The sequence below is a fragment of the Mucilaginibacter sp. OAE612 genome, from assembly GCF_041806395.1.
Taxonomy (GTDB): domain Bacteria; phylum Bacteroidota; class Bacteroidia; order Sphingobacteriales; family Sphingobacteriaceae; genus Mucilaginibacter; species Mucilaginibacter rubeus.
The window spans coordinates 1,153,250-1,614,622 of sequence record NZ_JBGMUW010000001.1 but is presented as its reverse complement, the minus strand read 5'-3'; the positions used below and the strand labels follow the sequence as shown (position 1 = coordinate 1,614,622).

Genomic DNA, 461,373 nt, shown 5'->3' with positions numbered 1-461,373 from the left:
TGGCACTACCAGGTTAAAATCATGGATCACTTCATCGCCATAAAACAAAATATCAATATCAATAATGCGCGATCCCCATTTAACCTCCCGCTTACGACCCATTTGCAGTTCGATATTCAATATTTTTTCCAACACGTCCTGCGCCGACAGATCAGTTTGGAGCATCAGCACCTGGTTTAAATAGTCGGGCTCATCGGTTTTACCCCACGACTGGGTTTCATAAACCGACGATATCAGTTTAACCGGAGCAATCTGAGCCGAAATAGATTCAATTGCCTGCTGCAGAAACAATTCGCGGGTACCGAGGTTGCTCCCAAGCAGTAAAAAAACATCAATCATGTTGTAACAAATATAATGGAAACCGCTCTTAGCATTATACGGCTCCTTATTACTAAGTTTGCATAGTTAAAAAGATTTATAACATTAATGAAACAATTCTTCAAATTCGTTCTGGCCACTATTGTAGGGGTAATTATTTCGGGTATAATAATAGGTGTTGTAGGAGCGGTTCTTGTTATCGGCCTTATTGCATCCGCCGGCAGTGATAAAACTGTAGATGTTAGCGCAAACTCTATTTTATACATGTCGCTAAAAAATCAGATCACTGAGCGTACACCAAACAATCCCCTTGCCGGTTTGGATTTTTTAGGTTTGAATGAAGATAAATCAATCGGCTTAAATGATATCCTGGCTGATATTAAAAAAGCCAAAACCGACGATAATATTAAAGGCATATACCTTGATGAAAGTTATATGACTGCCGGCCAGGCCACTACCGAAGAGATCCGCAACGCACTTATCGACTTTAAAAAATCAGGCAAATTTATTGTAGCCTACGCCGAAGTATATACACAGGGCTTTTACTATCTGGCATCAGTAGCCGATAAAGTTTATATTAACCCAAAAGGTATTTTTGAGTTTCACGGCTTTAGCTCTCAAACCACTTTCCTGAAGGGTGCACTGGACAAATTAGGCATTGAAGCACAGATCATTAAAGTTGGTACCTTTAAAAGCGCTGTTGAACCGTTGTTCCTTACCAAGATGAGCGATGCCAATAAACTACAGGTAACTTCATATCTTGGTTCACTGTACAATCATTTTTTAACCGGTATCAGCAAAAGTCGGGGCCTTAACAGGGATTCATTATTCAGCTATGCCGATAATATGCGCATTCAATTTCCTGAAGATGCCTATAAATTGAAGCTGGTTGACGGCTTAAAATATAAAGATGAGATCCTGAACGATTTGAAAAGGCGCACTGGTACCGATTTAAAAGACGATTTAAAAAGCGTTGATCTTAGGGATTACGCCAAAAGCAAAAGTGATGATTCGGACGATAAGGAGGATGATTCATCATCTAAAAACCGCATTGCTATTGTCTATGCATCAGGTGATATTACCGGTGGCGATGGCGACGACAACAGTATCGGTTCAGAAACTATTTCGAAAGCATTACGCAAAGCTCGTTTAGATGATAAAGTTAAAGCTGTGGTATTGCGTGTAAATTCGCCGGGCGGCAGCTCACTGGCATCTGATGTGATTTGGCGCGAAGTAAAGTTGATCCACGAAAAGAAGCCGATCATTGTTTCTATGGGTGATTATGCTGCATCGGGTGGCTATTACATTTCATGTGCAGCCGATTCGATCATTGCCCAGCCTAATACTATTACCGGTTCTATCGGCATTTTCGCCGTATTGCCAAACATGCAAAAACTGTTTAACGATAAACTGGGTGTAACCTTTGATGGTGTAAAAACCGGGAAGTATGCAGATTTGGGCGATATCAGTCGCCCGCTGAGCCCGGAAGAGCACCTGATATTACAAAACAGCGTAAATCGTGGTTATGATGAATTTACTAAGGCCGTAGCTGATGGTCGCGGTAAAACACAGGCCTACATTAACAGCATTGGCCAGGGCCGTGTTTGGACCGGTGAGCAGGCCCTAAAAATTGGCCTGGTTGACCGTTTGGGGAATATCAACGATGCTATCACTTCAGCTGCCAAAAAAGCTAAGATCAAAACCTATAATATTGTAAGTTACCCCGAGCAAAAAAGCTTTTTCAACAAGGTGGGCAGCGGTTTAAGCGCCGAAGTACAAACCCACATGGTGAAAAACGAGCTTGGCGAAAATTACCGTGTTTATCAGCAAATAAAAGGGATCACCCAAATGATGCGCACCCCGCAAGCCCGCCTTCCTTACGATTTGGTGATCAAATAATATTTCATTAATACATTAATTTTGATTGTGAAAAGCTGCCCAGTTGGGTGGCTTTTTTGTTGTCCGGTAAGACTTACAAAATTTTGAAAACTGCATAAGTCTGTTAAATATAATACATCTTATCCCCTCTTCAAATAAGCATTCGGCACATTCATCGGTACATAGTCAATTCCGTAAGCATGCTTTATCAGCAGGCTAACCACATCCATAACAGTTTGCTCCCTGCGGTGAAATTGTGGTAGTGACCCCATCATCGCATAAGTTATTGGGTTTACAGATGTAATAAACGTTTCCCATTCATATCCCCGGCCCCAGATCAACCCTTTAACTGTATAGAACAGATCGGTACCGTTTGCAACAGAAAGTGAAGCATATCAACAGAACTATTCCCGTTTTGATTAACCGTATGAAAAATAGGTGTATGTCCGCCGAAACCATGATCATCATAAGCTGCTTTGGCATTTACATCAGCCCCATGCTGTAAAAGTATTTTGGCGCAGGCAAGGCTATTATATTCGGCGCAAAAATGCATGAGTGTTCCACCCGTTAAAGGAGTATAGGTATTATTATATAAAGAATAGGTTTTGTTAACAGCAGATGGATCTATCGTCAAAGCCTGTTTTAACATCTCCTCATCGTGGGCAAAAACCGCCAGTAACGCCTTGTATTCATAATCAAGTTCGGCATCAATAAAAGCTTGCACACAGTCTTTAAACCGGGGGCAGCGGGCATACATTTCAACCATCATGGTAAAAACAGGCATGCCATCATGAACTTCGTTCGGGCTGCCGCCTTTATTAAAATACGCTTTGATCTCATCAACAGCATGAGTTTCGGCGGCGTAAAGGATGTCGTTATAATCGGGCATGATCTTTTTATTAAAGTTAAAGAATCCAATGATTACTCTTTCAATAATTTAAAAGACGCCAGCCAGGTATTCTCAAACTGTATTATGGCTTGCCTTTCGCGAGAAAATAGCCCTGCTCAAAAACAAACCCACCGCATAAGCTGTCATTACAATGGCTTTTTGTATTTTTACGGCCTCATTGTAATTATGGAAAATAAACCCATAGCCCGTACACTTCGTTTACTCTCACAACTCATGGAACTCCATGAGGTTAATCCGTTCAAGATCAAATCGGTAGCCAACGCAGCTTTTAAAGTTGATAAGCTCCCCTTCCCTATCGCCGGTAAAAAACTGGACGAACTGGAGAAGATTGATGGCATAGGTAAAAGCATAGCCGGCAAAGTTGCTGAGTTGCTTGAAACCGGCACCATGACCGAGCTGCAGGATATGTTGGATAAAACCCCTGCCGGTGTGGTTGAAATGATGGGTATTAAAGGCATCGGCCCCAAAAAGGTAGCTGTCATCTGGAAAGAGCTGGGCATTGAAAATACCGGTGAGCTTTTTTATGCCTGCAATGAAAACCGCCTGATAGAGGCAAAGGGCTTCGGTCTTAAAACGCAGGAAGAGATCCGTAAGGCTATTGAGTTCAGGATGGCGAGCAATGGCAAATTTCTTTTTGCCCAGGTTGAAAAGGAAGCCAACGAACTGATGGATGAGGTAAAAGCCATTTTCCCTGATGCGCTAAAGCATTTCGCCGGCGAATTCAGGCGTTTGAATGAGATCATCACCGAAATTGTGATCGTAGTAGGTAGCCTTAACCATGATGTTGCCTACGAAGCGCTGGTAAATTCAACCATACTTTGCAATGTAAGTAAAAATCAAAACCATATTCAGGGCGAGCTGCAAAATGGCTTGCTCGTTGATATTGTTTGTGTAGATAAGGCTGATTATTACAAAGAACTATTTATCAATACAGGTACTGATGATCATGTACAGGCCGTTTTCGACAGGATTAATGTTCCTGTTGAACAGCCAGAAACGGAAGAAATGATCTACACCAAGGCCGGCTTAAGCTGGATGCAGCCCGAACTGCGTGAAGGTACCCTGTTTATTGAAAAGGCCGAAAAGAACATACTGCCAACGCTCATTAACTGGCACGACCTGCAAGGTACACTTCATAACCACAGCACATGGAGCGATGGCGTTAACAGCATTGAAGAAATGGCCTTGTATTGCCGGGATACCCTGAAATTAGAATACCTGGGCATGTGTGATCACAGTAAGAGCGCGTTTTATGCAAAAGGCCTGAGTATTGAACGGGTATTGCAGCAACATGAAGAAATAGATGCCCTGAATAAAAAACTCGATGGTTTCCATATTTTTAAAGGTATTGAATCGGATATTTTGTATGATGGTTCGCTTGATTATCCTGACGAGATCCTGCAAAAGTTTGATTTCATTGTAGCCTCAGTTCATTCAATCCTCAAAATGGACGAGGAAAAGGCTACGTCGAGACTGATCACCGCAATCGAAAATCCTTATACAACTATATTGGGACACCCAACAGGCAGACTTTTACTAAGTCGTAGCGGATATCCTATCAACTATAAAAAAGTGATAGATGCCTGCGCAGCGAATAACGTAGTTATTGAAATCAATGCCAACCCGTTAAGGCTCGACCTCGACTGGCGCTGGCACCAATATGCTTTAGATAAAGGTGTTATGTTATCTATAAACCCCGATGCCCACCGTATTGAAGGCTTCACAGATATGCATTACGGTATTCTTGCCGCACGTAAAGGCGGTTTGTATAAAGAAATGTGTATGAATGCTATGTCCGTGGCTGAAATTACGAAGGCGTTTGCTGCAAAGAGAGGTTAGTGATTAGAGATCAGAGGTTAGTGTTTTTTACGCGATAAACAATGACCTAATGAAGCAATGAAACAATGACTAAATTAAATGAACCTAAAAGATAAAGTACACGCTATACAGGCTACGGTTCGCAAACCGGCAATACTTGTTATTGGCGACCTGATGGTTGACCATTATATATGGGGCAATGCTACCCGCCTTTCGCCCGAGGCGCCTGTGCCTATTGTAAACGTTAAAAACGAAACCACTACATTAGGTGGTGCCGGTAATGTGGTTCAAAACCTGGTATCATTAGGTGCAAAAGTTATTGTTGCCGGCATAATTGGAAATGACCAGGCTGCCGGAGAATTGATCAAAATCCTGACCGACGAAGGGGTTGAAACTGACACTATTATTAAAGATAGCAACCGCCCTACCACAGTAAAAACCCGCGTTGTTGTTGGCAGCCACCAACTGGTACGTGTTGACCGTGAAGTTACCGACGAAGTATCGGAGCCTATCGCCAACGAGCTTATTAGTAAGCTAAGCGGTTATATTGACAACGCAGATATGGTACTTTTATCTGATTATAACAAAGGCCTGTTTTCGCCGTTCCTAACCCAGGGCATTATAAAAGCAGCAAATGCTAAAGGCAAAAAAGTAATCATCGACCCCAAAGGGCTTAATTACGAAAAATACAAAGGCGCTTTTATCATTAAGCCTAATCGCAAGGAATTGTCTGAAGCTGCTAAAACCGATAAGATCAACTCGATAGAAAGCCTGCAACAGGCCGGTAAGGTAATTTTTGAACAAACCGGGACTCAATATATAGTAGTTACCTTATCCGAAGAAGGCATGGTAATATTAAGCGAAGAGGGCTATCAAAGTTTACCGGTAAAGGCAACCGAAGTGTTTGATGTAACAGGTGCCGGCGATACTGTACTGGCCACCATGGCATACTTTATGGCGGGAGGCTTAAGCATTGAGGATTCATGCGAACTGGCCAACCACGCGGCTGCTATAGTAATTCGCCACGTGGGCAGCGCAACAACTACGGTAGATGAGATTGTTGAGGATATTTTAAAAAGCGAAAGGTAAGGCAGAGGTTAAAGGCCAATGGTTTGAATGTGCTTGCCCTAACCAACCAATGAACTAATGAACCAGTGAACGAATGAACGAAAAAATATTAAACGAACTTAAAGATCACCAGGATACGCTGCAAAGGGTAATTGATACGCTTGGCGGCGATATCGAGATAGCCTGTGATATGATTACCTCAACCATAAAAAAAGGCAATAAAGTATTACTGGCTGGTAACGGCGGCAGTGCTGCTGATGCTCAGCATATTGCAGCAGAGCTTACCGGGCGTTATGTAAAAGATCGTAAACCCTTGCCGGGCATTGCATTAACAGTTGATACTTCGGCGCTTACATCTATTGCCAATGATTACGGCTACGAACATGTATTTTCACGCCAGTTGGAGGCATTTGCCAAACCGGGCGACTTGTTCATCGGCATTTCGACGAGCGGAAACAGTCCGGGGATCCTGGCGGCATTTGAGTCTGCTAAAAAACTGGAAGTTAAAACCTTAGGCCTTTCGGGCAGGGATGGCGGTAAAATGAATGGTCTTTGCGATCTTAACATCATCGTGCCGTCAAACATTACCGCGCGTATCCAGGAAATGCATATCCTTATCGGGCATATCCTGTGTACTGCCGTTGATGACCTTTTTGATTAAACAGTACCGTAGAGACGCATCACATGCGTCGTTCTAATAATATACAAAGACACATGTGATGTGTGTTTACAGGAAAAACAAATGAGGACCGGCTTCGAAAAAACCCTTCTTGATAAAATAACAGATCAGCCGTCGCTACAGGCACAGATCAAAAACTGGCAAGCTGAAGGCAAAAAGGTGGTGTTCACCAATGGTGTTTTTGACCTGCTGCACATAGGCCATCTCACCTACCTGGCCAAAGCGGCCGAACTTGGCGACAAGCTGGTGATTGGCCTTAATGCCGATAGCTCGGTAAGGCGCATCAAAGGGCCAACCCGCCCGGTAAATGATCAAAACAGCCGTGCAGCACTGTTGGCGGCATTATTTTTTGTAGATGCCATTGTCGTTTTTGAGGAAGATACGCCCTTGAATTTAATCAGCTCCCTCCTGCCGGATATCCTGGTAAAAGGTGCTGATTACGCGGTTGAAAACATTGTAGGGGCTAAAGAAGTGATAGCAAACGGAGGCGAGGTTAAAACCATTAATTTTGTTGAAGGGTATTCATCCACTTCCATAATTGAAAAAATCAGGAACCAGATTTCCTGAACTTGATAACGACATGAAGATACTGGTGATCCGCTTTAGCTCGATGGGTGATATAATTTATACTACGCCTGTTGTGCGCTGCCTCAAAAAGCAGATCCCTGATGCCGAAGTTCATTTTTTAACCAAACCAGCTTTCAAATACATTTACGATAATAACCCGTATATTGATAAGTTGCTGTTACTAAAACCCTCGTTAACAGATACCATTAACGACATTAAGGCAGAAAAGTATGATCAGATCATTGATCTGCATAATAATCTTCGCACAAGCATCATCAAGCTTCGAACAGGCATCAAGGCATCCACCTACAAAAAACAGCCGATCCTGAAATGGCTGAGTTTAAAACTGAAACGCAACCTGGTAAGTGAGGAACATTTGGTTGACAGGTATTTAAAAGCCGTTAAATTTTTAGGCGTAGTTAATGACGATAAACCTATAGATTATTATATCAAAGCCCAACACGATATAACTAAATTACTGCCGGTTAGCCATCAACATGGCTATGTTGCTTTTGTAATAGGTGCTACACATTTTACCAAAAGGATGCCTAATTACAAGATCATCAGCATTTGCAGGCAGCTTAATTTGCCTGTTTTATTGTTGGGCGGTAATGATGTAAAGGCTAATGGCGATGAAATTGCCGCGGCTGTAGGCACATCTGTTTACAATGCTTGTGGTATTACCTCTCTGGATGAATCAGTTTTTCTGGTGTCAAAAGCTCAAAATATAATTGGTTTTGATACAGGTCTCACCCATATTGCCGAAGCGTTTAATGTGCCGATAGCCTCGGTTTGGGGCGGCACCACGCCCGATCTGCTGGGGGTTTGGCCTTATAAAGTAAAAGAAACACTGATTGCCGGTATTGAGCTATCCTGCCGCCCCTGCTCGAAATTCGGACTTGAAAAATGCCCGCTCGGACACTTTAAATGTATGAACGATATGCCAGAAGCCGATATCGTAGATTTCTCCAATCGCTAATTACGGGTATAAAACCTTATTTAAGTTATACTTACAAATCCACAATTGTCAATATTTCGCCAAAAAACATCAGATACCTTTTAATTTTAGTGTATTTGTATAATTTTGTGTATTAACTTAAAATCTTTTCACGATGAAAAAAACATTACTAAGCCTGTGCCTTTTAATGGCATCCTTTGCAGCATTTGCACAATTACCTACTGTTGGTTTTAAAGGAGGTGTAAACTTCGCAACGTTACACGCTACAGTTGACGGGGTCAGCGGCTCCGGTAATTCGGGCAGCTTAACTACATTCAATGTAGGCGCTTTTGTCGATTTTAAATTTGGCAATGTATCGTTACAACCAGCCTTAAACTTTACCGGTAAAGGCGGATCATCAAGTGTTTCTTTTGATGGCGAAGCAAACTCTGGCGGCAAAGTAAAACTCTATTACCTGCAAGTTCCGGTAAATGCTGTGTACCACGTGCCTGCGGTGGTCGGTGACTTTTACTTTGGTGCCGGCCCTTACCTTGGCATGGGTATTTCCGGTAAAGCAAAAGACAACAACGGCAATTCTGAAGACATTAAATTTGGCAGCGGCCAGGACGAGATCAAAAGAACAGACGCTGGTTTAAATGCCATTGTTGGCTTTAAATTCAAAACCGGTTTCCTGATCAATGCTAATTATGATTGGGGTCTTACCAACATCACAAACGTTGATGGCATCAAACTTACAAACCGTGTTTTCGGTATTTCAGTTGGTTACGCGTTTTAATTAACCTGGTAAAAAATTGAAGCAGGCTTTGCCTGTCTTTTATTATAAGGAGAAGCAACAGCTTCTCCTTATTTATTTAGTATTATTGGAAACTTATTACAAATGTCTCACGTTATAATCACAAAACCGTAACATTATAAACCGATCGGTCAGCCGTTTAAAATCATGAAAAAGTTATTATTAATACGCCACGCAAAAGCTACCCATGAAAGCGGTTATGTTGATTTTGACCGGCCTTTAAAACAATCAGGTATGCAGGATGCGGTTTTAATGGCCACCCTTTTAAAAGGACAGTTACAAATACCTCAAATTATAATAACCAGCCCTGCACTGCGTACCAAAACTACTGCCGAAATTTTTGCTAACCAGTTTAAATTACCGGCTCCGGGGGAAGACAAAAGAATTTACGAAGCCAGCGAAAACACCTGGGTTAAAGTAGTTAATAGCCTGCCCGATGAATATGATTATATAGGCATAGTTGGCCATAACCCGGGTATAAGCCAAATACTATATTACCTCACCAGCCAGCTAAAAGAGATGCCGACCTGTGCCGTGGCCATCATTACCTTTGAAAACGATACATGGCAATCCATCAGCGAAGAAGACGGGACACTGACGCATTTTGATTCACCGAAGGGGTAGCGTTGTGTCCGAAAGTCAGAGAAGTCCGTAAGTCCGAAAGAAAAAATACTATTTGACCTTCATCAGTCGCCAGCGAGGCGAAACTATTTCAAATTTTACGGAAAAAAATTACCGTTAAATAAGAATCTTACCGACTTTCGAACTTCTCCGACTTTCGGACTCCCCACTCAATTCACTCTATAAGTTTTCCCCGGCAGCGAACTGATATACCCTTGCATTTCCATATTAAGCAGGTTCATGGCCAGTTGGCTCATAGGCATATTAGCCCTTAAAGTAAGATCATCTATGGCAAGCGGCGTTTTATTCTGCTGCAATATCTCCATGATCAGCCGTTCATCTGCCGACAAATCAAAAGGCAGCATAAATTGCTCTGTAGGTTTATTGGCATCGTTCTTTTCCCAGCCAAGACTAAAAGCCAGATCAGCAGGGCAGGTTAGCAGGCTCGCTTTATTATTGCGGATCAGGAAGTTACATCCTTCAGAAAATTCATCACCCAATCTGCCCGGAAAAGCAAAAACATCCCGGTTGTAGGAATTGGCAATTTCGGCCGTGATGAGCGCACCTCCTTTTATACTGGCTTCAATTACCACAGTTGCATCGGCAATGCCGGCAACTATCCGGTTTCGCTGAGGAAAGTTTTCCCTGTCGGGATTAGTGCCCGAAGGATATTCGGATAGTAAACCGCCGTTTTCGAGCATTTTATCGGCAGTACCCCTATTTTGAGCCGGATAAAGCCTGTCGAGCCCATGGCCCAGTACACCGATGGTTGGCACGTTTAGCTTTACACATTCTTTATGTGCCGCTACATCAATGCCATGCGCCAAACCACTTACTATTAATACATTATATTGCTGTAATTCTTCAACTAACTGGCGGCATAATTGCCTGCCATAATCGGTAGCGTTACGGGTGCCCACTATACTGATAATGTGGGGCGGGTTAAGATCCATTTTGCCCTTTGCATAAAGCAGCACCGGCGAATCGTGGCAATTTTTTAAGCGCTTTGGGTAACGGGCATCTGTATAAAAAATAACATCGATATCGTGACCTTCTAAAAACTTCAGCTCCTTTTCGGCTTGCCTCAAAGCATCGTCAAAATCCCATTTTACAGCGCGCTTCTCACCTATTCCCGGAATCCTGGTCATTTTTTCGGGCGATGCATTAAACACTTCTTCTACGCTGCCAAGATATGCGATCAACGACTTAGCCGCTACCGGCCCGAGGTTTTTAACAAAAGATAAAGCTACTTTATGGAGTAATGACATTGGGTTTAGACGTACCGATTATAGCCTTGCAAATTATAAATATTCGGGCGATTTTCAAGCAGGACCTGTTATTTGTAATGCAATAAATAAAGTCTGGATATCATACTCACCCCTAAAACATATGCCTTTCGTTACTTAATTTGCACATCTGCACAGCCGTAATCTGCACACCTATTAAAAAACTACAAAAATAGTTTGCAAACTATAAAAATAGTTTTACCTTTATTCAACTATAAAAATAGTTTACTATGCGTATCAAAGAACTAACCAAAGCCGAAGAGCAGGTAATGCAGATCCTTTGGCAACTGAAAGAAGCTATTGTTAAAGACATTATTGAAGAAATGCCGGAGCCTAAACCCGCTTATAACACGGTGTCGACTGTGGTAAGGGTATTGGAAGGCAAAGGCTTTATCGACCATAAGGCCTATGGTAACTCGCATGTTTACTTTCCGCTCATCAGCGATGCGGAGTACAAAAAATTCACATTTGATAAGATGATGAAAAACTATTTCAGCAACTCATATCAAAGTTTGGTATCCTTTATTGTGGATGAAAAGAACATCAGCGTAAAAGAACTGGACGAGCTAACATCATTAATTGATAAACTTAAAAGCAAACAACAATGAACTGGCTATATTATTTGCTTGAAGCAAACTTGTACCTATGCGTATTTTATGCAGGGTACTGCCTGTTTTTAAATAAAGAAACACACTATACCTTAAACCGTATATACCTGTTATTGAGCTGTGTGATTTCATTTGTATTACCCGTTGTACAAATTGGCTGGCTAAAACCGGTTGAAACTGCAACAAAAACAATCGTTATCATTCCGCAAACGGCTTACCAAACCACCGTGCAAAAGCTTACTGTGCAGCCAACGTTAACCTTTAACGATATTTTGGTTTACGCCTATATACTTGGTACAATAGTACTTACCACAGTACTCTTTATCAGGCTTTATCAATTGGTCAAACTAACAAAGGCCACCAAAACTCTGGTTAATGATAAGTATAAACTCATCAATATAGAGGGATCAAACACCGCCTTTTCCTTCTTTAACTACCTTTTTATTGGCACAAAAACCCAAGCTAATAATATCATTATCAGGCACGAGCTGGTTCACATTCGTCAAAAACACTCGGTTGATATTGTTTTTCTGGAGTTGATCAAGATTATCAATTGGTTTAATCCGCTGGTTTATTTATTGCAAATCAGCCTGAAAACCATCCATGAATATATAGCCGACGAGCAAACTGCCGCGCAGGAAAGTGATGCCCTCAGCTATTCGTCGTTTTTGGTAAGCAATGCTTATGGGTTAAACGGCTCGCCCCTGGCGCATTCATTTTTCAATTATAACTTATTAAAAAAGAGGATAATTATGTTAAACCAAAAACGTTCGGGGAAATTAGCCAGGCTAAAATACCTCGTGGCCGTACCCATATGCGCCGGCCTGCTTTGTGCATCAACCCTGGTATTCAGTAAAACTTATGTTTTTTTCGATCTGATGCCCCAACAGGAAATTGTCAATAAAAAGGTGGCCAATACGCATACAGCCCCCGCCGACACTGTAAAAGTAGACCCAGTCCGAATAAAAAAAGCAGATGTTACTGCCAAAGGTTTTAAATACGAAGAAACCGGTTACCTTGTTAATAAAAAAACCGATTTCAGGGTAATTATTACCGAAAAGAACGGAGAGCAAAAAGAATACTATAAAAGCAAAGCTACCCCGGAAGAACTGGCTACACTGAAAACTAAATACGGCTATACATTTCCTAAAATGTTAATTTATCCAAAGCTTCCACCACCTCCGCCTGCTCCACCCGCAAACAGCAAAAAACCTAAGGTTATTGATGTAAAGCTGCCACCTCCGCCACCGCCTGCAAATCCGGAAAAGATAAAGAAAGCACCTAAAGTGATAGAAGGGTCACCTGTTACCCCGAAGGCTCCCACACCAGCTGTTGCAGAACGTGTCCCGCCGCCCCCGCCACCTGCAGATCCATTTCAAACCCTATATATGTACGTCGCTAAACACACACGCTACCCGTCAAAAGCACGTGAAAACCACATTTCGGGAAAAGTGACGTTAAATTTTAATATTATTAATGGTAAAATAAGTGAAGTGGCCCTTGCCGAAGGCGTTGATCAGGATATAGATAATGAAATATTAAGGGTTGTAAATAATTTCGACGGTAATCTCGGCATAAAATCAGGCCATTATAATTTACCCATATCTATGGCTTTAGTTGCTGACAATGATAACTATTACCCCCCTGTACCTTCAAAGCAATATGATCAGGCAATGGCTTCTACAAAAGCTTCAACTACCCTTCGCGAAGTTATTGTGGTAGGCTACCCCGCAAAAGAAAACAAATAAAAATAAAGCTTTAAACAAGCTTTTATAATTGCCGACCGGCCTAAAACCGTCCCGGCAATTTTCTGCGTAAATCCCTGCTCTCTCCTTAACCCTGTTTTACAAATCGTTAAATAATTTCTTTAAGTATTCAAAAGTTTGTAACTTAGATATATCCCATCGGGACAACTTCTTTTAAAATATATCTAAAACAAAGCAAACACATTAAAATACGCTTTGTTTAATAAGTACCAATTATACTTCCTGGACCTTACCGTTAACCTGATTTTGTTCATTTTTAAACCTCATAATATGAAAAAGTTTGGGATCATTTTAGCAATAGTAGGCATTGTGATGCTTATTGCAGGTAATTTTTTTTATAAGCATACCATCAATGCGGTAGATAGCTCTGGCAGTTCAATTATCACTACCGGCTTAAATGGCGGATGGACATTTAAACTGCCTGTTTTTGCCGGCGGTGCTTTATTTTTCCTGGGGTTTGTTTTTTGGGCAGCATCACGCACCGACAACCAGCATCATGATCATTTGATATAGAAGTTAAACCGCATTTTATAAATGATTTCTCGCAAAGACGCGAAGGCGTAAAGTGATTTACTTTAACGCAGTAGCGTCTTTATGTGCATATTTATAATCAGAAAGGTGGATTACAAATAGATTATTCCCTTCACGTATATCACCTGTTTTGTTTCGAAAAACTCCTCTTTAAAGTAATCTTTCAGATGATATTGGATAACTTTTAAGCCCGATTCTTTGATCTCCTGCTCCAAATCCCCGCCCTTTAAATACAGGATACCGTTGGGTAATTTGTTATTCGATTGCTTGTTGAATTTACTTTTTACCCATGGATAAAAATCCTTTAATTGGGTAACAGCGCGTGATACTACAAAGTCAAATTTATCCGCAATTTGTTCGGCCCGCAGGTGTGATGCTTTCACGTTTCTGAGGCCTAAGGCTGCAGCTACTTCCGTAACAACCTTGATTTTTTTGCCTATCGAATCAACCAAATGAAATTGGGTTTCGGGGAATAAAATAGCCAGCGGAATACCAGGAAAGCCCCCACCGGTACCCACATCAAGCACATTTTCACCCGGTAAAAAAGACATAACTTTAGCAATCCCAAGCGAGTGGAGCACGTGACGTTCAAACAAAAGATCAATATCTTTGCGCGAAATTACATTGATCTGGCTGTTCCAGTGTTCATATAAAGCTGGCAATTTTTCAAATTGCTCACGCTGTTCGGCACCTAAATCAGGAAAATATTGTAGAATTATTTCAGATGTCATCCCTGTTAAAACGGTTAATAATATTGCCAAGCAGGTACCTTGCCCTAAATAATTGCGCCTTTACCGTCCCTAACGGGAGATCGAGTTGCTGGGCTATTTCTTCGTACGAAAGCTCATCAAAATAGCGTAAGGTAATCAGGTTCCTATAACGCGTGGGGAGGCTTTCAATTAATGATCTTAGCTCCTGAGTTTGTTGCTTTTTGATAGATGTTTCTTCGGGATTAAGGCTATCCGCCTTAATTTGCAGCGGTTTTTCATCCCCTTCATCGTCCATCATGCCATGAATTGACATGGTACTTAGTTTCTTTTTGCGGATAAAATCAATGCAATTGTTAGTTGCTACCCTGAAAAGCCAGGTGCTAAAAGCAAAATCAGGCTGGTATTTTTCAAGTTTTTCAAATGCTTTGGCAAAGGTTTCAACCGTTAAATCCATTGCATCTTCTTTGTTGTTTACCATCTTAAGCACCATGAAATAAATCGAGTCTTTATAACGGTGCATCAAATCGGCATAGGCTTTTTGATCTCCCTGCCTGGCCTTCACTACCAGGTGAAAATCATTCTTTGCGTTCTCGGTAAAGTTGGCGTTTATTTCCATTGAGTAGTTTTTAAAAAGGTACCGATCAATCCAAAAACATTTAAATATGTATAATATAATAGGTCAAAAAAGGGGAGATACCACCAAAGGTCTTTGCCATTAAGTTTTTTAAATATACGATTATAAATGGCCATTTGTAATATCAACCTAAAAACGTACAAACCTAATGCCAGTAACGGTTCATACCTTAAAATAAGGAATAATATCAATAAAATATAGAATATAAAGCCGCTAACTGCATCAAAACTAAGCATACGCCTGTGCTGGTTTTTATACAGTTTCCCTACTCCCATGTGTCGCTTTTTTTGTTTAAACCATGATTTAAAAGTGGTTTTAGCCTCTGTAAACATAAATGATTCGGGGCTCAGTTCAACTACTGTGTTGTCAGGAGTAGCATGCTGGTTAACAAACAGGTCATCATCGCCTGATATTACGTGCATGTGCGAAGCAAACCCTTTTGCACTAAAAAATAACGTTTTTGTATAGGCAAGGTTGCGTCCAATACCCATATAGGGGTCGCCGGTTAACGCGCCCGATAGGTAATTGGTTGCTGTTTTTATGGTTTCAAAGCGGGTAAAAGCATTAATAAAACCACCTTTTTTATAATAAGGAGAGTATCCCAAAACTATTTGCACACCGCTTGCAAAATTGGCTGCCATACGGCTTATCCAGTTTTCGGAAGCTGGCTTACAATCAGCGTCGGTAAATAAAAGGTGTTCATTTTTTGATGCCTTGATGCCTAAGGTAAGGGCAAACTTTTTACCGGTTTTAAAGCGGTCATGCTCGGTAATGGTAACAACTTTCAGGTGGGCGTATTTTTTTTGCATGGTTTCAAGCACCTCGTCGGAAGTATCAAAAGAGCAATCATTGATAACAACCACCTCAAAATCAGGATAGTTTTGTTCCAGTATCGATGGCAGATTTTCCTCTAAGTTACGGGCTTCGTTGCGGGCGCTGATAATAACAGAAATGGGGATTAAGACTCTGGGCGGCGGCCCTTCGGCGGGTTTATGGCCTGCAAGGCGGGTATGCCTGCTTACCAGGTAATATAGCTGAACTATAAAACAAAGCTGAAAAAGAATAAAAAGCGCGTCGTGTAAGTACGTTTCCAAACAAAAAAAATAATGAGGCAAATTTGTTAAAAATCAATGAAATTAAGGCTCAATATCAGCGTTAATTTGAAGTTTAATGTACTCTTATTTAATCCCCCTTAAAATAAAAGTACTTTAATTAACATGGTTTTAATATTCAGCACGTTTATAAATAGCTTTTATCCTGCCGCCGTTTTGGAAAGGACGGGCATGAGGGTTTTTTTTGCTAATTTTGCAACCCTAAAATGAAATTTAACTTAACAGCACAAGACCCGCTTTCAAAGGCCCGAGCCGGCGAGATCACTACCGACCACGGTACCATACAAACCCCTATTTTTATGCCGGTAGGCACTGCCGGCACTGTAAAGGCGGTGCACCAGCACGAGCTTAAACAGGATATTTCGGCGCAAATTATATTGGGCAACACTTATCACCTATATCTGCGTCCCGGTTTAAATACACTTGAAAGCGCCGGAGGACTACATAAATTTAATGGATGGGACGGCCCCATCTTAACCGATAGCGGCGGCTACCAGGTATATTCATTAACCGAAGTACGCAAAATAAAAGAGGAAGGGGTTACGTTCCGCTCGCATATTGACGGATCAAAACATTTGTTTACTCCCGAAAATGTAATGGACATTCAGCGCATAATCGGCGCCGATATTATCATGGCGTTTGATGAGTGTACCCCCTATCCCTGCGATTACAACTACGCAAAACGATCGATAGAAATGACCCACCGCTGGCTGAAACGCTGCTGCGACAGATTTGACAGCACCGGGCCAAAATATGGCTACAGTCAAACACTTTTCCCAATTGTACAAGGTTCGGTATATAAAGATCTGCGCGTACGATCTGCCGAAGTAATAGCCTCATATGAGCGTGAAGGTAATGCCATAGGCGGCCTTTCGGTCGGTGAACCGGCCGAGGAAATGTATGCCATGACCGAAATTGTATGCAATATATTACCGCAGCAAAAACCGCGTTACTTAATGGGTGTAGGTACGCCTGTAAACATTTTGGAAAACATAGCTCTGGGTATTGACATGTTTGATTGCGTTATGCCAACCAGGAACGCGCGCAATGGCATGCTTTTCACCAAAAACGGCATCATCAACATCAAAAATGAGAAATGGAAAAACGACTTTTCGGCCATTGAAGATGACAGCGATCTGTTTGCCGACAGGGATTACAGCAAAGCCTATTTACGTCATTTGATCCACTCTGGCGAAATGTTAGGCGCTCAGATCGCCACCTTGCACAACCTCCATTTTTATCTATGGCTGGTTAAAGAGGCGCGAAAAAAAATTATTGCGGGTGAGTTTTACGATTGGAAAAACATGATGGTAAAGCGCCTTGGACAGCGTTTATAACAACTCATAAAATCACAAGAAATCTCCGGGAAAAACATGGAAATTAACAATCAAACAACCGACAGATGAAAGCTTTTTTTCATAGATATTTAAAGATCATCGACAGGTTTATTATTGGCAAATACCTTGGCACTTTTATATTTACTATGGGCATTTTCATGGTGATATCTGTAGTGTTTGACGTGTCAGAAAAGCTTGATAACTTCCTGAATAAACACGCCAGTTTGCACGATATCGTCTTCAGATATTACGCGGGTTTTATTCCATTTTATTTGAATATGTTATCGCCGCTGATCAACTTCTTGGCGGTGATTTTCTTTACAGCCAAGATGGCAAACCAAACAGAAATTGTTCCGATATTGAGCGGCCGGGCAAGTTTTAATCGATTTTTAAGACCTTATGTAATCGCTTCATCAATCATATTTGTGGTGTCTTTTTTTGCAAATGTATACCTTATTCCTTTCACAAACCGGCTGAAAATCGACTTTGAAAATGCCAATGGCATGATGGACAATGACCCGACTAAGGTGGAGGTACACATGCAAATTGACAAACATACTTTTGTTTATCTTGCCAATTACGATCCCACAACTCACTTCGGTTACAATTTTATAATGGAGAAATTTAATGGTGATACGTTGCGTGAAAAACTGATTGCCGAACAAATTCAATACGATTCTTTAAAACGGATCTGGTCGCTTAAACAATACAGTGTTAAATATGTAAACGGAATGAAAGAACAATTCATTACAAGTAACACGCCAAAAGACACTGTTTTGGATATGCACCCGAGCGATTTTATTGTATATGATAACGTATACCAGGCCATGTCTTTAAGCGACCTGAACAAGAATATTGACAAGGAAAAACTGCGCCGCCCGGAATATTTAAAGGCCATTTATTTTGAAAAATATCACCGTTTTGTGTACCCTTTATCAGCCTTTGTACTTACTTTAATCGGTGTTTCTATATCGTCAAGAAAGGTACGCGGAGGCGTTGGATTACCCCTGGGGATAGGTATTCTATTATGCTTCGCTTATATTATATTAGAACGGTTTGCCCTTGTATTTTCGGTAAAAGGGGGCATGTCGCCTCTGGCAGCTGTATTCATTCCTAACATCGTTTTTGGCATTTTGGGCTATTACCTACTTTTAAAAGCACCTAAATAATGGCGCAAAACACCCCCTCTACCCTAAATAAGAACCTTATAATACTCCATTTTACTGTTTTTGTGTGGGGATTTACCGGAATTTTAGGCGCCCTGATCACCATTTCGGCCGTACAATTGGTGTGGTACAGAGTACTTATTGCCTCTGTTTCGCTGTTTTTGTATTTTAAATTCAATAAAACCGATTTTAAAGTCGACAGAAAAACGCTGATCAAACTGGTGCTTACGGGGGCAATTGTGGGTGGGCATTGGATCCTTTTCTTTGCAGCCATTAAACTTTCGACGGTTGCAGTTACCCTGGTTTGCCTCTCATCCATCACACTTTTCACGGCAATATTTGAGCCGATCATCAATAAAAAAAGCATTTCAAAATTGGAAATTTTAGCCGGGATTTTAATTATTTCAGGCATCATTTTAATTTTCAAATTTGAAACAAGATACACTAAGGGTATTATAGCCGGACTTGTAAGCGCGGTTTGCGCCAGCCTTTTTTCCATCATTAACTCTCGCCACGTACAAAAATTACAGGCGCCGGTTATTGCATTTTATGAGCTATCCGGCGCTTTTGTATGGATCTCGATTTACCTTTTGATAACCTCCGGCTATACCCGGGCCATGTTGTTAAAGCCAGCGGATATTGGTTACCTGGTACTACTTGGCACCGTGTGTACATCGCTCGCTTACGTTGCCGGTGTATCCGTAATGCGCGAGCTTTCGGCGTTCAGGGTGGCGCTTATCACCAACCTTGAACCGGTGTACGGCATCATAATGTCGTTTATTTTTTTGGGCGACATGAATAAAATGACGCCGGGGTTTTGGAGTGGTGCGCTTCTTATTTTGTCGACAATCTTCTTGTACCCCGTCGCCCGAAAGCAAATTACCCAGCGCAAAACCAAAGCCTGATCTTTATATTTTTCGCCTCCTGTTACTTCGTAAAACAACTTCAGAAACCATACTTCTGCCGGTTACCTGATAGCTGTTTAAAACCCAAAATCTATCCCGGCTTTTTAATTTCTAACCCAAAATAGGGGTGAAACCCTTGTGCTTCATTTGGCCGTTTTTAGCCCCTCAGAGCGATTCTATTTTTTTACCGCATTCTGGGTTCAATCAATACTTCAGCACAAAACAGCGGCAAAATCCAATTTTTACTTAGTGTATTAAATTCAAATTTAAAAATCCTATCAGCAATCTCAGCAATTCACAATCCAACTCGTTTAATCTACTGTTATAATTAAAAAAATTCATTTAAATAGAAAAAATATAATACAAAAAATCAAATACTTATATAATTTATATAAACAAATAATTAAATACAATCCATGTAAGCAAAAGTCTAAAAAACTAAAAAAATTAGCAATATAAATTATATCTAAAAAAAACAACAACATAATCCTTTAAATCAAATATTTAAATTGATTTATATTAGGTAAAACTTTGAAAACAGATAATGCCAAGACACACTTGACAAAGTGTAGTGAAGTATTTATTCAGGAACTAAAAAAAATCAAAGCATCCCTCCTGCTTGTATACAGAACTTATTTACGGATCGATTTTTTTATGCTCTCGTGCGATTGTCGCGAAGAAATTTTCGGCATAAAAATTTGCTATTCTATCCAGTTAGAGAAAGGTCAATACCATTTTTTTACCATCGAAAAACCTGAGCAAAATTCAACCGCAATTGTAATCGTTCCATTTTTTTGGAAAAGCGATTATTAAAGGTCGGGCAAAGCCAGGGCGGCTTAATTAATTGCAGAGATACCAGACATTGATCCGGCTATAAAATTCAGGCATAACAAACATATGGCTTCCGTCCTTCCCGGCTTACCAATATCAGGGCATCAATTTACCGGAGATCAATTTTTATTAAACATTTAAAAAGCGGATATTGTATTAACTCTAAAACCACATCCATCATGAGCATTAAAACAATAGTCATTGTAATTATCGCTGTTTTGCTTACCATCGTACTGATGCAAAACACCGACGAGGTTTACTTCAAATTTTTGTTCGCCACTTTCAGGGTATCCAAACTAATGATGATGCTGGTGGTTGCGGTAACAGGTTTCATATTGGGCTTGATCGTGGCATGGCCTAAAAAACAAAAGTTCGATATTGAAGGCTATCATGACGCCATGCACAAAAAAGACGATGCCGATACACTAAGTGACGAAGACAGGGAATACATCAGCTAAAATATGAAAACAAAGATTGGATTTATAGGCCTTGGCAACATGGGTACCAGCATGGCCAAAAACCTCATTGACTCGGGGTACCATTTGCAGGTTTACAACCGCACACTCTTAAAGGTAGACGAGCTTGGCACCGACAGTGTAACCAAATGCCAGAGTCCTGCCGAAGCCGCGGCAAATGTGCCATTTTTGATCACCATGGTATCAGATGACGAGGTGCTGCGAGAATCGGCTGTAGGCGACGGCGGAATTTTAAAAACGCTACAGCCAAATGCTGTACATATATCCATGAGCACTATTTCGCCTGGAACTTCCGAAGAACTTACCAGGTTACATGAACAGGCCGGCAGTCGCTACCTTGCTTCTCCTGTATTCGGAAGGCCCGAAGCAGCCGCTGCACGTAAGCTTTGGATTTGCGTTTCGGGTGATGAACAAACTAAAACTGATGCTCGTCCTATACTTGATTTACTTGGCCAGGAAGTGATTGATTTTGGCCCCTCGGCGGGAGGTGCAAATGTGGTTAAAATAGCAGGCAATTTTATGATCATGGCATCCATGGAAATGATGGCCGAGGCATTCACCCTTGCCGAAAAAAACGGACTAAGCAGAATGCAGGTAGCCGACTTTTTCAGCTCGACGCTTTTCAACGCTCCAATTTTCCAGAGCTACGGCAAGGCCCTTGCCGGCAAGCAATATCAACCAGTAGGCTTCAAATCAAAATTGGGTTATAAAGATGCGCGCCTCGCATTTAAATTATCGCAGACAAGCGAGATGCCCATGCCTATTGCAAACGCCGTACACAGCCGTTTATTAACCGCTATTGCCAAAGGCTGGGGCGAGCACGATTGGGTGGAAGGCATAGGGCGAGGCGTGAGTGAAGACGCGGGGCTTTGATTTCAGATGTTTGATTTCGGATTTTGGAAATAGGATTTTGGAATCGGATATTTCTTTTAAATAAAATGCCGGATGGTCTATCGACTGATAAAATGATCGATAAATCATCCGGCATTTACATGCAGCAGGATAAGTAAGTTTGGTAGCAGAATTGCTTTATATCACAACGTCATTGCGAGGTACGAAGCAATCCCAAACAATACACGGATGGCCTGCCAATCGGGGATTGCTTCGTACCTCGCAATGATGCTTTTATTTTGCTTCGGGACAGCTTCCCGAATCCTACCAAATCCGAAATCAAACATCCGAAATCCGACATCACAAATAGAACACTTGGTTCTCCCCTTCCAAAAATTTCAAATCGGGAGTTTCAGCAAAAATACCGAACACGGATGCTCCGGTTCCACTCATGCTTGAGTATATGGCCCCTGCCTCATAAAGGGCCGCTTTGATGCCTCTGATTTCTGCATGATTTTCAAACACGGTTTGTTCAAAATCATTTTTGATAAGCTTCTTCCAATCAGCTATCGGTTCGTTGATCAAATCGAACAATGAATCTTTTACCGGGGTCGGCTTTATACCGCGAAAAGCTTCCCCTGTTGATACATGAACAGGCGGCATTACCAACACGATTTTATAAGCCGACAGGTCGAGCCTGATGTTCTCAAATTCATCGCCGCGTTCAAAAGCAAACACAGGTTTGTTCTCGATGAAAAAAGCGCAGTCGGCACCGAGGCTGCGCGCGTAATTGGTCATTTCATCTACCAAAAGACCGAGTTTAAATTCATCATTCATCAACCTTATAAAAAATGCGGCATCGGCCGATCCCCCGCCCAACCCCGAGCCTATCGGGATATGCTTATGCAGATGAATGCTCACCGGTGGCAGGTCATGGTCCTGCTTGAGCATTTGATAACCTTTAACGCAGAGATTATCCTCCGGTAGGCCAGGAATATCCAGCCCGCTTGAGGTGAAGCTAAATTTGTCGCTTTTCACTACTTCAAGGGCGTCTTTAATGTCGATAGGGTAAAAAATGGTTTCGAGATTATGATAACCATCCGGCCGGCGTTCGGTAATATTGAGGCCGATGTTTATTTTTGCATTCGGAAATAAAATCATACAAATTAATTAACACGTGATGTATTTGCCAACATCCGTAGGAAACCAAAGGTAGATTATTTTTCTTTGCCTTTTGAAACTTTGGTCATTGAGTCATTAGGTCATTAAGTCATTGCCTTCTCAAAGCATTAACCTAATCACCCAATTTAACTCAATCAACCGAATCTAACTTAAAATAAAATGAAACAGTATCTTGACCTGATGAGACATGTGATGGAAACCGGAGCGCAAAAGCATGACAGAACCGGCACCGGTACAGTAAGTGTGTTTGGCTACCAGATGCGTTTCAACCTCAAGGATGGTTTCCCGATGGTAACCACCAAAAAACTGCACCTCAAATCTATCATCCATGAGCTCATCTGGTTTTTGAGCGGCGACAGCAATATCCGCTACCTGAAAGAAAATGGCGTAAAAATATGGGACGAGTGGGCCGACGAAAATGGCGACCTTGGCCCCGTGTACGGCAAACAGTGGCGCTCGTGGCCTACACCAGATGGCGGTCATATCGACCAGATCAAACAGGTGGTGAACCAGCTTAAAAACAATCCCGACTCGCGCCGTATCATCGTGTCAGCCTGGAACGTTGCCGAGGTTAACCAGATGGCCCTGCCGCCATGCCATAGTTTGTTCCAGTTTTACGTAGAGCCCCCTAACCCCCTGAAGGGGGAACAAAAGGGAAAACTTTCGTGCCAGTTGTACCAACGCAGTGCCGATATTTTCCTTGGCGTTCCGTTCAACATAGCTTCCTATGCGTTGCTCACCATGATGATGGCACAGGTATGCGACCTTGATCTTGGCGACTTTATACACACTTTTGGTGATGCCCATTTGTACAACAACCATATGGACCAGGCGCGCCTGCAGCTAAGCCGCGATCCTCGCCCCCTGCCAACCATGAAAATCAATCCGGAGGTAAGAGATATCTTCTCATTCAAGTTTGAAGATTTCACTTTGGAGAATTATGATCCCTGGCCGCATATTAAGGCCGAAGTGGCGGTATAACTTAGTCATTGGCTTCGCGTCATTTGGTCATTGAGTCATTTTTTTGATTGTCCTATTTTACGCCTGATCTTATCATGAGTAATAGAATTGAAGAACTTGAAGTGTATAATCTTTCAGAAGCATTTTCCGACAGGGTTTGGTTTATAGTGGCTAAATGGGAATACTTTGCTAAAGACACTTTGGGTAAACAAATTGTTCGCTCATCTGATTCGATTGGCGCAAACATTGCTGAAGGATTTGGACGCTATCATTACAAGGAGAATAAGAACTTCTGCTATTTTAGCCGCGGATCAGTAATTGAAACCAAAGGCTGGCTCAAAAAGGCAAATACGTGAGGCCTGATCAATGACGACGAATATCAATCGCTGCTCCGGGAATTAGAAACAATTCACGTAAAATTAAACATCTATATCAAATTCATTGGGAAAGGCAATGCATAACTACAAGTCAAAAAATGACTCAATGACGCGAAGTAAAATGATGCAAAGCAAAATGACCCAATGACTTAATGACCTGCAAGAAATGATTTTATCCATCATCGTAGCCATAGCCAAAAACCATGCTATCGGTAAAGACAATAAATTACTCTGGTATCTGCCTAACGATCTAAAACATTTTAAAGATGTTACTACCGGGCATACCGTGATCATGGGCCGTAAAACTTTTGATTCGGTTGGTAAGCCTTTGCCCAAACGCCGCAACATTGTTGTTACCCGGCAAGCCATCAGTATCGATGGTTGTGAGGTGGTACCATCCGTTGAAGCGGCTATTGAGCTTTGCAAGGCCGAGGATGAAGTTTTTATTGTTGGCGGAGCTGAGATCTACCGGCAGGCTCTTCCTCTTACAAACCGCATATATCTCACCATTATTGATCAGGATTTTGAAGGCGATACCTTCTTCCCGGAATTAAATCCTGATGAATGGCAGGAAAAAGATCGTGAAGATTTTGAACCCGACGAAAAAAACAAGTATAAATATTCTTTTATCACACTTGTGCGGCGCTAACATTTTTTGTCATGATTTTGTTTTAATTTAAAATTTTGTGCTTACGAAATTTTATTAGATTTGCTGCCTTATTGAAAAAAAGCTTATAAACTAATTTATTACATATTACAAATTCGATGCAAGGCAAAGGGGTTATTAAATTTTTCGCCATACTACTGGCAGTGGTGTGCTTATACCAGCTATCATTTACGTGGGTGGCCCATAAGGTTAGGGAGGATGCCAAAGTATACTCAAAGGGAGATCCTGAGAAAGAAAAAGCTTATTTGGATTCTATTTCCAATCAACCGGTTTATCCGCTATTAAAACATGATTACGCTTATGTATTGCAAAGGGAAATTGCATTAGGCCTTGACCTTAAGGGTGGCATGAACGTTACTATGCAGATCCAGCTTGATGAGTTGGTTAGGAAAATTGCCAACAACAATCCTGATGCTACTTTTAACCAGGCTTTGGCTAACGCCGATAAATTGCAGGCCAATGCTCAAACCAACCAAAAAGATTACATCGCTTTATTTGTAAGCGAGTACGAAAAGCTAAACCCTAATGGCAAACTCGCCGCTATCTTTTCAACGAAAGATAACCAGGACCACCTGAAGTTCAACGCTTCAAACAGCGAGGTTAAAACTTATCTTGAGGATTTGGCTTCAACTGCGGTTAAACAATCATTTACTGTTTTAAACACCCGTATCAACCAGTTTGGTGTAACCCAGCCAAACATCCAGTTGCAACAAGGCTCAAACAGGATTTTAGTTGAGCTGCCAGGCGTTAAAGAACCAGAGCGTGTTCGCAAATTGCTTTCAGGTTCTGCGAAACTGGAGTTTTACGAAACTTTTGATAATGCTGAGGCATATCAATACCTGATCAATATTGACAACCTGCTTGCTGCAAAAAGCAAAACTGCCAAAGCGGACACAGGTAAATCAGCGAAAGCTGATACCACTGCTAAACTTGCAGCCGGAAAAGCTGATACAGCTAAAGGTGGTTCGTTGTTAAGCAAGGTTCAGAAAAACGCCGCTAAAAACGATACTTCAGCTGCTTCATTAAGCAAAACAAAATTAGCTGCACAACACCCGTTGTTTGCAGTAATGTCATTGAACGTTGGCCAGGGTGCAAACGGCCAGCAGCAATTAGGCCAGGGTCCTGTTGTTGGTTATGCTCCGCTTCAGGATACTGCTAAAGTAAATTCATACCTGCACAGTGCAGATGTTTTAGCAGTTATTCCACGTAACATCAAATTTTTGTGGGAAGTAAAACCTATTAAAAACACCAAAACTTTCGCGTTATACGCTATTAAACTTACTGGTGCCGAAAATGGCCCGGTATTATCAGGCGACGTAATTAACGACGCCCGTGCCGATAACGACCAGAAAGGCAGTCCTGAGGTTGTGATGATCATGAACTCAGAAGGTGCTCAAAAATGGCGTGCCGTTACGGCCGAAGCATCATCAGGCACCAACAAAAAAGCTATCGCCATCGTTTTAGATGATAACGTATACTCTGCTCCTACCGTACAAAACGAAATTTCGGGCGGTGTATCATCAATCTCCGGTAACTTTACCATTGATGATACGCGCGACTTAGCCAACGTATTAAAAGCAGGCCGTTTACCGGCTCCTGCCCACATCGTATCTGAGTCAATTGTAGGTCCGTCATTAGGCGAGCAGGCTATCTCTGCAGGCATTACTTCAAGTATCTTAGGCTTAGTTGTTGTATTGATCTTCATGATCGCTTACTACAATCGTGCCGGTACTGTAGCAGTTGTTGCAGTAATCATCAATATCTTCTTCCTGATGGGTGTACTGACCAGTTTAGGCGCGGTATTAACTGTGCCAGGTGTTGCAGGTATCGTATTAACCCTCGGTATCGCGGTAGATGCCAACGTACTGGTTTATGAACGTGTGCGTGAAGAGCTTGGCCTTGGCAAATCATTAAGGGTTGCTGTTGCCGATGGCTTCAAACATGCTTTGCCTTCAATCCTCGATTCACAGATCAGTACCTTCCTTACCGGTTTAATCCTGTTTGTATTTGGTTCAGGTCCTATCCAGGGCTTTGCAACTACATTGATGATCGGTATCGCAACTTCATTGTTCTGTTCATTGCTGATCTCAAGGGTTATATTTGAGTGGATGCTTGACAAAGGCATGGATATCAAATTCTCTAACCCTTGGAGCTCACATACCTTTAAAAATGCAAACTTCGCGTTCGTAAAAAACCGCGGCAAGTTCTACATTTTCTCAGGCTTATTCATTGCAGCAGGTTTGGTATCTATCTTCACCCGAGGCTTTACCTACGGTGTGGATTTTGAAGGCGGCCGTAACTACATTGTTAGCTTCCCTAACAAAACCGTTACTACCGAGCAGATCCACGATGCTATCGACGCCACTTTAGGTCGCAGTACCGAGGTTAAAACCATGGGTACCGATAAATTCAGTATCACTACTAACTATCTGTTCAATGATAACTCAACAGCTGCCGATGCCAAGGTAAGGGCAACCCTTGTTAGCACATTAGCTGCTAAAGCTGAAACTAAAATTACCGACAGCAACATTTTAGGTGGTTCAAAAGTAAGTGCTACTATTGCCGATGAGTTAAAAACATCAGCTATTTACACGGTATTGTTCGCAATCTTTGTGATTTCCGCTTACATCCTGATCCGTTTCCGTAAATGGCAGTTCAGCTTGGGTGCGATGATCGCGACTGCTCACGATGCCTTATTGGTACTGTCGTTCTTCTCGTTGTTCAATGGCTACCTTCCATTCTCATTGGATATTGATCAGGCTTTCATTGCGGCTATCCTTACTGTAATTGGTTATTCAATTAACGATACCGTGGTAGTATTTGACAGGATCCGTGAATTCCTTGAACACTCTAACAAAAACGAAAAACCAGAAGAGGTTATCAACAGGGCCATCAACAGTACCTTAAGCCGTACAATTATCACAGCTTTAACCGTGGTATTCGTATTGTTGGTATTATTCATCTTTGGTGGCGACGTGATCAAAGGCTTCTCATTCGCGTTATTGATAGGTGTTCTTTTCGGTACATATTCGTCGATCTGTGTGGCAACACCGGTGATCGTTGACTTTGGAAAGAAAGACCTCAAATAAGGAAAAGAATAAATTATTGAAAGGCTCCAAAGAACATTTGGAGCCTTTTTTGTTATCTAAATAAGCATAAAGCTAAAAGCTGAAGGCCGAAAGCTGTATGTTAAGGCAAAAAAGAAACAGATTTAAAAAAAACAAAAAAGCTTCAGGCTTTTAGGTCTTTTGCTTCAAGCTAAAATAACCCTTGCTTTAGGCTTTGAGCCTTCAGCTTTAAGCTAAATAAAATGGAATCTACTCAAAATTCAAAATTCCCTTTAGTAGTGATCGTAGGCGGCGGCTTCGGCGGCCTGCAGGTAGCAAAACAACTAAAGGACAAACCTGTAGACGTTTTGATGCTGGATAAGCACAACTACCATACCTTTCAGCCCCTCTTATACCAGGTTGCTATGGGCAGCCTCGAGTCGGAGTCGATTGCCTTCTCTTTAAGGAAAAATTTTGCGAGCCAAAAGAATTTCCGCTTCAGGATAGCGGAAGTAACAAAAGTAGATACTCAAAGTAATATGCTCGAAACCACCATAGGCAATATAGCTTATGATTACCTGGTGATAGCAACAGGCTCAACCACCAACTTTTTTGGCAATAAAGATATCGAGCATTATTCCATGCCGATGAAGTCGATCCCTGAGGCGTTGAACCTCCGGTATTCTATTTTGCAGAACATTGAAGAGGCCCTGCTTAAAGTTGGCAAAGCCGAGCGCGATCCCTACCTTACTTTTGTACTGGTAGGCGCAGGCCCAACGGGTGTTGAGCTTGCAGGCTCACTGGCCGAGCTTCGTAATCACGTTTTGACTAAAGACTATCCTGAACTTAAAAAGGAGGACATGAAGGTGTACCTGGTCGATTTTTTACCGAAAGTACTTGGCCCCTTCTCCGACCAGGCATCCAACGCGGCCCGCACCTTCCTGACCAATATGGGCGTTGAAGTGCTAACCGGCGTAAAGGTGGAAAGCTATGACGGCGAGGAAATCAAATTTGAAGGCGGTAAAAGCATTCGCACCAAAAATGTGATCTGGAGTGCCGGGGTTATGGGTGTTGTGCCCGATGGCTTTGATCAAGAGGTTATTGAACGTGGAAATAGAATAAAAGTGGATAGCGTTGGCCGCGTTGCCGGCTTTAACAACGTATTTGCAATTGGCGACGTTGCAGCCATGATCACCGATGAAACCCCTAAGGGACACCCCGGCGTAGCGCAGGTAGCGATACAAATGGGCCAGCACGTGGCTAAAAATATCATTCATATCATTAACGGCGAACAAACCTCATCGTTTAAGTATAACGATAAAGGCTCATTGGCAACCATTGGCCGCAATAAGGCGGTCGCCGATTTGGGCAAAGTAAAATTCCAGGGATTTTTTGCATGGCTTGTATGGATGTTTGTGCACCTGATATCGCTTTTAGGCGGCCGTAATAAGGTGATTGTATTCATTAACTGGGTATCGAGCTATGTAACCTATAATGGCGGTACAAGGCTTATTATCCGCAAATTTGAGCGCGAAGGCTTAACTGAGGATCAGCATTTGCCTAATACAGTTGATTAGCTTAAGTCCTGAATCTAAAGTCTCCGGTTTTAAGGCTTAAGTCAGAAGTTTTAAGTTGGAAGTTTAGCGTTTTGTAAACTAAATTGATGACTTTTGACTTAAGACTTAAAACCTAAGATTTCCAAAAATGAGCATCAAAATAACCGAATGTCCCCGCGATGCCATGCAGGGCATTCATGATTTTATTCCTACCGATATAAAGGCCGAATACATTAACCTGCTTTTACAGGTGGGTTTTGATACGATAGATTTTGGCAGCTTTGTATCACACAAGGCTATCCCCCAGTTACAGGACACGGTGGAGGTATTAAAGAAACTCGATCTGAGTAATACTCGCTCAAAACTATTGGCTATTATAGCCAACTATCGCGGGGCAGAAGACGCGGCTAAACATGAAGAGATCACTTACCTTGGTTATCCATTTTCCATATCCGAAACATTTCAGCTTAGAAATACAAACTCAACCATTGAGCAGGCTTTTGAAACCGTACAGCGGATAAATGAATTGAGCCATAAAAACGGCAAGCAATTGTTAGTTTATCTTTCCATGGGTTTTGGAAACCCTTACGGTGATGAATGGAATACCGGCATCATTGAACACTGGGCAGAAAAAATGACAGTAGAAGGAATAAAAAACATCGCTCTTGCCGATACCGTAGGTATTGCGGATGCAGAACAGATCAGTGGCATTTACCCCAACCTTTGCCGTTTATTCACCAATACCGAGTTTGGCATTCACCTGCATTCCACTCCTGATACATGGCAACCTAAAATAGCCGCAGCCTACCAAAGCGGATGTAAGCGTTTCGACACAGCAATAAAAGGCTATGGGGGCTGTCCAATGGCCAAAGACGATCTCACAGGCAATATTGCCACCGAAAACCTGATAGGCTACCTTAAAATACAAAATGAGCCCACAGGGCTTAATATGGATAAATTTAAAGAGGCGATGGATTACTCGGGAAGGGTGTTTGCCTGAAGTCTGAACTCGAATTAAACGAATTTATTTGAATCGGGCAGATTCTGGCTTACTATTCGATAAATTCCACAAATTCTAAAAATTCGAGTTCAGACAGATATTTATGCCGCGGCGTGCTTAGCCGCTTTAGCTGCTTTATTTTTCACTACCCTGTCAAAGTTTTCCATTACCAATACAGCGGCACCAATTAACTCAGCATCAAATCCAAGTTCAGATACTAATAGTTCGGTACCGCCTGCCAGGCGCGGGATGCAGTATTTGTGAAGGGCTTGTTGTATCGGGGCCATCAGTATCTTGGCAACTTTAGCTCCGCGACCACTTAATACAATGATGGCGGGGTTCATGATGTGGATAAGGATGGCCAGGGCCTTCCCTATTTTATAACCGGCGTCGGATAACAGTTCGATGGCAAACTGGTCACCGTTATTGGCAGCCTCTATCAGGGCATCTCCCATTAGTTTGGAGTGATCTTCCTCATTATATTTTAAGCTGGTTACACGGCCTTTTTTGATACCTGCTATGGCTTTTTGAGCAACTACCAATAATGATGCTTCGGCTTCCAGGCAGCCACGTTTACCACATTCGCAAAGGGAACCATCTTCCGATAGCGGGATATGGCTTAGCTCGCCTGCAAAACCGTTGTGACCGCGGAACAGTTTTCCATTTACGATCATCCCCAGGCCAATACCCCAGCCCAGGTTTATTACCATAACCTCCTGCTGTGATTTGGCAATACCAAATTTTTGTTCGGCAAGGGCTATCAGGCTCGAATCATTATCGATATAAGTGGCGATGCCTGTTTTGGAAGTAAGGTAGGCAGTTAAGCTTTGTCCGCCGGCGTCAAGGTAAGTGTAATTGATACCTTCGGTAATATTGATGAAGCCGGGCATACCGATGCCTATTCCGGCAATCTTATCTTTAGCGATCCCACTGTTTGCTATGTAGTTGTTAATCTGCTCAACCAACGTGGGCAATGCCTCGGGGTTATTGAGTAGTTTAAGCTCAAAGGTAAGCATATCGGCAACCGGATTATTCAGCAGATCAAACATCTGGATACGGGCGGTGAGCTGATCGAGCGCGATAGCTAAAATGTGCATAGCGCTTGACTTTACCGAATACATTAACGGGCGACGGCCGCCGCTTGAAGGGGCATACCCCTGTTCAACCACAAAACCCTCGTGCATTAACTCGTTTATAGCTTTGGCTATAGACGGGATACTTTTATCAAATAACTCACTTAATCCGGCACACGACATGGCCTTATTAAAATAAAGCCTTTTAATGATCATATTTTTTAACTGGCTGCCTTTTACCCCTTTATTCGTAAGTTCCATCAACAATTATTATAGTTTGGTTTATAACAGGCAACACCTTAGTGTTCTGAATTTTATAAAATTAAAAATAAAGTTAATAAGTACAACTGTAAATATTACAGTAAACCTGTTGTATGTACATGGACACCATTAATGTGCCTTTTGCCTACAACGCACAAAAATATCTATTATATTGGTGTACGATATAAAATATGCGAAAGTTTTGATTAAAACTTGCTATCACGGCTATTTGAACCCAATAATTTACTATGGCAGCAGCCAAAACCGCCATCCGCTCCAGTATTCATCATATTGCGATCTGAAATCTTTTAAATGCCGCGATAATGGTAAACCGTATGAAACAGCAAAAGCGTTATACATTGGCTCATCACTGAAATTAACAACACCTTTAGTTCTTAGGTTATAAACTTTATATCCCGAATCAACCGACATGCAAAGGTTATCGCCTTTTAAAAGATAAGTATCCACATGGATTTGTTCACTTTTCCCATTAGGCACAAAATAAGCAAACTGGTCGCTCTCCTCCATAGCTTCTCCATGCCCCAAAGGAATCCGGGATTCATCGCCGAGGCCATGATTGCCATAATAGGTAAAGGAAAACACGATCAGCGATATACTGACAATTTTATAAACTGCAAATACGCTGAACCATTTAAAGCCGGTATACTTTTTTTGTGCTTTTAAAAACAGCACCCATAAAAACCAGACTACCGGGGTATAAAGCAACCCAAGAATGGATGATTTAATTACAACAAACAATAAATGGAACAGCGTAGTCATAAGGTGGTTTAATCTCTTTTAATTTGCATAAACATCCAGCGCTGCCCCTCCAGGTCGGCAGCACGATAGCGGGTGCCGGGAAAGCCATATTCCAATTCACTTAATATCGTTGCGCCTTTACTTTTAGCAGTTCTGTAATGCTGTTCAACATCGTCTACATACACCAAAACTCCATTGATAATATAAGGTACAGCGCTCCATTTAGCAGCGATATCACAATTCTGGGCATGATGTGCCGGGCTTTGATAATGGGACGTAGGCTCAGCCAGCATAACCAGGCTTTCGCCCATTTTGAGCTCCCCATGAGCAAGGTGATCAGCCGCATCCGTCATCCGCATATTTTCAGTAAAACCAAAAACATCGCACAACCAGTTCATGGCCGCAATACCATCTTCGTAGGCAAGCATGGGGATTATTTGTTGAATTATGTTCATTAATTTACGCTTGCTGTTATCAGCATTAATTAAAGGTAAACTATTGCGGTCTATTTATCAAAGCCGCTTATTTTTCTTCCAGTTGCTTTTTTAGCTTAGCTATTTCATACTCCAGTTTAAGCACATATTCATTTTGCGGTGCGAAGGCTTCCTTAATTTCCTCAACGGTGTAGCGCGGTGTAATATGCTGCGGACAATTCCAGTCAAATGCTTTTACATCGAAAACGAGCATTCTTTCAGGTGTATGTTTGTACTCAGCGGGATCAATCAGGTCAAATAATTCGGGATTGTCGGCAAGTTCAACAATACGGGCATCTGCATAGATCTTAAGCCTTGTTTTATGCGGATAATCCATCAAAAATAAAGATACCTGCGGATGGGTCATCACGTTGCCAACCGAAATATATTGCTTGTTCCCTCTGAAATCAACCACTCCAATAGTATGGTTATCTATAACTTTGATAAAACCGGCAGGGCCTCCCCTGTGCTGAATATATGGATAGCCGTTTTCGCCTATACTGGCCATATAAAAACTGTCGCGGCTTTCAATAAACATTTGTTCAGGTTCGGAAATGCCATCTCTATCAGCCATGAGGCTTTCCATACGGGCATAACTACTACGGCTGCCATATTTTTGCTGCAGCTTTTTAACACCATCGGTAAAAGCAAAACGTGCAAAGTTCATGATGTAAACAATTTAAAGATAAATACTTATGCCCACCCTGCAGTGCAGGGCGGGCATAAGGGTGTAAACTATAATTATAAATCAGGGATATTATTTAACCAATTCAGGAATAGCAGGCCAGTCAACCGGCACCTGGGTCAAGGCGTATACATAGTTGGTAATTGTTTTATCGCCCACTGCTACGGCTACGTCAATCAGGTTAGCTTGTGTATAACCGGCAGCGTAAAAGTTTTCAACCAGTTGATGATCGGCATGGCCTTTATTTTCGGTAATTGATTTAGCTACCTTAACTAAAGCATCAATTTTCGCGTCGAATGAAGCTGAACCGCCACGGATCTCAACGATCTGGTCATCATTAAACCCATTCATTTTAGCAATGGCAGTGTGTGCGGCAGAACAATAAGCACAATCATTTACCTGGCTCACGATAAGGTTTACGGCTTCTTTTTCTTTAGCACGTAAAGATGTTTTACCGTTTGAAAGAGTTATATAGTTAGCCAGCGCATGATCTGAAGTTGCAAAAACTGCAAACAGGTTTGGCACACGGCCTACCACTTTTGTTAATGTATCAAATATGGCTTGGTTTTCTGGAGTTACTTGTTCTCTTGTTGGAATTGCGAAAGTTTTCATTTTTGTAACGTTAATTTTTGTTGTTTTGAATTAACAATACAAAGGTGGCAACTTAAGCAGCCCTGCGGAATGGGCAAATTTCCCGGGTACTTGTAATTATTTCCCTTCGGCAACTAAAACCTTATTATTTCTGAAATCGGTTGGTGAAAATGAGGTGTGTTTTTTAAAGAAATTGCTAAAATAAGCTGCGTCATCAAAACCCAATTCATAAGTAATTTCCTTGGCCGATTTATCAGTATAATACAACAGGCGCTTCGCCTCAATAATCAAACGCTCTTGTATCACCTGTAAAGGCGTCTTATGGTTATACAGGGCAAAAAGGTTGGAAAGCGTTTTAGGCGATTTATTTAACTGCTGCGCATAATAAGCCACGGTATGGTGTTCACGGTAATTATTCTCTACCAACAAATTAAACTTACGAATGGTACCAAATTTTTCATCGGCCAAAACTTCACGAGGCCCGCTGTGCGCCTTGGCAAGGCGGGTTACGATAATGATAAGCCGCTTCAGCAGCATCCTGAGCATATCTATCTGGATATTATCTGCTGTTTCAAACTCTTCTATAAAAATATCCAACAAGCGTTGCAGTTTAAACTGCATGGCTTCGTCAAGGGTAACAAAAACCTGGTCAGAGCTACCATAAAACAGGAAGCCCACGCAGCTTACTTCTTCGTCATGATCAACAATGCAATAAAAATCGCGGTTAAACTGCCAGGCTACTATATCTTCAGGCCGCTCAAAACGGAAAGATTGGTTAACCATTAGGGGCAGAATGGTGTTGGGCAGAAAATCATAATCCACCTCATCGATGGTTACAGTTTGCTTTTCGCCACGGTTCCAGGCTATGGTAAGGTATTTATGCTGACGATCGCGGGTAAAAAACATCCTGTCGAAATGTTTTTCATTGATAAGCAGCAGCAGATCGCCGCCCGTGGATTGTTCTGTAGCTGATAATTTCATTTGCGTAAGCGCAAAGATATTTAAAAGTAATAATTAAGCGCTCACCACCATCGGTTTATCGCAGCCGGATGACCAATCGTGCTGAACATTGGTCATAAGTAACGCATTGTCAAACGTTACTGAACCCTTCGGAAAAATGCTTTCATCTTCAAAAAAGCTTGATTTAACAGCACTCACTTCGAGCGCCTGTACTTTCCAGTTATCGGTATATAACACTAACCCTTCATACTTATTGCCATTGGGTGAATATCCCGTTGCCCCGGCCTTAAAGAAATCAGAAGCTACATCAAGCGTCCCGAATATCGAATCCGGATTGAGTTCATCAGCAACTTTTGCATCCACACTAATCACCGTTCCGTCCGAACTGGTGAAAGCCACGTGATATTGGTCGTCGTGCTCATTAACGTCAAATTTGGCCTGGTGATGTCTACCGGGGAATACCCTGCCACCTGCAATCGTATTAAATAAGGACGAGGTATCCCGTCGAGGTATATAAACTCCTTCTTTCAATTCCCCGTTTTCCTCCCATTGTACGGCTATTCGATGTGCGCCATTTTCCGAACCTACGCCTAAAAAAGCAGGCATACCTTTAGGGCGAACGTGCTTAAGCCTGATCAAACAGATCCCTGCTATAGCTTTGCTGTTAACAAGCTTGGGAGTAAAGGGCGGTGGCACTATTTTTTTTTGCTATGTCCGCATCCGCGGTAAAGTTCACCAATATGCGCCTGTCAATTATGCCGGTAATTTTCGGAATCTTCATATGATAAATTTATAATGATTTTTCAGCGTTCGGATAACCCAGGACAAATTATACTGTCAAATGTGCTCCTCTTCCATTCACAGTACATTAACAACCGCTTAACATACTTCATCAAACATTCATTCAAAAAAAAGATATTGCATTCTAATTGCCTTCTAATATCAAAGGCGATTACCCTACTAATTTAAGAATGACTATTACCCAATTCCTCGACCGGCATCAGGATGCTGTGCAAGTTGCTTTATATGCTTTTATTATCTGCTCACTGTGGCTGATGGAAGTCTGCGTTGCTTCTGGTATGATTTCGGTAAAAAAACGCTGGCAGCACAATAAAACCAACCTGCTGTTCATTTTCACAGCCCTCCCTATCCAACTATTACTTACCACGATTGTTTTACTCATAGTTGGCTGGACCAACGCACATCATTGGGGGCTAATCAATTACATACCCGGTCATCATAATAAATGGGTTTACTATATAAGCCTTTTTATGCTGCTTGACCTTTGCGAATACGTTTATCACGTGGTAATGCACAAGATAGATCCGCTGTGGAAATTTCACCTCGTGCATCACAGCGATCTTCATGTTGACGTTTCGACCACAGTACGTGAACATCCCGGCGAAACCTGTGTACGCACCTGTTGCTTAATGCTTTGGGTATTTATTTGCGGCCCGGCAATTGGCGTTTTGGTATTGAGGCAAACTTTTCAATCATTATTTAATATCCTGGCCCATACCGAGTTCAGGTTACCACAACGTGTTAACAAAATTGTTGGCCTGATTTTTATAACTCCTAACCTGCACCATGTACACCATCATTATCAACTACCACATACCGACCGTAATTACGGCGATGTACTAAGTATTTGGGACAGGCTTTTTGGCACCTTTGGCGAACTTGAACAGGAAAACACCCGTTTCGGCATTGATACCCATATGGATAAAGAAACTACCGGCAAGTTTTTGAATATCCTCAAAATACCATTTCAGAAGTTGGAACGGCCAAACGGGCATCGGAATTAACGGTTAACCGGGGGCAATCTTTATTTCCCATCCTCTCCAAAATCTTCCATTACACCAAAATATTCTTCCCATTCCGGGTCGTCAATAACCGTGATATTAATCGGGAGTTCATCAAATTCGGATAAGGCATCGTTTAACCTGTCGCCTGCTTCCTCAATATCTGTGGTATACCAGGCCCACCAGCGTTCGTTTTCGCCGGTAAATACAAAGGCCAGTATGCTTTGATGACCATCTTCAAGCAGATCGACTAAAGCATCCTCTACCTGTTCCATCAGCAACATTTCATCAGTTGGGGGCAACAATGACGGATCAAATGATTCATAGTTCCAGGTTACATCCATTCGCTGCAGGTAAACACCGGTTTCAAAAAAGTTTGATAAATTGGGTCTGTAGCGGACCAGCAACGGAATATCATCGTCGGATACGGCTTCTACCGATACCCAGGTATCATCTAAGATCATAAGGGATGTTTTTACAAGGTTTAGCAGAGATGTTTATATAAAATTAAAGCAAAACGATACTTAGTATAAAGATAGTCACGCTTGACCAAATCTGGTATACTTATTCAAAAAAATCATTTGTAAAAGCATCCCTTCTGCTTAATAGATACCAGACTTACGAAGCTTTGTAAACTTCGTAAGTCATAAACATCTCTTTTATTCTATCTCAAACTCTTTTTTCAATTTGATATCAACAGATGAACTGCCTATCATCACCATAAATTTACCCGGCTCAACAGTCCAGTTCATATTTTTATCCAGCAGGGCCAAATCATCAGGGTGCAAGGTAAACTGCACTGTTTTCTTCTCGCCGGGATTTAGTGTAACGCGATCAAAGCCACGCAGATCGTACTCGTAAGTAGTAACGCTGCTTACCTCATCCTTAAGGTAAAGCTGCACCACATCATCGCCTTTGCGCTGCCCGGTGTTGGTTACATCAACGCTAACCTGTATAAGTCCCTGAGAATTACCTTTTTCGGGCGATACCTGCAGGTTGCTGTACTCAAATGTGGTGTAGCTTAACCCGTAACCATACGGGTACAAAGCTCCTTTCACACTGGTTTTGCCCCAGCTGTTCTGTCCGCCCTGTTCAGCCTGTGACGACGGTTTAAAAGGAAAATTATATTCCAGTTGACCTGTTGTTTTTGGGAAAGTGATCGGCAATCTTCCACCGGGATTATTATCGCCAAATAAGGTTTCGGCAATCACCTGCCCGCTTTGTACGCTCGGAAACCAGGCCTCTAAAATGGCCGGCACATATTTATTTTCCCAGTTGATGGTAAGCGGCTGCCCGTTGATCATCACCATTACCACAGGTTTTCCGGTAGCCTGCAAAGCCTGGATCAACTTCAATTGCCTGCCCGGCAGGTTTAAACCCGTACGCGATAAACTTTCGCCAACACGGTCAACATCCTCGCCTACCACAGCAATCACAATATCCGATTGTTTAGCCTGTGCAACTGCCGAATCAATACCGGCCTGCTCCTGGGCGGTTAGCGGTGTTTCAATAATTTCGCTCTCCGGCCAGGTAGCATCAATCATGTCACAGCCTTTAGCATAGCTTACTTTGGCATCGCTGCCTACGTAATTTTTAACACCGTCAAACGCGGTAATAACCGGGTTGTGCGATGGACCATACCTGCTCACAGCATAGTTAGTTTCCTTAGCCAGCGGACCAGTTACCAGGATATTAGGATATTTCTTTTTATCCAACGGCAGCAGATTGCCTGCATTTTTTAGCAATACCATCGACTCGCGGTTCATTTTCAGGCTCATGGCTTTATCCGCATCGGTATGCACTATTTTATCGGCAGTTTTAGGGTCTTTAACATAAGGGCTATCAAACAAACCTAATCTGAACTTCACTTTCAATACCTCGCCAACACGGGTATCGATGATCTTCATGGAGATACGGTTTTCTTTGATCAGCTCGCGCAAAGGCATAATAAAGGTTTGCGGCATAGTGAAATTAGTACGCACGTTAAGGCCAGCCTCAACAGCCTGCCTTACAGCTTCTTTGTAATCGGCAGCAACATGATGTTTTGAATAAAGAAACTCAACAGCCTCACTATCGCTTACCACATAGCCATTAAAGCCAAATTGCTGACGTAAAAGCTGCGTAAGGAAGTAATAGCTGCCAGTTATTGGTACGCCGTCCCAATCATTATAACTGCTCATTACCCCCATTGGATGCGCCTCCTGGATCACCCTGCGGAAGGGATACAAATATAGCTGGTGCATTTCGCGCGGAGCGACATGCGGATCGGTACGGGCACTGCCATCACGGCCTCCTTTAGGTACGCTGTACACAGCAAAGTGCTTAAGGGTTGACGCTACGCCGCCTTCCTGGATGCCCAACACCATCTGCTTGCCCATTTCGGCAATATGAAAGGGATCTTCACCATAACATTCAACCACACGGCCCCAGCGTTGGTCGCGGGCGGGGTCAAGTATGGGGGCGTAAACATTGGTATAGCCCAAAGCTTTAGCCTCGCGGCCAACGGTTCTACCTGCCTCATAAACCAGTTCTTTATCAAAGGTGCTGCCTATAGATATCGGCGCGGGCAACGGCGTGGCCCTGTCATGGTTAAGGCCGTGAATCCCCTCATTGGTGAAATCAACCGGGATCCCTAAACGGGTTTCCTCAACAAACCATTTTTGAATGTTATTAATGGCCGATGCATGTTTACTAAACGGGTATGAATATTGTGTAGGCGCATCATCAGTATGCGAAGTAAGATTATTCAGTTCTTCATCAATATTGGCTATGCCATCTTTCCATACTTCATTTTTCCAGTTAGGGACGGGCATTTCGTCCTTTAACACACGCTTATAACCATAAAGGGTAGCCATTTGGCAGGTTTTCTCTTCAACGGTCATCTGGCTTACCAGGTCGGCCACGCGCTTATCAATGGGTTGTGACGGGTCTTCGAACACATCCATTTTACCGTTCTTGTTAAAATCTATCCAGCCTTTATGATAGATGTTCTTTTGCTGTGCCGAGGCTGCAAGGCTAAAGCTGATAGATAAAGCGGATGCCACAAATACCCGCGGCAGATAGTACTTAATTCTCATGAGGTTGTATTGGAGTTGGAACTTCAAATATATAAACCTGTGTGGGGTGCAGCCATGCCCGGGGCCGTATATTTTAACTATATCGTTTGAGTGATGAGGTTTAAACCCGCCACTTGCATAGTAACAACCCTAATCTAATCCAATTCGGCATTTGCGTACCTTCTAATTTTAACGCTGATCATTTATGGCATCTGCCGGGAAGGCCGCGAGATAACGGCAGCTATTATGTAAGGTTTGTTTGCAATTGCGGATTATATAATTGGCGTTTGCAGCTATTTGATAATATATATTATCAAAACTCCATGGCATGATCTTAACGGGCATCTGCCCAATCAGCTTCGGTAAAGGCTGGATTTATTTTATAATCGTTATATGTAATGCTGCTTTTTTGCGCACCCTCTGTTTGTAATTCGGCGGCAGGGAAAACAATACCATCAACCGTTTTAAAACCGGTAAAAGCCGATATCTGCACTACCGAACCTACTTTAGTACCTTCGCCAACCAGCTGATTTTTACCGTCTAACACTGCAAAACTGGTTACGCCGTCAAAACTATAGCTCACTATCATCACGTTATTTTTACCCTCCTGTGCCTTAACATTTTGAATATGGTCGAGGTTCTCTTTCCTGAATAATAACGCTCCTGAACGGAAACCTTGTTTCAATTGCGATATGCGGGAAGATGAAAGCGGTTTTTTATCGCCGTTACGCCATTGCCAGCCATTATCACCTTCCATTTGCTCAACCTGCAACAACTTCCCACCTTTGCGAATCTCAGAGCGGACACGATGAGCAGACAGGTCAATCTTAATGGTAAAATCGAGGCCCGTCATCGTAGCAGAGATCTGCATGGTTTTAATTGCATTGAGCTTTGCACCGCCGTGTACTTCGGCAGCCTTGTTTAATAAACCCGCAGCATCATTATCACCGGTTTCAGCTGCCTGGTTTCCGGCAGTTGTTTTGGCATTGCCGGAAGACCCGGATGTTGTTTTAGATGAAGATGACGCGCTTTTAGGCGCTTTATCTTCCATAAAATAAATATTGCCGTCTATGGCAGCCATTACCGGCTTTTCACCGGGACGGCAAAAGAAACTATGCGTTTCGGTTTTACCTGTATTGTAATTTAGGGTAAGTACTCCATCTTTAATTGTATAGGTACCAGCCCCGCTGTCTTTGCGACCGCTGCCACCGCCTATGCCTTCACCCGATACCATAGTGGCTGAAGAGCTATTTTGGCTAAAATTACCCTTCCCATCAAAATAAAGACCTTTTGAGCCCGATGTGCCAACAAATACCTGCCCGGTATTCCCTCCTCCCATGCTACTTGCGTGGGTAAATTGGTAGTAACCGGCAGGCACCCTGTCGGCAGTATTGAGCTTTAGGATACTAAAAGAGCCCGCATCGATATCGCCGTCAGATTCAATTTTATACTCCTGTTTGGAGCCTTTGAGGTATTGCAATTTGAGCGTATTGCCCTGTACCTGGTAACGACCTGCAACATGTGTTTTCCAATCGGGCTTTTCAAGCAAATCGTTAAAAGTACCATCGGGCCTTAACTGGAAAACAACATCACTGCGGCCCATGCCTCCCCCCATAGTAACAGGTAAGGTTATTTCAATACCGGCGTAAACGCCGCTTACATTTTTTGGTTGCGCACCGGCATTAACACCGGCAAAAAGTGTGATAAGCAAACCTAACACAAAAGCTTTCATAGTATCGGCAGGAAAAAATTCTACGATTCAGATTTAACTATCAACTCCTGCACGATAAAAATGTTTTTAACCTAATGATAAGGTTTTGTTAAATTTTACCGGCCGACTAATACTTTAACGCCGTCTTAAAAAAACCGACAGCCAAGCTGTCCACCTGTAAGTGAATGGCATGCCTGTTAACCGAAGGATCATCCGTAAAATATATCGGAGCTTCTTTTTTTACAGCGTCAATGGCTTCACCAAGCATTACGTAATGGCCAACCTTACCGGGCAACTCTGTATATTTTGATCTACCAATGAGCTGATGATAATGCCTTGCATTGGTTTTAACCGGGGCTATGCTATCACTTTGCGAGCCTACAATATACAAGGCGCCTTTAATATCAGCTACCTGCTCTTTACGAGTGAAACCAAAGCCTAATGCGGGCGATATGGAAAAGAATGCTTTGATCCGGTTATCTTTTAGCGGGGGCACATGTTTGGAATCGGCGATCATGGAGCTATCGTCCAGTAATTTTACCAAGCCCGGAAATTCGGGGATTTCCAGCTCTTTGCGGCCTGTGGTTTTGTAATAGTTGCGGGCCTGTTCAAAATCGAGCTTTGCACCGGCCAGGGCGATCATAGTATAGCCGCCAAATGAAAACCCGGTTGCGCCTATTTTTTGCTGATTAATAAGGGGGCCGATCTCGGGGTTATTCAATAAGGATGTAAGAGCAAAACTGATATCCAGCGGGCGTTCCCATGGCTTAACAAATTCAAGGGGAATTTTATGATCGTAGGTATTGCCGTAATGATCGACGGCGGCAACTATGCAACCGCTGTTTGCGATGGCCTGGGCCAGCCACTCCAAAGTTAACCGGCCGCCACCTGTGCCATGCGAGAGCAGGATAAGCGGCAGTATATTTGCGGGAAGCTTGCCATTACGGACCGTCGGTTGCCGTAAAAAGGGCGAAAAATGCTTATCTGCAGGCTTCAATGTATCGGCAGTTGGATACCAGATTTCGGTTACCACCGGACGGTTATTACGGCTTTCGTCCTTAAAATTGAGGGTACGCTCGCCTAAGTTTTGGGCAATCGCAAGATGGCCTGATAGCAAGATTATAATAATGGTGAAGGTTTGTTTCCACATAATGTTAGCGTTTATATCACAAAGCAACACATTCAGTGAGTCAAAAAGATTGACAATAGTCAATAAATCACTTTTTTGATTTAAGGCGGCTCAGGGTTTCCTGCGAGATCCCAAGGTAATCGGCAACTATTTTATTGGGCAGCCTTTTAATAATTTCGGGCTGGGTTTGCATTAGGATATTGTAACGGGCTTTTGAATCCATAGTAATGAGGCTTTCAATCCGCTGTATGGACGCGATATAATCCAACTCAAGCCCTTTACGGTACATGGTTTCAAAACCGGGGATCTCCTTCAGTAGCAAATCACGGTCTGCATAGCTCAGTACCAGCAACTCGGATGGCTCAGGACTTTGAATAGATGCGACAGAGGGCTCTTTCAATATAAAGCTTGGAAATGCGGTACCCATACGCCCTTCAAATATCAGGAACCGGGTTGATTCGTTGCCGTCATCATCGGTTAAGAATACCCGCAGGCATCCTTTTAACCACAAAATATAAATGCTTCGCGATGCTTCCCTTTTCAACCAGGATCTCGTTTCGTTTGGTAAAGCGGGTTTTAAAACAATTTGCAATCAGCCGCTCATGTTCAGGCGAGAGGATTAATTTACCTTCAAGATGTTGTTTTAAAGCAGGATGCATAGCTGCAATTTATGCACTTAGCCTCGGGTTGACAAATTCCAGATTATTTTAACCTGTGAAGACTTACGAAGTTTTAGAAACTTCGTATGCCCGGATCTACAACATATAAGGGACAAGCACAGTCTGCTGCTAAGTGAGCAGCTCATTATACAAGCTGTAATTTTCGTTATCGAAGCAGACAAATATCACTTTCTCAACTACCTCGTTATCTGCCAAAAAATCTTTAACCGTTTTAACAGCGATTGCCGCAGCCTTATCTTTTGGAAAATGATAGATGCCGGTACTGATATTAGGAAAAGCTATGGTATGCACATCGTTTTCTGCGGCAAGCTTCAAACTATTTAAATAAGCGGATTGCAACAGTTTGTCCTCACCTTTTTTACCGCTATTATAAACAGGGCCAACGGTGTGGATCACATATTTAGCCGGCAACTTACCGCCGGTTGTAATTACAGCCTGCCCGGTTTTGCAGCCGCCCTGCCGGGCTACTATCTTACGGCAATCTTCCAGGATCTCCGGTCCGCCGGCGCGATGGATAGCGCCATCGACACCGCCGCCGCCCATCAATGATGTATTTGCTGCGTTTACAATGGCATCGGCCTTAACTTTTGTGATATCACCCTGTATCAGTTCAATAGTGCCCATAATATTTTAAACTACAGCTGATATAACAAACAGGAAAGTGTTTTGCTTTTAAAAATAGAGTTGTACCATTTTACGCCAATAACGGGCGCGGTGTGCTTCCTCATGCCAGATATACAGGCTATTCTGGATGCCTTTGCTGGCCAGCACGGTGCTTAGGTATTTATTATCTTCCAAAAATGCGTCCTCCTCGCCCACGGCCAGGATAATTTGGAGGCGCTTGATCTGGTCAATTATTTCGGGACTGTGCAGGTTATTCAAAAACTGGTTGGGCATATTGAAATACACATTCTCATCACGATAGCCATCCAACAGGTCGCGGAAGTTACCCATAGCCTGTGTAATATCATAGCGGCCACTCATACCTACCACCTTAACAAATACCGAAGGATGCTTAAAGGCGATATTTACTGCATGATAAGCCCCCATGCTGCAACCCGCCGAAATAATTGAGCCGTTGAGGTTAAGCATTTTCATTAAAGGCACCACCTCTTGTAAAATGTATTGCTCATACTGCAGGTGCCTTTCCATACGATGGTAGGGATGACTGAACTCATTATAAAAGCTTTCACGGTCGATACTATCCACACAGTAGACCTGCAGGTGACCTGCCTCAATTTTACTGCGTAAGGCTTCAATTACTTTCCAGTCTTCATAATCATAAAACCGGGCTGTGCGGGTGGGAAAAAATAGAACAGAGGCGCCCGCATGGCCAAAAACCAGCAATTCCATATTGCGCTGAAGCGACGGACTGAACCACTTGTGGTACTCTCTTTTCATCTTTTAAACCGCTGAAAGATGACAAATGCGTGTAAACCCTATATTAAGCTAATTTGATACTTTGTGGCATTCGCTGTAAAACAGCTTTTTTCCACAAAGCGTAACCGGCGCTGCTCAAATGCAAACCATCTTTATCATAATATTCTCGTATTGGTTTACCGGAAGCATCTATCATCTGATTAAATATATTGATGAACTGCCAGTTTTTATGGCGGTGTATTATCTCGTTTTCAATTAAGCTATTGGTATACCTGTACTTTTCAACAATAGGCCAGCGGGCAAGGCTTGGCTTAAGCGATATATAATAGCAGGGAATATTACCAAACAGCCGTTCAACCTCAACCGTGAGCTGCTTAAAAAATATAAAAACTTCTTCGGGATTGCGACCATCGCCGAGATCATTATCGCCCGCGTACACTACAATGGATTCGGGGTTATAAGAATGCATTATACGTTCAAAAAACCATACACAGGCAGCCAGTGTAGAACCGCCAAAACCCAGGTTAACTGGTTGCATGTCATCAAAATCAGCATCAAGCGTATTCCACAAACGAATGGATGAGCTTCCATAAAAAATTACCCGCGGCACATAATCAAGCTTGGTTCGCTTAATTTCCAGCTGCTTCACATCCTCTTCGTACCAGATCATATTCTTTTATAGTAGGGCCGTATTAATTTAAGCGCTAAAGATAATACAATAGCCCTAACTTAATGTAACGATGATAAAACTAAAAATGTAAAAATGACTATTATTCTGCCGCTTCTTCACCTTTGGTGCCCAGCTCAACAATATCACCTTCTTTAAAAAGGATAGCTTGCAGCGTAGTACGCCATACCGGCTTTTTGCGCAGTAAAAACTCAAGGTCCATACCAAAGTGCTTAAACTCCTCCTGCTGTGCGTTTTGCATAATGGCTTTGGCCTGGTTATCTTTCTCGACAGAAATCCGCTGTTCGTACCAGTTTATAGCCTCAGCCTCTTCGGTTAATGAAACTATCATTCGGGCAAAGGTGCGGGTTTCGTCGGATAGTTCATTTGCCGGCTCGTGATATTGATCAAATGACATAATACTTTTTTTAAGGAGATAAGTATTATGTAAACGCTTTTGTTTTAAGGTGTAAGTATTTAGAATGGTTATTAACCCACGTGTTTCCTGATTTTGATATTAACCAGTTTGGATGTGGGCGTATTACTTTGTTCGGCAACGCTGTTGATAGGAACCAGTACATTGGCCTCGGGGTAATAGGTAGCTGTATTCCCTTCGGGGATGTTGTAAGGCACAACTACAAACAACCTCGCTACCCGCTCAACACCATCATCATAATTAAACAGGTCAACTTTTTCCTGCGCCCTGAAACCGGCTTTTTTCATATCTTTTTCATTCATCAAAATTACCCGGCGCTCATTGTGAATGCCCCGGTAGCGGTCGTCAAGGCCATATATGGTGGTGTTAAACTGATCATGACTGCGGATGGTTGCCATATGGTATTCGTCGGCAGCCAGTTCATGCTTCGGCAACGGGGCGATATTGAAAGGCACAACAGCTCCATTCTTTTCGGTGATAAACTTACCCTCGCGGGCGGCGTTTGGCAGGTAAAAACCGCCGGGCAAACGTACCTTTTGGTTATAATCCTCACAGCCCGGAATGACTTTGGCAATCGCGTCGCGCACAGCGTCATAGCTTTGAGCGTACTTATCCCAGTCGACAACGGCACGATTACCTAATGTGGCTTTAGCAAGATTACAAATGATCTGGTTCTCGTTCATCAGATGTTCAGATACAGGCTTCAGCATCCCTTTTGACATTTGAACAACCCCCATGGAGTTTTCGCAGCTTATAAACTGATCCTCGCCATTTACAACATCTTTATCACTTCGTGATAGTGTTGGCAGGATCAAAGCTTCTTCACCATGTACCAGATGGCTTCGATTTAATTTGGTTGATACATGTACCGAAAGTTTAAGTTTACGCAAGGCCTGTGCCGTAAACAGGGTATCCGGCGTAGCCGAAAGGAAATTGCCGCCCATGGCAAAAAACACTTTAAGTTTGTCTTCGTCCATAGCTTTAATAGATTCAACAACATCATAACCATGGCCCCGCGGCGGCTCAAAACCAAAAATTTCCTTGAGTTTATCCAACTGCTTCGGTTTTGGCTTATCCCAGATCATCATGGTACGGTTACCCTGTACGTTGCTATGACCACGTACCGGACACAAACCGGCACCGGGTTTACCAATGGCGCCTTTAAGCATGGTCAGGTTCACAATTTCTTTTACGGTATCCACTCCGTTTTTATGCTGGGTGATGCCCATAGCCCAGCAAATGATGATGCGGCTTTTATTTTTAATCAGATCAACCGCCTGCTCAATTTCATTCACTGTTAAACCGGCAGCTTTAGCCAGGTCGTCAACCTCATATTGGTTCAGGCTGTCTAAAAATGCAACGTAACCGGTAGTGTTCTTTTTAATAAATTCATGATCGAAGACGCTGCCGGGATTTTCCTGTTCGGCTTTGTATAGCAGTTTTTCCATGGCTTTTAGCAAGGCCATGTCGCCGTTTATCTTCACCTGTAAGTACAGATCGGCCAACTGGGTTTTGATACCTAAAATGCCCTTTACTGTTTGCGGATTTTTAAAACCCATCAACCCCGCCTCATGCAATGGGTTTACCGCAATGATCTTTGAGCCTTTCTGCTTGGCCTTTTCAAGCGCGCTAAGCATCCGGGGATGATTGGTGCCGGGGTTTTGCCCCATAATAATAATCACATCGGTATCGTAAAAATCATTAAGCGTAACTGTACCCTTGCCAATGCCAATGGTATCTGCAAGGCCAACACCGGTACTTTCATGGCACATATTGGAGCAATCGGGCATATTATTGGTACCAAACTCGCGTACAAATAACTGGTAAGTAAATGAAGCCTCATTGCTGGTACGGCCCGATGTATAAAATGCAGCTTCATCGGGCGACGCCAAAGTGTTAAGCTCAGTCGCTATTTTTTTAAACGCAAAATCCCAGCTTACCGGTGTGTAATGTGTAGCTCCTTTGCCCAGATACACTGGTTGGGCGATACGCCCCTTCTTCCCTATCTCATAATCGTTAAGTTTGGCAAGATCCGCTACCGAATTTTCTACAAAAAAATCACCGGTAAGTTTTTTGGTAGTAGCTTCTTCGGCAAGGGCTTTGGCACCATTTTCACAGTATTCGGCAATGGCTGAACGGTCGTCATCCGGGTCGGGCCAGGCACAGCCAGAACAATCAAAGCCACTCTTTTTGTTCATATGAAACAAGCCTTCCATACCTCTTGCCAGGCCCGTTTCCTTTACTATATCAACCATCGCCACTGTTACAGCAGGGATACCCGCCGCCCAGTCTTTTGGATGTGTTATTTTCAGGTCGAGCAGCTTCTCGGGGTTCTCTGCTGCCGGTACCTGTTTTGCTTGCTTGCTCATGGCTTTTTAGCTGCTAAGGGATTGGGATAATTATCGCTCTGATCTTCGGCGACTTCATCCAAACACGTAAAATCTTTTTCTACCAGTAAATGCAAACTGCCGTGTTTACCTTCATAACCTACCTTATCGTCGTCGGCAAAGCCGGTGGCCACAGCTTTTGGCACATATAGTGTTATGGCATTCTCCTTATAGGTTGCCGAAAGATGCTCATCATCAACCAGCCTCAAAGCATAAATAAGCTGCTGGCTGCCAAAATCGACCGTTTCCTGAACATAACCTTCTTCGGCCAGTTTGGCTACATCAGTTTTTGTGAGCCTGTATCTTAGTGAATTACCTTTTATCCTTATTTTCATTGGTATCAATCAGTTTACGCCGATGGTGCAGTTAGTACGGCTTCATCGGGGACCATTACCCGGTGCGCGCCCGCGTAAATATTAAAGCGCTCATCGCGTAAAAAGCCAATCAGTGTAATATTAAATTCGTTTGCCAGTTCTATAGCCAGGCTTGACGGCGCACCTACTGCCGCAATAATACTGATGCCGGCCATCGCGGCCTTTTGAATAAGCTCAAAACTTGCCCTGCCGCTAAGTAACAATACTGTTTGCTGCAACGGCAGCCAGTTATACATCATAGCAGCACCTATCAGCTTATCTAAAGCATTATGCCTGCCTACGTCTTCCCTCAATAATAACAGCTCACCTAAAGGAGTAAACAAAGCCGATGCATGCAAACCGCCCGTATCATCAAATACCCGCTGGTGCCCGCGCAAAATCTTCGGTAACTGATTAAGTACCAAACTATTGATCACATTTCCGTCATCTACCCCGGCGGCAAAATTGCTTACCGTGCGAATAGCGCTAATAGAACCCTTGCCGCACACACCGCAACTGCTGGTGGTATAAAAATTACGTTCGGTATTTTGGAGATGTGGTATCACACCTTGTTCAAGTGTTACCAGTATGGTATTCTCCTTGTTTTCGGCACAGGCGATAAAGCTGTGTTTTGCCGATTTTATTTCATCTGCATTTTTAATAATGCCTTCGGTAAAAAGGAAACCGGTTGCCAATTCGGCATCATGACCGGGGGTACGCATAGTTACAGAGATATTACGTAACTCTCTGCCATCTGCAGGGCCATATTCCAGTTTAATTTCAAGTGGTTCTTCAATGGCTATGCTATCCTCCTCCCTTGCGCTTCGGTTAGCGTTAACTTTTACAACCGGGATATGAATAACTGATGGCGAAGACATATTCAAAGATACAATTTATGGCATAGTTTGTTTATGCAAGTTTATATGCAGAAGGCAAGTTTAAGTCCCTTCGTTTGAATTGTTTTTGAGGCAAGCGTCTGCAAAACAGCCGTTAACTTAGGCTGGCAAGGAGTTAACAGGGTTAACAGAAATTCGAGCAATTTTATACTATCCAATTAACAATCAATTAATTACATTAAAAATAGTATTAACACATGTAAACCCCGGCAAGGTTAAGGCTTCACGCTTATTTTTTGTTTAGGCTCAAACCCGGAGGCTTTAACCCGCATAATGAACTTACATATGTTGATTTGTTAAATTTAAAACCCAGTACTCGTTTTGTAAGCTAATTTGAATATTTTTGAGATATGAAGATCAACATACTGGCTTTTGGAGTGGCTAAGGAGATATTTGGAAGCAGCGAAGTTAGCCTGGAAATGACCAACGATGCAACTATCTCCAATTTAAAATACCTGCTTGAGCAACAATACCCGCGTTTAAAGCAGCTTTCATCATACATGCTGGCTGTTAACAACGAATATGCCCTGCCCGGCGATACTATTCACGAACGCGACGAAATAGCGATCATTCCGCCGGTAAGCGGGGGGTAGATCAGTTTGCAGTTTTTAAGTAGCAGTGGCAGTAAACTTTTTAGCGGCAGTTTACAGTTTTTAGTGGGCAGCTTGCAGTAGTATTTTAGGACTTACCCTCAATTTCATCAATATTAAACAATCAACTTAATATAGAATGGCCATCAGAAGCGCAACGCTTGCCGATCATACTGCAATATCAAATTTGCTAACACAATTGGGTTATCCAGGCACTGAAGATTTTTTGCCGGGTAACCTTGAACGAATGTTAGAGCAACCTTCATCGAAGGTTTTGGTTTATGAAGATGAAGGTGAGGTTGCAGGTTTTATCGCCATTGATTTTTTAACACAGCTGGTAGTTAAGGGTGATTTTATTCGCATCAGTTGTTTTTCTGTTGATGAAAACACCCGGAGCAAAGGTATTGGCAAGGCGCTTGAGGATTATATTACCGAACTTGGCAAAGAACGTAATGCCGACAGGATAGAGGTACACTGCCATACACGCAGGACCGACGCCCACCGGTTTTATTACAGGCAGGGTTATTCCGAGTCGCCCAAATACCTCATGAAATCATTGGCAGATAAAATATAGATTTGCATTGCTATGAACACACAGATCCTCCTATCGGCCCAAACACTGGATATCCAATCATGTATCGACTGGATCATGTCGCCCGAATCCGGGGGGATAGATGTGTTTATTGGTACCGTACGCAATGCAACCAAAGGAAAAAAAGTTTTAAGGCTCGATTTTGAAGCTTACGAGCCAATGGCCATCAGCGAGATGAACAAAATTGCTGCGCAGGCCTTTGAACGCTGGCCGGTACAAAAAATACTGATTCACCACCGTACCGGATTGCTGCAGGTTGGCGAGGTGCCGGTTGTTATTGCCGTTTCAGCAGCGCACCGTGACGCTGCCTTTGATGCCTGCAGGTACATCATCGACACACTTAAACAAACCGTACCTATCTGGAAAAAAGAAAGCTTTGAGGATGGTGACGTCTGGGTGGCAGCACATCCTTAGGATTTCGGATTTGGGAATTTCGATTTCGGAATTGGAAGTTTAGATTTTTGCTATTGTTGGTGTTGTCACTAACAACTCCCGCTCCGTAGCTGCCGCTTGTAGGAGGTTTCGTCATTATAAAAGCTTAGGATACAAAAAAGTTGTTGGTGACAACACCAACAACGGCGCAGAATTTCGGATTGGGAATGTTCGATTTCGGATTTAAACGTTTCGATTTTAAATTAAAAAAATCCAAAATCGAAATTCCAAAATCCGAAATCATCCAACCTTATACTCTTCCAATCCGCCTTCCAATGAAAACACATCGGCCTCAGGGAGCATTTTGAGGATAAGTTTTACGGCTTCGTCGCTTCGTTTGCCTGATGAACAGTAAAGGACTTTGGTATTCGGGCTAGTAAAGTAGGCCAGGTACTCTTCTATTTCATCCAGCGGGATATGCGTGCCGCCAATATCATAGGCTTCACGCTCCTGGATGGTACGCACGTCAATAAGTTCTATGGTATCATCCAAAAGGATCCGTTTTTTTAACTCATCAGCATTGATGGTAGGAATGGTAATGGTTGTTTTTAACCTGCGGATATGTGTTTTTGTTACCGGGCCAATCTTAATGATGCGGCTTTGCATGCTTTGTGCGTCAAAGATCAGCACTTTTCCAGCCAATAATTCACCAGTTTTAGTGATGTACTTGATTACTTCGTTGGCCTGCATGCAGCCAATAATTCCGGCCAGGGTTGGTACCACCCCGCCTTCGGTACAATTAGGGATCTGGGTAGCATCTACCTCGGGAAACAGATCACGGTAATTGGGCGAATTAAGTCCTTTAGCGTTGCTTACGTTCCAAACGGCAACCTGCCCTTCAAACTGGTAAATAGCACCGTAAACAAGGGGTTTACCTGCCAAAACACAGGCATCGTTGAGCAAATAACGGGTTTCAAAATTATCGGTACCATCCAGCACAATGTCGTAATTGCTGATGACATCCATCACATTGTCGGACGTTATTTTGATGACATGAGGTACGAGCTTAATACCCGGATTTTGGGCCTGCAGGCGTGAACAAGCCACTTCAGCTTTATTTTCGCCTTCATCGGCCGGCGTGTATAATACCTGGCGATGCAGGTTACTTACCGATACCTGGTCAAAGTCGGCAATACCCAATGTACCAATTCCGGTTGATGCCAGGTATTGTGCAGCCGGACAGCCCAACCCTCCTACCCCAACAACCAGTACGCGGGCTTCCTGCAATAATTGCTGGGCTTCCTCGCCAAAACCAGGCAGCGCTATCTGGCAGTTATATCGTTGTAAATCCTGATTCATTAGTAACAACTATTGTATGGTGGATCATTGATTTTACTTTCTCCAATTCTTCAGGCGTATTCACATTGGTCAGCGCCTCCTGTTGTGGGGCATTTAACAATGTAATATCACTATTGATCAAAACCTTGCGCGGGCATGAATACCCTTGCGCCAAAAACGATAGCAGTACAGGGTAGCTTTTAGGCTCCCATATGGCTATCAAAGGTTCCGGGAAATCAGTTACCGGACTGTGATAAGCCGTAGCTACCGACGAACTGTTTCGCCAGGCCACTAAATTGCGAAGGGTAGCTTCATCCATCAAAGGCAAATCGCAGGCTATAATCAGCCAGGCGGCATCCGGCTGTTCGCGAAAAGCGGAAAGAATAGCCCCATAAGGTCCTAAACCAGTAAATGTATCCTCAATAACGGGATAAGCCGGGTCAATTTCCTGCTGCTGGCCGGGGCGACCGGAAATGTAAACCTCCCGACAAAAGGTTTTAAGCAGATCGGCCATATAATACCGTTGCTGCTTGCCATGCCATTTGGCCGCACCTTTATCAAAACCCATTCGGGTACTTTTGCCGCCGGCCAATACCAGTCCATTTAAAACGGGTTTGGCTAACTTTAATGCGGCTTCAAAAAAGGCAACGATCTTTTCACGTTCATCTACTTTTAAAATTGGGATCTGATGCCAGTTGGGTATAACTTCCTGTATAAAGTCCGGGATTTCGCTTGCATTATCGGCCAGCAGAAAAAGCTGAATATTATTGAGCTGACCTGTCCTTTTTTGCAGTGACGCCTCTTTATTAACGTCGATAATAACTACCTGGGCCTTAGCCTGCTGGTGATTTCCATTAACTAATACCAGGTCGGCAGACGAAAATTGCTGTTTAAGCTGATAAGGATATACCGGGTTTTGATAGTTAAACTGCTGATAGTTTACCTGGTCGGTATAATCAAGCGAAGCGCCGCTCACCAATCTGCCGGGCAGCAAAGTAATATCATCATTATGTGACATATCCACATAAGCACATTTATAAACCGGAGAAAGTGAACGGATCACATCATCGGCCAATAATTTGATCACGGTACAGGGGCCACCTAAAATTGCCCATTCGTTACGGCCGAAGTTACCGGTTGAAGGGCGGGCCAGTTTAGCGTGTTTTTTATGCGTGCCTGATGGCTGGTTATGATCTTTTAAAGTCACGTTTACCTCCTGTTTTTGAGATCAGTTTGGTTTCTTTTATCACTATATCATGGCTCATGGCCTTGCACATATCATAAATAGTAAGTGCCGCTATTGAAGCGCCTACCAGCGCTTCCATTTCCACACCTGTCTTTGCCGTAATGCTTGCAGTACAGTCAACCACCACTTCCTGCTGCTCATTTATTCGGATAGTAACATTACAGTTATCCAAACCCAGCGGATGACAAAGCGGGATCAGGTCGCCGGTTTTTTTTGCCGCCATGATACCAGCGATGATAGCCGTTTGAAAAACGGGGCCTTTTTTGCTTTGCAATTCATTTCCTGCTAAAAGTTCAAATACCTCTGCCGGCAAACTAACAATGCTGCGCGCAGTAGCAGTGCGGTATGTAACCTGCTTTTCAGTTACATCAACCATATTCGGATCGCCTTGTTTGTTTATGTGGGTTAACATTATTTTTTATTATGATTGCAATGATTTTTATTGTGATTTCACCGATTGGTTAGGCCATGACCCTTTTGTTTGTTTATAGCGACTTATTATGTTATGGATTCGATCAAATCAAAAAATCGGTGTAATCAACAAAGAAAATCGGTGAAATCCCAAAAACTAAAACCTCCAAACCTTAAACACCTCTCCTGCTTTAAAATTATTCTTTTCGGCCGGAAGTTCTAAAAAAGCTTCGGTATCTGCTAAGTTAGCAAAATCGCCAGAACCATTTCCCTCAACAGGCGTAGCTATCAATTGGCCTTGCCCGTTACTTTGCAGCTTTACCTGCAAATAGTATTGTAATGCCGGCTGAAATGTAAAATCTTTCCCTAATACCGCATATGTGGCGGCTTTTGCGGGCAAGCCCAGCGCTGTATTAAGCCATGTTAAAAAGTAACGGTGCAGGCACATAAATGTGGCTACCGGGTTACCCGGAAAAGCAAACACCAATGCACCGTTATTATGCCTGCCAAACCAAAAGGGTTTACCGGGCCGCTGGGCTACTTTATGAAACAACTTTTCAACCTTTAATTCCTCAAGCGCCCGGGGGATATAATCAAACTTCCCCATCGAAACACCACCGCTTAGCAGCAGTACATCATAGTTTTGTAAACAGTACTGGATCTTTTCTTCAGTAACCGCGGGCTCATCGGGGATATGCAAAATATCAGCATCGGTACCATGTTGTTTTAAAACGGCTTTTACCATATAGCTGTTTGATTTGCGGATCTGGTACGGCAGCGGCGTTTCATGCACATCAACTAATTCATCTCCTGACGAAACTATTACCACCCGCGGCATTTTTTTAACAAGCAGGTGGGTTTTACCTACTGATGCCGCCACACTAATGATAGCGGGGCTTACCAGCTGTCCTGCCGTTGATATAACATCATTTTGTTTTTTATCAAGGCCCTGCAAATGCAGGTTCTGTCCCTTTTTTATGTCGCGGGTATGTATACTCGCCGACCCGGCGATGATCTCCACATCCTCATAGCGGATCACTGTATCAACCGAAGCGGGCAACACAGCACCGGTCATGATCTCGATGCATTCATCGGCGCTGTCGATTTGAACCGGCTCGTCACCGGCTGCCTGGGTAGCTTTGATCCGGAAAATATTGATCCCACTCTCAATAGCTTCATATCTTATAGCGATACCATCCATGGTTACCCGGTTAAAGGGCGGCAGATCGCGGTCGGCCTTCAGGTCTTCGGCCAGGGCACAACCCAGAGCCTGTTCAAACGGGAGGCTTTGAGTACCATAATCCCTAATTTGCGCAAGCACCAGTTTTTCAGCTTCTTCAACCGTTGTCATATATATGTAGTTTAAAACTATCCGCCAATAGTGGCCATTGACTCGTGGATACCTGTTTTGGCTACCCGTGCCCGCTCGGCTTCCCAGCCATCTGCCGGGCGGTGGCTAAAAGCAGTTAACAGGGCATCCTCCAATACTTCATCAGAAGCTCCCGCACGCATCAGATCTTTTAAATTGAGCACGCCATCATCATACAAACAGGTTTTTAACCCACCCTGAGGCGTTATGCGGATCCGGTTACAGCTGCCGCAAAATGTACGCGAATAAGCGGCTATAATACCAACTGTACCCTTATGCCCCGGGACCTGATAATTGTATGAAGTAGAATAAGCCGGGTCATCCAGTTTCTTTATTTGCGGATACTTGCTTTTTATTTCATCTAAAATGCGAAGATAATCCCAATGTAATCCATCGTACACATGACCATCGCCGTTAAAAGGCATTTCTTCTATAAACCTGACACTTACCGGCAACTCTTTGGCCAATTCAACCAGCGGGATAATATCCTGTATATTTTTGCCATCCATCACCACGGCATTGATCTTTACTTCCATATCATGGCTCAGCATGGCATCTAAGGCTGTCATCACACTGGCAAATTCGTCGCGGCGGGTAATGGTAAAAAAGCGGTTGGCATCCAGCGTATCCAGGCTCAGGTTTATTGACCGTACACCTATCTTTCTTAATTCGGGCACATAAGGAGCTGTAAGTACACCGTTAGTTGTAAGGCCCAGCTCTTTTAAGCCGTCCAGCCTGGATATAGCTGTGAGCAAATGCATAATATCTTTGCGTACAAAGGGCTCGCCCCCGGTAATACGGATTTTTTCGATACCCATTTTTACAAGCAAACTGCAGCTGCGCAGCATTTCCTCATAGGTCATGAGCTCGGCACGTGAAAGCCAGTTCAAGCCATCCTCAGGCATACAGTAAAAACAGCGCAGGTTGCACCTGTCTGTCACCGCGAGGCGCATATAGCTGATCTTCCGTCCATGATTATCTGTTAACAAAATATAGCTTTTTTATCCTGTAAATTTAATTAATTAACAGCCATTACACCTTTAAGTTTATGCACGGCAATTGTAAAAATAAGCATTACCCCGCTTGGAGATGTTTACGAAATGTATTTTTATTCCCTTCCTCAGTGATATATCCGGTCTGAAATAAAATTACAAAAGCGTAACAGGGTTACACCCCTTTCCCAATACACGCATAAAGCACAAAAAATCAAATTGTTATAAATGAATAGATCCGACTAAAACTTTAATTAAATTATTACCGTATTAAGGCAAGCATCCGCCCCAAAGAATTTATAAAAAGGAAGCCCCCTGAGCCTAACAAACATAAACCGCAGGACCGGAAGCTACAAAATGGTAATGCATGATCATTAACCAGGCATTACAACAACAGTTATACCAACATCTAATGTAACAGTAATAAAAATGACAGGGATTATTATTCTGGCGGCGGGCGCATCAAATCGTTTTGGCTCGCCCAAGCAAAACCAAATTTACCAGGGTAAAACCCTTTTACAGCGGGCAATTCAAACCGCGCTTACCTGCCTGCATTGCGAAAAAGTTATTGTGGTGTTAGGAGCCAATGAACAATTAATCCGTCCCAATATAGATGAACAACTTGTAGGCGTCATTCACAATCCGCGTTGGGAAGAGGGAATGGGCTCGTCAATAAAAGTTGGTGTAGCCGAAATTTTGAGGCTTGAACCCCGCATAACTTCAATTATCCTGATGCTTTGCGATCAGCCATTTGTTGATTCATTCCTGATATCACAATTAATGGAAAAAAAAGAAGTTAATGACTGCGGTATTATTGCCTGCGGCTATCGTGATGTTTTGGGCGCGCCCGCTTTGTTCGATATAAAATATTTCCCCGAACTACTTGACCTGCAAGGCTCCGAAGGTGCAAAAAAAATCATTGAAGCACATACCGATGACGTTTTTATACTCCCTTTTCCGCTGGGCGCTATTGACATTGACACCGCCGATGATTTAGAAAGGCTTAACCAGGTAGGATAAGATAATTAAGCCGAAGCAACCAGTTTATTTACACTGCGATATACAAACTCGTTAAAAATATGCCTGCGGGCAAACCGGCCGGGCGAATCAGCATTGATCAGTTTGATATAAACGGCTTTGGGCACGCCAAAATATTCATACACATTACCATCAAGAAAAGTAACTTTCAGTACCTGTTGCTTATACTCAAAATCGGCTATGTTTGATAACGTTGTGGTAGCTGTATAATCAGGCAAAGTTTGAGCACGGGTTTCAGGTGCAATGCTTACCAAAAAATGATAAGCTTCAATAATTGTTTTACTCTTCTCTTCTGCCTCTGCCCTGTTGTCGTCCTGAAACCTGTCGGGGTGCCAGGTTTTCATCATGCTTTTATAAACCGAACGTAACTCGCTTAACTCTGCATTTTCGGTCACGTTCAGGAGTTTCCTGTAGCCGCCAATTTTTTTCATTGTTTATTTAATTCTTTTTTATTGTCGATGAAGGGATTACAGGCAAAAAAGCGCTCAGCACCACCATGAAAATAACGGCGCGAAGGTACACTTTTTTAACGAGGAAAAACAGGAAGTTTTATTTATTAAACAATGATGATATGGAGTAAATATTAGCTAAAACTTTTATTAACATTCAACTTAATTCCTTACCCTGTTTGCAACTTTAATTTAGCAGCATAAATGAATAAAATACGGTGGCAGCTGTTTAAATTATAAACCGTATTTTTGCGGGCTATGAAGTTTCCCAAATTTGCCGATCTGATACTGTTTGAGAACGACGACGTTATTGTTGTGAACAAACCGCCTTTTATAAGCTCACTTGATGAACGGGGCGAAGGCAGCAGCGAGATCAGCATGTTAAGGCTGGCTAAGGCTTATTGGGACGATGCGCAGATCTGTCATCGCCTTGATAAAGAAACATCCGGCGCGCTTATTTTTGCAAAAAATCCCGAGGCTTACCGGTCGGTTTCCATTCAGTTTGAAAAGCGTAAGGTTAAAAAAGTATATCACGCGGTTATTGACGGCACACATACTTTCGATAACCTGCTTGTTGATTTGCCTATATTAAATGTTGGCAAGGGCAGTGTAACCATCAGCAGGCAGGAAGGCAAGCGTGCCGAAACCTGGTTTCAGTCGTTAAAATATTATAAACATTATACTTTGGTTGAATGCCGCCCGGTTACAGGCCGTATGCACCAGATCAGGATCCACCTGGCTACACAAAGAGCCTCCATAGCCGGCGATGAGATGTATAAGGGCGAGCCTGTTTTTCTCTCTAAAATAAAGCGCAAATATCATTTGGGTAAAGATCAGGAAGAGCTGCCTATCATGAAGCGCTTTGCCCTGCATGCTTATGAAGTAACATTTCGTATCAATCCCGAAACCGAAGTTACCATCCATGCTCCATATCCTAAAGACTTTGAAACGCTTTTGAAGCTGCTTGATAAATTTGACAGTTAAAATTAAATGGTACAAAGTATTTGAAATTATCATGCGCCAACGTATTTTTATGCTCCATGCCGCGTAGCTTAAAAAAATTCCTCTACTGTTTTTTGCTGGTAATATTTGGTGTGAGCTATTCAAAAGCTGATCCTTATATATATCTTCCTGAAGACAGTCTTGTTCATTTTTTAAAGATCCAGAACAGGGATCTTCAGGATAAAAAACTGGTTAATTATATTAAGCTCCGCTTTCAGCAGGGGCCCGTAAATACAATCCCGCAGGGTAAAAATGAAGTTTATAAGGAGCTTGATAAATACGATGTGGGCGATAAGGAAGCTTTAAAATACTTTATTGAAAGCATTATTCAGAAACGCTTTTTAAAACTCCCCGAAGCTGAAAGTGCTATGGTTAAAGCCATTAATCAGGCTTCAAAGAACAAAGCCGATTTTTTGCTTTATTCGTTTATTAGCCATCTTGCTTTTATTCAAACAGATAAAGGCAACCCAATAGGCGCTATATACAGTTACGGCCTGGCTCAAAAACAAGCTTTAAAACTTAACGATCCGCTATTGCAGGTATTCTTGAACATCAATATATCCGATCTGTATTACAAACTCAACCTGTATAGCCAGTCATTATATTACCTTAACCAGGCATTCCATATCAAGGAGGAAAATAAGATAAAGGACGACAGATTTTACACGATAATAAGCTATAACAAGGCCGAGAATTTTTTTAGGATGAAAAACCTTGATTCGCTGCAGCGATGTCATGATGATTTAATGGGGCCAAACAACAAAAGTTATAAACTATTCAGCTACCAATATCGTACTGCCTATTATATATCGCTGTTAAAACATGATTATAACAAAGCTATAACACAAATCAAAAACCTTCAAAGGGACAAAAAATATGTACCTAACGATGTTGAGAAACAAAATCTGGCCGATGCTTTTTACCTGAACGGACAACCGGATTCGGCAAGCGCTATAGCTAACCAACTGCTCGCGCTTCCATATTCTGATAATCACCCTGAAATAAAGCATCATCTTTATCAATTGCTTGGAAAAATAGCCCGGGACAGGGGCGATTACAAACTGGCTGTCGAGAATTTTGACCTTGCATTGAAACAATCAGAAGAGAGCCTGAATAATACTACACAGGTGGGCAATGTATCGGCGCAAATAAAAATTGATAAAATTGAAACCTCGTTTACCGATACTGCCGAAAAATACAGGCGCGAACGCCTTATTTTGATCCTCATCAGCATTACCACAGTTTTCATGTTTGCTGTTATTGCCCTGTTATATCGCAGCGCCAGGCAAAAACGGCACTATGAAAAATTACTATATGATACCAAAAAAAACGAGCTGGCTTTTATCAACTCGCATGAGGTACGCAAACATCTTACCAATATATTAGGCCTTGTTGAGCTGATGAGCGAAAGCAAAGACAAAAAAGAGGAGTTTTTACAGGTAGAAAAGCATCTTTACGATTCGGCCACCAGGCTCGACGACGCTATTAAGAACATATCAGAAAAATTAAGCGACTAAGTTCCTGTATCAATAATTTTTATCTCAGCCTTACCGGAAGAGGCAAGTATATCTGCTTGTATTATACCTGCAAGGCTACCCCGTACACGCACATTTGCATTATTGATAAAAAACAGCCCTTATTCATTTCCGAAAATATGAAATTGTTAAAAACACAGTTTTACAGACCCTTTTTTACAGGTTTGCAGCTATAATTAACGTGTTATTGAAAAAAAATACAAAATTTCTTAACATTTGCAATGAATTTTGTAAAAATAATTTAAATTCGCCTTAATAATTATTGAGATTAATACAAAAACTATAATTAGAACCCCAACTTTACAAATTAATTAAAAAATGGCAACGAAACTCGAGTACATTTGGCTTGACGGCTATAAACCAACACAAAGCCTGCGTAGCAAAACAAAAATCGTTAAAGAATTTAGCGGAAAAGTAGAAGATTTAGATAACTGGAGCTTTGACGGTTCTTCAACTGAGCAGGCACCAGGTGGTTCATCTGATTGTATCTTAAAGCCAGTTTTTGTTGTTCCAGATCCGCAAAGAAAAAGCGCTTACTTAGTAATGTGCGAAGTATTAAGTGCTGATGGCAAACCACATGAATCAAACGGCCGTGCTACCATCGCTGATGATGATAATGATTTCTGGTTCGGTTTTGAGCAGGAATACTTCCTGTGGGATCCCGCAACAAACAAACCACTTGGTTTCCCTGCAGGTGGCTACCCTGGCCCGCAAGGCCCTTACTACTGTTCAGTAGGTGCAAACAATGCTTTCGGTCGCGAAATTGTTGAAGAACACTTAGACGTATGTTTAGAAGCAGGCTTAAACGTTGAAGGTATCAACGCTGAGGTTGCTGCCGGCCAGTGGGAATTCCAAATCTTTGCTAAAGGTGCTAAAGAAGCTGGTGACCAGATCTGGGTTGCACGTTATTTATTGGAAAGAATTGGCGAAAAATACGGAGTTGCTGTTAACTGGCATTGCAAACCGCTTGGTCAATTAGACTGGAACGGTTCTGGTATGCACGCTAACTTCTCAAATACTACTTTACGTACTGCAAACAGCAAAGAAATTTTCACAGCTATCTGCGAGTCTTTCCGCCCTGCAGTTGCTGAGTGTATCGCTGTTTACGGCGCTGATAACGATCAGCGTTTAACCGGTAAACACGAAACAGCTTCTATCCATGACTTTAGCTATGGTGTATCTGACCGTGGTGCTTCTATCCGTATCCCTCTGTACGCTGTTGACCACAACTGGAGCGGTTACCTGGAAGATCGTCGTCCTAACTCAGCTGCCGATCCATACAAAGTTGCTGCTGTGATCATCAAAACTGTAAAATCAGCTAAGCTTTAATCCCCCTAATAAATAGTTATTATTTTATCCCCCGGTTTATAACCGGGGGATTTTTTGTACCGGGATATTATGCTTTGAAATGCCTCAATTGTCGATTATCACCACAAGGCGTTGCCCGTTAGGCACTTCCAGGTTCCAGAGTTCGGCAATATCTGCTAAATTCACCTTAACAGTATCTCCTTTTAATTTACCTGCAGCCGCAAGCGCAAACATCTCCGGTAAAATCTCCCTAAAAAGTTCACCTACCTGTGCTTTTGACCATGCGCCAAGTCCCGACCCTGTTAACTGAAGATCAGCACTTCGGAGGGTTGCCGCCGAAAGCTGTACAAGATCTCCGGCCATACTACCTACAGATACATATCTTATTTTATTGGTAAATGAACCGTTACCCTTTAAGCAAGTAAGGATCATTTCGGCAGTATGCCCCCATAAATAGTCTATGACAATATCTATCGGTGTTTGCGAATGTACTGCTGATAACCGTGCTTTAAAGCCGTCATCATCCTGCGTTAAGGAAATAGTCTCATCGGCCCCAAGTGCCAACAGTTCGTTAAGGGATGCTTTGTTTCTACCGGTTGCAATTATTTTTTTTGCACCGTAGTGTTTGGCAATCTGTACGGCTACACGCCCGGTAAAGCCGGTGGCGCCATTGATAAGCACAACATCTCCGGGTTTGATATTGGCCTTAAATTTAAGTCCCATAGCGGCGCCAATAACTGCATTTGGCAAAGCGGCCGCAACGGCATCATCCACACCATCAGGTATTTTCACCATCCTGTTTTTATTTATAACAGCCTTTTCTGCCAGCATACCGCTTACACCTATACTATATACGCGTTTCCCATCTTCAAGAACACAAACACCGTCGCCACCAATTACACGACCGTTTTCATTAAGTGCATCGCTCGAATAATGCTTGCCCGATGCCCTGCTTTTGTCAAGATGTTTAATAGCTACTGCTTTTACACTAACCAATACTTCGTCGGGGTTTTGAACCGCCGGTTCAGGAAAATCTGTATATTGAGGTAGCCCTCCCTGTTGATACATTACTGCTGCTTTCATGTTATTTTTCTTTTTTTGATAACACAAAATTAGCCAGGCATACAAACCGGGACGATAACATATGTTATCAAGTTCAGAAATGCGATTTGCCTTTTGCCAGTTTGCTTTTTATGCGGCTTAAATGTACTTTGCTTACACCCAGATACGAGGCAATATAATGCTGAAGTACTCGCTGTATGATATGCGGCCTCTCGTTTAAAAGAAGCTGATAGCGTTGTTCAGGTGTATCGCGAATAATGGAAACAAACTCATTAATGTAATGCATTTGCCGCCGGGCCGTCATCTGTAATATCATTTGTGCAAAATCGGGCTCGTGGCTTAACTCGTCCATTAATTGGGAAACATACTGCCTGGGCAACAGATAAATAACCGATGGTTCAATAGTTTCGATTGTGAACGAGCTTGGCACGTTGTTTACAAAACTATCGAAAGAACTTAACCCTTCATTTTCAAAGAAAAATTGTACCGTTTTATCATCACCATTGTTATTGAAAAATGTTCGTACACAACCTTTTTCAATAAAGATATAATGCTGAGATATTTTGCCTTCCTGAAGTAACACTGTTTTAGCCGGTACCTCCATGCGTTTCTGAAATGGCAGGTATCTGTCCCAATAGGCATTCAACTTCGGAAATCTATCTTTGAAATGAAAAAACATCGTTATTTAAATGGCTGCTTAGCAACATTATTTTTGACAGAAGTATCTTTTAAATATTGGATATAGTCACCCGTGGTAATCTCATTATAAGCGGCTACAGGTAAATTATAAAGATAGATCCAACACTCCATGATATCATTAGTGGTATAGATGCTCACCGTTTCCCTTATATATTCATGCGGATGTTGGTATAACCCACCGACACCTTCATAATCGTCAATTACCTTTAATATAATGTCGGGGTCATCCATCATAAAAATACTACCGTAAATGTAGCGTTCTTCAGTATTACCGATCACTGCGCCAGGATATTCGCCAATATCATAAAGTCGCCCTCTTATTCTTCCGTCACCTATAAATTTACAGTGTTTATTTAGATACGCTGCAAACTCATTGCCGGGCTGCAGCAATGTGCCATACACAAATAAAAATTGACTTGTTGTTTCCATAAATAGCTCAAACAAAGGTAAGCGCAAACGCGTATTATACACGCACAGGCTATTTTTTTATAGTTTAAGCCATAATAGCTATCTTGCTGCACCTTAACCGGCCATACTTTATACCATGAACACAGAAGAGATCAAAGCGTATATAGAACAGAATAACATCCAGAAAATAAAATTCGCCTTTGCCGATATTGATGGCATTTTGCGCGGTAAGGTGATCCACCCTAAAAAATTTATTGATGGATTGCAAAGTGGCTATGGCTTTTGCGATGTGGTATTTGGCTGGGATAGCAGCGATGTTTGTTATGATAACGTACAGTTAACCGGCTGGCAAAGCGGTTACCCGGACAAACTTTGCCGTATTGACCTGTCGACCCTGCGTAATGTGCCCTGGCAGGATGATATCCCCTTTTTTTTAGCCGATTTCAGCAAACCCGACGGCAACGACTTGCCGGCCTGTCCGCGTAGCCTGCTCAAACATGTTAAAGCGCAATGTGATGAGATGGGCTATCACGCCGAATTTGCACAGGAGTTTGAATGGTTCAATTTTAAAGAAACACCGCAAACCCTTGCCGATAAAAAGTTCACTAATATTGAACCGCTCACACCGGGCATGTTCGGCTATTCTATACTGCGTACATCAGAAAACAGCGATTTTTATTATGATCTGTTTAATCTGCTTACCAAATTCAATATCCCGATTGAGGGCCTGCATACCGAAACTGGTCCGGGAGTATATGAAGCTGCCATATTGCATGATGAAGTTTTAGCTGCCGCTGATAAAGCAACCCTGTTTAAAACCGCAGTTAAAGAGATAGCCTATAAACACGGCATTATAGCGTCATTCATGGCCAAATGGACTGAAACGCTGCCAGGCTGCAGCGGCCATATCCACCAAAGCCTGTGGACTAAAGATCAATCAAAAAACCTGTTTTACAACGCCAATGATGTAAACAAAATGAGCGACCTGCATAAGCATTACCTTGCAGGCCAGCTATATTGCATGCCTTACCTGTTGCCTATGTACGCGCCAACCATCAACAGCTACAAACGCCTTGTTGAAGGGGCCTGGGCACCCACTACCATAACCTGGGGCGTAGAAAATCGCACTACCGCGTTACGTGTTATCAATACCACCGAAAACTATACCCGCCTGGAAACCCGCATCCCGGGTTCAGATACCAACCCATACCTGGGCATGGCTGCAGCACTGGCTTCGGGCTTGTACGGTATTAAAAACAAGCTTGAGCTAAATATTAAGCCAACAACAGGCAATGGTTACCAGGACAAACGTAATGGTGTACTATGGCCAAACCTGCATACAGCCGCCACGGCAATGCAAAACTCCGACTTGGCCAAAGAGCTCTTTGGCGAAGGTTTTGTTGATCACTTCACCCAAACCCGGCTGTGGGAATACCGCCAGTTTGCCAAAAGCGTTACCGACTGGGAGTTGAAGAGGTATTTTGAGATTATATAATCTGAACCGGAAGGATGTCTGAACTCGAATTAAACGAATTTTGGGAATGAGTAGAATTTAATATTCTGTTTAATTTTTTAATTCGAAAAATTCGGGTTCAGACAATATATTTACACCCTTAATTATAAACCGAATGCTGCCAATGGCGTAACTTTGCCGGTAGATACATACAAATGGACTATTCTTTTATTATCCGCAAGGCCTGGGAAGGGTATGACGCGTCAAAAACCATCCGTGATATTGAAGATATCAGCGCTATGGTTTCAACCAATCACGTGTACCGCATTACGTTTGATGACGATGATATTATCATAGCCAAACTCTCATACTTTGGCAAGTTCGAACATTTTAAGGAGGACCACCGCATTATTCAAACGCTGGCAATTAACCTGCTTTACCCGTTTGAGAATTTCCTGGCCCGTTCTTTACAAAAAAATAACCGCGTTTACATCTATCATCATAAACACGGCAAAACCGATGCCTGGGTGGTTTTCTATAACCCCACACGTATTTTACAGCGCCTGCCACGCCGGTTAGAAGAAAACCATATTAAAAAACTTGGTCAGCAGGTTGGCAAATTCCATAAAGCCTGCTCAAGGGTTAAAAATGTGCTGCCAAAATCGTCAAAGACCTTACGCACCGATATCTGGGCCTTGCAGCAACAAATCGAGAGCAACCCAAAACAATTTGGTACCGGCATGCAGGCCGACTTTTTAAAATACCACTGTGAAACCTTTTTGAAAAACCGCTCCAAATACAACATGAGCTCGTTCGAGATCATTCCTGTATTTATCGACTGGAATATCGGCAACTTTTCGGTAACACCTGATCTTGAGCTTTACTCGCGCTGGGATTATGATTGGTTCAGGATGAGTTACCGTTTGCTCGATTTTTATTTCTTCAGTCGCGTAGTTTCTGATATTGGCGACCGTACCGTTTTCAGCTACGTGATCAACACTATGATGGAAGACCGATTCATTATTTTTTTAAAAGAATACCATAAAGTTAACCCGCTTACTGCCGATGAGATCCGCTTTTTAAAAGAAGCTTATCGTTTTTTTATCCTGAATTACGTAATTAAAGATGGTAAGCACTTTTTTAGCGAACAATATGCCAAAAAACTACAGGCTGAAGCTTTTGACATCTATTTACCATCGGTAGACAGGGATTTTGATGCCGAAAAGATCATTGAGGCCTTAAAATTAAAATAGGTTAACTATCTTTCAGGCTTATTTTATAAAAAGCCCTAAAACAGATAAGCATGACCAGGATAGACAACTTTAAATCCATAATTGATAAATACGAAGTTGTTTTTTTTGATGCTTTTGGGGTTTTGAAAAACTATGGCGGCCTGCTTCCGGGTATTGAACGCACTTTTTCTTACCTGGCAGAACAAGGTAAGGAGTATTATATTGTAACCAACGATGCATCACGAAGCCCGGTGCAATTAGCCGAATCCTATACCACCAAAGGATTGGCCGCCATAACGCCCGACAGGATCATATCATCGGGCATGCTTACCAAAGAATATCTTGACCTGAAGGTGAACGACGGTATCGTAGCCTATTTAGGCACGCCCGATTCTGCCCATTACATTGATAGCTCTGGGCTGCATACATTGCCTATCAGCGAAGTAAACGAAAGCAATATTGACAGGGTTAACGCGCTGGTGTTTTTAGATGACGAAGGTTTTGACTGGGGACGTGACCTGAACAAATCAGTTAACCTCATGCGTAAGCGCACCATTCCGGCCATTGTAGCCAATACCGATCATGCCTATCCGCTAACCAAGCATGATGTATCTATAGCCATAGGCGGCTTAGCCAGTATGATAGAAAAAATTGTGGGTAAAGAGTTTATTCGTTTCGGTAAGCCTGATTCGCAAATGTTCATGTTTGCCTACGATCTGCTCCGCGAGCGCAGGCCGATCAGTAAAAGAGATATTGTAATGGTAGGTGATACCCTGCAAACAGACATTTTGGGCGGCAATAAATTTGGTTTGGATACTGTACTGGTGCTATCCGGTAATACCCAGGCCAAAGACGCCGAAAACCGCATCACTGCCACCGGCATTGTGCCAACTTATATCTGCGATTCGGCAGTAGTGGAGGCCGGTGGATTGGGATTCTAAACTTCCAAAGCATGTCATTGAGCGAAGCGCGGCAGCCGCAAGGAAGCATAGCCGCCTGTACAGAATGTTGTTGCTTCGTCGTTCCTACTCGTATGGCATTCCCCCCTCCTTTCTACAAATACTCTCAATCTTTCTACCGTAACTATTTATTTTGAAAAATTTGTTTTAAATGTATGGTTTACATTTATTTTTACCAACTTTGAAATCGCTAAGGTATAACTGTCTACCTTACATGTATAAGCCAATTATTACCTGATTTTAAACTAATGGACACAAATTTTGATCTTAAAGAGCATCCTCACAGTAGGTTAAACATTTTAACAGGCGACTGGATCCTGGTATCGCCGCATCGTACAAAACGCCCATGGCAAGGCAAAGTTGAGGCTACACAAGCCGATGACCGCCCGCAGTATGATCCGGCCTGTTACCTGTGCCCCACAAACAAAAGGGCCGATGGCAGCGAAAATCCCGATTATAAAGGAAGCTTTGTGTTTACCAATGACTATTCATCGCTGTTGCTGAATACGCCGGATGGCGGTTTAAATGAAGAAGAACTGCTGGTAGCTAACAGCCAGAAAGGTATTTGCCGGGTAATCAGTTTTTCGCCGAGGCATGACCTCACCCTGCCCCAGATGACCACCAAAGAGATCAGCAAAGTGGTTGACGTATGGCAGTCGGAATTTGAGGACCTGGCTTCTTATCCGTGGATCAAACACATCCAGATCTTTGAAAACAAGGGCGATATCATGGGCTGCAGTAACCCGCATCCGCATGGGCAAATCTGGGCGCAAAACAGCCTGCCGGTTGAAGTAGCTAAAGAAACCCAGCAGCAAAAGCTGCATTTTGAGCAAAAAGGAACAAGCCTTTTAGCCGATTACCTTGCATTGGAACTTAAAAAGCAGGACCGCATAGTTTTTGAAAATGAACATTTTGTTGTGCTTGTACCATTTTGGGCAGTTTGGCCGTACGAAACTATGATTGTAAGCAAAAGGCATGTAACAAGCATTTTATACTTTACCGGGCAGGAAAAACATGCCCTTGCCGACGCTATCAGGAGGCTCACCATCAGGTATGATAACATGTTTGAAACATCGTTCCCTTATTCGGCTGGTATGCACCAGTCTCCGGTTAACTCGGGCGATCATCCCTACTGGCACTGGCATATGCATTTTTACCCGCCGCTGTTACGTTCGGCCACGGTTAAAAAGTTTATGGTAGGTTATGAGATGCTTGCCAATCCGCAACGCGATATCACAGCAGAGTTTGCTGCTGAAAAATTGCGTGGTTTAAGTGAGATCCATTATAAAACGAAGGAATAATGAAAAAAAGCTATTTTTAAACCAAACTATAACCAACCTATTTATGAGAAAATTAATTAAAGGTATTTATTTAACAATTTTACCTGCTTGTAGCCTATATTTGGCTGCCTGTAATCAAAATTCAACCTCACAGAAAAACACTACTATGGCGGATAGCACCCAAACCACTGCATCAGCATTCGAAAAAACAATCGATGGTAAACAAACCCATTTATTTACCCTTAAAAACAAAAACGGCATTATTGCCACCATCACCAATTATGGCGGCCGTGTGGTAAGCTTATTAGTACCCGATAAAAATGGCAAGTTAACCGATGTTGTTTTAGGTTTTGATGATGTGGAAGGTTTTGAAAAATCAACCGAACGTTATTATGGCGCTACCATTGGCCGTTACGGCAACCGTATTGCCAAAGGCCATTTTAAAATAGATGGTAAAGATTATCAATCATCAATTAACAATACGCCCAATATGCTGCACGGTGGCAAACACGGTTTCCAGGAAGTGGTGTGGGATGGTAAAATGATCGATTCATCTACCGTAGAGCTTACCTATCTTTCAAAAGATATGGAAGAAGGCTTCCCCGGTAACCTCAATGTTAAAGTAATTTACAGCCTTACCGAGGATAACTCATTTAAATGCCAGTACGAAGCTACTACCGATAAAAAAACGGTTGTTAACCTTACCAATCACGCGTTCTTTAACCTCAATGGCGAAGGCAGCGGTACAATCCTCAATCATTTGGTACAGATAGATGCTGATAATTATTTACCGGTTGATGCAGGCTTGATCCCTACCGGGAAACTTGAAAAAGTTGCCGGCACTCCGTTCGATTTCACTAAGCCCGAAACCATAGGCAAACGTATCAACGACGACAATGTGCAGTTAAAAGATGGCAAAGGTTACGATCACAACTTCGTACTGAACAAACATGACCTGAGCACTCCAATTGCGACTGTTGTAGGTGATAAGAGCGGTATCAAAATGGAAGTATTTACCGAAGAACCTGGCTTACAGTTTTACAGCGGTAACTTTATGCAGGCTAAAAATGCAATGAAACGCGGTATTAAAGATGAGTACCGTACTTCATTCGCGATGGAAACCCAGCATTTTCCTGATTCACCAAATCAGCCGCAATTCCCTTCTACGGAATTGAAACCCGGCGATACCTATAAAACGCAATCGCTTTATAAGTTTTCGGTAGTAAAATAACTGAACACTTTTTTTATACAAAAGTCCTGCCCAACGGCGGGACTTTTTGCTTTATATTAGTTCCTGATATATATATATATATATACAAAATGAGCGCCTGGCGAAAAAGGGCAATTGAATGCCTCCCTGCTTTAAAGAGAGAATTTGAAGACCCCGAAACGTCTATTTACGGCGTTTTTATGGAATTATTACATGCAACTGTTGCTGCACATCGCGATAATGACACCATGCAGCTCAAAAAGAACTATGATTTTGCCGAATGGTGTTTCAGGCAAAAATCCGATAACCTATGGAATGCCGCCGGAGTATCTTTTTATGAACATCTGGGTGATAAGACCGAAACACTTGAGGCTATACATCTATGGGTTAGACGGGATATCTACACCGAAATCAGGCTCCTCCTGGAACAAAGACTTGACGAAGCTACTTTGAAAGCTATAGATGGTTTATACGACCTGCAAAAAGGCAAGGTAAAACACAGCTATTCCTGATTCGGATGTTTTATTCACTATAATGTTTTATTAAGCGAATTTAAAACAAACCTAAAATTTTTGAGGTTAGATAGTTAATTAATTAACAATTTGTTTACCTATCCATAAAAACATTATGAGTAATAATTCAACGCAACCCGAAGAAAAGGGATTTTTCGAGAAGGTTAAGGAAACAATTGAAAGCCTTTGGGAAGGCACAAAAGATACAGCCGAAGACGTAAAAGAAGCAGCCGAAGAAAAAATAGAAGATATCAAGGAAAAAGTAACCGCTAAAAAAGCCACGGTTACCAAAAAAGCAGCGCCAACTAAAACCGCAGCGGCTAAAAAAGCTGACGTGGTAACCAACAAAGCAAAAAAAGCAGTTTCTGAAGTAAAAGCCAAAGCCGAAACCAAGGCTAAAGCCATTACCACCAAAGCAAAAGATGAAGCAGCAACCGCTAAAAAAGCTGCAGCTGACGTAAAAGCAAAGGCAGCAACTAAAGCAAAAGCTATTACCACAAAAGCCAAAACTGAAGCCACGGAAGCTAAAAAGGCCGTAGCATCGAAAACTGCTAAAGCAGCTACCAGCGTTAAAAAGAAAGCGGCAGCTACAGCTAAGTAAGATTGCTAATTTTCAGACCTGCGAAGTTTTAGAAACTTCACAGGTCTTTCTCTTTCCGAATTTACTTCATCAATCAACATCCAGCCGAAAATTAAATTGTAAAAACTATTGACAGTAATTTAATTAATCGTAATATTGCAATATAATTATGGGGATCACTAAAACAGAAATATTTACCGACGAGCAGAACAAGCTGGCTGTGCAGCTTAAAGCTATCGCCCATCCGGCCCGTATTGCCATCCTACAGCTTATTATCGAAGCTAAGGCTTGTATCTGCGGCGATCTGTCATCTGAATTAGGGCTTGCCCAACCCACGGTGTCCCAGCATCTTAAAGAATTAAAGAATGCAGGCCTTATACAGGGTACTATTGAAGGTGTAAGTGTTTGCTACTGCATTGAACCCGAAGCCTGGAAAAACCTGAATGATGAGTTAAATAAACTATTCTCATCGTACAAAGACTTCAATAATTGCTGTTAAAATTTTTTGGTCACATTAATCGTAATATTGCAATACACAAATGAAAACAAACGAGGAATTAAAAGAATTGGTAAAGCTGAAATACAGCGAAATCGCCTTACAGGATAAGGATACCAATCAATCATCATGCTGCGGGGCTGGCGGATGTTCAACCGAGGTTTACAATATCATGAGCGAAGATTATACCAAACTGCAAGGTTACAATGCCGATGCCGATCTTGGTTTAGGCTGCGGTTTGCCCACGCAATTCGCCCAAATTAAAAAGGGTGATACGGTAATTGACCTCGGCAGCGGTGCAGGCAATGATTGCTTTATAGCCCGCTCCGAAACCGGCGAGACCGGCAAAGTAATAGGGATTGATTTTACAGACGCTATGATTAGCAAGGCCCGCGAAAACGCCGACAAACTTGGCTTTAATAATGTGGAGTTTCGTTTGGGGGATATCGAGCATATGCCGGTAACTGCCAACGCGGCCGATGTAATTGTAAGCAACTGTGTATTAAACCTGGTGCCTGATAAAAACGCTGTCATTAAAGACATTTACCGCGTATTGAAACCCGGGGGCCACTTTAGCATTTCGGATATTGTATTGACCGGCAGCTTGCCCGAAAAGATCAGGACAGCCGCCGAAATGTATGCAGGCTGCGTATCAGGGGCCGTTCAAAAAGAGGAATACCTTGAGCTCATCAGCAAAAATGGTTTTGTCAATATCATTGTGCAAAAAGAAAAAGCCATTATTATTCCTGATGATATTTTAAGCAATTACCTATCGGCAGATGAAATTAACGAATTTAAAAACGGCAACGGCGCTATTGTAAGCGTCACCGTGTATGCCGAAAAACCCGAAACAAAAGTATGCTGCGAACCAGGCTGCTGCCAATAAAACAATTATGAAAAATATATTAGTACTATGCACAGGCAATAGTTGCCGGAGTCAGATAGCCGAGGGATATTTAAAGCATTTTGCGGGCAGTAAAGCAAACATATACAGTGCAGGCATTGAAACACATGGCGTGAACCCCAAAGCTATTAAAACCATGGCCGAGGATGATATTGATATTTCCAACCATACCTCAAACCATGTGGATGAATACGCCAACGTTGCTTTTGATTATTTAATAACCGTTTGCGATAATGCTAACGAAGCCTGCCCTTACTTTCCGGGGGATGTGAAACGTTTTCATTACAACTTCCCGGATCCGGCCAAAGCCCGCGGCACCGAAGATGAAGTAATGGGCGAATTCAGAAAAGTACGTGAACAGATCAAAGCGTACACCCAACAATTTGTAGAACAGCATTTAACCGAAGCGCAATAATATGTCTGCCAATAATTGCACTCCGGCTGTTGAACGAAAACGGCTCGGTTTTATTGATCGCTATCTCACCATCTGGATTTTCCTGGCCATGGCTATAGGCGTTGTAACAGGGTATTTTATACCCTCATCGTCCGATTTTATCAATTCGTTTTCGAGCGGGACTACTAATATTCCGTTGGCGATCGGCCTCATATTAATGATGTACCCGCCGCTTGCTAAAGTAAAATATGAACAGATGGGCAGGGTATTTAAAGATGTAAAGGTATTAAGTGCCTCGCTTATTTTAAACTGGATAATAGGCCCTATCCTAATGTTCATTTTAGCTGTCGTTTTCCTGCGCGGTTACCCAGGATATATGACAGGACTAATACTGATTGGGCTTGCTCGTTGTATTGCCATGGTTGTAGTATGGAATGAACTTGCCGATGGCAGCCGCGAATATGCCGCCGGTTTGATAGCCCTGAACAGCATTTTCCAAGTACTTTTATATAGCGTATATGCTTACATTTTTATAACCGTACTGCCGCCGTTGCTCGGCTTTAAAAGTCTCCAGGTACATATTACCATGCTCCAGATTGCCAAAAGTGTGGGCATCTATCTCGGTATTCCTTTTGCCGCCGGTATTATTAGTCGCTACACATTGATCAAACTAAAGGGCGAGGGCTGGTTTCAGCAAAAATTTGTTCCTTTTATTTCACCCATAACCCTTATTGCGCTGTTGTTTACCATTATACTGATGTTTAGCCTCAAGGGTAGGCTTATAGTGCAAATCCCTATGGATGTGGTTCACATTGCTATACCGCTGGTATTTTACTTTGCAATTATGTTCATGCTTAGTTTTTTCATCGGCAAATATTTTGGTGCTGATTATTCAAAAAGTACCTCCATTGCCTTCACAGCTACCGGCAATAATTTTGAGCTCGCTATCGCGGTATCTATTGGTGTATTTGGTATTAACTCAGGGCAAGCCTTTGCAGGGGTAATCGGCCCGCTGGTTGAGGTGCCGGCACTGATAGCGCTGGTTAACGTGGCATTTTGGCTTCGCCGAAAATACTATCGTAATGAAGTTATAGCCAAAGCAGATTAATTACAATGCCAATAAAAAAGCGATTGGACAATCCAATCGCTTTTTAATATCACTCCCTTCGGGCCGGGGGCTTAAGCCTCAAACTTATAACCCACACCCTTCACAGTAGCAACGCAATCGTCGCCCAGTTTTTCGCGTAGTTTACGGATGTGTACGTCGATGGTGCGGTTGGTAACCACTACCGAATCTTCCCAGATGTTTTTAAGGATCACCTCACGGGTATAAACTTTACCGGGTTTTGAAGCCAGCAGGTACAACAGCTCAAATTCTTTTTTGGCCAATACAACTTTAACACCGTTTTTATAAACCAGGTAAGCTTCGCGGTCGATAACCAGGTCGCCTATTTCCAGTTTATTATCAATTACGTCTTCGGCAGGGGCATTACGACGAAGTATGGCGTTTATACGGCTAACCAGCGCGCGTGGCTTGATAGGTTTTGCAATGTAATCATCGGCACCTACGTTAAAACCGGCAATTTCCGAATACTCTTCGCTGCGGGCTGTTAAAAACACCATAAAGGTATTTTTAAACTCGGGCATGGTGCGCATAATGCGGCATGCTTCTATCCCATCCATTTTAGGCATCATGATGTCAAGTACAATCAGATCAGGCAGGGCCTTTTTTGCCTCGGCAACAGCTTCCTGGCCGTTACGTGCTAAAAACACCTGGTAACCTTCCTTTTTGAGGTTATACTCAATCAGTTCTAAAATATCCGGTTCATCATCAACAATAAGTATTTTCTGTTTTGCGGTGCTGCTCATGTTGCGTTAAATTTTTTGTATAAAAGTATACGCTTTACAACAGCTAATAGTTAAGTTAATATTAACAAATTGTTAAACGTTACCTTATATTAACCCTAAGTTGAGGCTATTTAAATGTTTTATTTAAAAAAGCTTCAAGATCGGCGCCTGTAATATTTTTGGCAACAATATTTCCCTGCGGATCGATGATGAAATTTGAAGGAATAGCTTCAATATGGTAAAGCCTTTCTGTAGGGCCTTCAAAGCCGTTTAAATCCGAGCCATGCGCCCAGGCAAGTTTATCATCGCTGATGGCTTTTTGCCATGGTGCTTTGTCCTTATCAAGCGATACCCCTAAAATATTAAAGCCTTTATCTTTAAATGCATTGTACTGTTTAACCACATTTGGATTTTCCTGGCGGCAAGGCTGGCACCATGAAGCCCAAAAATCAATCATTACATATTTGCCTTTGTAATCAGACAAATTAATTGGCTTGCCATCAATACCGTTAACGGTAAACTCGGGCGCTTTATGACCAAGGGATATCGGCTTAGCCTTATCCATTTGCGCGATAAACTTTTGCACGGTAGGGTTATCTTTAAAATCGCCCCTGATTTCATCGGCAAATTTAATAAGCTGGGCTTCGTATTTGGTAGGATCGAGCGTGGTAGCTGCATAAAAGCCCGCAAGCGATTTTTTATTATCGTTCACAAATTTTAAAACCGCTTCGCCGCCTTCATTCACATTCTTTAAAAATATAGGCATATATATTTTTAGCAGCGAATCATTCCGCTCACCGCGAGATTTTTCCTGGTATTCGGCGAAAAGCTTAGCATTTTTATCACCGTAAAGATTACTGATGCGGTTAAACTCCTTTATCTTATCCGAATCATCAGAACCTTTGATAGTATACTCGTGGTTTTTATTGTTATTGTCTGTCTCGAATTCAATATCGTCGCCATTTTTAGCAATGAAATCGTACAGGTTTTCGCCCTGCATTTCGCCACCCTGCGGACCAGTATTGCCTACCCTAAGTTTAAACAAGTTTGGATAAAGCGCTACATGCTTAAACTCAAACTTACCACCCTCGCCTAACGAAGTAGAATCAACAACCTTTAAGCCCGAGCTATCGGCCTCAATCAAATAAACAGCTTTAAGGTTACCCGGATTTTTGATAGTTCCCGAAACACTAAATTGTGATTCGTTTTTACAAGAGTACATGCCCGCGCTAAGCAATAACAACGCGCCGGCAGCCAGATTTTTAACTTTCATTTACTTAGCTTCTAATTCCTTTATCAATAGCTGGTTAGTTTTCTGTGGGTCGATCTTCCCTTTTGAGCTTTTCATGATCTCGCCCATAAACAGGCCCAAAACGCCCTTTTTCCCCTTTTGGTATTCCTTAACCTTATCAGGATATTTGGCGATGGCATCCTTTATAAAACGGGTTACATCATCACCATCGGCACTGATCAGCAGGTTAAGTTCCTTAGCCAGATCATCCGGTTTTTTGCCGGGTTCTTTGATCATGGCAGGAAATAATTTGTGCGAAGCTACAGAATTATTTATCACCCCGGTGTCAATTAGTTTGATGAGGGCGGCAAGGTTTTGCGGCGTAACAGCAAAGTTACCAATGGTTTGGTTATGATCATTCAGGTATGAGCGTACAGCACCCATCAGCCAGTTAGCAGCAGCTTTATAATGATCGGTATATTTTATCAGCGATTCAAAATAAAAGGCGGTGTCCCTATCGGCAGTGATAACCGAGGCGTCATAAGCGGTTAAGCCCAATTGCTCGGTGTATTTATGATACAACTGACCGGGTAGCGCCGGCAAGCTTTTACGGACGTTTTCCACATACTCATTGGTAAGCTTCAAGGGTGGCAGGTCCGGCTCAGGGAAATAGCGGTAATCGTTGGCCATTTCTTTTGAACGGAGTACTGAGGTCTCGCCTGTATCGGCGTTAAAGTTCAGCGTATTCTGATCGATGTGGCCGCCGGCTTCAATAATGTTTACCTGGCGAGCAAACTCATGCTCAATAGCACGCTGCACGTTACGGATGGAGTTAAGGTTTTTTACCTCGCAACGGTTACCATAGGCAGTTGCACCTTTAAGCCGCACCGAAATATTAGCGTCGCAGCGCATGCTGCCCTCTTCCATGTTACCATCGCAAATATCAAGATAGCGGAGAATTTTACGCATTTCGGTCAGGAACTGACCAGCCTCTTCGGCGCTGCGCATATCCGGTTCAGATACGATCTCCACCAGCGGTACACCGGCGCGGTTCAGGTCGATAAGTGAATCGGCGTGGTGCTGATCATGCATACTTTTCCCGGCATCCTCTTCCATATGAATGTGGTGCAGGGCTATGTTCTTTTCAGTGCCATCGGCCAGTTTCACGGGCACATAACCGTTAAGGCAAACAGGCGCCTGGTCCTGACTAATCTGGTAGCCTTTGGGCAGATCGGCATAAAAATAATTTTTACGGGCGAAGCTGTTATTCAGGTTGATAGTGCAATTACAGGCCAGGCCCATTTTAACGGCATATTCAACCGCTTTTTTATTAATAAAGGGCAAAGTGCCTGGATGGCCCAGCGATACCGCGCTAACATGGCGGTTAGGTTCGGCACCAAAGGCAGCCGAATCTGCCGAGAATATCTTACTTGATGTAGATAACTGCGCGTGTACTTCGAGGCCTATCACCAACTCGTACTTTTCAGCTACCCCGTCTGCGAGAACTGTCATAAAAATAAAAATTCAGCTATGATTTTACTGATGTATAAAAGTCAAATATATAAAGATTAATACAGTAACAACACCATTTGCTTTTAAAACAACGGTAAAAGTGCAATTATATAGTTGTAAGGTAGGGGTTATAGAGATTATAGCAGATGATTGGAGATCAGTTGATGGGAATATTCAATTCAAAACATGCCTGTCATCAGCATGATTAAACTTTCTGTATCCTCCGCTGTCTATTTATTTGTCAGGCACAGAAATTGAATAAGTGTTCATATTTAGACAGACACCATGAAAAAATTAATTTTAGGAATGCTTGCAGGATGTTTTTTACTTGCAGCTTCGGTTACCAGGACAAATGCACAGGTAAGTGTAAATTTAAATGTTGGCTTATGGAACCCGCCCGCCGAATATGCGGGTATTAATTATTACTACTTACCCGATGTAGAAAGCTACTATTATGTCCCTACTCATCAATATGTTTATTTGGATGGCGGAAACTGGGTTTGGAGGCGATCATTGCCGCCACGCTATGCCAGCTACAACATTGCGACAGGTTACAAAGTGGCCGTAAACCGCCCAAGAGCGTATACCTATTTTACACACGACCGTGACACCTATGCCCGCTACCGCGGTACAAAGAATGTTATAGTGCGAGATAACTATCGCACCAGGGTAATGAACCGCACACATGTGGTTAACCGTACCAAGGTAGTAAACCATTACCAAAAGCCGCATAAAACCGTAGTAAAACGTACCCGCGTAGTTGAACACCGTGGACAAAAAAATGGTCACCGCCATTAATTGTCCAACAGGCTTTCCCCTAAAAAGTATATAAATAAAAAGACCGCTCAATAAAAGCGGTCTTTTTATTTATTAGATTATTTATACACCAGGTCATGGGAATTTGGATATCTGGTTTGAACTGTGAAATGCTATTTGTTATAGAGGGCTTGTCACCCTGAGCCCGTCGAAGGGTCGCGCAGAGGCCCTACCCACCATGCTTCGACAGGCTCCGCATGAAAGCCTTTTTACCCCGCAAAGCTCCTCGCCTTCACCAATACATTATCCAATCCGCTTACATCACTGCCACCTGCGGTAGCGAAAAACGGCTGACCGCCGCCACCGCCTTTAACTTCTTTAGCCAGCTCTTTTACGATGTTACCGGCATGCAGACCTTTTTCCTTCACCAGGTTTTCGGCAATCATTACGGTAATGCTCGGTTTGCCGTCGAAATCAGCAACCAGTACCAGGAACAGGTTCGATACGATATCCTTAAGCTGGTAAGCCAGGTTCTTAACCGCATCGGCATTGGGCAGGGCTACTTTTTGGGCGATGAAATTGATATCGCCAATAGCTTCGGCCTTTTGAGCCAGCTCAGTTTTTAAGCCTGATGATTTTTCAAGGATCGATTTCTCGATCTCTTTTTTTAGCTTAGCATTTTCGTCCAATAATCCTTCAATACTTTTTGATAGATCTTTTGGATTTTTAAGCAGCTCCTTTAACTGGTTAACCAAAGCGTTTTGGGTAACGATATATTTTTCGGCAGCAACACCGGTAATAGCTTCAATACGGCGAACACCGGCAGCTACAGCACTTTCGGCAATAATTTTGAAGAAACCAATTTGCCCGGTAGCTTTCACATGTGTACCGCCGCAAAGCTCCTTACTAAAGTTGTCATCAAAAGTAATTACACGCACATACTCGCCATATTTTTCACCAAACAGGGCGGTTACACCACTGGTAATAGCTTCGGCATACAATACGCTGCGCTCTTCTTTAAGCGGAATATTTTCGCGCACCTTTTGGTTTACGATGGCCTCGATCTGCGCCAGCTCCTCATCGGTAACTTTAGCGAAGTGTGAAAAATCGAACCTCAGGTAATCGGCATTCACCAATGAACCTTTTTGATTTACGTGGCTACCCAAAACCTGTTTCATGGCTGCATGCAGCAAGTGCGTTGCCGAGTGGTTACTGTTGGTTTGGCTGCGTAAGGCGGGATCAACAATAGCCGTTAAAGCGTCGTCAATATCCTGCGGCAGTTTATCAGTGAAGTGAACTATCAGGCCGTTCTCTTTCTTGGTGTCCGTTACGAGGATGATCTCTCCATCAGGGAAAACCAGTTCGCCCTTATCCCCTACCTGGCCACCGCTTTCGGCATAAAAAGGCGTTTTATCCAGCACCAGCTGGTATTGCTCCTTGCCCTTAGCGGTTACCTTACGGTATTTTACAATATGGGCAACGGTTTCGGTTTCATCGTACCCGGTAAACTCAACCGATTCATCGTCTTTTAATACGATCCAGTCACCGGTATCAATAGCAGTGGCAGCGCGGGAGCGGGTCTTTTGCTCCTGAAGAGCGGCTTCAAAACCCTCCATATCTACTGTCCAGCCAATTTCGCGCGCCATCAATTCGGTAAGATCGATAGGAAAGCCGTAGGTATCAGATAATTCAAATGCGAGGGCGCCACTTAAAACTTTATCATTATTGCCGCTCACGCTTTTATTAAAATAGCTTATACCCTGCTGCAGTGTTCTTAAGAAAGAAACCTCCTCTTCCAAAATCACCTTCTGCACAAAATCCTTTTGCGAAAATAGCTCATCAAACACCCCCTTAAACTGTCCGGCCAATAACGGCACCAACTGATTAAAGAAAGGCTCCTTAAAACCTAAAGTTTGATAGCTATAACGCACTGCCCTACGTAAGATCCTGCGGATCACATACCCCGCTTTGTTACTTGCAGGCAATTGACCATCAGCAATAGCAAAGCTTATGGCACGAATATGATCGGCCAGAACACGCATAGCCACAGCATCATTCCAATCGGCATCGCCGGGTTTGGCGGCACTGTTATATTTTTTGCCCGATTTTTCGGCAATAAACTGGATCATCGGCTGGAAAACGTCGGTATCATAGTTGGATGTTTTACCCTGTAATACACGTACCAACCGTTCAAAACCCATCCCGGTATCCACATGTTTGTTGGGCAATGGTTGCAATACACCACCTTTAAGGCGGTTGAATTGCATAAATACATCATTCCAGATTTCGATAACCTGGTCATGGTCGGCATTAACTAAATTTGCACCGCTTACTTCGGTACGCTCATTATCCGGGCGGCTATCAAAGTGGATCTCTGAACAAGGACCACACGGACCAGTCTCGCCCATTTCCCAAAAGTTGTCTTTTTTGTTACCACGGAGAATATGATCTTCCGCTACATACTGTTTCCACAGTTCGTAGGTTTCGGTATCAGCTTCGAGGCCTTCCTTTTTGTCACCTTCAAAATAGGTAACGTACAGGCGGTCTTTAGGCAGCTTGTACACCTCGGTAAGCAGCTCCCAGCTCCAGGCAATGGCTTCTTTTTTAAAGTAATCGCCAAAGCTCCAGTTGCCCAGCATTTCAAACATGGTGTGGTGATAGGTATCGATACCCACCTCTTCCAAATCGTTGTGCTTGCCGGACACGCGTAAACAACGCTGCGTATCCGCCACGCGCGGGGCTTTCGGTGCCGCCTCGCCTAAAAATATATCTTTAAACTGGTTCATCCCCGCGTTGGTGAACATCAGGGTTGGATCGTTTTTAATTACAATTGGTGCCGAAGGAACGATGGTATGTCCCTTTGAAACAAAAAAATCAAGAAAAGCCTGTCGTATTTCGGTAGCAGTCATAGGAAGCAAAGATAGGATTTTCAATTATTTCGGATATCGGATTTTCGATTTCGGATTTATTTATTGATTATAGCTGATTTACCCTCCCATTCATCGATACAATTAAACAATTTACCTTATTTGCTTTAAATTTGTTTATGGAAACTTTAAGAGTTGATATTCAAAACGAACAGGAGAAGCGAGTACTCCTGGCTTTTCTTGACAGTTTGGATTATAATTATCGCATAGATAATGAAAACGACGCTGTGCTTGAACAACAGGCTAAAGACCTGGCCAGCCGCAAAGCTGATTTCCTGGCAGGCAAAGCGTCTTCCCTGCCCTGGAGCGAAACCAAATAGCCATACGATACAGATTTAGCGGACATTAAAAATAATTACTGATGCAATTATAGAGCGGGTTGAAAAAAAGTCCGAATGTAGTATCCGGACTTTTTTAAACAGTCATTAACTTTTTTTCTCAAACAGTATTTTCTGCGCATTGAATCCCGCTGAAGCGTCAATCACCTCGCTAAGGAGCGGCCAGTTTTCTGCTTTTTCAAAATTATTATTGTAAACACGTGTTATCACAATAGTTACAACATTACCGTTAAGGGTTGCTTCTGACGAAAACGAACCGGTTTTATTAGTCTTTTTTGCTGCTATTTCCTCAAGGCCTTTGGCTGTATATCCCTGTGGTACAGCAATGTTTATGGTGTATTTAAAACTACGGGAGCATGGCATATACACGTCATAAGTGCGTTTTCGTTCTTTTTCCACCAGTTTGTAAAACGATCCTGCAAGTTTACCTGCGTCAATAATATAATTATTGCCCGCCTTTTTTACCAGATTATCCAATACAAATGATTCCGAGTACTGAAAAACTGGATTGCTGTTATCAAGAGCGGCGTTAATAATTTTACAATCTGTAACCTGGGTTGGCTCCTGCTCGTACTGGGCTTTTATTTCAGATGTAAATTTCTTTACTGATTTTGACTCATCATCCGAAAATGCGTAGCTGAAATCATCACGCAGTTTTTTTGTTTCGGGGTTTTCTGCCAGTCGTTTTTCCAGCTTTTCACTCTTAGATAATTCCATAAGGATGTTATCAATATCAACTACGGGCAGTAAACGTAACTGATCATCATGCCTCATCAAACCTGTTTGTTTAACCAGCCTCTGTATCTTTATCTTTTGCATGTTGGCCGGCAAAAGCGATACCTTAATGTCTTCATTTATATTATTAACAGCGGCCTGCATTACGGGCAAAACTGCTGTACCTTCAGTAAACGAATATTTGGTTGAACTTTCCCGCTTAGGAGTAAGCACAATCACTTTTTCACCCTGAAAGCGTTGAGGTATCTCATTAAAATGGGTTGCGGCGTCATCAAAAAACATATATAGCGGCTTCGTATCATTTATGCGGATGCAGGCGTCAAAATCACTATAGTTAAAGATATTATCGAGTGTATTAGCATTACGCGAACAAACCAACAATACGTCATGATCAATTTTCAGATCATTTAAAGCCATGCTCATAACAACCGTATTAAACTTTGAGGACATACGACGATAATTGATTTCATCAACTTTGCCAACATCATCCTTACTATAACTACCAAAAACCATTCCCTTCCTGATATTGTAAAGCACCTTCATAGCGCTATCAAGCGGTACAGCTTTAATGTTCTTTTTGCCGTCGAAATATTTTTTCAAACGGTCAACAACATTGCTGAAGTAAGGAATGTCCCGTTCGGTAAAAGTGCCTTCAAAAATTGCCTTATTGGCCTGCAACCTATCAGCAGCGCTTTCACCTGCTTTACCACCCGAAACAAACTTTACAAAACCCATGGTGTGTGAACTGCTGATTTCGATATAAGGGAACTGACGAAACTTGGAAGTCCAAAATTCACTGGAATACTTGGCCTGATCTCTGACCTTCAAACTGTATATCTGGTCGCCTGCTGCGTTCGTACTTATATTAAACTGCGGGGCGCCATTTGCACAAATATGCTTTACATTATCTTTTTTTGAATATTGAAAATCGTAGCTGCTGTATAAAACAGGATACTCGCCGGCCAATACAAAAACCATATCGTTATCAGCAAAATTATCGGTACTTGCATTTTCGTTTACGTCGACAGTGCTCACGTAATAATCAAGTATATCACCAACCTGCAAATCGGATATGGCAAGTTTACTCACCTGATCTTTCTTTTCATTTTTGATCAGAACTTCTTCGCTTGTGTTTACCACAACTTCTTTGCCGCTTGGCTTAATGATCTTAGCCCCAATGTAGGTGTCATGTGTCATGGAAAATTTAGCGCTCAAAATATGTACGCTTTCATCAAGACGTTTTTGGTAAGATATAGTTGAAAAATCTTCAAGTGCTGATTTGTCGTTTATCTTAACCCGTTCGTGAAAAGTGGTAAGCTTGAGTGCCCGAGTTGTTGATGACGCCGTGATGATCATAAATTTAAATTTATTGGTCAGCGATCTTTGCATGCTGTATGATTTGGCAAAAACCACGGCGCTTTCATTACTTAAATTAACAGGCACCTTTGTGGTTGCAAATTCAGGCACGGTTGTCCCCCAAACCTCCTTCTGAATTTCGGCTGCTTTTTCCGCGTAGGTTTGGTTATTGTTTTGCGCACCCGCGGTCATAGCAAACAGAGGAAAGAAAAATAATAAACGTAATGTTTTTTTCATTGTGATACAGGTTTTATAACTAAATTTTCGTTGTAAGCTTTATTCAAGAGTTCAATATCCTGGTTCCATTGCGCAAAATTTGCCTTTGTAAGCAGCGTGTTCTTTATGAGCAACGTTTTTTTATAAGTGATTTTTCCGGGCGAACTGATGTAAGTGATATAAAACTCATACCCCGGCCTGGATATGTTAACGCCGGGCGGTATGCTTGCAGTTTTATAACCTGGCGGCAGCGTGAGTTCGGTCTCGGCTGCAATCTGGTCTTTTCTTGAAAACCAATAATCATTTTTTTGCTCATCAATAGCTATGACAGCACCCGAAAGCTCCTTACGGTTATCCAGATCAATATAATACTCTTTACCAAAAGCAGATATTCCACTTTTACGATCAACATCATACCCGGCATTTAAATCTTTGTCGGGATTGCTTGTGCTACTTAAAACAAGGTTATTGATGGCATAATCGGTATTACCTGCAGCAAGATAATGTTTCATAACATCTTCGACATTTTCATGCTTAATGCTATTTATTCCAGCTAATACTGCTTCTTTATCCTCTCCTTTCCAAACGTTGCTCACTTTACCGGCAAGGCTTGCTCCATTTATATAGAGTTTGCTTATTTCGCTGCTTACATTTTGCTGAGGTTGCGCGTATGGTATTTTACCGAGAATATACTTATCACCATCTTCCATTAAAACCTGTCTGCCTTGTATCCTTTCAGCATATTCATTAATACCTATATAGGTTTCAGTAGCATCAAGATAGTAGATTTTGCCTTTATAAGGCAACCCGCAAATCATATGATTATCAACTGCCATTGAGGGTGTTTGATAATCATAAGCAATATGTTTTGTACCCAGCCAGCAAAGCCGGGCATCAAAGCCTGCAGATACAAGCAGGGCTTTGGTGAGGTTGGCCATTCCCTTACAGTCACCATATTTTTTTCTTAGCACCTCGTCGGCTTTTTCAGGTTTAAAACCTGCTATGCCATCTTCAAATGCTATATATCTGATGTTGTCCTGAACATAATAAAATATGGCTTTTATTTTATCCAAATCATTAGTTAACCCTGCAGTGAGCTCATTACTTTTAGTACGTAACAGCGCGGGGTCGCCGGCCACATCCTTTACTAACTCATGGTACCATGCATAAAGATCGGCAAGAGTATTGAAATAAGTAAACTGTTTACTTCCTACAATCGCCGATTTACACATGATGAGCAAATGCGGATATACGTAGGTTGGGCCCGGACCATGCAATTCCTTTTTCATTGCCGGGATATTAGTAAACTTATATGTTATAATATCGGCATCATTGCTGCTGTTATAAACGGTACTTTTTTTAATATTAAAAGCATTAAAATTAAACTCCTTAATCTCCACCTTCATCCAGCGCGGAATTTCGATACTGACTTCGCCTTGTTGGACCGGCAGGTTATCAGCAAAATAAATATTGGTAAAATAGCGGGGATCATTAACGGTTTCTTCAAAAGTAACATTGCCAATACTTCCTTTTTTTGCCAGATCGAGCGTAAAGTAACACAACCGTTCGTCCGAATAAAAAATATCATTATTGCTGTAATAAGTATACTCAGGTTTAAAACCGCGGGGAGTGCGGCCGTCAACTTTGCAGGTTATATTATCAATAGAGATATTGTTGTTGTAAAATTCAGATACCGTGTAATTAACCTGGTAAGCACTACTGGTGTAGATATTATTAAGTTTCTGGATGATCTCTACACGGTTATCTTTGCTGTTCCAATTAAACCGAAACTCATTTTTCAAGGAGGTTATGGTTACAGCCGAATCAACTTCGAGGGCACTTAACCGCATAGTACATAACACACACAGCGTGTATGTTATCAATAGTTTAATAGTCATAAGGTTATTAGAGCCATAAATATATAATTATATGGATCAGATTCAAAGAAAATTCCGAAATCGAAATTCCCAATTCCGAAATCAAATAGATACATTTGTATTATGCCGTATAAAGAACGTGAGATAAGCAAGATGTACTACACCATGGGCGAGGTATCGGCCATGTTTGATGTTAATCAGTCGCTTATACGTTTTTATGAAAAAGAGTTTGATGTTCTGCAACCCAAGAAAAACAAAAAAGGCAACCGGTATTTCACCCCCGAAGACATTGAAAACTTCAAGATCATCTTTCACCTTATCCGTGATAAGGGCTACACTTTAAACGGAGCAAAAGAACATCTCAAAAACAACATGGGCGATACCAGGGATAACCAGCGCGTTATCGATTCGCTCGAAAATCTCAAAAAATTCCTGCTTGAGGTACGCGACCAATTGTAATCTTCCGCATAAAAACTATCTTTATTTCTAAAATACCGTCGGGTTAACCTATAACCATGCTGTCACCTGTTATAACAATCCGTAAGATATATGATCGCTAACCACAAGGGCGAGATCCCGGTTGTTATTTTACTGATTCCTTTTTTATTGGGTATAAGCGCTGGGATCAATTTAAGGTCTGTCGCTTATTTAATGCCCTTGGCTGTTGGGTTTGCCAGTCTGCTGATGTTATTTCTGCTGCTCAACTTTTATTACAGCCGCTTTAAAGTTTACAAAAAACGATGGCTTGGCGGAATCATCATTCATTTGTTATTGTTTCTTGCTGGCTGGATAGCCGTCATCAACAATAACGAACTCAATAATCCCGGTCATTTTTCAAAGCTGCCCGCGCAACGGCTGCTTGTACGCATTAGTAATGAGCCACAAATAAAAAAAGGGCTGATCCGTTTTACGGCCAACGTTGTAGCGAACATCAACCAAAAAAATTCCCTCCCGGCAACCGGGACGTTAATGATCACCATAAAAGATAGTGCTGCGGTGCACCTGGCTTATGGCGATGAACTGTTGGTCCCCGGTAAATACACTGCTATCGACCCGCCTTTTAACCCTGCCGAGTTTAATTATAAAAAATACCTCGCCCATCAAAACATTTATTACCAGGAGTTTTTATACCCGGGGCAATACCGTTTGGTGCAATCACACGCCGGCAATATGTTCATAGCAAACGCGCTGGCGTTAAGGCGGCAAATGGTTGAAAAGCTAAAAAACCAAATGCACTATCCAAATGCTATAGCCGTAGCCTCCACCCTGATTTTAGGTTACAAAGCCGATTTAAGCGAAGATGTATTACAGGCTTATTCCAAAACCGGTACCATTCATGTGCTCTCTGTTTCGGGCGCCCATGTGGCTATCATTTGGGCTTTGCTGGCCTTTATGCTGAATTTCCTGAACAGGTTCAGGCATGGCAGGGTGATTAAAGCGATCATCATTATTCCTATCATTTGGTATTACGCTATGTTAACTGGTTTTTCACCCGCGGTTTGCCGGGCAGCAGTAATGATCAGCACGGTTATCATTGGTAAAACTTATAGCCGGTATATCAATAATTTAAATATCCTGGCCATATCGGCGTTTATATTGCTGCTATATAATCCTTTGCTGATAACAGATGTAGGCTTTCAGTTGTCATACCTCGCAGTTGCCGGCCTTGTAGTTTTACAACCCGTGGTCTATAAATGGTTTACTTTTTCTAATAAATGGATGGACAAGCTGTGGGCCTTATGTTCGGTATCCATAGCTGCGCAGGTAATTACCTTCCCGCTGAGTGCTTTTTATTTTCACCGGTTCCCGGTTTATTTTTTGTTTAGCAACCTGTTCATCATCGTTCCCACGGCTGTTATTATGTATAGTGGGATCTTTTACCTGCTATTACCACATGTCCCCTTTATATCTGCCGGCCTTGCCTGGTTCCTCGAAAAAACCATCCTGCTCATGAACGCTGTACTGGCCAGGTTTGAGCACCTGCCGTTGGCAAGCATTAACAAAATATGGCTTACCACAACCGAGTACCTGTTGCTTTACGCTATTATCATATGCGTTTTTTACTTTTTGTACGATAGAAAAATATGGCTGCTGAGAGCAGGTATTGCATTGATATTTTTGTTAGCTGTAAGTATCAGCATAAAAACATACCGCTCATATACAACCAACAGCATCGCCTTTTTAAACCTGCGCAAAAACATTGGGATAGTATTTAAAAGCGGTAATCATGCTATCATAGTAAGTGATCTTTCCGATACTGACAAAACCTACAATTATTCCGTCAGGCCATACCTGGATAGTTGTAAAATAAACGACATCGCTTTGTATCAACCTGATCAGGATATCCGATCTGGCTTTTTACGAAAACAGAATAATTTTATTCAATTTCGAAATCGGTCGATAGCTGTTGTGAACAGAGATTATGTGGACACCATATCCGCGGTAAAACAAAAAACCGACTACCTATACATAACCGGGAGCCCTAAAATTCCGCTTGCTATTATTAATAAAAATCACGAATATCATACTATAATTATTGATGCTACCAATGCCCCTAAAACCGTACAATTTATTGCAGATCAGGCACGTGCCCTGCATGTCAATTATGTAATATTAAAACGTAACAAATCGTTCGTGACAGCATCTAATTGAAAAATATATTAAACTACTTATCTAAAAATTTGTCTTTTAATTATTAAAAATTAATTTGGCATTAAATCAAACTCAAAACATGAACATTAAAATTTTCAATGTTGCCTTAGGCCTTGCCCTTACCGCAACAGCTATCAGCGCAAACGCCCAAAAAGCTTACAAAGAGGGTGTGGTAACTATTTCAACGGCTATGCAGGGGCAACAGGTTGAAGCTAAAAGTTATTTCCGCGCCGATTCGGCCGCAATGCAATTTACTACAGGGCCTGCTACCATAAAAATATTAACCGATGCCGATGGTAAATCATTAGTTGTAATGGTTGATGTACCTGTTGCGTCTATCAAAAAAGCTGCGGTTGCTACTCCTGATGAGGTTGACCAGGCTATGGCTTCATTACCAACTCTTACTTTTGCTCCCGGTACCGAAACTAAAGTTATTTCGGGTTTTAATTGCAAAAAAGTGGTAGCTACAGATGCAAAAGCCAACAAAACTTATGATATCTGGGTAACTAATGATGTTACTGTACCTGTAACTGCTATTGCTAAATACTACCGATCTGTTGGTGGTTTCCCGGTACAATACACTTCATTTTCACAGGGCCAAAGCACCGAGGTTACTGTTAAAAGCATAACTGAGCAAAAAAACCCTGCCGGTATTTTCGGCATCCCTGCCGATTTTGAAAAGATCACCCTGGATGACCTGAAAGCTATGAGTGGCGGCAGGTAATCGAAAATATTTCATTAACAATTCATTAAAGGTTCCTTAACATTGTAGCAAAATATTATTTTTGTTACCCCAATGTTAAGGAACCTTTTTAGCTTTTTCAGATTCTTCATCTTTTGGATCGCCTTTTTCGCAATAACAAGAGCGACATTTGAGATCTATTTTCTGCACAAGCTTGATAATGCCAGCATCAGTGAAATCCTTCAAACGTTTTTCTGGGGCCTAAGGCTCGATGCTTCGGCAACAGCTTATATCTGCATCATGCCAATCCTTGTATTTACCATCAACTGGTTCATTCCTAAGGTTAGGATAAAACCCATCTGGCTAAAAGTATATGTTTGGTTTTGCCTGTTCTGCATTTCGTTGAATACGGTACTTAACTTTAATATTTTCCGTGAATGGGGCACTAAGGTTAGCTTCAGAGTGTTTACCTCATTTTATCATGCTCCTTCAGAAGCAATCGCGTCAAGCGGTTCTTCGCCGGTTGGTAAATGTATTTTCATTGGCATAGCTTTACTGACAACAGGCATAATGTTATCTCACTTTATAATCAACTACGATTTTAAAAAGCCCGAAGCCCGGCCAAGCCTAAAAGTTTCGCTTACTGCACTACTTTTATTTTTGAACTTTGTGCTGATGCGTGGTGGTTTACAAGCTAAGCCAGTAAGCCAGAATTCCGCCTATTTCTCCGAAAAGCAGATTCTTAACCAGAGTGCGCTCAACACCGAGTGGAACCTTTTTAACAATGTATTTGAAAACCTGCGCGCACCTTATAACCCTTATCTCTACAACCATCCAATTGATGCTGCTAAAATTGTTAATGAGCTGTACGATGTTAAAAACGATTCTACCGAACAAATCCTTACCACCAGCAGGCCCAATGTGGTAATTATCCAGTTAGAAAGTTATACAGCCGATGTGATCGAATCATTAGGCGGTGATAAAGGCGTGGCACCAAACTTTGAAAAGTTCATCAGGAACGGACTGCTTTTTAACAACATCTACGCCTCCGGCGATCGTACTGACAAAGGCATTATCGCCCTTATGAGCGGCTTCCCTTCGCAGGCGATCCGCACCATCATCAGCGATACGCTTAAACATAAAAAACTTCCGGCTATATCTGCATCGTTTAAAGATGCAGGTTATGAAACCGCTTATTTTTATGGTGGCAAAAGTAATTACATGAATTTTGATAAGTTCATGACTTCTCATAATATCGATCATATTATCGACGAGGCCAGCTTTGATAATAGCCATATAAAAACACAATGGGGCGTTTATGACGATGACCTGCTTATGCGAAACCTACAATATTTGGCCCGCCAAAAACAGCCATTTTTTAATTATGTACAAACCTCATCCAATCATGAGCCTTTTGTACTGCCTGTTAAGCACCATTTTAGTGATGACGCTGATTTAAGTAATAAATTCAGAAGCACAGCCTATTTTACCGATTCATGCCTGAACGCTTATTTTGATCAGGCCAGAAAACAGCCCTGGTATAAAAACACACTGTTTATCCTTGTGGCCGATCACGGTCACCGCCTGCCGCGTAATACAGCCGAGGCTTACGACCCGGCTAAATACCATATACCTCTTTTGTTTTTCGGCGATGTGATCAAGCCCGAATATCGTGGTAAAAAGAACAGTAAACTGGGCGGACAAACAGACCTCGCAGCTACCCTGCTGGCTCAGTTAGGTATGCCACATAATCAGTTTAAGTGGTCGAAAGATCTCTTGAATCCCAATAGCAAAGAGTTTGCTTTTTTTGACTGGGATAACGGGTTCGGTTTTATGCAGCCCGGGCAGGCTGTATCCTATGATAACGCCGGCCGAACCATGATCTATAACAGCAAACCAAATGCTGATAAAAAGGCTACTGAAGCTGCGCTTGCTCATGGTAAAGCCTATTTGCAGCAGGTGTTTACGGAGTATATGGGGTATTGACTACCAATGCTAATTCTCAAAAACGTCATTGCGAGGTACGAAGCAATCCCCGATTAGCAGAGTCTCTCCGTATAGTTCGCGATTGCTTCGTACCTCGCAATGACGGGAGTTTATAAAGCTATTTCCTTCCCCAACTGCTCAACCCACTGATTAAACAATTTGGTTTCAAATTCAACCGCTTTTTGAGCATGTAATTCCCATTGAGGAGAAAAATGCTGTAGTTGGTTGATCATCTCTTCCAAATGACCTTCCTCTTCTAAAATGATTGATTTTACGTTCACTTTGCTGCCTGCTTCGTCAAGGGCATCCTGGTAAATTGGATAAAGTTCATCGGCACGTACCTCAATAGCGTAGGTAACCAACAGGTAAGCTGCAAAACGGAGGTCGGCACCTTTCAGGTTAAGCTCGCTTTTTAAATAACGGCAAACATCAACATCCAACTGGTTCAAATAGTACTTACTTGAGCCCGGAGCCAGCAGGTATTCGGCCGCGTACGTAGGCAGTGTTACAGCCGTTTTTTCCAGTTGTTTTTTTAGGTAGAAAGCATGACGGTGCTCTTCGGCAGCGTGCTTTAATATGATGTAAGTCACAGTAAGTGGATCTTCACTGGCCGAAATCTTGCGTGCGCCGGTATTTTCCATTAAGGATAAAGTATTTAACCAGCGTGAATGCAGTTCGTTATCGGCAATTATGGTAGGTAGTATTTTGTTCAGCATAATTTATAGTTCTTCAAGAGCCTGCTCAATTTTGCTGTAAACATAGTTGAGTTGCTCATTAGTAATGCAATATGGCGGTAAAATATAAATAACGTTCCCCAGGGGACGCAATATGATCCCCGCGGATAAAAAATAATGGTACAGCTTATCCCTAAGCGAACTGAAGTATGAGGTATTATCGCCGGTTTCCCACTCCATGGCCAGTATAGTGCCTGTTTGCCTCGCGGTTTTTATTTTAGGGTGATTGCGGATCTTATCTGCAAAGGCGGTATGAGCGGCTTTGATCCTGGCAATGTTCTCTGCCGTTTCGGGTTGTTGAAACAGATCAAGACTTGCCAATGCCGAAGCGCATGCTATCGGGTTGGCCGTAAACGAATGCCCGTGAAAAAGGGTTTTCAACTTATCATCCGATAAAAAAGCATCATAAATTTGCTGCGTACAGGTAGTTAAGCCCAGGGCCATGGTACCGCCTGTAAGCCCCTTTGAGAAACACATGATATCCGGTTCAACATCCACATGATTTGTGGCGAAGGGTTTACCCGTACGACCAAAACCTGTAAACACCTCATCGGCAATCAGCATCACTTCCTCCTCACGGCAGTGGGCCATCAATTCATTCAAATACTCAGCCTCATACATGATCATCCCTGCCGAGCCCTGCACCAATGGTTCAAAAATAAAGCAGGCTGTTTCGTTCTTTAGATTTGAGATCTGAGATTTGAGATTTGAGATGTTTTCTTTTGTAGGGATGTCGATGAATTCTACTTCAAACAACAGGCTATCAAACGCTTTGGTAAATGCACTGCGGCCGCTTACGGCCATAGCCCCGAAGGTATCGCCGTGGTAAGCATTATTAAAAGCTATGATTTTGGTGCGCTGATCACCTTTATTAAGCCAGTATTGCAGGCACATTTTTATGGCCACCTCAACAGCGGTTGAACCGTTATCTGAATAGAATGCCTTTTTTTGGTTGCCCGGCAAAATTGCTAACAGCCGTTCCGCCAATTCAACGGCGCCTTCATGGGTAAAGCCTGCAAATATCACATGTTCCAGTTTGTGAAGCTGCTCTGATACCTTTTGGGCAATATAAGGATGTGCATGCCCGTGAATGTTTACCCACCATGACGATACTGCATCAATGTACTGTTTTCCTTCTTCGTCAAATAACAGTGCCCCTTCGCCGCGTACAATGCCTACAGGCGGCTGCGCGGTTTTCATTTGGGTATAGGGGTGCCATATTACTTTTAAATCCCTTTCGGTAAGGTTCATAGTTCGTTCTGCAAAAGTTCAACCACACGTTTATCTGTCGGAAATTCAAAATCGGCTACGCTCAGCGCGGTAAGCGGCACCCATCTAAAAGCCTGCAACACCTCTCCTTCCCCGTCAAAATCAAATGCAACAGCCTTTATATTCAAATTAACCGGGGTGATGCTTCGCACCAAATAATATACACTGATCACCTGGGAGTTGTTAAATGCCGATTTTACGGCAAAATCAGTGGTGTAAAAATGGCCTACAACTTCAATCTCAATATTACACTCTTCCATAAACTCACGTTTAAGCCCGTCAATCAGGCCCTCACCAAGTTCCAGGCCTCCGCCCGGGAACTTTGAAAAACGCATGCCATATTCCTGTTCATCGCTTATGAGCAATTCATCATCATCGTTCAGAAGCAGACCGTAAACCCTTACATTAAAGTATTCCATTATTCAAAGTGTTTTTTATTACGTACAACCTTTTCCATTGTCCAGGCTATTGTTTCGGTTTTTGCTTCCGACCGGATAGGGCAATTGGGCATACTGCAGTAGTGACAGCAATTGGGCACACAAGGGTCAGCATGAATAAAAAGCTCCGTTTTGATGCCCATATCTTTATTAATCATCTTATCAACCAATGATATTTCGGTATGTACTGTGTTCAGATCAAAATAGTTTGGCAGCGTCATGTGACAGTCGATATGCAGCTCATGTCCATATTTCTGCGCGCGCAAATTGTGTACATCTATCCAGGCCTCACGGCGTTTTTCACTTAAAACGTTCACGATCCCGGTCACTACCTGAAAATCTGCCTCATCCATTAATCCCCCTACCGATTTACGCACCAATTTGTAACTACTGTACACTATATATAAGCCAACCAATATAGATAATGCACTATCGAGCCATAAAATCCTGGTAAATTCAATTAACAATAAACCTACCACCAGGCCTACGCTGGTAACGGTATCGGCCAGCAAATGACGACCGTCGGCATCAAGGGTGATGGAACGAAGCTCTTTGCCCTTACGGATCATATAATAACCCAGCACGCCATTAATGGCTCCAGTAGCCGCTATAATAATGGCACCGGTAAACAGGTCATGGATAATGTTGGGAAAGAAAAAGCTGTAAACCGATTTTACAATGATTATGCACCCGGCAATGCCGATAAGTGATCCTTCTATAAAAACAGAAAAAAACTCCACCTTGCCGTGGCCGTAAGGGTGGTTTTCATCTCGTGGCAGGGCGGAAAGATAGATACTGTAAAAGGCAAATGAGCTTGCTATTACATTTACAATACTTTCGGCGGCATCGGTAAGTACAAAATTGGAGGCTGTTAAAAAGTAGGCGCCAAATTTCGCCAGCATCAGCACAATCCCCGTTATCAGCGAAATTAAAATGATCCTTTTTTGTTGATTCAAAGCAAGGGTGGTATTAGGCCGCAAATTTAAAAAATAACAAGCGTAAGTAGCAGTAAAGTTATTTTCTATATTTGCCGCGATAACATAATTTATATGAGCGCATTAAGTACCCGGATACAAAACCTGTCCGAATCTGCAACAATTAAAATGGCCAAACTGGGCCGTGAACTTGCCGCTAAAGGTGTCGACGTGATCAGCCTTAGCTTTGGTGAACCTGATTTTCATACCCCTGAACACATCAAGGAAGCCGCCAAGCAGGCCATGGACAAGAACTTCACCTACTACACACCAGTAGCAGGCTACCCTGACCTTCGTAAAGCCGTAGTTACAAAGCTAAAAAACGAGAACAATCTTGATTATGATGCTGCCGACATAGTTGTTTCAACAGGTGCCAAGCAGGCTATCGCTAACGCGGTATTGTGTTTGGTTAACCCCGGCGAAGAAGTAATTATCCCTACTCCTTACTGGGTTTCATACAGTGAAGTAGTTAAATTGGCCGAAGGTAAAAGCGTTTTCATTAACACTACCGTTGATACTAACTTCAAAATTAGCCCTGAGCAGTTAGAGGCTGCTATTACGCCTAAAACCAAACTGTTCATGTTTTCATCACCTTGCAACCCTACAGGAAGCGTTTACAGCAAAGATGAACTTGAAGGTTTAGCTAAGGTATTTGAAAAATATCCACAAGTTTATATCCTGAGCGATGAGATCTACGAACACATCAACTTTGTTGACAAACACGAGTCTATCGCGCAGTTTGACTATATCAAAGATCGTGTGGTTATCATCAACGGCTGGTCGAAAGCTTTTGCCATGACCGGCTGGCGTATTGGTTACACAGCCAGCACTAAAGAACTTGCTGCTGCTTTTGATAAAATGCAGGGCCAGGTAACTTCCGGTACCTGTTCAATCACTCAGCGTGCCGGCATAGCCGCTTACGAAGGTGGTTTGGAAAGCGTGCTTGAAATGCGCGCCGCATTCAAAAAACGCCGTGATATTGTTTATAAATTGCTGAGCGAAATAGAAGGCATTAAAGTAAACCTGCCAGATGGAGCGTTCTACTTTTTCCCTAACGTTACTTCGTTCTTTGGTAAAAGCTACAATGGCCGCGTGATCAATGACTCTGACGACTTGAGCCTTTACCTTCTTGAAGAAGGCCACGTAGCCACCGTGGGCGGCGATTCTTTCGGTGATCCGTCGTCTATCCGTTTATCATACGCTGCTGCTGAAGATAAACTGATTGAGGCTATGAGAAGGTTAAAAGAAGCATTAGGTAAATTGGCATAATAAACTGAACCTGGATTTTTAGGATTTGAGGATTATCAGGATATTAATTGTCTGCACGGTGAAATCAATCCTTTAAATCCGGTAAATCCCCGCAAATCCCGGTTCAGAAATAAAAAATCCGCTTGCTGTTGGCAAGCGGATTTTTTTGGTTAAGTATATTAGAAATTACAATCCAAATCCATAAGCTAAACGTAAGCCAACCAGGCCATAGTTATTGCTTTGTCCCGAGAAGTTTTCATAACGCACACCAATATCCCATGATTTGGTGGCATAACCTAAGCCGGGAGAAAGTATAAGTTTAGTATTCTTTTCACCCCCTGCAATTGGTGGGTGAACTTCAAAACCGGCACCCACCTCTCCTGCGAAATAAAAGCCATCGCCAACAAAAGCTTTAATACCGGCTTTTACAGGAATTATGCCTAAAGACCTGCCCTTAACTGTAACTGTAGTTGTTGACGTAGAGTTGGAAAATGATGAAGTATAGGTTTTACCAAAAAAATTGTAATAACCCGAGGTAAGTGTAAGGGCTAAATCATTACTTACACCATATTGCAAACGAGCGGTACCGCCTAACTCAAATTTTGAAATGTCGTGGGCGTTACCTGTTGGGATACCTGCTTCCAGGCCCACCCCAAAGCGCAACGCGTTTGCTGGTGTGGTTTGAGCTTTAACATTTGTTCCGATGAAGATAGCCACCGCAGTAAACGCCGAAGCTATCATTTTAGTCATTGTTTTCATAGTTGTGTTTTTTAGTCAAATTCTACAATGTTCATTTTTTAATTTTTCATTGTATTAACTCCTCCTTAACAAATACTTTGCCATTATTGGCATCATTTACTATCCAGGATATTATTTAAACTAATAAAACAACCGCATTTAATCCAATCACACACGACTTAATAATTGAAAATCAATAATATTTAAAGCGATAAGGTCAATACAAAATAATTACCGTTTAATATATTTTATGATGAATGGTTTTATTAAAAACTGCCCTGCATAAGCATCAAAAGTGTCTACTAACACCAAATTTCGAGCCTATAAATGGTTAAATAGCGAGGTATAGCAGTATACCAAACCTGCCGGAAAGTAAAAAAGAGAGACTTGCGCCTCTCTTTTTACAAAACTTTAACAATTATTATGCCTCCGGCCCGTGCTTTTTAGGATCATAATTTTTTTCAAGCTCGGCAAGTTTTTCTTTACCGTAAGCCATTTTGGTGATCAGGTAAAATAAAACCGGTACTATAAATATAGCTAATGAAGTAGCGGTAAGCATTCCCCCAAACACAGTCCAGCCTATGGTTTTACGGGCTTCAGCACCGGCACCCGATGCAACCATCAACGGACCTACACCCAATATAAATGCCATCGACGTCATGATGATTGGCCTTAAACGCAGCCGGACGGCCTCGAGCGTAGCTTTTTCCAGTTCCATGCCTGCGTCTACACGTTCCTTGGCAAACTCTACGATCAGGATGGCGTTTTTGGCGGCCAAACCTATCAACGTTATCAAACCGATCTGGGCGTAAACATTATTGGTAAGATCAGGCCAGAAAGTAAGGAACAATATGGCACCAAATGCACCCAGGGGCACTGACAATAACACAGAGAAAGGTACCGACCAGCTTTCATACAAAGCAGCCAGGAACAGGAACACGAATCCTATTGACAGTGCAAATATATATACCGTTTTTGACCCGGATAATAACTCCTCACGGCTCAGGCCCGAAAACTCGTAACCGTAACCTTGCGGCAATACCTGCGCGGCTGTCTCTTTCAAAGCGGTAATAGCATCACCACTACTATACCCCGGCTTGGTACTACCGTTAATCTCGGCCGAACGGAACAGGTTATAGTGCGATATCAATGGTGAGTTTTCAATTACCTTATATGATGTAAGTGTGCTCAATGGCACCATGGCTCCTGAAGAATTTCGCACAAAATACTGTCCTATGTTTTGCACATTGGTACGATAACTGGTATCGGCCTGGGCCACTACCCTGAAGTTACGACCGTAAATGGTAAAGTCGTTGATATAGGTACTACCCAAATAGGTTTGCAACGCATTGTTCACGTCAGATATCGCTACACCAAGCTTTTTAGATTTCTCTCTGTCTATCGTTAACTGGTAAGCAGGCGTACTGGCGGTAAAGAACGAGAATGCCCTTGCTATCTCCTTACGCTGGTTGATTGCGCCAAGGAACGTTCGGAGCGTTTTCTCAAATACCTTGATATCGCCGCCTGCCTGTTTCTCCTCTAATATAAACGAGAAACCTCCTGTACTACCCAACCCCGGAATTGCCGGTGGCTGGATCACCACAACATTGGCTTCCTTATACTTACCGAGCTTTTGGTTTAACCGTGCAACAAGCGCTGTTATCTGCTGCGACTTTTCTTTACGTTCATCCCAGGGTTTCAACTGCACGAATATGGTTGCACTATTTGATTTACTTGCAAAGCTGATGGCATTCAAACCACCCAGCGCCGCGTAATGAGCTATTTCCGGTACGCTATCAAGCGTTCTCATCATGTTGTGCAACACATCAACAGTACGGCCGGTTGCTGATGCCTCGGGCAAATCAAAAGTAATATACACACGACCATCATCTTCCAGCGGAATAAAACCCGACGGCTTGCTTCTAAATAAAAGTATCGCGCCTGTAATGATACATACCAGCAGAATGATAATGTATCTTGAGTTTTTAATGCTTTTATCAACTGTGTTTCGATATTTACCGGTTACGCGGGTAAACCAGGTATTGAATTTAAAGAAAAACTTATTTAAGCCACGGGAGCTTTCATCTATCTTATGCGGCCTTAATATCAACGTACACAATGCAGGTGTTAATGATAGCGCAACAAAAGCCGATATCAATACAGATATGGCAATGGTGATGGCAAACTGTTGATACAATCGCCCTACTATACCCGGCACAAAGCCTACCGGCACAAACACTGCAGCCAGGATCAGCGCAATTGCTATTACGGGGGCCGAGATATCGGCCATAGCGTGCTGGGTGGCTTCTTTAGGTGTCATACCCTCCTCATCCATATAATGCTGTACAGCCTCAACCACCACAATAGCGTCATCAACCACAATACCAATGGCCAGTACGAAACCAAACAGCGTTAACGTATTAATGGTAAAGTTGAGCGGGATAAAAAAGATAAACGTACCGATAATAGACACCGGGATAGCCAGTACCGGTATCAGCGTTGTGCGCCAGCTTTGCAGAAACAGGAACACCACCAATATAACCAGCACCAGTGCTATAACCAGCGTTTCGATAACCTCGCTTACCGAAACCTTTACCACGGTTATGGCCTCAAAAGGAACTACGTAATCTATATCTTTAGGAAAGCTCTTTTTAAGCTCATTCATAGTAGCGTATACATTATCGGCAGTTTCAAGCGAGTTACTGTTCGGGGCCTGGTACACCAGCAGATAAGATGCCCTTTTACCATCAACAAATGAGTTACCTGAGTAGTTGAATTTACCCAGCTCAATCCTGGCAACATCTTTTAAATGTACTATGCCCCCATTGTTAGGCTGGGTTTTAACAACCACATTACCAAATTCTTCTGGCTTCTCTAAACGGCCTTTTACAATAACCGAATACTCAAATGTTTGCCCCTTTAATTGCGGTGTAGCGCCTACCGTACCGGCGGCAACCTGCGCGTTTTGCTCCTGAAGGGCACTGGTTACATCCGCAGCACTCATACCTAACGCAGCAAGTTTATCCGGGTTAAGCCAGATCCGCATACTAAAATCATCAGCACGTGTAACAACATCGCCCACTCCTTTGGTACGCAAAATAGCATCCTTTATAAATACGTTGGTGTAGTTATCAGTGAAAGTGACATCATGGGTGCCTTTAGGACTAAACATGGCTACCAGCATCAGGATACTTGGGTTACGTTTACGTACCACCATACCCAAACGCTGTACCTCCTGCGGCAAGGTTGGTAAAGCAATACCTACACGGTTTTGCACGTCCAGCGCTGCGATATTAATATCTGTACCAACGTCAAAGTTAACGGTCATACTCATTTGCCCGTTACTACTGCTGTTACTTTGCAGGTAGGTCATGCCTGGTACGCCGTTCACCTGCACCTCAACCGGGGTAGCAACCGTTTGTTCAACCGTTAATGCGTCGGCACCGACATAGTTACCGCTAACTGACACGGTTGGAGGTGTAATATCAGGGTACTGGCCTATAGGCAGGCTGGATATTGACAGGATGCCCACTATTAATATCACCAGGGATATTACAATGGCGGTAACCGGTCGTTTTATAAAAGTATCTGCGATCATTCTTTCTCTATATTAAGTTTTCCAGGGTAGATGTGCCCCTTTTTCGGCTTAAAATTTTTCCTGTTGATATAAATTTATTTTTTAGGCGCTGCTCCGGCCGGCGCGGCTGTTCCGGTAGTGACCCTGCCACCATCGCGCAAACGCTGAAAACCGTCGGTAATCACTTTATCGCCTTGTTTTATGCCATCCATTATCACTACGTCGCTGTTAATACGCGGCCCTAATTTCACCTTCACCTGTTTTGCAATTGTATCGCGCCTGTCCTTAACAGTTTTATCGGCAGCTGTGTCTTTAACAACGGTATCTCTTGTTGCGAAAACAAAAAACTCACCCATTTGCTCAGTTACTGCTTTGTAAGGGATTTGTACCCGCTGGCCCGACTGGCTGTTCAGCACCTGTAAAACACAACTCATGCCATCCTTAAGCACATCATCCTCGTTCGGAAACTGGATCCTTACCCTAATGCTGCCGGTTTGGTTGCTAACGCCCCTGTCAATCGCCAGTACTTTACCTGTTTTGTTGTATTTGCTTCCGTCGGGCAGCACCAATTTAAAGGTACTGTCGGTACTTGATTTTTGCAGACCGTAAAAGCGGTTGATATCCTGCTCATTGATCACCACATCAACACCTATGGGGTGCTCGGCCGATATGGTGTTCATCAATGTGGTTCCTGCTGCTACCTGTGTTCCAAGCCTCACCTGCGAGATCCCTATTCGCCCCGTAAAAGGCGCGGTAATGGTGGCATATGATAAATCGGTACGGGCCGACTCAAGCGCGGCTTTGGCTACAGCAACCTGGCTTTTATTAGTTTCGTAAGTAGCCTGTGCCTGATCCACTGTCTGACGGGCAATCGCATCGCTCTTAAGCAGCATGTTATACCTGTCAATGTCTTTTTGCGCTTTAACCAAATTGGCCTCGGCGCTTAGCACATTAGCTTTGGCCTGGTCAAAAGCAGCCTGGTATTTGCGTTTATCTATTTCATACAATACTTTGCCTTTTTGCACAACATCACCCTCTTTAAAAAATATACCCGTTACAAAACCCGGTACCTGGCTGCGCAGTTCGACAGTGTTCACCGAAACCACAATACCCTGGTATTTATCATAGTATACTGCTTCGGCTGTTTTCGCGTCGGCAAGGTATACTGGTGTTGGGGGCATGGCCGCCGGCCCGCCCTTTTTAGGTTTACCGCATGATGCCCATGTTAAAAGTGCTGCAGGGGCTAACCAATATATATATGTATGTTTCATGTAGAATAGGTTGTTCGTGTGTTGCTGTAGTTTTTATTTTTTTATAACGATATCTTATGGTTGCTGAACAGGCAGGATTCCAAGGGCCCTCTGCAGGTCAATTTTACTGCTGAGCAAATTGAACAGGGCATTATAATAGCTCAGTTCGGCAGTACGCAGATCTGCCTGCGATACAATTACGTCGAGGTAAGTTTTTACTCCCTCGCGGTATTGCAGGCTTACCACCTTATATACATCTTTTGCAAGTGTAACATTTTCGCGAATGAGCTGGTAGCTGGTATAATTGCTTTTATATGCCGCCAGTGCCTGGGTATATTCCGTATAAATACTATTTTTTGTATTGATCAGGTCCAGGTCGGTACGTTCAACCTGCAACCTGGCTTTAGCGAGGTTTTGCAGGCGCTTCGTCCCCTGGAAAATAGGTACAGCCAGTGTTAAGCCAACATAACCTGTAGGGAAAGATTTATTATACAAATCACCTAAATCATGACTGAAGTATGCATGCTGGTAACTCCCTACCGCTGATAATGAAGGCAAAAACCCAAAGCGGTAGTAATTTACGTTGAGATTATTGAGTGCCTTTGTTGTTTCAAGCAAACGGTATTCGATCCGGTTATTTACATTAAGCGATTGCAAAGTATCAATACTGGCCTCCTGCTCATACCGGCTCGAATCATACGAAAGGCTTAACGGTGTAGCCGCGCCTACACCCATGATCTGCTTTAATAAAGCCGTTTTGCTTTTGATGGCTTCTTCGGTTTGTTTACGGGTAGCCAATGAATTATTTAAAGCGATGGTTGCCTGCTTATAATCCGTAGGATCGGATACACCGGCAGTATACCTGCTTTTGGCATCCTTCAGGCTTCTTTGCAACCTGATGATATCCTCATTAGTAATGTCAAGTTGTTTGCCGGATAGTAAAACATCAAAGAAAGCTTTGCTTACATCGCTTACTACATCAATCTGGCTGCTCAAGGTGTTCTGCTTATAATACTCGCGCGAATATCTTTTCGCCCTTGAAGCAAGAAATACATCGTTGTTATATAGTACCTGCGATGCCGTAACGCCCAGGGTTGAAAGGTTACGGATACTGCCCGCGTTGCTGGGAATGTTAGCACCGGAGGCACCAGCCTGCGGGCTGCCCTTATAGTAATAATTATAAAGGCCCGAGCCGTTCACCTGCGGCAGCCAGGCCGACAGGCCAATTCTAATATCACGCTCATTGATCTGTTCATCAATGGAAGCCTGCCTTACTGTTGGTTGGTTACGCAAGGCAAAGTCAATAGCCTGTTTTAGGGAAACCGGTCCGCTTATACTATCAGCGGCAGTTTGGGCATAACTATTGCTATGTAAATTCAATGTTAAATTAAGTACGAGAAGCGCCAAAAAGTACTTGTGTTTTTTCATAGGGTAGCTATAAATAACAATGTATATCAGGCAAAAATTATAAGAAAAAATTTTATAATTAGTGCACGATTGTTACGGGGAATGCGAATATGTAATTAATATTACTAATTTAAAATCACGAACAAGAATTTTACGTAAAAAATTACAAAAACACGGGATAGTATCAGCTTTTTGGGCTTTTGACAAAAAAATGAAAATAATAGGCTCGATATAAACAAAAAAATTAATTAATTTGCCGTGTAAGAATTTGTGTGCTTCTTAAGTAGTATTGATACGTTAATAGGCATTATTTTAAAAAAATTTACACACACCGTATAAGTTATATGCTTATTCATGGTATTTTTACACAAAATTTAAGCAGAGTTAATATACATGGTTAAAAAACTACATGGGAAAATCGCTCAGTTTCAAGTAGCAAATATGCTGCGTGAACGGGGGTTATATCCTTATTTCAGGCCTATTGAGTCTGCACAAGACACTGAGGTAATTATTGACAACAAGCGGGTATTAATGTTTGGTTCTAACTCATACTTAGGCCTTACCAATCATCCAAAAATCAAAGAAGCTTCAAAAAAAGCAATTGACAAATATGGCACAGGCTGTGCCGGTTCACGTTTTTTGAACGGCACACTTGATATCCACATTGAGCTTGAAAACAGGCTTGCTAACTATGTAGGCAAAGAAGCTACTGTTTTATTCAGCACAGGTTACCAGGTTAACCTTGGTGTACTTTCGTGCGTTACCGGCCGGAATGACTATATCATACTTGATGAGTATGACCATGCCTGTATCATTGACGGCAGCCGCCTGTCGTTTTCAAAAGTGATCAAGTACGCCCATAACGATATGGCCGATTTGGAGCGCAAATTAAGCATACTTCCTGAAGATGCCGTGAAGATTATCGCTGTTGACGGTATTTTTAGCATGGAAGGCGACATTGTTAAATTGCCTAAGATTGTTGAGCTTGCCGATACTTACGGTGCCAATATCATGGTTGATGATGCCCACAGCCTTGGTGTAATTGGTGATAAGGGTGCAGGTACCGCCTCACACTTTAACCTTACCAATGAAGTTGACCTGATCATGGGTACCTTCAGTAAATCATTAGCCTCGTTAGGTGGCTTCATCGCCAGCGATCAGGACACTATTGATTATATCAAACACCGCGCACGTTCATTGATGTTTAGCGCAAGTATGCCTCCGGGCTCTGTAGCCAGCGTAATTGCCGCTTTAGATATCATTGAATCAGAACCGGAGCGTATCGAGAAATTATGGGATAACACCAATTATGCCATGAAACTTTTGCTGGAAGAAGGCTTTGACCTTGGCCCTACCGAAAGCCCTATTTTGCCGATCTACGTTCGTGATAACGAAAAAACTTTCGCGGTTACCAAACACCTGCAAGCTTCAGGTGTATTTGTTAACCCGGTTGTATCCCCTGCCGTTCCTTCCGATTCGTCACTGCTTCGTTTCTCATTGATGGCTACCCATACCTTTGAGCAAATTGACGAAGCCGTTGAAAAACTGTCAAAAGCCTTTAAAGAAGTTGGTGTAACCGCTTCTGTTAAAGAAAAAATATAATGAAGAAACCTGAGGTGCATTTAGCTGCTTTTTAATTAAGGTAAGCTAAATGCACTTTTTATTTTAAAGCATACCAATTTGCTTTATTCAATCATTTACCACACATGATTACAATAGTAACGGTTAAATCAAAAAAAGAACTGGCTTCGTTTATTGATTTCCCGCATGACCTGTACAAGGACGATCCTTACTATGTTCCGGAGTTGTTTATTGCCCAAAGGGACCTCTTAACCAAACATCCCTTCCATAAACACAATACCGTACAACCCTTTTTAGCTTATGATGGCGATAAAATTGTTGGCCGGATAGCCGCGATCCTTAATAACGGCCATAACGAATACAGCCACGTTAACGATGGCTTTTTTGGCTTTTTTGATTGTATTAACGATACGGCGGTATCTAACCTGCTTTTTGAAACCGTTACCAAATGGCTTAAAGAAAAAGGCGTTACCGGCAAATTATTAGGCCCTACCAACTTTTCAACCAATGAGCCTTGCGGTTTATTAATAAAGGGATTTGATAGTTCACCGTTCCTGATGAACACCTATAACTTTGCTTATTACGCTAATCTGGTCGAAAATTTTGGTTTTGCTAAAGATGTCGATCTGATTGCCTGGCACTGGGACGGACAAGCTTATGATGATAAATCAGTACGTTTATTAAACGCGCTTGAAGAGCGGTTAAAGCGAAACGATATAGTTATTCGTAAGATCAACCTTAAAAATTTCAAGGAGGAAGCCGCCAAACTGCGCGAAGTGTATAACTCAGCATGGGACAAAAACACCGGTTTTGTGCCCCTGACCAACGAAGAGTACGATTACCTGGCCAAAGATCTTAAACTGATCCTTGATCCCGATTTTGCCATCGTGGCCGAGCAGCGCGGTAAGATAGTTGCATTTGGCCTGGCCCTGCCCGACTATAATGACATCTTCAAAAAAATAAAACGCGGTCGGTTGTTGCCAACCGGTATTTTCAAATTACTGTTCGGCAAAAAAAGCATTACCGGTATCCGTATTTATGCCCTCGGTGTTATTGAAGATTACCGCAAAATGGGTATCGAGGCCTGTTTATATGGCACTATCATAAAGGAATATAAGGCCAAGGGTTATAAACATGCCGAAGCCGGCTGGACACTGGAAAACAACGACATGATGAACCGTGCCATTGAAGCCATAAAAGGCGATCCTTATAAAAAATACAGGTTATATCAAAAAGCGATATGAGGGAGCGGGTTTTAATAACCGGTGGAAGCGGATTTGTTGGATACCATTTGATTGAAGAGGCCTTACAAAACAATCTGGAGGTTTTTATAGCCATCAGAAAAAGCAGTGTAATAAGTCACTTAAACGATTTAGATATCCAATATATCTATCCCGAATTTAACAATAAGGAAACATTAAAGAAGCAACTGGCCGAGATAAAGCCCGATTATATCATCCACGCGGCAGGTGTAACCAGTGCCCGCTCCGAAGCCGAATATAACCGGATCAATGCTACATATACCCATAACCTTGCTTCGGCGGCTTATGAAGCTTGCCCCGATTTAAAAAAGTTTGTACTTATTGGCAGCCTGGCTTCGGTTGGGCCGCTTAATACGCTAACCGGCACCATAACCGAGGCAACCCCTCCGCATCCTGTTACAGCATACGGCAGGAGCAAATTGCTTGCCGAACAGAAATTAAAAACGGTGAGCGGCCTGAATTATACCATACTAAGACCTACCGCGGTTTACGGACCAAGGGACACCGGCATATTTATATTTTTTAAACAGATAGTGAAGGGCATTGAGCCCTATATAGGCAAGGCGCAGCAAAAACTCAGCTTTATATATGTTAAAGACCTGGCCAAAGCAAGTATCAAGGCTTTATACGGTGGCAATAACAAGACATATAACCTGAGCGATGGTAATTTTTATAACCGTTATGAGTTAGGCACCATCACCAAAGATGTATTAATGCTAAAAACGCTAAAGTTTCATCTGCCTGTAAATTTTGTTAAAATGATTGCAGCAGTATCTGAAAAAATAAGTTCTTTGAGCAACAAAGCTGCAGTGCTGAATATCGAAAAGCTTAATGAACTGACCGCCATTAACTGGAATTGCGATATTGAAGCAGCTAAATCCGACCTGGGTTTTTATCCTTTATACAATCTGCAAAGCGGCATGGCCGAAACGCTAAAATGGTATAAAGCCAACAAATGGCTTTAACCAATTAATTTGAAATAAATAATAGTAACATAAATGAAAATCAACATTACACCTGCTAAAGGTAAGCTTGGCATCCTGATCCCCGGGTTAGGCGCTGTAGCAACTACCTTAATTGCCGGCGTAGAGGCCGTTAAAAAAGGCATCTCGCAGCCAATTGGCTCCCTTACTCAAATGGGCCACATACGTTTAGGAAAAAGAACCGAAAACCGTAACCCGAAAATTAAAGAATTTGTTCCTTTAGCCGATTTAAACGACATCGTATTTGGCGGTTGGGATGTTTATGAAGATAACGTATTTGAAGCAGCCTCAAACGCACAGGTATTGGAAGCAGGACTTTTACATTCGGTTAAAGCCGAATTGGAAGCTATAAAGCCAATGAAAGCCGCGTTTGATAAAAACTACGCTAAAAACCTTGATGGCACCCACGTTAAAACCGGAACCAGGCTTGAACTTGCCGAGCAGGTAATGGAAGATATCAAAAACTTTAAAGAGGCTAATGGTCTTGACAGGGTTGTGTTGGTATGGTGTGGTTCAACCGAGATCTATTATGAAGCATCTGCTGTACACCAGTCATTAGCCGCTTTTGAAGAAGGATTGAAAAATGACGACAAGCTGATCGCTCCAAGCATGATCTATGCTTACGCGGCTTTAAAATTAGGTGTTCCTTTTGCTAACGGCGCCCCTAACTTAACAGTTGATATCCCTGCTTTAATCGAACTGGCCAAATTAACCAAAACCCCGATTGCTGGTAAAGATTTCAAAACAGGTCAAACTTTAATGAAAACAGTATTGGCCCCAGGTTTGGCAGCGCGTTCATTAGGTGTGCATGGCTGGTTCTCGACCAACATTTTGGGTAACCGCGATGGCTGGGTTCTTGACGATCCGGATAACTTCAAAACTAAAGAAGTATCAAAACTGGGTGTATTGGAAGATATTTTCAAACCGGAAGATAACCAGGAACTTTATGGTAACATCTACCACAAAATCCGTATCAACTACTACCCTCCGCATGGTGATAACAAAGAGAGCTGGGATAACATCGATATTTTTGGCTGGTTAGGCTACAAAATGCAGATCAAGATCAACTTCCTTTGCCGCGACTCAATCCTTGCTGCCCCTATCGCGCTTGATTTGGCTATCTTCTGCGATCTGGCTAAACGTGCCGGCATGAGCGGTATCCAGGAATGGCTGTCATTCTACCTGAAATCGCCTCAAACTGCACCGGGTTTACATGCAGAAAATGACATCTTTAAACAACTGATCAAATTGGAGAATACCCTTCGTTACCTGATGGGCGAGGACCTGATCACCCACCTTGGTTTGGATTATTATGACGATATGTTCGCGACCGAATAATCGTTAAATTACCAAATACCGTCAAAACAGCCGTAAGCAACTAAACCCTGCTTTACGGCTGTTTTGTTTTTATCAGGTAAAAATGATCATACGCAAGTAACATTATTTTAAGGCAATAGTCTTATTGGCGCTAATGTTAATTTGTTAAATAATGTTATTTATTAACCTAAACGACTTCTTCCAAACAATCAAAAAATGGCAAATAACATCTAATTATCAGAGCGTTACGCAATTGGTTATATAACTAACAGCAAACAATAGGAATACTAACTAACCGGCCAAGCCGTTGTTTGAGTTTAGTTATAATTACAGTAATATGATAGCGTAAATAGCTGTAAACAATATTTGACTTTTTGACCACATTAGTCTGTAGTGATTTTTTTTACCTTTGGCCTGTTAATTGTAAACTCCGTAATAACCATCTGCCGGGAGTGTACAAAACAAGGTAAGTGTAGAGAGATTAAGCGGCAGAACAATGAAAAACATACGGAGGCGGGCATAATTAATCTGCCAAAAATATTTGAATAACTGATACATACCTCTTTATCCGATAATAAAAGTGTTAAGCCGAAAAAAGAAGTTTGTATTTGCACAATGCACAAAGTACATGGATTGTAAAAAATTTTATAAAAGCTTATTTTTCTTAATACTGTTCTTCTCTGCTTCGGCATTATATGCGCAGCAAACGGTAATAACGGGTACTGTTACCGATGCAGGTAATAAACAAACCTTGCCTTCTGTTAGTATTTCTTTTACGGGCAGCACTACCGGTACCACTACAGATGTTAATGGCAAATATCGCCTGGCTACAAACAATCAGCAATATAAACAAATCAAAATTTCATTTTTAGGCTATAAAGATGCTTTTTTAGCTGTTGTTCCCGGTAAAGAGCAGGTTATCAATGTAAAGATGTTCCCCGCTTCTCAGCAACTTAACGAGGTTGTGGTAAAATCGGGCAAAAAACCTAAGTACCGTAATAAAGACAACCCCGCTGTTGAGCTGATCCGTAAGGTTATCGAAAATAAAGAAAAGAACCGCCCCGAAGCATACAACTATGTTGAATACAAGGAGTATGATAAAATGATGTTTGCACTAAGCAATGTATCCGCCCAGTTTTCGGACAGGAAATTCTTTCGCAAGTATAAGTTCATTTTAGATAACCGCGATAGCTCATTGGTACCAGGCAAATCATTGTTGCCTATTTATCTTGATGAAAAGCTGCAGCAGGTTTATTACCGCAAAAACCCCGAAAAAACAAGGGAAGATATAACCGGCCAAAAAAGTGTTAACTACGGTGCGGGTATCGATAATGAAGGGCTTACCCAATATTTCAAGCACTTATACAACAAGGTTGATATTTATACCAACAACGTATTTTTGATAACCAGCCAGTTTCTTAGCCCAATATCTGACAACTCGCCGAACTATTACAAATACTTTATTGCCGATACCATTGTTGACGCACATAACCACAAACTGGTTAAGCTTGACTTTACCCCCCGCAATACAACCGACGTACTTTTTGAGGGTAGCATATACATCACGCTTGATGGTAACTACGCTGTACAAAAGTGCGACCTGACCATTAATAAACATATCAACATCAACTTTATCAGGTCGATGACTGTTAACCTGGAGTTTCAGCAAAACCCCGATGGCCGATATCATCTGAGCAAAAGTACTACCATTGCAGATTTTGGCGCTTCCAAAAAAGATGCAAAGAGTGGTTTATTTGGTATCCGGGCCATAACCTACAGCAATTACGTGGTTAACAAACCCCGGCCGGATACAACTTACCAGGGATCGCCATATGCTGAATTAAGCGATGAAGTGAAACATCGCCCCGAATCCTTCTGGCAGGAAAACAGGCCGGATACTTTAACGCTTGCCGAATCAAAGGTTTATAAAAACATCGACAGCTTGCGTAATATGCCTTCGTTTAAACGTACGGTTGATATAGCAACGCTCCTGCTTGCAGGCTATAAAGGCTTTGGTAAATTTGAGTTAGGTCCTGCCAACACATTTTACAGCTTTAACCCGGTTGAAGGTTTCCGTTTACGTGTAGGCGGCCGTACAACACCCGAATTAAGCAAACGTTATTATTTTGAAACTTATGCAGCTTATGGTTTTAAAGACGAGCGCTGGAAGTACTTTTTAAGTGCAACCTACTCCATTAATAATAAATCTATCTATCGTTTCCCTCAAAACTATATTAGGGCAAGTTTTCAGCGTGACACCAAAATCCCTGGCGCAAGCCTGCAGTTTGTGCAGGAGGATAATTTCCTGTTATCGTTTAAGCGTGGTGTGAACGATAAGTTCCTTTATAACGATTTTTACAGGTTTGATTATTTACACGAACTGGAAAGCCATCTTTCGTTTGCCGCGGGCTTCAAAAAATGGACCCAAGAGCCGGCGGGATCATTATATTTTGATAATATTGTTAATGATCTGCCAAATTCTATCCATCATTTAACCACCACCGAGCTTACCGGAAGTATCCGCTGGGCACCTCATGAGCAGTTTTACCAGGGCAAGATCTATCGCATCCCTATCCCTAACAAATACCCGGCCTTTGAACTTGATTATGCTCAAGGTATTAAAGGCTTATTTGCCGGCGAATACAATTATCAAAAGCTTGACTTCCGTGCCGATAAACGTTTCTATTTTTCGCAGTTAGGTTATGCGGATATTAATGTTTCGGCAGGTAAAATCTTTGGTTCGGTGCCCTACCCTTTATTAACCATACACAGGGCTAACCAAACTTACGCGTATGACCTCGACTCATACAACTTAATGAATTTTTTGGAGTTTGTGAGTGATAAATATGCCAGCTTCAGGATAGATCAGCACTTCAGCGGTTTCTTCTTTAATAAAATACCTTTGCTAAAGAAATTGAAATGGCGCGAAACCGCATCGTTAAAAGTACTATACGGCGGCCTGTCTGATCAAAACAATCCTTCGATACATCCGTCATTATATCAATTACCCGTTGGCACTGATGGCGTGCCGATTACTTATACATTGGGCAAAACGCCTTATGTTGAGGGTAGTGTTGGTATTGAAAATATATTTAAATTTATACGCATAGATTTTGTGAGGCGCTTTAACTACCTTGACCAGCCAAACGTTGCCCAATGGGGCCTGCGCACAAGGGTTAAATTCGACTTTTAATCATTGCACCTAAATAAGCAGAGAGAAAAATGGAACAGCAAACAACAACACTTAGGAGATCATTCAGAACCAACCTACAGTTAGGGATATATAAGGTTATTGATCCGTTTGTGAAGATCCTTATAAAAATAGGCTTAACCCCCAATGCAGTTACTACCATAGGTTTTGTACTTAATGTAGGCGTTGCAGGGATATTTATTTTAGGTGCCGAAGAAGGTAACCGCGGCGACCTGAGCTATGTTGGCTGGGCCGGCGGCCTCATCCTTTTTGCAGGCTTATTTGATATGCTTGACGGTCAGGTAGCCCGCTTAGGCAATATGAAATCAACCTTTGGTGCTTTGTATGATTCCGTACTTGACCGCTACAGCGAATTGATCATGTTCCTGGGCATTTGCTATTACCTGGTAGCACATCACTATTTCCTGAGCTCGATAGCCGCCTTTATAGCACTGATTGGCTCAATGATGGTTAGTTATGTACGTGCACGTGCCGAAGGTTTAGGTGTTGAAATTAAAGGCGGCTTAATGCAAAGGCCAGAACGTGTGGTAACCATCGGCTTATGCGCAGCACTTTCAGGTATAGTAGCCCAGTATATTGGCGGTAACTATAAATTGTTTGTCCCGGGCATCAAATTTCATGTATTTGAAACCATATCGATATTTACTATCCCATTGGTAATACTTGCCGTTTTAACCAATATTACGGCTTTTAACAGGCTAAGAGAAGCTAAAAAAGCTTTAATTAAACTGGAAGAGGAAGAAGGTAAGTAAGGCTGTAGTTCTAAGTCAAAAGTCTTAAGTGAGGACGTTGAATTACTTCTCTTAAGGCTGTGAACTTTAGACTTAGAACTTTAGGCTTAAGACTTACCAACAAATATCATATCTTCGCAACAATAAAATAAAGGCATTTACACTTAGCAATATCTTTGCTAAAATTGCTTTTTGTTGGTTAAAGGCCAGCCATTCTGAACAATTTTAACACCCATAAACAGGCAGAGAGATCGTAAAACATTTTAAACCCTGATTATAACAATGAAAAAGAAATATATATCCAACTCGCAGGAATCGGTGCGAATGTTTAAGAGCGACTTTTTAGAAGGCTTATCAAAGGTACATTATACCGTGCCCCTGTACATTTTTGTGCCCGTTATTGGATATTGCAGCTATAAATTCTTTGACCTGGGATTGGATGTATTAACCTATCTTTGCCTGTTTATTTTCGGCCTCTTCATCTGGACTATCACCGAATACATCATGCACCGCTTTGTTTTTCACTATCAGCCAAGCGAAAAACTGGAATGGGCACAACGTCTGCATTTTATCATGCATGGCGTGCATCATGATTATCCGAGCGATGCCAAACGTTTGGTATTGCCCCCGTCATTAAGCATTCCGCTGGCTACAGGCTTTTTCTTTTTGTTTAAATGGTTATTGCCTGTAAACTACATCTGGGGCTTTTTTCCGGGCTTTATTTTGGGCTACCTGTTTTATGACATATCGCACTATGCCATGCACCATTTTAATTTTAAAAGCGGGCTGTTCAAAAAAATAAAACAACACCATATGCTGCACCACTACCAGGATCCTGAAAAAGGCTATGGTGTGAGTTCACCTTTCTGGGATAAAATTTTCCGTTCAGATTTCTTAAAAAAATAGCAATGACCAATGCCAATACAGGCGTAACAGTAAATATCCGGTCGATAATTATTGTTTCACTGCTTTCCATTGCTTACCTGGCGTTTTCAACTTTCCTTATTGGTTATAAACCAGATGAGCTTACACTGGTAGTTATTTTCAATGTGTTATTCTATGCATCGGCAATAACCCGCAAGTTTATATTAGGCTTCACTATTTTCATAGTGTACTGGATTGTTTTTGATTACATGAAGGCCTTCCCCAATTATAATTACAACCCCGTACATATTGCCGAGCTCTATAATGCAGAGAAACACCTGTTCGGCATTCATTTTAACGGCAAACTGCTTACACCCAATGAATACTGGCTGGCCAACAGCAACACTTTTATTGATGTGTTATCGGGCTTATTCTATTTATGCTGGATCCCCGTGCCGCTGGGTTTTGCCGCTTACCTGTTCTTCAAAAACAAAAAACAGTTCCTCAATTTTTCGTTAACGTTTGTTTTGGTGAATATCCTGGGCTTTATAGTTTACTACGCCTACCCTGCCGCACCACCCTGGTTTGTTCAATATCACGGATTTCATTTTATTCCGTTAACCATGGGCAACACAGCCGGGCTGGCTAGGTTTGACGCCTATTTTCATGCCGGGGTTTTTAAAGGGATTTATACAAAAGGATCAAACGTGTTTGCTGCCATGCCGTCGCTGCATTCGTCATACCCTGTTATAGTGCTTTACTACGGCTTAAAAAACAAGCTGGGACTTGCTAATATCTTTTTTGCGGTGGTAACCGTTGGCATCTGGTTTACGGCGGTATATGCAAGCCACCACTACGTGCTCGACGTGTTAGCCGGTATCACTTGTGCGGCATTAGGTATTGCCTTATACAATGTACTGTTAAAAAAAATCCCGGGTTTGCAGTCTGCTTTAAATAAATACCAAAGGGTAATCTCGTAGTGTAACATCTTGCTTACACAATTAGCGGATTGTTAGCGTTTACTACAAATTATCATTATATTAAATATAAGCAAAAAATACTGAAACTTTATCAATATTCCCCGAAATACATTATCAATTTTTAACGTTTCACCAACCTCCCCTTAACACCGCAGATGCATTTTTGCCTTAACTAAAAATGTTAAAATGTTAAGGATAAACAAAGTTTTTTTTAAAAAGTTGTGCCTTTTGGGCATATTCAATTTATTTTTAATAACGGCGGGTATGGCACAAACCAATTTGGCCGGTATTTCAGGGAAGGTTTCCGGCCCGAATGGTGAAGCCCTGCCAAATGCAACCATTACCGTTAAAAATGAGTCGACCGGGTTTGTAATCAAAGCTACAACCAATTCAAAAGGAACATTTCTGTTAAAGGAGCTTCCGCTGGGCGCGCCTTATAGCATAACGGCAGAAATTATGGGCATGACTGCACAAAAACAAACCGGTTATGCTTTAAATCAGGGCGACTTGCTACAGGTTACGTTTGTAATGACAGAAAAGATCCAGGAACTCAATGTTGTTGAAGTAAGAACTACCACAACCCGTAACAGGATCGAAAACATTGGCTCATCCACTGCTGTTACAGCTAAAGATATAGCCAAGTTACCGGTAAACGGTCGTAATTTCACATCCCTGGCCGATTTATCTCCATTGAGCGCGGGAAGCAGCTTAAGCGGGCAGCTGGGCTCAGCTACAAATTATACCATTGATGGCATGGCGGCACGCAGTACTATAGCCGGTGGCCAACCAACCGGTGCTTACTCTATTTCGCTTGAGGCTGTAAGGGAATTTCAGGTAGTTACCAATCAATATGATGTTACTTATGGCAATGCCGGCGGCGGTACAATAAGTACGGTAACCAAATCAGGAACTAACGTATTATCAGGGAGCGCTTTCAATTATGCACGTGCAAATTGGCTATCCAGTCCATTTGGATTAAATGGATTAAAACGTAACCAGTCGTTTTCTACTTATCAATATGGTTTTTCATTAGGAGGCCCTATTGTTAAAGATAAAGCGCAATTCTTTATTGCGTGGGATCATCAGGCAGATTCAAGGCCACTTTATATTGCCAATATCCAATCTGCAGATGACGAAAAACGAAACAATGTAACCCAGGCCACATTAGATAACTTTTTGAGCATAGCAAGGGCTAAATATGGAGTTGCCAATACCCCACAGTTTGGTCAGTTTGATAAATTTAAAAATACTCACGCTGCTTTTGCACGTGTCGACTGGCAAATTAATTCCAAAAATTTGTTTACCATCCGCGATAACTTTATCTATGACCTTGACAACCAATCCGACGGTGATAATACTGCCATAAACATCTACGAAGTTTACAGCACGCGCAAAAGTTTAAATAACAGTGTAATGGCCTCATTGCGTAGTATATTCAGCCCTAATTTAACCAACGAACTGAAAGTGCAGCACTACTGGGAGTACAACAAGATGTTTGCAAACAGCCAGTTACCTGCCGATAATATTCCCCGCGCTATTGTGCAGAATATTTCCTCGCTTGCAGCAGATGGATCCACTTATTCAACCGCCATACAGTTGGGAGGGCAACGTTACGGCGGCGACTATTTTAATAATAATGTAGCACAGCTAACCGACAACTTGTACTGGACCAAAGGCAAGTATAACTTTACATTTGGTGGAGGGTTAACTTTCACCAACCAAAATTCTATTTACGGCAGCGAAACCAATGGACGTTTTTACTTTACAGGCTTAACTAATTTCAATAACCTTACACCCTATCGCTTTGCAAGGGATATTTATACCTCATCAAACCGGAACATTAAATTTAACATACTTGCACCTAATGCTTACGCCCAGGTACAAACCAACTTGTTTCCGGGTTTTGAAGTAACCGCCGGGGTACGTATCGATTACACCGATTACCTTGACCAGGCAAATTTCAATCCTACGGTTTATAAAACTTTAGGCTTAAATACATCTAACAAACTGGCTACGCTACAAATTCAACCGCGTTTGCAAACCACCTGGGATGTAGGGCAAAATGGTAAAGACATTGTCAGGTTAGGTGGTGGCATTTTAGGTTCGGCATTGAACCCTTATTCTATGATAAACAATATGCTGTTTGATGGCTCACACATTTTAAGTGTTGATCTTAACGGCAGCCAGGTGCCTACCCCTAACTTTCCGGCTTACCGCAAGGACCCTGCAACAGCACCAGGACAGGATTTACTTAATAACCCCGCCATACCCAAGCTTGCTACTATTAATATGAATGGCAAGGATGCTAAAGTACCAACGGTTTACAAAGCCAACTTGTCTTATTCGCACTTCTTTGCTCAAAACTTCAGGGTTACAGCATCCGGCTACTTAAGTTTAGGCCGCAACAACTATACTTATCTGGATAAAAACATGGTTGATCAGCCGTACTTCCGTATTGCTTCCGAAGATAACAGAGGTGTATATGTTCCGGCAAATACAATAAACGCGTCAAATGGTTCGGCAGACTGGACACAAGGCAGAAAAACAACTGAAGTAGGCAGGGTACTGGAATTAGAAAGCAAGGGAAGAGTTAACCCAGATGGCTTTTGTTATTGATGCCGACTACAAATATTATAAACAGGGCGAAATCTCCGTTTCTTATACATGGAATCAAGCTAAAGACAATACATCATACAACGGAAACGTTGCTAATACGGCTACGCTTGTACAGTACGTAAAAGATGACCCACGTAACCTGGGCGGCATGAATTATTCTGATAACCAATTCAGGAATAAGATTGTTGCTTACGGAAGTTCGCCAACATTTCATGGCTTTAGCGCAGGCTTGCGATTTTCGGGGATAAGCGGCACCAGGTATTCTTTATTGGTGAACGGTAACGTGAACGGCGATTTTGTGGCCAGTAACGATCTGGCTTACATTTACGATCCGAATGCAGCGTCAACACCTCAATACATAAAAGACGGGATCAATGCGATACTGAACAACCCTAAGGTAGAGCAAAGCGCCAAAAATTACATAGTTAAAAGTTTCGGAAAAATTGCTGAACGTAATGGAGGAGTAAACCCGTTTTATGGCGGTATTTGATCTACGGTTGATTAAAAGGGTAACGCTATTAAAAAAACAGTATTTTGAAATATCTGTCGACTTATTTAACGTGGCCAATTTATTGAATAAAGAATGGGGCGTTAACCATAACCTGGGTGCAACTCCTATTTATACGATTAAAAGCTTCGACCCTGTTAAAAAACAATACGCATACGCGGTTAACACAAATGCAGGGGTATCCAATTTAAGCGGCAACCCTTACCAGTTTCAGATAGGCTTAAGATATGGTTTTTAATTATCAACCCTAATTAACAACAATAGCGAAAACCTTGTAAACCTTTACGGCTCTGCTTTGAATAGCATAGGATTTTAATGGAATAAAGCTTTGCGATTGGCAACTTTTGACCTTTAAAATCCTTGCTATTGTAAATACCCATTAGTGCAAAATCTCTTTTTCTATACAACTTTATGTATTAAAGCAGGCAGTGTGGAAAACGTACAAACATTTGTTAATTAATATTTCCAGGGCTATCCTCCTGAAAAACAGCCCATACATTTCAAAAACGAACAAAAAGCCAAGCACCTTTCACAAACACCCATGGCGGTGATCTTAAACAGGCACGCTATTTGCCTAATTACAAGTGGATTATTGTATTTTCGAGTAATCTGTTATATGAAGAGACTTTTTACCTTACTTTTTATTCTGACAGCTATGCTTAAATTATCCGCACACGCCAGTGAGCTTGATAGCCTTAAGCAAAAATTACAGGTTACCAGCGACTCGTTAAAAGGCCCTATTTATACCCAAATAGCTGCCCATTATTTAGGATATGATACCGTATCAACCCGGCGGATGAAATACTATTTCCAAACCGAAGCGCTTAACTACACTATGCTCGCCCTGCATAGCTATTCCACTTATAACGATACTTTAGGCTTGCGTACAAGCTTTAACGCGCTTGCAAAGATTTACCGCTCACAGCGTAAATTCAGCCAGGCCAAATGGTTCATTTTGCAATCGAACACCATATCAAGGCAAAGGAAGGATACCCTTAATATTATCAACTCGCTCATAGAGCTTGCAGCCATTAAAAGCGACATCAAAGACTACAAACTCAGTATGAAGGACCTGAACGATGCTTTAACATTGTCGCTCAAAACCCACGATCCTAAAAAAGAGTCGATAGTGCAGGTAGGCTTTGCCGAACTGTACCGGAAAATGAACGATTATGATAAAGCTGCAGTAGCCATTAAGCGCCATGAGTTTTTAGACGATAGCCTTAACCAGGTCACAGTCGACAGCATTGCCAAGGTAGCTGCTGCCGATTCGATCAAGATCAAAAAACAGGATTCGGTGATAGCCAAAAAAAAAGTATTTACCAAAAACTCCAGGCGCAGGCCAATGCTAAGATACGCCAGGCACATAACATCGTTATCGTCCTCACCGTCACCACTATTATTCTCGTCGTTATAGCTATCATTATTATTTACAGGCGGAAGAAAACCGGTCGCTGGCGTTCTGCTATCAGGCGGCCTAAACAATAATTTAAACCACAGGCGTTTAAATTGTCAAATCATCAAGATGAAAAAGTTGATCGTATTATTTGCTGTGCTGTTATCCCTTGGTAATGCCTACAGCCAAAGCAGCAAACACTTCAGGACCGAGTTTTTAAACAGCATTAATGCTACACGCCAGAAAGGCTGCAATTGCGGCAGCAAATATTTCCCGCCGGCGCCTCCTCTTACCTGGAATGATGATTTGGAAGATGCAGCCATAGGCCACGCTAAAGACATGGCCCGCAAAAGCTATTTTAGTCACGACAGTAAAGATGGCCGCAGCATGGAAGACCGCATAGTATACGCCGGTTATAAATTTAAAGGCTTCAAAAGTTTTGCCATAGGCGAAAACATAGCCCAGGGCCAGCAAAGCATTGCTGAAGTGATGGCAGGCTGGTTTAAAAGCGAAGGCCATTGCCGTAACCTCATGAACCCGGACTTTAAGGAAGTAGGTGTAGCTGAATATAAAACCTATTGGGTACAGGATTTCGGGGGCAGAACCTCATTTTCGGCTCAGCAACAAAAGTTGATTAAATCAGGGAGATACAGATTAATACAGGAAAAGCCTGTGGAAGGGCATTGATTTTTGTCTGAACCGGGATTTCATAGGATTTTTCGGAAGTCAGGATTTTGTCTGTGAAATCTAACCAATCTACTCATTCTTGCCGTTGTTGGAGTTACCTCCAACAACCTTACTTCCCTGCCTCCGGTTTCGGTTTTGGCTCCCTTGGGCCGCGTTTGTAGATGATGAGACCATTCAGGAAATTACGCAGGATCTGATCGCCGCAGGGTTTAAAGTTGGGGTGGTCATCAGCGCGGAATATGGCGCCTATTTCGGCTTTGGTGATCCTGAAATTAACTAATGCCAAAACCTTGATAATATCATCATCAGTAAATTTCATTGCCACCCTCAGCTTTTTCATGATATCGTTATTACTCATAGTATTCTTCTTTTAAACAAAATTACCTCGAAATTTCCATCTTCACCTTTTTGCCCTTAATTTTTTCGGCCTTTACCTGCTTTACTACACTTTCTATTTTATCGCGCTTGATAGCAGCGTACGATGAGTAGTCAAGCACTTCTATCAAACCAAGGTCCTCCTTTGCCAACCCGCCTTTTTTAAGCAGCAGGCCTACAATATCCACCTTGTTAACTTTATCCTTTTTGCCGGCGGCTATGTACAAGGTAAGCCAAGGCGATGCAGGCGGCAATATCAGTTTTTCGGGCAGTTCTTCAATCTCGGGCAGTTGTTTTAAGTATGGCAACTTTTCATCGGGTGTTAGCATCAGGTATGATGTACCTTTAGCGTTCATACGTGCTGTGCGGCCGTTACGGTGTAAAAAAGCCTCCTCATTATGCGGCAGCTGGTAATGTACCACATATTCTATTTCAGGGATATCCAGCCCACGTGAGGCCAGATCCGTGGTGATCAATAAACGGTGACTTCCGTTCCTGAATTTTAACAGGGCGCGTTCCCGGTCGTCCTGTTCCATACCGCCGTGAAAAACATCATGCTCCAACCCCTTGTACCAAAGCAACTCGCTGATCCTGTCAACCGCTTCACGGTGATTACAAAACACAAGGGTTGCTTTATTACCAATTTTACAGATCAGGGCAAAAAGTGCATCCAGTTTATCGGCAGCTTCGGATATCACCGCTTTTTGTTTAATATCTGGCGCCGAAGTAACATTACTTAAAAAGTTCACTTCAACAGGTTTAACAATTCCAGTAAAAGCAGGAATCTCATCCATCTTAGTCGCCGAAGTCAATATCCGCTTTTTAACAACGGGCAACTGCCTGATGATATAAGCCATATCCTCCTGGAAACCGAACTCGAGCGCTTTATCAAACTCATCGAGAATAAGCGTACGTACAGTATCGGTACTAAAATTTTCTTCCCGCAAATGAAAGGCAATCCTTCCCGGCGTACCAACCAAAACTGCAGGCGGGTGCGAAAGGTTATTGCGTTCAATTTTCACGGCATGGCCGCCATAACAGCAATTGATCTTGAACCCTGTACCCATAGATTTCCAAACCTGCTCAATTTGTAAAGCAAGCTCACGCGATGGCACCAGGATCATCACCTGTACTGTAGAAACACCGGCATCAAGCAGGTTAAGCAAAGGCAATAAAAAACCAAGCGTTTTCCCCGAGCCTGTAGGTGATAAAAGGATTACATCACCTTTTTTAGCGGCACTAAGCGCGGCAAGCTGCATGGGGTTAAGGGCAGTTATGCCGAGGTTACTCAATGCCTGATCAATCATGATTTATTTTTGTTGAGGCGCAAAGATACGGTAAAATTTTCCCGGGGGACCGATTATATGCATCTGCTTAGCTATTAACTTAACAGACTAAAAAAACGGGGGAATGTGCGATTCCCCCGCTTGAGGGGATTTTTTGCTTTAGTTCCCTACTCCGCCACTTCCGTTTTAAAATTATGCTTAATAAACCTCGCAACCTTTTTAGCTTCCCGATGGGTTAAATTTCCCATACAGGTATATTCCCATTCGTGCATGTGATCGTCAAAAACAATATCTCCAAGATCTGTTTCCCCTTCACTTAACCTAAATACGCCCGTTGCATACACATGTGTACCGGGTATCAGCTGTTGCACCGCTTCAATGCCGATCTGGCGTATACCATCTTCGGTATCCAGATCATAGATTACCGACTTTTCCATCTATCAACTACAATACTAAGGCCGTTTTGTTTAAATAACTACCTGAAGACTGGCTTACCAGCCCATGATCTCCATAACCCGGGCAAATTCGGGTTGAAGCGCGGCCTTGATCGTTATTTCTTCGCCGGTTATAGGGTGCTTAAAAGTTAACTGCGATGCATGCAGCAGCATGGTTGTCATTTCCCATTGCTCTAAAAAAAGCTTATTCTGTTTATTACAACCGTGGGTGCGGTCGCCTATAATGGGGTGAAAAATATGGCTCAAGTGCTTGCGTAATTGATGCATACGCCCGGTTGTGGGCACAGCCTCCACCAATGAATACCTTGAAGTTGGGTGTTTACCGAATGCGATATCAAGTTCGGCCCTTTTCAGGGTAGTGTAACTGGTAAACGCGTCCTGCAAAGTGCCGTTCTCTTTGCGTAGTGGGTAATTTATATCTTCCGCATCAGGTGTATGACCCCTTACTATGGCCAGGTATTTCTTGCTCACCTGGTTTTCCATAAATGCTTTTTGCATGGCAATCTCTACCTCTTTATTAAAAGCAAAAAGCAGGATCCCACCGGTTTTACGATCGATACGGTGAGCAGGGTTAACTTTCATGCCAATTTGATCCCGAAGCAATTGCAGGGCAAACTCTGAAGCATCGGCTGCTATGGGCGACCGGTGAACCAGCAACCCATGGGGCTTGTTGATGGCAATCAGGTGCTCGTCGCGGTATATGATCTCTAACATGGGCATAATTACAAGGCTGCGAATTTACGGCAGCATTTTGGATTTATTTCTGAAATCTTTCTACCGTAGGGCGCTTCGCATTAAAATACCTCAACAAATCTTTTTAAACAGCTTTTAAAAGTTATTGATGTAAAAAAATAATTTTAAATAGTGTTGCTTTTCCTATCTTTAGTTCACACCTAAAAATACAATTAAACTAATGGCTACCTCAGCAGACCAGGCAAGTGCAAAACAAGCCGACGACATTAACGCGGCCCGTACCCGTTTATTTTCGTTGGATGCCCTTCGGGGATTTGATATGTTTTGGATCATGGGCGGCGAAGAGATCTTCCACGGCATGGCCAAAGCCACCGGTTCACCTTTCTGGGGCGCTATTGCCAACCAGTTCACCCACCCCGACTGGAATGGTTTTCACCTGTATGATCTTATCTTCCCGTTGTTCCTGTTTATGGCAGGCGTATCAACCCCATTTTCTGTGGGGCGCGAACTGGAAAAAGGCAAAACACGCCAGCAATTGTTGTTCAGGGTTATAAAACGGGTATTTATCTTAGTGCTGCTTGGCCTTGTTGTAAACAACGGAATAAAAATTATGCCTATTGCCGAAATCCGTTTCCCAAGTGTGCTTGGGCGTATTGGTATCGCTTATATGTTTGCCAATATCATTTATCTGTACAGCAAAGAACGCTGGCAAATGTTTTGGTTTTGCTTTTTCATTATCGGCTACTGGCTGCTGCTTAAATTTACCTCAGCCCCGGGTTTCCCTATGGGCGACCTGACCATGAAAGGCAACTTTGCCTCATACGTTGACCGCAGCATACTACCGGGCCGGTTGTATTTAGGCATCCACGATCCTGAGGGGCTTTTTTCAACCATCCCGGCCATCAGCACCGGCATATTGGGCATCCTTACCGGCCTGTTGCTTAAAAAGGGCGGCGTTACGCAAATGCGCAAGGTAACTACCATGGCTGTAGTAGGTATCATCTTCCTGATTCTCGCACAAATCTGGAACCTCGATTTCCCGATCAACAAAAACCTGTGGACAAGCTCATTTGTACTGCACGTAGGCGGTTTAAGCCTATTGCTGATGGCATTATTTTACTATATTATTGATGTAAAAGGCTATCAGAAATGGGCATTTTATTTCAGGGTGATAGGCATGAACTCCATTTTGATTTATATTTCGGGCCACTTTATTAAATGGAGTTATACTACCGAAGGCTTTTTCGGGTGGATAGGCCAGTTAGTTGGCGATCCGTATAACATTGTAGTAATGGCTATTTGCTTCGTAATGGTAAAATGGGCGTTTTTGTATTATCTATATACCAAGAAGACATTTTTGAGAGTGTAAGCTGAACCTTGATTGAAAGGATTTTAGGATAACCATGAATTAAAAAGCATCAAGGCTATCCTAAAGTCCGGCAAATCAAGGAAATATCACGGCATCCTTTAATCCTATAAATCAGGGTTCAACCACATTTTCTGCTCCTCCGGCGTTAAGTAAGTCCAGGCCATAATACGGCTTACCTTTTGGCCTTGCGACATATTGATGGTTTGCACATCTTTTACGCCTTCTTTTTGAAGGGTATTATATAAGATCCTGAGATTTTCTTTTTTTGAAACCAGCGTGGTAAACCATAAAACCTGTTTCTCAAATGGCTTACTCTGTGCTGCCATCAGTTTCAGGAATGCAGCTTCGCCCCCGGGATACCACAACTCGGTATTTTGACCGCCGAAATTAAGTATAGGCTGTTTATCCTTTCTTAAACCAAGGTTATCCCATTTACGGGCCGAACCGGCAGCAGCCTCCTTAGCAGAGGCGTGGAAGGGCGGGTTACAGATTGTAAGATCAAATAACTCGCCGGATTTAATGATCCCTTTAAAAATATCGGCCTTCTTGCTTTGCTGTCTCAATTCAACAGCAACCTTTAACTGGCTGTTTTGCTCAACAATACTTTGTGCCGATGCCATAGCCTCCAGGTCGAGCTCTGAGCCAACAAAGTTCCAGCCATATTCTTTGAAACCTACTATGGGATAAACCAGGTTAGCACCTGTTCCGATGTCAAGCACACGTACTTTCCGGCCTTTGCGCACAACACCGTTATTAACAGAAGCAAGCAGATCGGCCGCATAATGAATATAATCGGCACGGCCAGGTATAGGCGGACATAAAAAACCTTCGGGAATGTCCCAGTAGTTTATACCGTAATGATGCTGCAGCAATGCCTTATTAAGTGTTTTTACTGCTTCCGGATCGGCAAAATTAATGGTAAAATTATCATATTCATTAGTACGCACAAACGGCCTCAGGGCAGGCGTGGCTTTGATCAATGCTTTAAAATCATACCCCCCGCGGTGTTTATTACGCGGGTGCATATTGGTTTTAGCCTGAGGCTGGTTGGATTCTTGTGCTGACAATGGAATAGTGTTTTTTTAGTTTATGATTAACCCACAATGCCATTCAGATCGGCAGGCGAATAATTGATAGATTTTAATGTTTTATGGTCAGAGGTGCGGTATACCAGGTACAAGCCGTCTATCTCTTTATAGTATGCATCTGTATTGGCCGTATTTTTATAATGCTCGATGGTTTTTTCGGCCTCCTCAACTGTTTTGCAGGCTTTGCTCATGTTGGAGCGGTGAACCTCATCAAACAGCTCTTTAAATTTTGAGCCCAAACCAAATTCAAGTACCGCTCCTGATAATACATATTGCAGATCGCAGAGGGCATCAGCTACTTCAACCATGTTATTATCATTAACAGCCTGCTGCAGTTCTTTTAGTTCTTCGGCAATAAGTTCGATACGCAGATCACAGCGTGCTCTTGAGGGTATTGCAGGTTTTTCAATTATAGGGTGCTTAAAAGTGGCATGAAATTCGGCTACCTGGGTTAATGCACTTAAATCTTTGATCATGTTGTTTTAGGGCGATAAATAAACGGCTAAGTTAAGAATTAACCCTAAGGCTTTCAAAAAATTAGTATAAGCCGTATTAGGCCAAAGGTTATAAAACAAAAAAATAAATAAAGCAACAACAATTAATAGCACTGATTATCAATTAATAAAAATTTAACATAAATAGCGATTGTTAACATAAACATAATATTAAAACCACATTATATTAACCTAACTTTGCACCGCGCAGGAAAAAACTGTGCTTCACCCGATCTCCAATCCATTCACATGAAAAATATAAAAGATAAAGCCGCTACTAAACAAGCCCGCAAAATTCTTAAGAAGCAATTAAAAGAAAAATTAGTAATCCAGATTGAAACCCTGGTAAGTGAATTTGGCCCCGATGCCGGCAAAGCTAAAAAGGCTATCGACAAAGCTGCAAAAAACCTGGCAAAAATATTGGCGGCTAAATTAAGTCCTGAAGTACACGCCGCTCCCGCTGAACTCAAAGCAAAAAAGGAGAAAAAAGCAACCGAAGCAGCATCGGCTACTCCTGCAAAAGCGCCTGCGAGCAAAACAACAAAAGATACCGAGCCTGAAAAAGCCATTTAATTAAAAAAAACAAACGACAAAAAAGACATTAAATTCATTTTTTTAATACCAAAAAAGCCAATTGTTAAGGATTAAGACCTTTCAGCAGTTGGCTTTTTTTATTAATTCAACAATGTGGCATAAAAAAATACAGCAATGCCAATATTTTTCATCACAAATCACCCAAAACAGTAAATTACGAGTGCAAATCTTCCAATAAAATTGTTTTATATTGACAATTATTCAATAATTATTAACTTACGTTAAATTAACATTATTTCAATAGCCATAACCTCCGTTTTATGAAGAAAATTTTACTATTCACCCTCGTTTTGCTAACCATAACTCCCCTATTGGCATTAGCACAAAAGAAAGCTATAACCGGAATCGTTACCGATGCGGCAAGCAATGCACCAATGCCCGGGGTGTCGGTACATATAAAAGGGAATAATTTAGGTACAAGCACCAACGCAAAGGGGATATACACCATTTCGGCAGCGGCAACTGATGAACTGATTATAAGCTATACGGGCTACAAAACCATAACAGTTGCTATTAATGGACGTACTAAAATTGATATTACACTGGTTGGTGATATAGCCCAATTAAATGAAGTAGTATTAATAGGTACACGATCTGCCGGGCGGGTAAAACTTGAAACGGCGGTTCCTGTTGATATTGTTAATGTGGGTAAAGCGGCCTCAGTAACCGGTCGTATGGATATTACCGACATCCTTAACTACTCGGCTCCATCATTCAACTACAATAAACAATCCGGTTCGGATGGTGCCGACCACGTTGAATTGGGTACATTACGCGGCTTAGGACCTGATCAAACCCTGGTATTGGTGAATGGCAAACGGCGGCATTCCACTGCTTTCGTTTCGGTATTCGGTACGCGCGGCCGCGGTAACTCCGGTGTCGATCTGAGTTCGATCCCAACGGCATCTATCGACAGAATCGAGATCCTTCGCGACGGCGCTTCGGCCCAGTATGGCTCTGACGCTATTGCGGGTGTTATCAACCTTGTTTTAAAGAAAACCACCGGCGTGTTTAATGCCAACGTTGGTTATTCTGGTTACTATGATCCCGCCTTTAACAGTGGTAAAAGTGTTGTTGCCTCTCAATACCCTCACGGTGGTGCTATTGATGGCAATGGTATCACCATTGATGCCAATTATGGTTTGGCTCTTGGTAAAAACGGTGGTTTCATCAATTTTACGGGCGACTATGCCAAAAACGGCAAAACCTTTCGCCAAACCCATGATACCACAACCTCAAATCCCAAAGCATTGCCTATAAACCCTTACAGGCGTGCCAATGGCGATGGATCGGCCGAGAGCGGCACATTCTTTTTCAACCATGAATCACCTCTTGCCGGTACCCGTACAACTTTATACAGCTTTGGCGGCTATAGCTATAAAGCATCTGATGATTATGCCTTTACCCGTAATTTCTCTGGTCGCCCCGAACGTTTCCCTACTGACAACAGTGGTAACATAATCCCTGTAAGCGGCATTATTTTTACTACTCCCGACGGCGAATCATATTACAATCCCATTATCCGCACCCATAATACAGATCTTGCCATTGCCGTAGGCGCAAAAGGTACCCTGGGCAATGCCTGGGACTGGGATTTGAGCAATAATATCGGTAACAATAAGTTCCACTTTTTTGGCTATAAAACATTTAATGCTTCTTTAGGGGCTGGTAAAACCAATTTTGACGACGGCGGATCGGAGTTTTTACAAAACACCAGTAACCTGAACATCAACAAACATTTTGGCAATGTAATGCAGGGCCTTAACCTTGGTTTTGGCGGCGAATACCGTTACGAGCGCTATAAGATCTTTTCGGGCGAAGAGGCATCCTACAAAAATTATGATCCAACTGGCGTAAAAGCGGCAGGCTCACAGGGCTTCCCCGGCTATCAGCCCGGTGATGTGGTAAATGCCCACCGTTCGGTAGAAGGTGTATATGTTGATCTTGAAGGCGATATCACTAAAAAATGGCTGGTCGATTTCGCTAACCGCTATGAACATTACAGCGACTTTGGCTCAAACTTTAATACCAAACTGGCTACACGCTATAAAATTACCGATAACTTTAACATCCGCGGTTCATTGGGTACAGGTTTCCGTGCACCATCGTTACAGCAGATCAATTACAGTTCAACCTTTACCAACGTACAGGGCACGGTGATATCTGAAGTTAAAATAGCGCCAAACTATAGCCCTATCACCAAAGCAGCAGGCATCCCTAACCTTAAACAGGAAAAATCAAAAAATGCCGGTTTAGGCTTTACCTTTAAACCAATGCCTGAGTTAAGCTTTACTGTTGATGGATACTATATTAAAGTTACCGACCGCGTTGTGCTTTCTGGCCAGTTCAGTGCCGATGACGAAACCCTCGACCCTACATTTACCAATGCCCTGAAAAACCTGCATGTAAGCTCTGCCCAGTTTTTTGCCAATGCTGTAAACACTACCAACAAAGGTTTGGACGTAGTTATTGACTACAACAAAACTATTGGCGCCAACAGGTTCAGGGTACTTTTTACAGGCAATTTCCAAACCATGAAGATTGACAAGGTAAACTACCCGCCTATACTTGGTACTACCCCTGCCTTGCGCGAAACATTTTTGAGCGAGCGCGAAAAGAAATTCATCCTGGCATCGGCCCCGCCTCAAAAACTTAGCTTAAACCCCGAGTTTAGCCACAAAAGCTTTACCGTAGGTACACGCTTTACTTACTTTGGTAAAGTTGTGATTGATGGCTATGGCGACGGTACAACCCTCACCCCTACCGTACCAACCGATAATGGTTCGGCACAACTACCCGACCAATATATTTACAGCGGTAAAGTTGTAAGCGACCTGTATTTTGCTTATAAAGTGGCGAAATCGGTTCGTGTATCTATAGGAGCGGATAACATTTTTAACGTACATCCTGATCTGGCTTATGTAAAGGGAGCTAAGGGATGGGCTTATAACAACGAACCATCAGGTCCGTTTGATGCCGTACAGATGGGCGAAAACGGCCGCCGCTTTTTTGCCCGGGTAGGCTTTACATTTTAAATAATCAACTGAAAAACTATTAACTGACTGATTCGATACAGGTCGCCCCGATTGTGGGGCGACCTTTTTAATTTAGAGGAAATTCATAAATATTGATAGCTCTGTAACTTTATATGTTGATTAAACTCTAAACTTGTAAACTGTTAAAACATGTTAAATAGGTTCAAAAAATAAGATTTTGCAATCTATTTAACATAGCATTGCAGATAAAATAATGCCTGTACCAAACCAGCACATAGCCCACACGGACGAACAGTTATTACAACTAATGGCCCGCGACAACCGCGATGCCTTTACCGAGTTGTATCACCGGTATTGGGATAAAACCTTTGCTGTGGCCTATCACCGTTTAGATGATGAGCATGAGGCCGAAGAAGTAGTGCAGGAAGTATTTTTAAGCATCTGGCAGCGCCGGGCAAGCCTTAAGTTAACACATACCATGGCTACGTATCTTTCGGTAGCCATTAAATACAAGGTGATCAACCATCTTGATCGCCAGTACAGGAAACAACAGCACCTGGATGAATTCGCTTTTACCTTGCCCGAAGCAGACGACAGCACCATTCAATGGCTGGAGGAAAAAGAACTGCGCCAACGGCTTAACCACAGCATCAGCCTCCTGCCCGAAAAATGCCGTATCGTATTCCTGCTTAGCCGGGATGAAAATAAAACCTATGCCGAGATAGCTGCTGAACTGGGCATATCACAAAAAACTGTTGAGGCACATATGTCAAAGGCGCTAAGTTCGTTAAGGCAATCGCTGGGTATTTCTCTGCCGGTGCTGATTTTACTCCTCAGTTAACATACGCTTCAATTTTTAACATAATGAAGCGCGATACAGCCCGATTCAAGGATCTTTGATTCAATTAGTTTTAAGCCTACATTTTCCTTTAAACCTACGGCTTCCAGCAGACTTCTTCCCTCACCTACAATTACGGGATGTATAACATAATGAAACTCATCAACCAAACCAAGTTCAATGAGTTGTAAGGGCAGGTTCACACCTCCTATTGAAATATTACCACCAGCCTGTTGCTTCAGTTTGCGGATCTCATCGCCAGGGTTTGCTTGACTAATAACAGAGTTTTTATCGTCGGTACTGGTCAGTGTCCGTGAGAAAACAAGTTTTTCAATACTGTCAAATGCCTGTGCAAATTCTTTTTCCTCTTTGGTTGAGTTAGGATCTTTTGCGGCATCCGGCCAATACGGAACCATAAGCTCGAAGGTTTTACGCCCGTATACAATCAGGTCAACATCATCCATAAGTCGGGTAAAATGTTCTAATATATCCTTGCCACCGCTAAATTTGGTGTGGTCGCAGCAACCATCTAAGCTCAGGTTAATGCCGTAGATTACTTTTCTCATTTGATTGGTTTTTAATCGACTTTTTTAAAATTAGTAAATTTCAACCAGCATAACTTATACAGATCTTTATCTCACCAAAAAAGAAAAAAAAGATAGCGGTAAATATTTTTCATTTTCCACTAAGGGTATCTGTTTCCATCACTGACTATATGTGCAAAAGGTTGAAAGATCAGGCACAATGGAAAACAACACCTACAACGTAAAGGAGCTCGCTCATAAATTAAAACAAGGCACCATCAGTGCTGACGAAAAAGCCTGGCTTGATACCTGGTATGCCGGTTTTAATGATGAGGAAGTATTGTTATCGGCCTCGAAATACCAAAATCCTGAACAGCTGCGGGAAAGTATTTTGACTAAGATAACCGCGCAAATGGAAACACCGGGGCAACCTGCGCGTAAGGTATTTACCTTATGGCGAAATATAGCTGCTGCAGCGGCTGTGGTATTACTGGTTACCTTTGCCGCGCTTTACAAAAACCAGGTATTGGAAGTTATTGATCCTGCCAAACAGGTCGATCTGGTTACAGCTCCGGGCAAACACCGGCAAATCAGTTTGCCCGATGGTACCCGGATCTGGCTTAGTCCCGGCAGCCGCATCAGTTATCCAGATAAATTCAGGACTAAAGAACGTTTGGTAACATTGGAGGGTGAGGCGTTTTTCGATGTAGTGCATGATGAAGACCATCCATTCGTTATCCAATCGGGACAGCTTAAAACCGTTGTATTAGGTACCAGCTTTAATGTTAAGGCCTATCCCGACCAGATTATCTCTGAAGTTACGGTTATCAGCGGAAAAGTGGCGGTGCAGGAGCATAACCTACCCAAAAGCCAGCAAGCCATTATGGTACTTAACCAACGGGCCTTGTATAACAAGGCTGACAGATCCTTAATTAAGGAAAATTATCCCAATGCCTCCAAATTCCTTTCACAACGTACCGGTTTGTTCAGTTATGACGGGGCATCACTGCAAACCGTGGTTGACGACCTGTCGCATCAGTATGGTGCCCGCGTAAACCTTACGCCGGATATCACCCAAAACGGTTTTTACGGCCACATCAACACGAATGAGCCTATCGACAAAACGTTTAATAAACTTTGCGCCGTAATGGACCTTCGGTGGAAACGCGTCGAAAACCAATACTTCCTGCAACCTTTATCATCCAACAATTAACCTTTTCATTCTAAAACATCATCCCTAAAAAGGAAACAAACCACACCAACAATTTAAAGCAACTATGAAAACCAACAGACCGGCATGGCCCTCCATGCTGATTTGCGAAATAACGCGAATACCCTTCCGAACGGCACTCTGCATGTTGTTATTTTTAATGATGGCACTAAGCAAAGCACAAGCCCAGGGGCCTTTAGATAAACCCGTTACTATAACCATAAACAACGAACCGCTTAAGCAGGCTTTGGATAAAATCACAGCCGCCTGTGGCGTAAGGTTTACCTATAATGAAACAGTTGCCAAAAGCACGGTTAAGATCAGTGTCAACGCCAAAAACCAGCCTTTGGGCGAGGTATTACGCAAGGCCCTTGCTCCGCACCCGTTTATTTTTACGGTGCTTGATAATGAAGTATTGATCAAATACGATGCCGGCAAGGTAAAAAAGCAGGCAGCCGCCGGCACTGATGGCAAATACACGGTAAGCGGCACCGTTAAATCAAAACAAACCGGCGAAACTATTATTGGCGCAAGCATTAGGGTTACCGATGCAAACTTTGGCACATCAAGTAACGAATACGGCTTTTATTCGCTTACACTGCCTGCCGGTGACCATCGACTTTCGGTAAGCGCTATGGGGCAAAAAGCCGCGGTTGTTCAGGTATCATTAGCCGGTAGCCTTCGTTTAAATATCGAACTGGAAGACAATGCCCAGCAATTGCAGGAAGTAACCGTTAAAGCAGCGCCTGCCGGTGCACGCGACCTGGCCAGCCCGCAAATGGGTGTTGAGCACCTCAGCATCCAGGAAACCAAAAATATTCCCGTGCTGCTTGGCGAGCGGGATGTGATCAAAACCATCCAATTGCTGCCGGGCATCAAATCGGCCGGGGAAGGCAGCGGCGGTTTCTTTGTACGCGGTGGCGCAACCGATCAAAATTTGATCCTGCTGGATGAGGCTCCCGTATACAATGCATCGCATTTGCTGGGTTTCTTCTCCACCTTTAACTCGGATGCCATCAAAAATATTAATATTTATAAAGGCGACATGCCCGCGCAATATGGCGGCAGGCTTTCATCTGTACTGGATATTAAAATGAACGATGGTAACAACCAGAAGTTTGGCGTAAGCGGCGGCATTGGCCTGATTGCCGCGCGCATCAATGCCGAAGGGCCTATTCAAAAAGGCAAATCATCTTTCCTGATTTCTGCACGGCGTACTTATGCAGATGCTTTCCTGGCCTTATCAAAAGACAGTATTGCAAAAAAAAGCCAGCTTTATTTTTATGACCTTAATGCCAAAGCCAACTATGTTTTAGGCGATAAAGACAGGTTGTTTGTTTCGGGATATTTTGGAAAGGACGTGCTTAAGGCTGCCGATATAGCCGGCATTAACTGGGGTAACACCACGGCTACCCTACGCTGGAACCATATTTTTAACAGTCAGCTATTTTCAAACACCTCGCTCATCTACAGCAATTATGATTACAAACTTAACATTAAGCAGGATGTAAACGAATACAATATTTATTCGCAGATCCGCGACTTTAATTTTAAGGAAGACCTGCAATGGTATGCCGGCGGCAAAAACACCATCAGCTTTGGTGTAAACAGCATTTACCATACCATTAAGCCGGGCGAAATTTCGGCAACCGGTAACTCTGGCGTTATATCTCAAAGCCTGCAAAACAGGTATGCTCTCGAAAACGCCGCTTACGTTACCAACACCTGGAAAGCAACAGACCGCTTTACCCTAACCTATGGGGTACGCCTGTCGGCCTTTACCATTCTTGGCTCAGGCGATTATTATGACATTGATGCTGACGGGAACATCGTAGGCTCTAAACATTACACTTCCGGCCAGGGGGTAAAAACCTATATAAACCCCGAGCCCCGCATTGCAGCGGCTTTCCAGCTAAATGATGTGAGTTCTATCAAGGCATCGTACGCCCGTAATGCGCAAAACCTGCATTTGATCTCCAACTCTAATTCGGGTTCGCCAACAGATAAATGGGTGGCAAGCACCAACTTGATCAAGCCCGAAATTGCCGATCAGTTCTCTGTTGGATACTATAAAGATTTTAACGATCATAATTATGAGTTTACCGTTGAAAGCTATTACAAAAAGCTGCAAAACCAGATAGATTACCGCAATGGCGCCAATGTGTTCACCAATCAACCCATAGAAACACAGTTGCTTTTCGGAAAAGGCCGCTCCTACGGTGCCGAGTTCTTGCTAAAAAAGAAAACCGGCAGGCTTAGCGGCTGGATTAGCTATACCCTGTCAAAATCTGAACGGATGATCGACGGCATCAATAACAATCAGTGGTACAATGCCCGGCAGGACCGCACCCACGACATTGCCATTGTAGCCATGTATAAAGCCAGCGAAAAATGGACATTCTCGGCCAACTTTGTCTACTATACCGGCGATGCCGTGACCTTCCCGAGTGGTAAATACCAGGTTGACGGCGTAACTTATTACTACTATACCAACCGAAATGCCGACAGGATGCCGGCCTACCACCGCTTAGACCTGGGAGCCACTCGGCAACTCAAAAAAACAGCGAAATTTCAATCTGATCTAACCTTCAGTCTTTACAATGCTTACGGCAACCCTAACGCTTACCGCATATTCTTCCGCGATAATAAAACCGATGCAAGCCGCACCGAAGCTGTACGCACTACCCTGTTCACCTTTGTGCCTTCGGTTACCTATAACTTTAAATTTTAAGCCGATGAAAAACACTATAAAATACATCACCACTATGCTTTTTGCAGCAACCTTAAGCAGTTGCGAAAAAGCCATCGACCTTAAACTGAAAGATACCACCCCGCAATATGTAGTTGAAGGTGTATTAACCAACCAGGCCGGCGGCTGCAAAGTATTATTAAGTAAGACCAAAAACTTCACCGATAACAATGACTTCAATGGCATAGGCGGCGCTACCGTTGCTATTGCCGATGATAATAACAATGTTTACCCGCTTACAGCTACCAGCACAGGCATTTATCAAAACAGTACCTTAACAGGCACCCCTGGCCATACCTATCAGCTTAGTGTGAGTGTTGATGGCAAAACATTCACCTCAAGCTGCTTAATGCATCCCGCCGTTCCGTTAGATAGTATTTACCTGGTTAAAGACGAACTTCAGAATAACAAGGACGGCACCCCGCGTAAATATGTCACCGTGCGATATGACGACCCTATAGCTACCAAAAACTATTATCGTTTTGTTCAGTATGTAAACGGCCGCAAAGAAGAAACGATCATGCTGGAAGACGATGAATTTACCAACGGGCAGGAGGTGAACAACAACCTCAGGTTTGACAACAGCAACGATAACCCGGCACGTGATATCCGCCCCGGCAACCAGGTAACCATCGAAATGATGAGCATTGACCAGGCGGTTTACAAATACTTTTACAGTCTTAGTAACAGCGCCAACGGCGATGGCAATAACGCCGCCCCGGCAAATCCACTAACCAATATCAAAGGCGGTGCGTTGGGTTACTTTAGCGCGCATACAGTGGAGAGGAAGGTGTTGACAGCGCCGTAAGCCCGCTTCCTAAAGAAAAACCTGTAATCTGGTTCAAGTTTAGCGAGAGCGTAACTTTTACCCAAACCGGGGAAGCAGAATGATTCCCCGGTTTGGGTAAAATGCCCCCCTTATTCAATCCGCTTCCAAACAAGGATTGTTTAATTCAAGCTGAAAGCTTAAACCATTTTAGGACGAAGTTACGCTATCGCTAAACTTCGACCAGTAACAGTGGCAACTTATACATTTCCGACTGCCGACGCAATATTTTTACGCCTACTGCAGTTAACGCTCTGTATATAAAGACTTTTTTACTGTTTTACAATTAAAAAAAAGGAACACACTTATCATCAACATGATCAAATTTACCTGAAAAGACAATTGAGGATATTTAGTATTGTCATAGAAAAACAGTTTAATAACTACATTAAAAACATCATAATGGAAACCGTAATCAAGCCCTCCCCAATTCTTTTTAAAATAAACCGATATATCAGGGCCTAAATTATTGCTAATGATAACACCTCTCCCGCGAAACTCAAGGCCAGAAATTAAACTATATATTGCGTTCGCAAGTAAAATCAATTTATAGCCATTTTCGGATTCTTTTTTGAACAAAAAGAATAAGTTAACCACAACAACAAATAGATTAATCAACAAAACAGATATAAAGAAGATATTGAAATTTCCTATTATTTGGCCGATTTTTGTAATTAAACCAAAAAGGGTCACCAAACCAATAAAAGTTAAATATATTATCAAAGCCTTAATAAATTTGATCTTCTTATTCGTCATCATGTTTTCCTGTAATTGTATATTACGAATATGCGAATTTAAGCCAAGCATTAAATCTGCTTTTAAATCAGCGGTTTTTTTTCCATAAGATTTTAAATTAATGATCTGATTTTAATTCCTAAATAACTTTCGACCAATCAATGGTTTTAAAGGCAATTCACACTTGCTCCCATCATTCAAATAAATTCATAAATTTAGCATGTGCAAGATTACCTTTTATTCATAGATACCGAAACCTCCGGCCTGCCCAAAAAGTGGGACCTGCCCTATTGTGATAACGACAACTGGCCTTATGCCCTGCAGGTGTCGTGGATCGTGTACACCAAAGATATGCAGGAGATAAAGCGCGAAGATCATTATATTAAGGATAATGACTTCACCATAAGCCCAAAAGCGTATGCTGTTCATGGCCTTACCCAGGAGTATTTGGTTGAGCACGGTGAATGGCGGAGCGATGTAATGAACATGCTGGCCAACGATCTGCTTGAATATCAACCACTCGTAGTAGGTCATTTTATTGAGCTTGACCTGAATGTTGCCGGCGTTGAGTTTTATCGCACAGGAATCACCAATCCGCTTCAAAATTTAAAAACCTTTTGTACCATGCTGGCTACCACCAAATGGGTACAAAACCCGCAGACCAAGTATTTAAGGTTAAACCAACTGTACGAAGTACTGTTTAACAAAACATTCGACAGGCAGCACAACGCCCTTGAAGATGCCGAAGCTACCGCCGAATGCTTTTTTGAGATGCTGAAACGCGGCGATATTAGCGAAGAGAGCGTAGAGCACCAGGAGGTTTACCTGCAAAAAATCCGCTCCGAAAAAAAATACCTTTTACCCGCAGCCATCATTTTAATTTTGATCATCATCATAGCTTTTTGGTTATATGGTTCAACGTCTTGAATTTTTAAGTAAAGTATCCCCTTTTAATCTGCTTCCAACAGAAGTATTGGAACAGGTTGCCGACCAGTTGCAGGAGATCCGTTATAGTAAAGACACGGTTATTTACCAGCAGGAAGTAACCAAAATGCGCGGCGTGGATATCATTGCCGAAGGCGAATACGAATCCTTTTTTTATGACACCCAGCAAAATAAGCGGTTGTTGGAGTATCATCATTCGGGTTACTGCTATGGAGGTATTTCGGTATTGCTTAACCGTAAACAGTCTATCCGTACGGTAATAGCCAAAAAGGGCACAACCGTTTTCTTTTTACACCGCAAGGATTTCCGGTCGCTGTGCAAAGCTTACGAGGATTTTGTACAATATTTTACTGCCGATTTTGGTAAACGGATGCTTAATGATGAGTTTGCCCATTTTTATAAACGCCCGGCAACGTTTGAAGAAAGCTACATAGCTTCCGAACAAATGTACTCGCGTAAAATTGAAGGTATCGAATACCGCGAGATAGTATCCTGCCCTCAAGGGACCCCTGTTTATGAAACGGCCCGCCTAATGGCTAAACATAAGGTAAGCTGCATTTTTATTCGCGATGAACAAGCCAAAATTGTAGGCTATGTGACCGATATAACCCTGCGCGATAATGTAGTTGCAAAACAGGCGGATACCGCCCAACCGGTCGGCAACATTATGGATAACCCTATCATTTGCATTAGTACCAACGCTTATGTATACGAAGCTATTTTGATGATGTTCCGTACCAAAACCCGGTATTTACTCATCAAAAACGGGGATGAATTTGTAGGCAGCATCAGCAGGAATAAATTATTGTCCGAACAGGCGCAATCGCCACTGGTGTTTATTCAATCGGTAAAACAAGCCATTTCAGTACAGGAGCTTAAGCGTAAATGGGAATCGGTACCGCAAATGGTTACGCAATTGCTTGGCCGTGGTGTAAACGCCGAAATTGTAAACCAGGTGATTACCACTATTGCCGATACCATTGCCATAAAAGTAATTGAAAGCGTTATTGCAACTATGGGACAGCCGCCTGCCAAATTTGTTTTCATGGTGCTTGGCAGCGAAGGCCGTAAAGAGCAAACCTTTAAAACCGACCAGGATAACGCCATTATTTACGAAGATAAAGCCAACGAGCAGCGTGAGTTAGTGCGCGAATATTTCCTGAGCTTTGCGCAGCAGGTATCCGAAAAGCTTGATCATATCGGCTTCAGCTTTTGTACCGGCGGCTACATGGCCCAAAACCCCAAATGGACGCACTCCCTCTCCCATTGGAAACGCAATTACGAAAGTTGGATGACCGAAGCTGTTCCCGAAACTGTAATTCAGTTCTCTACCTTTTTTGATTGCCGCTATTTGTATGGCGAGGCCAGTATTATGGATGAGCTCAAAGAATTTCTGGATGAGGAACTGCAAAAACCGTTGGGCAAGATCTTCTTCCACATGGCTAAAAATGCTTTGCAATATGAGCCGCCCCTCACCTTTTTCAAAAACATCAAAACGTTCACCAAAGGCAGCCAGGAAGTTTTCGATATTAAAAAATCAATGACCCCTATCGTCGACCTGGTGCGAATGTACGCCCTGCGCCACCGTATTTTTGAGGTTAATACAGGCGAGCGGTTGAAGGCGCTAAAAGAGAAAGGTGTGTTCAACGAAAAAGAGGTTCATGAGCTGATCCAGTCGTACTATTTTTTAATGGGCCTGCGCCTCCGCAACCAGGCCTCCCAAATTATCCGGGACCGCACCGAACCCGACAATTACATCGACCCGGATAAACTCACCAAAATTGAAAAAGTAGCCTTAAAGGAGATTTTTAAAACGATAGATAACTTTCAAACAAGAATAAAGATGGAGTTTACGAATAATTTGTTTGGGTAAGGGATGATAAACGTTGGCCTGAATCAATATCACGTTTATATATTGAAATGTGCTGATGGTTCGTACTACACTGGAATAACTAATAATATTGAGCGAAGGTTGATTGAGCATCAATCCGGCGAGAACCCCGCTTGTTATACTTTTAAACGACGACCATTGAAATTGGTTTTTAATGAAGTATTTAATGACGTTAATCAAGCAATTGCATTTGAAAAACAAGTTAAGGGCTGGAGGAGGGAAAAGAAAGAAGCTATCATAAACGGCACTTGGGATCTTTTACCGGAATTAGCTAAAGCAAAAAATAAAGGCCTGTTACCCTGAGCTTGTCGAAGCATGACAATCCCTTTTTGTTGTGTGTCAGCATGTCACCCTGAGCTTGTCGAAGGGTCGCGCGCAGAGGCCTGCCCTCCATACTTCGACGGGCTCAGTATGACACCCATTTTTTAAGTTGTCATGGGTAGGCTCTCGAAGCATGACAACCGTTTTATTTTCGTAGGCGAGCCTGTCACCCTGAGCCTGTCGAAGGGTCGCGCGCAGAGGCCCTATCCGCCATGCTTCGACTGGCTTGGCGTGACGGGGGAGTAGTACCTTATACCCCCATCTCCTCCAGCCTCGCATAAATCTCTATCATCGCTGCCTGGTCTATCAGGCTTTTGATGCGATGCTGGCCGAGCAGGTTTTTATCGTTCCGTTCCTGTTGCCATATACGGTTAGCGTCGTCGACAAAAAAACGAAATTGTGTTTTGTCTTTATCAACACGATATAATTCCTGGTAGCCACGAAGTAAAACCGCATTGAACCAATAATTGCCGGGCAGCCGGTTGTTACGGTAAAAATATTGTTCGGAAGCTTTGGCTATGCGACGGGCCTCGGTCAGGTATTTTTTATCATGGGTGATGTTATAGAGCAGCACATTGGCTTGCAGCATGGTACCCGCGTTGTATGTATAAATGGCCGAATCGATCTTTAACGACGGCACCTTTATGTTATCATAAAACAAGCCGGATGGCGCCTGCAGGTTTTTGTTTGTCCAGTTATAAGCCAGTAAAGCTGTGTCTAAATATTGTTTACGACCTGTTGCTTTGTACAGCTGCAAGGCCACCAATATCCCCGGACCATTTGAGCAGGTATTTTTACTTTTCCGGTTGCCTTCTTCCCAATAAAAACCACCACCGGCTTCATTGGTATAACCGGTTAGTAAAAAGCGGTAGATCATTTTAGAGGTTTCCAAATACTGTTTATTATGGGTACGGTTATAGGCATCCATCAGGGCAATGGCCACCCACTCGTTATCATCATAAAAACGCGAATCCTGCTTTTCTTTTGCCACCATGGCCTGGTAAGCCGGTGCGGGCGAGCGGGGCGAATAATATTGCTGGATAGCAACCATAACAGGCTTGAGATATTGTTTTGAAGGTTCCAGCACTTCCATTTCATTAGCAGCTTGAACCAAAGCACAAAGTGGCCACAAAAACGAATGGTTGCCCTTATTCTCAACCGAGTCGGTAGTTTCAAGATACAACCCTGTTTTGGTATCAGCAAAACAACTGTTGATATTTTGGTTAATGATTTTTATCCGCCCTTTGTAATTAGGTGTTTGGGCATTTGCGCTTACTGCAGCGGTAAAAAATAGCAGGGTAATCAATTTAATTTTCATAGATAATTGTATTTAGGACAGGTATAAATCAGATACTAAAATAAGCCATAAAAGTGGTTGAATCCTTTTATGGCTTTTATTGTTACAAAGCTGTTGTTTAAAATTTACCGGCCGCTTTCAGCGTTGCGGCAGCTTCAACCATCATTACACCGCTTAACTGGGTAGTGAGGTCTGTTGTTCCCGATGGTTTCTTTTTCCAGTCGGGGCTGATCATGAGCGATGGTCTTTCGATACCTGCCGTATATAGTGTTTCGGCATTAAATTTCAGGAAGCTGATAAACTTAGTTTTGTCTGCTTCTGAAACATCCGGATCAAGCGCCAGCAGTGTAAGATACCTGATCAGGATTCCCTTAAATAAACCACCGTCGCCCTGCCCTTCCGATTTCAGGATGCCGCCGGGTGAAATATCTGTATCATTAATGGTGGCATTAGCTGTGTTTACCGCATCGGTAAGGTAAGCAGCATCTTTGGTAACATGATAAAGTTCCAATGCAGCCCCGATAAACACACCCTGGTTATAGGTAAACTTCCACTTGCTGATCTGCCCGTCGCCATTGGCGTTGATACCATCCCAGATAATACCTGAAGGGTCAAGCAGGGTTTTCTTAAGCCAGGTATATAATCTTTTTGCTGTCGCGAGGTCGGCTTCATTTTTTTCCAAAGCATATAAACGGGCCGCAAAGATGATGGCCGGAGCATTTGCAGGTGTATTTTTATAATCCAACTGATTTTTACGCCAGGCTATACCGCCGCCCTGGTTGCTGTTTTCGCCGGTTTGAATATCTGTCCAAAGCGTGTGGGCTGCCGTTAGATAAGCGGCATCCTTTGTAGCATTGTAAGCCCTTAATGTAGCCAGATCCAGCCATTCCATATCATCGTAAAAATTATTGGAAAGACCGCCGTTAGTAGTTTTTATTCCGGCTAAAAGCGAGCTCATTCTTTGCTTGTAGATATCATTATTGGTGCGCAGGTAGGCATCGGTAAAAATATCAAGGGTATGGGCATTAGGCCAGTAATTAAAAGTGGTACTGCCGGCATTGTTCGCCACAAAATAATTTCCGTTTGCCGATATGAAGGTTGTGTATGTTTTTTCCTGTAATGAATCGGCTGTTTCGGCGTACTTATATTGCACCTTTGCCGAAGCTTTATTGCCGTACAAGGGGAAAGGCTTATCCTTTAAACACGATGAAAAAGTCATGGCTATGCCGCCTACAAGGACAGCAGTAGCTATGTTGAGCAATTTATTTTTCATAAAATATCTTTTATCGTCAACCTGCCGCCATATTTTGGCAACACGGCGGCAGGTAGGCGGTTAATATTATTTAACAGTAACAGAGTGGGTATAAGCAGCAGCATCAGCGCTAAAGTCAACTACGATATCGGCGTTGTGATTATCGGCTGCACCGGTAAACTTAAAGCAGAAATCATATTGCGAGTTGTTAACCGGCACCATGTACCAGAATGATTTGGCTGTATTGGCATCCGGGCGACTGTTATCCGAATTTTTGCTGCCATAAAACTGGGTTGAAGTGTTACCCGCAGCATCTTTAAAGGTAAAGCGGAACTTGTAACGCTCATCCCTACCCCATGATTCCTGGTGAAATACAATAGAAGCGTTATCTATTTCCCATTTACCACCGGCTTTGTAAGGGAGCGGGAACCATACTTTATTATCTGCCGCAAACCATAAACCAACCTCAGTTACTTCGGTTATAGTAGCCGATGCAGATGTAAAGTCAACTACGATACGCTCAACTTTAGTTGCGCCGGTTACGGTAGTGCTACCATCTTTCAGCAGCTTAATACCATCGATAGAGTAAGTAGCAGGAGTGCCTGTGTTACGTTCGGCAAAATGGTAGGTACCTGCTTTTAATGATGTCCAGGCCTCAAAAACACCCGCTGCAGTTTGTTTAAAATGTACCGCTTTGCTTAAGTCTTCGCCGCCTTCGGTTGCCGAACCTGTCAGGTACAGATCAGCAGGAATATCTGTAAAACCCGCAGCACGCTGCACTTCAATAATGCTTGATGCAGTCGCTTTAACCACATTGATACCTTTCGACGACATTACGGTCCATTTCAATTTACCGGTAGCCTGCGGTTGGATCCCGGCTAAATCGGCCACCTTATTCAGGTCTTTGTACGAGATGGTAAGCTTGTTGTAGAGTCCGTTAGCATCTGAAGGAATAGTATAAATTGGCTTTGAAAAATCGCCGCCTTCTTTATCAAAAGCAACCTCGTACAAAACCAGGCCATTGTCTTCGGCATGGGCTTCGGCCCATTCAAATGTGGCCGAACCGGTTACCGGCTCTAACTGGATGAATTTGTTATTTGCAGGAGCAAAAAGGTTGGTTACTGCCGATACCTGTGTATGTTGTAAGGTTTTATCCTTTTTGCAGCCTGTTACCATTAAAATGGCTATGATGCCTGCCATGAGGCAGTATGTAATATTTTTCATGATCGTAATTGATTATAATGTCTTTTTATAAATAATTAATGATTTACCAGCCCGGGTTTTGAGTTAGGTTAGGGTCAACAGCGCGCTCATCGCGAGGGATTGGCCAGAGGTAGTTTTTACCTTTGTCAAATGTGCGCAGGTTGGCCCTGATGTAGCCATTATCAACCGATGCCGGACCAAATTTGGCTCCGTGCGCCCAACCGTTCAGTACGGTTTCGGCAGTATGCCAACGACGGATATCAAACACCCGCAGGCCTTCCATAGCCAGTTCTACACGGCGCTCGTTACGTACAATGTTCCGTAAATCTGCCTGTCCGGTTGCACTGAAGTTAAGTGCAGGCGCATCGGTAAAACCGGCGCGGGCGCGTAAGGCTTTGATTGTTTTATCCCAAACACCGGCATCCAGCTGGCCAAGCTCATTTTTAGCTTCGGCATACATCAGCAACACATCGGCATAGCGGATTAATATTAAGTTTAAACCCGACTGAAAATTGGTGGCAGATGTAGGATCGTAATACTTACGGATATAGTAGCCAGTCGGCGAACTTACCTTTCCGGGAGCATATTCATCAAGCTTGGTAGGAGCAGGATCATCGCCCGGTTTGGTATATATAACTTGTGTTGTGTTATCAGGTTTTTTCCATTGATAGCCATTGTAAACAATAGTATTGGTTAGACGTGGATCGCGGTGAACGTACGGATTGTTTTCGTCGTAGCCCGAACCTGCATCAGATATTTTTTTTCCGTTATCCATCAGGTAACTGTCCACCAGTTCCTGGGTTGGCGCAAGTGCATTCAAACGCGCGCCCACAGCCAGCGGGGCCATATCAAAAAAGTTGCTGTAGGTACGCACAATAGGCACATATTCCAGGTCAAGCATTACCTCGCTGTTATATTCGTTTTGCGGCAAAAACACACCTTCATATGAGGGGAACAAGCTGTATGTACCATTACTATTATCGTTCATCAGCTTTTCGCAGGTAGCAGCAACTTCCTGCCAGCGGTTTTCATATAACAACACCCTTGCTTTAAGGGCAATGGCAGCGCCTTTAGTGATGCGCCCTCTGTCGGATTCTTTATAGGCGGTGTTCACCGGCAAATCGGCAGCCGCTGCATCAAGTTCTTTTAAAACAAAATCCACTACCTGCGCCTTCGGCGTACGTGCAACTGTTTTTGATTCTTCAATTGTAATGTCGTGATCAAATAAAGGCACATCCCCCCACCAGGTCTCCAGCATAAAATAATGAAAAGCACGGATAAACCTTGCTTCAGCTTTCATACGGGCTTTCAGCGTTGCGTCCATAGCGGTAACCTTATCAACATTCTCTAAAAAGATATTGCAAGTTTTTATGCCACTATAGTGAAAGCCCCACTCCTGTTTGATACGCCCCAATGACGGATCATAGGTGCCTGCGGCAAGCGAAGCCACCCCTTGGTTGTCACCACGGCCATTGTATGCATTATCCGACGCTCCTTCGTTATAAAAGAAATAGTCATTATTATACATTTGAGTATATGCCGTATTAAGCACACTGCCGGCCTTTTCAGCTGTCGTCCAGAAATTGCTATCGGTAAATTTGTTTACCGGTGCCAGGTCAAGCTTTTTACAGGCCGATACCAACCCGGCAAGCAATATAAAGAAGGCAATTTTATGTGTTGATTTTTTTTTCATGATGGATAGTGTTATAAGGTTACATCTAAGCCAAAACCATAATAAATTGGTGTTGGATAAGCGCGTGCGCTGTTTGCTCCATTTGCACTAAGGTTATTGTTGAACTCGGTCGATTCAGGATCTATAAACTTCACACCTGAAAAAGTGAGTACGTTTTGACCGGATACATAGGCCCTCAGTTTTTGTAAGCCCAATTTCTTTGACCAAGTTGCAGGTAAGGTATAACCAAACTGCACATTTTTCACCCGCAGGTATTTGCCATCAAACAGGTACATGTCTGACCCTCGCCTGAAGTTATTTTCATTCGATTGACTGCCGCTGGCCGCGAGTCTTGGGTAACGTGCGTCTGGGTTTTCAGGAGTCCAATAATCTAACTGGTGCTGATAAATAACCTGCGAATAATTTACGTGGAAGGGCTCAACCTGTTCGCCTCTTACAAACATGCTCCGCTTGCCCACGCCCTGTAAAAACAGGTTGAAGTCAAAACCTTTAAACGTAACATTATAGGTAAAACCGAAAGTCAATCGTGGGAATGGGTTGCCCAAAACAAACTTGTCGTTATCATCAATAACGCCGTCGCCGTTAACGTCAACATAACGATTGTCGCCAGGCGAAACAGTTAGGCCGGCTGGTTTAGGGCCTGTTTGGATATCATGGAGATTTTGAAAATAGCCATCGCGTTTTAAACCCACATACGAACCAATAGGCAGACCAACGCGGTTAATAACCTGCATCTCATCGTACGTTTTTAACTGGTCGCCGCCCTCAAGGTATAAAACTTTGTTTTTACTATCGCCCACATTAAAGCTAAAGGAATGCTTAAAGTTTTGAGTGGTCAAATAATAATTAACCGTAAGTTCCCAGCCGTGGTTTTGCACCTTCCCCGCGTTATAACTTGGTAGCCCGGCGCCGAAAGTTCCGGGTACAACCGGCGGCAACAGGATATCACGGGTTGTTTTGTTGAAATAATCAACCGATACACTTAAACTGTTTTTAAAGAAATTGGCATCAACGCCGGCATTAAATGTTGCCGCGCGTTCCCAACGCAGGTTTGGATTGGCAAAATCAATAGTTATGCCGCCAACGCCGGAGTTATTGAACCCGTAAGGATTGGGATTGATTGTTCCATCTCCATTGCGGTAAGGCCCATAAGTACGCAGATACTGATAATCGCGCACACTCTGGTTTCCCAAAATACCATATGAAGCCCTTAACTTAATATCGCCTAATTTATCGCGATAGTTTTGCATAAAGGCCTCTTCTGTTAACCTGTAACCGCCCGAAACCGATGGAAAAAATGCGTTACGATTTTGTGTATTGAATTTAGACGAAGCATCCAAACGGAAATCGAACTCGCCGTAGAGCTTGTTTTTGTACGAATAGTTAGCCCTGCCAAATAACGAGTTAAGACTGGTTTCTACCGTATTATTATTGGTGTTTGATGACGCCGGGTCGATAACGGTACCTGTAACTGGGGTTCCTAACTCGGGGTCGGTATACTTTAAATAAAGCCTGTTTGATTTATTAGTGGTCGATTCATTAGCAACACCAATAAGTACATCAACATTATGCGATTTATTAAATGTTTTAGTATACTGCGCCAGGAACTGTGCATTGGTAAACAGGTTTTTGTCGTTTTCGTCGTTGGTGTTTCTATCAGCACCGTAGGTACCCGACGGATAAAAATTAACCTGCATTACCCTGCCAAACATGTGGTTTGATAGCAAGGTACCACCAAATACACCTTTTAACTTCAGGTCTTTAGTGATGGAAAGTTCGGCATTAAGATTTCCAAATATGTTATCATTATCGCGTAACCGATAGCCACCTTTTTCGAGTATTCCCAACGGGTTAAACTCGGTAAGCACATCATTGGTAAGGTAGCGGCCCTGGTCGTCTTTGATCTTATAATAAGTAGGTGTACGACCAGCATCAACAATAAGGGTACCGGTGCTGTACGAATGTTCTTTAATTTCGGTACGTGAGTAGGCAAGTATGCCTGTTAACTTAAGCTTACCATAATTACTGGTAAGGTTCATTCTATAATTGTAACGCCTTAAGCCATAATTGGGACCAACCAGGTTACTTCGCTGGTCAGTAACCCCGGCCGATACCAGGAACGTAGTAGTGGCGTTTCCGCCGGTTAAAGCTAGGTTGTGATTTTGCTGCCATGCATCTTTTAAAATTGCATCCAAAAACCATTGCTGATCGCCTTGCTGCTGAAAGTCACGAATTTGCTGCGGACTGTAAATAGGCTGCAAACCGGCATTCACCACAGCCTCGTTACGCAAAATGGCATTTTCATAACTATGCACCGGCTTGTACCCAACATGCGGTGATTGGATGCCAGCCTGCCCATTATATGAAAGCGTTGTACGCGAATTATTTTTTCCTTTTTTAGTGGTAACCAAAATAACCCCATTGGCCGAGCGTGAACCATAAATAGCAGCCGAACCGGCATCCTTCAATACCGAAACACTTTCAATATCTAAAGGGTTGAGCAAGTTGATATCGCCGCCCGTAATACCATCAATAACTACCAACGGGTTATTATCATTCAAGGTACTCATACCCCGTATATTAATATTAGCGTAAGCGCCTGGCTCTGAACTGGTTTGCTGGATGATAAGGTTTGGGGATGTTCCCTGCAAAGCTTGTGTCAGGTTAACCGATGGTTTCGTCTCGATAGCCTTCGAGCTGACCTGGTCAACCGCGCCAATAACATTGGCGCGCCTTTGAGTTCCATAACCAATAACTACCACCTCGTTAAGAGAGGTTCTTTCAGGGATCAGCTGCACGTTCAGCGTAGTTTGGCTACCTACGGGCTGTTCCTTTGTGGTATAACCAATAAAGTTAAACACCAGTACAGCGTCAGCATCGGGCGCATCAATGGTGTAATTACCGTTAATATCGGTTACGGTGCCAATGGTTGTACCTTTAACCCGTACGCTTGCGCCGGGTATAACTAAGTTGTTTTCGTCGGTAACTTTACCTTTAACTTTGATGGGTTGCCTGGGGCCCTGCTCAATACCGCCGGTGCTGCTTTCAATCTCGGGCTTTTCATCAATAACGATAACATCATCGATGATCTTATAGCTGAGGTTGAAGGGAGTCAACACCTGATCAAGTACTTCCTTAATACTTTTGTCTTTAACCCTAAGGCTTATGACATAAGTTGGTTTAAGTACATTATCGGCATAGGCAAATTTGATATGCTTTTGGTTCGAGATCTTATCCAGCGCGTCGGTTAGTTTGGCATTTTTTAATTTGAGCGTAACCGATACCTCCAGAAATTTTTGGCCAAACGAGTTGTTTGCCACGGCCGTAAAGCACATGAGGCAAACCACAAAGCAGGCAAGCGAGGTAATTTTCATTAATATTAATACATGACGAATTACTCCATTTGAAAATAGAGATATATTCATAGATTTGAGAAAATTAAAGTGTTTGAAATTCAAGTGCTTCGTTCTGAATTGGACCTCTAAACGCTGCACTTATTAATAACCCGGCATTTTAGTTTAACCCTGTCAAAATCCCTTTTGAGCAGGGTTTTTTAATGTATTTATGTTATCATAGCTTGTTATTTAGGTTAACTGATAATTGGTATGTCTCTTTTATTAATTGGTTTTATGTTAACAGCCCTTGCCTTTTAGCTGATAAGCAGGGCCCTTTTGCACAGCTTTTCCCTTCACCAGTTTCGATATGATCTTCATGATATTTTCCAGTGAAACATTGGTAAAGTTGGCGGTAATAGAGCAACGCGCCAGGTTAATATCGGCCTTTACGGTTACGTTGAAATGGCGGTTAATGGTGTTGAGCACTTCGGGCAGTGCCATGTTTTTAAATACCAGTTCGCCGTCTTTCCAACTACTTAGTGCATTCACATCAACCTGTTTATTTTTGGTGACAGAAAGGCCATCTTTGTTAAAAACAACCTCCTCGGCGGGGGTTAAAAATGTGGTTGTATTTTTTGCTGCACCGGCCGGAGTAACTACCCCAACTTTGCCGCTTAAAACGTCAACCTTAATAAAGCTTTCGTTAGCATAGGCTTTGATATTAAAACTGGTGCCCAGCACCTGGGTGCGCACTTTTCCGGTATGTATAATAAAAGCTTTGGCAGGGTCATGTGCCACATCCAAAAAAGCTTCGCCTTCCAGCCTGATCTCTCGTTTTTCGCCCCGGAAGGTTTCGGGATAAGTAAGTTTACTGCCAGCATTTAACCATATTTTGGTACCATCGGCAAGGGTGAAATTTACAGTTTGCCCGTTAGCGGCAACCAATTGTTTGCTGGCGATAGGATCTAAACGATCAAGCAGGGCATAACGGTAATGATAGGCGGCAGTTACCGAAATGCATAAACCGGCAAGCAGCGAGGCTGCAACCATCCATCTTTTTGATTTGCCGGGAGTTTTCTTTTCTGCATTATCTAAAGTAGCATTGATCCTGCTGAATAAACCGTCGGCGTTAAATTCCACATCATCACCTGCTTCGTTTTGTACGCTGCGGAGATCAAGCTCATCGAAATACTTATTCACAAGCTCTTCCTGCAAATGCCTGTCATTTGCACCGGATTGTTTTTTTCTGAAAGGGAATTTTGCCATGGTTTATAACTGCAGGATGCAATAAACCGGGGTAGCCCCCAAAGCAATTGAAAATATTTTTTTGGGTCTATTTGCCAAACATATGCAGCAATACCAGCGCCACTACCGACGGCAGGTAGTCAGTTAAGCCGGTGCGCAGGTACCTCAAAGCGATAGTGATCTGGTTTTCGACAGTTTTAATGGAGATGTTTAGCCGGGTGGCTATTTCTTTATTACTGAGATATTCTTTACGGCTCAGGGTAAAAATCTGCCTGCATTTTTCGGGGAGTTGAGCTACGCCATCTTCCAGTAAATGAGCAATATCATCCTGGAACAATTTACTATCTGCCGAATACTTTTCAACAAGCGTTTCAATCACCGCAAGATCTACCGATGCCTTTTTTGTGCGCAGATAAAATAATACCCTGTGCCTGATGGCTACTTTGAGGTAAGCTTCGAGCGAAGTAATATTTAGCTGGTTTCGCTTTGTCCACAGATCAATAAATAGTTCCTGCACCAGGTCTTCACAAACATCCTTATCCCTGAAAAGGTTATAAGCCGCGTAAAACAACTTCGAGGAATATTTATGGTACAGAATTTCAAATGCCTTACGGTCATCAAGCCTTAACTGCTCCAATAACCGGGCATCGGGCCACATTTGATATTCCTTATCGTGAAGCATAGCGGCGGTAAAACGGTTTACTGATCGGTAGGGCATATTTACAAGAAAATTTTTAAATAAAAAAACTTTTAATATTCCTTCCGCTTAACACCGTTACCTCACCAGCTAATAAAACGTAAAGAAATAGTGTTCGGCACACCGATTTTAATTGATTGAATAGTTGCCTTTCTCTTGCCCTACCGCTTCTCAATATCTAACTTTGTATTATGTCAGTCGCCCAAAACATAAAGGTTGCCGTTGATGCCGTAGTATTTGGATATACCTCCAAGGAGGGATTATCCGTGCTGCTCATCAAACGCAATATTGAGCCTTTTAAAAACAGCTGGGCATTACCAGGCGGTTTGGTGGCTGACCATGAATCGTTAGAGGAAGCCATTCAGCGCGAGCTACGGGAAGAGACCGGCGTAAACATCACTTACCTGGAGCAACTGTACAGCTTTGGCCAGCCAGGGCGCGACCCGCGTAACAGGGTGATCTCCATAACTTATTACGGGCTTGTAAGGCCCGACGCCTTTGTTGTTAAAGCCGCTACCGACGCCAGCGATGTAAACTGGTTCAATATCAAAAAGCTTCCCGCCCTGGCCTTCGATCATACTACCATTATCAGCGTGGCACGCGAACGCCTTAAAAGCAAAATGCTTTATCAGCCCGTGGGCTTTGAGCTGCTTGAAGAAAAGTTCCCCTTTTCTGAACTCGAAAAGCTCTACCTCGCGGTACTCGACCGCCCTATCGACCGCCGTAACTTTAAAAAGAAGATCACCAAATACGGCTTCCTCGAAGAAACTACCGAAAAACAGGCCCTCGAAGGCGCCGGCAGACCGGGTAACCTTTTTCGCTTTAACGAGGAAAAGTATTTTCAGTTGAAGAAAGAGGGCATTAGTTTCGAGATATAAGTACGCTAACTTTTATCTGCCAATTAGTTATTTGAGTACGCAAACGCGTTAAGACGCAAAGTTTTCCTTGTAAATTAGTAACGGAGTCAAAAGCGGGTGTCATGGGTAGCCCGTCGAAGCATAGTGGGCAGGGCATCTGCGCGCGACCCTTCGACAAGCTCAGGGTGACAGGCTATCCCACCACTATATTCGCACAAAAAACCAGAGAAAGCTTTGCGTCTTAGCGCCTTTGCGTGAAATAAATCTCCAACCTTAAAAGCAAAAACTTTTTTGTCTCATCTTCTTTATAAATAAACCCTCTATTCCAAAAAAATAAAAAAATAATTTGCGTATTAAAAACACATATTTATATTTGTGTATAATTAACGCAAATCAAAAATGAAAACAGGAGTAATTATAGCACGCTTTCAAACGCCATACCTGCATGAGGGTCACCGGGAATTGATAGCTCAGGTTAAGCAGAATCATGCCAAACTGATCATACTGCTGGGTGTTAGCCCCATAAAAGGCAGCCGCAAAAACCCTTACGACTATTACACGCGTGAAAAAATGATCAAAAAAGATTATCCTGAAATTGTGGTGCTGCCCATCAGCGATAATCCGAGTGATAAAGTTTGGTCGGATAATCTGGACGATTTGCTTAAAAGTGTTTTCAATGCTGAGCAGTTTTGTTTGTACGGCAGTCGCGACAGCTTCATTCCCTACTATAGCGGTAAATTTGAAACCATCGAACTGCCCGAGCATGGCGACTATAACGCCACGGAACTGCGTAAACAATACGCCGATAAGGTTTTTGATTCAAACGATTTCCGCGCAGGCATCCTGTACGCTTACTATAACCAATATCCAAAGGTGTACCCTACCGTGGATGTAGCCCTGTTCAGGAATAACCGCAGCGAGATCCTCTTAGGCAAAAAAGCCATCAACAATAAATGTCGCTTTGTGGGCGGTTTTTCCGACCCGGAAGATGCCTGTTACGAAGATGCTGCCAAACGCGAGCTTACCGAAGAGTGCGGCGAAATGCAAACCACCGCTATGCAGTACGAAACATCGGCCAAAATAAACGACTGGCGCTACCGCATTGAAGCCGATAAGATCATTACCCTGCTGTTTAGCTGCGACTTTATTGAAGGAGAACCAAAGGCCCAGGATGATATTGCCGACCTGGCCTGGTTTAAACTAACAGACCTCCCATTAATGATAAAAGATGGCTCTATTAGCGAAGAACACATTGAATTGTTTAATTTCATCACCGGCAAATACCTTAAAAATTAAAGCCATGAAAAAGGAAAATCTGATCCTCTTAGCCGACGCCTATAAATACGCCCACCATAAATTTTACTACCCCGGCACCACCAATATTTACAGTTACCTGGAAAGCCGCGGGGGCATGTTCAACGAAACCGTTTTCTTCGGTCTGCAATATTTTTTGAAGGAATACCTGCAGGGCCCAGCCTTTAACCAGGTTGATCTGGATGAAGCCGACGAATTTATGAAACAGGTTTTCGGCCGCAATGATGTGTTTGACTGCAGTAAGTTTCAATACATATTAGATAAATATAACGGCTACTTGCCTGTACGCATCAAAGCTGTGGCCGAAGGCACCAGCGTGCCCACCGGTAACGTGCTCATGACCATTGAAAATACCGACCCCGAATGTTACTGGCTCACCAACTTCCTCGAAACCCTGCTGATGCAGGTTTGGTACCCTTGCACCGTAGCTACGCTTAGCCATGAGGTTAAAAAAGTAGTTACCCAATACTACGAGGAAACCGCCACACCCGAAGCTTTCGGCGGGATTGGTTTTGTGCTGAATGACTTCGGTTTCCGTGGGGTGAGCAGTGTAGAAAGTGCCAAAATTGGCGGAGCTGCCCACTTGCTCAGCTTTGCAGGCAGCGATAACCTTGCCGGCTCGGGCATGGCTATTAAATATTACCATGCAGAAAAAGTATATGGCCTCAGCATCCCTGCTACCGAGCACAGTATTTGCACCCTGCTTGGGCAGCAAGGCGAACTGGAAGTATTTAAACATGTGCTGCGCAGCTTCCCCACCGGCGTTATAGCCTGTGTAAGCGACAGCTATAACATTTTCCGCGCCTGCAGTGAGTATTGGGGCGAAGATTTGAAACAGGAGATCCTGAAACGCGACGGCACCCTGGTGATCCGCCCGGATAGCGGCGACCCGGTCATGACCTTATTGGAGATCTTTAACATCCTGTTCGATAAGTTCGGCTTTACCACCAATGCCAAAGGCTATAAAGTACTGCCTCCGCAGGTTAGGGTGATCCAGGGCGATGGAGTTAATTATACCGAGATCGGCGTGATTTACAAAGCCCTTAAAGAAAACGGCATCAGTGCCGAAAACCTGGTGCTGGGCATGGGCGGCGCGTTACTGCAAAAGGTTGATCGTGATACTCAAAAGTTCGCCCTGAAATGCAGCAGCGCCGTTATTGACGGAAATGAAGTAGCTGTTGAGAAAAGTCCCACCGAAATGGACGCCCGTGGCAACATCACCACCAGTTTTAAAAAGAGCAAAGGCGGCAGGCTCAAACTGGTAAAAACTGCCGAAGGTTACAAAACCATTCAGCAGGATGAACAACCCGAACTTGCCGACCAGCTCCAAACTGTTTTTGAGAACGGGCATATCATGAAAGATTTTACCTTTGAGCAGGTGATCAACACCTTACAGAACCAATAAATCACATTAACAAAAAAGCTTTATGCTTTAGGCCTTCTGCTTTAAGCTCTTATATAATGAAAAAACTACTTTTTGCCATAACCGGATATGAATACCTTGCCGAAAAAGTGCTTGCTCTGGGCACCTGCGAACGCGGCGAAATTGAAGTGAGCCACTTTACCGATGGCGAGCGTTATCAGCGCATCCTGTCCAACGTGGAAGGCCGCGAAGTGCTGCTGATAGGCGGTACCGTGAACGACAGCGCTACGCTTGAATTATATGATTTGGCTTCATCGCTGGTGAGTTATGGGGCCGATTCGCTTACATTGGTGATCCCCTACTTTGGCTACAGCACCATGGAGCGTGCCGTTAAAGCCGGCGAAATTGTAACGGCCAAAACCCGCGCCCGCCTGCTTTCGGCTATACCCAAATCAAACCGGGGCAATAAAGTGATGCTGTTCGATCTGCATAGCGAGGGCATCCAGTACTACTTTGAGCAGGACCTGTACCCCGTACATGTGTACTGCAAGGATATTGTGATTGAAGCGGCTACCCGTTATGGCGGCGATAATTTTGTGATGGCCAGCACGGATGCCGGCCGCGCCAAATGGGTTGAATCACTGGCTAATGATATGGGTGTAAACGCCGCCTTCATCCTCAAACGCCGCCTCAAAGGCGACCATACCGAAGTAAGTGCCATCAACGCCGACGTAGCCGGCAAAACGGTTATTATCTATGACGACATGATCCGCTCGGGCGGCAGCATCGTAAACGCCGCGATGACTTACAAAAATGCCGGTGCCGGGGATATTTATGTGATCACCACGCATGGTTTATTTGTGAACGATGGCATTGGTAAGTTAAAAGCCTGCGGGGCTATTAAGAAGTTGATCTGCACCGATACACATGTGAATTGTAAGGATTTGGAGGGGGATGATTTTGTTGAGGTGAGGACTGTGGCGGGGTTGATTTGTGGGTGAGGGATTAAAATTTATGATTTACTTTTTCTAGTGCGGTATGCGGCGCAGGCAAAATCGTGGCGTACTCGTGACTTTATATATTGTCTTTGTCGCCCTGTAGTCCAACGCTGCATACTCGCGTCAGATTGGAGAAGAAAAACTTGCTAAAAATCCGAGTAATTATTATAGTGTTAAAAAAATATAATCCCAATAATTTTCGCCCTTACAAGCAATAGATGCAATAAAAGAAATCTTTTGGTTATTATAATTAAAATAATATCTACCTTTATATCTAAACCTTACATTATGAGACCTTTAATTTTTGAATACGCTGAAATTCCAAAAGACGATCACACTACCTTTGATGAGATTGAATATGATTCAAAACTTCATCTGAATGTGTTGAAATCCACAGGTCAGCCAGCTATCAATGAGGTCACTTTTATTACAGAAACTTTTACAAAGGCAGAAGTAGATACCAGTGAATCTGATGATAATTTCAGATTTGCAATAAGGCAATCCATCGATACAAGAATCTATACAAGACAACTTAATGGTGATGAAACTGACGGTGATGTCGACCAGTTGCAACTTCAGCCGCGGTCTGTAAACTAACCAATTAATGATTCTTATCGTTACGCACAAAGAAGATTTTACGGCTGATTTTCTGATTAACAAACTTAATCAACAATCCATTCCGTATTACCGGTTCAACTGTGAGGATATTTCCACCATAGACTATGTTTTTAATACGGCTTCTGATGCGCATTCTGCCATAGCTGGTATCACATCATTTAATGCTGTATGGTTTAGGCGTACCAAGTTACCGGAATTACATGCGGACAATCTTACAGAGCCAGAGCTGGCCAGCTTATTTGCTGACTATGATGCGCTTTTATATAACCTATTGCAAAACCTTCCCGCAAAAAAATGGCTGAGTGATCCTAATGCGATCCATACGGCGGAGAATAAGCTCTATCAATTGACTTTGGCCAGAGAAATCGGATTCATGATCCCGGAAACACTAGTTACCAACAGCAAGGATCGGCTAATCGAATTTTCTGATTCATGTGAAAGCGATATTATTATCAAGCCTCTAAAAAGCGGGCGCATCAAAGATGAAACCAGCCATCGGTTGATATACACCAATAAATTGCAAGCAGCACATTTGGCCAATATTAGTGAATTTGAGTTGACCCCGTGTATTTTCCAAAAGCGGATCGAAAAAGAATATGAGTTACGGATTACCGTTGTTGGAGACCAGGTTTTTGCAGCTAAAGTATATTCACAAACCGACCCGGAAACACTTACAGATTGGAGGAAAAAGAAACTAAAGTTTTTAACCTGTGAAATTCCTAAAGAGCTTGCCAGCCATTGTAAATTACTGGTCAATAAACTGAACCTATCTTTTGGGGCAATTGATATGATAAAATCGACTGATGGAAGCTATTATTTCTTGGAAATTAACCCTAATGGCCAATGGGCCTGGATCGAAATAGATACTGGTTTGGACATATCCGGCAGTATTATTAATTTTTTGGCCGATGTTTAAAAGATACCTGGAATATATAGGGTTCACCGAAAATGAATATCCTTATCATAAGGAGCAATACAAACCTGCTACGACAACAGACGCTGCTCGATTATACTTGGATTATCTGGATAAACTGGCCAAAGCCCATGCCGAGCGGACGCAAACCATTGAAACAAAAGTTTCGCAAATTATTGGGCAATCTAGTACCGTCATTTCGATCACCTCACTTTTTATCTCTCTTTTTGCTGAACGGTTTTCAGGCCTGAACTTATATGTCAGTACATTCCTCCTAATATTGTTTATCATACTTTTTCTTCACTTTATACTGGCTATCCACTATGCTATCAAACTACATTTGATCAACAAAAGTCGTTATATGTATGGTTCTACGAGTACAGTAACAAGTGAAAAAAGAGCAAGTACGCTACTTAAATTCATGAATGGAGAGATTGATGATTCCGTTAAAATGATCAATTTCAACGCCAATGCTACTAATAAAATGGCCAGTAACCTAGTTTACGCTAGCCGTTGTTTTAGATTAGGCATCTGGTTTCTTGCAGTTTTAACGATATCTGTACTGTTGTCAATCGCTGTAGTCAAAAAAAGCTCACCAAGTATCACGATCTCCAATATCAAAGATCTAAATGAAAAATCAGTTCGAGACCTGCAAATAAAAACAGATACGGAAGTTAAGCAGTTAAAGATGCAAGTAGATTCTTTACGAGGGCAATTGAAGAAAGCCATGGAGAAAAAGGAACAACTATTACAAAAGCATTAATTTTATGCCCCCAACTGGTCTAAGTTACGCTACCGTTAAACTTCGACCATAATAAGAGAATGATAGACTTATTAACGGTAATTTGAACTGTTTATCGGCTAACTGATAAACGCCAGCCATTCCTGCAAAAGTTGCTTAAAATCTGTCATGGGAATTTTGGAAGCCGCATAGCCAACCTGTACGTTGCCCTCTGATGTGTAAATATACAAGGAAGAGCCCCGGATTTCACCCCAATCCTCCTGAATTATCCTCTTCGCTGGTGCACGCGTGCCGCGTGTTCCTCTCGCCTGATTACGAATGTCTAATTAGGTGAAGTTACAAATTCGTCAAGTACCATTTCAAAACAAAACGGACAAAGTACACGTGACACGCGGCATGGGTGCACCCGCAAAGGGATATATAAGTTTTACTAAATCGCTTTTAAACAGCTTATCAGAAGTTACAAATTACTTTAATTCTTTATGCTGGTGCGCGCGTGTCGCGCGTTCTCAACACTAACTGTCTTATAGTTCATGGGTTTAATTTTGTTGGGAAATAATACTATCAACTACAAGCCTTATTAGTTATATTTGGTAAACACTTATAAATCATGCCTAATCCTGACCTTACCAACATCGAAGCTCTGTTAAAAGAAGAATACTTCCATCTTCAAAATACAATAGAATCTTTTGACAGTAAAAGTATAACCATAAAAGCCTGGAGTGTATCAGGCAGTCTTGTAATTATGGGGGCCGGGTTTACCGGTAAAGGCAGCATAGCATTATTTCTAATTGCGTCGGTAGCCTCGTTACTATTTTGGTATATTGAGGGGATTTGGAAAACATTTCAGCAATCTTTTTATGATCGTGTATATACAATTGAAGACCATTTTAACGCCGAAGTAAAAAAAGCAGTACAACCGCTGCAATTGACTCATTTTTGGAGCAAACAATGGCATGGGAGATATAAAAATAGCATTTTCAAGATCCTTTTTTGGCCTCACGTTATGTTGCCGCATGTATTTGTGTTTATAGGAGGTATAGTGCTTTTTATCCTTTCTTTTTTCAACATTATAAATGTCCATCCTCCACAGGCGTTCTCGATTACAGCCCATATTTAAGTAAAAAAATGATCGGCAAGTAGCACACTATCGAATGCTATTGAGGGGATGTAATCATGTCCCCAACAAGTCGAAGTTTAGCAGTTGCATAACTCCAACCAAGGCAAAGAAAACATTGTTAGTTTACCACTTCTTAAACGACAGGAACTTGCCCTCCATAATCCCCACTGGTCGAAGTTTAGCGGTAGCGTAACTTCGTCCTAAAATGAGTTAAGCTTTCCCCCCACTGGTCGAAGTTTAGCGATAGCGTAACTTCGTCCTAAAATGATTTAAGCTTTCAGCTTAACTTTATGACAGTTGTATCGTTTATTGCTAGTTAAGCCACGCAAGCAAAATACTTGCATAGTTTTAGGTCTAAGTTACGCTACCGCTAAACCAGAATAAGATAAATATTTATTGGTAGATCTTTATCAATTTTTGATAGTCAAGCGTGTCAATTTTTCCATCGCTTCTGACCACATGAACTACATAATCACCTGAATCCTTTGCAAGAGAATCACCCTTTTGCACACGAAACTGCCAATGTTCATATAGAGGATACCTGAATCCATCAGTCAAGATCAAATAAATTGCATTATGATTTTGTCTATCAAAACAGATCGAATCTATTCTTCCATGAAAAGACATCTTTTGTGCTTCATTTAATATGCGTTCTGCAGGAGAAGGCGTTTTACGCATTTGCCAAATAACAAAAGGAGTAAAGATTAAAAAACAAACAAAAAATATACGTATAACAATCCTTGTGGGATCAGATTTTTTATACTCTTTCATCATCACATAATTTTAATTATAAAGATCCCCTCTGCCGCAAGCGTCTTCCCTTTCGCTGGTGCACGCGTGCCGCGTGTTCCTCTCAACTCATTACGAATGTCTAATTAGGTGAAGTTACAAATTCGTCAAATACCATTTCAAAACAAAACGGACAAGGTACACGCGACCGTGTGCACCAGCAAAGGGATATATAAGTTTTACTGAATCGCTTTTAAACAGCTTATCAGAAACTACAAGTTACTTTAACACCCGGAATATACCTAAAACCCGTATCCTGTGCATATACCTGGCGATTTATAACTTGGGGAGTTGCCCTGAATGATAAATTATTATCAACTGAATAAGAATGCAGGAACTTCGCATCAATGTACGCATCAATTGCCTGGACGCCCCAAACTGCCAGAAAACCCATTATACTTAAATCCCTGTTTCTTCTCGAATTTTCCCGTACATCGCTTAACCGGGCATCCGAAACCTGATAATCCCTGAAAAGAATATATCGGTCGTAATAGGGTGCGTCCGGGCCTGGCGGATCACCCTGACGGTATCGCGATATGGTGAGATACTCATTGTATTGGTGCTGGTTATAGATTATTGCCGAGGCCAGGAGGCCCAGGCCGCCATAAATCAACGGTACTTTCCACCATCTGTGGTTATAGATTTGTCCATAACCTGGAATCATTAAGGAACGCATAACTGCCGTGTGCGGAATATGTGAACTATCCGGATGATATATTTTCTCTCGTGACTGATCAATTTTGGGTGCAAAAGAAGCAGATAGGGATCGAACAGGCGAATGTTTTTTTGATGTATCGGTTATGCTGGTTTCTATCCTATCTAAAGTTTGAGCGTTGATGATAGATGATAAAAAGCTCATCAAGAAAAGAATTAGCAAAAATTTTAGCATGGATGATTTGTGACTTGAAATAAGGTTCAGATTTGTAACTAAGCTTATTAACGATTTAATTATAACTTATGATATTACTTTTTATTATTTCTTTTAAAATGGTAAAAAGCATCTGAAACATGCCTGTCGCAGTGGTTGGTCAAACTCCCCTTGGCTGGTGCTCATGTGTCGCACATTCTCAACACTAACTGTCTTATAGTTCATGGTGTTTACACGCACAATTTCTACCTTTATAAATACCATGCTAATCCACAAAGAAGTCAAAGATCGCGAACTCTACGTGTACATGAACGGCAAACTCATCTACAAAAGATGGCTTGATACAGGGGCATCAAAAGTATTTGATGTTATGGCTTATGATAAAAATACGCTTGTAAGTATCAAGGATCTGCAGCAGCAGCGGGAAAAACGCGAACTGATAGCAGTTAGTGTCCTATTAAAATTAAAAGCAACAGCAGATGGAGGAAGGCGAACAGGAATATTAAGCGGGTACAGGCCCGATCATGTTTTTGAATATCCCGAAAACGATGGCAGACTTGAAGCATTCATGGGTGATATTACCTGGTATGATGGGCTTGCCATTGAGCCGGGGGAAGAAAAAGTAGTAACTGTTAGATTTTTTTTCCGTCCACAAATAGAACAATATCTAAGCATTGGCCGGAAATGGCAAATACACGAGGGCCCGGTTTGCATTGGAGAAGCTGAAATAATCGATTTTATTTGAAGCCTCCAAAATGTGTTAAGCTTTCAGGCACTTGCCTTATAAAAATGCCTGATACTCGTGCGATCAACCTTTTGTTCAGCGTGCCACAATTCATAATTATTTTGAAGATTTACCCAAAATTGCGATGTATTGCCGAATGCCTCAGATAGTTTGATAGCAAGTTCCGGGCTGATCCCCGTATGGCCATTAACTATAGCCGACAGGTTGGCACGGGCCATACCCAGGCCTTTCGCTACTTCAGTAATGGTCAGTTCCTGTTCATCAATAAACATTTCTTTTAAAATGAAGCCGGGATGATTGGGCGGTAATTTGCGTTTCAACATAATATTTTCCTTTTTAATGATAGTCGATATAATCAACATCATGAATATTTCCATCCTCAAACCGGAAGATGATACGGTAATTTGCTGTCACTTTGATCGACCAAAACTCTTTCAGGTTTCCACTTAGTTTATGGATTCCTGATCCTAATTGTTTAATATCATCTTCAGATGATATAGCATCCAATGCGTCAAGGATACGTGATATTTTAGCCAGCTGATTGGCCGGCAATTTCGCTCCGTTTCCTTCTGTATAATATAATAACAGCCCCTTATGACGGATGCTTTCAATCATATACAAATATAATGCGTTATATGACACATGACAATTTTATTTACTCTTGCTACCGCACCATTGCAAGGTTAAAATAAACTACATCAGCAACACTTTCCAGGCATCCATTACCCGGCCGTTATCTAACAATTGTTTGGCTTTTAAATGCAGGTGCAGGGTGCGGATGTCACTGGTGTCAGCATCAACCAGTTCTTTCATTTCATCGGTTTTGGTAAAAGCGCTTATCTCCTCATACGATGGCAGCGTTTCAACAAGCCCCAATAGCCCCAGATCATTCCCGGTTAATACTTTGGAGTATTTAACCTCTATTGGAAAAGCATCTACACCGATACCTATGCCGGCGCCGCCTGTTGGTTTGGAAATTTTAAATAAATTATTGCCGGTTACCCTGCAATACCAATCGCCGCCTAAACGGGCCACCAGGTCTATTTTATGCGGGTCTATTTTATCATTAGCATCCAAAATAGCTTCGCTGATATGGATCCGTTTCACCTCGGCAATAACCAAATTACCCGCGCCCCCGTTTTTTCCTAACGATATCACATCATTCACTGCACATTCCAATTGAACGGTCGACTCCGCTACCCTCGGTGGCTTTACCGTATCCGAAGCCAGTTCAGTAAAGCCCGCTTTCGCAAATTCGTTTACCCCTTTTTTGTAATCCATACTGGTTAAATAGGTCTGTTGCACCATATCGTAGTTCACAATATTAATCACACATTCAGGCACTTCCAAAACGTTTTCGAGTGTGTGCTTAGTGGTATTATCCCGCGCCCTGCTTGTGGGCGAAAAAACACATATTGGCGGGTTGATACTAAAAACATTAAAAAAACTAAACGGACTTAAGTTAACCTCGCCGCTTTTGTTGATAGTGGATACAAAACATATTGGCCGGGGTGCAATGGCATAGTGCAGATAAACCTGCATTTCGGCCGGTGTTAACGATGCTGCATCAATAGTTCTTAACTTCATTCAAGTTTTATTTAAAGCTTAATCGGCCAACCAGCTATTTCCTTTAATCCGGTACCACCCCTTTACGAGGAGCCAGGCGCCCCCGTTTTATTTAACACCGGCCTGGCCATCCGGCGAACGCCTCCATCTGAAATAAGCATCCAACACTTTCAGCGACGCAAGGTCCGGAACAGGGCCGGTATGCGCCGTTTGGGAAAAGTACATTACTACCGGACGGGCAGGGCTGTAGGCCGGCCATTCGGGCTTTCCGGCACCATTGGGGTCGCCATACTTTGCAAAGTTTGTCCAGTAAGTACTCATCGCATCCGAAATATCCAGGTCTGCTTTAGCCTGCGCACCTGAGGCATTAAGCAGGCCGAATACGTAAGCCACTTCCTGTGCATGCGGCGATCCATAACCTGCCTGCGGGGAACCTGCCGGATACTCGGGGTGTTGATCAAAATAATAATAAAAAACCTTGGATTTGCCCCTTTTTGCCTGTAATGTAGCCCAGCTCCAGGTATGCCAGCCAAACGCCGCATCACGTGTTAAGTCGCGCGCGGTTTTTGCTACCGTACCGGTGCCGGGCGGATAAGCCTTAATAAGTTCATCGGCGAACTTTCCATAACGGTTTTTTACCGCGGCGATATAGTCATCCGTAGTTTTAGGCGGCGAAAAACTGGCACCTTCATCAGAGTTATAACCAACCAGTATCGGTATGTCGTTATACTTCCCGGCTTCGTAGAGTTTATATTGATCATCGGGAATTACCCAGCCATCAACAATGGGCCATGCAAGCCCGCGTACGGCAGGGAGCTTATCAGCATCGACTTTTCGCAAACTGTCAATTGAGGGATACCCGGCACCTTTAGCATATGCTTCGCCGGCAGCCTCGGCATCATGCAGCTTTTTCATATTTTCGCCCGGAAAGGTTGTGGTACGCGTTGGACCAAATGAGCCCCCGCTTTCGGAAATGGCCCCGCGAAACAGTCCTTTAGCCAGTGGACTTGCACATAACATACTAACTGCGATGCCTCCTGCCGACTCGCCAAAAATAGTAACCTTGCCAGGATCGCCCCCAAAGGCCGCAATATTTTGTTTAATCCATTTAAGTGCTGCTATCATATCAAGAAGGCCGTAGTTACCGGATACGCGTTTGGGGCTTTCGGCACTTAATTCAGGGTGCGCCAAAAACCCAAGCTGGCCCACGCGATAGGCGATGCTTACCAGCACTACATTTTTTTTTGCCAGATTGGCACCATTATAAGCCCATTCGGCAGTGCCGCCGGCATTGAAAGCACCGCCGTAAATCCATACAAGGACCGGAATTTTGCTATCGGGTGATTTAGCAGGTGTCCAAACGTTCAGGTACAAGCAATCTTCACTTTTTCCCGACACAGGGTTGCCCCCCTGCATGGGTTCCGGGGCAAATTTGTCGGCCAGGCGCACACCATCCCATTTCGCGGCGGGTTGCGGAGGGCACCAGCGCAATTTGCCTACCGGAGGAGCGGCAAATGGAATGCCTTTATAAACTGTGAGGCTGTTTTCAAAGGTACCCTGCAGCAGCCCTTCATTTACCTTAACAGGAGCCGGTTGTGCATTGGCAACTACCACAGTAAGCACTGAAGCAAGCATAAAAATTAAACGTCTCATAAAATTGCGATTGGTTGTTCAAAACTACCATTAAACCGCTAAATCGCAACTGTGAAAACAAGTATTTTACCGTACTGGTGCGCGTTTCGCGGGTATCTTTAAACTAATATCAGATTTAAACTAATATCAGAAAAAGCACATGGGCATATGTGCACGGCAATAAAGTGACCCAAGCCTCGGGGCTGACGAAGCTTCGCTTCGTCATATACACAGAAAAGCGCAAAGCTAATCTTCCCGGCATCAAGCAATGGTGGCAGTACTTTGTCACCATCAAGATTCCAACAACCAGCCTTATCAAAAAACATTAAAAAAAAGTGTAAAAATACACTCAAAAATCAGCCCTTGTTTGGATTAAAGGTGAAACACTAAACAAATACGCCAAAAAATTTTAAATACTGATTATCATTAATTTAACTATGTTTCATACAAAAGCATAAACCACTGATTATCAATGAATAACATTTTTAACCTGTTCCGTTATTTTACACTTAAAAAATGGAACACATGGATTTTAAAAAAAAGAAGCACCGGCCTTTTTTCATTTTTCTTTTCGGGAATCAAAAAATTGGGACACCTCATTTGTTACAATGCTCCTGGTCATAAATGCGCCTGCACATTATTTGAGAAACGAAAAAGGGGCAGCAACCTACACCAGGCACTGCCCCTTTTTTAATAACTGTAGTATAAGCAAACCATTTAATACAGAGGATTAATCTGCCCGGCTCTGCCCGCTCCCGAATATCATCCTTAGTGCCTGGTCGCGTGTTAAAAAGGCCACCGCCCAGTTATACAAAGTTTTAATTTTATTATTATAATTCACTAAGGACATCAGGTGGATAAATAGCCATACAAATAAAGCCGCAATACCACTGAGGTGTACCTTGTGCTTAAACAGATCGACCACGGCATTATGCCGGCCAACAATGGCCATATCTCCCCTGTCGAAATATTTAAATGGTTTTATGGCTTTGCCTTTTGCCATGGCTATAAAGTTCTTGGCGGTATTGCGTCCCATTTGTATGGCAACCTGTGCCAGTTGCGGGTGTCCTTTTGGATAAACCGGGTCGGTTATTTGCACACTGATATCGCCTATGGCATATACATCTTCAAGGTCTTTAACCCGGTTATATTCGTCAGTGATCATCCGGCGGCCTATGCCTAAACTACTTGCAGGGATCCCCTCAAAAGTATTGGCTACGATACCGGCAGCCCAGATCAGGGTTTTAGCTTCAAGTGTTTCACCATCGGCAAAGGTTATCACACCATTATTAAAATCGTTTACATGGGCATTTAATTTAACTTCAACACCCAACTCAATCAGTGCCTGGCGGGTTTCCTTGTGGGTTTTATCACTCATGGGGGCAAGCAAATCAGGGCCGCCATCAACTATGTAAATTTTACCTTTTGCATTCATTAGCTCGGGGTAATCCTTTTTCAGGATATAGTTTTTCATTTCGGCAAGCATACCAGCTACTTCAACACCAGTTGGACCGCCCCCGGCAACTACTATGGTTAAAAGCTTTTGACGCTCTATCGGATCGGTAGTAATGGCTGCCTTTTCCATTGTTTTAATAAGGCTGTTACGCATTCGGAGCGCGTCATCAATTTCTTTAAGGGAGATGGCATTTTGTTTGATACTCTCAATCCCGTAAAAATTTGTACTTGCACCGGCCGCGAAAACGAGGTAATCATAAGATAGCTCGCCATTACTCAAATAAAGAATCTTTGCCGCAGGATCAACCTTAACCATGGCTGCCATACGGAAACTCAATCTTTTATCCCTGAAAAGCTTACGGAAGGGATAGCTGATACTTGATGGTTCAAGGAAACTGGTTGCTACCTGGTAAAGCAGCGGTGTAAAATAATTGTAGTTATTTTTATCAACCAGGGTAACATCATAATACTTGTTTTTATATAGCTGCTGTGCAATGTTAAGCCCGGCAAAACCGCCGCCAACAATTACTATCTTTTTTTTGCCGCTTTGGGGTGTTATACTTGTCATGATACTTAATATTTTATAGGCAGGTAAAGCAGGATCAGGTCCCGATCTGAAAAATATTCCGGCTTCATTTGCCTCGTTTTTCTAACATAAATTTACTAAAGTTTATGGCAACCAGCCTCATCTTAGTGTAAATATTACACACTTAAAAACTCAACCCATTCCGCTGCATTACCTCACCTATGCGATACAAAATTGCGCAGTAATACCTGATTAAAAATGGCTAAAGTTCTGATGTTTTGGTCTATTTTACGGTTCGGGACAATTAATGATTGCAGTATGACAAATCGCAACCAAAACTGTTAATTCGAAGAAGATTTGAAAAACTAACTAAAGTAATTATTTAGAGTCTACTAATTTCATATAAAATATTTGAATAAAGTTAATAGACAATCTTTGGATTTAAGCTTTGTGCTTTACCTTCTGCTTTTAGCTTTCAAATCCAGATACCTGACGGCTACTTAACCAGGTATTGAAGATTAGAAATGTGAATCGGCGCGGGTTTATATTTCAATGAATATCCCTGGCGTGCTGATAATACCGCTTTAATTTCAGACATAATCGATAAGGCTATCTCTTCCGCCCCCTCTGCGCCTATATCCAAGCCGACCGGGCCATAGATGTTGTTCATTTGTGCTTCGCTAATAGATATGCCTGCATGTTCAACTTCTGCCAGCATACGTTCCAATTTCTTTTTGGGGCCGAGGATACCGATATAAGGTAACGATGTATGTAATAGTTCTTTAAGCAGTGCTACCTCATAGTTATAATTGTGGGTCATCATAACAATAGCCGTACGATCATTGGTCTTTATATGCGATAATACATCGGCTGGTTTGGCAGTTACAATATTTTGAGCAAACGGGAACCGTTGCTTAACGGCGTAATTAGGCCGGCCATCTATCACGGTAATATTCCAGCCTAAAACCGCAGCTATTCGTGTTAAAGGAATTGCGTCGTTACCTGCCCCTACAATCACGAGTGAAATCACAGGTTTAATATGTTCTACAAAAGCGGTATACTCGGTATCAGCCTGGTAAAACCGTATTTCTGATCGCTGTTCCTCCAGTACCCTTTCAGCATCACTTACCAAAGCAACCTGGTATTGCAGATGCCCGGAATGGTTCACCGTAAGTTTATCTTCGGTAAGGCAAAGGCAGGTACCTGGCTGTGAGGCTTTTCTGTCTTTAATAGAAAACACGGTGGCAAGTACGGCGTACCGACCATTGCTGACGATATTTTTCAACAGACTAATTGGGTTATTGATATCGCTGGTTATGGGTTCAATAAGAATATAGATAATGCCGTTGCAGCCCAATCCTACGCCCAGCTTGGCATCATCATCGTCGGTAGTATCATAGGTTACCAGTAAAGGTTGCTGCTGCAGGATCACCAGGCGGGCTTTGCGCAGGGCATCGCCTTCCAAACACCCGCCGCTGATGGCGCCGGTAAGTTGCCCGTCCTCAGTAATCAGCATACGTGCACCGGCCCGACGATAGGCAGAGCCTTCCACCAATACAACAGTAGCCAGGGCAGTTTTTTTTCCCAGCGCATATGCCTCATCATAGGCAGCAACAATATCAATGATCTCTTTCATCAGCAGCTTTACAGCTATATCAGTTTGTCGGGTGTTATGGGCAGTTCCCTTACCCTTTTGCCCGTAGCGTTATAAATGGCGTTTGCCAAAGCAGGAGCTACCCCTATCAACGAAATTTCGCCAATACCTTTGGTGCCTACCGGATTCAAAACCGGATCGGGCTTATCAATAAATATAGCTTCTATCTGCTGGATATCGGCATTTACCGGCACGTGGTAATCGGCAAAGTTACCGTTAATGTAGCGCCCGTAACGCTCATCAAAAACAGCTTCTTCAGTCATGGCCATGCCAACGCCACCAACCGCGCCGCCAATCATCTGGCTGCTGGCGGTTTTGTGGTTAACTATTTTTCCGGCATCAACACAGGCTACAATCTTCTTGATCTTTACCTGCCCTGTAAGCGGGTGTACATGCACTTTGGCAAAATGCGCCGAAAACGAGTACATGGAATATTTTTGCGCTTCTGGATTGCCTTTTGATTCTTGTGTAAGCTCAACCGAGGGCATATTGTTTTGCTTTAACACAGCAACGTAATCAATAGGCTCCATACTATCGGCAGGTTTGCCGGCCATGGTGTACAGCTTCTGTTTTAAAGCCACACACACATCATGCACCGCCGAACCAACAGATGATACCGTTGCCGATCCACCCTGCGTTGGCGCATTAGGAAAAGCCGAATTGCCCAGCTCAAACGTGATCTTATCCGCGGGAATCCCCAAAGTATCAGCAGCTATCAATACCATCGATGTGCCGGTGCCTGGGCCAATATCGCTCGTCGCACTCTGAATATTTACGCTACCATCAGCCATTAACTTTATTTTAGCCATGGCATTGCCCCGGTATGCACCAAACGCACCGCAGCCTATCCCGTAGCCTACCAGCCATTCGCCCTCTTTATTGGTACCAGGTTGTGCTTTACGATCGGCCCAGCCTATGGCCTCGGCCCCTTTCTGGTAACATTCCTTTAGGTATTTGCTCGACCATGGCTTGTTCCGTTCAGGATCGGTATCGGTATAGTTTCTTAGTCTTAGCTCTATGGGATCGAGGTTAAGCTTGTAAGATAACTCATCCAGCGCCGATTCAAGTGCGAAAGAACCTGTAGCCTCCCCCGGACCGCGCATAGGCGCAGGTACGCCTACATTTAAAGGCACTACCTTGTAAAGCGTATTTACATTAGGGCTGTTATATAAAAACTGCGATACATTTACTGCCCCCTCAGTAAATTCCTCATACACTGCCGTTTGCGAATGCGATTCATGGGTAATGCCAATCAGCTTACCATCGGCAGTTGCGCCCAGTCCTATTTTTTGGATGGTTAAAGGGCGATAACCTACCTGCGTAAACATCTGTTCGCGGGTAAGTGTAAGTTTAACCGGGCGTTTTACCAGCTTGGCTGCCTGTGCGGCTGCAATTTCATGTGGCCAGGTACGTAATGAAGAGCCGAAAGCTCCACCAACAAACCTCGAATTGATCTGCACATTATCGGGGTTAAGCCCGAACGCCGCAGCAATGGATCGCTGGGAACCTTTTACCCCCTGCGATTTGGTATACAGTGTAACCTTATCATCCCCATCCCAAAAAGCGGTGGTGACGTGCAACTCCATAGGGTTATGCACTTCGGTAGGAAGCAGATATTCCTCCTCAACCATTACCGGGGCATTTTTATAGGCATTTGCCTCACCGCGCACATAATCTTTATAATTACCTTTTTGCGGGGTTACTCCTTTATCTATGTTTTTATGAAAATCAGTTTCAAAAGGCTCCGTATTGTAAGTTGCTTTAACCAGGCTTGCCGCATAGGTAGCACGTTCAAAGGTATCAGCAACTACCAGCGCGATGGGTTGCGCGTTAAAGTAGATCTTATTATCATTAAATAACTTAAGCCCGCGTACCGGCCTTTCGGCTCCGGCCTGATAACCCGGTACTTTTGGCGCATTAAATGGCGTAATGACAGCAAGCACCCCCGGCGCACGCTCGGCAGACCTGGTATCAAGTGCAGTTACTGTACCAGAAGCAATGGTTGCCGATACCAGCACCCCATAGGTGAGGTTGGGGACTTTATACTCACCGCTGTATTTAGCTCCGCCGGTTACTTTTAACCGGCCATCAACACGGCTTAAGGAATCGCCAATTGCGTCTTTTTTCATGAAGATCAGTATTAAATCTATTAGCTAAATAGTTGTTAATTTATGATGCAAGGCCGGTGGCCAATTTTAAGGATTGTACAATAGCATTAGGTGCAAGCTTTAACTTAAACTTGTTGTACTCATAAGCTTTAGCTCCCTGCATGGCAATTTGCGCTGCATGCTTAAAATTATCTTCATTAACAGCTTTACCTTTTAAAAATGTTTCGGCAGTGGATAAACGCCATGGCTTATGTGCTACCCCACCCATCGCCAACCTTGCGCCTGTAATGGTATTATTTTCGATATGCAAGGCAGCAGCCACCGAAACCAGGGCAAAGGCATATGATGTACGGTCGCGGATTTTTAAATAGTAAACGTGTTTGTTATAAGCAGATGATGCTGTGGGCAGATCAACTGAAGTGATCAGCTCACCTTTTTGCAGGGTATTATCAAGTTCGGGATGGTCGCCTGGCAAGCGGTGAAAATCACCAATCTTAATGGCTCTCGGGCCTTTTACACCCGTTACGTGGATGGTGGCATCCAATGCGGCCAGCGCCACATTCATATCACTGGGGTTAACGGCAATACATTTATCGCTGGCGCCAAAAAGGGCATGCATGCGATTAATCCCCTCCAACGCTCCACAACCGCTTCCGGGTGTACGTTTATTGCAAGGCATGGCAGTATCAAAAAAATAAGGACAGCGGGTGCGCTGCATAAGATTGCCCCCAACGGTAGCCATATTGCGCAGCTGCGGCGAAGCACCGGCATTGATAGCCAGCGCCAGCAACGGGTATTGCGCCTTTATATAAGCGTGCTCAGCAACCTCACTATTGGAGGCTAAAGCGCCGATGTGCATACCTGTGGCCGTTTTTTCTATCTTTTTAAGCGGGAGGCGGTTAATATCAATCAACTTATCCGGTACTACCAATCCCATCTTCATCATATCAACCAAATTGGTTCCGCCTGCCAAAAAGTAACCGTTTGGTTCTTTTGCCAATGATTTAACGGCGACAGCCGTTTCGGCTGGTCGTGTGTATTGAAACTGGTTCATACCATACCTCCTTTAACTTCCTGAATAGCCTTAACAATATTGGGATAAGCGCCGCAACGGCAAATATTGCCGCTCATAAACTCCCTGATCTCTGTTTCAGAACCGGAATGGCCTTCTTTAAGCAAAGCCACAGCCGACATGATCTGTCCCGATGTGCAATATCCGCATTGAAAACCATCATGCTTAATAAAAGCCTCCTGCATAGGGTGCAGCTCTTCCTCTTTGGCAAGGCCTTCAATAGTGGTTATCTTTTTACCATCATTTGTTAATGCAAGACTTAGGCATGAGTTAACGCGTACGCCATTTACATGTACCGTACAAGCGCCGCACTGGCCGCGGTCGCAACCCTTTTTGGTACCCGTAAGGTCGAGGTATTCGCGCAGCACTTCCAGCAAGGTCACGCGCGGTTCAACCATCAATTCATGTTTTACACCGTTCACCTCCAGGTGCAGGGCTTTGCTTTTCAAAAACGCCGGCAAGTTTCTCATCCCATTGGTTTTCGGCCGCTTTAACTACAGTACCCGGTGTTAAGGCAATGGCCGTTAACAGCGATGTTTGCTTAAGAAAATCACGGCGCGTTCCGTTTGAATTGTCTTCGCCGTCGGTTGGAGTGCAGGGCTTTGTTGTAGACATATACAGCGATTTATAATTACACCAAGATAGCACTTTTAATATCAATAACTCCGTAACAAATTTGTTTTGAACAATGAAAAATCCAATTATTCAATCGCTGCGCTTTTAATATTTCTTCTAACAAAAGTTTAGGGCTAACTTTAAGCAAATACTTCACAATGAAAATGATCCCACTTTTTAAATGCCGGGACTTACACCAGGCCGTTGGTTTTTACACTAACGTGCTTGATTTCAGGCTCAAATACCCAGAAGCCACCGCTGACGACGGCGTTATTGACCTAATAAGCGAATTTGGAGAGCTGCAGTTATCAGTATATGAAAGCGACCACTTATTTGGTTCGGTGGTAAATGTTTGGGTTAATGATATGGATAGCCGGTTTACATATTACCTATCCCGCGGGTTGGATACCTCAGTTAAAAAAGAATCGCCCGTTCACCAGGGACCAACCGACCAAACCTGGGGAACGCGCGAGTTTTATGTTACGGATACTGACGGCAATACTTTACGGTTTTGCCAGCGGCAACGGTAGATATTTATTGAATTACCCTAATCCCGGCTGGGGCATTAATCACCGATTTCACTTTACCATCAGCCTGCTTAACATGTTTAATTTTCACAATACCATATGGCGTTGGATAAGTACCTTCGACAAAGCTCAGATCGCCCAAATGGGGTTCAATCTTAATTACCTTACAACCCGGCGCTATTACCTTTACACCCAATACATACTCGGTTAACCACGGTGTTGGCCCTGATGCCCAGCCATGCGAAAGGCTATGCCTGAAACCTTTATAACAATAAGCGCCATAATCACCATGGATATCTTTTTTACCATCGGGCACCAACTCATCTATCCGCGAAGCGTTGGGCAGCCAGTCGATATTAAAATCTTCCCAAAAAGTAGTAGCGCCAAGGTTCAGCATCGGTCCCCAAAAGTTACGGATAGCATCAATGCCACCCTGGTAGTCGCCGGCTTTGGCTTTGGTCAACAGCATATAATAACCAAAAAACGTTGAGTAATTGTGTACTCCATCTTTAGAAAGAATATCGTTTGCTTTTTCGGCAGGGAGTAAACCCGATAAGCCCAATAAGGCTGCTGCCTGTTTTGAACCGCTGGCATCCGGCACATTATTTTTTAGTTTAGCAACCGCGGCTTCGCATTTTTTGGCGGTGGCCGGATCTTTCAATATTTTGCAGAGCTCGGCACCGGCATTCAGGGTCATCACCAGCATGGCCTGTAAGCCGGCATGAATAGCAGGTTTATTTTCGCTCGATGGCCAGTCTAAAAACCGACCGGCACCGTCCAGCTTTTCGCTGCCGTTTGCATCAACCTGTACAGCGTACTGATCCAGCAACTTTACCAGGTAAGCTTTCTGCTGCTGCAGATATTTCAAATTACCGGTATGCATATACCAATCGCGTTGGATCAGGATCCACCACATGGAATAGGATACCATCCCGTTCATGTAGCCCGGCAAAGGGGTAGTGTTCCGTGCCAGATCAAGGCTCTTTGACACCACCGGATTATCGCCAAATACAGCGGCAATGGTTGATGTTTCGGGATGCATATCACCTACCCAAACCAGCTTATCGCGCTTGATTCCGTCCCAAAGATAATCCTGCATGTTAAGATGGACGGTGTACGCACCGGTAAGCCAGATTTTGTTAAGCAACGTATCACTGCATTTAAATGAGCCGAGGTAAGGGATATCGCGGTAAACAAAAATGGCCCTTGCTTCTTTCAGCTTAAGTTGACTGTTATCATCCACCAAATCTATCCGTACAAAACGAAAACCGGTGTTGCCGATTTCCAGCTTACCCAACCATGGCAGGGACACGATCATGTCGCGCATAGCGTGGTCGTTAGTAGCGCCTTTTATGGTATCGATATCTGACATAGCTTCGCTCGCCGATTCGCCAAAACGGATACGCACCCTCACCGGCTTGCCACCCCTCGACTGATCGGTTACCAATTGCAAACCGCCGTGCAATTCCTTACCAAAATCAAGCAATAAACCGGGCTTTCCCTTTTCATTACTTTGAAGAATGCACAAGTCATTACCTGAAAGATTGGCTTGTCCATCACCTTGCTTCAGCAGTTTTTCGGCATTGATAATATTGGTAGCGGCATCAGCCGATTTCCAAAGGATGCGGATCGGAGAAAGATATTTCCTCACCGTTTCTGTCGATTGCGCTTCGGCAGATCGCTTAGCATCAAAAACCGGAGGAAGCTTTTGGGCCTTGCAAATAAAACAGATGATAGTCAATATGAGTATACCGATGATTTTCTTCATGTGAAAATACCTTTTTGCCTACTTTTATAATTTCCCTCTGAAGAAGGTACACAATGGAAAATGCCACAGCAAAGGTGTATTTCGCACTGCTTTATTAGTTGCCCGGTTAAACATAGTCTTTTTCATCGATTCAAGTTCGTTAACCGCGCTTTCTTTGAAGATATTACCGAAGACTAAATACCAAATGATACAGATTTATCGTAAAAGCTGGTAAGTTTATAATTAAACAATACTAACGCTTTCATCATGATCTGGCATCCTGTACTATCTTTTTTAATACATTATATTATCGATTGTATTTAACGCTCTCCTCTGGAGATCTTACTTCAGGAACAAGTAAAAAATGTGCCGAAGGTGCAAAAGGTTTGCATGGCAATAGGATTATCATCTGCAACTAAACTCACCATGAGCAGGCCGAATAATATTGCAGACATAATCATTTTACGTTCCGCTCACGGTCTTCCGTTTGCATCCGGAAGACCATATGAGCCGAAAAGTGTTATTTAAACGGGGATCTTATCTGAAATGTGACCTCAGCATCCAGGCCATGCCTTCATGTGTTTCCATAAGGCCGGTAATAAAATCACTGGTACCGGCATCATTGTACTTGCTAACAAAAGGATCGATATTACCGCGGATAAACTCGATGATGCTTTCATGGTCTTCAAGCAATTCTTTCAAAAAACCAAGGCTATCATTTTTATGATCAAGTTTTTCGGTTAAATGGGTAAGTTGTAATAATTGGGTTAAAGTAGCAGGCGCGTAATGGCCTATCTTACGGATGCGTTCGGCCACGCTGTCCATAATTTCATCAAGCTCGTTGTATTGCTGTTCAAAAAACACATGCATTGAATGAAAGTCGGGACCTTCAATATTCCAGTGGGCATTACGGGTTTTGGTGTACAGTACAAATTCGTCGGCTAATAATTTGGCTAACTGATCTGAAACGGCCTGGCGGTCGGCTTCGTTAATTCCGATGTTTGTTTTCATGATATATGTAATTTGTGATTGCTATTTCTTGTTATAACTTATTCATATTGGGGCGAATGCTTACACATGCTGAACTGTGTTTTTACTGGGCCAATATAACGTAAATGCGGTTACCTCAAAGTAAAAAATAAACAGTGCATGATGATCATGGTATGTGTATGACAAATCCCAACCAATAGATGACAGTACAGGCGTGATAAACACCATCGCCCCGCAGATTATGACTTTCATGCTATGTAGTTTTTTTGGAAGTGTCATCATACAATTTAGTCAGTACCACATTTACAACTGCATCAAATTAGTGAAGCGGGCAACGGCAATCATCAACGCTCTTTTCAGGTAGAGATCTATCAGGACAGGATCATTTCAATATGGTCGATACCATCTTCATCATAAATTTCACCATCAATTTTAAAGCCCGACTGTTCATAAAACTTGACAGCATAGTACTGTGCCCCTATCCGGATAGGCACATCCCCATAGATCTTTTTAGTTTGATCGATAGCGGCCAGGGTTAGTATTTTACCTACACCTGTACCGCGTACTTTTTTGCTGCTAACTATACGCCCAATTGATGCTTCGGCATATGATTTACCCGCGGGTACAATACGGGCATAAGCCACCAGTTCCTGATCATCATCAAACAATAACAGATGGTGGCAAGCGTAGTCTTTATCATCGGTGTCTAAAAACACACAATTTTGTTCAACTACAAATACCTCGCTCCTGAGCTTTAGTAATTGGTACAACTCGGTAACGGTTAAATCGTTAAAAGCTTTGCAAATTTGAGTGTAGTTCATGGTGTTTGATTTTTCTCTCGCAAAGGCGCAAAGTTTTTTTGCCGATTTGCTTGTGTCGCTAAAGTAAATATTTCTGAGAAAAGCAGAAAGTATGGCCAGTTACTTAAAAAAAGTCATACCGAACTTGTTTTGGGAATGCACAGAACAAGCCATCTGTTAAACATCCATCAACTTAGCATGTGGGCGCCTAAATAAAAGTGATGCCCAGTTGCTATATAAACTGCCACTTGTAATAAAGAGGCATTACCTTATCCCGTTGAAATCACATTTTTTTCAACAATCCCTTATTGCAACCTGGTAAAAAATTATTTTCGCAGCCTGATAAATTAATCATTCTATTACCCAACATGTCTGCATCTCATTCCCTGTCGCCGGTACAGGTCGATCTTGTACGAATTGTTTCAAAATATGTGTTGCTTGAAGAAAGCCGGAGAAATTTAAAAGGCCGCTGCCCTTTCCATAAAGACCAGGCAACCTCCCTGATGGTATCGCCCGAAAAAAATATTTTTCAATGCTTTGGCTGCGGTAAAGGCGGCGGCCCTGTTGAATTTGTAATGGCCATTGAACACAAAACCCGCGAAGAGGCAATTCAAATGATTGCGGGAACTAATTAGGGAAAACTTAATACAGCTTTTTAACCGCCTTCATCCACTCCCGGGCAATAAGTTCATGCCCTGCCGGCATGGGATGAACACCATCCCAGATCCAATGCTCAGCTTTGGCTTTTTGCAAGGCCTTATTAAACACATCCTGCAAAGGCACAAAAATGGCGTTAAATTTTGAAGCAAGTGAGTTAACCATAACCTGTCGTTTTTGAACTTCAGTTGTCCATAGCTCCGGGTTCTTGCTTACCATACCAACTGGTAAAATAAAAGGCTCTAACATGATCAGCTTAACGTCGGGTAACGCAGCTTTGGTTTGTGTTAACATCCTATCATAAGCATTGGCGAAATCTTCGGCGGTTGCTTTATCGCCCTGCATAATTACCCTGTGCACATCGTTAATGCCTATCAGTATGCTTAATACATCGGGCTTAATATCCAACGTATCCTTTTGCCAGCGTGCTGCAAGGTCATTTACGGTATTCCCGCTAATGCCCCTGTTAAAAAATTGGTAATCACGGCCGGGATAGTCAAAATTAATGCGGGCGGTTATCAGGTAAGCATAGCCCTGCCCGTAAACATGGTTCCAGTCTTTATCATAACTACGACCGCCATCGGTTATCGAATCACCTTGAAACAGGAAGGTTTTGCCTACGCCATCATCGGGAAGATATTTATCATCTGTGCCAGATGCTGATGCCAATCCTGGTGCTGCCACCACCGCGGCTCCGGCCAGCGATGCTTTCTTTAAAAAATCTCTCCTGCTGTTACTCATAAGCTGCTTACTAACTGGTATGATTTGCCTTTTTCTGTATTGATCACCAACTCATACCCCTCTTTTATTTTAACAGGAGTAACACTTAAACCTTTAACTGTCAGTTTAGATTTAGATAAAACACGACAGGTGCCTCCTGCTTTTGATAAAATATCGGCGGTCACAACCTTGCCCGCTGCCCATTTCATGTCAACTACAAATGCGCCCCTTGCTACCAAACCTTTAATTTCACCATTTGCCCAGGCATCGGGCAATGCAGGTAGCAGGTGTACATTACCGTTCTGGCTTTGCAGCAGCATTTCGGCCAAACCAGAGGTGCCACCAAAATTTCCATCAATCTGGAACGGCGGATGGGCATCAAACATATTTGGATAGAGGCCCCCACCCTCGCTGTAGTTGTATCCACTTTCGCCGGTTAAGCGCAGCAGATCGCGGTAAAGTTTGTAGGCATGGTTGCCATCTCTCAACCGGGCCCAAAGGTTTACTTTCCAGGCCAGGCTCCAGCCGGTGCTTTCATCACCGCGTAACTCTAACGATCTTTTAGCCGCGGCTGCCAACTCAGGATTTGTAGCTATCGAAATTTCATTAGCCGGGTAAACCGAATATAAATGCGATACATGGCGGTGATGCGGGTCAGGCGATTCCTGGTCTTTGTACCATTCCTGCAATTGGCCTTTACTGCCTATCTGATACGGGATCAGTTTAGCTTTTTTGGCGATAAGCGAATCCCTGAAAGCTGCATCAACGCCCAGTACCTTAGTTGCTGCTATCAGGTTATCAAACAGATCGCGGATGATGCCCATATCCATTGTAGTAGAAACAGAAACATCCCCGGTTTTACCCTCAGCATAAATAAAATCATTTTCGGGCGACATAGACGGTGCAGTTACCAAATGGCCCTGACCATCGGGCACTAACCAATCAAAAGTAAATTCGGCGGCGCCTTTCATTAAAGGGTAAGCTGTATTTTTTAAAAACGCTTTATCGCCGGTATATAAATAGTGCTCCCAAAGATGACGGGTTAGCCAGTCGCCACCCATTGCCCAGTTTGCCCATTTAGGGTCGCCATGACCAAGGTCGCCTACGGGGTTAGCCAAAGCCCAGATATCTGTATTATGGTGGGTTACCCAGCCCTTAGCATGGTAGAAATCTTTAGCAACACCAGCGCCCGTTTCCGACAATCCTTTGATCAGCTCAAATAAAGGCTGGTGCATTTCAGACAGGTTACAATCCTCTGCCATCCAGTAGTTCATTTGCACGTTGATGTTGCTGGTATAGTTTGAGCTCCATGGTGCACGTAATTCTTTATTCCAGATGCCCTGAAGGTTAGCAGGAACGCCCGGTGTTCTGGAGCTGCTTATCAACAGGTAACGGCCATATTGAAAATATAAAGCTTCAATGCCAGGATCAGTACCATGATTCTTATTGTAAAGCGCAAGTCGTTCATCAGTAGGCAATTCGGCATGACTGCCCTTGTTATCGTTAATTTTAAGGCTTACCCTGTTAAAAAAACGATGATAATCGGTCAGGTGGGCGGCGAGCAACTGTGCATAAGGTTTGGCAGCAGCTTTATCAAGGTATTTGGCCGCAACCTTTTCGTCGCCATCAGGGCATTGGTTGTATGCTTTAAAACTGGTGGCTGCGGTAACATACAGCGTTAAACTTGATGCCCCTTTTACGGTGATCCCGCTTGTATCGGCAGTTATTTTACCATCACTGCTTACGGCCTTTGCCAACACCTCATAACGCATACCCCGGCACTTATCATCATCGGCATAAACTATGGGATTTTTTGAATCAACATAGCTTGGCTCAACATGTGCTGGGGCCTTGCCGCTTAATTGTAGTATATTTTTATTCAGCACCTCTTTTTGAAACCTGAGCTGGCTGTTAGTATTTATTTTAAGATTTAACTGTTTAGGCTTATCGGCAGTAAACCGGATCACGATCACCTTATCGGGTGCCGAAGCAAAAATCTCGCGTTTATAGTTTACACCGCCAATCGTATATTTTGTTGTGGCAACAGCATTACCGATATTCAGGTCGCGGTAATAGTTTGCACTGTTAACTCCATTATATGATTGTTTGATATGCAAATCGGCCATAGGCAGATAGCTTTCAGAGTACAAACCCTGCATCTTTTTTGTCAGTTCATGCGCCTTTTGATAATCGCCTTTAAATAATGCCTCCCTCACTTGGGCCAAATACTGAAATGCACCGGGATTTACATTTTGCTTCACCGGCCCACCCGACCATAAAGTTGATTCATTAAGCTGCAGCAATTCATCATCAACACCACCAAAAACCATGGCACCCAACCGGCCGTTACCGATGGGCAAGGCTTCCGTCCATACCTTTGCGGGTTGTTTATACCATAAAGTATTGTTTTGGGCGTTTGCGTTAAACGCAACCAGTTGCATGCATAGTGGTAAAACTGCAGACAGGAGTGCTGCTTTCAGAGCTTGGTTCATAAAATAGGTTACAATTGTTTTTACAAGTATAACAACGGGATATCTATAAAAAATAATGCTTATTGGCATTTTTATATCCAAAACGGTTAGTGCTCAATAAAAAAACCCGCTTTGCGGGCGGGCTCTCATCAGTTAGTAGTTAGTTATTGTGTAATTATCTTCTTTCGTTATAAACCTGGAACTCGGCTATTGATACCTGGTGATCGGCCTTATCTATCGAGATCCGTACTTTACCAGCCCATACCCTGTCAAAACGATGAACTTTAATCTTGTTAGCATTCTCACCGTCAAACAATGGCTTCCAGCTTCCGTTAAGGTAATATTCTAAATGGTAATGTGAAATATTCGGCTTTTCTTCGGCAATAACAATGGTATTCAGGGCCTGGTCTTTCTTAAAGTCGATCTCGTACCATGGATTCTTAACTGTTGGGTTTGATACCCATGAACTATGAAAATCATCATCGTTCGCAAAATCCATAATGGCCGAATCATCGCTCCAGCTTGAACTTGCCGGTTGATTTTTAGCAATATTTGATGAGATGATAGGCGCATCCAGTTGAGAGAGTTTAGCAAGCGGACCTTCGTTTTTCCAAAGCTTGCCGATCTCCTTAAGCGCGGCAAGGGCGTTATCGTCAAACAAGCCATCGCGATTAGGCGCTACATTCAGGATAAAATTGCAGTCAACGTTGTTCAACGGTTTCAGGATATCATTAACCAACTTGGCAGGTTCTTTAACCTGGGCTGCCGGGTGCTTTGTTTCCCAAAACCAGGTTGACTGCAGCGGTAAACAGGCAATGGCCGGCATGCGGTTATCTTTAGTTGATACACGTTGCCCTGCACCCATTTCATAAGTTTTGATATCGGTATAATACATGCCCTCGGCGGGGTATTTGGCTCCGTTAAGGTCCATTACGAGGCAGTTTGGCTGTAATGATTTTACCAGTGTGTAGATCTCTTCAAACGGAACATCATCATACGAGATCCTGGACCATGGGGCATCCCATCCGTCAATGATCAATGCAGAAACCTCGCCGTATTTGGTCATCAGTTCTGTGATCTGTGCTTTTACCATTTCAATATGCTTTGGCGTGATCATGTTTGGCCTTAACCTGTGATGGGTATCCAGAATAGAATAATACAGGAACACTTTTAAACCGTTAGCCCTGAACGCATCGGCATATTCTTTAACCACATCCTTTTTCAGCGGACTGTTCATTACGTTATAATCGGTTGTTTTGGTATCCCAGATACAAAAACCGCTGTGATGTTTGGTAGTGATACAACCGTAAGTCATGTTGGCCGATTTTGCCGCCTTTGCCCATTGATCGCAATTGAGTTTTTTTGGATTGAAGATGGTTGGCAATGCTTCCGGATCGGCCCAGTCCTGATCCATATAGGTTGGGATGTTAAAGTGGATAAACATGCCAAAACGCAGGTCGACAAATTCCTGCTGAAGCTGGGCAAGCGGTTTTACAGGCTGCTGCGCTGTTTGTGCTTTTAGTGAGAGTGAAGCCGCACAAAAGGCTGCTAAGCATATAGCTCTTAATTTAAACATGATTGGGTTGTTGGTTAAATTGATAAAACGTTTTAACAATCGCAATATCACATTTAAATTTAATGTTTAGATTATCGAAAATTGACATTACATTCAGCTTATTTGGCGTGGCGAGGATAAAAACATATGCCGCCGCTCGGCTCCAGCCGAGTGGCAACTATTTTGCGGCCTCTGGCCGCCGTGTTTAAACTTGCGCTCATTATAATGATTGCAAGAAAGGCACTTGTTATAAATAAGCTCAAGACATACATACATCATACCGGCGGCCGGAGGCCGCGTGATAGTTGCCACTCGACTGGAGCCGAGCGGCGGCAAGTTGTTTCACTAAAACAAATCCGGATAATCCGTAATCACACCATCAACACCTAAACTTTTGAGTTGTTCTATTTCCTTTTTGGTATTTACTGTCCATGGTAGTACTTTAATCTTTGCATCATGGCATTTCTTTACCAGGTTGGCATCAACCAGTTTATAGTCCGGACTGTAGATGAATGGGGTAAAGCCCAAATCGGCCATATTATCTTCAAACGTTTTTTTGTTTTCGATAAGATAAGAAGTACGCACATCATGATATTTTTTGTGGATGATCTGCAGCGTACGTCTATCAAATGACTGGATCACCACGTAAGGCAGGATTTTCTTTTCGATCAAAACAGCCATCAAACGCTCCGCGAATTCATCCGGGCTTGGATTATAAATACCATCCCCTTCTGGTGAGCATTTGGTTTCGATGTTGTAGAATACCGGCTTTTTATGATTTACCTTAATATAATTCTGAACCGAATCAATCAGTTCAGACAACAGCGGCATGTAGGTTTTGATCTTTTGCTGGCGCGGAAATTTACTGTAGGGCTTTGAGCCTACATCATATTTTTTCAGATCCTCATATTTCATTTTATAGAGGATCAGGTTTTTTGCTTCCTCCTTGCTGATCTCCTTACCATCGGGCGTAAGCGAAAACAGCGGATTGATGTATTCATCATGCGATAAAACCACCTGCCCATCCGCGGTAATATGCGTATCCATCTCCAGCGTGGTAACAACACTAAGATCGATGGCGTTTTTCATTGCAGGAATGGTATTTTCGGGCCTCAGTCCCCTGCCGCCGCGATGTGCTTCGGCACTGAATGAGGGGAAATCTGCATTTTTTAGTTCCATGTTTTTAACAACAGTAAAGCCTGATAACAAGATAAGACTTATTCCGGTAACAAAGTTCAATTTATTTTGCATCTAATTCGCTTGAATATTTATTCCCAAATCGATCTGTAGCTTCAACCCTAACCTTTTTAACCGACGGCTCAAAATGCGCCACAAACAAATGCCCTGTCTCATGGGGCTCAACAAAATGGCGGCCTGCCGGCAACTGATCACCTTTATACAAACTTACCGATAAGGGATCATATCCCTGCTCTTTTGATAATGCTCCCATTGGTTTGTCATCTAAATAATACACAACTTTCCACTGCGGATCATAGTTCCAAACATTAGCAATCAGGCGCATCTGGTTGGTCAGTTTTTCGGCATAAACACTGATCTGATTTTCGGCCGGTAACCCTGTAGATTTATAGTACCATTTTAATTCGGTGCCGTTTACTGAGTACACGCCATAACCGCGCGGGGTACCATCAACGCAGATTGGCCCTGTCCACCAGCCGCCGCATACGGTGCCGTGGTTATGTTCAAAAATGCCATTGGTGATATTGTTATCATGGTAATGCGTATGGCCCGACATGATGTGCACATTGCTGAAGCCTTCCAATACTTTATAAAAATCCTGGTTATTTTTCACCTGGTTATAAACCGGGATATGTAGGTTGATGATCAGCAATTGGCCTTTCTTAACATATTGCAGATCTTTTGCCAGCCAGCTTAACTGATCTTCCGTGATATAGCCATCGTACTCGCGTTCAACGCCCAGGTACCGAACGTTATCCAATACTACATAATGTGCTTTACCACGGTTAAAGGAATAATAAGTTGGCCCATAGATCTGCTTAAAAGTAACATCCGAGGTTTCATCCCCTCCCATGCGGTAATCCATGTCGTGATTACCTATCGCCTGGAAAAACGGGATGCCCATTTGAGCAACAGCTTCATTATAGGCCGGAAAAAGCTCATGGTTATCCCAAACAATATCACCTACGCAAATGCCATGCACCAACGCGTTTTTCCCCAATGATTTTATGGTAGCAATAGTGTCGGGAACCGAGGTATCCATCATTTGTTTCACATCCTTTTTGTTTTTCACCTGTGGATCGGCCCAGATGATGAAGTGATGGTTATTATCATCAACTTTTAAAAGCTCCAGCTTAAAATCAAAATGCGAACTGCCGCCTATGTTTTCGTAATGTTTAGCTACGTTATAATCTGTTTTAAACTCATAGCCTGATGGGGTACTCATGAATATGCTTTTGGCTTTTTCATTGGGAGTAAGCTCGTAATAGCCTTTATCATCGGTAATCACTACCGAAAAACCGTCGGATATTACTACTCCTTTAATTCCTTTTTTGCCTGCGGTGACACGGCCTTTAACTGTATCCCCTTTTAATATTTGAGTAAGAGCGTTGGCACGCAGCGAGATGAACGCGCCGCCCGTTATAAGGCCTACGCACTGTAAAAATGACCTTCTGTTCATTTGATGATATTTTCGAAGCTCAAACAGATGTTTAGCTTTGGTAAATGTGTAAGAAAAAAGGCCGGTGATAAATTTCAAGTAGTCAAAAGCTTTCAATTCCCTCCCCAGGGAGGGGCGCGACGGGAAAGTGTAATGGCAGGGAGGGGTTATTCGCCTTGCCGATCAAATGACCCGGCGGATAAAACCCCTCCCTACACCCTCCCCAAGGGAGGGAATCGCACATTCCCTGCTTTTACACCTATAAATTCATCACGGCCTTTTTATTGTATTTAGTTTTGAATCGTTGTTACGCCAGTAGCTGTTTCAATAGCAGTAATTGGCGATGTTAGTGTAAGTGTAACGCTGGTCACTGTTCTGCCGGTTACCCACCTGCCGGTAAGCGCATCGTAAACACCACCCAACTGGCTAAATAAACCATCAGTTGGCAATGGGAGCTTAGATGTATTTGAGCCACCGCCATAAAAGCCTTGCTCTGTACGGGTTACCGGGTTAATGGTACTGTAATAATCGGTATTGGTGATGCGGTAACCAATCTCCGGCGGGCCAGCCGAGTACACGGTACCACCGCCACCATACATGATCACATCAAGCGGAACACTTGTGGCATTAACTGTTATGCCCGCGAAAACTGCAACGCCGGCTACGTTACCACTGTTAGCTAACAGATTGGTAGTTACATTCCCGAAATCAGCACCGGGCACTTCGGCATACATAGTACTGTTGATCCAGTTGGATGAGCTGATATCGGTTGAGCCCTTGCCCCAGATATTTTTATTACCCCCTACGTAAAAAAACTGCCCTTTTTTAACTGTGCCCGATGTAAGGTTAAACTTGTAAGTTTTTGCCAAACCTTGCGCCCAGCCATTGGCAGGTGCCGGGTTGGTACCCGCGTTATTACAGGTTACAACGGCATAATTGGTTACCGAAAAATCGATATCCTTAGTTGCCTTGAACTGAATATATTCATAATTACCATCGCTGCCCGAAGGATTGGTAAGGTATCCGGTTATAATAATCGGCGATGGCTTGGTTGCCGCAAGTGTAAACACATCATCAATAGTACGCGGCCAAAGCTGCAACCTGGTATCCGTACCAGATGTTACCGCAAACGGGATGCCTGTAAAATTAGCGCTGAACGGCAATTCGGTACTTGCGAAAGCAGCGTTTGCCTCTGTATGCATGGTTATTTTGCCAAAACCATCATTAAGTGTTTTATCACCCGCGTAGGTTTCGCCCTGCTGCGGCTCCGGATCAGTAACCGCTTTGGCTATAGTAACCAGCGTGCCTTCATAAACGTCCGGCGAAGCCAGTAAAGTAGCTGACGGAACAGATTGTACTTTGATAGGTCTGTTATCGGCAACTTTACTTACTGATGTTTCAGTAAGACCTTTAACACGCATACTGCCATTTACTTTGGTAAGTGTAGCGCCATCAACTTGCACTATTACCGAATCGCCCGGAACATAATTTGCAGCTGCGCTGCCTATTTCAAGAGAAATTCCTCGTACAGCATTGCGGCGGTTATTTTGTACCACCAATACGCCGGCCGGACTGTTACCTGCCGCCGCATTTGATATTACTACACCCACTATTTCCTTAGCCCCACCCATGTTGTTGCTGTTCAGCACAACATCCGAGCCTTTGTAAATAGCGCGAAGGTCAACAACTGCTATGATGGGGCTTAATGTACCTTCGGCATAATTATTCTTTTTACATGAACTTATACCGGCGGCCATTGCAAGCACCAGTAATAAATATACTTTTTTCATTTTATGGATCTCTTAGTTTAAAACCGGGTTATTATTGTTTTTGCCACCACACCTGTGTGCTTATCTCATCGGCACCCTGTGCAGCTACCGCAGCCTTGTAACTATCAGGATTGGCCGATTGTACATAAACCGGGTATTGCAGCCTGGCCGGCATAATACCGTTGTTCTTTAAACCATTACCTTTCGGCAATACCGGGTGGCCGGTACGGCGATATTCAAACCATTGCTCAAAATCAGTGTAAAACATGGAGTAGTATTTCTGAACATGGATCATCTCCATTTTTTCATCAAGCGGAGCAGCATTATCCCACGTAATATCAGCGCCTGCTAAATAGGTATCAATAGGTACTGTATATGTCGGGATCCAGAAAGTGATACCAGCCTGAACACCGTTTTTATAATAAGTAGCAGCATCGCCGGCTATCCAGCCCTTGGCAGCGGCTTCGGCAAGGATAAATTGCAACTCCGAATAGTTCATGATGTTACCCATCAACGGATCGTTCATTAACGTAGTTGTTGATGTGGCAGATTGGAAATATGATTTGATACCAACATTTTCACCTGGGGCATAACCACTTGGAATCCCCTGTATGCCACCCTGGTAACTTGATATCGACCAGCGGTTGTTAACCAGCCTCGGATCGGCCCATTTAGCCAGGTTGTTTACAAAAAACTCGCAAATACCGGGTTGCCGCCAGTCCTGTTCGCGTACTCCCCCAATAAATGGAGATGTCAAGGCACCGGAGCCTGTCCACCGCAAAACTGCCGAATCATCATTGCTGCCCATAATGGGGTAAGCATCCGGATTGGTATCAACAATTTGTTTGATCTTGGCGATCACATCAGCCGAAACATCGGCTTTGCCCGATACCCTTAACAACAACCTTAAATAAAGCGTGTTACCAAACTTGCGCCATTTTAAAGCATTCCCGTTAAATACCGGATCACTGCCGGCAACTACGTTTGCTGAAGCATTAAGCAGGGTGTCTGCTGCTTCCAGGTTTTTAAAAATATCCAGGTAGATCTCTTTCTGTTTATCAAACTTTGGTGTAAAGTTTCCGTCCTTGCCTTTGTTCGAATCAAAGTAAGGTACATCGCCATAAGTATCGGTGAGCATGGAGTACAACCATGCCTGACAAATGAGCGAAATGCCCATATAAGTTTTGTTATAGGTAACCTCCTTGCTGGCAATGGTATAAATATCTTTAAAGTTAGTTAACTGGGTATACCAGGCATTCCAGGTAACATCGGCCCAGGTACGTTTGATGTCATACCTGAACACCCTACCCTCCGAGTCGCCTGCATCAACTGTAACCTGCATCAGCTCGTTATTAAAATTACGGGCACGAAGCATATTAGTACCCAATGTATTCACCAATGCCGGGGCCAGCAATTGCTGCGGCAAGGCATTAGGCGTACCGTTGGGATCGGTATTAAGTGCAATAAAATCCTTTTTACATGACGACATTATGCTAACGAACAACATCGTCATTGATATAAGTATATATCCGTTCCTTTTCATATTGTTAATTATTAAATGCCAATAACTATGTTAAAACCAAATGTGCGGGTTGATGGAAACTGCGCCACTTCAAATCCCTGCACAATGTCGGTACCCGAAAGCGTACCAAATTCAGGATCGAAGATTGGCCACTTAGTCCAGATGTATAGGTCACGACCATATACACCTACCGTAGCACGCGTTAATCCGAGGCGTTTAACTAAACGAGGGCTCAATGAATAATCAAACCTTGCCTCGCGGAATTTCAGGAAGTTGGTTGAAAACGTATTACCTTCGGCATTATCAATACCATAGTGTGAGCGGTAGTAACCGTCAACATCTGTTGCAATAACATCGTTCGGTCTGTAACTGCCGTCCGGGTTTTGGATAACGCCTTTGCCTATGATACCGTTATACCTGCCGGGTAGGGTGAGCGTTGTTTTACCCTGCTCGGCCAGTTTATAGTTTGAAAGCGAATATGATACACCGCCAACCTGGGCATCAAACAACAGGTGCAGGTTAAATTGCTTATACCTGAAATCGTGCCCCATGCTTGCTTTCCATTTAGGGATAGTGTTGCCTAAATAAACCAGGTTATCAGCTAATTTGGCAAAACCTGTAGAAGCATCATAAACGATCTGCCCATCAGGCGAGCGCAAATAACCGCGACCGTACATATCGCCCATACTGCCGCCTACACGGGCAACAATCTGGCCACCGCCGGTAGGGCCATTCCGCAACACAACCGCGCTATCGGCAAGTTGCTCAATGGTGTTTTTATTGGCGCTGAAGGTTGCAGTAACATTCCAGCTAAACACGTTGGCTTTGCGTATAGGCGTTCCGTTCAATGTAATTTCGATGCCTTTGTTGTTTACCTTACCTACGTTGATAACTGCCTGGTTATAACCTGACGATTGATCCACAGTACGGCTCAGGATCTGGTTTTTAGTGTTACCCGTATATAAAGCTATATCAAAACCTAAGCGATTGCTGAACATCCTGGTTTCGGCACCAACTTCAAGCGTTGTGGTGCGTAAAGGTTTCAGATCGGGGTTTGACAGCGTACGCGGGTTTTGCAAACCACCTGCATAAGTGCTACCCGCCGATACATAATTAAATGAGGTTTGATAAGGGTTTGTTGTACCGCTACCAACACCTGCAAGCGATGCCCTTAGTTTTGCATAGTCAATAAATTTAGGCAGCTTAAATGCTTCAGACGGTAAAAAGCTCATGCTTGCCGATGGATAGAAGAAACCAACCTGATCGGTACGGTTCGCGGTAGCCAGTGTACTGATCCAATCCTGACGGGCTGTTAAATCTACATACAAGTAATCTTTAAAAGATGTCGATAACAAGCCGTAAAAGCTGTTGATAGCATATTTTGATTTATAAGGCAACGTAACCAGCGGACCAGCATTGTTAGCCATCGAATACACGCCCGGATATACTAACGAGTCGGCACGTACCTCATCGCGGTTATAATTGTTGCGGAGCATACTGCCGCCTGCTGTAGCGGTAATGTTAACATCGTGCGTTATTTTCTTGTTGTATTTCAACAGGAAATCGGCACCCTGCTCTTCCGAATAGATGTTTTGTGTACGGTACGAGCCTTTCGGGTATTTACTTCCGGCATCATATGGACGCTGCTGTGCGCGCTGCTCATAGCCCATGTCTAAAGTAGCACGAACCTGTATGCTAAACTCTTTTGTGACATTATAAAGTGCCTCTACGTTTCCTGTAACCGAGTTACGGTTTGACTTGTTGATAAACTCATTTGATACTGCGTAGGGGTTTTCAGGGAACGAACTGAAAGGATAAAATATGGCTTTGCCATCCTGCCCGTTTTTCCAGTAGTTTTTTAACCAGTTCAGATCGGCATTGGGCTGCCAGAAAATAAACCAGTACATCAATGACTGGTTACCATAGCCCGCCCGCCGGTAAGTTATCACTGTTTCTGTTGTTGTAGTTTACTTTTGCGTTGATGGTCAACTTATCATTGATCTTTGAATTTACCGATAAAGCGATGCTGTTACGGGTATATCCTGTGTTAGGTGTTATCCAGTGATTGGTAACGTTGGTTGCCGAGAAACGGGCGGTTGTTTTATCGCTGCCGCCGTCAACACTTACCGAGTTGGTGAAAGTTTGGCCAACATCAAAAAAATCACGGATCTGGTTTTTGTATGGCACCCATGGTGTGCGTGTTGTACTTTGTTTTTGAGTAACCGGGTCAAGCTGATAAAAAAGCTGTCCATCAAACTTTGGGCCATAAGCCGAACTTGTCGAGCTGGTGCTTGCACCATCCGGCCCTGCCCCGTACGAATAATAACGAGAACCCGCCGTACCTTGTCCGTATTCATATTGCAGATCGGGCCAGCGGTTTACACTTTCAAGGCTTGCATTTGAGTTAAAGGTGATGCCCAGGCCACTATGCTTTTTACCCGATTTTGTTGTGATGATAATAGCACCATTGGCACCGCGCTGGCCATAAAGCGCCGCCGCGCCCGGGCCTTTCAATACCGTTACCGTTTCAATGTCCTCTGGGTTGATGTCGTTCAGGTTGCTGCCATAATCGGCAGGCATGTTATCGCTGCTGGTGCCATAAGCCGATTCGCCGGAGTTGCTTGTACGTCTGCCGCTACCCTGGTTAATTACAACACCGTCAACCACTATCAAAGCTTCGTTATCACCGGTCAGGTTATTTTCACCACGCAGGATAATTTTGTTTGATCCGGCCGGACCGCTGTTTGAACGGATCAGGTTTAAACCGGCTACCTTGCCCGATAATGCATCAGTCCAGTTACCTGAAAGAGCGCCGGTTAGTTGCTCACCTTTAATGACCGGGGCAGAATAACCCAAACTTTTATCTTCCCTTTTTATACCAAGTGCCGTTACCACAACTTCGTTAAGTTTATTATCGGCCGGGCTAAGCGTGATATTTAAAACAGTATTGGTACTCGAGCTAACACTTACATTCTGGATCCTCTTAGTTTCGTAAGAGATAAAGCTTGCCTCAACCGTGTAAGTACCCGGCACAATATTTAATGTATATGAACCATCAACGCCACTGATAGCAGTGGCCCCGGTTCCCGGAATTTTCACAGTAGCACCGGGAAGTGGTTCTGATTTTTCATCAACCACTTTCCCTTTAATGCTACCCCTATCTTGTGTTTTTGCAATGATGAGGATATTACGTTCACCTGCTGCTCTGTATGTGCAGGTAGTGCCTTTTAAAAGCACGTCGAGTGTTTCGCCTAAAGAGCGCTCTGCTTTTGTTACATGTACTTTGCGTTTATCATCAAGCAGGCTATTGTTATAGCTGATAGAGATATCGCTTGATTTTTCAATTTGCTGAAAGGCATCCTTTAGCATGGTGCCCTCGGCACCAAACGTGATCCTTTTGTTTATTACTGTTTGAGCCTTAGCGTTTATGCCGCCAAAAGGCAATTGTAAAAAGAACAGCATGGTTAATAACCATAACTTTTTCATATATTTACTTTAATTTATACTTGTCTAACCGTGAGTTTAAATTGTCAAAATTCTGAAGCCTGGGGTTGTTACCAGCAACGTCCAGGCTTTTACCAATAGCCGGGTAAATACTATTTCATTATACTTCCTCCTTTTTGATTATTGTTTGAAATAAATAGCTGCTTGCCTTTTTGCGTGTAGCCCAATCCGGATAGCGCGCTGAGGGTTTCCATGGCATCTGTCAATGTCATTCCCCTTAATTTGGCTGTAAGCCTTACATTGCCTAAGTCCTGTTCTGTAAACCGAATCTTAGCACCGTAATGATGCTCAAGCGAAGCGGCTATCTCCCTGTAAGTTGTATTGTAGAAAACAAATTCGTTATTGATCCACGAGCTTACTGATGATGCATCAGTGTTGTTAAAAGTATAGATACCATTTTGGGTATTGATGCTGATCTGTTCATTCTTTACCAGGTATTTAACCATTTGAGGTTTTCCCTGCACATTGGCCATTACCCCTACTTTACCGCTTTGCACGGTTACAGCTACTTTATGATCGGCCAGATAGGCTTTAATATTAAATGAAGTACCCAATACCACTGTTGTGATATCGCCGCTTTTAACTACAAATGGTTTAGCCTGATGGACCACATCAAAAAAAGCTTCGCCATTAAGCGTTACATCACGTTTTTCGCCGCTAAAGTTTTTGGCGTATCTGAGTTTGCTACCACCACCCAGATAAACTGTCGAGCTATCTGGCAGTATTATTTTTGAATGCTTGCCATCGGCATTGCTGATTTCTTCATAAACCAAAACCGGCGACTGTTTAAAATAACGGTATCCAAACCAACCGGCAGTACAAATAAGCAAACAAGCGGCGGCATAAGCCATCCAGTTAAATTTAGAACTGCGTTTAATTACCGGTATCTGGGGTTGGGTTATATGCGCATTGATTTTTGCCCAGGTGCTTTCGGCATTTTCCGGCTGTTTAAAATAAACTTTGGATGCTTCCAGGATCTGGATGGCTTCACTGAACTGGGCAAGGTTTTCGGGGTTCTCCTCAATCCACTCCTGTAACTGTGTTAAGCCATCATCACTGATGGTTTTTTCAAAATATTCAACTATTAAGCGGTAACTGTTATCTTCCATTAAATCTGTCTCTGCAATAAAGACTGATTTTACGTACCCGATACGTAGCGAAATGAGTTAAGTTTATATTAAAAAATCATTAACCCTCAGAAGTGAAGTTATGCTGCCCTTTTAACAGCTGACGAAGTTTTTTGATAGATTGATAAAGCGTAGTTTCAACTGTGCGCACTGAAATACCCAACACTTTGGCTATCTCATTTTTATCAAGGTTATCAATACGGCTCATGAGCAATATCTGCCTTTGGCTGGCAGGCAAGGTATCAATAAGGTTTAGTATTTTATTGTACGATTCGCGGCCAGAAAGAATTTTAAATGGATTATCCCTATCTTTTAACATGTGGCCCTGAAGGTCGATATCTTCGATAGAATGTACCGGATCTTTCTTTTTTTGGATATGATTTAAAGAGAGATTTTTGGCAGCAACAAACAGGTAACTTTTTACATTAAGGATGGCCGTATCGCGGTTGTCCCAGAGTTTAATGAAAAGATTGGCGGTGATCTCTTCGGCAACGGTATAATCTTTAGTGTACACCGTGCACAGCTGACATAAGGTTTTGTAGTAACGATTAAAAAGAGTTTCAAGGGCAACGGGGTTGCTTTGCTGGATAAGCCCCATCAACGCTTCATCAGTAAGTGCAGGATACATGCCAAAGAGTTGTTTTGGCTCAAATGTAAGGCTGCTATGTTAGCATAATGTTAACAGACGACAAAACCTTTATTACCGAAAAATCTGACAATGGCTATTAAGCTATTCAATGATCAGGTTTTTTGATTGAGATGTAAGTTTCTGATGTGGGTTATCTAAAAATAGCTTCACATAATCAGTTCCATCTACACTAAAACCCGGAGCATGCCCCCTGTTATGGATGATCAATAATTGGCTATTAGGCATATACCGTTTTATCAACCTGTTATAAAACGGCTTGCAATCGGGGTCGACGTCACCTGCCGAAATTAATGCCGGTACTGTAGAATAAACAGGCTGCTTTGCTACAGCAGGTTCAGCCTTCACCTTCCAACAATTGCATATGACATGATTTACATCATTAAACGGATACCCGGCCAACCACGGTAGTACCAAGTGTTGTTGTGCTTCCAACGCAGGGTCATCGTACGAAATTTGTTCTGAGCAATAAACAGAATACCGCATACCCAGTGATACGCTTGAATTACCCGCGAAATAGCCATCAAACACCTCCCGTACATATTTATCATGACGGCCTTCAATTAAATCAATCATTACCGCAGGCACCGTGCTAACCTGCCGGGAGTTCATCCGGCCTATTATTGCATCGAGTAATTCGTTTTTTGTATAAGTGAGAACTATTAGCTTGATTGCTTCCTTTTTCCTGATAAGATATGGTATACTTCTTCCCGGTGATAGCGTTGAAGTACTGATGGAACTTCGTTCTTAAATTTTTATATTTCGTGGCAGAGGAATCCGTTTCGCAATTATGAAATACCTGCTCAAGCGCTTCATTAATATTAAACAAAGCGTGTTCTTCAAAATTTACGTAACCGGGGAGCGGTGAATTCAAAAGCAACGCCCGAACGCCCTCAGGATGGTTTCGCGCCATGGTAAGCATCAGGCCGCCACTGTAGGATATACCAACCAAGTTAAGCGAATCAATATTTAAGGCTAACCTTAAATCATTTATATCCTCTGCGCTTTCAATAGTATTATAAGCTGATAAGTCGACACCCTGTTTTGTAAACCGGTTTCGGCATTGGGTAACGGCCTGAGATACGAGGCTATCTTTATTTTTCCCTTCCCTGTAACTGCGTTTAATGGCTGCTGCTACTTCCGTACAATCAAGGCATGGCTGCGCCCGCTTTGTTCCGCGTTGATCAAAAGCAATAAAGCCACCGTAGGCCAACCAGCCGGAGTCATAACCTATGCTATCGATATTACGTGTAGTGCTATAACCCGGTCCCCCTGTAGTGTAAAGTGAGATGTTTTTGCGTGCATCCTGATCCGGCCTGCGTACAAATAAAAACGGGATCTTCACTTTGCGCCCTGCCGGTTTACTTCTATTTTCCGGTACAACAAGGTAACCTGTTTTTAAAACAAGCCTTGGGTCTGCCTTAACCAACCCGGGGTAAGGCTCTAATACCGGTTTGTATTTCTGGCTATAAGCTTTTTGAATAAGAAAAGCAGCGCCAAATAATATGATAAGGAATGTTTTCATGACCGTTGTTTAGCTTACAAAGAAAGCGATCTGCCTTACCCATTAAAAGTAAAAAACGGACAAATTAAAATTGATGCTTCGTTATCCTTTGGCCGGTAAGGTTTATGACGTCCTTATGAAAATGGCTCAAATCATAATATCCATAATCTATCGGAACAAAGTTTTCCCTGTCATTTACAAATGCTGTTAATGCATTTCTGCCCCGCACAATTGAGAAATAATTTTTAGGCGGAGTGCCAATCACCCTGTTGAAATACCGATTGATAGTTTTAGAAGTAATGAACAGCCTCTCTGCAACTTTTGACGTATTCAACTTCATACCGGTAGCCTGATATTCGCCAATGCTGTCGTTAACAATTTTAACATAATGATCCTGGCTTGCCTGTTTAATGAGCTTTTCTAACAAATATGATTCAACAATGATCACACGCTCTTCAAAGCTTATTGGCCGTTTTACTTTTTGAAGTAATTCCCAGGGCAAAATTTGATTAAGGTTAATGATCTTGTCAATAACCGGGACTTGATTTAGACCTAAAACGGCTTCTAAACCGCCCGGATTAAATTTAACCGTGAATATATTATCAGCAGGTAGTTTATGCCTGGTAACGTCCTCGTTTCTCAATATTAAAACATCTTGCTGCTCCCTTACATGATACCGGGTATTCTTCAAATGAATATAATAGGGCGAACCAAGGTTGATATAAAAAGTAGGTGTCCAACTTGGGAACATCTTCACCGATGAAAACTCATTTTTTACGTACTGTGCAGATAAATCTAAAACTGATTGTGAATAAAATTCGATATAGTTAGCCAGCTCTTCGCAAGGTGCGCTGAACCTGTATATTTTACGGATATTCTGAAATATCTCAACCATACTTATCAGGGTTAACTATATCTGTAAAAATAATTCTTTTTATTAAAATCAGCACACATAGTAAAGTAACGGCCCAGCAGGTGCTTGACCTGTATAAAACAAAAATGGCTATCGTAAAGGCACCTAACGCAGTATGCCATTTATGACAGCCATTTCGGCGGGGACGTTTTCGTATCTATGGCAAAAAGAACACCTCTTTCAAAGGCACACTCACCGGCGAATGATCGGCATTGGTATCCATGATATCGGCCATGTATAACCACCATTTTTTCATAATAGGGCTATCAGGCAAATGATCAAGGGCTTCCTGATCTTCAACTTCCATCACACCAAAAAGGCAATACGTATCCTCATCTAAAAAAATAGAATAATTACTGATCCCCACATCTTTAAGCAAACTGCTCAACTCGGGCCAAATGGCATCATGCCGCGCCTTGTATTCGGCGGTTTGCCCTTCATGAAGCTTCATTTTAAACGCTACTCTTGCCATTGTAAATAGTATTTATATATGTCTGTTATCAAAAGAGCCTCAAGGCTTAAAGCAAAAAGCTCAAAGCTTTTAATAGTTTATTTGCAAAATAGGCTTTGAGCCTTTAGCTTTCGGCTTTAAGCTTATTTAAGGTTTTACCACATCCAATATCGGTTTATCGACGCCAGCTAACTGGTCTCGCTCAGGCTTTAACAGTTCCAAAACCTCAACATCATTATATCCCTTCTTTAACCATTCAACCGGCAGGTATAAAGTTTGCTGTGGACCGATGCCCCAGTACCGGCCAAGGTTATGCCCGTTTACCCATACCACACCCTTGCCCCAGTTACTCATGTCAAGGTAGGTATCCCCTAATTGATCCAATTTAAAGCCACCTTTCCTGATTACCGGCGATTGAGCATTTTGCCTTGCGGCAGAGAATTTCACAGTGCTTAGATCATGAAACGGCAGCGAATACATTTTCCAATGCTGCAATTCTGTTCCGTTTAAAAGCACCTGTTGAGTGATCCCTTTTTTATTTTGCAAAAGATACTTACCAAAGTTGATGCGGCCAAGGTTTTCTATCAAAATATCAAGCGTTACTTTACCTGCAGGCAACTTTAAGTAAAGGCTGTCCTGGTTAAGCCTGCGGTCGAGCGTGCCTACCTTTTTACCGTTAATCATGATCACTGCGTAATCCCTAAGCTCTTTTAGCTTGAGTTGCCCGCTTTGGCTTCCATTTAAAACCGTGCGGTACAACACAAAGCCATAATCCTGGTGTAAGTCTTCAAACGTAAGCGGACTTATATTTTCTTTAGCAGCCGGCAGAGTATTTAATAAACTTACCGATTGTGTTAGTTTAACAGCCGGTATTGTTATTACTGGTTTGGCTGCCGGTACATCGGGCAATTGCACACCGGCAGGCAAATGCGTTTGGATCACCTGCCTGAATTGCATAAATTTCGGCGTGGCATTACCTGCCTCATCTAAGGGAGCATCATAATCATAGCTACTCGTTTGCGGTTCATAAGGCGAGGTATCTTTAAAATTTGCGCCATTCATAAACGCACGGGTGGTGCCACCATGAAACATGTACATGTTGATAGAAATCCCTGCTGCCAGTACGGAATCAAGCCTACCGGCATAACGTTCGGCAGGGATAGTGTGATGGGCAGTTCCCCACCAATCAAACCAGGCCGGATACCACTCGGCAATATAATACGGGCCCTTACCATCGTGATTTTCATTAATGATCTTTTTAACCTTTGCAGGATTATCAAGACCGTTAACAGCAGGAAGTAATCCCGGCAAATGACCAGCTACCAAATCGGGGGCAGGGTCGCAGGTGTACAGCAATCCATCAAAACCGGCTTCTTTAAATAGTTTTTGATTAATCCCCAGATACTCTTTATCGCTGCCATATGAGCCGTATTCATTTTCAATTTGTACCATCAAGATATTACCGCCATGATTTATCTGCAGCGGAGCTAATTGCTTGCCAACCTCTTTAATATAGCTTTGATACTCCTTAAGATATTGAGCCTCTTTACTGCGTACTTCAAGACCTTTTTCATTCTGTAGCCAGTAAGGATATCCTCCAAACTCCCACTCGGCACAAACGTATGGGCTTGGGCGAGGATTACCCACAGGCCTTCCTGCTGGGCTATGCGAACAAACTCGGCCACATCATTATTGCCGGTAAAATCAAACTTGCCTTTTTGTGGCTCGTGCAGGTTCCAGAAAACGTAGGTGCCAATGGTATTTAATCCCATAGCTTTCGCCATTTTCATACGGGCACGCCAGGCTTCGCGCGGCACGCGGGGATAATGCATTTCGCCCGAGATCATCTGGAAAGGTTTCCCATCAAGCAAGAAAGCTTCATCGCCTAACGCAAATGTATGTTTGGGTGCCTGGCAGAAGCCGGTTATGCCCAGGCTTAAAAATGTTAAAAAGGATATAATAGTTTTTTTCATTGTGGTGACTATCGGTTCAGCGCTTCCGCGCTTTTTTGTTTGTAATAGTTTTGAAGAATATAAAACGCTTTCTTTTTATTGCCTTTGTCATCATAAAAGCCCTTGCGGTTCCAGCCTTCCTGGTACACCGGGTTATTCCGTTTGGGCGACCGGAAATCGGCCATCACCCATGGCGACAGGCCGACGAAATTTGCAGGCATCCGCTTAAACATGGCTACCTGCTCTTTAAAATACCATTCCTGGTATTCTTCGCCGAAGCGGGTCAATGAGTCGGCATGAAAACCGGTTTTAGCTTCGGCCCCGGTTTCGCTGATAAATAAAGGTTTATTGTATGGCGTGCTCCAGTTTGTAGTGCGGCATTTATCGGGCAGGCCGCCATACCAGCCAAGGTATTCGTTAAAGGCAACAAGATCAACAAACTCGCCCAACGGATCGTCCACTACATTCAAATCCTTACCCGAACCATAGTTCACCTCAAGCGCAGCCGAAACCAGTCGCGTATCATCTAACTGTTTAGCCTTAATAATCAAATTATCCATAAAATTAGTGCGGGTTGGGCTCACCGGTGTTTCGTTCCCAACCGACCAGATAATGATACTGGCACGGTTATGATCGCGTGTAATCATTTCATTAAGCTGCGCTTTTGCCTTTTCAAGTACTGCTGCGTTGCCAAAGTCAATCGTCCAGTAAACCGGGATCTCCGACCAAACCATAATACCCAGCGAATCGGCCAGTCGGGTTATTTTTTCATCGTGGGGATAATGTGCCAGCCTTACCATATTGCAGCCAAGTTCATGCGCCTGATTTAACAATTGCTCAGCATCCTGCTGGGTGTAAGCCCTCCGTACATCCTGTGGTATTTCGCCATGGATACAGATCCCCCGTAAAAATACGGGCTTGCCGTTTAACAACAGCTTCGGGCCATACGCCTCAATGGTACGGAACCCGATCTTATCTTCAGTTTTATCAGCACCAGTACTTACGATAACCTTATACAGCTTAGGGGTTTCGGGCGACCAAAGCTGCACTTTTGGTAATTTAAAGCTAACCTGTATAAGCGCACCCGTGGCAGCAAACTGCTTACTAAACTTAAGCTCGGGTATTTGTACGGTGATATTTTGACCAGTTGGCGGAGTATCGCTCAGTTTAACCCATCCGCTTACCTCCGGTTGTTTAGCGGGAACTGCACCGTTAACAGACTTTTTAAGCTGGATCACAAAATCGCGGATATAGGTAGACGGTACTTCCACCAGTTTTACATCGCGGGTTATACCACCGTAGTTCCACCAGTCGGTATTGAGGGTAGGTACCTCATCGGCGTAGCGTTTATTATCAACCTTAACCACCAACAGGTTATCCTTTTCTTTAAGCAGCCCGGCAGGTACTTCAAAATTAAAAGGCGTAAAACCACCTTTGTGCATCCCCAATTTTTTTCCATTCAGGTATACATCGGCCTTATAATTTACCGCGCCAAAATAAAGGTACTGCCTGCCGCCATTGGCCGGTTTAACGTAGTCGAACGATTTTTTATACCAGATAGTTCCTTCGTAATAAGTAAACTCCGGCTTTTGATGGTTCCAGTCGCCGGGTACATCAATGCTATATTTATCGATGTAGCCGTGCTCCTTTTTCTCAGTTTTATTAGCCGGGATGCCGCTGTTCCAATAGGCATCCCCATTTTTTTCGTTGAGCTCCTTATAGCGATAATCATAAAACCCGGTTTCGTACGGATCAACAATGTATTGCCATTTGCCGTTCAGATCAAGTGCTTTACGGCTTTGAATATTGGTAATGAGACTGTCCTGAGCAGTCGCCGTAACGGCAATGAACAGCAGACAGCACAAGCTTATAAAATTTCGCATATTATTTCTTAAATACGTCAAGGTTCCAGTTATCTACCCAGTTTATTTCGATGTCATCACCTTTAAAGCTGATGGGCAGCCAGAGGTAACGGCCGTCAATGGCGTCTTTTGGAGCCCATTTATCGGCTATAAATATGAAGGCATCTTTTTTACCGGCAATAGGCAATACATGCGTACTTTGACCGCCGTAAGTTATTTTGCTATCCTGTCCCTGGCAAGGGTTACCGTGGTAAGTCCAAGGCCCCCAAATTGATTTTGCACTGAACCAACGGGCGGCGTTGGGTGCCCAACCTGTACAGCCCGAGCCTATCATGTAATAAATTCCGTTACGTTTAAATAATGCAGGAGCTTCAGTTTGGTGGCCTATATAGATACGGATAAACTTACCTGTATGCCCTGTATAATCGGGAGTTAGTTCGGCCAGGTCAAGGGTGTAGTTTTCTTCGGATGAAAAAACGTGGTAAGCCTTGCCGTCGTCATCAACAAAAACGGTCATGTCGCGGGCCATCTGGCCACCGGGCAAATCGCGGCAAAAAAACTTATCGGTTTCGTGAGCCGGATTAATACAGTTTATTTTATCACCTTCGGGTGTAAGTGCCGGATAAAACGGCATCTGCCCCGGGTTGGGGCGATAGCTTTTAATAAACTTGTACGGGCCGATCACCTTATCGCTTACAGCAACCCCGGCGCGGGCAGCGCTGTAGCCTTTGCCTAATAGTTCCAGGTGAAACCACATTACATATTTCTTTGTCTTTTTGTTATAAACAACTTTGGGCCTTTCCAGGATGCAGCCTTTTGCTATATCATTTGTGGTATCGGGCGAAACACTCAGCGAGATCCCCTCATCCTTCCAGTTGTATAAATCTTTTGACGAATAGCAATGAACCCCAACCATTGCCCGGTTGCCTGCATCGCCGGCAATTTTGTGTTCGCCAAACCAATAATAAACCCCATTATTATACAGAATGCCTCCCCCGTGGGCATTAATGTGCACCCCTTTATCATCTGGCCAGATTGCGCCCGGACTAAAACTGGTTAATTTGGTTTGCGCACGACCGAGGATACTTAGCAGCAAAAAGGCCGGCAATAAAAAACGATAGTATTTCATATAAAGATGTTGTATTATTTTCTAATATCAAGTGCATGATCGGCAGGTGCATCCTGGCCGCTCCAGATTTTAACTGCGGTCCAGGGTTCGTCCGCATCAGTCCAAAACGGATCGGTTTCGGGCAAGCCTAATGGTACAAAAACAGTAGCGCAGAAATAAAGGCTGCCGGTTGTAATATAAAAATCGGCCAGGCCGGGCTGCTTGCCATATAAACCCATATTAAGCCAGCCATCGGCAGTAAAAGTTTGCGGTGCGCCAAGCGTTTTTTTGATCATAGCTGTTAGCGCGCATCTTACCTGTGCCGGTTTCAGGTTTGCAGGCAGTTGTTTTTTGTAGGCGATATTTGCTAAATGATGAAATGCGCCGCCGCGATAAACTATCGACCGTCCGATAGCCGGGAAGCTTCCATCAGCATTAATAAGGCGCTCAAGCACTTCGGCATAACGTTGGCCAACAGCCAACTCACGTTGTTCCTCACGCACATAAGTTTTCTTTTTAGCATTAACCTCTTCCAATATGGTACTCAGGTTTGGATGGATCACGATGCTATTATAATAATCGAGATGAAAGCTCATCCCGTCCGAATACATACCGTCGCCAACATACCAATGTTCTGTAAATTCGCGGATACCAAATTCAACCCTTACCGGATCGTAGCCAAGGTCATATTTGCAAAAGAATGCCTCTATCATCCCCGAAAACAAAATCCAGTTGGAATAAACCGGAACAGTTGCCCGGGTAGTTTTCATTACTTCAACCACTTGTTTTTTGGTAGCATCATCAAGATGCTCCCATAACCATGGACTCCGCACCAAGGCAAAAGCAACAAACGAGGCATCAACCAATGGCTGGCCACCGCTCCATTGCATATAGTCTTTAGCCTGCGGATTAACCGCGTTTGCAATAGCCTTTAAAGACCAGGCCCTGTATTGTTCGCGAAGTTTTACCTCGGCTGGATCACCACCTTCTAATTGTAACCACGGTGCTATACCACACAATGTACGACCAAAAGCTTCCAGGTATCCCACCTTAGCACGACTTTCCTTATTATCAACCCTATCAGACAATTCCATGGGCATTTTCTCTTTAAGCTGATCGGCAGCAAGGTTGCTAATCACCGGCCGGGCTACCTTATCCATGTAGCTTAACCACAATTTCCTGTCGGACACCTGGGCGATATTCTTTTTGCTTTGGGCGGATGCACAAAACGGAGCGCTTATCAATAGAAAGTAAAATATGAGTTTCTTCATCCGGGATGTTTATTTGTTTATTATACTTTGATTCAAGTTCCATGTTGTAAGTCTCAAGTCGAAAGCTCTAAGTCTTAAGTCGTTTTTTCTTAAAATATGTCTAAAGACTTTCGACAGACTTTCAACTTTAAAGCGTCCATTCCAATACCTGTACGTTAGTGGGCGGTATACTGGCTTTCCCTTCACCATCAACCTGGGCTACCTGTTGTACAAACAGGTTAAGAATCTTTTTATCTTTCCATAGCTCGGTATCATAAGTCGGTTCCCATTCCTCTACAGGCGTGGTAGTTAAATCACTAACCTGCCAGTTTGAAGTTTTCAGGTCGGCATTCATCGCCACCGAAACTTTATTACCGCGTTCAGCGTCCCTGAAAATTAGTGCTGCTGATTGCATCCCGCCATTGTTCCAGGTAATGATCTGCGGGCGAGATATCGGGATCCGTTTGGTACCTGTGCCTCCAAGGCTGAATGCCGTTTTCCTAAAACCAAGATTGGCCGAGTGCCAACCACTGCTGGTTTTAAAAACAATATGATACTGCGGTGCAGTTGAACTGCTATCGCGCCAATAGGTTGCGATAAAAGGGTTGCCCCCGTCATCGGCAAACATGGATGTTTGATTGATGAGCTCGCTGTGCTGCGGAATCCGGCATGCGTATTCAGCATTAGCAGCATTAATCGGGAGCATATATTTTTCGCCAGTCGATTTTTCCCAGGTTAAACCTGCGTCGTTTGATCGGGCGTAGCACATGTCATGATTACTTGCTACGTCTGGCGTTTCGCGCCATACCCATGAAATATGGATTGTCCCTTTTTTATCGATGCACATTTGCCAGTAGGCATTGCGTTTACCCTCACCGTCAATAAGATTTTGCTGTATGTTAACCCATTTTTGAGTAGTTATATTATACCTGTTCATGACCAGGTTTCCGTTACCCGAACCTCCGTCGCGGTAAACAAATAACAGATCGCCATCTTGTAAACGATAAAATTCGGGATAGCTGACCTTGTTTTCGCCACCCCCTGTCATGCTTTGTTGGGCCGACAAAGTTAGGCTTCCGGGCTTAATGCTTTTAGCATAGTTTAAAGTCTGATTATGGTGCCCCCAGGCAACATGCAAATAACCGGCACCATCAACCATGATACTGATATCCTTATGGGCATCAGCAGCATCGGCTTTATATTGCGTTGCAGCAACCTGCCAGTTACCAGATCCGCTTTTTCTCTTAGCCAACACTAAAGCCTGGTCGTTGTTATAATAAGCGGCGTATTGTTCACCCTTAAAAGTAACTAATGAGTTTTTGCGAAAAACAACTGTATTGACAGAGTTATTAGCCCAGCCCAAACCAATAGTGGTAGTAGTTACTTTGCCGGTTTGAGCAGATACAACAATAGTGCCCCCAAACAGGACACATGTAAAAAAAAGTGATCTTAAATGGTATAGCTTCATAAAAAGTAAAAGTAAGGGCAATGGATATTGCCCTTACTTTTTATTTGTGTTTTAATTTAATAACCCGGATTTTGCTCCAGCACCGCATCTTTATTCAATTGAATTTCAGACAGAGGGATAGGTAGCAGCAGATTCTTAGCTGCGAGCCCGGTTGTTGGGTGAACGGCATCGTTACTATTAAGCCGCGTGGCACGGTCAACCAGTGTACCTGTACGCATCAAGGTTTGGCGGCGGTTTTCCTCGCCGATCAATTCCCTGGCACGTTCATCAAGTATAAAATCAAGTGTCATTTGCGCGGCCGTTACCTGTGGTGCATTAGCCCGCGTCCTTAACACGTTAATAGAAGTCGCTGCATCAGCAGTTTTACCTTGTTTAAACTGTGCTTCGGCGAGTAGCAGGTAAGTTTCACCTAAACGCATCATGATAAAATCCTTGATCATGGCGTAGCCAAAAGTATCGTTAGGATCAAACGCGCCCCATTTAGTTGTACTCGGGCAAATCCTGAATAAGGTATCCGCACCAGCAAATGGTACAGGTTTTCCTAATAAAGCAGGGAACTTAGGATCATTGTAATAGTATTGTCTTTTAATGCTATATTGTGAATTACGAAGATCGCCTTGAGGGTACAAGCCGTAAAGCACCCAGTTGCTTAACCTTAACCTGGCAATACTACGCCCCCCTAATGAGTCACAAGGTAACATTCCGGGAACCGCATAATAAGCAGCGCCCCATACCCGGCGTTGCTGGGCATTATCTACATTACCACCAACTACAACAGATGGATTTTCCTGCTCAAGTACCCAGATGGCTTCAGTGTTTCCCTGTGCTCTACGCTCATTGCCATATACAAACATATCTGAATAGTAATCGCCGGCGCCACCTGCCCTTACGCCATAACGGGCTTTGATCAGGCTAAATTTACCACTATTGATAATGGCTTGAGCTTGCTGCTCAGCAAGGTCGTTTTTACCCATACGCAGATAAGCTTCGGCTAACAACTGCATTGCCATGTATTTGTTAGCCCTGCCAACCGGCTTACCCTGAGCGTTTGTTTTCGCGGTACCGGCATTCAGGTCGGCCAGGTTAGTAACTGCATAGTTAAGGTCACTGGTAATAAGCGCGTTTAAATCATCAAGAGACGCACGGGTAAAATTTGTTTTAGGAACAGTTAAAGCGTGATCAGTAAGCGGCACTTTACCAAATAAGGTAACCAGGTTATTGTAGGCATAGGCCCTGAAAAACTTGGCCTCTGCTTCCACTTGTTTTTTTCCTATAGATCCTAATTTTGTATTTGATGGATTTTCAGCATTGTCAATTATAATATTAGCGTTATTGATCATCGCATAATATTTGCCCCAGATATATTTGGCGGCGTCATCCTGTGGTGCCAGCGCACTATAATTATAATAAGGCACCTCTATCCCCTGCTGCTGGGCTGTAGCGTTCGCCACATCGGTACCTACCTGCCAAACACTTGGCCAGCCTTGCGCACCTGAATAGGTTAGGATACCGGTTTCAAGGTTGTATAAACCTATTGCCGATGCCTCCATACCCAATGAATCGGTAACAGTAAGGGGAGTATATGACGAGTATGGTTTTTCGTCGAGATATGATTTTTTGCAAGATGCGAATGCTGTTAACACACCTGCAAAGAGTAATATTGCTGAATAGTTTTTCATGTCTTTTTACGGGTTAGTTATTTTAAAGAAATATTAGCACCTAAAATGATTGTACGGGTTTGTGGATAATTATTTACCCAATCGCCCGATCCGCGGGTTGAGTAATTGGCCTCAGGGTCCCATCCTATCCAGTTTGTAAACGTTTTCAGGTTTCTACCGCTTAAATAAAAGGTTAAACCGCTTATGCCTGCTTTATCAAGCAACCTTTGAGGAACTACGTAACTAAAAGTCACATCTTTAATACGTGTATAGCTAGCATTCCGCGGATAACCATAACCACGTGTATTCGTATAGGTTAATGACTGAAACTCGTTACTGTTATTGGTTGGTGTCCAGTAGCCAACCGCGGCAGGTGTATTTCTTCTGCCCGATTCATCGGCATAATTTAAATCGGCGTTATTTTTTAACATACCCTGTGCCGTTTGTACAAAGATGCTCAGGTTAAAATTCTTATAATGAAATGTGTTGGTTAAACCGCCGGTCCACTTAGGGTCCTGCTGTCCCAATATTACCCTGTCCCCATCGGCAGTAATTTTACCATCACCGTTAATATCGGCAAATTTCAAATCCCCCGGCTTAGCAACGGGATCCTGCTTGGAAGGATCTTCGCCTGTTTGCCAAACACCCGTCATTTTGTAATCATATATCACATTGATAGGCTTGCCTATAAACCATTTGTTACCTATGTCATCTTTCCCATCGCCATAAAGGGCAACAATTTTATTTTTATTTGCTGCAAACACAATAGTACTTTCCCATCTAAAATCTTTGCCATCAATATTGCGGGTATTTAATGTTACCTCAATACCTTTATTTGCTACCTTACCTATGTTATCAACAACCTGGTTGTAACCGGTAATGGTTGGTAGGGCGCGGTTTAACAATAGTCCGGTTGTTCTTGAATCATAATATTCCACGGTACCACTGATTCTCCTATTCAACACAGAAAAGTCGGCCGCGATATTAGCCTGGTTAGTGCTTTCCCAGTGCAGGTTTCCGTTACCAAGATTGTTTGCCTGTATACCTACGGTACTTACCCCATTAAAAGGAAACCTTACCGTACCATCCGATGTAATGGTTCTGTAAACACTTACCGCCTCGTTACCGGTTTTACCGTATGATGCCCTAAGTTTTAAGTTATTGATCAGTTTGGAGTTTTTGAGAAAATCTTCGTTACTTACATTCCAACCAAGAGCTGCAACCGGGAACCAGCCATATTTGGAAGTATTGGCACCAAATACTGATGAACCGTCACGCCTTACGGTCAGGGTTACCAGGTACCTGCTGTCATATGAATAATTCAACCTGGCCATTTGCGAATTAAGCGCATACCTATCTGAATAACTCCCTGAAAAGCCATTTACACTTGCGCCTGATACTGTTGCGCCAATACCAATCTGGTTAAATGACAGTTCGTCGTTTATATAACCAGTGCCGGCTATTCCCGAAATGAAATATTTACGCTGCTGCGCGCTGTATAAGCCTGTAAAATCGATCCGGTGCTTACCAAAATCGCGGGTATAAAGCAACAGGTTATCAAGTGTGTAGCTATTTGTTTCGGAACTTACCGCGGTTGCCGAACCTAAAGGTGTATTAGCCAAACGGCCGCTATAGCCGTCTACACGGGTAGGCAGGTAAGTATACCCGGCATTTAAGCGGTATTTTAAGCCTTTGAGCACACCTCCAAATTTCACTTCAGCATAGCCATTACCGCTAATGTTTACACTGCGGTTTATCTGATTTGTAGTTAAGCCAAGCAATGGATTAACATATAATTGCTCAGGCGCCATCGGGTAAATAGTATAAGTGCCATCGGCGTTATATACGTTGCCATAGGGACTCATGGCTGTAGCGTTCAGTAAGTTTGCCCTGCCGCCATCATAGTTATTATTAGCGAAATACAAATTTGCGCCCACGCTCAGGTAGCTGGTTACGTTTACATCCAAGTTTGAACGTACGCTTGCACGGTTATACTGATAGCCTTTTATCACACCTTTTTGTTTCAGATAATCGCCTGATAAAAAGTATTTAACATCGGGGGTACCGCCTGTTACACTCAGGTTATGATCTTGCATAAAGCCTTGCTGGGTAGTTTCTTTTACCCAATCAATAGTACGGCCCGCTGCATAGTTAGCCCTTTCTGAGTTATTATACACCGGCTCCGGGAATTGTTGAGTTAAGTGGTTTTGAGATTCATAATCAAGGAACTTCTGGGTAAATGAGGCCGGATCGCGTGGTTCAAGGATATGCCCAAGATTTTCATAACCGGCATATCCGTTGTAACGAATTACAGGTTTACCAGTAGTACCACGTTTTGTAGTGATCAGGATAACGCCTTGCGAGCCGTTAGCACCATAAATAGCAACTGCGGAAGCATCTTTAAGGATTTCCATTGACGCAATATCGTTGGGGTTAATATCATTAAGTGATCCCCCACTTTTTGTAAGCGGGATACCATCAACTACCACAAAAGGCCCCGAAGCTGCCGATATGGAATTTTGACCTCTCACCGTGACTGAAGGCTGGCGACCAGGAATTGATGATGTGGTGGTTACAGTTACCCCGGCAACGGCACCTTCTACGGCCTGCAATACGTTAGTTACCGGCAATTGTGATAAGCGGGACTTGGGTACCGTTGTAACCGAGCCGGTAACGTCCGATCGTTTTTGCGTACCGTAACCAACCACTACAACCTCATTAAGCTGCTTGTTACTATCTTCAAGTACGATATTTAATGTGGTGGTATTTTTTGTAACCGCAATGAATTTGGCTACCATGCTCACAAAAGAGATCTTTAACGTTGAGCCTTCCGCAACTTCTATTTTAAAAGTGCCATTAACATCGGTTGTGGTTGATTGGGTTGTGCCCTGGATGTTTACAGTTGCACCGGGCAACACATTGCCGGTAGCATCTTTTACAACACCTTTTACATTAATTTTTGTTTGCGCGCTTGCCAGTTGAGCAATGCCTGTGAGCATCATCATTAAAAGCAATACGGAAAAACTTTTTAAGAGAGTAAATCTATATTTCATAATTTAATTTGGTTTATAAGGGTTCATTTAATTTGGAATTTTGGGCGGTAACTGAGCCTATCCGGGCCGGTTTAACACCGCGGCATTAGCTGCCCGGTTGCGCATTTTTGAAATTTTCATTGCATTAATTTTTAGTTTATGAATTGCCGGCAATAAAATATTGGTACTGATTATTGCCTGTCGGTTAAAACGAAATAAGCGGAATTTGGCTTTGCGAGAGAGGGGTAAAACTATAAATTACCGGGGTCAAAATATATAAAAAACCCTCTTTTTGATAGTTTTTGTAGAATAAGCAATAAAATAAGTGTCAAATTCACTTTTATTTTTCCGGAAAGCTTTTCCGGCGACAACGTACTATCCCGGTAAGGCAGGGTCTTATTTGGAAGAGTTTTTTTCAAACTCGTTCATACGATACGAAATTTGAAAATTTGCGCGGTGTTTTTTGATAAAATCAGACGGATTGATCCCGTATTGTTTGAAGAATTGTTCGCGAAAGTATTTCACATCGCTAAAGCCAACCTGGAATGCAGCTTCATTAACATTACAATTGGTTTGAATGAGTAATTCGGCAGCTTTGCGCAGGCGCACAAACCGGATAAAGTTATTGACCGATTGCCCCGTGATGTTTTTAAGACGTTTAAATAAGGTTGCATAGCTGATACCAATCTCTTTGGCCAGCACATATACATCAAACTTATCGTCGGTAAAATAATGCTCAATTACCGAAATACAATTATTCAGAAAGTCCTTATTTTCCTGTGAGATACTGCGACCGGTGCTTTTCTTGGTAACCTCCTTATAAAAGTAATTCTGAAGCTCGGTTTTATTGCGTAGCACACTTTTTACGCGCGCTATGAGTAATTCTTTATCAAAAGGCTTGCGCAAAAAATCAATGGCCCCTTCCTCTATACTCTTAAGCATTATATCCGGCGTTGTATCGCCGGTTAAAAGGATAACAGGGATATGGCTTATGGCCTGGTCTTCTTTAACAATCCGGCACAGTTCAAGCCCGCTGATACCATCCATCACGATATCGCTTATAATTACATCGGGGATATGCTTCTTGATAAGTTCAAGGCCTGTGGTACCGTCCTGCGCCTCGATTACGTTATAGCCCGGCGTAAAAATCTTTTTGATGTATGAACGGATCTGGTCGTTATCATCAATCACCGTAAGCGTATGCCTGGCCGAACTGAAGAGCTCCAATCTCGCCAAATCCTCGTCTTCCGGCACAATATCTTTGTTATCTTCGCTAATAAGCTCATTTACATACGTGTAATCCGGCACAACATCATCGACAATAACCTCTCCCGAAAAATGCGCTTTACCCTTTGGCAGCGCCAGGACAAAGGTTGTCCCCCCATCAGGATTGTTGGAGTAGCTAATATTACCTTTATGGCTTTCAATAAAAACCTTAACCAGGTATAAACCTATGCCAAAACCCTTACGGAAATAGTTTTTATCCTTTGCCTGGTAAAATTTATCAAACAGCCTGTCGCCGGCCTCGGTATTTATGCCTATGCCATTATCGATTACTTTAAAATATACATAAGTATCGTCCTGTTCAATTACAACATGGATAGTACCACGGTCGGGAGTAAATTTTATAGCGTTTGAGATGAGGTTAAACAAAGCTATTTCTATCTTTTCCAGGTCGCAGTACACCTCAATGGCATCTGAGCCGCCCTCGAGGGTATAACGAAGATGTTTAATTTTGGCTTGCTGAATAAAGCACGAATAAACCTCGTTACATAAAGTCACAAAATTTAACCTGCTTACTTTCAGCGAAGCATTTTCGCTTTCGGTTTTCCTGAAAAGCAGCAAATGATCAACCAAACCAAGCAGTCGGCGCGCATTGCGGTAAATTGTGCTCAGCTCTTCTGCATTTCCTTTACTTTGATTAAGAAGGTCCTTTATAGGGTTAATAATAAGCGTTAACGGCGTTCTGAACTCATGCGATACATTGGTAAAGAAAGTCAGTTTCTTTTCGTTGAGCTCCTTTTCTTTCTCCACCTGCAGGTTGGCCAGCTTTACCTTAAACCTGAGCCTGGCCTGGTTTAATCTGTACCTGTAAAACGCGTAGCCTATAGCAACTATTAATGACAGGTAAACTATATAGGCCCACCAGGTACGATACCAAGGTGGCAAAACAATAATTTTAATGGTAATGGGTGGCGCTGTCCACTGTCCTTCCGTATTGGTAGCCCTGATTTTCAGTGTATAGGAGCCTTCATTGAGACGCGAAAAGTAGGCCGACTTTAGCTTGCCTACATAGTTCCAGCCATGGTCCCAGCCTTCAAGGTAATAGGCATAGGAGATCTTTTCGGGAAATGAATATTCAAGCGCTGTATAACTGATGTTCAGCGTTGCCTGGCTAAACGGGATGGTTATATTTTTTAATTCATTTAACGGCAGTTTTGGGCCATATACACTATCGAGCTCAATTGAAACGTTGTTTATTTTAAAATCAGAAAGCATGAGCCGGGGCTGGTGTGCATAAGGAGCGATACTATCGGGCGAAAACAAATTAAACCCTTTGATGCCGCCGAACAACATTTTGCCCGATGCCAGCTTTAAGGCCGCGTTGTAATTAAACTGGTTGCTTTGCAAACCATCAGATGCATTGTAATTGGTGATCTTTTTTGTGATTACATTAAAACAGGAAAGGCCATTATAAGTACTGCACCATAAATTGCCGCTGTTATCAACCAATATATTCAGTACAGTATTGCTCGGTAACCCTGCCGATTCGGTGTATCTTTTATACTGATGGGTGTTGGTATTATATTGAAGCAGCCCTCCGCCTTCGGTACCAATCCATAAATTGCGTTTATTATCTTCGGTAATAGCCCTGATGGCCTGGCCGATAAAATAAACCTGGTGTTTTTTATGCTGAACATCAATTTTGATGAGGCGACTATAATTTCCCGCCCACAAATTACCTCTATGATCTTCAAAAAGCGCGTGGAGGTTTACCAGGCTGTTATCAAAAAGTTCAAACTGATCTTTGGCCCGGTTGTACAAAAACAATGCCCCTCCCCAGGTACTGCCTGCCCACAAACGGTGCTGCGAATCTTCATAAAGCTTCCAAAAATTCCGTTCTTCTTTTTTATCCACCGGGTTATAACAGCTATAATGTTTAAACCGGCCGGTTGCATTATCAAACGCATCAATGCCACCATTAAAGGTTGCCACCCAAATCTTATTGGTATAGTCGTTTAAAATACTTACAACAAAATTACTGCTGATAGATCCCGGAATATTTTGGTGTACATAGGCAGTAAACGTATTTGTTTTAGTGTTCCAGTAATTTAACCCGCCGCCGTCAGTGCCAATCCATACATTATGCTGCTTATCTTCGCAAAACGACAGGATAAAATTATTGATAACACTATTTTTATTAAAAGCATCATGCGCGAACACATGAAAAGAGGCCGGTTTGCGGTCAATAATGTTCACGCCACCCCGTAAGGTTGCTATCCAGATCCGGGATTCATCATCCTCATAAACAGCATCAACAGCATCGCTCCGTAAGCTATTAGGTGTTTCGCCTGCATTGATATAGATGAGCGTATTGGTCTCCGGGTTCCAAACTTTAATCCCTCCCCCATTGGTTGCAATCCAGATATCGCCGTTTCTTGTTGTGGTGAGGCTAAAAATATTGTTGTTGGTCACTTTGTTAAGCCCGTTCTCCAGTCTCGTAGTTTTCAAGGTGACAGGATCATATATCCATAATTCATTACCTGCGCCTGCAATAATTTTACCTTTTCCATCAATGGTCATACAACCTGCATATGCCAGTTCTGGTGATACAATTTTTATCTTTTCAGCCGGTGCATCGTATCTGCCAAGCCCAACCCCGTTTACCAGAATCCAGATAGTGCCCTGCGTATCCATCTGGGCAGCAATGGTATTAAACTGTTGTTTTTTGACATCATACAGGATCTCTTTGCCAATGGTATCTGTTTTCCCAAATTTTAGGAAGCCGTATGTACCATTGGTAGCGAAAATATTACCCGACCGATCGGAGACTATCTCATTGATATTAAACCCAATTTTAATTGGCTCATGCTTTTCATTATAACAATAAAGCGCATGAAAGCGCGAGTCGGCATAATCAAAATACATGAGTCCTTTTTCGGTTCCTACATATATTCGTCCGCCGCTGGCGTTAATGGATTTAATGTGATTATTGACGAGCGAGTTTTTATCTCCCCAGATGTTCCGGAAGACTTTAAATGTGTAACCGTCATACCTGTTGAGCCCGTCATAAGTTCCCATCCACATAAAGCCATATTTATCCTGTGTAATACAGGTTACCGCATTGTTTGAAAGGCCATCTTCAATGCCTAAATATCTAACCGGAAAACCCGGGCCTTTTGCTGACGCTGTTAATGAGTAACATAAAAAAGAAATAAGCAAAAAAACCTTTAATCGCTGAAACATTAGCCGGGTAAACAATAACTGGTTACCTCCAAAGATATTAAAATGTAACAGCCTTTCATTCGCAGATTTTATCCTGTTTAGATACGACAGGAATACCAACACAACAAAAGCTTATCAAAACATACAGGGAAAATAGCTCACATACCACAGACAAAATAATTAACAATTAATTATATTTGGGAGATTATAAACCTGTTCTTAATAAACATTATTATGTATGACCGTTATCCCAAAAAATGGGGGAATGCAGTAATTATGCATTTAAAATGATTGCAGGCCATACTACTTATTAAAAACATTTGATTAAACATTTACCTGCATTGACTAAGTACTTATTTATTTTTTATGTATGCCTGTGGGCACTTACTTCCCGTGCTCAAAATATACTTCGGGTTGATGAAAGTGTTCAGCAACATAAATTTACCCTTAACGAGGTAAAATACCTGCAGGATAGCACCGGCAAGCTAACTTTCCGGGAGATCCAGGAAATGAGCTCCTCTTTTACCGAAAACAGCTCATACTACCCCAGCAATCACCATAAAAACTCCACCTATTGGTTCCGCGTGCGTATGTACTTCAGCGAACCTGTAAACAACAGTATCATTGAGCTATTTGATCAAACAACTGATGAGGTAACGGCGTATATGCCTGATGCGGCAGGCAACTATATCAAAAGTGAATCGGGCGCTAACCTTAATTTCAACAGCAGGCTTTTTCATCATAAAAACTTTGAATTTCTGATCGGGGATACCAAACCTGGTTATCATACTTATTATTTCAGGATCAAATCGCACAATGCGGTAAATGTTATTATAGTTTACCGTACCATTAATTACTTTATCCATTATGCGCTTAATGAATACTTAACCTACGGCCTGTTTTATGGTATGATCCTTATTTTTTGTTTCCATAACCTGCTTATGTTTCTGGCAGTTAAAAAGAAACAATACCTGTACTACGTATTTTACATTTTAAGCGTAGGCCTTTACGAAATGAGTGCCGATGGCATCGCGTTCCAATATTTATGGCCGGGAGTTCCGGCTTTAAATAATTACGGGAACGGCACTGCCCTATATTTTACCAGTATTTGCGCCCTGATATTCAGCAAGGAGCTATTGCAGGTTAAAATAAAAGCTCCGCAGTTTAACAGGCTAATCAATTGTGTGATATTGCTGCGCACCACCTATTTTCTGTATTGCCTTATCTTCAACAATTCGCTGTTTGTATATAAGTTTGTTGAAGTGATCCCGCTATCGCTGGCTTTTGCTACCGGTGTGTATATCTATAAAAACGGCTACAAGCCGGCCCGCTTTTTTGTGCTGGCCTACTCAATTTTGTTTGTGGGCTTTATAGTTAAAGCGTTTACCGCCCTTGGTTACGCTTACTTTTTACCCGCACCTATAAGCTACTATAGCCTTAGTTTTTGTTTTATTATTGAGATGATACTGTTATCATTTGCCATTGGCGACCAGGTAAGGATCCTGCGGAAAGAGAAGGATGCAGCCCATGAAGAAACCATACGGCAAATGCAATTGAACAGCCAGTTGAAGGATTCAATAAATGAGGAATTGGAGCGCCAGGTTGAAATCCGCACACACGAACTGGTTGAAAAATCAAACGAGGTGAGGCAACAAAGCCAGATCATCGAAAACCAAAACAAAGAATTGTTACGGGCCAACGAGCAGTTGGAAAAGCAGGCCGGTGAAATATTAAGAATGAATATTTTACTTGAAAAAGATAATGTTCAGCTCAAAACAAACATTGAAAAGGTTACCGAATCACGCGCGTTATCTACAGAGTTGGGCTATGAAGAATTCAGCGCTAAGTATCCCGACCAGGAAACCTGTTTTAAATTCCTGTCGGCTTTAAAATGGAAAGATGGCTTTATTTGCACCCGCTGCTCGAATACAACGTATTGTGCCGGCAGGTTGCCGCACAGCCGCCGGTGTACCAAATGCAGTTATGAAGAATCGGCCCTGCATAATACCATATTTCAAAACAGCCGCATTCCTATCAATAAGGCTTTTTATCTCACCTATCTTATTTACAGTACTAACGGCACGATATCATCGCACCAGCTTTCCGAAAAGCTCGATATCCGCCAAAGCACCTGCTGGACTTACGCCATCCGTATAAAGAAAGTATTGCAGGAAAAGAAAAAATCAAGGAAAAAGAATGATCAGCAGGGATGGACGGTGCTGGTGATGTGAGAAGTAACATTTGTTCTTTGTAGCATTTGGGGAGTGTTATTCGTTGACATTTTTCGCTGTTTGTATATAGTCTAAGTAAGTCGATGCCTCCGAAACCCTCGCGGATCCAAGCTATTCCATAAAATTGATTTGTCGTTTAATCAGCAAGGTGTATTGTTTTGCCCCTCTGGGGCAAGGGGTATTTCAATAATCTCACATGCTACAAACCTTTTGCACCTCTGGTGCACTTGTCCTTGGCAATTAATACCTGTTTGTTAAATTATAAAAGTCCCCCAGAGGGGGAAAAGGTTTGTAGAAAAAAACGTCCTATCCCCTACCCGAGCCCCAGAGGGGCTCAACTCACGCACTTTACCCAATTTGACTATTGATTTTGTGGGTTAACTTAAATCTGCGAGAGCCCCTGAGGGAACAGCCCCTTTGTATTATCAATAATTCCTTTGATTAATTCATTGGTAAGGAACGTATTGGCTTTTCAATAGCGATTTTCTCCTCTAACAGGACGCGCCCCTCCTGTTTCCATCCCCCAACCTTATTTCTGTTGCAATAGGGCAGGTTTTAACCACTCTCCAATCCCCTCAATTGTCATTTTTTAAAATATTTTCACTTTTTTTTCTTGTTCACCAAGCGTATCACCCGAAAAAAACAACGAGGTGTAACCTGCTGTAAATACGCAACTTCAACGTTTGAGTTTTTCGTTATCAAAACGTATCAAAATATATTTAAACATCTTAAAATCAATAACTTACATACAATAAACCTATTGCATTATTGATTTATTCCACGTTAAATTTACCCCACCAATTACCAGTTAGTAATACGCTTAACCAACAAATCGATTATATGAAGTAAGATCGCGCGGCAGTATTTACCTGCACCGCTATTGTGTAAACCAGGTTTGCCTATAGCCCATTCCGGCAGCCACGGGCTGCTTAACCAATTAAACAGCAATTAATTATGAAGAAAAAAATTACGCTAATTTTTGTTTTACTTATTACAATACTAACACGCACGTTCGCACAGGACATTACCGTGAAAGGTATTGTTAAAGACAACCAGGGTCTGCCAATACCTGGCGCCACTGTAAAAAACAAGTCAACAGGTGCGGTAACCGTTACGGATTTAAAAGGCAGCTATTCTATCACAGCCAACGGCAACGCTACACTTGTTTTCAGCTTTGTGGGTTCGGCCACACAAGAGCAGCCGGTTAATGGACGCACAACAATTGATGTAACACTGGCCGATGCCAACAAACAGCTGGAAGAAGTTGTAGTAATAGGTTACGGCACACGTGCCGTTAAAGATGTTACCGGTGCCATCAGCAGTGTTAAGGCCGAGAAATTAGAAAATGAACACCCGGCCAGTGCTACGGATATTATCAGGGGCAATATCCCGGGTATATCGGTTGCCTTGAATACCTCGGCCAAAGGCGGCGGTACCGGCGATTTGCAGATCAGGGGTAAAGCCTCCCTTTCGGGCAACGTACAACCTGTTATCGTATTGGATGGGGTTATTTATCCGGGTCAGCTGGCTGATATCAACCCTAACGATATCGACCGTGTCGATGTGTTACGAGATCCAAGCGCACTTGCCGTATACGGTGCACAATCTGCCGGTGGTGTTGTAGCCATTACTACCAAAAAAGGTAAAAAGGGTGGTACTCAAATCACTCTGAATGCCAATTTCGGTATTGCTCAACTATTGCAAAATCAAAAATACTATACAGGCGATGGCTTCCTTAACTGGCGTGCCGACGGAGCCCGTAGTTCTAATACTTCAAATCCTTATTATTATTACAGCAACCCCAACAAACTGCCTGAGGGTGTAACGCTTGACCAGTTCCTAAACGGTGCTACAGGCGATCCTACCACCATCTGGCTGCAGCGTTTGGGCTTATTCCCTAACGAGATTGCCAACTACCAGGCCGGTAAAATGACCGACTGGTCAAAACTGATTTTCCGCAATGGCTTCCGTCAGGATTATACAGGCAGCTTTTCGGGAAGTTCAGAAACCGTTAAATATTATGTATCGGGCAACTACACTAAAAACCAGAACCTGATCCAGGGCGGACAGTATACCGACGGCCGTTTCCGCGTAAACCTGGAAGGTAAGGCAGCTAAGTTTTTAACCCTTGGTGTAAATGCGCAATTTGCAAGCCGCGATGAAGGTGCAGCCAGCACCCCGCTGAGTGGCCAGGGTATTGACGCTACCGAAGCCGACTGGACGCAGATCATTAACTCATCTCCTTATGGAGATGTGTACAATGCCGATGGCTCATTACGCCGTATCGATACCGATGACAGCGGTTTGAACCAGCGTAACCCATTCCTCGGGAACCGCTATAATCAAAACGTAGCGGTTCAAAACACGCTGTTCTCGGTACTTTTTGCCCGTTTGGATCTCCCTTTCGGCATTAAGTATACGGTGAATTATGCGCCAACCATCGAATCGTATCGGAACTTTTTCTTCCGCCCCGTAGCTAACCCTAACGAACTTTCGGGTGGTACCGCTATCCGTACACAAGAAAACCGTTACAGGTACAACCTTGATAACATTTTAAGCTGGAACAAAACTTTTGGCATCCATAGCTTTGATGCAACCTTCCTGCTTAACAAAGAAAAGTATCAAACGTGGTATACCAATGCTTCAAACACACAGTTAACCCCAACCGATATTTTGGGTTACCACAACATAGGCGCCGGTAATTTGCCTGTTGAAAGCAGCGATGACCGAATTTATAACGCCGATGCCATCATGGGCAGGATCAACTATACCTTATTAGGCAGGTACATTGTTACCGCCACTGTACGCCGCGACGGTTTCTCTGCATTTGGCTTGCAGCACCCACGCGAGGTATACCCTTCTGGAGCAATTGCCTGGGTATTCAGCGATGAAAGCTTCATGAAAGGCGACGCTTTTAAATGGCTTGACTATGGTAAATTACGTTTCAGCTACGGCGCCAACGGTAACCGTACCAATACAACCACTGCCGATCCATCCATCTCATTAGCTGTATTGGGCGGTATCAAATACCCTACAGCAAACAACTCTGGTACAGTTACCAATAACAGCGGTATTTATGTAAGTACTTTACAAAATGCGGCTTTAAAATGGGAACGTACCGTAGGGCCTAACATCGGTCTGGATTTCACCATATTACACAACAGGTTAAGCGGCTCGATAGATGTTTACGACCGTAAAACTACCGACCTGCTGGTTAAACGTAGTATTCTTGATGTTCAGGGCTACAACTCATCGGGCGATTTAGTTGGTGGGGCTAACAACTCCAACCCATACACCAACATCGGCCAGGTTAACAACAAGGGGTTTGAAATTTCATTGGATGGCAAGATCATTAAAAGCGAAAACTTTAACTGGAATGCCAGTGGAACGTTTTTCTTAAACCGCAACAAAATTGTTCACCTGTATGGTGCATTCCCGGTTACTGATGCCAACGGCGTTACCACCAATGTTGAAAAAGACGATATCGGCAACGGCTGGTTCATTGGTCACGATATCAACGTTGTTTGGGATTACAGGATCCTGGGTGTTTGGAAAACCGCAGATGCTACTGAAGCAGCTAAATACGGCGCTAAACCCGGTGATTTTAAACTGCAGGATGTAAACGGCGATTTTAAATTCACCAATGATGATAAGCAATTTCTGGGTTCAACCAATCCACGCTTTAGCTGGTCTTTACGCAATGATTTCAATTTCCTTAAACATTTCGATGTATCGTTCCTGCTGGTATCAAGCATTGGTCAGTTAAGGCAATACAACCAGGCTTTAAACAACCCGGGCAGCGTAGGCTTTGCGCGTATGAACTCATACGTATTGCCTTACTGGACACCTGATAACGAGATTGACGATTACGCCCGCTTAAACTCAGGTTCATCAGGCACAACCATTAATGTTTGGCGTAAAGCTTCGTTTGTAAGGCTGCAAACCGCTTCTATCGGCTACACTTTCAGTCCGCAGCTCATCAAACGCCTGGGCATATCAAGCGCCAAATTATTTGTGAATGCAAGCAATGCAGCTGTGTTTTCAAGCTGGCCGCTTTGGGATCCGCAAAACGGCGGTCCTACTCCAAGATATTTATCAGCCGGGTTTAACGTAGTTTTTTAAAGGAGGGATTTAATACATGAACAAGATAAACAAAAACATCATGGCTGCGGCTTTAGCAGCGGCAACCATATTTATAACCGGGGGTTGTACCAAGCGGGCCGATCTGTATCCGCAGGCACCTTCAAAATTTACACCCGACGTAACTTATACCTCACCTGCTGCATTTAAAGCAGCTTTGGCTACATTAAATGTAAGCGTCAGATTTGAATACTTTGGCGACTCGGCCCCGTTGCTTACCGAATCGATATTTACCGATGCCGCGGTTGAGGGTACTACCGATAAAACCACACCCGCACAGGATCTGAACGCGCGTATCACCCCTACCGCCAACCTAAACAGTGACGACTATAACAAGATAGGTCGCTACTGGAGCGCATGGTACCAGGGCATCCATGACTGTAACGTTATTTTATCGAGGCTGGATAACATTAAATGGCCTTCAGACGCCGATAAAAACCTGGTAAAAGCGACAGCTTTATTTCACCGGGCTTACCGCTACTATCGTTTAGTGCATGAGTTTGGCGATGTGCCATTGCTGCTAAAAGAAGAAACTGCGGTAAACACCGGCTACTTCAGTACGCAGCGTATCGTTATTCTCAAGCAAATGAAAACAGACCTGGAGTTCGCCGTAGCTAATCTTACCGATGCGAACGCTAAAGGCGATATCTCCAAAGGCGGCGCTGCCCACCTTTTAGCTAAAGTTGATCTGGCACTTGGTTTATTTGATGATGCCATTGCAGCCGCCAACGTTGCCATCAACGGCCCGTATCACCTCATGACCAATCGTTTCGGCATAGTTGCGGGCGATGCTTCAAAAAACATCATCTGGGACCTTCACCGACCCGAAAACAAGGCTTTAGGAACAAATGCCGAGGCTTTATATGTAGTACTTGACCGCGAAACACTTGACGGCGCTACGCCAAACGGATCACAGGTGATGAGGAACTGTGTGCCGATGTGGCATAACGGTACTATACTTACCCCCGGAGCGCTGAAACCGGGCATTTCAGATAAAGTAACCGAAGAATTCCCGCTTACTTTATGGTATGGCCGTGGTATTGGTCGTTTACGCGGTACGCCTTATGCTACCAAATACATCTGGACAGATAATACCGACTTAAGGCACGCTCCCGGAAACTGGATGAACATGACTGATCTGGTTTACAATAGCCCGGCCATTAAAACCTCCGATCCGGCATGGTATGGCAAGCATCTTGAGCAATATACCGATGCTAACGTTAAGCAACGCTTCCTGAATGGTGCAAAAGATACCATCCGTGCCTGGTTTGGCTGGCCGCATTACAAAGTGTTTATTGGCTCGGGCCCTATCGCGCTTGATAAATGGTGGAGCCCGCCGCGTGGTACCAACACCGACTGGTATGTTTTCCGCTTAGCCGAAACCTATCTGTTACGTGCCGAAGCCTACGTATGGAAAGGCCAAACCGCACTTGCTATGGATGATATCAACAAAGTAAGGGCACGTGCAAATGCACAGTTGTTAACAGATCCAGGCAAAGTTAATATCGGCACTATACTTGACGAACGCCAGAGAGAACTGTATTGGGAGGAGCCACGTAAAACTGAGCTTACCCGTATCGCTTTCATCTTTGCGCAAACAGGAATTGCCGCTTATAATGGAAAAAGCTACAACGTAGCTAATTTTTCAACAAGCAACTTCTTTTACGACAGGATCATGGAGAAGAACGACTTCTATAAAAACCCTAATGTTGTAACCAATTCGGGTAATCACTATACTATTTCGCCATACCATGTTTTATGGCCTGTCCCGCAAAGCGAGATCGACCTGAATGTAAATGGTCATATTAACCAGAGCAAAGGATACGCAGGTTCAGAAACCAATATCCCGCCTCTTGATAAAGTAGTACCATAATTTAGTTGATTTGTAACATTTGAGCCGGGCATTAGTCAATTGATTAGTGTCCGGTTTTTTGTTTTATGCAGATTTAAAAGCATAAAATAATTAACAGTGGGCGCATTCACCTATTTGTTTTTTTCACATATTTAATCATTATTTAAACCTGACATCCAAAAATATGGGCCTGTTCAATATCCTTCGTAACGAATTTATAGATGTAATAGAGTGGGTTGATACCACCCAGAATACGCTTGTATGGAAATTTCCGCGCCATGATAATGCCATAAAGATGGGTGCAAAACTTATTGTTCGCGAATCGCAGGCAGCTGTTTTCATGAACGAGGGACGCATCGCCGATGTATTTACTCCCGGTACTTATGAGTTGCAAACGCAGAACATGCCTTTGTTAACCACCCTAATGAGCTGGAAATATGGCTTTGAAAGCCCGTTTAAAGTTGATATATTCTTCGTAAGCCTGCGTCAGTTCACCAACCAAAAATGGGGTACCAAAAACCCGGTAATGATCCGCGATGCTGAATTTGGGCCGGTACGGCTGAGGGCATTTGGTTCGTTTAACTTTAAGGTTCAGGATCCTAAAGTATTTATTAAGGAAATCGCCGCCACTAATCCCGATTTTATCATTGAAGATATCAATGAGCAGTTGCGGAACACCGTTGTTTCGCGGGGGATGGATGCCGTAGCCGAATCAAAGATAAACGTGCTTGATCTGGCAGCCAACTACAACGAAATGGGCAAATTCATAACAGAATCTATCCAGCCCGATTTCGCTGAGCTTGGTTTAAACCTAACCAAACTATTAGTCGAAAATATCTCCCTGCCACCCGAAGTTGAGCAGGTGCTGGATAAACGCAGCGAAATGGGCATATTGGGTAATCTCGGCGCTTATGCACAATTCCAGGCTGCCAATGCTATTGAAAAATCTGCCGAAAATACTATTGGTGGTAACTTAGGAGCTGCCGGTATGGGTTTGGGGGTTGGCGCTGCGATGATGGGCCAGGTTGGCAATATCTTTCAGCAAAATCAGGTTACTCCTAATAATACCGGTGGTGACGTACCGCCTCCGCCGCCCCAGCCAGGCATCCAATATCATATTGTGAAGGACGGAAAATCAGACGGGCCGCACACTATCGATGAGATTAATGCTATGATCGCCAGCAGAACCTTAAGCAGGGAAAGCATGATTTGGAAAAAAGGAATGGCTGCATGGGCGGTTGCATCATCTGTTGAAGAGATAGCAGAATTATTCAACAATGTACCTCCACCGATAGTCTGATCTGCAACTATTCCTAAATCTATATTTTCGAGATGAACAACCAGGTTAATCCGTCAGCAATAAACAATTCTTTAAATTGTTCGGGCTGCGGAGCGTTACTGCACTTTAATCCCGGCACTCATAATTTGCTGTGTGATTACTGTGGCGTGAGCAACGCCATTGAAAGTGCCCCCGACAGCCGCGATATTCTACCTTATGATTATGAGGAATTTGTCGCCGGTATTGACAACAATAAACAAAGTGCCGATCTTAAGGTAGTGAATTGTAAAAACTGCGGCTCACAAACCATCCTCGATCAGTTTGTAACCTCGGATAAATGTCCGTTTTGTACAGCTCCCCTGGTATTGGACCTTGAAAGCGGACAGCAATATGTGCCGCCTCATTATATTTTGCCATTTGCCGTTACCCAACAACAGGGTGTTGATTTTTTCAAAAAATGGCTTAAAAGTCTTTGGTGGGCACCAAATGACCTGGCTAAAAAGGTAAGCGATGCATCATCAGCACTAAAAGGTGTTTACCTGCCACACTGGACATACGACACCTATACCATAACCGATTATAGCGGTGAGCGCGGCGATTATTACTATACCACCGAAACTTATACCGAAACCGTCGACGGAAAAACGCAAACCAAAACAAGGCAGGTACGCCATACTGACTGGTCGTACGCTTCGGGAAGAGTAGAGTGCGATTTTGGTGACTTGTTGGTACCCGCCAGCAACTCACTGCCTGAAAAAACGCTTACCAAACTCGGGCCCTGGAATTTTAATATGCTGGTTAAGTTTGATGAACGTTATATGAGCGGCTTCCGTTCCGAAACTTACCAGTTAGGCCCGGAACAAGGTTTTACTAAAGCGGCCGAACAAACTGCTGGAGCGATAAATTCGGCCATACGAGACGACATAGGCGGAGACGAGCAAAGAATCGACAGCACCGATACCCAATATCTTGATAAAGCTATAAAATACCTGATGTTACCGGTTTGGGTAAGCGCCTATAACTACAATAACAAGATTTATCAATTTACAGTTAATGCCAGTACCGGTGAAGTTATCGGCCAGCGCCCGGTAAGCGCCATTAAAATTATCCTGGCCGTGATTTTTGTAATTGCTTTAATAATAACTGGGGTGATATTGTATCAAAATGCCCAGGCTGCATAAAAAACTGCTCTAAAGCACAAAGCATCCAATCATTTTTTAGTAGAGATGCATCACATGCGTCTCTACATTTTTAATAAGACATCCAAAATAAAAATGAAAATAAATTTGCGTAACTCACAAGTTACATATAAATTTGAGTAACTTAAAAGTTACCTATCATGGCAAAAATCATTCAGCACCAATTATTTTACCCGCATCCACCCGCAGTGGTTTGGGAATTTTTAACCGATCAGGAACTGATATCGCAATGGCTCATGCCCGGCAATCTGAAACCTGTACTGGGTCACGAATTTCAGCTTAAGGCCAAACCTATGCCCGAGATGGATTTCGACGGGATTTTTTATTGCAAGATCCTGGAGGTTATCCCCTTCAAAAAACTCTCTTATTCATGGAAATTCGGCTCAGGCAATGGTGAACTAAGCAATTCGACAGTGAACTGGATGCTAATAGAAAAAGATAACGGCACCGAACTTTTGCTGGTACACCGTGATTTTGCAGACTCTGTAAACCCGTTGATGTTTAGCTCGATGGAAAAAGGCTGGTTGGTGCTTATCAACAAAATGCTGCAGATCATAAACGCAGAAAAAGATGGAACAGCACAGGCTTGATGCATTCCAGGTAATTGCCGACCCAAGCAGGAGGCAGATCCTGCACCTGCTTTCAAAAGACAGCCGTACAATCAACTCACTGGCCGAGAACTTTGATATGAGCAGGCCGGCCGTTTCAAAGCATATCAAAGTGCTTTACAATGCCGGTTTTATCTCTATACAAGACATCGGCAGAGAAAGGCATTGTGTGTTGAAGCAAGACGGCTTTAAAGAGCTACAGGCCTGGTTAGCCTACTATGATAAATTCTGGGGCGATAAACTGGACAAACTGGGAGTTTTAATGAACGATAAAATGAACAAAAAATGAAAGATCAGGATTTAACTATAACCATTTCGGTAGATAAAACCTCTAAAGAGGCTTATGATGCCATCAATAATGTTCGCGGATGGTGGTCGGAAGAAGTTAAAGGCGGCACAGAAAAACTCAATGACGAGTTTACCTACAAAGCCAGGGACCTTCACCGCTGTACCTTGAAATTAACAGAAGTTGTTCCCAACCAAAAAGTGGTTTGGCTTGTACTGGACAACTATTTTAGTTTCACCAAAGATCAAACCGAATGGAAAGGCACCAAAGTGATTTTTGAAATTTCCGAACAGGACGACAAAACACAAGTCCGCTTCACCCACCAAGGCTTGGTTCCACCTCATGAATGTTATGAGGTTTGCTCAAACGCCTGGGCCAGTTATATTACGGGAAGTTTGTACAACCTCATTACCACAGGTAAAGGAGAGCCTAATCCTAAAGAAAGTTAGTTAACGAAATTAAAGCTAACCAAATAAAACATCATATTCTATTAGTCAATATATTGAAACTAAAACCTGAAAGTTTCGAACAACTTTTAGGCAAGAAAGCGCCTTTCATTTTTCATGAAAGGCGCTTGAGGGTTTAATCAATTATCAATTAGGGTTTTATCTCAAACTTTATACTGCTAAAAATCAGGGTTGCTTAACCAATTAGCTTAATTAAATATTAACCTGTTACATTTCAAACCAGGACATTAAAGGAAATCTGATTTACAAAAAACAGTATTATTGTTACATTAACAGTTAAAAACGCTATTGCTTTTCAATTCTATTCTTCGATATTTGATTTAGTCGCGCATAAGCACCGGCTTTAACCAGTTTACCTTTTAATCAGCAAAAAATGAAGGTGTCCGCCCCCTGACGGCACCCGTATTTTGAAGAAAAACAACCTGCAAATAAAACTATTTACTACATGGAAAAATCACGCCGTACCTTTATCAGGCAGGCCTCGTTAGCCGGGGCCGGAATTATGCTTGCCCCCAAAAGTTGGAGCGCACAAAGTTATAAACGTATCATTGGCGCCAATGACCGGGTCAGGATTGGGGTGGTAGGCTTTTCAGACAGGCACAAAAGTTCGCACGTGCCCAGTTTCATGAACCATTATAAAGAACTCAACTTTGATGTGGTAGCCGTATCCGATATCTGGAACAAACGGCGCGAGGAAGGCTCTGCCCTCTGGAAAGAAAAAATGCAGCATGACGTAAAAGCTTACCGCAATAATGAAGAATTATATGATAGTAAAAGTGTGGACGCCGTATTCATCAGCACTGCCGATTTTCAGCATGCACGCCATGCTATTGAAGCTGTGAAGGCCGGCTGCGATGCTTATGTAGAAAAACCATTTGCCGAAACCATGGAAGATAACCGGGCTGCCTTAAAGGCAGTAAAGGAATCGGGCAAAATTGTGCAAATTGGATCGCAGCGCAGAAGCGGCGCTAATTATCATGCAGCCAATGAATTTATCAGTTCGGGCAAGTTTGGTCCTATCACCATGGTTGAGCTCACCTGGAATGTGAATCAACCAGGCCGCTGGCGCCGGCCGGAGTTATTAGGACAGCTGAAGGAACAGGATACCGACTGGAAACGTTTTATAATGAACCGGCCTTATGAAGATTTCGACCCGCGTAAATACTTGGAGTACCGCCTGTTCTGGCCATATTCGTCAGGACTGCCGGGGCAGTGGATGAGCCATCAGATTGATACGGTACACTGGTTTACGGGCTTAAAACACCCGCGTAGTGTAGTTGCCAACGGCGGCATCTATATGTGGAAAGATGGGCGCCGCAACTGGGATACCATACTGGCCGCTTTTGATTACGGTCCGCTTAATGATCCTTCAACCGGCTTCCAGGTTACGTTTGGCTCACGCATGCACAATGGTGATGAGCATCCGGCCGAAATTTACTATTCAAACGGCGGCGAGCTTAACCTCATCACCAATACAGTATCGCCAAAAGGAGGTCTTACTCAAAAAATGGCCGATGCCATGCATATGAAGGCAAACCTGCTGCCTGAGATTAGCCTGGCTAATACCGAAAAGGTGGTAGCATCAGCCAATACCGGAGGTGATATACTTACTTCAAACCACGTACGCAACTGGATGGAATGCGTGCGCAGCCGTAAGCAGCCAAACGCCCCCGTTGAAGCCGGTTACAGCCATTCGATAGCCAATATCATGACCAATGCAGCTGTTCATACCGGCTACAAGGCTACTTTTGATGAAGCTACCCAGGAGGTAATGGCTAATGGAAAAGTTTTTAAATATTAATAGCTGGATAGGTCACAAACATTATTGACATCGGCTGTGCCTTGCCATTAGCGCACAGCCTTTTTAACCTTACATCAAGCAATGAAGATCATAAAAAAACTGGGACTTGCCGTTGCCGCAAATATGCTATTGTTTCCTGTAGTACACGCTCAAAAAGCCGAACCGGTAAGGCTGGTAAAAGCAACAAATAATAAAATAGATATCCTGATAGGTGGAAAACCCTTTACCAGTTTCCTGTATCCGGATACTTTAGAAAAACCCGTTCTTTACCCTTTGCGGTCGGCAAACGGCACATTGGTAACCCGCGGCTTTCCGTTGGCCCCACGGCCTGGCGATCCTACAGATCATCCGCATCACATAGGATTATGGTTTAACTTTGAAAACCTGAACGGTCTGGATTTCTGGAATAACTCCTATGCCATACCTGCGGCTAAAAAGAGTGGTTATGGCTGGATCCGCACCGACAAAATTTTGGAAACAAAAGATGGGACAAAAGGCATATTAGCCTATCATGCAAACTGGACAGATCAGCAAAAACAAGTAATACTGGAAGAGCAAACCCGCTTTGAATTTAGCGGAAATGCCCGGGAACGGATCATTGACCGTGTAACTACGCTTACTGCGGATAAGGACGCTCTTTTTAAAGATGCCAAAGATGGCATGCTTGGCCTGCGTCTGGCCCATGAGCTGCAAATCCCTGACCCTGCCGACCAGAAATTTACTGACGATAAGGGTAATGTTACCATAGTAAAAGGTGGTACCGATAAAGTTGCCAACGGTACTTACCTCACCAGTGAAGGCAAAACAGGTAACGACGCATGGAGCACCCGCGGCGTATGGTGCAAGGTATATGGTAAAATTGGAACCGATTCGGTAAGCGTTACCATTATCGATCATCCTCAAAACCCTAATTATCCTACTTTTTGGCATGCCCGTGGCTACGGTCTGTTTGCAGCCAATCCGCTGGGCGAAAAGGTGTTTACCAACGGCAAATCTGAAAAGAACCTGACTTTAAAGAAAGGCGAATCGGTAACATTCAGGTATCGGATTATCATACACAATGGGCCGCAAACTAACAGCGCAGCGCAATTAAACCAGGCTGCGGAGGCTTTTAAGTCATTTAAATAGCATCACCATATCAAACAAACCGGTCCGGGATATTTATCAGAATTACTTTTTATCATTTTTAAATATCCCGGCAGGTATGTCACGGCCCGCTGATCCCGGCGCAAGGTTCAGGTAATTACGGGGTTGTTACTTTTCGTTTCAGTCGGGCTGTGTGTCGTTACCGGCATCAGTTCGTTGGATATAGCCCATATAGCCATCATTTTACCGTGATAAGGGTATTACTCAAAAAACTCTCCCTCAATATTGTCTATCAATTTTGCGCCCCTTGCCCATTGCTGTCACCCTGTTTTAAATCATCATTGTTAACGCCGCGTTTCTTCTTAGGCATCTGCGGACCAAAATTCATTTTACCGAAATTGTAGGCAAAGCTAACGCCAAAAGATCTGAACGGCACTGAGAACCTGCTGCTTTGACTAAGCGGGCCGCTATTGATATTGGAAGTAAAGTCTTTATAATCCTTAAATGGCTGGGTAATGTTCAAACCAATAGTTCCGCGTTTTTTCCAAACATCCTGCTTCAAACCTATCACCCATAAATTGAACGAGGGGTTTGTTCCCTGGAAAGTTCTCCTTGCCGAGTTCTGGATCAAAAAAGTTTCGGCAGACAAAGCCTTGTTTATTTTTACTGTTCCGCTAATGAAGGCATTGTACTGAACATAGGTAGACTGGCTTGCTTGCTGTAGGCTACTGATCACCTGCGGTTTATAGGTAAATGCATTAACGTTGCCCCGTATGGTTAGGACCTTGAACAATTCTGTTGAGCCAAAGAAGGTTACACCAACGGAATTATTGTTACCCACGTTAAGGTAATTGGTGAGGGAAACATCCCTGGTAACCGGGTTCCCGTTATTATCCACCGTGGTGTAAGGCACTGTACGCACGTAGCTTTCAATAATATCATCGGTCTTCCTATAATAGACGGAGGCATTGATCACACTGCTTTTGATGAAGGTAGAATAAGTCATTTCCACGGTCTGCGTAATTTCTGGCGACAATTCCGGGTTACCCTGCGTTTGGTTGAGAGGGTTGCTGGTATTCAGAAACGGGTTTAAATATTGCAGGCTCGGCCGCTGGATACGCTTACTATAGCTTAGTTTCAGCGTTTGGGTAGGCGTTAAAGCCTTTGAAATCACAAAGCTTGGAATAAAATTGGTATAGGTATTATCAAAAGGTGCCAGGCCCGCACTGACATTACCCGAATTTCCATTAATTTTTGTATTCTCTAACCGGGCACCTGCCTGTACAGTAAAACCATCTTTCAAATTTGCAGTAAGCAAGCCGTAGCCCGAGTACACGTCCTGGTCGTAACTATAGGTGTTGGATGTGGCCGTATTAAATACGTACGCGCCTGAAGCATCTGGATTGAAAAAATCGTATTCGCTGGATATCCTCCTTAAAATACTTTTCGCACCTGTTTCCAGCTTAAATACCCTGCTGATTGGTAGTACGTAATCCAGCTGGTAAGTATACTCGTTATTGGTACCGTTATTAACCGCACGCTGGTTTTGGGTAAAAGCAGAATATTCTGACAGATAGTTTACATCTGATGTGCCATGTGTCCATTGAAAAGCAAAGCTTAATTCTTCACCTTCCTTTTTAAACTTATGGGTAAAATCGTTATTCCAGTCAAAGTTGGAGACTTTGAATTCGTTGCTTGTTAAGGCTGTATAATCGATATTTCCCTCTGATGCAGAATTATTGCTATTGACCGAATTACCTTTATTTTTAAATGCCCCTCCCCTTAGGCTAAAAGTAGAGTTAAACGTGTTTTGATCATTAAAATCATATCCCAAAGATGCCGAGCCATTGGTAAAATGACGATTTGATGTACTTTGCCCGTTTGACGAGGATGATGTACCCAGTTCGGTATTTTGACTGTTAAAGGATTGATAGGTGGTTTGCGGCCATCCAACGTTATAACCAAGGTTAGCTGTAATGCTTAATTTATTTTTGTTAAAATTGATATTTCCGCTCTCATTGTTTTGACGGGTACCTATACCCATATTGATAGAGCCGCTTACACCGGCAACCTCCTTCTTCTTGGTAATAATATTGATAATGCCGGCCGAACCTTCCGCATCGTATTTAGCCGAGGGCGCCGTTATCACTTCAATATTCTTGATCTGATCGGAAGGCATGGATTTCAAAACGTCGCCCGCGTTGGTTACCAACGCTCCTGAAGGCTTGCCATTGATCAGTATCCGTACGTTCTGATTTCCGCGGAGGGAAACATTCCCGTCCATGTCAACCGAAACCATGGGCACTTTGCGCAGGATATCAGAAGCATTGCCGCCGGCACTGGTTACATCTTTTTCTGCATTAAAAACTAATTTGTCAATGTGGTTTTCCGCCAGGGCTCTTTGCCCGGTAACCTGAACATCAGCCAGCATCTTAGCGCTTGGCGAAACGATGACCTGCCCAAGGTTTCTGTCGGTTTTGGCTCCCGTTAAAACAACGCCGTCAATTGTTTTGGTGGAGTAACCTATAAAAGCGATTTGGACGCGATAAGTTCCCGGCGCCACACCAGTGATTTTGAAACTCCCTTTCTGATCTGCCAGGCTACCGTTCACTGGAGCAGTTGTACCTGCTTTAAATAAGCTTACTGTCGAATAGTCCAGTGGCTTTTTAGTCAGGGAGTCTATTACGGTTCCGAAGATAGTTCCATTACCCAAAGAGGCACCTGATGGCGGGCCTGCGGGCTGTTGGGCTCGCACGGTCCCTGCTGCCAATAAAAACCAGGTTATCAGTTTCAATGCCCGCAGGCTCGTTGTATTTTTTAAGTTGAACTTGTAATTTTCAGTTCCCATATTCGAGATTTTGAAACAAAACAAAGTAAATACATTGATCAAAATCTGCAGAATAGACGGATCGGCCTTAATAATAGACCAAACGAACGTTAGAGTCTATGGCTTTGTGATTGGAGGAATTTTCAATATAAGCTATAGATCAAAGTTGTCATTCTGTCTATTAATTCCTGTAAACCATCTATTCCTTAAAAAAAATAAAAAAACATTTTGTCATTTGCAGCATCCCGGTGAGATGGGATTTAGTTGATTACTGTATTTGATACAGTATGGTGCGTTTTGCCTGAGAAACAAAACGCACTTTTTTCCGCTATTTTTATGGTAAAATTCGCGATATGGCTTTTTCAGGCTTAAAGAAGATCTTTTTTTCAGTTCACTTTTATATAGTGGCCTGTTTATTAGCGTTAATGTTATTCCCATTATCCTGGCCCTTAAAACTCCCCGGTGAATTTTGGATCAAACAGGTATTGATACATTTGGTATGGGCAACATTATTCTATGCCAACCTGTTTTATTTTACTCCCCAATTGATTTACAAAAACAAGGCTGTATTATTTGTTCTTTTGATGATAGCTATTCTCGTCTCCGTTGTGTACTTAAACAATTGGTTAGATGAAATAACCGGTTGGAAGGCTGTATTTACCAAAGTTTACAAAAACCCGGCTAAAAAATCATCTGACGATAACCATGTTTATAATTATTGGACTATCATAACTGCACTTGTTTTACTCGGAGTAAGCACAATCATCGCGGTCTCCCGGAAGATCAAGGCCGACCAGGAAGCCTTCCGTGCCACCGAACAGGAAAAAATCAGCTCAGAGCTTTCTTTTTTAAAAGCGCAGATCAATCCGCACTTCTTTTTTAATATCCTGCATACCATTTATGCACTCGCCGATAGCAACCCTGTGGCGTCTAAAGATGCGGTTTACACGCTTTCGCATATGATGCGTTATGTTATTTATGAAACCAAGAACGATCTGACCGACCTGGAAAAGGAGATCAAATTTATTGAGGACTATATCAAGCTGATGAAGCTGAGGCTGAGCGATGATGTACAGATCATTTTTGAAAAACAGGTCAACCTAAAAAATCATGAAATAGCTCCCATGCTTTTCCTGCCATTTGTTGAAAATGCCTTTAAGCATGGCATCAGCGGTGTACACCCAAGTTACATTTATGTAGAGATCAGCCAATCTGCCGACGAGCTGAAGTTGGAGATCAGGAATTCCCTTTTTGAAGAACAAACGGCTCAGTTGGAAGATAGTAATGGCATCGGTATTGTCAATACGAAAATAAGGCTCGACCTGCTATATCCCGGGCGCTACACATTATCGGTTGACCGCGACTCCAATATCAGGGAATTCATTGTAAATTTAACGTTCCGATTCAAATGAAAATTGACTGCATAGCTGTAGACGACGAACCGATAGCTTTAAAGCTAATTACTTCGTACATTGAACAAACCCCGTTTTTAAATTTACAGGGTACGTTCGGCAACGCTATCGAAGCGCTGAAAGCTATTCATCAACAACCCGGCCTTCAATTGATATTTTTAGACATCAGGATGGCTGACCTAAGCGGTGTTGAACTGGCCCGGATCATTGAGCAAACCGGAAAGAAAAAGGGTCCGCGCGTTATATTTACAACAGCTTATGATCAGTATGCTTTAGAGGGTTTTAAGGTAAACGCGTTAGATTACTTACTGAAACCGTTTAGTTTTGTTGATTTTTCAAAAGCGGCTGCCAAAGCATATGATTATTTTGAGATTTTGGAAAGCGCTCAAAATAATATAACTCCCGGAACGCCTGTTGAAAAGAACTATATTTATCTTAAGGTTGATTATCAGCTGGTAAAAGTTAATATAGCCGACATCCTTTATATCGAAGGACTTAAAGATTATGTAAAGATTTTCCTGGCGAACCAGGATAAACCCTTATTGACCCTCACAAGCCTGAAAAACCTTGAAGAGAAACTCCCGGCCAGTATTTTCCTGCGAATCCACCGCTCATTTATCGTATCCAAAGAAGCAGTCAAATCCGTTACCAAAAATTCTGTCCAGATTGAAAATACTACGATACCTGTAACCGAACAATATAAAGAAGTTTTTACCACATTCCTGAAAGATTGGTCTTGATCATCATTGGTTGTCTATCTGGGGTTAAATATTTATGAGCCGGCATAACCCTCGTTTTTCCAAAACGGCTCTGCATGTTCCAATACAAACTTTACAGATCCTGCCATAAAGGAATGGAGTTTTGCATGGGTCGTAGACGCCCATCCTACTTTGTGAAATACTTTAAGAAGCACACGCAGCAATCACCTGCTGATTTCCTCAGGAACGGTTTCCCGAATATGTCTTTTCTTTTGGGACCGTCGGCTTTGGGAATAAATAAAAAAGTTAAGGACGCTAATTTTTATAAAATGAAATTTTATCAATTACTACGCCAGGGTCAATAGCCCTGATAGATAATTTATGTGTCCCGGTGGTTAATGCTGGTAAGTCTATTAATGCACTAACGTAATTATTTCTAATACCCTGGTTACGGTTGGGTCCATTCTCATCTTCCTTGCCATTTGACCCCGGCACTTCTGTTGTTGAAATAAATTTATTATCAACTAAAATGGCTACCCTTAATTGCATACCCGGATAAATTCTAAAAGTTGGCATAAAATCAATCCTCACCTTTGCTGAATTACCATCAGTTTTAAAATTGTAATTCAATGTTGGAGCTTTTACATCACCAGGTTTCCATAATAAATTAAGGTTAACCGGTGTCAATGCCATAGCCTGGCCGCTATTGCCCAATCCTGGTATAACCGACCATTTTGCGGTTCCAGCTGTGGTTTGTTCATCGGCAGATGAAGCGTTTCTTGTTATATCCGCCTGAATTGCTTTTTTGGTGGTATCCGGTTTCCTGGTTTCAGCCCATGGCCATGCTACCTGGCTATTCCATGATAGAAGATTTTGACCGGTTACTGTTCCCGGCATCATATATTGCCATTTCCCCCCTGCTATTTTATTGTTGTAATTATCAACTTCGGATTCCAAAGCTGCTTTAAGGCGATCTATCTCGACCTGATGGGCAGATTGATTTGCACCATAAACAATTGCCCTGTCATGCATAAATATAAGTCCGGTTTCTGCCATGATACGGGCCGGAAAACCAATCATTTCTGTGTAAGAATCCTGCTTATTTAAAGGTACAGACTTTGCTACAGAAGTTTCAAGATTTAATAATCTCTGATAATCAGCTTGTAATTGCACAGCTTCGTTATCCGACAAAGAAATAGCCCAATCACGATTCATTAATTCAGGTTTTCGTACTGTGCCTAAACGATAAAATTCTGTAAGCAAATTGTTAAGCGTAGCTACATTTTCATTAAAATGTTCTGTAAGAAATGCTTTTAAAAATTGGGGTTGTGCATCCGTCTTTTGACTTTCCGGGTTCCATGATAAGCGTGAAAAATAGTCGATCCCCAATTCCATCGGTTTAACATCACCTACGTTAATCACCCACATCGTCCGGGCCTGATTTTCCCAGGCCTTATGAAACTCTTCCCACATCAATGCCGGGGCGGTAGAATTGATCCAGGTATACGAATGAGGACCACCGTAGTAAGATAAGTGCCAGTATAATCCGCTTCCGCCAGACCGCTTCCTTTCGGTTGGATTCGATAAGCGGCGAATGTACCCAAAATTATCATCTACCCAAATCAGAGTTACATCATCAGGTACCTTTAAGCCGGCATCATACACAGGCAATACCTCTTTATAAGGAACAAAACATTGGGCAACAGGCCCCCATTGTTTATTGACGTATTGATTAATAAGATCTCGCTGGTCTTTAAATACCTTTTCCAAAAGGGTTATCCTTTCAGGTATACCTGACGGTGGCGATTCCATACCACGATCATGTATACCGCGTATACCCATTGTCCAAACTGCTTCTTTGTCTTTTCTGTGCTTAGCAGTTTCTTTCCAGTATTTATAAATACTATCAGGATTAGTGCTATAATTCCATACACCTTTAAGTTTCTCGTTCCAATGCACGTTATTATACAGCATCGGTTCGCAATGTGATGAACCTGCAACAATACCATAATGATCGGCCAAAGCTACATTCTCGGGAGTGTCGCCAAATTCTTTAGACACTTCATGCATAGCAGGCCAAATGTAGTTGAGCCGCAAACGCAACATCAATTCAAATAATTTTTCATATATTTTGGGGCCAATGCCATGTGCAAAATCCTTTTCAAAGTTTTTCCTCGCCCATTGATTTATTCCCCAGTCTTCATCGTTAATAAAAATACCGCGATATTTAACTGCCGGTTCATCCCAAGTTGGTTTAGGTACGGAGATCGTAACTGTTTTTCTTTTAGCAGTAGGAACATCTGCCCACCAATGCCACGGCGATACACCTATTTTCCTTGAAATTTGTAAGAGTCCATAAACTGTCCCTCGTCTATCGCTTCCAACTATAATGAGCGCTTTTTTTACACCAGGTGCGGGGTTGTTAACTATTTGCCATAATGAAGCCTCCCAACGGCCTTTAATTTTATTAATATCTTTGATCTTGTGTGCAGCTATCAACCTATCAATAGCTGGGCTTTTACCAATAGTGCCGGCAATAATCATTTCACCGGCGGGGTGTTGCAAAGTAGTAATAGCAGGCGAAGTTCCGGTAACCTGTTTTATATCGTCAGCAAAAAAGCCAGCCGCAAGTTTCACCGCCTGGTAATCAGAATTATCAATAGCTAAACTTATACTTTTTTGAGCAGTGGCCACTGTAATATCTGTTGATTTTGAGGCTAAAGCAGGTTTTACAATCAAATTTTGAGCACTAACGCTTATTGTTGTTAAGGTTACCAGTAACAGTAGCGGTGTTGCTTTTAATATACTGCGGTTATAATATCTATAATAACTTATGCGGGTATTCAAGAGTGATTTTAACATTTATAATATTGTATCATGTGACCGTATTAAAAATCAACCGAACTCGTGAGTTAAACCACCAGTTTAGTTAGGTTATTAATATCCGTAATTCTGCTCTAATTTAGCGCCTTTATTCTATTTTTCAGCGGCCTTTATAGGCCGTAGTTATCGGCAGCCATAGGTAACTGTAATATCGGTTACATTTTTTCACCCTATCATAAAATAGCCCAGGCTGTTAATGTCGATCGGGGTTGTCCAGGCAGGATTAGCATTTCGCCCGCTCTATATTTGATAAAAAACAGTGAAAATTTACGCAAACGTTTGTCTTTGCAGTAACAAACGTTTGCGTAAGTTTCAAGGCTCCAGGGCATAGAATTATGCATAATCTTTCCATAAAATTTTAGTTAGTTTCGGACATATTAACAGAAAAAAACCAACAAATTTCTATGCGAAAACCAACCTGTCTGCTACTTTTATTATTGCCTATACAGCTTTTAGCGCAACAATTTGATCCTGTAAAAGCACTGGTTAAAAGGCGCGCGCCGTGGTTAAGCAACCATATCGTTTTTGAACCCTTAAAAAACACCAGTTCAGAAATAGTTGAACTGCAAACCATCAAGAATAAACTGGTTATCCATGCTTCAGGAGCCAATGCGGCGGCTGTTGGTGTAAACTGGTATTTAAAATATTATTGCCATCGTTCTATGTCGCACATGGGTGATAACATGTCGCCCGTGTTTCCTATTCCTAATGTTAACAAAAAAGTAACCGTACAAGCTGCGGCCAAGTATCGTTATGCGTTAAATTATTGCACCTATAACTATACCATGAGCTTTTATAGTTGGCCCGACTGGGAACGGGAGCTTGACTGGATGGCGTTAAATGGTGTTAATACAATGCTTACTGTTGAAGGGATGGAAGCGGTATGGCAAAACACGCTGAGGAAAATAGGATACACTGAAAGTGAAATTAACAGTTTCATTGTTGGGCCTGCTTATACCGCATGGTGGCTGATGGGAAATATTGAAGGCTGGGGAGGTCCCATGCCGCAAAGCCAGATAGACAACAGGAAGCTGATTCAACAGAAAATGATGAAGCGGATGCAGGAGTTGGGTATACAACCTGTGTTGCAAGGTTTTTATGGCATGGTGCCAAGCACATTAAAAAACAAAAGTAAAGCACATATTATTGATCAGGGCACCTGGGGTGCTTTTAAAAGACCTGATATACTTGACCCCACTGATCCTGAGTTTAGCCGCATTGCCGGCATCTACTATAGCGAAATTCAAAAATTATACGGTAAGAACATCCATTTTTTTGCCGGCGACCCTTTTCATGAGGGTGGTAAAACGGAAGGTGTTGATTTGAAAAAAGCAGGCACTGCCATACAGGCATCGATGCAAAATTACTACCCCGGTTCAACATGGGTATTGCAGGGCTGGCAGGATAATCCCAAGCAGGCCATGCTTGATGGCCTCGATAAATCAAAAGTATTGGTACAGGAGCTTTTTGGTGAATTTACAAATAACTGGGAAAAGCGTAAGGCTTACGATAATACACCATTTATATGGTGCAGCGTTAATAATTTTGGCGAACGGCCTGGCGTATATGGAAAACTGCAGCGCTTTGCCGATGAGGTATACCGTGTCCGTAAAAGCACTTACAGCAATTATCTTAAAGGTGTGGGGATTATGCCTGAAGGCATCAATAACAACCCTCCTGATTATGACCTGATGCTTGAACTGGGCTGGCACCAGGAACATGTGGATACCCGGAACTGGATCGATAAATACGCTCTATATCGTTATGGTAAAAGCAATGGGCATGCAAGTAATGCCTGGCAAGGATTTTTACAAACCATTTATCAAAGCCTTCCCGGTTACCAGGAAGGGGCTGGCGAATCCATTTTTTGCGCAAGACCCGCACTTAAAGTTAAATCAATTTCCAGTTGGGGTACGCTCACTCGTAATTATGACACGGTTGCTTTTGCAAATGCGGTAAAAGAATTTGCAAAAGCAGCACCAGATCTTAAAAATTCGGCCACTTATAAAATAGACCTCATCAATATGGTGCGGCAACTGCTGGCTAATAAAGGCACGCTCACATTTAATGAAATGGTAACTGCTTATAACAGCAAGAATCTGCAAACATTTAACGCAGCCAGCGCAAAATTCCTGCATATGATAAGGCTGACAGATGACCTCTTAAATACCGATCAATATTTCAGGCTCAACACCTATCTCAAACAAGCTATAGATAACGGCAATACCGCGGAAGAAAAAGCAAACAATTTAAAAAACGAATTAATGCAAATTACCTATTGGGGCGAAAATGTGCGTACCGAAGACAATCTGCATGAGTATGCTTATAAAGAGTGGGCCGGCCTGATGGATAGCTATTACTTGCTCCGCTGGGAGATTTATTTTGATTATCTGCGCAGCAATTTGCAAGGTAAAAACGTTCAGGAACCTGATTACTTTTCCTGGGAACGAAAATGGGTGGACGACAACCAAAAGCTAAACCCTGAAAAGCCTCAAAGGCCTTTACTGGAAGTGGTTGATGAAATTTTATCAATGTAAAAACATCGCCCTTTTTTAACACTCTTTCTTAAAACTGACGTCAGCTATCCTCCAAATGAAAAAAACGTTAACAGGTATTTTATTGGTTTTTATTGCATTTTCCCCTTTATATGCCCAAAAGAAAATAGGAACAGAAACACCCGAACAAAAAGCCAAACGTATGTCCTGGTGGACTATTGACCGCTTTGGTATGTTTATCCATTGGGGGCTTTATTCGCAGGCAGCAAGGCATGAATGGGTAAAAAGATGGGAGCGCATGACGGATGCGCAATACCAGCCTTATTTTGATGAGTTTAATCCAGATTTGTTTAATCCCAAAGAGTGGGCAAAGAAAGCTAAGGCAGCCGGGATGAAATATGCTGTGCTTACTACTAAACATCATGAAGGGTTTTGCCTGTTTGATTCAAAATATACTGACTACAAGGCTACTAAAACCGCTGCTAAAAGAGACCTTGTAAAGGAGTTTGTTGATGCATTTAGAGCCGAGGGTATAAAAATAGGTTTTTATTATTCACTGTTGGATTGGCATCACCCAGACTTTACCGTTGATGTTTTACACCCCCTGCAACCGGCAAGCGAAAAAGATGAGGATTATGATAAGCTGAACAAAGGCCGCGATGTGGCCAGGTACCGCACCTACATGCATAACCAAATTAAAGAACTGCTTACCAATTACGGCAAAATTGATATGCTATGGCTCGATTTTTCGTACCCTGATAATGGCAAACATGGGAAAGGGGCCAAAGACTGGGGATCTGTTGAACTCGTTAAAGAAATAAGAAAATTACAGCCCAATATTATAATTGATAACCGCCTCGATTTAAATGAATACCAGGATGGTTGGGATTACCTGACACCCGAACAGGTAAATTTATCGGAGTGGGTCAAAAAAAACGATTACAAAACTTATTGGGAAACCTGCCAAACGTTTTCTGGTTCCTGGGGTTATTTCCGCGACGAAAACAGCTGGAAAAGTACCACGCAATTAATTACCATGCTGATAGAGGCTGTAAGCAAAAGAGGTAACCTGTTGCTTAACGTGGGCCCTACTGCACGCGGTTTATTTGATAAACGTGCTAACGAAAGGCTGGACGGAATAGCAGCCTGGATGAAATATAACAGCCGCTCCATTTATGGATGTACCGAAGCTCCGGAAACCTTTGTAGCCCCGGAGCACACCCTGCTTACCTATAATGCAAATACCCGGCGCTTATACGTGCATTTGTTAGCATATCCCGGCAAAACACTTACTTTACCAGGCTACAAGGATAAAGTAAAATACGTTCAGTTTTTACATGACGCGTCGGAGATACAACAGGATAGCAAATCAAAAGGCACAGGTAACGACCTGATATTAAATCTACCGGAAACCAAGCCCGATAGTGAGATACCGGTAATTGAATTGGTTTTAAATTAATGTTTACTCATCTACCTATGAAAACAAAACTATCAATGTATTATATCATCATGATCCGAAAACTTTTACCCTGCCTGTTTATTTTAGGATGCAGCCAGGCGGTATTGGCACAAAACGAACATAAAATGTCAGATACGTACCAGCTTCCTAAAGATTCGCTGGTACGGCAAAAACTTGCCCGCTGGCAAGACAAAAAGTTTGGTTTATTTATGCACTGGGGAACATACAGCCAATGGGGTGTGGCCGAAAGCTGGACTATTTGCCCTGATGACTGGGTTACACGTACCGGCCCCTACAGCAATGATTATTTCGCCTATAAAAAAGCATACGAAAACCTCCAAACCACCTTTAACCCTGCCAATTTTAACCCCGAAAAATGGGTTAAAGCGGCCAAGGCTGCGGGGATGAATTACGTGGTGTTTACCACTAAACATCACGATGGTTTTAGCATGTTTGATACTAAACAAACAGATTATAAAATTACCGACCCTAAAACTCCGTTTTCGAAAAATCCGCGAAGCAATGTCACCAAAGAAATATTTAACGCCTTCCGTAACGACAATTTTATGATCGGGGCATATTTTTCCAAACCCGACTGGCATAATGAAAATTATTGGTGGCCTTACTTTCCTCCTAAAGATCATAATGTAAATTACGATCCGCAACGATATCCTGAACGCTGGCAAAAATTTAAAGATTTTACTTACAACCAAATTGAAGAATTAATGACCGGTTATGGTAAAATAGATATTTTATGGCTCGATGGCGGCTGGGTACGGCCATCAGTTACAAAGGATAACGACCCGCAACATTATAACCAGGACATTGATATGGCCCGGATAGCAAAAATGAGCCGCAGCTATCAGCCGGGTTTGATTATGGTAGACAGGACAGTGACCGGCGAATTTGAAAACTATACCACGCCCGAACAGGAAGTACCGGACAAGCCCTTATCCTACCCATGGGAAACCTGTATGACCATTGGCAAATACTGGAGTTATGTTCCTGATGACGAATTTAAGCCCAGCCGCCTATTGGTGCAAACGCTGATAAAAATAGTTTCAAGAGGAGGTAACCTCTTGCTTAATATAGCCCCCGGACCGGATGGCGACTGGAATCCGACTGCCTATCAGAGGTTACAGGACATTGCGAATTGGATGAAGATTAACGAAAAAGGAATTTACGCTTCCGAACCTGTTATACCTTATTCTGTTGGGAACATATATTTTACAAGGTCAAAAACAAAAAAAACATTATATGCCTTCTGGCTATCAGAAAAAGATAATGTAACCCTTCCGGCCGAGGTAAGTTTCCCTGTAAACAATATTAAACGGATTAAAAAAGTAAGCCTGTTGGGCAACTCTGAAAAGTTAAAATGGGCCTATCAAAATGGGCAGTTGCGTATTCAAATTCCCAAATCTTTACAAAAGAGCAGCATATTAAAGTATAGTGACACTTTTGAATTGGAATATTAAAGAGTATACAAACAACAAGCCTATCAACTTCTACCTTATAATTCAAAAAAAACGAGGCGGTATGATGAGCCTCGCTTTTTTGGGATTTTTCAGATACTAAGCGATATATAGTGTTGGGTTGGATTTACACTGTTAACAAAGAGGGGTTAACAGGGTTAACACAATTCGGGGTTAACACCCACATATATATTTAATAATCAACTTATTAAGTGTAATTTCTAAAAAATATGTAAACCCCTTTTTGTATAAATATTACCCGCCAATGCTTTATGCAAATCAAAACCCGAACTTCTTTATAACCTTATCCTATACATTGGTACGCCCTCTGTGAGACACCATACTGGAATCAAATACCGCATGATGGAAAACCGGGGTTAACGACGCTTCACTGATGCGATCATCAATTATTTTAAAAAGTATTTCGGCCGCTTTTATGCCCTGCTTTTGGGGAAATTGTTCAATGGACGCCATTGGCGCACTATCCATAAAACTCCAAATAGGAGAATTTGCAAAACTGACAAAGCTAATATCGTGATTGGGAGCCAGATTATAGTTCTTCAACAACTTAATTGCATCGCGTGCCACATAATCGTTAAAAGTGATAATAGCTGTAGGTTTATCTGCTAAAGATAATAGCCGCCGCATAGCATAAGTATTTTGGGCAGACGACAGATCCGAAGAGACTATCAGGTCCGTATTTACTGCTATCTGATATTTATCAAGCCCCTGTTTGTAAGCATCCAGGCGCTCTTTACTCGCAGCCAGTTGCGATGGACCATTAATTAACCCAATACTACGATGCCCTTTTTCTATTAAGCAATCAATGGCTTGTAGCATTCCCGATTGGAGATTACAAACCGAGTAATGAATATCTTCCATGCCAGGAATACGGTCAAAAAACACAACAGGAATGTTATATTTTTTCAATTGTTCAAACACTTCATAATTCGTGGTATTTTTGCTTATCGAAATGATAATACCGTCTAACCGATGGGTTTTCATTGTTTCCAGGATACGTTTTTCCTTATCAGGGTTTTCTAACGATTGCCCAATAAAAACGTTATAATTCCTTTTGCTGGCGTAATCTTCTATCCCACTGAGGGCCGAAGAAAAAAACGCGTCAGAAAAATCCGGAACAATTACACCAATAGTTAATGTTTTTCGTTGTTTAAAAAATACAGCTGTTTGATTTCGCTCATAATTTAGTTCGCTTGCTACCTTATTAACCCGCATGGTAGTTACAAGGCCAATGCTGGGATGACCATGAAGAGCACGGGACACTGTTGAAGGGCTTACTTTTAAGCGTTTAGCTATCTCTTTAATTGTGGGAATCTTTTCCATCTTGTAATAAAGATTAAAAACAATGGGTATTGATTATTGATATGCCCCTTTACTTATCTGCTTATTTACGATACGCGTATTACCATCAAAATCAACCGTACCGTTAACGCCATCAGATATCACCTGCCCGCTATTTTTTGCTACTGAGGACGATTGCAGGTGAAAATCAAGTCCGGATGTATTGACAAATAAAGGATCGGTGCCATATGTTGAACTGGCGTCTCCACCGCAGGCTGCCTTCCATAAGTTATAGTGGGTATAGGCCACGCCGTTCCAGGTCCACTGCGCGGGGCCTGTGGTGTAATACAGGTTATAATCTATGATATTACCCGATCCCCGGTTGGTATATTTATGAATAAACATATCTGATGCCCCGCCGTAAATGATATTATTTTTTATAACATTATTAGTGCAATCTTCCCTGATGCTTATCTCTCCTTCTATCTCGCCAAAAGCACCTAATGCCTGGTTATTATTGTATAAAGTATTATTTATAATGGCAGAGTTACTTGTACCGGCACCTGTATAATTTAAGTACCCACCCATGTAAATACCGGCACACCAACATTTATATACCAGGTTATTCCTTATAGTAACATGGTCTGTTGGAAATCCGTTGGTTTCGCTCACTGCGCCAATCCCCCTGTCTGTAACAGACACCCTGTTTTTCTCTACTATCACATTTCTGCCACCATCTACATAAATACCTATAGCGCCATGCCCGCCAAGCGGCCCTCTTTTACTTTCAATATTATAGAGGGTATTGCCACTGATAACACCGTTACGGGCATAGTTTAGTGCGGGATCGCCATTGGCCGCATAGCCTCCTGCTGCATCTATCCCAATATTTTGAGCATTATAAATGGTATTATTGGTGATGGTAAAACCGTCAACATAGCCATTGATGGTTAAATTTTCGCCGTACCCGGTTTTACAATCATGGATTGTGTTCCCGGTAACGGTAATATTAGTTACGGGATCGGCAGTATTCCCGATGATCAGTATAGCATTTCCGCCTCCATTGAGCGGGAGCTGAGTATAATCAATACCGTATACCGTATTGTTTTTTATAATAATGTAGTCGGATCCACCTTCAACCATAATGGCTTTGGGATCGCCGGTTGCGGTTTTAAGATTGCGTATTTCAAAGCCATCTACAACTATATACTTTGCCTTATCAATGGTTACCAGGGCTTCCCTCCCGTTAACACTAAAAGAACTACCGTCAATTATAGGTGTTTCCCCACGGTAAGCTTTCAACGTGATATACTTATCCATTACGCCAGATTTGGGAAATACAACCTTTTCGCTATATACTCCACCCCTTACCATTACAGTATCGCCGGGAATGGTATGGGAAAGCGCGTTATTGATAGTTTGAAAAGGTGCGTCAATTGTTCCTTTATTTGACTCTAACCTGTTGGCAGCTACATAATAAACATGAGTGCTCCCGGTAATTGTAACATTACCGCCGGAATCGTTCTTTTTACTGCAACCAAATGCCTGTATAGCAAAACCAAGCATTAAAAAAACATAGACATTACATTTCATAAGCATACTTTTTTAATTAAACATCTTACTGCTGTGCGCCTTTACTTATCTTATTATTTACAATGCGGGTATTTCCGTCAATATCTGTGGCGCCATTTATATCGGCAGAAATTACATTTCCGGTATTTTTTGCAGGAGAGGCCGCTTGTATATGAAGATCGGGCGACGAGGTGTTCAGCAAAAGAGGGTCTTGCCCATTTGTTGAATTGGCATCGTTACCGCTGGCTGCGCGCCAGGCGTTTAAATCGGTATATGGTGCGCCGTTAGTACTGTTCCAGATCCATTGCGGAGTGCCAGTAGTATAGTATAAATTATTGTCGATAATGTTATTGCTGCCTGTTGTGGTATACTTATGAATAAATACATCCACGGGCCTTGCATAAACTATGTTATTTTTGATCACGTTATTGTCGCAATGCTCCGTAAGCCTGATCTCTCCTTCAATTTCTCCAAAAGCGCCTGGCACACGGTTATTCTGATATAAGGTATTATTTACGACGTAACAGTTTTTAGTTCCGCCGGATGTGTAGTTCAGATAATCGCCCATGTATATACCTGTGCGATAGCAGTTATATACAAAATTATTTCGCACGATGGTGGTTTTGGTTGCATACACGTTGCTTTCGCTCACCAGCCCTATCCCCCGGTCGCTGTTGTATACTGTGTTTCTTTCGATAATGGTATTAGCACCGCCGCAAACATAAATGGAGATAGCGCCGTACCTGTCGGGGCCCCAGGTTTCCGGGGTCCTGGTCATGGTATTATCGTGAAAAATATTATCACTTATCACTCCATTGCGGGCATAGTTGGTAGATACATCTCCTTTAGGGTTTAAACCATCACCACCGGCAACAATTATCCCGATGTTTTCCGTATCATATACTTTATTATGGCTAAAAACAAAGCCGTCAATATTGCCGGCCAGCGTTACATTTTCACTTGTACCGGTCTGCGTATCATGTACAGTACAATGCGTAATAACCAGGTTAGTAATGGCAGTAGTTCCGTTACCAATTGCCAGTATAGCGTGTCCGCTTCGCCAGTCGTTCAGGGATGCGTTGTTCTTTATGTTATAAATGTTGCAGTTTTTGATAGTGATATCGTGCGAATTGCCATTGATGGCGATCCCTTCAGGATCGGTATTAAAAGTTGAGCTCGTGAGATTGCAGATATCAAAGCCATCCAATGTTATATATCTTACATTGCTCAGTGTAACCAGCGGCACCCAGCCCGAAACAATTATTTTACTACCGTCTATCATCGGCCTTTCGCCGGGGTAAGCCTTCAATGTGATCAACTTATCCATTGCTCCCGATTTAGGAAACACCACCTTATCATAATAGCTGCCGCCTCTAACCATAACGGTATCACCGGGTAAGGCATGATCTAAGGCGGCATTGATAGACTGGAAAGGGGCATTGATTTTGCCCGAATTTGCATCAGAGCCGTTAACTGATACATAGTAGATATGTGTATTACCGGTTGAGACTATTACGTCATTACCTACCGTTTTTTTGCTGCAAGCCATTGCCTGAATGGCAAAAACATGTATTAAAAAGATATTTATATAATGTTTCATTAAATTTATTCTAAGAAAAATTGGCGTAGCAATTGTTTGACATGCATTAAGTTTATTCGCACTTAAAACCGCGCAGTACCTGCCCGTAGCAGAAACGTGTTTCTGCTACGGAGTACCCTTAAATAAACCCAAACAATTATTAACTACTACTCATATTTATCCCGGACAACAAGGATATGCCTGGGTTGAAAAATAAACTGTGATAGTATTTTAAAAAAGGATCGTTATTATTCCGAAACTATTTTTCTTATCCGGTTGTTGTTTTTATCCAAAACATATACGGTTCCATTCTTATCAACAGCAACACCGGTTGGCGCGCTGAAAAGCGCAGATCCTCCTATCGCATCAGCATAACCTGTTGTACCGCTGCCGGCAAAGGTGCTTACGTCAAAAGTATTCGCCTGTATAAAGCGGATACTTTGATCGGGGTTATAGCTGCCGCCGTCCCATGTTCCGTTGCCTGCTACATAAATATTATTGCTGTTATCAACCGCGATACCCCAGGGATAAGCAAATTTTGCAGTCGTAGCGGCTCCGTTTAAATAACCAGAAACACCAAGTTGCCCTGCTATGATGCTACCGTTCCAGTTGCCGGCACTGAATTTTCTGATAACCTGGTCGCCGTTAACTGATACATATAAGTTACCGGCTTTGTCAAATTTGATTCCTGCAGGATAATTAAGGCCGGATATAACCTGTTTGGTAGTCCACTGAGCTGATACCTGGTAGATGTTTCCGGGGCTGGAGCAACTGGAGTAATAAACAAAACCCGTTGTTTTGTCGACAGCAACACTCCATGGCGATTGATTTCCCCAGGCCCAGGTGGTTGCAGTACCATCGGGGCTTATTTTACGGATGTCATAATTTCCCGGATCAACGGAATATACATTTCCCTGGGCATCAACGGCAACATCATAAGGTATGGAGAAATTTGCCGCGCTCCCCTTACCATCAGCATAGCCCGAAACCTGGGGATTACCGGCGAGTGTAGATACGTTGCCCGCGGTGTCAATTTTCCTGATGCAATGATTTCCGGGATCGGCAACATAAATATTCAGGTTATCATCAACGGTTACTCCGCAGCTTCGGTACCAGCTTTGCCCGCTAAAATCAAACATAGCATCTGTTCCTTTACCGTTTGCAAAGCCGGCTTTACCTGATCCTGCCAGCGTGGTGACAGTCCTGGTATATTGGTATGTAAAATTATCGGTGCTTGTTGCGGTTCCTTTTCCAATAGTTACAACAATAGGCCCGGAACCTGCTTTCTTAGGCACCACTACCATCATTTGTTTGGTGTTGGCACCGATGACCTTCAGTTTAAACCCATTCAGGGTAACCGAAATTTGCGAAGTATCTGTTGAAAAGTTAGTACCAGAGATCAATACTTCGGTACCACCGCCACCCTGTGCCGGGATAAACGTACTGATACTGATAGGTGATGCAGGATCATGTGCAGGCACTTTTTCTTTTTTACAGCTCATAACAGCTATCATGATAAAAAACGCCCCGGCAAGCAGGTATTGATTGATGCCTTTTGCCAATATATTTATGAATGTTTTCATTTGAATAATTACGGTTTAATTATTTATTTCCAGACCTTTTACACCCTGTAGGGTAAATAAGAGCCAGCATTACCAACCAGGGTTTTGTACCAATGCCCTATCGCGGTCCAATTGGTACTGGGATATTGGAAACAGGTACATTTTATTGTTCCATACCCTTTTTTGAAAAAGCGTTTTGTTGTAAAGCCCGGTAAATGCAAATCCCAGGCCCTGATCGTCAGTATTGACATTAAGGCCATAAATAGTCTGATTTTCATCGGCACCCAGTAACAGCCTTCTTACAAGGGTAAAGTATCTGTCGCTTTCAAAACAAAGCTCTACCTGGCGTTCCCTTAAAATATATTTCCGCATTAAATCCTTGTTTCCAACAGCTCCCGGATAAACGGTCTCTATACCAGGCAAGCCGGCCCTGGTCCTGATCTGATCAAGATAAAGCACGATATTAGGGTTCGAGGGATCATATTCATTCAGGGCTTCTACATAATCCAGCAATATCTCGGCGTACCTGATCAATATGAACGGCCTGTAGTTGGTGGCATCCATCCTTATATTATCGGCAGGGCTTACATTTTTCAATACATCATATCCGGTAATATTATTACTTGCGCCGCTGGCTTTTGCGCCGGCTTTACCGTTATAATAAAATTCAACCCGGCCAGTGCCGTCAACATTCGCTGCAGATGAATAATAGTTTTTATCATCAACAGTTGGCGCAGGCAATACCGGCCGGCCATTATACTGGATATAGGCATAAAACCGCGGTTCGCGATTGGCATACATGTTCCATTGCCCTTTGCTGTGCTCCCAATATTTTGAGCCATTACTTTGAGCAAAACTTGTGGCTGTATATCCCGAGAGCGGATCATCAATGGTGCGGCCGTTATTCATATAAAACGCGTCCACAACATTTTGGGTGGCATTGTACATGCTATATCCTCCCGGTCCCGGCGATACACATTTGGTATACCCCCAATAATTCCAGGAGTTTCTTGAAAATATGATCTCACTGTTCCAGTTTGTTAAGAAAAGGTCCCTGACAGACAGATAAGGATCAAACTGGGTTCCGCCGTTATCCAGATTTGTAAATAACTTGTACGAACCAAGATCAATTACAGCCTTGGCTGCATCGGCAGCTATTTTCCATTTGCCGGCATCAAATACTGTGGGTGCCAGCGGGGTGCCATCCTGGTTTTTAAAAGAAGCAAACGATGGATTACCATTCCATAATGGGCTTGCCGACAATAAGGCCAGCTGAGCTTTTACAGCAAGGCAGGCACCTTTTGTTGGCCGACCGTAATTGCTGGTTGAAGGCCATTGCGCCGGTAAACCCGAAGCGGCCTGATCCATCAGTTGGTTAACGTAATCCTTACATTCGTCAAAAGACGCTCTCGGGTACTTATTGAAGTCATCATTTAAGCTTAACGTTTCCGTTACTTTTACAACAGGGCCATATTGCTTCATTAACTGCCAGTAAAACCATCCACGCAAAAACCTTGCTTCGGCTTTATATTGATTTTTTAGGCTGACACTTAGTTGGGTAGCAGGAACCTTATCAATATTGGCTTCAAAAATGAAAGACGACCGGATACCAGTGTAATACCTGTCCCAATAATCAAAATAAGCATTTACAGGGCTCCAGTTGCCAACAACCATTTGCCTTACATTGGTGCCGGGAATGGATACCGACGACTCGTCACTGGCGCCCATCGCGCTGTAATCTCCCCCATCGGTTTGTACAATGTAGCCGTAAATGTTATACAGGTAAGATTCGGCATTAGCCCTGGTGCTCCAGATCAGATCTGATGTTAACAGGTTATCGGGTTTTTTATTAAGGTAATTACAGGACGATAAACAGGCACCCAGGAAGCAGATCCCAACTACCATTATTAGTATGTTTTTTTTCATTTGGCACACTTTAAATTCTTTTGAAACTGATTTAAATTCACGATCTCTATAACGCAACTCTTAATCCTAAGGCAAGTATTCGTACCGGTGGATAGCCTGCCCCGTTAGAGCCAAGTTCAGGGTCCCAAAGTTTGAATTTGGAGAATGTTAGCAGGTTTTGCCCCGTTAAATAAAGGTAGACTGAGTTAATACCCGCCTGGGTAAGAAAGGAGGGCTTATAAGTATAACCTAATGTGGCCTGTTTTAAACGGACAAAACTCGCATCTTTTGACCACCATGTGCTGGGCTGATAATTATTGCTGTTTTGATTAGCAATGCCTAACCGTGGATAGTATACATTCTGACTTGGGTTATCAACTGTCCACCTGTTCTCAAGGCTTGCTAGCATACCCGATGGATAAGTGCCCATGCCTGTAAACGGTACAATACCCGCGCCTTGTGCACCTGCACCGGTTATAGAAGAACCGTTTGCCATAATAATTACATTACCGGTTCCCTGGAAGAAAAGAGAAAGATCGAACTTTTTATAACCAACCGTAAACCCTGCGCCATATAATATGGTAGGGATGTCTGATTTACCGGTATAAACCTTGTCATAACTGTTGATCACGCCATCGCCATTTACATCTTTATACTTGATATCGCCGGGCCTCAACACAGCGCCAAATTGAGTGGGGCTTTTATCAACGTCTTCCTGCGAGGTAAATAACCCTTCGGCAACGTACATCAGGTTATCGCCATATTTGCGACCGGTAGCTTGCTGATAGGCGTATAATTGTTTAGGCTCATCTTTCTGTACAATTTTATTATTGTTGTAAGTGAAATTGCCATAAAGGCGTAAGCCTACCTTACCTATATTATCATTATATTCAATGTTACCCTCAATACCGTGGTTATTCATTTCACCTAAGTTGGCAAATACAGCCCCGCTTACACCCAGTATCCCAGATAAAGAACTGCGTTGAACCAAAATATTTGTCCGCCTCTCTTTATAGGCATCAACAGTGATATTCAGTTTATTGAACAACCCTATCTCCAGTCCAATATTATCTTTCCTGGCTTTTTCCCATGTCAGGTTCTCCACTCCTATAACAGTCTCGGTAGTACCACCATATATTGTTCCGTTAAGGCCTAAACCCACTGAGCCGCCACTGCCATATTGGTTAATATAAGGAAACCTGGTGATACGGTAATCAGATCCTATTTGATCGTTACCTACGAGACCATGTGAACCCCTTATTTTAAGCAGGTTAAACGTTTTTGAAAAATCTTTGAAAAAAGGCTCCCTCGAAATTACCCAACCCGCAGAGACAGCCGGGAAAAAGCCAAACTTTTTGCCCGGTTCAAAGTTTTCTGAACCGGTATAGCCGGCATCAAATTCAAGCAGGTATTTATCGGCGTAAGTATATGTTGCCCTGCCGGCCAAACTCTGATTGTTATAAGGAATAGAGGTAATAACACTACCCGCGGTGCTCTGGACCCTCGATCGCATATTGTATAGAAGCAATCCGCCCACATGGTGCTTGCCGAAGGACTGATCATAATTAATATTGGTTTCCAGGTACATGGTTTTTTCGGCAGATGAATACTGCGTATAACCCAAAAACTGGTTTCCGTACCTCGATTGACCTAATACCAGGTTACCCTGCGGATCTCTTGACGTAGCTAAGTAAAGATCATTGGTACCTGTTCTGCCATTGTCATTTTCGCTGTACGAATCGAACGAGAACCTGGCCATGGCGCTCAAGCCGCTGGTAATTGCATCCAGTTTCTGGTTAATGGAAAAAACAGACTGGATGGTAGGGCGAAACTCGGTGTTATAACCTGAGTTTTGGATATCGTTTACCGGGTTGGATCCGCCATTGTTATACGGACCGGCCCATTTGCCATCGGGGTATCTTATCGGGAACGCGTTAGGTGGGGTTAAATATGACTCATACCAGATGTTTCCTGCCGAGATGCCGGGATAACGGCTGCTCACCAGCATCGCATCCAGGTTCATGGTCAATAAAGTGGTTTTGCTGATATCGATATCAAGGTTTGACCTGAAGTCATAACGCTTAAAGTTAAGGTTGGGATTATAGCCATTTTGTTTGGTTACTTTATAACTTCCATCCTGGTCATAAAAAGAAGCGGAAACATAATACCTTACCGACGAAGCACCGCCGGTAACATTTAAGTTGGTATTATAGCCGGGGGCCCAATTCTTATATACAGACTTTATCCAATTTACATTGGGATAAAGGTATGGGTCTAACCCGCTTGCCGTTTTCTGGATAGTTTCTTCAGAATATGCAGGAGGGTTACCATCATTTGTAGTTGCTTCGTTATGCAACCTCATCCATGAAACGGCATCCAGCATTTTAGGGGTCCGGGTAAGGCCCGACATGGATGTTTCTGTTTTAAAGGAAATTTTAGGTTTACCTGCAACACCTTTTTTAGTGGTAATGATCAAAACCCCGTTGGCGCCTTTAGCCCCATATACAGCGGTTGACGAAGCGTCTTTTAACAGGGAAATGCTTTGAATATCCTCCGGATCGATGTTGTTATAAGCTCCGCCATAAGTACTGTTCACGTCATCCCGCTGCACTCCATCTATAATAATAAGCGGGTTTGAGTTACCCGTAAAAGTGCCAATACCCCTGATGGTAAATGACGCGTTATCATAACCCGGCTCCCCGCTTCTTTGCATCGATATAACCCCGGCTACCTTACCTGCCAGTGCATTAGATAGGGAGCGGTTTGGAGTTGTTATATCAGCAACATTCACCGTGGTAACGGCCCCGGTTATGGTCAGCTTCTTTTGTTTACCATAGCCTACTACTACCACTTCATTTATACCCTTGGTATCGTCAAGTAACTGAACGGTCAGGAAAGATGTTGCTGCGGTAACCGTAATTTCTTTGGCAATGAAACCGGCAAATGAAATAACAAGGGTGCTGTTATCATTAGCTTCAATGGTAAACCGCCCCTCGCTATCTGTTATTACACCTTTATCAGTCCCCTTGATACGTACGCTTGCGCCGGGTAAAGTAACACCCTTTGAATCAGTAACAACACCTGAAACTTTGATAGTAGGTACAGCCTGAACGGGGGGCTTAACAGGCGCAGGCTTAGGTTTTATAATTATTGTTTTCTCTTCTATGCTATAGATAAACGGCTGACCCGAAAGTGCCAGTTTCAATACCTCTTCCAATTCTGTATTCCGTACATTGATACTAACCGGATTAGCGTCTTTAATCAGCTTTGAGTTATAAAAAAAATCGTACCCGCTTTGCTCTCTTATTTCTTTAAGCACCTTTTCTAACGGAGCATTTTTCTCTGACAATGTAATTTTTTGTGCATAGCTTTTAGCACTCACCTGAAGTATTGTCGCCAGTAACAATATGATCGATAATTTCATGATCAACAGTGCTTTATTTTTTATACGGGGGATTGTGTATAAACTTATTTCATAACATTTCATACATTTGAACTTGTTTTGGGTTTAATCTGTAATTGGACTACGAATTTAATTTCATGGCAAAGCCCTAACTTTCCGGCCGGAAGTGTTCCACCACTTCCGGCTTTCCTTTTTAGGCTACCATATGCTGGGTAATGATCACGGCATAATGATAACCCTCCTTCCTTCGATCCTGGTTTTTACGTTCCCTGTCTGTTCAATTATCTTCAATGCCTGCGCAAGGTCTTTTGAACGCGACACCATCCCTCCAAATCTTAAATTATCCACATTTCCCTGGTATTCTACCTCAACATTATACCAGCGGGCAAACTTGCTCATAATGCTTTTCAAATCTTCGTCGGTAAAAAGGAAATAACCATTTTTCCAGGCCACAACCTCGTCGGTGTTAACCGGTTGTACCGAAATTGAATTATTTGCGTAATTGATATCAGATTGCTGACCAGGTTTCAGTAATCTGGATTGATTGGCTTTGATGGCTGATACCTTAACGGAGCCTTCTAATAAAGTAGTTTTAACCGAAGTTTCGTCCGTATAAGAGCTGATATTGAAGTGTGTACCCAAAACCTCCACCATCTGGTGGTTACTGATAACCTTAAATGGTTTATGTGCATTTTTAGCAACTTCGAAGTAAGCTTCTCCTGCTAATTCAACCTTGCGTACTGCACCATCAAAATTTGTAGGATATTTGAGTGAAGATCCGGCATTTAACCAAACCTTAGTGCCATCGGCTAAATTAACCTGGTATTGCCCTCCCTTTGGGATTTCAATAACATTGTATTCAGGCAAACCCGGAGCAGTGGCATGAGATGCAGAGTTTTCAACTGTGTAAACCAACTGACCATTTGCCGCCTTAGATACTTTTGTACCCGATTGTTTGGCCAGTTCGCCGGATGCGGCATCATCCAGGGTAATTTTTGAACCATCGGCTAAAGTTAGCAATGCTTTATTTCCTCCCGGGGCAATACTGTGCTTGTTTACAGGATGTGTGCTATTTTTTGCGATGAAATATGAGCTGTTATACTTCATATAAAAAACCAAAGAAGCCGACGCAATCAGCAATGTTGTGATAGAGGCCGCCACAAACCACCTCCTCAGAAAAATCATTTTTTTAGGTGCAGATTCACGTTTTTTTATCTCCGATAGTATCTTGCTGTACAACTCGCTCTTTGTTACATTTTCATTGCCCATTTCAAGTTCATCCCATTGCAGCTTGTTTTTTTGGAGTGTATCATAATAGCTTAGCAATCGGGCCTCTTCTTCGGGAGTAGCCTCGTTTGATAAGTATTTGTTTATTAAGTTTATCAGTGTTTCTTTTTTCATTTGGGTAGTTATTGTATGTAAGTAACCCTGAACAGGTCATACCCCCAAAGAATAATAAAATATTTCTACAGCATTAAGGAATCATGAAATTTTGGAGAGTAAAACCTGTAATAATATCTAAGGAAGGGATAAATGCAAGCAGATACAGGTAAAAAAGCTTAAAACCAACGCCCGCATAACATAATGGCGGCTATGCAAACAAAATCGCCCAGCGTTTTGCGCAAGCGGTTCAGGGCTACAGTCAGTTGGTTTTCGACTGTTTTTGGCGCGATACCCAGCCGTTCGGCAATTTCTTTGGTCGATAAGTGTTCTTTGCGGCTCATAATAAAAATCTGGCGGCACTTTTCAGGTAACTCAGCAACACCTTGTTCCAGCAAACGGTTAATTTCTTTTTCAGACAGGAGCTCCTCGCCGCCGTTATTGCTAAAAAGCTCATCCAGCCTGTTAAAAAGATCGGCCCTTACTTTACCCGAACGGATAACATTAAACACCTGGTAACGAACAGATGTATATAAATAGGCATTTAACGAAGTGAGTTTAAGATTGGCCCGTTTTATCCACAGGTTTACCAGTACTTCCTGGGTTACATCTTCAGCTACCTGGCGATCTCTGATGATGTTATATGCTGAAAGATAAAGCTTTGACCAATATTTATTATAAATACGTTCAAACGCCCCAAGGTCATTTTCCCTGATCAATGCTATAAGATCCTCATCCGTCATCAGCTGAATTTCCAGGCTATTCATTCTGCATTATAAAATTTATAGTTGGCATCATCCAAAGAATGTATTTATTATCGATTATTGGTTTTAACTTTTAAAAATTAAAAAAGCTATTCCTTAGGGGCTTGGTGTAAGCCATTTATGTTAAGCTTTTCAAAATAATCAGAAGTTATAAATAAAGTCAAAAAAAAACTGAAAATGAAAGCGGGCAAACAATAAATATAAATAATTAAAACGTTTTTTTTGTGATTTATAAGCTATTCAGTCGTTCCTGCGCAGCCTGAAGTGTTTCGGCGGCAGTCTTATTTTTCAACTCGCCTATGTCAAAACCTTCCAATATATTTTTTAGCTGAAGTAATTTATCCTGCTGGTTATTTTTTATAAACCCTTCCTTTAAAATATTAATTTTTTCAAAATCCTGGATGCCCTCGATCAATCGTTCCAGGCGAACAGAGGACCGTGGACCGGGATAAACCAGGTAAGCATCGCCCGATGACCATGCCCCAAATCGTGTATCACGTAAAGGATCTTTGGTCCAGCAATTGTAAGCCCATCTCAAATACCCGTCATATCCTTTGTAAGCGGCATGCCATGCCAGCCAAACCGACTCGGCCGGGGCCGAAAAACTGAATGTATTGGGATATCCTTCTGTGCAGCAGGTATAATAGGTGGTATTTAGACCCGATTCCCTGCGCAAACGAATTGTTGCCTCATCCATTAACTGATTTGACGCCACACTATAATCAAACAAATCTCTTTCAATTTCCGGATGATAATTGCCTGCTAACGAAATCTTAAAATTTTTATCAGCGCTTTTTATTAACGCAATAGCTTTTTGCATATCGGCCATGGATCTTTCGTCCATAGCTATAGTGGTTTTATTAAACCATCCTTTTTCTTTAAGATGGCGGGCAAAATCCATCAGCATTGGGCGCCAATGTGCCTCGTATTCTGCCGAGCCGGGTTTAGCCACGATCATCGTTTCTTTTCTCAGGGCTTCGTCATAGTAGTAAAACTTTAGATTCCAGGGAATCATACTATAGCAGTTGATTAACTTATTAATCCCCAATGACATCATAAAAGACACCCACTTATCAAATATTGAATAATCATATCTCCATGAGCCATTCTTATTTTTTGTCCATTTTATCATCGATCCGTAAATATCATAGGTTTGGCTATTCCACGGATCATGAATAAGTGTAGTTGTAATTACTTTCTGCCCGGTATTTGCCAGCATTTTCATGTAAGGGCGCATTACATAAAAATGTTGCTTTGACCATGGCTTTACACCATACACCCGGGCCACCGAATAGGGATTTTGCCACAAGTCAAGGTGAAATTTCCAGTGCTCCGGTGCAGGCAAGGTATGATTAAGCACTTGTATAGCGTAATGTAAAATTAAAGGCGGTGCATTTTTCCCTTCAATTACCTTCACATTCCCTCTGTAAAGGCCTTCAACAGCAGTAGCCGGTACACTCACACTTAACCAAACCGGCCTGGTTGTATTTTTACCCGCCGGAAGCATTTTTACAGGGTCAATAACATCCTCAACAAGGCTGGAATCATGGCCGGGCAATATCCCGCAGCCACCGCCTTCATTGTTTAACCCATCGGCCATCACATAACGTACAAAATTCGCGTTTATATTTTTTTGGGGGATTTCATGCCCTTTACCATCTTTAAGTTTACTCCATATAAAGCTTAGTTGTTTCAGATTCCGGGTTGTCCATATCAGGAATTGAGTATGCACTTTTTCTCCTTTCCACGCTTTGGTTTTCCATTGAGCCTGCAAAGGAGATATGGCAGGAGCATTATGTTTATCATAACGTATATCGGCGGTAGCAAAACTTACATAAACCCCGGGTTTCAGCGCACTCCAGCCTGCCCGTTTTACAGGTTTGGGATCCGGAAGCTCCTGGTAAGTTCCATCAACTTTAACCTGTGCCAAAGCCACTGAACTATATAATACCATTATTAATATAAGTTTCATTCTCATAAAATCGTCGTTTTTCCGGGATCTACATTATCAATAATAAAAACAAAAAACTCTGTGCTATTACCTTGCAAATAACTTCAAACACATATAAATGCCGCATGGCTATGTTAAGCTTCAAGCTTTATTTCCCCAAAAAACTCCGGGTGGTGAAAGTCGGGGTCGTCGCATTCAATATTATGCCACGTTAAAAAGTGTGGCTCAGGTAGTTCATCTCCACATTTATAAAAATTAGCATGGCATTGTTGTCCTTTTAATGATGTAAATGAATGATGATAAAACACATCCAACGGTAACATCAGGGTAAGCTCCCAGCTAATATCGCCATGCCCAATATTTGTTTGCTGTGTTAACCGCACCTGAGACTTTATAAGCCGTATTAGCTTTTCAGGTGATAACTCGCGATTTTCCCTGCCCCTTCCGAACCCAAGCGAACAAGTGCCGATACAGTTAAACCCAAAATTGTAATACTCCAGCTCGGTACCAAAACCAATGAAAAATTCCACACAGCTATCCTGGTGAACAGGTTCATTAGGTTTGTAACAGGAAGCTTTTATCGCTTTTTCTTTTACGTAATATTTCAACATAAAACAATCGGTACTGTAAGCTATTGCAAAATGAACATCGGGTTTGTAATTATAATCGGGCCATGGTACAATTCCAACAAGGTGCTTCTCCTGTTCGTCTAACAAAACAGACATGTGTTCAATAGGGCTGCTTTTGTCCACATCTTCTAAAAATGCTACTGTAAGTTCCATTATTTAATTTCGGTTGTTATCTGTATGTACTTTTTTGCTGTGTTATGAATTATCTGATCAAAAACGTCGTAATTTTTCTCAAGCTTACTAAGCAGCTCGAACTGCGCCCTGGCTCGCTGTAAATTATGTTCGGGAGAGTGGATCTTGTAATAAACATCCCCTTCTATATAATCCGTCAGGAAACGCACACCCTGCATATAGGGTATTAATAAAACTCCCATCGAAAGCGATTTAACTTCTGTATCTGACAAAAAGCTACCGGCGTATTCAAAATACCCCGCTGCATAAGCTTTAAATAAGGGGATGTTTAGCTCTATTTTAGTAACATCCTGCTCATCCTCGGGCGCGGTATTGATGATAGTGCGGATGGCATCGCCAAAATCATATGCCACATAGCCTGGCATAACTGTATCCAGGTCAATTACACATTGTTCATGATCATTCATATCAAGCAATATGTTATTGAATTTGGTATCGTTATGAATAATGCGCAGCGGCAATTTCCCTTCCTTTCCCAAATTCATGATAGTAGCCATCTGATCTGCTCTTTCAATTATAAACGACAACTCAGTCAAAACATCCTTAATCCGGTTTTTCGGATCAGCCAATACCGCTTTGTTTAAACGATCAAGCCGCATGGTGATGTTATGAAAGCCTGGTATGGTTTCGTAAAGTAATCCGCTATCAAGATCTGACAACAGTAACTGGAATTTTCCAAATGCTTTTCCGCCTTCATAAGCTTGCTGTTCGGTTAATACCATGTCATAACTCTTGGTATCTTTCAAAAAACAATACATTCTCCAGTAATTACCTGTTTCATCACAAAAAAAACACTGTTTGTCTTTAGCCGAAACTATTGTCAGTACTTCTTTGTCGGGGCTTGAACCCGGAATGCCGGTCAATTTTTCTTTTAAATGATCTGTTACTAATTGTACATTTTTCATCAAAGCCGGAACGTTTTCAAACACATGATGATTGATTCGCTGAAGCAAATACCCTGGCAAACCCGGGTTTGTATTTTTCAAATGAAATGTATCGTTTATGTGCCCGGACCCATACGGAATAATAGCTGCGACATTTCCTTCAATGCAAAAATTAGATACTATTTCAGAGATATTATATGACATTTATTTTTCGTTTATACGTTGCGATCAGGAAAATGTTTACGAACACATTAAATTAACGTAAACACCTTGATACAAATATAATTATATTAGTGTGTTCGCACACACTTTGTTAATTTTTTGTTACTATTTTTTTTTGAGGACAATGCGCCGGAAAAACCTTCGGATTATATAAATGAAACAGATTAGTCAGCGAGAACTTATCGGCGAATACCACGCTGAGCTGAGCCGCTCTGGTTGTGTACAAAAATGTTATTAAAAAAGTTTTTTGCGTACAAGGACACTAAGCCGCAAATGGGAAACTTAAAAGCATAGCGCCTTTGTGAGAGATCAAGTAATTTATTGTACCGTTTTTCTTTAACCCATAAAAATTGGGCTTTGGCAGAAAAGGATTTGACCAGGGGTTGAACCGGATAACCGAACAATGGCGGATACAGACCTCTGAATGAAGTATAATTAGCTAAGGAGAGATCAAATATCTAAATAAACGACATCCTCATCATCAACATAATAGTTCACATTTTCTTTTGTAACGATATCAAGCGGAAGATACTTAATAATTGGCACTTCTTTTTTGAACACCAGGCTGTCGGTTAATTGATAGATACCCCAATAACCTTGTCCCTTAGGGTTTTGATTAATCAGGAAACTGATTGTCCCTTTGTTCAGAAAATACAGATTAGGAGGCAATAAATCATATCCTATTATTTTAATATGTTTTATATAGCGCTGTTCCAGGTACTTCGCAATTTCATGAGCTTTAGATGTTGTCACGAAAATACTGCCTAAATCAGGGGTGCTGTCAATAACATCCCCCAGTTGTTTCATAAAAACTGCGGCATTTGACCTGTTTAACTCAACCCTCAGAATTTTGTACTGATGATCCAGGTTATTTTGAGCAAAATAATTGCGAAATCCCTGCTCCTTTTTTAAAAGGTGAGCGGCGTTGCTCGTCTCTTCATCAATGTGCGCAATTAAAACAGAGCAGGAATCGGGTTGTCCATAATGAATAAGCTTACCAGCCAAAAAACCACTCTGATATGAATCCTGGCCGATATAACTTAAGGGCTCACATTCAGCAATTTGTGTATTAAACAACACAAATGGAATTTCAGCAGCCTTCCATTTCTCGAAAAAAGGTAGGGTTTCCCTGTAAAATATAGGCGATAAAATTATGCCGTCCGGCTTATCATTGGTTAATTTACTGGCCTTGCTTATAAATGAATCTACATCATATGGATCAAAGACATATTGTTGTACAATAATGCCATATTGCTTTAAGTCTTTCTCTGCCTTTTCAATACCGGCCTTAGGCGCATACCAATAGGAATCGATTTCATGATCAGGTATCAAGGCCGCTATTTGGTATATTTTATTTGATCCCAAAGCCCTTGCCATAAGATTGGGCTCGTAATCCATCTCTTCAATAATTTTGAGCACTTTCTCTTCTACCTTTTTTGACACCCGCCCGCGTTTATGCAGTACTCTGTCAACCGTACCTGTCGAAACCTTCGCTTTTTCGGCAATGTCTTTAATGCGAACAATTTTATTCTTCATAATAAACTTTAGCGTAGAAAAGATAGCAAAAGTAATTTAATATAACCCATCTCATCAATATCGACTATCATTTGATAGAAATTACTTTTAAAACGATTCCGCTATACTGAACTTATTTCTGCGTTTCACATGTCAAGCGCATTTCATACCCGCATCTTTATTATTTTTTAAGATATGGCACCAATGTTACCGCCAGCTTTTGATAACCAACCTCATTGGGGTGCAAACCATCCCCGAAAAGTGATTCATCGATCTTCCCTTTATGGTTAAGCAATAATTTGCCCGGATCAATAAAACGGACTTGGGTTTGAGCTGCCAGTTTAGCAATAGCTTTATTAAGCACCTTTATCCGGCTTTCCATTGCCCTCCTGGGTAGCAAACCCGATAAAAGAACCTCCGCTGTGGGCTGACGTTCCTTCACAGCCAGCACAAGCATTTTCAACCCTTCTGATATTTCCTGGTCACTGCAGGCAGACAAGTTATTAGTGCCTATCATAATCATCACTTTGTCCGCCTTAAACCCATCTATTTCTTCATGGTATACGCGCCATAGCACGTTCTCTACCTGGTCCCAGCCAAAACCAAAATTTTTCACACCCAGAGGTTCCATATATTTATCCCACGAATCAGCTCCTCTTGCTAAAGGCGCCTTAGGCTCACCACCCCAGTAATTCAGGATCGAATTACCAAGAAATACAATCTTTGGCGAACTGGTTTTGATAAGCGTTAATATTTCATTATGCCTGTTTCGCCAGTCATAATACCCATCCCTGCTTTGTACTGCGGGCCGCGTGGTTGAATAGCGGCCAATTGGTTCATTAATTATAACACGGATTGCTTGCTCATATGCTGCGGCATACTGCTCCATTCCGATATCATTAGGATGTAAGCCATCAACTGTTGAGTTGATACCAAACCCGATTTCTTTGCCAGTCAATAAATAAATACCCTTTGTTCCGGCTGCAATCAACTTTGAATAAGCCAGGTCAAGCACTTTATTAACATGACCATAACCGGCATTTCTACCCGTATCCAATAGTCCGCCCGCGTTCCCCCCGCTGTGTTCAACAAGCAATATCGGCACCAATGGGTGCTTCTGCTTTAAAGTTTGTATCGCTGCAGATAAACGTGCTTCGATTTCCTGGTCAGAAAAACTTATCATATTAGGCATACAATCAAGCACATATACTTTCGCATCCACCTCTGCCATCAGATCAATAACTGATTTCTCAAGCAATCCGGAGCCGGAAAAACCAAGATTAATCAACGGGCGATCCAGCGCGCGCTGCAAAATGGAGGTCCATGCTAAACCTGGCCTTGAAGCACAGGCCCCCTGCGCAATGGATGTTCCGTATACAAGCACCGGCTTTTCTTTGGATAAAGGCATAAAATTAAATGCACTACCAGACGGAACACCTATTTCAAACCATGATAACGAATTATACAAAGGCAGGAAAAGCCGGTATTCATAACTTCTCCCCGCAAAATCGGCACTTACCTTAATATTTGAAAACCGGTAAGTAACGGTATCCTTAAACGAGAAACTACCCGGAGCAAGGCACCATTGGCCATTAGGATCTAATACATACAGGTCCAACCCGCTTACACCAGTGGCCGGCATATGTGACATGGCAAAATCGCCACTAACCTTATACCGGATAACCAGGTTTTGAGCATCTGTTTTAAACTTAATGTACAACCCGGCACTGCTATGCGAGATGTTCCACACATTAGGATTAAGGCCCTTTTGAGCACGCGCCGGAAACCTGTCATAACTGCCCGCCGCTTCTTTTGACCAGGCTTGCCCTTCTATAACCGGAAAATCAGTCTTAACCGGGTCATACCATTTATATGGAGCTAAATTTTGCGAAAAGGATGTCTTATTGAAAAAGCAAAGGATTAACAATACCACTACGAATACGCGTTTCATTTTTATTTATTTAAAAGCAATGTTGCCATACACACCATCGTGCGGGCCAATGCGTTTGCGCGCACACTTGTAATATCAATTTATAATTCAAATCAGAAGACAAACAAATGATTAAACCGTCATTTTACAGGTATAGCGTTTAAAACCATCACTTCAAACGGCTCAAGCTTAACATCATGAACGGTTCCCTTAAACACATACGACTTCGTTTCTTTACTGTTAACTTTCGCATTATAAAAGATATAATCTGGATTACTATTTGATGGCAATTCAAATACTTCCCGGGTATTAACCAGGTATGTTTTAGCTGTATTTGAGGGATTTCTTAAGGTAAGAACAGCCTTTTTCGGCGACCAAGCTGCAAAACCGTAAACATCCCCTTTGGATGGGTCGCCGCCTACCCAATGTACATCCGGCATAATATCTGCATTTTCGCGCGACCATTTTATGGCAGCGGCAAGGCAATTCCAGTTGGCCTCGTTTAACTTATGAGGATTGATATACAACTCCTGCAAACTGGTTCCAGATCCAAAAAACGACCATATCTCGTCAGAAATATCTTTATCATCCATGTCAAACTTAGCAGGCGCACCATTATCCGCGATACAAATCCCGTGATACATCAGGGAGCTTAAAGGGTAAAGGGGAGCGCGCATTACAATATTCTTATAGGCCTGACCATCCCGGTAATTGAGCCATTGCTGACGGCCATTGCCCTGCCCTTGCGTGTTTGTATCCCAGCCATTTCGCCAAATTACATCACCATATTTAAGCCAGAAAGGCGACGGCCAGGTACCTATGGTGAGGCTAAAATACAAATCCCGTTTTACCTTACGCAAGCCCGTTACTAAATCCAACAAAGACTCCATATCTGTTTGATATTCAACCGTAGCACCTGTAGACTGATCTCCCGCCCCTACACCATCAAATTTAAACATAGAGATACCATCACTGGTCACGAACTTAGCGGCAGTACTTTTAAACCTGGACGAATAAACCGGACCGGAAAGAGAAAACCCATGCAAATTAGTTTCAAAAGGAGGATTTTGGCTTCGGCCATATTGTAGCCGCTGTTCCTTTGCCTGCTCGTAACCACCCCAGGGCGACATCCACACGCCCAATGAAGCTCCGTATTTGTCAGCCAGCGCTTTAATGTTATCAAAACCTGCCGGAAAATTCTTTTGGCTGATCTGCCACAATGTTTGGTTGTCATCCCAGCCATCGTCAAACAAAAATGCGTTTAAGCTAATATGACGTTTTGCGGTAAGACTGTCGCCAAATGCCTGAATACGATCAAGACAACCAGCTTCAGTTAACTTACGATCGGCCCAGGAAAGGTCATACCATGAATTATAATGAAGCATCTGGCGATATGGCACCGCTCTTTCCCGTTCCAGGTAATAAAGAAATCCCCTCCGTAACTGGCCTTTAGGGGCAATTCCCCATACGGTAGAAGCTTCGAAATTAAGAGTTGGCTCCTGCCGTTCAATATAGCCGCTGATCCGGCCATGCTGATTATTGTATTTGCTTATCGGACTTTCACAGGCAAAAAAGAAATCATCCGATACCATTGGCGATCCGTCCACAACCCCCAACGGCTTAATGCCCGTTTCTGCCGAAAAATTGATCAGATTCAATTTCCTGATCTTTAAAGAGTCTTTCAAAGCAAAAACGCCGAAAACTTGTCTGATATAATTGGAATTATCTTTCAAAATAGTCTCCCACTTTACACGAATGCCATATTTTACATTCAAAAATTCGGCTAAAATTTTCACACCATCTTCCTTTTCAGAAAATTTAACTGCCTCAGGATCTCCTTTGATCTGAACAATTTTCGGAGTGGTACTTAATTGAAAATCAGCAGAATTTATTACAGTACCATCCTTAAACTCTAATCCAAATAAAGGAGAGCCTTTTAAATTAATTTGTTTCTTATTCTGAACGGCAGATTCGTTTATAGCAATTATCGATTTACCAGCAAGCCACTTTACAGATAAACAATTATTTTATTAAAACCAGTGCCCCCTTAGTCGAAAACACCAATGCCTTGCCCGGTTTTACACCCGAAAGAAAAACATCCTGAGCTTTAGTAACGCTTGTTAGGCCGATACAAATTAAAAACAACAGTCTTTTTAGCATAGTTGATAAATTACGAGAAAAATAAAATAATAATTTGTGTGTGTGCGCACACAAATATAAAACATAATGAATACCCTAAAAATTGGAAGGAGCCTGTTTGACACTCCATATGGGCAAAAATGATGAGATCATATGTATCGTGCGAGAATACAGTGCAAAACAATCGGTTGCGCCTTTTTTCAGCCACAGGCGCAGCATCAGGCTAATTTCGAGAGGAGAACGGTGTATGCCGCAAATAAAAGACATACTTCATTACAAATAGCGCCATAAGTTGTGCCCGTCACTTCCAGGTGGTAGTGATATTAGCTGCTAAATCAAATTCCCCATGTAAAAACTACCTATGGGCATAAAAAAGCCCATTTACTTATGTAAATGAGCCTTATAAAAGCGGGTAAGCAATGGGGCTCGAACCCACGACCCCCAGAACCACAATCTGGTGCTCTAACCAACTGAGCTATGCCTACCGTTTTGTTTTTCGAGTGTGCAAAAATAGAAATCTCCTGGTTAATTGCAAACTCTTTTTTAAAATTACATTAAGCTTACCCGTTTAATTTAGAATGATTATGCATAATAAGTATTTTTGTAAAATGGCTGAGCAATTGATAGAACTAAATGTGACCGGCATGCATTGTAATAATTGCGCGATGTCTGTCCATAAATTCCTCGAAAAAAAGGGCTTACACAATATCCTGGTTGATTTCGCAAGCGAAGAAGTAAAATTTTCAACCAGCGATGAAACCCGACTGCCTGAAATAAAAAAAGGGATAGAAAGTTTAGGTTTTAAAGTTGTCGAGGATCTCAGCACCCATTCGGTACCGTTTTACGAACGGGTAGAAAACAAATTTATCTTCTGCGCCATCTTTACCGCACCACTTTTGCTGCACATGATATTACCCTGGCACTTTCTGCATCAGCCCATAATTCAATTGTTGTTATGCCTGCCGGTTTTTATTGTTGGGTGTTTGCATTTTGGTAAAAGCGCCATCAGCTCACTTAAAGGCGGCGTTCCTAATATGGATGTGCTCATTTTTGTGGGCTCAACATCGGCATTTATATATAGCCTTATCGGCACAATACAAAACCTCGGCCCTCAATACCAGTTTTACGAAACTTGCGCCACCATTATTACCCTGGTGTTGTTAGGTAATGTGTTCGAAAAACGTTCGGTGAGTCAAACTACCTCGGCTGTAAAAGACCTCATCAAATTTCAGGAAGTGAATGCCAATCGCATCATAAATGGAAGCGTTGAAATAATCAATGCCAAAGAGGTGCGCCCTGGTGATACATTACTGGTTAATGAAGGCGATAAAATACCTGTTGACGGCGAGATCCTTTCAGGCCAGGGTTCGGTTAACGAGGCCATGCTCACAGGCGAAAGTATCCCGGTTGAAAAACAAAAATACGATAAGGTTATTGGCGGTACTATATTGCTTAATGGCAATTTCCATATGCTGGCAACCCGTGTTGGGTCAAATACCATCCTCGCCCAAATTATCGACCTGATGAAAAAGGCCCAGGCGGCTAAACCACCTGTTCAAAAACTCGGTGATAAGGTTGCGGCTGTATTTGTCCCTGCGGTAATACTGATAGCATTGATCACCTTTATGCTTACTTACTTTGTTGGCGGTTCGGGTTTACAGCATGCTATCATGAATGCTATTGCAGTATTGGTAATATCCTGCCCATGCGCTATGGGCTTAGCCACACCCACCGCTGTTATGGTTGGCTTGGGCCGGGCAGCTAAGAACGGCATCCTGGTAAAAGGCGGAGATACGATTGAAGCCGTCACTAATACCAGATATGTAGTTTTTGATAAAACAGGCACACTTACAACCGGCAAGTTTACCGTTAATGAGATCAGGATTGAGAATGGTGCGGATATAGAACACATCAGGGGCATGATCATTGCTATTGAGGAACGATCTAATCATCCTATAGCCAAATCGCTTGTAAACGGTTTAAAAGGATTACCTCAGCAAAAGCTCATTTTAAAATCGGTTAAAGAAGAAAAAGGCCTGGGTATGCGTGCCGAAGATATCCACGGCAATAATTACTTTTTGGGTACAGCGAAAACCAACCATCAGGCCAATTTCAACATTGTGCTATATAAAAACCAGGTACCGATGGCGCAAATTGCTGTCGATGACCAGATAAAACCAGAAGCCTCCACGCTTATAACTCAACTTAAACAAATGGGTATTATCCCGGTACTGTTGAGCGGTGATAAAAAAGACCGTTGCCTTAGCGTAGCTCATCAATTAGGTATCACAGAGGTTCATGGCGAAAAACTTCCCGAAGAAAAACTGAAGGTGATTGACATTTATAAACAAAAAGGTAAAACCATTATGATAGGTGACGGCATTAACGATGCTCCTGCCCTAACCCATGCCGATGTTGGCATATCTATGAATGACGCCAGTCAGGTGGCAATTCAGTCGGCCAGTGTGGTACTATTAAATACCGACCTGCAGTCGGTGATTAATTTTTTACAGATCAGCAGGCATACGCTGCTTACCATAAAACAAAACCTTTTTTGGGCTTTTGCTTATAATATCATAGCTATCCCTGTGGCGGCAATGGGTTTCCTTAATCCTATGATTGGAGCGCTGACTATGGCTTTTTCAGATGTTGTAGTTATAGGTAATTCATTGAGGTTGAAGATTAAAAGAGTCGATAGACCATAGTCTATAGCCCATAGTTTTTATTTGCTTTAGATCAATGCAACGTATGATTTAAAGTTTCTTACTTTTGCCATGGACTATCAACTATCGTCCATGGACTTAAATATGATAGAGATTTTTACAGACGGGGCTTCAAGCGGAAATCCGGGGCCGGGTGGTTATGGTGTGATATTGCGTTCTGGACAACATTACAAAGAGCTTTCGGAAGGGTTTCGCAAAACCACCAATAACCGAATGGAGCTACTTGCGGTGATCAAAGGCCTGGAAGCGCTGAAAGCGCCCAATCAAAATGTAATGATCTTTTCCGACTCCAAATATGTTATTGATGCTATCGAAAAACGCTGGGTTAATGGCTGGGTAGCCAAGGGCTTTGTGGGCAAAAAAAACAAAGATCTGTGGATGCGCTATTTAGAGATAAGCAAGCTTCATAAAATTAAATTCACCTGGGTGCGCGGGCATAACGGGCATCCCGAAAATGAGCGTTGCGACCAATTAGCCGTGGCAGCAGGCAAGCGTCCTCCCCTGCTCATTGATTCAGTTTTTGAAGCGGAGAATGCAAGGGCAGGAATAATGTGATATCATAGCAGCCAAATACTTATTCGATCAAACAACAGGTATTTTACCTAGCCAGTTCAATAACCTGTAAATCCTGGATCTTATCGCCATCGACATTAAATCTTAACAGGGTACGCACCTTATGCCAGCCCTGCTTGCCTGCCGCGCCGGGGTTCATATGCAAACAATTGATCTTTTTATCAAACATCACTTTTAAAATATGCGAGTGCCCGGTGATAAAAAGCTTTGGCGGATTACTATAAATCTCGGCTTTGATATTTTGGCTGTACCTGCCGGGATAGCCCCCGATATGGGTCATCCATACATCTACTTCTTCGCATTTAAAGCGTAAATGTTCGGGGTAAACTATACGCACGTCTTTATCGTCGATATTGCCGTATACACCTTTTAAGGGTTTAAAGGCGGCGAGCCTGTCGGCCAGCTCAATGGTACCGAAATCGCCGGCATGCCAGATCTCGTCGCAATTCTCAAAATGTTTAAAAACGGCATCATCAAGGTAGCTGTGAGTATCGGAAATAAGGCCTATGCGGGTCATGGGGTAAAGATACGTAGTAAGAGCTAAGAATTAAGATGCAAGAATCAAGATAGAGGCTAAAATATCGTCAGGAAACCCTTTAGCACTTCACGGTATGTTTCTGTGTATACTTTTGGCTCGTTGTAGATCACAAATTTATCGGCTATCGTCTGCGTGTCGTTTTTTCCAAAAGCAAGAATTTCCCGGTGTGCTGCATCATTCTTAAAGGAGTGAATGCTGATTGCTTTTTGCAGATGGAGTCCGCTTTGTAAGGAGAGGTTCTTCACCAGTGCTGAAGTATCTACAGGCAGTATCAGCCAGCAAATACCCTGCTCGGTAAGTTGCGGGGCAACTACCGATATTAGTTTTTCGAAGAAACCATCAGCAGCATGTTTGGCTAAATTTGTTTTAACTCCCGGTGATTGCAGGGAGTTAATATAAAACGGCGGATTTGATACAATGAGGTCATATCTCTTTCCAGGATAATCTTCAAAAAACTGTTCAAATCCATTTGCATAAAGTGTTAATCTGTTTTTAAATGGCGAATTGCTAAAATTGTTTTTCGCTGTTATAGCTGCCTGCTCATCAATTTCAACTGCGTCTATTTTGGCATCCGTGAAACGTTGCGCCAGCATCAGGGCGATTACGCCTGTACCGGTACCGATATCCAGTATGTTCAACGGCTCGCCTTCGCCGGCTATAGCACCCAGCAATACGCCATCGGTATTGATCTTCATGGCACAGCCGGTTTGGTCAACGCTGAATTGTTTGAAACGGAACATGAGGGCGAAGTTAGAGTTTAAGGGGAAAAACAAGATATTTCTGCTAAATAACTTACATCGTCGCCCTCTTGGCCGGGCGAGGGCCAGTTACTTTACCTTAGATGCAAAGTAACCAAACATCAAGGCAAAAAAATGCTTCAACCCACAGGCCATACTCCCTGGCCCGCTTTTTTGCCGGGCCTTTACCCGCTTTCGTTTTGGGATTTATAACATTATTTTATTTGCCCAAAGATCCATCCTTTCATGAAGTCGTAATTTCTTTTCTTGTTTCTTGGCTCTCACTGTCCTGAATCTCTTCCCCTCCTCGTCAGCAGGTAAGCTTCGGGAGAAAGCGGGCAGAACAATGGTGGCCTTGTGCGGCTGCAGGGGCATAGCAAGTTTTTGCAGAAGCATTGGGCACATGCGAAGCGGGGCAAAATAATTGCAGCCCGTGGTTATGCCCGGTTTGCAGGGCAAAGGCCAAACAAAGGCATGTGCACTGGCCGGTGCAGCAAAGAAGGCTCCCTGCTGACTTGACTTTTTGGTTACTTTTGTATCAAGACAAAAGAACAAAGCCAACCCGCGGCAATTGAGCGGGCCGATGATAGTTAATAACAACAAAAGTTATTTTTAAAAACGAAGTAGACACTTCCCGTGGGATGCCGAAATAAATTCGGCACGACTTTCTATCTTAGAATATAGTTAGACGTCCTTTACCGCTCATACAACTCCAGCGGCAAACCATCCGGATCGGCAAAAAATGTAAAGCGTTTGCCCGTAGTTTCATCTACACGAATAGGTTCAATATCAACTCCAAAAGAAGAGATATGCGCTACCGCCTCATCCAGATCATCAACCTCAAAAGCTAAATGACGCAGACCGGCCGCTTCGGGGCGCGACGCGCGCGCGGGCGGATCGGGGAACGAGAAAAGCTCGATCTGGTAGAGGTCGCCGACTTCCAGATCGAGTTTGTATGATTGTCGCTGTTCGCGGTAAACCTCACGAACTATTTTTAAGCCGAGTACCTCTGTATAAAACCGTTTGGATTTTGCATAATCCGAACAGATGATAGCTATATGATGTACCCGGTTAAGTTTTAACATTATTCGCCTAAAATACCGTGAAGGATGTTAGCATGAACCATTTTCAGGTCGGTAACATGACCGAAGGCTTCTTCATCAACAGTTAAACCACCGTTGGTTACAGTACCCAATAAGGTAAATTCAACCTCACTGGTAGCCATCACCTCAACAAAGCGCTCCTCCTCTTCGGGTGCAACGCTTACCACTACCCTGCCTTGTGCCTCGCCAAACAGAAAGGCATCTTTACGGATGCTGTCATCAGTAGCTATATCAAAACCAAGTCCGTTAGGCATGGCCGACTCTAACAGCGCAATATATAAACCACCGTCAGCAACGTCATGAGCCGATTCAACCACTTTGTGTTTGATCAGTTCCTTAACAGTTTGCTGCATATCGTACTCTTTATCGATATCGAAATGCGGCGCAGGTGCTTTAGTTATTTTATGCCATGAAGCAAGGTATTGTGACGAAGCGATGTCATTAACCGATTCACCGATCAGATAGATCAGGTCTCCGGGCTGCTTGAAGTCGGCGGTCATGATGTTTTCAACGTTGTCCATCACACCTAACATACCAATAGTTGGCGTTGGGAATACCGAACCACCATCCGCAGACTGGTTGTAGAAACTTACGTTACCACCGGTAACAGGGGTTTCAAACTTGCGGCAGGCATCGCCCATACCTTTAATAGCGCTTACAAACTGCCAGTAAACTTCAGGAATGTAAGGGTTACCAAAGTTTAAGCAGTTGGTAATAGCCACAGGCTCGCCGCCGGCACAGGTAATGTTACGTGCTGCTTCGGCAACGGCAATGGCAGTACCTTTATATGGATCGGCGTATACGTAGCGTGAGTTACAGTCGGTGGTTAATACGATAGCTTTGTCGGTATCTTTAACGGCAACAACGGCGGCGTCGCATGAGCGGTTGGCAGTCATGGTTTGTACACCTACCATGCTATCGTACTGGTCGGTTACCCAACGTTTTGAAGCAATATTAGGATGACCAACCAAATGCTCGGCAACCTCAACCAGGTTTGCAGGCTCAGCAACGTCGTCTATATTGAATTTCTGGTTTTCGGCAAAGTAAGCAGGCTCGCGGTATTCGCGCTGGTAAACCGGGGCACCGCCGCCTAATACAAGGTCATCGGCAGGAACATCGGCAACTTTTTCGCCGTGCATAAAGTACTCTAAACGTTTGGTATCAGTAACTTCACCAATAATGGCGCAGTTTAAATCCCATTTATCAAAAATAGCTTCAACTTCTTTTTCGCGGCCTTTGTGAACTACGATCAGCATACGCTCCTGTGATTCAGAAAGCAGGATTTCGTAAGGTTTCATATGATCCTGGCGGGTTGGCACTTTGTCCAGGTCGATACGCATACCGTGCTCGCCTTTGGCGCTCATTTCTGAGTTTGAGCAGATGATACCGGCAGCGCCCATATCCTGCATACCAACAACTGCACCGGTTTTAATAACCTCAAGGGTAGCTTCCAGTAACAATTTCTCCTGGAAAGGGTCGCCTACCTGTACGGCAGGAAGGTCGTTCACCGAATCTTCGGTAATATCTTTAGAAGCAAAGGCGGCACCGTGGATCCCGTCTTTACCTGTAGCCGAACCAACTATATAAACCGGGTTGCCCACACCATACGATGTAGCAGAAACGGTTTCGCCAGCCTTAACAATACCGGCCGACATAGCATTAACCAGCGGGTTAACATTATAGCAATCGTCAAAAAACAATTCGCCGCCAACGGTTGGGATCCCGAAAGCGTTACCATAGTGGCTGATACCTTTAACCACACCTTTAACTAACCATTTGGTTTTGTCGAGGCTCAGGTCGCCAAAGCGTAATGAGTTAAGCTGTGCGATAGGCCTTGCACCCATGGTAAAAATATCGCGGTTAATACCGCCCACGCCTGTTGCAGCACCTTGATAAGGTTCAAGTGCCGAAGGGTGATTGTGCGATTCGATTTTGAAGGCACAGCCAATGCCATCGCCAAGGTCAACCAGACCGGCATTTTCTTCACCTGCCTTAGCCAGCATCCGCGGACTATCCTTTGGTAAAGTTTTAAGCCATGTAATTGAATTTTTATATGAGCAGTGCTCGCTCCACATAACCGAGAAAATAGAAAGCTCGGTAAAGTTGGGCACACGCCCTAATATTTCATTTATACGTGCAAATTCTTCGGGTAAAAGGCCCAGATCTTTAGCGGTTTCAACGGTGGTTAATTCCTGGTGCTCCAATGTAATATTGTTTTATTTGAAAGGATGCGCAAAAGTATGAAAAAAGGCGGAAAGGTTAAAGGCTAAAGGTGAAAGGTTTGGGAAACGCCAACATGAGTATCAGATCAATTGTAACAAAGCGGCTGTCCCAATTTTTTGATTCCCGAAAAAAAAATAAAAAAATCTCCGGCGTCTTTTTTTAAAAATGAGCATGTTCCAAATTTCGAGTGTAAAAACGCGGGACACCTTTTTTATGAAACACTTTGATAATCAAACAATTGGCTTTTTGCTTGAAACATAGCTAAATAACTAATAGTCACCACTTAAAACTTTCAAGAGTATAAAAACAGTATTAAAATGCAGTTTTTTTTATCCAGCATTTATTTCGCTTGTTTTTTATGTTTTTTTGAGTTTTTTTAAAATCAGCGCTTCATGCTTAAAGGGTACTGGCAAAATAGCGACACCATTAGTAAGGCTGATATCATTAAATTATAGTACTTTTTTTTAGGTATTTAGTCATTTCTGGATTATACCTTGCATGTGGGCCACAAGGCACAGCCTTGCGGCAACGACCAATTTTTTTTGCTACCGCAAGCATCCTCGCTTGAAGTTCGTTTGCTGAGTATCGGATTGGCTTGCGGTAATAGGGAACTAAAAACAGAGAAAGCTAAGATCCTTTTTTTTGATCTTAGCTTTCTTAATATGAATATATTATTAAATTATTTAGGTAGAACATAAAACTTAACACCCTCATTTACCCATCCTGAGCTACCGTTAACCGCATTTATATCAGGTGTCAGATAGTGATCGGTTTTAGACGAATTATAGAAGCTATACACCGGGATTGATCCGGAAACGTTGGTGCTATAAGCATAATATTTGATTCCATCATTCACCCAATTTGCCAAACCATTGACCTCATTCGGATTAATGGAATCATAATGATCTCCGGTGGATGTGTTATAAAATTCATATACCGGAACTGTCCCTGAAGCATTTGTTAAATATGCCTTAAATATCACGCCATAATATGCCCAACCGCTTGACGACAAGGTTGCATTTCTGTTTGCAGCAGTGAAATGATCTTCAAGACCCGAATTGTAGAATAAATAAACAGGCTGGGGACCGGGGATATGTGAAGATGTATATAAATAACTAACCGCGATAATATCATTGGAGGTAAAAGTTCGATTTAGCCCACTATTACATGCTAACATAATTGATTGAGGATCGGGCCCTGAAGGTGTGCCTGGTATATATATTGCCCCGTCAGGAATACTTGATTCCGGACTGGCTGTACCTCCGCAACTGTATGATCTGTCAGCATAATCGGTATGCCTCATACCAATGGTATGCCCCATCTCATGTTGAATAGTAGATGAAATATAATCCTGATTTGTGGTGCCGGTTAAATTATACGTATTTAAAGTAATATAATTGTATGGCCTGCCATCGCTAAAAGGGAAGCCAGAAACCGCAAGTATATTACTATTTTGGTATGCAGAGGTCACTGTAATATCATAAGGTGGGCTGGACACTCGCTGAAACGTAATTAAAAGACCTAAGCTATTCCACCTCGTAATAGCATCATCCAAAGCCGACAAATAAACGCCCGACAAGGGGGAATACATGGTAATAGTTCTTGGCAACCCTGTCACCAAATTGGTAGTGTTGTATTGCTCTGTTTTGGCGACGATAACAGATGCGTTTTTATAAGATTGACGCAAAGAGTCTTTTGATAAAAAAATATCGTTTTCTACGATATAGCCATCTGATTTTTCAATTATCCCCGAAGTGTTGAATCCCAATTTTGCAATTACTTGAAGATCGCTTTCCTTTGGAGTATCCACCTTCGGTGGAGCTGCATTTTTTTTACACGAATCCGCAATTATGCAGATAAAAAACACAATAAATAACAGTTTAAGTTTTGTTTTCATATAGTGATTTAGTTAACGGCAGAACAAAACAAAAATGCCTAAAACTCATCCGAGGTGGTGGTTGATCACTGGTTTAGGATATTTTTATTACTACGAATATAATGAAGACATATATATAAATGCAATATTTTTTACTTAATTTTTAACCTAAGAATATCATTGGGTATATATTGCTTTTTGAAGTGAATATGATCTTGAAAAAGCGTATCCGCAAAATATTGGATATTCTTAAAATAATCATAAAACTCAGGGGTAAGATCGCATTGAATGCACTCGTTTTGCCCACTTGAGTACTTTGCTATCAGGTTCCTGCTGCTGGACCTAACCGGGGGGCTATAAAGTTTAAACGCAATGTGTTTCTGAATGCACAATTTATTGATCTTAATTATATAGTCGTTGGAGATAGGCGAAATTAATCGATAGGTGGTATCTTTTCCAGGTTGATAGTCTGGTGCCCAATTAGTATTAAGAATAAAAGGAAGTTGAGACAAAGCATTGAAAGGGATTTTATGAATTTGTTCCAAACACTTTGTAGTTAGCAGCGGCTTGTTTTCCTGTTTGTAAAATGGTTTCAGGAAGTAGTGAAAAGTAAATTTCTGATCAAGGTTGTTTGTAAATGTTTCAGGATGAAGAATTAAAATGACTTGTTCCGGCAAGCTATCACTATTAATATCTGTAAATTTTTTTAAAAGAATATAATAACCCGCCAATGAGATTGCCTGATTTGTGGTTAGTGAATAGATTTCATCATTATATGTATGATTGTCGTATAGCTGTTCGCCCACACTGTCTCCTATTATCAAGACTTTTACCTTTTTTTTAACCTTGCTTTTGTGCAAAGAAGTATAAATTTCACTCCCATTTACTATTTGCTCGTATGATTTATTAAAATAAGTGTAAAGGCTTTGAGCTGTTATAAACGGAGCCGCCAAAATTATAAAAAGCAAAAAACGCCTGATAAAAAACGCAGTACTCATAACTTAAAATTGGAAATAGATAAACCCCTGTTGTGTGCCACCAAAGTAACAAATCAAATAAATCAAACCTATGTATATCCCCCATCGTATGGCAGGCCACTTAACATAATCAATTTGAAGCCCATGTGTTTTGTCTCGGTGTATCCATTCAACGATTAAAAGAATCAAAATAAACTTAAATATCAAATTATCGAATAACTGGGGTTGTGAAATAAAAGATTTGGAAAATATGCCTTTATAATAGCTAAAGGCAAGTCTTATTGTATCCGCCCTGAATAATATCCACCCGGCCGTTATAGAAAGAAAGGTGGTTAACAAACCGAACACTTCACTCCATGACGGAAGATACCGATTTTCGGCCACTATTGCTGTTGCATGTTTCTTATTACGCCTGGTCAATAGAAGTGGCAGAAATAATAATCCATTTAGCGCTCCCCACAATAAAAAAGTCCAATTAGCTCCATGCCAAAAGCCGCTGATAATAAACATCAGGAGCGTGTTTCTTATTTTTTGCCATCGGGATCCTCTACTACCTCCAAGTGGAATATAAATATAGTCTCTAAACCAAGTAGAAAGCGATATATGCCAACGTCGCCAGAACTCAGCCACATTTCTGGAGAAATAAGGATAATTAAAATTCCTGATCAGTTCAATCCCAAAAAGACGTGCGGAGCCTAACGCAATGTCAGAATAACCTGAGAAATCGCAGTAAATCTGAAATGCGAATAATACAGCTCCGTAGAGCAATGTGCTGCCCTTGAAAATCTCGGGGGTTTTAAATATCTCATTTACGATGCGTGCACAATTGTCTGCAATTACAACTTTTTTGAATAATCCCCATAAAATCTGTCGCAAAGCATCTTTAGCGCTCTTGTAATCAAATTCTCGTTTTGCGCTAATTTGAGGCAATAAATGGGTAGCTCGTTCGATCGGGCCCGCTACCAATAATGGAAAAAAACTAACAAACAGCGAGTAGTCTATGAAATTCCTTGAGGGAACAGTTTTCCGGTTATAAATATCAAATACATAAGACAAGCCGTGAAAAGTGTAAAATGAAATGCCGACCGGTAAAATGATCTTTAATGTCCAATTGATTACCTGCCCCCCCGGCGGTTGAACTATGTCATAAAATGATTCAATAAAGAAATTGTAATATTTAAAAACCGCCAAAAAACCAACATTAATAATAACACTGGAGAAAAGCCAAATTCTCTTTTTAAGAGAACTGCGGGCTTGATAAATCATGATTCCCGAACAATAATCTAAAAGCGTGGAGAAGATCAATAAAAATAAAAAGCGAAAGTCCCACCAGCCATAAAAAACATAGCTGGCTACTAACAAGAGTCCATTTTGAGCTGTTTTTGACCTTTTCAATACTATCCAGTACAAAAAAAATATCAGCGGTAAAAAAAATGCGTACGCTATAGAATTGAATAACATTATATGTGTTAATAAATAACAGATCTAATTGACCTTTACTAATTTATATTTAAAGTTTAGTTTGTGTTTTTGAATCATGACCAATATACATACTTCAAGTTGAGCGCAACTGCTGCTACGATGATTTGGTTCAATCTGAATCATCTTACGTTGGCAGCTGTTAGCCCGTCCGCCAAAGATATCAATTCGAAAGTTTTCCTGATCATCACTTCATATGTTTAAGCTCGTATTGAATAGATTTAGACAAATAAGAAATTTATCTTTTGCTGCGCTTATAACACTTGAGTACGCAAACCAAATATCTAAATAACATCCACAAATGAGGACGCTTGCGACAGCAAAGGGGTAAATAACAGCAATTAATCTGCCCTACCGGCGCGAATGTGCAGCACACGCAAAAAGCGCGACGTATTAATGACCTCACAACAACTAACAATTGCCATTCCCCCAACAAATCCCTAATTTTATTCAACCAATTATCAAACTAAACACGCTTTACAAAGTTCCCCCTTCTGGCACCAAATAAAAGCACACAGCGGATATGTTCATCAGAGTAATGAAGAGCTATTAGACACGCACAAAAGGGCTACATCGGCAAACACCAATTAAACCAATGTCCATATTCGTAAAAATCGTATCGACAGCGTTGCTTATCATAAGCACAGGAAATACTTTTGCTCAAACCGCCAGCCAATCTCCATCAAACATCAGTTCAAAGCAGGTTATTATCTACCAGTATAACCCGCACCACAAAAAAGACCATAAAGTTAAAGCCATAGCACTTTTGGCGGCTAAGTGTTATTACTTTAAAAAAGTACCGCATGTGCAAATAGGCAAACCTTTATCGGCCGAAAACGGCAAATACATAGCTGATGCCGCCATGAACAGCTTCATGAGCAAGCTGACCGCCAAAAACTTCGAAAACATCAACAAGCGGGAATGCAATTGCGGCGGCATCAGTGAGGAAACCTATGTTGTGGAAATAAGCCCCGACGGGCAAGCCGGCAGCCGAAGGATTTTTTATGTTCCCGTAGTTAGTAACTGCCCGGCCAATTCGCCATGCGCGGTTATTGGCACTATTACCGATTTTTTTGCAAAACTGAAGCAAAAATAAGTCATCCCCCACCGGTCTCCCAACCGGCGAGGGGATGTAACCACTTAACTATTAACTATTACTATTTAAGAAACAGATCTCCTGTAGCCCAGGTTGGGTTTTTGGCCAACGCCTTCCAGAAGATCTGATCAAGGGCAAAATCGAAATTAGCTTTGAAACTGCGTGTGTTGGTCAGGATCACAAAATTAAACCCGTTACCCAAACGGGCTTGTTCTGTAGCCGTACCCGGCAAGCTTCCCTGGTGAAAATAGCTATCGCCTGCAATGGCCCAGCCGCATCCATAACCTGCATTGGCCGTTGAGCCGGTATACATGGTGGTTAGCGAAGCCGAGGTAAGGATATCTGGCCGTACGGGAAATTTATCAATATAAACCAGGAACCTGGCCAGGTCGGCAGCGGTAGCAACCCAGCCCCCGTGCGCATCCATCCGCGTAATATTATAAGCATAAGGATCCTCTCCGGATTGACCGTAATAGGTAACTTCTTTGGCCTGTTTATCGGCCAGTGTGTTGCCGCCAATGGTCATATCAGTAATTCCGATTGGAGTTAAAACCAATGTTTTTACACTGCTTCGGCATAGGTTTGGCCGGTAATTTTTTCTATTACACGCCCCAATATGCAATATCCAAAGTTAGAGTAGTCGTAATTGGTACCCGGTACATGATCGAGCGGGCGGTTATCTAAAGTCCAGGTAATGAGCTGTGCCGTCGTCATTGTCGGGTTACTGAACATCGGGTCATCTGTTTCATTTCCCCAGCCGCCTGAGGTGTGGTGCAGCAACTCATCAACCGTAATATCGGTAATGTGTAAGCCATAGGCTTTAGTACCATAGGTTTTACCTAAAATAGCGCCATCGCCAAATACTTTGTCCGATAGTTTTATTTTGCCCTGCTCAAGCAGTTTCATGATGGCAACCGCCGTGAATTGTTTTGAACAGCTGGCCAACCGGTAACGGTCGCTAATAACAGCTTTGGTACCTTTAGATTTGTTGCTTACGCCGTAAGCTTTCAGGTAAACCAGCTTTTCGCCTTTGGTAATCGCTACGGATACCGCCGGTACATCATAAGTCAGTCATAAAGGTATTTACCTCATCATCTAAAGCGGCAACAGCAACTTTACTGGGGGTTAGGGTATCAATAATGGTACCCGTTTCTCCACCTGTGCCTGTTCCGGTACCTGTACCCGTTCCTTTACCTGTTGTATCTGCACCGTTGTTTGTTTTAGTTACAGATGGCGCATCCTTTTTGCAGGCGGCAAAAAACAGCAGACCCGCAATGGCAATTAATTTACTGATTTTCAAAGCATTAAACGATAGGCTATAAAGCCCGGATGGATAAGTGTTTTTCATAGGGTATTTAATGGATATTAGGTTTAGTGTAAATTGCAGGATTTGTTGCCGGGGCTATAACGCACATGCAATTAGCTTACAAAGCTACATTACCGGTAAAAAAAACACTTACGCGTATGTTGCAAATACTTTCGAGTTTGTTGCATTTTTGTTGCAGCACCATGCGCGCATAAATAAATCCTTTCACCTTTAAAAGATTGATGAAATGAAACGAACGCTTATCCTGTTATTATTTTTCTGCAACGCTTTAATAGTCCAGGCGCAAAGGGTACTGGAACCATCAGCAGCAAAGCACCCGGAATGGACCCGCTCCTTTCCGCCTTTTCAAATCGCGGGCAATCTTTATTATGTGGGCACTGCCGATCTGGCTTGTTATCTCATCACCACTTCAGCAGGCAATATCCTGATCAATACCGGGCTGGCTTCATCCGAACCGCAAATTACAGCAAATATCAAAACCCTGGGATTCAGGATTTCAGACACAAAAATTCTTTTAACAACGCAGGCTCACTTTGATCATATGGGTGCGATGGCGGCAATAAAGAAGATCACAAAAGCCAAAATGATGGTAGATGAAGGCGACGCGGCGGTTGCAGCCGACGGCGGCCTTTCTGATTATGATCTTAAAGGGGATGTGCGCACATTCAACCCTGTAAAAGCAGACCGTATTTTACACAACGGCGATAGTATTAAGCTGGGTAACATGAAACTAACCATACTTCACCATCCGGGCCATACCAAGGGGTCTTGCAGCTATTTATTTGATGTAAAAGATAATAAACGAAACTACAGGGTTTTGATCGCCAACATGCCCACTATCGTTACCGATAAAAAGTTCACAGATATACCTTCTTACCCTAACATCGCTAAAGATTATGCGTATACCTTAAAAGCAATGAAGGGCTTAAAATTTGATATTTGGGTTGCATCCCATGGCATCCAATTTGATCTCCTCAGGAAGCACAAGCCCGGCAGCCCTTATAATCCAATGGTTTTTGCTGATAAGAAAAATTATTACGATGAAATAAATGAACTGCAGGCTGAGTACGATAAGAAAATAGCGGTAAAATAATTTTTGAAGAATCGTTTACTAGTCGAAATTTAGCAACGACGTAACATCAAATATGAATATCAAGCTGCATATCTGAGGTATACAAGCGAGGCTCCCGCAAGCGTCTTTGATTGTGCCCCGCGTTCGGGTCATTAAATATTATAGCATATATATTTTCAGTAACTATTTTGTTATTCTGCTTTGAAGTAAAGTGTTTTATTGTAACTTACGGTAAAACTTAAGCCTTTCGCAATGATCAGAAAAATCGCCTTACTATTTACTTTAACACTTATCGGTTGCCGTGCTTTTTCGCAAACCTGTAACTGCGAAACCGAAGTAAAATATATCGCCGGCTTTATGGAAAAGAATTATGCCGGTTTTAAGGACAAGCAGGCACTGATGACTAAAGCCGGCTACGATAAAATGCTCAGTGAATATATCGGGCTTGCAAAAAAGCCCCATGCCAATGAACATTGTCTCCTGATCATCGCCCAATACCTTGGTAAATTTAAAGACCACCATGTATCCGTTGGTGTTAAATTTGATGCAACTAAAATTGATTCGGCGTATATAGCAAACCGGGAGATCGTTCCTATAACAGCAGAAAAAATTGCCGAATTAAGAAAATCCAAAGGCTTTGAGGGTATTTATGATTTTCATGATCCGGCCAAAATATAAGATAGCCGTAATAAAAGACAAAACACCTTTGCACGACTATCTGGCTGTGATTATAAGCTCCAACCTGCCGGGATGGAAACCAGGCATGATCAAATGGGAAGCTAAAATGGTTAATGACAGTATTGGGCGTGGTATATTATATATACTTAACGGGATGCCAAAAGTAGAAGGGTTTTATTTTAAAGGCAACCGGATTTATGGCGATTGGCATCGCGAGGGGACTACAGTTACTGAGTCCGCCTCATCCAAATACGAACCGGTGGCGTTCCGTAAACTATCTGATAAAACCAGCTATCTGAAAATATCAACCTTTTCTCCGTCAAATGCAACAAACATTGATTCTATTGTTAAGGCAAATAAAGCGATACTTTCAAACACCCCTAATTTGGTTTTAGATTTGAGAGGCAATGGCGGCGGCGCCGACTATACCTTTACCCCCTTAATGGATTTGGTGTATACCGGCCCGATTAAACATATAGGTAATGATTTGCTGTCTACCGATGCCAATATAGCCGGCTGGAAAAATATATTAAATGACAATGACAGATCCGAAGAAAACAAACAATCGCTCAGAAAAACAGTTGCCTCGCTTGAAGCAAACAGGGGTAAAATGGTAATGAATGCTAACGATTTTGACATCACGGGATACAAAATACAGCCCAACCCGGCTAAGGTTGTTATATTAATTGATAATAATTGCGCCAGTACTACCGAAGAGTTTTTACTACAAAGCCGCCAAAGTAAAAAAGTTACGTTGATGGGGCAGAACACATCAGGAACGCTCGATTATTCTAACGTACTACAAGCTCCGTTTTCTTGCATGCAGTACGTTCTTAATTATTCTTCCTCTCGTAGCCGCCGCGTGGATGTAGGCCAGGGAATTGATGAAACGGGTATAAAGCCCGCCGTTTATTTGCAGGAAAAAGACGATTGGATCAAAAAAGCCCAGGAAACATTGGAACACTAAAAGGCACAATCTCTCATATGTGTTAAGCAGCAAATGGGGCTATCCGGCGCTCAAGCCTAAATTCATTAAAACAGCCGATACTTTATAGTAATGGCCGTTCTGTTTTACCTTCACAGGTCTCCTTCACTGGCCCAAGTTTACCGATAGCGTAACTTCCGCCCCCTTCATCCCTCCCAACCCGCATCTCGTCAATTATCCCAACACAATCATCAATTCATCAAACCCATACCGTTAGCATTCGCTATTTTGTTATCAAAAATCAATAACCGGTATGAAAACATCGCGCTACCTTATTTTCATCGTTTTAATATTTTGCGGCTGTTCGTCAGCTCCCCAAAGCGATAACCTTGCCGCCGACAAACTTGCCCTTCAAAAAACCAAGGCCGCTTTTACTACGGCTTTTGCTCATAGTGATGTAAAGGCTATAGTAGCGTTGCACCATCCCGATATTGTTAAATATTTTGGCGGCAACAATGTGGTTACCGGTCGCGCGCAGCTGGCCCGGCAGTTAACAGCCATGTTCCGTACATCCAGGATGGAATTAATCCAAAACCAGGTTGAAAGTACCGCCTTTAATGGCAACACCATTATCGAAACCTGCATATTCGCGTTTAGGGCAACCCCGGTAAATGGCGGCAAGCCGTCTGTAGGCAGGGGGCGGTCGATGACTGTTTTTGTAAAGTATAAAAACAGCCCTTACGGTTGGGTTTCTATAAGGGAAATGGCCCAGGCCGCTCCGGAAGTTGCAAAATAATTCTGCCCAGCCTCAGCTGTCAGTAAAATAACGCCGCTTTTTACATTCACGTAAAAACCGCACACGCAAAGCGTGATTCAACGCATTGTATTTCAATATTTTATATTTAATTTCATTCATCTAACAGCAATAAAATCATACCAACCAGCAATCAGGATTTGCACAAGCACAATTGCGCTTTACCATAATTAGCACTTTATTAAAAGGCGAAATAAATGAAACCACGCGATCATAGTTTCTGGCCGTTTACACCAAAGGTGAGTATCATTACCGCCGTTGTTGTTTTATTGGTGCTCCTGCTGCTTACGGGGGTGCTCCGTGTTTATACAGGCTGGCCTGCCGAATCGGCCAATAACACCGTTTTGATCGGTATTTTTATCCTTAGCCTGCTCCCTATCGTCCTCGCAATCCTCAATGTAGTTATTGAGCGCGGGGGCAGCATAGGCTATGGCGACCTCAAGATCGACTTTTCAAAAATCCAGCAACTGTCAAATTCGGGCTTTACCGTGCCCGCCAATATCGGTGTACGGGGACAGTACGTTGCCGACAGCGGCACCTCCAATATCCTCGAAACACTGCGCGCGGCCACCTCTTCGGGTGTCGCGGTGATCGACCTTGAAGATGGCCACGCCTGGTGGGAAACCCGGTTGTTAGTTTTGCTGGCCGGTGCCGACCGCCTAAAAAAGCCCGATAAAATTGTTTTTGTAGCAACTGTCGAAGCAAGAGAGCAAACTTATTTAGGCTGGGCCCGCCCCGGCGACCTCCTGGAACAATTGCTAAAAGAAGACCCCCGATACTTAAGAACCTTTTATGCCGCCCGCGCGGCTGCCGCACAATGGGCATTATTAGGTCCGTTAGCCCTCTTGCCGCCCGGCAGTTATTATAATGCTCCGCCGCCACCGCCCTGGATGCAGGGTATCCTTGCCCTGAGCCACGCCTGGATGGCATTTTCAACTACCACCGGTTTACCTAACGAATTATTAACCGAGCAGCTTTTACAGAACGAACTTGGCCAAACTATTGAAAGCACAGGCGGCGCAAAGCATATCAGCACCGTACACCTTGATAATTTATTTAAGCCGGTACTGATAAAAAAACAGATAGACAAAAACTGGGATAATGAGCAGCAAACAAATGCCCTGTTTGCAAATGAAGATCCTTTTATTGTGATAACAGAAAGTGGAAAATACTCGGCGATAGTCTCGGCACAGTCTTTATATAATGAGGTATTAAGAGGCTTTTTAAAAACAGCCTGATGAAGATTTTATAAAAAAAGGCCTCATAACTTCATTACTTAAATAACGCGACAGTAAGTTACTGATCGTTAAATGTGTTTTCCCGATCAATATTATAAATATGGGCGTTGCCTGCGGCCGTGCTATACGCTCATACGCCTGCAGGCCTTATGCTCATTGGCCGGTATCCGCTCCTATCACTAACGCGGCCCCCGCGCACCATCGTTAAAATCTATTTTATACATCACCGCAATTTTTTCCGGGCTCCCAAGGGTGGCTACCCGCAATGACGAATTTTGTTTTTTTATGTAGAGACGCATCACATGCGTCTCCCGCATGCAAATTCCTGAACTTAATGACTTACAAACCAGCTTGCCCTATGGGAGACGCATGTGATGCGTCTCTACCAAAAATCTTTTACCTGTTCATAAATAACTTCCGGGAGGCATGATGAATAACAAAAAGCCCCGCTTGCGCGGGGCCGAAACAGTTAGCTACTATATAACACACATTTAATTAAAAACACACAGCAAATTATTACCTATTCTTCTGTCGCTAACTGAAAGCTTATTGGGATACTGTACCTAACCCGCACATTCTGGCCGTTTTGCACACCAGGCTTCCAGGCTTTGGCTAATTTAAGTACACGTAAAGCTTCCTCATCAAAACCATAGCCTGCAGGACGGTCCACTTTTATATTTGATAAAGTGCCATCTTTTTCAATAATGAAACTCAGAAGAACTTTGCCTGAAACACCCTGCTCCTGGGCAACCGCCGGGAAACGCAGGTTCTTTTGCAAAAATTTAGCCCATGCTGCAGCACCGCCAACAGGTTCTGGCATTACTTCAAGTACTTCACCAAGTGTATGAACGCCATCATCAACTTTGGCAGTTCCTGTTCCTCCGGGAGTTCCTTCGTCTGTTTTGGCTACATTATCTGTTCCGCTCTTCCCTACTGCATCTACCGGCCCAATGGCAACATTTTTCAGTTGATCTATTGTAGGCGGGTCTGTTGGCGGGTCTGTTGTTACCAGGTGCGGCGTGGTGAAACCTTTTGCTTCAACCGGGGCAGCCGGCTTTTGATGCTCCATTGGAGCAGGAGCATCCGGCTGCTTGGGTTTAGCCTCAACAGGTGGTTTGGGGATGGAAGGATCAAGTGTCACTTCTATTATCCGCCTATTATCAATTGGCTTCGGCTTTGCCTTAAAAATAATGGCTGCAGCCGATAAAAGGGCTACTGCCGCAAAGGCGATCCCCATGGATTTTGTCATGGTACGCCCATAGCTTTGTCTTAATTCATAAGCGCCGTAATTTTTGTTGCGATGGTCAAATACAAGGTCGAGCCACTCGGCATTGTACAAATCAAATTTGGTGATAAGCATAGTTTCAGAATTAAATTTCAATTATAACGAATATAGTTATATTATATTTTGTATAAAACTAAATTTATCGAAAATAATTTCGTCTAATTTTTCATCAAATTTTCATCTTCTTACAAAAACCATCAAATCATAATAATCTGTTTAAAAATCAATAACCAAGTCCATTTTTTTTGCCAATTAAATAAAAACAGCACAAAAACATTCATTTAAACACAATTTTTATATATAAATCATCAAAAACTTAAAATATTTTAAAAAAAAGTACAGTTATTTTATTTTTTTATTACTTTTAGATATGGTTAACAGGCTTTATAAACTTATCGCCTTATTTTTTTTACTCTTTAGCGGCTTCACAGCATCCGCCAAGGGTGAATTATACCATTATTACCACAAAACCACAAAAAAAACCACGGTATCTGCGACAATACCGCACCATCGCCCGTTAAATTTTGAATTCGCACTCAATAATGCACTCACGCCCGCTATTAATATACACCAGCATAGGGGTGCACATTCTTTACAGGCCTTTGTAGCAATGCCCGGCGGCTACGCCATTAAATTTAAATACCTTGATTTCATTTGCGAACTGGATACAAGCAAGCTCTCCAGGTTCCGCAAACTCATCCTTTTTCCGTTTCACGATTTTTGGTAGGCAAAAAACAATAAACCAACCCTCATGCTCTGATTAAGCATGCAGGATTTATTGTTTTTTAAAAAAATTTAGTTTTAATGCTGTCCGGTATTTTTGATTGGATACCGGGCAGTATTATTCAAATCTTCATTTTTCCTCCCTTAAACCCAAAACATGAAAAAATTCATACCCTTCGGCATACTTTTAATTGTAATTGTATTAGCCCTTCTATACCCTTCAGTTACTCTTACAACCATTAAAGACAGCAAAATTGATACAGGTGATACCGCCTGGCTATTAGTAAGTACCGCCCTTGTACTGATCATGACCCCTGGCCTGGCATTTTTTTATGGTGGTATGGTGAGCAAAAAAAACGTACTGTCAACCATGCTGCAAAGCTTTGTTTGTATGGGTGTAATTACTGTTATATGGGTAATATTCGGCTTTAGCCTTGCCTTTGGCGAAGATGAGTTTGGTGGCTTTATCGGCAATCCCGGCACTTTCTTTATGATGAAAGGCACATTGGGCAACGCCACCTGGGAACTGGCCCCAACTATCCCGCTGATACTATTTGCTATGTTCCAGCTAAAATTTGCGGTTATCACCCCGGCCCTCATCACCGGCGCGTTTGCCGAAAGGATCCGCTTCAACTCTTATGTCATCTTCCTTTGCCTGTTCATGGTGTTTATATATGCACCCTTAGCTCACGCTACCTGGCATCCAAAAGGCTTCCTTTTCGGAAAAGGTGTACTTGATTTTGCCGGCGGCACCGTGGTGCACATGAGTGCAGGCTGGGCAGCTTTGGCATCAGCCATATATTTAAAAGGCCGTAATGAAACATCACACAATCCGGCCCGGATCAGTTATGTATTATTAGGCACAGGCCTATTATGGTTTGGCTGGTTTGGCTTTAACGCGGGTTCGGCATTAGGTTCGGGCACATTGGCAGCAACCGCTTTGGCAACAACCACTACAGCATCAGCCGCGGCTGCTATGGCCTGGATGTTCTTTGATATCCTTCGCGGCAAAAAACCGGGTGTATTAGGTGCCTGTATCGGCGCGGTTGTAGGTTTGGTGGCTATCACTCCGGCAGCGGGCTATGTAACTATTCCCCATTCATTAATTATCGGTATCGTAGCAGCAGTAGTAAGTAACCTGGTTGTGATCTGGAGAACAAAAACCAGCATTGATGATACCCTCGACGTATTCCCATGCCATGGTGTAGGCGGCATGGTAGGCATGTTATTAACCGGCGTATTTGCACACCAAAACGTAAACGCCGCCAACACAACCGGTAACGGTTTATTTTACGGCGAAACACACCTTTTCATTATTCATTTAATTACCCTTGTAGGTGTATCAGCCTTCGCTTTCTTCGGCTCATTCATCTTATTAAAGATCACCGACATGATCAGCACACTGCGTGTAACACCAGAAGAAGAACTTGCAGGCCTTGACATCAGTCAGCACGACGAAGAACTGTAAACCAGATCCTACCCTACCTGATTAAACTCAATTAACAACATAAAAAATAAGCCGCACCCTTTACAGTGTGCGGCTCTTTTATTTCATCTTGCACATTATTTACTGAAATTGCAAAACTGCAACTGCAAACTCAAGAAAACTACCATTCTTTAGTAGATACCCTTTTTACTTTTTTAACTTCCGCCGGCTTCTCAAGCGATGAGGTTTTAAGCATATAAGCCTTTAAATTATCACCTACATGCTTGCTGTTGCTCAGCACCTGGTTTAAACAGGCATTAAAATCAACCTTCGATAATTTTTCGGCTGCCTTTTCCAGGGCGACATCCTTGCCATGCATATGTTCCACATTACCATAACGGTTACGCTGATATGGCTGATAAACAAAATCTGTTAACCAATAACGGTATTTACCATCTTTTACCTCTACTTTAAGCGTATAGCTTAGCTCGCCGCCTTCACTATTACCCATCAGGCCTTTTTTGTTAACCAAAAAAATACCCGTACCGGTAAGCGCATTGCCATCCTTATCGGCCTTTGCCAGTTTAAGCACTTTTTTAGGATAAGCCTTGGTCAAAAAATACAATCCCCTGCTATAAAGCGAATCTGCAATGGAGCCGGGCTGGTCAACCGTTTTATAATAAATGTATTTATTATTCTCATCAAAAGCCAGCGAATCCTTCTGCGCAAAAGCGCCTGACGAAAAAAGGAGACCAACAAAGCCTAATAGTATCTTTTTCATTTAACAAATATAAAAGCCGTTCCGGATAAACCCGGAACGGCTCGCGATAAAAATAGATTAAATTAATTTTTTTTAGAACGCGTACACAGCAGCTACAGCAAACTGGCCGGCTGATTTCGAAGGATCGCCAGAGTGGTTCAGGAATGAAGTAGATGAGCCGTGATCTAACCTGATTTCAGGAATGAAAGTAAGCGGGCCTGATTTAATATTTGCAGTAAAGGTAAATGCTTTAACATTTTGTCCCGGAGGAGGGCCTAAAGTTACTAAATCACCTTTTTTAGTTTTAAAGTACTCGCCCCTTAAACCTAAAGTTACTGTTTTTGATACTGCTAACTGCGGATACAAAGCAACGCCGCTAAAACCACCACCATCATGCGGAGCAGAATAAGTAGCGCCGTTTAAGCCCAGTTTAAAGGCATCAGTAATTTGATAAGCGGTTGTTAAATCAACTTCGGTACCTGAAGTACTTCCGGTAGCAAGGTTAAGATAAGCAGTCCATCCTTTAACAGGAGATACAAACAACTGTGAGCCGAAAGTATTTACCTTATGCGTTGAAGTATAATTGTTCCAGGTATCATTAAAAATACCCGCCATTAAACTTACTTTATCACTAAACGCGTAAGTTAATTTAACACCAGGATTTTGGAACGGACCATTGGTAAATAAATACGAAGTAGAGTAGTTAAAGTTACCTACCGGGCTAATAACCTCATAACCAATAAAGGTAGCCATATAACCACCGGTAAGGTTTAATTTATCGGTTAAATCATATGATACATACAAATTTTGAATGTGGAATGAATCGCCATTAGGACCATTAGGAATTGATTGGGCCTGGCCACGCGGACCAAATGAAAGCTCGCCCACAAAAGCTGCTTTACCAACTTTTTTCTTCAAACCCAGGTCAATCATACCAATTGATACTGAATTGTGATCGCTTGCAAAGCTGGTAGGGATTTGTGAACCCTTATCAGAAAAATCATATTTATAATAGGTATCTACCGAACCGTAGATCACCAGAGGGGAATCTGAGGTTGTTTTAACAGTGTCCTGGGCCTTAACCGTAAAGGCCGCAATTGAAAATAATGAGAAGAGTAGAAATACTTTTTTCATGATAACGATTTAATTGTGAATTGATAAACTATTTGTTAATTGTTATTTTTGGGGACAACCACGCTATTACTATTTGATTATCAACACCTTGTAATTAAAAGGATCATTTATGTGCCGGCATAAAAAATCCCTGTACGGCTGGCAACGGCAACGTCAATCAAAACATCCTACTTCACCAACCGCACAAGGCATCAAATATCTTTCTCTGGTACTGTACCGAGCTATTTAGGCTTCAGAAGCAACCTTAGCGCCATTATCAAAAAGGCCGCTTAAGCTAATCTCATCATCCTGAACAGGGTAAACTTCGATACCGTGGTCAAATACGTCGATACCACCGGCACCTGTTTCACCATGCTCTTCGATACGTAATTTCCATGGATGGCCTAATTTGTTGATCACAAACATCATTACATATGAAACCGCGAATACTGCAAGGGTAATAGTAAGGCTACCGATCAGCTGAGCTTTTAATACATCAAAACCACCGCCGTAAAACAAGCCTGTTACCGGAGCAGAGTTATCAGCACCTGTTGGGCCTGTAGCACCATATTGACCTGAAGCGAATAAACCTAAAGAAATAGTACCCCAGATACCGTTAAAGCCGTGTACTGATACTGCACCAACCGGATCATCGATACGGAACCATTCGATCAAATAAACACCACCAAAGATGATGAAGCCCGAAATAGCACCAAGCATAATAGCACCGAATGGGCTTACCCAGTAACAAGGGCAAGTAATAGCAACTAAACCTGCAAGGAAACCATTAATGGTAAAGGCTAAATCAAATTTGCCTTTTGTTGGGCCAAACCATAAAGCAGCAAGCATAGCGGTAAAACCACCGGCACAGGCAGCAAGCGTAGTGTTAGCAGCAACGCGGCCGATACCCTGCATATCCATTGCTGATAATGTTGAACCAGGGTTAAAACCATACCAACCAAACCAAAGTAAGAAACCACCTACAGCAGCAACCAATAAGTTATGACCTGCCGGCAATCCGCCTTTTTCTTTATCATCACGGGCAAATATGCGGCCTAAGCGTGGGCCTAACACCATTGCACCGGCCAGTGAAGCAACACCACCAATAGTGTGTACTACTGTTGAACCGGCAAAGTCACGGAAAGGCTGAGCGCTTATTGATTTAAAGAAGCCTGAAGTTCCCATGGTAGCAAGGAAACCATCCGGCCCCCATGCCCAGTGACCGATGATAGGATAGATAAAGCCGGTAATACCGATACTGTAAAGGATATCGCCACGGAAACTGGTACGACCGATCATTGCACCTGATACGATGGTTGAGCAGGTATCAGCAAAAGCGTACTGGAAAATCCAGTGTGCCAATACTGGGATACCGGTTGAACCATAAGTTTCAGGTGTGTTTTGGAGGAAGAACCAGGTTTTGCCATCAGCACCGCCCCAGCCAATAAAGCCGTTACCGTTACCAAACATAAAGGCATAACCTATAGCGTAAAATAGTAAACCACAAAGACAAGTATCAAAAATACACTCCATCAGCACGTTCACTGTTTCGCGTTTACGGGCGAAACCAGCCTCGAGCATAACAAAACCCGCCTGCATACCAAATACCAAAAAGGCAGCAACCAGTGTCCAAACAGTATTAACCGTGTTAATTAACGCTGTTTCATGGGCGGTGTACGTTTCGGCAGCGTTAGCTTTTGTGCCAAATACACCTGGCAAAACCATCATTGCGGCAAACACCAGCAATAAGCCAATCATTTTCCCTGTAAAAATGGTTGCTCCCAGCGCCCATTTTTCACGTGTCAGCTGTCGGACTGCACTTAGGAAGTTGTGTTTTGTAGAACCTACTTTCATCGTTTAATTTAGTTTGATTGTTTTTTAAAAATTAATTAGTTTGATTGTTGTATTTAAATTTAGTTTGATTGCTATCCTGAATTACAAAACCCTTTTCACCTCCAAATCCTCAATCCTGCCTTTAATCTTTTTCATTTTTTTTATAAAAAGCATAATAATTGGTGTGTTTTCGTAAATTATTTTCTGAAATTAGGTAGTATTTTTAAGAATAACAAATTATTAATGATAAATTAATGGTAAAAAATCGAAAAATTATGAAAATTGCAAAAACAAGGCTCTTATAATGTCATTTTTTAAACATTTAAAAATGATATTTTCAATCCAAATTCATTTTAATCATAAAAAAATTTGAAAAATCTAATTTTTACAGTTTAAAACACCAATTAATCAGTTTTAAAAGCAAAAACACGCCCAAAAACATTAAAAAAACACGATTTTATTGATTTAAGGCAGAATTTTCAGAAGATTTAAGACTTTCCTTTAAATTATATCAGTTTTTTAATGATTAGGTGGTATGTTATATTTCACTTAATTTTGCCCGATATTTTAAAGGATAGTTATATTTTTGAACACTAACCTTTATTTAAACCTCATAAAATATGTCCAATATCCGTTTTAAAGCCTTACAGGATGTACTTTCAAGAACTATCCCTGAAGTAAAACCGCCTTCACCAAAAATTTCCGATTATTTCGGATCGAATGTTTTTGATAAAAAGAAGATGAAGGAATACCTTTCATCAGAGGCTTACCAGGGAATTGTAAATTCAATTGAAAAAGGTGAGCCGATCCCGCGCGACCTGGCAGAACAGATAGCCTCTGCAATGAAAGCCTGGGCTTTAGGCAAAGGCGCAACCCATTATACACACTGGTTTCAACCGCTTACCGGCACTACGGCCGAAAAACATGACGCTTTTTTTGAGCCCACCGCAGATGGCGGCGCCATAGAACGTTTTTCGGGCGATGCCCTTGCACAACAGGAGCCTGATGCCTCAAGCTTCCCGAGTGGCGGCATCCGTAATACATTTGAGGCCCGCGGTTATACCGCATGGGACCCTTCTTCGCCTGCCTTTTTAATGGCGCGTACCCTGTGTATCCCAACAGTGTTCGTATCGTACACCGGCGAAGCACTTGATTATAAAGTACCTTTATTAAAGGCACTGAACGTGCTTGACAAAGCAGCCGTTGATGTTTGCCATTATTTTGATAAAGGCATTGAAAAGGTAAACGCGTCATTAGGTATTGAGCAGGAATACTTTTTGGTTGACCTGGCCTTATTTAATGCCCGTCCCGATCTTTATTTAACCGGCCGCACTTTATTCGGCCACATGTCGGCCAAAAACCAGCAACTGGAAGATCATTACTTTGGCTCGATACCTGAGCGCGTGTATGCTTACATGCAGGATATGGAAGCCGAAGCATTGCAATTAGGCATCCCGCTTAAAACCCGTCATAATGAGGTTGCTCCATCCCAGTTTGAATGTGCACCGATATATGAAGAGATCAACCTCGCTATCGACCATAACCAACTGTTAATGGATTTGATGGACCGTGTTGCCAGGCGCCATAACTTTAAGGTATTACTTCATGAAAAACCATACGCAGGCCTTAATGGTTCGGGCAAGCACAATAACTGGTCGTTGATAACCAATACAGGCAAAAACCTGTTATCGCCAGGCAAAACGCCTAAAAACAACCTCATGTTCCTGGCCTTTTTTGTGAATACCATCAAAGCGGTACACGAGCATGCCGACCTGTTAAGGGCATCCATTGCATCAGTTAACAATGACCACCGTTTAGGCGCCAATGAAGCCCCTCCGGCCATTATATCTATATTTTTGGGCAGCCAGCTTAGCGACGTGCTTGATGAGATAGAAACATCCCGCATCAGCAAAAAAATTAAAGAAGAAAACCTGTTATGGCAGGGCATCCCTAAGATCCCGCAAATTTTACCCGACAATACCGACCGTAACCGTACCTCACCTTTTGCCTTTACCGGTAACAAGTTTGAGCTGCGCGCAGTAGGCTCATCAGCCAACTCGGCCAGCCCGATGACCATTCTTAACCTTATCGTTGCCGATCAGCTTAAAAAATTCAAATACGATGTAGATAAGCTGATGAAGAAAGGCGAGAAAAAAGATCTGGCTTTATTAATGGTGATCAAAAAGTACATCAAAGAATCAAAAAACATCCGCTTTGAGGGAAATGGTTATAGCGAAGAATGGGAAAAAGAAGCCGCGCTAAGAGGTTTACCCAATGTTAAAACCACACCCAAAGCGCTGGATGCTTTAATAAACGATAAGTCGGAACACCTTTTTGCCGAAACCGGCGTGTTCACCGTGCGTGAAGCGCATGCACGTCACGAGATCTTACTTGATGCTTTCTACAAAAAGCTACAGATAGAAGCCCGCGTAATTGGCGAAATGGTGATGAACGTGATTATCCCGGCAGCAATTGCTTATCAAAGCAAACTGATTGAAAATGTAAAAGGACTAAAAGACATTGGCCTGGATAAAGCAACTTATGCTTCGCAGCTGGACATCATTAACAGGATCTCCGAGCATGTGAACTTCATTAAAACCAATACCGAGCAAATGGTTGAAGAGCGTAAAAAAGCTAACGTTATTGACGACCTTCGTCAGCGCGCTATTGATTACGATGAAAAGGTAAAATCATTCTTCCAGCCTATCCGCTACCACGTTGATAAACTGGAGCAACTGGTTGATGACCGCCAATGGCCGCTGCCAAAATTCAGGGAGTTGTTGTTTATTAAATAGAACTTTGATTTTAAAATACAAATGCCGCTGATGTTAAACGTTAGCGGCATTCGTATTATCATGTCATTGCGAGGAACGAAGCAATCGCACGGAAGCGTGACCACTCTGTATAGCATGCGATTGCTTCGTTCCTCGCAATGACATTTTTTTAGTTATTCCTACGCAAACAAATCACTCGCCTTATGCTGTTCAATGATCACAGCCCTGTATTTTGACAGCAATGCCGATTTGGATATAAAGCCGATAAAAACCTCATCTTTTACTACCGGTAACTGCCATACGTCAATGGCATCAAAGGTGTCCATAACGCTGCTGGCCGGTTGATCATAATCAATTATAGCCGGTGGTTCAATCATGATATCGGCTATATTTTCATCCGCGATGTCTTTATTGAACAAGCGCCGGCGAATGTCGTCTATCAATACAACACCTTCAAGACTTCCGTCCTCTTTAAGCACCGGGAAAATATTGGCATCGGTTTTGGCCAGTACCTGGTAAAATTCGCCAACCGGCATTTGTTTATCAACCGGGGTGTATTTGCGGTTAATGATGCTATCAAGCATTATACTGTTAAGCATGCCATAATCCTGCCCCGGGTGAATATTATTATGATGAATCAGCTGGCTCCAGTACATATTATGGGGCGATGAATAGCGCGATATGATGTATGACATAGCTGACACGATCATGAGCGGGATAAACAGCACATATCCACCGGTAATTTCGGCTATCAAAAATATAGCAGTTAAGGGTGCATGCAATACGCCAGCCAGGGCCCCCGCCATACCCACCGCAATAAAATTAACCGTATTTAAATGTATCAGCCCGGTTTGATTAACCCCGTAAGCCACAAACAAACCCAGGAAAGCGCCGGTAAATACGGTAGGTGCAAATGTACCGCCATTGCCACCGGCACCAATGGTAATACCCGCAGCAATGATTTTGGTAAACACGAGTGCCCCTATAAATAACAGCATGACCAGCGGCTCGGAAAGCCAGTTGGCAAAAAAGCTTTCTTCCTTTAATACATTGATATTACCATTTAATATTTCGGTGAGATAATGATACCCCTCGCCAAACAATTGAGGAAACACAGCAATGATCAACCCTAATATCACACCGCCGCCAACTGCCCTCACATATCGGTTTTGTTTTTTAAGGATCCCGCCTTCAAGTTTACCCCCTACTTTGGATATATATATCGCTATCCATCCGCTTAATATGCCAAGCAGCACATAAAAGGGCAGGGCGTTCATTGCCCAGCCTTCGGTAACCAAATGGAACAATTGCCCCGAGTATAATAATTTGGAAACTACAACTCCCGTAGCGGAGGCTATTAATAAAGGTATAAAAGTGGGAATGGTGATCTCCCCTATTAATATCTCCAGCGAAAAAAGCACCCCGGCAATAGGACTGTTAAATACCGCAGCTATACCCGCCGAACATCCTGCAGCTAACAATACCGTTTTTTCATAGGGTGTAAGCTTAAAAAACTTACCTACGTTTGAACCGATGGCTGTACCTGTACAAACAATAGGCGCCTCCAACCCTGCCGAACCGCCGAAGCCTACGGTTAACGAGCTTGTTATTAAATGCGAATAAATATTATTGGCTTTGATGTTTGAGCGGTTCTTTTTGATATTGATGAGCACCTTACCTATCCCTTTTTCAATCTTATCGCGGTTGATGAGGTGCTGATAAAGCACCGTACCCAAAATGCCTATTGCAGGTAAAAACACATATGCTATATGATAATACAGGTGTGAAGAGATATTCCGGCTTAACTCTTCCATTAAATGCACTAAAAACTTAAGGGCAACGGCGGCCAGTCCGCCCATAAAACCTACAAACACGCTGCAATAAATTAAAAAGTTACGTTGACTATTGCGTTTTAACCGCCAGCGGTTTATTTTGTAGGAAAGCGTTTTTAACATAAGAAGTATATACTACCAATTCTGCTGATGAAGAGTTATGAGCGCGAATTGTTTTCAATTAAGCTGATAAAACAGACTAATGACATGTATTAGTCGATTTTCTTACAAAGAAACACAATTTCGGTCAATTTTATTAATCAGGTCACACTCATAATTTAAACTCAGTATAAGGAGTAGCACTCTTTCTGAAAATTAAGGTTAATAGCATTATATTTGCCCATGATTTCTTCGCAAAGATATGATCAGCGTGGCGTATCAGCCTCCAAAGATGACGTTCATAATGCCATAAAAAATATCGACAAAGGCATTTTCCCCAAAGCTTTCTGCAAAATAGTACCCGATATCTTAACCAACGATCCTGAGTATTGCAATATTATGCATGCCGATGGCGCGGGCACTAAATCGTCATTAGCTTATACTTACTGGAAAGAGACCGGTGATATCTCTGTATGGCGCGGTATTGCCCAGGATGCCATCATCATGAACCTTGATGATTTGCTTTGTGTTGGCGCTACTGACAACATCCTGCTGTCATCAACCATCGGCCGTAATAAAGGCCTCATTCCCGGCGAAGTTATTGCCGCTATCATTAATGGTACCGAAGAAATTTTAGCCGAACTGCGCGGGGCCGGCATAGGCATCTACTCCACCGGCGGCGAAACTGCCGACGTAGGCGACCTGGTGCGCACCATCATTGTTGATTCGACAGTTACCTGCCGTATGAAACGTGAAGATGTGATTTCCAACCACCGCATTCAACCCGGCGATGTAATTGTAGGGCTTGCCTCATACGGCCAGGCTACTTATGAAAAAGAATACAACGGCGGCATGGGCTCAAACGGCCTTACATCTGCCCGTCATGATGTATTCAATAAATCCATTGCCGATAAATTCCCCGAAAGTTATGACGCGGCCATCCCTTACGAGCTAATCTTTTCGGGCAGTAAAAACCTTACCGATGCTATTGACATTGGCAACGGTGAAACCGTAACGGCAGGCAAGCTTGTTTTAAGTGCGACCCGCACCTACGCGCCAATCATTAAGCAAATTTTAGATGGCTACCGTAGCCAGGTACATGGTATGGTACATTGCAGCGGCGGCGCACAAACCAAAGTATTGCATTTTGTAGAAGGTTTGCATATTATAAAAGACAACCTGTTCCCTGTACCACCATTATTTAAACTCATTCACGAGGAATCAAAAACCAGCTGGCAGGAAATGTACAAGGTATTTAATATGGGGCACCGTATGGAGCTTTATGTACCTGAAGCTATAGCTGCTGACCTGATCAATATTTCAAAAAGCTTTGGTGTTGATGCGCAGATCATTGGCCGTGTAGAAAAGGCTAATACTAAGAAAGTAACCGTAACATCGGAGTTTGGGGTGTTTGAGTACGAGTAAACTATAAAGTTTATGCTGAAGTTTTTGGCGACATTATCATCAATAAACTTATGGATGATTTTTTTGGCCGAAAACCTGCTTGTTACAGCTTTAGCTCTGCTATTCGGCTGGCTTACATTAAAAATAAGTAAAAAGCCGATAAAGCCCGCCAGCAGAAACGAGGTATTAATATGCCTGCTTACCAACGTTATTAATACAGTTATCACATATGCTGGGTTCTGGCTTTTTAAGCACGGTTATCTACATGTCACTTTTGAAATAAACTGGGCTATTGTTTTTGATTTCATACTGCTTTTTTTGCTGATAGATCTCGCTATGTTCGTTTTCCATTACATGATCCACCATTCGGCAGTATATAAAGTGGTGCACAGGTTTCATCATCATTACACCGATCCTATCCCTATCGACTTATTTGTTCTCCATCCTATCGAAACGATTGGCTTTGGCTCGTTATGGCTTATAATATTGGCTCTTTATGGTTTCAATTTCTATGCGGTACTGATTTACCTTACAGCCAATTTATTTTTCGGTATCATGGGCCATTTAGGTATCGAACCCGTTCCTGCCTCTGTTCGAAAAATGGCTCCTTTTAAATATTTAGGTACACCCTCTTTTCACCATCGGCATCACCTGGAAATTGATTTTAATTTCGGCTTTTATACAAACATCTGGGATAGGTTATTTAAAACTTATAAGCCTTAAACAATAAGCTTATAGGCTCACCTTTTATAAAAAATAAAAGCCGGAGGCGATGCAAATGCTCCCGGCTATAATTGGTTAAATCGAATTTTATCCTTGCTTATATGTTCAACGACACCTCATATGGTATGCGCTTAGAATTATCTTTTTTAACCAGGCAGATGATCCACATAACTATAAAGGGAATCATCGAGACGGCCAAATCCGGCGCTATTAATAAAAAGATGACCGTATTTGTGCAAACAGTTAACAGAAAACACGCCGGAATAAAGATCAAAAAGGTTTTATAATACTTTGATGATCTTATGAAGGGCAGCGCTAACAATCCAAGATGAAACAATACTAAAAGTGAGATATTTAGTTGATTCCAAAAGCTATTTCCGGGGTTTAATATATCTTTCAATAACGTAAATTCAAACGACACAATTGACATAGTAAAGCCTAAGTGTATGGAGAAGCCGATTAAAAAACTAAAGAGGATGAGCGCGATGATTTTGATATTTGTTTTCATAGGTGGTGATAAAATTTAAGTATTATTCAAATATAAAAGTATAATTCAAAACAAAGCTAATGTATTGATTAATAATTATTAACCAATACATTAACTTTCACTCACTATGAAATAATATAAATATATAATCAAATTATTTCTAACGAAAAAAAGCCCCGGTCAAATTGACCGGGGCTTTAAATCATATGGTAAATTCAATTAGTTAAAGAGATACCTTAAACCAATTTGAGCTTGCCAGCGTGATACCTGCGAAATACCGTTACCAAAAGTTGATGTAAGCGGGATTTGGTTTTTATCATCAAAGTAAGGGAACGAGAATGTTGGCTTACCAATGTTAGGATCATTAGGGTTAGCGTTGTTGGCGTAAACACCTTTAAATGATAATGGGCTTGTACGGTTAACAAACTTAAAGTTACCCCAGTTCCTGTTCAGGAAGTTGCCAAGGTTAATAATGTTAAACTCAAACTGTAAAGTATTTTTAAACTTACCGGTTGAAGCATACAGGTCCTGGGTAAAGTTAAAGTTAACCAGGTGAAAGTATGGCAATACCAAAGCATTACGCTTAGCATATTGACCGCGGTGTTTGCTCAGGTATGGGTCCTGGTTAATAAACGCGTTCAACTGCTGGTAAGTTTGGTCAACAGTACGAGGGTCATTTGCGTTGTCTTTTACCAACACGATATCACTTGCATCTTTAGGGATGTACATCAAATCGTTGGTAGTTTGACCGTCACCATTCAAGTCACCATTATAAGTGTATGAAGCAACACCGTTGTTAGCGCTTTCGTAAGTTAAACCAACCGAAGTAGTAAGGTGTTTGATATAATCCTTACGGAATGATACCGAAGCGATGATACGGTTTGGCTGGTAGAAGTTAGCATATGAAGTAACATCAGCGTTTGGATCGCCGGATACAACGCGGTCTCTCCAGGTTGACTGAGCGATAGAACCACCGTCATTAACCGAACGTGAATCAGAGTGAGTGTAAGCTATGTTAAAGTAAAGCTCTTTAAACGTTCTTTGTAACTGGCCGGTAACGCTGTAAGTATAACCTTTGCTGGTGTTTTTCATCAGGATAGCATCGGTAATATTAGGTACCGCCGCTGTGTTACCACCCTGGGCAGCAGGGATTGAAGGATAAACAGTAGTACTGCTGTAACGGATACGGTTATCATTACCCTTTAAAGCCTGACCTGATGTAGGCAATGCAAGGTTAACAAAGTATACCGAGTTGATATCTTTTGAATAGATACCTTCTAAAGTACCGATAATACCTAATGGCAATTTCTGGTCAACAGCTAAGTTTAGCCTGAAGTTTGAAGGGAACTTGAAGTTCTTATCGGTAACAACCAGGTTGTATGATGTATTGGCTGCAGCGCCCTGTGGCCTGTTTTTGTTAACATCAGGGCTAAAGATCAAACGAGGGTCGGTTGTTGATACACCACCGGCACCGGGCACAATGCTATATGAACCAAACTGTACACCATTGTTGCTGGCCTGGTTTGATATATATACATAAGGAACCGGACCGGTAAAGATACCTGCACCACCACGCACTTGTGTGCTGGCATCGCCGTTAACATCCCAGTTAAAGCCTACCCTTGGTGAAATTTGAATATTTGTTTTAGGGAACTGCGCAGTATTGATCTTGTAACCATCCCTGAAACCTGTTAAAGCTGCAGCATTGGTATTGTACTGGCTGTCAGTATTATAAACCGGCAAATCAAAACGAACACCGTAAGTTAATTTGAAGTTATCGTTAACTGTCCATTTGTCCTGAGCGTATGCACCAATAGTATATGATTTTACGATAGCAAAGGGGAACGAACCATCAGGCAGCGCTGAATAGCGGAAATCATAACGGGTAGCAAGTGCTCTTTGTGCATCTGTAAGACCGTTGTTAGGGTCTGCCGATGCATAAAAATCAGCTAAACTTTTAAAACGGTAACCGCCATAATAGTTAGGGGCAAAACCATTTTTAAACTTGTTCGATTCGTATGATAAACCGAAGTTAAACTCGTGTTTACCTTTGTAAAGGGTTAAGTTATCAGATGCCTGCCAGGTATCAGTATTCAATACGTTGTTGGCAGTAAACGGCTCATAACCAAAAGAGGTTAAAGTAGTACCATTAGGATTCTGGATATCAACCAACGGGAATGAACCACCGCCCGGAGACTCGCGGAAATCGCGCAGGGCCTGGTAACCTACAGTTAATTTATTGGCAAGGTTTGAGCTAATACGGGTGTTCAACTCGGCAATACCAATATTGAAGTTGTTGTTGATGGTATAGTAAGATGAAAAGAACGGCAACGAAGTGCTGCTTGGCGCACGGCCGCCGGTAGGCGCACCTGAACTGCTTGGAGGCACATCACGGAATGATTTCAAATAGAAATATTTCAATGATAAGGTATTATTTTTGTCGATATTCCAATCCAATTTGGCAGCGATCTTATCTGATTGCGTACGTAACTGGTAGTTTTCAAATGCTCCGGGATTGTATCCATAATTTTTTTGAAGGAATGAAGACAATGCGGTTAAATCAGCATAAGAAGCCTGGGAGATACTACCACCTGCTGTCTGACCATCACGTAAAGCTGTATAAGAAGTAGCCGGATCTTTAATCCTTTCCTGCTCGCCAGATACGAAGAAGAATAATTTATTTTTGATGATCGGGCCACCTAAGCTGATACCACGTTGATTGTAGTCAATAGTTGGTTTTTGAACATCAGTAGTAAGCGTATGCAAACCTAATAGACCAGCCGAACGTTTGTAGTAGTAAACGCTGCCTTTAAATTCGTTGGTACCTGATTTAGTTACGGTATTGATACCGGTACCGGCAAAACGGCCCTGGCTTACGTCGAAAGGAGATACAGAAACCTGGATCTGCTCAATCGCGTCTAATGAAATTGGCTGTGAGTTTGCCTGGCCACCTAAGGTGTTTGATAAACCAAACGAGTTATTGAACAAGGCACCGTCAACAGTTAAGTTGTTACCATTACCGTTACGGCCGCCAAATGAAGTACCATTTGCAGTTGGAGTTAATTTAGTGTAATCATAAATTGACCTGCTGATAGTTGGTAAACGATCGATCTGGGCGCGGTTAATAATCTCCTGAGAACCGGTTCTTGAAGTATTGATAACCTTGTTCTGTACACCCGAAACCACAACTTCCTTAAGTTCGGTATTGGTAGGTGCAAGTTTAGCGTTGATCTTAAAGTCCTGACCTAAAGATAGCGTGATGTTATCCTGGCTAAAGGTATTAAAACCAATAAATTTAAAACTGATAGTGTACGGACCGCCAACACGGATGTTTGGTAAGTTGTAACGGCCGTCGGCGCGGCTAACAGTTGAATAATTAGTACCTGTGGGTGTGTGTAACGCGGTAATGGTTACACCAGGGAGTGGTAATCCCTTTTCATCAACCACTGTACCAGACATGCTACTTGTAGTAACGTTTTGCGCGAACGCAAAGTTTAGTGTGAGCAGCGAAAAAATGAATAAAAGAAGGTAATGCTTCCTCATAAATTGCTTTTTTAATTATACGTTTAATTAATTGGCGCAAAGATAATTAATGAACTAATTACCAATGTTAAGTTAACGTTAACAATTATTATATATTTATCAACATTTTACATTATAAGCATAAAAACCATAAAACAATCGTCAAAAACAATGAAAATATTACAAATAATATGGTTTAAATCATACCCGGGCTTAACGGTTGCTTTACGCCCTTTACTTTTATGACACAGCGCAGATATAAATAACGCGTGGCAGGTGATATATACCGGCAGTACATTTTTTGGTTTCAGCCCTTTTCCTTAGCTTTGGCATTCAAAAAATAGGGGGCTGCGGAAAAACCACAAAAATCCGCGCAGCTTATTTACCTTTGAAACGAAATTAAAGTATATCAATAATAATATGGATTACGATGTAATTGTTATTGGGTCTGGTCCGGGTGGCTATGTTGCTGCTATCCGCGCTTCCCAGCTTGGTTTAAAAACCGCCATTGTCGAAAAAGAATCATTAGGCGGTATCTGTTTGAACTGGGGTTGTATCCCAACCAAGGCTTTGTTAAAAAGCGCCCAGGTTTTTGAATACCTTAACCATAGTGCCGATTACGGTATTAAAATTAACGGCGCCGGAGAAGTTGACTTTGCCGCGGTTGTTAAAAGAAGCCGTAACGTTGCCGATGGCATGAGCAAAGGCGTTCAGTTTTTGATGAAGAAAAACAAGATAGATGTTCTTGTTGGCTTTGGTAAATTAAAAAGCAAAGGCGCTGTTGAAGTTAAAGCCGCCGACGGTACAGCTAAAACCTACAGTGCAAAACACATTATATTAGCAACAGGCGGCCGCTCGCGCGAGTTACCTAACCTGAAACAGGATGGTAAAAAAGTTATCGGTTACCGCCAGGCCATGGTATTGCCGCAGCAACCTAAATCAATGGTTGTAGTTGGTTCGGGTGCTATCGGTATTGAGTTTGCTTATTTTTACAACTCAATAGGTACAAAAGTTACCGTAGTTGAGTTTTTAGATAATATTGTTCCGTTAGAGGATGAGGATGTATCAAAAGGATTAAACCGCATTCTTAAAAAACAGGGTATCAACATCATGACCAGTTCCAATGTGGAGTCGGTTGATACCAGCGGCGATCTGTGCAAGGTAACAGTAAAAACAGCTACCGGCACTGAAGTGCTTGAAGCCGAGATCGTACTGTCAGCAGTAGGTATCGCTACCAATCTTGAAGGCATCGGCCTTGAAGAAAACGGAGTTAAAACCGAGCGCGGCAAAGTATTGGTTGATGATTTCTACCGTACCAATGTTGAAGGCGTTTACGCCATTGGCGATATTGTTAAAGGCCAGGCCCTGGCTCACGTAGCATCTGCCGAAGGTATTATCTGCGTTGAAAAAATTGCCGGTCAAAACCCTCACCCGCTTGATTATAACAACATTCCGGGCTGTACCTATTGCTCACCAGAAGTTGCTTCTGTTGGTTATACCGAAAAAGCAGCTAAAGAGGCTGGCTATGAAGTTAAAGTTGGTAAATTCCCATTCTCGGCATCGGGTAAGGCAAGTGCTGCCGGCGCTAAAGATGGCTTTGTAAAAGTGATATTTGATGCCAAATACGGCGAGTTTTTAGGCGCTCACATGCTTGGCTACAACGTTACCGAAATGATTGCCGAAGTAGTTACCGCCCGTAAACTGGAAGCTACCGGTCATGAGATCATCAAATCGGTACACCCTCACCCAACCATGAGTGAAGCTGTAATGGAAGCCGCTGCCGAAGCTTACGGCGAGTGTATCCACTTGTAGTTTTTGGTTCATGGGGTATGGTTCATGGATCATAGTTCATGGTTGATAGTTATAGCTACAATAAATATTTAAAGCCTCAAATTAAATGCATTGCATTTGGTTTGAGGCTTTTTAGTTTCATACTTTATAACCACAACTTATCTTAAAATATTATTCTAATTTAGCCCTATCAGCACATTATAAGTCACGCCCATTATCTATGGACCATCGACTATGGACTATGGACTATAAACCATGAACTAAAATGAAACTACACACCATTGATACAGGCTTTTTCAAATTAGATGGCGGGGCTATGTTTGGCGTTGTTCCTAAAACCATCTGGAACAAAACCAATCCCGCCGATGAAAACAACCTTTGCAGCTGGGCCATGCGCTGCCTGCTGGTTGAACATGAAAACAGGTTGATATTAGTTGATACCGGCATAGGCAACAAGCAAAGCGAAAAGTTTTTCAGCCACTATTATCTTCACGGCAATGCAAGCCTGGATAGTTCATTGGCTTCGCTTGGATTTCATCGCGGCGATATTACCGACGTATTTTTAACCCACCTGCACTTTGACCATGTGGGCGGTGCGGTTGTACGCGAGGGCGAAAACCTGCTCCCTGCCTTTAAAAACGCCACCTACTGGAGTAATCCTAAACACTGGGATTGGGCAGTTAACCCCAACGAACGGGAAAAAGCTTCCTTTTTCAAAGAAAACATCATCCCTATACAGGAAAGCGGCCAGCTAAAATTTGTTGATACTGAAGACGGCATCAACTTTATGAAAGATTTTGAGATCCGCTTTGTATCCGGCCATACCGAATCAATGATGCTGCCGTTCATTAATTATAAAGGCAAACAGATCCTGTACATGGCCGATCTGCTGCCATCAATCGGGCACCTGCCTATCCCTTACATAATGGCTTATGATATGTTCCCGCTTCAAACGCTTACTGAGAAAAAACTTTTTTTAAACGAGGCCCTTGAAAAAGAATACGTACTATATTTTGAGCACGACCCGATTAATGAATGCTGCACTTTACAGCAAACAGAAAAAGGCATCAGGGTTAAGGATACATTTAAACTAAGCGACCTATGACCGTTGATTAGTTTTGATTTCGATGATTCCGTTGATTCTTTAACTCATAAAACACAAAAGGCATCCCCTCGCGGGATGCCTTTGTTCAATTGATCGGTTTAGGTTAAAAGCCTCGTCAATTATATCAGTGCGGATGAATCATAAAGCCGGATACTATCATAGCAACCCATCTCTAATCTCCATCCTCTGATCTCTTAAATAAAGTTTAGGTATAAAGAACGTATTATCTATTGCCGGAGGGAGCGACTAACCACCAACCTCCAACCGTGGATCTCTTAACAAAAGGTTTAGGATTTGAGTTATCTGTACTCTCCCTCAAAAATCTCTAATCACAAACCTTTGTCATGATGCATAATTTGAAGGGATTACATAATCAACCTTTAATTTTTATGCATTTATTTTAATTATTCGCCTTTAGTGGTGGCACCGCCTTTGCCTTGGTTTTCGATCTGCAGTTTTTTGAGCATTTCGGTGCCTATCAGGGCATCAATCATGCCACCGCTGCCGCCCTCTTTACCGCTTACCAATATCTCCGGTACTAACCTGATACCTGCGGCGGCCAAAGCTTCGGCCACACGCACTATAGCGTATTGCTCGGTACCCATGGCTTCGGTTTTTTGTTTGGTAACCTCGGCTTCTGATAAACCTATGGCCTTGATCTTGGCACCTTCGGCCATACCATTTACCTCTGTGGCATTTGCATCGGCTTTTGCGTTTACCGTCTTGGCTTCGGCATCAGCCTTGGCTATGGTAATCCTTACTTCAGCATCGGCCTTGGCATTGATGGTTTTAGCTTCTGCCTCACCTTTTGATGCGGCTACCCTTGAAGCAGCCATCTGGGTGTTAATCTCAACCTGGCGGGTTGATTTTACTACTTCAGGCTGCATATCGGCACCGGCACGAGCGCTTTCAAATTCCTTACGTTCAATTTGCGCGTGGCGCTGAATTTCATAAGTAACCTTTTCCTCTTCGGCCAGTTTACGGTCGGTAAGGGTTTTCATCAGGGCAGCCGGAGGTACGATGTCGCCTATCAGGGTATCCACACCAATTACGTTGTAGGTTTCCAGTACGCGGCCAATATGCTCACGGGCATCAGTTTGCCTTTGGATACGGTTGGCCAGGAAGCCGATCACATCACTTTTTTGGGCCGAGTTACGGAAGTAGTTGGCAATGGTTGGCTCCAGCACCTGCGATACCAGGTTTTTCATTTTACCAAACCTTGCTATCACTTTCGGTGCTTCGTTGCGAGGTACGTGGATGATCTGTGACACATCCAGGTTGAAAGTAAAACCATCGCTTGACCTTACCGTGATGGTGCATAGGTTCTTATCCAGCTCGTGCGATTCGGTACGGCTATCGGCCCAGTTAAGCACGATGTTGGTTGTGGGTACAATTTCAACGGCGTGGGTATAGATGTTTACCGGGTGCTTACCGGGATCGAGCGGTTCGTCCCAAACCCCTTTTTCATTTCGTTTCACGATGTTACCATGTTTGAAATTATCGCCACTGGTATCCTTGCCTTCCGGGCCTACGAACGAGTTCACAACACCTACATAACCAATTGGGATATAGATCATATCTACCTGCTCAACGCTCACAAACCAGGGGTTAAGATAGTAGGTACCCGCCAGGATCACGTCCTCCTGCAAACCCTTGCGGCCACCTGCGGTGATAAAAGCAATTGGGTCCTGGTAGTTTTTATGCCCTGCAACCGATTCGCCGGCTATCTCGCCTTTGTTCAGCGGCTCACCATCCAAAGTGGTAATAATACCTACCTTGTTTTCGTGGATCTGGGTGATAGGCACCATCTCAATATCAAACAAAAAGGTGTTGATACGATAGCTGCCCGGTGTAAGGAAAGCTGCCTGAGGGCCTTTTTGACCATTATTATCCAAAAATGCTACCGCATCCTGAAACTTATCACAATCAACCGGTTTACCCAGCACACGGCCGGTATCAAACGAGGCCCCGTCTTTTGCTTTTACCAGGCCAAGCTTGTTTTGCTCAATAATGGTAAAGGGCTGCATGATAATAGTATACTGCCATGGCCACATTTTCCAATATAAGCCCGGCGCAAGGCCACGGCCCTGCATACCAGCCTCGCCTTTGGTGGCTATGATCCGACCATCGGGCAGGCGGCTGTTACCCGTAAGAGCAAATTTCTTGATCACCAACCCGATACGGTCGTCCGGAACGATAACCATGCCGCAAAACACGCGCAAAACAAATTTGTACATCAGCAATAACACTATGACGGGTATAACCCACCACAGACTAACAATTAGATTGTCCATTTTTTTTAAGATTGTTTTTGATTTTTTTAACGGAACCCTTAAGGTGCGGGCCCTCACAATACTTATAGCTTACCTGGAAGAGTACCTTGGCTATATAGTGTCATTAAGACAGTTGCAATTATGCTTTGTTACGAAAAATCATAAAAATATTTTAGGAGCGTCGTCAAATTCATGTAATTAATTGATACACAGAAAGTAAATTTTTAAATAATTTTCAGGAAACATTTTACAACAGGTGTAGTTAAATAAGTATCCTATTGTTTAATGAATACTTAACATTACCGCTATGAGTATCCCCAAAGACATCAAAAAAGAAGGTACCAGGATAAGTCCGGTAAAAGCGGGTGGACAGAAAGCCAAAGAGATCAAAACCGAGGGCCCGCTAAGTGAAAAAGACGAAGTGAAGCAAGCCGAAGAGCGTACTAATAAAGGTTTGAAGAAGAGATAGTGTAAAGTCAATAGTCTTAAGTCGGATGTCAAAAGATCTCTTTTTCCTCACCGCATTTCAGACTTATGACTTTAGACTAAAGACTAACCCTTCGCTTTCAATTTTAAAAGCAATTGTATAGTTTTATCCAAACATTTTTCTGTTATGATAAAACAAGGCTTTTTATTGTTTGCTGTAGTGGTGCTTTTTATAGCATCATGTAAACCTGAAGTTTCGGTTAGGACGCTTACCGGCAAATGGAAATATATAAAAATTGAGCATCCAAATGCAAGCCCGCCCGATACCGTAAAACAAGCCGAGTTGGATGCCAACGTACCTTATATTCAGTTTACGCCCGAAATGAAATTCCTGATTGTATGGGGCGGCAAATTCCTGTCGCACGGCTCTTTTACGCTGAATGGAAGCAACATGAATGTAACCGAGAAACTCCCTGATGGCAAAACCCGTAATTTCGTTTTTTACGTTTCGGAACTAACCGAAAATAAGATAGTTTTTGAAAGTACCGGCCCCGAAGGCTCAAAGGTTACAGCATTGCGGGCAAGCAAATTTTAAGTCAGTTAATTTTTTGCTTGCAGGCCACAAGGTACAATCTCTCGCCGTTGTTGGTGTTGTCACCAACAACTCTGCGCTATGCAATTGCAATGCTGAATTAGCTCGTAATTAATAAGAGCTACGAATAGGAAGTTGTTGGTGACAACACCAACAACAGCGCAGTAATTTAAAATCAAGCTATCCTGTAATCCTAAAATCAAGGCTCAATGTGCCGCAACAACCTCTCCACTGGCTTCAACCTTGTTTTTTATAAACCGCTTGCCAATAAAAACAATCAGAAGTGCCAAAATTGATGACGCCGCCATAACCGCCGCCATGGGCAGCGAACTATGTTGTTTTATTACCGAAATACCGATGGATGACAAGGCCCCCACGGCCATTTGCGATGCGCCTAATATTGCAGAAGCCGAACCCGCATTTTTAGAGAAGGGAGCAAGGGATAATGCCGATGTATTGGGCGCGCAAATGCCAACGCAGCACAAAACTCCAAATATCATAGCTATAGTACCACCTATCCCGAACCAATGATTTAATGAACCCGCCAAAAACACTGTGGAAATAATCACCATTAAAATAAGTGATGCGCCTATCATTTGTTCGCTTTTGTATTTTTTTATCAGCACACTGTTTAGCTGACTTGAACCAATAAACCCGACCGAAAGCCCGGCAAAGATCCAGCCGAACTGCTTTTCGCTTACTTTAAAGCCCTCAATAAACACGATAGGCGAAGACGAAACATAGGCAAACAAACCCGCGAAAGCGAACGCGCCGCCTATGGCATAGGTTACAAACTGCGCATCCTTTAAAACTGTTATAAAATGCCCTATAATCGGCCCTGGTTTTAAAGAATAAGCAGGATCGGGCTGATAGCTTTCGGGGAGCCAGAATATTACGGACAGCAATATGAGCACCGCTATAATAGTTAATACCAAGAAAATGACCTGCCATTCAAAAGCCGCGGTAATGTAACTACCTGCGGTTGGAGCCAGCATTGGCGAAGCACCCAGTACCAGGATCAGCAACGAAAATACTTTGGCATTATCCTCAACCGGGAACAAATCGCGCACCATGGCCATAGCGGCTACGCTTGCAGCGCAGCTGCCCACCGCCTGAAAAAAACGCAGTGCAATAAGCATTTCGAGCGATGAAGAGAAAAAACAGCCCATTGATGATACGATATAAAGCCCAAGCCCCCAGTATAATGGGTTTTTACGGCCAAACCTGTCGAGCAAAGGTCCATAAAGTAATTGCCCGGCGGCGATGCCAATAAAATAGCTCGATAATGACAGCGCTACCTCATCGGTACTGGTATGCAAGTACTTAGCTATGGCTTTAAAGCCTGGCAGGTACATATCTATAGAAAAAGGGCCAAGTGCTGTAAGCGAACCCAATATGAGGATCAGTACTGTATATTTTTGTTTGGTCATACGTGTGTTAGTTAGTTGATGGTTCATGGTTGATAGTTCATAGCTGTGAATGGGCACAATAGTATAATGGTCATGCTAAAATTCTATGAACCATGATCCATAACCTATGAACCGAAGCATCAAAACGCCTCGCCTAAATTAAGACTTATTGATGAAAAGTTTTTGCTCACGCCATAATCGAGGCTGATATTGGTTCCCGTTTTTTTATTGAACTTAAAACGCAGGCCTGTGCCGGCGGCCGGGTGCCAATATACAAAGGCATGGTTTTCGGGCTCGGTAACGGAATTTACATTGGCAAATACCACAAAACCCAATAAGCCATTGCGGGTGATATCGCGGCGGTATTCAGTTTCAAAATATACCAGCCTGTCGCCCCGGTAACGGCTTTGCGGAAATCCCCTGCCCGATCGCTGATAAGGCTCCCAGCCAAGACTTGGCAGGTTAAGATAAGGTGTGCGGGGTGTAAGTGTTGTCCAGTAATAGGCCCAGAAAGCCAGCACGTTTTTAGGCCTCGAGTTGGTTAACTGCACATATTTACGCATATCGATATATAGAGAACTCCAGTTGGTATGGCTTCCAAAAGCCTTGGCATTAACCCGGTAAACTATATTGGCATAAGCTCCGGGCAGCGGATTGATAGAGTTTTTGCGCGAATCGTATAATAAATTGACTGTTACACCCGATGAAAACGCATCCTGATCGGTCGCAGTACCATATTTATAACCGGTAAACTTACGCAGGTTTTGATCGCCGTTGCTTTCAATATCTATGTAATAGTCAAGATTATAGCCTAACCCGGCATAAAAGTATGGCTTAATCTGCTTTAACACGCTTTGATAAAAGCGGAGGTAATTATAATTTACCAGGAACTTATCTTCGGGACCCTGGTTACCTCCCAGGCCCCATGTATATTGAGGATAAACCATCAGCCTGGTGTCGCCCTGTATATTCCACTCGTTATTATTAAGCCAGATATTTGACCGGATAGGCAAGCCATACCTCCCCTTTAAATTAAAATAAGGGGTAAAAGTAAAGCTTGATAAATTAGTAGTAGCTTCATCCCCCAGGTAAAACCCAGCCGTTGTTGAAGTAAACAATGCTTTTCCGCCGCTCCGCCCGTCGGTTGTTGAGGTGGGAAAAACAGAAAAGTAGATCTTCTTTCGCTGCGTTGCCTGCTGCCGGGGCTTAATTTTAAAAAGCGAACGTACAATGTCAATAACATCCCGTTGCGGTACTGTATCTTTTTTTACGCTGATGGTATCTGCAACCGGCTCCTGTGCCAGCATCATTGCCGGAATCAAACATAAAACTATTACAGATAACCCTTTTACCATCGTACTTTAAACGAAAAATATTACCGTGCTGTTTGGCTGTTAGTAAGTTTAATAACGGATAAAACAGGGCAATCGCTTCAATTTAGCTAAATTTTAATTTAAATAAAAAAGGCCTGTAAGTATTGAAACCTACAGGCCTTTATAACAACCATTTAAATTAATGGTAAGTTGTTTGTTTAGTTACGGTTGTTTTGGTTGTGGTATAATGGTGATGCGGATGTGCCCTGCGCCAGGCAATGCGGGCAGCACGCTGCCTTTTCTCTTCGCGTCGGCGGGCTTCATTACCGATAATATAACCGCCACCGGCACCAAGCGCACCGCCAACTAAAGCGCCGCCTGCACTATGCGTAATAAGGCCACCCGCAATTGCACCGCCTGCTCCACCTATGATTGCGCCTTTGCCTTGTTTACTTATTCCCTTTTTCTGTGTGGTTTGTGCATTGGCAGTGATACTGATGGATAGCATCAGGCCAATTAAAAAGCACATATATATCATTAGCTTTTTCATAATGGTATGTATTTATAAGTGTTAACATATACACTCATGCAAATAACAGACCATTATCGAAAATAACGGCACAAAAATTCAACAACTGAACATTAACCGACAATGTTTATTTCAGGAAAGCCATTACAGCTTTTGAAAATTCGGAAGTGCGGCTGGCGCTGTTATGATCGCCCGGAACGTGAACCAGCTTTGAGCCGGGAATGAGTTTATGAAGAGCAACCTCGTCGCCGTTATCATGATCTTCGCTCCCATCTATGAGCAGTACCGGGATTTTTACCTTAGCTAATTCCTGTTTGCTGGTTGATGGCTGCCACTTTTGCTGATAGGCTAAAGCAAGTTCATCAAAAGGGTTACTGTGGATATAATTGATCATCCCATCAACATCATGAAAGCTGGTATCGCCCATTAAAGCCTTATAAGCATGAATCCTCCGCGGCCATTCGGGGTTAGTGTAAGCATCGCCCATACCACCCATTACCGCCTTTTGAATCCGCTTATCCAGCACAAACACGCGCGAAGTAATGATCGATCCGCGCGAATATCCAACAATATCATATCGTTTCAGCCCAAGGCTTGTAGCCAGGCCCATAATGTCTTTAGCTTCGGCATCGTTAGCATAACCCGCGTCATCGTGGGGCTTGTCCGACAGTCCGTTGCCCCGCTGATCCAGTATGATCACTTTATAACCAGCCGTTAACAGATCATTATAAAGCTTTCCTTTTTTCCAGCCTTCGCCTGTGCCCGAAAAACCATGTACCAGTATCACCGGGAAGCCATCACCTTTCGCTTCATAATGGATTTTAACACCATCAAACGAAGTATAATAGCTACCCGGAGCAGTAACCGGCTGCGCTAATGCACCATTGCTGGTGATCAGCATAAAAATTAACAGGGCTAAACTTGCCGATAGTTTTTTGATAACAAACATATTTTTATTTAATAAACAGGTTAATAATACTTACTCCCGCAAGCCCTATAACAGAAACAAGCGTTTCCATTAACGACCATGATTTTATAGTATCTTTAATACTTAAATTAAAATACTCTTTATACAGCCAAAAACCCGAATCGTTTACGTGCGAAAATGCCAGGCTACCGGCTCCGATAGATAATACCATTAAATTGGGATTAATATGATTTTGCAAAACCAGCGGCGCAACAATGCCTGCAGCTGTTAGTCCGGCAACCGTTGCCGAGCCCAAACTAACGCGGATAATAGCGGCTATCACCCAGCCTAATAACAGTGGCGGCAAATTGAACGACTGCAGTTGCGCTGCTATCTGGCCGCTTACACCGCTGGCGGTTAAAACTTCCTTAAAGGCGCCCGATCCCGCTATGATCAATAATATCAAGGCCACATCCTTCACCGCATCAGTAAAATTGCCCGCAAGCTGGCCCATGCTTTTACCTTGCTTTACACCTAAAGTATAGGTGGCAACCATAAGCGCTATCAGCATAACAATTGATGGATCGCCAAGAAATGTGATGAACTTTGCTACACCCGGATCCTGTATGTTAAGGTATGGAAAAAACGCGGTAAGCATTAAAAGCAAAACCGGCAATAAAGCTGTAAAAAAGCTATTGAACGCGCCGGGCAGCTTTTCGGCAGGTAATTCTTCAGCCCTAAAAGTAGCCAGCGGCTCCGATGGGATTTTTTTAAGAAACTGTGCAAATACCGGCCCCGCCAGTATAATAGCCGGAATAGCTATCATAAGCCCGTAAATAAAGGTGGTTGCCATATTAGCATGAAACAAGGCCACTAACGCCGATGGCGATGGATGCGGGGGCAAAAAACCATGCGTTACCGACAGCGAAGCCAACATAGGTAAGCCTATATACACAGCCGGCAGTTTATATTTATAAACCACCGAGAATATCAGCGGTACCATCAGCACGAAGCCAATACCATAAAACAGCGGAATGCCTATAATAAACCCAGCTGCAACCAGCGCCCATTGAATATATTTTTCGCCTACGGCGGCAACAAGTACACCTGCTATTTTTTGCGCGGCCCCGCTTACAGCAACCAGCTTGCCCAGCATAGCGCCCAGGCAAATAATGATGAGCAGCTGACCTAAAATATCACCCATGCCTTTCTGAACGGAAGCGGTTACTTTATTAATGGGTATGCCCAGCAACAAACCTGCAATTATCGAAACAATGAGAAAGGCAATAAAAGGGTTTATTTTTACCAGGCTCACCAACAAAACCAGTAAAACAATACAAAAAAAGATAGTTAACAGTACCATTAAGTTATAGGTTATGTGTGGCCAGCGGGCGTGCAACCTCAGTATAGGGCACCTGCTGATGTCAACTAAAGTAACAACAAAATTTGAGTTTAGGGTTTTTATATGGTAAAAGCTTTGATAACCCGGTCTCAATAATCAATCAGCCTTTTAATTTTGCCATTTGTACTTGAAAAACAAGCAGTTTGTGTAACTAACATACAACATGTTGCTATTTATAACATTGTTTTATTAATTTTATAAAAAATAGTTTTAATTTTGCATTAAAGTTTTATCCGATAAGATTAAACCCAAACCACTACTTTACAGGATACTGTAATTTTAACGCATACTTTAATACCTTTTCGGCATTTATTTCTTTAACTTTTATTATGGTAAAGCGTATTTTAGTATTGGATGACAATCAAGACATACTTGATATTGTTCATGAAACCCTTACTTATGAACAATTTGAAGTCAAAAGCACATCAATAAGCACCGATGTGCTTCCGCTGATTGAGAGCTTTGAACCGGATCTTGTTATACTTGATTACCGGGTGGCTGGTACTAATGGCGGCGAAATTTGCCGAAACATAAAAGTACATCCTAAATTTGGCAATACTCCTGTTATTATATTCTCGGCCTATGTGAACAATGAAAATGAGCTCATCAGCTACGGGTGCGACGCAATAATCAACAAACCATTTGATTTGACCGAACTTGTTGAAAAGGTTAATAACCTGCTTTAAAAACGTAATCCCTGCCTCAACGGTCAATTTACCTCCCCTTGCACTATCCATTTAACCTTTATTTCATTCCTTTATTCTGCCAAACCGGGATAATAATTATAAAAAAAGCAAAGAAAGCGCTTTAAAGCTTCCTGCATTATAAATACAGCACATTTTTAACGCATAAATTGATTAATTATCAATACTTAAACAGCACGGTTGAAATATTGGTAATTATTTTAACTTTGTTTTATAGGTTAAAGCAAAATAATTAGTTAAATACAATAAGCCCCTGATTGTATTATGGTACTATCAATAAACGAACACGAGAAAACAGAAGTAAAAAAGGCGCCGGTATGCCCAAGGTGTAAATCAGAGCTTGATAACCGTGTGCCCAGAGGCTTTTTTGTGAAAAAAGTTTTGTTTTTTCTCCCGCTAAAGAGGTACATGTGCTACAAATGCCAGCGCAAGAGATACATATTACGATAATTAATTTCATAAAAAGAAATTAACACTTACTTAAAAGTACTTTTCCTTTTTTTCTTCTTCGCCAATAATATAGATATTGTATTTTGGCTGCCTGTTATTTTAAGTTTGTGGAAGAAAACGAAGCCAAGTCAAAGAAAAGATATTATTGTTCAAAATGCGGAGCCCCTTACCATTTCCAGATGCGAAGGAGTTGGTTTTTGAAAAACATCCTGTTTTTTATACCGGTCAGGAAATATTTTTGCGCAAAGTGCAAAAAGCCGGCTCACGTTTTCATCAAATAATTTTCCATTAATCAATTTTCTTTAGTGTTTTGATACCCTGTTACTTCAGAAAATGCAGGTAATCTGCGTTTATAACCTTCTTGTACTGTCATTTTAAAGCCCCGACCTTATTTGTATACAACAATATACCCGTTGTATATCATTATAAGTACAGAATTACAGAGCATTCCCTTATAAAGCCTCATAAAATCCAAATTTGAACTAAGATAGTTACGCCTAATACTTGGTATAAAAATTGCATAGTGTTTCTCGATATTGTATAAAGCCATATCGCCATTGACTTTTTTTGCTGATACATCTTTTTAACAACTTACCTATGCGACGGATTTTAGCGGTGGACGACGACAAAGATATTTTAGAAATCATAAAATATATACTGGAAGATTCAGGCTATGAGGTTGATACCTTAACTGAAGGCAGAAACTTGTTTGACCGGATAAAGCAACACGAGCCTGATTTAATTTTGCTTGACATTATGCTCGGCAATTTAGATGGCCGTGAACTTTGCAAAACCCTTAAAAATCAGCAGGAAACTAAAAACATACCTGTAATATTAATTTCGGCAAGCCATAATCCGGGTATGCTAAGCCAAGCCGGTTCGCCCGATGATTTTATAGCCAAACCTTTTGACATTGATGTTTTGCTGGATAGTATAAACAGGCAGTTAAGAAGTGCCGCCTGATATACAGGATATATTCCCGAAAAAAACGGAGCAGGCAAATACTCGCCTACCCCGTCAAATCAAAACAAAACTAAACATTTATAGTAAATGCATTTTCCCGTTTAGCGCGGTTACGCAGCTTAAAGAAAATGACAAGGTTTAGGAAATGCATACCGCCCAATATTAAAATTATCCAGCCCACTTTATAACTCAGTACCTCAACCACTACCTGCATACTGGCAATATTGCCATACTCCTTTAAGGCCAGGCTCATATAGCCTATATTTACCAGGTAAAAGCCTACTACAAGCAGCTTGTTCACAGAATCGGCCAGTTCACTGTTGCCGTGAAAAATATCCACTAAAAATATACGCCCGTTTTTAAACAGCACTTTGGCCACCCATACTGTTAATGCTACACTTGCCAACAGGTAAATAACATAGGTTAAAATAAAGTAGTTCATAATGTTAAAGATTTAGTTATTATTAATTATTTAGAATTTTCAGTAAAAATTGAAATTTATTTATAAAAAAATTTATTTAAACACTTTCAATATCGAACCAAAAAACCAGTTCTCTTCGGCCTTGAGCATGGTATCAAGTGTTTTGTTCACGTTGTTAGCCAGCTTATTTATATCAGTAACCGTGGTTTTAAATGTTTTATAAGCCGGATCTTTTGCATCGCCATTCACTCCGGCAAGTTGATCAAGTATCTTAATGATTGGTGTAAGCTCGCGCTTTTTACGTTCTTCGGCAACACGGCGGGCAATAGTCCACACATCTTTCTCTGCGTAAAAAAACTCCTTACGCTCACCTGTTTTATGCTGCTTTTCAACCAAACCCCAGTCAATGAGGTCGCGCAGGGTCATATTGGCATTACCGCGTGATATACTTAATTCGGTCATCACTTCTTCAGTGGTCAAAGCCTCTGGCGAGATCATCAGCAAAGCATGTACCTGGGCCATGGTGCGGTTAATCCCCCACTCCGACCCTAGCTTACCCCAGGCCTCAATGAACTTTAACTTTGCCTCTGCCAATTCCATGCACAAATATAAACAAGTTTTTAAACTTTCAAAAAAAAATGAAAATTTAGGTTAAAGGTTAAAGGTTAAAGGTTAAAGGTTAAAGGTTAAAGGTTAAAGGGCAATGCACTTTCACTTGCTTTGTTTAAAAAGGTAAAATAAATATCCACCAGTTTTATTAACCTGTTTACTGAAAACACCTTGCCTCTTGCCACGCTCAATTGGAATTTTTATACTGTAAATTTTACACGGGTTAACCGGTAGGCTCCTGGTCAGCATCGCCAGGCCGGTGTTATCAGTTAATAATTACCGAATGTTGATTGTATAATTTAGATTGCTGATATTGCCTGAGTGGAAAATGTTAAAATTGTCACCATAAATACATGGAAATGTGATGGTGAGTATCGGGTGCGCATGGGCATACTTGCCAAACAACTTAAACAATTAAAACCTCATGTTATAGCTTGCCAGGAATGTTTTTACAGCGAAGAAGCAAATGCCGATACCCTGAAATTTTTGGCTGCCGAATTAAATATGAACTACTGTTTTTTACCCGGCCGATCGAAAAAACGCCTGTTTGAAGGGAGTATGGTTAACAGCACATCGGGCCTGGGCATATTATCAGTTTACCCGGTTACCGAAACCGGGAGTTTTGATTTACCCGTAGTAGCCGAAGATAACGACCGTAAAGCTTTCCGGGCAAACGTAAACCTGCCATCGGGAAAAATAGTTACTGTTACCACTACCCATCTTACACACCTGGGCCAGCATAAAGGCCTAAGAAAAGCCCAGGCCGAAGCCCTCGCGGGTTTTGTTACTGAGGAAAGCCCAAAGCCATACCACATTATTTGCGGCGACTTTAATGCTACACCCGATTCGGAAGCGGTTATGGCTTTCCGGGAATTATCTAAAGCTGCTGACTGTTATACCGAAGGTAATGGTGCAGAACCGAGATACAGCCTTACGGACGCCTATTACAAAGCCAACAAACAGGTATGTGTTGACCAGATCTTTACTTTGCCCTTCCCTGGTACGGATAATTATCCGCGGTTTATTGATTCGGCAGTGGTATTAAATGTGCCTGATGAAGAAACCGGCTTGTACCCGAGCGATCATTTCGGCATCACCACAACACTTGTAATAAATTGACTATAAACAACCTGCCGTCAATCGGTAATTTTACCATTCAAAATATAGCGGATTCAAACAATCCGCCCCTTTCATCCATAAAAAACACCATGAGCAAGCTATTTTATGTTATTGGCGCATCCGGAGCAGGCAAAGACACGCTGATGAATTATGCCCGCAAGCAAATTAACGGATCGGAAAATGTGGTATTTGCGCACCGGTATATCACCCGGCCTCCATTTTCTGGCAACGAGAACCACGTTAGCTTAACCAATGAGGAATTTGCATTAAGGAGCAAAGCTGGGATGTTTGCTTTAAGCTGGGCCAGCCACGATAAATACTATGGCATAGGCCAGGAAATAAACAACTGGCTTAATAAAGGCTTCAATGTGGTGGTTAACGGGTCGCGCGAGTACCTGCCTGTTGCGCAGCGGCTCTACCCCGATCTGATAGTGATATTAGTAACGGCGAGCCCCGAAGTTATTGCAAGTCGCCTGGTTGGGCGCGGCCGGGAAAACGCTGAAGAAATAGCCAACCGTATAGCCCGCACTGCCGAACTCAATACCAATCTCGAAAACTGCATCGAAATACAAAATGACGGCGCTATTGAACTTGCCGGGAACGAACTGGTAAACCTGATCTCGGTAACAGAAAAACAACTGGCTTAAACCTGCTTTCAATATGTGATGAAAACTATTGATGGTTCAATACGCCCGAAAGATTACTGCGTTGATAATTAAGTAGATATTTTAGTTTTTTTTAACGCGACCCATAAAATAACGAAATATACTGAAAAAGGGGTATTTCAAGGTGATAATATTAACGCTATTTTTAAAAAATATTTAGAAAAGTATTTAAATATCGAACCTAAACCCTATCAATATAAATTAGCCATCTGCCCTTAACAGCAAATGGCTTTTTTATTTATATAAAAATCTCAAATATTGTTGCCAGCTATCGCAAGGTAGCATAATTATAAAACTGCAACCTGCCATTCCCTTGTATAGTAATGGTTTTGGTTTCAGTAGAGCCCTGGGCATTTTTAAGGGTAATATGTACCTGGTTATCTCCTTTTTGCAAAGGGATCCGTGCATAAGAAATATAAGCCGGCAGGCTTTGCCAGTTGCGGGTATCCGCTTTTTCAGATAGTAAGCTGTAAAGCTGGATGCCGTAACCAAGTCCTTCCAATAACCCGTTGGTTTTGCCATCACTTTTGGCAGCTGCACGTATCGAATATTCGGCTATCTTCTTCACCGCAAGGCGCGACAGGATCCCGCTCATCTCTTTTAATGCACGCTGCTGCAAAGTTTTAAATGCCAGCTCATTAATATCTTCAGCTTTTACCAATGACGCATCCTGGTTATTAACCGAGATACTTGCGCTTGAATAATATGGCGTTTGCGCAACATATTTAGGAAATGCAACCCGCAGGCTTTCAACCGACTTGGTGTTTACCCTGTTCCTGTCACCGTCGTAATTAAAGGGAATTACCAGGCCTCCGGCAGCATCGGTAAAAAACAAGTCGCCGTTGCTGTTACGGATCAGGCTAAAAAACAGGTCGACCTGCGTTTTTACCGGGGCAAGGCCGTTCTCCCAAAAAAATATCAGCTCACCGCCTTCCGATGGTTTTACAGGTTCATATTTAATGCCAAAGGTTGTTTCAAACTGGTCAGCTTCAGTTGTAAAGCCGTTCAGCTTTGCCGTGCGGATCACGTCCTCCTGCAGTTCAACGGGCATCGGGGTACCGTAATAAGTTTTATCAGGACTTTTAAGATAGATCTCAGCCGCGTTCCTGTATGATATAAATGCATTGTTTACATCGTTGTTGCTTTCGTACAACATCCCCTGCAACGTCAGCGAAAAAGCGTCGTTTGAGTAACGGCTGTCTTTATTGTTATACTTATCGCCCTGTTCCTGAGCCTGTAAAGTAATACGACGGGCTTCAACAATTGCATCCTCTGTTTTATTCAGGTACAAATAATTGAGCGCCTTATAATAATGGATCATGAACTTTTCAAAATCCTCTCCTTTATACCTTTGCGATGCGGAATTAAGCAAAACGCCAACAGCGGCGTCAGATGCGCTGGTCAAACCTTCATCAAGCAACTGATCGGCCTGGTTAAAGTAGTTGTTGCTATTTTCGTACTCGCCTTTTAAATGGCAGATCCTCCCCTTCTCCATCAGGTACAGGAGCTTATTTCGGGGCTTTTGAATCAGGCTGTTATTATCAAGCTCCTTCTCGGCCTGTGGATAGTTACCGGCCGATACATTTTTGTAATAAGGAGCAACACTTTGATTATAGGTTGAACACGCCGATAAAAAAAGCATCAGCCCGATAAAAGAAAATACCTGGAGAATATGCGTACGTAAGTTGATCATTATTAAATGCAAACTGCCCCGAACACAGGCGTACCATGTTCAGGGCAATGATGTTTACCAGGTTTAGTTTTTAACGTATTTGGCAATTTTCTTTTCGCCTATCCAAACCACTTCATTTGTTTGAATGTTGGTAAGCTCCAGATTTACCTGGTAGTAAACAACTTTTTGGCGTTTGTGCGAATCAACTATTGAATTGATTGAGCCCTGCAGTATATAATCGGCACCGTTTTCCAGGCCAAATTTTTTCATGCTCGATACCGTAGCGTTTGTTTGCTGATCGGCCTTTTCGGCACGTAACTCATCACGTTTTTTACCGCCCTGCACCAAACGTACTTTTTGCGATTGGATGAATGAGCTTTCAATATCGGTTAAGAATGTTTCGGCATCAATATGTTCGTGGCTTTTATTTTGTACAAAGCCAACTATAACTACCGGGCGTTTACCCTGGTGCTCGCTAAGGTGGGTATCTATCCAGTTAGCACCTAAAATTTTGCCGGTAAGCTCATCGGCTGCCATTCGTGCATCACTGTTATTCCAGTTGCCGCTAACATCAATAGTTTGGTCGGTGCTAACGCGTGTAACCTGCCTTGAACATGAGGCTATAAAAATCCCTGAAACTGCTAATGCAGCAACTGTTAAAATCCTGTTAAATTTCATTTGTAGTATATTATAAATTATGATGTGTTAGATTGAATGCTGCTTAATTTGTTACCAGCCAAAACCGATACCGATGCTTGTACGGCCACCCCAGCGGCCACCATAATAGCCGCCCCAGCGATTGCCCCATCCATAGTTTAAAAATGGCGAATAAGAGTAGCCGCCATATAAGCCCCATGACGGTGAATAATCATAATATCCGTTCATGCGTTCCTCATGCCGCCACGCGCGGTTTTGACGGCGGCGTTCCAGTTTGGCTTCATACCAATCGTAAGCTTTGTAAGTATTTTGTATGGTTACCCCGTGCAGGCTGTTCAGGGTATCGGCAACCCTGATATATTTTGCCTGGCTTTCCATGTAGCGTGGATTTTGATCGGCAACCAGCGATGCGGTTTCCTGGGCCTTTACGGTGCCGCTAAACAAACCGCCTAAAAGCATCAAGCCTATCATAAAGATATTCCTTTTCATTGCGCTTAATTTTATAAGTAAAGTTACGTAAAATGCAGTCTAAATATTACACCGGCGCCGGGCATAAACCGTTAAATTATGTTAATCGGGAGCATTTTTACTTAATTATGAATTGCAGTAGCATTATACAGTTTTTTTCACCATGAAAATGGTCGGTACAACTGTCACTATCGGTCATGGTGGCGCGTCATGATGATATATTTAATACATTTATATAAAGCTAAAAACTGAACGCACAAAGCCAAAAACTTAACATTCTGTTTATTAACATTATATAATTATTTTATGTAAATTAATTATTAGACGCTCTATCATATCATGAAAAAATCAACCTATACCCTGTTTATTATTGGCTTTGCCGCAATACTGTCTGCCTCCGTTGCCAAAGCGCAAACCAAGGCCTTTAAACCCAAAGACCAGCAGTTATTTAACACCATCGCACACATGGACAGTGTAATGTTCAACGCCTTTAACAGCCGTAATTTAGAAGTGATGAAAACGCTGTTTGCGCCCGATGTTGAATTTTATAACGATGGTAAGGGCTTAACCGGTTATGAAGGCACCATGGCCGGCTTTAAAGGAATTTTTGAAAACAAACAAGCCGCCGACCTGCGCCGCGACCTGCTTAAAGAAACGCTTGAGGTTTACCCCATGCCCGGCTTTGGCGCTATTGAAATGGGTACGCATCGTTTCACACATACCGAAAACGGCCAACCGGTAATCGGTCTGATGAAATTTGTACACATTTGGCAGTATAAGGACGGGCAATGGAAAGTGACGAGGGTGGTAAGTGTAGGACATTAATTATGCTAACAGATCTGTTAAATGTTTTCAATCCCTATTTAAGCGCGGGGCTTTCGCAATATAACCCGCCGGTTCAGGCATTCGTGCTTGAGCCGGCAATCGCCCCATTTTTAATTAATATCTAATCACCAAGCCTCAAATTTCTTCAATACGAACTCACATTGCTATAGTCAACATTTGTAATCCCGCTATAATCAGGCACAAACGTATTTTCGCTGCTGATGGCCATATCAAACTCAAACGATGCCGGATAAGGTGTGTTTAACAAACTGCCTTTGGGGATGTAAGGGAACAGCTCACCATAAGTCAGGATCTGGCTGTGGTTAACACGGCGGTAAATATACATGCGGTGCAGGTCGCACGGTTTGCTTAAACCGGCGGCACCTATCATTTGGATGGCGCTGCCCACGGTTTGCCGGTGGAAATTAGCCACACGTACTTTTTTATCATCCACTACGAGGCCTTTCATCAGGCTTTTATCCTGTGTAGCCACACCGGTTGGGCAGGTGTTCGTATTGCATTCCAGCGCCTGGATGCAGCCAAGGGCGAACATCATACCACGGGCACTGTTGCACATATCGGCGCCGAGGGCAAAATTTTTGACCAGGTCAAAACCCGTGGCTACTTTTCCTGATGCTATAAGCTTGATATGTTTTTTAAGATCGAACCCGGTCAGCGCGTCATAAACAAAAGCCAAAGCCTCGCGCAGCGGCATCCCTACCGAGTTACTGAACTCAAGCGGGGCAGCGCCGGTGCCGCCTTCTCCCCCATCAACAGTAATAAAATCAGGAGTAATGCCTGTTTTGACCATAGCCTTGCAAATAGCTAAAAACTCGCTTTTATGACCTACACACAATTTAAATCCGATTGGCTTGCCGCCTGAAAGATCCCGAAGCTTTTGAATAAATACCATCAGCTCCAATGGATTGGTGAATGCGGTATGGTATGGCGGTGAAACCACATCCTCCCCCATCTCCACCAGCCTAATCCGTGCAATTTCAGGTGTTACCTTGGCAGCGGGCAATATCCCCCCATGACCAGGCTTTGCTCCTTGCGACAGCTTGATCTCGATCATTTTCACTTGTGGCAGCACCGCGCGTTCGGCAAAGGCATCGTAGTTCATAGTACCATCCTTATGGCGGCAACTGAAATAACCGGTGCCTATTTGCCAAATGATATCGCCGCCTGGTTGCAAGTGGTAATCGCTTAAACCACCTTCCCCGGTGTTATGGGCAAAGTTATCCAGTTTTGCACCGCCGTTAAGGGCCAGGATAGCATTCATACTCAACGAACCAAAGCTCATAGCCGAAATATTGAATACGCTGGCCATATAAGGCTGCGTACAGGCCGCCCCGCCAACCTTTACACGCGGATCCATATTTAATTGATGGTGATCAATAGCGGCGATGCTGTGGTTAAGCCATTCGTAGCCGTTATCATATACATCAAGCTCGGTACCAAAGGGACGGGTGTCATCAACCTTTTTGGCTCGCTGGTAAATTACACTCCTGTTTTGACGGTTAAAGGGTGTACCGTTGGTATCGCTTTCAATAAAGTACTGGTATATTTTAGGTCTTAACTCTTCCATCAAATACCTCAGGTGGCCAAATACCGGGTAATTACGCACAATGCTATGCTTAGGCTGCACCATATCATAAAAACCAATAAGATATATAGGTCCAATGAACAGGAACGACCATGCAGCGGGTGGCCAGATGACAGTCCACAAAGCAAGCATACTGAATATGATAAAGAACGAAACAACGAAGAGCTTTCTCATGGATAGTTAATTTTATATGAAGCGGCTATTAAGTTTGATAAAAATAGATTTATAATTTAAACAATAGGGCAAATTTGTGGTTAAGAAACTTACTCAATGTCGGTTTAAAGTCACAAAGTAAAAATACATGTTTAAACATCTATTTTTGTGCTTATCTTTGTATCAACAAAAAAGAAATAAAAATCATGGCAACAGAAACAGCAACAAAATGGGTTATTGACCCTATGCACTCAGAAGTACAATTTAAAGTTAAACACCTGGTTATTTCAACCGTGAGTGGTTTTTTCAAAAGCTTTAACGGTGAGTTATTAACTGATAATGATGATTTTGAAAATGCTGAAATTGATTTCTCTTTAGATATCAACAGCATTGACACCAATCAGACACAACGCGACGAGCACTTGAAATCGGCCGAATTTTTTGACGCCGAAAAATATCCTCAGATCACTTTCAAATCAACTTCATTCACCAAAACTGATGATGAAGAATATGAATTGAAAGGCAACCTGACCATTAAAGATCAAACCAAACCGGTAACCCTCGACGTAGAATTTGGTGGCTCGGCTGCTGACTTTTATGGCAACACCAAAGCTGGTTTCGAGATCAGCGGCAAAATTAACCGTAAAGATTTCGGTTTAACCTGGGATGGTGTAACCGAAGCAGGTTCAATTGTAGTTGGCGAAGACATTAAATTGTTGATCAACATCCAGTTCACTAAACAAGCTTAATTGTTTTAATACTGTTGCTGTGTTTTAACTTTTAAAATGCCGCTGTTGTTAAAGGATCCAAACAACACGGCATTATTGAAACAGCAAAACAGGTTAAAATTTAAATAGCAAAGCCATTCTGATTTAATCGGGATGGCTTTGTTTGTTATGAACCAACCAAACTTACGAAGTTTTAAAAACTTCGTAAGTTTTCCGCATTACAGTATAAATCATCGCAAACACATGATTTAAAGCGCGTTTAAGCCTCATTTTTAAACTAAGTAGCCTTATATTTGTTCTTATACTTATGCTAATTAAAATATATCCCGAAAACCCTAATCCAAAGGCTATTGAGCAGGTGGTGGAGGTGTTAAAAAAAGGCGGCCTCATCATATACCCTACCGATACCATTTATGGTTTGGGTTGTGACATTACCAACCACCGCGCTATTGAGGCCATTTGCAAGATCAGAAATATCAAACCCGAAAAGGCTAACTTCTCATTCATTTGCTACGACTTAAGCCATATCTCTGACTATATCAAACCCATTGACAATACTACTTTCCGTGTACTGAAAAAGGCATTACCGGGGCCCTTTACATTCATATTCAATGCCAGTCATATGGTTCCCAAAATGCTCAGCTCCAACAAAAAAACGGTTGGTATCAGGGTGCCAGACAATAATATAGCCCGCGAAATTGTGCGTGTGTTAGGTAATCCGATACTTTCTACATCTATAAGGGACGACGACGATATTATCGAGTACTCAACCGATCCGGAGCTGATCCACGAAAAATATGAAGACCTGGTGGATATTGTGATCGATGGTGGTTATGGCGACAACATCCCATCAACCATAGTTGATTGCACTACCGGCGACTTTGATATTGTTCGTGAAGGTAAAGGTGATTTGGAGTTGTATTTGTAATACACTACATCTGCTTTAGCTATGTTGTATGGCGGGCGCGTTAGATTGTAGTGAAAAGCCCACAGCGCGAGGTGGTTATCGAGGGTAGAAAGGGCGAGGACTTGTAACGAAAAATCCGGGCCGCAGGCAACGCCATGGTTGAGAGATAAGTGATATAATTAAAACCATCATTGCGAGGAACGAAGCAATCGCACGGAAGCATAGCCGTCCTGTAATCCATCGCACTCACTACCACTTCATTACGAGGCACGAAGCAATCGCGAACTGTACTGGGTGTCCTTGGTTAAAAAGTCACGAGTACGCCACGCTTTCTCAACGCTGCATACCCGCGCCAGTTGGGGAGAACGTTTGCGGTAGCGGGGCAACGGTGGTTAACGTTGATTGGGATACTCCAATAATAACTTGTATTCAAGTTGTTTTACATCTCCTTCCATCTTACTTTCTCCATTCTGATATAATAAAATCACTTCAATTTTTAAATCTTTCAAGGCACTTGCAATTTTATCATCAGGAATATCGAAGTTAAAGCGCATTGCATTTATCTGCTCATTGGGATAAATTGTAGTCTTACCGTTTGAAGAAATTTTCATTCTATTATTATTTAGACGTGTAAATTCATATCCTTGATACTGATCCCATGTTATATTAATGAGATTATTATAGTTTATGAAATACACGTTAACTTTAAAATCAGATTCGATTACATCTCCTTCGTTAAAGATATCTACTTGAAATATATGTTTAATTCTTCCAATCGGGTTGCTCCTATCATTCTGCCTCCCGATTGACCACTCTTTTAAAAGGAGTTTGGATTTTAGTTTCCTACCATAAGATTCTCTTACTTCATATTCTTCCATCATAACAGATTCAAAATTAAACCGTTTATAGAAGCGTTTGTCTCTACACATGTGAGGTACATCGTAGCTTTTAGGGATTTTGACTACATAGATACTTTGATTGATATTCCCTTCACTTCTAATAGGATAAATCTTTAAATCTGCAATCCTTTTCTGTACTGATGAATTTATCGTCTGTTCTAACCACTCCTTTGTGTATATGTTTCCATCGATGTATGATAATCCCGAAGCTTTATGATTTTCTTCTTTAACGCCATAAATTATTATGCCTCCATCCGAGTTTGCGAACGCAGAAACATCTTTGGAGATCTCTTTCTTTTTTCCATCGCTTTTGTCAAAAGATCCGGCTTCTTTAAAATCTAAGTGAATGGATTCTTCGACTTCATTGTCGATTAATGAAATGATATCTTCAAGGTAATATTCTGTTTTATTTTGAAAGTCACTCATGGCATAATGATGGGTTTAGTGTATATAATATAAATCTTTTTAGGACTGAAGATCAATCTACTCTATATCGTAAGGCTCTAATTATTAATATAGGTATCAAAGTCAACTAAATCAATGTCATCATTTTTTATCGTTCTTACGAAATGGGTCTTTGAGTTGTAAAGAAACCAGTATCCATTAGTTCTTCCAGCAAAATGGTATGTTTGGCCAGTAATTATCTTTTGCCCGGATTTTAGTTTTAAAACTGCATGAAGTTGATGATTTGGCTTCTGCAAGGTTGAATAGCTGGCTAAGCTATCAAATAGTGCATACCAAATGGCTAATATAAATATGCCGACAATACGATTATCCCTAAAAAAATCGCTTCCGGTTTCTTTAGCTCGCATCCTAATTAAAACATAAGCAGAAATTAAAATTATAGTCCACCAATATTTTAGTACGAAAGTTAAGCTAATACCCGTTCGTATGATTGGATCATTTTGATATCCATATATCATAAGAAATATGGCAAAACAATATAGAAGGCTTACATATCCCCATTTTTGTAGACCTATAATTTTCTTGCTTTCGATTAGCTGATTAGCAGCCTCAACACTTCCATAATATAATGCCCACCAAATAGCTGTAGGAGCAACTAATGCAATATCTGCTATCTCGAAATATTGAAATATAGGTATGTGAAGTTTTAAGTAGTAATAAATGTAATTTCGTATTAGCGAAAAAACTACCGCTAAAGCTATAGCAATTCCAGTAATCTCACCAATGCTTGTTATGCTTTTATCTAAGCTGCTTGATACTTCATTTTCTTCGTCGTCAGACATGTGATAAGGATTTTAATAAAGATATGTAATTGATATAATTATAATTCGATATACGAATAGATTTTTATTTATATCAAGTTTCTTTCTTTAGCTCTGCAAGTAGTAAAACCCGTCCACAACCCGTCCATAAGATAGTAACACAAGTACACGGATGGACAGAAGCTTTTTGTGTTTATCGGCATTGTGCGCAGGCAGCGTTAGGGATTGTAGTGAAAAGCCCACAGCGCGGGTAGGCATCGGGGCAGGCAAAGCGAGGACTTGTAACGGAAAGCCCACAGCGCGGGTAGGCATCGGGGCAGGCAAAGCGAGGACTTGTAACGGAAAGCCCGGGCCGCAGGCAACGTCCACATCATCCAATCAAAAAAAACTAACAACAAACAGCTTACGCTCAAATCAATATAAGAAATAAAGCAATCCCAACTACACAGATCGGCTCTGTCTATCGGGGATTGCTTCTTTCTCGCAATGACGCAGTGGAGAAATATCGGCTTACGGCCTTATTCCCTTCACAAACCCGTCAATCTTATCCATATAACCTTCCTCGCCTAAAAGCTTCACAAATTTGCTGCCTATTATTGCCCCATTGGCATAATTACATGCTTTGGCAAAGCTGCTGCTATCAGTAATCCCAAAACCAATAATGGTTGGATTCTTTAACTTCATCGCGGTAATGCGTTTGTAGTATTCTTCTACGCTATCACTCAGTTTCAGGTTATAGCCGGTTATTGTTGATGACGACAGCAGGTAGATAAAGCTGTTGCTCAGTTCATCAATTTTGCGGATGCGCTCTTCAGATGTTTGCGGGGTTACCAGGAATATATTGCTCAGGCCGTTATCGATAAAATATGACGAGTACATTTTTTCATATTCATAGATCGGCAGATCGGGTACAATAATACCGTCAACACCTACCTCGGCAGCCTTTTTACAAAACCGTTCAACACCATATTGTGCAATGGGATTAAAATAGCCCATGAGCAAAATAGGAATACTTACCCTGCTGCGCAGTTCGGCAAGCTCTTCAAACAAAACTTTAAGGCTCATGCCATTTTCCAATGCTACCTCTGAGCTATGCTGAATAGTCGGGCCATCAGCTACGGGATCAGAATAAGGGAAACCAATCTCAAGGAAATCGGCACCTGATTTTTCAAGGGCTTCGGCAATATCAATTGTAGTGTTCAGCGCTGGGTAACCGGCGGTAAAGTATATAGATAACAGGTTATTGTTTTTTGATGCAAAAAGTTTGTTTAAACGGTTCATTGTATTTTATTTGTCTATGGACGATAGACCATAGTCCATGGTTTTATTTTTTATTGTTGATTTTTTTCACTGATCAGCCATGGTCTATAGACCATCAACTATAAACCAATTAGTACCCAAAATAATTAATATACGTATCCAGGTCCTTATCTCCCCTGCCCGAAATACAGATCACCACATTATCGTTGGCTTCAAACTTCATTTTTTCTAACTGCGCCAAAGCGTGGGCTGTTTCAATAGCTGGGATAATCCCTTCAAGCTGGCAGCAAAGTAAGCCTGCCTGCAAAGCCTCCTCATCGGTAATACTTACATATTGCCCGCGGCCGGTTTTAAACAAATGTGCGTGCTGCGGCCCTATACCCGGATAATCCAGTCCCGCCGAAATTGAATAAGGCTCAACCACCTGTCCGTCTTCGGTTTGCATCAATATGGTGCGACTGCCATGCAGCACCCCTTCATCGCCCAAAGCTGTTGTAGCGGCAGATTCACCACTATTTACGCCTTTACCTGCCGCTTCAACAGCTACCAGTTTCACAGCCTCATCCTCTATAAAATGATAGAACATCCCCATAGCGTTGCTACCCCCGCCTACACAGGCCATCACATATTGCGGTAACTCCTTGCCGGTTTGCTCAAGCAACTGGGCCTTTGTTTCCTGCGATATGATAGATTGAAAACGGGCTACAATATCCGGATAAGGATACGGGCCAACTACAGAGCCGATGATATAATGTGTATCAACCGGGTTGCCTATCCAATCGCGCAGGGCCTCGTTGGTAGCGTCTTTAAGTGTTTTACTGCCAGATGTGGCGGGTACAACCTTAGCGCCAAGCATTTTCATACGGGCAACGTTCGGCGCCTGCCTTACCATGTCAATTTCGCCCATGTAAACAACGCATTCAATATTCATGAGCGCGCATACGGTAGCGGTTGCCACCCCATGCTGACCTGCGCCGGTTTCGGCAATGATACGCTTTTTACCCAGGCGTTTTGCTAACAGGATTTGCCCTATGGCATTGTTAATTTTATGCGAGCCGGTATGGTTCAGGTCTTCCCGCTTAAAAAATATGTTAGCGCCATATTTTTCCGAATACCTTTTGGCATGATATAACGGAGAAGGCCGGCCGACGTAGTTTTTAAGCAGATCATCAAACTCGGCTTTAAAATCATCGTCATTTATGATATTGAGGTATTGCTCCCTTAATTCCTCTACGTTAGGGTACAACATTTCGGGGATATATGCTCCCCCAAAATCGCCATAATAACCTTGTTCGTTAACTCCGTATTTCATCTGTTGTGTTTTATTTTTGATGATTTTAAATGCCTCTTTTAATTTTTCGATATTCTTCAAGCCGGGCTCATTTTCAAACCTGCTGTTAAGGTCAACCCCATAAAATTGGGAATGTGTGATGTTTTTAACCTCTTTTATATTTTTCAAGCCCCACCCCTCCTGATAAAAAGAAGGGAATGTCCAGTTTATATTGATCAAGAATAGCCCAGTCAAAAGTTTTGCCTGAGCCTCCATATTCTTTTGTTTTGGTATCGAACAGGAAAAGATCGACATTGTTGGCATAATCTTTTAACTGTTCAAAATCAAAATCTTCGTTAATACCAAAAGCTTTGATCACGGTTACCCTACCTTTAAAAGCAGCGCAAAATTCCGGACTTTCATCACCATGCAACTGAACCGCGTTAAAGCCATATTCAGTGACCAGGCGATCAATATTTTCAGAGCTTTCATTTACGAAAACACCCGTTTTTTGGATAGAGGCGGGTATAGTTTGCAACGCATCTGTCGCCAGGTTTGCCATATAGCGTGGCGATTTGCCATATAAAATAAAGCCTGCATAGTCGGGCTGTAAAGCAGCAACCGCATTAATATTTTCAGGATGTTTTAAACCGCAAACCTTTATTTTCATGGTTTAGTTTTGTAATAAAGTATTAAAACTCCTCAGCGCTTTTTTGCTTAACAATGCTTCTTCGGCTTCATAAAAACAATCACCAAAAGTTTTTTCAGGGCCGATGGTTTTAATGGCCAGCGCGGCGTTAGCCAGTACCACGTTATTTTGGGCTGGGGTACCTTCGCCTTTAAGCACCGAACTAAATATGGCTGCCGAAGCTGTCACAGTATCGCCGCCGATGATTTCTTTAGGATCAAGCTTTTCAAATCCAAGGTCTTCGACACTGTTGATCTTTTCACCATCTGCCGAAAAGGTCTTAAAATCGCAGGTTAATGAGATTTCGTCATAGCCTTCCAGGGCGTTTATGATAGTATATTTTGTAGTTGATTTTTGGTAAAGGTAAGCGTATACCCGGGCAAGCTCCAGGTTAAACACCCCTACCAATTGATTATCGGGCTTCGCCGGGTTAACCAGAGGCCCCAGCATGTTGAAGAAGGTTTTAACACCCAGTTCCCTGCGGATAGGCGCAACGGTTTTCATAGCCGGGTGAAACAAAGGCGCGTGCAGAAAACAGATATTAGCTTCCTCGGCACTCCGTTTCAGCTTGTCAATATCATTGGTAAACTGGTAACCCAGGTACTCCATCACATTTGATGAACCGCAGCCCGATGATACCCCATAGTTACCATGCTTGGCCACCTTATACCCCGCACCCGCAACAACAAATGAAGCAAGCGTTGAAATGTTAAAAGTATCCTTACCATCGCCTCCGGTACCGCAAAGGTCAATGAGGCCATCGGTTTCCAGGTTAACGGGCAGACAAAGTTCCAGCATGGCATCGCGAAAGCCTTCCAGTTCTTCAACGGTAATGCTTCGCATACAATAGGCTGTCATGAAAGCTGCCATTTGCGCGTTGTTGTACTTACCCTGCGCAATATTGATCAAAATGCCTTTTGATTGTTCCCTGCTAAAGGTTTTGTGTTCAAAAAGATGATTTAATATCTGTTTCATATGCCCCCCAACCCCCTAAAGGGGTAGTTTATTGTTAAAGTTTTTACCCCCTTTTGCCGTTACTCCCCCTTTAGGGGGCCGGAGGGCGAAGCATAAAAAAAGGGTTGCCGTATGGCAACCCTTTTTGAATATATCTTTTAAACAAACATGGAATTGCCTTACGATTACTCGTTAAGCCACCACCAATTGTTGTTTAATTTTGTCATTGTTACTTGTTGGCACAAATATGTAAATAGTTTTTATAAAAACAAACAGAACAGTACATTTATTGAATTATTGATTTACTGAATTATTGATTTAGCTACTAAATTAGTAGAAGATCAGAGTAAACTGTAAACATTTTCTAAAAATCGATAATTCAATAACTCATAATTCAGTAATTAGCTCCATGGCTATACATAAAGAGAAAATTAATCCCGAAGATGATCTTGGTTTTGGTACCCAGCCGGTTATTAAAAGCCAGCCGGTTATAAATAAGGATGGTACTATCAATGTAAAACGTACTGGCCTTCCGTTTTTTACTACATCAAACAACTACCACTCGCTCATTACCATGAGCTGGCGCAAGTTTTGGTTCATAGTTTTTAGCTGCTACTTTATAGTAAACATTATTTTCGCATTCATTTATTTCTCGTTAGGTCCCGATGTGCTTGACGGCAAAAGCGGCAATACCGATTTTGACCGTTTTATGGATTCCTTCTTTTTCTCAGCACAAACCATATCAACCGTAGGCTATGGCCATATTAGTCCCAGGGGCATGATTCCCAATACCATCGCCGCGCTCGAATCAATGATGGGCCTGCTGGCTTTTGCTTTGGCAACCGGTTTACTTTACGGTCGTTTTTCGCGCCCCTCGGCCAAGATCACGTATAGCCGCAATGTGCTTATCGCGCCCTATCGCGACGGTGGTAAAGGTTTGATGTTTCGCCTGGCCAACGAACGCAGAAATATCCTCATCGACCTGGAAATGGAAGTAGTTTTCAGCTATAACGACGAGGAAAACGGCAAAACCGTACGTAAATTCTTCCAGCTCGAACTGGAACGAACCCGGGTTAGTATCTTAACCCTGAACTGGACAGTAGTTCATCCGCTTGATGAAAACAGCCCGATTAAAGATATCACACCCGAGGAGCTTGAACGCAGGCAAGCCGGCCTTGCGGTAATCCTGAAAACTTTCGACGATACTTTTTCGCAAACCGTCCATTCCCGTACTTCATACCAATACGACGATTTTGTATGGGACGCTAAATTTAAACCTGCCTTTGAGCGCGACGAAACAGGCCGCGTTGTATTGGATTTGAGCAGGATCAGTGCATATGATATCATTCATTAGGTCATTGCGTCATTAAGTCATTTTTTTTGCAGCGTAAGTGCAATGACTCAATGACCTAATGAAAGAATGACTAACGAAGAAGCGGGTCCCGTTCTTTGGTAAAATGCTTATAAACCATTTTATCTAAAAATGCCGGTATAAATTTACTCAGGGCTACAGTAAGTTTGCCCTGGCCGGTGAGGGTTAATGTGCGGACCCGGTTTTCAATGCCATCAACAATATGTTTGGCTACCTCATCGCTGCTCATCATTTTTTGTTCTTCGAGGGTGCTCTCGCCTTGCTGTTTACCTTCGCTGTTCAAAGCGGTGTTGCGTATGTTTGATGCCGTAAAGCCAGGGCAGGCTGTTAATACATGTACCCCTGTTTTAAGATTTTCGATCCTCAATGAATCTAAAAACCCGTTCATGGCAAATTTTGATGCCGAGTAACCTGAACGGCCGGGCAAACCCTTGTAGCCTGCTATAGATGATACACCTACTATACTGCCTTTGGTTTTAGTAATTTCGGGCAGTGCATATTTGATGCAGTTAACCATTCCCCAAAAATTAACGTCCATCACCTGTTTCAGCACATCCACTTTTACATCCTTAAACAGGGCGCGCATAGTGATGCCTGCGTTGTTGATCAATACGTCAATTTTACCAAAAGTAATAAGGGTTTGTTTAATAAGCTGAGCGCAATCATCTTCATTGGTTACATCACACTGTATAGCTAATGCTTTGATTTTATATTCCCGCTCCAACTGTTCGGTAAGCTGGCAAAGGGTAACATATTGCCTTGCCGCCAGTACCACATTGGCGCCGCGTTTAGCACATTCATAAGCAAGTGATTTCCCGATGCCCGACGAAGCACCAGTGATGATTACAATCTTATCATTTAACTTCATACGAAGGAGGAATTAGCTGGGGGATGCCTTCCACCTTAAGTTCGGGCACCTTAAATAAATATTTGGACGCGAAGATAATCATCGCCCCATAATATTCTTTAATGTGTGCCCAGCTAAATTTAACCTTGTTTTGTATGTTAAAATTGATGATATATGTTTTGGGGAAATAGTAGTTCTTAAACCCGGCAAGCCTGATCCGATATGAATAATCGATATCATAACCATAGGTATGAAAACGCTCATCCATTATTCCTACCTGGTTAAGCGCCTCTTTCCGCAGCAGCATAAACGCACCGTTGATGATATCCGATTCGGAGGTTTGAAACTCTTCAACCCAGTCTTTACTTTGCGGGCTGGTAAGCCTTGATTTTGAAAAGTGTTTTGCCAGGCCGGTTAGCTTGAAAAAGGTTTCCCAGGGCTTGTTGAACCCGCGTTTTGATTCTTTTAAAAATTTACCTTCAGGAGTTATCATACGTACCCCCAAACCACCGGCGTCGGTATGCAGATCCATAAACTCAAGGGCCTTTTCTATAGTCTTCTTGCCTGTAATAGTATCCGCATTGACCAGTAAAATATACTCGCCCGTAGCCAGTTTAAGTGCATGGTTATATGCCCGGGCCATGCCCTCGTTTTTATCGCTGGCTATTATCTTTACATCCGGAAATTCAGTATTTAACATGGCTATCGACTTATCAGCCGAAGCATTGTCGACCACAAAAACCTCATGACTAACGTCCTGAGCAGCCCTGACCGCTGCATTCAGGGCAATTCTGAGCAGGTTGCAGGTATTATGGCTTACAACAACTATAGATAGTTTCATGCTATTTAGATAGTGAATTTTCGTACGGAACGCGGGTAGCTATGGAACGGCCCAAAGTTATCTCATCTACGTACTCTAATTCACCACCAAAAGCTATGCCACGAGCTATAGTTGTGATGGTAATATTGAAATTTTTTAATTTTTTATGAAGATAGAACAAGGTTGTGTCACCTTCCATAGTGGCGCTGAGGGCAAAAACCACTTCTTTAACCTCGTTATCTGTGGTTGGCTTAAGACGTTCGACCAGGGTATCCACCTGCAAATCTGACGGCCCAACGCCATCCATCGGCGATATTAAGCCGCCCAGCACGTGGTAAACGCCATTAAACTGATTGGTATTTTCAATAGCCATTACATCGCGGGTATCCTCAACCACACAGATAAGGCTGTGGTCGCGGCGGTGCGATGAGCAGATCTCGCAAACCGGCTGGTCAGAGATATTATGGCAAACCCGGCAAAACTGTATTTCGTTGCGAAGTTTGGTTACCGCGGTACTGAAACGTTCAACATCCTGCTTATCCTGGTTAAGTAAATGCAGCACCAAACGTAGGGCGGTTTTTTGACCTACCCCTGGTAATTTAGCAAATTCGGCTACAGCATTTTCCAGCAATTTGGACGAAAAATTCATTGTGCGAAGGTAGGGAATTTAAGTCGGAAGTCCGAAAGTCGGGGGAGTCGGAAAGTCCGGAAGTTGGGGAAGTCCGAAAGTTGGATGTTTAGATTTAGAAAATCTAAAGCAGAGAAGTTATGATTGGCAAATCTTACAATGTATTTGTATTTTGCAAAAAATCCTCCGGACTTTCGGACTTACCGGACTTACGGACTAAATAAAAAATCTTTCGGACTTCCGGACTTTCCGACTTCCGGACTAAAAAAACACCTATGTCGCCAGGAGTATTATTGTCATTCATCATCGGTTATTTTTTGGTATTGCTCATCATCTCGTGGCTTACATCAAAAAAATCTTCGGATAACGATACTTTCTTTGTAGCTAACCGAAATTCCAAATGGTATTTAGTTGCCTTCGGGATGATTGGAACGGCGTTGAGCGGGGTTACTTTTATCTCTGTTCCCGGTAAGGTTGGCACCGATGATTTTGCCTATTTCCAGTTTGTGCTGGGCAACGCTGCGGGCTTTTTCATCATAGCAACGGTATTACTTCCCTTATATTACCGGCTTAAACTCACATCCATATACAGCTACATTGAAGGCGCTTTAGGCGTTTGGAGCTATAAAACAGCTGCTGCTATATTCCTGGTGAGCCGGGTTATCGGCTCGGCTTTCAGGTTATACCTGGTGGTTATCGTGCTGCAGAAGTTTATTTTCGACAGCTACCATATTCCCTTTGCGATTACGGTGCTTATTTGTTTGCTGCTCATCTGGTCGTACACCTTTAAGGGAGGATTGAAAACCATTATCATTACCGACAGCTTGCAAACATTTTTCCTGGTAACATCTGTTTTCCTGTCGATATATTTTATTTGCCAGAGCCTGCACATGAACATTTTTGAAGCTGCCGAAACCATCAAAAACAGCAGCTATTCCAAAATATTCTTCTTTAATGATTTTATGAGCAGCAAGCTGCATTTAGGTAAACAGTTTTTAGGCGCCATGTTTATCACTATCGGTATGACCGGGCTTGACCAGGACCTGATGCAAAAAAACCTCAGCCTTAAAAATATCAAAGAAGCGCAAAAAAACATGTTCAGCTTTGTTGGCGTTTTCGTGATCATTAACATATTTTTCCTGAGCGTAGGCGCTTTGCTTTACATGTACGCCGCTAAAAACGGTATCAATGTTACCAAAACCGATTACCTGTACCCTACTATAGCCCTGCAATATTTAGGATTGGTTCCGGCCATGATATTTATGCTGGGCTTAACAGCGGCCACCTTTGCCACTACCGATTCGGCACTTACAGCGCTCACCACCTCTTTTTGTGTAGACTTTTTAGGTTTTAACAAGCGCAAGGATGTGAATAGCAAAAAAATGGTGGCCGTACGTCATTGGGTACACATTGCTTTTTCGGGGTTGATGTTTTTAACCATCATCATATTTAACGCCATTAATAATGATGCTGTAGTTAGCGCCATATTCACCGTGGCATCATATACCTATGGGCCGCTGCTTGGCCTTTATTCATTTGGCCTGTTTGTAGGCAACAGGCAGGTAATGGATAAACTGGTGCCTTTCATTTGCATACTCTCTCCTGCTATATGCTATTTTTTAAATGCCGAATCAAAATCAATTTTAGGCGGATATGTTTTTGGTAACGAACTCATCATTGTAAACGGATTAATTACATTTATTGGGCTTTGGGTTACTTCGAGTTCGAAAGCTGGGGAAGTCCGTAAGTCGGAAAACCCGGAGATCGGGTAATTAAAAAGTAAAACAACAAATAAACCGGAATCAATTTTCTTTGTACTTTGCATTAATTAATATAGAATAAAAACTTCCGGACTTTCGGACGTTCCGACTTCCGGACTAAAAAACACTTCCGGACTTTTGGACTCCCCAACTTCCGGACTAAAAAAAGAATATGACCGGAGAAGATAAAATAAGACAAGCTTTCGAGAACAAAAACTGGCAGGAAATTAAAGTTACCGACTCCTGGCAGATCTTTAAAATAATGGCCGAATTTGTTGACGGCTTTGAAAAACTGGCCAAAATTGGCCCATGCGTATCCATCTTCGGGTCAGCACGTACGCATACCGATAACAAATATTACCAACTGGCGGTAGAAACCGCGCGCCTGCTTACCGAGCATGGTTACGGTGTAATATCAGGCGGCGGGCCCGGTATTATGGAAGCTGCCAACAAGGGCGCCTATGAAAACGGCGGTAAATCAGTAGGTTTAAATATCGAACTCCCATTTGAGCAGTTCCACAATAAATATATCGACAGGGATAAGATCATGGAGTTTGATTACTTCTTTATCCGTAAGGTTATGTTTATGAAATATTCGCAGGGTTTTATCATTTTGCCCGGCGGCTTTGGCACTATGGATGAATCGTTTGAGGCCATTACACTTATCCAAACCGGTAAAATTGCCCGTTTCCCAATCATTTTTGTTGGAGTTGAATATTGGAAAGGCCTGTTTAAATGGGTTGAAGAAAAAATGCTGAACGACCAGCACAATATCAATCCCGACGACCTGAACCTTTACCGCGTGGTTGATACCGCGGAAGAAGCTGTTGAGCACATCACCCGTTTCTATAACAAATACGTACTTAAGCCGAACTTTTAACAGGCAATACAATAAAAAATGCCGCTCCAACAGGGCGGCATTTTTGTTTTGATATAGTTTTAGGTTGCAATCAGCTATTTCATGTTTTGTTTTGGCGTAGCAGCAACCTCCGCAACAACCGGCGCTTTTGCCATGTCAATCATTGTGCTCACTTCATCTACCAGCCCATCAGCCGAGCCATCAAACCCCACAACCTTAAAGCGGACATTGCCGTTTTTATCGATGATGAACTTGGTTGGAATGCCGGTTACTCCAAATTGTGATACCACTTTTGATTGCCTGCCATCGCTGCCTTTTTCATCTACCAGCACGTTAAAGGTGTAATTATTATCTGCAATGAATTTCTTTACGCCATCAATATAATTATCGCCGTTTTCCCAGGTATCAATAAACAGGAATTTCACATCCTCATCATCCTTATATTTATTTACAGCCATTTGCATCCCCGGAAAAGATGCTTTACAAGGGCCGCACCAGGTAGCCCAAAAATCAACTATAACAATTTTGCCTTTTAAGTCGGCCAGCGAAACTGTTTTTCCCGCAAAATCTTTAAGGGCAAATTTGGCAGCAGGCTCGTTGATCATTTGCTTAGCCACCTCTTCCCTTTTTTTGTCTTTTGCAATAGCTGTTAAACCGGCCAGGTATTGATCGTAACCCGCTTCATTGCCTTTTAAACCTACATAGGCCTTTTTTAACTCGTCTGTTAAAGCCGGGGAAACTTTAGCTGCCTTAAATGCGCCCTCAATTACATCTTTTGATTCGGCATATTTGCCAAGGGCATTTAAAATAAGTACGTAATGCTCGGTGGTGATCGGGTCGTTAACCTTGTTGTCTGTATAAACCTCTTTTTGATATTTAAGGGCCTCATTATATTTTTTCTCTTTATATAAAATGAATGCGTAACTATCAGCATACATGTTATATACATCCTTGTTTTGCTTTTGCATGCTCTTTACCGACATAAACGGCGAAGCCTCAGGATGCTTCATTTTTTCAATAACGATGTCCAATGATTGTTTTGACAGCTTTTCAGCCTCGTCAAGGCGCTCATCTTTTTGAGCCCAGCCATAAGCTATGTTATTATAGCTATTTGCAATGCTTGATTTATTTTGGACTTGTGCTGCATAAGCATTAAAAGCAGCAGTATTCCCATCAGTTAAAAAGCCGGTAGCCAGCTGCCCCCTTATGTAATCGATCCGTGAGCCTTTATCAGTAGCCATAGCCGGGAATTTGGCTATATATGCTTTATAAAGCGAATCTTTTTTGTGTACGTCCTTCTCGCGCATCATGGCAAACTCCGCCTCGTTTTTTACGGATTCGCCGTTAGGGTACTTAGCTTTGATGATCTCTCCCAATGAATCGGCAGAGGCTTTTTTGTTGCGCCAGTTCAGGATATTAGCGGCCAGGATCAGGTCTTTCTCCACCGTGCTTTTTTCAAGCGATTGAACCTTGGCGTTTAACATAGCTGAGGTAGCCGGGTCTTTTTTCCTGGCCAACAGGTAGTAATAATTAAACTGATAAGGTTTTTCGGCCTGTGGGTTAGTATCGTATTCCTTTTTAAACAAGGCCAGGCCTTCTTCAGAGTCGGTTTTTATTTTGGCAAAATTACTGCCAACACCACTCGCCAATATGTAAGCTTTTGCTTCATAAGCACCCTGAACAGGTTTTTTATCTTTATAAATTAAGTATATGTACCCTTTGTCATTATTATTATCGATGTCACCGTTACTAAAAATCTTTACAAAAAAAGCTTTCGCTGCGGCAGGAATGGTAAAGTCGCCTGAAAGTAAAGCGCCATTAGGTTTTAGTTCGATGTCGGCTGCCGGGTTATCTTTCCCATCAATGTAATATACCTGTGCGCTGATATCCTTTTTACCAGCAACAGGCGTACCCTCCGGGTCATAAGTAATTTTAACTTTTTCAGTCGTCGATGGATAACTATCAGATAATGTAAGATGGTTACTTTGTGCAAAAACACTTTGCACTGCCAGCAGCGCCGGCAATAGCAGCATTGATTTGTGTGGTTTCATAGGTTTAACTAATTATATAGTTCAAGTTAAATACAAATTATTATAAATACAATTATTTTAACAATTATTAACGTTAATAATTTATTTTGCGCCATGGATAAGTCCGCCAAGAATAAACCCCAAGGAGCTTTAGGCTTTATATTTGTTACTTTACTGATTGATGTGGTAGGCTTAGGGATCATCATACCGGTGCTGCCCAAACTGATTGAAAAATTGATCCACGCCGGGTTGAGCGAAGCTTCTTTGTACGCCGGCTTTTTAACGCTGGCCTATTCGGTAATGCAGTTCCTTTTTTCGCCAATGATAGGCAACCTGAGTGATAAGTATGGCCGCCGCCCGGTTCTGCTTTGTTCCTTACTGGGTTTTGGCATTGATTATTTGTTCCTTGCCTTTGCACCATCCATATGGTGGCTATTTTTAGGCCGGGCCATTGCGGGCATTACCGGCGCCAGCTTCACCACAGCATCGGCCTATATAGCCGATGTGAGTACTCCCGAAAAACGCGCCCAAAACTTTGGTATGATTGGCGTTGCCTTTGGTCTTGGCTTTATCATTGGTCCGGCAATTGGCGGTGTGTTAGGTAAAATGGATGTTCAATATCCATTTTTCGCTGCCGCAGGTTTAGCCTTTTTGAACGCCCTTTATGGTTTCTTCATCCTGCCCGAATCGCTGGATGAGGCCCATCGCCGCCCCTTCGATATCAAAAGGGCAAACCCGCTTGGCTCATTGCTGCAGCTTAAAAAATACCCCTCGGTTATGGGTTTGGCCCTGTCGCTGTTCCTGGTATATTTTGCCGGGCAGGCCGTACAAAACGTTTGGACCTATTTTACTTTCGAAAAATTTAAATGGGGCGAGGATACGGTTGGTTATTCTCTGGCCTTTATAGGCCTGATGATAGCGCTTGTACAGGGCGGCCTGATGCGCCTGATCCTGCCCAAACTTGGCATGGAACGTTGCATTTGGGTTGGCTTGCTGCTATATAGTACCGGCCTTATCCTGTTTGCTATGGCAACCCAGGGTTGGATGATGTTTGCCTTTATGGTGCCTTATGCCCTTGGCGGTATTGCAGGCCCCGCGTTGCAGGGCATCATGACCAACCAGGTACCCGCCAATGAACAGGGCGAACTGCAGGGTGGCTTAACCAGCCTCATGAGCCTGAGCGCCATTTTTGGCCCCTGGGTAATGACCACTTTATTTTATTATTTCACCAACGATAAAAGGCCCTTCTTTTTTCCGGGAGCCCCCTTTATTTTAGGTGCAATACTGATGTTGATAAGCGCGTTACTTGCTATCCGTAATTTCAAAAACGTGAAGAAAACCTCAGCAAAGGATGTGGATGCCTTAGCAACATTGCATTAAAAGCAGAATGCACAAAGCTTAAAGCAAGGATGTGGATGCCTTAGCAACATTGCATTAAAAGCAGAATGCACAAAGCTTAAAGCTTTGCTGTTGTTGGTATTGTTGTCATACGTGTTTGGAAGATGAAATTATTGGGAGATTAAACAGAAACCATGTCATTGCAAGTAGCCATCAGGGGAAATCCTGAAAAAACCGTGATGCTGTTTAAAATATATTTTAGGGGATGATGAGCGGGAGCCGCGTTAGATTCTGTGTTGATATGCAAAAGTTATTTTTTATTTTTGAGTCTTAGGCAGCTTTATGTTAGCCTGTTTAGGGCAGTCCTTCAATTGAAGCGACTGCTCTAACTATTTTCGGATATGTGTGCATTCTGTTGAAGGTAGTCTTTTTCGAATGGTTTGTTGGTTTTGTATATAGTGTATACCATCTCCAATAATTTTCTTTGTACTGCTACAGTAGCTTTCATTTTCACGCTATTTCGGGATACGATCCGGACAAATATAGCTTTATATCTTTCTGAATGTCTTATGGCCGCTAATGCAGGTAAGTGCATGGCTTTTCGTAAATGCTTGTTCCCCCTTTTAGATATCTTGGGTTTGCCCTTAACGGATGAGCCGGATTCTTTTTCCCTGACATCCAGCCCGGCGTAACTGGTCAGCTGCTTTTTACTCCTGATCAGCTCAAAGCCGTTTGTTTCGGCTATGATCACAGTGGCCGTTAATAAGCCGACTCCAGGAATAGTGGTAATGGTAGCCAGTGTTTGTTTTAAATGTTTGTCCTGTGCTACAGCTGTTCTAATCTCAGTAAGTATTTCTTTAAGTTGTTCACCAATCATCTTTATCCTGTCCATCATTCTGCGGATAGTATCTTCCCCCGGAAAAGCTTCGGACTGTTCAGCATGTAGCTGGTTCTTGATCATGGTTCTTTCTGCAATAAGTTGTTCTCTTTCACGGGTTATCTGCCGCAGGGTCCTGAACACCCTTTTGGGTTGTACCCAGTTATCCAGTTTCTTTTCAAGTCCGAACATGGCTATGGCAAAAGACATTGATTTATCGGTAATTGTTTTGATCTCCAGTGTCTTGAAGAAGTTTGAGATCTTGTTGGGCATGACAATACTTACAGCATACCCTTTGCCGGCCAGATAATAAGCAAGGCGCTCGTGGTATACACCTGTGGCCTCCATTACATATCTTAATGGATATTGGGGGATGCTTTGCTTGTTTATCCATACTTCCAGGTTTGCAAATCCTTTTTCATTGTTTGGAAAAATCTTGTTCGCATAAACTGTTATAACTGCCTGCTCATCCATCTTGCCGATAGAAACCACCAGCTCTTTTTGAGCCACATCAATACCTACTACTTGTTTTAATAATCTGCTTGCCATTGATCAAAGTTTTTAACTGTTATAAGTGAAAACCTTTCTTCGTTTTTCCTCCTGTTGGTTATCCTGGATATACTGCCTGGTCGTATTCCTTACATTCTGTTCAAACTCAAAAAAGTAAAGGAGTGAGGCTATATCTAACGCTCAACATGCTCAAGGCTGTTTGGGATTGCTGTGCTCTCACTCTTTTCACTCATAAAATCATTACAATAATATTAGATGTAAACATAGGAGGGATTGCAGTGAAAAGCCCGGAGCGTGGATTGGGCTTGCGCGGGAAAAGCGAGGACTTGTAACGGAAAGCCCGGGCCGCAGGCAACGCCCATATTGTAAAATTGATAGATAAACACCCTCAACCTGCCGTTGTTGGTGTTGTCGCAAACAATCATGTCTTAATATCATGAATGCACTATTGCCGGTCACAAAGTTGGTGATAACAACAGCGAAGAATAGCAAAAGCGCAAGTATAAATTAAATATCAAACTGTAAAACAGCCCATAATAAAACTTTTAATCAGCTTAAACCTTTATCATTATTAATGAGCGCCAAACCTAAAAAACATACCGCCGCCTTAGGATTTATTTTCGTAACGCTTTTTATTGATGTGCTTGGTTTAGGCATTATTATACCGGTAATGCCCTCATTGCTCGAAAAGCTGGGCAACATGGATGTAAGTACCGCTGCGCAATATAATGGCTATTTAACGTTCACCTACGCCTCCATGCAGTTCCTGTTTTCGTCGTTGCTGGGAAATTTAAGTGACAGGTACGGGCGCCGGCCTGTATTATTAGGTTCGCTTATTGGCTTTGGGATAGATTATATTTTCATGGCCTTTGCTCCGACTGTGGCCTGGTTATTTATCGGCCGTGCCATAGCAGGTTTTGCGGGGGCCAGTAATACCACGGCAACCGCTTACATTGCCGATATCAGTACCGGTAAAAACCGTGCGGCAAACTTCGGTTTAGTTGGGGCAGCGTCCGGGCTTGGATTTATTATTGGCATAGGCACCGGGAGCTTTTTGGGTGCATTAAATGTGCGGTTCCCTTTTATGCTTGCGGCCGGTCTGGCACTCCTGAATGCGGCGTATGGCTATTTTGTATTACCCGAATCATTAAATATCAAAAACCGCAGGCGTTTTGAATGGAAGAAGGCTAATCCCATTAGCTCATTACGCAGCCTGTCGCGATATAAATCCTTAACCGGATTGATCGGAGCATTCTCGTTGGTTTATATCGCCCAAAAAGCTGTTGAATATGTGTTATCCTTTTACGTAACCGAAAAGTTTGACTGGTCGCTGAAAAGCATTGGCTTTTTAGGTTTTTTCATCGGCATTGTGCTGGTAGCCATACAAGGAGGACTGATCAGGTTTACCATCCCTAAATTCGGGCAGGAGAAAAATATCGTAGCAGGCTTACTATTTTACACCATCGGCTTAACCCTCATTGCTTTTGCCAACCAGGGTTGGATGATGTATGTTTTTATGGTACCTTATTGCCTTGGCGGTATTTCGGGCCCTTCACTTCAGGGTATGATTACCAGTACAGTATCAGCTAAAGAGCAGGGCGAATTGCAGGGCTCATTGACGAGTATCAGTAGTTTAGCGGTGATCATCGGCCCCCTGTTAATGAGTTCGGTGTTTCATTTGTTCACCCATCGCAATACTTCAACCTATTTTCCGGGCGCTCCGTATATTTTAGGTGCGATTTTAATGCTAATAGCCGTTTTTTTTGCGGTAAGAAGCTTCAAGAAAGCCAGGGTGACAGATTCAAAACAGGTGGAAGTGTTGCCTTAGGAACACGCAAGCTCCACCCAAACCCTCCCCGAAACGGAGGACTTTGAAAATTCAAAAAAGTCTCCCCTACCGGGGGAGATTTAGAGGGGGCTGGGCTAATCCAACCCGCTCACCCCGCCTGATATTACAAATTTCATCACATCGGCAGCACTCTTATCCATCGGTTTTACCTTATCCGCAGCAATGATGATCACCTGCCCCGCAAACGAGTAGGAATATGGGAAGTATACAGCAACCTCTCCGGGCAAGCCAATCTTTGCCAGGTCTTTCTGAACCAGGAAACCTATCTTTTTCAAACCGAACTCATTAACTTCAACCAGTACCGGTTCGTTGAACTTTTTCTCTTCGCCAACAAAGGCTTCTGTCAAATCTTTTATCGACGAATACAGGAACGCGAAGATGGGCAAACGTGCAAACCACCGCTTAAACCAGGCTTTAATTGGTTCGGTGATTACATTAGTAACCAGTACCCCCATGATCATGATAACCACTACCACATTCAGGATCCCCAAACCCGGGATATACATGTGCTTCCCGGTCTTATCAACCCAAAGATCACTTAGGTTAAGCGCTTTATCAATGCTGGCCACCGCCCAGTACATCAGGAAAATAGCTGCGCCTACCGGTACAACCACCAACATCCCTTTTACAAAATACCTGAATAATGCCCGCGCTAACCTGTTCATTTTAAGCCCCTGATTTCTACTCGTAAAAGTACACTCTTTTTACCCTTTGCGAAATATTGGTTAATATTTCGTAGGGGATGGTACCTATCTGCTTTGCCAGTTCTTCAATGCGCTGGTGCTCATCAAAAATGATCACCTCATCGCCTTCATGCACGTCAAGGCCGCTCACATCCAGCATACACATATCCATTGTGATGTTGCCCACTGTAGGCACAAGTGTGCCTTTCACCAGCATTTTACCCACGCCTTTACCAAAGGCACGCAGGTAACCATCGGCATAGCCAATACGAATGGTAGCTATTTTCCCGTCTTTAACAAGGCTCCCGCTTCGCCCGTAGCTGATTGTGTCTCCTTTCCCAATCTTTTTAACCTGGGCAACGCTTGTTTTTAAACTGGCTATAGGCTGCAAGCCCGCATCAGACTCCGGCACCGACGAGTCGATCCCATATAAACCTATCCCCAATCGAACCATATCATAGTGTGCCGAAGGCCAGCGGATAATACCGGCAGTATTGCAAATGTGCTTGATCACCTTATAACCCAGTGTGCGCTCTATCTCCTTAAAAGCCTTTTCAAAGCGCCTGATCTGCTTTTTAGTAAACTCGTCATGTTCCGGACTTTCGCTTGCTACCAGGTGCGAAAATACCGATTGCACCCGTACGTAGCGGTTGACCTCCAGCATATCGCACAGGGTTTCTATCTCGTAATTTTCAAAACCCAGGCGGTGCATACCAGTATCAATTTTAAGATGCACCGGGTAACCGGCAATGCTCTGTGCCGAAGCATAGCTCACAAAATCATCTAATAAACCAAAACTGTAAATTACAGGCTCAAGCTTATATTCGGTGAGCTTATCAAATGCCGAAGCCTCGGGGTTAAGCACTTTGATGGGTAGGTTAATCCCGGCCTGCCGTAAAGCTACCCCCTCATCAATATAGGCAACCGCCAAATAATCAACCTTATTATATTGCAGCATATTGGCCACCTCAAAAGTACCGCTGCCATAGCTAAAAGCCTTTACCATAGCCATCACTTTTACGCCCGGCTTAAGCTTTGATTTATAAAAGTTGAGGTTGTTTAATAAGGAGTTCAGGTTGATTTCCATTACGGTTTCATGCGCTTTTTGGGCTAACGCACGGCTCACCTGCTCAAACTCAAAGCTGCGCGAACCTTTGATCAGGATGGTTTCATCTTTAAAATTGAGTGCTTTTAACTGCTGCAGCAGTGTGGCAGTATCGGCATAAAAATGCTGTTGGGCTATGTCAAAATATTGCTGGTGGCTGAGCAGCGCCTCCCCTACGCCAACAAATTTATCAATCTTTTTAGCCCGGATCAATTCGGCCACCTGTTTGTACAGCACATCCTGCTGCAGGCCCGATTGATAAATATCTGACAGGATCAGCGTCTTTTTTTGATGCTGATTTTGCTGCGATAAAAAGTTAAGCGCTATCTCCAGCGATTGCAGATCCGAATTGTATGAATCATCAATAACGGAACAGTTATTTACGCCGTTTTTTAACTCTAACCGCATACTTACCGGCGCGAGGCGCTCTATGCGTTTGTCGGCCTCTACAGCACTGTAGCCTAAAGCCAGCATAGTAGCCCAGCAGGTTATGGCATTTTCTACCGAGGCCTGGTCGGTAAAAGGAACGAGGCATTCTATTTCTTTACCCTGGTACCGGGCACGAAAGTAATAATTTTTAGAGATCACCGTCTCGCTGAAAACATACAGGTCAGCTTCACGGAATTTACGGCTCCAGGTAAAGGTTTCTTTAGCCGCGATATCTTTTTCATAACCGATTAGCTGATCGTAATTATGGATTAGCAGCCTGCTGTTTTTGAATAGCCCCAGTTTTTCCAGGAGCTTTTGCCTGGGCGATTCAAAACCCTCGTCATGCGCAGGGCCTATGTGGGTGAGTACCCCTATTTCGGGCTTAATGATAGCTTCCAGCTTATTCATCTCATTTATGGTAGAGATGCCCGCTTCAAAAATCCCCAGTTCGTTTCGGTCGTTGATTTGCCATACGGACAATGGCACACCGATTTGCGAATTATAACTTTTAGGGTTTCGTACAATATTTTTATCGGCCGAAAGCAGCTGGTAAAGCCATTCCTTAACAATAGTTTTGCCGTTACTGCCCGTAATGCCAATTACCTCCAGCTTAAAACGGCTGCGGTGATAGGCTGCCAGCATTTGCAGGGCCGCCAGCGGATCTGGCACAATCAAAAAGTTTGCGCCGGGCAGGTTAAACTCCGGGCCATGTTCCACTACAAAATTGCGCACACCGCCTGCATAAGCTTCGGCAACAAACTCATGGCCATTGCGTCTGCCGCTCAGGGCAAAAAATAAGCCTTCGGCAGGGTTGTTGATCCGGCGGCTATCGGTAAAAAGCGCACTGATCGTATATTCTTCAACGATGTTGCCATCTGCCTTGATGATCTTTTTTATAGCGCTTATGGTGTACGTGTTATTGGGCATGCTGCTAATTTGGAGATATTAAAACAAATAGAATAATTTTTAACGAATTTTGGTTTTTAAATGGATCAACCCAAATCAATTAAAATTACCGACGAGAAAGTTGCCCTTGCAAAAGCCGAGCACTTTTGCGCCTACCAGGAGCGCGCCCAGCAGGAAGTACGCGACAAACTTTACGAGTGGGGCTTATGGCCTGATGCTGTTGAACGCATTATAAGCCAATTGATAGAGGACAATTTCCTTAACGAGGAACGCTTTGCACGGATCTATGCTAAAAGTAAATTTAACCAAAAAGTGTGGGGACGTATTAAAATTAAACAAGGGCTTAAACTTAAACGGGTGCCCGATGTATTGATCAAAAAAGCTCTCCTTACTATCGACCCTGACGATTATTTGGCTGCTTTGACCCACTTAGTACAAAAAAAAGAGGCGACCCTAACCGAGAAGAACCACCTGAAGCGCCGGTACAAGCTACAGCAATACGCCATGGGCCGCGGATTTGAAGCTGAGCTGATATCTGATATTTTGAAAAACAGCGAGTTATAAACTATTTTCAAAAAAATTAAATTTTTCCTTGCAGAGTATCCAATTCTACCTATATTTGCACTCCCGCAAACGAGATAAGCAGCCGGTTAAACGAAAGCTTACTTCAAGCGAGAAAACACCAATGCGAAAGTAGCTCAGTTGGTAGAGCACGACCTTGCCAAGGTCGGGGTCGCGAGTTCGAATCTCGTCTTTCGCTCAAAGCCCTTCCTGATTGAAAGAAGGGTTTTATTTTTAAAAGGTTAGACACCTGCTCAGATGGTGGAACTGGTAGACACGCAGGACTTAAAATCCTGTTCCCGTAAACGGAGTGCGGGTTCGATTCCCGCTCTGAGTACAAAAGCAGCGTAAAATCGCTTAAAAAGCCCTTAAATCAATGATTTAGGGGCTTTTTTTGTTATAAACCCACTCAAAATCCGCAAATAAACAGGGTCATGAGGGGATCAAGCAGAAAAATTGTGGGGGAATAAAAAAAGTGTTTGCTTTGTGGATATAAAACTCAACAGGCATCCACTTGTCATCAGCATACGAAACCCTCGTCCGTTTAATCCTACCAGAAGGCCTTTTAGACTATTTTGAACTTACAGATGTTCATTCCTCCGAGAAGGGTCAATTGAATATCTATCTTGAAGAAAAGAACCTGGTGCCATCAGGTTATGATAAATCACAATTGGAGTCGAAAGGCTTCTTGCCGGAGACAGCAATTCAGGATTTTCCGATTCGTGGCCATAAAGTAGCCTTATGGCTTATGTTTGAATTCTTAGTTTAGTTATTCATCAACAACACATAGAATTCGATACCCGCTTAGTTGCAGGCAATCAGGAATCAAAATCATTTAGCAGTTTAATCTCGTTGCGATATAATAGGATCTTGCCATTATTCTCCAGTATCTTAAGCAGGCGTGAGATCACGACTCTCGATGTAGCCAGTTCGTCAGCGATCTGGTAATGGGATGCTTTAACAACGCTTGAACCCGACAGCCTTTTCTTTTCTTTAAGATAAGCGATCAACCTGTCGTCCAGTTTATGAAATGCAATACTTTCTATAGACTTCAGCATTTCTGAGAAGCGCTCGTTAAAACTCCGCATGATATAATTCTTCCAGCTCGGATAGTTACACAACCACTCATCCAGCTTGTTATGGGGGATGGCGATGATTTGCAGGTCACCTTCGGCAATGGCTTTTACTTCACTTTTCTTCTCTTCCAGGCAACAGCTATAAGCCATCGAACAGCTCTCGCTGCTGGATAGATAATACAATAAAATCTCATTGCCATTATCATCCTTTTTAAGAACTTTTAAGGTGCCTTTAACTACGAGCGGCATCATACGGATATATTTCCCGTAATCCATCACCAGTTCACCGTCTTTGAATGATCGTAACTCGCCAAACTCCTCGATCTCTTTGATCAGGGCCGGTTCAAACTGAAAAACAAAATTAATGGGTTCGTCCATGCTGCTAAGTTAACAGTATTGGGCTACATTATTCCAACTTCCGCCATTGGTCACATTGGTAAACCCGCTTTTTTCAAGTATGAGTTTCGCATGCCCGCTTCTGCCCCCGCTTTGACAACAAACAATAATGTTCTTTTTGCCCCTGAACATGGCCTGCTGGGAAGCTACCTTATCCAGTGGGATATTGACGGAACCTTTTGCGTGTCCACAGGCAAACTCGGCGGGTGTGCGTACATCTATGATCAAAGCACCTTCTTTGATCAGTTCTTTTAGGTCAACTGCGGGTGAACCACCGAATAATTGCTTAAATAAATTCATGTCCTTATCGTTTAAATTTCAAATAATTCAATTTTTTACGCCGGCTGCTTTCAGGATCAACTCCAACGGGCAGAATCTGGTAAATGCGGATTGCAGAAGGTTTACGCCGACAAATACGCCTAACCAAAGCCAGTTAATATTTACAGTGTAAGCCAGTATTATACTGGTTAAAACTATTGTGGCGGCAACGGCACGAACGATTCTTTCTTTCATGGTTTTTGAATTTTAGGGTTAAGTTTTGTTTTACGCATCATTTTAAAGTAGAGCAAAGGCACCACGATCAATGTCAGGAAAGTGGAGGTGATGGTACCGCCCATCAGTGAGATGGCCAAGCCCTGGAAGATCGGGTCGAATAGAATGATCACCGCGCCTAAAGCCACCGCACCTGCGGTCAATAAGATCGGTGTGGTGCGTACCGCGCCGGCTTCAATGATGGCTTGTTTAAGCGGGATGCCTTCATCCAGCCTGATATTGATAAAGTCGATCAGTAAAATGGAGTTACGTACCATTACACCGGCCAGGGCGATGAAACCGATCATCGAGGTCGCTGTAAAATAAGCGTGCAGCATCCAGTGGCCCAAAACGATCCCGATCAGCGATAGTGGTATTGCGGCCAGCATTACCAGCGGCACCGTAAAGTTCTGGAACCAGCCTACGATCAGGATATAGATCATGATGATCACCACGGCGAAAGCGATACCCAGGTCCCGAAATACTTCGAACGTGATCTGCCATTCCCCGTCCCATTTCAGGCTGTAATTGTCTTCCAAATCGGGTTGATGGGTATATTCCTCTTTCAGCGAGAAGCCTTTAGGAACTTTCACGCTTTTTAAATGATCGGAAACATCGGAGATTGCATATGAGGGACTTTCCAGGGCACCTGCCATATCGCCCAGCACGTAAACCACTTCTTTCTGGTTTTTACGGTAAATGCTTTTCGGCTTGATCTGCCGGATTACAGTAACCAGATCTTTTATGGGCACAGCATTCCCCTGCATACCCATCACTTTTAAATTTAGTACATCGTCTATACTGCTTTTATCGGCATCGCTCAATTGCAGCTTGATGGCGGTTTGGTTATAAGCTGCGGGCTGGGCGATATTACCTACCGGCATACCGGATAAGCCGGCGTTAACCGTCGCAGCTATCTGTGCGGTGGCTATACCATAACGCATGGCTTTTTCTTTATTCACTTCAATATGGTATTCGGGCTGGTCGTCTTCAACCATCCAGTCCACATCCACCACATTGGCGGTTTTGTTCATCAGGTCTTTTACCTGCCGGGCAACTTTGATCTGTTCCTTATAGTCGGGCCCGTAAATTTCGGTCACTAAAGTAGAGAGCACCGGAGGGCCTGGCGGCACCTCTACGATCTTCACATTCGCATGGTATTTCGCAGCGATGGCTTGTATCGGGCCGCGCATTTCCTTGGCTATACCGTGACTTTGGCTACTCCGATCTTTCTTATCCATGAGGTTCACCTGTATGTCGGCCACGTTGTCGCCTCTTCTTAAATCGTAATGGCGCACCAAACCGTTAAAGCTGATCGGTGCTGAGGTACCGATATAGGTCTCATAATTTCTGACCAGTGCTTGCCCGGAAATGTAGGAGCCGATGTCCTTTGCTACTGCCTGTGTTTTCTCCAGCGTAGTGCCTTCCGGCATATCAATCACCACTTGGAACTCATTCTTATTATCAAAGGGCAGCATTTTCACGGCAACTGCTTTGGTGTAAAACATGGACAGCGAGGCAAACAGGATCACCACAGTGCCCAGGATAAATGTCCAGCGTTTCCACCGGGTTTCCAGTAGTGGCTGGATAGAAGAGCGGTATATTTTATAGACCCGGGTTTCTTCCATTAGCTTGGGTTTGTTCTCTTCGTGTGCGATGCCGTGCTTTTCTTTCCCGCGCAAAAAGATGTAACCGAGGTATGGGGTCAAGGTTAAAGCGACGATCAGCGATAAGATCATGGCGATAGAGGCACCAATCGGCATCGGGCTCATATAAGGCCCCATCATGCCCGAAACAAAGGCCATTGGCAATACGGCTGCAATAACCGTAAACGTTGCCAATATGGTGGGGTTTCCAACCTCGTTAATGGCATAGATCGCGGCCTGCAATGGCGGCAGCTTCTTCATCTTAAAGTGCCGGTGCATGTTCTCCGCGATGATAATGGAATCATCCACCACTATACCCGTGATAAATACCAGCGCGAATAGTGTTATACGGTTAAGCGTATAGTGCATAAAGTAATAAGCGAACAGCGTAAGGGCGAAGGTTACCGGTACTGACAGAAATACCACCAGGCCACCGCGCCAGCCCATGGCTAGCATCACAAACACCGTTACGACTATGATGGCGATAAACAGGTGAAGCAATAATTCACCTACTTTATCCGACGCGCTTTCGCCGTAATTTCGGGTAACGGTTAAGTGCACATCGTTTGGCAACAATCCGCTTTTTAAATGCTCAACTTTATTTAAGATCTGCTCCGATAACTTCATCGCGTCCGCGCCTTTCTTTTTGGCTACCGAAAGGGTGATGGCCGGGTAATTGGATTTAAAGGCTTGTAAATTTTTAATATCCGCTTTTCCATAACCAAATAGCACATACTGATTTGGTGTTTCAGCGCCTTCTTCAACTTTGGCGATAGATTTCAGGTAAACCGGTTGTTGCTGGTTAATGCCCACCACTAAATTGCCTACATCATCCGAAGAGGCCAGAAAATTTCCGGTCTCAACGGAAAAGGCCGTATCTTTTTGAAGCAGGGTGCCGCCTGGCAATTGCATATTGCTGCCCTGTATCTGTTTGCTGAGAGATAAAAAGTCCACATGGTTCTCCGCCATCTTGTTTTTATCAAGCAATACTTTTACCTCCCTGTTGCGGCCACCAATAATGTTAACATCCGATACATCATTGATCTTTTTGATCTCGTTTGCCAGTTCCTGGCCCATTTGTTTCAGCTGGTAATCATCATATTTATCGCTCCAGAGGGTTAAACCCAATACCGGCACATCGTCAATGGCCCTGGTTTTGATCAATGGCAGTGTAACGCCCTGCGGCATTTTGTCCATGTTCTTCATCAGTTCGCTGTACAGCTTCACTAACGAGCGTTCCACGTCTTCGCCGACATTGAACTGCACAATCACCATCGCTTGTCCTTGCATGGAGGTAGAATATACGTATTCCACCCCTTTGATATTCGAGATCATTTTCTCCATCGGAGCGGCAACTTTCGTTTCTACATCTTTTGGTGACGCGCCGGGATACCCGATAAATATATCGGCCATCGGCACCTGTATCTGGGGTTCTTCCTCGCGCGGAATTAAGAACGTACTGTAACCGCCGATGAGTAAAAAGGCGATCATTAACAGTATGGTTAATTTCGATTGTATGAATGCCTTCGCTATATTTCCTGCAAATCCGTCTTTCATATCCTTATTTTATTTTAACAGCTACGCCGTTGTATAATCTACCTTCCGCGCTCACGATGAATGGTTCATTCGCAGCCAGTCCGCTTAATACTTCTACCTGGTTACCCTGCGTTCTTCCAAGCCTTACCCAGCGCAGCAAAGCGGTGTGGTTGCTGCCAATGGTATACAATCCGGTTAATTGGTCTTTATACTGAACGGCAGCTAACGGCACCATGACCTGATCACTTACATTGGTTTTTACTGGCTGTGTAACCGGGATAGTCACATTGGCGTACATACCGGCGAACAAACCTTTCTTTTCGTTATCCGGAATAGTTGCTTTGATCAGGTACTGGCCGCCGCTGTTCTCTGAAGACTGACTGATCTGTGCTATTGTTCCTTTGATTGATTTATGAATAGCGTCGATATTTATTGTTACCGGTGTATTTTCCTCTATCAAACTAATCTCACTTTCCGGCACGGAGGCCCTTACCTGGTAACTGCGGCTTTGTTCAATGGTCAATAGCGGCATCCCAGGGCTGGCCATGCTGCCGGCGTCCACCATTTTCTGAGTAACTGTGCCGGCAAAAGGAGCGGTCAGGTTAGTATAGCTCAGCATGGCGTTTACTTCCCGGCGTTGTTGTTTCGCCGCTTCTAATCTCGCTTTGGCCGAATGGTACTGCAGTGTAATATTGTCCAGTTCTTTGGCTGAGGCGCTTTGTTGTTTATACAATGCGGTAAAGCGGTCATAATCTTTTTGCGCGTTTTGGTATCCGGCGTTAGCTTCGGCAATCATTGCATCAACTTGTGCTCTTTTGGCCAGAATGTCGTCATTGCTGATTGTAGCCAATGGCTGGTCTTTACTAACGCGGTCGCCAACCTTGACATCAATCTTTGTAATATAGCCCATTACCCTGGTGCTGATATTAGCTGTTTGACCAGCTTCTATCTGCCCGCTTACAGTCAGTCCTTGTTTTGCATCGGCCAAAGGTTGGCTCACCGTAACCAGTATTGCCGTATCTGCACTGGTGGCTGTGTCTTTTTTTTCATTGAAAGAACAGGAACTAATGACCATTAAACCGATACCGATTAGTAATTGCAAAGCCCTGTTTTTATGGATAGGTAAGTTCATATCTGATGGCTATTTGGTGGTGGTAGTTGTTAATAATTGTATGTAAGCGCGGGTAACGTCGACAGTAAACTGCGCTTGAGCTAATGAAAACTTTAATTGGGATAACTGGGTGTCGGCAATCAGCACATCGGTGGTGTTGACCAGTCCTTGCTGGTAACGGTTCTGCAATATTCGCAGGGCCTCGGTAGCTTGTTCTATGGCAGCCTTATCCTGATCCGCTTCAAAGCTGGCATCAGAAAGGTCGCGGTAAGCTTTATCCAGCTCCGTTCGGCTCTGGTCTTTTTGCTGGGCTAACTGCACCGAAAGCTTATCTCGTTTTAGTTTTTGGGCAGCGATGACATGTTTGGTTTTATTCCCGTTAAAAATATTCCACGATAACTGAATTCCAACCAAATACGCATTTGCGCCGAAACCGGCTAAGCGACTGTCGCTATATTGAAAACTACCAAACGCATTCAGTTTAGGCAGGTAATTCATCTGGCTGGATTTGATCATCAGTCCGGATGCTTCAATGGCTCTTTGCATGGCCATAAAATCAGAACGGGTAGCAAAAACCTTTTGCGTACTATCTATAGCCGGCAAGTTTGTTTCCGGTTGATCAACAAGGCTATAAGCTTTTCCGGTAGGCTGCCCCATTAACAAGCTGAGGTAATCAGACGCGTTAAGGATGCTGCTTTTGGCTTTTGCCAAGCTACTTTCAACTGCCGTTACATGAACCTGGGCATTCAATAAGTCTGACTTTTGGATCAATCCCTGCTTGAAGTGATTGTCGGTGAAAGTATATACCGACTTTGCAGTCTGGCTTGCTTCCGTCAAAACTTTCTCTGCCTGGTAAGCCAGCTGCAGTTGCAAAAATGCTTTAGTGGTTTCGAAAGTAATATATTCCTTAATGCGCTGGGTTTTATATTGGTAAACTTGGGTTTGCTTTTCGGCCCCCTTCCGCATGTACAGCATATCGATATTAAGCAATGGCTGCTTAACCTCCAGCTGTGCCATATAATCCGGCGTTGCAGAAGGATGGTTTAAAAGGGCAGGATTAAAATCATTTTGGGTAATACTGCGTTGCTGTAGTTTAAAACCAAAAGCATTAAGAGGATTGTTGGTGCTCATGGCCGCATAGGTGACATCAGCCTGTGGCAGGTAGACCGCCTGGGTCTGGTTGTAATCCGACTCCGCAATACGCTCGTCTAAACCGGCCAGGCGGATAGTTTTGTTGTTGGCTAAAGCTGCTGAAATGGCCTCATTCAGGCTCAACTTTTCGTGAAGGTCCTGGGCTTGCGCTACTGAGAGGAAGCCGGAGAAACCTATAAAGAGGAACAAGCCCGCTTTGATTAAACGCCTTATCGTTTTCATTAATTTATTTTTTTAACAAAAGTAGGTTCGGCTAAAAAGCTAAACGGTAACATTTGTTACCTACGTCGGCAAGTGAATATCACGCCCCGTAAATTCAGTTTTGTTTAGCAGCAGCACTGATTAAAAGGTGTTAGTTGTTGTATGATCCAACCGTTTTTAGGCATGTCTACCACCGACTCCTTATACGAACTTTCAAAACCACCAAAGAGCAGCGCAGGTAGTTGCGAGCAAAGGTCAAATCAGCGCAAGGGTAGCTTTAGCGATTGGGCTGTACGTTTACGCAAGCATAGCGCATTTTGACCGCTGGCCAAGGCAACGTTGTCGTTCAAGCTTATCTTATATTTGTTGGCCAGCAATCTCCTTTTTAATTCTCCGCATACCTTAGCGTCTTCGTCCTACCGCTGATGCCGTTATGCGCGAAACATTCAACAGGAACAGTTATCTAACCTACTTCGATAAAGCCGTTTGTCCCGATACCGGTTACATGATACATGAGTACCGCGATAGAAAAGAGCAGGTACAAATAGATGACAAAGGCACAGCACACCTGATTAAAATCCTTTAGTTATGACCTTGAATAACCCGCAACTACTGATCGTAGCGGGGCCGAACGGTGCAGGTAAATCTGCTTTTTCAAAAGATTTATCCGCTGCCGGTGCATCTATCTTTGACCCGGATAAAGAAGCTGTAAAGATTGAAGCACTTTACCCCGGCCTCCCAGGCGAAAGCGTTTCTTACGCAGTTGAGCAATATTTCCAGGATTGCGTAACACAAGCACTGAAAAATAAAACGGACTTTACGGTAGAAACAAATTTAAGAGATCCTGGACTAATGAATATTGTAACCCGGTTTAAGGAAAACGACTATGTTGCCAGCGTAATTTATATTGGCCTGGCTGACGTTAAACAATCCATGGACCGTGTGACTGCGCGAGTAAAAAGAGGCTGTCATTTTGTCGACACAGGTAGCATCTATTATAATTATATCGAAGGGTTAAAAAACTTTTAACACCTCGCAAACCGTTTCGACAACCTTGAATTCATCGATGCCAGTGGGAATTTATACGAACTAAAATCATTGCTAAGAATACAGAACCGCGAAGGTGTTTTTGTGAGTAAAGATTTGCCTGAGTGGGCTAACCCAGCTATCTCATCAATTGTAAAGCGATTCAGTCGTAGTTCACCGAAACGAGAAGACAATAATGAATCTCGCCGTGGCACCAAGCGTTAGAATCAAAGCTTGATTCATAGTTTATTTTATGCAATGAGAGCCCAGATGTGCTTCAACGACCAAATCACTTAGTGAAAGTTTTCTACTTCAAGATTGTTGGGTCGAGAGTTCGAATTTCTCCGGGGGCACTTTTAGGCAAGTTGTCGATTTTATTGGCAACTTTTTATTATTGAAATTCCGATGATGCTAAAAGCATCGTTTTAAGGCAAACTATATGAAAATGATGCGTATCGAATAATCGAATTAGATATTCAATCTCACTTAATCAAAAAATTTATCAAAATCATGCTTTTGGGCAAGTTGTTAATTTTAATTTGACAAGCTCGTAATAGAACACGTGTTTTAAAATCCCGATTCTATATCGATATTTAAAATAGTTTGATCAAATAATAGCGAAAATACCTGATCAAACTTGTGGGAATACCTGGTTAGTGTAACCTGCCGCTTTCATCTTCTGCACCTTTCGACCTGTTCCTTGCGCCTTTTATCTGCGACCGGCCGAATTTATAGGAGAACCCGATCTTAAATACCTGGGATTCGGGCTGTTGTGTGGATACCAGACTTAAGCCCGAATAATAACTCCGGCTCGTTAATTTGAGCATATGAAACAGATCGCTGAATGAAAGCCGGAGACTTGCCCTGTCATTGAACAGGGATTTCTTCGCGCCGAGATCTATTTCCCCAACGCTGGAGTTTTTGAGTACGCCATAAACCTCCGGGGTACGGTAGAAAAATGACAGCTCTGTAGAAAACGAAGGTGTGATTTTAAAAGTAGATGAACCGTTTGCGCTAAACGTGGTTACACTGTTGTTCACCGTTCCGTTTGGCAAACTTCCTTTATAATTCTGATAATATAGATTGGTGTTGACAAATAAGCTCCACCACCTGTTAATATCAAGAGAAGAAGATAGGCTGAACGTCACACTTTGGTTGTCCCCGATGTTCTGATAGCTGGAAATGATTCTGTTATTGCTCGTACTATCTGTCAGCGGAGAAACTACGTTTGTCGTTTTCATATAGCCAACCGAAGCAATCAGATACTGTTGCCAGGCGTAAGCCAATTGAAAGCTGTTTGAATACTCAGGTTTCAGGAAGGGGTTTCCCTGAAAAAAAGTCAACTCATCCATACGGATTTGAAAAGGGTTGAGGTTTTGGTAATTGGGACGCTGGATCCTCCTGCTGTAGCTCAGACTAAAGCTATGATGATCATTTTGTTTGAAAGCAATGGATGCCGTCGGAAACAGGTTAAAATAGCTGCGCTTGACCACCTCATTACCATTGCTGGTCAATGTAGTAAGCCTTCCGTCTGACGATGTCTGCTCCCCTCTCAGCCCTGCCTGATAGGTCCATTTCTTTAAAGTTATATTGTAATTGAGATAAGCGGCACTAACCTTTTCATTATAATCGAAGAAGTTGGTGAGTTCCGGATTGATCACATTTTCCCCGTTAATTACGTTATAGCTGTTGAAATCATTTTTAGAGTCAACGGCGCTAAACTTTGCGCCTGTTCCGAATGTCCCTTTAAACAGTTTTTGCTCATAATCTATATTGGCGGCATAGACATTGATTTTAGTTGGCGCGTTGATGAAATATATCAAAGGGTCGGACAGGGGATTACCGGCAGCATCCGTGTATTGGTTAGGCTGGGAACTGAGTTCTTTTCTATCAAGCAAAATATAGTTAAAGTTGCTGGTCAAGGTTCTACCGCTTGTATCGGTGTATTGATAATTGAGGTTATAGTTGTAGTTATTCCTTTTGATCAGCCTGTTGTTTTTAGCGGTTAATATGGAATCAATGTTTCCCGGACCGTCAGAAATAATCGTGTTGCCAAAAATATTATCATTATTACGGCCATTGGAACCATTAAAAAGGAAACCTAACGTATTTTTGTTATCGATAAAATAATCCACTCCTGCTTTATAAGAATGGTTTTTGTTTCCGTCGAATTCATCAGAGCGCTGATTAAATGTTGCCTGGGTGCCGTTTACTTCCTGGCTTCTAAGGATAGAGGTCTTGGTTTTATATACGCCGTCGTCATAGCCATAACTTCCATAAACATTAAACTTCTCAGATCGGTAATTCCCGTCTATCCCTCCATTAAATTTAGAGGTGTAGCCTTGGGTCCCGTTCAGGTTTAAAGAGCCATTAAAGCCAAAGTTCTTGTTCTTTTTCAATTTGATATTAATGATCCCGGCAGTTCCGGCGGCGTCAAACTTAGCGGAAGGATTACTTATGATTTCAATTTGATCGATATTAGCTGCGGGGATATTTTTCAAGACACTGGCCAGGTCCCCTCCTCCCAGGTACGTCGGCCGGCCGTTGATCATGATCTGCACACCTGAATTTCCTTTTAAGGATACGATATCGTTGTTAGATACTGCAACGCCCGGAGCCCGCTTGAGGACTTGCAGCGCATCTTCTCCGACCCCATTGATACTATTACCTACATTGAAGACCAAACGGTCGCTTCTCAATTCAATAATTGGTTTTTTAGCTACAACGCTAACTTCCTGTAAAACCTTGGTAGCGGCAGTAAGCATTATTTCCGGGAGCTGGATAGCCGTTTTATCACCGACAATGACAGCTATCGATACACTGTCAAGTCCCAGTGATTTAATATCGGCAATATACTCGCCCTTATTTTCAACCGAAAGCCTGAAGCTTCCGTCAGCCGCCGAAACCGCTGATTGAATTATTTTGGTGTCGTCGCGTTTTCTTATACTGATGGTCGCGAACTCAACCGGATTATTCTTGACATCCACCAGGCGCCCGGAAATTTCATATGAAGCCTGCATATCCTTTGGCTCCAATAAAATATTCTTATCCATCAAACGGAAAGACAATGCGGTATTTTCAAGCAACACATTTAATAGTTTCTCTACAGTCGTTGTAACTTGGACCATATTAAGGTTGGTAAATTGATCAACGTACGACTTCCTGTAAAAAAATCTAAACGGGGTCTGACTTTCAATTTTCTTGAAAGCACCTTCCATACTCTCGTGATTGAGCGCTATGGTAACCTTCGTATCAGAAATATTATCTTCCCTTGCAGACATCGCGTGGAGGGGCTGTACATCTGCAAAAACCAGCATTACAATAACAGTAAAGGCCATCAATAGCCACTTCGCGAAATCTCCTGAAGATTCACTTCCGGGTGCCACACTATTTTGTTGTTGTTTTCGCATTAATTGTTTTTTATATAGGATAGATAGCATAACGTTTGGAGGATTGATCAAAAATCTGTTTCTAAATTGAGTAATAAATATTATTACCCCTGCACTTATTTAATATTTTTAATATTGTTTTCAAAGATCAGAATGCTTCCATCTGCTTCTTTTTTGTAACAAGCATGGTTGAAAGCACACAAAACTTTAAGGATATCTTCTAAATCATTTCCCCGTAGGGCAGTACCCGAAAAAACGGAACTTTTTATTTTGTCATTTTGAAAGCGAATGATGACCCTGAACCTTTCCTGTAGCTTTATTGCCGCCTGGCCAAATGTTACATCGTTAAAATTCAGATCGTTTTCCAGCCACTTTATGACTTCCGCAGCATTAATAGCGGATTGGCTGTATTGATGATTGGCCGTGTTAAAAATGACTTGCTCGTTAGTGTTCAGAAAACCGATGAGTTTGTTCCCTTCGCTCACCTTGACCCTTCCCCTGGCAACTGTTACTATTACTTTATTTGAACCACCGCCTGATTTTATATTGAATGCAGTTCCCAAAACAGTAACGTCAACCTTACCGGTGTGTACCAAAAATGGTTTTGATGGTTGATGCTGAACATCAAAGTATGCTTCTCCTGTTAAAAAAACCTCCCGGGTTTTCACGTTGAAGTTTTCGAGGTACCGCAAAGTTGCACCTGAATTAGCCCAAACTTTGCTTCCGTCATGGAGAACGACTTTGTGATTTCCTGTCAGGGGGATTTTAAGCCCTTCTGATGTTTGTTCTACCGGTCCGTTTTTTATCGAAACCATTTTAGCGGTTAAAACGAGAAAAGCAAGAAACACGGCTGCAATAGCCGCCCATCTTACAACAGGGCTGGCGCCCGGTCTTTTAATGTTTCTTTCGGGGGCTAAAATATGGCTTTCAACATCCCTGAATAAAGAGTTCAACCATTCTTTCCGGGAAGCTTCATCCAGACGCTTCCAATAATTATTGAGGTTATAATGCTCCAGCCAATACTCCAACATTTCGTTTTCAGTCGGCGTAGTTTGCCCTTCTAGGTAGCGTGTTAATAATTCGGCGATATCGTTCCGGCTCATACTGATGCATTTTCACAGTAGTCGGATGAAACGTGTGATAGTACTATAACAATTTTTGTTTTTTTTGCAGAATTATTCTAGCTAGAGGAGAAAATAGGGTAACAACAATATCAGGCTGATATATTTGATTGATTGACGGAGGTATTTTAGTGCGCTGCCTAATTGATTTTTCACAGTTTGCTGGCTTAAATTCAACATCGTCGCAATTTCGCTGATCGTATGGTTCTGGTGTCTGCTCAGCTTATAAATCAAGCCAACTCTGGGGGATAAATTGTCGACCAGCTTAACGAGCGCCAGCGACAATTCTTCGGCCTCTATCTGCGATTCAACAGAGGGTTCATACATATCCGCCAATGACTGCAACAATGATTCATAGGACCTTTTTGAAATATTCCGCCTGATAATATCTACTATTTTGTAACGTACAGCGCGAAATAAATAAGACTTTAAATTATCGTGTACATCAAGCGATCGCCGATTTTCCCAAAACTTGATAAAAAAATCGTGTAAAAGATCCCTGGCTTCATCCATATCATGGAGTTTCGACATCGCAAAACCGGTTAAACTATCACCATAGCGCCTGTAAATTTCTGTAAATGCCTCTTTACTGTCCTTTTTAAGGAGAGTGATCAGATCTTCGTCAGTGATTGCTTTTATATAGGCCATATGTGCGGTTTGTTCGATTATCACAAATGCGATGAGGAGCTTGTCTACAACCGCTTCAGTGCGATTCGGCAATGGGGTGCGCCACATTACATCAGGACTTTTGCTCATGCAGTAAAAACACGCCCGCTGCGCAAGTCATCGTTTATTTCCAAGATTAATAATTAGTATATTGGTTATAAAAGACTTTACACCAACAGCGTTTCTGGCGTTACCAACAACAGGATGGGGCATGCAGGAAAAACGATAAGGCAGATCTTCAACATTTCTTTGGCATTACCGAAAAAAGGACAAAATATATGCGGTAATATGATCAGGGGACGTTATTCTTTTAACCGTTCATTCAGATAATCACAGAGACGTAAGAACAACCTGTTTTTTACAAGTTCGAGGCGCTGCATAAAACTTTGTTTCAGTGGCTTATTCTTCCAGTTTAAATATTGCTGATACTGGGTATCATCATTACAGCAGTTTACAATATGCAGCGCGAGTTCCTTTACAGATGAAAAGGAACTGACATTTACATAACAATGATCGCCAGGAGCGAAATCATCGATATTGGGCGCCCCGAGATATACCGGGACAGACCCGGCAATTAGTGGTTCAAAAAATTTTTCGGTAACATAGTCTTCGGCAATTGCATTTTCAAATGCGATCGTAAACTTATATTGGGATATTATTTGCGCTTTCGTTGACGGGCCCTGGTCTCCCTCAAGGGACTTATTATTTAACTGCTTGCCATATGAATCGATTTCGATGAAACCCATCAGCTCGCTGAGTATCCTCAACCTATCGCTTTTATCAAATCCACTTGATATAAATGCGTTAACATTATGATGTTTTGAAACAGGTGCGTTCAAAACCTGCTTCGCATATCCCGGGTACAAATAAGGTACAGGGATGTCTGATTTATTACTATATGTCATTGTGATCTCGAAAAGATCCCTTATTGCTTTCTCCGAGTGCCATTCATAGTGTAAGTTGCATTCCATAGAAAAGAACACCCATAATTGGGTTTCTCTTTTTTGGGATTTTAGCGCCTCCAGTTCAGCTTTATCCATATTGGGCATATGAAAAACAACTACATCGGCCTCATTAAAATGAGCTCTTTGATTAATTAACTCGAATCCATCACGAACTAAAATGGAAGGAAGGTTCCATTCCATTTCCCAAAAGTTGTTGTACAAAAGGATCTTGGTTTTCATTTTTTGATCGAAATAAAACACGTTTGTATTTTACTGTAAATTCAAGTTTGCGCCTGAATCAATTATCAAGAGGTGCTTTCCGGATATTAATTTCTGTGACCAGGTATTTCATGATCACGAAATAAACCATGAATTCCTGTTCACGCTGACTGGAAACAAAGAGCCGGTTGAGGTGCATATGGATAATATCGGCAGCAAACTTGCTCTTTCTTGCTTCTGTTTTTTCGCCTGAAGACAAATATTCATTGATCTCACTGTCCATCAGATTTTTAAACCTGATAAGCTTTAGCTCCCCCAAAAAAGTTTCTTTTCGTAATAAATCATATACTTCCCCTTTGATTTCCCTGAACTTCAAATCCATTTCATATTTCAATAGCTTAGGATCATCATATTCCGTGTAAAAATTATTGATAACAGTGCATGCGAAAACATACTGCGTTTGAATGTCAGGGAAAAACTGCCGGATGATCTGCAGTGTGGAAATCAGCCCTAAATTATAATATGGGTACCTGAAACCAGGCAATTGGGTCTTCCTGATATAGTGCAATATAAATAATGAGCTTGCGTGAAAAATACGCTCGGCCACCTGTATAGTATCTGCACCATATCGTTCTATTTCCCTTTTGTACATATCGGCCTTGTAATCCCTTACTACATTAAAATTTAAACTCTCCGATAGCCGGGACCTGAGCCTGACCAGCAGATCGGAAATAAATTTTTTGTCTTTTACCAATAAACGCAGGCGAATATGAAAATCAGGATCAGTATAGCGGATGAAGAACCAGGTTTCTGCTTCTTTATTTATTATATCTTTTAAAAATGGCAACAGATATTTAGTAAGCAAGAGGTTACTTGTAGAGGGCTGGCAGTATATTTTTAAAAAAAGCCACTGACTACCCAGTACAAAATCTCTTTCAGGGATGCTTTTGGGGAACGGTGTCAGATCCTGCTTCTTGTAAACGGAATTACTATTGATCAAAGCTGCTACAAACTGATGGGCAAGGGTCTTTTTATCTGGGTTTATCACAACTGGCATCGCAGACAAATACTCCTGGATGATCACCGGAAAGTTTCCCTTTATGGATCTTAAAAAAAATAAAGATTCATCCCTGTGGCCTAAATCAAATGTCAACAACTGGTCCGAACGTTTGATGGATAGCGTCTCCGGAATTTTCTTGGTTTTCAGAAACCGCGCAAGTTCATCAAGATTATCATCATCATTTTTATCTGTAAGGCTTACAATTTCTTCTACAGATAACTTCCACATGGCCAGACTAATAATAACATCCTTGTAACGTATCCTCGGATAATAACTCAAATCCGGTAAAACCCTTTCAAAGTCCAGTTTGAGCGAAGTTTGTAAACCTTGATACTGCAGATCTCCCAAAAGCCGGCAGATCCCCAACTGGTTGCTTTGATAATTATAAGCCGAACTTATCCTCGGAATGATCCTTTTTTTCAGTTTTTTTGATTCCAGGATCAACTCATCATTGATAACGGATAAATACATATCCGACAATAACAGCTGATTTGCTGTTTCAAGGTTAGAAACGGTGTTGACGGGTATTTCATAAATGTATACAGGCTCCCGCCTGTTTATATTGTCAATATGCGAGTTAACAATGCAATTGACTTCGGCAAAAACAACTTCCGGGTTGTTATCCTGTTCGGCCCGGGCTATTTGTTTATTAACTTCGAGCAGATCGGCATTGCAAATAGTGAACCGCCCGGTAATAGCGGTAGCTGAAACTCCCCCTATCGCTTCAAGGATCAAATTGCAGGGTGTTAACGAAAACATTACTGAGATTGACGGTGGCAAGGGCAGGTTATTTCCCTGATCATCAATACTCAGGTCTTCGTCGGCAATTAAAATCTCCTGGCCGGGATAAAGGTTCAGACATTTGCCCGACAAAAGCTTGTGGACAGGTGTCCAATTGATCAAAGCTTCTTCGACTGCCTTACGTTTAAAAAAAATGTTTTCCGTAAGGCTATCTTCATTCAAGGAAAATGCCCGTCCATCGTAGTCAATACCAATGTCCGGATCCAAAGCCTGGAGCAACGGAATTTTCCGGCCTTCAAATTTGGTTTTGAATTTCCCGATAAAAGTATTCAATGCAGGTGGCTTGCTGCCGGTAGTCAAACGCTGGAGCAGAGGAAGGACATCCATGATCTGTTGCTGATAGCGGACGTCCAGGCCTCCGCTTGCGGTCCGTTCCAGCACCGAATAAAAGAACCGTTTTCCTATCTTCATTTCTTTGCCCGGAAATATTTTTTCAATACCATCTGTGAGACTTTGTAAAGTAAGGGGATCAGGGAATGAAACACTACTCATTTCTGCCAGTATTTCCCGGCTTTGCTTTATAGTTGAGGGGTTCCCCTCATTTACACAATCCAATAACTGCAAAAAATAATCTTTCCCTAATACGCTACCTTCCATTGCTGAAAGAATTAGCTTAGATTCACTGAGCATATGAATGTAGGCCGCCGCGTCCAGACGGCTAAAACTAAATTCATCTATCAAATAAAGGATCAACTCATCGAATGATTGCCGTTTTGATCTTAGCAATTTGATGATTGCGCTGATCACCCTGTTATTTTCAACAGCACTTAAATGAGACGAGGTCCTGCTATTGCCGTCGGCAGGCATTGTCCTGATATATCTTAATTCCTTATTGAGGCGGTAAACGGTTGGGTTAACCGCCCAGGCTCCGAAATAACCGGTTCCCTGCCGCAGTTTTTCCGTTAGTTTCAACGTTAGCTCGTGATCGACGAAAAGATGTAATTTCGAAGTCGTTTTATCCTGGAGCGTAATTTGATCAGCATGGTCCTGCCAGTTAAGTATACTGAACGAAGCAAATGCGCCAAAGGGTGTTGAACGAAAACTCATCCTGTTATAGTAACTCCAAATCGTTTTTTTTTCCTTATCTGAAAGCAAGGCGTAAGAAAAATCCTTTTTTTTCAGGTGTTCATAGAATTCATAATTCGCTAAAAAAATACTGCTTTGAAAAAAACTTATTTTCAGTAATTCCACTAAACGCGTTTCATTATAATTTTCGGAACTTAAAAGAGGGGCACGTAAAAAAACTTTCGGGTGAAACGTAAACATAAGATCAGATCTATTCTTGGTTATATATCACTCAAAATAACCAGAGTCTGAATAAATATCAAATAATATTTACGATAGCACTTTAAATAGTATTTTATGCGGGCTTTTGCGCCCCATATAGCACAGGGTTTAAATCCGGATTGTTGTACATTTTCATTTGCCGGTAGATCTTCATAACCTTGAGCCCTTTTTGTATATCGGCCAGTAGTTTATCCACGCTTTTGGACAAATCTGCAATTTGTTCATTTAAAATGATCAGCTTATTCTTACAGGTGTTAATATGTAAAGTATCAACGTCCTCTCTGAACAATTGCTCGTTCATATGAAAAGCTTTAATACAAAGAATGCAAAGCCTGTCAACAGCCCAGGCAGGGCTTTCGGTATTCATTTCAGCAAAATTTACAGGCACAATGCCGTCAAATTGCTTTCCGAAGGTCTCGTCAATACACTCAACTATGTCATTTCTGACTTGATTGAGCTGATCTATCTGCCTTTTTAATTCCAATGCATGTTGGGGCTCTATTTCAGGGAGCCTGATATCGTCTTCCTTATGCCATTGCACCAAATCTGTCCAACATTTATCGTAAAGTAATTGTTCCAGGTTTGTGTGCCTGTACCGGTCACTCAGGTTTATTTTTTGAGGGTTTGTTTCGCTATGATAATCGTTTATCGCAGCAGAAAAAATACGGATTGCCGATGATGCAAAATTAGGATTCATAGTATTACTTGATTAGTTTAATATTATTTGCGCAATAAGATCAAATACCCTGGCTGCCGGATCCGGCCGGGGTTAGTGGCTGGCGGGATACTTTCTTTTTAAAATATGCTGTAAAAACGCCCGGCGTTATTTGTTGAAGCGGCAGGCTCTGTTCACAGTAAGATTCGATCCCGTCATCAAACAATGCCAAGTCCCTGAACTCACCCTCCGCTACATCCTTTGATTTTGAGTAAACAATGCACCTGATCAATGTCCCGGTCCACCAATGCTTGGGATGGTAGTACCGCTGCAACTCTTTCCAGTTTCCTGTATAAACGATCAGGTCTGGTAATAGAGACTTTTTGATCTCCTTTTGATTAAGCTTATGTTGATAAACACCATTGGCAAGGTGCATAACGCCTGTGCAGGGGCCTATGACCAATTTCACCTGGGGATGTGCGATCATACTCATGGCCTGTCTTAAGCCACGGCCTTCGAAAACAATAACTTTTTTCCAAATATTTTCCTGAAGTTCTGACCTTAATTTTTGTGACAGGTTTTGTTTATCCTCATCAAATAACAATACTTTATTATTTTCCTGGGAAGCAACGATGCGGATCAGTTCGGTTGCCATGGCTTCTGTGAGCATCTTTGTCCCGGCCGAGGAATTGAAAACCAGTACATTCAGGCATTCGCCGGTTCTCAGGCCTTTTTCAGCAAGCCAGGCGGCCGCCCAATTTTTTTCAACCTCCCTGAGCATTATTTCAGCATCTCGCTTATTTTGAAGCATCAGGGCAATAGGGTCCACTCCGGCAATACGTTTATCGTATAAATATTTATAGTTCAGCGCAGAAAACTCGCTAACTTGTTTGATAAACGTGTTAACGTAACTGTATAAACTTACCTGATTGAAAAAATGGTTCTTATGGGAAACGATATAGAATAATAAATAGATGACTGAATCGTTTTCACACAACACCAGGTCAAAATCATGAAAAGGTAATTCCTCGAATGAACTGTTGATTATATTTATCCTTGCATCGAAATCATCGCTGAAAATATTCGTGATCTTTTCTATTTTTTCCTGACTGCGGCAGTTCACGGTTATCGTGGCATCCGGATAAGCGCTGAGTATATTTTTTCTGATATTTTGAAGCCAGAAGTAGGTATCACCAATGTAAAACTTGCGCTTTTGATCGTCGATCAGGAGGATACGTTTAAAATTTCCGCCGGAGCGCGCCGTATTTAAATCAACGATCGTTTGAATTAAGTTCTGGTACAGCGCTTCCTGTTGTAAAGTGTTAAACCCTAAATAGTTTGAAAAAAGAGTTTCTTTAAATTTCTTTATTCTCTCTTTTTCCGCCGCGTCAAACCCTATGGTGTTTATAAAAGTGTTCAGGTCTGTAAATACGCTTTGCCGGTTCTTTTCGTTTGTATCTTTCATAGATGCAAATACCGGGAGCTCATCATCTCTGAGCCGGCTCTTTACGTCAAGCTCGGCAGCCAGTTTCAATAGTAGCTGATGCTCGTATTTATGGTAAAAAATGATCAGATCATAACTCAGAAGATCAATATTTTCTAAAGTATTTTTAGAGAGGTACGGATTAATAAAACTGATAGGTTCACTATTGCTTTTCCATAAGGTATCATAATTAGTCATTATTTCATCCAATACGGTTACCTTAGTGCCATTTGTTTTAACCTGGGAGAATATATAGATAGGGATGTACAACTGTGTGATCATCTGGATATCCACATTACATTGTGTGATCAGATCACAAAGGCCGCAAACAACTAAAACTTTTTTTATCTGATCATGGGTACCAAGCGCGCTCTTGCGGCTTGCCAGCTGCTTGAGCATATCCATGTCCCGCTTATCGTGTAAATTCTCCATAAAGTGTTAATTATTGGTAAATAAAACCGGTAAACCTTCCTTAGCAAACGTTCCTTTTTCGATGGCATAAACGAAGTCAAAGGACTGGAGGGACGAAACCCGGTGCGTGATGATGATGACGATCGAATCCGTGTAATGCTTTTTTAAATTGTTAATGATCGAACGCTCGAGGCTTGGGTCAAGCGAAGCGGTGGCTTCATCGAAAATAATGATCTGTGGAGCCTTGACTAAAGCTCTGGCGATAGAAATACGCTGTTTTTGACCGTCTGATAATGTTGAGCCGGTGTCGGTGATCACAGAATCATAATTAACGATGCGGTGATCAAGAACCTCTTTAAACATGGCATGCTCAACCGCCTTGACCACATCCGCTTCACTGGCATCATCACTGCCGTATTTCAGATTGGAAATAATAGTATCGCTAAACAACTGGTTTTCCTTTTCGATTAATCCGAGATTGGATGTCCAATTCTTTATCTGGCTGATACATACAGAATCATCGACTTTTATCATTCCCTCAGAGGGGGACAGGAAACCACAGATCAAATTAATTATTGTACTTTTCCCTGAACCGCTTGGGCCAATTATCCCGTAGATATGCCCCTTTTTGAATTCGGCATTTAGGCCTGACACGATTTCTTCTTCATCAATGCGGTAGGATACGTTCTCGAAAATCAATTTATCAAAAGCTATTCTGTCTTCAGCAAGAACTGCTTTATGGAGAACCGCAGCTTTTGTTTGATCAATCGGAAGATAAGGCAACACCCTTTCCATTGAAATAATTGCCTTATTGATTTGGTTATAGGTTCTCATGATATTTATTGCCGGCGAATAAAGCCTGTTGATATACTGGATAAAAGCAATTAATGCGCCCAGTGTCAATGCTCCGGCAAAAACACTTTTCCCGCCAATTATCAAAACCAGGATAGGTCCTATGGCGATAAAAAAAGTGACTATACTACCATTTATTGAACTGAAAAAAGTGCTGCTTTTATTACTGCTGTATATCTGCGAATTAATATTGAACAGCTTCTTGTTTTCGAAACTGAAAGCTTCATAGCTCTTTATGACCCTTATGTTTCTAAAGCATTGCAGAAAAAAATTATTCAATAAACCTTCCGATTCCTGAACCTCCTTAAAATGTTTTTGGATCAAAGGTGCAAATCTCCTGATGCTATACAGGATCATCGGGATGATGACCAAACTGATCAGCGTGAGTTTGAAGTTCAGAACCGAAAGCATGACGATGATACCGATAACTACGAACACATCGTTCAACAAACTCAATATTAAAGAAGATAATGTTGTTTGTATATTTCTTACATCGTCAATTATGGTAAAAAGCACGTCACCCGTATTGACATTTTTAAAGAAACCAATATCCTTTAAAAACAAGGAATTTAACATATCGATCCTGATCTTGCCTACTACATTCTGACTGATCTTGTTATCCAGGATATCAGTCCATAGATTGCATACGATCCTTAATATGTAAACCAGTACCAGTACCAGGAGTATCGTAATTAGCTGGGTAAAATCGCCTTGGGGGAAGATTTGGTCAATGATGCTTTTCAGGACGTACGGTGTAGCCAGTGAACCCGCGCTTGAAATAATCATCAACACTATCAATAAGAAAATATCAAAAATATACGGCCTGAAATATTTAAGGTATCTGTTTATAAGCTTTAAAGACTTCCTGCTCTTCATTTTCATTCCTGTTTATATCCAATCCGCGGCCTGCCGGGGGCTCCAATTAATTAAGACTTTTTCTCCTGACCGTTTTCATTGTCTTTCTTTATACTTAAAGGCAAAGGTGAACCTGGAACTGACACACTCGCGGGTAGGTACAGCGCCTTTATGTTCAATAAAACCTGGAAATATTAAAAACCTCCCGGGTTTTGGCATTACTATATTTTCCGACTCATGGTTTTCGTAAAAAATTGTTTCCCCGCCCCAGCGATAGTCCCAGTCTTTATTGGCATAGTATAATACCGTAACATCCTTAGCACTTAAAGCGCAATCTCTATGCGGGTAAGCCATATCTCCGTAATGGCTCATATTAATATAGGAGCGTTGTAACAGGTACTCGCTGTCCGGGAAGAACTTTTGGAGCAGCTGCCTTGCAACAACTCCTACCCTAAGCGAGGTTTCAACCTTCTCTGGAATGAATTCGGCATTAAAGATACAATGTGCATCTCCGCGGTTATCCCTTTCCGTTCGTGTAAATGACAGATTAGTAACAAGGTTATAAAAATCATGAACCTCTTCTTCCGTAACAGCGTTATCAATCACATACATTGGCCGCTGTTCAATAGTGATGGTTTTAAATTCCATATATCAGGTCAATTTTTTATCGGTCATACCGGGCTTTAGCCCGGCCCATTTAAAGCTTTGGTAAGGAGTGCATTGATGATTTAATGTCCATGCACAGCACTCCGTTATCTATATCTAAAACAAATTATCACAGTATTTTAGGCCTGCATAAACACCTCAGCGTTTCCGGCTCCCTAAACTGAAGCCCTTGGAAAAACACTTTTCAACGGTTATCATTTCAGTAAGGAAGCGGCCGTATCTGCTGCGATACCGGTTATCATTTCCTGATAAAATATTGCGAAGGCCACGGCATATTCCTGGTTATGAGATAAGGATATATCATGATTGTTGAAACCTGATTCATCCAAAATATCTTTTATCTTCCCAGAAAAACTCAATGCCGGCGTCCCGTCCCTGTTTTTTACTATTTCAATATTTTTCCATTGTACACCATTGTTCCAACCTGTTTTGACGGCCTTCATGACAGCCTCCTTTGCCGCGATCCTAACTGCATAATGTTGGTACCTGTTAGGTTTAGAATCGCAATAAGCTATTTCTCGCAGGCTAAAAGCCCGTTTTAAATAACGCTCACCATGCTTTTCGATATTGCCTTTGATTTCAGCTATATGAACAATATCAACCCCCGATGTAATTTTTAGCATATTTTAATTTCACTGATCCTGTAAATTCCGTTTTATCCTGGCCGTCATGACATTTACATCTGTAAAAAACTCCAGATCGATGTCGTCATCATCCAGTTCAACATCAAATTCATCTTCAATTGTTGTAATGAATACAAGGGCCTGGCTGGATTCGCTGATTAACACATTAAGCTTATCATCGATCAGCATTGTATCTGAATTATGCAATTCAGGTTGAGCGTTGATCAGCTGATCAACGATGACCAGTAGTTTATTTTTGATTTCGGTATCGGTTAAATGGATTTGATCATTCATATGATGCGGTAGTTTTATTTAGGTTGATCAATTCTAAGAGGCTCTGATAGCTTTTAGGGCTTTTTTCCTTAAAGTATTCGAGCACCTCAGTGTAGTTTGAATCATTTATAAAGTTTTCGGTTAGCGACAAGCCTTTTTCAAGATTATAGACCGCGTGCCACCAATTACTTGGCGTGTAAATAATTTCACCTGGACGCTGCACGGCCACAAGTGGTCGGGCATTTGCAAAGCCCGGAAATTTGTCCAGGTCGGGAAAAAAGGGGTTTACCGCCCCGTTATATAAATATTGCCGGTTGTCGGGCGGATAAAAAAGCCATAGCTTGGCCCCGGAGATCACAGCGTTCCAAGCACTTGTATTCCAGATATCGAGGTGCAGCCGGGAAAAAGTACCTTTCGCTCCGATATACAACCAGGACAAAGTCGTTTTTCGCTGATTTGCAGGAATCATTTTATACCAACAATTAAAAATATCGGGGGCAGTATAGTGCGATTCCATTTTCGTTCCGAGATGAAATTTACAGTCCTTTAAATAATAGGGGTTGGCAGCCCGTGTCTTATTCATATACTGCAAATAATCTTCTAACAAGAAGGTACGGGAAATGGAGTCCTTATTGGAGTGTTTGCTTGCGTTCAACACCACCTGGCCAAATTCCTTTTTCAAAAATGAGCTGTCCCATAATTTAAAAGCTGGCCACTTTTCCATATAACCTTTCAGTTTAAATGGTGCTGATAGGTCCGCAGTATGAACATCGGCCTCTCCAACATGCTCATGACGGACGAAGTTTTGATACATCTTCATATTGCTTTATCTGATTATGTTTTATTTTTCATGAGAAAAAGTTTGTTATACATTTCAATATCTTTTCATCATTCTCCAAATCCATGATATCAAAAACAGGGGTCCCTAATTTGACAGAAAAATCATCCATGATAGCCCTCATCTCATCTTTTTCCAACACACGCGAATTCTTTACCCACATGTTATTGATATTCTTGAGCTCATTGTATACCGGGCTCATCGTACAAAACAAGCAAGTGCTGTTACAATAGTTTTTCACGGTTTGAATGGTTTGCTGTACCAGTTCAACAGTATCTGTAGGGTGGATAGTGCAAATAATAGCGTCGGGGCGCACCCCCAATAAATATTGTATCGGTGTTAGGATCGAACCCGCTTTAGAGGTATCCATATTGAAAGCCCTGGGCAAAATCCCCCCCTGGATACCCGTGATGATCAGGTCGGGCTTATTATAGTGCTGGATCCCTCTCAATATCGTTTCTATGTTACTTGTCCAATCTCTGAACTTGATTTCAACGTTCGCGTTATGCCCGAATGGAAAGGTAAAGGCCGAACCGACTACTGCGCCCTGGGGTTCAGTAGAAAGCTGGGAAACACGATACCCCTGCGCTGATAATATTTCCTTTACCCTCATTTGGTTAGTGAACTTACCCTGTTTACTCCCCGTACCCACACAAGCCAATACTGAAGTCTGGATCTTAGGCAAGTGACGGAAATTTTTTATATCATCAACTACTGCTTTCCTGACGGAGGTAAAGTGAATTTTGCCGGCATATTCTGGATATATTTCTTTTACAAGCCGGTTCAGGTGATCGAATACATCATTATCAAAAACGATGAAGTTTTTGTTACTCAGTATGCAGCTTTTCAATAACCTGTTCCCGAAAATAATATTTGACTCTACCGGAATATCAAGGAAATAGCCGATCACGATAGTATCGAACAAATCGAGTTCCTCTTTTCCCGGCTCCCTATTAATAGCCAAAAAAACCGATGCTGAAGCGCTGGTTTTGCCAGTGGTTGATGAGATACTTCTGGGATAATCGATAGACAAGACCAATTCTCCGCGGATCTGGTTCCTAAACTCGATTATCGTTCTGATCTCCTTTTCAGAAGAGGGGAATACAGCTATTTTTTCAGCAAAATCAATCTTAGCGGGTGTAAACAAATTCCTGCCCAAAACATCCTGCTCTGCCTGGTTCAGCTGTCTTGTTCCTGAACTGATGATATCATAATTTTTAGAGATATAAATAAATTCCGCGAGGTCTTTTGAACTGTTACTAATGATCAGCGCCTTTAATTCTTGCTCGTTTTTTGGGCCATTGTCTATAATCAAACGAGATAGGATTCCGGTAAAATGAGCTGTAGCGTAACTGGTTCCCGACGATATCTTGTAGCCGTTATCAGCCCAGGCAATCCTTTGCAGGCCACCTTTCGCTAACACCTTGGTTTTTTTGTTCTCATTATAACTGTACTCATTTTTGTTTTTGACAAGTCCGCAGCCTACCGAATACACAAAAGGAAAATGGGCAGGAAAGCACTCCACGTGCGGAAAATTATGAGATGAAGCAACGATAAGAACCCCTGATTCAGAAAGCGTTCTGCAGGCATTGAATAAAGCGGAGGACGGAGTGCTTACGGCTATTCCCATGCTGATATTGACCACCCTTAGCCCCTCAATGTTAAGACAATGCTTGATACCTTCTGTTAAAAGCTGTTCGCTGATCTTTCCTCCGGCAGCAAATAGCCTGACACTATGAAGTTCGGCTTCAGGCACTATCTTATGAATGATCGACGCTATAGCAGTTCCATGGCCCGTCGCATCCATATGCGGATCTGTACCCAGGCTATATAAATTCCCGTCGCTCTCTTTGATAGTATAGCCAATAACTTTACTATCGAGCAAACGTGTATGGCCAGCATCCACGCCTTCGTCTATTATCGCGATTTTAATCATTGGATTTCTTATTGAGCGTTAACGAAAAAGCATAATTGTCTGACCTGTCATACACATGATCCAGTTCGTCTATTAATTTCAAGTACTTTTTATAGTTTTTGAACCCCTGGGACAATGTCAGCCCCTCCCCTACATTTTTTGAATACGGGTATTCGGTGGTAAGGCCGGATCCTAAATGCTGAGTTTTTTGATTATAAAGTGCGATGAAATGCTTGATTATGCTATCGTCGGGGCCCGGTACTTTGTTATAGTCAAAAATTATACTAAAGATTGGAAACGGTTCACCGTTATCGATGCTCAGTGGAAAGTCTTTTTTAGCTACCTCTATCCTCTCGACCGCTGCGTAAATCGAAATGTTGTTCTCCAGAATATTTAGCGCGATAGAAAATGCCTCTTCGAAAAAAAACGGCTGTAAAAAACAGCTTACCCTGACGAAATATTTGAACTTTCCAGATATCGCTGTAAATGCGGCAGGAATATGCTCAAATTCAACCGATTGAAGTTTTTCGAGAAAAGGATATCCGAATGTTTTAATGGATCGGGTTATTTCCGCTGCGTAATCGTAGGTAGCAAATGAATTCCCCCCCTCGATCAGGTACTTCCAGTTTTTTAGTACTGTGTTGATCTCAACAGCCCGTGCCCCTGAAAGCATTCCGGATGCCTTGATTGCTGAGAGGCATTTGATACAAAAATCACACAAATTATAGCTGGCATTATTGAGCAGCTCCAGGCCATCTATCCGTTGTTTTTTAAGCTGCGGCAAATCTATCAACGCACTTACAAGTTCGATGCTGTAATTATTGGTATATCCTTTATGAAATAGTGTATTCCCTGCGATAAACCGCTCAATATATTCTTCCTGCGATGTAAGTGTATTTTCCATATCAATTGATTTGCTGGGTGGCCCCGAACGGGTTATTTATTAGAATGCCCTGTGTTAACTTTATTTGTATGGCCGGGAAAGATGATCAGGTCAGGTCTGCTGTCCATCAATAGATATTGATATTTCAGGCTATCTTCCGTTTTCGTTTTCCAGGGTGTACAGTCCGGCATGCCCTCTTTCAATGCCTGGTGGGAACACGATAACTTATCACATACCGGCAAATATTTGCATGAACTACAGATCTCGTTCAACTGCGAACGGTCATAATCCATATACGGCTGATGAGATTCTATTTTAAAACCCTGCGATACATGACTGATCGCTTCCTTTCCCTCATGGATCGTTTCCCAGCATTTATGGATATTACCATCCGGATCTACAACAAGGCTGTACGGTGATACCCACGTAGCACACTCATCCTGTATTTCCGGAAGTACCCATTTCAAACGCGCTTGCTCCCGCTGGTTTTGAGAAGCCCAGCGGTTATAACGGTTTACCAGGTTAAGCCTGAATGACTGCTGAAAATCAAAAAAGTCGCCTACGCTAAACCTTGCGCTCAGATCCGACTCATTAGCCTCTTCATACGTCCGTAACCAGGCCGTACTGAAAGAGATCTGGTTTGAACGCATTGGCCACAATCCAAATACATGAAAATCCTGGAATAGTTCATCTATCGAGTCCGCTATCTCACGGTCTGTATTGATCCGTACCGTAACATGCATCCCCGAAGGCATCAAACATAAGTTTTCCAGGATCTGAAAATAGTTCTTCTTCTCATTGTTCCGACCCTTTAGCGGACGGCTTTTATCATGTGTTTTTTGAGGGCCATCTATCGTGATCTGCACATTTTTTACATCACACTTCTTTAACAGTTCCCAATTATCAGAGGTAAGCAGGATACCATTCGTGATAATATTCGCCGAATAGCTCATACCGTGTTTTGCGCAAAGCTCCTGCAGCATTGGCGTTAGCCTGGATATCGCATTCTTATTGATCAGCGGTTCTCCCCCGTACCACGTAACATTCAGGGAATGCCATCTTTTTACAGGTGACTGCTCTACCACATCATTAATATAAGTAATGATCGCCCGAAGGTTCTCGATATCATTTAATGACTTATTCGGCTTCACAAACTCAAAACAATAAGGGCAACCCATATTGCACATAATGGTTGTTCCAACCGTCAGGTTGATACTCCCGTCATCCTTATCATACAACAGCTCCTTCTTCTTCGAATAAAACTTATTGTACTCTTCCCGTTCATTTAAATCGCTCCTTACAAAAAAGCCTTTGTCGTAAAGGTACCCCAACAGCTCCTCCTGACCACTTAACTCACTATCCCCAGGGCGTAATGACGTTTGACCGACACTTTCAAGATAGGCCCCCTGCTCCCAGGTTAAAACCTCAAGGCCTCCGCTGATCAAATTATAGATCAGATACTCAGACTTCTCTGCTACCGGGACTATAACATTGTAAAAACTATATTTGATATCCTTCATCTTCTGTAACGTCTATATTTAAACCAACCATCTAAAGAGCCGGTCGAAACACTAATGCCGACCGGCCTTTGAATTACAAATTAGAACAGCAAGCTGTCTTCGTCTGATTCGATCGCAGCGTTTACCCCCCTGCAATCTGTTCCGCTTCCGAATTCCCTGCAGAAAGCTTCCACTGCCTGGGTGTTCGAATACACGTCTTCAACTTTACGAGGTTTGATCAATTCTTTGATCTGCTCGTTTGACACTGATTGTTGATTGTTCATCCTTTTTTTGATTTAAATTATTGATTAATAAACTGTTAAAAAAAGCAAACTAAAACCCCTCCTGAGTGGTGAAGCGGTTTAGATGGTACACCTATAGCTCCTTAAGCAAAGATTCGCTTCCCTGCTGTATTGTTGTTATATTCCCGGGCCTTTCAAAAGGTGATCTACTCACTTATGGCAGTTCTTAATACCTTATCCCGGTATGGCTTTAAGTCTGTGATTTGATCGATACTTACCAACGACGTTGGAGCAATGCCTTTTGTCTCGATGCAATTAAATTTATTCAGGTATAATTTTCCGATGAGCGCATCGGTGTAGAAAACTACTTTCGAAGGAAAATTCAGATCATACCTGTCTGCAAGGACACCGCCTGTGCTTTCGCTGCCAATAAGAACTGTATTGGCCCTGTTCGCTAAAATACCGGCGATAAAGATCTCCGATGCGCAGGCCGTATTTTTATCGCATAAAACAACAAGCTTTGCTGTCGGATTCAGGTGATAATACTGATTGGACTTGATAATGAGGGGATCTGAATAATTACCTTCAAAATCTTTTATCTTATATATGGTAGCCGGCTTATCAAAAAAAACAGACAGCAACCGGAACACTGACAAACCGATCCCGCCACCGTTGCCCCTAAGATCGATGATGACTTTGCGGGCATTCTTCACATTATCCCAATTATTTAAAAACCTTCTATAAACATCTAATGTCCAGCTTGATATCTGGTAATAAGCCACATCTTTATCCAGCATTTTAAAATAACATTGCTTTGGTTTAAAGTTTTCATCAACCGTTAAGGTGCCATTATACTTCATGCACACCTTTTGTTGCATGCCATCAATTCCCTTAACAGTCAGGACAGTACTATCCGCTTTGTGCTTTCCAAGGCCATCCAAAAACTCGCCATTGAGGTTCTTTGCATCTTCCGGATCGTTTTTCCTCAAACTATCCATAATATCGGTAACCAACCGCTGGTCGATTTTTATAATTTCTTCGCCCAATGGCAGCACCGTTTTATAGCGTTCATCGAAAACTGCCGCGACATAAAGTTTATTACTTATGCTATAGGCTCTCAGCGGCCTGATTACTTTTTGTACTGGCTGGGCCTTAATTGCGCCGCCTGACTGTATATTGATACCCAAGTGCGGATCATGAAATTCATCTTTTAAAAAACGTGATAATATCCCCACATAGTTATAAAAACCTGCGGTATCCGTATTTAACCGCATTATTTTCTGAAGCTTCCGCATCGCCGAATCTTTATTGATATTTCTTTCGGCGTAAAAAGGGTAATTTTTAACGGAGCTGAGTACAGCATTATTGATCAAATCCCGCTCAGCCAGCTTATCATCCAGATCGGACAGATAAATACTTGAGCCAAGGACACCTCTTTTTTCCTGATCTGTCGATGAAGAAATGTATTCGCTCATAAAGTCGGAGGACGTCGACGGCTGTTTCCTGTTTTTCTTGGCAACTTGCGGCAAATAAAAATCCGGGGGAAGGCTGACATATTTTACCGAACCGTGTACAACCGCTAAATCAGCTACATAAACTTTTAACTTCAATTCCGGGTTGACCGGCACTGCCAGCACCGCGAGCTTAAATTTATCACTTAAAGGAAAAAGGCCCTTATCTTTAAATATTACTGGCAGTTCCTTGCTACTGTCCCATTCGCCCAGGTTATCTGATAGCTGGTTTTGGTATCCCTGATAAGTTACTTTTATAGTTTTTGAATAAAAAGTCCGGCTGTAAGGATTGTACATCAAAAATAAAAGGCTCCCCACATTTTCGAGATACAAGTCAGTTTGGAGAAAATGCTCGGAAGAATCCAGTTTGGCCTGGTAATAGAAATCGGTTTTCCATATATAACCCTTTCCCATACCTTCGCCAGCATCTATAAGCGGGTAAGCTTTTGTACTTAACCTATCATAGAACTCGTATTCTGGGAATAGAAAATTGAGCGTTTTTTGGTTCTTGTCCTGCACGATGCTATACACTGTTTTGTCGTTGACAAAATCAAGTGTTTGGGCTTTCCACTGGCAAAATCCCGAAGAGGGGAAAAACGAAATAAAAAGCAATAATATCTTTATATTTTTCATCTCTGATTTTGATTAGGCTACTTCGAGTCCGGCAGTTAAATGAACATCCAATTCGTATAATGATCCAAGCTCTTTCAGCAGTGAACTTTCGATAAATTCCCACTGGTCATCCGGTGTGAAGCCGCTAAAGCGGGAACGGCAAATGGTTATAACTTTCGGTACAACCTTGCTCTGCTTTAGTTTCCGGGTTACTTCGGCAATCCGTTCGCTGATCAGCTCCCGGTCTACTTTTAAGGTAAAAGGGTAAAGGTCCGGATAGGTATGCTTGTAATCATTAAGTATAAGGTGATACTTACCATCTGATTCATAAACGTTTGATTTAAAACCCAGAAATTTACTTTGGTGGTAAGGTGTACTATGAAATTTTTCATATTCAGCTTTTGTTATTTCAATGCTTATTTCATACAGCTCTACGGGGTTTCCGGAGCAGGAAAAATAATCGAGATCGATATCCAAGGCTATGGAAAGCTCCGTTTCAGGCATTTCGTTGATATTATTTAAATGAAAATCAAAGATTTTCAGATCATGATCTATTTCTGAAGCCTTCTTTATTTCTTCGGTAACAGGCCCTGAAAGCAGCTTCAACCCGTCCGCATTATAAGTCCTGACATACATGAGATGATCTCGCTTGGTAGCTTTATGTTGCACTTTAAACCAATAGATACTGCTGAAAATGCCTTTGTACATAGCCGGCATTATAAATGAGCCTATCCCGATTTCCTCATGCGTGAACGCCCTAACTTCACGCTGTTCGGCCGCGTTCACGCAATTAATGGACTTATTGAACCTGGGGACCCCCATATCTCCATGTTCATCTATATGGTACAAAACATTATTGGCTGCAGGTAACATACCATTCTGTACACATTCAGTCCACACATAATAAGCTTCATTATGCTCTTCCAGAATAAAAACTGGTATCTTTTGTGATCTCATATAACTTTAAAATATAGGGATGTGGTTTATAGCTTCAGTGCGTATTTCATAAATTTAGACCATCAGCTTTAGCTGAAAATATTTATTACACAAGCACCGCTGATGTTTACACCAACGTTAGGTTTGATGTAGTTATCTGCTCCGGAGAACGGACTGATCACTGTTTAAGGGGCTTTTCAGAGATTGGTTAGTGCCCGAAATACTTTAAATGCTGGCTTCACGATGGTAAAAAACATAAGGTGGAACCATTTCTTCGTTCCTGTTAAAATGTGCTTTTATTGTTTTATAATTTAAAACGCAGTACATCACCGCTTTCCACCAGGAAAGAAAAGAAACCAGTAACCAAAATAAAGGATAGAGCAGAATACTGAGCATGGAAGGGTTTTGCACAAACCTCTTTTCTTTAGGAGCGTATGTTAACAGCAATAAATAATAGCATTCACTTAAACAATAGCTTATCGATAAAACGGCGATAAGGCTTTTGAAGCCTGTGGCGGCTACTATCATCACCAGTATTGGAAACAGTAATAACAGCAAAACAGATACAAAATCCTGTAAGGTACGTAAACCGATGACACTGCCTGATTTAATTTGGGCGAAATAAAACGCATGCTCTTTAATAACAGTTTCAATGTACCCCCTGTACCAACGGGTACGCTGACTTATCAATTGGGGAAGACGGCTGGGCGGACGGGTCAAAGCTTCTACATTTTCAAGATAAAACACCTTCAAATTAAGCTTGGCGCCAATAGTAGCAGCTTCCCGGTCCTCCCCACTCCTTAAACCGGAATGCATTTTGTAAATATCAAGCAACATGGTTCTGCGGTAACAAGATCCGGCACCAGGCATAACAGGGACAGACCGCTCTTTCTGGTGAAACTTATAGTATGTCCTGGCAAAGCAATATTCCAATTGTTGCATTTTAAACGTAAGGCCGCTTTCCCCAAATGGATACATTCTCAAATAACAACCCATAAATTCTTGCGAATGATCCAGACGCATGACTGCCATTCTCAAATTTTCAAGATGGCCGAGGTCTGTATCAAAATCTGACAGTGTTAGATAATCATAAGAGGTATTTATGGCCGTCAAATTCAATGCGCCAACTTTTTGTGTATTGCTGGCTATGGCTGCCGAATAAAACCCGCTGTCAACCCGCTGCTGAAAACGTGCTAATATTTCCCTGCTCTCATCATTTGAACCGTCGTCGATTAATATAACATCCAGCTCATCGGAATACTTGTGAGCCAAAGTTGAAAAATACTCCAGGCGACCATAATAATATGCTATGTCTTTACACTCATTGAATTGAGGAATAAGCACGGCCATTCTTTTCGCAGAAAAAGCTGGCTGTTTTATCCACGAAAAGAGATCTAATTGTTGATGTTTCGGTTTCATGATATTTGATTTCGATCTGATAATCCTTGCTCCGGGGCTTCATCGTCAGATTATAAGACGTTAATGCAGGCGTATGCGCACGGTTAATACTTAACAACTGCAGACATTGTATTGGAGGCAGATGGAATGGAAAACCTCTATCTTATTACCAGAACAAGCTGTTAATTATCCGGATATTGTTCGATGGGCAGCTGATAACTTATCATTTTTCAATAACTGTAATAAATCTTTAACCTGACGATCGGGATGGGCGACGATATAGCTCATTACAATTCTATGAACGAATGCAAGTGTTTCTAAAAATCCGGGATCAAAGAACCGTAAATTGCAGCTCCAACGAAATGCAAAGGCGTCCAGGTATTGAGATACCGCGCATTCTAATGGATAATATGTGCTTTGATGGTCTTGGTAACCAATTGGGCTGTCGTTTCCTATCAATGACGCGGAACCTAATTTACTCAATTCCAGGTTAGCATACAGATCACAATTCCCGCGCAAGTAGCTTTCATCCAGGCCAAGATAACCATGGTCAAAAATTATATGCCGGCATGCATTTACAAGGTTTAGGCGGAAACCTGCCGCAATATCCGAAATAGTAGCCTCATGGTTTAAAGTATGAGTCAAGTAAATGCCTCCTGTGAGGCATCCGATGGTTTCATTAAATTTGCTTAAAAACCTGTTAGCCACAGGCGATGCAAAAATGATGTTGTTTGCTTTGTTCAGATGGTTCAAACTGAGCAGGAAACCCGCATAGAAAACGGGAGCCAACCCAAATTTCAATGTTAATGGAGATGAAAGGATTTCAGTATATGCATCATCGGTAAAATTTGTCACATAGGCAGTTGCCTTCTGCGGAAGATGCGATCCGCTATATTTAAGATCGCTGTCAACATATCCTTGATAGCCTAAAGCTGATGGTTCACCGGATAAAACCCGCCTCCAGTATGCAATATCCCTATCTTTATTTTTTGAGCATTGGAAGTTCTGGTGTTCGGTGAATTCTTTTAACTGAACTGGTGGTGATTGAAAGAACGGATACTTTCCGAGTTTATGTTTTGAGTAAACATCCGTTATTTCATCTTTCAGTATCTTAACGGACCATGCATCTGAAATAATGTGATGGAGTACAACACTTACGTTGTACAGTTGCCCGCTGATTTTAAAGAGCAGAAATTTACTCAGCGGCCCATTATTTAACTCATGAAAACTGATCATTTTCTTTTGCACCATAAAATGGTGCTGTTCGTGGCCCGGCAAAGTGCTGATATCATAATATTGGAGATCAAAGCACTCCAATGCTTCGGGCAAAATAACCTGTCTGACCTCGCCAGCTATCAAGGGGAAAATTGTACGTAGACTCTCATGCCTTTCATACAAGACACCTACTGTTTTTTTTAAAACTTCAGCATCAACTTTTTCAGGATAAAAGTCTAAGATCAGCGCATCCTGATATCCTGATTTATCTGGATGGGTATTTGCCAGCCACCACTTTTTTTGTGAAACGGAAGGCGCAATTATTTCTGCCGGCATGTGATCCATGTTTAACTTATTGAAATGTCAAATTGAAATATCAAAGCTTAGATTTTTTCGGTGCTGCCTCCCAACCCCGTTTTTTTTACCAGGGGGCTTCCTTTATAATATACTGTACTGCTACTTATCAGTGGTATGTGTACATTCAACCGATCCCGGCAATTGACCCAGGCGTTGCAGCTTCCGTTTAAGCGCAGGTTTGCCTCATTCGCGGATAATTCTTGCGCATGAATGTCTCCGCTTCCAGACAGATCAATAGCCGCGTGTTGTGTTTTTCCTGACAGGTCAAAATCTGCAGATCCTTTGCCGGTCACCTTTAAATCAATGCAATCTAAAGCCGCTTTTACTTTTCCCGAGCCAATGTTCAAAATTCGGACAGAAGGTCCGGTTAATTTAACATTGAGCGTGTTGATATCGGCAGAGCCTACATTTTTTATAGTTCTTACTTTTTCGGCGGGAATTGATACTTTGATAGCGGTTTTAGGATTGAACCAGATACCAGGATCATTTTTGATAACGAGCGTACCTTTTTCTGCTTTCAATTGTATGTGGGGTATGATATTGCTGTCTGCTTCAATAACGATGGCGCCAGTATCGGCTGTGAGATAAACATTTAGTTGCGAATAGATTTCAACCGATAAATAACTATTTACATGATAAGCTTTCCGCAGGCTTTTGCCATCGCCGTTAATAGCCTGCGCACTGGCACAGGAAAAAACAAGCAAAAACAGCAGTGAAGCCAAAACATTCCTTGCTATGAACCGTTCAATATATCCTTCCTGCGATGTAAGTGTATTTTCCATATCAATTGATTTGCTGGGTGGCCCCGAACGGGTTATTTATTAGAATGCCCTGTGTTAACTTTATTTGTATGGCCGGGAAAGATGATCAGGTCAGGTCTGCTGTCCATCAATAGATATTGATATTTCAGGCTATCTTCCGTTTTCGTTTTCCAGGGTGTACAGTCCGGCATGCCCTCTTTCAATGCCTGGTGGGAACACGATAACTTATCACATACCGGCAAATATTTGCATGAACTACAGATCTCGTTCAACTGCGAACGGTCATAATCCATATACGGCTGATGAGATTCTATTTTAAAACCCTGCGATACATGACTGATCGCTTCCTTTCCCTCATGGATCGTTTCCCAGCATTTATGGATATTACCATCCGGATCTACAACAAGGCTGTACGGTGATACCCACGTAGCACACTCATCCTGTATTTCCGGAAGTACCCATTTCAAACGCGCTTGCTCCCGCTGGTTTTGAGAGGCCCAGCGGTTATAACGGTTTACCAGGTTAAGCCTGAATGACTGCTGAAAATCAAAAAAGTCGCCTACGCTAAACCTTGCGCTCAGATCCGACTCATTAGCCTCTTCATACGTCCGTAACCAGGCCGTACTGAAAGAGATCTGGTTTGAACGCATTGGCCACAATCCAAATACATGAAAATCCTGGAATAGTTCATCTATCGAGTCCGCTATCTCACGGTCTGTATTGATCCGTACCGTAACATGCATCCCCGAAGGCATCAAACATAAGTTTTCCAGGATCTGGAAATAGTTCTTCTTCTCATTGTTCCGACCCTTTAGCGGACGGCTTTTATCATGTGTTTTTTGAGGGCCATCTATCGTGATCTGCACATTTTTTACATCACACTTCTTTAACAGTTCCCAATTATCAGAGGTAAGCAGGATACCATTCGTGATAATATTCGCCGAATAGCTCATACCGTGTTTTGCGCAAAGCTCCTGCAGCATTGGCGTTAGCCTGGATATCGCATTCTTATTGATCAGCGGTTCTCCCCCGTACCACGTAACATTCAGGGAATGCCATCTTTTTACAGGTGACTGCTCTACCATATCATTAATATAAGTAATGATCGCCCGAAGGTTCTCGATATCATTTAATGACTTATTCGGCTTCACAAACTCAAAACAATAAGGGCAACCCATATTGCACATAATGGTTGTTCCAACCGTCAGGTTGATACTCCCGTCATCCTTATCATACAACAGCTCCTTCTTCTTCGAATAAAACTTATTGTACTCTTCCCGTTCATTTAAATCGCTCCTTACAAAAAAGCCTTTGTCGTAAAGGTACCCCAACAGCTCCTCCTGACCACTTAACTCACTATCCCCAGGGCGTAATGACGTTTGACCGACACTTTCAAGATAGGCCCCCTGCTCCCAGGTTAAAACCTCAAGGCCTCCGCTGATCAAATTATAGATCAGGTACTCAGACTTCTCTGCTACCGGGACTATAACATTGTAAAAACTATATTTGATATCCTTCATCTTCTGTAACGTCTATATTTAAACCAACCATCTAAAGAGCCGGTCGAAACACTAATGCCGACCGGCCTTTGAATTACAAATTAGAACAGCAAGCTGTCTTCGTCTGATTCGATCGCAGCGTTTACCCCCCTGCAATCTGTTCCGCTTCCGAATTCCCTGCAGAAAGCTTCCACTGCCTGGGTGTTCGAATACACGTCTTCAACTTTACGAGGTTTGATCAATTCTTTGATCTGCTCGTTTGACACTGATTGTTGATTGTTCATCCTTTTTTTGATTTAAATTATTGATTAATAAACTGTTAAAAAAAGCAAACTAAAACCCCTCCTGAGTGGTGAAGCGGTTTAGATGGTACACCTATAGCTCCTTAAGCAAAGATTCGCTTCCCTAAATAAGGGTTTCGCGACAGGATATAAGCACCTGTCACATAGCCTTATTCTTAGTCGCCCTCCACGCTTAACACCTTGATGGGCACGGACTATACCTGAGGTTAAAACAGCAGACTGTCTTCATCTGCTTCAACAGCAGCATTAACGCCACGGCAGTCTGTCCCTTTTCCAAACTCACCGCAAAATGCTTCAACCATTTGCGTATTAGCATAAACGTCTTCAATTTTCCGTGGCTTGATCAATTCCACACCTGCTGTTTTCAAACCAGCAACTCTCGATTTTTTGTTTTCCATGATTACTTGATTAATGTATTATTATGTATTTAATTGATTCTGCATTAAGGCATTTTCCCCCGACCACTTTCGGCCGGGTTAACATTGGTCGCTGCCCCCAATTTGTGATCAGTTTGTAAAACATGATTAAAGACACCGCGGGCATTTATCGCTGAATAGTATTAGCCCGGATATTTTTTATTTGAATTGTTTTAAAATTGAAAGCTGGGATCGTACCTCAACTCCGTTGCGGATTGCTTGAAATAAAGTTAAGAGGGTAGCCTTTCCTACTAACATTTATTACACAAACTAACCTTGAATTTACACCAACAGCCGTACTGATTGAAAGCTTCCTTGCATTTACTCAATAAAACATCTATGTAAAAAACTTGGGCAGGTTTTATGATCTATGAATGGCAGCACTTACTTGAAGCAGTCCTGTAGTTCGCTAAATTTGGCCTGAAAAAGGGATGCCGGACGACTCCCAGGTAAAGTGAATACAGCAGGGAACGCGTAAATAATTTGTTTTATCAGCTTGCTTTTGCAGCGGAGTAAGGCATTGAAAAGCAACAAGGTTTAGTCAGAATTTAAACAATTAAATAAAAGCTATAAATAGCTTCAATGGCATAGCATTCTCCCTCACGTAACCATAAAGATCGAAAAAAAAATCTGCTTTTTGAGCTGAAAACAGTCCTTTTTGAAAATGGCGATGCCACGCCAGGCGGCCAGTCTTTGGGATCTGAACGAAAATAGGTTATCGCGGCAGCGGATGTTATCGGAACGATATTTTCACACGGGGAAATATTAAATTATCTTTTGCTTTTAAGCATGATCAAGCCGATAACTTCCTTGAATTTATCTTTGTAAGTATGCCCCAGAGTTAGCTGAATTTTACTGTTAACAGTGATCGTATTCCCTTCAATACTTTGAATCATCGACTTGTTAACTATAAATGATTTATGAATTCTTATAAACTGATTTTGGGGTAAGGCCATCTCAATTTCCGACATGGTAAGATAGGTTATGTGTTTCTCATCACCGATTATATGGACGATAACATAGTTTTTCAGCCCTTCGATGTAAACTATTTGGTTTAAGTGAATTTGTATCACTTTACCCCTGGTTCCGGGACTTATGAATAAGGAGTCCGGGCTTCGATAGGTATCTTTCAATAAAGTCCCTCTTACGGCCTCTACTTTTTGAACTGCCCTAAGAAATCTTGGCAAAGAAATCGGTTTTAAAAGGAAGTCTACGACATTCAGGTCAAAAGCATCTACAGCATATTTATGATAGGCCGAAATAAAAACAACGGCAATTCCGGGAGGTATCAATTTTGTCAGTTCAAGCCCGGAGAGGTCAGGCATATCGATGTCTATAAAAACCATGTCTATATCATCTCTGTTATTTAACTCTGACTGGCCCTGAACAGGATTTGTCGAGCTGCCTGCAAACTGTAACTTATCAGATTTCAAAATATAGCCCTTAATAGTATCAATCGAATGTATTTCATCATCGATAACGTAACAATTCATATTATAACAAATTAATGTAAAGCCTTAGTGCATAGGCCTCAAGGTCCTGTTCGATCTCTAAGGTGTAATTACTCATATAATGCAGGTCCAGTCGTTTTCTAATATTCTTCATACCTATCCCGAAGCTTTCGAAATGATTACCTGATCTTTTCTTATTTGTAATCATCAGCAGCAATTCGCCATTTTCTACACTAATAGAGATCTTGGCAGGATCCTCCTTTCTTCTTAACTCTCCATATTTAAAGATATTTTCTATCAATGTTATAATAATTAAAGGAATTATGCGCATTCCTGAAATTTCTCCGCTCACCGACAAGTGAATATTCAATTCCTTATTAAAACGCTCCTGGTTCAAGAAGACATAATTCTCAATATAGGTCAATTCAAATTCCAGGTCTATCTTTCCATCCGCTCCAGGTTCTTCCAATGCGAAACGCATAACATCGGATAACATCAACAATCGTTCCCCCGCCTCTTCGGAAAACCTCGCGACATCATTGTGAATCAGACTGAGGGTATTAAAAATAAAATGAGGATTGATCTGCGCCTTTAAAAAAGCAATATCCGAAAACAGTTTTTCATTTTCGAGTTCCTTGAGCGCGATCTGGTTTTGCAATTTTCCGATCTCAAGTTCCGCTATTTTGTTTTTATACCTGATAGATGACACAAAAAAACCATAAGCAGAACCCAGGCCCATAAAATAAAAGCCCCGCCAGACACCCTCTCTGAAAAAATCTCCCAATTTACTCGGAGCATTCTGATACCAACCTATTTTATAATAGCATATTGAAATGATGTATTTAATAAATAAATACGACAATAGTTCAGCCACAAAGACCAGTAGCCATAGAATATATTTTACCCTACCCGAAAACCTGAAATTTAACAGGCATTGGGCATGTACATAAAATAACGTGATATTGAGGGTGTAATAGGTAATATAATCAAGTACCGAAGAAAACGTACCACTATAAGAACGTGAAATTATAACCTCATACGCAATAAATATCGCCCAAAAGATAAAATGATTCTTGATTGGAAAATTCCCAGGTTGAGGTTTTAACTGCATTGCAATTCAAATATAATCAAATGAAGCGTTGGTAACGCTTAAATTGTTTTTCGTGTAATAGTTTTTGTTGTTATATCCTTATTTTTTACAATTGGATTATAACCACCAAATATGAAAACGAAACTAAAAAAGCTCACATTTCCGAAGTACAAATCTTTGTATAAATACCATGACAACCAAAATGGAAGGTTTCCAACTGAAACAGATCCCACCACAGTAACTATTGTGACCACCACTCATCTATCATTTAATAAATAAATTACACAATAATGCCCATCAAAAAAACAAACCGGTAGTACGATTTTTCGGTATTGACATATCGTCTTTAAAATTATTGGTAACAATCTGGTCAGGTAAGGGATATTAACCATGCACATTCTTCTTTCCAAAGGGATTTATTTTCAACATAACGAATAAAAAATTGGATAAGAGAAAGAGTTAGCTATGCTTTAGCTTGAAAAAATTCGAATTGATGAACATGTTTCGTATTCTACTAGTGATCATTGGATTTTTATGTGTGTACTAAAATACTTACCAGGGTGGGCACAATGTTTAATTTCAAAATAAAAACATCAAAGGTTCAACATAGCGCAGTCCCTTATCAAATAAGGAGGAACAGTCAACGCTTTGGTCTTTGTTCAATAAACTTTGAAAACGCTATCATTTAAATAAGTCAACAATCATGAAAAAGCTAAAATTAAACAAAATCGGGCTTGACAGAGAGGTGATCTCCCTGATCAATACCAGGCAATTAAGAGCAGGCAATCCTACATCTTCTACACAAACCGACGGTTGTTTTCCGGGCACATGTCACATCGCTACTTGCTGTAGTAACAGCATTATACATCCCAGAAATGATATCAGTAGTTTTTCAAAAGAAAACAGGCTCTGAAATCCTCATTATTCAGGCAATACAAAATAACAGTTCCCGCTGAGGTTATTTTGTATTGTTTAAATACTCTTCCCTCCTGCCAAAATGACTCCATAAGCCATGCGATCCAACGATTCTGACGATTTGCTAATAGACGACCAGATCCACATGATCAGGGAGAGGCTGCAATCGCCTGAACTGATTTCGTCGATCAGCCGCGCCACCCTGGATACCGGCTTGTTAGGACTGTCGCTCTTTTATAGCTATTATGCCTTATACACCAGTAATAAAACTTACAGATCAAGTGCAGAATATTTTCTCTGGGACGGCCTGCAGCGTCTTGATATCTACAATTTTAAGCCGATCCATAAAGTCGACTCTATTGATGCTCAATTATCCGGTATAGGCAGGTTTATAGAATTTAACAACAAGAACCATTTCTTTTTGATAGAATCGGAAGAGTATTTTGCAGATCTGGACCCATTAATGTCCGAACTGTTCACCCATCAAATAAACCGTTCAGACTTCGACACTTCAAGTGGGGCACTTGCTGCCGGGAATTATTTTTTAGCCAGGGATGGCCAAAATACGCTGGCCAATCACCATTTGAGCGATTGCGTGAAGGAAGCTTATCACCGGGCACACCGGGACCCTGAAGGCGACTTTTATTGGCCTGCTCCGCAATTGGAAAATAAGGTATACCTGGGTATTTCACATGGCTCAGCCTCTATGATAAATTTCCTTGCCGGTGTTTTTGAAAAGGGAATTGAGCAAACCTTAAGCCTCTTTACGATCAGGCGCGCGGCAAACTTCCTTATCAAACAAAAAAGAGACCAGGTCAATGGCTTATTTCCCAATTATATCGGCGAAGAGCCTTTTCAGACTCAATTTTCCCAATGTTACGGAGACCTTGGTATTGGGTACGCTTTATATAAGGCTGCCTTATTGCTTAATGACCCGGTTTTAAAAGACCAATCCTCAAAAATTCTCGAGACATGTCTTCATCGTTCAAAGGAAGATAATCTTACTTGGGATGCCAGTTTAACTTATGGTGCAGCCGGTCTCGCACTCGCATTTAATAAAATAGCGAAAATTACAAAAGATGACAGGTATAAATACCGCTCCATATACTGGCACAAAAAAACGGCCAGCTATGCAGGTCACGAAAATACATTCAGTGGATTTTTAAGCATGGTCGCCAGGGCTGAGGAATACGGCTGGAACACCTGTTTTAGTTTGGGGATAATAGGTATCGGAATTGCCCATATGCTGCACTTAAAGCCATCCATGCCCCCAATTGACGAATTATTATATATTTCATAAACTCTCCCACCTCCGGCTATTGTAAATGATCTAATTCAAACCTCCTATGTTACGAAATTTCGGTCAGATAGTGATCCGTGTTCCATTCTTCGATGCTGAAGCCTATAAAAATGTACCGGCGCCCCTTCCTCCAATTTTTGAAGAAGGAATTTATTTCGCCTCCCCTCAATTGTATGCCTCACTGCTCAAATATCAGGGGGTAGGGAGCAAAGAGGAGAAAAAAATTAACGAAAGTATTAGCAAATATTGGCTAAGAGCTTGCACACGACCGACTCCTTTCGGTGTATTCGCGGGAATCGCTGTGTTACAATTGACCCCGGGTGCTACAGATATAAAACTGTCTTACCCGCGAGATCATATTAAGAAAACACGTGTAGATATAACATTTGTAAACGAGCTGGTTAGTCATTTAGAGGGTGTCCCGGAAATTTTACCAGTTTTAAAGTTCCGCCTCAACGATTCTTTATATAATCTTCCACGCGCTGTACGATATATTGAATATCAGAACAAAGGAGATAACCGGACGTTTAAGCTTTCTTCAATACTCAAGTCGGCATTGCTAAATTCAGTATTCCGTTTTATGAAACCGGGACGTACCATAAATGAGCTGACAGAACATTTAATTACAAACACCAGTGCCAACCGGGACGAAGTAAGCAATTATATCAATGAACTGATAACAGCCAAAGTGTTTATCTGTGAGCTGGAACCACGAATGACCGATACAGATCCTTTGGATTCACTTCTGGCAAAACTAAAAGGCCTTAGCCCCAACCAAAAGATCAGCGCGCTCATTAATGATTTGACCGGAATATCAGTTAGTTTAAAAAAAAACGGGAACACAATTCTCGATTATCAGCATGTTGAAAAACAATTATCCGACCTGGTCAGCTCCCCGTTCCGCCGTAAAAATCTATTGCATGCCGATTTGTTTTTGAAATTAGGTTCCAACACGGTGAACAAACCGCTGATAGAGGAAATTACCTCCCAAATCGCTGATCTCTGCTGCTTAAAACAAACAAACGGGAACAATCTTTTGGAAACCTTTAAAAACAGGTTCGCACAGTTATACCAGGATCAACTTGTCCCGATGATGATAGCCCTTGATGTGGATCATGGTGTCGGCTACAATCAGTTCGATTTTGATTCCTATTCTGAAGAAGCCCTAATTTCAGATCTGAATAGTTCAAATGCCGACGTTTACAGGCCGGCAAATCATTCAGCGATCAGGGATTTTTGCATCAATAAATACAGACAGTACATTGATGATGGCTTGGATATGATCGAAATTGAGCCTTCTGAACTTCAACAGTTCGACAAAGACCGTAGTGCTCATCTCCCATCAAGCATGTGTATTTTCGGTAGCCTGCTTAAAACCGGAACTGAAATCAACCGCGAAAAATTTTCATTTCTTCTTAAAAACATTTCCGGCCCTTCGGGGGCAAACCTCATGGGCAGGTTCGCTTATGGTGATCAGGACATCTCGGAACTCGTCAACGATATTATTTCAAAGGAAGAAACAAGTGACCATGATGCGATTTACGCGGAGATCGTCCATACGCCCGCCGGTGGGATAGGCAATTCCTTAATAAGGCCGCATCTAAGAAAATATAGCATCCAATATCTCGGCGGACAAGGTGCCGATACAAAGGATCAGATCAACGTTGATGATATATTGGTAGCGGTCAAAAACGATCGTGTACATCTTTATAGCCGGAGGCTAAAAAAGCGTATCATTCCTCGGTTAACGACTGCCCACAATTTCAACAGCAAACCGCTCAGCGTATATAAATTTTTATGTGATTTACAGTATCAGGATAGGGATTTAATGGCAACCTGGGACTGGGGCGACCTGGAAAGTCTGACATACCTTCCGTCTGTGGTGTACAAGAACATCATTCTGAAAAGGGCCCGCTGGAAGGTCTCGGCCAAGCATATGTCCGGCCTCCCTGAACATCATGACTTGCGGCTAGCATTTCTGGAAGAATTCAGGCTGAAATATAAAATACCTTCAAAATTATTGTTGATCGAATATGAGGATGAATTATTGATTGACCTGGAAACGTCCACAGGAATTGCCTTGTTTTTAAAAAGCTTATCAGTCAAAAATGAAATCATTTTAGAGGAATTCATTTACAACAGCGATAAATCAATCATCTCAGACCCCAATAACAAGAATTACATAAGCGAACTTACCATACCAGTTTATACAGAGCAACGCCCAACCTTACAAACAAGTGCCAGAGAACGGATAACCTTAAATAATGTACAGCGAACGTTCCCTCCATATTCAGAATGGTTATATTTCAAAATTTATGGAGGCGCTCTCAACTTAGAACGGCTTCTGATCGAGTTCGTATACCCCTTCGTAACGAAAAACAAGACGCTATTCAAACACTTTTTCTTCGTACGGTATAAAGATGAATTTGATCATATCAGAATTAGGTTCTTCAACACGGACCTGCAAACTCAAGAAAAACTTTATCAACTTTTAATGAGTGGCGTTAAAGTATGGATAAAGAAAAAGATCGTTTTCAGAATTGTTATTGATAGTTACGAAAGAGAAATCGAAAGATATGGATTTGAGAAAATTATAGATGTTGAACGTTTTTTTCATAGAGACAGTCTAGCTGTTTTAAAATTACTGAAGCTTGGCAACAAAGGGTTCGTACCTAAAACTATCGCGGCATTATATAGTACCGATCAATTATTGAATGATTTTGGGTTCTCATTGAATGAAAAGCACCTTTTGATTGATCAACTTCGGGCTGCATTTTTCCAAGAATTTGGCGGAAACAAAGTGTTACAGAAACAGCTAAATGGTAAATACAGGTCAATGCAGGACGCTATCGATAATCATTTCGGGAACAAAAAAACATCCGACAAAAGAAAACATCAATTGCATAGCATTATAAACACCAGGAGCATTGATGCACTTTTGGATATAAACGAAATAGCAAGCCTAAAAAACACAGGAGAAACAGATCTCAATAGCCTGATATCCAGCTTGATTCACATGCACATCAACAGGCTATTCTGTTTTAGTCAAAGAAAACAGGAATTACTATTATATCATTTACTTGAGCGCCATTATCATTCAAAACTTATACGATCAACAGCGATCGTTTCATAATTCCACAAAATGACTATACTTGAAAAAATCCTATATCCGCTTAAAAAAGAGATTTTTCTTGACAACTACCAGGATACTAAAGTTCTTTTTATCAAAGGGGAACAAGAGAAATTTAAAGATTTCTTTTCTTTTGATGACCTTAATTTTTTTTTGAACACCCATGCAAACAGCATTCAGTTTCCAGAAATACGTCTATCTCTGGATGGGAAAATACTGGATCCGGGACTTTACCAGGAAACTATACCAGTCTATTCAAATGATTCATTTGAAAAAACAAAAATAGATCCACGAAAAGTCAGCGACCTGATCAATAAAAATGCCTCTCTGATTATCAGTGGTATTCACGAATATAACCTGAATATACAAAGCTTTGCGCATCAGCTATCAGAAGAACTTACCAGCGACATTAACATTACCCTGTTTTACAATACGATCAATCAACCCTCCTTTGATACCCACTGCGATCCCGTAGCGGTATTTACCGTTCAGCTTGAAGGGCAAAAAAAATGGGAGATTTTCGGAGAGGGGTATAACTCCCCGGACAAAGAAAATTCGCTACCGGCTATAGAATACGTACTGGAAAAAGGAGATATATTATATATTCCAAGCGGGGTATGGCATAAAGCTAGCCCCGAGACAAACAATTCCTTAAGTATGTCCATAGCTGTTCGGAATAATAATATATTGGATCTGATTGCCTGTATCCTGGAATGCTATATCCATCCCGAATTATTAAAAAATGAGCTTTATTATATGCCAATGCCCCGCGACCAGGAAGCTTTAACCAGACTCAAAACACAGATCAAAAACGATCTGGTTAAATGTATCGAAAACCTCGACGACCAACAGTTTTCTCAAATCATTGCAACGTTAAATCGTGAGGATAGAGTAAAGAAAGGAAATAGTACCTACCATGTTCCATTTGATCTGGGAAATTAATTAATCTATATCCGCAGACAAATTATTATAAGGCAAATGAGTAAAACAATACCGGAAGACCTTCTCGTAAGCATATTCAAACTCAAATGGTCAGATTTTGCGAGATCAAAAGAGGAGCAAAACATGACTTATGATTTTAAAAAAGTCTTGATAGTTTCAGAAAATAAAGAGTTAAAGCAACTGATAAACAGCAAACAGAAGCCGAAGGAAATCGATAAAATCAGGATCCTGAAAGAAGAATACGAAAAACTTGTAGTGCCGTTGAACCTAAAAGAAGATAACACTGTTCTCAGGAAACTTATAAAGCTTGATCGAAGGGTAGAAAGCGATTTTGATGGTGATAGCTATTTGTACTTAAAACAATGGGGATTATCTGTCTGGGGATTATATTATTACAAAAACGAAAATTTTGGGAAAGCAAAGTCTAAGCTTATTGAATGCATTGCCTTAAATGAATTTTTGATCGGCAAAGGATTAAAAACTGCCATATTCAGAATATTTGAACAAAATATGAACCTGTCGGCTATATATATTCAGGAAGGTCGAATAAAGGAGGGTTTGAGGCTAAAAAACCACCTCTTGCAGTATTTATCAAATGGCAAATCAAGCAAAATGCTGGTCAGCAGAATGTTTAAAGACAATCCATTATATCATTCGCACATATACATCAGAGAAGGCTGCCTTTACCAGCTTTTCAGAAAAATGGCGGCATGGCCATTAGATCATCGGAAAGACTTTTACGATGATTTTTTTGTTTTTAAACTGTTTTTCGATAAGATCAGCATGAAAGAAGATACCAATGATCGCGAGATTATGAAGTTTTGGATATATATCAAAAGAAATTTTTACAAGGGCAATTATGAAAAATACAAAGATGCTTTCACGCAATTCATGAACACCACCTTGTCTTATAAATTTGATATACTCAAACTCTCACTAATCTCAGATATTTTACAAATGGTAGAATCATCTGAAATTGGATATGAAAACGATTTTTATACTTTAACAAATACGTTTATAAGCGAAAAGCTCATCGGAATAAATGAGTTCAAAAGCCATTTCATCAGACGGATGCCTCCCGAAGCAGAAATTTCGCGACGGGCTGAAAAAAACAGCGGAAATAATACCTTTTGATAACTGCCATCTGCCGGATATCGATATTCCTGCATACCTGACCATTCTCATTAGAGCAATGGATTGTGTACCTCGCCCGGCGCCCCCTTATAGAAAGCGTCGCCGATGTGCAGCAACATGCCAATATGTTATGCACTGTAGACGGTTTCTGAGACAACTGGCACATGCTCAAAAACTATTTTGATGTTTTTAAAAGATGGAATGCCTACCGCATACCTGGAAGCTGGCTCGACGGTGATAAGCTGCCGTTTGGCAGGATTGGTATCCGTACCGAAAGGGGTGATAACCGCATGAGTAGGTTCAGCCGAGATGAGCAATACATTGATGAGCCTATGGTGTATTTTTCACTCACCGCCGATGTTTGGCGGGGATTTGCCCAGCAATGATCCCTTTATGGAAAAACCATTTTGGTTGTCCCCTCTTCGCCAATTCCGTCTGCATTCCTAACTACTTGATTATAATAATAAAAAGCGGGCAAATTCAAATTGGCGGCAGGGGCATTATGTTATGGTTTATCCACCTGGTAATTGCTCCTTACTTTTCCGCTGTTCAGTCTCGCATGAACTGCGGACCGTAAATAAGTAAACAAATAAGACAGCGTATATCGGGACTAATAAAATAGTTCGACTAAATGCAAGCTTAGCGTTTAGTATTGCCCCAATAAATTTGGTCAGTTTTTGAATTAAAATAATTCGGTGTTCAATAAATCCACCATGTTGAATTTATTGAACACCTTTTACAAAGAAAAATGGCTCAATTATTCGTGTTTCTCACGTAACTTTTGCTCCTCATATTTCTCCAAAATCCGCTCTACGATCATCAGGAAGCTATAAATGTGTTCAATTAATTTCCCAGTTTCGGTACACATGGGATTTATGGACAAATCCGGCAAAGGCTGTTCGATATCGAGCAGCCTTTTTGCTTTAATATTCAGCAAGTTATGAGCGAACGCCGGATTTATTGTAGGTGTTCGACACATACCATTTTTCCCCAGCGTATCTATTAAACCATTTTTGTAAGTACTAGGTTCGATCTCATCATTCATCATCTTTTCCTCCAACCTTTCAATTTTAGTTTCAATATCCGTCAACTCTTTTTGACGGTCACCAATTTTTTCGACTATTCCCTTTAACGTAGCTTGTAGATTGGGCGTTTCGGAGATATGTTACACCCTATTCCGGCATCCTTCATAAAAATTTTGTCGTCACGCCCCGGACCGCCAGCAGTGTAAATACACACATATGCCACCGTAAATTACCGCGGATTGACGAACTGATCATGGCCAGGCCTCCGTTTCAATACGTCAACCAAATTTTGATCAGGATCAAGCCACAACGGTATGAATGACTTTAACTTTGAAGGCACCTGCCGGAATTACCCGGAAGCCCAATGCTCTTCATTATTGAGGCGGGAAAACATTCATCTTCACATATTTATGCAAACCTATGGCAACAAACGATCGGCTACGCTACCCCTTTGAACGGCTCGATGAAATCATCGGCACAGCGCTCGTTCCCGGAAGCAGCACCTCGAAACAGATCAGTCTAAAAGATCTGCCCGGCCTGCAACAGCAAATCCGTTCCGAAATCGGAAAGATCTGGAAAAACCTGAGCGCTCAAACCTTCCTGCTCTTAAGCCATAAAAAGATCGCCGCTATGCTCCGGCAATACCAGGAAAGCCTGGACGAACTTAAATGGCAGGCCATAGTCAACATGGCCGCCTATCCCGAAGACAATCCCCTGAACAGCTTCTTTAATCAGGTCCTCGCGGAACTCGAACAGCTGGACCAGCAATTCCGGCGCCGCTACCGACATTATTTTAACGGCGAGACGGATACTCATAAATCAGCCGGCAGCAGACCGGCAGCGGGGGATCACCAACCTCTTTTTAAAATTACCTGCCGGCTGAGCGTCGACCAGGTCGCTATCCTTTTAAAGGCCGCCGACGAAACCCGGCTGCTGAGCGCCCGTTCGTTCAGCCTTGTTCTCCGCAGCATTACGCCTTTCCTTTCAACGGAAAGAATGCCCAATTTTTCCTGGAAAAGCGCGCGTAGCAGCACCTTGAAAATAGAAGAGCGGGATAAAGCGATAGCTATCGGCACGCTTGAGGAACTGATCAGAAAAATTAAGACCTATTGACGGGCTGCTGCTTCCGCTAAGACTGACGCACTCATCAGGGATGAGTACCTGTCGATTATCAGCCTCATCGTTTGACCGGACTCATGAGCCGGATACTGGAAAACCCGATCCGGATCGCGCTGGCTTATCGCTATAAATGATCTTTGATCCTGTTCTAAAATATCTAATAAATGGGATATTTTAGTTTAAAAGTTTGTACCAGTGTTCCTCTGGACAGGGTATCTTCCCGGCTGATCATTACATATAAATGTCGTTTGGAAGGTTTTCTGAACTTAATTGTACCGGTTGCCGTTGAATCTGCGTAGATGAATGTCGTTTTCAAGTTCAGGCAACAATCATCGGTGATCGTGTCAGTAACCACCTTTTTATTTATAACGGTGTCTGATAACAGCGTAATTTTATTCCAGGAGTTCTTCCGGGAGCTGATCTTCAGTACGATGACCTGGTCTCTCGCGGACACAGTTGAAACTGCATTCAGGGATACGCAAGGTGTCGTTTGCCTTACGACGGGGTTGAACGCGGGTGACCCAAATTGGATGAGTAAACCTATGCTGTAAAGAAAGACGCCTATTGAAGTTAAAATAACCGCAGACTTAAACCGGGAATTACTCCGCTTTATAGCATCATTGAAAGCAGTTTGTATCGAGGCAACTTCATTGGCATAAAAGGATTGCGGAACCGGGAATCCGGCGACCGTTGCCAGCCAATAGGCCAGCGTCAATCCCATAAAACCTAACCCAAGTACCAACAAAGCCCATACATTCCAGTCGCTCTTACCAAAAACGGTCGAACCAATGGTCGTAGCCGTGTAGACACTGAATACCCAAGCGATGGTAGCCTGAAGTTTTTGCACGGCATCTTTTCTGATTTGTGTAGAATTGTATATTTCTTCCGCTCCTATATTCAGCCAGAATATGTCTGAGCTCTGGTTTTGATCGTTAATGGGCATAACATTAAGAACATTTAAGTTGATATTGATTCTTGTGACCTAATACACAGATCAGGGTAAAGAGGTGAACTTCCGATGCCCCTTCTGCAGCTTTTTTATGTATCTGGTAACGCGCCTGTACATCCTGAAAACCCAATTCGCTTTCCATTATCGCATCCAGGTGATTAATACCTGTCATAGCTTCTTTGTCGCCCGGGGTGTTTTCCAGGCGCTCCATCAGATCAGTCCGGATCTGAAACAACGCATTTGTTTTTATACAGGGATCCGAGATCCAATGAGGACATCCCGGGGTAATACATTTGATATTTGGCATATGATATGGGGTTATTTATTCGTTGTACTGTTATCGTCAAGATTCCATTGAATCGACAGAAACCCAAACAGCTTGGGATGTTTAACGTCATATTTCAGGGTAACGGGTAAAGACATTGATTTGGAAAAATGAACCCGAAAAATGGCGTTTGCGTTTACCGTGTTCCTCGCCTCATTAGCATAAGTTTGGCCATGATCCAGCCAGATATCCTCACAGGCCAGTTCAAATTCGAATAAAGGGCTCCCGCCGCCTGACTTATCGTTAATCAATACTTTATTGATGCCCAGGGAAACCCTCGAAATATTTCGGGACAAGCCACGCTTACTAATTGAATCCTGTAAAAAGATATTGTTTAACTGCAGGTCAACGTTCCATGCTTTATTATGATTTTTACCAAGACCAACGAGGTATTCAAAAGAAATATTCAGGCTGTCGATCTTACCGGTATTCGATCTGTACCGGGAATTGATACCCAGTGTTGCCAGGCCTCTCGAGTTGAGCGCTTTCACCTTGGCATTATAAACCTGTTGCAGGCTATCCAAGAAGGCGCTTTCGTCTCTGTGCAACATTAATGCGGAGAGACTGTCACGCACTGCCAAAAGTCCTTTTGGAAGATCCATCAGATTATTGGAGTCCCTGTATTTATTAATACCGGCAACCAGTTCCTGAACAAGGGCAGGGTCTCCCGTTATTTTGTCTTTATAGATCTTCAATGCCTTTTCCTGAAAATTCCCGATGGCTTCCAGGCCTGATACGAGGATATTAAAAAAGTTAAAATCACTGCTGTCCCGGCGGTTTACGATCGCATATTTGAATCCGCCATTAAATATATTGTAGCTTCCGGAGTTGTCCTTACTCACCCCCAGTTGATATTCAAAATTCCGTTGAAATTTCCCTAACTTACTGTTATAATAATCTGACAAGTCCAATTTCCCGTGTTTAAAAAAATTGGCTGTTCCGAATAACGTAGACTTAAACGTAAATCCGCCATTATTTTCAGTCGTCACACCGGCCTGTACGAACTTTGAAAGCGCTTCATAGCTTATACCCGCTTTAGATGGCCCTTTTTGAAAAAAACGCTCCACTTCAGGATTGAACTTATCGGTGTCAGCCATCAGACTATCTGCCCGACCAAAGGCTTTTCCTGTTAGAACCAGCACAAACAGCGCCATGAGAGAAAGTTTTTTCATGATCTATATCAGTTTAAAGTATATGGCTTAATAAAACTTTTGATGATATTGCCGGAAAAGGAATTATCATCGGCAGTTGTTAACACGTTCCCCCGGGCGTCTGTAACCTCAACTGTGATTTTTCCACCGTTTGGCGCGCTTCCGGTTACCACAATTATCTGAATACCTGGCGCTTGGTTAACGGTGAATGACTGCGTGTCGCCATTATCAGAATTGATACATTTACCATCATTCCCCATGCTTACGTCAAAAAAGCATATACCGCCTTTCCCATCGTAAAACTTTACAGTGAAGGTGATAGGTCTCAGCCCTATTTCAGCTGTCAATTCCCGGGCAAATCTGTTTTTAGATGTTAAAACTTTATTCACATTGCTTTTAATCCACTGGACCTTTGGCGTTCTTCTCCTTTCCCGCCTGCTGCCTATATACGCACGCATGCTGTACTTGAGCGACTGGCCAGCTGCGTATTTTTGCTGCCAGCCGCCGCCTGCGTTAACGTTATAGTATCCGATATACCCGCCGGGCAATAACTCAAAAGCTTGGGTGATATGGTTGCAATAATCATATTGCGTGTTAGGCAGGTTAAAGTTTTGAAACCAGGATGGCAAAACAAAATCGGATACCTGAACGCCGTTAATCGCGTAACTGTAGCGGTCGTCTTCACAGGCATCACAATTTTCGTAAGCGTAAAGGATCCCACCGTTGGCCGAGTTTTCGATAAAAACGGTCAGATTGATATCCGGGTCGCCAAGCATTTCCAGCAATTCATGACTGGCGGTAACGGTCCATGAGTTGCCGTATGCCAAATCCGTACCGGCAAAGACTTTGCCGAGCGGCAAACCTTCATTCGTTAAATCATGATAGCCCAAAGCGCCGGCCTGGTCCGAGTTGTTTAGAATAACCAATTGCCAGCATCCGGCGGGTGCCTGACCGTCAGGATAGAAAGTGACCTCAGCATCGATTCCCCATGCCGGTTCAAAGTGTTCATGTACTTGTATCTGTAAGGCTGTAACTGCTGCGGCAACCTCGTCGTCTGTTAAGCCTGCAAATTGATTCAGGACTGCTATTCTGATACCGTTCATTGTTTAAGTTTTTTAGCGTGAGCAATAAGTTTTGTACAGAACAAATTTAAATCGCTTATAAACAGATAATTAAGAGGAAAAACCCGGTATATAAAACCGGATTTTTCCGGTACAAAAATTTGACAGGAGGTTTTATAATTGTATTCGCTTCAGTAAGAAAAAGGCGGTTAAGCTCTTTGAGGTATAATTTTTTTTGTGCAAATTAGATCGGCTTATGCAGGTATGCAATATTAAGCACAATAACAACCTAACATCGATCTGAATCACAAATTTCCCCATGAAGATAACAGTAGGTATAGCCGATGACCAGCAATTATTTCTGCGGTCATTATCCGGTCTGATCAATTCATTCGATAATTGCGTAGTAGTAGTGGAAGCCTTAAATGGTGCGGAGCTGCTAAGACAGTTAACCACGCTGGATAAGCTGCCCGATATTGTTTTGATTGATGTACAGATGCCGGTAATGGATGGTCCTGCGACAGTCTCCCGGATCGCGGAACGCTTTCCCTTAATAAAAACGGCGGCGTTGTCAATGAAAGAGGATGACCATTCGATACTAAGCATGTTGCGGGCTGGTTGCTCCGCTTATTTGTTGAAAGATGTGCATCCCAAAGAACTGGAAACGGCGTTGCTTCAATTAAGTGAAACAGGTTTTTATAATGGCGACACATTTCGGCTGCATTACCGCCGGCTGTTAAGGAATCAGGAAGAAATGAGGTTTACAGACCGGGAAAAACAGTTTTTGACTTTGGCCTGCAGCGACTTTACCTACAAGGAAATTGCCTCGAAAATGTTTTTATCCGAGAAAACCATCGATGGTTACCGGGAATCGCTGTTCAGCAAATTAAACGTAAAGAGCCGGACCGGAATGGCATTAGAAGGCATAAAATTAGGTCTGGTTGAACTGAAAACTAAGTAATCTTAAAAGAATAAATTATTTTAACCTTTAAATTTTTACATTATGGCTGCTTCTCCCCTTCTGGTTTTCCCATTTGGTGAAACCTTATCCAATCCTGGCAATAATGATAGCGGTGTAAACGCTGAGATCAAAATAGGAAAGGACACTACCGGTACGATCAATTCGGCGGTTCTGACCGTTACAATTCCTATTGATCCCAGATTATTCAGAGTCGTCCCGCCGGACGGCCAGGGTGAGTATAAACTGGCTAAAAATGAAGTCGGTTTTGCCAGTACGGACAAAATGTATTTACCCGAAACGGCCCAGCCCAAAGGCGGGAACGCGCTGTCAGTAACTTTTACTGATCAGCAGGGCTTTTTGAATTTACAGCTTGCGCTTGCCGAACCCAAAAGGGATTATGGCAACTGATCATGTGTAATAGCTTAAGTGGAGGGGGGATAAACCACATCGATAAACTCCCTCCATTTTAAAACCTCAATTAAGCTCGTGACAAATGGTGCACCGGGAATTATAAACAACTGCTCGATTGCTCCGGGCGGCTGCTGCGCTTCCTGAGGGAAATAAATGGATATACCGGTCGGCCGTTGTTTGTCTATCGTTTGTGAGGTTCCCCGCCCATCTGCATAAAATCCCCTGCCAATGGTACTTGCTGTTCTTATTGTGGTACTCGCTACTTTTAATGATTTTTTCAAAGCTCTGATCCCCGCCGAATACGGCTTTTTCAGCGCCGGTTTATCAGATCGCTCTACGAGATCAAGCATATAATTGTTCAAATCTATAAATTGATAGTCCATGTCCTGAACGATCCCAAATTCGTAATCATGAGCCCTGGCGGCCCGCATCTCACCAGGCAGTTCCGTGAAGGTCCGGATCATTTCTTCCATAGATTGGATCCAATCTTTTAAAGCAGCAATCATTTGCTGTTCATAGTCTTGCAGCGAAAAAGCAAATACGCCAATAGCTTTTAGGGCCGCAGCGCGTTTCCAGAATATATAATTCTTTCGGAAGGTATTCACCGCCAACCTGGCAAGCTGTTTACCATCAATGTTTCCCTGACTCTCTTTGATTGACCTGACAATAGCTTTGTAGTCATAACCGGGAGCGCAGATACTTCCTTCCGGAGCTACCAGGTGACTCACATTTTTACAAAGGGAAAAACAGGTATGCACATTTTGCATAAAACAGTTGAACATGAGCAATACATCGACCTGCTTTCCTTTAAAACCCATGCTGATCGCTTCTGCCAGCTTATCATTGGAAAGCAATGCAAAATCTATTGTTTGCGCTTCTTCAGAAGTGCCTGACCGCATTTTTTCAGTAAAAAAAGTATCCGGTCGTAAAAAGCGCCTATTTTTCACTACCAAGATTGTATTGTTCTCATCGAGCTTTTTTTGTGCCAGGACCTTATAACACGGAGATTCCGGTACCTTTGTGTTTACGTATAGAAGGTCCTCCTTCGCCTGGATCGGCAAATCATCGGCCATGCCTGCCCCCCCTCTGGCCGGGCTAACCTCTTCATCTTCAGGACGAGGCGGATCTTTCAGCTTTTTTTTAAAAATACCAAATGCCGATCCATGATCCCAGGTGATCAGCATGTTCTTTTCGGCCGGATAATACCGGTCTATATAACGAAATACCTTTTTTATGCTGTCGCTTTTCTGTGCAAAGTCACGGTCCTCCAATTGCTGCAGTTGCAACAAGGTGTTATTTCCTTTACAGGGATCGAAGATCAGTCGGCTAATGTAAGTCGCGTCGCTTTGAATAATTTCATCTTTTATCTGAACTTTATTTTCTATTGTGAGCAGGTTGAAACTGTCATGCGTATCAATTTCGAGTATTATTTTCAGAAGTTGATCAAGGTCTGCTTTCACATCCGCTTCATAGCCATCCTGGCCATTAAAATTAGTTGTAATATCCTCCAATTCTGCATATATTAGAAAAATAATATTCCATTTCCGGATAACAGCATGAGTTTCCATATTGCGTGTTTTTTACTCCTAATATATTCATTTAAAAGCGTTTCCCAACAGACGGAGACCCATTTATTATTAAAATATACCCAAAACGACGGCTTATCAAGTTATAATATTCACCATACCCTGCAGGACCCTAAAGGCTTTATGTGGATAGCGACCCAGGACGGGTTAAATCTGTTCGATGGCAAGGCCTTTTCCAGGTATACGGAGAACGCCGAAAAAACCCGAAAGCTTTACGGCACGGATATACGCTGGCTGATAACCGATACTTCCAGGCATTGGGTCTGGGTTTTAAATCCGGAGATCGTATTAAACGCGGTTGACTATGAAACCGGGAAAGTAGTTAAAACAATCAGGGGACTTCGCGCAGACAATGACGACTGGGCGGTGTCGATGACCCTTTATCGGGACCAGCTTTGGCTGGGTTGTACCAACGGTATCAAAATATATGATATCGTCAGACAAGCCTGGATCAACGGCCCTTCCTCCCCGTTTAAAAAAAACGGAGACGACGATCTGTACGCTGTCAGGACAATCTTCACTGACCGCTCAGGCCGTATCTGGGCTTTCTTTAAACCACTACGGGATTGCCGTTATTGACGGAAAGACCAAAAACATCATTAAGGTCATCACCAATGCACAACTGACCGGAGAAACAGGCCCGCTGATCTTTAAGACCGTTATAGAACTTAAACCAGGAGAACTTCTGCTTGGCACATCATCCGGTTTGATCGCCCTAAGTTATAACAACAGTCTGAAACTTGTCATCCGCCATCGGTTTGCCGGCCCCCTGATGACCCTGGCCCGCGAGCAGACCACAGCGATGACAAAGGCCGCCGGTCATATTTATCTCGCCGGAAACAGCGGCTTGTATAAGACCGACGAAGGACTGTCAACCTGCATCAAGATCAAGGAGTCCAACAGCAATGGCGAAGAATCCTGGTTAAACGAAATCAACCACCTGTGTACGGACAGTGATGGCAACCTGTGGATCGGTTGTAAACGGGGACTTGCCTATCTGTCCACTACCTCATCCGCGTTCCGGGGTTTTAATAATACGGGGTATGCACACGCCGGACTTACGCATACCTATAATCTGTATCCCTTACCTTTCGGTAAGATATTGGTTGGCCAGGAAAAAAGTCTTTTGCTGTATGATAGCACGACCGACAGATTCTCTAAGATCGACCAAAAAAGATCTTTCAATTTTGCCTTCACGGACTTCAACAAGCGCGTAATTGTTTCAGGTGACGACGGACTATATGTGTTTACCGCGGGAAAATTAATCCCCGTTAACGCTTATTACCCGGAATTAAAACCGGTGTCAGGCAACTATATCAACAGCGCAATAAGGATAGGTGATTCTCTCGAGGTAATAGGTTCAGATAATGACAGAGGTTTTTTTTGCTGGAATTTCAAACGGCGGACACTCCGGATGGTCAATAATAACAGCTCACCTATAAGGTTGCGAAGCAATATCGTAAAAAAAATCTTTCAGGACAGTTCCGGTCGGTTATGGGTATTATCCGATTTCGGGATCGATGTCATCGAAAAAGATTTCTCAAAAGTGAGTTATCTGAATATAAAAAACCCGGTTTCCGGTAATCCATTAAGACTGTATTTTGATATATGTGAGGTCAATGGCCGGTTTTGGCTGGCCAATTACAGCCTCGGAATAGTGGAAATCGACGCCGCCGGCAAAGTATTTCAAGTACTCAACAGTGCTAACGGCTTATGCAATGACGGTGTTTATAAAATATTCCGTGTTGATCGCGATAACCTGATGGTAACATCAAACAATGGCTTATCGGTGTATAATCTGTCTACCTCATCCTTTACCAATTACTACGAGGAGGATGGCCTGCATTCCAGCGCCTTTGATGAAAATTGTGGTATCGAATCTGGAGGGAAAATATATGCAGGCGGTTTGAACGGGTTCACGATTATTGACCCTAAAATGCTGATCATTGATCGCCATCCGCCAAAATTGTACTTCACCGATATCAGGATAGACTCCAAATTAGCCAGCACGGTATCGAGAAATTTAAACATTTCAGAATTATTGGTTCCCGATGACGCCTTACAAACCACGATCTCTTTTACCGGCTTACATTACAATAATTCCAAAAGAGTTCAGTACCGGTACAAAATTGAGGAACTTAACGATGACTGGATCGACTTAGGAACAAGAAATTTCATCAACATTATTGGTATCAATCCCGGTCGCTATCATTTATCAGTGGAATCTTCCAATGAAAATGGTATATGGACTACCGCGCCGATCAGGTTATCGATGATCTTTGTCCCCAAATGGTACCAAACCCTGTGGTTTGAAGTATTGATGATCCTTTCCCTATGCAGTGTTTTGTATAGTATTTACCGCTATCGTATTGAACAGGTTAAAATTCAGCACCGCATCAGGCGGGATATTGCCAATGACCTGCATGACGACCTGGGCAGCAGCCTCAACTCAATCAAGATTTTCACACACCTCGCGATCGAAAAAAAACAGAACCAATCCTACCTGAACGAAATTGAAACGCTTATAACCGGTATGACAGCGGGCCTCCGTGACATGCTATGGGTCCTCGAGGATTCACGGGACAATATCGACGTGCTGATGGAACGTATCAAAAACTTCGTGCTGCCCCTGGCTCATGCGAACGGGATTAAATTTGAAACATATGTTGATCCGGGAATAAAAAACCAGCATTTGTCCAAGATCGAAAAGAGAAACCTTTTATTGATCGCGAAAGAGGCGATCAACAACTGCTTTAAATATTCGAAATGCAGTAATATCAGCGTCGTCATTAAACCAGACCATCATAACAGGCTATCATTTGCTATAACCGATGACGGTATAGGATTTCAGGTCAGCAGCAAACCTACCGGCTATGGATTGGGAAACATGCAGCACCGGGCAGAGCAAATCGGGTTTCAGTTTTTATTAGCTTCGGCACCGGGAAAAGGAACATGCATAACTATAGCAAGAGCGTAAGTTTCCGGCCGGCCGGGAAAAGCGATGATTTTTTGGCTAACAACGAAATGCACTTACTGTCCATTTCCGCTTTAATTATTTAATAGCATAAAAATGTTTAAATCTATAAAAACGTGGCCATATTTATTAAATAAAACCCGTATATGATCCACCTGTTTTCTAAAATACTTTATATGGACAACAGGGTTCTCCATACAAATAACCATTTGCTCCTTATGAAATACATTCTGAATAATAAGCCTGCCATAACAAGGTTAATCAAGCTAAATCAACATACAGTCCGGAAAGGCAAATGAAGCAGTCTATGCAGGCCTAAAAAGATCTGCAATCTTCCAAAGATGCTTTTCTGCGATAGACGGACGTTGTTGCCGCAAGTAACAATGAGTTGAATCATCTATAATCCCGTCCAATATCTTCCCAGGCGAGCCAGTATTCATTCAGTGGAACGGCACCATTTTTCTTATAAAAATTTAAAGCGACCAGGTTGTCAGAAGCGCAATTGACACAAATGCGTTTTGTACCCTGTTCTATAAACCAGTTTTTCAAAAGCTGAAATAAACTTGTGGCAATGCCCCTTCCCCCGGTAGTCAGGTATAGTGTCAATCCATTGCAGTTCTCCATCGAAATCATAACGGCGGGTTAAATGTCCTGCTACAAATCCAATAACCCTGAAATCGTCAGTAGCAATGATAATAACACGCGGGGTTAACGCCTGTTGTGGGCTGTGTGTACCGTGGTAATAACCGGAAATCCGGTTAAACCAATAGCTTTCAGAATTATCATCCGTCCCGCGAATAGCAGCCAGCGCCTTTAAGTCGTTTGGTTCAGCGAAACGAAATTCCATGCCCCAAGATACAGAATTACAGTAAAATGAGCGCATACAAGTACGTAATAGGCATTACAGTAAATTAATGGTTCGTTATTAATATAATGATCTCGATGCCGGCCTCGCGACATGCTCTCCTGGCGGCGAACGGCGGCTTAAAGGCTGAATTCATCCGCTTTGATTACGATATCGAAAAAGCAGTCGAGACTATAGCACGAAGCGAACTGCCGGATGAACTGCCGCATCGATTACTTAAAGCCTGTTAATTCAAATCACATAGTTGTGTAAAAACATTCCGGATAAGGGACAAACTCATTAAATTAACAGATGATAGCGAGACGCTTACTAAGGTTTATTGCAAGGCTATGATTCCAAATAGATCGTCTTTTTTAAGGTCGTATTTTAAAGTTATCGGAAATGATAACGAAGATGCCAGTTCTATTGTATCAGATAAAAAACAGCAGCATACCTGGAGACGGTACCGGAATCCTTTACGGCTTCCTCATTACCGATCATCACTTTTTCTACCTCATATTTCTCCTGATTGAGTTGTAAACGTAACTCTCGGACTTCCTTTTCTCCCAGCTTCAGATAGATAACATCGGCAGGTGATTTTTGCAGAAAAGTAAGATTACCGAGGAATAAGGTATTGAAATTAAACTTCTCATTACCATAAGAAAACCCTGGTCGTATCGCAAAGTCCATTGGGATGACATTGCCATTTCCATCTTTCCTGTATACAGCGATCCTGTCTTTTGTATATGATCCTGTTGTCTTATCATTTAAAAGATCGTCGCCGGTAGCGTTTTTTATAACTAAATTAACTTCCGGCCCACGTACCGGGGAGCATGCACAAAGTCCGCCGCCACCAATATTTTCTTTCTTACAGCCGACACTTACGATAAATAACAGGGTAGAGATGATCAGGAATTTTTTCATGGTAATTCAGGTTATGGGTATAATAGATATTACGCAGGAAAATCGTTGAACGATACAGTTTTATGGTAAAGATTAATGACATAAAAACAGATAGCTATTTGGATTACTTCTTTTCCCGGATTTCCTATGGGATTCTGAACAAATCTCCATCCCGAAAGGCCACTTTAAGCTCAGTGCTTAAAAACCGGGGTTATAGTCAATCCTCGCTGAAATTAGGCCGTTTGTTGGCAGCAAGCTATTTTGGTTATCACTGTTGTTATGGCCTGGTTTAAATGGTGGTTCAGTTACCTGATCGGCCGCCCTGGTAGCCCGAACGTTTGAAAAAATCGTCCACTGCTACCGGGTTTGCGTAATCTAATTCGATGATTTCCTTTAGCGCCGCTTTTTTATCTTTTGCCTGGTCATAATAGGCCTGGCATATCCGGTAACCGATAAAGTAGCCCAGGTCAGGCGCGGGCAACGCCGGGTTTTGGCCGGTACTCACCCAGTTATCATTGTTTTGCGTATACATTTCCTGTCGGAAAGAGTGCCACACTTCCTTTTCGTGCAGGGGACCGTAGGCCATATAAGGTGTTTTCATTGGGATGCCGGTTACTTGTTTGGCCACAAAATCGCAGGCCCCCTCCCGGATAGCCGAAGTCAGTACATTGATATGCTGAAAATCCGGACGCTTTTGCTGCGTGTGGGTATACTCGTGGATCCCCATGCGTACCAACTGATCGCCTGTCATCTCAGGATCGTTCAACACGACTTCCACCCCGATGAGCGACAGACTGCCGCGGACCGTGCCGCCCTGCCGTTGTAAACCAACAATAAAATAGGACCGTGCGGGCTTCAGTCCGGGATATAGCTTTTGAAAGCGGGCGATCTGTCTTTCCAGTTTTCGTACGGCAGCATTGACCATGAATTGCTTTCTTTGCAGGGTATCCCAAAAGCCGGGATTGCTCTTAAGCAACGCCAGCCATTTACGGTCCAGGCCGTCTTTATTACGCATGAACGCTTTCAGACCTTCACTGGCGTTGCCTATATACAGGTGGTTAACCGCGGCAAGTTGCCGGGCTGTATCAGAGCTGGCTGATACGCTATCGCGCATCGTCCAAAAATTCTTCCAGTCTGTTTGAGAAACATGCTGTGCCCGGCAAAGCACCGGGGCCAACAAAATCAGGAACATGATTTTCTTCATCATTAAGCTGCTTTAGTTCAATTCTTCGGGGTATTTAGCAGGCAAGTAAACTGAGAAATGGTAAATAACTTACTCCGTTCGTAGACTTTTGGCCGGGTTGGCGATCGCTGCCCTGACAGATTGAAAACTGATAGTGATCAGGGCGATCAGTATAACCAATACACTACCGGATACAAACAACCAGCAGTTGAGTATAATTCGGTAGGGGTAATGTTGCAGCCACTGGCTGGCCGCGATCCAGGCAAACGGAATAGATACGGCGAGCGCGATAACGACCAGCTTAAAAAAATCCGCTGAGAGGATTACCACTACGTTGCCTGCTGAAGCTCCAAGCACTTTGCGTATGCCGATCTCTTTGACCCGCTTCTCAACGGCCAATACAGATAAGCCGAACAAGCCGATACAGGAAATAAAGATAATAAGTGCGGCACTGAATAAAATGATCGCTTTCCACCTGGCTTCGGCTGCATAACTTTGCTTATTCTGGTCTTGTTTAAAGTTGTAAACGAAAGGATTCAGCGGGAACAATTCTTTAAATACCCGGCCGATGAACCGGAGGCTCGCGGTCTCTGTGCCGGGCTTGATTTTAATGTACATCATACCGAAGCTATTTGCCGGGTTCATGGTAAAAAGCTGCGGGCCTGTTTTTTCAGTCAAAGGCTGATAATGGTAGTCCTTAACCACACCTATGACGGTGTAGGTCTCATTACCAAAGGTGTTGATTTGCTGCCCAACGGGGTGCTTCCAACCGGCTTCTTTGACAAACGCCTCATTGATCAAGGCTGATTTTAGCTGATCCCACGGATAGGCAACTGAAAAATTCCTGCCGGCAATAACGGGTACACGAAGGAGCGGTAAATAATCAGCATCTATCGCTTCAACAGCAATGTTAATCTGCTGATCACCATTTATTTTTACTGTATTGTTATTATAACCGCCATTTTTAGGAGCAGCTTCAACAATATTGGGATTCTCCATCAATTTCTTTTTTATCAAAGCCGCTTCACTTCGGGTCAAAGGGAATTGGTCAACCGTAATCAAATTACGATCATCATATCCCAGACTTTGCGTGGTCAGGTAATTGAACTGTAAAAAAATGGTGATCGCGCCTATGATTAAAAAAGAAGCCAGCGCGAACTGAAAGACGACCAAGGCCTTTTGTAAATAACTTTTCCCGGCCAGGTTAAAACGACTGTACAACGTTTTGACCGGGTGGTAACCGGACAAAATGATAGCGGGATAAAACCCGGCCAGTAAACCGGTGAGCACAAAAAGCGCGATATAACAGCTCACCAGTTTTGCATTAAGCAAATAAGTAAGCGACAGCACTTTATTGGCTAACCCGCCAAATACCGGTAATATCGTTATAACGATCCCCAGCGCGATGGTGAAAGCGATCAAACAAAGCAGAAGGGACTCGCTTAAAAATTGCAGCCGTAATTGCTGCCTGGTGCCGCCGATCACTTTACGGATACCGATCTCTTTTGCCCGCTTTACCGAACGTGCTATGGTAAGGTTAACAAAATTGATACAGGCGATCAGCAGCACAAAAAGGGCAATAGCCGAAAGAATATACGCAAATTCAGGGTTACTTTTATCGCGGAGTATTTCGTTTTCACCCGGCACCATCTTACCCAGATGAATACCAGTAAGCGGCTCCAGCAAATAAGCTATACCGATATTTTTTACGTGATATTTATTTTTTATCTCCCCAATGGCTTTGCCGGCATCTGATACAAATACCTGGTTCATTTTTGCTTCAACAGCTTTAATATCCGCACCGGGAGATAGCACGACAAAAGTGCTGAGAAATGAGTTAAACCAATTAGCATTATTATTTTCGGCTGCAGCAGAAACATGCAGCGGTCGCAGTACCTGGAATTTGAGGGATGAATTTTGCGGGCAATCCCTGGCAATCCCTGTGATCATGCAGGGTCTAAATACACTGTCGTCGTTGATGGAGATAATCTGGCCAACGGCGTTTGAACGCCCAAAATACTTTTTCGCCATTTCTTCGGTAATTACCGCGGAATTGGGCTGGGTTAATACGGAACGTGCATCACCACTAAGTAAAGGAAAGCTGAATACCGAAAAAAAGTTAGCATCGACAAAACATACACCCTGCGAATTGACATCGGTGCCGATTTTAATATCTGCCTGCGCCGGTTGAAAGCGGACAAAGCTTTGTATCTCCGGGATCTTTGCAGCAAAACGCGGACCGGGGAAATAACCGGTATAACTGCCGTTGGAGACACTGTTATCATCTTTGGTCGTTTGCTTATCGATCCGGTAGATCTGGCTGGCGTTTTGATGAAAGCGGTCGTAGCTTACTTCATCCTGAACATATAGCATGATCAGCATGGCGCAGGCCAGCCCAATACTTAAACCGGCGATATTGATGATGGAGTACAACTTTTGCTGACGGAGGTTTCTGAATGCAGTTTTAAAATAATTGCGGAACATACGATTGCGTTTTAATTTTTCGGAGACTCGATTTGGCGGACTTTCCGAACGCAATATTACTGGCCGCTTATGCGGCAGAATGGCCAATTTATCAAATGGCCATTCTTTTTTCAGGTTGTTTTTGTATTCCACAGGGGTCTTTCCGGTCATTTCTTTAAAAATCCGGTTGAAGGTTCTTTGGGAATTGAACCCGGACCCGAAAGCGATGCCGAACAGGGTCAGGTGGTTATAGCTGCTATCCTGCATTTTCCGGACGACTTCCCGTACCCGGAACTCATTGATAAAATCATTAAAATTCTTTTTCATACCCAGGTTAATAATCCGGGACAAGTCATGCGGATGCATCGCCAGTTTCACCGCCAGAGTAGCCAGGGTCAGTTCGGCATCTTCATAAAGGCGGCCGGCGGCTACCGCTTCTTTAAGTTTCCGGCTTTTACTTCTGGCATCCGGTATGTCCGTCGTTACCGGTTGTGGTTGCACCGATCCAAGGGGTTTCAGTATTGCACCGGCCGTCATCCCGAACAATACCAAGGCTACGGCAAAACCGAAGATGGTGTAAAATGACCAGAGCAGGCAGAGCACAGCCAGCAAGAAAAGTCGCTGTTCCAGCCGCCGAAAAGCAAGCCGGGGCCGGTCCATCAACACCGGCTGTATCCGGTCATAGAAAATACTGATCAAACGATGTGACAAATACAAGTAACCAATGGTCGAAATTAATACCAGCCATCCCGGCATCCAAAATCCAGGCAGCAAGAGGCAGAAATGCAGCAGCTCTATTAGTTTGAATCGTTGGCCGGGACAGGTTTGCTGCCGCACATAAAAATACAACAGCGGCCCCAGGGCCGGCAAAAGAACCGGTGTAAGTCCGCCGGTCTTCAATACGACTGTAACCAACGCAGAGCTTAAAAATAAGTTACTGCTACGGTCGGTGCTTTTTGGCTGCCAACAGCAAAGCAAGCGTCAGCCCGGTAAACAAGCTTCCAAGGGATGCCAGATCGTAAAAGGTCATATAATAGGAATATGATTCACGTGCTCAATTAGCTCAATCGTCATTCCAAATCAATAACTAACTAACTAATAAATAGTTATAAAAACTTTCACATATTCATTTGTAATAAAACCGCACAGGCAGCGTACGTTTTTAATAAATAACATAGCCCTTCATAGCCTCAGATAGCCGGGAAAACCTATTAAAGGGCTCAACATTTGCTATCCCATTGTTAAAACGAGGATGTTATGCAGTGACCTCACAGAATAAAAACATTTATAAAGAGCAGAAAAGGTTTCGGATACCTTCACTGCAACGGCGATATTACAATTGAAAGAGCAGGGCAAGTAGATAAGCCATTTTGATTGACCCCTCTTCGCCGATTTCGTTTACATTCAGAACCGCTTGATTATTATAAAAAAATTGGCCGACTTTCTCCTGAAGATCAACGCTCGCTTTTGATCTGTCAAATATCAAGTTATTCATCTTAGTGACCTTGTTTAGCAACGCTTTCATGACAATAGCTGAATGTGCTGATACCACGGGTCCGGATGAGGTAGTCAAAGTTTCGCGGGATGGTTGTTATCAAATATTCAAATGTAACACCATCATATAAATACCTGAATATTAACACACTATCAAAAATCAAGCTATCAGTAAGCCACGAAATCCCGTTAATGTGATTTTGAATTATTGATATATGAACAAAATTTATTCGGATTCACAGGTAATCCGTGACCGCGCATGTTTACCAGCCCCAAAACCGAGCGGATCAATCCGTCTGAATTGAAGCCGGCTATGTCCGCGTCCGGCATAATGAAATAAATTTCCTGCATAAAAATAAATTTGCTTTATTGTGCTTTATTTAAGTCGAAATTTAAGTTATAACGCCAGCCAATTCGTTTCAAGATTTTCAGTACATCTTCATAGGAGTTGATCGGCCATTTTACTCAAATTGCGTTTAATGTCAAAACCACATTTAATACATCTGCCAATTAATAACTTGATTATTTACACGCAATGGCTGCTTACGTCAGTCAGGTGTGCTTTTTTAGGTAACTTAAATAATCGCGATGGTCAATTATAACACATTAAGCGATTCCGAATTAACAGATCTTCTCAAGCTGGATGATCCGCTGGCCTTTGCAGAGATATACGACCGGTATTTCGGTTTGCTTTATATCCATGCGTTTAACCGCGTAAGGGATAAAGAAGAAGCAAGAGACGTAGTGCAGGAGTTATTCGCTTTTTTGTGGGCTAATCATGGTTCCATTGAATTTAAAACCAACCTGTCAAATTATTTGTATACTGCTACCCGAAACAGGATCCTGAATGTAATAGGGCGTAAACAGATCCATGAAAGATATAGATTGAAGCTTCCTGAGCAGCTCATCGCCCCTGTCATGACCGATCATCTGGTGCGTGAACGGCAACTGACCGAGATCATTAACAAAGAAATTCAGGCCTTACCCCCAAAAATGCGCATCGTTTTTGAAATGAGCCGCAAGCATCATATGACCTATAAGGAGATTGCCGGTAAGCTGGATATTACCGAACAATCTGTAAGAAGCCATGTAAAAAATGCGCTTAAAGTATTGAGGGTTAAATTGGGCATCATAACATTTTTGATTTTTATTTTATTCGATAAATAATTTTTACCCCCCTGGCTACCGGGTTATTTGTCTATAATAAATAAAGACAATACTTAGCCAGTTGAACCCAAAAATCAATCTTCAGGAGTTATTAAGTAAATATCACGCCGGCACGATAACCGACGAAGAGCGCGTTTTATTGGAGGAGTGGTACGCCCAATGGACACCTGAACAACAGGAGCTTTCATCCGAAGAAATTGACCAGATGAAAGCGGATGTTTGGCAATCATTAAATGTAACTGTACTGCCGGCCGCAACCAAACGGCTATGGCCACGAATAGCATTGGCAGCTTCTGTGATACTTTGTTTATCAGTAGGGGGCTACTATTATCTTTCAAATTCGAAAGCCAGTCAGCAACAAATGACGGCAAAGGTTGAAAGGGTAGACATTGCCCCTGGCGGTAATAAAGCGGTCCTGGTACTAAACAACGGCCTCAAGATTAATTTAAACAGCCAGATAAACGGGACAATAGCTAAACAAGGCAATATCAGAATCGTAAAAACGGCTAACGGTCAGTTGGCTTATGCACCTGACAATACCGATCCTTCAGTTGTAGTTTACAATACTTTGAGTACCCCCCGCGGGGGGAAATATGACCTGGTGTTAGCTGATGGTACCAAGGTGTGGTTAAACTCTGCCTCATCCATCACTTACCCCACGGCTTTTAAAGGAAATGATCGCACCGTAAATATTACCGGCGAAGTTTATTTTGAGATTGTACATAATGCGAAACAACCATTCAGGGTAAATTTCAAAGGGCATACTATTGAAGATATCGGTACTGAGTTTAATATAAATGCCTATGATGATGAACAGGTAATAAAAACTACCCTGGTGGCAGGCAGCATAAAATTATCAAGAGATTCAAGGAGTGTGCTCCTCCGCCCGGGACAGCAAAGTATAACGTCTTTATCAAATACAGCAATTGAAATTAAAGACGCAGATATTAACGAGGCAACCGCCTGGAAAAACGGGCTGTTCAAATTTAAAAAAGCAAAAATTGAGGATGTTATGCGGCAGTTATCGCGTTGGTACAACGTTGATGTTTCATACCCGTATGGTGTTCCGAAAACCGTTTTTTCTGGCGAAATGATCAAAGATGCGAACGCCACACAAATACTGGATATGCTGGCTTATTTTAAAGTAAACTATGAAATTGTACAGCAAACCAAAGGCTCAGAAAAGAAAATTATCATTAAACCTTAAACCTACACTAAATAAATAACCAATTATTTAACAGCTAACCTGAAAACGATGAAAAAAATATTACGTCAAATAACCTGATCAGAGAAAACAGGGTTCTTAAAAGAACGCAGAAGTGGTTCGAAGCACTTCTGCGATAAAGCTTGAGTCAACCCTTCCGAATAAATCGGTAAAACAAATGGAGTATTATCTTATGTGTTAACCTCAAACCTAACAAATGTAATGAATTTTACAGGTGTCCTGACAGTGATATGCCCTAAAAAAGGCTCACTGGTCCATAAACTTATTATGGTTATGAAACTAACCACCCTCCTACTAATAATTACGCTATTACATGCAAGCGCTAAAAGTTATAGTCAAAAGATCAGTCTAAACGAAAAAAATACCCCCCTGGAAAAAGTTTTATCCCAGATTAAAAACCAGTCAGGTTATGTTTTTCTGTATACCGATCAAAACCTGGTGAATACGTCCATCAGTGTTAATGTTAAAGACGCCTCGATCGAGGAAACATTGAACGCCTGTTTTAAAAACGCGCAGATCGGCTACAAGATCACCGGTAAAAATATTTTGCTGAGAGCAACTTATCCTCAAACAGCTGAGCAGGAAAACGCTCCTCCGCCGATCACCGTCAAGGGAAAGGTTGTTGATGAGACCGGAAAACCCCTTATGGGTGCATCGGTAAAATTAAAAGGCGGAAGTTTAGGTACACAAACCGATACCGAAGGGCGTTTTACGTTAAGCAATGTTCCGGATGATGGTATCCTGGTTATCTCTTTCGTGGGATTTACCACTTTGGAAGTACCGGCGAAAAAGAACCTCGATAATATCAAGCTTGTTCCTCTGGCTTCAGATCTGAGCCAGGTTGTTGTGGTTGGTTACGGCACGCAGAAAAAGGTCGTTGTGTCGGGCGCGGTATCAGATGTAAAGGGCTCGGAGCTGGCCAAATCAGCCTCTGTTAACCTCTCTAACTCTCTTGGTGGCCGCCTGTCGGGTGTAGTTGCTATCCAATCAAGCGGCGAACCTGGTGGTGATGGCTCTACTATTCGCATCCGCGGTATCAACTCCTTATCAGGCGGTAACACAGATCCGCTGATTGTAATTGACGGGGTACCGGGACGTGCAGGTGGTATTGACAGGATCAATCCTAACGACGTAGAAAGTATATCAATCCTGAAAGATGCATCAGCCGCAATATATGGATCAAGGGCCGGTAACGGTGTAATTTTGGTTACTACCAAGCAAGGTAAATCGGGTAAGCCACAATTCAGTTATGATTTTTATTATGGTTTGCAGCGTCCTACCCGTGTACCCAAAATGGCAAACGCACCGGAATATGCCGAGATCATGAACGAATTACAAATATTCAATTCGGGCTTAAATCAAAGCAACTGGAACGATGCCTGGCAAGCTTTAAAAAACACAGGCACGTACACCCGGCCTGATGGCAGCAGCATAAACGCTGCTTTTTCGCCGGAGGCTATGCAGAAATTCAGGGATGGATCTGACCCGCTCCGATATCCCAATACCGATTGGTTTGGCACCGTATTTCAAAAATGGTCGCCGCAACAAAGGCACAACCTGCAGGTTACGGGCGGTAACGACTATACCAAATACCTTGTTTCGCTGGGCTATTTAAACCAGGACGGTTTTTATAAGAACTCGGCCACCAGATACAAGCAGTACGATTTGCGAATCAATGTAGAATCTAAAGTTAGTAAATATATCACCACCAGTTTAAATGTTACCGGCAGGGAAGAAAACCCTAACTACCCAACAGTGAGTGCCGCCAACATTTTCAGGTTTATTATGCGTGGCAGGCCAACGGATGTAGCCATTTGGCCCAACGGTTCGGCCGGTCCGGATATTGAAAACGGTATTAACCCGGTTGTGGCTACAACTAACCAAACCGGATATGATAAAAACACTAAAGATTACCTGCAGACTACCGGTAAAATAGAAATTAAATTGCCGGGCGTAGAAGGCCTAAAATTAACCGGTACAGCGTCGCTGGATAAATACTGGGACAGGCAAAGTACCTGGAGAACACCATATGAATTGTATTCGTGGGATAAAACTACCTTAAATAATGATGGCAGCCCGCAATTGCAGGTTAAAAACTTCTATCCTGACCAGTTTCATACACCAAATCTTACAGAAAAAAACATTAATGAGCTGGATATAAACTTAACCGGCATCATCAATTATGACAGGAACTTTAATGGTCATGCGGTTTCATTAATGGCCGGTGTACAGCGCCAAACTGCTAATAGCAGCGGCTTTACAGCTTTTAAAACCAACTTTATATCCTCGCAAATCCCGCAGTTATCATTTGGCCAGGAATTGGGACAATCAAACGGGGCCAATGATGTATTTAAAAGTGCGCGCTTAAGCTATTTCGGTTCCGCCAATTATAACTATAAAGAAAAATATATCGCGCAATTTCTTTGGCGTGTAGATGGCTCCTATATCTTTCCGCCCAGCCACCGGTTTGGCTTTTTCCCGGGTGTTACGGCAGCATGGCGCATTTCGGAAGAGGGCTTCTTTAAAAACAACATTCACTTTGTCGATAATTTGAAGCTAAGGGGCTCATGGGGCCGGATGGGGGCCGAAGCATATTATGGCGGTGCGCTTAAAGAGTACCAATACCTAACTTTATTGGCAACCAGCAATAACATGTTTAACGGACAGCCCGTTGCGACGGTTTATGAAGGCACCGTACCTAATTATGATTTTACCTGGGAAGTTGCAAACAATACCGATGTTGGCCTTGAAGCAAGCTTTTTAAACAGCCGGTTATCAGTAACGTTCGATTATTTTTATAACCTCCGCTCAAATGTGCTGGCGCCTAAAACCGGATCGATACCGGGAAGCGCAGGTATCCCTGTATACAACTTCCCTCCTGTTAACCTCGGCAGGTTGAAAAACTCGGGGTATGATTTCAGCGTGAATTACAGTGACCGCGCCGGCGATTTTAATTACAGCGTTAGTGTAAACGCCGGATATGCTAAAAATAAAGTATTGTATTTTGACGAAACCCCGGGCGCGCCAGACTGGCAGCGGGCAACCGATCATCCAACAGATGCCTGGCTGTTATACCAATATGACGGCGTTTTTAAAGACCAGGGAGATATCGACGCCAATAAGCTTGACTACAGCGGATTAGGAATTTCAAATTCGAGCTTAAGGCCCGGAGATATGAAATTTAAAGATGTAAACCACGACGGTAAAATTAATGGTGATGACAAAATACGGATGGATAAAAACGGCACTCCTACCTTTACAGGTGGCGTGAACATCAACCTGGGTTACAAAGGATTTGACCTAAGCGTATTGGTTCAGGGAGCTACCGGCGGCTTACAAAAAATAGGGCTGACCGAATCAGGAAGTATCGGTAACTACCTGGAATGGTCATATCAAAAACGCTGGAGTATTGATCATCCTAACAACCTTTATCCGCGGTTATCTGACTCTAATAGCGGCGCTACCTACTTCACTTCCAGCGCGTCAGACAATAGCTATTATGTAATCAACAGCAATTACATCCGGATAAAGAATGTGGAGTTGGGTTATACGCTTCCGAAAGAATGGATCCAAAAGTTGGGGCTCAATTCATTGAGGATCTACGCTAATGGCATCAACCTGGCCACTTTTGATAAGATCAAAATTTGGGACCCCGAATCTACCAATACCAGCGGACAGTATTATCCGCAGGCTAAGGTAATTAACATGGGTGTTAAAGTTACTTTTTAAGGAGCGTAAGAAAACGCATTATGAAAGGAATTGATATGAAAACGACATTAAAAAATAAAAACCTGTATCTGCTGGTGTTCATTATGATAATGGGCGCGGCTTGTAAAAAGGATTTCCTGAATGTTGCTCCACCCAACCAACTATCTGCTGATGTGGTTTGGAGCGACCCGACTTTGGCCGAAGCCTATATGAACGATGCCTATAAAGGCCTGATAAACGGTGGATTATCTGAGCAAATGCTCGCCTCCGTATCCGATGAATCTCTGTTTAACCATACCGGACGAGGTATCGATATCGTCAATACGGGCAATGTTAGCCCCACTACTACCGGCTGGATCGACGATTCGTGGAACTGGGACAGGATGTACCTGTATATCAGGACCTGTAATACGGCCATCGACAGAATTGTAAGCGGCAAAAACAGCATTTCCGACCAGACCAAAAAAGACCAGTTTTTAGGTGAAGCCTATTTTTTGAGGGCCTATTACTACCAGCAATTATTACGCTTTTACGGCGGTGTCCCCCTCATCACCAAAGTATATAACATTACCGACGACCTTAAGGTAAAGCGTAATACCTACGAGGAGTGTGTAAACTTTATTGTAAAAGATTGCGATGAAGCGAACAAATTATTATCCGGTAAAACAATGGGGCAAGGTCGTGCTACGGCGCTTGCAGCCCTGGCCATTAAATCGAGGGTATTACTTTATGCAGCGAGTGACCTGCATGATAAAGCTAAACTAACGGCAAAAGTTAGTGGTATTCCGGATCAAACCCTTCCCCTGCTGTGTTACACAAGCGGCAACCAGGCCGATCGTTACCGCCTGGCACAAACCGCGGCAAAGGCGGTAATGGATGCTGATCCGCGCACCGGTTATAAACTAAATTTATCAGCTCCTGTTTCAGCCAGTCAGGGTGCTATTAACTATGCGAGTATCGCAATGGGCGGAGGTAGTAAAGCGCCCAATATTGACCCCGCCGGGGCTTCGGAAATCATCTTTGCAAAGTATTTCCTGCTGCCAAACTATGCCGTAACACCAAACCTTTACAACGGGCCTAACGGTTATCATAACTGGGGCGGAAACTCTCCGATTGGCTTACTTGTTGATGATTATGATATGCAGGACGGCACTCCATTCAGTTGGTCGAACCCATTAGAAAAAGCTGATCCCTATAAAAACCGCGACCCCCGATTTTATGCAACGGTGCTGTACGATGGCTCGGATTGGAAACCCCGCGATAAAGTATCCGGCAATGTTGACCCCGCCAATCAAATTCAAACCGGCACTTATGATTTGATGGTGAGCGGCAAACTAACATCTTTCAGCGGACTGGACACCCGCAACAGTTCGTTAGAAAACTGGAACGGTACCTACACCGGCTATTACTATCATAAATTTACCGATCCGGATCCTAATATCATTGATCAAAACATGCCGCAAACTATTCCCTGGCCTTTTTTCAGATATACAGAAGCGGTTTTGAATTATATTGAGGCGTCTATAGAACTCGGTGACACAGGCCCGGCGGTAGAATGGTTAAACAAGATCCGCTTCAGGGTTGGTATGCCCGCGGTTACCGCCACAGATCAAACAAGCCTGAGAAACATTTACCGTCATGAGCGCCGGATTGAGATGGCCTATGAAGAACAGCGATATCATGATGTACGAAGATGGCTGATAGCCAACGAAACCGTAGGCAGGAAGGTAACCATAGTAACTGTTACCGGAAAATTCAAATCGGGAAAAACGCAATCCTCTCCTTACCATTATGACCCATCGGTTTATGATTATAGCTACACACCGTCCGAATATAATGTATTGGAAAACAGGGCCTGGAACAACGCGCTTTACTTCAGGCCAATCACCCGCGATGAAGTAAACAAGAACAATTTACTAATACAAAATCCCGGATATTAAATATATCCGAAAGAAACCTCTAAGTTGGTTTAAACAGAGGTTGTTGGTTAACCCACAAACAGCAAAAGGCCGCTTGCCCGGCCTTTTGCTGTTTCTTATTAATAAAATTTCAGATTACTTTTCCGTTAAAAACCCGGATTATTAGGTAACAACTTCGGATTGACATCTGTTTCCTGTTTAGGCAGCGGGAACAGCAGTTGTTTATCGGTAAACGTGGCGCCAAATACTGTTTTATGGCCTATAAAATTATCCCAGTTACCGGTAACATCGTTATGAACTTTGCGGGTTCGGAGCATATCGAACCACATTTTATTTTCAAAGCAGAGCTCAAAATACCGCTGTAACCACACCTCCTGCTCAAATGCAGATTGGGTCAATACCCCTATCGGGGCCAGCTTAGCCCTTGCACGGATATTATTAACCATCAAAATAGCCGTGGCATTTGGTGCACCTTCGGCTTCGTTTGATGCTTCGGCGTACATCAACTCAACATCGGCCAAACGGTAAAGGGTGTAGTTAAGATCAGATTTTAACGTGGTATTAACTGCGGTAGAATCAAACCACTTGTAGATATAGGGGCTGCGGAAAGTAATTTTTTTGCCCGTTTTTGTATTAGTATAGCTTGAGTAAAAGAACTGCTTTTCTTGTACTCTTTTATCGCCAGCAGCAAATGATGCTAAAAACTGAGTTGTAGGATAAACCGAGCCATACTCATCTGAGTATTGCGAAACACCCGAAAAATTTGGAATAGTAAGCGGTGTAAGCGGATTTGACGATGGTACCGACGCCGCATATTGCACCTGGAATATAAATTCGCCTGTATTTTTATTTGCAGGTTTGATCATATCGGTATATTCAGGAAACAGGGTATATCCCCCATTCTGGATCACATTGAGCGAGCGCTTGGCCGATTCGGCGTAGAATGTTTTACCGCCGTTGATCGCGGCACCTGCATACGTTAAATACACATCGGCCAATAAGGCCTCAACAGCACCCATAGATACTTTACCCGTGTTGTCTTTCCATGGCAGCGTTGATTTTTCGGCAGCTAACAGATCGGGAATAATCACTTTATCATATATATCCTTCGCAGCTGTACGTGGAACATTGAGGTTCAGGTCTTTGGGCGTTTCGGTAACCATGGGTACCGCGCCATACATACGTACCAGTTGAAAATAGTAAAGCGCCCGCAGGGTTTTTACTTCGGCCAGCATATTGTTCTTTACCTCGTCAGTAAGGCCGGGTGCATTGATGGTTGGTATTTTACCTATGGCCAGGTTACACGCGCCTATGCCAAGGTACATTTGCTGCCACCATGTATCAAAGTAAAAGGAAGTACTGCTATAAGTTAGGTTCTGGTAATTTACGTAACCGGTTTGCCCAAGGTCGCTGCCTGATTTACCGGTCATAAATTCCATCAAATTCCAGGTATTACCGCCGTACGAACCACTTTGGCCTGATAAAAAGCCCTGCAGGTTTTGGTAACCCGAATTGGCAAAAGCCCTGGCCACTTTAACACTCGATACATTCGACTCGGGCGTAAGGAAACTGGTAGGCTCCTCCTTCAAAAACTTTTTGCAGGAGCATGTAAACAACACCAGCCCTACAAGCAATATATTTTTTATGGTTTTCATTTTTATATAATTTAAATTAAACTATCAATCGATCCTCTACCCCTGTTTAAAAAGTTACCTGTAAACCAAGGTTCCATACACGGGGGCGAGGGTTTGAGAAGAAATCTAAATTCTGCGAGAACGAACCGTTCGACCCGTAGCTTGAATTGAAGGTATCCACCTCCGGGTCATAACCGGTGTATTTGGTTATGATGAACGCGTTTTGAACACTTGCGTAGATCCTGAAACGATTGGCATGAAGCTTTTTAAGCACCGGCTGTGGCAAGGTATAGCCCAACGTAAAGTTTTGGCCGCGAATAAACGAACCATCCTCAACCCACCATGTATCGAAATGCGAATCCTGCGCGAATTTATAGTTACGCACCTGCGAAATATAGGTGTTCTGGTTATTAGGTGTCCAGGCGTTAAGCACGGTGGCCAAACTGTTTGAAAGGGTTTGCCTGTCCTCAACCGAGTGTTTGAAGTTGGCGGCAGTATTTACACCCTGAACAAAGCGGATATCGAACGAAAAATCGAAAGCTTTATATCTGAAGCTGCTGCTGAAAGTGCCCGTCCATTTAGGATAAGCGCGGCCGATGATACTATAATAATTACTGCCATCCGGATTGTAAATATATTTCCTGTCGCCGGGCTTTAAGCTGTGTTTAGCGGCCTCGGCTACATCCTCGGCTGAGGTGCTATAGGTACCAAGCCTTGTCATACCATAAAACGAACCGATAGGTTCGCCAACCCTGATCACAAAGTTTTGACCAAGGAAATTAGGGCCCGGGAAGATGTCCGCGCCATTATCGTTTAGTTTTAAAACTTTGTTTTTATTGGTAGTGAATATAAAATTGGTACTCCATTCAAAATCGGGAGTTTTAACGTTTAGGGTGTTCAGACTAACCTCGACACCGGAGTTACGCACCGATCCTACGTTTTTATATACATTGGCATTGGTTTCACCGGCAGACCATGGTATAGGGGCCTGCAACAACAGATCTTTAGTTGTGCGGTTATAATAATCGAGGTTAAGGTTTACACGATCATGAAATAAACCTAACTCCAAACCGGCATCAAACTGAACAGAACGTTCCCACTTTAAGTTAGGGTTACCAATATAGCTTGGCAACAATGTTGACTGAGCAGCCCCACCCAAAACCGTGGTGCTCGGCTGGATCTGTGCCAGCGAACGATAGTTACCTATCTCCTGGTTACCCGAAGTACCGTAACTGGCCCGCAATTTCATGTTGGTAATGGTATGGTTATCCTTCAGGAAATTCTCCTGCGATACACGCCATGCGGCACCCACCGAAGGGAAGAATGCGTACTTGTTGTTCACCCCAAACCGTGATGAGCCATCGTACCGGCCGGTTGCGGTAAACAGGTATTTTTCATCAAGGTTATAAGTTAAACGGGCGTAGTATGAACTTAATGATGATTTTTCATCCTGCGTTTCATTGGCGCTCCTTACAGAACCGGCCTGCTCGTAGTGGTACTGAAAAATATCATCAATAAAATTCTGCGTTTCTGAGCGTACCCGGGCATACCCTTGTTGCTGGAACGAGATACCTAACAAAGCGGTAAAACGCTGCCTTTCGTTGATCTTTTTGTTCCAGGTAAGGTAATTTTCTGTTTGCCAGTAGTAATTATTATAAGCGTTTACATTAGCTACACCTCCCTGATCCTGCGATAAATGCGGCAGATCGCCTGCTGAATAGAAGTTATTTTTTTGAGCGCTTAAGTTATAGCCGAAATCTGTTTTAAAATCCAGCTCTTTTGTAATGTGGAACAAGGAATAGATGTTACCTAACATTTGCAGGTTATTGTTAAGCGTGTAACGCTCGTTGGCAACCTGCACCGGGTTTGGCGCGCCCTCAAGACCGGCAATGTCATAATTACCTGCCCATGTGCCATCAGGATATTTAACAGGTACTATTGGCACCTCTTCTGATACGTCCCTTGGCACGTTCAGGCCACCGTTGCCATCGGTAACTAAACGTTGCCTGCTGCTGATGAGGTTGATGCTGCCGCCCACTTTCAACCAGCTTTTCAGGTCGTTATCCATTGTCATTTTGATGGTATATCTTTTAAAGGCCGATGTTGGCGCAAGACCATTCTGGTTAAAATAGCCAAGCGATAAGCTGTAAAGCGATTTTTCGCTGCCACCCTGAATATTTAACTGGTGACTTTGAGAAAACGCCGGCTTGTAGGTTTCCTTTTCCCAATTGGTATCATAAATTGGGTTATTATTAGCGTCAAAAAGCTTAGGGAAATTGGTATGGTTTAATGCAACCGGTGGTGCCCATACCCCTCCGGCCGGGTCAAATTTTTGACCGTTGGCGAATGATTCATTGTAAACTTTAACAAACTCGGCCGAATTTAAAGTGCGTAAATGGCGATACAATTCGCTTACGTTAAAGTTATCATCATAAGTAATAGTTGCAGCACCAGTACGGCCACGTTTGGTAGTGATCATAATTACACCATTGGCACCACGCGAACCATAAATAGCTGTGGACGAAGCATCTTTTAACACCTCGGCCGAGGCTATATCCAGCGGGTTGATAGAGTTTGGATCAACTCCAACCACACCATCCACCACATATAATGGATCAACATTGGAGTTGATGGATCCGATACCCCTAATTCGTACTTTAGCGCCCGCGCCGGGGGCCGTGCTGTTAACACTAACTTCCACACCGGCTATTTTGCCTTGCAGGGCCTGGGTTACGTTAGCCACGGGTTTATCATTTAACTGATCGCCTTTGATGCCGGTAACAGCGCCGGTAAGATCCGATTTTTTAACAGTTCCGTAGCCGATCACCACAACTTCGTTAAGGGCGCTGGACGTGCCAGCTAACTGCACGTTAACGACAGTTTTGCCAACGGTTGATATTTCCTGGCTGGCATAACCTGTATATGAAAATATCAATACAGGTTTGGCACTGGTTACCTGTATCGAGTAATTTCCGTTAAGATCCGTCTGGGTACCACCCTGGGTGCCCTTTATTTTGATACTTACACCAGGTAAAGCTGAATTATCCTTAGCATCGGTTACCTTGCCGCTGATCTTAACCTGCGCCATCGTATGCAGCGACAGCAAGGTGAGCAGAATTGAGTAGATAAGATTTTTCTTCATAACATTGTTTAGTAGGTTGTTTTTAAACTGGTAATTATAGGAACACTTCTCTGCGAAGCATTCATGGCGGTTTATAACCGCCGCAAGGCCGGAAGTTGCCCTTCAGAAAGGGCAAAGAAGTCCGGATTGCCTTTATGGCATCATTTTTTTTCATGAATTTGGATTATAGTTTACTTTAGTTTATGTCAGCTTATTGGCTGGCAGGCTACCGGTTTTTAGCGGCCCATTGCCTTAGTGCCGTAATGGCATCATATAAAACACCTGCTTCACCCCTGAAATCGCCCGAACCTTTTGGTGCGCCGGATTGTACATCATACCATTCAAAAAAGCCCTTGTTGGCAAGCATCCTGTCGAGCATCGGTGACAACTCCGCGTAAGCTTCCTGCGGGCGACCATAGATAATGAGCGGTGCTATCATTCGTCCGCCAAACCATGTCCAGTCGCCGCCGTTTTGATAATTATAAGGCTTCATGTTTGGATACTGCTTTTCAGGATAAGGAGGATACACTGTAATGCCGATAGTGGCATGCTTTTCTTTAGTCGCGGCTGCAAGCATTTGTTTGTTTATTTCCAAAACTTCGGCCGGAGTGTTAAACCCTGCTATGATAGCACATATGGATCCACCGGTGTATAAGATCTCTTTTTCATTAAAATCCGAAGAGAAAGGGCTGCCGTTAAGGTAGATATGCGGGATATATTTTTGAGCGGCAGCATCCCAAAGGTATTTACGAACATTGGCAGTGACCTTTGCGGCAATGATCTTCCAATCAGTTTGGGCTTTATAGCCTCGGGGTGCCATCGCAAGGAAATCTTGAACTGCCTTCACAAACATGGCGTTATCATAAATATCCAAAGCCCATTTGGTTTTATCATTAATGGCCACGCCCCAGCCGTTTTCGGATTGCACATCGCCCCAGTCAATAGTGGTGGCCCCGGTTATCAAACCATATTTTTCCGACCAGCGATCTTTATGCAGATAGGCCAGCGCCTCCTCCATTCGTTGCAAAATCGTTTTACCACCAATACACTCGTTTAAAATAGATTGGTCACCGGTAAAATCAATGTATTTTTTCACAGCCTGGATCAATGACGATTCCTGGTCGGTCTCTACCGTGTTTTTATGCGCTGCCCAACCCGGTAATAAGGATGAGTAGCGATATTTATAACCTACACTGGCTTTAGCGCTGTCAACCACACCATCCACAATATCCCCGCCCTGGCCCTGGATGCGGAAAAACATCAATAGTTTGGTTTTTACTTCTTCTTTGGGATGTACTTTTAATGAGCCATTGATGAAAGTGTTGAAGTCGCGGATCCACACCTCACTGTAGGATGTACCTGCAGAAAAACCGGATAACAGTTGTAAAGCTTTCGCCTGGACTGTATCAAGCCGGATATCGGCAAGAATTTTCTCTGCCAAAGCTTTGTTGGAGGACTGTTGTGCTCCGGCAATGGAAAAAATAAAGCAAGACAATGCCGTAGAAATGAGTAAACGTTTTTTCATGCAGGTAAATATGTAATTAGGTTACTGCCTTACCAGATAGAAATGGAGACAGATTGTTATAGTATGTACAAACATAGTGTCATAATATTATATTCCAAAGTTTTTCCAAAGTTTTTTTATTAACTATGATAAAAAATGAACAGAGGTCAGAAAATTACCTTAGTAAAGGAAGCTGCTACTGAACCCCAAAACCGTATTATAAAAAAATTCAACCTTTTTCTGCTCCGTAGATGTTCCTCCTCCAAAGGTGATACCACTACATGCCGCCCCCTGCCGTTTTCCTGATAAATTATTACCTTGCCACTTAATTCATTATGAAAATTTCCATCGATCATAAAAGCGCCATACCCTTACATATCCAGGCAGAGAACCTGCTAAGAGAGCTCATCCGCGAGCCTGAATATCAGGCCGGTAAATTATTGCCTAACGAGGTTGATCTTGCTAAAAAGTTAGCTATATCGCGCACCACTTTACGCCAGGCTATTAACAAATTGGTTTATGAAGAGCTGCTGGTGAGAAAAAAACGGCTCGGAACCAAAGTGGCCCATACCAAAATGAGCTCCAAATCAATGAATTGGTTGAGCTTTACACAGGAGATGGAAGCCCGCAGCATCCCTATAAAAAATTACGAGCTTCATATTAGCTGGGTCTTTCCGGAAGATCATATAGCCAATTTTTTCGATATCAAAACAGATAAGAAAATTTTGAAAATGGAAAGGTTAAGGGGAAACTCCGAAGAAGCTTTTGTGTATTTTATTTCGTATTTTCATCCACGGATCGGGCTTACGGGCGAAGAAGATTTCAAGAAACCACTTTACGAAATGCTTGAGAGTGAGCATTCTGTAGTTGCAGACCTATCAAAGGAAGAAATAAGCGCCAAGGCGGCCGATAAATTCGTAGCAGGTAAACTGGAAATAGATCCGGGCAGTCCTGTTTTGATCAGGAAACGGTTTGTTTACGATCAGGGCGAACGGCCGATGGAGTATAACCTGGGCTATTATAAAGCCGAAAGCTTTGTTTATACGGTAGAAAGCAGGCGCAGTTCCTAAATTTATTTTTTTTTGACTTATTTGAAATATAAATGAAATAAAATATGTTTGCACATTACAACATATTAGTGCATGAATAAATCTATTTTATCGAACGCGGTTAATATCGAAACGATGAGGAACACCAAACAGTTTCTGCTTCCGGATCTGAAGAAAGCCGCGAAAAGGCAGGAGTATGACATTTACCCCACTTTCGACATTGCCGGGCCAATATATACCGGCTATAAAGCCTTAGCCAATTGGATCATTGCATGCAACCATGATATTGTTATAGATGGCTATTCGGGCGTATATTGGGATGTACTTATCTGCAACCTGAACGATGAATTTGCCGCTTCAAACATCCAGGCTAATTGGATTAATGTAAATAAAGCATTAAAACCGGAAAGCATTATTCATGAAATAACCGCTAATTACGATGGTGGCGATGACCCGTTATTTGGTAAGCTATACGATGGGGAGCTGAGCGATTTTTTTGATGTCGAAAAGCTCAAAAGTCTTAAACCCGAACCAAACAAATTAAACATATTGTATGGTGCGGGTGCCGCTCTTGCCGGATGGAAATGTACATTGCTATATATCGATGTTCCTAAAAATGAGATCCAGTTCCGGTCAAGGGCCAACACAATCTGCAACCTTGGCGAAAAGCTGCCTTCCGATCCCAAAAATCAATACAAACGTTTTTATTTTATAGATTGGCCGGTACTCAATAAACATAAAAAACAGCTTTTGCCTGCCATAGATGTAATCATCGATGAGCAAAGGATCAATGAAATATCGTGGGCAACTGGCGATACATTAAGAAACGGACTTAAAACCATGTCCAGCCACATGTTTAGGGCCAGACCTTGGTTTGAGCCCGGGGTTTGGGGAGGCCAGTGGATTAAAAACAACATCAATGGCCTGAACAAAGATGTTGTAAACTATGCCTGGTCATTTGAACTTATCGCCCCGGAGAACGGCATCCTGCTGCAAAGCGGCAACAATATATTAGAGGTATCGTTGGATACCTTGCTGTTACTGGATAACGAAGCCATTTTAGGCAAAGCGGCAGCCAGGTTTGGCGATGCCTTTCCTATCCGGTTTGATTTTTTGGATACTTTTGACGGTGGCAACCTTTCATTGCAATGCCACCCTTCTGTTGAATACATTAAAAATAACTTCGGCGAAGATTTTACACAGGATGAAACTTATTATATCCTCGATGCAGAACCAGGCGCCGAAGTTTACCTTGGTTTCCAGGAAAATATCAATAAACAACAATTCAGGAGCGTTTTAGAGAACAGCTTTGAGCAAAACGAACCGGTAGAGATCAAAGACTACGTACAAACCTTCCCGGCAACCAGGCACGACTTGTTCCTGATCCCGAATGGTACGGTACATTGCTCGGGCAAAAATAATATGGTACTGGAGATCAGCGCCACGCCGTACATCTTTACCTTTAAAATGTACGACTGGCTCCGTCCCGATTTAAGCGGAAATCCACGAACGCTGAATATCGACCGGGCCTTTGAAAACCTCAATTTCGAAAGGAAAGGTGATGTAGTGACGGAAACCCTCATCTCCAAACAAACCACCTTAAAAAAAGGCCATGACTGGGAGATCATTAACCTATCAACTCATCCTGAGCACTTTTACGCTATTGAGCGCTTTGAGTTTGATACCGAGATAACTGAAGATACCAATAACCAATGCCATGTATTGAGCCTGGTTGAGGGCGAAAGTATTGCAGTGATCACTAACGATCGTGAACAGGTTATTCATTATGCCGAAACCTTTATTATTCCGGCCGCGGTTAAAAGCTATACACTTAAAAATACAGGCAAAACAAGGGTTAAGGTTGTCAAAGCTTTTGTTAAAGACGAATGTTGTTAATATCTCTGCTTAAATCAAACTCAAAACGCATCCTCTTAAAACCTTCTAAGTTATGAATAAGATTTTTTCCATCCTGTCGGCATTCATTTCCATATGCACATCAGCAATGGCGCAAACAGGTGGTAAGCATTTTAATGGAATCACCCTGCAACCAACAATAGCCTATATCAATTACCAGGGCGAGCCCCGCAGAATGGTCCGGCTGTTATTTCATGAGGGTAAAAACTGCGCAGCCACAGAGGCCACCGTTTCCTTCAATGGCATAACCGATCATGTTATAATACCGGCCAGTAAAGAGGGCACTGATGTATTTGAGCTTCCGCTTCCCGGCTCGCCAATAACTTCGGCAGCACAGGTTACGGTTATCTTAAATTCCGGCGGGCAAACCTATATGGCCCGCTGCATTGTTGAACCGGCCCGTAACAACTGGACCATGTATATCCTCCCTCACTCGCATGTAGATATCGGTTACACCAACACACAGGCAAAGGTTTTGAAGCTGCACATGGATAATATTGATGAGGCTATTGATCTGGCTAAAAAAACAGCCAATTACCCAGTGGAAGCCCGCTATAAATGGACAACAGAAGCCATTTGGGTAGTTGATAATTACCTGAAAGCGGCAGATGAAGCTAAAAAAGAACGCTTTTGGGACGCGGTGAAAAAAGGATGGATTAATTTGGATGGTGCTTACGGTAATATCAACACCAGCATGACAGACTCCTACCAGTTGATGCAAATGTTCGCCAAATCGCAAAAACTGGCTAAGGCGAATGGGGTTGAGATCCATACCATGTTCCAGGGCGATGTGCCGGGCGCCAGTTGGGGCCTTGCTGCGCAAAGCGAACAAACCGGGATCAAATACTTTTTATCAGGCCCAAACGCATCCGACAGGATAGGCAACCTTGCCAAATGGCAGGATAAACCATTTTATTGGATTTCGCCATCGGGTAAACAAAAACTACTGTTCTGGCAATGCCAGCCTTACTCGATAGGCTATGCGCTAAAAGGAACCAGGATCCCTAATTTTTTTACTATAGACGATCCTAAACCTTTTTATACTGGTCACCCATCGGATAATTTTCTAAACCCGCACCTTTTCCAATATCTCGGCGGCCTTGAACAAAATAACTTTCCGTATAACATGTCGTTGTTAACCTGGGCTATGAGCGATAATGCTCCTATCGATCCTGAACTTCCCGATGCTGTTAAAAGCTGGAACGAGCATTTTGCCTCGCCAAAACTGGTGATCACCTCGGTAAAACAATTTTTCCAGGATTTTGAGAAACAATATCAAGACAAAATCCCGTCGTTCACCGGCGATTATACTGAGTACTGGACGGACGGCGTGTCGTCAGCAGCGAAAGAAACAGCCATCAGCCGCCAAACATCTGACAAGCTAAAACAGGCATCGGCCCTTTGGGCCATCCGTAATAAACCAGGCTACCCTGTTGATGATTTTGACGACACCTGGAAAAACCTGCTGCTTTACAATGAACACACCTGGGGCGCATATAATAGTGTTAGCGACCCCGAAGATGCAAAAGTTAAAAGCGAGTGGACTGTTAAAAAAGGCTATGCACTAAGCGCCCAAAAACAAACCGATTCGCTCAGCAATTTGATATTGGCTGTAAAAACCGCAGCAGCAAATAAGGTAGACGTTTACAACACCCTGTCGTGGCTGCGCACCGATGTTGTTTATGTACCGGCCGGTTTAAGCAAAGCAGGCGACCTGGTTAAGGATGCAACAGGCAATGCAATCCCATCGCAACGCTTAAGCTCGGGCGAGCTGGCTTTTGTTGCCACAGGGGTACCGGCGTTTGGTAAAAAAACGTACACTATTAACCGTGGTAAAGCTTTTGCAAAGGGCAAAGCTGTCATTTCGTTAAACGGATTGGCTAACGGCATCTACACTGTCACAATTGACAGTAAAACCGGCGATATAAGCAAACTGGTAAAGACCGAGAGTGGCAAAAAACAGGTATTGGTGGATAGCACCGGTTTTAACAAATACATTTACATGCCCGGCGATTCGCTGCAGCGCCAGCAAACAAGTACCGACGCCATCATTAGTATTAAAGAAGATGGGCCATTGGTGGTGAGCCTTTTGGTTACCTCAAAAGCGCCTGGAGCCTATGGCTTAACCCGCGAAATCAGGCTGGTTAACGGGCTTGATAAAATTGAGCTGATCAATACCATTGATAAGAAAAGTATTCGCTCTAAAGAGAGCGTTCACTTCGCGTTTCCGTTTAGTGTTCCAGGTGCGCAGGTACGTTATAGTATTCCGTGGGGAAGTGCTGCTGCCGAAGCCGACCAACTCCCTAACGCCAATAAAAATTGGTTTACCATGCAGCACTGGGTTGATGTTTCAAACTCGACGTTCGGTATTACCTGGTCAAGTCCGGATGCGCCTTTGTTTGAGATAGGCAAGATCACAACTGCCGATTTGCTTGGTGGTTTGCATCACGCGCCGCAGTGGCTAACATTCACGGCGCAGTCGCCAAAGATTTATTCGTGGGTAATGAACAACTTATGGCATACCAATTTCCGCGCCGAGCAGGAAAAAGGGCCGGCCACCTTCCGTTATATCTTCCGTTCACACGCCTTAGGATACGATAGTTTTGATGCCAACCGGTTTGGCCTTAATAATCATCAGCCATTAGTAGTTTCCGCTTCGGATAATCAGGATGACGAACTGTTTTTTAATATCGGTGGTAAGCAGATCTATGTAGAATCCATAAAACCTGCCGATGATGGCAATGGCGTTATTGCGCAGATAGTGAGCACCGGCGATAGCGAAGTGAACATCACTCCAAAAGCAAAAGCGACGATAAAGATCTGGAAAAGCAATCTGACCGAAGAAAAGGTGGCCGCGCTTGATAACAATTTTAAGATTTCGGCAAAAGGAATAATCACTGTACGCATCGAAAAATAAAATCGCTATGAAACAAAAACTATCGCCGGAAACCAAAACCTCCGCCCTGTTTTTAACCGCTGTAACCCTTATAGCCACATTAGGCGGCCTGCTTTTTGGTTTTGATATGGCCGTTATTTCGGGTGTGCTCCCGTTTGTGAAAAGCCAGTTCGCGCTATCGGCTGCTACCGAAGGCTGGTTCGTATCATCGGCACTCATCGGGTGTATTATCGGTGTAGCTTTTTCGGGGGACTTAAGCGACCGGGTAGGCCGTAAAAAAATGCTGATGTTATCGGCGGTGCTTTTCTTGCTTTCTGCCCTGGGTTCGGCCTTGTCATCGGGCTTTACCTTGCTTATCTTAGCCCGGATGCTGGGCGGTATGGGTGTTGGCGTAGCATCAATTGTGGCACCGCTATACATATCAGAAATTGCCCCGGCACGGATACGCGGCCGCCTGGTAACTTTTTATCAACTGGCTATCACCGCGGGCATTCTTGTAGCCTACCTTACCAATGCCGGCTTACTTAATTTTTCATTACACCATAAGAGCAGTTACTTAGGTACAATTATCGATCTGGTGATGGTTAAAGAAGTTTGGCGCAGCATGCTTGGCCTGGGCGCCATCCCTGCCCTGCTGTTTTTTGTTGGTCTGTGCTTTGTACCCGAAAGCCCACGCTGGCTTATTCAAAACGGAAAAACCGACGATGGCATTGCCGTCCTCTCAAAAGTAACCGACTATGCAACGGCTCTAAAAGACGTAACACTGATAAAGAACACCCAAAGCCGTGACATAGGCACCTACCGCGAGATATTTGCACCAGCTATGCGTAAACCATTGCTAATTGGCTTGCTGCTTCCGCTGTTCTCTCAGTTCAGTGGGATTAACGCCGTTATTTATTATGGCCCCAGAATATTGAGCGATGCAGGCATCAATATCAGCAACGCCCTGCTTAGCCAGATCATATTTGGCATTGCTAACTTCGCTTTTACGCTAATAGCCATTTGGAAAGTTGATAAAATGGGGCGCAGACCGCTATATATAGCCGGCGCTTTAGGCGCCACGATTTGCCTTCTTTTTACCGGGGCTTGCTTTTATACAGGTGCTACAACCGGCCTTGCATTAGTTGTTAGCATCATCCTATTTTTAGCTTGTTTCGCGTTCTCGATAGGCCCGTTGAAATTCGTTATCGCATCCGAAATTTATCCAACAAGGATCCGAGGTCGGGCTTTAGGCTTAAGCATCATGACCATGTGGGTGGCAGATACAATCGTAGGGCAGCTAACCCCTATGTTTTTAAATTCAATCGGGCCGGCGGTCACCTTCTGGTTCTTTGCTGCGTGTTGCTTTTTTTCTTTACTGATTGTGTATAAAATGGTTCCCGAAACCAAAGGGAAATCGTTGGAGGAGGTTCAGGAAATCTGGGCTGGGCACTAACCTGAATTTGCATTCAGAAAGGTCACTTCAGAGTGCTGCTTAACCTTCCGCCTGAGGTTCACTCCCGGCAACAGGTTGGCAATTTTCTGAGTATCGCGGGCCGCCCCAATCGTATTATTTAGGGCATTAACGTCCTTTATAAACTAAAACGTATATTTTTAATCACTTAGTTTTAGCTGAAACAAATGCACCGCCTGTATGCCCACCGCAGGACTTCCGGTCGGATAAATCGAGCTTTGTGAGGCCCCGGTAATAGCAGTAGTTATCACCCAAAGCCTGATGGCATTAGCAGCGGTATTTACCGAATAACTTTGTGTAATAGTATGTCCTCCACCGATCTTCCAAGACGGGATACGATGCCGTCTTCCACTGGCAACGCTTTCTATTGTACCCTTTGGAGCGATTTTCCGCCCGTCCACATAGTTGATGCTGACCTGGCTTTAGCTTTATCTGTACTGGCTATTTTCAGCTTGGCACCACCAATCAAAGCCTTTAATCCCTGGTACAGTGTAGCTCAACGCGATCATTACTACAGGAAGTGCAGTTCATTTAACCGCTGGCCTTACATTGCCCAGTTGCCCGGTATGCGAATTGAATGGCGAAACCGGTGGCAATTGAAGACTATAAGTGCTACAAAACGCTTTCTCATTAGATGATTGCCTCCCTGGAGCAATATGCTGTGGTTTATCCACTAAGTGCTTTTTTCAACTAAAAATTTCCCTTTTGTCCCCTCTTTTTTGCTGGTTAGCCCCTTTTGTTTTCTGTGTTTTTCAAAGACTTTGCATCTCTCGAATGGTCATTAAGAGATGACCATTCGTGCAACCAATTATACTGTTAATTAAACCCATGATGAAAAAAAACCGAACGCAGCGCATGCTCCCAGGAAAAGGAAGCAGCATGCATCTTAATTGAAAACGATCTCGAGAAATGTCGGTATAAATACTGCCCGGGCAATTGTCCTTTATTGTTAACCCTGAAAGCTTCATTTAAATTATGCTTTTCGGTTGTTGGTGCCTTACATACCAACAGCGTTTACATAACTGTCTTTTGCCAATACCCAAAAATCTAAATTATTAATAACCCAATTATGAAACGAAAATTACTTATTTCAAATTATTTGTATTCCAGGGGTTTTCGCACCACACTTAAAACTTTGGCATTATTTATATTGCCAATCGGTGCTAACGCGTCAATTCCAAATTTAATTCACAAAAGCAGCCTGATAATCGCTCAAATAGTTCCTGATAAAGCTGCGATTACTGTAAAAGGATCCGTCATAGACGCCTCCAACGGCCAGCCCCTGGTAGGTGTTTCTATCAGTGTCAAGGGAACTAACAAAGGTACGCTAAGTGACATAAAGGGAAACTTTCAACTTAACAATGTGCCGGAAAATGCCGTGCTCGTTGTAACCTACATCTCTTACGAAAAAGTTGAAATAGCCGTAGGCGGAAAGACTGATATCGCCATAAAGCTTCAGCCATCGATGAAAACGCTCAACGATGTTGTAGTAGTAGGTTACGGAACGCAGAAGAAAGAAAACCTTACTGGCTCTGTAGGTATTGTAAATACGCAGGATCTGGAAAGCAGGCCTTTGACAAATACAGGCCAGGCACTACAAGGTACAGTTTCAGGTGTTTATGCGCTGCAAAGTTCAGGTAAACCCGGAGATGACAATACTGTCATCGACATCCGCGGCGTCGGAACTTTTGGAGATAATTCTCCTTTAGTGTTAGTTGACGGCTTTCCCGGGGCTATAGGCGACGTGAACCCTAATGATGTTCAATCAATTTCGGTGCTTAAAGACGCGGCATCATCGGCTATTTACGGTAACCGGGCTGCAAACGGCGTTGTTTTAATTACTACTAAACGAGGATCTGCAGGCAAAGTCCGTGTTAATTACAGCGGATATGCAGGTATTCAGAGCCCGACAAGGCTACCTAAAGTACTAAACTCGGTTCAATATACTACACTGCATAATGAGGCGGATATAAATAGTGGAGCGCCTCCTACATATCCCGACTCGATAATCCAAAAGTACGCGGCTCACAATAACCCCATGTATCCGGATATCAATTATTTTGATGTATACTATGGTAATGCTTACATGCAAAACCACCGGGTAAGTGCAACAGGAGGAAGTGATAACGTTAATTATTCTTTTATGCTTGGCCATTTGGATCAGGATGGGATTCTGGTTGCTACCAATTACAAGAAAACGGACTTCCGTCTTAACCTTGACAGCTATCATTTAAAAGATAAAAAGCTCCGTGTTTCGGGCAACATATCCGGCAACGTAGGGATAAAAAATGAACCAACCGATCTTTGGAACGCTGAATGGTACGCAACCTTAGCGCCAATACATCCGCTTAAAGATGCCAACGGCAACTGGGTTTCTGTTAATGGCGAACGCAACTATTACGGTGAAATTAAAGAGGGCAGTACAAACCTTACAAAACGCTATAATTTCGGCGGTCAGGCCGAAGCGGAGTATAAAATTCTGCCCGGTTTAAGTGCGCAGCTTACCTACGGTTATAACGTTATCTCTACTAACGGCAATGCCTTTCATGCCAATGTAACCTTACAAAACCAAAACGGAACAGTTACGCAGTTACCTTCTGATTTGACTACATCAAGCGAGATTGATGGCCACTCATTACTTACCGGTTTACTAAAATACAACAAGACCATTAACCGTCATTCATTCAATTTATTAGGTGGCTATAGCGAAGAGGAGTTTACTTACGATTGGCAAAGCGGCTATCGTGCACATTTTGTAAATAATTCTCAGCGGATATTGAATCTTGGCGATGCAGCTACGCAAACAAATAATGCCGGCAGCTATGCTCTTGGCCTTCGCTCATACTTTGGCCGTTTCAATTATGCTTTTGATGAAAAATATTTATTTGAAGCCAATATCAGGAGGGACGGCTCTTCCAGATTTGCACAAGGAAAACAGTGGGGTACATTTCCTTCATTCTCAGCCGGATGGGTGATATCGAAGGAAAGTTTTATGAAAAACCTGAGCTGGCTTGATTTTGCGAAAGTTCGTGCTTCCTGGGGCCGTTTAGGCAATCAAAATATCAGCAATTATTATAATGGCAGCGATATTCTGAATTCGGGCCAGAACTATTCGTTTGGCGGAACCCTTTACTCGGGTGTTGCCATTACCGCAATGACTAACAAAGATTTGACATGGGAAACAGCTCAGCAGCTTGATTTCGGCCTCGACATCTCTTTGCACAATAATATTGAAATTACAGCGGATTATTTTGACAAAAGGACTAAAAACCTGCTGTTGACCCAACCGATTCCACTAACAATTGCTCAATCGGCTCCAACGGCCAATGCAGGTGAAGTGCAAAACAAGGGCTTCGAACTCGGGATTTCGTATAAAAAGGCATTTGATAATGGTATTAAATTAAGGACTTCTTTAAATGTGTCGCACATTGTCAACAAGATCCTCGCTATGAATGTACCTCAGCAGTTTACATCACCAAAAGCTATTGTTGTTGGCTCTGCTATCAATTCATTCTACGGCTATCAGATGACGGGTATTTACCAGATCGCCGACTTTACATGGCAAAACAATAGTGATGCGTCTATACCTTATGCAAGCCGTACTTATACGCTTAAGCCAGGTGTTGTTAAAGTAAGTGATTATAACGCACAACCTGGCGATATTAAATATGCCGATCTTAATAGAGATGGTATAGTTGATCAAAATCATGACCGTAAAGTTATCGGGAAGCAGTTTCCAGGTGTAACGTATGCATTCAATTTCAATGTGGCCTGGAAAGGCTTTGACCTTGGCGCGTTTTTACAAGGCGTACAAGGTATGCAAGGTTATACCTACTATGAAATTGCTTCGCCTTTCAGCGGCTTTGCCAACCTTGGTACCTGGTGGTTAAACAGGTGGACACCGCAAAATCCTTCTAATACTTATCCGCGCATCACGTTAGATGGCGTAAAAAATAATATCCACTCCTCTTTTTATGTTGAGAATGCATCTTATCTGAGGATCAAAAATATTGAATTAGGGTACACCTTAAGTCCGGCTGCCATTAAGAAGATCGGTTTAAGCTCATTGAGGATCTATGCGAACGTGCAAAACGCCTTCACATTCACCAAATTCAAAGGCTTTGATCCCGAACAAACTACAGATCAAACAAGGGCCGAAGCGTATCCGCAGGTCCGTGTGATGACCGCGGGTGTAAATGTTAATTTCTAAATGATAAAATCATGAAAAATATATATAAAGTCTTAACTGTATTAGCTGTTATTAATCTTGCAAGCTGCAAGAAAGGTCTGTTGGACAAGACTCCAAATGACCGCTTATCACCATCAACATTCTACCAAAATGAAACCCAGGTAAAAATGGCCTTGGTGGGTATTTACAATGCGTTACAGCCCAATGCCACGCCGGCACAATTTTTCCAGTTTGATTTTGAATCGGATAACGCCTATTGCCAGGACGCGTGGCAGGGCTCGAAGGAAGTGGGGGAATGGCAAACAACATCCAACAGTTGGGCCCCATACGCTAAGTGGACGCAGGACTATACTATTATCTCCAGAGCCAATGAGTTCCTAAAGGATGTTGCCGCTGCAAGTATTGATGCTACAGTAAAAAGCCAAATGACAGGAGAGGCTAAGTTTTTACGTGGTTACGCCTATGCTGATTTGATTGCTTATTTCGGCGATGTACCTTTAATTACCCAAGTTCAGTCACTTTCGGACGCATATGTTTCAAGAACGGCCAAAGCCACTGTGCTTACCCAGGTTGTAACTGACCTTACAGATGCCGCAGCAGCATTGCCAGCCTCTTACTCAGGTACCGACGTGGGCCGTGCAACAAAGGGTGCCGCCCTGGCCTACAAAGCAAAAGTGCTTTTGTATAATGGAAAATGGGCCGATGCCGCGCAGGCAGCGCAGGATGTGATTGATCTTAAAGCCTATAGTTTATATCCAAATTATGGTTTATTATTTGATGAAGCGCATGAAAACAACAGCGAGGTAATTTTTGATATCCAATATATTCCAACCACCCAACCACAACCATGGCCGTCATCTGCCCTATCTTTGAGCGTTTGGCCAACACCAAATGTTACCACCGATTTGATCGATTCATATTACATGACCAATGGATTGCCAATTACCAATTCGGCTTCTGGGTACAATTCGCAAAACCCTTATGTTAATCGCGACCCAAGACTGGCCGCTTCAGTGGTGCTGCCCGGCTCTCAGTGGGGTTCAACTACTTACATCCCCGCCACTGATGTAGTGCCGTCAGGGGCCCGTCCGCGTAAATACGCAGCAATTGGTATTGCCGACCCTAATAATTGCTCTTTAAATACTATCCTGATGCGTTATGCAGATGTATTACTGATTCGTGCAGAAGCCTTGATTGAATCCGGAAGTACTGCACCCGAAATTTATACACTCATTGACCAGATACGGGCAAGGGTAAATATGCCAACGGTAGAAAGTGTGGAGGGAGCCGGTTTAAGCCAGGCACAATTACGTGCCGTTTTGCGCCACGAGCGTAGGGTAGAGTTCTTTATGGAAGGCACCCGGTATGCAGATATGTTACGATGGAAAGATCAATCCCTTGTTCATGACGTGTATGGTTACGACAAATCGTTGCTAAAAAACCCGGCAAGCCCATCTACCTGGAAATTTAGCCAGGTTAAGTTAGAGACCAGGACATTTGACGCTGGCAAAGGGTGGCTTTGGCCGATTCCTCAGGCTGATATTGATATTAATAAAAAATTGTTGCCTAACAATCCGGGATATTAGGGCTCCCGGACATTACATCATTAAATGATGTGATTGCCCCCCTCTTTAACTATACAACCCTCGATAGGACTGCCGATTGCGGCGACCTATCGAGGGTTTGGTTTTATAAGTGCCTTTGTAATGTATCTGATTGAAATTTTGTTACTTGTTATAGTGTTGTTTAAAAACGATAGTTTTGATTGTAAAGACGCATAATGCGTCTCTCGCTTGCTATTTACGACAACTGAGAAGCTTTTGAAATCGGCTTGTCCTGTGGAAGACGCAATTATGCTCTACATAAAATGCATTAAACCAGATTTTTTTTTGCGAAACATTATGGGACTAAAGCAAATCAATCTGATTGCAACATGAATAATTATTCGCGCAGCAAATTATCAATTCAAAAGGCCGTCCTTTTTGAGACAGCCTTTTGAATTTTGTTTTTAAACTAAAGCCGGGTGCTTACCCTGGCAATTAAATATGTTCTATTGAGCAATAAGTTTCCATTGCTGGTTATAACTTGAACCCTGTGGCCACTGCTGTACAGCTGATCCATTGGCAGTTAAACCTCCGGTATCAAGGCATTTGCCTGTGGTTAGATTAATTACCCTATAATAGCCATCTCCGGTTGAAACAAGCGACCAACGTTGGTTTGTACTCGTGCCTACTACATACTGTAAAACATTTGACCCATCTGCGGTATTTGTACCCACATCAAGACATTCTTTTCCGGTAACACAACTTAAAGTATAATAACCGGCAGTGTAGCTTATATTCCATTTCTGGTTATTGCTTGTTCCTGATGCCCATTGCGCCACAGCTGCGCCATCGGTTGTACTGCCCAGGTTATCAAGCATAAGGCCCGATGCCCGGTTTTGAAGTTGATATCGCCCGTCAGCAACCGGCCCTATCCATACGGGTGCAGCGGTAAGCTTCCATGACCACCTGAACATATTTGCGGTACCCGGGCTAACCTCGGTAAGGTTATTGTTTGCAGTATACCACCGATAAGTATCAATATCATTAACGCCCGACCATGCTATTGTCCCCATTGAATTATCCTTGGCGTAGGCAAGCGATCCGGTGAGGAAGGCCTGGTCAACATATACGCCGGTATCCCATTGCCACCAGAAGCTCATGTTCCTGAAAGTTTCGATACCAACCTCGGTAACTATGGTACGTGACGCGTATGAACCTGTACGGGCCGACATGATATTATAGTAGCTTGACCAAACATTGTACGAGCCCCAGAACCACCAGTAGCAATGCAGTCCAAGATACTGGTTGGCTAACCTTGAATCGGCACCAACCGCAGTTACGTCGGCGGCATACCCTGTACCATCAAGGATACATTTTCCATCGGCCGGGCTATAAGTGGTTAAGAAACCAGCATATAAGTTGTTCAGGTCGGTACTTGAATAATCAACCGGCTCGTTGATAGGTTCATATAATACCGATGTATTGTTTTTATATACATTATTTACTGTTGTCCACATGGTATGCCATTGTGCAGTATCAGGTACATGATGTACCCCAACCGGCCAGTAACAAAGTATTACTTTACAGCCGTTTGCCACAACCGCGTTAATTGCAGCCTGGTAAACCGGCCAATAAGTTGAGCTTGAGGCAGTCCAGGGGTTTATCGGCATCCTGATGGTGGTGCCGCCGCTTGTTTTAACGGCACTGGATATATTAGTGGCCAAAGTAGCAGCTTGCGTAGCGGTAAGCGATGTAGTCATACCACTGGGCAATACAACCCTCCCATCTCCCTCGTTTCCGTTAGGGTCGGCCCAGTTTATACCCCTGAAACCGTTTGTATTGGTAGTTGAAAGGGCAAATGATTGTTTTCCAAATTTTTGGCCTGATAGGTCAGCGCCTTTTTGAATAGGGTTTTTAGAACAGCCCATGGCCAGGGCTAACAGGCAGTATAGTGCCCCGGTAGTTAAGTTTTTTCTCATAATTTTATATCAGGTGTTAAATAAGTAGCTCTTTTGATCAATCGGTTTTAATTTTTAATTATGGCGGGGCCCTTCCCAGCGTTAATATGAAGTGAATTATATCGGTTACCAGTAACCTGACCGAATGCATGTTCGGGCACAAATCAAATATTATCATGGCAGATGTTTTGAACAATAGATTTTCTGCCGATAATTAACTGTCAATCACTGCGGAATGTAACCATCAGTAATTTAATTAGCCGTTAAAAATGGCTATACGTAATATCGGAGGAAGAAAATCCGTGTTTATATGGTTGTCCTAAATTTCTTTTAAAAAGTAGGAATTGAAAAGGGGGTAAAGCCTCAATATTGGGGGGATAAAGTGGCATTTTATCAGGGTTTACTACAATAGCCCGGCTTTTAATTTGCTTTTTCGCCAATTCAACGAATGCCCTTTGCTCTTAATTATTGTTATAAATACAATTAATAATTATTTACATTTGGATGCCTTATAAACTTAGTGTTTCAGCATTATATGACAGGTTCTGCCAAAAGTTAAGCGAACTGACGAATCATTTTTCAATGAGTATTAAATGAGTTTTTGATGGTTACTGGCCCTGAGAGGAAAATTCATCAAATGAACATTTAATACCTGGATATTAGAAAATTATTTGCAGGCACATGCAGAACAGCCAACAAACTCTGTTTTTATATTGCTAAATTGTTGAAGGTTACAAGTGTATCAAGTACAATATTAAACGCATTAGCCTGCCTAAGCCAAGGCGGCGATAACTGGTTTATAGTGTAAAAAATGTTAGCGATGATACGGAGTGTTGTATTTGCCTAATTAAAAGTGATAACGGATCTATGCATAAAGTTGTCTTGTTTTTTCTGATTAATCTTCTGTTTGTCAGTGTTGTGAACGCGCAGGCTCCGGTAACTTTTCCAACTAACGATGCAAGGAATTTTGCATTAAAATCATATACCACTCATGATGGCCTGCCTTCTGAAAATGTAACAGTGGCACTTAAAGACAGCCGGGGGTATATGTGGATAGGGACGGATAACGGGCTTTGTAAGTTTGACGGCTACACTTTTGAAAGTTTAGTGAATATTCCCGGAAATACCGCGAGTATAAGTTCAAATTTTATCAGTGCGCTGGCCGAAGACAAGAACGGAAAGATATGGGTTGGCACCATGGACGGCTTAAACATTTTAGATCCCAATACCGAGAAGTTTGAACGATTTTATCATAGCGATAAGATCAAAGAGTCGGTAAGTAATAATAAGATTTTTTCGATCTGCTGCGACAAAGAAGGAACAATATGGATAGGTACGGATGATGGTTTTAATCAATACGTGTCAAATAAGCGATCTTTTGTTAGTTATAAACCCAATCAGAATGATCGATTTTCAATAAAAGGCAAGTCGGTAAATGCAATTGTTGAGGATGATAAAAAAAACTTGTGGCTGGGAAACTGGAATGGTGGATTAAATAAATTCGATAAGGTAAGTAAACATTTCAGCAATTATCCGCAGACTGAATCTCAGCTTAAAAAAAGCCCCAATGATATTTGGAGCCTTTTTTACGATCAAAAAAACGGTTGCATTTGGGTAGGTACTTATTGGAGCGGCCTTTTTTGTTTTAATCCTAAAAACCAGCAATATACCCGGTTTTCGAGTCACGATAATATCAACGTAGGAGCTTTTAGCATTGATAAGGCTAATGACTCCACTTTAGTTGTTGGAAGTAACGGCGGGTTCTATTTTATAAATAAGGGTAATGGTCAATGGCGAAAGATTGGCGATATTAATAGTACTGCGGATGGATATGTTTATAATGATGGGGCCGGTATTATGTGGCTTTGTGGCAAAGACGCCTTAACAAAAGTTGATTTTACACAATATAAATTCCGTTTCATCCCCTTATCAATCGCGCCCCGCGAAGCAAAAAGTATGTTATTGCAAGGCAATATGTTGTGGCTGGCTACCAACGAAGGGCTATATAAGTTTGATTTACCGAAAAAGACAACAAAGTTATTTCAACATACCAATGATCCCTCAAGTATCAGCAGTAACCAGGTTGGTAAAATATATTTGGATAATGAGGGGGTGCTATGGGCAGCAACCGAAAATGGGTTTGATAAATTTGACAGCAGCAATAATAGGTTTATCCATCATTTTCACCATTCGGCCCTGAGTAATTTTTTTAATGAAGATGTTTTCAGGGATATTCTTGAAGTAAGGCCTCTCGAATATTGGCTCGCCACAGATGCCGGTTTAAAGATTTACCATGAAGAAACACAGCAATTTAAACATTATTATAATGACGACAGGAACCCCAATTCAATTGCCAGTAACCATATTTATAATCTTTTAAAAGATAGCAAAGGCAATGTATGGATCGGAACAAGCGGAAACGGTGTTGATCGTTTTGATCCTAAAACCGGGATTTTTCACCACTATACTTATAATGATAAAATTGCAGGCAGCCTCAGTAATAATATTGTGCATTGCATATTTGAGGATAGCAAAAAGAACATCTGGATCTGCACAGCCGACGGATTAAACAAATATGCTCCGGAAACCGATTCTTTTATTGTTTATTCACGTAAAAACAGATTTGCAAGCAACGTTTTCAACAGTGTAGTTGAAGATGAGGTGGGAAATCTTTGGATCAATTCTGCCACGGGGGTATCAAAGTTTACACCCCAAACATTAGCCATAACTAACTTTGATGAGGGCGACGGCGTATTTTCGCATTCGCTTATTTACAAATCTGCAGATGGGCAAATTTATTTAGCGGGAAATTCAGGTGTCGTGGTATTCGATCCGTCAAAAATTAAATTGAACGATAAAATCCCACCGGTTTACTTTACCGATTTTCAGGTGTTTAATAAATCTGTAAAACCGGGTGCTGATTCACCGTTGAAAAGACCTGTTGGTACAGCAGATACTGCCTTTCTTAATTATGATCAAAATGTATTTTCAATTGAATTTGTTTCGCTGAATTATACTCATCCGGAAAAAAATAGTTATCGGTATAAACTGGAAGGCTTTGACGAAAAATGGAATTTTAACGGTAACCAGCGAAGGGCTACTTACACCAATCTTAATCCCGGAACTTATAAATTTAAAGTTATAGCAAGTAATAATGATGGTATCTGGAACAAGACACCCAAATCCCTAATCATCATTATTTCGCCGCCATGGTACCGTACCTGGTGGGCATATACAATTTATGCCATAATCATTGGCGGGGTAGTTTATCTGTATCTTTTATACCGGGACCGTCAGGCTAAATTAAAATATGAAATCCAGATAGCGCATTATGAAAGCGAAAAGGAAAAGGAGCTCAGCGAGCGAAAGCTCGCCTTCTTTACCAATATTTCGCATGAGTTCAGAACACCATTAACATTGATCATTAATCCTATTAAGGAACTTTTATATAATGAAAAGAAGACGGTAGATACCTCCAATTTAACCATCGTTTACAGGAACGCACGCCGGTTATTAGGTTTAGTAGATCAGTTGCTGCTTTTCAAAAAGGCCGAATCGGAATCTGATCAATTGAGGATAAGTAATGTTAATATAATCGATTTATGCAGGGAGGTTTATTTATGCTTTGTACATGAAGCAAAAAGAAAACACATTCAACTTGAATTCATATCACCAACCGATTGTTTGAATGTTTATATCGACCGGGAAAAAACAGAGATCGTGCTGTTTAATTTGCTCTCAAACGCGATGAAGTTCACTCCAAAACTCGGTATAATTCGCGTTTGTGCAGAGGAATTTGAACAGACAGTTTCAATAATCGTTGAGGATACCGGCTGCGGAATCCCACCTGAAGTTGGCGAAAGACTTTTTAGCCGGTTTTACCAGGTGTCTGATTTGGCCAGTACCTCAAACGGAGGGTTTGGCCTTGGGCTTTATCTTGTTAAAAATTTTGTAGAGCGCCAGGCCGGAACTGTTGAATATCACAGCGATGCAGGAAAAGGGACAGCTTTTACAATCACTTTAAAAAAAGGGAAAGCGCATTTAAAAGATCAGATCATCTCAGAACAGCCAACAGCTACTTCTGAGTTTTTAAAAGAGTTGATAGATTCTGAAACTACAGCCCATGATATAGTGCCCGCAGCAGAGCCGGGAGAGGAAGTAACAGCGTCTGACCTCAAAACACTGTTAATCATCGATGACCACGAGGATATGAGAGAGTATCTCCGTCAGATATTTAAAATTGAATATAATGTTCTTGTAGCGCCAAATGGTGAGGATGGAATCAAGATTATTAATGAGCAGTGGCCGGATATAGTCATATGCGATGTGATGATGCAGGGCATGACCGGGATAGAAGTTTGCGCCGCTATTAAAGAGAATATAACAACATCTCATGTTCCCGTGATCTTATTAACCGCCAGTGCATCAAATGAAATTAAATTAAAAGGTATTGAAGGGGGGGCCGACGATTATATTGGAAAACCTTTTGATAAAGATATCCTGAAAGCACGGGTTAGCGGGCTGCTTAAAACCCGAAATACACTTCAGCAATACTTTTATAATGAAATTACGCTGAACAATAACCCGCACACTATCTCTATCGAGTACAAAAGATTCCTGGATTCCTGTATCCGAATTGTGGAAGATCATATAACTGATCCCGATTTTAATCTGCAATCCTTAGCCTCCGAATTAAATATGTCTTATTCGGGGATCTACAAAAAAATCAAAATGATTTCAGGCCAGCCAGCTAATAGCTTCATAAGAGCTATCAGGTTAAGAAAAGCCGCGCAGCTATTTGTTCACAGCGATTTAAATATATTGGAAACCGCTTATGCTGTTGGAATAAAAGATATAAAATATTTTCGTGAGCAGTTTAAAAAGGTGTTTGATTTAAAACCATCTGAATACATCAAAAAATTCAGGAAGAATTTTAAAAACGCCATGGTTAATCAGGGGGCCGAAAGAAAAATAAACCTGTAATACCTGCCTTGTTTACCCTTTTTAAAAAAGTTAAACTTAATCTTAGCCAGTAGTTTATTGGCTATTTTAAACCTATCCCGGCTCATATGCGTTTGATTATACTTTACTTTTTTTGAAGAAGTATCGCGATAAAAGCCGCCCGGTAAACCGTTTCCCGACGGAAAAGCAAAACAATACTGCTTACTTAGTTCTATACGCTTTACAAGAAACGTGATGAATATTATGTGGTAAGGTTAGTGACAGGATTAGTGATGTTTTTGGCCTGTATCATGGTATTTATAAAAAGAGAAAGAAAAATTAAAGAAATCTTTCGCCAGGATTATGAAATAAGAGCAAGCTACAAAGCCTGCTCTTATTGGAATTTATGTTACTTAAAAGCTAAACCTATGGAAACGCCACCTATTAGTTCACGATCTGTATAGTTTAGTTGCAAACCAACTCCTTAATAGGCTTCTTAATTCCAGTCGCCTGAAATATCTTTTGCTATTGCAGAGTTGGCATTCTTTTCTGCCAACGGTATCGGGAACAACACATTTTTATCCTGGAAAGGTTGTGTGCCATCTTCAATTTGCCTTTCGGCGTTGATAGTTTGCTTGGCAATACCCCAGCGAATCAGGTCGAAATAACGAACTTGTTCTCCCGTTAGTTCCAATTGTCGTTCACGCATTAATATCCGCATTGCATCGGTTTGGCTGCCTAATGATGTATAAAGCGGCGCATTAACACTTGGCCTACTGCGTACCTGGTTAATTAAGGCCAAAGGTTTATCACCCGTATTGCCCTGCTGAATATAACTTTCGGCCAACATAAGCAATACATCAGCATAGCGGATCACCTGGCCGTTGATACCGCTTTGCGGGCCACCAAAGGTAGCTACCTTGTTATAATATTCGTACTTAAGCCATTCGTAACCTTTTGTAGCGAAAGGATAAGCTATCGGACCGGTTGCACATTGTTGGCAATACTGTGTCTGTCCGCCGCTTGCGGCATCGCCGTAAAAAGTAAAAGCAGCACGTGGGTCAACGTAATTAACCGATGGATTTTGCGGGTTAGGGTAAGTGAACGCTTTAACAGCTGTTGTAGTGACATAAACGTTGTTCCAATCATTAAAGCCATATGATTGAGCGCGAACGGTATGTGTTGCCTTACCGCCCCAGGTTTCCTGGCCCCCAAACATATAATACTGGTTACCAATCCCCCAATCTGTCCACTGCTGGTTCATCACCTGGAAAATAGTTTCAGGGTTCAAGGCAGGATTATCCTGGTTAGGATCGTCAAACAGGTTATTATAAACTGGCGCCAGTGCATAGGTGTAAGGTTGCTGCGTTAGCTTGGTAAGCTCAGTCTGTGCCTGGCCCCATTTTTTTTCATAAAGGTATGATTTACCCAGCAACGCCACTGCAGCGCCCTGCGTAGCACGGCCATAGCTGGTTGCAGGGTAAGATATTGGCAAACCCGCTTCGGCATCCTTCAAATCCTGTTCAATAAATGCCCATACATCTGCAACTGACGATCTCGGCATATTGATATCGGCAGGTGTTGGCAGGGGTAAATATTTAGTACGTAAAGGTACCCGTCCAAAACAATTAACCAGGTTAAAATAAGCATAAGCACGCAAAAATTTGGCTTCGGCAACATATTGCGCCTGGTCGGTCGTTTCTGCAGCATTAGCTGGCTTCCACACCTGTGCCCTGTCAATAACAACATTGGCCCGTGCAATTAACTGGTAAAATGCTGACCATGTGTTGTTCATTACGTCAAGGTCGGGGCCAAAATTATACTGGGCCACTTGCAAATAATCACCTAAAAGGGGTTGGTTGTTTTTAGCGTCATATCCAAGCAGGTCAAAAGTAGTATAATAATCACCAGACCAAAAACCTGTATGCAGCAAAGCGGCGTAAGTGGCTACAACAGCCTGGTTTATCGCAACATCGCTATTAAAATAAGTATCATAAGTGTATGCACTTTTGTTTGTCAGATTCAGATCTTTTTTGCAACCTATTGAGAACGCAAGAAGTGCTGTCATCAAAAGGAATTTTATATATTTTTTCATGTTTTTATTTTTAAAGAATGCCTTTTAAAATGCTACTTGTATCCCGAATAAAAATGTGCGCGGTTGCGGTACCTGGCCGTTATCAATATTGCGGTTAAAAATAGTATCGTTTGAATTGTTATCGCCATAAACTGTACTTAACTCAGGATCATATCCTTTATAACCGGTGATAGTAAAAAGATTTTCGGCGGCCACATATATACGCAGTTTGCTTAAAACAGAACCTGAAAACGATTGCAGTGCGGCTTTACTAAAGGAATAGCCAAGGGTTATGTTACGCGCACGCAAATAGGAGCCGTTATCGATAAAAAAGTCTGATGGCCTTAAATTTCCGGATCCGGTTGCATTTTGCCCGGCTCTTGGCAGGAGAGCGTTATCGCCAGGTTTCTCCCATCTGTTTAATATAGCTGTTGAGGCATTATGTCCTGTTCCGGCAAACTCCAAACTTGATCTTAAATTGTTTCCAATCTGAACTCCCTGTACGCCTGATAATACCACATTAAGATCAAAATTACGATAAGTGGCCCCAAGGTTAATACCATATATGAACTTTGGAATAGCACTTCCCAAAACTTGCTGGTCTTTGCTGTCAACAACTCCATCCCCATTCAAATCCTTGAATATAAAATCGCCGGGAAGCAACCCTGTTTGATAAACCGCGTTGGCATCGCCGGTTTTTTGCTGTGCCGTTTTATTCAGGGCGTCAATTTCGGCCTGGTTTTTAGCTACATGGCCAACCCTGTAACCATAAAATGAGCCGATAGGATAACCTGCCTGGGTTAGTGTGTAAATTGCTCCTGTTCCACCAACAATCGGTGTTGGCGATTGTGTACCTAATGATATTGTTTTGTTATTATTGTAAGCACCGTTTACACTTACATTATAACTAAAACCGTTTTGGGGCTTTGAACGGTAACCTAATTGAAATTCGAAACCTTTATTTTGGGCATCCGCCGCATTAACAATCTCGTTACTGTTTGATGTGTTTATACCCACACCCAAACTTGGCGGCAAAGGTATCGCTACTATAAGGCCGCTGCTTTTACGATTATAGTAATCGGCCGAGAAAGTTAACTGGTTATTCAGGAACGTAAGGTCGATACCCGCGTCGGTTTGGTCGGTTGTTTCCCAATGTAATAAAGGGTTGGCGATAGTTATTACAGTTGTACCGTTAACAAACTGTTCGGTTTGGCCAAACGAATAAACGAGGTTTCCCGGCGGCCCGTTAAAGGTAAATACGCTGGTATTTGTAAGGCCAAATCTGTTATTACCTGTGCGGCCCCATCCTACGCGCAGTTTACCATCATTGATAAATGGCAATGCCGACTTGACAAAATCCTCCTGGGCAAAACGCCAGGCAAAACCACCACCCGGAAAGTTACCATAACGGCTTAACGGGCCAAAGTTTGACGAACCATCGCGCCTGATACTACCCGAAAGAATGTACTTATCGTTAAACGAATAGATTAAACGGGCATAATAGGAAATGACGTTGCCAAATTGAGTGTAATAGCCCGATGAATTACCCTGCACGGTAAGCGTAGGCGCTACACCGATATCTCGCACAGCATCTGATAACATACCAGTGCCCAGTACGCTAAGATATTTGGTGCTGCCTGCATCAATATAACTGGTACCTGCAGTTAATGAAATATTATGTTTTCCGAAGCTGTGATTATATGATAGGTAATTTTCGATGGTATAATTAGAATAGTTATTTGACGCACGACCTGCCTGCCTGCTGTATGCAAGGTTGTTGGAGGTAACATATGGTATTTGGTACGAATCGTTCACGCTGTTGCCATATACACCTGATACCTGCGAACGAAGAGTTAACCCGTTGATAATTTTCACCTCGCCGAATACCTGCGGAAATAAAACGAGGTCGTGGCTGCTTAAGGTTTGTACACCTAAAATCTGCAATGGGTTTACAGCATTGCTGTTATCATCAACGTTGGTAAGGATAGAGTAACCGCCGGGGATAGACGCATCATAAACGGGCTGATACGGTGCATAACCAAGCGCGTTACCAATACTTGTTACCTGGCCTGCAGTTTTAGTATACCGTAAGTTCAAGGTTTGTCCAAAATGGAAACGACCCAGTTTTTCATCTAATACAAACCGGTTATTAAACCTTCTAAAATTATAATCTTTAACTACGGCTTGCTGCGTAACGTATCCTGCCGACATGTTATAAGTAACCTTGTCGCTCCCTCCGCTTACGCTCAGGTCGTTTTGAGTTGAAACGGATGTTTTAAAAATCTCTTTCTGCCAATTGGTCCTGTCAACTAATACATATGGCGTGTTAAGTTTTGCCGGCACCGGGTTGTTATTGGTCGCGTCTATATCTTTAAGGAGCTTCACATAGTCGGCGGCACCCAGCAGATCAAGGTTTTTAGTGACGTTTGAAACACCCACCTGCGAATTAAATGTAATTTGAGTTGAACCCGCCTTACCTTTTTTGGTGGTGATGATCACAACGCCGTTTGCTGCAGCAACACCATATATTGCTGTGGAGGCAGCGTCTTTTAGTATGGTTATATTTTCAATATCCTGGGGGCTGATGGCGTTGAATAAATTGGCATCGCCCTGGATACCATCAATTACGTAAAGCGGACTAACATCGGTAAACGAGCCTGTACCGCGTACAATAATTTGAGCGCCCGAACCAGGCACACCGTTAGCCTGCATTACCTGAACCCCAGGTGCCTTGCCTATTAATAATTGAGCCGGGCTTGTAGATGTATTAGCCCCTGCATCTTTTGCGGTTACCACATTTACCGAGCCTATCAGGTCCTTTTTACGGGCGGTACCATAGCCAATTACTACTACTTCATTAAGGGCTTTACTATCACTTTGTAAATTTACATTCAGTACGGTTTTTCCATTTACTTTAATCTCTTGTTTTGTGTAACCAACAAAAGAAAATACAAGGGTAGCATCCCCCGTTACGTTGAGCGAATAAGAGCCATCCGTCCGGGTAATAACTCCGTTTTCCTTTCCTTTCTCTGCAACTGTAACCCCGGGTAGCGGACTGTTATCATCGGCCGATTTTACGACGCCTTTAATGGTGACTGTTTGTGCCATTACGGGCAATGTGCTCATAAACACCAGCAGTAGCAGCAAGTGCCGTAATTTAGCTGCGCTTAGCAGCCTGGTAAAATTTGTAATTTTCATTTTCATAATTGGTTTTTGTTGTTAAGTAAAACTTTTATTTAACCACAATTAATTGTTAAATAAACACCAATATTAAAATACAATCGATTGCGAAAATATAGCAAGCATCTCCATCCTGATTGTAAGAAAATATTAAATGAGCTTTATGGTTTATATAATAAGTAATTCTGGCGTTCAAAAATACTTTGCGGAGTAGCGCCATTTGTTAAAAAATAGGTGTACAAATGTTTCAATTTGTATATTTTCATGTTCTTACCATGCATCGATAAGCGCATACCAATATTTGGCTGTTACCGGCATTTTGAATTATTGGTGTTCAAAAAACAATTGTTTGTATTAAGCGCTACTGGTTCCCAAGCTATGACGTTCGCATTGGAATAGTTTTGTTATTCAAGTTGTCATCATCCGAGTATGTTTATGCGGTAGAAAGGCAGCGTTCTAAGAATCGACAAGGTTGTTAAGGATTTGCTTAATGATACCTTATATGGTTGATTTGAGGTTCAACATTAATGACTATCATTTATCATTCATTGAAAATGAAGCGCGGTATTTGTTATCCCAAACCGATTCCACGATTGCCCGGTAAAAGATTAAAATTTTCTAAAAGTTTTACCAGACAGCCTGTTTTTAGAGGCAGGAATAATTTTGCGGTTAAACAGCGGTTTACTTGAAAAACACAAAAAAAGGGCCTTTTTGAGGCCCTGAATAGTATTTATATGTATCGAAAACATTTTACCACACAATAGTGAACCGATCCTGTTATTGCAACGGCTTGGAATGGCTTTAAGCCTTCAATTATTCAAAAGTCGTATTTCATAAACAGGCCCGGCCATTGCACCCTTATCCGCCTGGAATTTTATCCGGAGACTTTGGTCTGCGTTGTATTTCAAATCGGCTGGTAAATCATATTCCACGGTATAGAAAGCGTCACGTTTACCATCTTTTAAATCAACTCTGACCAATTCCTGTTCATTGATAAGGACGGAGAACTTATGGTTCCTTTCAATTCCAAAATACGTGATACTAATTTTCTTTGCAGCTTTATTTTTATCGGTGAGCTTATAGCCGAACGCCCCCGTTGCAGCCCTAAAGTGCCTATTGAAATTAACGCCGGCAAAAGAATTCTCTTTTTCAATGAAATGATCTGACTCAGGCTGTTGCTCACCCGGAGTTACCAAATCGATAGTATTGGCAGCCAGTTTTGCTTCCTTCGCGTCCTCCTCCGCTAACTTAGCCTGCAATTCGTCAAAGCCTTTGGCCGATTCTTTTCGCCAGTACACTACATAACGGGCATCCTGTATCTTATAAAACGGCACCAGCTTCAGGTTTCGGTATTTAACCGGGTATATTAGTCGCCCGGCAGTAAAGGACATCGGTTTATTTTTATCACCAACTATCATGGGGGCATCATTAGCAGAATCGCTTACAAAAACCGGCATATCTGTAAGCTTATACAGGTTGCCCGCAGCAACATGGCCCATCCTGCTGTCATCGGCCTCACGGCCTTTTTGGGCAATTGTATCAATCACTGAAGCAAGCACGATCGGGCCATGCAATACGGCTTCATAATTGGAGCTGTCGGGAAGTTTCTCCGTCGTCGTCTGCATCGGTAATTGGACGGTGATGATATCTCCTTTCCGCCATTTTCTTTTTAACTGCGCATATGATGACGGCTGCGCTGTAACCTGAACAGGCCGGCCATTGATGTTAATTGAAAGTGCACCGGTTTTTACCCATGATGGATACCTGATGTTTATCCCGTATGCACCATTGCCAGTCTTCAAAATCTTCAGCGTAGTTGTTTCCTTGTCGGGGAACACGGTTTCCTGCTTAAGTTGCAAGCCCTTTTGCTTCCATATAAGCTGAGACGGAATAAACAGATTAACATATAGCTCGTTATCTGAATGGCTGTAGATCATTTCACCATACTTTGAATGATTTTCCATACCGGAGCCAACGCAACACCACATGCTTGTTTGTGGCTGGGAGTACACCCTGTAATGCCCGGGGCGCATCGGTGTAAAGTAAACAAAACCGCCCTTCCCCGGCCGCTGGGTTGTAAGGATATGATTATACAACGCCCGTTCGTAATAATCGATATAGGCAATATCCGGATCTGACCTGTACAGATCTTCGGTAAGCTTAAGCATGTTATAGGTATTGCATGTTTCGGGTCCTTCTACACTGGAGATCATGGTTGAGAAATCTGTAGCGGGGTTAAAATGTTCCCTTACGCTGTTACCACCTGTTGCTACCGACCGATGATGTACCACGGTTTGCCAAAAGAATACCGCAGCACGATTGTAGGCGGTATCACCGTTGTAATCAGCAATCCGCTTAAAACCTATCATTTTGGGGATCTGCGTATTTGCATGTAAATTATCCAGTTTATCCTGACCTTTTTCAAGCGGCTGAAGGAGAGCCTGGTGAGAGAAACTGTAGGCCGCGTCAAGGTATTTCTTTTCGCCGGTGATCCCGTATACATCTGCCAGTACCTCATTGACACCTCCGTGCTCATTCCCAAGCAGCTGCTGCATTTGTGACTGGCTAAGTGCAGTACTGATATTGTAAAACCAGTCTGCCAGTTTAATCAGCATGACTTTTGCTGTTTGATTATTTTCATACAGCCATGCATCGCGCAGCCCGGCAAATACTTTATGAATATTATAAAAAGGCACCCATTTCTTATTGAAATCTGTAAAATCACCCTTCATTACCTGGGGCCAAAGTCCGCGGCTTCCAGGCACGCCACTCAAATATCCGTCACCGTTTTTGTCCTGGCACAATTTAAGCTCATTGATCATGTAATCAAGGCGCTGGCGCATACGCTTATCACCGGTAGAAGCATACATCATAGCCAGGGCAGAAAGATAGTGGCCACCGATATGTCCATCCAGGCCCGAATTTTCCCAATTTGTATAACTTTTAGCTTTTTGTGGCAGCCCCGCCTCCCTCCTAAAAGGTGCAAGCAGGCGGTCGGGCCGCAGGGCAAGCATATAGTTGAGGTCTGTCTGCTCCTGTTCTTCAAAAATCCCCGGTAATAGCCTAACATCCTGTAGAGGAAAGCTTTTGACAACCTGCTTTTGTTGCGCCCACAGCAAAAACGGACTAAAAATCAATAAAAAAGCGATGCGTTTCATAATTGGGTTTTCATCGGCAAGATACATCATTAAGTGTTAAAACAACAATAAAAAGATAAAAGGCCTTCAAATCGCTAATTTGAAGGCCTTTACATTATTGTTCATTTTTAAATATCAACTACCGCTTATATCGCGGCGCATCTTTCATGCTTTTTGTGAAGAAAGAAAAAGATATAAGTTTTCTTAAGGGTTACATTATATTTTCACAAAGCCCCATTGCTGGTTACGCCCGCCAGAATAGGTCCATTGAACAGCAGCTACACCGTTATTAAGCGAAGCCCCGTTAACATCCAAAGCTTTCCCACTATTGGCATTGATGATTTTATAATATCCATTGTCTGTTAGCTGAATTGACCATTTTTGATTTGTGCCGCCATAGTAATCCCACAGGTCTACCTGTCCTCCGTCAGCTGTGTTCAAACCATAAACTTCGAGGCATTTTCCGGTTGCATGCATTGGAGTAAGCCTGTAATAACCGCCTCCCGCGTCTTCTACTTTAAATTGCTGGTTTGTCCCTGCTAAATAGTCCCACTGATCGGCCTGTGTTTGATTGGCAGTTCCCCAGCCTGCAAATTCCAATGCTTTGAAACTGTTTCTGCTGTAAATCTGGTAAACCTGGCCAACCTGAATTATTGAAGAGGTATTATTTTGCGCTCCCTGCAAAATGGCGGCTAAACCTTGCTGATCGTAAACGCTGTTGTTCTGCCTGTTAAAAATCCGACCCGGATTGGTTGAGTCCGTACCACCTGAATCAAAATAAAATGGTTTTAATCCATATTGTAATGCCTGGTGGACAAAATAATTGAGGTAATAACCTCTGCTTGCAAGTTGCAGGTTTAACGCATCGCCGGTAAGACCTAATCTGCGGTTTACTGCATATTCTCCCAACATAACAGGAATGCCCTTATCAACAAACTTTGTTTTCATCAACGAAAGTTCTGAAGTCATATACGACTCTTCACCCCAGGTAGCATTTCGTGAAGCATCGGTTGTAGAATGATACCCGCTGCCCCAATAATAGAACATATTACCCCAGCTTGCATCCGATGTCAAAAAACAAAACTGAGCCGGATCATAATAATGTACTTCAACCATTAAACGGTTGCTTGCCGGATCAGTTGGAAGCGTATTCATCAAAGTGTTGGTGCCATCAATGTTAGTACTTGGCCCTTGCACAAGCAGCACCCTGTAACTGTTATGCCCCCCGGTTGATCTGACCGCGTTAACAAATGTTTGATGATATGAAAGCAGCACACTCATCCCGGTAGCATCTGATACATTGGGTTCATTGGCGCTGGCAAAAATCACATGCTCGTCAAAACCACGCATTTGCGTGGCTATTTGCTCCCAAAAAGCTTTTTGTTTGGCGTTAACTGCGGCCTGTGCGGCGGTGGTACAATTGTTCTCCAGCCACCCGCCGTCCCAATGTATGTTCAATATCACATATAAGCCGTCATTAACGCAATATTGAACAACCTGCTGCACCCGGTTAAGCCACGATTGCTGTATTTGCCCGGTGTTTTGGTCAGAGTACTGGTCCCAATCACAGGGAATACGAATTGCCGTAAAACCGGCTTGCTTAACTTTATCAATAAGCGCCTGGGTTACCAAAGGGTTACCCCAGGCTGTTTCGCTGCCTGATGCTTCGAGTGTATTACCAATATTCCACCCCAATTGGAACTTTGCTGCAAGCTGGGCGGCTGTACTTGATACCCCGGTTTGATCAGGCGCAAGAGGTGACGTATTGTAACTTGGATAACTGGTTATAGCCAATGTTTTAACTGCTTTGGAAACAGGCGGCTTAACAACCGGACTGGCAATTTGTTGCTTTTGGCATCGGGTAAACAATAAAATCGCGACTACGCCGAAAAAATAGTTAAGTGTTCTCATATTTAAATATTAATTAGTTTATAGCAAAAAAAGAACAATTAAACAGCGCGCATAAACAAACGCTCTTTTAGCGATTACGCTTCTGTTTCAAATCTGTGCAGGTTGTTTTTTGGTTAAAGCCACTTTTCGGCTATTGGTTTGGGAGCCAAATATATAGGCCGATAAGGCCACAAAAGTGAATAAATAGGGTGCCGAATGTTTAATTTAAAAGAAAATACAGTGCTGGTGACTATAATCTTGAATACTATAGGTATAATCCAAGATAAAATGTAACGAAAATTATTATCAACTAAGATTAATGCCTTACTGAAGTAATTTAAACAAAACCAATTCGTTTTACTCCTTTAAGTTGTAAATAATAGTAATTTAGTAATATCATTAATACCTCAGCCTTCTTTAAATGATTAACAAGATAGAAAAGACAGCCGCGACCATGTCTGTAGGCTCGCCGCTACAAAATTTCGAGTTTTATACTTCCATTACTTTATTAACGGCAGTGGTAATTTTTCAAATCAGGTCGTCAACGAAAAAAAAGAAGCCCTGAATATTATTTGAAGTACTCGTAAGATATTTATAAAATATAGAGTAATAAATGTTGCTCACCAGCAGGCAAATAAATATGCGTGCAGCTTAATTGAACTGCCGAAAATGAAAAGAAGACTGTAAGAGGCTTAACTTTGCAAATTAAATAACAACCCATACCAGGAATACATCAGCAGGTGTACTCATTTAAAAGTATCACCTGCTGATGTATTAAAATGAGCTAACTGAAGGCTTACTAAAGTTTAACGATATTGATGAAAGCAACATCGTTTTCCCTGACAGGAAGATGCTTTAACACCTTACCTGATGCATTTACTGTAATATCCTCATGCCAGATGACTGCACCACTATTTTCCTTTTTTAGCTTGTCAACCTGTGCTTTTGTCAGTTGATCAGGTTTATTGAAAGACAGGTATGTTGTGTATGGATCATTTACCTTATATCCCGTTTTATAGATTTCCATCCGATATTTGCCGCTGGGCATACCGGATATTACCAACTCAACCTCTCCTTTTGATTTAGCAGGTAGGTCGCGGACATAGTAAGCCTGGTTATTGACAGAATCAGGCAAAGTATAAGTGTAATCCCAAAGCAACACCTGAACATCCCCTTTTTTATTTTTACAGGCCCAGGAGGAGCTATCCTGATCTGTTATTTCCGTTTCACCTAATTTGTTTAAAAAAGAATAGGCAAAAAAAGCCGGCTTCTTTATCCCCTGAGTATTGAGTAAACCGAAACCTCCGTGGAATGGCGTAAACCGTGGTCCGGCTTCTTCAAAGATGTCAGTGAACGTCCAGTAAGACATGGAATTGGCTGCAGATCCGGTTTGCTTCAATTTTTCAAGTATATATGCAGCTTCGTGATAGCTATCGTGTATGGGATCTGACGGAGTATAAGATGAGCTCCATTCAGTATAATGTAACTCGAGGCCCGGAATTGTGGAGTTTTCTATTTGCTTGCGTGAATTCCGAACATCACCGCTAACGCTTCCTTTGTTTTTGTCAAGTACGGTACCGGTTGAACCGTACTCGTCCAAAAAGCCTTGTTTTACACCATAAGCATGGGTACTTATAAAATCAATAGGAACTGAATTTTTGCTGCAAAAATCTATCATGTCAGGTACCCATGCCGCACCGGCAGTAGCCGGCCCTCCTACTTTATAGGCTGGGTTTACACTTTTTATCGCTTTCGCACTGTATTGATACAATTTAAAATAGTCATCTTGCGAACCGGTCCAAAAACCATCTTTGAGGTTCGGCTCATTCCAAACTTCAAAATACCATTTTTTTACTTCGTCAATTCCATACCGCTCGGTAAAATGCCGGGTAAGGTTACGGATCAAACCTTCCCATTTATTATAGTCTTTCGGGGGTGTTACATTTCCTCTCCACCAAAAAATTGTTTTATTACCACTTGCCAGCGCTCCCGGCATAAACCCCAGTTCAACAAACGGTTTCATGCCTATACTTAAAATATAATCATATAAAGCGTCAACGTATTGGTAATTATATTCCGGCTTACCATTCCTGTCTTCCCGGTAAACAGCCATATCGTCTGTAAGCAGGCCATGCATCCTGATATATTTAAAACCACATTCCTTTTGTACAGTGGCCAATTGTTGTTGCCAGTCGGCCCGCAAGCCTTCATTTGCACGCCCTGCTCCCACACATAAATTAAATGACGTATTAAAACGTCCTTTTTCTTTTTTAAAATCGATGTTAATAACCCTTTTAGCTTGATTTGCTTTTTCCGGGCTGTTACCCTGAGCAAAAACGTTACTAAAAAACAGGCTTCCTAAAATAATGGGTAAGATTTTCATATTGATTTTTATATCTCCGTTTACAAGACTTGTCTGATAATTATTATATGGAATACAATATTGGTACGCAGCGATAAACGAAGCTAAGCAATATTATATCAGAGGCGGCAAATGTATATTGTACCACGCTCCTTATTGTTGGTAAATAGGGATACAAATGTTAATTTTCAAATGATTGAATCTGCAATAACCTGCGCCGGCTTTTTCAACAGGTTTTAAAGTTGGTATTATTTTCGCATTTGTTAGTACTTTCCGGCTATTTTACCTTCAAATTTAAATGCCGATAGCTGTTCTTAAACGCTTCACTTTTACTTTTTTTTTGAATATTGTCGGCTCTGCAATGGCATTTCGCCTCCTATCCTTGACGAAAATAAGTTTAATTAGCTTATAATCAATTAGTTAGTTTCAATTAACATTTGTACCCCCATTTGTAAACAATCGATTGCGATTGGTCATCTAACTTCATCCTCCATAAAGCGGCATATCTTCTATACCGATGCCGTAGTCTGACGCCTGAACAAAGGGACAGATGAGATAACCAATTTTATGAATAACCTAATTTAAACTAAGCATTATGCCAAAACGCGTACTTATTAATGCCTGTGCCATTCACGAGGCAGCCCATTAAAAAATCAATTCAGGATTTATTGTAAATATCCCGTCCGCATTACGTCGGTATACTTCCGTGTAAACATACAGATGCTGTCCCCGACACCGGTTCCACAGCATCAAATGTGAATATGACAGGATAAATCAATGTCCGAAACCAATCAAATAAACAAACCAAATAACCAAACAATTATGAACCTCAATTAACATGGAAAAAGATTTACGAAAAAGATTAAGACATGTAGTACTGCTGTTTACAACTTTGTTGTTGCTAAACCTTACAGGTTACGCGCAAAGTGTTAAAATTACAGGTAAAATTACCAGTGCAGACAATAATCAGCCTCTGCCCGGTGTTACAATCAAAGTAAAGGATTCGCCAACAGGCACGCTATCTGGTGCAGATGGCAGCTACAGTATCAATGCAAAAAACGGGGATGTGCTGATTTTTAGCTTTATAAGCTACAATTCCCAGCAAATATACGTAAGCTCATCTACCGTTATAAACGTAGCCCTCAAACCCGCAACCAGCGACTTGAACGAAGTTGTTGTAATTGGTTATGGCACCAGGAAAAGACATGACCTTACCGGTGCTATATCGTCGGTAACAGCGGCAGACCTGTTAAAAGCGCAACCTACCACATTTGACCAGGCCTTACAAGGAAGAGTAGCGGGTGTGGTTGTGCAGCAGGTGTCAGGCCAGCCCGGTGGTGACGTTAACGTGCAGATCCGCGGTTTGGGTGGTTTTACAGGCGCTCCTCCGCTATATGTAATTGACGGTGTGCAGATCCCACCGAATGGACAGTCGGCAATTGCAGGCAATGGCACCAACCCCTTATCCAGCATCAACCCTTCAGATATAGCTTCGATAGATGTGTTAAAAGACGCTTCAGCTACCGCTATTTATGGTTCGCAGGCATCTAACGGTGTAATTATTATTACCACTAAAAGAGGCGCCACAGGCCCACCGCTAATTAGTTATGACGGATACCAGGGCTGGCAAAAATTACCCAAGTATTATGATGTGATGGATTTAAGGCAGTACGCCACTTTCATGAATGAAAAATCGGCAATTATCGGTTATGATATGCGGCCGCAATTTGCTAATCCTCAATACCTGGGTGTTGGTACCAACTGGCAAAAAGCCCTGTTCCGCACTGCTCCTATGCAAAACCATAATTTAGCCATCAGCGGTGGTGATAACAGGACAAAATATTATATATCAGGCACCTATTTTTCCCAAACAGGGATAGCGTTAGGCTCAGATTTTAAAAGGACTTCGGTAAAAGCAAATATCGATAATAAAACCACCGATTGGTTGAAGGTTGGCATCAACTTGAATATGGCGCATGTGGCCGAGAATGTTACCACTTCCAATACAGGTGTGATTTTGCAAGCGCTTAATCAAACGCCCGATGTAGCTGTAAAAAACCCTGATGGTACATGGGGAGGTAATGATCCCAATATTT

Annotated in this window: 367 protein-coding genes, 3 tRNA genes and 1 pseudogene (2 of these 371 only partly in view); 156 read left to right on the top strand and 215 right to left on the bottom strand. The window is 42.5% G+C overall.

Annotated features, from left to right (window positions below; genetic code table 11):
• On the bottom strand, positions 1–339 hold the 5' portion of the coding sequence (gene folK, locus ABID99_RS06810) for a 2-amino-4-hydroxy-6-hydroxymethyldihydropteridine diphosphokinase (RefSeq protein ID WP_373613265.1). It extends 150 nt beyond the left edge of the window; 339 of the gene's 489 nt are visible here — the first part of the coding sequence; it begins with the start codon at positions 337–339; its stop codon lies beyond the left edge, outside the window.
• 87 nt (positions 340–426) lie between these two features.
• On the opposite strand from folK, the gene sppA reads away from it, so the two are divergent.
• Positions 427–2,217: a signal peptide peptidase SppA gene (gene sppA, locus ABID99_RS06805; protein ID WP_373613264.1), complete on the top strand. Its 1,791-nt coding sequence runs from the start codon at positions 427–429 to the stop codon at positions 2,215–2,217.
• A gap of 119 nt (positions 2,218–2,336) precedes the next feature.
• Here the strand turns inward: sppA and ABID99_RS06800 are convergent, their stop codons facing one another.
• Both ABID99_RS06800 and ABID99_RS06795 read right to left on the bottom strand, forming a co-directional pair.
• Positions 2,337–2,471, bottom strand: coding sequence for a hypothetical protein (locus tag ABID99_RS06800; protein WP_373613263.1), 135 nt, complete (start codon positions 2,469–2,471; stop codon positions 2,337–2,339).
• Positions 2,472–2,533: 62 nt separating this feature from the next.
• On the bottom strand, positions 2,534–3,085 hold the full coding sequence (locus ABID99_RS06795; protein ID WP_373613262.1) for an ankyrin repeat domain-containing protein: 552 nt from the start codon (positions 3,083–3,085) through the stop codon (positions 2,534–2,536).
• 186 nt (positions 3,086–3,271) lie between these two features.
• Here ABID99_RS06795 and ABID99_RS06790 point away from each other — a divergent pair, with 186 nt between their 5' ends.
• From ABID99_RS06790 to ABID99_RS06760, 7 genes are all read left to right on the top strand, one after another.
• Positions 3,272–4,945: a DNA polymerase/3'-5' exonuclease PolX gene (locus tag ABID99_RS06790; RefSeq protein WP_176627634.1), complete on the top strand. Its 1,674-nt coding sequence runs from the start codon at positions 3,272–3,274 to the stop codon at positions 4,943–4,945.
• Positions 4,946–5,023: 78 nt separating this feature from the next.
• Positions 5,024–6,013, top strand: a complete 990-nt coding sequence (gene rfaE1 / locus ABID99_RS06785; RefSeq protein WP_090526535.1) for a D-glycero-beta-D-manno-heptose-7-phosphate kinase — start codon at positions 5,024–5,026, stop codon at positions 6,011–6,013.
• Between the two features lie 73 nt (positions 6,014–6,086).
• Positions 6,087–6,653: a D-sedoheptulose 7-phosphate isomerase gene (gene gmhA, locus ABID99_RS06780; RefSeq protein WP_090526533.1), complete on the top strand. Its 567-nt coding sequence runs from the start codon at positions 6,087–6,089 to the stop codon at positions 6,651–6,653.
• An 81-nt stretch (positions 6,654–6,734) separates the two neighbouring features.
• Complete coding sequence (gene rfaE2, locus ABID99_RS06775; RefSeq protein ID WP_091162286.1) at positions 6,735–7,238, top strand: D-glycero-beta-D-manno-heptose 1-phosphate adenylyltransferase; 504 nt, start codon at positions 6,735–6,737, stop codon at positions 7,236–7,238.
• Complete coding sequence (locus ABID99_RS06770) at positions 7,210–8,217, top strand: glycosyltransferase family 9 protein (RefSeq protein WP_373613261.1); 1,008 nt, start codon at positions 7,210–7,212, stop codon at positions 8,215–8,217. Before rfaE2 ends, ABID99_RS06770 begins: the two co-directional genes overlap by 29 nt.
• A 133-nt stretch (positions 8,218–8,350) precedes the next feature.
• Positions 8,351–8,971, top strand: a complete 621-nt coding sequence (locus tag ABID99_RS06765; protein WP_373613260.1) for a porin family protein — start codon at positions 8,351–8,353, stop codon at positions 8,969–8,971.
• 165 nt (positions 8,972–9,136) lie between these two features.
• Positions 9,137–9,613 (top strand): histidine phosphatase family protein, encoded by a 477-nt coding sequence (locus ABID99_RS06760; RefSeq protein WP_090526524.1) that lies wholly within the window; start codon positions 9,137–9,139, stop codon positions 9,611–9,613.
• Between the two features lie 167 nt (positions 9,614–9,780).
• Here ABID99_RS06760 and dprA read toward each other — a convergent pair whose 3' ends face one another.
• The gene (dprA, locus tag ABID99_RS06755) at positions 9,781–10,878 is read right to left on the bottom strand and encodes a DNA-processing protein DprA (protein ID WP_373613259.1); all 1,098 of its coding nucleotides are present in this window, start codon (positions 10,876–10,878) and stop codon (positions 9,781–9,783) included.
• Between the two features lie 248 nt (positions 10,879–11,126).
• Here dprA and ABID99_RS06750 point away from each other — a divergent pair, with 248 nt between their 5' ends.
• The 3 genes from ABID99_RS06750 (at position 11,127) to ABID99_RS06740 (ending at position 13,783) form a co-directional block, all read left to right on the top strand.
• On the top strand, positions 11,127–11,504 hold the full coding sequence (locus tag ABID99_RS06750) for a BlaI/MecI/CopY family transcriptional regulator (protein ID WP_176627636.1): 378 nt from the start codon (positions 11,127–11,129) through the stop codon (positions 11,502–11,504).
• Positions 11,501–13,252 carry a M56 family metallopeptidase gene (locus ABID99_RS06745; protein WP_373613258.1) on the top strand — a complete coding sequence of 584 codons (1,752 nt, stop codon included), beginning with the start codon at positions 11,501–11,503 and terminating at the stop codon, positions 13,250–13,252. Before ABID99_RS06750 ends, ABID99_RS06745 begins: the two co-directional genes overlap by 4 nt.
• 288 nt (positions 13,253–13,540) lie before the next feature.
• Complete coding sequence (locus tag ABID99_RS06740) at positions 13,541–13,783, top strand: hypothetical protein (RefSeq protein ID WP_091162272.1); 243 nt, start codon at positions 13,541–13,543, stop codon at positions 13,781–13,783.
• A gap of 110 nt (positions 13,784–13,893) precedes the next feature.
• On the opposite strand, the gene rsmG is transcribed toward ABID99_RS06740, so the two are convergent.
• Genes rsmG through ABID99_RS06725 form a run of 3 tightly spaced genes read right to left on the bottom strand, consistent with a single transcriptional unit; the run spans position 13,894 to position 16,239 of the window.
• Positions 13,894–14,532, bottom strand: coding sequence for a 16S rRNA (guanine(527)-N(7))-methyltransferase RsmG (gene rsmG, locus ABID99_RS06735; RefSeq protein WP_373613257.1), 639 nt, complete (start codon positions 14,530–14,532; stop codon positions 13,894–13,896).
• On the bottom strand, positions 14,522–15,127 hold the full coding sequence (locus ABID99_RS06730) for an RNA polymerase sigma factor (RefSeq protein WP_090526513.1): 606 nt from the start codon (positions 15,125–15,127) through the stop codon (positions 14,522–14,524). The genes rsmG and ABID99_RS06730 overlap by 11 nt, the downstream gene beginning before the upstream one ends.
• The gene (locus ABID99_RS06725; RefSeq protein WP_255485378.1) at positions 15,118–16,239 is read right to left on the bottom strand and encodes a glycosyltransferase; all 1,122 of its coding nucleotides are present in this window, start codon (positions 16,237–16,239) and stop codon (positions 15,118–15,120) included. The genes ABID99_RS06730 and ABID99_RS06725 overlap by 10 nt, the downstream gene beginning before the upstream one ends.
• 224 nt (positions 16,240–16,463) lie before the next feature.
• Between ABID99_RS06725 and tgt the strand changes: the two genes are divergently transcribed.
• From tgt to ABID99_RS06700, 5 genes are all read left to right on the top strand, one after another.
• Complete coding sequence (tgt, locus tag ABID99_RS06720) at positions 16,464–17,594, top strand: tRNA guanosine(34) transglycosylase Tgt (RefSeq protein ID WP_090526509.1); 1,131 nt, start codon at positions 16,464–16,466, stop codon at positions 17,592–17,594.
• Positions 17,595–17,659: 65 nt separating this feature from the next.
• Positions 17,660–18,763, top strand: coding sequence for an LptF/LptG family permease (locus ABID99_RS06715; RefSeq protein WP_090526507.1), 1,104 nt, complete (start codon positions 17,660–17,662; stop codon positions 18,761–18,763).
• On the top strand, positions 18,763–19,665 hold the full coding sequence (locus ABID99_RS06710; RefSeq protein ID WP_176627640.1) for a DMT family transporter: 903 nt from the start codon (positions 18,763–18,765) through the stop codon (positions 19,663–19,665). The genes ABID99_RS06715 and ABID99_RS06710 overlap by 1 nt, the downstream gene beginning before the upstream one ends.
• Before the next feature lie 1,010 nt (positions 19,666–20,675).
• Positions 20,676–20,954 carry a lipopolysaccharide assembly protein LapA domain-containing protein gene (locus ABID99_RS06705; RefSeq protein WP_373613256.1) on the top strand — a complete coding sequence of 93 codons (279 nt, stop codon included), beginning with the start codon at positions 20,676–20,678 and terminating at the stop codon, positions 20,952–20,954.
• A gap of 3 nt (positions 20,955–20,957) precedes the next feature.
• Entirely contained in the window at positions 20,958–21,845 is an 888-nt protein-coding gene (locus ABID99_RS06700; RefSeq protein ID WP_373613255.1) for an NAD(P)-dependent oxidoreductase, read from the top strand.
• A gap of 318 nt (positions 21,846–22,163) precedes the next feature.
• On the opposite strand, the gene ispE is transcribed toward ABID99_RS06700, so the two are convergent.
• The gene (gene ispE, locus ABID99_RS06695) at positions 22,164–22,964 is read right to left on the bottom strand and encodes a 4-(cytidine 5'-diphospho)-2-C-methyl-D-erythritol kinase (RefSeq protein ID WP_188832738.1); all 801 of its coding nucleotides are present in this window, start codon (positions 22,962–22,964) and stop codon (positions 22,164–22,166) included.
• 180 nt (positions 22,965–23,144) lie between these two features.
• Between ispE and ABID99_RS06690 the strand changes: the two genes are divergently transcribed.
• The 6 genes from ABID99_RS06690 to ABID99_RS06665 all read left to right on the top strand — a co-directional run bounded on the left by ABID99_RS06690 (position 23,145) and on the right by ABID99_RS06665 (position 30,592).
• Entirely contained in the window at positions 23,145–23,966 is an 822-nt protein-coding gene (locus tag ABID99_RS06690; protein WP_188832739.1) for a thymidylate synthase, read from the top strand.
• A 74-nt stretch (positions 23,967–24,040) separates the two neighbouring features.
• A complete protein-coding gene (locus ABID99_RS06685) occupies positions 24,041–24,301 on the top strand; it encodes a four helix bundle protein (protein ID WP_373613254.1) in 261 nt (86 codons plus the stop codon).
• Positions 24,302–24,488: 187 nt separating this feature from the next.
• Positions 24,489–24,971 carry a dihydrofolate reductase gene (locus ABID99_RS06680; RefSeq protein WP_373613253.1) on the top strand — a complete coding sequence of 161 codons (483 nt, stop codon included), beginning with the start codon at positions 24,489–24,491 and terminating at the stop codon, positions 24,969–24,971.
• Positions 24,972–25,087: 116 nt separating this feature from the next.
• Positions 25,088–28,078: a protein translocase subunit SecDF gene (gene secDF / locus ABID99_RS06675; RefSeq protein ID WP_373613252.1), complete on the top strand. Its 2,991-nt coding sequence runs from the start codon at positions 25,088–25,090 to the stop codon at positions 28,076–28,078.
• A 221-nt stretch (positions 28,079–28,299) separates the two neighbouring features.
• A complete protein-coding gene (locus tag ABID99_RS06670; protein WP_373613251.1) occupies positions 28,300–29,613 on the top strand; it encodes an NAD(P)/FAD-dependent oxidoreductase in 1,314 nt (437 codons plus the stop codon).
• A gap of 127 nt (positions 29,614–29,740) precedes the next feature.
• Positions 29,741–30,592: a hydroxymethylglutaryl-CoA lyase gene (locus tag ABID99_RS06665; RefSeq protein ID WP_373613250.1), complete on the top strand. Its 852-nt coding sequence runs from the start codon at positions 29,741–29,743 to the stop codon at positions 30,590–30,592.
• Between the two features lie 101 nt (positions 30,593–30,693).
• On the opposite strand, the gene ABID99_RS06660 is transcribed toward ABID99_RS06665, so the two are convergent.
• The 7 genes from ABID99_RS06660 to ABID99_RS06630 form a co-directional block, all read right to left on the bottom strand.
• Positions 30,694–31,926, bottom strand: coding sequence for an ROK family protein (locus ABID99_RS06660; RefSeq protein WP_373613249.1), 1,233 nt, complete (start codon positions 31,924–31,926; stop codon positions 30,694–30,696).
• 246 nt (positions 31,927–32,172) lie between these two features.
• Positions 32,173–32,706, bottom strand: coding sequence for a hypothetical protein (locus ABID99_RS06655; protein WP_373613248.1), 534 nt, complete (start codon positions 32,704–32,706; stop codon positions 32,173–32,175).
• A gap of 8 nt (positions 32,707–32,714) precedes the next feature.
• Complete coding sequence (locus ABID99_RS06650) at positions 32,715–33,113, bottom strand: glyoxalase/bleomycin resistance/extradiol dioxygenase family protein (RefSeq protein ID WP_139159958.1); 399 nt, start codon at positions 33,111–33,113, stop codon at positions 32,715–32,717.
• Between the two features lie 94 nt (positions 33,114–33,207).
• Positions 33,208–33,825, bottom strand: coding sequence for a pyridoxamine 5'-phosphate oxidase family protein (locus ABID99_RS06645; protein WP_373613247.1), 618 nt, complete (start codon positions 33,823–33,825; stop codon positions 33,208–33,210).
• 90 nt (positions 33,826–33,915) lie between these two features.
• Positions 33,916–34,455, bottom strand: a complete 540-nt coding sequence (locus tag ABID99_RS06640; protein WP_112655760.1) for a carboxymuconolactone decarboxylase family protein — start codon at positions 34,453–34,455, stop codon at positions 33,916–33,918.
• A 96-nt stretch (positions 34,456–34,551) separates the two neighbouring features.
• Positions 34,552–35,415 carry an AraC family transcriptional regulator gene (locus ABID99_RS06635; protein WP_188832745.1) on the bottom strand — a complete coding sequence of 288 codons (864 nt, stop codon included), beginning with the start codon at positions 35,413–35,415 and terminating at the stop codon, positions 34,552–34,554.
• A gap of 33 nt (positions 35,416–35,448) precedes the next feature.
• Positions 35,449–36,090: a hypothetical protein gene (locus tag ABID99_RS06630; RefSeq protein WP_373613246.1), complete on the bottom strand. Its 642-nt coding sequence runs from the start codon at positions 36,088–36,090 to the stop codon at positions 35,449–35,451.
• 275 nt (positions 36,091–36,365) lie between these two features.
• Between ABID99_RS06630 and ABID99_RS06625 the strand changes: the two genes are divergently transcribed.
• Positions 36,366–37,199: a sterol desaturase family protein gene (locus ABID99_RS06625; RefSeq protein ID WP_090526469.1), complete on the top strand. Its 834-nt coding sequence runs from the start codon at positions 36,366–36,368 to the stop codon at positions 37,197–37,199.
• Positions 37,200–37,219: 20 nt separating this feature from the next.
• Here the strand turns inward: ABID99_RS06625 and ABID99_RS06620 are convergent, their stop codons facing one another.
• From ABID99_RS06620 to fdhD, 12 genes are all read right to left on the bottom strand, one after another.
• Positions 37,220–37,660 (bottom strand): DUF695 domain-containing protein, encoded by a 441-nt coding sequence (locus ABID99_RS06620; protein WP_090526468.1) that lies wholly within the window; start codon positions 37,658–37,660, stop codon positions 37,220–37,222.
• A gap of 195 nt (positions 37,661–37,855) precedes the next feature.
• Positions 37,856–40,273 (bottom strand): glycoside hydrolase family 3 N-terminal domain-containing protein, encoded by a 2,418-nt coding sequence (locus ABID99_RS06615; RefSeq protein ID WP_373613245.1) that lies wholly within the window; start codon positions 40,271–40,273, stop codon positions 37,856–37,858.
• A 313-nt stretch (positions 40,274–40,586) separates the two neighbouring features.
• On the bottom strand, positions 40,587–41,984 hold the full coding sequence (locus ABID99_RS06610) for a hypothetical protein (protein WP_373613244.1): 1,398 nt from the start codon (positions 41,982–41,984) through the stop codon (positions 40,587–40,589).
• Positions 41,985–42,090: 106 nt separating this feature from the next.
• A complete protein-coding gene (locus tag ABID99_RS06605) occupies positions 42,091–43,113 on the bottom strand; it encodes a dienelactone hydrolase (protein WP_188832747.1) in 1,023 nt (340 codons plus the stop codon).
• A gap of 67 nt (positions 43,114–43,180) precedes the next feature.
• On the bottom strand, positions 43,181–43,636 hold the full coding sequence (locus ABID99_RS06600) for a Crp/Fnr family transcriptional regulator (RefSeq protein ID WP_373613243.1): 456 nt from the start codon (positions 43,634–43,636) through the stop codon (positions 43,181–43,183).
• 244 nt (positions 43,637–43,880) lie between these two features.
• Positions 43,881–44,396, bottom strand: a complete 516-nt coding sequence (locus tag ABID99_RS06595) for an O-acetyl-ADP-ribose deacetylase (RefSeq protein ID WP_373613242.1) — start codon at positions 44,394–44,396, stop codon at positions 43,881–43,883.
• 48 nt (positions 44,397–44,444) lie between these two features.
• Entirely contained in the window at positions 44,445–45,173 is a 729-nt protein-coding gene (locus ABID99_RS06590; protein WP_354484063.1) for an alpha/beta hydrolase-fold protein, read from the bottom strand.
• Between the two features lie 43 nt (positions 45,174–45,216).
• Positions 45,217–45,822 carry a GDSL-type esterase/lipase family protein gene (locus ABID99_RS06585; RefSeq protein WP_354484065.1) on the bottom strand — a complete coding sequence of 202 codons (606 nt, stop codon included), beginning with the start codon at positions 45,820–45,822 and terminating at the stop codon, positions 45,217–45,219.
• A 100-nt stretch (positions 45,823–45,922) separates the two neighbouring features.
• On the bottom strand, positions 45,923–46,237 hold the full coding sequence (locus tag ABID99_RS06580) for a hypothetical protein (protein WP_091162212.1): 315 nt from the start codon (positions 46,235–46,237) through the stop codon (positions 45,923–45,925).
• Between the two features lie 71 nt (positions 46,238–46,308).
• Positions 46,309–48,624: an FdhF/YdeP family oxidoreductase gene (locus ABID99_RS06575; protein ID WP_373613241.1), complete on the bottom strand. Its 2,316-nt coding sequence runs from the start codon at positions 48,622–48,624 to the stop codon at positions 46,309–46,311.
• Positions 48,621–48,977, bottom strand: coding sequence for a hypothetical protein (locus ABID99_RS06570; RefSeq protein WP_176627658.1), 357 nt, complete (start codon positions 48,975–48,977; stop codon positions 48,621–48,623). Before ABID99_RS06570 ends, ABID99_RS06575 begins: the two co-directional genes overlap by 4 nt.
• A gap of 14 nt (positions 48,978–48,991) precedes the next feature.
• The gene (gene fdhD, locus ABID99_RS06565; RefSeq protein ID WP_373613240.1) at positions 48,992–49,873 is read right to left on the bottom strand and encodes a formate dehydrogenase accessory sulfurtransferase FdhD; all 882 of its coding nucleotides are present in this window, start codon (positions 49,871–49,873) and stop codon (positions 48,992–48,994) included.
• A gap of 368 nt (positions 49,874–50,241) precedes the next feature.
• On the opposite strand from fdhD, the gene ABID99_RS06560 reads away from it, so the two are divergent.
• From ABID99_RS06560 to ABID99_RS06550, 3 genes are all read left to right on the top strand, one after another.
• Complete coding sequence (locus tag ABID99_RS06560) at positions 50,242–50,484, top strand: MoaD/ThiS family protein (RefSeq protein ID WP_090526447.1); 243 nt, start codon at positions 50,242–50,244, stop codon at positions 50,482–50,484.
• Between the two features lie 136 nt (positions 50,485–50,620).
• Positions 50,621–51,055 carry a GNAT family N-acetyltransferase gene (locus ABID99_RS06555; protein ID WP_373613239.1) on the top strand — a complete coding sequence of 145 codons (435 nt, stop codon included), beginning with the start codon at positions 50,621–50,623 and terminating at the stop codon, positions 51,053–51,055.
• Between the two features lie 12 nt (positions 51,056–51,067).
• Entirely contained in the window at positions 51,068–51,487 is a 420-nt protein-coding gene (locus ABID99_RS06550) for a molybdenum cofactor biosynthesis protein MoaE (RefSeq protein WP_373613238.1), read from the top strand.
• Positions 51,488–51,745: 258 nt separating this feature from the next.
• On the opposite strand, the gene ABID99_RS06545 is transcribed toward ABID99_RS06550, so the two are convergent.
• The 5 genes from ABID99_RS06545 to moaA all read right to left on the bottom strand — a co-directional run bounded on the left by ABID99_RS06545 (position 51,746) and on the right by moaA (position 56,798).
• Positions 51,746–52,804 carry a ThiF family adenylyltransferase gene (locus tag ABID99_RS06545; protein ID WP_373613237.1) on the bottom strand — a complete coding sequence of 353 codons (1,059 nt, stop codon included), beginning with the start codon at positions 52,802–52,804 and terminating at the stop codon, positions 51,746–51,748.
• Complete coding sequence (locus tag ABID99_RS06540) at positions 52,779–53,990, bottom strand: NTP transferase domain-containing protein (protein ID WP_354484077.1); 1,212 nt, start codon at positions 53,988–53,990, stop codon at positions 52,779–52,781. The genes ABID99_RS06545 and ABID99_RS06540 overlap by 26 nt, the downstream gene beginning before the upstream one ends.
• Positions 53,971–54,441 carry a cyclic pyranopterin monophosphate synthase MoaC gene (moaC, locus tag ABID99_RS06535; protein ID WP_373613236.1) on the bottom strand — a complete coding sequence of 157 codons (471 nt, stop codon included), beginning with the start codon at positions 54,439–54,441 and terminating at the stop codon, positions 53,971–53,973. The genes ABID99_RS06540 and moaC overlap by 20 nt, the downstream gene beginning before the upstream one ends.
• 156 nt (positions 54,442–54,597) lie before the next feature.
• The gene (locus ABID99_RS06530) at positions 54,598–55,791 is read right to left on the bottom strand and encodes a molybdopterin molybdotransferase MoeA (protein WP_373613235.1); all 1,194 of its coding nucleotides are present in this window, start codon (positions 55,789–55,791) and stop codon (positions 54,598–54,600) included.
• 17 nt (positions 55,792–55,808) lie between these two features.
• Positions 55,809–56,798, bottom strand: coding sequence for a GTP 3',8-cyclase MoaA (gene moaA / locus ABID99_RS06525; RefSeq protein WP_090526431.1), 990 nt, complete (start codon positions 56,796–56,798; stop codon positions 55,809–55,811).
• A 432-nt stretch (positions 56,799–57,230) separates the two neighbouring features.
• Here moaA and ABID99_RS06520 point away from each other — a divergent pair, with 432 nt between their 5' ends.
• A complete protein-coding gene (locus ABID99_RS06520; protein WP_090526429.1) occupies positions 57,231–57,821 on the top strand; it encodes an NTP transferase domain-containing protein in 591 nt (196 codons plus the stop codon).
• Positions 57,822–57,826: 5 nt separating this feature from the next.
• Here ABID99_RS06520 and ABID99_RS06515 read toward each other — a convergent pair whose 3' ends face one another.
• Positions 57,827–58,270 (bottom strand): KTSC domain-containing protein, encoded by a 444-nt coding sequence (locus tag ABID99_RS06515; RefSeq protein ID WP_373613234.1) that lies wholly within the window; start codon positions 58,268–58,270, stop codon positions 57,827–57,829.
• 276 nt (positions 58,271–58,546) lie between these two features.
• On the opposite strand from ABID99_RS06515, the gene ABID99_RS06510 reads away from it, so the two are divergent.
• The 3 genes from ABID99_RS06510 (at position 58,547) to ABID99_RS06500 (ending at position 62,154) form a co-directional block, all read left to right on the top strand.
• On the top strand, positions 58,547–59,272 hold the full coding sequence (locus tag ABID99_RS06510) for an RluA family pseudouridine synthase (RefSeq protein ID WP_090526425.1): 726 nt from the start codon (positions 58,547–58,549) through the stop codon (positions 59,270–59,272).
• A 92-nt stretch (positions 59,273–59,364) separates the two neighbouring features.
• A complete protein-coding gene (locus ABID99_RS06505; protein ID WP_354484081.1) occupies positions 59,365–60,807 on the top strand; it encodes a hypothetical protein in 1,443 nt (480 codons plus the stop codon).
• Between the two features lie 336 nt (positions 60,808–61,143).
• Entirely contained in the window at positions 61,144–62,154 is a 1,011-nt protein-coding gene (locus ABID99_RS06500) for a glutamine synthetase beta-grasp domain-containing protein (RefSeq protein WP_090526420.1), read from the top strand.
• A gap of 84 nt (positions 62,155–62,238) precedes the next feature.
• On the opposite strand, the gene ABID99_RS06495 is transcribed toward ABID99_RS06500, so the two are convergent.
• The 3 genes from ABID99_RS06495 to ABID99_RS06485 all read right to left on the bottom strand — a co-directional run bounded on the left by ABID99_RS06495 (position 62,239) and on the right by ABID99_RS06485 (position 64,323).
• On the bottom strand, positions 62,239–63,216 hold the full coding sequence (locus ABID99_RS06495) for a zinc-binding alcohol dehydrogenase family protein (protein ID WP_090526418.1): 978 nt from the start codon (positions 63,214–63,216) through the stop codon (positions 62,239–62,241).
• 73 nt (positions 63,217–63,289) lie between these two features.
• Positions 63,290–63,874: a Crp/Fnr family transcriptional regulator gene (locus ABID99_RS06490; protein ID WP_373613233.1), complete on the bottom strand. Its 585-nt coding sequence runs from the start codon at positions 63,872–63,874 to the stop codon at positions 63,290–63,292.
• 2 nt (positions 63,875–63,876) lie between these two features.
• Positions 63,877–64,323, bottom strand: coding sequence for a gamma-glutamylcyclotransferase family protein (locus ABID99_RS06485; protein WP_354484083.1), 447 nt, complete (start codon positions 64,321–64,323; stop codon positions 63,877–63,879).
• Between the two features lie 115 nt (positions 64,324–64,438).
• Here ABID99_RS06485 and ABID99_RS06480 point away from each other — a divergent pair, with 115 nt between their 5' ends.
• The 11 genes from ABID99_RS06480 to arsB all read left to right on the top strand — a co-directional run bounded on the left by ABID99_RS06480 (position 64,439) and on the right by arsB (position 74,430).
• Entirely contained in the window at positions 64,439–65,797 is a 1,359-nt protein-coding gene (locus ABID99_RS06480; protein ID WP_176627665.1) for a glutamine synthetase family protein, read from the top strand.
• Positions 65,798–65,970: 173 nt separating this feature from the next.
• Positions 65,971–67,008: a hypothetical protein gene (locus tag ABID99_RS06475; RefSeq protein WP_090526410.1), complete on the top strand. Its 1,038-nt coding sequence runs from the start codon at positions 65,971–65,973 to the stop codon at positions 67,006–67,008.
• Positions 67,009–67,058: 50 nt separating this feature from the next.
• Positions 67,059–67,928, top strand: a complete 870-nt coding sequence (locus ABID99_RS06470) for an HAD-IIA family hydrolase (protein ID WP_373613232.1) — start codon at positions 67,059–67,061, stop codon at positions 67,926–67,928.
• 266 nt (positions 67,929–68,194) lie between these two features.
• Entirely contained in the window at positions 68,195–69,247 is a 1,053-nt protein-coding gene (locus tag ABID99_RS06465; RefSeq protein WP_090526406.1) for a UDP-glucose--hexose-1-phosphate uridylyltransferase, read from the top strand.
• Between the two features lie 43 nt (positions 69,248–69,290).
• A complete protein-coding gene (locus ABID99_RS06460) occupies positions 69,291–70,457 on the top strand; it encodes an aldose epimerase family protein (RefSeq protein WP_373613231.1) in 1,167 nt (388 codons plus the stop codon).
• Positions 70,458–70,546: 89 nt separating this feature from the next.
• Entirely contained in the window at positions 70,547–70,948 is a 402-nt protein-coding gene (locus tag ABID99_RS06455; RefSeq protein WP_373613230.1) for a hypothetical protein, read from the top strand.
• A gap of 115 nt (positions 70,949–71,063) precedes the next feature.
• Entirely contained in the window at positions 71,064–71,549 is a 486-nt protein-coding gene (locus tag ABID99_RS06450; protein WP_373613229.1) for a hypothetical protein, read from the top strand.
• Positions 71,550–71,697: 148 nt separating this feature from the next.
• Positions 71,698–72,027, top strand: coding sequence for a helix-turn-helix transcriptional regulator (locus ABID99_RS06445; RefSeq protein WP_091162165.1), 330 nt, complete (start codon positions 71,698–71,700; stop codon positions 72,025–72,027).
• A 40-nt stretch (positions 72,028–72,067) separates the two neighbouring features.
• Positions 72,068–72,910, top strand: coding sequence for an arsenite methyltransferase (locus ABID99_RS06440; RefSeq protein WP_373613228.1), 843 nt, complete (start codon positions 72,068–72,070; stop codon positions 72,908–72,910).
• Between the two features lie 7 nt (positions 72,911–72,917).
• Positions 72,918–73,343, top strand: a complete 426-nt coding sequence (locus ABID99_RS06435) for an arsenate reductase ArsC (protein WP_188832753.1) — start codon at positions 72,918–72,920, stop codon at positions 73,341–73,343.
• A 1-nt stretch (position 73,344) separates the two neighbouring features.
• The gene (gene arsB / locus ABID99_RS06430; protein WP_373613227.1) at positions 73,345–74,430 is read left to right on the top strand and encodes an ACR3 family arsenite efflux transporter; all 1,086 of its coding nucleotides are present in this window, start codon (positions 73,345–73,347) and stop codon (positions 74,428–74,430) included.
• A 71-nt stretch (positions 74,431–74,501) separates the two neighbouring features.
• On the opposite strand, the gene ABID99_RS06425 is transcribed toward arsB, so the two are convergent.
• From ABID99_RS06425 to gatB, 3 genes are all read right to left on the bottom strand, one after another.
• The gene (locus ABID99_RS06425; protein ID WP_022831601.1) at positions 74,502–75,191 is read right to left on the bottom strand and encodes a response regulator transcription factor; all 690 of its coding nucleotides are present in this window, start codon (positions 75,189–75,191) and stop codon (positions 74,502–74,504) included.
• Positions 75,192–75,297: 106 nt separating this feature from the next.
• Positions 75,298–76,443, bottom strand: coding sequence for a TlpA disulfide reductase family protein (locus ABID99_RS06420; protein ID WP_176627673.1), 1,146 nt, complete (start codon positions 76,441–76,443; stop codon positions 75,298–75,300).
• Complete coding sequence (gene gatB, locus ABID99_RS06415) at positions 76,444–77,913, bottom strand: Asp-tRNA(Asn)/Glu-tRNA(Gln) amidotransferase subunit GatB (RefSeq protein ID WP_188832754.1); 1,470 nt, start codon at positions 77,911–77,913, stop codon at positions 76,444–76,446.
• A gap of 285 nt (positions 77,914–78,198) precedes the next feature.
• Here gatB and ABID99_RS06410 point away from each other — a divergent pair, with 285 nt between their 5' ends.
• Positions 78,199–78,711 carry a hypothetical protein gene (locus ABID99_RS06410; protein WP_176627675.1) on the top strand — a complete coding sequence of 171 codons (513 nt, stop codon included), beginning with the start codon at positions 78,199–78,201 and terminating at the stop codon, positions 78,709–78,711.
• Between the two features lie 227 nt (positions 78,712–78,938).
• On the opposite strand, the gene alaS is transcribed toward ABID99_RS06410, so the two are convergent.
• Entirely contained in the window at positions 78,939–81,578 is a 2,640-nt protein-coding gene (alaS, locus tag ABID99_RS06405; protein WP_373613226.1) for an alanine--tRNA ligase, read from the bottom strand.
• Between the two features lie 137 nt (positions 81,579–81,715).
• Here alaS and ABID99_RS06400 point away from each other — a divergent pair, with 137 nt between their 5' ends.
• Positions 81,716–81,916 (top strand): hypothetical protein, encoded by a 201-nt coding sequence (locus ABID99_RS06400; protein ID WP_090526381.1) that lies wholly within the window; start codon positions 81,716–81,718, stop codon positions 81,914–81,916.
• A gap of 105 nt (positions 81,917–82,021) precedes the next feature.
• On the opposite strand, the gene ABID99_RS06395 is transcribed toward ABID99_RS06400, so the two are convergent.
• Complete coding sequence (locus tag ABID99_RS06395; RefSeq protein WP_373613225.1) at positions 82,022–84,262, bottom strand: hypothetical protein; 2,241 nt, start codon at positions 84,260–84,262, stop codon at positions 82,022–82,024.
• Positions 84,259–86,139, bottom strand: a complete 1,881-nt coding sequence (locus ABID99_RS06390; protein WP_373613224.1) for a transglutaminase family protein — start codon at positions 86,137–86,139, stop codon at positions 84,259–84,261. Before ABID99_RS06390 ends, ABID99_RS06395 begins: the two co-directional genes overlap by 4 nt.
• Before the next feature lie 102 nt (positions 86,140–86,241).
• Between ABID99_RS06390 and ABID99_RS06385 the strand changes: the two genes are divergently transcribed.
• From ABID99_RS06385 to ABID99_RS06370, 4 genes are all read left to right on the top strand, one after another.
• Complete coding sequence (locus tag ABID99_RS06385; protein WP_112655836.1) at positions 86,242–86,577, top strand: MerR family transcriptional regulator; 336 nt, start codon at positions 86,242–86,244, stop codon at positions 86,575–86,577.
• A gap of 90 nt (positions 86,578–86,667) precedes the next feature.
• Positions 86,668–88,770 (top strand): ComEC/Rec2 family competence protein, encoded by a 2,103-nt coding sequence (locus ABID99_RS06380; RefSeq protein WP_373613223.1) that lies wholly within the window; start codon positions 86,668–86,670, stop codon positions 88,768–88,770.
• 79 nt (positions 88,771–88,849) lie between these two features.
• On the top strand, positions 88,850–89,494 hold the full coding sequence (locus ABID99_RS06375) for a DUF4412 domain-containing protein (protein ID WP_090526371.1): 645 nt from the start codon (positions 88,850–88,852) through the stop codon (positions 89,492–89,494).
• A gap of 72 nt (positions 89,495–89,566) precedes the next feature.
• The gene (locus tag ABID99_RS06370; protein WP_373613222.1) at positions 89,567–91,438 is read left to right on the top strand and encodes an LTA synthase family protein; all 1,872 of its coding nucleotides are present in this window, start codon (positions 89,567–89,569) and stop codon (positions 91,436–91,438) included.
• Between the two features lie 110 nt (positions 91,439–91,548).
• Here the strand turns inward: ABID99_RS06370 and ABID99_RS06365 are convergent, their stop codons facing one another.
• From ABID99_RS06365 to ABID99_RS06350, 4 genes are read right to left on the bottom strand one after another with little or no spacing between them, the layout of a single operon-like run.
• On the bottom strand, positions 91,549–92,154 hold the full coding sequence (locus ABID99_RS06365) for a hypothetical protein (RefSeq protein ID WP_217633140.1): 606 nt from the start codon (positions 92,152–92,154) through the stop codon (positions 91,549–91,551).
• A gap of 3 nt (positions 92,155–92,157) precedes the next feature.
• A complete protein-coding gene (gene bioA / locus ABID99_RS06360) occupies positions 92,158–93,423 on the bottom strand; it encodes an adenosylmethionine--8-amino-7-oxononanoate transaminase (RefSeq protein ID WP_188832760.1) in 1,266 nt (421 codons plus the stop codon).
• On the bottom strand, positions 93,420–93,860 hold the full coding sequence (locus tag ABID99_RS06355) for an NUDIX domain-containing protein (protein ID WP_090526365.1): 441 nt from the start codon (positions 93,858–93,860) through the stop codon (positions 93,420–93,422). The genes bioA and ABID99_RS06355 overlap by 4 nt, the downstream gene beginning before the upstream one ends.
• Positions 93,860–94,834 carry a cation diffusion facilitator family transporter gene (locus tag ABID99_RS06350; RefSeq protein ID WP_112655876.1) on the bottom strand — a complete coding sequence of 325 codons (975 nt, stop codon included), beginning with the start codon at positions 94,832–94,834 and terminating at the stop codon, positions 93,860–93,862. Before ABID99_RS06350 ends, ABID99_RS06355 begins: the two co-directional genes overlap by 1 nt.
• Before the next feature lie 93 nt (positions 94,835–94,927).
• Between ABID99_RS06350 and ABID99_RS06345 the strand changes: the two genes are divergently transcribed.
• Entirely contained in the window at positions 94,928–96,121 is a 1,194-nt protein-coding gene (locus ABID99_RS06345; protein WP_175489972.1) for a pyridoxal phosphate-dependent aminotransferase, read from the top strand.
• A 165-nt stretch (positions 96,122–96,286) separates the two neighbouring features.
• On the opposite strand, the gene ABID99_RS06340 is transcribed toward ABID99_RS06345, so the two are convergent.
• The 4 genes from ABID99_RS06340 to ABID99_RS06325 form a co-directional block, all read right to left on the bottom strand.
• Complete coding sequence (locus ABID99_RS06340; protein ID WP_090526363.1) at positions 96,287–96,859, bottom strand: hypothetical protein; 573 nt, start codon at positions 96,857–96,859, stop codon at positions 96,287–96,289.
• 400 nt (positions 96,860–97,259) lie between these two features.
• A complete protein-coding gene (locus ABID99_RS06335) occupies positions 97,260–100,436 on the bottom strand; it encodes an efflux RND transporter permease subunit (RefSeq protein ID WP_373613221.1) in 3,177 nt (1,058 codons plus the stop codon).
• A gap of 74 nt (positions 100,437–100,510) precedes the next feature.
• Complete coding sequence (locus ABID99_RS06330) at positions 100,511–101,686, bottom strand: efflux RND transporter periplasmic adaptor subunit (RefSeq protein WP_090526359.1); 1,176 nt, start codon at positions 101,684–101,686, stop codon at positions 100,511–100,513.
• 54 nt (positions 101,687–101,740) lie between these two features.
• Positions 101,741–103,093 (bottom strand): TolC family protein, encoded by a 1,353-nt coding sequence (locus ABID99_RS06325; RefSeq protein ID WP_090526356.1) that lies wholly within the window; start codon positions 103,091–103,093, stop codon positions 101,741–101,743.
• Between the two features lie 372 nt (positions 103,094–103,465).
• On the opposite strand from ABID99_RS06325, the gene ABID99_RS06320 reads away from it, so the two are divergent.
• From ABID99_RS06320 to ABID99_RS06260, 13 genes are all read left to right on the top strand, one after another.
• The gene (locus tag ABID99_RS06320; protein ID WP_090526354.1) at positions 103,466–104,674 is read left to right on the top strand and encodes a pyridoxal phosphate-dependent aminotransferase family protein; all 1,209 of its coding nucleotides are present in this window, start codon (positions 103,466–103,468) and stop codon (positions 104,672–104,674) included.
• Between the two features lie 104 nt (positions 104,675–104,778).
• Entirely contained in the window at positions 104,779–105,897 is a 1,119-nt protein-coding gene (locus tag ABID99_RS06315) for a GNAT family N-acetyltransferase (RefSeq protein ID WP_090526353.1), read from the top strand.
• Complete coding sequence (locus ABID99_RS06310; protein ID WP_090526351.1) at positions 105,894–106,880, top strand: NAD(P)-dependent oxidoreductase; 987 nt, start codon at positions 105,894–105,896, stop codon at positions 106,878–106,880. The genes ABID99_RS06315 and ABID99_RS06310 overlap by 4 nt, the downstream gene beginning before the upstream one ends.
• 33 nt (positions 106,881–106,913) lie before the next feature.
• Positions 106,914–108,236 carry an inositol-3-phosphate synthase gene (locus ABID99_RS06305; RefSeq protein ID WP_090526349.1) on the top strand — a complete coding sequence of 441 codons (1,323 nt, stop codon included), beginning with the start codon at positions 106,914–106,916 and terminating at the stop codon, positions 108,234–108,236.
• A 607-nt stretch (positions 108,237–108,843) separates the two neighbouring features.
• Entirely contained in the window at positions 108,844–111,408 is a 2,565-nt protein-coding gene (locus ABID99_RS06300; protein WP_373613220.1) for a DUF5686 family protein, read from the top strand.
• 29 nt (positions 111,409–111,437) lie between these two features.
• Positions 111,438–112,178 carry a CDP-alcohol phosphatidyltransferase family protein gene (locus tag ABID99_RS06295; protein WP_090526345.1) on the top strand — a complete coding sequence of 247 codons (741 nt, stop codon included), beginning with the start codon at positions 111,438–111,440 and terminating at the stop codon, positions 112,176–112,178.
• 261 nt (positions 112,179–112,439) lie between these two features.
• On the top strand, positions 112,440–113,063 hold the full coding sequence (locus ABID99_RS06290; RefSeq protein ID WP_373613219.1) for a sterol desaturase family protein: 624 nt from the start codon (positions 112,440–112,442) through the stop codon (positions 113,061–113,063).
• A gap of 2 nt (positions 113,064–113,065) precedes the next feature.
• Positions 113,066–114,001 (top strand): phosphatase PAP2 family protein, encoded by a 936-nt coding sequence (locus ABID99_RS06285; protein WP_373613218.1) that lies wholly within the window; start codon positions 113,066–113,068, stop codon positions 113,999–114,001.
• Between the two features lie 264 nt (positions 114,002–114,265).
• Positions 114,266–116,617 (top strand): carboxypeptidase regulatory-like domain-containing protein, encoded by a 2,352-nt coding sequence (locus ABID99_RS06280; RefSeq protein WP_373613217.1) that lies wholly within the window; start codon positions 114,266–114,268, stop codon positions 116,615–116,617.
• Positions 116,601–117,107, top strand: coding sequence for a hypothetical protein (locus ABID99_RS06275; RefSeq protein WP_373613216.1), 507 nt, complete (start codon positions 116,601–116,603; stop codon positions 117,105–117,107). Before ABID99_RS06280 ends, ABID99_RS06275 begins: the two co-directional genes overlap by 17 nt.
• Positions 117,094–117,363 carry a hypothetical protein gene (locus tag ABID99_RS06270; RefSeq protein ID WP_373613215.1) on the top strand — a complete coding sequence of 90 codons (270 nt, stop codon included), beginning with the start codon at positions 117,094–117,096 and terminating at the stop codon, positions 117,361–117,363. The genes ABID99_RS06275 and ABID99_RS06270 overlap by 14 nt, the downstream gene beginning before the upstream one ends.
• 417 nt (positions 117,364–117,780) lie before the next feature.
• A complete protein-coding gene (locus ABID99_RS06265) occupies positions 117,781–118,542 on the top strand; it encodes a hypothetical protein (protein WP_373613214.1) in 762 nt (253 codons plus the stop codon).
• Positions 118,543–118,650: 108 nt separating this feature from the next.
• Positions 118,651–119,208 carry a CAP domain-containing protein gene (locus ABID99_RS06260; RefSeq protein ID WP_373613213.1) on the top strand — a complete coding sequence of 186 codons (558 nt, stop codon included), beginning with the start codon at positions 118,651–118,653 and terminating at the stop codon, positions 119,206–119,208.
• Between the two features lie 109 nt (positions 119,209–119,317).
• Here the strand turns inward: ABID99_RS06260 and ABID99_RS06255 are convergent, their stop codons facing one another.
• The 4 genes from ABID99_RS06255 to ABID99_RS06240 all read right to left on the bottom strand — a co-directional run bounded on the left by ABID99_RS06255 (position 119,318) and on the right by ABID99_RS06240 (position 122,038).
• Positions 119,318–119,566 carry a DUF1456 family protein gene (locus ABID99_RS06255; protein WP_090526331.1) on the bottom strand — a complete coding sequence of 83 codons (249 nt, stop codon included), beginning with the start codon at positions 119,564–119,566 and terminating at the stop codon, positions 119,318–119,320.
• A gap of 22 nt (positions 119,567–119,588) precedes the next feature.
• Complete coding sequence (locus ABID99_RS06250; RefSeq protein WP_188832764.1) at positions 119,589–120,890, bottom strand: DEAD/DEAH box helicase; 1,302 nt, start codon at positions 120,888–120,890, stop codon at positions 119,589–119,591.
• A gap of 146 nt (positions 120,891–121,036) precedes the next feature.
• The gene (locus ABID99_RS06245; protein WP_090526329.1) at positions 121,037–121,306 is read right to left on the bottom strand and encodes a hypothetical protein; all 270 of its coding nucleotides are present in this window, start codon (positions 121,304–121,306) and stop codon (positions 121,037–121,039) included.
• A gap of 54 nt (positions 121,307–121,360) precedes the next feature.
• A complete protein-coding gene (locus ABID99_RS06240; protein WP_373613212.1) occupies positions 121,361–122,038 on the bottom strand; it encodes a pseudouridine synthase in 678 nt (225 codons plus the stop codon).
• 199 nt (positions 122,039–122,237) lie between these two features.
• Between ABID99_RS06240 and ABID99_RS06235 the strand changes: the two genes are divergently transcribed.
• A complete protein-coding gene (locus ABID99_RS06235) occupies positions 122,238–123,386 on the top strand; it encodes an acyltransferase family protein (RefSeq protein WP_373613211.1) in 1,149 nt (382 codons plus the stop codon).
• Positions 123,387–123,490: 104 nt separating this feature from the next.
• On the opposite strand, the gene rlmF is transcribed toward ABID99_RS06235, so the two are convergent.
• On the bottom strand, positions 123,491–124,453 hold the full coding sequence (gene rlmF / locus ABID99_RS06230) for a 23S rRNA (adenine(1618)-N(6))-methyltransferase RlmF (protein ID WP_373613210.1): 963 nt from the start codon (positions 124,451–124,453) through the stop codon (positions 123,491–123,493).
• Between the two features lie 26 nt (positions 124,454–124,479).
• A complete protein-coding gene (locus tag ABID99_RS06225; protein WP_217633138.1) occupies positions 124,480–124,950 on the bottom strand; it encodes a nucleoside triphosphate pyrophosphohydrolase family protein in 471 nt (156 codons plus the stop codon).
• A 267-nt stretch (positions 124,951–125,217) separates the two neighbouring features.
• Between ABID99_RS06225 and ABID99_RS06220 the strand changes: the two genes are divergently transcribed.
• The 3 genes from ABID99_RS06220 to ABID99_RS06210 all read left to right on the top strand — a co-directional run bounded on the left by ABID99_RS06220 (position 125,218) and on the right by ABID99_RS06210 (position 129,399).
• Entirely contained in the window at positions 125,218–125,541 is a 324-nt protein-coding gene (locus ABID99_RS06220) for a hypothetical protein (RefSeq protein ID WP_373613209.1), read from the top strand.
• A gap of 281 nt (positions 125,542–125,822) precedes the next feature.
• The gene (locus ABID99_RS06215) at positions 125,823–128,597 is read left to right on the top strand and encodes a TonB-dependent receptor domain-containing protein (protein ID WP_373613208.1); all 2,775 of its coding nucleotides are present in this window, start codon (positions 125,823–125,825) and stop codon (positions 128,595–128,597) included.
• Between the two features lie 214 nt (positions 128,598–128,811).
• Positions 128,812–129,399: an RNA polymerase sigma factor gene (locus tag ABID99_RS06210; RefSeq protein WP_373613207.1), complete on the top strand. Its 588-nt coding sequence runs from the start codon at positions 128,812–128,814 to the stop codon at positions 129,397–129,399.
• Between the two features lie 8 nt (positions 129,400–129,407).
• On the opposite strand, the gene ABID99_RS06205 is transcribed toward ABID99_RS06210, so the two are convergent.
• Complete coding sequence (locus tag ABID99_RS06205; protein WP_090526314.1) at positions 129,408–129,962, bottom strand: dihydrofolate reductase family protein; 555 nt, start codon at positions 129,960–129,962, stop codon at positions 129,408–129,410.
• Positions 129,963–130,140: 178 nt separating this feature from the next.
• Here ABID99_RS06205 and ABID99_RS06200 point away from each other — a divergent pair, with 178 nt between their 5' ends.
• The 3 genes from ABID99_RS06200 to ABID99_RS06190 all read left to right on the top strand — a co-directional run bounded on the left by ABID99_RS06200 (position 130,141) and on the right by ABID99_RS06190 (position 134,687).
• Positions 130,141–131,133, top strand: coding sequence for a FecR family protein (locus tag ABID99_RS06200; protein ID WP_373613206.1), 993 nt, complete (start codon positions 130,141–130,143; stop codon positions 131,131–131,133).
• Between the two features lie 64 nt (positions 131,134–131,197).
• A complete protein-coding gene (locus tag ABID99_RS06195) occupies positions 131,198–133,861 on the top strand; it encodes a carboxypeptidase-like regulatory domain-containing protein (protein ID WP_373613205.1) in 2,664 nt (887 codons plus the stop codon).
• Positions 133,862–133,865: 4 nt separating this feature from the next.
• A complete protein-coding gene (locus ABID99_RS06190) occupies positions 133,866–134,687 on the top strand; it encodes a DUF4249 domain-containing protein (protein WP_373613204.1) in 822 nt (273 codons plus the stop codon).
• Between the two features lie 264 nt (positions 134,688–134,951).
• On the opposite strand, the gene ABID99_RS06185 is transcribed toward ABID99_RS06190, so the two are convergent.
• Positions 134,952–135,512 (bottom strand): hypothetical protein, encoded by a 561-nt coding sequence (locus ABID99_RS06185; protein ID WP_373613203.1) that lies wholly within the window; start codon positions 135,510–135,512, stop codon positions 134,952–134,954.
• A gap of 150 nt (positions 135,513–135,662) precedes the next feature.
• Here ABID99_RS06185 and ABID99_RS06180 point away from each other — a divergent pair, with 150 nt between their 5' ends.
• From ABID99_RS06180 to ABID99_RS06170, 3 genes are read left to right on the top strand one after another with little or no spacing between them, the layout of a single operon-like run.
• On the top strand, positions 135,663–136,367 hold the full coding sequence (locus ABID99_RS06180) for an exonuclease domain-containing protein (protein ID WP_373613202.1): 705 nt from the start codon (positions 135,663–135,665) through the stop codon (positions 136,365–136,367).
• Positions 136,351–138,258, top strand: a complete 1,908-nt coding sequence (locus ABID99_RS06175; RefSeq protein WP_373613201.1) for a DUF294 nucleotidyltransferase-like domain-containing protein — start codon at positions 136,351–136,353, stop codon at positions 138,256–138,258. Before ABID99_RS06180 ends, ABID99_RS06175 begins: the two co-directional genes overlap by 17 nt.
• 3 nt (positions 138,259–138,261) lie before the next feature.
• Positions 138,262–138,579 (top strand): GIY-YIG nuclease family protein, encoded by a 318-nt coding sequence (locus ABID99_RS06170; protein ID WP_229701582.1) that lies wholly within the window; start codon positions 138,262–138,264, stop codon positions 138,577–138,579.
• Between the two features lie 268 nt (positions 138,580–138,847).
• Here ABID99_RS06170 and ABID99_RS06165 read toward each other — a convergent pair whose 3' ends face one another.
• The 7 genes from ABID99_RS06165 to ABID99_RS06135 all read right to left on the bottom strand — a co-directional run bounded on the left by ABID99_RS06165 (position 138,848) and on the right by ABID99_RS06135 (position 149,340).
• A complete protein-coding gene (locus tag ABID99_RS06165; RefSeq protein WP_373613200.1) occupies positions 138,848–139,915 on the bottom strand; it encodes a glycoside hydrolase family 76 protein in 1,068 nt (355 codons plus the stop codon).
• Between the two features lie 97 nt (positions 139,916–140,012).
• Positions 140,013–141,167: a glycoside hydrolase family 76 protein gene (locus ABID99_RS06160; protein WP_090526299.1), complete on the bottom strand. Its 1,155-nt coding sequence runs from the start codon at positions 141,165–141,167 to the stop codon at positions 140,013–140,015.
• Between the two features lie 66 nt (positions 141,168–141,233).
• Complete coding sequence (locus ABID99_RS06155) at positions 141,234–142,370, bottom strand: SusE domain-containing protein (protein WP_090526297.1); 1,137 nt, start codon at positions 142,368–142,370, stop codon at positions 141,234–141,236.
• 43 nt (positions 142,371–142,413) lie between these two features.
• Positions 142,414–144,042 carry a RagB/SusD family nutrient uptake outer membrane protein gene (locus ABID99_RS06150; protein ID WP_354484139.1) on the bottom strand — a complete coding sequence of 543 codons (1,629 nt, stop codon included), beginning with the start codon at positions 144,040–144,042 and terminating at the stop codon, positions 142,414–142,416.
• Positions 144,043–144,053: 11 nt separating this feature from the next.
• Positions 144,054–147,416 carry a TonB-dependent receptor gene (locus ABID99_RS06145; RefSeq protein WP_373613199.1) on the bottom strand — a complete coding sequence of 1,121 codons (3,363 nt, stop codon included), beginning with the start codon at positions 147,414–147,416 and terminating at the stop codon, positions 144,054–144,056.
• 258 nt (positions 147,417–147,674) lie between these two features.
• The gene (locus tag ABID99_RS06140; RefSeq protein WP_373613198.1) at positions 147,675–148,643 is read right to left on the bottom strand and encodes a FecR family protein; all 969 of its coding nucleotides are present in this window, start codon (positions 148,641–148,643) and stop codon (positions 147,675–147,677) included.
• A 67-nt stretch (positions 148,644–148,710) separates the two neighbouring features.
• On the bottom strand, positions 148,711–149,340 hold the full coding sequence (locus ABID99_RS06135; RefSeq protein WP_188832777.1) for an RNA polymerase sigma-70 factor: 630 nt from the start codon (positions 149,338–149,340) through the stop codon (positions 148,711–148,713).
• Between the two features lie 170 nt (positions 149,341–149,510).
• Here ABID99_RS06135 and ABID99_RS06130 point away from each other — a divergent pair, with 170 nt between their 5' ends.
• From ABID99_RS06130 to ABID99_RS06095, 8 genes are all read left to right on the top strand, one after another.
• Positions 149,511–150,197, top strand: a complete 687-nt coding sequence (locus tag ABID99_RS06130; RefSeq protein WP_112654126.1) for an NUDIX domain-containing protein — start codon at positions 149,511–149,513, stop codon at positions 150,195–150,197.
• Between the two features lie 378 nt (positions 150,198–150,575).
• Positions 150,576–151,472 (top strand): NUDIX domain-containing protein, encoded by an 897-nt coding sequence (locus tag ABID99_RS06125; protein ID WP_373613197.1) that lies wholly within the window; start codon positions 150,576–150,578, stop codon positions 151,470–151,472.
• A 4-nt stretch (positions 151,473–151,476) separates the two neighbouring features.
• Entirely contained in the window at positions 151,477–152,895 is a 1,419-nt protein-coding gene (locus ABID99_RS06120; RefSeq protein ID WP_373613196.1) for a nicotinate phosphoribosyltransferase, read from the top strand.
• Positions 152,896–152,951: 56 nt separating this feature from the next.
• Positions 152,952–153,854, top strand: coding sequence for a ribose-phosphate diphosphokinase (locus ABID99_RS06115; protein WP_373613195.1), 903 nt, complete (start codon positions 152,952–152,954; stop codon positions 153,852–153,854).
• Between the two features lie 285 nt (positions 153,855–154,139).
• The gene (locus tag ABID99_RS06110; RefSeq protein ID WP_373613194.1) at positions 154,140–154,448 is read left to right on the top strand and encodes a hypothetical protein; all 309 of its coding nucleotides are present in this window, start codon (positions 154,140–154,142) and stop codon (positions 154,446–154,448) included.
• Positions 154,449–154,455: 7 nt separating this feature from the next.
• The gene (locus tag ABID99_RS06105) at positions 154,456–155,385 is read left to right on the top strand and encodes a hypothetical protein (protein WP_373613193.1); all 930 of its coding nucleotides are present in this window, start codon (positions 154,456–154,458) and stop codon (positions 155,383–155,385) included.
• Positions 155,378–156,145 carry a hypothetical protein gene (locus ABID99_RS06100; RefSeq protein ID WP_373613192.1) on the top strand — a complete coding sequence of 256 codons (768 nt, stop codon included), beginning with the start codon at positions 155,378–155,380 and terminating at the stop codon, positions 156,143–156,145. The genes ABID99_RS06105 and ABID99_RS06100 overlap by 8 nt, the downstream gene beginning before the upstream one ends.
• 589 nt (positions 156,146–156,734) lie before the next feature.
• Positions 156,735–157,244: a hypothetical protein gene (locus tag ABID99_RS06095; protein ID WP_373613191.1), complete on the top strand. Its 510-nt coding sequence runs from the start codon at positions 156,735–156,737 to the stop codon at positions 157,242–157,244.
• 393 nt (positions 157,245–157,637) lie between these two features.
• On the opposite strand, the gene ABID99_RS06090 is transcribed toward ABID99_RS06095, so the two are convergent.
• Complete coding sequence (locus tag ABID99_RS06090) at positions 157,638–158,018, bottom strand: hypothetical protein (RefSeq protein WP_373613190.1); 381 nt, start codon at positions 158,016–158,018, stop codon at positions 157,638–157,640.
• Positions 158,019–158,238: 220 nt separating this feature from the next.
• On the bottom strand, positions 158,239–158,892 hold the full coding sequence (locus ABID99_RS06085; protein WP_373613189.1) for a DUF5683 domain-containing protein: 654 nt from the start codon (positions 158,890–158,892) through the stop codon (positions 158,239–158,241).
• Between the two features lie 271 nt (positions 158,893–159,163).
• Here ABID99_RS06085 and ABID99_RS06080 point away from each other — a divergent pair, with 271 nt between their 5' ends.
• Entirely contained in the window at positions 159,164–159,646 is a 483-nt protein-coding gene (locus ABID99_RS06080) for a hypothetical protein (protein WP_373613188.1), read from the top strand.
• 23 nt (positions 159,647–159,669) lie between these two features.
• On the opposite strand, the gene ABID99_RS06075 is transcribed toward ABID99_RS06080, so the two are convergent.
• The 10 genes from ABID99_RS06075 to ABID99_RS06030 form a co-directional block, all read right to left on the bottom strand.
• The gene (locus ABID99_RS06075) at positions 159,670–159,969 is read right to left on the bottom strand and encodes a HigA family addiction module antitoxin (RefSeq protein ID WP_373613187.1); all 300 of its coding nucleotides are present in this window, start codon (positions 159,967–159,969) and stop codon (positions 159,670–159,672) included.
• 13 nt (positions 159,970–159,982) lie between these two features.
• Entirely contained in the window at positions 159,983–160,261 is a 279-nt protein-coding gene (locus ABID99_RS06070; RefSeq protein ID WP_373613186.1) for a type II toxin-antitoxin system RelE/ParE family toxin, read from the bottom strand.
• A 78-nt stretch (positions 160,262–160,339) separates the two neighbouring features.
• On the bottom strand, positions 160,340–161,233 hold the full coding sequence (locus ABID99_RS06065; protein ID WP_373613185.1) for a flavin reductase family protein: 894 nt from the start codon (positions 161,231–161,233) through the stop codon (positions 160,340–160,342).
• An 87-nt stretch (positions 161,234–161,320) separates the two neighbouring features.
• Positions 161,321–162,865, bottom strand: a complete 1,545-nt coding sequence (locus ABID99_RS06060) for a carboxylesterase/lipase family protein (protein WP_373613184.1) — start codon at positions 162,863–162,865, stop codon at positions 161,321–161,323.
• Positions 162,866–163,574: 709 nt separating this feature from the next.
• Positions 163,575–164,867, bottom strand: coding sequence for an NAD(P)/FAD-dependent oxidoreductase (locus ABID99_RS06055; RefSeq protein WP_373613183.1), 1,293 nt, complete (start codon positions 164,865–164,867; stop codon positions 163,575–163,577).
• Positions 164,868–165,321: 454 nt separating this feature from the next.
• Complete coding sequence (locus ABID99_RS06050) at positions 165,322–166,461, bottom strand: XdhC family protein (protein ID WP_373613182.1); 1,140 nt, start codon at positions 166,459–166,461, stop codon at positions 165,322–165,324.
• Between the two features lie 14 nt (positions 166,462–166,475).
• Entirely contained in the window at positions 166,476–168,608 is a 2,133-nt protein-coding gene (locus tag ABID99_RS06045) for a xanthine dehydrogenase family protein molybdopterin-binding subunit (RefSeq protein ID WP_090532889.1), read from the bottom strand.
• A 40-nt stretch (positions 168,609–168,648) separates the two neighbouring features.
• A complete protein-coding gene (locus ABID99_RS06040; RefSeq protein WP_090532891.1) occupies positions 168,649–169,641 on the bottom strand; it encodes a xanthine dehydrogenase family protein subunit M in 993 nt (330 codons plus the stop codon).
• Positions 169,638–170,108, bottom strand: a complete 471-nt coding sequence (locus ABID99_RS06035; protein WP_373613181.1) for a (2Fe-2S)-binding protein — start codon at positions 170,106–170,108, stop codon at positions 169,638–169,640. The genes ABID99_RS06040 and ABID99_RS06035 overlap by 4 nt, the downstream gene beginning before the upstream one ends.
• Positions 170,062–170,274 (bottom strand): twin-arginine translocation signal domain-containing protein, encoded by a 213-nt coding sequence (locus ABID99_RS06030; RefSeq protein WP_373613180.1) that lies wholly within the window; start codon positions 170,272–170,274, stop codon positions 170,062–170,064. The genes ABID99_RS06035 and ABID99_RS06030 overlap by 47 nt, the downstream gene beginning before the upstream one ends.
• A 158-nt stretch (positions 170,275–170,432) precedes the next feature.
• Here ABID99_RS06030 and ABID99_RS06025 point away from each other — a divergent pair, with 158 nt between their 5' ends.
• Positions 170,433–170,804, top strand: a complete 372-nt coding sequence (locus ABID99_RS06025) for a VOC family protein (protein ID WP_188832784.1) — start codon at positions 170,433–170,435, stop codon at positions 170,802–170,804.
• Between the two features lie 4 nt (positions 170,805–170,808).
• Here ABID99_RS06025 and ABID99_RS06020 read toward each other — a convergent pair whose 3' ends face one another.
• From ABID99_RS06020 to ABID99_RS06010, 3 genes are all read right to left on the bottom strand, one after another.
• Positions 170,809–172,569 (bottom strand): alpha-L-rhamnosidase C-terminal domain-containing protein, encoded by a 1,761-nt coding sequence (locus ABID99_RS06020; RefSeq protein WP_090532897.1) that lies wholly within the window; start codon positions 172,567–172,569, stop codon positions 170,809–170,811.
• A 516-nt stretch (positions 172,570–173,085) separates the two neighbouring features.
• On the bottom strand, positions 173,086–173,559 hold the full coding sequence (locus ABID99_RS06015) for a Dps family protein (RefSeq protein WP_091214541.1): 474 nt from the start codon (positions 173,557–173,559) through the stop codon (positions 173,086–173,088).
• Positions 173,560–173,909: 350 nt separating this feature from the next.
• The gene (locus ABID99_RS06010) at positions 173,910–174,359 is read right to left on the bottom strand and encodes a GNAT family N-acetyltransferase (RefSeq protein WP_373613179.1); all 450 of its coding nucleotides are present in this window, start codon (positions 174,357–174,359) and stop codon (positions 173,910–173,912) included.
• A gap of 347 nt (positions 174,360–174,706) precedes the next feature.
• On the opposite strand from ABID99_RS06010, the gene ABID99_RS06005 reads away from it, so the two are divergent.
• On the top strand, positions 174,707–174,973 hold the full coding sequence (locus tag ABID99_RS06005) for a CHC2 zinc finger domain-containing protein (RefSeq protein WP_139160036.1): 267 nt from the start codon (positions 174,707–174,709) through the stop codon (positions 174,971–174,973).
• A gap of 7 nt (positions 174,974–174,980) precedes the next feature.
• Here ABID99_RS06005 and ABID99_RS06000 read toward each other — a convergent pair whose 3' ends face one another.
• The 24 genes and pseudogenes from ABID99_RS06000 to ABID99_RS05885 form a co-directional block, all read right to left on the bottom strand.
• Positions 174,981–175,736, bottom strand: coding sequence for an SGNH/GDSL hydrolase family protein (locus ABID99_RS06000; protein WP_373613178.1), 756 nt, complete (start codon positions 175,734–175,736; stop codon positions 174,981–174,983).
• Positions 175,733–178,207, bottom strand: a complete 2,475-nt coding sequence (locus ABID99_RS05995) for a glycoside hydrolase N-terminal domain-containing protein (RefSeq protein WP_373613177.1) — start codon at positions 178,205–178,207, stop codon at positions 175,733–175,735. The genes ABID99_RS06000 and ABID99_RS05995 overlap by 4 nt, the downstream gene beginning before the upstream one ends.
• A 154-nt stretch (positions 178,208–178,361) precedes the next feature.
• On the bottom strand, positions 178,362–179,762 hold the full coding sequence (locus ABID99_RS05990; protein WP_373613176.1) for an alpha-L-fucosidase: 1,401 nt from the start codon (positions 179,760–179,762) through the stop codon (positions 178,362–178,364).
• 324 nt (positions 179,763–180,086) lie between these two features.
• Positions 180,087–180,920, bottom strand: a complete 834-nt coding sequence (locus tag ABID99_RS05985; RefSeq protein WP_373613175.1) for a glycerophosphodiester phosphodiesterase family protein — start codon at positions 180,918–180,920, stop codon at positions 180,087–180,089.
• Between the two features lie 61 nt (positions 180,921–180,981).
• Positions 180,982–182,397 carry a calcineurin-like phosphoesterase C-terminal domain-containing protein gene (locus ABID99_RS05980; protein WP_373613174.1) on the bottom strand — a complete coding sequence of 472 codons (1,416 nt, stop codon included), beginning with the start codon at positions 182,395–182,397 and terminating at the stop codon, positions 180,982–180,984.
• Positions 182,398–182,666: 269 nt separating this feature from the next.
• Positions 182,667–184,166 carry a DUF5689 domain-containing protein gene (locus ABID99_RS05975; protein ID WP_373613173.1) on the bottom strand — a complete coding sequence of 500 codons (1,500 nt, stop codon included), beginning with the start codon at positions 184,164–184,166 and terminating at the stop codon, positions 182,667–182,669.
• A gap of 31 nt (positions 184,167–184,197) precedes the next feature.
• Positions 184,198–185,688, bottom strand: a complete 1,491-nt coding sequence (locus tag ABID99_RS05970) for a SusD/RagB family nutrient-binding outer membrane lipoprotein (protein ID WP_373613172.1) — start codon at positions 185,686–185,688, stop codon at positions 184,198–184,200.
• A gap of 11 nt (positions 185,689–185,699) precedes the next feature.
• Positions 185,700–187,616: a TonB-dependent receptor domain-containing protein gene (locus ABID99_RS05965; RefSeq protein WP_373613171.1), complete on the bottom strand. Its 1,917-nt coding sequence runs from the start codon at positions 187,614–187,616 to the stop codon at positions 185,700–185,702.
• Complete coding sequence (locus tag ABID99_RS05960) at positions 187,585–189,153, bottom strand: carboxypeptidase-like regulatory domain-containing protein (RefSeq protein WP_373613170.1); 1,569 nt, start codon at positions 189,151–189,153, stop codon at positions 187,585–187,587. The genes ABID99_RS05965 and ABID99_RS05960 overlap by 32 nt, the downstream gene beginning before the upstream one ends.
• A 110-nt stretch (positions 189,154–189,263) precedes the next feature.
• Positions 189,264–190,280, bottom strand: coding sequence for a FecR domain-containing protein (locus ABID99_RS05955; RefSeq protein WP_354484179.1), 1,017 nt, complete (start codon positions 190,278–190,280; stop codon positions 189,264–189,266).
• Between the two features lie 79 nt (positions 190,281–190,359).
• Complete coding sequence (locus ABID99_RS05950; protein WP_354484181.1) at positions 190,360–190,926, bottom strand: RNA polymerase sigma-70 factor; 567 nt, start codon at positions 190,924–190,926, stop codon at positions 190,360–190,362.
• A gap of 102 nt (positions 190,927–191,028) precedes the next feature.
• A complete protein-coding gene (locus tag ABID99_RS05945) occupies positions 191,029–191,556 on the bottom strand; it encodes an alpha/beta fold hydrolase (protein WP_373613169.1) in 528 nt (175 codons plus the stop codon).
• On the bottom strand, positions 191,537–192,469 hold the full coding sequence (locus ABID99_RS05940; RefSeq protein WP_373613168.1) for an alpha/beta fold hydrolase: 933 nt from the start codon (positions 192,467–192,469) through the stop codon (positions 191,537–191,539). Before ABID99_RS05940 ends, ABID99_RS05945 begins: the two co-directional genes overlap by 20 nt.
• 64 nt (positions 192,470–192,533) lie before the next feature.
• On the bottom strand, positions 192,534–193,343 hold the full coding sequence (locus tag ABID99_RS05935) for a helix-turn-helix domain-containing protein (protein WP_373613167.1): 810 nt from the start codon (positions 193,341–193,343) through the stop codon (positions 192,534–192,536).
• 175 nt (positions 193,344–193,518) lie between these two features.
• Entirely contained in the window at positions 193,519–193,833 is a 315-nt protein-coding gene (gene rhaM / locus ABID99_RS05930) for an L-rhamnose mutarotase (RefSeq protein WP_373613166.1), read from the bottom strand.
• Between the two features lie 126 nt (positions 193,834–193,959).
• Positions 193,960–194,166, bottom strand: a complete 207-nt coding sequence (locus ABID99_RS05925) for a hypothetical protein (RefSeq protein ID WP_373615897.1) — start codon at positions 194,164–194,166, stop codon at positions 193,960–193,962.
• A 174-nt stretch (positions 194,167–194,340) separates the two neighbouring features.
• Positions 194,341–195,644, bottom strand: a pseudogene (locus tag ABID99_RS05920) (beta-galactosidase); the annotation flags it as partial.
• Between the two features lie 149 nt (positions 195,645–195,793).
• Positions 195,794–197,647, bottom strand: coding sequence for a glycoside hydrolase family 2 protein (locus ABID99_RS05915; RefSeq protein WP_373613165.1), 1,854 nt, complete (start codon positions 197,645–197,647; stop codon positions 195,794–195,796).
• A gap of 1 nt (position 197,648) precedes the next feature.
• Positions 197,649–198,755, bottom strand: coding sequence for a glycoside hydrolase family 43 protein (locus ABID99_RS05910; RefSeq protein WP_090532922.1), 1,107 nt, complete (start codon positions 198,753–198,755; stop codon positions 197,649–197,651).
• A 14-nt stretch (positions 198,756–198,769) separates the two neighbouring features.
• A complete protein-coding gene (locus tag ABID99_RS05905) occupies positions 198,770–200,005 on the bottom strand; it encodes a DUF2264 domain-containing protein (RefSeq protein WP_373613164.1) in 1,236 nt (411 codons plus the stop codon).
• Between the two features lie 127 nt (positions 200,006–200,132).
• Positions 200,133–201,452: a BNR repeat-containing protein gene (locus ABID99_RS05900; protein WP_373613163.1), complete on the bottom strand. Its 1,320-nt coding sequence runs from the start codon at positions 201,450–201,452 to the stop codon at positions 200,133–200,135.
• 56 nt (positions 201,453–201,508) lie between these two features.
• Positions 201,509–203,131, bottom strand: coding sequence for a RagB/SusD family nutrient uptake outer membrane protein (locus tag ABID99_RS05895; protein ID WP_373613162.1), 1,623 nt, complete (start codon positions 203,129–203,131; stop codon positions 201,509–201,511).
• Positions 203,132–203,148: 17 nt separating this feature from the next.
• The gene (locus ABID99_RS05890; RefSeq protein WP_373613161.1) at positions 203,149–206,163 is read right to left on the bottom strand and encodes a SusC/RagA family TonB-linked outer membrane protein; all 3,015 of its coding nucleotides are present in this window, start codon (positions 206,161–206,163) and stop codon (positions 203,149–203,151) included.
• Between the two features lie 375 nt (positions 206,164–206,538).
• Complete coding sequence (locus ABID99_RS05885) at positions 206,539–210,609, bottom strand: two-component regulator propeller domain-containing protein (RefSeq protein WP_373613160.1); 4,071 nt, start codon at positions 210,607–210,609, stop codon at positions 206,539–206,541.
• A gap of 320 nt (positions 210,610–210,929) precedes the next feature.
• On the opposite strand from ABID99_RS05885, the gene ABID99_RS05880 reads away from it, so the two are divergent.
• The 10 genes from ABID99_RS05880 (at position 210,930) to ABID99_RS05835 (ending at position 225,579) form a co-directional block, all read left to right on the top strand.
• Complete coding sequence (locus tag ABID99_RS05880; RefSeq protein WP_373613159.1) at positions 210,930–212,819, top strand: 7TM diverse intracellular signaling domain-containing protein; 1,890 nt, start codon at positions 210,930–210,932, stop codon at positions 212,817–212,819.
• Between the two features lie 954 nt (positions 212,820–213,773).
• Entirely contained in the window at positions 213,774–216,941 is a 3,168-nt protein-coding gene (locus ABID99_RS05875) for a SusC/RagA family TonB-linked outer membrane protein (RefSeq protein WP_373613158.1), read from the top strand.
• Positions 216,942–216,957: 16 nt separating this feature from the next.
• On the top strand, positions 216,958–218,832 hold the full coding sequence (locus ABID99_RS05870) for a RagB/SusD family nutrient uptake outer membrane protein (RefSeq protein WP_188832793.1): 1,875 nt from the start codon (positions 216,958–216,960) through the stop codon (positions 218,830–218,832).
• 163 nt (positions 218,833–218,995) lie between these two features.
• A complete protein-coding gene (locus ABID99_RS05865) occupies positions 218,996–220,111 on the top strand; it encodes an SPFH domain-containing protein (protein WP_373613157.1) in 1,116 nt (371 codons plus the stop codon).
• A gap of 32 nt (positions 220,112–220,143) precedes the next feature.
• On the top strand, positions 220,144–221,271 hold the full coding sequence (locus ABID99_RS05860) for a hypothetical protein (RefSeq protein WP_373613156.1): 1,128 nt from the start codon (positions 220,144–220,146) through the stop codon (positions 221,269–221,271).
• A gap of 158 nt (positions 221,272–221,429) precedes the next feature.
• Positions 221,430–221,879 carry an SRPBCC domain-containing protein gene (locus ABID99_RS05855; RefSeq protein WP_373613155.1) on the top strand — a complete coding sequence of 150 codons (450 nt, stop codon included), beginning with the start codon at positions 221,430–221,432 and terminating at the stop codon, positions 221,877–221,879.
• Positions 221,860–222,186, top strand: a complete 327-nt coding sequence (locus ABID99_RS05850) for an ArsR/SmtB family transcription factor (RefSeq protein ID WP_373613154.1) — start codon at positions 221,860–221,862, stop codon at positions 222,184–222,186. The genes ABID99_RS05855 and ABID99_RS05850 overlap by 20 nt, the downstream gene beginning before the upstream one ends.
• Complete coding sequence (locus tag ABID99_RS05845) at positions 222,183–222,632, top strand: SRPBCC domain-containing protein (RefSeq protein WP_090532944.1); 450 nt, start codon at positions 222,183–222,185, stop codon at positions 222,630–222,632. The genes ABID99_RS05850 and ABID99_RS05845 overlap by 4 nt, the downstream gene beginning before the upstream one ends.
• Positions 222,633–223,095: 463 nt before the next feature.
• A complete protein-coding gene (locus tag ABID99_RS05840; RefSeq protein ID WP_090532946.1) occupies positions 223,096–224,451 on the top strand; it encodes a Gfo/Idh/MocA family protein in 1,356 nt (451 codons plus the stop codon).
• An 81-nt stretch (positions 224,452–224,532) separates the two neighbouring features.
• Complete coding sequence (locus ABID99_RS05835) at positions 224,533–225,579, top strand: PmoA family protein (protein ID WP_188832798.1); 1,047 nt, start codon at positions 224,533–224,535, stop codon at positions 225,577–225,579.
• Positions 225,580–225,829: 250 nt separating this feature from the next.
• Here the strand turns inward: ABID99_RS05835 and ABID99_RS05830 are convergent, their stop codons facing one another.
• Positions 225,830–228,385 (bottom strand): TonB-dependent receptor domain-containing protein, encoded by a 2,556-nt coding sequence (locus ABID99_RS05830; protein ID WP_373613153.1) that lies wholly within the window; start codon positions 228,383–228,385, stop codon positions 225,830–225,832.
• 332 nt (positions 228,386–228,717) lie between these two features.
• Between ABID99_RS05830 and ABID99_RS05825 the strand changes: the two genes are divergently transcribed.
• Together ABID99_RS05825 and ABID99_RS05820 are read left to right on the top strand one after the other, a co-directional pair.
• A complete protein-coding gene (locus tag ABID99_RS05825) occupies positions 228,718–229,776 on the top strand; it encodes a sensor histidine kinase (RefSeq protein ID WP_373613152.1) in 1,059 nt (352 codons plus the stop codon).
• Positions 229,773–230,516 (top strand): LytR/AlgR family response regulator transcription factor, encoded by a 744-nt coding sequence (locus tag ABID99_RS05820; protein ID WP_373613151.1) that lies wholly within the window; start codon positions 229,773–229,775, stop codon positions 230,514–230,516. The genes ABID99_RS05825 and ABID99_RS05820 overlap by 4 nt, the downstream gene beginning before the upstream one ends.
• A gap of 273 nt (positions 230,517–230,789) precedes the next feature.
• On the opposite strand, the gene ABID99_RS05815 is transcribed toward ABID99_RS05820, so the two are convergent.
• Complete coding sequence (locus ABID99_RS05815; RefSeq protein ID WP_373613150.1) at positions 230,790–233,336, bottom strand: glycosyl hydrolase 115 family protein; 2,547 nt, start codon at positions 233,334–233,336, stop codon at positions 230,790–230,792.
• Positions 233,337–233,761: 425 nt separating this feature from the next.
• Between ABID99_RS05815 and ABID99_RS05810 the strand changes: the two genes are divergently transcribed.
• The 3 genes from ABID99_RS05810 to ABID99_RS05800 are packed head-to-tail and all read left to right on the top strand — an operon-like array spanning position 233,762 to position 238,786.
• Entirely contained in the window at positions 233,762–235,894 is a 2,133-nt protein-coding gene (locus ABID99_RS05810) for an alpha-N-acetylglucosaminidase (RefSeq protein WP_373613149.1), read from the top strand.
• Positions 235,895–235,949: 55 nt separating this feature from the next.
• A complete protein-coding gene (locus ABID99_RS05805) occupies positions 235,950–237,311 on the top strand; it encodes an alpha-L-fucosidase (RefSeq protein WP_373613148.1) in 1,362 nt (453 codons plus the stop codon).
• 17 nt (positions 237,312–237,328) lie between these two features.
• Complete coding sequence (locus ABID99_RS05800) at positions 237,329–238,786, top strand: alpha-L-fucosidase (protein ID WP_229701588.1); 1,458 nt, start codon at positions 237,329–237,331, stop codon at positions 238,784–238,786.
• A gap of 306 nt (positions 238,787–239,092) precedes the next feature.
• On the opposite strand, the gene ABID99_RS05795 is transcribed toward ABID99_RS05800, so the two are convergent.
• From ABID99_RS05795 to ABID99_RS05725, 15 genes are all read right to left on the bottom strand, one after another.
• Positions 239,093–240,127, bottom strand: a complete 1,035-nt coding sequence (locus tag ABID99_RS05795) for a LacI family DNA-binding transcriptional regulator (protein ID WP_090532961.1) — start codon at positions 240,125–240,127, stop codon at positions 239,093–239,095.
• Positions 240,128–240,160: 33 nt separating this feature from the next.
• Positions 240,161–241,678: a right-handed parallel beta-helix repeat-containing protein gene (locus ABID99_RS05790; RefSeq protein ID WP_373613147.1), complete on the bottom strand. Its 1,518-nt coding sequence runs from the start codon at positions 241,676–241,678 to the stop codon at positions 240,161–240,163.
• Between the two features lie 25 nt (positions 241,679–241,703).
• The gene (locus ABID99_RS05785; protein ID WP_373613146.1) at positions 241,704–243,257 is read right to left on the bottom strand and encodes a hypothetical protein; all 1,554 of its coding nucleotides are present in this window, start codon (positions 243,255–243,257) and stop codon (positions 241,704–241,706) included.
• A 227-nt stretch (positions 243,258–243,484) separates the two neighbouring features.
• Positions 243,485–244,819, bottom strand: coding sequence for an IPT/TIG domain-containing protein (locus tag ABID99_RS05780; RefSeq protein ID WP_373613145.1), 1,335 nt, complete (start codon positions 244,817–244,819; stop codon positions 243,485–243,487).
• A 69-nt stretch (positions 244,820–244,888) separates the two neighbouring features.
• Positions 244,889–246,724, bottom strand: a complete 1,836-nt coding sequence (locus ABID99_RS05775) for a RagB/SusD family nutrient uptake outer membrane protein (RefSeq protein ID WP_373613144.1) — start codon at positions 246,722–246,724, stop codon at positions 244,889–244,891.
• 46 nt (positions 246,725–246,770) lie between these two features.
• The gene (locus tag ABID99_RS05770) at positions 246,771–250,127 is read right to left on the bottom strand and encodes a TonB-dependent receptor (RefSeq protein ID WP_373613143.1); all 3,357 of its coding nucleotides are present in this window, start codon (positions 250,125–250,127) and stop codon (positions 246,771–246,773) included.
• Between the two features lie 198 nt (positions 250,128–250,325).
• Entirely contained in the window at positions 250,326–251,507 is a 1,182-nt protein-coding gene (locus ABID99_RS05765; protein WP_373613142.1) for a FecR family protein, read from the bottom strand.
• A gap of 158 nt (positions 251,508–251,665) precedes the next feature.
• Positions 251,666–252,253 carry an RNA polymerase sigma-70 factor gene (locus tag ABID99_RS05760; RefSeq protein ID WP_373613141.1) on the bottom strand — a complete coding sequence of 196 codons (588 nt, stop codon included), beginning with the start codon at positions 252,251–252,253 and terminating at the stop codon, positions 251,666–251,668.
• Positions 252,254–252,479: 226 nt separating this feature from the next.
• Entirely contained in the window at positions 252,480–254,222 is a 1,743-nt protein-coding gene (locus tag ABID99_RS05755; protein WP_373613140.1) for a glycoside hydrolase domain-containing protein, read from the bottom strand.
• 113 nt (positions 254,223–254,335) lie between these two features.
• Positions 254,336–254,983 carry a carbohydrate-binding family 9-like protein gene (locus ABID99_RS05750; protein WP_176627757.1) on the bottom strand — a complete coding sequence of 216 codons (648 nt, stop codon included), beginning with the start codon at positions 254,981–254,983 and terminating at the stop codon, positions 254,336–254,338.
• Complete coding sequence (locus ABID99_RS05745; RefSeq protein WP_373613139.1) at positions 254,983–256,110, bottom strand: phosphotransferase enzyme family protein; 1,128 nt, start codon at positions 256,108–256,110, stop codon at positions 254,983–254,985. Before ABID99_RS05745 ends, ABID99_RS05750 begins: the two co-directional genes overlap by 1 nt.
• Positions 256,111–256,578: 468 nt before the next feature.
• On the bottom strand, positions 256,579–257,664 hold the full coding sequence (locus tag ABID99_RS05740; protein WP_090532977.1) for a LacI family DNA-binding transcriptional regulator: 1,086 nt from the start codon (positions 257,662–257,664) through the stop codon (positions 256,579–256,581).
• 160 nt (positions 257,665–257,824) lie between these two features.
• A complete protein-coding gene (locus tag ABID99_RS05735; RefSeq protein WP_176627760.1) occupies positions 257,825–259,594 on the bottom strand; it encodes an SGNH/GDSL hydrolase family protein in 1,770 nt (589 codons plus the stop codon).
• Positions 259,595–259,713: 119 nt separating this feature from the next.
• Positions 259,714–261,369 carry a hypothetical protein gene (locus ABID99_RS05730; protein WP_373613138.1) on the bottom strand — a complete coding sequence of 552 codons (1,656 nt, stop codon included), beginning with the start codon at positions 261,367–261,369 and terminating at the stop codon, positions 259,714–259,716.
• A gap of 754 nt (positions 261,370–262,123) precedes the next feature.
• Positions 262,124–262,197: transfer RNA gene (locus tag ABID99_RS05725), tRNA-His, on the bottom strand.
• 93 nt (positions 262,198–262,290) lie between these two features.
• Between ABID99_RS05725 and ABID99_RS05720 the strand changes: the two genes are divergently transcribed.
• Together ABID99_RS05720 and rnhA are read left to right on the top strand one after the other, a co-directional pair.
• The gene (locus tag ABID99_RS05720; protein WP_373613137.1) at positions 262,291–264,417 is read left to right on the top strand and encodes a heavy metal translocating P-type ATPase; all 2,127 of its coding nucleotides are present in this window, start codon (positions 262,291–262,293) and stop codon (positions 264,415–264,417) included.
• A 102-nt stretch (positions 264,418–264,519) separates the two neighbouring features.
• Positions 264,520–264,990, top strand: coding sequence for a ribonuclease HI (gene rnhA / locus ABID99_RS05715; RefSeq protein WP_354484241.1), 471 nt, complete (start codon positions 264,520–264,522; stop codon positions 264,988–264,990).
• A 43-nt stretch (positions 264,991–265,033) separates the two neighbouring features.
• On the opposite strand, the gene ABID99_RS05710 is transcribed toward rnhA, so the two are convergent.
• The 8 genes from ABID99_RS05710 to ABID99_RS05675 form a co-directional block, all read right to left on the bottom strand.
• Positions 265,034–265,525 (bottom strand): metallophosphoesterase, encoded by a 492-nt coding sequence (locus ABID99_RS05710; protein WP_373613136.1) that lies wholly within the window; start codon positions 265,523–265,525, stop codon positions 265,034–265,036.
• Positions 265,526–265,581: 56 nt separating this feature from the next.
• Entirely contained in the window at positions 265,582–266,286 is a 705-nt protein-coding gene (locus ABID99_RS05705) for a tRNA1(Val) (adenine(37)-N6)-methyltransferase (RefSeq protein WP_373613135.1), read from the bottom strand.
• A gap of 204 nt (positions 266,287–266,490) precedes the next feature.
• Positions 266,491–266,883, bottom strand: a complete 393-nt coding sequence (locus tag ABID99_RS05700; RefSeq protein WP_373613134.1) for a hypothetical protein — start codon at positions 266,881–266,883, stop codon at positions 266,491–266,493.
• Between the two features lie 95 nt (positions 266,884–266,978).
• Positions 266,979–267,368 (bottom strand): VOC family protein, encoded by a 390-nt coding sequence (locus ABID99_RS05695; RefSeq protein WP_373613133.1) that lies wholly within the window; start codon positions 267,366–267,368, stop codon positions 266,979–266,981.
• On the bottom strand, positions 267,368–269,590 hold the full coding sequence (gene purL, locus ABID99_RS05690; RefSeq protein WP_373613132.1) for a phosphoribosylformylglycinamidine synthase subunit PurL: 2,223 nt from the start codon (positions 269,588–269,590) through the stop codon (positions 267,368–267,370). Before purL ends, ABID99_RS05695 begins: the two co-directional genes overlap by 1 nt.
• 698 nt (positions 269,591–270,288) lie before the next feature.
• On the bottom strand, positions 270,289–271,506 hold the full coding sequence (locus ABID99_RS05685) for a M57 family metalloprotease (RefSeq protein WP_188832818.1): 1,218 nt from the start codon (positions 271,504–271,506) through the stop codon (positions 270,289–270,291).
• 131 nt (positions 271,507–271,637) lie between these two features.
• On the bottom strand, positions 271,638–272,483 hold the full coding sequence (locus tag ABID99_RS05680; protein WP_188832819.1) for a hypothetical protein: 846 nt from the start codon (positions 272,481–272,483) through the stop codon (positions 271,638–271,640).
• 3 nt (positions 272,484–272,486) lie between these two features.
• Positions 272,487–273,872 carry an MBOAT family protein gene (locus ABID99_RS05675; RefSeq protein ID WP_229701591.1) on the bottom strand — a complete coding sequence of 462 codons (1,386 nt, stop codon included), beginning with the start codon at positions 273,870–273,872 and terminating at the stop codon, positions 272,487–272,489.
• A gap of 664 nt (positions 273,873–274,536) precedes the next feature.
• Between ABID99_RS05675 and ABID99_RS05670 the strand changes: the two genes are divergently transcribed.
• A complete protein-coding gene (locus ABID99_RS05670) occupies positions 274,537–275,037 on the top strand; it encodes a hypothetical protein (RefSeq protein ID WP_373613131.1) in 501 nt (166 codons plus the stop codon).
• Between the two features lie 61 nt (positions 275,038–275,098).
• Here the strand turns inward: ABID99_RS05670 and ABID99_RS05665 are convergent, their stop codons facing one another.
• Genes ABID99_RS05665 through ABID99_RS05655 form a run of 3 tightly spaced genes read right to left on the bottom strand, consistent with a single transcriptional unit; the run spans position 275,099 to position 276,385 of the window.
• Positions 275,099–275,563, bottom strand: coding sequence for a serine hydrolase (locus ABID99_RS05665; RefSeq protein ID WP_373613130.1), 465 nt, complete (start codon positions 275,561–275,563; stop codon positions 275,099–275,101).
• Positions 275,564–275,598: 35 nt separating this feature from the next.
• On the bottom strand, positions 275,599–276,048 hold the full coding sequence (locus tag ABID99_RS05660) for a serine hydrolase domain-containing protein (RefSeq protein ID WP_373615895.1): 450 nt from the start codon (positions 276,046–276,048) through the stop codon (positions 275,599–275,601).
• Positions 276,049–276,097: 49 nt separating this feature from the next.
• Complete coding sequence (locus ABID99_RS05655) at positions 276,098–276,385, bottom strand: hypothetical protein (RefSeq protein ID WP_373613129.1); 288 nt, start codon at positions 276,383–276,385, stop codon at positions 276,098–276,100.
• A 205-nt stretch (positions 276,386–276,590) separates the two neighbouring features.
• On the opposite strand from ABID99_RS05655, the gene bla reads away from it, so the two are divergent.
• From bla to ABID99_RS05630, 5 genes are all read left to right on the top strand, one after another.
• Complete coding sequence (gene bla / locus ABID99_RS05650) at positions 276,591–277,457, top strand: subclass B3 metallo-beta-lactamase (RefSeq protein ID WP_373613128.1); 867 nt, start codon at positions 276,591–276,593, stop codon at positions 277,455–277,457.
• A gap of 231 nt (positions 277,458–277,688) precedes the next feature.
• A complete protein-coding gene (locus tag ABID99_RS05645) occupies positions 277,689–278,114 on the top strand; it encodes a hypothetical protein (RefSeq protein WP_373613127.1) in 426 nt (141 codons plus the stop codon).
• Positions 278,095–279,081: a S41 family peptidase gene (locus tag ABID99_RS05640; RefSeq protein ID WP_373613126.1), complete on the top strand. Its 987-nt coding sequence runs from the start codon at positions 278,095–278,097 to the stop codon at positions 279,079–279,081. Before ABID99_RS05645 ends, ABID99_RS05640 begins: the two co-directional genes overlap by 20 nt.
• Before the next feature lie 271 nt (positions 279,082–279,352).
• A complete protein-coding gene (locus ABID99_RS05635; RefSeq protein WP_090533015.1) occupies positions 279,353–279,835 on the top strand; it encodes a DUF4440 domain-containing protein in 483 nt (160 codons plus the stop codon).
• A 215-nt stretch (positions 279,836–280,050) separates the two neighbouring features.
• Positions 280,051–281,091, top strand: coding sequence for a hypothetical protein (locus ABID99_RS05630; protein ID WP_090533017.1), 1,041 nt, complete (start codon positions 280,051–280,053; stop codon positions 281,089–281,091).
• A gap of 520 nt (positions 281,092–281,611) precedes the next feature.
• Here the strand turns inward: ABID99_RS05630 and ABID99_RS05625 are convergent.
• Positions 281,612–282,451, bottom strand: coding sequence for an energy transducer TonB (locus tag ABID99_RS05625; RefSeq protein WP_090533019.1), 840 nt, complete (start codon positions 282,449–282,451; stop codon positions 281,612–281,614).
• Between the two features lie 295 nt (positions 282,452–282,746).
• Here ABID99_RS05625 and ABID99_RS05620 point away from each other — a divergent pair, with 295 nt between their 5' ends.
• Positions 282,747–283,103, top strand: a complete 357-nt coding sequence (locus tag ABID99_RS05620; protein ID WP_090533021.1) for a hypothetical protein — start codon at positions 282,747–282,749, stop codon at positions 283,101–283,103.
• Positions 283,104–283,256: 153 nt separating this feature from the next.
• Positions 283,257–284,567, top strand: coding sequence for an ammonium transporter (locus ABID99_RS05615; protein ID WP_090533023.1), 1,311 nt, complete (start codon positions 283,257–283,259; stop codon positions 284,565–284,567).
• 139 nt (positions 284,568–284,706) lie between these two features.
• Here ABID99_RS05615 and ABID99_RS05610 read toward each other — a convergent pair whose 3' ends face one another.
• From ABID99_RS05610 to ABID99_RS05600, 3 genes are all read right to left on the bottom strand, one after another.
• Positions 284,707–285,306 (bottom strand): DUF4468 domain-containing protein, encoded by a 600-nt coding sequence (locus ABID99_RS05610; RefSeq protein WP_090533025.1) that lies wholly within the window; start codon positions 285,304–285,306, stop codon positions 284,707–284,709.
• 72 nt (positions 285,307–285,378) lie between these two features.
• On the bottom strand, positions 285,379–286,419 hold the full coding sequence (locus ABID99_RS05605) for a porin (protein WP_373613125.1): 1,041 nt from the start codon (positions 286,417–286,419) through the stop codon (positions 285,379–285,381).
• A 225-nt stretch (positions 286,420–286,644) separates the two neighbouring features.
• Entirely contained in the window at positions 286,645–288,252 is a 1,608-nt protein-coding gene (locus ABID99_RS05600) for an ammonium transporter (protein WP_373613124.1), read from the bottom strand.
• A gap of 599 nt (positions 288,253–288,851) precedes the next feature.
• On the opposite strand from ABID99_RS05600, the gene ABID99_RS05595 reads away from it, so the two are divergent.
• Positions 288,852–291,026 carry a glutamine synthetase III gene (locus ABID99_RS05595; RefSeq protein ID WP_090533030.1) on the top strand — a complete coding sequence of 725 codons (2,175 nt, stop codon included), beginning with the start codon at positions 288,852–288,854 and terminating at the stop codon, positions 291,024–291,026.
• A 158-nt stretch (positions 291,027–291,184) separates the two neighbouring features.
• On the opposite strand, the gene ABID99_RS05590 is transcribed toward ABID99_RS05595, so the two are convergent.
• Positions 291,185–292,960 carry a chloride channel protein gene (locus tag ABID99_RS05590; protein ID WP_373613123.1) on the bottom strand — a complete coding sequence of 592 codons (1,776 nt, stop codon included), beginning with the start codon at positions 292,958–292,960 and terminating at the stop codon, positions 291,185–291,187.
• A 219-nt stretch (positions 292,961–293,179) separates the two neighbouring features.
• Here ABID99_RS05590 and ABID99_RS05585 point away from each other — a divergent pair, with 219 nt between their 5' ends.
• Positions 293,180–294,361, top strand: a complete 1,182-nt coding sequence (locus tag ABID99_RS05585; protein ID WP_373613122.1) for an AIR synthase related protein — start codon at positions 293,180–293,182, stop codon at positions 294,359–294,361.
• A gap of 12 nt (positions 294,362–294,373) precedes the next feature.
• The gene (locus ABID99_RS05580) at positions 294,374–295,063 is read left to right on the top strand and encodes a sterol desaturase family protein (RefSeq protein ID WP_373613121.1); all 690 of its coding nucleotides are present in this window, start codon (positions 294,374–294,376) and stop codon (positions 295,061–295,063) included.
• A gap of 706 nt (positions 295,064–295,769) precedes the next feature.
• On the opposite strand, the gene ABID99_RS05575 is transcribed toward ABID99_RS05580, so the two are convergent.
• A complete protein-coding gene (locus tag ABID99_RS05575) occupies positions 295,770–299,093 on the bottom strand; it encodes a carboxypeptidase regulatory-like domain-containing protein (protein ID WP_373613120.1) in 3,324 nt (1,107 codons plus the stop codon).
• A gap of 399 nt (positions 299,094–299,492) precedes the next feature.
• On the opposite strand from ABID99_RS05575, the gene lpdA reads away from it, so the two are divergent.
• Entirely contained in the window at positions 299,493–300,884 is a 1,392-nt protein-coding gene (lpdA, locus tag ABID99_RS05570) for a dihydrolipoyl dehydrogenase (RefSeq protein ID WP_090533040.1), read from the top strand.
• A gap of 244 nt (positions 300,885–301,128) precedes the next feature.
• Entirely contained in the window at positions 301,129–301,968 is an 840-nt protein-coding gene (locus ABID99_RS05565; protein WP_373613119.1) for an MBL fold metallo-hydrolase, read from the top strand.
• A gap of 404 nt (positions 301,969–302,372) precedes the next feature.
• Here ABID99_RS05565 and ABID99_RS05560 read toward each other — a convergent pair whose 3' ends face one another.
• Entirely contained in the window at positions 302,373–304,262 is a 1,890-nt protein-coding gene (locus tag ABID99_RS05560; protein WP_354484270.1) for an SPFH domain-containing protein, read from the bottom strand.
• Between the two features lie 286 nt (positions 304,263–304,548).
• Here ABID99_RS05560 and ABID99_RS05555 point away from each other — a divergent pair, with 286 nt between their 5' ends.
• The gene (locus ABID99_RS05555; protein WP_175490081.1) at positions 304,549–304,710 is read left to right on the top strand and encodes a hypothetical protein; all 162 of its coding nucleotides are present in this window, start codon (positions 304,549–304,551) and stop codon (positions 304,708–304,710) included.
• A gap of 144 nt (positions 304,711–304,854) precedes the next feature.
• Positions 304,855–305,262 carry a hypothetical protein gene (locus ABID99_RS05550; protein WP_176628346.1) on the top strand — a complete coding sequence of 136 codons (408 nt, stop codon included), beginning with the start codon at positions 304,855–304,857 and terminating at the stop codon, positions 305,260–305,262.
• A 203-nt stretch (positions 305,263–305,465) separates the two neighbouring features.
• Here ABID99_RS05550 and ABID99_RS05545 read toward each other — a convergent pair whose 3' ends face one another.
• The 5 genes from ABID99_RS05545 to ABID99_RS05525 form a co-directional block, all read right to left on the bottom strand.
• Positions 305,466–306,716 (bottom strand): multidrug effflux MFS transporter, encoded by a 1,251-nt coding sequence (locus ABID99_RS05545; protein ID WP_229701779.1) that lies wholly within the window; start codon positions 306,714–306,716, stop codon positions 305,466–305,468.
• 92 nt (positions 306,717–306,808) lie between these two features.
• Entirely contained in the window at positions 306,809–308,023 is a 1,215-nt protein-coding gene (locus ABID99_RS05540) for a hypothetical protein (RefSeq protein WP_373613118.1), read from the bottom strand.
• A 157-nt stretch (positions 308,024–308,180) separates the two neighbouring features.
• Complete coding sequence (locus tag ABID99_RS05535) at positions 308,181–308,531, bottom strand: glycine zipper domain-containing protein (RefSeq protein ID WP_090533047.1); 351 nt, start codon at positions 308,529–308,531, stop codon at positions 308,181–308,183.
• Between the two features lie 106 nt (positions 308,532–308,637).
• On the bottom strand, positions 308,638–309,459 hold the full coding sequence (locus ABID99_RS05530; protein WP_090533048.1) for an alpha/beta fold hydrolase: 822 nt from the start codon (positions 309,457–309,459) through the stop codon (positions 308,638–308,640).
• Positions 309,460–309,463: 4 nt separating this feature from the next.
• A complete protein-coding gene (locus tag ABID99_RS05525) occupies positions 309,464–310,780 on the bottom strand; it encodes a gluconate:H+ symporter (protein ID WP_373613117.1) in 1,317 nt (438 codons plus the stop codon).
• A 368-nt stretch (positions 310,781–311,148) separates the two neighbouring features.
• Between ABID99_RS05525 and ABID99_RS05520 the strand changes: the two genes are divergently transcribed.
• A complete protein-coding gene (locus tag ABID99_RS05520; RefSeq protein ID WP_274987560.1) occupies positions 311,149–311,505 on the top strand; it encodes a response regulator in 357 nt (118 codons plus the stop codon).
• A gap of 1,065 nt (positions 311,506–312,570) precedes the next feature.
• On the top strand, positions 312,571–312,936 hold the full coding sequence (locus tag ABID99_RS05515; protein ID WP_090533051.1) for a PleD family two-component system response regulator: 366 nt from the start codon (positions 312,571–312,573) through the stop codon (positions 312,934–312,936).
• 70 nt (positions 312,937–313,006) lie between these two features.
• On the opposite strand, the gene ABID99_RS05510 is transcribed toward ABID99_RS05515, so the two are convergent.
• Positions 313,007–313,378, bottom strand: coding sequence for a hypothetical protein (locus tag ABID99_RS05510; RefSeq protein WP_090533053.1), 372 nt, complete (start codon positions 313,376–313,378; stop codon positions 313,007–313,009).
• 72 nt (positions 313,379–313,450) lie between these two features.
• Positions 313,451–313,957: a GbsR/MarR family transcriptional regulator gene (locus tag ABID99_RS05505; protein ID WP_090533055.1), complete on the bottom strand. Its 507-nt coding sequence runs from the start codon at positions 313,955–313,957 to the stop codon at positions 313,451–313,453.
• A 330-nt stretch (positions 313,958–314,287) separates the two neighbouring features.
• Here ABID99_RS05505 and ABID99_RS05500 point away from each other — a divergent pair, with 330 nt between their 5' ends.
• Both ABID99_RS05500 and phnN read left to right on the top strand, forming a co-directional pair.
• On the top strand, positions 314,288–315,085 hold the full coding sequence (locus ABID99_RS05500; RefSeq protein WP_373613116.1) for an endonuclease/exonuclease/phosphatase family protein: 798 nt from the start codon (positions 314,288–314,290) through the stop codon (positions 315,083–315,085).
• 89 nt (positions 315,086–315,174) lie between these two features.
• Positions 315,175–315,732 (top strand): phosphonate metabolism protein/1,5-bisphosphokinase (PRPP-forming) PhnN, encoded by a 558-nt coding sequence (gene phnN / locus ABID99_RS05495; RefSeq protein ID WP_373613115.1) that lies wholly within the window; start codon positions 315,175–315,177, stop codon positions 315,730–315,732.
• A gap of 286 nt (positions 315,733–316,018) precedes the next feature.
• Here phnN and ABID99_RS05490 read toward each other — a convergent pair whose 3' ends face one another.
• The 3 genes from ABID99_RS05490 to ABID99_RS05480 form a co-directional block, all read right to left on the bottom strand.
• Positions 316,019–317,443, bottom strand: coding sequence for a hypothetical protein (locus tag ABID99_RS05490; protein WP_354484277.1), 1,425 nt, complete (start codon positions 317,441–317,443; stop codon positions 316,019–316,021).
• 63 nt (positions 317,444–317,506) lie between these two features.
• Positions 317,507–318,100, bottom strand: a complete 594-nt coding sequence (locus ABID99_RS05485; protein ID WP_373613114.1) for a penicillin-binding protein activator LpoB — start codon at positions 318,098–318,100, stop codon at positions 317,507–317,509.
• Between the two features lie 51 nt (positions 318,101–318,151).
• The gene (locus ABID99_RS05480; RefSeq protein ID WP_090533065.1) at positions 318,152–318,568 is read right to left on the bottom strand and encodes a hypothetical protein; all 417 of its coding nucleotides are present in this window, start codon (positions 318,566–318,568) and stop codon (positions 318,152–318,154) included.
• 318 nt (positions 318,569–318,886) lie between these two features.
• Here ABID99_RS05480 and ABID99_RS05475 point away from each other — a divergent pair, with 318 nt between their 5' ends.
• Positions 318,887–319,372, top strand: a complete 486-nt coding sequence (locus ABID99_RS05475; RefSeq protein ID WP_090533067.1) for a nuclear transport factor 2 family protein — start codon at positions 318,887–318,889, stop codon at positions 319,370–319,372.
• Positions 319,373–319,517: 145 nt separating this feature from the next.
• Here the strand turns inward: ABID99_RS05475 and ABID99_RS05470 are convergent, their stop codons facing one another.
• A complete protein-coding gene (locus ABID99_RS05470) occupies positions 319,518–321,152 on the bottom strand; it encodes an FMN-binding glutamate synthase family protein (protein WP_090533069.1) in 1,635 nt (544 codons plus the stop codon).
• A gap of 185 nt (positions 321,153–321,337) precedes the next feature.
• Between ABID99_RS05470 and ABID99_RS05465 the strand changes: the two genes are divergently transcribed.
• Together ABID99_RS05465 and ABID99_RS05460 are read left to right on the top strand one after the other, a co-directional pair.
• Positions 321,338–321,880 (top strand): YceI family protein, encoded by a 543-nt coding sequence (locus tag ABID99_RS05465; RefSeq protein WP_090533071.1) that lies wholly within the window; start codon positions 321,338–321,340, stop codon positions 321,878–321,880.
• Positions 321,881–322,166: 286 nt separating this feature from the next.
• A complete protein-coding gene (locus ABID99_RS05460) occupies positions 322,167–322,787 on the top strand; it encodes an L-threonylcarbamoyladenylate synthase (RefSeq protein ID WP_090533076.1) in 621 nt (206 codons plus the stop codon).
• 371 nt (positions 322,788–323,158) lie between these two features.
• Here the strand turns inward: ABID99_RS05460 and ABID99_RS05455 are convergent, their stop codons facing one another.
• The 6 genes from ABID99_RS05455 to trpD all read right to left on the bottom strand — a co-directional run bounded on the left by ABID99_RS05455 (position 323,159) and on the right by trpD (position 329,084).
• Positions 323,159–324,091 (bottom strand): helix-turn-helix domain-containing protein, encoded by a 933-nt coding sequence (locus ABID99_RS05455; protein WP_373613113.1) that lies wholly within the window; start codon positions 324,089–324,091, stop codon positions 323,159–323,161.
• Between the two features lie 77 nt (positions 324,092–324,168).
• Complete coding sequence (locus tag ABID99_RS05450; RefSeq protein ID WP_373613112.1) at positions 324,169–324,912, bottom strand: hypothetical protein; 744 nt, start codon at positions 324,910–324,912, stop codon at positions 324,169–324,171.
• A 489-nt stretch (positions 324,913–325,401) separates the two neighbouring features.
• Positions 325,402–326,172 carry a tryptophan synthase subunit alpha gene (trpA, locus tag ABID99_RS05445; RefSeq protein WP_373613111.1) on the bottom strand — a complete coding sequence of 257 codons (771 nt, stop codon included), beginning with the start codon at positions 326,170–326,172 and terminating at the stop codon, positions 325,402–325,404.
• A 109-nt stretch (positions 326,173–326,281) separates the two neighbouring features.
• Entirely contained in the window at positions 326,282–327,463 is a 1,182-nt protein-coding gene (gene trpB / locus ABID99_RS05440) for a tryptophan synthase subunit beta (protein ID WP_373615894.1), read from the bottom strand.
• Between the two features lie 124 nt (positions 327,464–327,587).
• A complete protein-coding gene (locus ABID99_RS05435; protein ID WP_373613110.1) occupies positions 327,588–328,091 on the bottom strand; it encodes a phosphoribosylanthranilate isomerase in 504 nt (167 codons plus the stop codon).
• 3 nt (positions 328,092–328,094) lie between these two features.
• Complete coding sequence (gene trpD / locus ABID99_RS05430) at positions 328,095–329,084, bottom strand: anthranilate phosphoribosyltransferase (RefSeq protein WP_090533082.1); 990 nt, start codon at positions 329,082–329,084, stop codon at positions 328,095–328,097.
• Positions 329,085–329,472: 388 nt separating this feature from the next.
• On the opposite strand from trpD, the gene ABID99_RS05425 reads away from it, so the two are divergent.
• On the top strand, positions 329,473–330,417 hold the full coding sequence (locus ABID99_RS05425) for an ion channel (protein WP_373613109.1): 945 nt from the start codon (positions 329,473–329,475) through the stop codon (positions 330,415–330,417).
• A gap of 70 nt (positions 330,418–330,487) precedes the next feature.
• On the opposite strand, the gene ABID99_RS05420 is transcribed toward ABID99_RS05425, so the two are convergent.
• From ABID99_RS05420 to recR, 3 genes are read right to left on the bottom strand one after another with little or no spacing between them, the layout of a single operon-like run.
• On the bottom strand, positions 330,488–331,303 hold the full coding sequence (locus ABID99_RS05420; protein WP_091174440.1) for an SDR family oxidoreductase: 816 nt from the start codon (positions 331,301–331,303) through the stop codon (positions 330,488–330,490).
• Positions 331,290–332,123 carry a glycosyltransferase family 2 protein gene (locus tag ABID99_RS05415; protein WP_373613108.1) on the bottom strand — a complete coding sequence of 278 codons (834 nt, stop codon included), beginning with the start codon at positions 332,121–332,123 and terminating at the stop codon, positions 331,290–331,292. The genes ABID99_RS05420 and ABID99_RS05415 overlap by 14 nt, the downstream gene beginning before the upstream one ends.
• A 1-nt stretch (position 332,124) precedes the next feature.
• Entirely contained in the window at positions 332,125–332,751 is a 627-nt protein-coding gene (recR, locus tag ABID99_RS05410; RefSeq protein ID WP_112654519.1) for a recombination mediator RecR, read from the bottom strand.
• 254 nt (positions 332,752–333,005) lie between these two features.
• On the opposite strand from recR, the gene ABID99_RS05405 reads away from it, so the two are divergent.
• Both ABID99_RS05405 and ABID99_RS05400 read left to right on the top strand, forming a co-directional pair.
• Positions 333,006–334,502 carry a sodium:solute symporter gene (locus ABID99_RS05405; protein ID WP_373613107.1) on the top strand — a complete coding sequence of 499 codons (1,497 nt, stop codon included), beginning with the start codon at positions 333,006–333,008 and terminating at the stop codon, positions 334,500–334,502.
• A 160-nt stretch (positions 334,503–334,662) separates the two neighbouring features.
• The gene (locus tag ABID99_RS05400) at positions 334,663–335,370 is read left to right on the top strand and encodes a TIGR00730 family Rossman fold protein (protein ID WP_090533093.1); all 708 of its coding nucleotides are present in this window, start codon (positions 334,663–334,665) and stop codon (positions 335,368–335,370) included.
• Positions 335,371–335,444: 74 nt separating this feature from the next.
• Here ABID99_RS05400 and ABID99_RS05395 read toward each other — a convergent pair whose 3' ends face one another.
• The gene (locus ABID99_RS05395; RefSeq protein ID WP_373613106.1) at positions 335,445–337,400 is read right to left on the bottom strand and encodes a TlpA family protein disulfide reductase; all 1,956 of its coding nucleotides are present in this window, start codon (positions 337,398–337,400) and stop codon (positions 335,445–335,447) included.
• A gap of 93 nt (positions 337,401–337,493) precedes the next feature.
• Here ABID99_RS05395 and ABID99_RS05390 point away from each other — a divergent pair, with 93 nt between their 5' ends.
• On the top strand, positions 337,494–338,759 hold the full coding sequence (locus ABID99_RS05390; protein WP_373613105.1) for a TCR/Tet family MFS transporter: 1,266 nt from the start codon (positions 337,494–337,496) through the stop codon (positions 338,757–338,759).
• Positions 338,760–339,102: 343 nt separating this feature from the next.
• On the opposite strand, the gene ABID99_RS05385 is transcribed toward ABID99_RS05390, so the two are convergent.
• Positions 339,103–340,143: an IS110 family transposase gene (locus ABID99_RS05385; RefSeq protein ID WP_091169225.1), complete on the bottom strand. Its 1,041-nt coding sequence runs from the start codon at positions 340,141–340,143 to the stop codon at positions 339,103–339,105.
• A gap of 535 nt (positions 340,144–340,678) precedes the next feature.
• Between ABID99_RS05385 and ABID99_RS05380 the strand changes: the two genes are divergently transcribed.
• Positions 340,679–341,932, top strand: a complete 1,254-nt coding sequence (locus ABID99_RS05380; RefSeq protein WP_373613104.1) for a TCR/Tet family MFS transporter — start codon at positions 340,679–340,681, stop codon at positions 341,930–341,932.
• 95 nt (positions 341,933–342,027) lie between these two features.
• On the opposite strand, the gene ABID99_RS05375 is transcribed toward ABID99_RS05380, so the two are convergent.
• Positions 342,028–342,618: a DUF502 domain-containing protein gene (locus ABID99_RS05375; protein WP_112654514.1), complete on the bottom strand. Its 591-nt coding sequence runs from the start codon at positions 342,616–342,618 to the stop codon at positions 342,028–342,030.
• A gap of 16 nt (positions 342,619–342,634) precedes the next feature.
• A complete protein-coding gene (locus ABID99_RS05370) occupies positions 342,635–345,097 on the bottom strand; it encodes a bifunctional UDP-N-acetylmuramoyl-tripeptide:D-alanyl-D-alanine ligase/alanine racemase (protein ID WP_373613103.1) in 2,463 nt (820 codons plus the stop codon).
• A gap of 60 nt (positions 345,098–345,157) precedes the next feature.
• Between ABID99_RS05370 and ABID99_RS05365 the strand changes: the two genes are divergently transcribed.
• From ABID99_RS05365 to ABID99_RS05355, 3 genes are all read left to right on the top strand, one after another.
• A complete protein-coding gene (locus tag ABID99_RS05365; protein ID WP_373613102.1) occupies positions 345,158–345,640 on the top strand; it encodes a regulatory protein RecX in 483 nt (160 codons plus the stop codon).
• Positions 345,641–345,763: 123 nt separating this feature from the next.
• Positions 345,764–345,836, top strand: a tRNA-Gly gene (locus ABID99_RS05360).
• A 53-nt stretch (positions 345,837–345,889) separates the two neighbouring features.
• A tRNA-Leu gene (locus tag ABID99_RS05355) sits at positions 345,890–345,974 on the top strand.
• A gap of 481 nt (positions 345,975–346,455) precedes the next feature.
• On the opposite strand, the gene ABID99_RS05350 is transcribed toward ABID99_RS05355, so the two are convergent.
• From ABID99_RS05350 to ABID99_RS05325, 6 genes are read right to left on the bottom strand one after another with little or no spacing between them, the layout of a single operon-like run.
• Complete coding sequence (locus ABID99_RS05350; protein WP_090533110.1) at positions 346,456–347,091, bottom strand: Crp/Fnr family transcriptional regulator; 636 nt, start codon at positions 347,089–347,091, stop codon at positions 346,456–346,458.
• 9 nt (positions 347,092–347,100) lie between these two features.
• Positions 347,101–347,409 (bottom strand): rhodanese-like domain-containing protein, encoded by a 309-nt coding sequence (locus ABID99_RS05345; protein WP_188834736.1) that lies wholly within the window; start codon positions 347,407–347,409, stop codon positions 347,101–347,103.
• Positions 347,410–347,436: 27 nt separating this feature from the next.
• Positions 347,437–347,622 (bottom strand): DUF2892 domain-containing protein, encoded by a 186-nt coding sequence (locus tag ABID99_RS05340; RefSeq protein ID WP_373613101.1) that lies wholly within the window; start codon positions 347,620–347,622, stop codon positions 347,437–347,439.
• Positions 347,619–350,843, bottom strand: a complete 3,225-nt coding sequence (locus ABID99_RS05335) for an efflux RND transporter permease subunit (RefSeq protein ID WP_373613099.1) — start codon at positions 350,841–350,843, stop codon at positions 347,619–347,621. Before ABID99_RS05335 ends, ABID99_RS05340 begins: the two co-directional genes overlap by 4 nt.
• 4 nt (positions 350,844–350,847) lie before the next feature.
• The gene (locus ABID99_RS05330) at positions 350,848–351,954 is read right to left on the bottom strand and encodes an efflux RND transporter periplasmic adaptor subunit (RefSeq protein ID WP_090533119.1); all 1,107 of its coding nucleotides are present in this window, start codon (positions 351,952–351,954) and stop codon (positions 350,848–350,850) included.
• Positions 351,955–351,963: 9 nt separating this feature from the next.
• Positions 351,964–353,307, bottom strand: coding sequence for a TolC family protein (locus ABID99_RS05325; protein ID WP_373613098.1), 1,344 nt, complete (start codon positions 353,305–353,307; stop codon positions 351,964–351,966).
• A gap of 141 nt (positions 353,308–353,448) precedes the next feature.
• Between ABID99_RS05325 and ABID99_RS05320 the strand changes: the two genes are divergently transcribed.
• The 3 genes from ABID99_RS05320 to ABID99_RS05310 all read left to right on the top strand — a co-directional run bounded on the left by ABID99_RS05320 (position 353,449) and on the right by ABID99_RS05310 (position 354,315).
• Positions 353,449–353,607 (top strand): hypothetical protein, encoded by a 159-nt coding sequence (locus ABID99_RS05320; protein WP_175490083.1) that lies wholly within the window; start codon positions 353,449–353,451, stop codon positions 353,605–353,607.
• A gap of 112 nt (positions 353,608–353,719) precedes the next feature.
• Entirely contained in the window at positions 353,720–353,872 is a 153-nt protein-coding gene (locus ABID99_RS05315) for a hypothetical protein (protein WP_188834732.1), read from the top strand.
• Positions 353,873–353,874: 2 nt separating this feature from the next.
• The gene (locus tag ABID99_RS05310) at positions 353,875–354,315 is read left to right on the top strand and encodes a zeta toxin family protein (RefSeq protein WP_373613097.1); all 441 of its coding nucleotides are present in this window, start codon (positions 353,875–353,877) and stop codon (positions 354,313–354,315) included.
• A gap of 650 nt (positions 354,316–354,965) precedes the next feature.
• On the opposite strand, the gene ABID99_RS05305 is transcribed toward ABID99_RS05310, so the two are convergent.
• From ABID99_RS05305 to ABID99_RS05180, 26 genes are all read right to left on the bottom strand, one after another.
• Complete coding sequence (locus ABID99_RS05305) at positions 354,966–357,722, bottom strand: TonB-dependent receptor domain-containing protein (RefSeq protein ID WP_373613096.1); 2,757 nt, start codon at positions 357,720–357,722, stop codon at positions 354,966–354,968.
• A gap of 95 nt (positions 357,723–357,817) precedes the next feature.
• Positions 357,818–358,804: a FecR domain-containing protein gene (locus ABID99_RS05300; protein ID WP_354484318.1), complete on the bottom strand. Its 987-nt coding sequence runs from the start codon at positions 358,802–358,804 to the stop codon at positions 357,818–357,820.
• 81 nt (positions 358,805–358,885) lie between these two features.
• Entirely contained in the window at positions 358,886–359,578 is a 693-nt protein-coding gene (locus ABID99_RS05295; protein WP_188834728.1) for an RNA polymerase sigma factor, read from the bottom strand.
• A gap of 212 nt (positions 359,579–359,790) precedes the next feature.
• Positions 359,791–360,672 (bottom strand): glycosyltransferase family 10 domain-containing protein, encoded by an 882-nt coding sequence (locus ABID99_RS05290; RefSeq protein ID WP_373613095.1) that lies wholly within the window; start codon positions 360,670–360,672, stop codon positions 359,791–359,793.
• A 58-nt stretch (positions 360,673–360,730) separates the two neighbouring features.
• A complete protein-coding gene (locus ABID99_RS05285; protein ID WP_373613093.1) occupies positions 360,731–363,778 on the bottom strand; it encodes a thiopeptide-type bacteriocin biosynthesis protein in 3,048 nt (1,015 codons plus the stop codon).
• A gap of 94 nt (positions 363,779–363,872) precedes the next feature.
• Entirely contained in the window at positions 363,873–364,496 is a 624-nt protein-coding gene (locus tag ABID99_RS05280; protein ID WP_188834725.1) for a DUF4254 domain-containing protein, read from the bottom strand.
• A gap of 40 nt (positions 364,497–364,536) precedes the next feature.
• On the bottom strand, positions 364,537–366,369 hold the full coding sequence (locus tag ABID99_RS05275) for a glycosyltransferase family 9 protein (protein WP_373613092.1): 1,833 nt from the start codon (positions 366,367–366,369) through the stop codon (positions 364,537–364,539).
• A 6-nt stretch (positions 366,370–366,375) separates the two neighbouring features.
• The gene (locus tag ABID99_RS05270; protein ID WP_373613091.1) at positions 366,376–368,076 is read right to left on the bottom strand and encodes an ABC transporter ATP-binding protein; all 1,701 of its coding nucleotides are present in this window, start codon (positions 368,074–368,076) and stop codon (positions 366,376–366,378) included.
• A gap of 75 nt (positions 368,077–368,151) precedes the next feature.
• Positions 368,152–368,703, bottom strand: a complete 552-nt coding sequence (locus ABID99_RS05265; protein ID WP_188834722.1) for a 2OG-Fe(II) oxygenase — start codon at positions 368,701–368,703, stop codon at positions 368,152–368,154.
• A 212-nt stretch (positions 368,704–368,915) separates the two neighbouring features.
• Positions 368,916–369,344 carry a holo-ACP synthase gene (gene acpS / locus ABID99_RS05260; RefSeq protein ID WP_373613090.1) on the bottom strand — a complete coding sequence of 143 codons (429 nt, stop codon included), beginning with the start codon at positions 369,342–369,344 and terminating at the stop codon, positions 368,916–368,918.
• A gap of 9 nt (positions 369,345–369,353) precedes the next feature.
• Positions 369,354–369,638 carry a hypothetical protein gene (locus ABID99_RS05255; RefSeq protein ID WP_188834720.1) on the bottom strand — a complete coding sequence of 95 codons (285 nt, stop codon included), beginning with the start codon at positions 369,636–369,638 and terminating at the stop codon, positions 369,354–369,356.
• Positions 369,631–370,437 (bottom strand): cupin-like domain-containing protein, encoded by an 807-nt coding sequence (locus ABID99_RS05250; protein ID WP_373613089.1) that lies wholly within the window; start codon positions 370,435–370,437, stop codon positions 369,631–369,633. The genes ABID99_RS05255 and ABID99_RS05250 overlap by 8 nt, the downstream gene beginning before the upstream one ends.
• A 28-nt stretch (positions 370,438–370,465) precedes the next feature.
• Positions 370,466–372,391, bottom strand: a complete 1,926-nt coding sequence (locus ABID99_RS05245) for a S8 family serine peptidase (protein WP_188834718.1) — start codon at positions 372,389–372,391, stop codon at positions 370,466–370,468.
• The gene (locus ABID99_RS05240) at positions 372,384–373,274 is read right to left on the bottom strand and encodes a hypothetical protein (protein ID WP_373613088.1); all 891 of its coding nucleotides are present in this window, start codon (positions 373,272–373,274) and stop codon (positions 372,384–372,386) included. The genes ABID99_RS05245 and ABID99_RS05240 overlap by 8 nt, the downstream gene beginning before the upstream one ends.
• Positions 373,275–373,306: 32 nt before the next feature.
• On the bottom strand, positions 373,307–374,773 hold the full coding sequence (locus tag ABID99_RS05235; protein WP_373613087.1) for a radical SAM protein: 1,467 nt from the start codon (positions 374,771–374,773) through the stop codon (positions 373,307–373,309).
• 80 nt (positions 374,774–374,853) lie between these two features.
• The gene (locus ABID99_RS05230) at positions 374,854–375,036 is read right to left on the bottom strand and encodes a hypothetical protein (RefSeq protein ID WP_188834828.1); all 183 of its coding nucleotides are present in this window, start codon (positions 375,034–375,036) and stop codon (positions 374,854–374,856) included.
• Positions 375,037–375,200: 164 nt separating this feature from the next.
• On the bottom strand, positions 375,201–377,138 hold the full coding sequence (locus tag ABID99_RS05225) for a S41 family peptidase (RefSeq protein ID WP_373613086.1): 1,938 nt from the start codon (positions 377,136–377,138) through the stop codon (positions 375,201–375,203).
• A gap of 12 nt (positions 377,139–377,150) precedes the next feature.
• On the bottom strand, positions 377,151–378,074 hold the full coding sequence (locus ABID99_RS05220; protein WP_373613085.1) for a UPF0489 family protein: 924 nt from the start codon (positions 378,072–378,074) through the stop codon (positions 377,151–377,153).
• Between the two features lie 204 nt (positions 378,075–378,278).
• Positions 378,279–379,472, bottom strand: coding sequence for a glycosyltransferase family 2 protein (locus ABID99_RS05215; RefSeq protein ID WP_373613084.1), 1,194 nt, complete (start codon positions 379,470–379,472; stop codon positions 378,279–378,281).
• Positions 379,473–379,637: 165 nt separating this feature from the next.
• The gene (locus ABID99_RS05210; protein ID WP_188834824.1) at positions 379,638–381,002 is read right to left on the bottom strand and encodes a condensation domain-containing protein; all 1,365 of its coding nucleotides are present in this window, start codon (positions 381,000–381,002) and stop codon (positions 379,638–379,640) included.
• A gap of 47 nt (positions 381,003–381,049) precedes the next feature.
• Entirely contained in the window at positions 381,050–381,805 is a 756-nt protein-coding gene (locus ABID99_RS05205) for a head GIN domain-containing protein (RefSeq protein ID WP_188834823.1), read from the bottom strand.
• A gap of 32 nt (positions 381,806–381,837) precedes the next feature.
• A complete protein-coding gene (locus tag ABID99_RS05200; RefSeq protein ID WP_188834829.1) occupies positions 381,838–383,304 on the bottom strand; it encodes a radical SAM/SPASM domain-containing protein in 1,467 nt (488 codons plus the stop codon).
• A gap of 80 nt (positions 383,305–383,384) precedes the next feature.
• The gene (locus tag ABID99_RS05195; protein ID WP_188834828.1) at positions 383,385–383,567 is read right to left on the bottom strand and encodes a hypothetical protein; all 183 of its coding nucleotides are present in this window, start codon (positions 383,565–383,567) and stop codon (positions 383,385–383,387) included.
• A gap of 224 nt (positions 383,568–383,791) precedes the next feature.
• Complete coding sequence (locus ABID99_RS05190) at positions 383,792–383,983, bottom strand: hypothetical protein (protein ID WP_188833791.1); 192 nt, start codon at positions 383,981–383,983, stop codon at positions 383,792–383,794.
• 788 nt (positions 383,984–384,771) lie between these two features.
• Positions 384,772–385,494, bottom strand: coding sequence for a LytR/AlgR family response regulator transcription factor (locus ABID99_RS05185; RefSeq protein ID WP_373613083.1), 723 nt, complete (start codon positions 385,492–385,494; stop codon positions 384,772–384,774).
• A 1-nt stretch (position 385,495) separates the two neighbouring features.
• Positions 385,496–386,563, bottom strand: a complete 1,068-nt coding sequence (locus ABID99_RS05180) for a histidine kinase (RefSeq protein WP_354437228.1) — start codon at positions 386,561–386,563, stop codon at positions 385,496–385,498.
• A gap of 682 nt (positions 386,564–387,245) precedes the next feature.
• Between ABID99_RS05180 and ABID99_RS05175 the strand changes: the two genes are divergently transcribed.
• The 6 genes from ABID99_RS05175 (at position 387,246) to ABID99_RS05150 (ending at position 394,349) form a co-directional block, all read left to right on the top strand.
• Positions 387,246–387,455, top strand: coding sequence for a hypothetical protein (locus tag ABID99_RS05175; RefSeq protein WP_188833795.1), 210 nt, complete (start codon positions 387,246–387,248; stop codon positions 387,453–387,455).
• Between the two features lie 99 nt (positions 387,456–387,554).
• On the top strand, positions 387,555–388,757 hold the full coding sequence (locus ABID99_RS05170) for a lanthionine synthetase LanC family protein (RefSeq protein ID WP_188833796.1): 1,203 nt from the start codon (positions 387,555–387,557) through the stop codon (positions 388,755–388,757).
• 46 nt (positions 388,758–388,803) lie between these two features.
• A complete protein-coding gene (locus tag ABID99_RS05165; RefSeq protein ID WP_373613081.1) occupies positions 388,804–391,890 on the top strand; it encodes a lantibiotic dehydratase in 3,087 nt (1,028 codons plus the stop codon).
• 9 nt (positions 391,891–391,899) lie between these two features.
• On the top strand, positions 391,900–392,829 hold the full coding sequence (locus ABID99_RS05160) for a JmjC domain-containing protein (RefSeq protein WP_373613080.1): 930 nt from the start codon (positions 391,900–391,902) through the stop codon (positions 392,827–392,829).
• Positions 392,830–392,865: 36 nt separating this feature from the next.
• Positions 392,866–393,963, top strand: coding sequence for a hypothetical protein (locus ABID99_RS05155; RefSeq protein ID WP_188833799.1), 1,098 nt, complete (start codon positions 392,866–392,868; stop codon positions 393,961–393,963).
• Between the two features lie 164 nt (positions 393,964–394,127).
• Entirely contained in the window at positions 394,128–394,349 is a 222-nt protein-coding gene (locus ABID99_RS05150; RefSeq protein ID WP_373613079.1) for a hypothetical protein, read from the top strand.
• Positions 394,350–394,720: 371 nt separating this feature from the next.
• On the opposite strand, the gene ABID99_RS05145 is transcribed toward ABID99_RS05150, so the two are convergent.
• Entirely contained in the window at positions 394,721–395,053 is a 333-nt protein-coding gene (locus ABID99_RS05145) for a hypothetical protein (protein WP_373613077.1), read from the bottom strand.
• Positions 395,054–395,408: 355 nt separating this feature from the next.
• Between ABID99_RS05145 and ABID99_RS05140 the strand changes: the two genes are divergently transcribed.
• A complete protein-coding gene (locus tag ABID99_RS05140; protein WP_373613076.1) occupies positions 395,409–396,101 on the top strand; it encodes a hypothetical protein in 693 nt (230 codons plus the stop codon).
• Positions 396,102–396,264: 163 nt separating this feature from the next.
• On the opposite strand, the gene ABID99_RS05135 is transcribed toward ABID99_RS05140, so the two are convergent.
• From ABID99_RS05135 to ABID99_RS05120, 4 genes are read right to left on the bottom strand one after another with little or no spacing between them, the layout of a single operon-like run.
• Positions 396,265–397,050, bottom strand: coding sequence for a hypothetical protein (locus tag ABID99_RS05135; protein WP_176628681.1), 786 nt, complete (start codon positions 397,048–397,050; stop codon positions 396,265–396,267).
• Positions 397,051–397,054: 4 nt separating this feature from the next.
• The gene (locus tag ABID99_RS05130; protein ID WP_139160042.1) at positions 397,055–397,363 is read right to left on the bottom strand and encodes a hypothetical protein; all 309 of its coding nucleotides are present in this window, start codon (positions 397,361–397,363) and stop codon (positions 397,055–397,057) included.
• A gap of 11 nt (positions 397,364–397,374) precedes the next feature.
• On the bottom strand, positions 397,375–398,553 hold the full coding sequence (locus ABID99_RS05125; protein ID WP_354486420.1) for a hypothetical protein: 1,179 nt from the start codon (positions 398,551–398,553) through the stop codon (positions 397,375–397,377).
• Between the two features lie 8 nt (positions 398,554–398,561).
• Positions 398,562–399,635, bottom strand: a complete 1,074-nt coding sequence (locus tag ABID99_RS05120; protein ID WP_373613075.1) for a hypothetical protein — start codon at positions 399,633–399,635, stop codon at positions 398,562–398,564.
• 277 nt (positions 399,636–399,912) lie between these two features.
• Here ABID99_RS05120 and ABID99_RS05115 point away from each other — a divergent pair, with 277 nt between their 5' ends.
• Positions 399,913–400,554, top strand: coding sequence for a response regulator transcription factor (locus ABID99_RS05115; RefSeq protein WP_354486419.1), 642 nt, complete (start codon positions 399,913–399,915; stop codon positions 400,552–400,554).
• 42 nt (positions 400,555–400,596) lie between these two features.
• Complete coding sequence (locus tag ABID99_RS05110) at positions 400,597–400,962, top strand: hypothetical protein (protein ID WP_090533138.1); 366 nt, start codon at positions 400,597–400,599, stop codon at positions 400,960–400,962.
• Between the two features lie 14 nt (positions 400,963–400,976).
• Here ABID99_RS05110 and ABID99_RS05105 read toward each other — a convergent pair whose 3' ends face one another.
• A complete protein-coding gene (locus ABID99_RS05105; RefSeq protein ID WP_373613074.1) occupies positions 400,977–402,533 on the bottom strand; it encodes a clostripain-related cysteine peptidase in 1,557 nt (518 codons plus the stop codon).
• Here ABID99_RS05105 and ABID99_RS05100 point away from each other — a divergent pair.
• Positions 402,522–403,130, top strand: a complete 609-nt coding sequence (locus ABID99_RS05100) for a two-component regulator propeller domain-containing protein (protein WP_373613073.1) — start codon at positions 402,522–402,524, stop codon at positions 403,128–403,130. The genes ABID99_RS05105 and ABID99_RS05100 overlap by 12 nt on opposite strands.
• 193 nt (positions 403,131–403,323) lie before the next feature.
• The gene (locus ABID99_RS05095) at positions 403,324–405,528 is read left to right on the top strand and encodes a triple tyrosine motif-containing protein (RefSeq protein WP_373615893.1); all 2,205 of its coding nucleotides are present in this window, start codon (positions 403,324–403,326) and stop codon (positions 405,526–405,528) included.
• 390 nt (positions 405,529–405,918) lie between these two features.
• Here ABID99_RS05095 and ABID99_RS05090 read toward each other — a convergent pair whose 3' ends face one another.
• From ABID99_RS05090 to ABID99_RS05070, 5 genes are all read right to left on the bottom strand, one after another.
• The gene (locus tag ABID99_RS05090) at positions 405,919–406,074 is read right to left on the bottom strand and encodes a hypothetical protein (protein ID WP_373613072.1); all 156 of its coding nucleotides are present in this window, start codon (positions 406,072–406,074) and stop codon (positions 405,919–405,921) included.
• Entirely contained in the window at positions 406,016–406,372 is a 357-nt protein-coding gene (locus ABID99_RS05085) for a GNAT family N-acetyltransferase (protein ID WP_373613071.1), read from the bottom strand. The genes ABID99_RS05090 and ABID99_RS05085 overlap by 59 nt, the downstream gene beginning before the upstream one ends.
• A gap of 420 nt (positions 406,373–406,792) precedes the next feature.
• Positions 406,793–407,293: a hypothetical protein gene (locus ABID99_RS05080; protein ID WP_373613070.1), complete on the bottom strand. Its 501-nt coding sequence runs from the start codon at positions 407,291–407,293 to the stop codon at positions 406,793–406,795.
• Between the two features lie 280 nt (positions 407,294–407,573).
• Complete coding sequence (locus tag ABID99_RS05075; RefSeq protein ID WP_373613069.1) at positions 407,574–408,479, bottom strand: DUF2268 domain-containing putative Zn-dependent protease; 906 nt, start codon at positions 408,477–408,479, stop codon at positions 407,574–407,576.
• A 66-nt stretch (positions 408,480–408,545) separates the two neighbouring features.
• On the bottom strand, positions 408,546–411,692 hold the full coding sequence (locus tag ABID99_RS05070) for an ABC transporter permease (RefSeq protein ID WP_373613068.1): 3,147 nt from the start codon (positions 411,690–411,692) through the stop codon (positions 408,546–408,548).
• Between the two features lie 1,308 nt (positions 411,693–413,000).
• Between ABID99_RS05070 and ABID99_RS05065 the strand changes: the two genes are divergently transcribed.
• From ABID99_RS05065 to ABID99_RS05050, 4 genes are all read left to right on the top strand, one after another.
• On the top strand, positions 413,001–413,579 hold the full coding sequence (locus tag ABID99_RS05065; RefSeq protein WP_373613067.1) for an RNA polymerase sigma-70 factor: 579 nt from the start codon (positions 413,001–413,003) through the stop codon (positions 413,577–413,579).
• A gap of 61 nt (positions 413,580–413,640) precedes the next feature.
• On the top strand, positions 413,641–414,786 hold the full coding sequence (locus ABID99_RS05060; protein WP_373613066.1) for a FecR family protein: 1,146 nt from the start codon (positions 413,641–413,643) through the stop codon (positions 414,784–414,786).
• Positions 414,787–415,077: 291 nt separating this feature from the next.
• Positions 415,078–418,533 carry a TonB-dependent receptor gene (locus ABID99_RS05055; protein WP_373613065.1) on the top strand — a complete coding sequence of 1,152 codons (3,456 nt, stop codon included), beginning with the start codon at positions 415,078–415,080 and terminating at the stop codon, positions 418,531–418,533.
• A 35-nt stretch (positions 418,534–418,568) separates the two neighbouring features.
• Positions 418,569–420,452 (top strand): RagB/SusD family nutrient uptake outer membrane protein, encoded by a 1,884-nt coding sequence (locus ABID99_RS05050; protein WP_090533401.1) that lies wholly within the window; start codon positions 418,569–418,571, stop codon positions 420,450–420,452.
• A 125-nt stretch (positions 420,453–420,577) separates the two neighbouring features.
• Here the strand turns inward: ABID99_RS05050 and ABID99_RS05045 are convergent, their stop codons facing one another.
• From ABID99_RS05045 to ABID99_RS05035, 3 genes are all read right to left on the bottom strand, one after another.
• Positions 420,578–422,086 carry a RagB/SusD family nutrient uptake outer membrane protein gene (locus ABID99_RS05045; RefSeq protein ID WP_373613064.1) on the bottom strand — a complete coding sequence of 503 codons (1,509 nt, stop codon included), beginning with the start codon at positions 422,084–422,086 and terminating at the stop codon, positions 420,578–420,580.
• Between the two features lie 46 nt (positions 422,087–422,132).
• Positions 422,133–425,207, bottom strand: a complete 3,075-nt coding sequence (locus tag ABID99_RS05040; RefSeq protein WP_188833817.1) for a TonB-dependent receptor — start codon at positions 425,205–425,207, stop codon at positions 422,133–422,135.
• Positions 425,208–425,412: 205 nt separating this feature from the next.
• Positions 425,413–426,711, bottom strand: coding sequence for a hypothetical protein (locus tag ABID99_RS05035; RefSeq protein ID WP_176628665.1), 1,299 nt, complete (start codon positions 426,709–426,711; stop codon positions 425,413–425,415).
• A 314-nt stretch (positions 426,712–427,025) separates the two neighbouring features.
• On the opposite strand from ABID99_RS05035, the gene ABID99_RS05030 reads away from it, so the two are divergent.
• From ABID99_RS05030 to ABID99_RS05000, 7 genes are all read left to right on the top strand, one after another.
• The gene (locus ABID99_RS05030) at positions 427,026–427,760 is read left to right on the top strand and encodes a GntR family transcriptional regulator (protein ID WP_176628664.1); all 735 of its coding nucleotides are present in this window, start codon (positions 427,026–427,028) and stop codon (positions 427,758–427,760) included.
• Positions 427,761–427,832: 72 nt separating this feature from the next.
• The gene (locus ABID99_RS05025) at positions 427,833–429,635 is read left to right on the top strand and encodes a class I mannose-6-phosphate isomerase (protein ID WP_255485458.1); all 1,803 of its coding nucleotides are present in this window, start codon (positions 427,833–427,835) and stop codon (positions 429,633–429,635) included.
• A gap of 52 nt (positions 429,636–429,687) precedes the next feature.
• Positions 429,688–432,570: a glycoside hydrolase family 38 C-terminal domain-containing protein gene (locus tag ABID99_RS05020; RefSeq protein WP_176628663.1), complete on the top strand. Its 2,883-nt coding sequence runs from the start codon at positions 429,688–429,690 to the stop codon at positions 432,568–432,570.
• Positions 432,571–432,577: 7 nt separating this feature from the next.
• A complete protein-coding gene (locus ABID99_RS05015; RefSeq protein WP_373613063.1) occupies positions 432,578–433,984 on the top strand; it encodes a sugar porter family MFS transporter in 1,407 nt (468 codons plus the stop codon).
• A gap of 356 nt (positions 433,985–434,340) precedes the next feature.
• Positions 434,341–434,640 carry a hypothetical protein gene (locus ABID99_RS05010; protein WP_354486405.1) on the top strand — a complete coding sequence of 100 codons (300 nt, stop codon included), beginning with the start codon at positions 434,341–434,343 and terminating at the stop codon, positions 434,638–434,640.
• A gap of 431 nt (positions 434,641–435,071) precedes the next feature.
• Positions 435,072–438,212, top strand: coding sequence for a SusC/RagA family TonB-linked outer membrane protein (locus ABID99_RS05005; RefSeq protein WP_373613062.1), 3,141 nt, complete (start codon positions 435,072–435,074; stop codon positions 438,210–438,212).
• 11 nt (positions 438,213–438,223) lie between these two features.
• The gene (locus ABID99_RS05000; protein ID WP_176628660.1) at positions 438,224–439,777 is read left to right on the top strand and encodes a RagB/SusD family nutrient uptake outer membrane protein; all 1,554 of its coding nucleotides are present in this window, start codon (positions 438,224–438,226) and stop codon (positions 439,775–439,777) included.
• A 464-nt stretch (positions 439,778–440,241) separates the two neighbouring features.
• Here the strand turns inward: ABID99_RS05000 and ABID99_RS04995 are convergent, their stop codons facing one another.
• The gene (locus tag ABID99_RS04995) at positions 440,242–441,714 is read right to left on the bottom strand and encodes an RICIN domain-containing protein (protein ID WP_090533168.1); all 1,473 of its coding nucleotides are present in this window, start codon (positions 441,712–441,714) and stop codon (positions 440,242–440,244) included.
• A gap of 846 nt (positions 441,715–442,560) precedes the next feature.
• On the opposite strand from ABID99_RS04995, the gene ABID99_RS04990 reads away from it, so the two are divergent.
• Positions 442,561–446,676, top strand: a complete 4,116-nt coding sequence (locus ABID99_RS04990) for a hybrid sensor histidine kinase/response regulator transcription factor (protein WP_188833823.1) — start codon at positions 442,561–442,563, stop codon at positions 446,674–446,676.
• A gap of 454 nt (positions 446,677–447,130) precedes the next feature.
• Here ABID99_RS04990 and ABID99_RS04985 read toward each other — a convergent pair whose 3' ends face one another.
• The 5 genes from ABID99_RS04985 to ABID99_RS04965 form a co-directional block, all read right to left on the bottom strand.
• Positions 447,131–448,729, bottom strand: a complete 1,599-nt coding sequence (locus ABID99_RS04985; RefSeq protein ID WP_188833824.1) for a RagB/SusD family nutrient uptake outer membrane protein — start codon at positions 448,727–448,729, stop codon at positions 447,131–447,133.
• 24 nt (positions 448,730–448,753) lie between these two features.
• Positions 448,754–451,906, bottom strand: a complete 3,153-nt coding sequence (locus ABID99_RS04980) for a SusC/RagA family TonB-linked outer membrane protein (RefSeq protein WP_373613061.1) — start codon at positions 451,904–451,906, stop codon at positions 448,754–448,756.
• Between the two features lie 791 nt (positions 451,907–452,697).
• The gene (locus ABID99_RS04975) at positions 452,698–455,076 is read right to left on the bottom strand and encodes a beta-L-arabinofuranosidase domain-containing protein (protein WP_373613060.1); all 2,379 of its coding nucleotides are present in this window, start codon (positions 455,074–455,076) and stop codon (positions 452,698–452,700) included.
• 165 nt (positions 455,077–455,241) lie between these two features.
• On the bottom strand, positions 455,242–456,936 hold the full coding sequence (locus ABID99_RS04970) for a cellulase family glycosylhydrolase (RefSeq protein WP_373613059.1): 1,695 nt from the start codon (positions 456,934–456,936) through the stop codon (positions 455,242–455,244).
• A 778-nt stretch (positions 456,937–457,714) separates the two neighbouring features.
• Positions 457,715–459,298 (bottom strand): glycoside hydrolase, encoded by a 1,584-nt coding sequence (locus ABID99_RS04965; RefSeq protein WP_373613058.1) that lies wholly within the window; start codon positions 459,296–459,298, stop codon positions 457,715–457,717.
• Positions 459,299–460,115: 817 nt separating this feature from the next.
• On the opposite strand from ABID99_RS04965, the gene ABID99_RS04960 reads away from it, so the two are divergent.
• On the top strand, positions 460,116–461,373 hold the 5' portion of the coding sequence (locus ABID99_RS04960; RefSeq protein WP_373613057.1) for a SusC/RagA family TonB-linked outer membrane protein. Its footprint extends 1,904 nt past the window's final position; 1,258 of the gene's 3,162 nt are visible here — the first part of the coding sequence; its start codon is at positions 460,116–460,118; its stop codon lies off the right edge, out of view.

Coding starts and splice junctions, on each gene's coding strand:
- sppA (WP_373613264.1), top strand. CDS start 427: ATGAAACAATTCTTCAAATTCGTTCTGGCCACTATTGTAGGGGTAATT.
- ABID99_RS06800 (WP_373613263.1), bottom strand. CDS start 2,471: ATGATGGGGTCACTACCACAATTTCACCGCAGGGAGCAAACTGTTATG.
- ABID99_RS06795 (WP_373613262.1), bottom strand. CDS start 3,085: ATGCCCGATTATAACGACATCCTTTACGCCGCCGAAACTCATGCTGTT.
- ABID99_RS06790 (WP_176627634.1), top strand. CDS start 3,272: ATGGAAAATAAACCCATAGCCCGTACACTTCGTTTACTCTCACAACTC.
- rfaE1 (WP_090526535.1), top strand. CDS start 5,024: ATGAACCTAAAAGATAAAGTACACGCTATACAGGCTACGGTTCGCAAA.
- gmhA (WP_090526533.1), top strand. CDS start 6,087: ATGAACGAAAAAATATTAAACGAACTTAAAGATCACCAGGATACGCTG.
- rfaE2 (WP_091162286.1), top strand. CDS start 6,735: ATGAGGACCGGCTTCGAAAAAACCCTTCTTGATAAAATAACAGATCAG.
- ABID99_RS06765 (WP_373613260.1), top strand. CDS start 8,351: ATGAAAAAAACATTACTAAGCCTGTGCCTTTTAATGGCATCCTTTGCA.
- ABID99_RS06760 (WP_090526524.1), top strand. CDS start 9,137: ATGAAAAAGTTATTATTAATACGCCACGCAAAAGCTACCCATGAAAGC.
- dprA (WP_373613259.1), bottom strand. CDS start 10,878: ATGTCATTACTCCATAAAGTAGCTTTATCTTTTGTTAAAAACCTCGGG.
- ABID99_RS06750 (WP_176627636.1), top strand. CDS start 11,127: ATGCGTATCAAAGAACTAACCAAAGCCGAAGAGCAGGTAATGCAGATC.
- ABID99_RS06745 (WP_373613258.1), top strand. CDS start 11,501: ATGAACTGGCTATATTATTTGCTTGAAGCAAACTTGTACCTATGCGTA.
- ABID99_RS06740 (WP_091162272.1), top strand. CDS start 13,541: ATGAAAAAGTTTGGGATCATTTTAGCAATAGTAGGCATTGTGATGCTT.
- rsmG (WP_373613257.1), bottom strand. CDS start 14,532: ATGACATCTGAAATAATTCTACAATATTTTCCTGATTTAGGTGCCGAA.
- ABID99_RS06730 (WP_090526513.1), bottom strand. CDS start 15,127: ATGGAAATAAACGCCAACTTTACCGAGAACGCAAAGAATGATTTTCAC.
- tgt (WP_090526509.1), top strand. CDS start 16,464: ATGAAATTTAACTTAACAGCACAAGACCCGCTTTCAAAGGCCCGAGCC.
- ABID99_RS06715 (WP_090526507.1), top strand. CDS start 17,660: ATGAAAGCTTTTTTTCATAGATATTTAAAGATCATCGACAGGTTTATT.
- ABID99_RS06710 (WP_176627640.1), top strand. CDS start 18,763: ATGGCGCAAAACACCCCCTCTACCCTAAATAAGAACCTTATAATACTC.
- ABID99_RS06705 (WP_373613256.1), top strand. CDS start 20,676: ATGAGCATTAAAACAATAGTCATTGTAATTATCGCTGTTTTGCTTACC.
- ABID99_RS06700 (WP_373613255.1), top strand. CDS start 20,958: ATGAAAACAAAGATTGGATTTATAGGCCTTGGCAACATGGGTACCAGC.
- ispE (WP_188832738.1), bottom strand. CDS start 22,964: ATGATTTTATTTCCGAATGCAAAAATAAACATCGGCCTCAATATTACC.
- ABID99_RS06690 (WP_188832739.1), top strand. CDS start 23,145: ATGAAACAGTATCTTGACCTGATGAGACATGTGATGGAAACCGGAGCG.
- ABID99_RS06685 (WP_373613254.1), top strand. CDS start 24,041: ATGAGTAATAGAATTGAAGAACTTGAAGTGTATAATCTTTCAGAAGCA.
- ABID99_RS06680 (WP_373613253.1), top strand. CDS start 24,489: ATGATTTTATCCATCATCGTAGCCATAGCCAAAAACCATGCTATCGGT.
- secDF (WP_373613252.1), top strand. CDS start 25,088: ATGCAAGGCAAAGGGGTTATTAAATTTTTCGCCATACTACTGGCAGTG.
- ABID99_RS06670 (WP_373613251.1), top strand. CDS start 28,300: ATGGAATCTACTCAAAATTCAAAATTCCCTTTAGTAGTGATCGTAGGC.
- ABID99_RS06665 (WP_373613250.1), top strand. CDS start 29,741: ATGAGCATCAAAATAACCGAATGTCCCCGCGATGCCATGCAGGGCATT.
- ABID99_RS06660 (WP_373613249.1), bottom strand. CDS start 31,926: ATGGAACTTACGAATAAAGGGGTAAAAGGCAGCCAGTTAAAAAATATG.
- ABID99_RS06655 (WP_373613248.1), bottom strand. CDS start 32,706: ATGACTACGCTGTTCCATTTATTGTTTGTTGTAATTAAATCATCCATT.
- ABID99_RS06650 (WP_139159958.1), bottom strand. CDS start 33,113: ATGCTTGCCTACGAAGATGGTATTGCGGCCATGAACTGGTTGTGCGAT.
- ABID99_RS06645 (WP_373613247.1), bottom strand. CDS start 33,825: ATGAACTTTGCACGTTTTGCTTTTACCGATGGTGTTAAAAAGCTGCAG.
- ABID99_RS06640 (WP_112655760.1), bottom strand. CDS start 34,455: ATGAAAACTTTCGCAATTCCAACAAGAGAACAAGTAACTCCAGAAAAC.
- ABID99_RS06635 (WP_188832745.1), bottom strand. CDS start 35,415: ATGAAATTATCAGCTACAGAACAATCCACGGGCGGCGATCTGCTGCTG.
- ABID99_RS06625 (WP_090526469.1), top strand. CDS start 36,366: ATGACTATTACCCAATTCCTCGACCGGCATCAGGATGCTGTGCAAGTT.
- ABID99_RS06620 (WP_090526468.1), bottom strand. CDS start 37,660: ATGATCTTAGATGATACCTGGGTATCGGTAGAAGCCGTATCCGACGAT.
- ABID99_RS06615 (WP_373613245.1), bottom strand. CDS start 40,273: ATGAGAATTAAGTACTATCTGCCGCGGGTATTTGTGGCATCCGCTTTA.
- ABID99_RS06610 (WP_373613244.1), bottom strand. CDS start 41,984: ATGAAAGCTTTTGTGTTAGGTTTGCTTATCACACTTTTTGCCGGTGTT.
- ABID99_RS06605 (WP_188832747.1), bottom strand. CDS start 43,113: ATGTGGAAACAAACCTTCACCATTATTATAATCTTGCTATCAGGCCAT.
- ABID99_RS06595 (WP_373613242.1), bottom strand. CDS start 44,396: ATGGGCACTATTGAACTGATACAGGGTGATATCACAAAAGTTAAGGCC.
- ABID99_RS06590 (WP_354484063.1), bottom strand. CDS start 45,173: ATGAAAAGAGAGTACCACAAGTGGTTCAGTCCGTCGCTTCAGCGCAAT.
- ABID99_RS06585 (WP_354484065.1), bottom strand. CDS start 45,822: ATGATCTGGTACGAAGAGGATGTGAAGCAGCTGGAAATTAAGCGAACC.
- ABID99_RS06580 (WP_091162212.1), bottom strand. CDS start 46,237: ATGTCATTTGATCAATATCACGAGCCGGCAAATGAACTATCCGACGAA.
- ABID99_RS06575 (WP_373613241.1), bottom strand. CDS start 48,624: ATGAGCAAGCAAGCAAAACAGGTACCGGCAGCAGAGAACCCCGAGAAG.
- ABID99_RS06570 (WP_176627658.1), bottom strand. CDS start 48,977: ATGAAAATAAGGATAAAAGGTAATTCACTAAGATACAGGCTCACAAAA.
- fdhD (WP_373613240.1), bottom strand. CDS start 49,873: ATGTCTTCGCCATCAGTTATTCATATCCCGGTTGTAAAAGTTAACGCT.
- ABID99_RS06560 (WP_090526447.1), top strand. CDS start 50,242: ATGAAGATCAACATACTGGCTTTTGGAGTGGCTAAGGAGATATTTGGA.
- ABID99_RS06555 (WP_373613239.1), top strand. CDS start 50,621: ATGGCCATCAGAAGCGCAACGCTTGCCGATCATACTGCAATATCAAAT.
- ABID99_RS06550 (WP_373613238.1), top strand. CDS start 51,068: ATGAACACACAGATCCTCCTATCGGCCCAAACACTGGATATCCAATCA.
- ABID99_RS06545 (WP_373613237.1), bottom strand. CDS start 52,804: ATGAATCAGGATTTACAACGATATAACTGCCAGATAGCGCTGCCTGGT.
- moaC (WP_373613236.1), bottom strand. CDS start 54,441: ATGTTAACCCACATAAACAAACAAGGCGATCCGAATATGGTTGATGTA.
- ABID99_RS06530 (WP_373613235.1), bottom strand. CDS start 55,791: ATGACAACGGTTGAAGAAGCTGAAAAACTGGTGCTTGCGCAAATTAGG.
- ABID99_RS06520 (WP_090526429.1), top strand. CDS start 57,231: ATGACAGGGATTATTATTCTGGCGGCGGGCGCATCAAATCGTTTTGGC.
- ABID99_RS06515 (WP_373613234.1), bottom strand. CDS start 58,270: ATGAAAAAAATTGGCGGCTACAGGAAACTCCTGAACGTGACCGAAAAT.
- ABID99_RS06510 (WP_090526425.1), top strand. CDS start 58,547: ATGAAGTTTCCCAAATTTGCCGATCTGATACTGTTTGAGAACGACGAC.
- ABID99_RS06500 (WP_090526420.1), top strand. CDS start 61,144: ATGGCAACGAAACTCGAGTACATTTGGCTTGACGGCTATAAACCAACA.
- ABID99_RS06495 (WP_090526418.1), bottom strand. CDS start 63,216: ATGAAAGCAGCAGTAATGTATCAACAGGGAGGGCTACCTCAATATACA.
- ABID99_RS06490 (WP_373613233.1), bottom strand. CDS start 63,874: ATGTTTTTTCATTTCAAAGATAGATTTCCGAAGTTGAATGCCTATTGG.
- ABID99_RS06485 (WP_354484083.1), bottom strand. CDS start 64,323: ATGGAAACAACAAGTCAATTTTTATTTGTGTATGGCACATTGCTGCAG.
- ABID99_RS06480 (WP_176627665.1), top strand. CDS start 64,439: ATGAACACAGAAGAGATCAAAGCGTATATAGAACAGAATAACATCCAG.
- ABID99_RS06475 (WP_090526410.1), top strand. CDS start 65,971: ATGGACTATTCTTTTATTATCCGCAAGGCCTGGGAAGGGTATGACGCG.
- ABID99_RS06470 (WP_373613232.1), top strand. CDS start 67,059: ATGACCAGGATAGACAACTTTAAATCCATAATTGATAAATACGAAGTT.
- ABID99_RS06465 (WP_090526406.1), top strand. CDS start 68,195: ATGGACACAAATTTTGATCTTAAAGAGCATCCTCACAGTAGGTTAAAC.
- ABID99_RS06460 (WP_373613231.1), top strand. CDS start 69,291: ATGAGAAAATTAATTAAAGGTATTTATTTAACAATTTTACCTGCTTGT.
- ABID99_RS06455 (WP_373613230.1), top strand. CDS start 70,547: ATGAGCGCCTGGCGAAAAAGGGCAATTGAATGCCTCCCTGCTTTAAAG.
- ABID99_RS06450 (WP_373613229.1), top strand. CDS start 71,064: ATGAGTAATAATTCAACGCAACCCGAAGAAAAGGGATTTTTCGAGAAG.
- ABID99_RS06445 (WP_091162165.1), top strand. CDS start 71,698: ATGGGGATCACTAAAACAGAAATATTTACCGACGAGCAGAACAAGCTG.
- ABID99_RS06440 (WP_373613228.1), top strand. CDS start 72,068: ATGAAAACAAACGAGGAATTAAAAGAATTGGTAAAGCTGAAATACAGC.
- ABID99_RS06435 (WP_188832753.1), top strand. CDS start 72,918: ATGAAAAATATATTAGTACTATGCACAGGCAATAGTTGCCGGAGTCAG.
- arsB (WP_373613227.1), top strand. CDS start 73,345: ATGTCTGCCAATAATTGCACTCCGGCTGTTGAACGAAAACGGCTCGGT.
- ABID99_RS06425 (WP_022831601.1), bottom strand. CDS start 75,191: ATGAGCAGCACCGCAAAACAGAAAATACTTATTGTTGATGATGAACCG.
- ABID99_RS06420 (WP_176627673.1), bottom strand. CDS start 76,443: ATGAAAGTTAAAAATCTGGCTGCCGGCGCGTTGTTATTGCTTAGCGCG.
- gatB (WP_188832754.1), bottom strand. CDS start 77,913: ATGACAGTTCTCGCAGACGGGGTAGCTGAAAAGTACGAGTTGGTGATA.
- ABID99_RS06410 (WP_176627675.1), top strand. CDS start 78,199: ATGAAAAAATTAATTTTAGGAATGCTTGCAGGATGTTTTTTACTTGCA.
- alaS (WP_373613226.1), bottom strand. CDS start 81,578: ATGACTGCTACCGAAATACGACAGGCTTTTCTTGATTTTTTTGTTTCA.
- ABID99_RS06400 (WP_090526381.1), top strand. CDS start 81,716: ATGGAAACTTTAAGAGTTGATATTCAAAACGAACAGGAGAAGCGAGTA.
- ABID99_RS06395 (WP_373613225.1), bottom strand. CDS start 84,262: ATGAAAAAAACATTACGTTTATTATTTTTCTTTCCTCTGTTTGCTATG.
- ABID99_RS06390 (WP_373613224.1), bottom strand. CDS start 86,139: ATGACTATTAAACTATTGATAACATACACGCTGTGTGTGTTATGTACT.
- ABID99_RS06385 (WP_112655836.1), top strand. CDS start 86,242: ATGCCGTATAAAGAACGTGAGATAAGCAAGATGTACTACACCATGGGC.
- ABID99_RS06380 (WP_373613223.1), top strand. CDS start 86,668: ATGATCGCTAACCACAAGGGCGAGATCCCGGTTGTTATTTTACTGATT.
- ABID99_RS06375 (WP_090526371.1), top strand. CDS start 88,850: ATGAACATTAAAATTTTCAATGTTGCCTTAGGCCTTGCCCTTACCGCA.
- ABID99_RS06370 (WP_373613222.1), top strand. CDS start 89,567: ATGTTAAGGAACCTTTTTAGCTTTTTCAGATTCTTCATCTTTTGGATC.
- ABID99_RS06365 (WP_217633140.1), bottom strand. CDS start 92,154: ATGCTGAACAAAATACTACCTACCATAATTGCCGATAACGAACTGCAT.
- bioA (WP_188832760.1), bottom strand. CDS start 93,423: ATGAACCTTACCGAAAGGGATTTAAAAGTAATATGGCACCCCTATACC.
- ABID99_RS06355 (WP_090526365.1), bottom strand. CDS start 93,860: ATGGAATACTTTAATGTAAGGGTTTACGGTCTGCTTCTGAACGATGAT.
- ABID99_RS06345 (WP_175489972.1), top strand. CDS start 94,928: ATGAGCGCATTAAGTACCCGGATACAAAACCTGTCCGAATCTGCAACA.
- ABID99_RS06340 (WP_090526363.1), bottom strand. CDS start 96,859: ATGAAAACAATGACTAAAATGATAGCTTCGGCGTTTACTGCGGTGGCT.
- ABID99_RS06335 (WP_373613221.1), bottom strand. CDS start 100,436: ATGATCGCAGATACTTTTATAAAACGACCGGTTACCGCCATTGTAATA.
- ABID99_RS06330 (WP_090526359.1), bottom strand. CDS start 101,686: ATGAAACATACATATATATATTGGTTAGCCCCTGCAGCACTTTTAACA.
- ABID99_RS06325 (WP_090526356.1), bottom strand. CDS start 103,093: ATGAAAAAACACAAGTACTTTTTGGCGCTTCTCGTACTTAATTTAACA.
- ABID99_RS06320 (WP_090526354.1), top strand. CDS start 103,466: ATGGTTAAAAAACTACATGGGAAAATCGCTCAGTTTCAAGTAGCAAAT.
- ABID99_RS06315 (WP_090526353.1), top strand. CDS start 104,779: ATGATTACAATAGTAACGGTTAAATCAAAAAAAGAACTGGCTTCGTTT.
- ABID99_RS06310 (WP_090526351.1), top strand. CDS start 105,894: ATGAGGGAGCGGGTTTTAATAACCGGTGGAAGCGGATTTGTTGGATAC.
- ABID99_RS06305 (WP_090526349.1), top strand. CDS start 106,914: ATGAAAATCAACATTACACCTGCTAAAGGTAAGCTTGGCATCCTGATC.
- ABID99_RS06300 (WP_373613220.1), top strand. CDS start 108,844: ATGGATTGTAAAAAATTTTATAAAAGCTTATTTTTCTTAATACTGTTC.
- ABID99_RS06295 (WP_090526345.1), top strand. CDS start 111,438: ATGGAACAGCAAACAACAACACTTAGGAGATCATTCAGAACCAACCTA.
- ABID99_RS06290 (WP_373613219.1), top strand. CDS start 112,440: ATGAAAAAGAAATATATATCCAACTCGCAGGAATCGGTGCGAATGTTT.
- ABID99_RS06285 (WP_373613218.1), top strand. CDS start 113,066: ATGACCAATGCCAATACAGGCGTAACAGTAAATATCCGGTCGATAATT.
- ABID99_RS06280 (WP_373613217.1), top strand. CDS start 114,266: ATGGCACAAACCAATTTGGCCGGTATTTCAGGGAAGGTTTCCGGCCCG.
- ABID99_RS06275 (WP_373613216.1), top strand. CDS start 116,601: ATGGCTTTTGTTATTGATGCCGACTACAAATATTATAAACAGGGCGAA.
- ABID99_RS06270 (WP_373613215.1), top strand. CDS start 117,094: ATGGCGGTATTTGATCTACGGTTGATTAAAAGGGTAACGCTATTAAAA.
- ABID99_RS06265 (WP_373613214.1), top strand. CDS start 117,781: ATGCTTAAATTATCCGCACACGCCAGTGAGCTTGATAGCCTTAAGCAA.
- ABID99_RS06260 (WP_373613213.1), top strand. CDS start 118,651: ATGAAAAAGTTGATCGTATTATTTGCTGTGCTGTTATCCCTTGGTAAT.
- ABID99_RS06255 (WP_090526331.1), bottom strand. CDS start 119,566: ATGAGTAATAACGATATCATGAAAAAGCTGAGGGTGGCAATGAAATTT.
- ABID99_RS06250 (WP_188832764.1), bottom strand. CDS start 120,890: ATGATTGATCAGGCATTGAGTAACCTCGGCATAACTGCCCTTAACCCC.
- ABID99_RS06245 (WP_090526329.1), bottom strand. CDS start 121,306: ATGGAAAAGTCGGTAATCTATGATCTGGATACCGAAGATGGTATACGC.
- ABID99_RS06240 (WP_373613212.1), bottom strand. CDS start 122,038: ATGTTAGAGATCATATACCGCGACGAGCACCTGATTGCCATCAACAAG.
- ABID99_RS06235 (WP_373613211.1), top strand. CDS start 122,238: ATGGCTACCTCAGCAGACCAGGCAAGTGCAAAACAAGCCGACGACATT.
- ABID99_RS06225 (WP_217633138.1), bottom strand. CDS start 124,950: ATGATCAAAGATTTAAGTGCATTAACCCAGGTAGCCGAATTTCATGCC.
- ABID99_RS06220 (WP_373613209.1), top strand. CDS start 125,218: ATGAAAAATATAAAAGATAAAGCCGCTACTAAACAAGCCCGCAAAATT.
- ABID99_RS06215 (WP_373613208.1), top strand. CDS start 125,823: ATGAAGAAAATTTTACTATTCACCCTCGTTTTGCTAACCATAACTCCC.
- ABID99_RS06210 (WP_373613207.1), top strand. CDS start 128,812: ATGCCTGTACCAAACCAGCACATAGCCCACACGGACGAACAGTTATTA.
- ABID99_RS06205 (WP_090526314.1), bottom strand. CDS start 129,962: ATGAGAAAAGTAATCTACGGCATTAACCTGAGCTTAGATGGTTGCTGC.
- ABID99_RS06200 (WP_373613206.1), top strand. CDS start 130,141: ATGGAAAACAACACCTACAACGTAAAGGAGCTCGCTCATAAATTAAAA.
- ABID99_RS06195 (WP_373613205.1), top strand. CDS start 131,198: ATGAAAACCAACAGACCGGCATGGCCCTCCATGCTGATTTGCGAAATA.
- ABID99_RS06190 (WP_373613204.1), top strand. CDS start 133,866: ATGAAAAACACTATAAAATACATCACCACTATGCTTTTTGCAGCAACC.
- ABID99_RS06185 (WP_373613203.1), bottom strand. CDS start 135,512: ATGCTTGGCTTAAATTCGCATATTCGTAATATACAATTACAGGAAAAC.
- ABID99_RS06175 (WP_373613201.1), top strand. CDS start 136,351: ATGGTTCAACGTCTTGAATTTTTAAGTAAAGTATCCCCTTTTAATCTG.
- ABID99_RS06170 (WP_229701582.1), top strand. CDS start 138,262: ATGATAAACGTTGGCCTGAATCAATATCACGTTTATATATTGAAATGT.
- ABID99_RS06165 (WP_373613200.1), bottom strand. CDS start 139,915: ATGAAAATTAAATTGATTACCCTGCTATTTTTTACCGCTGCAGTAAGC.
- ABID99_RS06160 (WP_090526299.1), bottom strand. CDS start 141,167: ATGAAAAATAAATTGCTCAACATAGCTACTGCTGTCCTTGTAGGCGGC.
- ABID99_RS06155 (WP_090526297.1), bottom strand. CDS start 142,370: ATGAAAAATATTACATACTGCCTCATGGCAGGCATCATAGCCATTTTA.
- ABID99_RS06150 (WP_354484139.1), bottom strand. CDS start 144,042: ATGAAAAAAAAATCAACACATAAAATTGCCTTCTTTATATTGCTTGCC.
- ABID99_RS06145 (WP_373613199.1), bottom strand. CDS start 147,416: ATGAAAATTACCTCGCTTGCCTGCTTTGTGGTTTGCCTCATGTGCTTT.
- ABID99_RS06140 (WP_373613198.1), bottom strand. CDS start 148,643: ATGGCAAAATTCCCTTTCAGAAAAAAACAATCCGGTGCAAATGACAGG.
- ABID99_RS06135 (WP_188832777.1), bottom strand. CDS start 149,340: ATGCCCTACCGATCAGTAAACCGTTTTACCGCCGCTATGCTTCACGAT.
- ABID99_RS06130 (WP_112654126.1), top strand. CDS start 149,511: ATGTCAGTCGCCCAAAACATAAAGGTTGCCGTTGATGCCGTAGTATTT.
- ABID99_RS06125 (WP_373613197.1), top strand. CDS start 150,576: ATGAAAACAGGAGTAATTATAGCACGCTTTCAAACGCCATACCTGCAT.
- ABID99_RS06120 (WP_373613196.1), top strand. CDS start 151,477: ATGAAAAAGGAAAATCTGATCCTCTTAGCCGACGCCTATAAATACGCC.
- ABID99_RS06115 (WP_373613195.1), top strand. CDS start 152,952: ATGAAAAAACTACTTTTTGCCATAACCGGATATGAATACCTTGCCGAA.
- ABID99_RS06110 (WP_373613194.1), top strand. CDS start 154,140: ATGAGACCTTTAATTTTTGAATACGCTGAAATTCCAAAAGACGATCAC.
- ABID99_RS06105 (WP_373613193.1), top strand. CDS start 154,456: ATGATTCTTATCGTTACGCACAAAGAAGATTTTACGGCTGATTTTCTG.
- ABID99_RS06100 (WP_373613192.1), top strand. CDS start 155,378: ATGTTTAAAAGATACCTGGAATATATAGGGTTCACCGAAAATGAATAT.
- ABID99_RS06095 (WP_373613191.1), top strand. CDS start 156,735: ATGCCTAATCCTGACCTTACCAACATCGAAGCTCTGTTAAAAGAAGAA.
- ABID99_RS06090 (WP_373613190.1), bottom strand. CDS start 158,018: ATGATGAAAGAGTATAAAAAATCTGATCCCACAAGGATTGTTATACGT.
- ABID99_RS06085 (WP_373613189.1), bottom strand. CDS start 158,892: ATGAGCTTTTTATCATCTATCATCAACGCTCAAACTTTAGATAGGATA.
- ABID99_RS06080 (WP_373613188.1), top strand. CDS start 159,164: ATGCTAATCCACAAAGAAGTCAAAGATCGCGAACTCTACGTGTACATG.
- ABID99_RS06075 (WP_373613187.1), bottom strand. CDS start 159,969: ATGTTGAAACGCAAATTACCGCCCAATCATCCCGGCTTCATTTTAAAA.
- ABID99_RS06070 (WP_373613186.1), bottom strand. CDS start 160,261: ATGATTGAAAGCATCCGTCATAAGGGGCTGTTATTATATTATACAGAA.
- ABID99_RS06065 (WP_373613185.1), bottom strand. CDS start 161,233: ATGAAGTTAAGAACTATTGATGCAGCATCGTTAACACCGGCCGAAATG.
- ABID99_RS06060 (WP_373613184.1), bottom strand. CDS start 162,865: ATGAGACGTTTAATTTTTATGCTTGCTTCAGTGCTTACTGTGGTAGTT.
- ABID99_RS06055 (WP_373613183.1), bottom strand. CDS start 164,867: ATGACAAGTATAACACCCCAAAGCGGCAAAAAAAAGATAGTAATTGTT.
- ABID99_RS06050 (WP_373613182.1), bottom strand. CDS start 166,461: ATGAAAGAGATCATTGATATTGTTGCTGCCTATGATGAGGCATATGCG.
- ABID99_RS06045 (WP_090532889.1), bottom strand. CDS start 168,608: ATGAAAAAAGACGCAATTGGCGATTCCTTAAGCCGTGTTGATGGCCGG.
- ABID99_RS06040 (WP_090532891.1), bottom strand. CDS start 169,641: ATGAACCAGTTTCAATACACACGACCAGCCGAAACGGCTGTCGCCGTT.
- ABID99_RS06030 (WP_373613180.1), bottom strand. CDS start 170,274: ATGTCTACAACAAAGCCCTGCACTCCAACCGACGGCGAAGACAATTCA.
- ABID99_RS06025 (WP_188832784.1), top strand. CDS start 170,433: ATGAAAATGATCCCACTTTTTAAATGCCGGGACTTACACCAGGCCGTT.
- ABID99_RS06020 (WP_090532897.1), bottom strand. CDS start 172,569: ATGAAGAAAATCATCGGTATACTCATATTGACTATCATCTGTTTTATT.
- ABID99_RS06015 (WP_091214541.1), bottom strand. CDS start 173,559: ATGAAAACAAACATCGGAATTAACGAAGCCGACCGCCAGGCCGTTTCA.
- ABID99_RS06010 (WP_373613179.1), bottom strand. CDS start 174,359: ATGAACTACACTCAAATTTGCAAAGCTTTTAACGATTTAACCGTTACC.
- ABID99_RS06005 (WP_139160036.1), top strand. CDS start 174,707: ATGTCTGCATCTCATTCCCTGTCGCCGGTACAGGTCGATCTTGTACGA.
- ABID99_RS06000 (WP_373613178.1), bottom strand. CDS start 175,736: ATGAGTAACAGCAGGAGAGATTTTTTAAAGAAAGCATCGCTGGCCGGA.
- ABID99_RS05995 (WP_373613177.1), bottom strand. CDS start 178,207: ATGAACCAAGCTCTGAAAGCAGCACTCCTGTCTGCAGTTTTACCACTA.
- ABID99_RS05990 (WP_373613176.1), bottom strand. CDS start 179,762: ATGTTTAAATTAAGAGCTATATGCTTAGCAGCCTTTTGTGCGGCTTCA.
- ABID99_RS05985 (WP_373613175.1), bottom strand. CDS start 180,920: ATGGAACTAAAAAATGCAGATTTCCCCTCATTCAGTGCCGAAGCACAT.
- ABID99_RS05980 (WP_373613174.1), bottom strand. CDS start 182,397: ATGAACAGAAGGTCATTTTTACAGTGCGTAGGCCTTATAACGGGCGGC.
- ABID99_RS05975 (WP_373613173.1), bottom strand. CDS start 184,166: ATGAAAAAAGTATATTTATTACTGGTGCTTGCAATGGCCGCCGGTATA.
- ABID99_RS05970 (WP_373613172.1), bottom strand. CDS start 185,688: ATGAAAAGGAACGGATATATACTTATATCAATGACGATGTTGTTCGTT.
- ABID99_RS05960 (WP_373613170.1), bottom strand. CDS start 189,153: ATGAAAAAGTTATGGTTATTAACCATGCTGTTCTTTTTACAATTGCCT.
- ABID99_RS05955 (WP_354484179.1), bottom strand. CDS start 190,280: ATGGAAGATAACAGTTACCGCTTAATAGTTGAATATTTTGAAAAAACC.
- ABID99_RS05950 (WP_354484181.1), bottom strand. CDS start 190,926: ATGTATCCTGCACTTACTGATGAAGCGTTGATGGGGCTTATCCAGCAA.
- ABID99_RS05945 (WP_373613169.1), bottom strand. CDS start 191,556: ATGAACTCCCGGCAGGTTAGCACGGTGCCTGCGGTAATGATTGATTTA.
- ABID99_RS05940 (WP_373613168.1), bottom strand. CDS start 192,469: ATGAAAACATTCCTTATCATATTATTTGGCGCTGCTTTTCTTATTCAA.
- ABID99_RS05935 (WP_373613167.1), bottom strand. CDS start 193,343: ATGGTTGAGATATTTCAGAATATCCGTAAAATATACAGGTTCAGCGCA.
- rhaM (WP_373613166.1), bottom strand. CDS start 193,833: ATGGCAAGAGTAGCGTTTAAAATGAAGCTTCATGAAGGGCAAACCGCC.
- ABID99_RS05925 (WP_373615897.1), bottom strand. CDS start 194,166: ATGAGTAACTGGGGCAAGGGTGTGGTATGGGTAAACGGGCATAACCTT.
- ABID99_RS05915 (WP_373613165.1), bottom strand. CDS start 197,647: ATGCGAAATTTTATAAGCTTGTGCTGTCTGCTGTTCATTGCCGTTACG.
- ABID99_RS05910 (WP_090532922.1), bottom strand. CDS start 198,755: ATGAAATACTATCGTTTTTTATTGCCGGCCTTTTTGCTGCTAAGTATC.
- ABID99_RS05905 (WP_373613164.1), bottom strand. CDS start 200,005: ATGAAGAAACTCATATTTTACTTTCTATTGATAAGCGCTCCGTTTTGT.
- ABID99_RS05900 (WP_373613163.1), bottom strand. CDS start 201,452: ATGAAGCTATACCATTTAAGATCACTTTTTTTTACATGTGTCCTGTTT.
- ABID99_RS05895 (WP_373613162.1), bottom strand. CDS start 203,131: ATGAAAAACTATTCAGCAATATTACTCTTTGCAGGTGTGTTAACAGCA.
- ABID99_RS05890 (WP_373613161.1), bottom strand. CDS start 206,163: ATGAAATATAGATTTACTCTCTTAAAAAGTTTTTCCGTATTGCTTTTA.
- ABID99_RS05885 (WP_373613160.1), bottom strand. CDS start 210,609: ATGTTTCAGCGATTAAAGGTTTTTTTGCTTATTTCTTTTTTATGTTAC.
- ABID99_RS05875 (WP_373613158.1), top strand. CDS start 213,774: ATGAAGAAAAAAATTACGCTAATTTTTGTTTTACTTATTACAATACTA.
- ABID99_RS05870 (WP_188832793.1), top strand. CDS start 216,958: ATGAACAAGATAAACAAAAACATCATGGCTGCGGCTTTAGCAGCGGCA.
- ABID99_RS05865 (WP_373613157.1), top strand. CDS start 218,996: ATGGGCCTGTTCAATATCCTTCGTAACGAATTTATAGATGTAATAGAG.
- ABID99_RS05860 (WP_373613156.1), top strand. CDS start 220,144: ATGAACAACCAGGTTAATCCGTCAGCAATAAACAATTCTTTAAATTGT.
- ABID99_RS05855 (WP_373613155.1), top strand. CDS start 221,430: ATGGCAAAAATCATTCAGCACCAATTATTTTACCCGCATCCACCCGCA.
- ABID99_RS05850 (WP_373613154.1), top strand. CDS start 221,860: ATGGAACAGCACAGGCTTGATGCATTCCAGGTAATTGCCGACCCAAGC.
- ABID99_RS05845 (WP_090532944.1), top strand. CDS start 222,183: ATGAAAGATCAGGATTTAACTATAACCATTTCGGTAGATAAAACCTCT.
- ABID99_RS05840 (WP_090532946.1), top strand. CDS start 223,096: ATGGAAAAATCACGCCGTACCTTTATCAGGCAGGCCTCGTTAGCCGGG.
- ABID99_RS05835 (WP_188832798.1), top strand. CDS start 224,533: ATGAAGATCATAAAAAAACTGGGACTTGCCGTTGCCGCAAATATGCTA.
- ABID99_RS05830 (WP_373613153.1), bottom strand. CDS start 228,385: ATGGGAACTGAAAATTACAAGTTCAACTTAAAAAATACAACGAGCCTG.
- ABID99_RS05825 (WP_373613152.1), top strand. CDS start 228,718: ATGGCTTTTTCAGGCTTAAAGAAGATCTTTTTTTCAGTTCACTTTTAT.
- ABID99_RS05820 (WP_373613151.1), top strand. CDS start 229,773: ATGAAAATTGACTGCATAGCTGTAGACGACGAACCGATAGCTTTAAAG.
- ABID99_RS05815 (WP_373613150.1), bottom strand. CDS start 233,336: ATGTTAAAATCACTCTTGAATACCCGCATAAGTTATTATAGATATTAT.
- ABID99_RS05810 (WP_373613149.1), top strand. CDS start 233,762: ATGCGAAAACCAACCTGTCTGCTACTTTTATTATTGCCTATACAGCTT.
- ABID99_RS05805 (WP_373613148.1), top strand. CDS start 235,950: ATGAAAAAAACGTTAACAGGTATTTTATTGGTTTTTATTGCATTTTCC.
- ABID99_RS05800 (WP_229701588.1), top strand. CDS start 237,329: ATGAAAACAAAACTATCAATGTATTATATCATCATGATCCGAAAACTT.
- ABID99_RS05795 (WP_090532961.1), bottom strand. CDS start 240,127: ATGGAAAAGATTCCCACAATTAAAGAGATAGCTAAACGCTTAAAAGTA.
- ABID99_RS05790 (WP_373613147.1), bottom strand. CDS start 241,678: ATGAAATGTAATGTCTATGTTTTTTTAATGCTTGGTTTTGCTATACAG.
- ABID99_RS05785 (WP_373613146.1), bottom strand. CDS start 243,257: ATGAAACATTATATAAATATCTTTTTAATACATGTTTTTGCCATTCAG.
- ABID99_RS05780 (WP_373613145.1), bottom strand. CDS start 244,819: ATGAAAACATTCATAAATATATTGGCAAAAGGCATCAATCAATACCTG.
- ABID99_RS05775 (WP_373613144.1), bottom strand. CDS start 246,724: ATGAAAAAAAACATACTAATAATGGTAGTTGGGATCTGCTTCCTGGGT.
- ABID99_RS05770 (WP_373613143.1), bottom strand. CDS start 250,127: ATGAAATTATCGATCATATTGTTACTGGCGACAATACTTCAGGTGAGT.
- ABID99_RS05765 (WP_373613142.1), bottom strand. CDS start 251,507: ATGAAAAAAGAAACACTGATAAACTTAATAAACAAATACTTATCAAAC.
- ABID99_RS05760 (WP_373613141.1), bottom strand. CDS start 252,253: ATGAATAGCCTGGAAATTCAGCTGATGACGGATGAGGATCTTATAGCA.
- ABID99_RS05755 (WP_373613140.1), bottom strand. CDS start 254,222: ATGAAACTTATATTAATAATGGTATTATATAGTTCAGTGGCTTTGGCA.
- ABID99_RS05750 (WP_176627757.1), bottom strand. CDS start 254,983: ATGGAACTTACAGTAGCATTTTTAGAAGATGTGGACAAAAGCAGCCCT.
- ABID99_RS05745 (WP_373613139.1), bottom strand. CDS start 256,110: ATGTCATATAATATCTCTGAAATAGTATCTAATTTTTGCATTGAAGGA.
- ABID99_RS05740 (WP_090532977.1), bottom strand. CDS start 257,664: ATGAAGAATAAAATTGTTCGCATTAAAGACATTGCCGAAAAAGCGAAG.
- ABID99_RS05735 (WP_176627760.1), bottom strand. CDS start 259,594: ATGAAACGCGTATTCGTAGTGGTATTGTTAATCCTTTGCTTTTTCAAT.
- ABID99_RS05720 (WP_373613137.1), top strand. CDS start 262,291: ATGATTATGCATAATAAGTATTTTTGTAAAATGGCTGAGCAATTGATA.
- rnhA (WP_354484241.1), top strand. CDS start 264,520: ATGATAGAGATTTTTACAGACGGGGCTTCAAGCGGAAATCCGGGGCCG.
- ABID99_RS05710 (WP_373613136.1), bottom strand. CDS start 265,525: ATGACCCGCATAGGCCTTATTTCCGATACTCACAGCTACCTTGATGAT.
- ABID99_RS05705 (WP_373613135.1), bottom strand. CDS start 266,286: ATGTTCCGTTTCAAACAATTCAGCGTTGACCAAACCGGCTGTGCCATG.
- ABID99_RS05695 (WP_373613133.1), bottom strand. CDS start 267,368: ATGTTAAAACTTAACCGGGTACATCATATAGCTATCATCTGTTCGGAT.
- ABID99_RS05685 (WP_188832818.1), bottom strand. CDS start 271,506: ATGAAAACAAAACTTAAACTGTTATTTATTGTGTTTTTTATCTGCATA.
- ABID99_RS05680 (WP_188832819.1), bottom strand. CDS start 272,483: ATGAGTACTGCGTTTTTTATCAGGCGTTTTTTGCTTTTTATAATTTTG.
- ABID99_RS05670 (WP_373613131.1), top strand. CDS start 274,537: ATGTCCATATTCGTAAAAATCGTATCGACAGCGTTGCTTATCATAAGC.
- ABID99_RS05665 (WP_373613130.1), bottom strand. CDS start 275,563: ATGACCATTGGCGGCAACACACTGGCCGATAAACAGGCCAAAGAAGTT.
- ABID99_RS05655 (WP_373613129.1), bottom strand. CDS start 276,385: ATGAAAAACACTTATCCATCCGGGCTTTATAGCCTATCGTTTAATGCT.
- bla (WP_373613128.1), top strand. CDS start 276,591: ATGAAACGAACGCTTATCCTGTTATTATTTTTCTGCAACGCTTTAATA.
- ABID99_RS05645 (WP_373613127.1), top strand. CDS start 277,689: ATGATCAGAAAAATCGCCTTACTATTTACTTTAACACTTATCGGTTGC.
- ABID99_RS05640 (WP_373613126.1), top strand. CDS start 278,095: ATGATCCGGCCAAAATATAAGATAGCCGTAATAAAAGACAAAACACCT.
- ABID99_RS05635 (WP_090533015.1), top strand. CDS start 279,353: ATGAAAACATCGCGCTACCTTATTTTCATCGTTTTAATATTTTGCGGC.
- ABID99_RS05630 (WP_090533017.1), top strand. CDS start 280,051: ATGAAACCACGCGATCATAGTTTCTGGCCGTTTACACCAAAGGTGAGT.
- ABID99_RS05625 (WP_090533019.1), bottom strand. CDS start 282,451: ATGCTTATCACCAAATTTGATTTGTACAATGCCGAGTGGCTCGACCTT.
- ABID99_RS05620 (WP_090533021.1), top strand. CDS start 282,747: ATGGTTAACAGGCTTTATAAACTTATCGCCTTATTTTTTTTACTCTTT.
- ABID99_RS05615 (WP_090533023.1), top strand. CDS start 283,257: ATGAAAAAATTCATACCCTTCGGCATACTTTTAATTGTAATTGTATTA.
- ABID99_RS05610 (WP_090533025.1), bottom strand. CDS start 285,306: ATGAAAAAGATACTATTAGGCTTTGTTGGTCTCCTTTTTTCGTCAGGC.
- ABID99_RS05605 (WP_373613125.1), bottom strand. CDS start 286,419: ATGAAAAAAGTATTTCTACTCTTCTCATTATTTTCAATTGCGGCCTTT.
- ABID99_RS05600 (WP_373613124.1), bottom strand. CDS start 288,252: ATGAAAGTAGGTTCTACAAAACACAACTTCCTAAGTGCAGTCCGACAG.
- ABID99_RS05595 (WP_090533030.1), top strand. CDS start 288,852: ATGTCCAATATCCGTTTTAAAGCCTTACAGGATGTACTTTCAAGAACT.
- ABID99_RS05590 (WP_373613123.1), bottom strand. CDS start 292,960: ATGTTAAAAACGCTTTCCTACAAAATAAACCGCTGGCGGTTAAAACGC.
- ABID99_RS05585 (WP_373613122.1), top strand. CDS start 293,180: ATGATTTCTTCGCAAAGATATGATCAGCGTGGCGTATCAGCCTCCAAA.
- ABID99_RS05580 (WP_373613121.1), top strand. CDS start 294,374: ATGCTGAAGTTTTTGGCGACATTATCATCAATAAACTTATGGATGATT.
- ABID99_RS05575 (WP_373613120.1), bottom strand. CDS start 299,093: ATGAGGAAGCATTACCTTCTTTTATTCATTTTTTCGCTGCTCACACTA.
- lpdA (WP_090533040.1), top strand. CDS start 299,493: ATGGATTACGATGTAATTGTTATTGGGTCTGGTCCGGGTGGCTATGTT.
- ABID99_RS05565 (WP_373613119.1), top strand. CDS start 301,129: ATGAAACTACACACCATTGATACAGGCTTTTTCAAATTAGATGGCGGG.
- ABID99_RS05560 (WP_354484270.1), bottom strand. CDS start 304,262: ATGGACAATCTAATTGTTAGTCTGTGGTGGGTTATACCCGTCATAGTG.
- ABID99_RS05555 (WP_175490081.1), top strand. CDS start 304,549: ATGAGTATCCCCAAAGACATCAAAAAAGAAGGTACCAGGATAAGTCCG.
- ABID99_RS05550 (WP_176628346.1), top strand. CDS start 304,855: ATGATAAAACAAGGCTTTTTATTGTTTGCTGTAGTGGTGCTTTTTATA.
- ABID99_RS05545 (WP_229701779.1), bottom strand. CDS start 306,716: ATGAACCATCAACTAACTAACACACGTATGACCAAACAAAAATATACA.
- ABID99_RS05540 (WP_373613118.1), bottom strand. CDS start 308,023: ATGGTAAAAGGGTTATCTGTAATAGTTTTATGTTTGATTCCGGCAATG.
- ABID99_RS05535 (WP_090533047.1), bottom strand. CDS start 308,531: ATGAAAAAGCTAATGATATATATGTGCTTTTTAATTGGCCTGATGCTA.
- ABID99_RS05530 (WP_090533048.1), bottom strand. CDS start 309,459: ATGTTTGTTATCAAAAAACTATCGGCAAGTTTAGCCCTGTTAATTTTT.
- ABID99_RS05525 (WP_373613117.1), bottom strand. CDS start 310,780: ATGGTACTGTTAACTATCTTTTTTTGTATTGTTTTACTGGTTTTGTTG.
- ABID99_RS05520 (WP_274987560.1), top strand. CDS start 311,149: ATGGTAAAGCGTATTTTAGTATTGGATGACAATCAAGACATACTTGAT.
- ABID99_RS05515 (WP_090533051.1), top strand. CDS start 312,571: ATGCGACGGATTTTAGCGGTGGACGACGACAAAGATATTTTAGAAATC.
- ABID99_RS05510 (WP_090533053.1), bottom strand. CDS start 313,378: ATGAACTACTTTATTTTAACCTATGTTATTTACCTGTTGGCAAGTGTA.
- ABID99_RS05505 (WP_090533055.1), bottom strand. CDS start 313,957: ATGGAATTGGCAGAGGCAAAGTTAAAGTTCATTGAGGCCTGGGGTAAG.
- phnN (WP_373613115.1), top strand. CDS start 315,175: ATGAGCAAGCTATTTTATGTTATTGGCGCATCCGGAGCAGGCAAAGAC.
- ABID99_RS05490 (WP_354484277.1), bottom strand. CDS start 317,443: ATGATCAACTTACGTACGCATATTCTCCAGGTATTTTCTTTTATCGGG.
- ABID99_RS05485 (WP_373613114.1), bottom strand. CDS start 318,100: ATGAAATTTAACAGGATTTTAACAGTTGCTGCATTAGCAGTTTCAGGG.
- ABID99_RS05480 (WP_090533065.1), bottom strand. CDS start 318,568: ATGAAAAGGAATATCTTTATGATAGGCTTGATGCTTTTAGGCGGTTTG.
- ABID99_RS05475 (WP_090533067.1), top strand. CDS start 318,887: ATGAAAAAATCAACCTATACCCTGTTTATTATTGGCTTTGCCGCAATA.
- ABID99_RS05470 (WP_090533069.1), bottom strand. CDS start 321,152: ATGAGAAAGCTCTTCGTTGTTTCGTTCTTTATCATATTCAGTATGCTT.
- ABID99_RS05465 (WP_090533071.1), top strand. CDS start 321,338: ATGGCAACAGAAACAGCAACAAAATGGGTTATTGACCCTATGCACTCA.
- ABID99_RS05460 (WP_090533076.1), top strand. CDS start 322,167: ATGCTAATTAAAATATATCCCGAAAACCCTAATCCAAAGGCTATTGAG.
- ABID99_RS05455 (WP_373613113.1), bottom strand. CDS start 324,091: ATGAGTGACTTTCAAAATAAAACAGAATATTACCTTGAAGATATCATT.
- ABID99_RS05450 (WP_373613112.1), bottom strand. CDS start 324,912: ATGTCTGACGACGAAGAAAATGAAGTATCAAGCAGCTTAGATAAAAGC.
- trpA (WP_373613111.1), bottom strand. CDS start 326,172: ATGAACCGTTTAAACAAACTTTTTGCATCAAAAAACAATAACCTGTTA.
- trpB (WP_373615894.1), bottom strand. CDS start 327,463: ATGAAATACGGAGTTAACGAACAAGGTTATTATGGCGATTTTGGGGGA.
- ABID99_RS05435 (WP_373613110.1), bottom strand. CDS start 328,091: ATGAAAATAAAGGTTTGCGGTTTAAAACATCCTGAAAATATTAATGCG.
- trpD (WP_090533082.1), bottom strand. CDS start 329,084: ATGAAACAGATATTAAATCATCTTTTTGAACACAAAACCTTTAGCAGG.
- ABID99_RS05425 (WP_373613109.1), top strand. CDS start 329,473: ATGGCTATACATAAAGAGAAAATTAATCCCGAAGATGATCTTGGTTTT.
- ABID99_RS05420 (WP_091174440.1), bottom strand. CDS start 331,303: ATGAAGTTAAATGATAAGATTGTAATCATCACTGGTGCTTCGTCGGGC.
- ABID99_RS05415 (WP_373613108.1), bottom strand. CDS start 332,123: ATGAAACTATCTATAGTTGTTGTAAGCCATAATACCTGCAACCTGCTC.
- recR (WP_112654519.1), bottom strand. CDS start 332,751: ATGAATTTTTCGTCCAAATTGCTGGAAAATGCTGTAGCCGAATTTGCT.
- ABID99_RS05405 (WP_373613107.1), top strand. CDS start 333,006: ATGTCGCCAGGAGTATTATTGTCATTCATCATCGGTTATTTTTTGGTA.
- ABID99_RS05400 (WP_090533093.1), top strand. CDS start 334,663: ATGACCGGAGAAGATAAAATAAGACAAGCTTTCGAGAACAAAAACTGG.
- ABID99_RS05395 (WP_373613106.1), bottom strand. CDS start 337,400: ATGAAACCACACAAATCAATGCTGCTATTGCCGGCGCTGCTGGCAGTG.
- ABID99_RS05390 (WP_373613105.1), top strand. CDS start 337,494: ATGGATAAGTCCGCCAAGAATAAACCCCAAGGAGCTTTAGGCTTTATA.
- ABID99_RS05385 (WP_091169225.1), bottom strand. CDS start 340,143: ATGGCAAGCAGATTATTAAAACAAGTAGTAGGTATTGATGTGGCTCAA.
- ABID99_RS05380 (WP_373613104.1), top strand. CDS start 340,679: ATGAGCGCCAAACCTAAAAAACATACCGCCGCCTTAGGATTTATTTTC.
- ABID99_RS05375 (WP_112654514.1), bottom strand. CDS start 342,618: ATGAACAGGTTAGCGCGGGCATTATTCAGGTATTTTGTAAAAGGGATG.
- ABID99_RS05370 (WP_373613103.1), bottom strand. CDS start 345,097: ATGCCCAATAACACGTACACCATAAGCGCTATAAAAAAGATCATCAAG.
- ABID99_RS05365 (WP_373613102.1), top strand. CDS start 345,158: ATGGATCAACCCAAATCAATTAAAATTACCGACGAGAAAGTTGCCCTT.
- ABID99_RS05350 (WP_090533110.1), bottom strand. CDS start 347,091: ATGGACGAACCCATTAATTTTGTTTTTCAGTTTGAACCGGCCCTGATC.
- ABID99_RS05345 (WP_188834736.1), bottom strand. CDS start 347,409: ATGAATTTATTTAAGCAATTATTCGGTGGTTCACCCGCAGTTGACCTA.
- ABID99_RS05340 (WP_373613101.1), bottom strand. CDS start 347,622: ATGAAAGAAAGAATCGTTCGTGCCGTTGCCGCCACAATAGTTTTAACC.
- ABID99_RS05335 (WP_373613099.1), bottom strand. CDS start 350,843: ATGAAAGACGGATTTGCAGGAAATATAGCGAAGGCATTCATACAATCG.
- ABID99_RS05330 (WP_090533119.1), bottom strand. CDS start 351,954: ATGAACTTACCTATCCATAAAAACAGGGCTTTGCAATTACTAATCGGT.
- ABID99_RS05325 (WP_373613098.1), bottom strand. CDS start 353,307: ATGAAAACGATAAGGCGTTTAATCAAAGCGGGCTTGTTCCTCTTTATA.
- ABID99_RS05320 (WP_175490083.1), top strand. CDS start 353,449: ATGATCCAACCGTTTTTAGGCATGTCTACCACCGACTCCTTATACGAA.
- ABID99_RS05315 (WP_188834732.1), top strand. CDS start 353,720: ATGCGCGAAACATTCAACAGGAACAGTTATCTAACCTACTTCGATAAA.
- ABID99_RS05310 (WP_373613097.1), top strand. CDS start 353,875: ATGACCTTGAATAACCCGCAACTACTGATCGTAGCGGGGCCGAACGGT.
- ABID99_RS05305 (WP_373613096.1), bottom strand. CDS start 357,722: ATGCGAAAACAACAACAAAATAGTGTGGCACCCGGAAGTGAATCTTCA.
- ABID99_RS05300 (WP_354484318.1), bottom strand. CDS start 358,804: ATGAGCCGGAACGATATCGCCGAATTATTAACACGCTACCTAGAAGGG.
- ABID99_RS05295 (WP_188834728.1), bottom strand. CDS start 359,578: ATGAGCAAAAGTCCTGATGTAATGTGGCGCACCCCATTGCCGAATCGC.
- ABID99_RS05290 (WP_373613095.1), bottom strand. CDS start 360,672: ATGAAAACCAAGATCCTTTTGTACAACAACTTTTGGGAAATGGAATGG.
- ABID99_RS05285 (WP_373613093.1), bottom strand. CDS start 363,778: ATGTTTACGTTTCACCCGAAAGTTTTTTTACGTGCCCCTCTTTTAAGT.
- ABID99_RS05280 (WP_188834725.1), bottom strand. CDS start 364,496: ATGAATCCTAATTTTGCATCATCGGCAATCCGTATTTTTTCTGCTGCG.
- ABID99_RS05275 (WP_373613092.1), bottom strand. CDS start 366,369: ATGGAGAATTTACACGATAAGCGGGACATGGATATGCTCAAGCAGCTG.
- ABID99_RS05270 (WP_373613091.1), bottom strand. CDS start 368,076: ATGAAGAGCAGGAAGTCTTTAAAGCTTATAAACAGATACCTTAAATAT.
- ABID99_RS05265 (WP_188834722.1), bottom strand. CDS start 368,703: ATGGAATTTAAAACCATCACTATTGAACAGCGGCCAATGTATGTGATT.
- acpS (WP_373613090.1), bottom strand. CDS start 369,344: ATGCTAAAAATTACATCGGGGGTTGATATTGTTCATATAGCTGAAATC.
- ABID99_RS05255 (WP_188834720.1), bottom strand. CDS start 369,638: ATGAATGATCAAATCCATTTAACCGATACCGAAATCAAAAATAAACTA.
- ABID99_RS05250 (WP_373613089.1), bottom strand. CDS start 370,437: ATGAAGATGTATCAAAACTTCGTCCGTCATGAGCATGTTGGAGAGGCC.
- ABID99_RS05245 (WP_188834718.1), bottom strand. CDS start 372,391: ATGATTAAAATCGCGATAATAGACGAAGGCGTGGATGCTGGCCATACA.
- ABID99_RS05240 (WP_373613088.1), bottom strand. CDS start 373,274: ATGGAAAATACACTTACATCGCAGGAAGAATATATTGAGCGGTTTATC.
- ABID99_RS05235 (WP_373613087.1), bottom strand. CDS start 374,773: ATGAAGGATATCAAATATAGTTTTTACAATGTTATAGTCCCGGTAGCA.
- ABID99_RS05230 (WP_188834828.1), bottom strand. CDS start 375,036: ATGAACAATCAACAATCAGTGTCAAACGAGCAGATCAAAGAATTGATC.
- ABID99_RS05225 (WP_373613086.1), bottom strand. CDS start 377,138: ATGAAAAATATAAAGATATTATTGCTTTTTATTTCGTTTTTCCCCTCT.
- ABID99_RS05220 (WP_373613085.1), bottom strand. CDS start 378,074: ATGAGATCACAAAAGATACCAGTTTTTATTCTGGAAGAGCATAATGAA.
- ABID99_RS05215 (WP_373613084.1), bottom strand. CDS start 379,472: ATGAAACCGAAACATCAACAATTAGATCTCTTTTCGTGGATAAAACAG.
- ABID99_RS05210 (WP_188834824.1), bottom strand. CDS start 381,002: ATGCCGGCAGAAATAATTGCGCCTTCCGTTTCACAAAAAAAGTGGTGG.
- ABID99_RS05205 (WP_188834823.1), bottom strand. CDS start 381,805: ATGGAAAATACACTTACATCGCAGGAAGGATATATTGAACGGTTCATA.
- ABID99_RS05200 (WP_188834829.1), bottom strand. CDS start 383,304: ATGAAGGATATCAAATATAGTTTTTACAATGTTATAGTCCCGGTAGCA.
- ABID99_RS05195 (WP_188834828.1), bottom strand. CDS start 383,567: ATGAACAATCAACAATCAGTGTCAAACGAGCAGATCAAAGAATTGATC.
- ABID99_RS05190 (WP_188833791.1), bottom strand. CDS start 383,983: ATGGAAAACAAAAAATCGAGAGTTGCTGGTTTGAAAACAGCAGGTGTG.
- ABID99_RS05185 (WP_373613083.1), bottom strand. CDS start 385,494: ATGAATTGTTACGTTATCGATGATGAAATACATTCGATTGATACTATT.
- ABID99_RS05180 (WP_354437228.1), bottom strand. CDS start 386,563: ATGCAGTTAAAACCTCAACCTGGGAATTTTCCAATCAAGAATCATTTT.
- ABID99_RS05175 (WP_188833795.1), top strand. CDS start 387,246: ATGAAAAAGCTAAAATTAAACAAAATCGGGCTTGACAGAGAGGTGATC.
- ABID99_RS05170 (WP_188833796.1), top strand. CDS start 387,555: ATGCGATCCAACGATTCTGACGATTTGCTAATAGACGACCAGATCCAC.
- ABID99_RS05165 (WP_373613081.1), top strand. CDS start 388,804: ATGTTACGAAATTTCGGTCAGATAGTGATCCGTGTTCCATTCTTCGAT.
- ABID99_RS05160 (WP_373613080.1), top strand. CDS start 391,900: ATGACTATACTTGAAAAAATCCTATATCCGCTTAAAAAAGAGATTTTT.
- ABID99_RS05155 (WP_188833799.1), top strand. CDS start 392,866: ATGAGTAAAACAATACCGGAAGACCTTCTCGTAAGCATATTCAAACTC.
- ABID99_RS05150 (WP_373613079.1), top strand. CDS start 394,128: ATGCTCAAAAACTATTTTGATGTTTTTAAAAGATGGAATGCCTACCGC.
- ABID99_RS05140 (WP_373613076.1), top strand. CDS start 395,409: ATGGCAACAAACGATCGGCTACGCTACCCCTTTGAACGGCTCGATGAA.
- ABID99_RS05135 (WP_176628681.1), bottom strand. CDS start 397,050: ATGCCCATTAACGATCAAAACCAGAGCTCAGACATATTCTGGCTGAAT.
- ABID99_RS05130 (WP_139160042.1), bottom strand. CDS start 397,363: ATGCCAAATATCAAATGTATTACCCCGGGATGTCCTCATTGGATCTCG.
- ABID99_RS05125 (WP_354486420.1), bottom strand. CDS start 398,553: ATGAAAAAACTTTCTCTCATGGCGCTGTTTGTGCTGGTTCTAACAGGA.
- ABID99_RS05120 (WP_373613075.1), bottom strand. CDS start 399,635: ATGAACGGTATCAGAATAGCAGTCCTGAATCAATTTGCAGGCTTAACA.
- ABID99_RS05115 (WP_354486419.1), top strand. CDS start 399,913: ATGAAGATAACAGTAGGTATAGCCGATGACCAGCAATTATTTCTGCGG.
- ABID99_RS05110 (WP_090533138.1), top strand. CDS start 400,597: ATGGCTGCTTCTCCCCTTCTGGTTTTCCCATTTGGTGAAACCTTATCC.
- ABID99_RS05100 (WP_373613073.1), top strand. CDS start 402,522: ATGAGTTTCCATATTGCGTGTTTTTTACTCCTAATATATTCATTTAAA.
- ABID99_RS05105 (WP_373613074.1), bottom strand. CDS start 402,533: ATGGAAACTCATGCTGTTATCCGGAAATGGAATATTATTTTTCTAATA.
- ABID99_RS05095 (WP_373615893.1), top strand. CDS start 403,324: ATGACCCTGGCCCGCGAGCAGACCACAGCGATGACAAAGGCCGCCGGT.
- ABID99_RS05085 (WP_373613071.1), bottom strand. CDS start 406,372: ATGGAATTTCGTTTCGCTGAACCAAACGACTTAAAGGCGCTGGCTGCT.
- ABID99_RS05080 (WP_373613070.1), bottom strand. CDS start 407,293: ATGAAAAAATTCCTGATCATCTCTACCCTGTTATTTATCGTAAGTGTC.
- ABID99_RS05075 (WP_373613069.1), bottom strand. CDS start 408,479: ATGATGAAGAAAATCATGTTCCTGATTTTGTTGGCCCCGGTGCTTTGC.
- ABID99_RS05065 (WP_373613067.1), top strand. CDS start 413,001: ATGGTCAATTATAACACATTAAGCGATTCCGAATTAACAGATCTTCTC.
- ABID99_RS05055 (WP_373613065.1), top strand. CDS start 415,078: ATGAAACTAACCACCCTCCTACTAATAATTACGCTATTACATGCAAGC.
- ABID99_RS05050 (WP_090533401.1), top strand. CDS start 418,569: ATGAAAACGACATTAAAAAATAAAAACCTGTATCTGCTGGTGTTCATT.
- ABID99_RS05045 (WP_373613064.1), bottom strand. CDS start 422,086: ATGAAAACCATAAAAAATATATTGCTTGTAGGGCTGGTGTTGTTTACA.
- ABID99_RS05040 (WP_188833817.1), bottom strand. CDS start 425,207: ATGAAGAAAAATCTTATCTACTCAATTCTGCTCACCTTGCTGTCGCTG.
- ABID99_RS05035 (WP_176628665.1), bottom strand. CDS start 426,711: ATGAAAAAACGTTTACTCATTTCTACGGCATTGTCTTGCTTTATTTTT.
- ABID99_RS05030 (WP_176628664.1), top strand. CDS start 427,026: ATGAAAATTTCCATCGATCATAAAAGCGCCATACCCTTACATATCCAG.
- ABID99_RS05025 (WP_255485458.1), top strand. CDS start 427,833: ATGAATAAATCTATTTTATCGAACGCGGTTAATATCGAAACGATGAGG.
- ABID99_RS05020 (WP_176628663.1), top strand. CDS start 429,688: ATGAATAAGATTTTTTCCATCCTGTCGGCATTCATTTCCATATGCACA.
- ABID99_RS05015 (WP_373613063.1), top strand. CDS start 432,578: ATGAAACAAAAACTATCGCCGGAAACCAAAACCTCCGCCCTGTTTTTA.
- ABID99_RS05010 (WP_354486405.1), top strand. CDS start 434,341: ATGCCGTCTTCCACTGGCAACGCTTTCTATTGTACCCTTTGGAGCGAT.
- ABID99_RS05005 (WP_373613062.1), top strand. CDS start 435,072: ATGAAACGAAAATTACTTATTTCAAATTATTTGTATTCCAGGGGTTTT.
- ABID99_RS05000 (WP_176628660.1), top strand. CDS start 438,224: ATGAAAAATATATATAAAGTCTTAACTGTATTAGCTGTTATTAATCTT.
- ABID99_RS04995 (WP_090533168.1), bottom strand. CDS start 441,714: ATGAGAAAAAACTTAACTACCGGGGCACTATACTGCCTGTTAGCCCTG.
- ABID99_RS04990 (WP_188833823.1), top strand. CDS start 442,561: ATGCATAAAGTTGTCTTGTTTTTTCTGATTAATCTTCTGTTTGTCAGT.
- ABID99_RS04985 (WP_188833824.1), bottom strand. CDS start 448,729: ATGAAAAAATATATAAAATTCCTTTTGATGACAGCACTTCTTGCGTTC.
- ABID99_RS04980 (WP_373613061.1), bottom strand. CDS start 451,906: ATGAAAATTACAAATTTTACCAGGCTGCTAAGCGCAGCTAAATTACGG.
- ABID99_RS04975 (WP_373613060.1), bottom strand. CDS start 455,076: ATGATGTATCTTGCCGATGAAAACCCAATTATGAAACGCATCGCTTTT.
- ABID99_RS04970 (WP_373613059.1), bottom strand. CDS start 456,936: ATGAGAACACTTAACTATTTTTTCGGCGTAGTCGCGATTTTATTGTTT.
- ABID99_RS04965 (WP_373613058.1), bottom strand. CDS start 459,298: ATGAAAATCTTACCCATTATTTTAGGAAGCCTGTTTTTTAGTAACGTT.